The sequence below is a fragment of the Streptomyces hyaluromycini genome (assembly GCF_002217755.1).
Lineage (GTDB): Bacteria > Actinomycetota > Actinomycetes > Streptomycetales > Streptomycetaceae > Streptomyces > Streptomyces hyaluromycini.
Genome location: NZ_BCFL01000017.1, coordinates 447,991 through 902,652, shown reverse-complemented (window position 1 = coordinate 902,652; position 454,662 = coordinate 447,991). Strand labels below are relative to the sequence as shown.

General features: G+C 70.7%; 404 protein-coding genes, 5 tRNA genes and 10 pseudogenes (1 of these 419 only partly in view). 208 read left to right on the top strand and 211 right to left on the bottom strand.

Annotated features, from left to right (window positions below):
• From SSP29_RS12030 to SSP29_RS11995, 8 genes are all read left to right on the top strand, one after another.
• Window positions 1-119, top strand: the 3' end of a protein-coding gene (locus tag SSP29_RS12030; RefSeq protein WP_089100771.1) for a YcnI family copper-binding membrane protein. 640 nt of this gene lie to the left of the window's left edge; only the last 119 of its 759 coding nucleotides appear in the window; its start codon lies off the left edge, out of view; it ends in the stop codon at window positions 117-119.
• Between the two features lie 113 nt (window positions 120-232).
• Complete coding sequence (locus SSP29_RS12025) at window positions 233-886, top strand: SCO family protein (RefSeq protein WP_089100540.1); 654 nt, start codon at window positions 233-235, stop codon at window positions 884-886.
• Window positions 883-1,392 (top strand): copper chaperone PCu(A)C, encoded by a 510-nt coding sequence (locus tag SSP29_RS12020; protein ID WP_150133996.1) that lies wholly within the window; start codon window positions 883-885, stop codon window positions 1,390-1,392. The genes SSP29_RS12025 and SSP29_RS12020 overlap by 4 nt, the downstream gene beginning before the upstream one ends.
• A gap of 14 nt (window positions 1,393-1,406) precedes the next feature.
• A complete protein-coding gene (locus SSP29_RS12015; RefSeq protein WP_089100539.1) occupies window positions 1,407-3,455 on the top strand; it encodes a copper resistance CopC/CopD family protein in 2,049 nt (682 codons plus the stop codon).
• A gap of 8 nt (window positions 3,456-3,463) precedes the next feature.
• Window positions 3,464-4,738, top strand: coding sequence for an iron uptake transporter deferrochelatase/peroxidase subunit (gene efeB, locus SSP29_RS12010; RefSeq protein WP_089100538.1), 1,275 nt, complete (start codon window positions 3,464-3,466; stop codon window positions 4,736-4,738).
• Window positions 4,739-4,903: 165 nt separating this feature from the next.
• Window positions 4,904-5,839: a prephenate dehydratase gene (pheA, locus tag SSP29_RS12005; RefSeq protein WP_089100537.1), complete on the top strand. Its 936-nt coding sequence runs from the start codon at window positions 4,904-4,906 to the stop codon at window positions 5,837-5,839.
• 530 nt (window positions 5,840-6,369) lie between these two features.
• Window positions 6,370-7,647: a serine--tRNA ligase gene (serS, locus tag SSP29_RS12000; RefSeq protein WP_089100536.1), complete on the top strand. Its 1,278-nt coding sequence runs from the start codon at window positions 6,370-6,372 to the stop codon at window positions 7,645-7,647.
• Entirely contained in the window at window positions 7,644-8,441 is a 798-nt protein-coding gene (locus SSP29_RS11995; protein WP_089100535.1) for an HAD family hydrolase, read from the top strand. The genes serS and SSP29_RS11995 overlap by 4 nt, the downstream gene beginning before the upstream one ends.
• Window positions 8,442-8,534: 93 nt before the next feature.
• On the opposite strand, the gene SSP29_RS11990 is transcribed toward SSP29_RS11995, so the two are convergent.
• The 6 genes from SSP29_RS11990 to SSP29_RS11965 all read right to left on the bottom strand — a co-directional run bounded on the left by SSP29_RS11990 (window position 8,535) and on the right by SSP29_RS11965 (window position 12,698).
• Window positions 8,535-8,622: transfer RNA gene (locus SSP29_RS11990), tRNA-Ser, on the bottom strand.
• Between the two features lie 276 nt (window positions 8,623-8,898).
• A complete protein-coding gene (locus SSP29_RS11985; protein ID WP_089100534.1) occupies window positions 8,899-9,117 on the bottom strand; it encodes an SGM_3592 family protein in 219 nt (72 codons plus the stop codon).
• A gap of 79 nt (window positions 9,118-9,196) precedes the next feature.
• A complete protein-coding gene (locus SSP29_RS11980) occupies window positions 9,197-9,916 on the bottom strand; it encodes an ABC transporter permease subunit (protein WP_089100533.1) in 720 nt (239 codons plus the stop codon).
• A 10-nt stretch (window positions 9,917-9,926) separates the two neighbouring features.
• Window positions 9,927-10,838 carry an ABC transporter ATP-binding protein gene (locus SSP29_RS11975; RefSeq protein ID WP_089100532.1) on the bottom strand — a complete coding sequence of 304 codons (912 nt, stop codon included), beginning with the start codon at window positions 10,836-10,838 and terminating at the stop codon, window positions 9,927-9,929.
• The gene (locus SSP29_RS11970; RefSeq protein ID WP_089100531.1) at window positions 10,835-11,743 is read right to left on the bottom strand and encodes an ABC transporter permease subunit; all 909 of its coding nucleotides are present in this window, start codon (window positions 11,741-11,743) and stop codon (window positions 10,835-10,837) included. The genes SSP29_RS11975 and SSP29_RS11970 overlap by 4 nt, the downstream gene beginning before the upstream one ends.
• Window positions 11,733-12,698: an ABC transporter ATP-binding protein gene (locus tag SSP29_RS11965; RefSeq protein ID WP_089100769.1), complete on the bottom strand. Its 966-nt coding sequence runs from the start codon at window positions 12,696-12,698 to the stop codon at window positions 11,733-11,735. Before SSP29_RS11965 ends, SSP29_RS11970 begins: the two co-directional genes overlap by 11 nt.
• Window positions 12,699-12,928: 230 nt before the next feature.
• Between SSP29_RS11965 and SSP29_RS11960 the strand changes: the two genes are divergently transcribed.
• The 6 genes and pseudogenes from SSP29_RS11960 to SSP29_RS11935 form a co-directional block, all read left to right on the top strand.
• On the top strand, window positions 12,929-13,771 hold the full coding sequence (locus tag SSP29_RS11960) for a M24 family metallopeptidase (protein WP_167449902.1): 843 nt from the start codon (window positions 12,929-12,931) through the stop codon (window positions 13,769-13,771).
• Window positions 13,768-15,528, top strand: a complete 1,761-nt coding sequence (locus tag SSP29_RS11955; RefSeq protein ID WP_089100529.1) for an SDR family oxidoreductase — start codon at window positions 13,768-13,770, stop codon at window positions 15,526-15,528. The genes SSP29_RS11960 and SSP29_RS11955 overlap by 4 nt, the downstream gene beginning before the upstream one ends.
• 217 nt (window positions 15,529-15,745) lie before the next feature.
• Window positions 15,746-16,692, top strand: a pseudogene (locus tag SSP29_RS11950) (MerR family transcriptional regulator).
• A gap of 121 nt (window positions 16,693-16,813) precedes the next feature.
• On the top strand, window positions 16,814-17,389 hold the full coding sequence (locus SSP29_RS11945) for an RNA 2'-phosphotransferase (protein ID WP_089100528.1): 576 nt from the start codon (window positions 16,814-16,816) through the stop codon (window positions 17,387-17,389).
• Window positions 17,390-17,408: 19 nt separating this feature from the next.
• The gene (locus SSP29_RS11940) at window positions 17,409-17,882 is read left to right on the top strand and encodes a hypothetical protein (protein WP_089100527.1); all 474 of its coding nucleotides are present in this window, start codon (window positions 17,409-17,411) and stop codon (window positions 17,880-17,882) included.
• 42 nt (window positions 17,883-17,924) lie between these two features.
• Window positions 17,925-18,149: pseudogene (locus tag SSP29_RS11935) on the top strand (LLM class flavin-dependent oxidoreductase); the annotation flags it as partial.
• Between the two features lie 174 nt (window positions 18,150-18,323).
• On the opposite strand, the gene SSP29_RS11930 reads toward SSP29_RS11935, so the two are convergent.
• On the bottom strand, window positions 18,324-19,493 hold the full coding sequence (locus SSP29_RS11930) for a serine/threonine-protein kinase (protein ID WP_089100526.1): 1,170 nt from the start codon (window positions 19,491-19,493) through the stop codon (window positions 18,324-18,326).
• A gap of 44 nt (window positions 19,494-19,537) precedes the next feature.
• Entirely contained in the window at window positions 19,538-21,379 is a 1,842-nt protein-coding gene (locus SSP29_RS11925) for a hypothetical protein (RefSeq protein WP_145968878.1), read from the bottom strand.
• Between the two features lie 95 nt (window positions 21,380-21,474).
• Here SSP29_RS11925 and SSP29_RS61170 point away from each other — a divergent pair, with 95 nt between their 5' ends.
• Entirely contained in the window at window positions 21,475-22,260 is a 786-nt protein-coding gene (locus tag SSP29_RS61170) for an SAVMC3_10250 family protein (protein WP_368669238.1), read from the top strand.
• Between the two features lie 91 nt (window positions 22,261-22,351).
• Here the strand turns inward: SSP29_RS61170 and SSP29_RS11910 are convergent, their stop codons facing one another.
• Window positions 22,352-23,248: an LLM class flavin-dependent oxidoreductase gene (locus SSP29_RS11910; RefSeq protein WP_089100522.1), complete on the bottom strand. Its 897-nt coding sequence runs from the start codon at window positions 23,246-23,248 to the stop codon at window positions 22,352-22,354.
• Between the two features lie 201 nt (window positions 23,249-23,449).
• Between SSP29_RS11910 and SSP29_RS11905 the strand changes: the two genes are divergently transcribed.
• Window positions 23,450-23,992 (top strand): GNAT family N-acetyltransferase, encoded by a 543-nt coding sequence (locus tag SSP29_RS11905; RefSeq protein WP_167449901.1) that lies wholly within the window; start codon window positions 23,450-23,452, stop codon window positions 23,990-23,992.
• A 44-nt stretch (window positions 23,993-24,036) separates the two neighbouring features.
• Here SSP29_RS11905 and alaS read toward each other — a convergent pair whose 3' ends face one another.
• From alaS to SSP29_RS11875, 6 genes are all read right to left on the bottom strand, one after another.
• Window positions 24,037-26,691, bottom strand: coding sequence for an alanine--tRNA ligase (alaS, locus tag SSP29_RS11900; RefSeq protein WP_089100520.1), 2,655 nt, complete (start codon window positions 26,689-26,691; stop codon window positions 24,037-24,039).
• A gap of 240 nt (window positions 26,692-26,931) precedes the next feature.
• A complete protein-coding gene (locus SSP29_RS11895; protein ID WP_089100519.1) occupies window positions 26,932-27,585 on the bottom strand; it encodes an HAD family hydrolase in 654 nt (217 codons plus the stop codon).
• Window positions 27,582-28,133 (bottom strand): orotate phosphoribosyltransferase, encoded by a 552-nt coding sequence (locus SSP29_RS11890; protein WP_089100518.1) that lies wholly within the window; start codon window positions 28,131-28,133, stop codon window positions 27,582-27,584. The genes SSP29_RS11895 and SSP29_RS11890 overlap by 4 nt, the downstream gene beginning before the upstream one ends.
• Window positions 28,130-28,729, bottom strand: coding sequence for an LOG family protein (locus tag SSP29_RS11885; protein ID WP_150133988.1), 600 nt, complete (start codon window positions 28,727-28,729; stop codon window positions 28,130-28,132). Before SSP29_RS11885 ends, SSP29_RS11890 begins: the two co-directional genes overlap by 4 nt.
• On the bottom strand, window positions 28,726-29,598 hold the full coding sequence (locus SSP29_RS11880; protein ID WP_089100517.1) for a hypothetical protein: 873 nt from the start codon (window positions 29,596-29,598) through the stop codon (window positions 28,726-28,728). The genes SSP29_RS11885 and SSP29_RS11880 overlap by 4 nt, the downstream gene beginning before the upstream one ends.
• Window positions 29,599-29,656: 58 nt before the next feature.
• Complete coding sequence (locus SSP29_RS11875) at window positions 29,657-30,487, bottom strand: aspartyl/asparaginyl beta-hydroxylase domain-containing protein (protein WP_089100516.1); 831 nt, start codon at window positions 30,485-30,487, stop codon at window positions 29,657-29,659.
• Between the two features lie 242 nt (window positions 30,488-30,729).
• On the opposite strand from SSP29_RS11875, the gene SSP29_RS59325 reads away from it, so the two are divergent.
• From SSP29_RS59325 to SSP29_RS11860, 3 genes are read left to right on the top strand one after another with little or no spacing between them, the layout of a single operon-like run.
• Window positions 30,730-32,280 carry an NsdA family TPR-like regulatory protein gene (locus tag SSP29_RS59325; protein WP_150133986.1) on the top strand — a complete coding sequence of 517 codons (1,551 nt, stop codon included), beginning with the start codon at window positions 30,730-30,732 and terminating at the stop codon, window positions 32,278-32,280.
• A gap of 23 nt (window positions 32,281-32,303) precedes the next feature.
• Window positions 32,304-32,915 carry a GNAT family N-acetyltransferase gene (locus tag SSP29_RS11865; RefSeq protein ID WP_089100515.1) on the top strand — a complete coding sequence of 204 codons (612 nt, stop codon included), beginning with the start codon at window positions 32,304-32,306 and terminating at the stop codon, window positions 32,913-32,915.
• 37 nt (window positions 32,916-32,952) lie between these two features.
• Window positions 32,953-33,255, top strand: a complete 303-nt coding sequence (locus tag SSP29_RS11860) for a hypothetical protein (RefSeq protein ID WP_150133984.1) — start codon at window positions 32,953-32,955, stop codon at window positions 33,253-33,255.
• A 142-nt stretch (window positions 33,256-33,397) separates the two neighbouring features.
• Here SSP29_RS11860 and SSP29_RS11855 read toward each other — a convergent pair whose 3' ends face one another.
• The 6 genes from SSP29_RS11855 to SSP29_RS11830 all read right to left on the bottom strand — a co-directional run bounded on the left by SSP29_RS11855 (window position 33,398) and on the right by SSP29_RS11830 (window position 40,520).
• On the bottom strand, window positions 33,398-35,110 hold the full coding sequence (locus SSP29_RS11855; protein WP_089100514.1) for a relaxase/mobilization nuclease domain-containing protein: 1,713 nt from the start codon (window positions 35,108-35,110) through the stop codon (window positions 33,398-33,400).
• Entirely contained in the window at window positions 35,107-35,667 is a 561-nt protein-coding gene (locus SSP29_RS11850) for a MobC family plasmid mobilization relaxosome protein (protein ID WP_089100513.1), read from the bottom strand. Before SSP29_RS11850 ends, SSP29_RS11855 begins: the two co-directional genes overlap by 4 nt.
• A 287-nt stretch (window positions 35,668-35,954) precedes the next feature.
• Window positions 35,955-36,692: a DUF2637 domain-containing protein gene (locus SSP29_RS11845; protein ID WP_089100512.1), complete on the bottom strand. Its 738-nt coding sequence runs from the start codon at window positions 36,690-36,692 to the stop codon at window positions 35,955-35,957.
• 282 nt (window positions 36,693-36,974) lie between these two features.
• Window positions 36,975-38,519, bottom strand: a complete 1,545-nt coding sequence (locus SSP29_RS11840; RefSeq protein WP_150133983.1) for a DnaB-like helicase N-terminal domain-containing protein — start codon at window positions 38,517-38,519, stop codon at window positions 36,975-36,977.
• Between the two features lie 129 nt (window positions 38,520-38,648).
• Entirely contained in the window at window positions 38,649-38,837 is a 189-nt protein-coding gene (locus SSP29_RS11835; protein ID WP_089100511.1) for a hypothetical protein, read from the bottom strand.
• 249 nt (window positions 38,838-39,086) lie between these two features.
• Window positions 39,087-40,520, bottom strand: a complete 1,434-nt coding sequence (locus SSP29_RS11830; protein WP_089100510.1) for a recombinase family protein — start codon at window positions 40,518-40,520, stop codon at window positions 39,087-39,089.
• 29 nt (window positions 40,521-40,549) lie between these two features.
• Here SSP29_RS11830 and SSP29_RS11825 point away from each other — a divergent pair.
• Window positions 40,550-41,230 (top strand): annotated as a pseudogene (locus SSP29_RS11825) (LLM class flavin-dependent oxidoreductase); the annotation flags it as partial.
• Between the two features lie 55 nt (window positions 41,231-41,285).
• Window positions 41,286-42,173 carry an HAD hydrolase family protein gene (locus SSP29_RS11820; RefSeq protein ID WP_150133981.1) on the top strand — a complete coding sequence of 296 codons (888 nt, stop codon included), beginning with the start codon at window positions 41,286-41,288 and terminating at the stop codon, window positions 42,171-42,173.
• Between the two features lie 19 nt (window positions 42,174-42,192).
• On the opposite strand, the gene cydD is transcribed toward SSP29_RS11820, so the two are convergent.
• From cydD to hisC, 4 genes are all read right to left on the bottom strand, one after another.
• The gene (gene cydD, locus SSP29_RS11815; RefSeq protein ID WP_089100508.1) at window positions 42,193-45,855 is read right to left on the bottom strand and encodes a thiol reductant ABC exporter subunit CydD; all 3,663 of its coding nucleotides are present in this window, start codon (window positions 45,853-45,855) and stop codon (window positions 42,193-42,195) included.
• An 82-nt stretch (window positions 45,856-45,937) separates the two neighbouring features.
• Entirely contained in the window at window positions 45,938-46,945 is a 1,008-nt protein-coding gene (cydB, locus tag SSP29_RS11810) for a cytochrome d ubiquinol oxidase subunit II (protein WP_089100507.1), read from the bottom strand.
• Between the two features lie 18 nt (window positions 46,946-46,963).
• A complete protein-coding gene (locus tag SSP29_RS11805; protein WP_089100506.1) occupies window positions 46,964-48,472 on the bottom strand; it encodes a cytochrome ubiquinol oxidase subunit I in 1,509 nt (502 codons plus the stop codon).
• A 296-nt stretch (window positions 48,473-48,768) separates the two neighbouring features.
• Entirely contained in the window at window positions 48,769-49,848 is a 1,080-nt protein-coding gene (gene hisC / locus SSP29_RS11800) for a histidinol-phosphate transaminase (RefSeq protein ID WP_089100505.1), read from the bottom strand.
• 471 nt (window positions 49,849-50,319) lie between these two features.
• Here hisC and SSP29_RS11795 point away from each other — a divergent pair, with 471 nt between their 5' ends.
• From SSP29_RS11795 to SSP29_RS11785, 3 genes are all read left to right on the top strand, one after another.
• Window positions 50,320-51,432, top strand: coding sequence for a LacI family DNA-binding transcriptional regulator (locus SSP29_RS11795; protein ID WP_089100504.1), 1,113 nt, complete (start codon window positions 50,320-50,322; stop codon window positions 51,430-51,432).
• Between the two features lie 255 nt (window positions 51,433-51,687).
• Window positions 51,688-52,776 carry a metallophosphoesterase gene (locus SSP29_RS11790; RefSeq protein ID WP_089100503.1) on the top strand — a complete coding sequence of 363 codons (1,089 nt, stop codon included), beginning with the start codon at window positions 51,688-51,690 and terminating at the stop codon, window positions 52,774-52,776.
• Between the two features lie 181 nt (window positions 52,777-52,957).
• Window positions 52,958-53,827: a hypothetical protein gene (locus tag SSP29_RS11785; protein ID WP_089100502.1), complete on the top strand. Its 870-nt coding sequence runs from the start codon at window positions 52,958-52,960 to the stop codon at window positions 53,825-53,827.
• 45 nt (window positions 53,828-53,872) lie between these two features.
• Here the strand turns inward: SSP29_RS11785 and SSP29_RS11780 are convergent, their stop codons facing one another.
• Window positions 53,873-54,289 (bottom strand): winged helix-turn-helix transcriptional regulator, encoded by a 417-nt coding sequence (locus SSP29_RS11780; RefSeq protein ID WP_089100501.1) that lies wholly within the window; start codon window positions 54,287-54,289, stop codon window positions 53,873-53,875.
• 111 nt (window positions 54,290-54,400) lie between these two features.
• Between SSP29_RS11780 and SSP29_RS11775 the strand changes: the two genes are divergently transcribed.
• Both SSP29_RS11775 and SSP29_RS11770 read left to right on the top strand, forming a co-directional pair.
• Window positions 54,401-55,339 (top strand): NADP-dependent oxidoreductase, encoded by a 939-nt coding sequence (locus tag SSP29_RS11775; RefSeq protein WP_089100500.1) that lies wholly within the window; start codon window positions 54,401-54,403, stop codon window positions 55,337-55,339.
• A 35-nt stretch (window positions 55,340-55,374) separates the two neighbouring features.
• The gene (locus SSP29_RS11770; protein ID WP_245883072.1) at window positions 55,375-55,824 is read left to right on the top strand and encodes an NUDIX domain-containing protein; all 450 of its coding nucleotides are present in this window, start codon (window positions 55,375-55,377) and stop codon (window positions 55,822-55,824) included.
• A 58-nt stretch (window positions 55,825-55,882) separates the two neighbouring features.
• Here the strand turns inward: SSP29_RS11770 and thiC are convergent, their stop codons facing one another.
• On the bottom strand, window positions 55,883-57,685 hold the full coding sequence (thiC, locus tag SSP29_RS11765) for a phosphomethylpyrimidine synthase ThiC (protein WP_089100499.1): 1,803 nt from the start codon (window positions 57,683-57,685) through the stop codon (window positions 55,883-55,885).
• Window positions 57,686-57,926: 241 nt separating this feature from the next.
• Between thiC and SSP29_RS11760 the strand changes: the two genes are divergently transcribed.
• Window positions 57,927-59,522 carry a YibE/F family protein gene (locus tag SSP29_RS11760; protein ID WP_089100498.1) on the top strand — a complete coding sequence of 532 codons (1,596 nt, stop codon included), beginning with the start codon at window positions 57,927-57,929 and terminating at the stop codon, window positions 59,520-59,522.
• Between the two features lie 161 nt (window positions 59,523-59,683).
• On the opposite strand, the gene SSP29_RS11755 is transcribed toward SSP29_RS11760, so the two are convergent.
• The 4 genes from SSP29_RS11755 to SSP29_RS11740 all read right to left on the bottom strand — a co-directional run bounded on the left by SSP29_RS11755 (window position 59,684) and on the right by SSP29_RS11740 (window position 61,925).
• Window positions 59,684-60,121 carry an SsgA family sporulation/cell division regulator gene (locus SSP29_RS11755; RefSeq protein ID WP_089100497.1) on the bottom strand — a complete coding sequence of 146 codons (438 nt, stop codon included), beginning with the start codon at window positions 60,119-60,121 and terminating at the stop codon, window positions 59,684-59,686.
• A 99-nt stretch (window positions 60,122-60,220) separates the two neighbouring features.
• Window positions 60,221-61,018: an IclR family transcriptional regulator gene (locus SSP29_RS11750; protein ID WP_150133976.1), complete on the bottom strand. Its 798-nt coding sequence runs from the start codon at window positions 61,016-61,018 to the stop codon at window positions 60,221-60,223.
• 211 nt (window positions 61,019-61,229) lie between these two features.
• Window positions 61,230-61,442, bottom strand: a complete 213-nt coding sequence (locus SSP29_RS11745; protein WP_089100495.1) for a DUF5326 family protein — start codon at window positions 61,440-61,442, stop codon at window positions 61,230-61,232.
• A gap of 165 nt (window positions 61,443-61,607) precedes the next feature.
• Complete coding sequence (locus SSP29_RS11740; RefSeq protein WP_089100494.1) at window positions 61,608-61,925, bottom strand: cupin domain-containing protein; 318 nt, start codon at window positions 61,923-61,925, stop codon at window positions 61,608-61,610.
• Between the two features lie 59 nt (window positions 61,926-61,984).
• Here SSP29_RS11740 and SSP29_RS11735 point away from each other — a divergent pair, with 59 nt between their 5' ends.
• The 5 genes from SSP29_RS11735 to SSP29_RS11715 all read left to right on the top strand — a co-directional run bounded on the left by SSP29_RS11735 (window position 61,985) and on the right by SSP29_RS11715 (window position 65,692).
• Complete coding sequence (locus SSP29_RS11735) at window positions 61,985-62,362, top strand: phage holin family protein (RefSeq protein WP_089100493.1); 378 nt, start codon at window positions 61,985-61,987, stop codon at window positions 62,360-62,362.
• Between the two features lie 7 nt (window positions 62,363-62,369).
• The gene (locus SSP29_RS11730) at window positions 62,370-62,861 is read left to right on the top strand and encodes a low molecular weight protein-tyrosine-phosphatase (protein WP_089100492.1); all 492 of its coding nucleotides are present in this window, start codon (window positions 62,370-62,372) and stop codon (window positions 62,859-62,861) included.
• Window positions 62,858-63,988, top strand: coding sequence for a cystathionine gamma-lyase (locus SSP29_RS11725; protein ID WP_089100491.1), 1,131 nt, complete (start codon window positions 62,858-62,860; stop codon window positions 63,986-63,988). The genes SSP29_RS11730 and SSP29_RS11725 overlap by 4 nt, the downstream gene beginning before the upstream one ends.
• A gap of 229 nt (window positions 63,989-64,217) precedes the next feature.
• Window positions 64,218-65,123 carry a LysR family transcriptional regulator gene (locus SSP29_RS11720; protein ID WP_089100490.1) on the top strand — a complete coding sequence of 302 codons (906 nt, stop codon included), beginning with the start codon at window positions 64,218-64,220 and terminating at the stop codon, window positions 65,121-65,123.
• An 86-nt stretch (window positions 65,124-65,209) separates the two neighbouring features.
• On the top strand, window positions 65,210-65,692 hold the full coding sequence (locus SSP29_RS11715; RefSeq protein WP_089100489.1) for an NUDIX domain-containing protein: 483 nt from the start codon (window positions 65,210-65,212) through the stop codon (window positions 65,690-65,692).
• A 4-nt stretch (window positions 65,693-65,696) separates the two neighbouring features.
• On the opposite strand, the gene SSP29_RS11710 is transcribed toward SSP29_RS11715, so the two are convergent.
• A complete protein-coding gene (locus SSP29_RS11710; protein ID WP_089100488.1) occupies window positions 65,697-66,908 on the bottom strand; it encodes a globin domain-containing protein in 1,212 nt (403 codons plus the stop codon).
• A 551-nt stretch (window positions 66,909-67,459) separates the two neighbouring features.
• On the bottom strand, window positions 67,460-68,092 hold the full coding sequence (locus SSP29_RS11705) for an HAD family hydrolase (RefSeq protein WP_089100763.1): 633 nt from the start codon (window positions 68,090-68,092) through the stop codon (window positions 67,460-67,462).
• 193 nt (window positions 68,093-68,285) lie between these two features.
• On the opposite strand from SSP29_RS11705, the gene SSP29_RS11700 reads away from it, so the two are divergent.
• Complete coding sequence (locus SSP29_RS11700) at window positions 68,286-69,152, top strand: GNAT family N-acetyltransferase (protein ID WP_089100487.1); 867 nt, start codon at window positions 68,286-68,288, stop codon at window positions 69,150-69,152.
• A 67-nt stretch (window positions 69,153-69,219) separates the two neighbouring features.
• On the opposite strand, the gene SSP29_RS11695 is transcribed toward SSP29_RS11700, so the two are convergent.
• Window positions 69,220-69,639, bottom strand: a complete 420-nt coding sequence (locus SSP29_RS11695) for a GlcG/HbpS family heme-binding protein (RefSeq protein WP_089100486.1) — start codon at window positions 69,637-69,639, stop codon at window positions 69,220-69,222.
• A gap of 45 nt (window positions 69,640-69,684) precedes the next feature.
• Entirely contained in the window at window positions 69,685-70,893 is a 1,209-nt protein-coding gene (locus SSP29_RS11690) for an MFS transporter (protein WP_089100485.1), read from the bottom strand.
• A gap of 143 nt (window positions 70,894-71,036) precedes the next feature.
• On the opposite strand from SSP29_RS11690, the gene SSP29_RS11685 reads away from it, so the two are divergent.
• On the top strand, window positions 71,037-71,495 hold the full coding sequence (locus SSP29_RS11685; protein WP_089100484.1) for a MarR family winged helix-turn-helix transcriptional regulator: 459 nt from the start codon (window positions 71,037-71,039) through the stop codon (window positions 71,493-71,495).
• A 9-nt stretch (window positions 71,496-71,504) separates the two neighbouring features.
• Window positions 71,505-71,957, top strand: coding sequence for a GNAT family N-acetyltransferase (locus tag SSP29_RS11680; protein ID WP_089100483.1), 453 nt, complete (start codon window positions 71,505-71,507; stop codon window positions 71,955-71,957).
• A gap of 80 nt (window positions 71,958-72,037) precedes the next feature.
• Here SSP29_RS11680 and SSP29_RS11675 read toward each other — a convergent pair whose 3' ends face one another.
• Both SSP29_RS11675 and dnaB read right to left on the bottom strand, forming a co-directional pair.
• Window positions 72,038-73,423 carry a serine hydrolase domain-containing protein gene (locus SSP29_RS11675; RefSeq protein ID WP_089100482.1) on the bottom strand — a complete coding sequence of 462 codons (1,386 nt, stop codon included), beginning with the start codon at window positions 73,421-73,423 and terminating at the stop codon, window positions 72,038-72,040.
• Window positions 73,424-73,506: 83 nt separating this feature from the next.
• Window positions 73,507-74,982: a replicative DNA helicase gene (dnaB, locus tag SSP29_RS11670; protein WP_089100481.1), complete on the bottom strand. Its 1,476-nt coding sequence runs from the start codon at window positions 74,980-74,982 to the stop codon at window positions 73,507-73,509.
• Between the two features lie 459 nt (window positions 74,983-75,441).
• Here dnaB and SSP29_RS11665 point away from each other — a divergent pair, with 459 nt between their 5' ends.
• On the top strand, window positions 75,442-76,779 hold the full coding sequence (locus SSP29_RS11665) for an MATE family efflux transporter (protein ID WP_089100480.1): 1,338 nt from the start codon (window positions 75,442-75,444) through the stop codon (window positions 76,777-76,779).
• Between the two features lie 155 nt (window positions 76,780-76,934).
• Here SSP29_RS11665 and rplI read toward each other — a convergent pair whose 3' ends face one another.
• The 4 genes from rplI to rpsF form a co-directional block, all read right to left on the bottom strand.
• The gene (gene rplI / locus SSP29_RS11660) at window positions 76,935-77,381 is read right to left on the bottom strand and encodes a 50S ribosomal protein L9 (RefSeq protein WP_089100479.1); all 447 of its coding nucleotides are present in this window, start codon (window positions 77,379-77,381) and stop codon (window positions 76,935-76,937) included.
• An 18-nt stretch (window positions 77,382-77,399) separates the two neighbouring features.
• Window positions 77,400-77,636, bottom strand: coding sequence for a 30S ribosomal protein S18 (rpsR, locus tag SSP29_RS11655; protein WP_003949403.1), 237 nt, complete (start codon window positions 77,634-77,636; stop codon window positions 77,400-77,402).
• 48 nt (window positions 77,637-77,684) lie between these two features.
• Window positions 77,685-78,272: a single-stranded DNA-binding protein gene (locus SSP29_RS11650; protein WP_089100478.1), complete on the bottom strand. Its 588-nt coding sequence runs from the start codon at window positions 78,270-78,272 to the stop codon at window positions 77,685-77,687.
• Window positions 78,273-78,349: 77 nt separating this feature from the next.
• Window positions 78,350-78,640, bottom strand: coding sequence for a 30S ribosomal protein S6 (gene rpsF, locus SSP29_RS11645; RefSeq protein WP_006604399.1), 291 nt, complete (start codon window positions 78,638-78,640; stop codon window positions 78,350-78,352).
• Between the two features lie 263 nt (window positions 78,641-78,903).
• Here rpsF and SSP29_RS11640 point away from each other — a divergent pair, with 263 nt between their 5' ends.
• The 3 genes from SSP29_RS11640 to SSP29_RS11630 all read left to right on the top strand — a co-directional run bounded on the left by SSP29_RS11640 (window position 78,904) and on the right by SSP29_RS11630 (window position 81,608).
• Entirely contained in the window at window positions 78,904-79,206 is a 303-nt protein-coding gene (locus SSP29_RS11640) for a hypothetical protein (protein WP_089100477.1), read from the top strand.
• A gap of 164 nt (window positions 79,207-79,370) precedes the next feature.
• The gene (locus tag SSP29_RS11635; protein ID WP_089100476.1) at window positions 79,371-80,492 is read left to right on the top strand and encodes a lipid II:glycine glycyltransferase FemX; all 1,122 of its coding nucleotides are present in this window, start codon (window positions 79,371-79,373) and stop codon (window positions 80,490-80,492) included.
• A gap of 84 nt (window positions 80,493-80,576) precedes the next feature.
• Complete coding sequence (locus SSP29_RS11630) at window positions 80,577-81,608, top strand: alanine racemase (RefSeq protein WP_089100475.1); 1,032 nt, start codon at window positions 80,577-80,579, stop codon at window positions 81,606-81,608.
• Window positions 81,609-81,686: 78 nt separating this feature from the next.
• Here the strand turns inward: SSP29_RS11630 and SSP29_RS11625 are convergent, their stop codons facing one another.
• Window positions 81,687-83,186, bottom strand: a complete 1,500-nt coding sequence (locus SSP29_RS11625) for a glycosyltransferase family 87 protein (protein WP_174855949.1) — start codon at window positions 83,184-83,186, stop codon at window positions 81,687-81,689.
• 129 nt (window positions 83,187-83,315) lie between these two features.
• Window positions 83,316-85,571: a transglycosylase domain-containing protein gene (locus SSP29_RS11620; RefSeq protein WP_089100473.1), complete on the bottom strand. Its 2,256-nt coding sequence runs from the start codon at window positions 85,569-85,571 to the stop codon at window positions 83,316-83,318.
• A gap of 746 nt (window positions 85,572-86,317) precedes the next feature.
• On the opposite strand from SSP29_RS11620, the gene SSP29_RS11615 reads away from it, so the two are divergent.
• The 3 genes from SSP29_RS11615 (at window position 86,318) to SSP29_RS11605 (ending at window position 89,561) form a co-directional block, all read left to right on the top strand.
• Window positions 86,318-87,001 (top strand): PadR family transcriptional regulator, encoded by a 684-nt coding sequence (locus SSP29_RS11615; protein ID WP_089100472.1) that lies wholly within the window; start codon window positions 86,318-86,320, stop codon window positions 86,999-87,001.
• Window positions 87,002-87,044: 43 nt separating this feature from the next.
• Complete coding sequence (locus SSP29_RS11610) at window positions 87,045-88,127, top strand: inositol-3-phosphate synthase (protein WP_089100471.1); 1,083 nt, start codon at window positions 87,045-87,047, stop codon at window positions 88,125-88,127.
• Between the two features lie 141 nt (window positions 88,128-88,268).
• The gene (locus tag SSP29_RS11605; RefSeq protein ID WP_089100470.1) at window positions 88,269-89,561 is read left to right on the top strand and encodes an MFS transporter; all 1,293 of its coding nucleotides are present in this window, start codon (window positions 88,269-88,271) and stop codon (window positions 89,559-89,561) included.
• A 100-nt stretch (window positions 89,562-89,661) separates the two neighbouring features.
• Here the strand turns inward: SSP29_RS11605 and SSP29_RS11600 are convergent, their stop codons facing one another.
• Entirely contained in the window at window positions 89,662-91,128 is a 1,467-nt protein-coding gene (locus SSP29_RS11600) for a CCA tRNA nucleotidyltransferase (protein ID WP_089100469.1), read from the bottom strand.
• Between the two features lie 288 nt (window positions 91,129-91,416).
• Between SSP29_RS11600 and SSP29_RS11595 the strand changes: the two genes are divergently transcribed.
• The 7 genes from SSP29_RS11595 (at window position 91,417) to trxA (ending at window position 101,256) form a co-directional block, all read left to right on the top strand.
• Window positions 91,417-93,870, top strand: coding sequence for a DUF6049 family protein (locus SSP29_RS11595; RefSeq protein ID WP_089100468.1), 2,454 nt, complete (start codon window positions 91,417-91,419; stop codon window positions 93,868-93,870).
• A 45-nt stretch (window positions 93,871-93,915) separates the two neighbouring features.
• Window positions 93,916-96,222 (top strand): murein biosynthesis integral membrane protein MurJ, encoded by a 2,307-nt coding sequence (gene murJ, locus SSP29_RS11590; RefSeq protein WP_089100467.1) that lies wholly within the window; start codon window positions 93,916-93,918, stop codon window positions 96,220-96,222.
• A 119-nt stretch (window positions 96,223-96,341) separates the two neighbouring features.
• The gene (locus tag SSP29_RS55400) at window positions 96,342-98,063 is read left to right on the top strand and encodes a protein kinase family protein (RefSeq protein ID WP_089100466.1); all 1,722 of its coding nucleotides are present in this window, start codon (window positions 96,342-96,344) and stop codon (window positions 98,061-98,063) included.
• Window positions 98,064-98,098: 35 nt separating this feature from the next.
• Window positions 98,099-98,824, top strand: coding sequence for an RNA polymerase sigma factor SigM (gene sigM, locus SSP29_RS55395; RefSeq protein ID WP_089100465.1), 726 nt, complete (start codon window positions 98,099-98,101; stop codon window positions 98,822-98,824).
• Window positions 98,821-99,714, top strand: coding sequence for an anti-sigma factor family protein (locus tag SSP29_RS11575; RefSeq protein ID WP_089100464.1), 894 nt, complete (start codon window positions 98,821-98,823; stop codon window positions 99,712-99,714). The genes sigM and SSP29_RS11575 overlap by 4 nt, the downstream gene beginning before the upstream one ends.
• A 194-nt stretch (window positions 99,715-99,908) precedes the next feature.
• The gene (trxB, locus tag SSP29_RS11570) at window positions 99,909-100,877 is read left to right on the top strand and encodes a thioredoxin-disulfide reductase (protein ID WP_089100463.1); all 969 of its coding nucleotides are present in this window, start codon (window positions 99,909-99,911) and stop codon (window positions 100,875-100,877) included.
• A gap of 46 nt (window positions 100,878-100,923) precedes the next feature.
• The gene (gene trxA, locus SSP29_RS55390; RefSeq protein WP_089100462.1) at window positions 100,924-101,256 is read left to right on the top strand and encodes a thioredoxin; all 333 of its coding nucleotides are present in this window, start codon (window positions 100,924-100,926) and stop codon (window positions 101,254-101,256) included.
• A gap of 60 nt (window positions 101,257-101,316) precedes the next feature.
• On the opposite strand, the gene SSP29_RS11560 is transcribed toward trxA, so the two are convergent.
• From SSP29_RS11560 to rpmH, 9 genes are all read right to left on the bottom strand, one after another.
• Window positions 101,317-101,934, bottom strand: coding sequence for a GNAT family N-acetyltransferase (locus SSP29_RS11560; protein WP_089100461.1), 618 nt, complete (start codon window positions 101,932-101,934; stop codon window positions 101,317-101,319).
• A gap of 341 nt (window positions 101,935-102,275) precedes the next feature.
• Window positions 102,276-103,403: a ParB/RepB/Spo0J family partition protein gene (locus tag SSP29_RS11555; protein ID WP_089100460.1), complete on the bottom strand. Its 1,128-nt coding sequence runs from the start codon at window positions 103,401-103,403 to the stop codon at window positions 102,276-102,278.
• Entirely contained in the window at window positions 103,400-104,473 is a 1,074-nt protein-coding gene (locus SSP29_RS11550; RefSeq protein WP_089100762.1) for a ParA family protein, read from the bottom strand. Before SSP29_RS11550 ends, SSP29_RS11555 begins: the two co-directional genes overlap by 4 nt.
• 298 nt (window positions 104,474-104,771) lie before the next feature.
• Window positions 104,772-105,488 carry a 16S rRNA (guanine(527)-N(7))-methyltransferase RsmG gene (gene rsmG, locus SSP29_RS11545; RefSeq protein ID WP_089100459.1) on the bottom strand — a complete coding sequence of 239 codons (717 nt, stop codon included), beginning with the start codon at window positions 105,486-105,488 and terminating at the stop codon, window positions 104,772-104,774.
• 118 nt (window positions 105,489-105,606) lie between these two features.
• A complete protein-coding gene (locus SSP29_RS11540) occupies window positions 105,607-106,119 on the bottom strand; it encodes a Jag family protein (protein WP_089100458.1) in 513 nt (170 codons plus the stop codon).
• Between the two features lie 15 nt (window positions 106,120-106,134).
• On the bottom strand, window positions 106,135-107,445 hold the full coding sequence (gene yidC / locus SSP29_RS11535; RefSeq protein WP_089100457.1) for a membrane protein insertase YidC: 1,311 nt from the start codon (window positions 107,443-107,445) through the stop codon (window positions 106,135-106,137).
• A 3-nt stretch (window positions 107,446-107,448) separates the two neighbouring features.
• Window positions 107,449-107,814, bottom strand: a complete 366-nt coding sequence (yidD, locus tag SSP29_RS11530; protein ID WP_089100456.1) for a membrane protein insertion efficiency factor YidD — start codon at window positions 107,812-107,814, stop codon at window positions 107,449-107,451.
• On the bottom strand, window positions 107,811-108,182 hold the full coding sequence (rnpA, locus tag SSP29_RS11525) for a ribonuclease P protein component (protein WP_089100455.1): 372 nt from the start codon (window positions 108,180-108,182) through the stop codon (window positions 107,811-107,813). Before rnpA ends, yidD begins: the two co-directional genes overlap by 4 nt.
• A 21-nt stretch (window positions 108,183-108,203) precedes the next feature.
• Window positions 108,204-108,341, bottom strand: a complete 138-nt coding sequence (gene rpmH, locus SSP29_RS11520) for a 50S ribosomal protein L34 (RefSeq protein WP_015659252.1) — start codon at window positions 108,339-108,341, stop codon at window positions 108,204-108,206.
• A 374-nt stretch (window positions 108,342-108,715) separates the two neighbouring features.
• Between rpmH and dnaA the strand changes: the two genes are divergently transcribed.
• From dnaA to SSP29_RS11470, 9 genes are all read left to right on the top strand, one after another.
• Window positions 108,716-110,632, top strand: coding sequence for a chromosomal replication initiator protein DnaA (gene dnaA, locus SSP29_RS11515; RefSeq protein WP_089100454.1), 1,917 nt, complete (start codon window positions 108,716-108,718; stop codon window positions 110,630-110,632).
• A 936-nt stretch (window positions 110,633-111,568) separates the two neighbouring features.
• Window positions 111,569-112,699 carry a DNA polymerase III subunit beta gene (gene dnaN / locus SSP29_RS11505; protein WP_089100453.1) on the top strand — a complete coding sequence of 377 codons (1,131 nt, stop codon included), beginning with the start codon at window positions 111,569-111,571 and terminating at the stop codon, window positions 112,697-112,699.
• Window positions 112,700-112,876: 177 nt separating this feature from the next.
• Entirely contained in the window at window positions 112,877-113,752 is an 876-nt protein-coding gene (gene gnd, locus SSP29_RS11500) for a phosphogluconate dehydrogenase (NAD(+)-dependent, decarboxylating) (protein ID WP_089100452.1), read from the top strand.
• A gap of 39 nt (window positions 113,753-113,791) precedes the next feature.
• Window positions 113,792-114,913, top strand: a complete 1,122-nt coding sequence (gene recF, locus SSP29_RS11495; RefSeq protein WP_089100451.1) for a DNA replication/repair protein RecF — start codon at window positions 113,792-113,794, stop codon at window positions 114,911-114,913.
• The gene (locus tag SSP29_RS11490) at window positions 114,910-115,437 is read left to right on the top strand and encodes a DciA family protein (RefSeq protein WP_089100450.1); all 528 of its coding nucleotides are present in this window, start codon (window positions 114,910-114,912) and stop codon (window positions 115,435-115,437) included. The genes recF and SSP29_RS11490 overlap by 4 nt, the downstream gene beginning before the upstream one ends.
• A 374-nt stretch (window positions 115,438-115,811) precedes the next feature.
• Window positions 115,812-117,881, top strand: coding sequence for a DNA topoisomerase (ATP-hydrolyzing) subunit B (gyrB, locus tag SSP29_RS11485; protein ID WP_089100449.1), 2,070 nt, complete (start codon window positions 115,812-115,814; stop codon window positions 117,879-117,881).
• 42 nt (window positions 117,882-117,923) lie between these two features.
• Window positions 117,924-120,518 (top strand): DNA gyrase subunit A, encoded by a 2,595-nt coding sequence (gyrA, locus tag SSP29_RS11480; RefSeq protein ID WP_089100448.1) that lies wholly within the window; start codon window positions 117,924-117,926, stop codon window positions 120,516-120,518.
• A gap of 18 nt (window positions 120,519-120,536) precedes the next feature.
• The gene (locus tag SSP29_RS11475) at window positions 120,537-121,331 is read left to right on the top strand and encodes a DUF3566 domain-containing protein (protein ID WP_089100447.1); all 795 of its coding nucleotides are present in this window, start codon (window positions 120,537-120,539) and stop codon (window positions 121,329-121,331) included.
• Between the two features lie 111 nt (window positions 121,332-121,442).
• Window positions 121,443-121,519, top strand: a tRNA-Ile gene (locus tag SSP29_RS11470).
• Between the two features lie 239 nt (window positions 121,520-121,758).
• On the opposite strand, the gene SSP29_RS11465 is transcribed toward SSP29_RS11470, so the two are convergent.
• The 3 genes from SSP29_RS11465 to SSP29_RS11455 form a co-directional block, all read right to left on the bottom strand.
• Window positions 121,759-125,934 (bottom strand): nSTAND1 domain-containing NTPase, encoded by a 4,176-nt coding sequence (locus SSP29_RS11465; RefSeq protein WP_089100446.1) that lies wholly within the window; start codon window positions 125,932-125,934, stop codon window positions 121,759-121,761.
• Between the two features lie 345 nt (window positions 125,935-126,279).
• The gene (locus tag SSP29_RS11460; protein ID WP_089100445.1) at window positions 126,280-126,756 is read right to left on the bottom strand and encodes a hypothetical protein; all 477 of its coding nucleotides are present in this window, start codon (window positions 126,754-126,756) and stop codon (window positions 126,280-126,282) included.
• A 188-nt stretch (window positions 126,757-126,944) separates the two neighbouring features.
• A complete protein-coding gene (locus SSP29_RS11455) occupies window positions 126,945-127,394 on the bottom strand; it encodes a DoxX family membrane protein (protein ID WP_089100444.1) in 450 nt (149 codons plus the stop codon).
• 251 nt (window positions 127,395-127,645) lie between these two features.
• On the opposite strand from SSP29_RS11455, the gene SSP29_RS11450 reads away from it, so the two are divergent.
• The 3 genes from SSP29_RS11450 (at window position 127,646) to SSP29_RS11440 (ending at window position 130,089) form a co-directional block, all read left to right on the top strand.
• A complete protein-coding gene (locus tag SSP29_RS11450; RefSeq protein ID WP_089100443.1) occupies window positions 127,646-128,857 on the top strand; it encodes an amidohydrolase family protein in 1,212 nt (403 codons plus the stop codon).
• A 74-nt stretch (window positions 128,858-128,931) separates the two neighbouring features.
• Complete coding sequence (locus SSP29_RS11445; protein ID WP_089100442.1) at window positions 128,932-129,138, top strand: ferredoxin; 207 nt, start codon at window positions 128,932-128,934, stop codon at window positions 129,136-129,138.
• Between the two features lie 3 nt (window positions 129,139-129,141).
• Window positions 129,142-130,089: an FkbM family methyltransferase gene (locus SSP29_RS11440; protein WP_089100441.1), complete on the top strand. Its 948-nt coding sequence runs from the start codon at window positions 129,142-129,144 to the stop codon at window positions 130,087-130,089.
• A gap of 1 nt (window position 130,090) precedes the next feature.
• Here SSP29_RS11440 and SSP29_RS11435 read toward each other — a convergent pair whose 3' ends face one another.
• From SSP29_RS11435 to SSP29_RS11425, 3 genes are all read right to left on the bottom strand, one after another.
• The gene (locus tag SSP29_RS11435) at window positions 130,091-130,852 is read right to left on the bottom strand and encodes a glycosyltransferase family 2 protein (RefSeq protein WP_438363785.1); all 762 of its coding nucleotides are present in this window, start codon (window positions 130,850-130,852) and stop codon (window positions 130,091-130,093) included.
• A complete protein-coding gene (locus tag SSP29_RS11430; RefSeq protein ID WP_089100439.1) occupies window positions 130,849-131,637 on the bottom strand; it encodes a GntR family transcriptional regulator in 789 nt (262 codons plus the stop codon). The genes SSP29_RS11435 and SSP29_RS11430 overlap by 4 nt, the downstream gene beginning before the upstream one ends.
• A gap of 181 nt (window positions 131,638-131,818) precedes the next feature.
• The gene (locus SSP29_RS11425) at window positions 131,819-132,160 is read right to left on the bottom strand and encodes a DUF6344 domain-containing protein (RefSeq protein WP_089100438.1); all 342 of its coding nucleotides are present in this window, start codon (window positions 132,158-132,160) and stop codon (window positions 131,819-131,821) included.
• A 350-nt stretch (window positions 132,161-132,510) separates the two neighbouring features.
• On the opposite strand from SSP29_RS11425, the gene SSP29_RS59320 reads away from it, so the two are divergent.
• Window positions 132,511-132,639, top strand: a complete 129-nt coding sequence (locus tag SSP29_RS59320; RefSeq protein WP_003999697.1) for a DLW-39 family protein — start codon at window positions 132,511-132,513, stop codon at window positions 132,637-132,639.
• Window positions 132,640-133,099: 460 nt separating this feature from the next.
• Window positions 133,100-134,446, top strand: coding sequence for a hypothetical protein (locus SSP29_RS11410; protein ID WP_150133952.1), 1,347 nt, complete (start codon window positions 133,100-133,102; stop codon window positions 134,444-134,446).
• Here SSP29_RS11410 and SSP29_RS11405 read toward each other — a convergent pair.
• The gene (locus SSP29_RS11405) at window positions 134,410-136,044 is read right to left on the bottom strand and encodes a serine/threonine-protein kinase (RefSeq protein WP_089100436.1); all 1,635 of its coding nucleotides are present in this window, start codon (window positions 136,042-136,044) and stop codon (window positions 134,410-134,412) included. The genes SSP29_RS11410 and SSP29_RS11405 overlap by 37 nt on opposite strands.
• A gap of 162 nt (window positions 136,045-136,206) precedes the next feature.
• Window positions 136,207-136,755: a helix-turn-helix domain-containing protein gene (locus tag SSP29_RS11400; protein ID WP_089100435.1), complete on the bottom strand. Its 549-nt coding sequence runs from the start codon at window positions 136,753-136,755 to the stop codon at window positions 136,207-136,209.
• 185 nt (window positions 136,756-136,940) lie between these two features.
• Here SSP29_RS11400 and SSP29_RS11395 point away from each other — a divergent pair.
• Window positions 136,941-137,013: transfer RNA gene (locus SSP29_RS11395), tRNA-Ala, on the top strand.
• Between the two features lie 107 nt (window positions 137,014-137,120).
• Here SSP29_RS11395 and SSP29_RS11390 read toward each other — a convergent pair.
• The gene (locus tag SSP29_RS11390) at window positions 137,121-137,822 is read right to left on the bottom strand and encodes a DUF5324 family protein (protein WP_089100434.1); all 702 of its coding nucleotides are present in this window, start codon (window positions 137,820-137,822) and stop codon (window positions 137,121-137,123) included.
• Window positions 137,823-138,112: 290 nt separating this feature from the next.
• Here SSP29_RS11390 and SSP29_RS11385 point away from each other — a divergent pair, with 290 nt between their 5' ends.
• Together SSP29_RS11385 and SSP29_RS11380 are read left to right on the top strand one after the other, a co-directional pair.
• Window positions 138,113-138,646, top strand: coding sequence for a peptidylprolyl isomerase (locus tag SSP29_RS11385; RefSeq protein WP_089100433.1), 534 nt, complete (start codon window positions 138,113-138,115; stop codon window positions 138,644-138,646).
• Between the two features lie 98 nt (window positions 138,647-138,744).
• Entirely contained in the window at window positions 138,745-139,644 is a 900-nt protein-coding gene (locus tag SSP29_RS11380; protein WP_089100432.1) for a rhomboid family intramembrane serine protease, read from the top strand.
• A 322-nt stretch (window positions 139,645-139,966) separates the two neighbouring features.
• Here the strand turns inward: SSP29_RS11380 and crgA are convergent, their stop codons facing one another.
• Complete coding sequence (gene crgA / locus SSP29_RS11375; RefSeq protein ID WP_089100431.1) at window positions 139,967-140,221, bottom strand: cell division protein CrgA; 255 nt, start codon at window positions 140,219-140,221, stop codon at window positions 139,967-139,969.
• Between the two features lie 153 nt (window positions 140,222-140,374).
• Between crgA and SSP29_RS11370 the strand changes: the two genes are divergently transcribed.
• The 6 genes from SSP29_RS11370 to SSP29_RS11345 are packed head-to-tail and all read left to right on the top strand — an operon-like array spanning window position 140,375 to window position 144,520.
• Entirely contained in the window at window positions 140,375-141,163 is a 789-nt protein-coding gene (locus tag SSP29_RS11370; protein ID WP_089100430.1) for a DUF881 domain-containing protein, read from the top strand.
• 27 nt (window positions 141,164-141,190) lie between these two features.
• Window positions 141,191-141,883, top strand: coding sequence for a class E sortase (locus SSP29_RS11365; protein WP_089100429.1), 693 nt, complete (start codon window positions 141,191-141,193; stop codon window positions 141,881-141,883).
• Window positions 141,884-141,935: 52 nt separating this feature from the next.
• Complete coding sequence (locus SSP29_RS55370) at window positions 141,936-142,097, top strand: hypothetical protein (protein ID WP_174855947.1); 162 nt, start codon at window positions 141,936-141,938, stop codon at window positions 142,095-142,097.
• Window positions 142,094-142,732, top strand: a complete 639-nt coding sequence (locus SSP29_RS11355) for an aminodeoxychorismate/anthranilate synthase component II (protein WP_089100427.1) — start codon at window positions 142,094-142,096, stop codon at window positions 142,730-142,732. Before SSP29_RS55370 ends, SSP29_RS11355 begins: the two co-directional genes overlap by 4 nt.
• Entirely contained in the window at window positions 142,729-143,748 is a 1,020-nt protein-coding gene (locus SSP29_RS11350) for a class E sortase (RefSeq protein WP_089100426.1), read from the top strand. Before SSP29_RS11355 ends, SSP29_RS11350 begins: the two co-directional genes overlap by 4 nt.
• Before the next feature lie 19 nt (window positions 143,749-143,767).
• The gene (locus SSP29_RS11345; RefSeq protein ID WP_089100425.1) at window positions 143,768-144,520 is read left to right on the top strand and encodes a class E sortase; all 753 of its coding nucleotides are present in this window, start codon (window positions 143,768-143,770) and stop codon (window positions 144,518-144,520) included.
• 94 nt (window positions 144,521-144,614) lie between these two features.
• Here the strand turns inward: SSP29_RS11345 and pknB are convergent, their stop codons facing one another.
• The 6 genes from pknB to SSP29_RS11310 all read right to left on the bottom strand — a co-directional run bounded on the left by pknB (window position 144,615) and on the right by SSP29_RS11310 (window position 152,812).
• Entirely contained in the window at window positions 144,615-146,609 is a 1,995-nt protein-coding gene (pknB, locus tag SSP29_RS11340) for a Stk1 family PASTA domain-containing Ser/Thr kinase (RefSeq protein ID WP_089100424.1), read from the bottom strand.
• A 171-nt stretch (window positions 146,610-146,780) separates the two neighbouring features.
• Window positions 146,781-148,265 (bottom strand): peptidoglycan D,D-transpeptidase FtsI family protein, encoded by a 1,485-nt coding sequence (locus tag SSP29_RS11330; protein ID WP_089100423.1) that lies wholly within the window; start codon window positions 148,263-148,265, stop codon window positions 146,781-146,783.
• Window positions 148,262-149,710, bottom strand: a complete 1,449-nt coding sequence (locus SSP29_RS11325; RefSeq protein ID WP_089100422.1) for an FtsW/RodA/SpoVE family cell cycle protein — start codon at window positions 149,708-149,710, stop codon at window positions 148,262-148,264. Before SSP29_RS11325 ends, SSP29_RS11330 begins: the two co-directional genes overlap by 4 nt.
• Window positions 149,711-149,737: 27 nt before the next feature.
• Window positions 149,738-151,303: a Stp1/IreP family PP2C-type Ser/Thr phosphatase gene (locus tag SSP29_RS11320; protein ID WP_174855957.1), complete on the bottom strand. Its 1,566-nt coding sequence runs from the start codon at window positions 151,301-151,303 to the stop codon at window positions 149,738-149,740.
• 98 nt (window positions 151,304-151,401) lie between these two features.
• Window positions 151,402-151,926, bottom strand: coding sequence for an FHA domain-containing protein FhaB/FipA (locus SSP29_RS11315; RefSeq protein WP_089100420.1), 525 nt, complete (start codon window positions 151,924-151,926; stop codon window positions 151,402-151,404).
• 10 nt (window positions 151,927-151,936) lie between these two features.
• Window positions 151,937-152,812 carry an FHA domain-containing protein gene (locus SSP29_RS11310; protein WP_089100419.1) on the bottom strand — a complete coding sequence of 292 codons (876 nt, stop codon included), beginning with the start codon at window positions 152,810-152,812 and terminating at the stop codon, window positions 151,937-151,939.
• 416 nt (window positions 152,813-153,228) lie between these two features.
• Here SSP29_RS11310 and SSP29_RS11305 point away from each other — a divergent pair.
• The 3 genes from SSP29_RS11305 to SSP29_RS11295 all read left to right on the top strand — a co-directional run bounded on the left by SSP29_RS11305 (window position 153,229) and on the right by SSP29_RS11295 (window position 155,364).
• Window positions 153,229-153,312, top strand: a tRNA-Leu gene (locus SSP29_RS11305).
• A gap of 399 nt (window positions 153,313-153,711) precedes the next feature.
• Complete coding sequence (locus SSP29_RS11300; RefSeq protein ID WP_089100418.1) at window positions 153,712-154,242, top strand: carbonic anhydrase; 531 nt, start codon at window positions 153,712-153,714, stop codon at window positions 154,240-154,242.
• Window positions 154,243-154,293: 51 nt separating this feature from the next.
• A complete protein-coding gene (locus SSP29_RS11295) occupies window positions 154,294-155,364 on the top strand; it encodes an MBL fold metallo-hydrolase (protein ID WP_089100417.1) in 1,071 nt (356 codons plus the stop codon).
• Here the strand turns inward: SSP29_RS11295 and SSP29_RS11290 are convergent.
• From SSP29_RS11290 to nthB, 3 genes are read right to left on the bottom strand one after another with little or no spacing between them, the layout of a single operon-like run.
• Window positions 155,336-155,761: a nitrile hydratase accessory protein gene (locus SSP29_RS11290; protein WP_089100416.1), complete on the bottom strand. Its 426-nt coding sequence runs from the start codon at window positions 155,759-155,761 to the stop codon at window positions 155,336-155,338. The two genes, SSP29_RS11295 and SSP29_RS11290, sit on opposite strands and share 29 nt — an antisense overlap.
• Entirely contained in the window at window positions 155,758-156,357 is a 600-nt protein-coding gene (nthA, locus tag SSP29_RS11285) for a nitrile hydratase subunit alpha (protein WP_089100415.1), read from the bottom strand. Before nthA ends, SSP29_RS11290 begins: the two co-directional genes overlap by 4 nt.
• Window positions 156,354-157,019, bottom strand: coding sequence for a nitrile hydratase subunit beta (nthB, locus tag SSP29_RS11280; protein WP_089100414.1), 666 nt, complete (start codon window positions 157,017-157,019; stop codon window positions 156,354-156,356). Before nthB ends, nthA begins: the two co-directional genes overlap by 4 nt.
• Between nthB and SSP29_RS61165 the strand changes: the two are divergent.
• Window positions 156,917-157,645 (top strand): annotated as a pseudogene (locus tag SSP29_RS61165) (NAD(P)H-binding protein); the annotation flags it as partial. The gene nthB and the pseudogene SSP29_RS61165 sit on opposite strands and share 103 nt — an antisense overlap.
• Before the next feature lie 76 nt (window positions 157,646-157,721).
• The gene (locus SSP29_RS61160; protein WP_245883099.1) at window positions 157,722-158,312 is read left to right on the top strand and encodes an NmrA family NAD(P)-binding protein; all 591 of its coding nucleotides are present in this window, start codon (window positions 157,722-157,724) and stop codon (window positions 158,310-158,312) included.
• Here SSP29_RS61160 and SSP29_RS11270 read toward each other — a convergent pair.
• Window positions 158,302-158,583: a hypothetical protein gene (locus SSP29_RS11270; protein WP_145968877.1), complete on the bottom strand. Its 282-nt coding sequence runs from the start codon at window positions 158,581-158,583 to the stop codon at window positions 158,302-158,304. The genes SSP29_RS61160 and SSP29_RS11270 overlap by 11 nt on opposite strands.
• Window positions 158,584-158,906: 323 nt before the next feature.
• Here SSP29_RS11270 and SSP29_RS11265 point away from each other — a divergent pair, with 323 nt between their 5' ends.
• Window positions 158,907-159,242: a helix-turn-helix domain-containing protein gene (locus SSP29_RS11265; RefSeq protein WP_089100412.1), complete on the top strand. Its 336-nt coding sequence runs from the start codon at window positions 158,907-158,909 to the stop codon at window positions 159,240-159,242.
• Window positions 159,243-159,254: 12 nt separating this feature from the next.
• On the opposite strand, the gene SSP29_RS11260 is transcribed toward SSP29_RS11265, so the two are convergent.
• The 5 genes from SSP29_RS11260 to SSP29_RS11240 all read right to left on the bottom strand — a co-directional run bounded on the left by SSP29_RS11260 (window position 159,255) and on the right by SSP29_RS11240 (window position 163,777).
• Window positions 159,255-160,052 (bottom strand): hypothetical protein, encoded by a 798-nt coding sequence (locus tag SSP29_RS11260; RefSeq protein ID WP_089100411.1) that lies wholly within the window; start codon window positions 160,050-160,052, stop codon window positions 159,255-159,257.
• Window positions 160,053-160,707: 655 nt separating this feature from the next.
• On the bottom strand, window positions 160,708-161,277 hold the full coding sequence (locus SSP29_RS11255) for a TetR/AcrR family transcriptional regulator (protein WP_089100410.1): 570 nt from the start codon (window positions 161,275-161,277) through the stop codon (window positions 160,708-160,710).
• 159 nt (window positions 161,278-161,436) lie between these two features.
• Window positions 161,437-161,973 carry a hypothetical protein gene (locus SSP29_RS11250; RefSeq protein WP_089100409.1) on the bottom strand — a complete coding sequence of 179 codons (537 nt, stop codon included), beginning with the start codon at window positions 161,971-161,973 and terminating at the stop codon, window positions 161,437-161,439.
• Between the two features lie 27 nt (window positions 161,974-162,000).
• Window positions 162,001-162,633, bottom strand: coding sequence for a cysteine hydrolase family protein (locus SSP29_RS11245; RefSeq protein ID WP_089100408.1), 633 nt, complete (start codon window positions 162,631-162,633; stop codon window positions 162,001-162,003).
• Between the two features lie 607 nt (window positions 162,634-163,240).
• A complete protein-coding gene (locus SSP29_RS11240) occupies window positions 163,241-163,777 on the bottom strand; it encodes a TetR/AcrR family transcriptional regulator (protein ID WP_167449899.1) in 537 nt (178 codons plus the stop codon).
• Window positions 163,778-163,892: 115 nt separating this feature from the next.
• Between SSP29_RS11240 and SSP29_RS11235 the strand changes: the two genes are divergently transcribed.
• Window positions 163,893-164,750, top strand: a complete 858-nt coding sequence (locus SSP29_RS11235) for an MBL fold metallo-hydrolase (RefSeq protein ID WP_089100406.1) — start codon at window positions 163,893-163,895, stop codon at window positions 164,748-164,750.
• 306 nt (window positions 164,751-165,056) lie between these two features.
• Here SSP29_RS11235 and SSP29_RS61155 read toward each other — a convergent pair.
• A pseudogene (locus tag SSP29_RS61155) lies at window positions 165,057-165,137 on the bottom strand (hypothetical protein); the annotation flags it as partial.
• A gap of 238 nt (window positions 165,138-165,375) precedes the next feature.
• Here SSP29_RS61155 and SSP29_RS11230 point away from each other — a divergent pair.
• From SSP29_RS11230 to SSP29_RS11220, 4 genes are read left to right on the top strand one after another with little or no spacing between them, the layout of a single operon-like run.
• Window positions 165,376-166,794 (top strand): DUF2252 domain-containing protein, encoded by a 1,419-nt coding sequence (locus SSP29_RS11230; RefSeq protein WP_089100759.1) that lies wholly within the window; start codon window positions 165,376-165,378, stop codon window positions 166,792-166,794.
• The gene (locus tag SSP29_RS58420) at window positions 166,791-166,928 is read left to right on the top strand and encodes a hypothetical protein (protein ID WP_167449898.1); all 138 of its coding nucleotides are present in this window, start codon (window positions 166,791-166,793) and stop codon (window positions 166,926-166,928) included. The genes SSP29_RS11230 and SSP29_RS58420 overlap by 4 nt, the downstream gene beginning before the upstream one ends.
• A gap of 9 nt (window positions 166,929-166,937) precedes the next feature.
• Window positions 166,938-167,750, top strand: a complete 813-nt coding sequence (locus SSP29_RS11225) for a hypothetical protein (RefSeq protein WP_089100405.1) — start codon at window positions 166,938-166,940, stop codon at window positions 167,748-167,750.
• A gap of 49 nt (window positions 167,751-167,799) precedes the next feature.
• Complete coding sequence (locus tag SSP29_RS11220; protein ID WP_089100758.1) at window positions 167,800-168,129, top strand: rhodanese-like domain-containing protein; 330 nt, start codon at window positions 167,800-167,802, stop codon at window positions 168,127-168,129.
• Between the two features lie 190 nt (window positions 168,130-168,319).
• Here SSP29_RS11220 and SSP29_RS11215 read toward each other — a convergent pair whose 3' ends face one another.
• Entirely contained in the window at window positions 168,320-169,453 is a 1,134-nt protein-coding gene (locus SSP29_RS11215; protein ID WP_089100404.1) for an acyl-CoA dehydrogenase family protein, read from the bottom strand.
• 161 nt (window positions 169,454-169,614) lie between these two features.
• On the opposite strand from SSP29_RS11215, the gene pepN reads away from it, so the two are divergent.
• The 4 genes from pepN to SSP29_RS11195 all read left to right on the top strand — a co-directional run bounded on the left by pepN (window position 169,615) and on the right by SSP29_RS11195 (window position 175,203).
• On the top strand, window positions 169,615-172,050 hold the full coding sequence (gene pepN, locus SSP29_RS11210) for an aminopeptidase N (protein WP_089100403.1): 2,436 nt from the start codon (window positions 169,615-169,617) through the stop codon (window positions 172,048-172,050).
• A gap of 383 nt (window positions 172,051-172,433) precedes the next feature.
• Window positions 172,434-173,264: a DUF5819 family protein gene (locus tag SSP29_RS11205; protein ID WP_089100402.1), complete on the top strand. Its 831-nt coding sequence runs from the start codon at window positions 172,434-172,436 to the stop codon at window positions 173,262-173,264.
• Window positions 173,261-174,472: an HTTM domain-containing protein gene (locus SSP29_RS11200; RefSeq protein WP_089100401.1), complete on the top strand. Its 1,212-nt coding sequence runs from the start codon at window positions 173,261-173,263 to the stop codon at window positions 174,470-174,472. Before SSP29_RS11205 ends, SSP29_RS11200 begins: the two co-directional genes overlap by 4 nt.
• On the top strand, window positions 174,469-175,203 hold the full coding sequence (locus tag SSP29_RS11195) for a TrmH family RNA methyltransferase (RefSeq protein WP_089100400.1): 735 nt from the start codon (window positions 174,469-174,471) through the stop codon (window positions 175,201-175,203). Before SSP29_RS11200 ends, SSP29_RS11195 begins: the two co-directional genes overlap by 4 nt.
• Window positions 175,204-175,404: 201 nt before the next feature.
• Here the strand turns inward: SSP29_RS11195 and paaN are convergent, their stop codons facing one another.
• Window positions 175,405-177,096: a phenylacetic acid degradation protein PaaN gene (paaN, locus tag SSP29_RS11190; protein ID WP_089100399.1), complete on the bottom strand. Its 1,692-nt coding sequence runs from the start codon at window positions 177,094-177,096 to the stop codon at window positions 175,405-175,407.
• Window positions 177,097-177,244: 148 nt separating this feature from the next.
• Between paaN and SSP29_RS11185 the strand changes: the two genes are divergently transcribed.
• Together SSP29_RS11185 and SSP29_RS11180 are read left to right on the top strand one after the other, a co-directional pair.
• The gene (locus SSP29_RS11185) at window positions 177,245-178,759 is read left to right on the top strand and encodes a 3-hydroxyacyl-CoA dehydrogenase (RefSeq protein WP_089100398.1); all 1,515 of its coding nucleotides are present in this window, start codon (window positions 177,245-177,247) and stop codon (window positions 178,757-178,759) included.
• Complete coding sequence (locus SSP29_RS11180; protein ID WP_089100397.1) at window positions 178,756-179,343, top strand: TetR/AcrR family transcriptional regulator; 588 nt, start codon at window positions 178,756-178,758, stop codon at window positions 179,341-179,343. The genes SSP29_RS11185 and SSP29_RS11180 overlap by 4 nt, the downstream gene beginning before the upstream one ends.
• Window positions 179,344-179,376: 33 nt before the next feature.
• Here the strand turns inward: SSP29_RS11180 and SSP29_RS11175 are convergent, their stop codons facing one another.
• Complete coding sequence (locus SSP29_RS11175; protein ID WP_383703559.1) at window positions 179,377-179,877, bottom strand: Lrp/AsnC family transcriptional regulator; 501 nt, start codon at window positions 179,875-179,877, stop codon at window positions 179,377-179,379.
• A 175-nt stretch (window positions 179,878-180,052) separates the two neighbouring features.
• On the opposite strand from SSP29_RS11175, the gene pdhA (SSP29_RS11170) reads away from it, so the two are divergent.
• From pdhA (SSP29_RS11170) to SSP29_RS11150, 5 genes are all read left to right on the top strand, one after another.
• Window positions 180,053-181,198 carry a pyruvate dehydrogenase (acetyl-transferring) E1 component subunit alpha gene (gene pdhA / locus SSP29_RS11170; RefSeq protein ID WP_089100395.1) on the top strand — a complete coding sequence of 382 codons (1,146 nt, stop codon included), beginning with the start codon at window positions 180,053-180,055 and terminating at the stop codon, window positions 181,196-181,198.
• Window positions 181,195-182,199 carry an alpha-ketoacid dehydrogenase subunit beta gene (locus SSP29_RS11165; RefSeq protein ID WP_089100394.1) on the top strand — a complete coding sequence of 335 codons (1,005 nt, stop codon included), beginning with the start codon at window positions 181,195-181,197 and terminating at the stop codon, window positions 182,197-182,199. The genes pdhA (SSP29_RS11170) and SSP29_RS11165 overlap by 4 nt, the downstream gene beginning before the upstream one ends.
• Window positions 182,199-183,539 carry a dihydrolipoamide acetyltransferase family protein gene (locus SSP29_RS11160; protein WP_089100393.1) on the top strand — a complete coding sequence of 447 codons (1,341 nt, stop codon included), beginning with the start codon at window positions 182,199-182,201 and terminating at the stop codon, window positions 183,537-183,539. Before SSP29_RS11165 ends, SSP29_RS11160 begins: the two co-directional genes overlap by 1 nt.
• Before the next feature lie 195 nt (window positions 183,540-183,734).
• On the top strand, window positions 183,735-184,727 hold the full coding sequence (locus SSP29_RS11155) for an NTP transferase domain-containing protein (protein ID WP_089100392.1): 993 nt from the start codon (window positions 183,735-183,737) through the stop codon (window positions 184,725-184,727).
• Window positions 184,724-186,118: a molybdopterin molybdotransferase MoeA gene (locus tag SSP29_RS11150; RefSeq protein ID WP_089100391.1), complete on the top strand. Its 1,395-nt coding sequence runs from the start codon at window positions 184,724-184,726 to the stop codon at window positions 186,116-186,118. The genes SSP29_RS11155 and SSP29_RS11150 overlap by 4 nt, the downstream gene beginning before the upstream one ends.
• A 34-nt stretch (window positions 186,119-186,152) precedes the next feature.
• On the opposite strand, the gene SSP29_RS11145 is transcribed toward SSP29_RS11150, so the two are convergent.
• Window positions 186,153-187,373, bottom strand: a complete 1,221-nt coding sequence (locus SSP29_RS11145; protein ID WP_089100390.1) for an RNA-guided endonuclease InsQ/TnpB family protein — start codon at window positions 187,371-187,373, stop codon at window positions 186,153-186,155.
• A 139-nt stretch (window positions 187,374-187,512) separates the two neighbouring features.
• On the opposite strand from SSP29_RS11145, the gene SSP29_RS11140 reads away from it, so the two are divergent.
• Window positions 187,513-188,493: an NAD(P)H-quinone oxidoreductase gene (locus SSP29_RS11140; RefSeq protein ID WP_089100757.1), complete on the top strand. Its 981-nt coding sequence runs from the start codon at window positions 187,513-187,515 to the stop codon at window positions 188,491-188,493.
• A gap of 59 nt (window positions 188,494-188,552) precedes the next feature.
• Here the strand turns inward: SSP29_RS11140 and SSP29_RS11135 are convergent, their stop codons facing one another.
• The gene (locus SSP29_RS11135; protein WP_150133939.1) at window positions 188,553-189,206 is read right to left on the bottom strand and encodes a hypothetical protein; all 654 of its coding nucleotides are present in this window, start codon (window positions 189,204-189,206) and stop codon (window positions 188,553-188,555) included.
• A gap of 187 nt (window positions 189,207-189,393) precedes the next feature.
• Between SSP29_RS11135 and SSP29_RS11130 the strand changes: the two genes are divergently transcribed.
• Window positions 189,394-189,933 (top strand): bacterial proteasome activator family protein, encoded by a 540-nt coding sequence (locus SSP29_RS11130; RefSeq protein ID WP_089100389.1) that lies wholly within the window; start codon window positions 189,394-189,396, stop codon window positions 189,931-189,933.
• A gap of 87 nt (window positions 189,934-190,020) precedes the next feature.
• Here SSP29_RS11130 and SSP29_RS11125 read toward each other — a convergent pair whose 3' ends face one another.
• Window positions 190,021-191,751, bottom strand: a complete 1,731-nt coding sequence (locus tag SSP29_RS11125; protein WP_089100388.1) for a protein kinase domain-containing protein — start codon at window positions 191,749-191,751, stop codon at window positions 190,021-190,023.
• A 318-nt stretch (window positions 191,752-192,069) separates the two neighbouring features.
• Here SSP29_RS11125 and SSP29_RS11120 point away from each other — a divergent pair, with 318 nt between their 5' ends.
• Complete coding sequence (locus SSP29_RS11120) at window positions 192,070-193,659, top strand: protein kinase domain-containing protein (protein ID WP_089100387.1); 1,590 nt, start codon at window positions 192,070-192,072, stop codon at window positions 193,657-193,659.
• Window positions 193,660-193,711: 52 nt separating this feature from the next.
• Here SSP29_RS11120 and SSP29_RS11115 read toward each other — a convergent pair whose 3' ends face one another.
• Window positions 193,712-194,728, bottom strand: coding sequence for a phosphotransferase (locus SSP29_RS11115; protein WP_174855946.1), 1,017 nt, complete (start codon window positions 194,726-194,728; stop codon window positions 193,712-193,714).
• 535 nt (window positions 194,729-195,263) lie between these two features.
• On the opposite strand from SSP29_RS11115, the gene pdhA (SSP29_RS11110) reads away from it, so the two are divergent.
• From pdhA (SSP29_RS11110) to SSP29_RS11100, 3 genes are read left to right on the top strand one after another with little or no spacing between them, the layout of a single operon-like run.
• The gene (gene pdhA / locus SSP29_RS11110; protein ID WP_089100386.1) at window positions 195,264-196,511 is read left to right on the top strand and encodes a pyruvate dehydrogenase (acetyl-transferring) E1 component subunit alpha; all 1,248 of its coding nucleotides are present in this window, start codon (window positions 195,264-195,266) and stop codon (window positions 196,509-196,511) included.
• Window positions 196,512-196,513: 2 nt separating this feature from the next.
• Window positions 196,514-197,494: an alpha-ketoacid dehydrogenase subunit beta gene (locus SSP29_RS11105; RefSeq protein WP_089100385.1), complete on the top strand. Its 981-nt coding sequence runs from the start codon at window positions 196,514-196,516 to the stop codon at window positions 197,492-197,494.
• 10 nt (window positions 197,495-197,504) lie between these two features.
• Window positions 197,505-198,989, top strand: coding sequence for a dihydrolipoamide acetyltransferase family protein (locus SSP29_RS11100; protein WP_089100384.1), 1,485 nt, complete (start codon window positions 197,505-197,507; stop codon window positions 198,987-198,989).
• 180 nt (window positions 198,990-199,169) lie between these two features.
• On the opposite strand, the gene SSP29_RS11095 is transcribed toward SSP29_RS11100, so the two are convergent.
• Window positions 199,170-200,126: a BRO-N domain-containing protein gene (locus tag SSP29_RS11095; protein ID WP_089100383.1), complete on the bottom strand. Its 957-nt coding sequence runs from the start codon at window positions 200,124-200,126 to the stop codon at window positions 199,170-199,172.
• Window positions 200,127-200,304: 178 nt separating this feature from the next.
• Window positions 200,305-201,204, bottom strand: a complete 900-nt coding sequence (locus tag SSP29_RS11090) for a D-alanyl-D-alanine carboxypeptidase family protein (protein ID WP_089100382.1) — start codon at window positions 201,202-201,204, stop codon at window positions 200,305-200,307.
• 197 nt (window positions 201,205-201,401) lie between these two features.
• On the opposite strand from SSP29_RS11090, the gene SSP29_RS11085 reads away from it, so the two are divergent.
• The gene (locus SSP29_RS11085; RefSeq protein WP_089100754.1) at window positions 201,402-202,052 is read left to right on the top strand and encodes a GntR family transcriptional regulator; all 651 of its coding nucleotides are present in this window, start codon (window positions 201,402-201,404) and stop codon (window positions 202,050-202,052) included.
• Window positions 202,049-203,350, top strand: a complete 1,302-nt coding sequence (locus SSP29_RS11080) for an MFS transporter (protein ID WP_089100381.1) — start codon at window positions 202,049-202,051, stop codon at window positions 203,348-203,350. Before SSP29_RS11085 ends, SSP29_RS11080 begins: the two co-directional genes overlap by 4 nt.
• A 170-nt stretch (window positions 203,351-203,520) precedes the next feature.
• Here SSP29_RS11080 and SSP29_RS11075 read toward each other — a convergent pair whose 3' ends face one another.
• Both SSP29_RS11075 and SSP29_RS11070 read right to left on the bottom strand, forming a co-directional pair.
• The gene (locus tag SSP29_RS11075; protein WP_089100380.1) at window positions 203,521-204,285 is read right to left on the bottom strand and encodes an SAM-dependent methyltransferase; all 765 of its coding nucleotides are present in this window, start codon (window positions 204,283-204,285) and stop codon (window positions 203,521-203,523) included.
• A gap of 94 nt (window positions 204,286-204,379) precedes the next feature.
• On the bottom strand, window positions 204,380-205,204 hold the full coding sequence (locus tag SSP29_RS11070; RefSeq protein ID WP_089100379.1) for a maleylpyruvate isomerase family mycothiol-dependent enzyme: 825 nt from the start codon (window positions 205,202-205,204) through the stop codon (window positions 204,380-204,382).
• Window positions 205,205-205,387: 183 nt separating this feature from the next.
• Between SSP29_RS11070 and SSP29_RS11065 the strand changes: the two genes are divergently transcribed.
• Window positions 205,388-206,185 (top strand): carbon-nitrogen family hydrolase, encoded by a 798-nt coding sequence (locus SSP29_RS11065; RefSeq protein ID WP_089100378.1) that lies wholly within the window; start codon window positions 205,388-205,390, stop codon window positions 206,183-206,185.
• A gap of 21 nt (window positions 206,186-206,206) precedes the next feature.
• Here SSP29_RS11065 and SSP29_RS11060 read toward each other — a convergent pair whose 3' ends face one another.
• Both SSP29_RS11060 and SSP29_RS11055 read right to left on the bottom strand, forming a co-directional pair.
• On the bottom strand, window positions 206,207-206,701 hold the full coding sequence (locus tag SSP29_RS11060; RefSeq protein WP_089100377.1) for an LURP-one-related/scramblase family protein: 495 nt from the start codon (window positions 206,699-206,701) through the stop codon (window positions 206,207-206,209).
• On the bottom strand, window positions 206,698-207,696 hold the full coding sequence (locus SSP29_RS11055) for a GlxA family transcriptional regulator (RefSeq protein ID WP_089100376.1): 999 nt from the start codon (window positions 207,694-207,696) through the stop codon (window positions 206,698-206,700). Before SSP29_RS11055 ends, SSP29_RS11060 begins: the two co-directional genes overlap by 4 nt.
• A 53-nt stretch (window positions 207,697-207,749) precedes the next feature.
• Between SSP29_RS11055 and SSP29_RS11050 the strand changes: the two genes are divergently transcribed.
• The 3 genes from SSP29_RS11050 to SSP29_RS11040 all read left to right on the top strand — a co-directional run bounded on the left by SSP29_RS11050 (window position 207,750) and on the right by SSP29_RS11040 (window position 211,044).
• Entirely contained in the window at window positions 207,750-208,142 is a 393-nt protein-coding gene (locus tag SSP29_RS11050; RefSeq protein ID WP_089100375.1) for a cupin domain-containing protein, read from the top strand.
• Window positions 208,143-208,287: 145 nt separating this feature from the next.
• Window positions 208,288-209,145 carry a calcium-binding protein gene (locus tag SSP29_RS11045; protein WP_089100374.1) on the top strand — a complete coding sequence of 286 codons (858 nt, stop codon included), beginning with the start codon at window positions 208,288-208,290 and terminating at the stop codon, window positions 209,143-209,145.
• 63 nt (window positions 209,146-209,208) lie between these two features.
• Window positions 209,209-211,044, top strand: a complete 1,836-nt coding sequence (locus SSP29_RS11040) for an NHL domain-containing thioredoxin family protein (protein WP_089100373.1) — start codon at window positions 209,209-209,211, stop codon at window positions 211,042-211,044.
• A 59-nt stretch (window positions 211,045-211,103) separates the two neighbouring features.
• On the opposite strand, the gene SSP29_RS58415 is transcribed toward SSP29_RS11040, so the two are convergent.
• From SSP29_RS58415 to SSP29_RS11025, 4 genes are all read right to left on the bottom strand, one after another.
• Complete coding sequence (locus SSP29_RS58415; RefSeq protein WP_167449897.1) at window positions 211,104-211,262, bottom strand: hypothetical protein; 159 nt, start codon at window positions 211,260-211,262, stop codon at window positions 211,104-211,106.
• A 40-nt stretch (window positions 211,263-211,302) separates the two neighbouring features.
• Window positions 211,303-212,409 carry a glycosyltransferase family 2 protein gene (locus tag SSP29_RS11035; RefSeq protein WP_245883069.1) on the bottom strand — a complete coding sequence of 369 codons (1,107 nt, stop codon included), beginning with the start codon at window positions 212,407-212,409 and terminating at the stop codon, window positions 211,303-211,305.
• A 195-nt stretch (window positions 212,410-212,604) separates the two neighbouring features.
• Window positions 212,605-213,927, bottom strand: coding sequence for a M18 family aminopeptidase (locus SSP29_RS11030; RefSeq protein WP_089100372.1), 1,323 nt, complete (start codon window positions 213,925-213,927; stop codon window positions 212,605-212,607).
• Window positions 213,928-214,002: 75 nt separating this feature from the next.
• A complete protein-coding gene (locus SSP29_RS11025; RefSeq protein WP_089100371.1) occupies window positions 214,003-215,829 on the bottom strand; it encodes an acyl-CoA dehydrogenase in 1,827 nt (608 codons plus the stop codon).
• Window positions 215,830-216,005: 176 nt separating this feature from the next.
• Here SSP29_RS11025 and SSP29_RS11020 point away from each other — a divergent pair, with 176 nt between their 5' ends.
• The 3 genes from SSP29_RS11020 to SSP29_RS11010 all read left to right on the top strand — a co-directional run bounded on the left by SSP29_RS11020 (window position 216,006) and on the right by SSP29_RS11010 (window position 219,878).
• Window positions 216,006-216,488: an SseB family protein gene (locus tag SSP29_RS11020; RefSeq protein WP_089100370.1), complete on the top strand. Its 483-nt coding sequence runs from the start codon at window positions 216,006-216,008 to the stop codon at window positions 216,486-216,488.
• 349 nt (window positions 216,489-216,837) lie between these two features.
• The gene (locus tag SSP29_RS11015; protein ID WP_089100369.1) at window positions 216,838-218,793 is read left to right on the top strand and encodes an Ig-like domain repeat protein; all 1,956 of its coding nucleotides are present in this window, start codon (window positions 216,838-216,840) and stop codon (window positions 218,791-218,793) included.
• 113 nt (window positions 218,794-218,906) lie between these two features.
• Window positions 218,907-219,878 (top strand): pirin family protein, encoded by a 972-nt coding sequence (locus SSP29_RS11010; RefSeq protein WP_089100368.1) that lies wholly within the window; start codon window positions 218,907-218,909, stop codon window positions 219,876-219,878.
• Between the two features lie 93 nt (window positions 219,879-219,971).
• Here the strand turns inward: SSP29_RS11010 and arsM are convergent, their stop codons facing one another.
• The gene (gene arsM / locus SSP29_RS11005; RefSeq protein ID WP_089100367.1) at window positions 219,972-220,871 is read right to left on the bottom strand and encodes an arsenite methyltransferase; all 900 of its coding nucleotides are present in this window, start codon (window positions 220,869-220,871) and stop codon (window positions 219,972-219,974) included.
• 104 nt (window positions 220,872-220,975) lie between these two features.
• On the opposite strand from arsM, the gene SSP29_RS11000 reads away from it, so the two are divergent.
• From SSP29_RS11000 to SSP29_RS10970, 6 genes are all read left to right on the top strand, one after another.
• Window positions 220,976-221,350: an ArsR/SmtB family transcription factor gene (locus SSP29_RS11000; RefSeq protein ID WP_089100366.1), complete on the top strand. Its 375-nt coding sequence runs from the start codon at window positions 220,976-220,978 to the stop codon at window positions 221,348-221,350.
• A 35-nt stretch (window positions 221,351-221,385) separates the two neighbouring features.
• Window positions 221,386-222,084: an aquaporin gene (locus SSP29_RS10995; protein WP_218036902.1), complete on the top strand. Its 699-nt coding sequence runs from the start codon at window positions 221,386-221,388 to the stop codon at window positions 222,082-222,084.
• Window positions 222,085-222,109: 25 nt separating this feature from the next.
• The gene (locus tag SSP29_RS10990; RefSeq protein WP_089100364.1) at window positions 222,110-222,523 is read left to right on the top strand and encodes an arsenate reductase ArsC; all 414 of its coding nucleotides are present in this window, start codon (window positions 222,110-222,112) and stop codon (window positions 222,521-222,523) included.
• Between the two features lie 1,258 nt (window positions 222,524-223,781).
• On the top strand, window positions 223,782-224,060 hold the full coding sequence (locus SSP29_RS10980; RefSeq protein WP_145968876.1) for a hypothetical protein: 279 nt from the start codon (window positions 223,782-223,784) through the stop codon (window positions 224,058-224,060).
• Window positions 224,061-224,318: 258 nt separating this feature from the next.
• Window positions 224,319-224,939: a LysE family translocator gene (locus SSP29_RS10975; protein WP_089100362.1), complete on the top strand. Its 621-nt coding sequence runs from the start codon at window positions 224,319-224,321 to the stop codon at window positions 224,937-224,939.
• A 111-nt stretch (window positions 224,940-225,050) separates the two neighbouring features.
• Window positions 225,051-226,082 carry an AI-2E family transporter gene (locus SSP29_RS10970; protein ID WP_089100361.1) on the top strand — a complete coding sequence of 344 codons (1,032 nt, stop codon included), beginning with the start codon at window positions 225,051-225,053 and terminating at the stop codon, window positions 226,080-226,082.
• Window positions 226,083-226,091: 9 nt separating this feature from the next.
• Here the strand turns inward: SSP29_RS10970 and SSP29_RS10965 are convergent, their stop codons facing one another.
• On the bottom strand, window positions 226,092-228,203 hold the full coding sequence (locus SSP29_RS10965; protein WP_089100360.1) for a SpoIIE family protein phosphatase: 2,112 nt from the start codon (window positions 228,201-228,203) through the stop codon (window positions 226,092-226,094).
• Window positions 228,204-228,372: 169 nt separating this feature from the next.
• On the opposite strand from SSP29_RS10965, the gene aspS reads away from it, so the two are divergent.
• Together aspS and SSP29_RS10955 are read left to right on the top strand one after the other, a co-directional pair.
• Window positions 228,373-230,136, top strand: coding sequence for an aspartate--tRNA ligase (gene aspS / locus SSP29_RS10960; RefSeq protein WP_089100359.1), 1,764 nt, complete (start codon window positions 228,373-228,375; stop codon window positions 230,134-230,136).
• Between the two features lie 141 nt (window positions 230,137-230,277).
• On the top strand, window positions 230,278-231,204 hold the full coding sequence (locus SSP29_RS10955; protein WP_089100358.1) for an intradiol ring-cleavage dioxygenase: 927 nt from the start codon (window positions 230,278-230,280) through the stop codon (window positions 231,202-231,204).
• Between the two features lie 64 nt (window positions 231,205-231,268).
• On the opposite strand, the gene SSP29_RS10950 is transcribed toward SSP29_RS10955, so the two are convergent.
• The gene (locus SSP29_RS10950) at window positions 231,269-231,976 is read right to left on the bottom strand and encodes an FG-GAP and VCBS repeat-containing protein (protein WP_089100357.1); all 708 of its coding nucleotides are present in this window, start codon (window positions 231,974-231,976) and stop codon (window positions 231,269-231,271) included.
• A gap of 27 nt (window positions 231,977-232,003) precedes the next feature.
• Window positions 232,004-232,477, bottom strand: a complete 474-nt coding sequence (locus SSP29_RS10945; RefSeq protein ID WP_089100356.1) for a hypothetical protein — start codon at window positions 232,475-232,477, stop codon at window positions 232,004-232,006.
• Window positions 232,478-232,664: 187 nt separating this feature from the next.
• On the opposite strand from SSP29_RS10945, the gene SSP29_RS10940 reads away from it, so the two are divergent.
• Window positions 232,665-234,017, top strand: a complete 1,353-nt coding sequence (locus SSP29_RS10940) for a pectate lyase family protein (protein ID WP_089100355.1) — start codon at window positions 232,665-232,667, stop codon at window positions 234,015-234,017.
• A gap of 115 nt (window positions 234,018-234,132) precedes the next feature.
• Here SSP29_RS10940 and SSP29_RS10935 read toward each other — a convergent pair whose 3' ends face one another.
• The 5 genes from SSP29_RS10935 to SSP29_RS10915 all read right to left on the bottom strand — a co-directional run bounded on the left by SSP29_RS10935 (window position 234,133) and on the right by SSP29_RS10915 (window position 243,286).
• Window positions 234,133-235,623 (bottom strand): polysaccharide pyruvyl transferase family protein, encoded by a 1,491-nt coding sequence (locus tag SSP29_RS10935; protein WP_089100354.1) that lies wholly within the window; start codon window positions 235,621-235,623, stop codon window positions 234,133-234,135.
• Between the two features lie 166 nt (window positions 235,624-235,789).
• Window positions 235,790-237,505, bottom strand: a complete 1,716-nt coding sequence (gene metG, locus SSP29_RS10930) for a methionine--tRNA ligase (protein WP_089100353.1) — start codon at window positions 237,503-237,505, stop codon at window positions 235,790-235,792.
• Window positions 237,506-237,664: 159 nt separating this feature from the next.
• A complete protein-coding gene (locus SSP29_RS10925) occupies window positions 237,665-239,722 on the bottom strand; it encodes a VWA domain-containing protein (RefSeq protein WP_089100352.1) in 2,058 nt (685 codons plus the stop codon).
• 302 nt (window positions 239,723-240,024) lie between these two features.
• Window positions 240,025-242,013: an FUSC family protein gene (locus SSP29_RS10920; protein WP_089100351.1), complete on the bottom strand. Its 1,989-nt coding sequence runs from the start codon at window positions 242,011-242,013 to the stop codon at window positions 240,025-240,027.
• A gap of 466 nt (window positions 242,014-242,479) precedes the next feature.
• Entirely contained in the window at window positions 242,480-243,286 is an 807-nt protein-coding gene (locus SSP29_RS10915; RefSeq protein WP_089100350.1) for an alpha/beta fold hydrolase, read from the bottom strand.
• Window positions 243,287-243,360: 74 nt separating this feature from the next.
• On the opposite strand from SSP29_RS10915, the gene SSP29_RS10910 reads away from it, so the two are divergent.
• On the top strand, window positions 243,361-244,686 hold the full coding sequence (locus SSP29_RS10910; protein ID WP_089100349.1) for an aminotransferase-like domain-containing protein: 1,326 nt from the start codon (window positions 243,361-243,363) through the stop codon (window positions 244,684-244,686).
• A 13-nt stretch (window positions 244,687-244,699) separates the two neighbouring features.
• Here SSP29_RS10910 and SSP29_RS10905 read toward each other — a convergent pair whose 3' ends face one another.
• The 3 genes from SSP29_RS10905 to SSP29_RS10895 form a co-directional block, all read right to left on the bottom strand.
• Complete coding sequence (locus SSP29_RS10905) at window positions 244,700-245,293, bottom strand: HAD family acid phosphatase (protein WP_089100348.1); 594 nt, start codon at window positions 245,291-245,293, stop codon at window positions 244,700-244,702.
• 113 nt (window positions 245,294-245,406) lie between these two features.
• Window positions 245,407-246,360: a hypothetical protein gene (locus SSP29_RS10900; RefSeq protein WP_245883093.1), complete on the bottom strand. Its 954-nt coding sequence runs from the start codon at window positions 246,358-246,360 to the stop codon at window positions 245,407-245,409.
• A gap of 330 nt (window positions 246,361-246,690) precedes the next feature.
• Window positions 246,691-247,131, bottom strand: a complete 441-nt coding sequence (locus SSP29_RS10895; RefSeq protein ID WP_089100347.1) for a hypothetical protein — start codon at window positions 247,129-247,131, stop codon at window positions 246,691-246,693.
• 132 nt (window positions 247,132-247,263) lie between these two features.
• Here SSP29_RS10895 and SSP29_RS10890 point away from each other — a divergent pair, with 132 nt between their 5' ends.
• Both SSP29_RS10890 and SSP29_RS10885 read left to right on the top strand, forming a co-directional pair.
• Entirely contained in the window at window positions 247,264-248,415 is a 1,152-nt protein-coding gene (locus tag SSP29_RS10890) for a PP2C family protein-serine/threonine phosphatase (RefSeq protein WP_089100346.1), read from the top strand.
• An 89-nt stretch (window positions 248,416-248,504) separates the two neighbouring features.
• A complete protein-coding gene (locus SSP29_RS10885; RefSeq protein ID WP_089100345.1) occupies window positions 248,505-249,563 on the top strand; it encodes a hypothetical protein in 1,059 nt (352 codons plus the stop codon).
• 215 nt (window positions 249,564-249,778) lie between these two features.
• Here the strand turns inward: SSP29_RS10885 and SSP29_RS10880 are convergent, their stop codons facing one another.
• Window positions 249,779-250,543, bottom strand: coding sequence for an NPP1 family protein (locus SSP29_RS10880; protein ID WP_089100344.1), 765 nt, complete (start codon window positions 250,541-250,543; stop codon window positions 249,779-249,781).
• A 273-nt stretch (window positions 250,544-250,816) separates the two neighbouring features.
• Window positions 250,817-251,002 (bottom strand): hypothetical protein, encoded by a 186-nt coding sequence (locus tag SSP29_RS59625; protein ID WP_089100343.1) that lies wholly within the window; start codon window positions 251,000-251,002, stop codon window positions 250,817-250,819.
• A 112-nt stretch (window positions 251,003-251,114) separates the two neighbouring features.
• On the opposite strand from SSP29_RS59625, the gene SSP29_RS10870 reads away from it, so the two are divergent.
• From SSP29_RS10870 to SSP29_RS10855, 4 genes are all read left to right on the top strand, one after another.
• The gene (locus SSP29_RS10870) at window positions 251,115-252,458 is read left to right on the top strand and encodes a helix-turn-helix domain-containing protein (protein WP_089100342.1); all 1,344 of its coding nucleotides are present in this window, start codon (window positions 251,115-251,117) and stop codon (window positions 252,456-252,458) included.
• Between the two features lie 167 nt (window positions 252,459-252,625).
• Window positions 252,626-254,233: an amidohydrolase gene (locus SSP29_RS10865; RefSeq protein ID WP_089100341.1), complete on the top strand. Its 1,608-nt coding sequence runs from the start codon at window positions 252,626-252,628 to the stop codon at window positions 254,231-254,233.
• A gap of 140 nt (window positions 254,234-254,373) precedes the next feature.
• Complete coding sequence (locus SSP29_RS10860; protein WP_089100340.1) at window positions 254,374-255,378, top strand: permease; 1,005 nt, start codon at window positions 254,374-254,376, stop codon at window positions 255,376-255,378.
• Window positions 255,375-256,154, top strand: coding sequence for a TIGR03943 family putative permease subunit (locus SSP29_RS10855; RefSeq protein WP_089100339.1), 780 nt, complete (start codon window positions 255,375-255,377; stop codon window positions 256,152-256,154). Before SSP29_RS10860 ends, SSP29_RS10855 begins: the two co-directional genes overlap by 4 nt.
• An 18-nt stretch (window positions 256,155-256,172) precedes the next feature.
• Here SSP29_RS10855 and SSP29_RS10850 read toward each other — a convergent pair whose 3' ends face one another.
• The 4 genes from SSP29_RS10850 to SSP29_RS10835 form a co-directional block, all read right to left on the bottom strand.
• Entirely contained in the window at window positions 256,173-256,958 is a 786-nt protein-coding gene (locus SSP29_RS10850; protein WP_089100338.1) for a hypothetical protein, read from the bottom strand.
• Between the two features lie 120 nt (window positions 256,959-257,078).
• Window positions 257,079-257,618, bottom strand: a complete 540-nt coding sequence (locus SSP29_RS10845) for a MarR family winged helix-turn-helix transcriptional regulator (protein ID WP_089100337.1) — start codon at window positions 257,616-257,618, stop codon at window positions 257,079-257,081.
• 177 nt (window positions 257,619-257,795) lie between these two features.
• Window positions 257,796-258,710: an SDR family oxidoreductase gene (locus SSP29_RS10840; protein ID WP_089100336.1), complete on the bottom strand. Its 915-nt coding sequence runs from the start codon at window positions 258,708-258,710 to the stop codon at window positions 257,796-257,798.
• Window positions 258,707-259,360 (bottom strand): TetR/AcrR family transcriptional regulator, encoded by a 654-nt coding sequence (locus tag SSP29_RS10835; RefSeq protein ID WP_150133923.1) that lies wholly within the window; start codon window positions 259,358-259,360, stop codon window positions 258,707-258,709. Before SSP29_RS10835 ends, SSP29_RS10840 begins: the two co-directional genes overlap by 4 nt.
• A 385-nt stretch (window positions 259,361-259,745) precedes the next feature.
• On the opposite strand from SSP29_RS10835, the gene SSP29_RS10830 reads away from it, so the two are divergent.
• The gene (locus tag SSP29_RS10830) at window positions 259,746-260,576 is read left to right on the top strand and encodes an alpha/beta fold hydrolase (RefSeq protein WP_089100334.1); all 831 of its coding nucleotides are present in this window, start codon (window positions 259,746-259,748) and stop codon (window positions 260,574-260,576) included.
• 27 nt (window positions 260,577-260,603) lie between these two features.
• Window positions 260,604-261,074: an NUDIX domain-containing protein gene (locus tag SSP29_RS10825; protein ID WP_089100333.1), complete on the top strand. Its 471-nt coding sequence runs from the start codon at window positions 260,604-260,606 to the stop codon at window positions 261,072-261,074.
• A gap of 21 nt (window positions 261,075-261,095) precedes the next feature.
• Here SSP29_RS10825 and SSP29_RS10820 read toward each other — a convergent pair whose 3' ends face one another.
• Window positions 261,096-261,668: a TetR/AcrR family transcriptional regulator gene (locus SSP29_RS10820; RefSeq protein ID WP_089100332.1), complete on the bottom strand. Its 573-nt coding sequence runs from the start codon at window positions 261,666-261,668 to the stop codon at window positions 261,096-261,098.
• A 98-nt stretch (window positions 261,669-261,766) separates the two neighbouring features.
• Here SSP29_RS10820 and SSP29_RS10815 point away from each other — a divergent pair, with 98 nt between their 5' ends.
• Together SSP29_RS10815 and SSP29_RS10810 are read left to right on the top strand one after the other, a co-directional pair.
• Window positions 261,767-262,657, top strand: a complete 891-nt coding sequence (locus SSP29_RS10815; protein ID WP_089100331.1) for an SDR family oxidoreductase — start codon at window positions 261,767-261,769, stop codon at window positions 262,655-262,657.
• Between the two features lie 113 nt (window positions 262,658-262,770).
• Complete coding sequence (locus SSP29_RS10810) at window positions 262,771-263,748, top strand: nucleoside hydrolase (protein ID WP_089100330.1); 978 nt, start codon at window positions 262,771-262,773, stop codon at window positions 263,746-263,748.
• A 386-nt stretch (window positions 263,749-264,134) separates the two neighbouring features.
• Here SSP29_RS10810 and SSP29_RS10805 read toward each other — a convergent pair whose 3' ends face one another.
• On the bottom strand, window positions 264,135-265,076 hold the full coding sequence (locus tag SSP29_RS10805) for an LAETG motif-containing sortase-dependent surface protein (RefSeq protein ID WP_089100329.1): 942 nt from the start codon (window positions 265,074-265,076) through the stop codon (window positions 264,135-264,137).
• A gap of 340 nt (window positions 265,077-265,416) precedes the next feature.
• Between SSP29_RS10805 and SSP29_RS10800 the strand changes: the two genes are divergently transcribed.
• Entirely contained in the window at window positions 265,417-267,063 is a 1,647-nt protein-coding gene (locus SSP29_RS10800) for a glycoside hydrolase family 13 protein (RefSeq protein ID WP_089100328.1), read from the top strand.
• Window positions 267,064-267,069: 6 nt separating this feature from the next.
• Here the strand turns inward: SSP29_RS10800 and SSP29_RS10795 are convergent, their stop codons facing one another.
• A complete protein-coding gene (locus tag SSP29_RS10795) occupies window positions 267,070-267,945 on the bottom strand; it encodes a DUF4142 domain-containing protein (protein ID WP_245883068.1) in 876 nt (291 codons plus the stop codon).
• A gap of 213 nt (window positions 267,946-268,158) precedes the next feature.
• On the opposite strand from SSP29_RS10795, the gene SSP29_RS10790 reads away from it, so the two are divergent.
• The gene (locus SSP29_RS10790) at window positions 268,159-268,887 is read left to right on the top strand and encodes a DUF6445 family protein (RefSeq protein ID WP_245883067.1); all 729 of its coding nucleotides are present in this window, start codon (window positions 268,159-268,161) and stop codon (window positions 268,885-268,887) included.
• Between the two features lie 138 nt (window positions 268,888-269,025).
• Entirely contained in the window at window positions 269,026-269,757 is a 732-nt protein-coding gene (locus SSP29_RS10785) for a DUF4232 domain-containing protein (protein ID WP_089100325.1), read from the top strand.
• 44 nt (window positions 269,758-269,801) lie between these two features.
• Here SSP29_RS10785 and SSP29_RS10780 read toward each other — a convergent pair whose 3' ends face one another.
• Window positions 269,802-270,734, bottom strand: a complete 933-nt coding sequence (locus tag SSP29_RS10780) for a formylglycine-generating enzyme family protein (protein ID WP_089100324.1) — start codon at window positions 270,732-270,734, stop codon at window positions 269,802-269,804.
• Between the two features lie 77 nt (window positions 270,735-270,811).
• Here SSP29_RS10780 and SSP29_RS10775 point away from each other — a divergent pair, with 77 nt between their 5' ends.
• Together SSP29_RS10775 and SSP29_RS10770 are read left to right on the top strand one after the other, a co-directional pair.
• A complete protein-coding gene (locus SSP29_RS10775; protein ID WP_089100323.1) occupies window positions 270,812-271,480 on the top strand; it encodes a hypothetical protein in 669 nt (222 codons plus the stop codon).
• A gap of 51 nt (window positions 271,481-271,531) precedes the next feature.
• Window positions 271,532-273,067, top strand: a complete 1,536-nt coding sequence (locus tag SSP29_RS10770; protein WP_089100322.1) for a hypothetical protein — start codon at window positions 271,532-271,534, stop codon at window positions 273,065-273,067.
• A gap of 21 nt (window positions 273,068-273,088) precedes the next feature.
• Here SSP29_RS10770 and SSP29_RS10765 read toward each other — a convergent pair whose 3' ends face one another.
• Window positions 273,089-273,442, bottom strand: a complete 354-nt coding sequence (locus SSP29_RS10765; RefSeq protein WP_089100321.1) for a VOC family protein — start codon at window positions 273,440-273,442, stop codon at window positions 273,089-273,091.
• A 124-nt stretch (window positions 273,443-273,566) separates the two neighbouring features.
• On the opposite strand from SSP29_RS10765, the gene SSP29_RS10760 reads away from it, so the two are divergent.
• Both SSP29_RS10760 and SSP29_RS10755 read left to right on the top strand, forming a co-directional pair.
• The gene (locus SSP29_RS10760; RefSeq protein WP_174855945.1) at window positions 273,567-274,232 is read left to right on the top strand and encodes an SDR family NAD(P)-dependent oxidoreductase; all 666 of its coding nucleotides are present in this window, start codon (window positions 273,567-273,569) and stop codon (window positions 274,230-274,232) included.
• A 141-nt stretch (window positions 274,233-274,373) separates the two neighbouring features.
• Complete coding sequence (locus SSP29_RS10755; RefSeq protein WP_089100319.1) at window positions 274,374-275,312, top strand: MIP/aquaporin family protein; 939 nt, start codon at window positions 274,374-274,376, stop codon at window positions 275,310-275,312.
• Window positions 275,313-275,324: 12 nt separating this feature from the next.
• Here SSP29_RS10755 and SSP29_RS10750 read toward each other — a convergent pair whose 3' ends face one another.
• Window positions 275,325-275,549, bottom strand: coding sequence for an antitoxin (locus tag SSP29_RS10750; RefSeq protein WP_089100318.1), 225 nt, complete (start codon window positions 275,547-275,549; stop codon window positions 275,325-275,327).
• Window positions 275,550-275,826: 277 nt separating this feature from the next.
• On the opposite strand from SSP29_RS10750, the gene SSP29_RS10745 reads away from it, so the two are divergent.
• Complete coding sequence (locus SSP29_RS10745; RefSeq protein WP_089100317.1) at window positions 275,827-277,065, top strand: amidohydrolase; 1,239 nt, start codon at window positions 275,827-275,829, stop codon at window positions 277,063-277,065.
• 94 nt (window positions 277,066-277,159) lie between these two features.
• Here the strand turns inward: SSP29_RS10745 and SSP29_RS10740 are convergent, their stop codons facing one another.
• The gene (locus SSP29_RS10740; protein WP_089100316.1) at window positions 277,160-279,892 is read right to left on the bottom strand and encodes a helix-turn-helix transcriptional regulator; all 2,733 of its coding nucleotides are present in this window, start codon (window positions 279,890-279,892) and stop codon (window positions 277,160-277,162) included.
• A 485-nt stretch (window positions 279,893-280,377) separates the two neighbouring features.
• Here SSP29_RS10740 and SSP29_RS10735 point away from each other — a divergent pair, with 485 nt between their 5' ends.
• From SSP29_RS10735 to SSP29_RS10725, 3 genes are all read left to right on the top strand, one after another.
• On the top strand, window positions 280,378-280,986 hold the full coding sequence (locus tag SSP29_RS10735; protein WP_174855944.1) for a helix-turn-helix transcriptional regulator: 609 nt from the start codon (window positions 280,378-280,380) through the stop codon (window positions 280,984-280,986).
• A gap of 117 nt (window positions 280,987-281,103) precedes the next feature.
• On the top strand, window positions 281,104-281,763 hold the full coding sequence (locus SSP29_RS10730; protein WP_089100314.1) for a Pvc16 family protein: 660 nt from the start codon (window positions 281,104-281,106) through the stop codon (window positions 281,761-281,763).
• On the top strand, window positions 281,760-283,721 hold the full coding sequence (locus SSP29_RS10725; RefSeq protein ID WP_089100313.1) for an ATP-binding protein: 1,962 nt from the start codon (window positions 281,760-281,762) through the stop codon (window positions 283,719-283,721). The genes SSP29_RS10730 and SSP29_RS10725 overlap by 4 nt, the downstream gene beginning before the upstream one ends.
• Before the next feature lie 16 nt (window positions 283,722-283,737).
• On the opposite strand, the gene SSP29_RS10720 is transcribed toward SSP29_RS10725, so the two are convergent.
• The 4 genes from SSP29_RS10720 to SSP29_RS10705 form a co-directional block, all read right to left on the bottom strand.
• A complete protein-coding gene (locus SSP29_RS10720) occupies window positions 283,738-285,180 on the bottom strand; it encodes an RICIN domain-containing protein (RefSeq protein WP_089100312.1) in 1,443 nt (480 codons plus the stop codon).
• Complete coding sequence (locus tag SSP29_RS10715; RefSeq protein WP_089100311.1) at window positions 285,177-286,622, bottom strand: hydrolase; 1,446 nt, start codon at window positions 286,620-286,622, stop codon at window positions 285,177-285,179. The genes SSP29_RS10720 and SSP29_RS10715 overlap by 4 nt, the downstream gene beginning before the upstream one ends.
• A gap of 105 nt (window positions 286,623-286,727) precedes the next feature.
• Window positions 286,728-288,206, bottom strand: a complete 1,479-nt coding sequence (locus SSP29_RS10710; protein ID WP_089100310.1) for an eCIS core domain-containing protein — start codon at window positions 288,204-288,206, stop codon at window positions 286,728-286,730.
• 93 nt (window positions 288,207-288,299) lie between these two features.
• Window positions 288,300-293,564, bottom strand: a complete 5,265-nt coding sequence (locus SSP29_RS10705; RefSeq protein WP_089100309.1) for a hypothetical protein — start codon at window positions 293,562-293,564, stop codon at window positions 288,300-288,302.
• Between the two features lie 342 nt (window positions 293,565-293,906).
• Between SSP29_RS10705 and SSP29_RS10700 the strand changes: the two genes are divergently transcribed.
• The 4 genes from SSP29_RS10700 to SSP29_RS58410 all read left to right on the top strand — a co-directional run bounded on the left by SSP29_RS10700 (window position 293,907) and on the right by SSP29_RS58410 (window position 296,632).
• A complete protein-coding gene (locus SSP29_RS10700; protein ID WP_089100308.1) occupies window positions 293,907-295,490 on the top strand; it encodes a phage tail sheath subtilisin-like domain-containing protein in 1,584 nt (527 codons plus the stop codon).
• A 61-nt stretch (window positions 295,491-295,551) separates the two neighbouring features.
• Window positions 295,552-295,995, top strand: a complete 444-nt coding sequence (locus SSP29_RS10695) for a phage tail protein (RefSeq protein WP_089100307.1) — start codon at window positions 295,552-295,554, stop codon at window positions 295,993-295,995.
• Window positions 295,995-296,465, top strand: coding sequence for a hypothetical protein (locus SSP29_RS10690; RefSeq protein WP_089100306.1), 471 nt, complete (start codon window positions 295,995-295,997; stop codon window positions 296,463-296,465). The genes SSP29_RS10695 and SSP29_RS10690 overlap by 1 nt, the downstream gene beginning before the upstream one ends.
• A complete protein-coding gene (locus SSP29_RS58410) occupies window positions 296,462-296,632 on the top strand; it encodes a DUF6760 family protein (RefSeq protein ID WP_089100305.1) in 171 nt (56 codons plus the stop codon). Before SSP29_RS10690 ends, SSP29_RS58410 begins: the two co-directional genes overlap by 4 nt.
• Here the strand turns inward: SSP29_RS58410 and SSP29_RS58405 are convergent.
• Entirely contained in the window at window positions 296,569-298,398 is a 1,830-nt protein-coding gene (locus SSP29_RS58405) for a hypothetical protein (protein WP_150133914.1), read from the bottom strand. The two genes, SSP29_RS58410 and SSP29_RS58405, sit on opposite strands and share 64 nt — an antisense overlap.
• Before the next feature lie 1,036 nt (window positions 298,399-299,434).
• Here SSP29_RS58405 and SSP29_RS52320 point away from each other — a divergent pair.
• The 8 genes from SSP29_RS52320 (at window position 299,435) to SSP29_RS61535 (ending at window position 307,633) form a co-directional block, all read left to right on the top strand.
• Window positions 299,435-300,025 (top strand): hypothetical protein, encoded by a 591-nt coding sequence (locus SSP29_RS52320; protein ID WP_089100303.1) that lies wholly within the window; start codon window positions 299,435-299,437, stop codon window positions 300,023-300,025.
• Window positions 300,026-300,084: 59 nt separating this feature from the next.
• Window positions 300,085-300,507 (top strand): phage tail protein, encoded by a 423-nt coding sequence (locus tag SSP29_RS10670; RefSeq protein WP_089100302.1) that lies wholly within the window; start codon window positions 300,085-300,087, stop codon window positions 300,505-300,507.
• 32 nt (window positions 300,508-300,539) lie between these two features.
• Window positions 300,540-301,262 (top strand): CIS tube protein, encoded by a 723-nt coding sequence (locus SSP29_RS10665; RefSeq protein WP_089100301.1) that lies wholly within the window; start codon window positions 300,540-300,542, stop codon window positions 301,260-301,262.
• Entirely contained in the window at window positions 301,262-303,169 is a 1,908-nt protein-coding gene (locus SSP29_RS10660) for a VgrG-related protein (RefSeq protein WP_089100300.1), read from the top strand. The genes SSP29_RS10665 and SSP29_RS10660 overlap by 1 nt, the downstream gene beginning before the upstream one ends.
• Window positions 303,170-303,209: 40 nt before the next feature.
• The gene (locus tag SSP29_RS10655; RefSeq protein ID WP_089100299.1) at window positions 303,210-303,653 is read left to right on the top strand and encodes a GPW/gp25 family protein; all 444 of its coding nucleotides are present in this window, start codon (window positions 303,210-303,212) and stop codon (window positions 303,651-303,653) included.
• 5 nt (window positions 303,654-303,658) lie between these two features.
• Complete coding sequence (locus SSP29_RS10650; protein ID WP_089100298.1) at window positions 303,659-305,620, top strand: putative baseplate assembly protein; 1,962 nt, start codon at window positions 303,659-303,661, stop codon at window positions 305,618-305,620.
• A 28-nt stretch (window positions 305,621-305,648) separates the two neighbouring features.
• On the top strand, window positions 305,649-306,209 hold the full coding sequence (locus tag SSP29_RS10645) for a phage tail protein (RefSeq protein ID WP_150133913.1): 561 nt from the start codon (window positions 305,649-305,651) through the stop codon (window positions 306,207-306,209).
• A gap of 557 nt (window positions 306,210-306,766) precedes the next feature.
• Window positions 306,767-307,633 carry an NADase-type glycan-binding domain-containing protein gene (locus SSP29_RS61535; RefSeq protein WP_107436170.1) on the top strand — a complete coding sequence of 289 codons (867 nt, stop codon included), beginning with the start codon at window positions 306,767-306,769 and terminating at the stop codon, window positions 307,631-307,633.
• On the opposite strand, the gene SSP29_RS10635 is transcribed toward SSP29_RS61535, so the two are convergent.
• The 3 genes from SSP29_RS10635 to SSP29_RS10625 all read right to left on the bottom strand — a co-directional run bounded on the left by SSP29_RS10635 (window position 307,630) and on the right by SSP29_RS10625 (window position 310,004).
• On the bottom strand, window positions 307,630-308,577 hold the full coding sequence (locus tag SSP29_RS10635) for a glycoside hydrolase family 26 protein (protein WP_089100296.1): 948 nt from the start codon (window positions 308,575-308,577) through the stop codon (window positions 307,630-307,632). The two genes, SSP29_RS61535 and SSP29_RS10635, sit on opposite strands and share 4 nt — an antisense overlap.
• Before the next feature lie 96 nt (window positions 308,578-308,673).
• Window positions 308,674-309,432: a M23 family metallopeptidase gene (locus SSP29_RS61150; protein ID WP_089100295.1), complete on the bottom strand. Its 759-nt coding sequence runs from the start codon at window positions 309,430-309,432 to the stop codon at window positions 308,674-308,676.
• 107 nt (window positions 309,433-309,539) lie between these two features.
• Entirely contained in the window at window positions 309,540-310,004 is a 465-nt protein-coding gene (locus tag SSP29_RS10625) for a MarR family winged helix-turn-helix transcriptional regulator (protein ID WP_089100294.1), read from the bottom strand.
• Between the two features lie 97 nt (window positions 310,005-310,101).
• On the opposite strand from SSP29_RS10625, the gene SSP29_RS10620 reads away from it, so the two are divergent.
• Window positions 310,102-311,067 (top strand): quinone oxidoreductase family protein, encoded by a 966-nt coding sequence (locus SSP29_RS10620; RefSeq protein ID WP_089100293.1) that lies wholly within the window; start codon window positions 310,102-310,104, stop codon window positions 311,065-311,067.
• A 91-nt stretch (window positions 311,068-311,158) separates the two neighbouring features.
• Window positions 311,159-312,598, top strand: coding sequence for an NADP-dependent phosphogluconate dehydrogenase (gnd, locus tag SSP29_RS10615; protein WP_089100292.1), 1,440 nt, complete (start codon window positions 311,159-311,161; stop codon window positions 312,596-312,598).
• Window positions 312,599-312,802: 204 nt separating this feature from the next.
• Here gnd (SSP29_RS10615) and SSP29_RS10610 read toward each other — a convergent pair whose 3' ends face one another.
• The 3 genes from SSP29_RS10610 to SSP29_RS10600 are packed head-to-tail and all read right to left on the bottom strand — an operon-like array spanning window position 312,803 to window position 316,496.
• A complete protein-coding gene (locus tag SSP29_RS10610; protein ID WP_089100291.1) occupies window positions 312,803-315,502 on the bottom strand; it encodes an FtsX-like permease family protein in 2,700 nt (899 codons plus the stop codon).
• Window positions 315,503-315,504: 2 nt separating this feature from the next.
• Entirely contained in the window at window positions 315,505-316,254 is a 750-nt protein-coding gene (locus SSP29_RS10605; RefSeq protein ID WP_089100290.1) for an ABC transporter ATP-binding protein, read from the bottom strand.
• A complete protein-coding gene (locus SSP29_RS10600) occupies window positions 316,251-316,496 on the bottom strand; it encodes a hypothetical protein (RefSeq protein ID WP_089100289.1) in 246 nt (81 codons plus the stop codon). Before SSP29_RS10600 ends, SSP29_RS10605 begins: the two co-directional genes overlap by 4 nt.
• 187 nt (window positions 316,497-316,683) lie before the next feature.
• On the opposite strand from SSP29_RS10600, the gene SSP29_RS10595 reads away from it, so the two are divergent.
• Both SSP29_RS10595 and SSP29_RS10590 read left to right on the top strand, forming a co-directional pair.
• Window positions 316,684-318,012, top strand: coding sequence for a sensor histidine kinase (locus SSP29_RS10595; RefSeq protein ID WP_089100288.1), 1,329 nt, complete (start codon window positions 316,684-316,686; stop codon window positions 318,010-318,012).
• Window positions 318,013-318,151: 139 nt separating this feature from the next.
• A complete protein-coding gene (locus SSP29_RS10590) occupies window positions 318,152-318,814 on the top strand; it encodes a response regulator transcription factor (RefSeq protein WP_089100751.1) in 663 nt (220 codons plus the stop codon).
• Window positions 318,815-318,820: 6 nt separating this feature from the next.
• Here the strand turns inward: SSP29_RS10590 and SSP29_RS10585 are convergent, their stop codons facing one another.
• Window positions 318,821-319,861, bottom strand: a complete 1,041-nt coding sequence (locus SSP29_RS10585) for a C40 family peptidase (RefSeq protein WP_089100287.1) — start codon at window positions 319,859-319,861, stop codon at window positions 318,821-318,823.
• 198 nt (window positions 319,862-320,059) lie between these two features.
• On the opposite strand from SSP29_RS10585, the gene SSP29_RS10580 reads away from it, so the two are divergent.
• The 3 genes from SSP29_RS10580 to SSP29_RS10570 all read left to right on the top strand — a co-directional run bounded on the left by SSP29_RS10580 (window position 320,060) and on the right by SSP29_RS10570 (window position 325,298).
• Window positions 320,060-321,118 (top strand): chitinase, encoded by a 1,059-nt coding sequence (locus tag SSP29_RS10580; protein ID WP_089100286.1) that lies wholly within the window; start codon window positions 320,060-320,062, stop codon window positions 321,116-321,118.
• A gap of 105 nt (window positions 321,119-321,223) precedes the next feature.
• Window positions 321,224-322,633: an FG-GAP-like repeat-containing protein gene (locus tag SSP29_RS10575; RefSeq protein ID WP_245883066.1), complete on the top strand. Its 1,410-nt coding sequence runs from the start codon at window positions 321,224-321,226 to the stop codon at window positions 322,631-322,633.
• Window positions 322,634-322,763: 130 nt separating this feature from the next.
• Entirely contained in the window at window positions 322,764-325,298 is a 2,535-nt protein-coding gene (locus tag SSP29_RS10570; RefSeq protein WP_089100284.1) for a hypothetical protein, read from the top strand.
• A 73-nt stretch (window positions 325,299-325,371) separates the two neighbouring features.
• On the opposite strand, the gene SSP29_RS10565 is transcribed toward SSP29_RS10570, so the two are convergent.
• A complete protein-coding gene (locus SSP29_RS10565; RefSeq protein WP_089100283.1) occupies window positions 325,372-326,544 on the bottom strand; it encodes a right-handed parallel beta-helix repeat-containing protein in 1,173 nt (390 codons plus the stop codon).
• A gap of 204 nt (window positions 326,545-326,748) precedes the next feature.
• Here SSP29_RS10565 and SSP29_RS10560 point away from each other — a divergent pair, with 204 nt between their 5' ends.
• Window positions 326,749-327,603: an LLM class F420-dependent oxidoreductase gene (locus tag SSP29_RS10560; protein ID WP_089100282.1), complete on the top strand. Its 855-nt coding sequence runs from the start codon at window positions 326,749-326,751 to the stop codon at window positions 327,601-327,603.
• A 49-nt stretch (window positions 327,604-327,652) separates the two neighbouring features.
• Here the strand turns inward: SSP29_RS10560 and SSP29_RS55335 are convergent, their stop codons facing one another.
• From SSP29_RS55335 to SSP29_RS10545, 3 genes are all read right to left on the bottom strand, one after another.
• Window positions 327,653-328,261: a TOPRIM nucleotidyl transferase/hydrolase domain-containing protein gene (locus SSP29_RS55335; protein WP_089100750.1), complete on the bottom strand. Its 609-nt coding sequence runs from the start codon at window positions 328,259-328,261 to the stop codon at window positions 327,653-327,655.
• 507 nt (window positions 328,262-328,768) lie between these two features.
• Complete coding sequence (locus tag SSP29_RS10550) at window positions 328,769-329,644, bottom strand: PhzF family phenazine biosynthesis isomerase (protein WP_089100281.1); 876 nt, start codon at window positions 329,642-329,644, stop codon at window positions 328,769-328,771.
• Between the two features lie 29 nt (window positions 329,645-329,673).
• A complete protein-coding gene (locus SSP29_RS10545) occupies window positions 329,674-330,432 on the bottom strand; it encodes a TetR/AcrR family transcriptional regulator (RefSeq protein ID WP_089100280.1) in 759 nt (252 codons plus the stop codon).
• A 142-nt stretch (window positions 330,433-330,574) separates the two neighbouring features.
• On the opposite strand from SSP29_RS10545, the gene SSP29_RS10540 reads away from it, so the two are divergent.
• Entirely contained in the window at window positions 330,575-331,768 is a 1,194-nt protein-coding gene (locus SSP29_RS10540; RefSeq protein ID WP_089100279.1) for an FAD-dependent oxidoreductase, read from the top strand.
• A gap of 61 nt (window positions 331,769-331,829) precedes the next feature.
• On the opposite strand, the gene SSP29_RS10535 is transcribed toward SSP29_RS10540, so the two are convergent.
• The gene (locus SSP29_RS10535; protein ID WP_089100278.1) at window positions 331,830-332,462 is read right to left on the bottom strand and encodes a TetR/AcrR family transcriptional regulator; all 633 of its coding nucleotides are present in this window, start codon (window positions 332,460-332,462) and stop codon (window positions 331,830-331,832) included.
• Between the two features lie 142 nt (window positions 332,463-332,604).
• Here SSP29_RS10535 and SSP29_RS10530 point away from each other — a divergent pair, with 142 nt between their 5' ends.
• On the top strand, window positions 332,605-333,627 hold the full coding sequence (locus SSP29_RS10530) for an aldo/keto reductase (RefSeq protein WP_089100277.1): 1,023 nt from the start codon (window positions 332,605-332,607) through the stop codon (window positions 333,625-333,627).
• 20 nt (window positions 333,628-333,647) lie between these two features.
• Here SSP29_RS10530 and pip read toward each other — a convergent pair whose 3' ends face one another.
• The 3 genes from pip to SSP29_RS10515 form a co-directional block, all read right to left on the bottom strand.
• Entirely contained in the window at window positions 333,648-334,631 is a 984-nt protein-coding gene (gene pip / locus SSP29_RS10525) for a prolyl aminopeptidase (RefSeq protein WP_089100276.1), read from the bottom strand.
• Window positions 334,632-334,743: 112 nt separating this feature from the next.
• Window positions 334,744-335,661 carry a peptidoglycan-binding protein gene (locus SSP29_RS10520; protein ID WP_089100275.1) on the bottom strand — a complete coding sequence of 306 codons (918 nt, stop codon included), beginning with the start codon at window positions 335,659-335,661 and terminating at the stop codon, window positions 334,744-334,746.
• Window positions 335,662-335,761: 100 nt separating this feature from the next.
• Complete coding sequence (locus SSP29_RS10515; protein WP_089100274.1) at window positions 335,762-337,714, bottom strand: ATP-binding protein; 1,953 nt, start codon at window positions 337,712-337,714, stop codon at window positions 335,762-335,764.
• Between the two features lie 246 nt (window positions 337,715-337,960).
• On the opposite strand from SSP29_RS10515, the gene SSP29_RS10510 reads away from it, so the two are divergent.
• A complete protein-coding gene (locus SSP29_RS10510) occupies window positions 337,961-338,359 on the top strand; it encodes a hypothetical protein (RefSeq protein WP_089100273.1) in 399 nt (132 codons plus the stop codon).
• A gap of 1 nt (window position 338,360) precedes the next feature.
• On the opposite strand, the gene SSP29_RS10505 is transcribed toward SSP29_RS10510, so the two are convergent.
• The 5 genes from SSP29_RS10505 to SSP29_RS10485 all read right to left on the bottom strand — a co-directional run bounded on the left by SSP29_RS10505 (window position 338,361) and on the right by SSP29_RS10485 (window position 344,916).
• A complete protein-coding gene (locus tag SSP29_RS10505) occupies window positions 338,361-340,760 on the bottom strand; it encodes a SpoIIE family protein phosphatase (RefSeq protein ID WP_089100272.1) in 2,400 nt (799 codons plus the stop codon).
• 250 nt (window positions 340,761-341,010) lie between these two features.
• Window positions 341,011-342,219, bottom strand: a complete 1,209-nt coding sequence (locus SSP29_RS10500; protein ID WP_089100271.1) for a sugar ABC transporter permease — start codon at window positions 342,217-342,219, stop codon at window positions 341,011-341,013.
• Window positions 342,210-342,989 carry an ATP-binding cassette domain-containing protein gene (locus SSP29_RS10495; RefSeq protein WP_150133904.1) on the bottom strand — a complete coding sequence of 260 codons (780 nt, stop codon included), beginning with the start codon at window positions 342,987-342,989 and terminating at the stop codon, window positions 342,210-342,212. Before SSP29_RS10495 ends, SSP29_RS10500 begins: the two co-directional genes overlap by 10 nt.
• A gap of 25 nt (window positions 342,990-343,014) precedes the next feature.
• Window positions 343,015-344,133, bottom strand: a complete 1,119-nt coding sequence (locus tag SSP29_RS10490) for a sugar ABC transporter substrate-binding protein (protein WP_089100748.1) — start codon at window positions 344,131-344,133, stop codon at window positions 343,015-343,017.
• A 291-nt stretch (window positions 344,134-344,424) separates the two neighbouring features.
• Window positions 344,425-344,916, bottom strand: a complete 492-nt coding sequence (locus SSP29_RS10485; protein WP_089100270.1) for a MarR family winged helix-turn-helix transcriptional regulator — start codon at window positions 344,914-344,916, stop codon at window positions 344,425-344,427.
• 173 nt (window positions 344,917-345,089) lie between these two features.
• On the opposite strand from SSP29_RS10485, the gene SSP29_RS10480 reads away from it, so the two are divergent.
• Both SSP29_RS10480 and SSP29_RS10475 read left to right on the top strand, forming a co-directional pair.
• Complete coding sequence (locus SSP29_RS10480) at window positions 345,090-346,469, top strand: pyridoxal phosphate-dependent decarboxylase family protein (protein ID WP_089100269.1); 1,380 nt, start codon at window positions 345,090-345,092, stop codon at window positions 346,467-346,469.
• Between the two features lie 66 nt (window positions 346,470-346,535).
• The gene (locus tag SSP29_RS10475) at window positions 346,536-348,713 is read left to right on the top strand and encodes a sigma-70 family RNA polymerase sigma factor (RefSeq protein WP_089100268.1); all 2,178 of its coding nucleotides are present in this window, start codon (window positions 346,536-346,538) and stop codon (window positions 348,711-348,713) included.
• Window positions 348,714-348,722: 9 nt separating this feature from the next.
• On the opposite strand, the gene SSP29_RS10470 is transcribed toward SSP29_RS10475, so the two are convergent.
• Together SSP29_RS10470 and SSP29_RS10465 are read right to left on the bottom strand one after the other, a co-directional pair.
• Window positions 348,723-349,154, bottom strand: coding sequence for an HIT family protein (locus SSP29_RS10470; RefSeq protein WP_089100267.1), 432 nt, complete (start codon window positions 349,152-349,154; stop codon window positions 348,723-348,725).
• A 47-nt stretch (window positions 349,155-349,201) separates the two neighbouring features.
• Entirely contained in the window at window positions 349,202-351,316 is a 2,115-nt protein-coding gene (locus SSP29_RS10465) for a SpoIIE family protein phosphatase (protein WP_089100266.1), read from the bottom strand.
• A 262-nt stretch (window positions 351,317-351,578) separates the two neighbouring features.
• Between SSP29_RS10465 and SSP29_RS10460 the strand changes: the two genes are divergently transcribed.
• From SSP29_RS10460 to SSP29_RS10450, 3 genes are all read left to right on the top strand, one after another.
• The gene (locus SSP29_RS10460; protein WP_145968874.1) at window positions 351,579-352,502 is read left to right on the top strand and encodes a hypothetical protein; all 924 of its coding nucleotides are present in this window, start codon (window positions 351,579-351,581) and stop codon (window positions 352,500-352,502) included.
• Between the two features lie 34 nt (window positions 352,503-352,536).
• Window positions 352,537-353,481, top strand: coding sequence for an RNA polymerase sigma-70 factor (locus tag SSP29_RS10455; RefSeq protein ID WP_089100264.1), 945 nt, complete (start codon window positions 352,537-352,539; stop codon window positions 353,479-353,481).
• A 114-nt stretch (window positions 353,482-353,595) separates the two neighbouring features.
• Entirely contained in the window at window positions 353,596-354,819 is a 1,224-nt protein-coding gene (locus SSP29_RS10450) for an NAD(P)/FAD-dependent oxidoreductase (RefSeq protein ID WP_089100263.1), read from the top strand.
• Between the two features lie 39 nt (window positions 354,820-354,858).
• Here SSP29_RS10450 and SSP29_RS10445 read toward each other — a convergent pair whose 3' ends face one another.
• The 3 genes from SSP29_RS10445 to SSP29_RS10435 form a co-directional block, all read right to left on the bottom strand.
• Window positions 354,859-355,179 carry an antibiotic biosynthesis monooxygenase family protein gene (locus SSP29_RS10445; RefSeq protein ID WP_089100262.1) on the bottom strand — a complete coding sequence of 107 codons (321 nt, stop codon included), beginning with the start codon at window positions 355,177-355,179 and terminating at the stop codon, window positions 354,859-354,861.
• A 129-nt stretch (window positions 355,180-355,308) separates the two neighbouring features.
• Window positions 355,309-355,929 carry a DinB family protein gene (locus SSP29_RS10440; RefSeq protein ID WP_089100261.1) on the bottom strand — a complete coding sequence of 207 codons (621 nt, stop codon included), beginning with the start codon at window positions 355,927-355,929 and terminating at the stop codon, window positions 355,309-355,311.
• Between the two features lie 173 nt (window positions 355,930-356,102).
• The gene (locus SSP29_RS10435) at window positions 356,103-357,023 is read right to left on the bottom strand and encodes a LysR family transcriptional regulator (RefSeq protein WP_089100260.1); all 921 of its coding nucleotides are present in this window, start codon (window positions 357,021-357,023) and stop codon (window positions 356,103-356,105) included.
• A 99-nt stretch (window positions 357,024-357,122) separates the two neighbouring features.
• Here SSP29_RS10435 and SSP29_RS10430 point away from each other — a divergent pair, with 99 nt between their 5' ends.
• From SSP29_RS10430 to SSP29_RS10400, 7 genes are all read left to right on the top strand, one after another.
• Entirely contained in the window at window positions 357,123-357,995 is an 873-nt protein-coding gene (locus tag SSP29_RS10430; protein ID WP_089100259.1) for a polysaccharide deacetylase family protein, read from the top strand.
• A gap of 119 nt (window positions 357,996-358,114) precedes the next feature.
• Window positions 358,115-358,657 carry a hypothetical protein gene (locus SSP29_RS10425; RefSeq protein WP_089100258.1) on the top strand — a complete coding sequence of 181 codons (543 nt, stop codon included), beginning with the start codon at window positions 358,115-358,117 and terminating at the stop codon, window positions 358,655-358,657.
• A 262-nt stretch (window positions 358,658-358,919) separates the two neighbouring features.
• A complete protein-coding gene (locus SSP29_RS10420; protein WP_089100257.1) occupies window positions 358,920-360,398 on the top strand; it encodes an FG-GAP and VCBS repeat-containing protein in 1,479 nt (492 codons plus the stop codon).
• A gap of 220 nt (window positions 360,399-360,618) precedes the next feature.
• Window positions 360,619-362,100 (top strand): FG-GAP-like repeat-containing protein, encoded by a 1,482-nt coding sequence (locus SSP29_RS10415; protein ID WP_089100256.1) that lies wholly within the window; start codon window positions 360,619-360,621, stop codon window positions 362,098-362,100.
• A gap of 65 nt (window positions 362,101-362,165) precedes the next feature.
• Window positions 362,166-362,348, top strand: a complete 183-nt coding sequence (locus SSP29_RS10410) for a hypothetical protein (protein ID WP_089100255.1) — start codon at window positions 362,166-362,168, stop codon at window positions 362,346-362,348.
• 2 nt (window positions 362,349-362,350) lie between these two features.
• Window positions 362,351-363,775, top strand: coding sequence for an FG-GAP-like repeat-containing protein (locus SSP29_RS10405; RefSeq protein ID WP_089100254.1), 1,425 nt, complete (start codon window positions 362,351-362,353; stop codon window positions 363,773-363,775).
• Window positions 363,776-363,921: 146 nt separating this feature from the next.
• Window positions 363,922-364,875: a Yip1 family protein gene (locus SSP29_RS10400; protein WP_089100253.1), complete on the top strand. Its 954-nt coding sequence runs from the start codon at window positions 363,922-363,924 to the stop codon at window positions 364,873-364,875.
• Between the two features lie 40 nt (window positions 364,876-364,915).
• Here the strand turns inward: SSP29_RS10400 and SSP29_RS10395 are convergent, their stop codons facing one another.
• From SSP29_RS10395 to SSP29_RS58395, 3 genes are all read right to left on the bottom strand, one after another.
• Entirely contained in the window at window positions 364,916-365,422 is a 507-nt protein-coding gene (locus SSP29_RS10395; protein WP_089100252.1) for a phosphoribosyltransferase, read from the bottom strand.
• Between the two features lie 10 nt (window positions 365,423-365,432).
• A complete protein-coding gene (dcd, locus tag SSP29_RS10390; RefSeq protein ID WP_089100251.1) occupies window positions 365,433-366,008 on the bottom strand; it encodes a dCTP deaminase in 576 nt (191 codons plus the stop codon).
• Window positions 366,009-366,091: 83 nt separating this feature from the next.
• Entirely contained in the window at window positions 366,092-366,250 is a 159-nt protein-coding gene (locus SSP29_RS58395; RefSeq protein WP_167449893.1) for a hypothetical protein, read from the bottom strand.
• Between the two features lie 272 nt (window positions 366,251-366,522).
• Between SSP29_RS58395 and SSP29_RS10385 the strand changes: the two genes are divergently transcribed.
• Window positions 366,523-366,596, top strand: a tRNA-Gly gene (locus tag SSP29_RS10385).
• A 102-nt stretch (window positions 366,597-366,698) separates the two neighbouring features.
• On the opposite strand, the gene SSP29_RS10380 is transcribed toward SSP29_RS10385, so the two are convergent.
• The 12 genes from SSP29_RS10380 to SSP29_RS10325 form a co-directional block, all read right to left on the bottom strand.
• Window positions 366,699-367,421, bottom strand: a complete 723-nt coding sequence (locus tag SSP29_RS10380) for a DUF5677 domain-containing protein (protein ID WP_089100250.1) — start codon at window positions 367,419-367,421, stop codon at window positions 366,699-366,701.
• A 151-nt stretch (window positions 367,422-367,572) separates the two neighbouring features.
• Window positions 367,573-368,724 (bottom strand): tyrosine-type recombinase/integrase, encoded by a 1,152-nt coding sequence (locus SSP29_RS10375; protein WP_089100249.1) that lies wholly within the window; start codon window positions 368,722-368,724, stop codon window positions 367,573-367,575.
• On the bottom strand, window positions 368,724-368,936 hold the full coding sequence (locus SSP29_RS55330) for an excisionase family DNA-binding protein (protein WP_089100248.1): 213 nt from the start codon (window positions 368,934-368,936) through the stop codon (window positions 368,724-368,726). The genes SSP29_RS10375 and SSP29_RS55330 overlap by 1 nt, the downstream gene beginning before the upstream one ends.
• On the bottom strand, window positions 368,933-370,210 hold the full coding sequence (locus SSP29_RS55325) for a replication initiator (RefSeq protein ID WP_089100247.1): 1,278 nt from the start codon (window positions 370,208-370,210) through the stop codon (window positions 368,933-368,935). The genes SSP29_RS55330 and SSP29_RS55325 overlap by 4 nt, the downstream gene beginning before the upstream one ends.
• Window positions 370,211-370,372: 162 nt before the next feature.
• Window positions 370,373-370,621: a SpdD protein gene (locus SSP29_RS10360; RefSeq protein WP_089100246.1), complete on the bottom strand. Its 249-nt coding sequence runs from the start codon at window positions 370,619-370,621 to the stop codon at window positions 370,373-370,375.
• A gap of 25 nt (window positions 370,622-370,646) precedes the next feature.
• Entirely contained in the window at window positions 370,647-370,841 is a 195-nt protein-coding gene (locus SSP29_RS10355; protein ID WP_089100245.1) for a hypothetical protein, read from the bottom strand.
• Window positions 370,842-370,857: 16 nt separating this feature from the next.
• A complete protein-coding gene (locus tag SSP29_RS55320; RefSeq protein ID WP_089100244.1) occupies window positions 370,858-371,049 on the bottom strand; it encodes a mobile element transfer protein in 192 nt (63 codons plus the stop codon).
• 2 nt (window positions 371,050-371,051) lie between these two features.
• A complete protein-coding gene (locus SSP29_RS55315) occupies window positions 371,052-371,237 on the bottom strand; it encodes a hypothetical protein (protein WP_089100243.1) in 186 nt (61 codons plus the stop codon).
• Window positions 371,238-371,249: 12 nt separating this feature from the next.
• Entirely contained in the window at window positions 371,250-371,888 is a 639-nt protein-coding gene (locus SSP29_RS10340; RefSeq protein WP_089100242.1) for a DUF2637 domain-containing protein, read from the bottom strand.
• Between the two features lie 88 nt (window positions 371,889-371,976).
• The gene (locus tag SSP29_RS10335; RefSeq protein ID WP_089100241.1) at window positions 371,977-373,353 is read right to left on the bottom strand and encodes an FtsK/SpoIIIE domain-containing protein; all 1,377 of its coding nucleotides are present in this window, start codon (window positions 373,351-373,353) and stop codon (window positions 371,977-371,979) included.
• Window positions 373,353-373,709 carry an SCO3933 family regulatory protein gene (locus SSP29_RS10330; RefSeq protein WP_089100240.1) on the bottom strand — a complete coding sequence of 119 codons (357 nt, stop codon included), beginning with the start codon at window positions 373,707-373,709 and terminating at the stop codon, window positions 373,353-373,355. The genes SSP29_RS10335 and SSP29_RS10330 overlap by 1 nt, the downstream gene beginning before the upstream one ends.
• Window positions 373,710-373,879: 170 nt before the next feature.
• Window positions 373,880-374,671, bottom strand: a complete 792-nt coding sequence (locus tag SSP29_RS10325) for a GntR family transcriptional regulator (RefSeq protein WP_089100239.1) — start codon at window positions 374,669-374,671, stop codon at window positions 373,880-373,882.
• 107 nt (window positions 374,672-374,778) lie between these two features.
• Between SSP29_RS10325 and SSP29_RS10320 the strand changes: the two genes are divergently transcribed.
• From SSP29_RS10320 to SSP29_RS10310, 3 genes are read left to right on the top strand one after another with little or no spacing between them, the layout of a single operon-like run.
• Window positions 374,779-375,186 (top strand): NUDIX hydrolase, encoded by a 408-nt coding sequence (locus SSP29_RS10320; RefSeq protein WP_089100238.1) that lies wholly within the window; start codon window positions 374,779-374,781, stop codon window positions 375,184-375,186.
• 46 nt (window positions 375,187-375,232) lie between these two features.
• Window positions 375,233-375,661 (top strand): ATP-binding protein, encoded by a 429-nt coding sequence (locus SSP29_RS10315; protein WP_089100237.1) that lies wholly within the window; start codon window positions 375,233-375,235, stop codon window positions 375,659-375,661.
• A complete protein-coding gene (locus tag SSP29_RS10310) occupies window positions 375,661-376,062 on the top strand; it encodes a hypothetical protein (RefSeq protein WP_167449910.1) in 402 nt (133 codons plus the stop codon). Before SSP29_RS10315 ends, SSP29_RS10310 begins: the two co-directional genes overlap by 1 nt.
• Window positions 376,063-376,312: 250 nt before the next feature.
• On the opposite strand, the gene SSP29_RS10305 is transcribed toward SSP29_RS10310, so the two are convergent.
• Together SSP29_RS10305 and SSP29_RS52475 are read right to left on the bottom strand one after the other, a co-directional pair.
• Window positions 376,313-377,962 carry an AAA family ATPase gene (locus SSP29_RS10305; protein ID WP_089100235.1) on the bottom strand — a complete coding sequence of 550 codons (1,650 nt, stop codon included), beginning with the start codon at window positions 377,960-377,962 and terminating at the stop codon, window positions 376,313-376,315.
• Entirely contained in the window at window positions 377,962-378,471 is a 510-nt protein-coding gene (locus SSP29_RS52475; RefSeq protein WP_145968873.1) for a hypothetical protein, read from the bottom strand. Before SSP29_RS52475 ends, SSP29_RS10305 begins: the two co-directional genes overlap by 1 nt.
• A gap of 605 nt (window positions 378,472-379,076) precedes the next feature.
• On the opposite strand from SSP29_RS52475, the gene SSP29_RS52470 reads away from it, so the two are divergent.
• Window positions 379,077-379,493, top strand: a complete 417-nt coding sequence (locus tag SSP29_RS52470; protein ID WP_145968872.1) for a hypothetical protein — start codon at window positions 379,077-379,079, stop codon at window positions 379,491-379,493.
• 330 nt (window positions 379,494-379,823) lie between these two features.
• Complete coding sequence (locus SSP29_RS10300; RefSeq protein WP_089100234.1) at window positions 379,824-380,225, top strand: hypothetical protein; 402 nt, start codon at window positions 379,824-379,826, stop codon at window positions 380,223-380,225.
• Between the two features lie 1,560 nt (window positions 380,226-381,785).
• Here the strand turns inward: SSP29_RS10300 and SSP29_RS59075 are convergent.
• Window positions 381,786-381,926, bottom strand: coding sequence for a hypothetical protein (locus SSP29_RS59075; protein ID WP_174855943.1), 141 nt, complete (start codon window positions 381,924-381,926; stop codon window positions 381,786-381,788).
• A gap of 33 nt (window positions 381,927-381,959) precedes the next feature.
• Here SSP29_RS59075 and SSP29_RS59615 point away from each other — a divergent pair.
• Window positions 381,960-382,397: pseudogene (locus tag SSP29_RS59615) on the top strand (IS110 family transposase); the annotation flags it as partial.
• Window positions 382,398-382,435: 38 nt separating this feature from the next.
• On the opposite strand, the gene SSP29_RS59610 reads toward SSP29_RS59615, so the two are convergent.
• From SSP29_RS59610 to SSP29_RS55300, 4 genes are all read right to left on the bottom strand, one after another.
• A complete protein-coding gene (locus SSP29_RS59610; protein WP_245883064.1) occupies window positions 382,436-383,158 on the bottom strand; it encodes a class I SAM-dependent methyltransferase in 723 nt (240 codons plus the stop codon).
• Window positions 383,155-383,661: a hypothetical protein gene (locus SSP29_RS10285; protein WP_089100233.1), complete on the bottom strand. Its 507-nt coding sequence runs from the start codon at window positions 383,659-383,661 to the stop codon at window positions 383,155-383,157. The genes SSP29_RS59610 and SSP29_RS10285 overlap by 4 nt, the downstream gene beginning before the upstream one ends.
• Before the next feature lie 2 nt (window positions 383,662-383,663).
• Window positions 383,664-384,857, bottom strand: a complete 1,194-nt coding sequence (locus SSP29_RS10280) for a molybdopterin-dependent oxidoreductase (protein ID WP_089100232.1) — start codon at window positions 384,855-384,857, stop codon at window positions 383,664-383,666.
• Between the two features lie 532 nt (window positions 384,858-385,389).
• A complete protein-coding gene (locus SSP29_RS55300) occupies window positions 385,390-386,127 on the bottom strand; it encodes a flavodoxin family protein (protein ID WP_089100231.1) in 738 nt (245 codons plus the stop codon).
• 171 nt (window positions 386,128-386,298) lie between these two features.
• Between SSP29_RS55300 and SSP29_RS10270 the strand changes: the two genes are divergently transcribed.
• Together SSP29_RS10270 and SSP29_RS10265 are read left to right on the top strand one after the other, a co-directional pair.
• Window positions 386,299-386,757 carry an SRPBCC family protein gene (locus SSP29_RS10270; protein WP_089100747.1) on the top strand — a complete coding sequence of 153 codons (459 nt, stop codon included), beginning with the start codon at window positions 386,299-386,301 and terminating at the stop codon, window positions 386,755-386,757.
• The gene (locus SSP29_RS10265; RefSeq protein ID WP_089100230.1) at window positions 386,757-387,086 is read left to right on the top strand and encodes a TfoX/Sxy family protein; all 330 of its coding nucleotides are present in this window, start codon (window positions 386,757-386,759) and stop codon (window positions 387,084-387,086) included. The genes SSP29_RS10270 and SSP29_RS10265 overlap by 1 nt, the downstream gene beginning before the upstream one ends.
• A gap of 67 nt (window positions 387,087-387,153) precedes the next feature.
• Here SSP29_RS10265 and SSP29_RS10260 read toward each other — a convergent pair whose 3' ends face one another.
• Entirely contained in the window at window positions 387,154-387,753 is a 600-nt protein-coding gene (locus SSP29_RS10260; RefSeq protein ID WP_089100229.1) for a TetR/AcrR family transcriptional regulator, read from the bottom strand.
• A 112-nt stretch (window positions 387,754-387,865) separates the two neighbouring features.
• On the opposite strand from SSP29_RS10260, the gene SSP29_RS10255 reads away from it, so the two are divergent.
• Complete coding sequence (locus tag SSP29_RS10255; protein WP_089100228.1) at window positions 387,866-388,525, top strand: peroxiredoxin-like family protein; 660 nt, start codon at window positions 387,866-387,868, stop codon at window positions 388,523-388,525.
• A 4-nt stretch (window positions 388,526-388,529) separates the two neighbouring features.
• On the opposite strand, the pseudogene SSP29_RS55295 reads toward SSP29_RS10255, so the two are convergent.
• Window positions 388,530-388,892, bottom strand: a pseudogene (locus tag SSP29_RS55295) (SAM-dependent methyltransferase); the annotation flags it as partial.
• A 23-nt stretch (window positions 388,893-388,915) separates the two neighbouring features.
• Between SSP29_RS55295 and SSP29_RS51470 the strand changes: the two are divergent.
• A complete protein-coding gene (locus SSP29_RS51470) occupies window positions 388,916-389,086 on the top strand; it encodes a hypothetical protein (RefSeq protein WP_245883063.1) in 171 nt (56 codons plus the stop codon).
• Between the two features lie 9 nt (window positions 389,087-389,095).
• Here the strand turns inward: SSP29_RS51470 and SSP29_RS10245 are convergent, their stop codons facing one another.
• The 10 genes and pseudogenes from SSP29_RS10245 to SSP29_RS10200 form a co-directional block, all read right to left on the bottom strand.
• Window positions 389,096-389,671, bottom strand: coding sequence for a TerD family protein (locus tag SSP29_RS10245; RefSeq protein ID WP_089100227.1), 576 nt, complete (start codon window positions 389,669-389,671; stop codon window positions 389,096-389,098).
• 86 nt (window positions 389,672-389,757) lie between these two features.
• Window positions 389,758-389,994: pseudogene (locus SSP29_RS59605) on the bottom strand (cation:proton antiporter domain-containing protein); the annotation flags it as partial.
• Window positions 389,995-390,079: 85 nt separating this feature from the next.
• Window positions 390,080-391,300 carry a lactonase family protein gene (locus SSP29_RS10235; RefSeq protein WP_107436166.1) on the bottom strand — a complete coding sequence of 407 codons (1,221 nt, stop codon included), beginning with the start codon at window positions 391,298-391,300 and terminating at the stop codon, window positions 390,080-390,082.
• Between the two features lie 129 nt (window positions 391,301-391,429).
• Window positions 391,430-392,707 carry a cation:proton antiporter gene (locus tag SSP29_RS10230; protein WP_089100226.1) on the bottom strand — a complete coding sequence of 426 codons (1,278 nt, stop codon included), beginning with the start codon at window positions 392,705-392,707 and terminating at the stop codon, window positions 391,430-391,432.
• Window positions 392,708-392,720: 13 nt separating this feature from the next.
• Window positions 392,721-394,130 (bottom strand): cytochrome P450, encoded by a 1,410-nt coding sequence (locus SSP29_RS10225; RefSeq protein ID WP_089100225.1) that lies wholly within the window; start codon window positions 394,128-394,130, stop codon window positions 392,721-392,723.
• Entirely contained in the window at window positions 394,127-395,260 is a 1,134-nt protein-coding gene (locus SSP29_RS10220) for an alpha-hydroxy acid oxidase (RefSeq protein WP_089100745.1), read from the bottom strand. The genes SSP29_RS10225 and SSP29_RS10220 overlap by 4 nt, the downstream gene beginning before the upstream one ends.
• Before the next feature lie 5 nt (window positions 395,261-395,265).
• Window positions 395,266-396,855, bottom strand: a complete 1,590-nt coding sequence (locus SSP29_RS10215; RefSeq protein ID WP_089100224.1) for an NAD(P)-binding domain-containing protein — start codon at window positions 396,853-396,855, stop codon at window positions 395,266-395,268.
• 1,258 nt (window positions 396,856-398,113) lie between these two features.
• A complete protein-coding gene (locus SSP29_RS10210; RefSeq protein WP_089100223.1) occupies window positions 398,114-398,968 on the bottom strand; it encodes a phosphatase PAP2 family protein in 855 nt (284 codons plus the stop codon).
• The gene (locus SSP29_RS10205; RefSeq protein WP_089100222.1) at window positions 398,965-399,822 is read right to left on the bottom strand and encodes a VTC domain-containing protein; all 858 of its coding nucleotides are present in this window, start codon (window positions 399,820-399,822) and stop codon (window positions 398,965-398,967) included. Before SSP29_RS10205 ends, SSP29_RS10210 begins: the two co-directional genes overlap by 4 nt.
• A complete protein-coding gene (locus SSP29_RS10200) occupies window positions 399,819-400,463 on the bottom strand; it encodes a DUF4956 domain-containing protein (RefSeq protein WP_089100221.1) in 645 nt (214 codons plus the stop codon). The genes SSP29_RS10205 and SSP29_RS10200 overlap by 4 nt, the downstream gene beginning before the upstream one ends.
• 151 nt (window positions 400,464-400,614) lie before the next feature.
• Between SSP29_RS10200 and SSP29_RS10195 the strand changes: the two genes are divergently transcribed.
• From SSP29_RS10195 to SSP29_RS10185, 3 genes are read left to right on the top strand one after another with little or no spacing between them, the layout of a single operon-like run.
• Window positions 400,615-401,286, top strand: coding sequence for a response regulator transcription factor (locus SSP29_RS10195; protein ID WP_089100220.1), 672 nt, complete (start codon window positions 400,615-400,617; stop codon window positions 401,284-401,286).
• Window positions 401,283-402,659, top strand: coding sequence for a sensor histidine kinase (locus SSP29_RS10190; RefSeq protein WP_089100219.1), 1,377 nt, complete (start codon window positions 401,283-401,285; stop codon window positions 402,657-402,659). The genes SSP29_RS10195 and SSP29_RS10190 overlap by 4 nt, the downstream gene beginning before the upstream one ends.
• Window positions 402,660-402,696: 37 nt before the next feature.
• Entirely contained in the window at window positions 402,697-403,317 is a 621-nt protein-coding gene (locus SSP29_RS10185) for a DedA family protein (RefSeq protein ID WP_089100218.1), read from the top strand.
• A 13-nt stretch (window positions 403,318-403,330) separates the two neighbouring features.
• Here the strand turns inward: SSP29_RS10185 and SSP29_RS10180 are convergent, their stop codons facing one another.
• From SSP29_RS10180 to SSP29_RS10170, 3 genes are all read right to left on the bottom strand, one after another.
• Window positions 403,331-404,485: an MFS transporter gene (locus SSP29_RS10180; RefSeq protein ID WP_089100744.1), complete on the bottom strand. Its 1,155-nt coding sequence runs from the start codon at window positions 404,483-404,485 to the stop codon at window positions 403,331-403,333.
• Between the two features lie 26 nt (window positions 404,486-404,511).
• Window positions 404,512-405,039 carry a Chromate resistance protein ChrB gene (locus SSP29_RS10175; RefSeq protein ID WP_089100217.1) on the bottom strand — a complete coding sequence of 176 codons (528 nt, stop codon included), beginning with the start codon at window positions 405,037-405,039 and terminating at the stop codon, window positions 404,512-404,514.
• Window positions 405,040-405,204: 165 nt separating this feature from the next.
• On the bottom strand, window positions 405,205-406,149 hold the full coding sequence (locus SSP29_RS10170) for an undecaprenyl-diphosphate phosphatase (RefSeq protein WP_089100216.1): 945 nt from the start codon (window positions 406,147-406,149) through the stop codon (window positions 405,205-405,207).
• A gap of 332 nt (window positions 406,150-406,481) precedes the next feature.
• On the opposite strand from SSP29_RS10170, the gene SSP29_RS10165 reads away from it, so the two are divergent.
• From SSP29_RS10165 to SSP29_RS61145, 5 genes are all read left to right on the top strand, one after another.
• A complete protein-coding gene (locus tag SSP29_RS10165; RefSeq protein ID WP_089100215.1) occupies window positions 406,482-406,871 on the top strand; it encodes a BlaI/MecI/CopY family transcriptional regulator in 390 nt (129 codons plus the stop codon).
• Window positions 406,872-406,898: 27 nt separating this feature from the next.
• Complete coding sequence (locus SSP29_RS10160; protein ID WP_089100214.1) at window positions 406,899-407,840, top strand: M56 family metallopeptidase; 942 nt, start codon at window positions 406,899-406,901, stop codon at window positions 407,838-407,840.
• A gap of 174 nt (window positions 407,841-408,014) precedes the next feature.
• On the top strand, window positions 408,015-408,458 hold the full coding sequence (locus SSP29_RS10155; RefSeq protein ID WP_089100213.1) for a hypothetical protein: 444 nt from the start codon (window positions 408,015-408,017) through the stop codon (window positions 408,456-408,458).
• A 94-nt stretch (window positions 408,459-408,552) separates the two neighbouring features.
• The gene (locus SSP29_RS10150; RefSeq protein WP_089100212.1) at window positions 408,553-409,461 is read left to right on the top strand and encodes a DUF8832 domain-containing protein; all 909 of its coding nucleotides are present in this window, start codon (window positions 408,553-408,555) and stop codon (window positions 409,459-409,461) included.
• 146 nt (window positions 409,462-409,607) lie between these two features.
• Window positions 409,608-409,697 carry an SHOCT domain-containing protein gene (locus SSP29_RS61145; RefSeq protein WP_167449909.1) on the top strand — a complete coding sequence of 30 codons (90 nt, stop codon included), beginning with the start codon at window positions 409,608-409,610 and terminating at the stop codon, window positions 409,695-409,697.
• Window positions 409,698-409,783: 86 nt separating this feature from the next.
• Here SSP29_RS61145 and SSP29_RS10145 read toward each other — a convergent pair whose 3' ends face one another.
• Window positions 409,784-410,359 carry a TetR/AcrR family transcriptional regulator gene (locus SSP29_RS10145; protein ID WP_089100211.1) on the bottom strand — a complete coding sequence of 192 codons (576 nt, stop codon included), beginning with the start codon at window positions 410,357-410,359 and terminating at the stop codon, window positions 409,784-409,786.
• 148 nt (window positions 410,360-410,507) lie between these two features.
• Between SSP29_RS10145 and SSP29_RS10140 the strand changes: the two genes are divergently transcribed.
• Together SSP29_RS10140 and SSP29_RS10135 are read left to right on the top strand one after the other, a co-directional pair.
• A complete protein-coding gene (locus SSP29_RS10140; RefSeq protein ID WP_089100210.1) occupies window positions 410,508-411,125 on the top strand; it encodes a class I SAM-dependent methyltransferase in 618 nt (205 codons plus the stop codon).
• Window positions 411,126-411,139: 14 nt separating this feature from the next.
• A complete protein-coding gene (locus tag SSP29_RS10135) occupies window positions 411,140-411,760 on the top strand; it encodes a DUF2218 domain-containing protein (RefSeq protein ID WP_089100209.1) in 621 nt (206 codons plus the stop codon).
• A 160-nt stretch (window positions 411,761-411,920) separates the two neighbouring features.
• Here the strand turns inward: SSP29_RS10135 and SSP29_RS10130 are convergent, their stop codons facing one another.
• The 3 genes and pseudogenes from SSP29_RS10130 to SSP29_RS10120 form a co-directional block, all read right to left on the bottom strand.
• Window positions 411,921-412,907: a tyrosinase family protein gene (locus SSP29_RS10130; RefSeq protein WP_218036899.1), complete on the bottom strand. Its 987-nt coding sequence runs from the start codon at window positions 412,905-412,907 to the stop codon at window positions 411,921-411,923.
• Window positions 412,908-413,706: 799 nt separating this feature from the next.
• Window positions 413,707-413,820: pseudogene (locus tag SSP29_RS55275) on the bottom strand (VapC toxin family PIN domain ribonuclease); the annotation flags it as partial.
• Between the two features lie 214 nt (window positions 413,821-414,034).
• Window positions 414,035-414,970: a LysR family transcriptional regulator gene (locus SSP29_RS10120; protein ID WP_089100207.1), complete on the bottom strand. Its 936-nt coding sequence runs from the start codon at window positions 414,968-414,970 to the stop codon at window positions 414,035-414,037.
• 158 nt (window positions 414,971-415,128) lie between these two features.
• Between SSP29_RS10120 and SSP29_RS10115 the strand changes: the two genes are divergently transcribed.
• From SSP29_RS10115 to SSP29_RS10100, 4 genes are all read left to right on the top strand, one after another.
• Window positions 415,129-416,070, top strand: coding sequence for an NADP-dependent oxidoreductase (locus SSP29_RS10115; RefSeq protein WP_089100206.1), 942 nt, complete (start codon window positions 415,129-415,131; stop codon window positions 416,068-416,070).
• Between the two features lie 64 nt (window positions 416,071-416,134).
• The gene (locus SSP29_RS10110; protein ID WP_089100205.1) at window positions 416,135-417,205 is read left to right on the top strand and encodes an aldo/keto reductase; all 1,071 of its coding nucleotides are present in this window, start codon (window positions 416,135-416,137) and stop codon (window positions 417,203-417,205) included.
• 21 nt (window positions 417,206-417,226) lie between these two features.
• Window positions 417,227-418,135, top strand: a complete 909-nt coding sequence (locus SSP29_RS10105; protein WP_089100204.1) for an SDR family oxidoreductase — start codon at window positions 417,227-417,229, stop codon at window positions 418,133-418,135.
• Between the two features lie 83 nt (window positions 418,136-418,218).
• On the top strand, window positions 418,219-419,178 hold the full coding sequence (locus SSP29_RS10100) for an alpha/beta hydrolase (RefSeq protein WP_089100203.1): 960 nt from the start codon (window positions 418,219-418,221) through the stop codon (window positions 419,176-419,178).
• Between the two features lie 1,056 nt (window positions 419,179-420,234).
• Here the strand turns inward: SSP29_RS10100 and SSP29_RS55270 are convergent.
• The 8 genes from SSP29_RS55270 to SSP29_RS10060 form a co-directional block, all read right to left on the bottom strand.
• The gene (locus tag SSP29_RS55270; protein ID WP_089100202.1) at window positions 420,235-420,444 is read right to left on the bottom strand and encodes a hypothetical protein; all 210 of its coding nucleotides are present in this window, start codon (window positions 420,442-420,444) and stop codon (window positions 420,235-420,237) included.
• 652 nt (window positions 420,445-421,096) lie between these two features.
• Window positions 421,097-421,597 (bottom strand): YybH family protein, encoded by a 501-nt coding sequence (locus SSP29_RS10090; protein ID WP_089100201.1) that lies wholly within the window; start codon window positions 421,595-421,597, stop codon window positions 421,097-421,099.
• A gap of 279 nt (window positions 421,598-421,876) precedes the next feature.
• The gene (locus SSP29_RS10085; RefSeq protein WP_089100200.1) at window positions 421,877-423,025 is read right to left on the bottom strand and encodes a M24 family metallopeptidase; all 1,149 of its coding nucleotides are present in this window, start codon (window positions 423,023-423,025) and stop codon (window positions 421,877-421,879) included.
• Window positions 423,026-423,348: 323 nt separating this feature from the next.
• On the bottom strand, window positions 423,349-424,299 hold the full coding sequence (locus SSP29_RS10080) for an oligopeptide/dipeptide ABC transporter ATP-binding protein (protein WP_089100199.1): 951 nt from the start codon (window positions 424,297-424,299) through the stop codon (window positions 423,349-423,351).
• Window positions 424,296-425,081 carry an ABC transporter ATP-binding protein gene (locus SSP29_RS10075; RefSeq protein ID WP_089100198.1) on the bottom strand — a complete coding sequence of 262 codons (786 nt, stop codon included), beginning with the start codon at window positions 425,079-425,081 and terminating at the stop codon, window positions 424,296-424,298. Before SSP29_RS10075 ends, SSP29_RS10080 begins: the two co-directional genes overlap by 4 nt.
• On the bottom strand, window positions 425,078-425,944 hold the full coding sequence (locus SSP29_RS10070) for an ABC transporter permease (RefSeq protein WP_089100197.1): 867 nt from the start codon (window positions 425,942-425,944) through the stop codon (window positions 425,078-425,080). The genes SSP29_RS10075 and SSP29_RS10070 overlap by 4 nt, the downstream gene beginning before the upstream one ends.
• Window positions 425,941-427,035 (bottom strand): ABC transporter permease, encoded by a 1,095-nt coding sequence (locus SSP29_RS10065; RefSeq protein WP_245883062.1) that lies wholly within the window; start codon window positions 427,033-427,035, stop codon window positions 425,941-425,943. The genes SSP29_RS10070 and SSP29_RS10065 overlap by 4 nt, the downstream gene beginning before the upstream one ends.
• A gap of 4 nt (window positions 427,036-427,039) precedes the next feature.
• Window positions 427,040-428,626 (bottom strand): ABC transporter substrate-binding protein, encoded by a 1,587-nt coding sequence (locus tag SSP29_RS10060; RefSeq protein WP_089100196.1) that lies wholly within the window; start codon window positions 428,624-428,626, stop codon window positions 427,040-427,042.
• A gap of 247 nt (window positions 428,627-428,873) precedes the next feature.
• Here SSP29_RS10060 and SSP29_RS10055 point away from each other — a divergent pair, with 247 nt between their 5' ends.
• On the top strand, window positions 428,874-429,443 hold the full coding sequence (locus SSP29_RS10055; RefSeq protein WP_245883061.1) for an Lrp/AsnC family transcriptional regulator: 570 nt from the start codon (window positions 428,874-428,876) through the stop codon (window positions 429,441-429,443).
• 241 nt (window positions 429,444-429,684) lie between these two features.
• On the opposite strand, the gene SSP29_RS10050 is transcribed toward SSP29_RS10055, so the two are convergent.
• Window positions 429,685-430,056, bottom strand: a complete 372-nt coding sequence (locus SSP29_RS10050) for a DUF6479 family protein (RefSeq protein WP_150133878.1) — start codon at window positions 430,054-430,056, stop codon at window positions 429,685-429,687.
• 216 nt (window positions 430,057-430,272) lie between these two features.
• On the opposite strand from SSP29_RS10050, the gene ctaD reads away from it, so the two are divergent.
• Together ctaD and SSP29_RS55265 are read left to right on the top strand one after the other, a co-directional pair.
• Window positions 430,273-431,958 (top strand): aa3-type cytochrome oxidase subunit I, encoded by a 1,686-nt coding sequence (gene ctaD / locus SSP29_RS10045; protein ID WP_089100194.1) that lies wholly within the window; start codon window positions 430,273-430,275, stop codon window positions 431,956-431,958.
• Window positions 431,955-432,359 (top strand): cytochrome c oxidase subunit 4, encoded by a 405-nt coding sequence (locus SSP29_RS55265; RefSeq protein WP_089100193.1) that lies wholly within the window; start codon window positions 431,955-431,957, stop codon window positions 432,357-432,359. The genes ctaD and SSP29_RS55265 overlap by 4 nt, the downstream gene beginning before the upstream one ends.
• On the opposite strand, the gene qcrB is transcribed toward SSP29_RS55265, so the two are convergent.
• The 4 genes from qcrB to SSP29_RS10020 all read right to left on the bottom strand — a co-directional run bounded on the left by qcrB (window position 432,277) and on the right by SSP29_RS10020 (window position 441,243).
• Window positions 432,277-433,812 (bottom strand): cytochrome bc1 complex cytochrome b subunit, encoded by a 1,536-nt coding sequence (gene qcrB / locus SSP29_RS10035; RefSeq protein WP_089100192.1) that lies wholly within the window; start codon window positions 433,810-433,812, stop codon window positions 432,277-432,279. The genes SSP29_RS55265 and qcrB overlap by 83 nt on opposite strands.
• Window positions 433,813-434,978: 1,166 nt before the next feature.
• A complete protein-coding gene (locus SSP29_RS10030) occupies window positions 434,979-435,962 on the bottom strand; it encodes a tetratricopeptide repeat protein (RefSeq protein ID WP_089100191.1) in 984 nt (327 codons plus the stop codon).
• Window positions 435,959-440,413: a P-loop NTPase family protein gene (locus tag SSP29_RS10025; RefSeq protein ID WP_089100190.1), complete on the bottom strand. Its 4,455-nt coding sequence runs from the start codon at window positions 440,411-440,413 to the stop codon at window positions 435,959-435,961. Before SSP29_RS10025 ends, SSP29_RS10030 begins: the two co-directional genes overlap by 4 nt.
• The gene (locus SSP29_RS10020) at window positions 440,410-441,243 is read right to left on the bottom strand and encodes a hypothetical protein (RefSeq protein WP_089100189.1); all 834 of its coding nucleotides are present in this window, start codon (window positions 441,241-441,243) and stop codon (window positions 440,410-440,412) included. Before SSP29_RS10020 ends, SSP29_RS10025 begins: the two co-directional genes overlap by 4 nt.
• A gap of 338 nt (window positions 441,244-441,581) precedes the next feature.
• On the opposite strand from SSP29_RS10020, the gene SSP29_RS10015 reads away from it, so the two are divergent.
• Entirely contained in the window at window positions 441,582-442,112 is a 531-nt protein-coding gene (locus tag SSP29_RS10015; protein ID WP_089100188.1) for a Pycsar system effector family protein, read from the top strand.
• A gap of 17 nt (window positions 442,113-442,129) precedes the next feature.
• Here SSP29_RS10015 and SSP29_RS10010 read toward each other — a convergent pair whose 3' ends face one another.
• Window positions 442,130-442,843: a Crp/Fnr family transcriptional regulator gene (locus SSP29_RS10010; RefSeq protein ID WP_089100187.1), complete on the bottom strand. Its 714-nt coding sequence runs from the start codon at window positions 442,841-442,843 to the stop codon at window positions 442,130-442,132.
• A gap of 442 nt (window positions 442,844-443,285) precedes the next feature.
• Here SSP29_RS10010 and SSP29_RS10005 point away from each other — a divergent pair, with 442 nt between their 5' ends.
• Window positions 443,286-446,582 (top strand): AfsR/SARP family transcriptional regulator, encoded by a 3,297-nt coding sequence (locus tag SSP29_RS10005; RefSeq protein WP_150133874.1) that lies wholly within the window; start codon window positions 443,286-443,288, stop codon window positions 446,580-446,582.
• A gap of 62 nt (window positions 446,583-446,644) precedes the next feature.
• Here the strand turns inward: SSP29_RS10005 and SSP29_RS58385 are convergent, their stop codons facing one another.
• Window positions 446,645-446,884, bottom strand: coding sequence for a hypothetical protein (locus tag SSP29_RS58385; protein WP_150133873.1), 240 nt, complete (start codon window positions 446,882-446,884; stop codon window positions 446,645-446,647).
• A gap of 131 nt (window positions 446,885-447,015) precedes the next feature.
• Here SSP29_RS58385 and SSP29_RS55255 point away from each other — a divergent pair.
• Window positions 447,016-447,123: pseudogene (locus SSP29_RS55255) on the top strand (transposase); the annotation flags it as partial.
• 114 nt (window positions 447,124-447,237) lie between these two features.
• Here SSP29_RS55255 and SSP29_RS09995 read toward each other — a convergent pair.
• From SSP29_RS09995 to SSP29_RS09985, 3 genes are all read right to left on the bottom strand, one after another.
• Window positions 447,238-448,518, bottom strand: a complete 1,281-nt coding sequence (locus SSP29_RS09995) for a DMT family transporter (protein ID WP_089100186.1) — start codon at window positions 448,516-448,518, stop codon at window positions 447,238-447,240.
• A 303-nt stretch (window positions 448,519-448,821) separates the two neighbouring features.
• Window positions 448,822-450,816 carry an FtsX-like permease family protein gene (locus SSP29_RS09990; protein ID WP_089100185.1) on the bottom strand — a complete coding sequence of 665 codons (1,995 nt, stop codon included), beginning with the start codon at window positions 450,814-450,816 and terminating at the stop codon, window positions 448,822-448,824.
• Complete coding sequence (locus SSP29_RS09985; RefSeq protein WP_089100184.1) at window positions 450,813-451,568, bottom strand: ABC transporter ATP-binding protein; 756 nt, start codon at window positions 451,566-451,568, stop codon at window positions 450,813-450,815. The genes SSP29_RS09990 and SSP29_RS09985 overlap by 4 nt, the downstream gene beginning before the upstream one ends.
• Before the next feature lie 140 nt (window positions 451,569-451,708).
• On the opposite strand from SSP29_RS09985, the gene SSP29_RS09980 reads away from it, so the two are divergent.
• Both SSP29_RS09980 and SSP29_RS09975 read left to right on the top strand, forming a co-directional pair.
• On the top strand, window positions 451,709-452,941 hold the full coding sequence (locus tag SSP29_RS09980; protein ID WP_089100183.1) for a sensor histidine kinase: 1,233 nt from the start codon (window positions 451,709-451,711) through the stop codon (window positions 452,939-452,941).
• A complete protein-coding gene (locus SSP29_RS09975; protein ID WP_089100182.1) occupies window positions 452,938-453,627 on the top strand; it encodes a response regulator in 690 nt (229 codons plus the stop codon). The genes SSP29_RS09980 and SSP29_RS09975 overlap by 4 nt, the downstream gene beginning before the upstream one ends.
• Before the next feature lie 3 nt (window positions 453,628-453,630).
• Here the strand turns inward: SSP29_RS09975 and SSP29_RS09970 are convergent, their stop codons facing one another.
• On the bottom strand, window positions 453,631-453,972 hold the full coding sequence (locus SSP29_RS09970) for a DUF4333 domain-containing protein (RefSeq protein WP_167449891.1): 342 nt from the start codon (window positions 453,970-453,972) through the stop codon (window positions 453,631-453,633).
• Between the last annotated feature and the right edge of the window lie 690 nt (window positions 453,973-454,662).

Genomic DNA, 454,662 nt, shown 5'->3' with positions numbered 1-454,662 from the left:
GCGGCAGTGACACCACCGCCCGTGTCCTCGGCGTCGTGGGCATCGTCGTCGGCGCGGCCGGGGTCGCCTACGGCGTCCTCGCCGGCCGCCGCCGGTCCACCACCGGCACCGAGGCCTGAGCCCCGCGTCCGTAACGCGCACAGGGGGTCGTGCGACGCTGTCGCAGCTGTCGTACGGCTGTCGTCCGGCCCCCCGGTGCACGCCGGATCTCTCACATCTGGGACATTTTCGTATGCGCAAGAAGACGTTCGCCGCGGCCGCGCTGCTCGCCGCCGCCACCCTGACCCTCTCCGCCTGCGGCAGCGGCGACGACGCCAAGTCACCCGTCACCGTGGTCTCCGGGGACACCTCGAACAAGGCCGCGACCATCCTGGACACGCCGTTCGAGAAGCCGGACCTGGTGCTCACCGACACCCACGGCGCGAAGTACGACCTGCGCGCGGCGACCAAGGGCAGGCCGACGCTGATCTACTTCGGCTACACGCACTGCCCCGACGTCTGCCCGCTGACCATGAACAACCTCGCGGTGGCCAAGAAGGCGCTGTCCAAGGCCGACCAGGCGAAGCTGCGGGTCGTGTTCGTCACCACCGACCCGGCCCGGGACACCCCGGCCGAGCTCGGCAAGTGGCTCAAGGGCATCGACCCGAGCTTCGTGGGGCTGACCGGCGACTTCGCCACCATCCAGGCCGGCGCCCGCACCCTCGGCATCTCCATCGAGCCGACCCACAAGGACAAGAAGACCGGCAAGGTCGTCTCGGTGCACGGCACCCAGGTCATCGCGTTCTCGCCGAAGACCGACGGCGGATACGTCCTCTACGGCGAGAACGCCACCGTCGACGACTACACCAAGGACCTCCCCAAGCTGATCAAGGGAGAGAACCCGTGAAGCGCCCGACTCCGACCGGAAGGCACCTCGCCCTGACCGGGATAGCGATCACGGGGGCGCTGGCCCTCGCCGGCTGCGGCGGCTCGGGCTCGTCGGGCTCGTCGGGCTCGTCGGGCTCCTCGGGCTCCTCGGGGGCCGAGCTGACCGTCGGCGCCTCCTACATGCCCCAGCCGGTCTCGGCCGACATGGCCGCCGGATTCCTGACGATCACCAACAAGGGCGGCACGAAGGACGAGCTGACCTCCGTCACCAGTGGCTCCGCCGGCGAGATCACCATGCACGAGACCAATGGCGGGGCGATGGAGGAGGTCACCTCCTTCGCGGTGCCCGCACACGGTCAACTCGTGTTCAAAAGCGGTGGCAACCATCTGATGTTCGAGAAGCTGAAGCGCCGCCCGGAACAGGGCGACACGATCACCTTGAAACTCAAGTTCGCCAAATCCGGTCCGCTCACCGTCGAGATGCCGGTGAAGTCCGCCACGTACAACCCGTCGACCGGACACTGAGGGAGGGACCGACCTTGACGCGGACCATCACCCCCCGCCTGCGCACCCTGGTGCTGCTGTTCATCGCCGTCACCGGCGCGCTGCTGGCCGGCGCCGGGCCGGCCTCCGCGCATGCCGCGCTGACCGGCAGCGACCCTTCCCAGGGGGTGGTGGTCCCCAAGGCGCCCGACCAGGTCTCGCTCACGTTCTCCGAGAACGTGTCGATGAACGACAACTCCCTGCGGGTCCTCGACCCCGAGGGCAAGCGGGTCGACCTGCGCAAGCCGACCAACCTGAGCGGCACGACCTACGCCGTGCAGCTCAAGAGCGGGCTCGGCAAGGGCACGTACACCGTCGCCTACCAGGTCGTCTCCGCCGACAGCCACCCCGTCGGCGGCGCCTTCACCTTCTCCGTGGGCACGCCCTCCAAGACCGTCGCCTCCGTCCCGGACCAGGACGTGGGCGGCGGGGTCGTCGGCTGGCTGTACGGCTTCGGGCGGTACATGTCGTACGCCGGGTACATCGTGCTCGTCGGCGGCGCCGCCTTCGTCCTCGCCTGCTGGCAGCGCGGCTCCGGGGTGCGGGCCATGCAGCGCCTTGTCGTCGGCGGCTGGCTGACGCTCACCGCCGCCACCCTCTGGCTGCTGCTCCTGCGCGGCTCCTACACGACCTCCGGCAGTGTCGGCGACATCTTCGACCTCAACCTGCTCGGCCAGGTCCTGCAGACCAAGGCCGGGGCGGCCCTGGTCTCCCGGCTGCTGCTGCTCGCGGCGGCCGCGCTGTTCATCGCCGTCCTCTTCGGCGCGTACGACAAGCGCGAGGAGGAAGCGGAGAAGCGCGACCTGACCTTCGGGCTCGCCATCGGCGGCACCGTCGTGGCCGCCGGGCTCGCGGCGAGCTGGGCCATGGCCGAGCACGCCTCCACCGGACTCCAGCCGGGCATCGCGATGCCGGTCGACGTCGTCCACCTGCTCGCCGTGGCCGCCTGGCTGGGCGGCCTCACGGCCCTGCTGGTCGCCCTCTACCGGGCGCCCGCCGACACCCCCGTCGAGTCCGCCACCGTGCGCCGCTTCTCCCGCGTCGCCTTCGGATCGGTGCTCACCCTGGTCGGCACCGGCATCTACCAGTCCTGGCGCCAGCTCGGCTCCTGGTCGGCGTTCACCGACACGGCGTACGGCGAACTGCTGCTGGTCAAGATCGGGCTCGTGGCGCTGCTCGTCGGCATCGCGTCCATCTCGCGACGGTGGACGGGGCGGCTCACGGACGCGGCGGTGACGGAGACGGAGGAACAGGAATCGGAAGAGGCCAAGGCCGACGCTGAGGAAGAGGAAGAGGTCGAGCAAGGGGCGGGGGAGGAGAAGGAGACGGTCAAGGCGTCTGTCGCCACGAAGGAGGCACCTGCCAAGGCCGGCACCGGCGTCTCCGGTGCTTCCGGTGCATCCGGCGTGTCGGGGGTATCCGGCAAGGTCGCCTCCGCCGACGACGCCCCCGAGCGCGCCGCCCAGCTCGCCCGCCAGCAGTCCGCCATGGACACCGCCCGGCAGAAGCGCCTCCGCGACGCCGACCCGCACCGCTTCGGCCTGCGCCGCTCGGTGCTCGCCGAGGCCGGGGTCGCCGTCGTCCTGCTCGCCGTCACGACCGTACTGACGCAGACCGAGCCCGGCCGTACCGAACAGGACGCCAAGGCCGCCTCCTCGTCCTCGTCGTCCTCCTCGTCCTCCTCGGCGTCGAGCTCCTCCTCTGGCGCACTGACCCTCGACATGTCGTTCGACACCGGCGGCACGGACGGCAAGGGCGTCGTCCGCGTAGACCTCGACCCCGCGACCGTGGGCAGCAACGAGATGCACGTCTACGTCCAGCGCCCCAACGGCCGGGCCTTCGACGTCCCCGAGGTGAAGGTCGCCTTCACCCTCGCCGCCAAGAAGATCGGGCCGCTTCCCGTGGCCCCCGACCACGTCACCACCGGGCACTGGGCCGCGAACGGCGTGCAGATCCCGATGGCCGGCGACTGGCAGGTCTCCGTCACCGTGCGGACCTCCGACATCGACCAGGTGACCGTCTCCAAGAACGCTCAGATCGGCTGAACCGCACCATGCCTGAACAGTCCCAGTCCGTCCCCGAGACCCGTACCGCAGCCGCCGCGGCTCTCCCGGCCGGGGGCATCAGCCGGCGCGCGCTGCTCGGCACCGCCGGGGCCACCGGGCTCGTGCTCGGCGCGGCGGGCGCGGGCGTCGGCTACGCGGCCGCCCCCGCCCAGGCCACCCCGCTCAGCTCGGTCGGCTCCGACCGGGCGATGTTTCACGGGAAACATCAGCCCGGCATCACCGAGGGTCTCCAGGCTCGCGGCCATCTGGTCGCCTTCGACCTGGCGGCGGGCGCGGGCCGCACCGAGGCCGCCGCGCTGTTGCGCCGCTGGTCGACGACGGCCGGGCGGCTGATGGCCGGCGAGCCGATGACGCAGGACGACACGGACGTGGCCCGGGACGCGGGTCCCTCGGCGCTGACGATCACCTTCGGCTTCGGCAACAGCTTCTTCAGCCGTACCGGCCTGGAGAAACAGCGGCCGTCCGCCCTGGACCCGCTGCCCGACTTCTCCTCCGACCACCTCGACAAGAGCCGCAGCAACGGCGATCTGTGGGTGCAGATCGGCGCCGACGACGCCCTGGTCGCCTTCCACGCCCTGCGCGCGATCCAGAAGGACGCGGGCAGCGCGGCGAAGGTCCGCTGGCAGATGAACGGCTTCAACCGCACCCCGGGCGCCACCGCCCACCCCATGACCGCCCGCAACCTCATGGGCCAGCTGGACGGCACACGCAACCCGAAGCCGACGGAGTCCGACTTCGACCAGCGGATCTTCGTACCGTCGTCGGGCGAGCCGGGGTGGATGGCGAACGGCTCCTACGCCGTCGTACGCCGGATCCGCATGCTCCTCGACGACTGGGAGAAGCTGTCGCTCACGGCCCAGGAGAACGTGATCGGGCGGAAGAAGTCGAACGGGGCGCCGCTGTCCGGGGGCACCGAGACGACGGCGATGGACCTGGAGAAGGCCAGGGCGGACGGAGAGTACGTCGTCCCGATCAACGCCCATGCCAGGATCACCCGGCCCGACCAGAACGGGGGTGCGGCCATCCTGCGGCGCCCGTTCTCGTACCACGACGGCATCGACGCGGACGGGACACCGGACGCGGGGCTGCTCTTCGTCTGCTGGCAGGCCGATCCGCTGCGCGGGTTCGTGCCGCTGCAGCGGAAGCTGGACCGCGGGGACGCGCTGTCGCAGTACATCCGGCACGAGGCGAGCGGCCTGTTCGCGGTGCCGGGCGGCGCGGCGGCCGGGGAGTATGTGGGGCAGCGGCTCCTGGAGGGCTGATTCCCGGGCGTACCCGGGTGTACCCGGTCGCTACCCGGTCGGCGCCCGGTTACCACAGTGGCTTCTGATCACTATTGGTGCGTTTCCGGTCTTCAAACCACCCGGTCGAGTGGATCCGATGAGACAAGTGAGCCGCGTCTCCCTGCGCCCATTAGGGTGAGGGACATGCCAGCGAGCTATGCGTATCTCGGTCCCGAAGGCACCTTCACCGAAGTCGCCCTGCGCACCCTTCCGGAGTCCGCCACCCGGGAGCTGATCCCGTACGTCTCCGTGCAGTCCGCGCTGGACGCCGTGCGCAACGGCGAGGCCGAGGCCGCGTTCGTGCCGATCGAGAACTCCGTCGAGGGCGGGGTCACCACGACCCTCGACGAGCTGGTCGCGGGCAAGCCGCTGACGATCTACCGCGAGGTGCTGCTGTCGATCACCTTCGCCCTGCTGGTCCGCCCCGGCACCAAGCTCTCCGAGATCAAGACGGTGACCGCCCATCCGGTGGCCCAGCCCCAGGTCCGCAACTGGCTGCGGGCCCACCTCCCGGACGCCCTCTGGGAGTCCGCCGCCTCCAACGCGGACGGCGCCCGCCTGGTCCAGGAGGGCCGCTACGACGCCGCGTTCGCCGGCGAGTTCGCGGCCGAGCGGTACGGCCTGGAGGCCCTGGAGACCGGGATCCACGACGCGGAGAACGCGCAGACCCGGTTCGTCCTGGTCGGCCGCCCGGCCCGGCCCGCCGCCCCCACCGGAGCGGACAAGACATCGGTCGTGCTCTGGCAGAACGACGACCACCCCGGCGGGCTGCGCGACCTGCTCGGCGAGTTCGCCACCCGGGGCATCAACCTCATGCTGCTGCAGTCCCGGCCGACCGGAGCCGGCATCGGCAACTACTGCTTCTGCATCGACGCCGAGGGCCACATCTCCGACCGGCGGGTGGCGGAGGCCCTGATGGGGCTGAAGCGGATCTGCCGCCAGGTGCGGTTCCTGGGCTCCTACCCGCGGGCGGACATCAAGCCGGGCGAGGCCGCGGGGCCCACCCGGCCGGGAACGTCGGACGAGGAGTTCATGGCGGCCGCCGACTGGGTGGCGCGCTGCCAGGACGGCCGCTTCTAACCAGTCGTACCCTCATATCTTCGTTATCCACAGGAGTTATCCACAGGTGCCCATCTCGACCTGGGGACAAGTCGACAGCGAAGCATGAGTCTGTCGACAAATCGCCCTACAGGCCGCCGGCACGGCCCCACTCGCCCACATCACCCTTCGTCCACTCGTTTCCCATGGTTCATCTTTTGGAGCGACGCCTTTCCACTCGAAAGAGGGTGTTGTCATGGTTTGAACCGGGAATTCCTCTCTTCACAGGTCGCCTGCGGAGTGATCAATTCCGAAGTCCACACCCCATCCACACAGCCTGTGGATAACTCTTGGGAGGGCGTGGATACCTGTGGACAACCGCACCCCCAAGTTCCGTTCTCCACAAGGGAATCCAGTCAACCGCAGGCCCCGCGCTTGCCCCGTCCCAGGGAGTGAGACACTTTTTATTGACACGCTAGGCAATTCCCCCATAACGCAACGTAAGCCGCGATTCGGAACACGTACGAATAGTGATTCGTGAGGGGCAACCCCGCACCGGTAGCCTTGGCTACGTGATTGACCTTCGCCTGCTCCGTGAGGACCCCGACCGTGTGCGCGCGTCCCAGCGCGCCCGTGGAGAGGACGTCGCGCTCGTCGACTCCCTCCTCTCTGCCGACGAGCGGCGCAGGTCCTCCGGCGTCCGCTTCGACGAGCTGCGCAACGAACAGAAGCAGCTCGGCAAGCTCATCCCCAAGGCCTCCGCCGACGAGAAGGCCGAGCTGCTGAAGAAGGCCGAGCAGCTGAAGGCCGACGTCAAGACCGCCGACGCCGAGCGCGACGCCGCCGACGCCGAGGCCCATGAGCTGCTGCTCAGGCTCGGCAACCTCGTCCACCCCGACGTCCCCGTCGGCGGCGAGGAGGACTTCGTCACCCTTGAGGAGCACGGCACGATCCGTGACTTCGGCGCCGAGGGCTTCGAGCCCAAGGACCACCTGGAGCTGGGCCAGCTGCTCGGCGCGATCGACGTCGAGCGCGGCGCCAAGGTCTCCGGCTCCCGCTTCTACTTCCTGACCGGCGTCGGCGCCCTGCTGGAGCTGGCGCTCGTCAACGCGGCGATCGCCCAGGCCACTGAGGCCGGCTTCACGCCGATGCTGACCCCGGCGCTGGTCCGCCCGCAGTCCATGGCGGGCACCGGCTTCCTCGGCCAGGCGGCCCAGGACGTCTACCACCTCGACAAGGACGACCTCTACCTGGTCGGCACGTCCGAGGTGCCCCTCGCCGCGTACCACATGGACGAGATCATCGACGCCGAGCGCCTCCCGCTGCGCTACGCCGGCTTCTCGCCCTGCTTCCGCCGCGAGGCCGGTTCGCACGGCAAGGACACCAAGGGCATCTTCCGCGTCCACCAGTTCGACAAGGTGGAGATGTTCTCCTACGTCGCCCCCGAGGACTCGGAGGCGGAGCACCAGCGGCTGCTGGCCTGGGAGAAGCAGTGGCTGACCTCGCTTGAACTGCCGTTCCGCGTCATCGACGTCGCCACCGGTGACCTCGGCGCCTCGGCCGCCCGCAAGTTCGACTGCGAGGCGTGGATCCCGACGCAGGGCAAGTACCGCGAGCTGACGTCGACGTCGGACTGCACCGAGTTCCAGTCCCGCCGGCTGTCGATCCGGGTCCGCGACGGCAAGCAGGTCAAGCCGCTGGCCACGCTCAACGGCACGCTGTGTGCCGTGCCGCGGACCATCGTGGCGATCCTGGAGAACCACCAGCAGGCCGACGGTTCGGTGTACGTGCCCGAGGTGCTGCGCCCGTACCTGGGCGGCCGGGAGGTCCTGGAGCCGGTGTCCCGGTGAGCTTCCCCTACGGGCTCATCGCCACCGACCTCGACGGGACGCTGCTGCGCTCCGACGAGTCGATCTCGCAGCGCACCCGTGACGCGCTCGCCGCGGCCACCGCGGCGGGCGCCACGCACATCGTCGTCACCGGCCGCGGAGCCCCCTGGACCCGGCACATCCTCGACGACCTCGGCTACGAGGGCCTCGCCGTGTGCGCCCAGGGGGCGCAGGTGTACGACGCCGGGGCGCACCGCCTGCTGACGTCCGTGACACTGGACCGGCAGCTGGCCGGGGTCGCCCTCGCGAAGATCGAGGCCGAGGTCGGCCCGCTGTACCTGGCGGCGAGCCGTGACGGCCTCGACGGCGACGTGCTGGTGGGGCCGGGGTACGCGGTGACGGGCCATCTTCCGTCGACCCCCTTCACGGACGTGGCCGACCTCTGGGCGGCCCCGCTGAACAAGATCTACATACAGCACCCGGATCTGTCCGACGACGAGCTCGCGGAAGCGGCGCGGCAGGCGGCCGGGGGCTTTGTCACGGTGGCCATGGCGGGCGCGGGAATCGTCGAGTTGCTGCCCCTGGGGCTGTCGAAGGCAACGGGTCTCTCGCTGGCCGCGCGCCGGCTGGGCCTCAAGTCCGCCGACACGATCGCCTTCGGCGACATGCCGAACGACATCCCGATGTTCGCCTGGGCGGCTCGGGGCGTGGCCATGGCCAACGCTCATGAGGAACTGAAGGCTGTGGCGGACGAGGTGACGTCCTCCAACGAGGAGGACGGGATCGCGGTGGTGTTGGAGCGTCTGCTCGGCTGAGGTTGTCGGTTGGCTGCGGGTGTGTGGGGGCTGGTCGCGCAGTTCCCCGCGCCCCTGAAGGGGCGCTACAGCCGAGGCTTCCTGAATGTCTTGCGGAGGATGCACGGATCGAACGTGCGCGGGCTTTTCAGGCCCGACCGCGGCTTAGCAAGCCGGTGCCTTACCACTCGGCCAATCCTCCGGGTGGGCGGCCCACGCGAGAGCGACCATCGCGTGCTCGAAGCGGCCGCCCCGGGCAGCTACACGGCGATCCGCCGAAGGCTGCCCTGACGGGAGCGGGACGTACTGTCGTGCATGGACATCGTCCGGCTCCTCTCCCAGATGGTGGGGTGACACAACAACTGTGCCTTTGAGCCGAGTTGGCCGCCACTGATTAAAAAGGGCTCACTGAAGCGCCCCGTCAGGGGCGCGGGGAACTGCGCGACCGGCCCCCACCGCCCCGCAGCCGAAGAACCGCCTACCGGCGCCACCAACGCCGCCGGCCCTTGCTGAAGAACCAACCGGCCGGCGGCTCGTCCGACCGCCACGGCTGCGGCTCGGGTTTCTCGGCCTTCCAGCGAGCTGCCAGCATCCGCGCTCGCGCGGACGGCTCCGCCGCCCCCGCGGACCGTATGAACTCCTCGTCCAGCACCACGCCGTCCCAGTCTGCGTCGGCGTCCCGGAAACCCTCAGCCATCCCCGTTCCTCTCCACAGAACATCCCCTTTGCCCAGTGTGCCGGGACCCGGATGAAGCCCCCGTCAATAAAGCGGGCGTCTACTCCTCGCCCGCCAGCGTCAGCGAGCGCAGCTTCTGGCCGGCGTACCAGGTGGCCAGGACGGTCACCGCGACCAGCAGCACCGTGCCCGTCGTCAGGGAGACGTCGGACGTGACCAGTTCGCCGCCGGTCACCTTGTGGGCGACCGCCAGGGACCACTGCTGGACGCTCAGCGTCCGTGCGCCGGGGACCAGGGAGCCGAACAGGGCCTCCCAGACCAGGGCGTAGACGAGCCCGAAGACCACCGCGTGCCGGGACACCGTCCCGAGGAGCAGGAAGAGCGCGGCGTAGGCGATGGAGGCGACCAGCGCGGCGACCGTGTAGGCGACGGCGATCTGCTGGCCGTTGCCGTTGAGGATGAAGCCCGCGATCAGGGTCGGCAGGGCGGAGAAGACCATCGTCACGGCGATGGCCACGATCAGCTTGGTGAAGATGATCGTCGGCCGTTTGATCGGCTTGGACAGCAGGTACACCACCGAGCCGTCGTCGATCTCCGGGCCGATCGCACCCGTGCCGGCGATGACGCCGATGATCGGCACCATGGTGGCGAGGGCGAGGCCGCCGAGCAGGTCGGAGGCCGTCTGGTCGTCGGCGCCGGCGAGGCCGCGGACGACGACGGAGATCGCGATCAGCAACAGCGGCAGGGCGCCCAGGATGAGGGCCCGGCGGCGGCCGAGAAGGGCTCGGTAGGTGAGCCGGGCGACTGTGGGGTCGTACATCTTGGGCCTCCTACGCCGCGACCAGGTACGAGAACACGGATTCGAGGGACTCGTCGGACGGCGAGACCGTGAGCAGCCGGATGCCGTGGTCGCGGGCGACCTTGGGCAGCAGGGCGGTGAAGCGGCCGAAGTCGACGGCCTGGATGCGCAGCGCGCCCTCGGCCAGGTCGACTTCGATGCCCGAGGTGGAGGGGTCGGCGATGAGGGCGGCCGCGAGGGCGCGGTCGTCGCTGGAGCGGACCAGGTAGCGGTGCGGGCGGTCGGTCATCAGGCGGCGGATCTTGCGGAAGTCGCCGCTGGCCGCGTGCCGTCCGGCGACCACGACCTCGATGTGCCAGGCGAGTTGCTCGACCTCTTCGAGGATGTGGGACGAGAAGAGGACGGTACGGCCCTCGTCGCCCATGCGGCGCAGCAGGTCCATGAGCTGCATGCGCTGGCGCGGGTCCATGCCGTTGAAGGGCTCGTCGAGGAGGAGCAGGGACGGCTCGTGGACCAGGGCGGACGCCATCTTCACGCGCTGGCGCATGCCCTTGGAGTACGTCGAGATCTTGCGGTCCTGCGCGTACTCCATCTCGACCGTGGCGAGCGCCTTCTGGGCCGCCTTGGCGCCGAGGCCCTGCAACTCGGCGTTGGCGACGACGAATTCGCGGCCGGTGAGGAAGTCGTACATCGCCTCGCGCTCGGGGACGATGCCGATGTGCTTGTAGATGGCCTCGTTGCGCCAGGTCGGCTTGCCGTCGAGGGTGACCGTGCCGGTGGAGGGGGCGAGGAAGCCGCCCATCATGTTGATGAGGGTGGACTTTCCGGCGCCGTTGGGGCCGAGGAGACCGGTGACGCCGGGGCCGATGGTCATGGTGATGTCGTTGACGGCGACCACGTTGCCGAACCAGCGGGAGACGTGGTCGATGGAGAGCGTGGTCACAGTCCCACCTTCTTGTAGCGGCGCAGCAGAAGGCCGTAGCTCGCGGCGATGAGGCCGAGGACGACGAGCAGGTACACCGCGCCCTGGGCGTGGGAGGGTCCGTCGCCGCCCGGGAAGGTGTTGGTGCCGCCGAGCAGGGCGGTGCTCAGGCCGCCGATCAGCGTGACCGGCGAGAACAGGCCGATCCAGGGGATGGCGCTGGTGCTGCCCTGGGAGTCGGCGATGGCCTGGAGGGTGGAGACCGCGCCGTAGGAGATGGTCAGTACGGCGATCACGGCGGCGATGCCGAAGCCGCGGCGCGGGGTGATCGACGCGATGACCAGGCCGATGCCGGCGAAGAGGAGGGACAGCAGGGCCACCGAGAGCAGTCCCTGGCCGAACCCCTTGGTCTGGTGGGCGAAGTCCATCTTGGAGAGCAGGGCGCCGATGTACAGCACGGCCAGCGGGGCGGCGGTGAGGACGAACATCGCGGAGGCCAGGGCCGCGAACTTGGCCTGGACGTAGTCGGCGGTCTCGATGGGCCGCGAGAAGTACAGCGGGATGGTCTTGAAGCGCAGGTCGCGGGAGACGGCCTGGGGTGCCTGTGAGGCGACGTACAGGCTGATGACGGCCTGCATGATGATCGCGTACCGGGTGTAGGGCACCGGCAGGTCGTGTGCCTTGGTGGCGACGGCGACGGCGACCATGATGGCCGCCGGCACGCACATCACCGCGAACAGCAGCATCGGCAGCACCTTGGACTTCACCGAGCGGCCGAGGCCGTAGGAGCCGCGCAGGGTCTGCGAGTAGAGGGACAGGCGGGCGTACGCGCGGCCGAGGCGGGGGCCGTCGTAGCCGCGGTAGCCGATGTCGTGGATTCGGGACTGGTCACCCGCGGGGGTGGCCAGAGGCTGCTCAACCGCCATGGACGGTCGCCTCCTTCCGCTGCTCGTCGGCGCTGGTGAAGACCTCGGAGATGTGGTGCCGGCGCTGCTCCATGCGCACCAGGCCGAGACCCAGGTCGGCGACGACGTCGCGGACGAGGTCGTACGTGTCCTCGCCCTGGGCGGTGAGCAGCAGGATGTGGCCGGCGCCGGGCAGGCCGCCGCCCTCGTTGTCCGTCTCCACCCCGCGCGCGTGGAGCGCGTCGCGCACCGCGCGGGTGCCGTCGGGGTGCTCGTCGCTGTCGCTGACCTCGATGGCGAGGGTCGTCGTGGACTGCGTGAAGTCGGTGGTGGAGCTGGACCGCAGCAGCTTGCCGCCGTCGACGACGACCACGTGGTCGCAGGTGCGTTCCAGTTCGCCGAGCAGGTGCGAGGTGACCAGGACCGAGATGCCGAAGTCGGTGTGGATACGGCGGATCAGGCCGAGCATGTCGTCACGGCCGACCGGGTCGAGGCCGTTGGTCGGCTCGTCGAGGAAGACCAGCTGCGGGTCGTGCACCAGGGCCTGGGCCAGCTTGACGCGCTGCTTCATGCCGGTCGAGTAGCCGCCGATGGGCCGGTACCGCTCCTCGTAGAGCCCGACGTGGCGCAGGGTGTCGGCGGTGCGCTCGCGGGCGGCGGCGGGCGGCAGGCCGGACATGCGGGCCATGTGCACGACGAACTCGGTGGCCGAGACGTCGGGCGGCAGGCAGTCGTGCTCCGGCATGTAGCCCACGCGCTCGCGGATGGCGGCGCCCTTGGTCGCGACGTCGAGGCCGAGCACTTCGGCGCGGCCCTCGGTCGCGGGGGACAGACCCAGCAGGATCTTGATCAAGGTGGACTTGCCGGCGCCGTTGGCTCCGACGAGTCCGGTCACACCGGGTCCGATGTCCACGGACAGCCGGTCGAGCGCGGTCACCCGGGGGAACCGCTTGCTCAGGCTTTCGGTCGCGATCACAGTCACGTCATAGAAGGTAGTGACCCGGACCACTCCGGTCGTCAGACCTTGGAGCCGTCTTCGCGTCAGCCTCGAGTATTACGGGGCCCTAGGGGAACCCCTGCCTGAGAGCTACGCAGAGTTATCCACAGGCCTCATCCCTCCTATTGACGTTCCCTCTAACAACTGTCACATTCACCAGTGTCAAGTTACGGGCACGTACCGCAGTCGACGGAGACGGGGCGGATCGGGTGACGACGGCAGTGCAGGAAGAACGTTCGGCGGAGCTCCAGGGTTTCCGTCGGGTGCAGCGGCTCGCCTACGAGTGCGCGGAGGCGGTCGCGGCCCGGCTGGAGCCGGGGATCACCGAGCGCGAGGCGGCCCGGATGCAGCGCGAGTGGCTGCGCGCGCGGGGCGTGCGGGACTGGTTCCACCTCCCCTTCGCCTGGTTCGGCGACCGCACGGCGTTCACGGACTTCCGCGTACCGCTGCAGTTCTTCCCGACCGACCGCCGGCTGGCGCCCGGGATGCCGTTCATCCTGGACCTGGCCCCGGTGTACGAGGGCTGCACGGCCGACATCGGCTACTCCGGCTCCCTCGGGCCCAACCCCGTGCAGGACCGGCTGATGGCCGACCTGGAGGCGCACCGGGAGCTGATCCTGCGCGAGGTGCGCGAGCGGCGCCCGCTGCGCGAGATCTACCAGGACGTGGACCGCCTCATGGTCCGCCAGGGCTACGCCAACCGGCATCGCGCGTACCCCTTCGGCGTGATCGCCCACAAGGTGGACCGGGTGAAGCAGCGCCGCTGGTCACCGCACCTCTTCGGGTTCGGCACCCAGTCCCTGAAGGGCCTCGCGGCCGACGCGCTGCACGGCCACCGCGAGGGCTGGTCGCCCCTGTGGTCGCCGTACCGCTTCTCCGACCACCCGCCCCGGCCGGGCCTGTGGGCGGTCGAACCGCACCTCGGTTTCCGGGGCACGGGCGCCAAGTTCGAGGAGATCCTCGTGGTCACCGACTCCCGGGACCCCGAGCAGAGCGCCTTCTGGCTGGACGACGATCTGCCGCACGTGCGGCGCTGGGCGGAGGACAAGTGACCGGCATCGAAGGCGCGCGCGAGCGGCGGGTGCGGACGGGCGGCGTCGACCTGTGCGTGGCGGAGCTGGGCGACCCGGCGGCCCCGACGGTCGTCCTCGTCCACGGCTACCCGGACAGCAAGGAGGTCTGGACCGAGGTCGCGACCCGCCTCGCCGACCGCTTCCACGTCGTCCTCTACGACGTCCGCGGCCACGGCCGCTCCACCGCCCCCCAGCCCCTGCGCGGCGGCTTCACCCTCGCCAAACTCACGGACGACTTCCTGGCGGTGATCGACGAGGTCAGCCCGGACCGCCCGGTGCACCTGGTCGGCCACGACTGGGGCTCGGTGCAGTCCTGGGAGTTCGTCACGGTGGGGCGCACCGAGGGCCGTATCGCCTCCTTCACGTCGATGTCCGGACCGTCCCTGGACCACTTCGGGCACTGGATCAACGCGCGCGTGCAGCGCCCGACACCCCGCCGGGTGGGCCAGCTCCTCGGGCAGGGCGCCAAGTCCTGGTACGTGTACCTGCTGCACACCCCCGCCCTCCCCGAACTGGCCTGGCGCGGCCCCCTGGGCAAGGCCTGGCCGAGGATCCTCCAGCGGGCCGAGAGGCTCCCCGCGGGGGACTACCCGACCTCCTCCCTGCCCTCCGACGCGGCACACGGCGCCTGGCTGTACCGCGACAACGTACGGGCCCGGCTGCGCCGCCCGCGCGAGGACGCGTACGCCCACGCGCCCGTGCAGCTCATCACGCCCCTCGGCGACGCGTTCCTCTCCGAGCGGCTGTACGACGACCTGGAGCGCTGGGTGCCCCGGCTCACCCGCCGCACCCTGCCCGACAAGCACTGGATCCCGCGCACGCGCCCGGACCAGGTGGCGTCCTGGATCGAGGAGTTCGTGAGGTCGGTGGAGGACGGCCGGAGCTCGGAGCCGAAGCCCGCCGGCCGCCACGCCCAGCGGTTCGGGGGCCAGCTGGTCCTGGTCACGGGTGCGGGCAGCGGGATCGGGCGGGCGACGGCGTTCGCGTTCGCGGAGGCGGGCGCGCGGGTGGTGGCGGTGGACCGGGACGCGGAGGCCGCCGCGCGCACCGCCGAGTTGTCCCGGCTGATCGGAGCGGCCGATGCCTGGCCCGAGACGGCGGACGTCTCCGACGAGCAGGCCATGGAGAAGCTCGCGGAGAAGGTCCATCGCGAGTACGGGGTACTGGACGTACTGGTCAACAACGCGGGCATCGGTCTGTCGGGGTCCTTCTTCACGACGACGACCGAGGACTGGCGGCGGGTCCTGGACGTCAACCTCTGGGGCGTGATCCACGGGTGCCGCCTGTTCGGGGCCCGGATGGCGGAACGCGCCCAGGGCGGCCACATCGTGAACGTGGCGTCGGCCGCCGCGTACCAGCCCTCCCGCGCCCTGCCGGCCTACAGCACCTCCAAGGCGGCGGTCCTGATGCTGTCCGAGTGCCTGCGCGCCGAACTCGCCTCCCAGCGCATCGGGGTGACGGCGATCTGCCCCGGGCTCATCAACACCAACATCACCTCCACGGCCCGCTTCACGGGGGTCGACGAGGAGGAGGAACGACGCCGTCAGCAGCGGTCGGCACGGCTGTACGGCATGCGCAACTACCCACCGGAGAAGGTTGCTTCGGCGATCCTGGAGGCGGTGGAACACAACCGCGCGGTAGTCCCGGTGACGCCGGAGGCGAGGGGCGCGCGGTGGCTTTCGCGGGTGGCGCCGGGGGTTCTGCGCCGAATTGCGAGAGTGGAACCGAAGTTGTAGAAGGTCGTGGTCCAACTGCGGGTGCGTGGGTGCTGGTCGCGCAGTTCCTCCCCCAGCCTTCGGCCGGGGGTACCCCCAGCGCCCCTTACGGGGCACGTCGTAGCTGCGGGCAGGCGTGCCGCGGGGCGGCACGGGTGGGCGCAGCGGCACCCTGCCAGCGCCGGTAAGCGTCCCCACCCCCGGCCCCCAACCCCGGTCACCAGCCAAGGAACCCCACATGACCGACCCCCCGGCCACCCCCGCCTACCGCATAGAGGACCTGGCCCACCACTCCCGCACCACCGTCCGGACCATCCGCGCCTACCAGGACAAGGGTCTCCTCCCCCGCCCCGAACGCCAGGGCCCCGCCAACCTCTACTCCGACGCCCACCTCACCCGCCTCCGCCAGATCGCCGACCTCCTCGCCCGCGGCTACACCCTCGCCTCCATCAGGGAGTTGCTCGACGCCTGGGACACCGGCCGCGGCCTGGCCGGCGTCCTGGGACTGGTCACCGAGGCCGAGGGCCCCTGGACCGACGAGGAACCGGTGCGCCTGTCCCGCGCCGAACTCGACGCCCGCTTCGGCGGCACCCCCGACGACACGGCCGTCGCCGAGGCCGTGGCACTCGGCGTACTGGAACCGGTGGACGGCGACCCCGGCTCCTTCCTCGTCCCGAGCCCTCAGGAGCTCGCCGTGGCAGCGGAGTTGTACGCAGCGGGCGTCCCTCTCTCCGCGATCTCCGGGCACCTGCGGGAGTTGAGGGTGCAGGTCGAGCACATCGCGGCCCGTTTCCTGGAGTTCACCACCGAGCACGTCTTCGCCCGCTACCTCGACGACCCGGACCACCGCACCGACGCCGGCGCGGCCGAAGGGCCTCGCTCGTCCGCCGGCTGCGCCCCCTGGCCCAGCAGACGGTGGACGCCGAACTGGCCCGTGCCATGCGCCTGTTCGCGACCCGTGAGGTGCGCCGTCGACTCGGTGCGGGGGAACAGCCGAAACCCCCGGACGAGATGCGTTCCGTGTCCCTTCCCACCGACACGATTCAGGCCGTACGACGGCTCGTTGGCCCGGAACGCATCGCCGAGTTCATCGCGATCGCCGCCGAACGCGAGGTACGGGCCCGGCGGTTGGACGAGCTCACCACACATCACAACCCTGTTAACGATCTTGACGAAACACCGTGAAATGCCCAGCACTTGTCCACAACTCGGCCAATTTCCTTGTGGATAACCGCACTTGGTTGTGGATCAAACCTGCGGCGAAAAATATCTGCGTGATCCGCGTCTCGCCCTGCACTCTGATGGCATGAACGCAAGACACAACGAAGGAGCACAGGACGAGCGGCGCACCGTGAAGGTGTCGAAGTACCTCTCGAAACACCTGCGCCACCAGCCCGAACGCATCGGGCTCAGCCTGGACGAGGCGGGCTGGGTGGAGATCGACACGCTGCTCGCGGCGGCAGCGGCGCACGGTTTCCCGGTCACCCGCGAGGAACTGGACCACGTCGTCGCCGCCAACGACAAGCAGCGGTTCGCGATCGACGGCACCCGGATCCGCGCCAGCCAGGGCCACAGCATCGACGTCGACCTCGGACTGCCCCCGGCGACCCCGCCGCCGTATCTGTACCACGGCACCGTCGCGAGGAATCTGGACGCGATCCGGAGCGAGGGCCTCAGGCCGATGAACAGGCACGACGTGCATCTGTCGGCGGACCGGGAGACCGCGACGCGGGTCGGTGCCCGGCGCGGGCGCCCCGTGGTGCTGTCGGTCGACGCGGGCGCGATGCACCGGGACGGGCACGTCTTCCACATCAGCGCGAACGGGGTGTGGCTGACCCAGGCCGTGCCGCCGCGCTACCTGCGCTTCCCCGAGCCGCACTGACCCCGGCATCATGAGTGGTATGGACCATTCGGAGTACCAGGGGCACGGGGAACACCTTCCGACCACCGAGGCGGCCGTCGGCGCGCTCCACGCGATCGCCGCCGAACACGGACGCGAGATCGAGGTCACGCACGACATCGGCGCCGACCAGACCTCGCGGCGCAGCGCCGCGGGCTTCGGTGTCACCACGGACCCCGACGGGTCGCTGCCGCACGAGGCGTACGCCGAGTTCGGCGGCCTGCCCCGGGTGAGCGTGCGGCTCTTCCCGGAAGACGACGCGCTGATCACCGTCGAGGGCGTGGCGTTCCACGACGTCCCGCGCGACGACGTGCCCGCCTTCCTGCACTCCGTCTTCGGCGGCCTGGCCCATGTCCGGGCCCGCCGCTTCCCGCCCGCGGCCACCCTGGTCGTGCCGCTGGCCGGGGACCGCACGTACAAGGAGCACCTCGCCGCGCACCTGCTCACGCCGTGGCTGAGCAGCCGCATACGGTGACCGTTTCGTCCGCTGTCGGCGGGTCCCCTTAGTCTCGGACCCATGAGTCTGCGTCTGAGCACCGTGATCCTCCCGTACCGCCGCTGGAGCGAGGGCGGCCGTGCCGCCTGGACGCGCGCGGAGGAGCTGGGCTTCCACACCGCGTACACGTACGACCACCTGTCCTGGCGCAGCTTCCGGGACGGCCCGTGGTTCGGTGCGATACCGACGCTGACCGCGGCCGCCTCCGTCACCGACCGGATGCGGCTGGGCACGCTGGTCACCTCAGTCAAGCCTTTTTCACCTATCGCAGCCTGACCTGCAACAACACGATTGGCGGCGGTTGCCGGTGGGGGTGCTCTGCCGGGACTGCTCGACGAGGATGCAATCGCAGGGTCGAATTCGAGCGCGTTGCCACGAGCGGTAGCTCAGAGCTGGGCACGCCCCCAGGCACGAGCTGGTTTACCCTGCGCCCGATCTTGCGATCCACCGTGCGACACCTTCGAAGGCGTTGAGTGCCTGCATGTCATAGGGGCCGAAGAAGTCCTGACAGTCACGGCCGAGGCGGTTGTACAGGGCTGCGGCCCCTCGTGTGTCGCCCGACTGGCCGGTGAGTTCGGCGTGCTCCACGCGTGTCTCGATCACTGCCTGGTCATCCGGTCCGAACCGGAGTTCCAGTTCGAAGATACGGCGATCCAGTAGCCGGATGCGCTCCGAATGGCGAGTGTCGCTGTCCACAGCGTCAGACAGCTCTGCCCGTCCGCTCGCATCAGCCAGGTCCTCAACCCCCAGGGCATTCTGGATATCTCTCATCACCTCCGCAACCGCCTCGGCGCTTCGCGGGCGATATGCCGGGTCCTTGGCCAGAAGAATCCGGACGATGGAGTCGAGTTGATCGGGCACGCCTGGGCGGTGGGCGCTCGGAGGTGCCGGCGAATCGTCCTGGTGCATCCTGCCCACGGTCATGGGGTCGTCCTGAGGGCTGCCGAAGGGTGGGCGCCCAGTCAGCATCTCGTACAGGACGCAGCCCACGGAGTACAGGTCGCTGCGCACGCTGCCAGGGTTGTCGTTCCACCGCTCCGGTGCCTTGTACAGCGGGGTGCCCACGCCCGTGTGGGACTGGGTGACATCGGCGAAGGACGCCAGCCCAAAGTCCACGATCTTCACCTCGCCCTGGTTCGTGATCATGATGTTGTCGGGCTTGATGTCGTGGTGGAGCACCTTGCGTGAGTGCGCAGCTTCGAGGCCCTCACAGATTTCGCGTGTCCACCGAACGGTTCGCTCAAGTGTGAGGGTGGGTCCTGTCTTCAAATAGCTGGTGAGCGACTTGCCTTGGATGTACTCCATGACGATGTAGAGCTCGCCGTCATGTTCGCCAGTGTCATAGATGTGTGCGACATGAGGATGATTGACCCGAGCCATCGCAAAGCCCTCGCGCTCGAACCTTCTCACCGTCCAATCAGTGAATTCCGTGAGGGCTCCCTGTTGACGGAGGCGTCGTCGTGCGAGGAACTTCAGGGCCACGGTGCGGCCCAGCTTCGTGTCCTCGGCTGGCCACACGTCGCCCATGGCACCACTGACCGGGCCATCCTTCACCTTGAAACGGTCGCCAATCAGTTTGGAGGTGTCCATCCAGTCCCTTTTCTACTCTCTGACCGGGTCGCCTCGTCCGGTGATCAGTTCTGCTTGTAGTGCCCTCCCCATTGGGTGAGGGAAGTCAGTTGCCCCATTGCCTCGCGCCATTCCTCGAAAAAATCCTCGCACTGGCGTAACGCCTTGGCCAACGTCGCGACAGCCTCGTGTCGCAATCGGTTGCCCTGATCGCGTACGTGCTTCTTGCGGAGCGGAACGCTCCAGATCTCCCAAATCGGCCACGTGAACATGCAGATCGTGAGCAGGGCGAATATCCACCGTGACACGCCGTCGATGAACGGCACCACGAGTGCTCCGGTGAAGGCACCTACCACCAGGGCTGCAACCACGCGGGGCCATCTACGCACCACAGCGTCCGACTGGACCTGGGTCTGTTGCTCGATGTGCGTGGTGAGTTCATCGACAAGCGGCCCAGGCTCCACCACCATCAACCGTGGGTCCGTCGCAACGGTGCAGGACCAACCTGCGACGTTCAACGTGATATGACGCGGAAGGCGATGCTGGGAGGCGTTGACGAATTGCTGCGCGGCGTTCTCCAAGCCCGGCCAAATAGCACGTAAGGCCATGCGTCGAGCCGGCTGGCCGAGCCGCACTTCGTCCGGCTCGAAAACGGCTTGGTCGAGAAGCGTCATGAGTGCGACCGGGGCGGCGTCGGGCGTGAGTGACGACTCATGTGCCCTGCCGGCTGCCTCAAGGTCTCCCTCATGTTCGATGACGCGCTCAAGCCGCCGCATCTTCTCGCGCATCTCGGCTTCGTCCGGCTCGAGTTGGTCGATGAGGCGTTCCAAGGCACTCTCTACGTGGCCGCCGTTACTGACCGGCGTGTCGACTTCGTCGGCTCCGTCCGGGAACACACGTCTGAGGTAGGCCAAGGTCCTGTCGGGCACGGTCGCGAGTTCCCAACCGCCCCGGAGTACCTCCCACTGGTCTCCGCAGGTCTCGCGTAGAGCTGTGTACTGATTCTTGGCAATGCGGCTGCGCAGGTTCAGCAGTCGGGATTCCAGGTGAGTGCCACCGAGCATGTCGGGGGTTGTGTACGCGCCGATCGAGAGGGGCGAGCTGCCTCGGTTCCATCGCGCCATGGCCTGCTGGGCGTATCCGAGCGCCTTCTCACCCAGTTCCTTGCTCGCGATCGCTTCCAGGACGACGAGGAAGTCCTGCCCTAGTTCGTCGGGGTCGAGTGACTGAAGATAGAGGTCCATCCATGCGGCGGCTTCGGTCTCGTCTCCGAGGCGAGAACATGTCAACGAGAAGAAGAGGTTGGCCTTGGCGGCGTCCAAGGCACAGGCGTGTGCGCGGGCACGCCCACCCTGCTCCTCCTCGTTCCGGAACTTCGCTGCGACCGCCATGGTGGCAGGCGCAAGCCAGTAGGTCGGTTCGAGGAGCAGCCGCTCCTCGGAGCAGGCTCGTACGGTGGCTGTGTTCACCACGTTTCTGTAGACGGCTTGGGCAGTGAGAGTGTGTACCAGACCGCGGGCCAGGGCACGGGTCTGCTTGCGCTGTGCGAAGTTCGCATGCCACTCGGTCGTCAGGCGAGACAGGTCGGCCTGGGCCTTGGATACCTCTCGGTCGCGTCCGTATTGTGCGATGAAGGTGTCGAGGGTCTGGCGTGTGTCGGTGACCGCGCTTTCCAGCTCTCCGATCTCCTGACGTACATCGGTGACGGCGCTGCTGAGCCTCACGACGTCAGCTTGTACACCATGCAGACCTTCCCTGAAACCGTCCAGTTTCTTCTCGTGACGCCCTTGCCCCTCCTCTACGCCTTCGATCCGTTCGCCGAGTCGGTGTAATGCCGAGTCCGGCTCAAACATGTCTTCCATAGCATCCCCCGAGGTCATCGCCGCGCGCGGTGCGTGCCTGCTCATTGTCGACTCCACCTCGACGTTCGGCAGGCAACTGGCTTGATTTGCACCAGTATTGAGCTATTCCAGCCATTGTCAGTGGGGGGTGGCAGTATGACGTGTCACGTGACCAGCCGACCGGACGGGGAAGCCCCTTGCGTGAGATCGTTTACTTGTCGGAGAGCAAGCTGCGGCAGTTCGTGGCTGAGCCGCGACGTGTCCCGCGTACAGGTACTCTCCGCGTGACCACGCCGCTTGGCGGTATCGACATGGACGCGCCAGCGGCAGACTTAGAACAAGGGCAGTTGCGGCACCTGCGCGACGTATACAAGCATGTTGAGCTCGTGGCGGATTGGTACGCGGCGCCTGACCTGCGTGCCGGTCAGTGGGTGCAGTTCGAAGCGCCGCTTCGCTGCATAACGCTCAGCGGTGCCCACCAAGATCTCGTACTGTTCGTGGACCCAGCAGGCCGAAGCGGAACGGACCCTGGAGCTGACGGAGGCTGCCGTCTGCTCATGCACGGGTCGGTCCGGCATCTAAGGGGCTGGACCCCGATGTCGGTGGACGGTCCCGCGTTGGAGATGGAGAACTCGATCTCTAGCCTGGGAACTGCATTCGTCACCAGGGCCGGCCAGGTCGTAGAGGCGCTCACGAGCCACCGCGATCCGCTGCCTCCGGATCAGACTCCATCCCGGACGGCCGTGCGTCTGCATGGCCGGGGCGTGCAGGAGCTGCTAGACGCGCTGGACGATGAGGACAACAGCATCGATATGTCCGCGACGATGACCGGGTACGCGCGTGTCACAGGGCTTCTTCCAAGCACCGGTGCCAACCCTCGGTGCGTAGTGGCGAGCCCCCTCGTTGTGGAGTACGCGACAGCCGACTCTCCGCGGGTTCCCGTGTGATTCCACGGCAACTTCGCGTGCCAGGAGCTCCAACCACGATGTCAGCGAAGTGACTGCTGGGCCTTCGCTACGAACACTTGCAGTGCGTCTATTAGTCGAGTTGCTTGAGCGCTTCGGTGGCGATGCGCTGGAAGACGGCTCGGTCGGAGGCGAAGTCGGAGTCGGGGATCGGCCAGTGGATCACGATCTCGGTGAAGCCGAGGTCGCGGTGACGGCCGGCGAAGTCGACGAAGGCGTCCACGGACTCCAGCGGGCGGTTGCGGTCCGGGGTGAAGCCGGTGAGCAGGACCTTCTCCGCCATGTCCCGGCCGCTCTCCGCGCACGCCTTGCCTAGCTTCTCGATCTGGCCGCGCAGCGCCTCCACCGACTGCTCCGGGGTCCCTGTCTCGTACAGCTTCGGGTCGCCGGTCGTCACCCACGCCTGCCCGTACCGCGCTGCCAGCTTCAGCCCGCGCGGCCCGGTCGCCGCAACCGCGAACGGCAGCCGCGGGCGCTGGACGCAGCCGGGGATGTTCCGGGCCTCGTCAGCCGAGTAGAACGTGCCCTGCTCCGACACCGCGTCCTCCATGAGCAGCCGGTCGAGTAGTGGCACGAACTCGCCGAACCGGTCCGCCCTCTCCTTCGGCGTCCACGCCTCCTGGCCGAGCGCGGTGGCGTCGAAGCCGTTGCCGCCCGCGCCGATGCCGAGCGTGATCCGGCCGCCCGAGATGTCGTCGAGCGAGATCAGCTCCTTGGCGAGCGTCACAGGGTGCCTGAAATTAGGCGACGTAACGAGCGTGCCGAGGCGCATGCGCTCGGTCGCGGTGGCGGCTGCGGTGAGAGTTGGCAGCGCGCCGAACCACGGGCCGTCGCGGAAGGTCCGCCAGGACAGGTGGTCGTAGGTGTACGCGGCATGGAAGCCGAGTTCCTCGGCGTGCTGCCACTTGGCGCGGCCCCCCTCGTGCCAGTGGTCGACGGGAAGGATCACGGTGCTCAGGCGCAGGCTCATAACACCGAGCCTACGTGGGACTCAGGGTGTCCCCTTCTGACTCCGGAGTGTGACGATCTCACGCTTCGATCAGGGCTTCCTAGCTGCGGCGATCCGGTCTGGTGCGCGGTCGGCGGCACCTGACAGACCCGCCCGGCACCCCATATGAGTCCATGGAGTGATGGTGCAACTGGGGCCAAGGGGTGCGACGGGTGGTGGGCCATGGAGGAAGCGACACGGGCGCTGACCAGGGACGTCGGGGTGAGACGTCTTGCCGCCGGTGACTCCATGGAAGATCTGACCGCCTTGCTTCACCGCTCGTATGCCGATCATGCTGCGGCCGGCCGACTCTTCTTCGGCTCGTACCAGTCAGTGCGGGACACCGCGCACCGCGTGGGCAGCGGCGAGTGCTGGCTCGCCGTCCGGGGCGGGGAACTGGTGGGGTCGGTGACAGTGGCGGCTCCGTACTCCGTCCCCGAGGGATACCCCGCTCCGGTGGGGGCGGGGTCGTTCTGGCAGCTGGCGGTGGATCCGGCGTACCGGGGTGCGGGGCTGGGCCAGCGCCTTCTGGCCTTGGCGGAGGAACGTATCGTCGCGCTCGGATCCGCACAGGCGGTGATCGACACATCTGCCCAGGCGGTCGACCTGATCGGCTGGTACCGCAGGCGTGGCTACTCGCCGGTCGGGTCCTGGCGGTGGGGCGTGACGAACTACGAGAGTGTCGTGCTCCTGAAGGAACTGGTGTCGGGCGGACGCGGTGGGTGAGGTGGCGTGCCGGTGCCGCGTACGGCGGCACCGGCAGGCGGGTGCTACTGGTCCAGGACCCGGGCGGCGTCCTGGGCGGCGATGGTGAGGGCCTCGTCGAGGGCTTCGGCGCGGCGTCCTCCGGCACTGGCGACGGGGCCCTTGCCGCCGGCTCCGCCGCCGACGGTGCGCGCGGCCGGGATGAGGATCCGGCTGGCCTCGGTGCCGGTGTCGTGGAGGCTGGGGGTGACCGCGGCGGCCAGGAGGGCTTTGCCGTCGCGCTCGGTGCCGAGGACGACGACGGCATGGCCGGCGTCGAGGAGGCCGGCGGTGCGGTGGGCCAGTGTGCGGAGTTCGTCCGGGCCGAGTCCCGTCACCTTCTCGGTGACCACCCGGCCGCCGGAGACGGTGCGGGCGGAGGCGGCGAGCTGCTGGGCGCGGCTTCGCAGCTCGGCCTCGCGGAGGCGGCCGAGTTCCCGCTCGGCGGCGCTGAGGGCGTCGAGGCGCTTGCGGAGGGCGTCAGGCGCGTTCTGGGGGCGGGTGCCGAGGAGGCCGGAGAGTTCTTCGAGGAGGCGGCGCTCGGTGTCGTAGTAGTTCAGGGCGTCGCGGCCGGTGAGGGCTTCGATGCGACGGAGGTTGGAGCCGATGGAGGCTTCGCCGACGATGCGGACGGGGCCAGCGTTGGAACCGTGACCGATGTGGGTGCCACCGCAGAGCTCGCGGGAGAAGTCGCCGATATCGACGATGCGGACGTGGTCGCCGTACTTCTCCCCGAACAGGGCGGTCGCTCCGGCGGCCTCGGCTTCGGCACGCGAGGCGTGCCAGACGCGCACTTTGGGGTCGTCGAGGAGGCGGTCGTTGACAAGGGTCTCGATGGCGGCCAGCTGGGGGCGCTCGACGGAGGAGAAGTGGGCGAAGTCGAAGCGGAGGCGACCGGCGTCGACGAGAGAGCCGTGCTGGCGGGCGTGGTCGCCGAGGGTGCGGCGGAGCATGGCGTGCAGCACGTGGGTGGCGGAGTGGGAGCGGGCGACGGCCTCGCGGCGGGCGCCGTCCACGAGGGCTTCGACCTGCTCACCGGCCCGGATCTCGCCTTCGACGACGCGCACGGTGTGCACGTGGAAGCCCTCCAGGCCGGGCTTGGTGTCCAAGACCTCCAAGAGCGTGCCGCCCGAGGTGCGGATGGTGCCGGTGTCGCCGACCTGGCCGCCGGATTCGGCGTAGAACGGGCTGCGGTCCAGGACCAGTTCGAGCATGCTGCCCTCGTCGGCACCCGGCACGACGGTGCTGTCGGAGATGAGGCCGAGGACGGTGGCTTCGGCGTCGAGGTGGTCGTAGCCGACGAAGTCGGTACGGCCGTGGCGGGCGGACAGCTCCCGGTAGGCGTCCTGGCGCCGGAGCGCCTCGGCGGTCTTGGCCTTGCCGCCGGCCTTGGCGCGCTGTTGCTGCTCGGCGAGCAGGTCGGCGAAGCGGTCCTCGTCGACGGTCAGGCCGGCGTCGCGGGCGGCTTCGACGGTCAGCTCGACGGGGAAGCCGAACGTGTCGTGCAGTTCGAAGGCGGTGTCCCCGGCCAGGGTGGTGGACCGGCTCTCGCGGCTGCGGGTGATGGCGGCGTCAAGGAGCCGGGTGCCCTGAGCGAGGGTGCGGGTGAACGACTCCTCTTCGGCGGTGACGACCTGCTCGATGAGGGTGGCCTGCTCGGTCAGCTCGGGCCAGATGTCGCCGAGGTTCGCGATGACGCTGGCGGTCGCCGGGGCCAGGACGGCCCGGTCGATGCCGAGCAGGCGGGCGTGGCGGATCGCGCGGCGCATCAGGCGGCGCAGGATGTAGCCGCGGCCGTCCTTGGCGGGCAGGACTCCGTCGGCGATCAGGTAGGCGATGGAGCGGGCGTGCTCGGTGACGACCTGGAAGGAGACCTTCTCCTCGCCGCTGCCGGGGTAGTCGCGGCCGGCGAGTTCCTGGACGGTCGTGAGGGTGGGCCTCAGCAGGTCGGTGCCGCAGACGTTCTCGACGTCCTGGAGGATCGCGGCGAGGCGGTCGAGGCCGAGGCCGGTGTCGATGCTCTGCTGCGCGAGGTCGCCGAGAAGGGGGAAGCCGCCCTTCTTGTCGCCTTCGCCGCGCTGGTACTGCATGAAGACGAGGTTCCAGATTTCCACGTAGCGCTCGCCGTCGACGGCCGGTCCGCCTTCGCGACCGAAGGCGGGGCCCCGGTCGTAATTGACCTCCGAACAGGGGCCGCAGGGGCCGGGAACGCCCATCGACCAGAAGTTGTCCTCCATGCCCAGGCGCTGGATGCGCTCGGCGGGGACGCCGATCTTGCGCCAGAGCTGCTCGGCCTCGTCATCGTCCTGGTAGACAGTGATCCAGAGGCGGTCCTTCTCCAGGTTGTAGCCCTGGGTGAGGAGTTCCCAGGCGAAATCGATGGCGTCGGCCTTGAAGTAGTCGCCGAAGGAGAAGTTGCCCATCATCTCGAAGAACGTGGCGTGCCGGTTCGTACGGCCGACGTTGTCGATGTCAGAGGTGCGGGCGCACTTCTGGATGGTGGTGGCGCGCGGGTACTCGGGGGTGGCCTCGCCCAGGAAGTACGGCTTGAACTGGTTCATGCCGGCGTTGGCGAGGAGCAGGGTCGGGTCGGAGGAGATGAGCGGGCTGGACGGAACGTGGCGGTGGCCGCGCGAGGTGAAGAAGTCCAGGAAGGTGGAGCGGATCTGCGTCGAGCGCATGACGGTGTGGCCCTCACGGAAGAGTCTGGGAAGAGGTGGGGTGTTCACACGCCGAGCCGGGCCGAGAACGGGGACTGAGGGGTTCTCAGTTCTCCAGCTCGACGCAGATAGCTCGCGCCCCCACGGTGTAGACCATGACTCCAGATCCGTCGTTTGAGGTGGCGCAGCCGACATCGGACGCAACGGACCGCTGCGACTGCGCCACCAACCGTAGCGGGTCTGGAGTCAAGATCGCTTGGATTACGTGCCCTGCCGCCCGGTGCCTGTCAGGGACAGGAGCGTCCCGGCGAGGTCGTCGGCTCGGGGGAGTACGAGGACGGCGCCGGCCCGGGTGAGTGCGGACGGGTCGGAGAAACCCCAGCCGGAGCCGATCGGGGTCACGCCGGCCGCTCGGGCCGCGTGCATGTCGGACTCCATGTCCCCGACGAACATGGAGTCGCCGGGCGACACGCCCAGCTTGCCGAGGGCGAGCAGGAGGCCGTCCGGCGCGGGCTTGGGCACTGCGTCCTCGTAGCAGACGACGACGCCGACCAGATCGAGGATGCCGGGCGGCAGAAGCCAGTTGACCCACCGGCGGCTTCGCAGGGTCACGATGCCGGTGCCGACATCGGCGGCGCGGAGCGCGGAAAGCGTGTCGGCGACGAACGGGAACACCGCGGCGGTGAGGGTGGCGGTGGCCGTCGCCGCGTCCCAGCCGTCCTCGCTGATCACTCCGGCGTATCCGAGTTCGGTGAGTACGTGCTCGCGCGGGGTTGTCGCGGCCTCGGCCGGCAGGTCGGCGACAGTGACGCGCCGGCCGAGAGCGGAGGTCGCGAAGCCCGCCAGGGTGGCGAGTTGGGCGTGGCGGCTGTCGACGAGGACGCCGTCGAGGTCAAACAGGACAGCCCGCTTCACTCGCCCTCGTCCTTCCGGGGCGTGGGCAGGTCGGCCTCGGTGAGCAGGGAGTGGAGCGTCACACGGTGCTCGGCCAGCAGTGCTCGGCCGCCGAGCGGGCGTTCAAGGACGCACAGGGCGTCGGTGACCGGTGCGCCGGCGATCCGCAGGGTACGGGCCATGGCGAGCAGCTGACCGCCGGAGCGGACCACGTCGTCGACGAGGACGGCCCGACGGCCGTCGAGGGCAGCACCTTCGATCTGCCGGCGGGAGCCGTACCTCTTGGGACAGCGGCGCAGGAAGACGGCGGGCAGGCCAGTGGCGGCGGACAGTGCGACGACGAGGGGGACGCCGCCGAGCTCGATGCCGGCAAGGAGCTGGGCGCCACTGGGGACGAGGGCGGCAATGGCGGCGGCTGTGTCGCGCAGGAGGGCGGGATCGGCGGCCAGGCGGTACTCGTCGAAGTAGCTGGTGAGCCTGGCGCCGTCGGCGAGGTGGAACGGGGCCGTGACGCAGGCGGTTTCGGCGAGCCGGACCGTGAGGTCGGGCAAGCGCGTGCTGGTGGTCATGCTCCTCCGATCGGTGCGGTGTTGAGCGTGGCGAGTCGGGTGCGGAAGGCGTCGGCGGAATCGGCGGTGCTGAGGAAGCCGAGGGGCCGGGTCGGGGTCTCATACAGCCACTTCTCCTCGCGCAGGAAGGCGAGCAGGCGCAGTGCGGCGGGCCCGGCGAGGCAGATCGATACGGATCGGATGGTGGTCGCGTAGTAGATGGCGGCGGTCAGCTCGTGCAGGGTGCCGACGCCTCCGCCCATCGCGACGACGAGCTGGGCGTGGTCCAGGTAGTGGTTGAGCCGGGTGCCGAGGTCGGGAAGGTGGACGGAGGTGGTGGCGTGCGGGTTGAACGCGCCCCATTCGTCGTGCTTGCTGATCAGGGTCACTGCGGTGACCAGGGCTCCTTCGGACGAAGCCCCGCGCGCGGCGGCCTCCATCAGGCCGTTGTAGCCGCCGTGCAGGAGGGCGTACCCGGCCTGGGCCAGGGCCCGGCCGATCTCCTCGGCCAGCCTCTCCTCCTCGCCGGACGCGGGGCGAACCCCGCCGAAGAAGACGGCGGTCAGGCCCTCGCGGGCCCGGTTGGCGGCCGGGCCCGCGAGGCAGAGCGCGTTCACATCAGCTCCAGGTACGCGCGATACGCGGCGATCGCGTTCTCCAGCCCGCTCAGCGCCTCGGGGCAGGCCCGTTCGACCAGGGCGAGCGTCCGCTCGACGGCCGCGTCGACATCGGCGGCGAGGGGGACGGCCGGTCCGCTGATCGCCGTCTCCAGGTCGCCGAGGCAGGTCCGGCCGATCGGCGTGATGGCGATCTCCTCGCGCAGCTGGTACCAGCCCCAGAACCGCGAGGTGGGGGCCAGGGCGGTCTTGATCAGGTCCTTCGTCGCGGTGTGGAGACGGTGCCACTCGGAGTACGCGATGAACCGCTGGCCCCGCTTGATGCGCTTGTGCAGCAGCACGGCCAGCACCAGGTGCTCGATGAGTAGCTCGGCGCAGGTGCGGGGCTGGGCGAAGAACTCGGCCGCGAATCGCTCGGCGACGGCGGCCTCCTCGGTGGTGGTGGGTGCCGGCTCGCGGTCGAGGAGTAAGGCGGTGGCGACCGTCGCCCGAAGGCGTGGGATGCGCGCGGCAGGCGCGAGGTAGAGGTCGATCTGATGCAGGTGCCCGTCGTCGGGGACGAGGAAAACCATTCCGACGCCGCCGAGGTCGGCGACGATCGTGTCGCGCCACCCGGGCAGCAGGGCACCGGCCTCGATGGACATCAGGTCGTCCAGGGCCTCGACGAACGCGGGCAGTTCGGCGTCCTGTACCCCGACGACGAAGTCGACGTCCGAGAGGCGGTCGGCGGTGCCGTGGGCCAGCGATCCGCGGACCATCAGGTGCGTGACGGCCGGCGAGGCGGCCAGGATGTCGGCGAGCCGGGACAGCAGAGGGAGCTGGGACGGGCGGTTGGCGAAGGTGAGTGCGGCCAGCTGCAAGGTGGGCACGTGCGTCCTCCGATCGGATTTCGGCGGGTGGCCGGCGGGCGGTCGGGTGGTCGGGTGGTCAGGCCGTGAGCGCAAGGAGGCGGCGCTTCGCCGACGCCCAGCGCGCGGCGGCCTCCTCGTCGCCGAGCGAGGTGTGCAGCTCGGCGATCAGGTCGTAGACCGCGCCCTCGGGCAGGGCGTAGGCGTAGAAGAGCCGCAGCAGCATCCGCTCGGCCGCTGCTGTGTAGCCGAGGCCGGCCATGCCGCGGGCGGCCTGGAGCCGCTCGGCGAGCATCGCCTGGTCGGCCGAGGGCAGCGGCTCGGCGGAGCCGGGGTGGAGCGTGGGCCGGCGGGCGAGGCGCCGGTAAGCGTCGTCGGCGTACACGTCGGCGATCAGGTGGATCCGGTCCGGGCCGAGCAGGTTGCACACCCCGTGTGCGTACGTCGGCGTCAGCCGCCAGATCCGCCCGCCGGTCATGTGCACCTTGGTGCCGCCGGTGACGAGGAACGCCGACGTGTTGGTGTGCAGGGGGACGTGCAGCCGGTGCCGCTCGACCTGGTCGAGCTCGTCGTAGTCGCGGTGCTCCCACAGGAAGGCGTTGGCCTCCAGCCGGGCGAGCCGCACCCACATGTAGTTCAGGCCCAGTTCGGCCAGCAGAGCGGCGGTAGCCGGCATCTGCGACAGCAGGTCGGTCGGCCTGGCCGCGCAGTCGCCGATCGTCACGTCGGAGGCGTCGCCGGACGCGTTCATCAGCGACGTCGTCCACCAACCCCCCGACTGGTAGGCGCCGTACTCCGCCTTCCAGGGCGCCCGGGCCGTCAGGGCCTCGTGGCGCATCCGCTCCAGCTGAGCGGAGTCGACGGCGTCGAGCTGGGCAATCTGCCCGGCAACGGCGGTCAAGGTGTCCATCGGTTCCCTCCCGTCGCCGGCCCGCCCGTGAACGGGCCGGCGGGCACGTGGTGCTGGATGGGGTGATCGGCCGGAGCCGCCGAGACAGCTCCCGGTCTCACGCTTCGCTGCCAGCGGTGCACGCACAGCGAAGTGGGCGTTCAGCATGGGGGCAGGCGGTGAGGCATGGATACGACGTCACCACCGTCATGGAACCGTCCTCGCCGAACGGCACGTGGCCCGGTCGGTGACGGTCGTGCGTCATGACTGCCGTCATGGCTGCCGTCATCTCGGCCGAGGAGCCGCCGAACGGGTTCTCCGCCGATCGGACGCGGCTATCGTCGGGTGGAGACGAACGGGGACGGAGAGGATCTGCCGTGGCTGAAACTCCCACGCTCTTACGGGTCTTGACGCTTCGGCGGCACTGGCAGGTCTACGAGACCTTCTGCCTCCGGTTCGAGGCGACGGCACACTCGATCGCCGATGCGGAGAACGATTCGCGGCTCCGGGGCCTGTCGGTCTCGAAGCGGCAGTTCGAGCGCTGGTACGGCGGCGCGGTGAAAACCCGTCCCTACCCCGACCAGTGCCGGGTGCTGGAAGCCATGTTCGGCGTCGGCGTCGATCTTCTTCTCGCTCCTGCGCCGGCCGCTTCATGGGCCGCGCCCGCATCCGATCCCCCGCTCGTCGTTCCGCCGCCACGGCCGACCCCGGTCCTTCTCTCCACCGAGCAGGCAGCGGTATTGCCTGCCGGCGACCCGTTCAGTACCGAGACCCGCTTCGACGCGGGCACAACGGAATTGGAAAGGCAGGTCGCGATGGCGGCTCGTCGTGCGCTTCGTTTCACCGCTATGGCGGAGGGCAGCACCATCGGCCCGGAGACCCTGGGCCAGATCCACGACGAAGTGCGGCGGCTCACCGTCGCGTACCCGAAGCTGGCGTTGCCGACCCTGCTCGGCGACCTCGTCGAGGTGCAGGACCTCACCTTCCGCCTCCTTGAGCGCGGCCGGGTCAAGCCCCTGCAGGCCCGGGAGCTCTACCTGCTTGCCGGAATCACCTCCGGCATGCTTGCCAAGGCCAGCCACGACCTGGGCAACCCGAGCGCCGCGATGATGCAGGCCCGTACCGCCTTCGTGTGCGCCGACAACGCCGACCACGAGGCCATGCGCGCCTGGGTCCGATCCCTGCAGTCGCTCATCTCCTACTGGGCCGGGCGCCCCGCCGAGGCCGCCGACTACGCCTCCCTCGGCCAGAGCGTGGCCGGCAACGTCCGCGGCACGACCAGCGTCTGGCTGGCCTGTCTGTCCGCTCGCGCCCATGCCCTGATCGGCGACGCCGAGGCCACCCGCACTGCCATCCAGCAGGTTGAGGACGCCCGCGCGACGGTCGAACCCGACGACCTCGATGCCTTCGGCGGCATCATGACCTTCCCGGCGCCCCGACAGCTCTACTACGTCGCCGAAGCCACCGTGCACCTCGGCGAGGACTCGGCGCTCGCCGAGAGCCGCTCCGAGGCCGCCGTCACCGCCTACCAAAACGCCTCTGAGGACGAGTGGGCCTTCGGCGACCAGGCCGGTGCCCAGACCGACCTCGCCCTCGCCCGCATCGCCAGAGGCGAGGTCGAGGGCGCCGTCGAGGCCGTACGGCCCGTGCTCGACCTGCCCATCGAGCAGCGGAACTTCGGCATTACGAGCAGCGCCCAGCGCGTTCACGCCGCGCTGCAGGCTGCCGGGAGGCGAAGCAGCGGGACGGCAACCGATCTGCGCGAGGAGATCGAAGCCTTCACCGCCACCCCGACCTCCGTCCTCGTCAGATGACCCCGCAGGTAGGCTCCGCGCCCATGACCCCAGTCGACCTGACCGGCCCGCACCTGGCACTGCGCGAAGTCGAACCCGAGGACACCGACGCGCTGCTGGCCATCTACGGCGACCCCGAGGCCACCCGGCACCTGAGCTTCGAGCCCCGCACCCCCGAGCAGGTTCAGGCGATCGTCGACCGGTCGATCGCCTCCGCCAAGGACACTCCCAGGACCGAGTACTGCCTTGCCATCACCCGGCTCGGTGACCATCGGTTGATCGGCTACGCGCGTCTGGCGACCGAACCGCAGCAGGCTGCCACCATCGGGTTCGCCCTGCACCCGGCCGAGTGGGGCAAGAATCTGGGGACGGAGACCGTCCACTTGCTGTGCGCGCTCGGCTTCCAGACGCTCGGGCTGCATCGCATCTGGGCGGCCCGCTCACCTCTCAACAAGGCGTCCGCGCGGACCCTTCTGAAGGCGGGCATGACCGAGGACGGCCGGATCCGCGACCACGTCTTCGTCCGCGGAGCGTGGCGCGACTCGATCACTTACTCGATCCTGGAGCATGAGTGGACCCCGATCGGTGATCTGGGCACCGGTCCGGCTCCGGAGGCGGTCTCCCCGCCGGACACAGAGCACGATCAGGGAAGGTGAGCCGAGGCTCACCGAGACGGGCTTACGGCACCATCTGGTGATTTCCGGCATCGCCGAGTTCGCACGAGGCGGCCTGCCCGACCCGCTGGCCACCAACGACGGCAACCACTGGATCGACGGGATCTGCTGGCTGTACTGCGGACAGCAACGGACCAGAGTCCTGTGGATCGGGCCGGCCACCGTCGCCGGAGTCCAGGCGCCCATGTACGCCTGTGGTGCCTGCATCAAGGAACTCCAGGCGCGCATCTGGCACTCCCTCCGGACGCACGACTCGCCCGCCCGCCCCGCCGAGCACGGCTCCGGGGCGAGGGGGCGAGGCCGTCACCGCCGTAGTCCCTGACCAGTAGACCGCTTGAGATCCGCCCCGTTCGGAGGAGGCAAGCCCCTCGGGGTCAGCGCATACGACGCCGGCCCCGAGGGGTGTGTGACCGCGGGCGGGGTTGTGGCTGTTGGGCGGCTGGCATGGGGGCTCTCTGTGGCTGTCAGCGCTGGCGGCGCCGTTGATCGACGGGGGTCGAGGCTGCCGTTGTGGGCTGTGGCTTTCGAGCCTGGTAGGTGCCGGGCGCCGGTGCCATGGTCGAGCGGCGGCGGGCGGCTTCGGCGCGGGGGTTGGGTGCCGGGTTACGGCTGGCGTGCTGGATGCGGGTGATCAGAACGCGGGCGGGTTGGCGGGCGGTGGTGAGTTCGCGTTGGGCGGCGGCCTCCTTGAGGAGCTGGTGGGGTTTGTGGCCGCCGGCTTCGGCGTCGGCCAGGGTGGTGGCGAGGGCTGGCCAGGCCGGGTCGGTGAGGATGCGGTCGGCATGATCCGGGATGGCGGCGCGAACGTCGTGGGCGAGGGTCCGCCGGACCTGCTCGTTCGGCTGACGGGTGGCGAGGCTGTCGAGGACGGGCGTGAGGGCTCGGTCGGCGGCGGTGCGGAGGTGGTGCAGGGTCTGGCGGGCGGCTTCGGTCTGGTGGGCGTGGTTCTTCGCGTCGTGCCAGCGGGCGGCGGCGATCGTCGCCCAGACGAGGGCGGTGAGCAGGGCGGCCAGGGCGCTGCCGTCGGGGCCGGTCGCGGTGTGGGCGATGTCGCGAGCCGCTGTGCGCAAGGTGTGGGCGGCCTGGTTCTCGGCGCGGATCCAGGAGCGCTGGGCGCGGGCGAACGCCGCTGAGGCCGCTCGTAGTTCGGCCTGGAGGTGGGCGGGGGCTTTCTGGGCGGTGGCTTCGATGAGTTCGCCGAGCGCGGTGATGTGGGCCTGGGCGTGGGTGTCATCGGTCATGCCGACCTGGAGGGTTTCGAGGGCGTCGATGGCCTGGTGCCAGGGGGTGGTGAGGCGGTTGCGGCGTGCGGTGGGGTGTTCCTCCGGCACGGTGGTTTCGAGGCGGGCCTTGAGCCTGGGGAGGGTGAGGTCGGGGGCGATCTTTCCGGCGGGGTGGAAGATCTGTTCGCCGTCCTTGTTGAGGTCGCCAGGGCGGCCGACGGCGTAGCCGAGGAGGTCTCCGGACGGTCCGCGGCGGGGTTTGACCACGATGCCGTCGGCTTGGAGGTAGGCGAGGAGTTCCTCGGCGCTGTTCGCGTGGGGGATGGCGGCGCGGATGCGGTCCTGGATCCATGCGCGGCTGGTCTGCTCCCAGCCGAGGCGCTGGGCCTTGTGCATCTCGGCCTGGGTGGGGCGACGCGTGGCGGTGCGGTCGCCCTTCTTCAGCTGGCGAAGGCCGTAGTCCTTCTCGATCTGGCGGCAGGCGTCGCCGACGCGGATGCCGCTGTCGTGGAGCCCCGGGCGGCGGCCGTCGTCGCGGACGGTGGTGGCGAGGATGTGGATGTGGTCGTCTGCGTGGCGTACGGCGATCCAGCGGCAGCCGAGGTCGTCTCCTGGCGGGGCGATGCCAGCGGCTTCGACGATGCGCTGGGCGATGTCGGCCCACTCGGAGTCGGAGAGGTGACGGTCTTCGGGGGCGATGCGGACGGGGCAGTGCCAAACGTGGTCGGTCACCCTCCTTCCGAACTCGCTGTTCCGAAGGTGAACGGGCGCGTCGAGGTGGCGGGCGAGCTGGGTGAGGGTGGCGTCCTGGTCACGGCCGGGGTCGGGCATGCCGAGCATGGCGAAGCCGGCGACGATGTGCGGGTCGGTGTGCTCGTCGTGCCGACCGGGGCCGTAGAGGTAGGCGAGCAGGCCACGGGTGTTGGACCCGGCCGGTTTGATGGCGGCGATCACGCGGCCTGGTCCTTCCTGGAGTCGGCCGGTTCGCGCAGGGCCTCGGCGATCAGCTCCAGCAACTGATGGAGCTCGTCGAGACGCTGGCGGGTCTCCGGCGGGGTGAGGTCGCTGTTGAGGGCGCGGGCGATCTGGTTGACGTTGACGCCGATGCGGTTGAGCTCACGCAGCACCTGGGCTCGGAACATGTGGGTGCGGCGGCGGTCCTCGGACAGCGGCAGGTTCGCGGTGAACCGACCGGACACGAAGGCGAGGACGATGTCGGCGGCGAATCCGGATTCGCCCTTGTAGCCGTGCTCGGCGGCAGCCTCCTGGAGGTTGGCGTGTTCGTCGCCGGTGAAGCGCAGCGGGCCGACGCGGACGGTCCGCTTGGTGCCGGTGAAACGGCGGATCGTCGGCTGAGCGCTTTGCGGGGCGCGCTCACCAGTGGTCGGCATGGCGGCGGGTGCGGGGCGGAGGATCTGCTGCTGAACGGCGTGGAGCTCGTCCGGGTCGGGGCCGCCCTCGGTCCCGTCCTCCTGGTTCTGCGCCCCCTGGCGCTGGGCCGTCTCCGCCACCCCCGGGGCGGAGATCCCCGAAGACCGGCCTTGAGTCGGACTCGGGGTACTACTGGCTCCGCCAGGGGCCGTTCCTCCGCAAGGGGCCGTCCGTCCGAACGCGCGCCGTAAACGCCCCAGCAGCGTAGGCGACTTCGCCAGCGACGGCAGCACGCCGGAATTGTGATCGGTGCAGTGGGAGTCGTGCGTCACGAACGGGTACTCCGGGAGGGGTGTGGAGGGCTGGCGGGGGGCGGGTTGTGGTCGGCGGAATGGGCATTGAGGTTCCGGCCCAGTCGCGGGGCCGGTCAGCCGCCGGCCGGGGCTGTTCCGGGCTCGGGCTCGAATTCGGGCCGGAGGATGTTCATCACTTCGGTCAGCCGTTTGCCGCTGACCGAAAGTCCCTTGTTCCGTATGGCTTGCTGGACGATTGCCCGTGTGAGGTTGTTCTTCTCGGCGACGGCGATGCGGCCGATCTCCACGAGTTCGTCGAGGGTGGCACCGGGCGGTCGGCCGCCGCGCGGCTTGCTCTGCGGAACCAGCTGCTGGGGTTCCGGTCGCTGAACGGAAGTGCCGGCCGCCGGTCGGGATGCCTGATCGGGAACAGGGACCGGGCGGTCGGCGGGCTCAGTGACGAGCTGGTGGATCTGCCGCATCAGGACGCCGAAGGCAAGGAGCGCGGCGGTCGGCGGGACCGCGGCGACCACGTAGTCCAGCCAGGGCACAGCGCGGGCGTCGCTCGTTCCGCTCACGCCCGCCACGTTGAGCGCGATGGATCCGACCGACCCGGTGGCGGTGATAGCGATGGCCCATCGATCGGTGACCTGGCGCAGACCCGCGCGGAGCATGAGCAGCTCGCCCGCGACGATGAAGGCGTCCAGGGTGGCGGGCCAGACCCACCGTCGGGCCGGGAAGTCACCGAGCCCATGCTGCCCGGCGACCTCGGCGAGGTGCGCGTACGAGAGCCAGAAGCCGCCGACAGTAAGGGCCACGATGACGCCTCCGGCTGCGGCAAGCGCGTATCGCTCGGCGGTCTGCTTGGTCATGCCCGCCCTCCCGTCGTCGTGACGGCAAACTCTGGGGCGGTGCCAGCCTGGGGTGCGGTGATGAGCAAGGACGGTTCTCCACGAGCTGTGAGGGCGGGGGCGCTTACGCTGCCCCCTCTCCAAGGAGGGGGCAGCGCGTACACGCCGGGGATGTGAACGCGCCGTTCGATGGCGCGTAGGCGTCTGACCTGCGGCTTCCTGAGATTCGTACGTGGCGGAGGCGGTGCGTACGCGCCTTCGGCCGTCCGGGGCGCGTACGGCACCGCGTACGGGTCCGCCCGGTCAGGACACGGCGGTGATGTGGCGGGCAATGGCGGCCTTCCACCGGGTCGCCTGGCCGCCTCCGGTGCCACCGCCGGCACCGGTCTCCTGGGTGGCGTGTCCGCTCTTGGTGAGGTTCTCCAGGCGGCGCCTCGCCCTGGCGATGTCCGCGGCGATGGGCTTGTCCTCGCCGGTGATCTGGGTGGCGAGCTGGCGGGCGGTGAGCCCGCTTGCGCCCGCCTGCCGCAGGAGGGTCAGCGGGTCGAGGCTCGTGTCGACGCGCGAGGTGCCACGGGGGTGGTCGTGGATGACCGGCAGCGGGCCGATCTCGTCGTCGATGGTCTTGAGGTGGTGGAGGTGGACCACCGGGTCTCCGGCCGCGCCGCTGAGGAACAGGACGCTTCCTGCGCCTGCGGTGAACCAGGCCGAGCCGTAGACCTGGTCGAGGACAGGGCGCTGGGTGCGCGAGGCGTCGGGGCCCTGTTTGCGCTGGTGGTGCAGTTCGAGGAGCTCGACACCGTCGCGCAGGAGCTGCTGGCGGGCGTTGTTGTACGCGAGGCCGGCCTCGTCGTCGGTGAGTTTGCCGACCACGTCCTTGAGGCTGTCGATCACCACGGTGTCCGCTCCGTGCTCGGCGGCCAGCTCGGCGAGCAGCTGCGGCTCGGTGTTGAGCGAGGTGGGCAGCGGTCCCGACCAGAAGACCAGGCGCCGGCGCAGGATGTCCCGGTCGGCCTGGTGCACGACCCTGGTGAAGGCGCGGGCGAGCTGGCTGGGCCGGTCTGCGGCGATGTAGAGGACCTTCTCGCCCTCCCGCACGGGCATGTCCAGGACCTGGGCGAGCAGGCCGAGGCGGGCGAGGACGATCTGCTGGGCGATCGTCGACTTCCCGACACCTGGTGGCCCGACGAGCATCAGGCTCTCACCCGAGGCCCAGGCCGCTTTTCCCGGCGTCCCCCACACGGGCTCGGTGGTGGCGGGGGTGTCGGTGACGAAGGACCAGCCGTCCACGGCGTACCGCTGGAGCCGCCCGCCCGAGCTGCGGCGTGCGCGGTCGGCGGCCTCGCTCAGCGATGCCGTCAGCAGGCTTCGCACCTCGGCCGGGTCGGCTCCCGGCGCGGTGGCGCCCTGGAGTACGCGGACCGCCGTGGCCTGCAGGACGCGCAGGTCGGCGTGGCCGCGGACGATGTCCGCGTAGTACGAGGCGCCCGACCCCACGGCTGCCGAGGCCGCCAGAGCGTGCAGGTACTGGGGACCACCGACGCGCGTGAGGTCGCCCGTGGACTTCAGCTGGTGGGACAGCGCGATCGGGTCGGTCGGCGCTTCCTGCCTGCGCAGCTCCAGCAGAGCGTGCCAGATCGTGGTGTGCGCGGGCCGAAAGAAGTCGCCAGGCTCCAGTACCTGCCGGACCTCGTCGATGACCGCGCTCTGGAACATGCAGGCCCCGAGCACGGCCGTCTCGGCCTCCGCATCGTGAGGCGGGGTGGCCGTGACGCCGATCGCGACCTGCGGGCTGAGGTGGGAGTGAGTGGATGGTGCTTGCCACTGCGGGGTCGTACCCTGGGGCACTGAGCTTCCTTGTCTCGGGCCGATACGGACTGGCAGGTCCCGGCGCCGGGTTGATCGTTTTGGGCGGTCGTCTTGGGAGTCGCTGCGGCCTTGGTGCTCCAACACCGGGGCCGCTTCTCTGTGCTGGCCTCAGGCAGCCTTCTCGTACCGCGATCCGGTCATCAGGTCGGCCAGCCGCGCCGCGCTGTGCGCGCTGATCGTCGTGGTGAATCCGGCGCAGACACGTCGCAGAGCCTGAGCCCGGGCTTCCTCCTGTCGTGCGGCTCGGATCGTCGTGGGGGTGGTCGGTGCAGTGCTCGCCTCGGGCAGCAGGCGCACGGGCAGCTCCTTGTGGGCGGTATGGGGATGGCAGTCCCCGCACCGCACGAATCGTCGGGCGGTCGGTACATCGCGCCGCCTCCAGGTGCTCCAACACCCGGGGACGCGCCTGCCGCCGACGGAGGACTGGCAGGTCGACCGCCGTCAGCAGAGCCCCAAGGATCCGAAGAATCCCCGGTTTCCCCAACCGGCGATCTGGTGCTACAGTGCCGCGCCCCTCGCGCCGCCCGAGTCGCCTCGCTCGGTCCGTCAGAGCTGGTTCTGGTCGATGTCGATGCGGTCCCAATCGAAGACGCCACTCGGTTTGGTCGCCGCGTCGATGACCACACCGGAGAAGAGGAAGCGGAGGACAGCGTTCCGGCGCTCGTCTGTCATCCCTTCGGCTTCCCAGGCATCCCTGGCCCCCGGCCCCGTCAGCCCGTCGAGCAGCTTCACCGGGCGCACGACCATCCGCCGCTGGGCCTTGGCGATCCGGTCGGTGATCTCCTTCCGCATCGCCCGGTACTCCGCCGTGGAGATCTCCTTGGCGGTCCACATCTGATTGAGCTCAGCGAGCTGCTGCTGGTCCGCCTCCACCGCCTCCGTCAGGGCGTTCGTCGGTGTGGCAGAAGCGAGTTGGCCGGAGACCGTGAGTCGGCCGAGCAGGTCGATGGCGGCCTCGGTGACGAACTCCTCCAGCTTCACGGCGGCGATGCGACGGACGCACTTCTTCTCGTCGTTACGGCTCTTGCGCGTGCACAGGTACGAGGGCACGGCGCCGACCTTCGTGCCCGACATGAGGGTGCCGCAGCGCTTGCACATGACCAGGCCGCGCAACAGGTAGAAGCGGCGCAGTTCCAGGTTGGTCTGGTGGATCGCGGACCGGTACTCGCGGCGGGCGCGGGCCTCCGCCCAGGTGCCGGCGTCGATGATGGCGGGCCACTTCCCGGGGCCGACCTCCTCGCCCTGGTGCGTGCGGATGCCGGCGACGTGGCGGGAGTCGAGCAGGGCCCGGACGGTGCCCTGGGTCCACTCCTTGCCGTACACGGTCTTGATGCCGCGCTTGTGGAGGACGAGGGCGATGGCGACCGGGCTCTCGCCCTTGAGGTAGCGGTCGAAGACCTCGCGGACGATCTCGGCCTCGTCCTCCCTGACGGTCATGCCGTCGGGCTCGTACCCGTACCGCCGCTTGCCCGAGTGCGGCATGCCGGTCTCGGCCCGCTCCGCCAGCGCGGACTTCAGCCGCCGGGAGGTGTCGTCGGAGGAGCGGCAGGCGTGGGCGACCTCGATCCGGAGGATGAAACGGTCGTCAGGATCGGAGAGGTTCCGGCGGTTCGCCTCGCCGTGCAGCACGATCTCGTGCTCGTCGGAGACCTGCAGCAGTTCCTCCAGGTCACGCGGCTGCCGCATGAGCCGGTCGGGGTGGTACGCGATGATGTGCCGGAACTCGCGGCGCCGGGCGCGTTCGAGGAGCTGGTCCCAGCCGGGGCGCTTGCGGTTGCGCCGCCAGGCGGAGCGGCTGTTGTCGACGAAGACGTGGGCGGGGTCGATGGCCAGGCCGCGCCGTTCGGCGATCTCCCGGCAGATGCGTTCCTGCCGGTCGACGCCGGTCTGGTCGTCATCGTCGGCCTGGGATATTCGGCAGTACAGGGCGGCCGGTTCACCTGGGGTGATGGTCGGCTCTCGGTGGTTGGGGCGGGGCATGGCACCGATGGTATGAGCAAGGGTTGGGCTCGCCGAACTTCCGGCATCCGGTGACGCTCGCCAAGGAGCTGATCTCCCTGGACGACGTCTCCGACGGCCGGGTGACGCTCGGCATCGGCGCGGGCGGCACCGGCTTCGACGCCACCGCGCTGGGCCAGGAGCCGTGGACCCCGCGGGAGCGGGCCGACCGGTTCGCGGAGTTCGTGGCGCTGCTCGACCGGCTGCTCACCGAGGACGCCGTGACGTACGAGGGCGAGTTCTACTCGGCCGACGAGGCGCGCAACATTCCGGGCTGTGTGCAGCGGCCGAGGCTGCCCTTCGCGGTGGCCGCCACCGGCCCGCGCGGGCTGAAGCTGGCCGCGCGGTACGGTCAGGCGTGGGTGACCACCGGCGACCCGAAGCTCTACGAGACGGGTACGCCCGAGCAGTCGTTCGAGGCGCTGCGCGGGCAGCTGGGCAAGCTCGCCGAGACCTGCGCGGCGACCGGCCGGGACGTGTCGGAGCTGGACAAGGTCCTGCTCACCGGGTTCACCCCGGACCGCGGCGGGCCGCTGGAGTCCCTGGACGCCTTCGTCGACTTCGCCGGCCGCTACCAGGAGCTGGGCTTCACCGAGCTGGTGATCCACTGGCCCATCCCCGACTCGCAGTTCGCGGCCGAGGAGAAGGTCTTCGAACTGATCGCCATGGAGGCCCTGACCCAGCTGAGCTGAGCAGGAAGTCGCCTGTGTCTCATCTGTGCGCCCGCCCGCACGGCCGTGCGGGCATATGCGCGAGAATAGGCCGGTGACCTCAGCGACCCGACAGCCCGAGACCCCTGCCTTCGCGACCCCGCCCCGGCTGATCGCCACCGATCTCGACGGCACTCTGCTGCGCGACGACAAGTCGGTCTCCCCGAGGACGGTCGCCGCGCTGGCCGCCGCCGAGGAGGCGGGGATCGAGGTCTTCTTCGTCACCGGCCGCCCGGCCCGCTGGATGGATGTCGTCAGCGACCACGTCCACGGCCACGGCCTGGCGATCTGCGGCAACGGCGCTGCCGTGGTCGACCTGCACGACGGCCCCGGCGCCCACCGCTTCGTGAAGGTGCGCGACCTGGCCCGGGAGAACGCGCTGGACGCCGTGGGCATGCTGCGCGAGGCCGCGCCCGGCACGGTGTACGCGATCGAGCAGACGTACGGCTTCCACCAGGAGCCGGCCTATCCCAAGCTGCACATGGAGATACCGGACCATCTGCTGTCCGCCGAGGAGATCCTCGCGGTCGACGGTCCCGGCGCCGGCGAGCCCGTGCTCAAGATCCTCGCCTACCACCCCGACCTCGACCCGGACGCCTTCCTCACCCTTGCCCGCCTCGCCATCGGCGAGCGCGCCACCGTCACCCGGTCCAGCCCCAGCGCCCTGCTGGAGATCAGCGGTCCTGGCGTCTCCAAGGCCAGCACGCTCGCCCTGGAGTGCGCCGAGCGCGGCATCTCGCACGCGGAGGTCGTGGCCTTCGGTGACATGCCCAACGACGTCGAGATGCTGACCTGGGCCGGCCAGTCGTACGCCATGGGCAACGCCCACCCCGCCGCCGTCGCCGCCGCCTCCGGCCGCACGGTCGCCAACAACGAGGACGGGGTGGCGGTCGTGATCGAGCAGCTGCTGGCCGCACGCGCCTGAGACCGCCCGCCGCGCCGGACTACCGCGCTCCCACCAGCGACTCCGCCGCCGCCTCCCGCTCCGCCATCCCGCGCAGCGGTCCGGCCACGGCGGCAAGTTCCGCATAGGTCCCGCGCTGCGCAACCCGGCCCCCGTCGAGGACGATCACCTCGTCCACGGCCTCCAGGCCCGCCAGCCGATGCGTGATGAGCAGCGTCGTACGGCCCTCGGTGGCGGCCAGCAGATCCGCGGTGAGCGCGTCGGCCGTGGGCAGGTCGAGATGCTCCGCGGGCTCGTCGAGCACGAGCACCGGGAAGTCGGCGAGCAGCGCCCGGGCGAGCGCCAGCCGCTGCCGCTGCCCGCCGGACAGCCGTGCCCCGTGCTCGCCGACCAGGGTGTCGAGCCCGTCGGGCAGCCCGTCCACCCAGTCGAGCAGCCGGGCCCGGCCCAGCGCGTCCCGCAGGTCCTCCTCGGTGGCGTCCTTCCGGGCGAGCAGCAGGTTCTCGCGCACGGAACTGTCGAAGAGATGCGCGTCCTGGGCGCACAGCCCGACCAGCCGCCGTACGTCGTCGCTGTCCATGCCGTACGCGTCCACGCCGGCGAGCGTGTAGGAGCCCGCGTCCGGGTCGAGGAACCGCAGCAGGACCTGGGCGAGGGTCGACTTGCCGGCGCCGGAGGCACCGACCACGGCGACCCTGCGCCCCTCGTGCAGGGTGAGGTCGAGCCCGGCGAGCGCGTCCCGCACCTGCCCCGGGTGCCGGGCCGTCAGACCCTTCAGTACGACGGGGAAGGGCGCGGCGGGTGCCTGGCGCGGCCGCTCCGGCTCACGCACGGGCTCGGGCGCGTCCAGCACCTCGTAGATGCGCTCGGCGCTCCTGCGCACCCGCTGCCGGTGCCGCACGGCCAGCGGCAGCCCCAGTACGGCCTCGAAGGCGGCCAGTGGAGTGAGCACGACGACCGCCATCGCCACGCCGCTCAGCCGGCCGTCGGCAACCCCCTGGGCGCCCAACAGCGCGGCGGCCGCGACGGTCAGGCCGGTCAGCAGTGCGGTCAGCCCGTCGCCGAGTGCGGTGGCCGTGGCTCCCCGTGAGGCGATCCGGGTGAGCGTGCCGTCGGCCCGCCGGGCCTCGTCGGTACGGGCGGGCAGCGCACCGGCGACGGTCAGTTCGGCGGTGCCGGTGAGCAGGTCGGTCACCCGCGTCGCCAGCAAGCCGCGGGCGGGCGCAAGCCGGTGCTCGGCACGCCGGGCCACGGCCGAGGTCACCAGCGGGACACCGACCCCGGCGGCCAGCAGCCCCACCGCCAGCGCGGCCCCGGCCTCGGGCAGAAGCCAGGCCGTGAACCCCACGGCCCCGGCGGACACGGCCACCGCGACCCCGGCGGGCAGCAGCCACCGCAGCCAGTAGTCCTGCAAAGTGTCCACATCGGCGACCAGCCGGCTGAGCAGATCGCCCCGCCTGGTCGTCCGCAGCCCGGCAGGCGCGAGCCGCTCCAGTCGCCGGTACACGGCGACCCGCGTATCGGCCAGCATCCGCAGCACGGCGTCGTGCGACACCAGCCGCTCGCCGTACCGGAACACGGCCCGCCCGATCCCGAAGGCCCGCGTGGCCGTCACGGCGACCATCAGATACAGCACCGGCGGCTGCTGCGAGGCCCGCGAGATCAACCACCCGGAAGTCGCCATCAGCCCGACAGCACTACCGAGCGCAAGAGCCCCGAGCAGCAGCGCGAACACCAGTTGCCCCCGCCGCCCCCCAGAAGCACCACGAACCCGCCCAAGAACACTCCGCCGCCCCCCACCGACCCGCTCCGCGTCGTCCCCTCCCAATTGACCGACCCGCCCTACGGCCTCGCTTCCCAGCCCACCGAGCCCCTCCGCAGCCTCGCCTTCCAACTGACCGAGTCGCCCCACGGCCTCGCCTTCCAACTGACCGACCCGCTCCGCAACCGCGCCTTCCAACTGACCGAGTCGCCCCACGGCCTCGCTTTCCAACTGACCGAGTCGGGTGGTGGGTGGGCGAAGGTTCTGGGGGTCCAGGGGGCGGAGCCCCCTGGGGACCTCGCCGCCGGAGAGCCGCACCACCCGTTCCGCCGCCGAGAGCAACGCCGGCCGATGCACCACCAGCAACACGGTCCGCCCCTCGGAGAGCCTCCGTACCGCCGCCACGACCTCCCCCTCGGTCACCCCGTCCAGCGCAGCCGTCGGCTCATCCAGCAACAGCACAGGCCGGTCGGCCAGAAACGCCCGCGCCAACGCCAGCCGCTGCCGCTGCCCGGCAGAAAGACCGGCCCCGTCCTCGCCGAGAACCGTCTCCACCCCCTCCGGCAGCGCATCCACGAACTCCAGCGCCCCGGCGTCCCGCAACGCCCTCCGGACGGCGTCATCGTCCGCGTCGGGACGCACGAGCCGTACGTTCTCGGCGATCGTCCCTGCGTACAGATGCGGCCGCTGCGGCACCCACGCGATCCGCGACCGCCACTCCTCCAGGTCGAGGTCGGCGAGGTCGGCTCCCCCGACCCGCACCCGCCCCGCCACCGGCCGTACGAACCCCAGCAGCACGTTCAGCAGCGTCGACTTCCCCACCCCGCTGGGGCCGACCAGTGCGACGGTCTCCCCGGGTTCGACGGTGAACGACACATCGGTCACCGCGTCCGCCGACCGGCCCGGGTAACGGACCGTCACCCCCTCGAAGGCCAGGCCGGCCCCCACGGGAACCTCACCCGCCCCGGACGCCGGCACCGGCGTCTCCAGCACCGCGAAGATCTCCTCCGCCGCCGCCAGCCCCTCCGCCGCCGCGTGGAACTGGGCGCCCACCTGCCGCAACGGCAGATACGCCTCGGGCGCCAGCACCAGGATGACCAGCCCGATGTACAGATCCATGTCGCCGTGCACGAGCCGCATGCCGATAGTCACGGCGACCAGCGCCACCGACAGCGTGGCCAGCAGTTCCAGCGCGAAGGAGGAGAGGAAGGCGATCCGCAGCGTCCGCATGGTCGCCTGCCGGTACTCGCCGGTGATCCGGCGAATGGACTCGGCCTGCGCCTTGGCCCGCCCGAACACCTTCAGTGTGGGCAGCCCTTCGACCACGTCCAGGAAGTGGCCGGACAGCCGGGACAGCAGCCGCCACTGACGGTCCGTCCGGGACTGGGTGGCCCAGCCGATCAGAACCATGAAGAGCGGGATCAGCGGCAGCGTCCCGACGATGATCGCCGCTGACACCCAGTCCTCGGTGACGATCCGCGCCAGCACCGCGACCGGCACGACCACCGCCAGCCCCAACTGCGGCAGATAGCGCGAGAAGTAGTCGTCGAGGGCGTCGACCCCGCGCGTGGCGAGGGTGACCAGGGAACCGGTCCGCTGGCCGCTCAGCCAGCCGGGACCGAGCTCCACCGCCCGGTCCAGAAGCCGCCCTCGCAGTTCGGACTTGACCGCCGCGCTCGCCCGGTGTGCGGCCAGCTCGGTGAGCCAGGAGACCAGCGCCCGGCCGACCGCCACGGCCGCCAACAGCAGCAGCGGGGTGCGGAGTTCGGAGACCGAGTGGCCATGCTGGAAGGCACCGACCACCACCTCGGCCAGGAGCATGGCCTGGGCGATGACCAGCCCGGCACCGACGGCACCGAGGCCGACGACGGCCACCAGGAAGAGGCGGGTGGCACGGGCGTAACGCAGCAGACGGGGATCAATTGGTTTCACGTGAAACATGCCCTTCGGCCCGGAGAGGGCGTTTCACGTGAAACGTCACGAGCCGCCGCGACCATCACCATGAGACACCCTCCCCTCGGACTCAGTGCGCGGCTTCGGTCGCGATGTGCTGCGTACCGATCCGCTTGCGGAACACCCAGTAGGTCCACCCCTGGTAGAGCAGGACGAGCGGCGTGGCGATCGCCGCGAGCCACGTCATGATCTTCAGGGTGTACGGACTCGACGAGGCGTTGGTGACCGTGAGGCTCCAGTCCCCGTTGAGCGACGACGGCATGACATTCGGGAAGAGCGACAGGAAGAGCACCGCCACGGCGGCCACGATGGTCACGCCGGACAGGGCGAACGCCCATCCCTCGCGGCCCCGCAGATTGGCCCCGAGAGCGGCCACCAGCGCGGCCACCGCCACGACCAGCGCCACCAGGCTCTTGCCGTCCCCGCTGTCGACCTGGGTCCACAGCAGGAAGACCAGCGCCAGTACGGCGGTGAGGACACCGACCTTGGTCGCCAGCTTCCGCGCCCGCACCCGGATGTCACCGACGGTCTTGAGCGCGGTGAACACCGTGCCGTGGAAGGTGAACAGGGTCAGCGTCACCAGTCCGCCCAGCAGGGCGTACGGGTTGAACAGGTCCCAGAGGGTGCCGACGTACTCGAAGTTCCGGTCGATCTTCACGCCGTGCACGATGTTCCCGAAGGCCACGCCCCACAGGAACGCCGGGATCAGCGAGGTCCAGAAGATCGCGGTCTCCCAGTTGCGCTGCCAGTTCTCCTCGGGCCGCTTGGCCCGGTACTCGAAGGCGACGCCCCGGACGATCAGGCAGACCAGGATGACCAGCAGGGGCAGGTAGAAGCCGGAGAAGAGCGTGGCGTACCACTCGGGGAAGGCGGCGAAGGTCGCGCCGCCCGCGGTGAGCAGCCACACCTCGTTGCCGTCCCAGACCGGGCCGATCGTGTTGATCAGCACCCGCTTCTCCAGGCGGTCCCGGGCGAGCAGCTTGGTGAGGATGCCGACCCCGAAGTCGAACCCCTCCAGGAAGAAGTAGCCGGTCCACAGGACGGCGATCAGGACGAACCAGACGTCGTGAAGTTCCATGACTGCGTCTCCCTCGGCCTAGTACGAGAAGGCCATCGGCTTGTCGGCGTCACGGTTCTCGCCGCCGATCTTCGTGGGCGGGTTGAGGTCGTCCTCGGTGAGCTCGGGCGGGCCCGCCTTCACGTACTTCACGAGCAGCTTGACCTCGACGACGGCGAGGACGGCGTAGAGCGCGGTGAAGGTGATCATCGAGATGAGGATCTCGGTCTGGGAGACACCGGGGGAGACCGCGTCACGGGTCTGCAGGACGCCGTAGACGACCCAGGGCTGACGGCCCATCTCGGTGAATATCCAGCCCCAGGAGTTGGCGATCAGCGGGAAGCCGAGCGTCCAGATCGCAACCAGCCAGTACAGCCGGCCGAGCTTGGGGCTGAGCGCCTTGTTCTTGAAGAGGACCAGATGCGGCACCTCGTCCTCGCCGACCCTCAGGTGCTGCGGCAGCATGAACTTCTTACGGGTCAGCCAGAGCCCGGCCAGGCCGATGGCGAAGGACGCCATGCCGAAGCCGATCATCCAGCGGAACGCCCAGAAGGTGACCGGGATGATGGGCCGGTAGTCGCCGGCGCCGTACTTCTGCTGCTCGGCCTTGTTGGTGTCGTTGATGCCAGGGACGTACGAGTTGAAGTCGTCGTCGGCCAGGAACGACAGCAGGCCGGGGACGGACAGTTCGACGGTGTTGTGGCCCTTGCTGACGTCGCCGTAGGCGAAGATCGAGAAGGGCGCCGGCTTCTGGCCGTCCCACAGGGCCTCGGCGGCGGCCATCTTCATCGGCTGCTGCTTGAACATGACCTTGCCGAGGGTGTCACCGCTGATCGCGGTGAGCATGCCGGCGATGACTACGGTGACCAGACCGAGCCGCAGCGAGGTCTTCATCACGGAGATGTGCTTCTTGCGGAACAGGTGGAAGGCTGCGATGCCGACCATGAACGCGCCGCCGGTCAGGAAGGACGCGGACAGCGTGTGGAAGGCCTGGGCCAGCGCGGTGTTCTGGGTCAGGACCGCCCAGAAGTCGGTGAGCTCGGCCCGCCCCTTCGCCTTGTCGATCTTGTAGCCGACAGGGTGCTGCATCCACGAGTTGGCCGCGAGGATGAAGTAAGCGGACAGGATCGTGCCGATGGAGACCATCCAGATGCAGGCCAGGTGGATCTTCTTCGGCAGCTTGTCCCAGCCGAAGATCCACAGCCCGATGAAGGTGGACTCGAAGAAGAACGCGATCAGTGCCTCGAAGGCGAGCGGGGCGCCGAAGATGTCGCCGACGAACCGCGAGTAGTCGGACCAGTTCATACCGAACTGGAACTCCTGCACGATGCCGGTGACCACGCCCATCGCGATGTTGATCAGGAAGAGCTTGCCCCAGAACTTGGTCGCCCTGAGGTACTTCTCCTTCTCCGTGCGCACCCAGGCGGTCTGCAGGCCGGCCGTGAGAGCGGCCAGCGAGATCGTCAGCGGGACGAACAGGAAGTGGTAGACGGTGGTGATGCCGAACTGCCAGCGCGCCAGTGTCTCCGGCGCCAGAGCCAGGTACACGTCGTCAGTCTCCTTACGTCGCCGTGATATAGCGGCACTCTGCCCCTTTTGTCGCGTACATCACGGGACTAATGGGACACGCTTGTGAATGCATTCACATTCACAAGCCATTATGACGCACTGATTTTCAGCTTTCCAAGGGGGGTCCCGCTTGGGCCGTTCGGCCCACAGCCGCAGCCGTTTCACGTGAAACCCGCACTCAGCGGATCACGGACGCACACCGGGTACGCAACGGGCTCGCGAGGCGGGGAGTGCTGCCTCGCGAGCCCGTTACCGACCCGCACAACTCTCTGCGGCTAGATCTCCTTGCGGAACGCCTCCGCCGCCTTCAGGAAGATGTCGTTCGCCTCGGTCTCGCCGACCGTCACCCGCACGCCCTCGCCCGGGAACGGCCGGACGACCACGCCGTGCTCCTCACAGAGCTGCGCGAAGGCGGTCGTACGCTCCCCCAGCCGCAGCCATACGAAGTTGGCCTGGGTCTCGGGCACCGTCCAGCCCTGGCCGCGCAGCGCTTCGACCACGCGCTGCCGCTCGCACACCAGCGAGCCGACCCGGCCGAGCAGCTCGTCCTCGGCCTGCAGCGAGGCGATCGCCGCCTCCTGGGCGAGCTGGCTCACGCCGAAGGGGACCGCCGTCTTGCGCAGTGCCGCCGCCACCGGCTCATGAGCGATCGCGAATCCGACGCGCAGGCCGGCAAGGCCGTACGCCTTGGAGAAGGTCCGCAGCACGCAGACGTTCGGCCGCTCACGGTAGATCTCGACGCCGTCGGGCACCTCGGGATCGCGGATGAACTCCCGATAGGCCTCGTCGAGGACCACCAGCACGTCACTCGGCACCCGGTCCAGGAACCGCTCCAGCTCGGCCCGCTTCACCACCGTGCCGGTCGGGTTGTTGGGGTTGCAGACGAAGATCAGGCGGGTTCGGTCGGTGACGGCGTCCGCCATCGCGTCCAGGTCGTGCACATCACCGGGCGTGAGCGGCACCTGGACCGACCGGGCGCCGCTGATCTGCGTGATGATCGGGTACGCCTCGAAGGACCGCCATGCGTAGATCACCTCGTCGCCGGGGCCGCTCGTGGCCTGGATCAGCTGCTGGGCGACACCGACCGACCCGGTGCCGGTGGCCAGGTGGCCGAGCGGAACGCCGAAGCGGTCCGACAGCTCGTTCATCAGCCCGGTGCACGCCATGTCCGGGTAGCGGTTGAAGGAGGAGGCGGCCGCGGTGACGGACTCCATCACACCGGGCAGCGGGGGATACGGGTTCTCGTTGGAGGAGAGCTTGTACGCGACCGGGCCTTCGGCCGCCGCCGGCTTGCCCGGCTTGTAGGTGGGGATACCCTCCAGCTCGGCGCGCAGCTTGGGGCTCGTCTCGCTCACCGCAGTCCTCCTCGCGACCACCGGCGGACCGTCCGAGCCGCCGACATCCAATACTGCTCACCTTATGAGGATTCGGCGCCGCTGCGTACAGCGAAGAAGCGCGCGCAGAGCCGGAGCAACGCAACAGCCGAGTGGGAGACGAACCGGAGCGGCGAACCTCATCCGTCCCACTGGCATCACGGGCATCACCGCACGAAGGCGCATTTATCGGGGGCGCGCCCTACATATATCTACGCGCCGGTGGCTCACGCCGTGGCGCGCATCACCCGTGCAGGTGAGTTGAGACCTCTTCGAAACATCGGGTACTTGGCAGGCCCATGCGTGCCGACAAGTCACGTCTCACCTTTGGATCGTTCAACTGACTTTCTTTCTAAGGTAGTTGACCCCCATTGACCTTGCAGAAACGTGCCTGTCAACGCGTGCATATGCGTCCGCACTACCCCACCGCATGAGCCCTACTATCGGCTCGCCATGACAGCAGCAGGGAAGCACCAGGTGAGCCGCGCGGAAACCTCTCGGCGAGGCAGCCGGCCGGGCCGGGCGGGCATCAGAGACGTGGCCGCCGCCGCCGGAGTCTCCATCACGACCGTCTCCGACGCCCTGAACGGCAAGGGCCGACTCCCGGATGCCACCCGCCGCCATGTCAGAGAGGTCGCCGACCGGCTGGGGTACCGCCCCTCGGCCGCCGCCCGCACCCTCCGTACCGGCAAGTCGGGACTCATCGGCCTGACCGTGACGACGTACGGGGATGAACCTTTCACCTTCACCGAGTTCGCCTACTTCGCCGAAATGGCGCGGGCCGCCACCTCGGCCGCGCTCGCCCGCGGCTACGCCCTGGTGATCCTGCCCGCGACCTCACGCCACGACGTGTGGTCGAACGTCGCCCTGGACGGCACGGTCGTCATCGACCCCTCCGACCAGGACCCGGTGGTCAGCGAACTGGTCCGGCAGGGCCTGCCGGTGGTCTCCGACGGCCGCCCGGCCGGCTCGCTCCCGGTCACCGCCTGGGTGGACAACGACCACGAGGCCGCCGTCCTCGGCATCCTCGACCACCTCGCCGACGCGGGCGCCCGCCGGATCGGCCTGCTCACGGGCACCACGACGGACACGTACACGCACCTGTCGACCACCGCCTACCTGCGCTGGTGCGAACGCGTCGGCCAGGACCCGGTCTACGAGGCCTACCCGGCACACGACCCGTGCGCGGGCGCGGTCGCCGCCGACCGGCTGCTCGCCCGCCCGGACCGCCCCGACGCCGTCTACGGCCTGTTCGACCCCAACGGCACCGACCTGCTCGCCGCCGCCCGCCGCTACGGGCTGCGCGTCCCCGACGACCTGCTCCTGGTGTGCTGCAGCGAGTCGACCGTGTACGCCAACACCGAGCCGCCCATCACCACGCTCTCCCTGAAGCCGCGCCGCATCGGCACGGCGGTGGTGCAGCTGCTCATCGACGCGATCGAGGGAGTCGAGTCGGACCAGCCGGTCGAGCAGGTGATACCGACCGAACTGATCGTGCGTACCTCCTCCCAGCGACGCACACAGCGCACCACGGTCAGCCCGCCGCGGGCACCGGAGGAGGAGTAGCACGGACGCGCGGAGAGCGGGGCGGCGCGGCTGCCGGGCGTCGTCGGACGACGGCCGGCAGCTGAACGGCTGGGGGTCGAACCCCTGCCCAACCGGGGCGAAAGCCGCGCTGAACTGGACTCCTGCCCGGATTCACCACCCCTGGGTCATCACACGGCGCGACGGGCATTCCTATGATGGGCCCACGACACCGCGGGCCGCTGCGACCAGGCAGTCCGAAGCGGTGCAGATGCGGCGCGATGGTGGAGGGGTCTGATGACTCAGGGGGCCGGTCAGGGACCCGAAGCGGAGCGGACGGCGACGTTGCGCGACTTCCGGGTGCCCGGGTACGTCAACGAGACCGGTCCGTACGCCCCCAGCACCCACCCCGGCGACGTCGTACCACCACTCGACGACATGTACCCCGAGGGGTATCCGGACGGGTACACCCCCACCCAGCGCGACCTGCCCGTCATCAACCGCGGCGACACGATCCAGACGCCCGTCGAACCGGCCGCCGGCCCTGCCGCGCAGCCCGCGAACGGCCCCGGCCCGCTGTACGTCGTCGGTGACGTGCACGGCTACTTCGACGAGCTGTTCACCGCGCTGCAGGAGCAGGGCCTGATCGACGCGGACGGGCACTGGTGTGCGGGCACGGCCCGGCTGTGGTTCCTCGGCGACTTCACCGACCGGGGTCCGGACGGTATCGGCGTCATCGACCTGGTGATGCGGCTGTCCGCCGAGGCGGCCGCGGCCGGCGGCTACTGCAAGGCCCTCATGGGCAACCACGAACTGCTGCTGCTCGGCGCCAAGAGGTTCGGCGACACGCCCGTCAACTCCGGTGCTGGCACGGCCACCTTCCAGGCGGCCTGGCTGCTCAACGGCGGCCAGAAGACCGACATGGACCGGCTCCAGGACCACCACCTCCAGTGGATGGCCCGCCTGGACGCCGTCGAGGAGGTCGACGGCTATCTGCTGGTCCACTCCGACACCACCGCCTACCTCGACTACGGCGACTCGATCGAGGCGGTCAACGACACGGTCCGCGAGACCATCACGCGTAACGACGCGGACGAGGTGTGGGATCTGTTCCGCAAGTTCACCAAGCGCTTCTCCTTCCGCGACGAGGGGGGTGCAGACGCCGTCCGTTCCCTTCTCGATACGTACGGCGGTACCCGCATCGTTCACGGACACAGCCCGATTCCCTATCTGCTGGGGGAAGTCGGCTCCGAGGAGGGCGAAGAGGCTGCCGGCCCCGTTGTGGAGGGTCCGCACGTGTACGCCGACGGGCTCGCCATCGCCATGGACGGCGGCGTGACCATGGCCGGAAAGCTGCTGGTGAGGCAACTTCCGCTGGACAACTGAGCGTTCGCCGGGCTGTTCCGTCCCTCCGATGTCACACGCGGGCCACACCCAATTTCCGGCAACCCCCTGTCACCGCGTGCCGTAACGGCTCTACCATCGGTTTATCCGTAGCAGGCTCCCCTCCGTTTCTGCCCGACGGCTCGCCGGCGTGCGAGCCACCAGCCCTACGGAGCATCGGGGGATGCACATGAACAGCGTTCCGCAGCACCTGCACAGCGAGGACCGCCAGGAATACGAGCGGATCCTCGACGAGGCGCTGCGCTCCGCCCAGTACCGTCCCGAACTGGCCGGTATAGGCCAGCGTTTGAACACCGAACAGCTGCGCACCATGGCGCTCAACGCCACCGCACTGATCACGGCGGCCGCGGCGACCGAGTACCAGCACTATGTGAAGGTCCGCGAGGAACTGCGCAATCCTGCGCGGTCCACCCCGGCCACCGTCCAGGAGTCCGGTTCCGCGGAGCCGGGCACGGGCGGCGCGATGGGGCTCGCCACCACCCTCGGCGAGGCCGCCGAGACCACCGGCGCCGGAGGCTTCGCCCTCGCCCTGGTCCTCGCGCCGGTGCTCGCCGGCACCGCCGCCGCGATCTTCCTGCTCGTCGGCTACGTCCTGAAGATGCTGGACCCGGCCCCGGCGTTCGCCCAGACCATGCTCACCGCGGGCTGGGTGTTCGGCGTCGTGACCGCGGCCGCCATCATCATGGCCGGCGCGGGACTGCTGCTCACCGCACTGCGCAACAGCCCCTCGCTGGAAGCCGGAGCCTATGGCGAGCCCGGCGGGGAGGTGGCCAAGGCCCGGGAGGCCTGGCGGGACGCCCTGCTGGAGCGCGGCATCCTGCCCTTCCTGCGGGAAGCACTGGCCACCGACACCGGCACGGCCGGACTGCGCCATACCGCCCCGTCGAGCCCGGCGGGCCGGATGCCGCGTCTCGGTTACGACCGTCCCGGCTTCAGCACCGACGACGGCGCCGCCCCCGCCTCCCGGCCGAGCTTCACCAGCCCGGACTACACCAGCCCGGACTTCGGAGGCCCGGAACACCAGCCGGAATAACCCGGCTTGCGCCCCCGGCCAGGGGGCGCAGGCCGGACACCCGGTCTACGAGGCCGCGCCGGGGAGCTGACGGGCGGCGCGCCCGTCGTACTCCTCCCGCGCCGCCTGCATGACGGCGACGTTCGCCTGCGACCAGTCGGTGATGCGCTGCACGAGCCCGCCCGCCTCCTGGCCCAGCCGGGTCAGCCGGTACTCCACCCGCGGCGGCACCGTCGGATACACCGTGCGGGTCAGCAGTCCCTCCCGCTCCAGCGCCCGCAGGGTCTGCGTCAGCACCTTCGGTGTCACACCGTCCAGCCGTCTGCGCAGCTCCGCGAACCGCATGGGCCGGCCGTCAGCAAGGGCCACCAGCACCAGCATGGTCCACTTGCCGGCGATCACATCCAGCACGGCACGGGTGGGGCAGTCGCGCAGGAAGACGTCCACGCCGCCGTGTTCTCTCAGGTCGAAGCCGGTATCCATGAGGAACCTCGATATCAGAGAAGTGCCTTCTTCCACAGGCCCGTTGCCGGGACCGAGCATGGGACGCGCCGCGACCCGCCGCGACCCGAGCCCCGCCGACGAGGAGTCCTGATGTCCGCCCGTATGCATGCCGTCGTCCAGTCCGTGTTCGGTGGTCCCGAGACGCTGGAGTACGCCGAGACCGGCATACCGGAGCCGGGCCCCGGCGAGGTGCTGCTGCGGGTCGCCGGTGCCGGGGTCAATCCCGGCGACACGGTGCTCCGCTCCGGCCGGGTGCCGGAGCTGGTCGAGCTGCCGTGGACGCCGGGCAACGATGTCGCCGGTGTCGTCGAGCGGGTCGGCGAGGGCGTGACACGGTTCGCCCCGGGCGACAGGGTGTACGGCATGCTGCCGGTGTCCCGGCGTGGTGCGTACGCCGAGTTCACCGCCGCACCGGCCGAGGCGCTGGCCCCCGCTCCCGGGAACCTGGAGCTCGTGACCGCGGGTGCCGTTCCCCTGGCCGCGGTGACCGCCTGGCAGGCGCTGGCCGTGCTGGCGCGGGTCCGGCCCGGTGACCGGGTGCTGATCCATGCGGCGGCCGGTGGCGTCGGCCATGTCGCGGTCCAACTGGCCAAGGAGCTGGGGGCGTACGTCGTCGGCACGGCGCGGGCCGGCCGGCACGACCTGCTGCGCGGGCTGGGTGCCGACGAACTGATCGACTACACGGCCACCGGCTTCGAGTCCGCCGTGGCTCCGGTGGACACGGTCCTGGACCTGGTCGGCGGCTCCTACGGACCACGCTCCCTCGATGTGCTGCGCCCCGGCGGCCTGCTAGTCGGCGCGTCGATCGACCCGGGAACGGACGGACTCCAGGCGGCCGAGCGCGGGGTGCGCTATGTGTGGGTCACTGCTGCTCCCTCCGGTGAGCTGCTGGAACGGATCACGGAACGTATCGAGGCGGGCCGGCTGCGGGTGCTCGTCCAGGACACCTATCCGCTGTCCGAGGCCGCCGAGGCCCACCGCGCGATCGAGGCCGGCCGCACCACCGGAAAACTCGTCCTGGTCCCATGAGAGGCGCTACCGTCCCCCTCTATGAAGGTCCTTCCATGAAGGTGTCCATGAAGGTCCGTCACAAGGTGCGCGTGGTCCTGCTCGACGGTGACCACCTGGTTCTCCTGCGCCGGGGATGGCCGGGTGGCTCCCCGTACTGGACGACCGTGGGCGGCAGCGTCGAACCCGACGACGCCGGTCTGGACGCGGCACTGCGCCGCGAGGTCATGGAGGAGATCGGCGCCACGATCGGCCCCGCCACCCCCCTGCTGACCGTGGCCGAACCGGGCGGGACGGTCACCGTCACACAGCACTTCTTCCTCGCGGACCTGCTGGACATGCACCCGGACCGCCGCGACGGCCCCGAATGGGAATCCCCCGACACCGGCGACTTCGAACCGGTCCGGATCCCGCTGGACCCCACCGCCGTGGCCGCACTCGACCTGCACCCGCCCGAACTCGCCGCGTACGTGCTGGCCCACGTCGAGGCATGGCGAGCCCGATAGCCGGGGTAGTGTGCCGGAGCCCGCTTGCCGAGCCTCCGGCACACTCCCGGGTCCGCCGTCAGTCCGCGATCGGCAGATACACCCGGTTGCCCGCAGCCGCGAACTCCTTCGCCTTCTGAGCCATCCCCGCCTCGACCTCGCCCCGACTCCCGCCGTGCTCGCGGCGGATGTCCTGCGAGATCTTCATCGAGCAGAACTTCGGCCCGCACATCGAGCAGAAGTGGGCCGTCTTCGCCGGCTCCGCCGGAAGCGTCTCGTCGTGGAACTCGCGGGCCGTGTCCGGGTCCAGGGCGAGGTTGAACTGGTCCTCCCACCGGAACTCGAAGCGGGCGTCGGACAGCGCGTCGTCCCACTCCTGCGCACCCGGGTGGCCCTTGGCGAGGTCGGCCGCATGGGCGGCGATCTTGTAGGTGATGACGCCGGTCTTGACGTCGTCCCGGTTGGGCAGGCCCAGGTGCTCCTTGGGCGTGACGTAGCAGAGCATCGCCGTGCCCCACCAGGCGATCATCGCGGCACCGATGCCGGAGGTGATGTGGTCGTACGCCGGTGCGACGTCCGTGGTCAGCGGGCCGAGCGTATAGAACGGAGCTTCATCGCAGATCTCCTGCTGAAGGTCGATGTTCTCCTTGATCTTGTGCATCGGGACATGGCCCGGGCCCTCGATCATCGTCTGTACATGGAAACGCTTCGCGATCCGGTTGAGTTCCCCGAGCGTGCGCAGTTCCGCGAACTGAGCCTCGTCGTTGGCGTCCGCGATGGAGCCGGGGCGCAGTCCGTCGCCCAGGGAGTACGTGACGTCGTAGGCGGCGAGGATCTCGCAGAGTTCCTCGAAGTTCTCGTACAGGAACGACTCCTTGTGGTGCGCGAGGCACCAGGCCGCCATGATCGAGCCGCCGCGCGAGACGATGCCGGTCTTGCGGTTGGCGGTGAGCGGTACATACGGGAGGCGCACGCCCGCGTGGACGGTCATGTAGTCCACGCCCTGCTCGGCCTGTTCGACGACCGTGTCCTTGTAGATCTCCCAGGTCAGTTCCTCGGCCCTGCCGTCGACCTTCTCCAGGGCCTGGTAGAGCGGCACCGTGCCGATGGGGACGGGGGAGTTGCGCAGGACCCACTCACGGGTGGTGTGGATGTTGCGGCCGGTGGAGAGGTCCATGACCGTGTCGGCGCCCCAGCGGGTCGCCCAGGTCATCTTCTCGACCTCCTCCTCGATGGAGGAGGTGACCGCGGAGTTGCCGATGTTGGCGTTGACCTTCACCAGGAACCGCTTGCCGATGATCATCGGCTCGATCTCCGGGTGGTTGACGTTGGCGGGCAGTACGGCCCTGCCCGCCGCGATCTCCTCGCGGACCACCTCGGGAGAAACGTTCTCGCGGATGGCCACGTACTCCATCTCCGGGGTGATCTCGCCCCGGCGGGCGTACGCGAGCTGTGTCACCGCCTCGCCGTCCCGGCTGCGGCGCGGCTGGCGCGGGCGGCCCGGGAAGACCGCGTCCAGGTTGCGCAGGCCACCACGCGGCGAGGTGTGCTTGATCCCGTCGTCCTCGGGGCGGACGGGCCGGCCCGCGTACTCGGCGGTGTCGCCTCGGGCGATGATCCAGTTCTCCCGCAGCGGCGGCAGGCCCCTGCGGACGTCCGTCTCGACGAGCGGATCGGTGTACGGGCCCGAGGTGTCGTAGAGCGTGACCGACTGCCCGTTGGTGAGATGCACCTGACGGACCGGCACCCGCAGATCGGGGCGGGAACCCTCGACATACCCCTTGTGCCAGCCGATGGACTTCCCGGCCTCCGGGGACGTTTCACCCGTAATGGGCTGTTCGTCCTGGCTGAAGGCAGGCGTGCGTGCGTCCTTGTTGGTCATGAGACCTACTCCCTACGCCGGCATTACCCGGTAACAGGTTCGGCGGTCGACGCAGCGGCTTCCGTCGGGCGGCGTTTCATGTGAAACATCACTCGTTCCACGTGAAACATCGCGAATACGGAGGTCAGCGCCCTCTCAGCCCGGTGCTCCGAGCTCCCGCGTGTGCAAAGGTGCCTCCACGCTAGCGTCAATTCGGGCGCGGTGAACAGAGGGCCCCTACCGTTCTTGCGATGATCGGGCGGTGACCTCGACACAGCAGCACCCCTATCCGCCCCCCGACCCGCGGCGCGGCAACGGCGCCTCGCAGGGTGGCGGACCCGGCCACGGGGGCCATGGTGCCGGTGACGGACACATCCACGGGCAGGGCGAGTACTACGACCAGGGGCATGCCCTCGGCCATGCCCACCATCACGACAGCGGCCAAGCCCACGACAACGGCCACGGCCACAGCCACGGCCGCGGAGAGGCCCATGGCCAATCGCCCGGTCCGAGCACCGGCCAGAGCGGCTCCGGGCCCGGCGGCGGTCATGGCCATTCGCACGGACACAGCCACAGCCACGGCCCCGCCGCGCCCGTCTCCAAGCATCTGCGCAAGGTCATCGCGGCGATCCTGATCCCCTTCACCGCCGCGGTCGTGGTCGGCCTGGTGGTGCTCTGGCCCGGTGGTGCCCCGCCGCACGAGCGCACCGGCGTCGGCTTCGACCGCCAGACGCAGGCAGCGACGGTCACCAAGGTCGTCTCGGTCAGCTGCAAGTCGGTCAACGCCTCCGGAGGCGGCTCGACCGGCGACACCTCCACCGCCGACGGCACTTCCTCGAAGCAGGATGAGGGCGGCACCTGCAAGAAGGCCACGGTCCGGGTCGACGCCGGCAAGGACAAGGGCCGTACCTTCACCGAGATCGTGCAGCCCGACCAGTCGCGGCAGTTGCACGAGGGCGAGAAGGTCGTGGCCGCGTACGAGCCCTCCGCGCCCAAGGACCTGCAGTACTCGGTCACCGACGTGAACCGGAAGTTCCCGATGGCGCTGCTGGCCGGGATCTTCGCGCTCGCCGTCGTGGTGGTGGGCCGGCTGCGCGGCGTGATGGCGCTGGTCGCGCTGGCCGTCAGCTTCCTGGTGCTGACCATGTTCATCCTGCCGGGGATCCTGCAGGGCTCGAATCCGCTGCTGATGGCGGTGGTCGGGTCGAGCGCCATCATGCTGATCGCCCTGTACATCTGCCACGGGCTGTCGGCCCGGACCTCGGTGGCGGTGCTCGGCACGCTGGTCTCCCTGTGCCTGATCGGCCTGCTCGGCTCGGAGTTCATCGACTGGGCCGCGCTCACCGGCAACACCGACGACAACACCGGCCTGATCCACGGCCTGTATCCGTCGATCGACATGAGCGGTCTGCTGCTGGCCGGTGTCATCATCGGCTCGCTGGGTGTCCTGGACGACGTGACGGTGACCCAGACCTCGGCCGTCTGGGAACTGCACGAGGCCAACCCGACGATGGGCTGGCGCGGGCTGTACCGGGCGGGCATCCGCATCGGCCGAGACCACATCGCGTCCGTCGTCAACACCCTCGTGCTGGCTTATGCGGGCGCCGCGCTGCCGCTGCTGCTGCTCTTCTCGATCGCGCAGAGCAGTGTGGCCACGGTCGCCAACAGCGAGCTGGTCGCCGAGGAGATCGTGCGCACCCTGGTCGGCTCGATCGGCCTGGTCGCCTCGGTGCCGGTCACCACACTGCTCGCGGCCCTGGTGGTGTCGGCCGACCGGCCGGGCACGGTGACAGCCGAGTCCGTGGAGGCCGCGCCGGCCGCGGCGCGCGGCGGACGGGGACGGCGCCGAAAGCGGTGAAGCGCGGTGGACGGCCGGGAGGAGGCCGTCCACGAGGTGAGGCAGGACGGTCCGCCTGAGAAGTAGCGTTCCGGCAGGGGCCCGGCGCCGGACACGCAGAAGCGTTCCTGCTCGTCCTCACGCGGCTCGGCGGAGCGGCGTGCGCCCCGTGCCGCAACGCTTCAGCCGGCGCTCTGTTCCTCGGCCAGGATGCGGTCCAGGGCCTCTTCGAGGTGGGCGTCGAAGTCGGCGAGCGAGCCCTCCTGGCCGAGCGGCACCAGCTTGTCCGTACGGTCGAGGAAAGCCACCAACGGGGGTGCGGAGGAGCGGAACACCGCCTGGTCGCCGCCGACCTGAAGCCGGATCAGTACCTCGCCCAGCACCTCGGAGTCGGCGGGCGCGATGTGCACATCGCCTTCGCCGCACGGCCGCCCCACCCCGTCGATCAGCAGCTCCCGGCCGAAGGCCCAGGTCACCGGCGCGTCCCCGGGCAGGTGGAAGGTGAGCCGGACGGCATAGGGATCGCAGGTCTCGTAGCGCAACTCCACGGGGATGCGGAAGGAGAGCTCCTCCGAGACGAGAAAGCTCATCATGACTTCTGCTTGTACGGACTCGCGCATTGCCTACCCCGTCATATGACACCGACTGGCCGGGTTTTATCCCTTTGATGGTGGTCAAATCTTGCTGAACGTACACGAGAGATCACAAGGAGTGAGTTTTCAGATACTGATAGCGATCGCCAGGGACCCCAGGTGCCGGCCCACTTCGGCCTGCAGCTGCCGGACGGCGGGCAGCAGCCGGTCGGCCTGGTGGAGGGGGAGGGAGACGGCGATCGTGGCGGCCGTGGTGCCGACGGTGAGGGGGATCGCCGCGCACACCGTCCCCAGTGCGTACTCCTGGCGCTCCACCACCGGTTCCATCCGTCGCGTCCGTTCCAGCCGTCGCAGCAGGGTCTGGTCGTCACGGACCGTGTACGGGGTGAGGGGGCGCACGGGATAGCGGCCGAGATGGTCGCGGCGGACGTCCTCGTCCAGCTGGGAGAGCAGACACTGGCCGATGGCGTGCGCGTGCCCGGTCTCGCGGAAGCCGGCCCATTCCTCCACCGCCGGAGTACCCGGGGAGTCGGAGACGCACATGACCTCGATCTCGCCGTCCCGGTACATGGCGTAGTACACCGGGACACCGATCGAATCGCGCCAGTGGGCGAGGGTGTCGACGACCGCGCTGCGACGTTTCTGCTGCGCCCCGCTGCTGCTCAGCCGCTCCGCGGCCTCACCGAGGAAGAACAGCCCCTTGTCACGGCGCAGATAGCCCTCGTGGACCAGGGTGCGCAGCAGGTGGTAGGCGGTGGGCAGCGCGAGGCCGGTCTCGCGGGCCAGTTGTTTGGCGGGTGCGCCGTGTGTGTGTCCGGCGACGCACTCCAGCAGGCGCATCGCGCGCTGCACGGAGCCGATGAGCGTGGCCGAGTGCGGCTGTGCGGGGTCGCCCGGGGCAGCCGGGGCGGCCGGCCGCTGCACGGGGGGTGTGCTGGAACGTCGTTGGGCGGGGGGTGCTGGATGTTCCGTGGGTGCGGGGGCTGCGTCAAGCGTGGCCAAGGGTCACTCCCGGAGCGCGAGGGGGTCAGCGACTCTAACCGTCCGCCACCGCTCCCGGTCCGCCTGTGCGGGAAACTTCCCTCCCCCGAGGGAACCGGTGATTCCTGTTACCGGCCACCGATTCCCACGGTCCTCACCAGTCGCTCTTCGACGAGGAGTTCGACATGAACTTCCGCACGATGTAGATCAGTCCGCCGACCAGCGCCACGAAGATCAGCAGCTTGAAGAGGAGGAAGACCACCCAGCTGATCACGGCCGTGATCAGGCCGCCGAACACCACCAGCGCGATGACCGGCACCGCGATCCACTTCACCCACCACGGCAGACCCGTGAAGATCTCTCGCATTGCCCTGTCCTCCGCCTTCTCGTGCGCTCCGGCACGTACGGTCTCGTGCGTCCCGCACGATGCGATGTCCTGCACTCGATGCTAGAGCCGGGTGGGGGCCGTTCGGAGGTCTCCGATCCCTTGTCCTCCCCTGACCCTTCCCCTAGGGAACCCCGAGAGCCGAGATCAGGCCTCGGGGGGAGAGAAGACCACCAGAACCCGCAGATCCTCGCTGATGTGGTGGAACTTGTGGGCCACCCCGGCCGGAACGTACACCACACTGCCGCGCGCCACCTGCGTGGTCTCCATGCCGACGGTGATCGCGGCGCGGCCGCTGACGACGAAGTAGACCTCGTCCTGGTTGTGCGGCTGCTGCGGGTCGTGCGAGCCCGCGTCGAGGGCGTAGAGACCGACCGACATGTTCCGCTCCCGCAGGAACTGCAGGTAAGCCCCGTCGTTGGCGGCGCGTTCCGCCTCCAGTTCGTCCAGCCGGAATGCCTTCATCGCGGTTGTCGCCCTCGCCTCACTATTTGCATCCGATCTCTTCTGTCACGATCAGACACATGAAGAATTTCGTAGTCAAGACGATCGCCAACGCAGGCGCTCTGGCGGTCGCCGTGTGGCTGCTCGACAAGATCACCCTGACCGGCGACAACACCGCCAAGAAGGTCTGGACGCTGATCCTGGTGGCCCTGGTCTTCGGCCTGGTGAACTTCCTGGTCAAGCCGATCGTGAAGGTCCTGACCTTCCCGCTGTTCATCCTCACCCTCGGCCTGATCACCCTGGTGGTCAACGCGCTGATGCTGCTGCTGACGTCGTGGGTGTGCGACAAGCTCGACCTGAGCTTCCACGTGGACGGCTTCTGGACGGCCGTCCTGGGCGGTCTGATCATCTCGATCGTGTCCTGGGCGCTCAACATGGTCCTTCCCGACACGGACTGAGCATCCGATGACCTACCGCGTCTGCTTCGTCTGCACCGGCAACATCTGCCGTTCCCCGATGGCCGAATCCGTCTTCCGTGCCCGCGTGACCGAGGCCGGGCTCGACGACCGTGTCGAGGCCGACAGCGCCGGCACCGGCGGCTGGCACGAGGGCGACGGCGCCGACCCGCGCACCGTCCGCGTCCTCGCGGAGCACGGCTACGACAGCGACCACACCGCCCGCCGGTTCCAGGCGTCCTGGTTCGCCCGGCTCGACCTCGTGATCGCCCTCGACTCCGGCCACCTCAAGGCCCTGCGGCGGCTCGCCCCCACCGCGGGGGACGCGCGCAAGGTGCGCCTGCTGCGCGCGTACGACCCGGCGGCCGGTGACGACCTCGACGTACCGGATCCGTACTACGGCGGTCTGGACGGCTTCGAGGAGTGCCTTGAGATGGTGGAGGCGGCGAGCGAGGGGCTGCTCGCCGCGGTACGGGACGAAGTGGAGGGAACGGCGGCATGACCGAGGCGGCCATGGGCGAGGGCACACGCGCGGTGCGCGCGGGGCTGCCCGAGCCGGTCAAGAACGAGCCGACCCTGCCGGGGCCGGTCTTCGCCGCGCACTTCCATCTGCCGGGCGAGGTGAGCGGACCGTACGCCTACGGGCGCGACGAGAATCCGACCTGGACCCATCTGGAGCGGGCCATCGGCGAGTTGGAGGCACCTGGCGAGGACGTCGAGACGCTGGTGTTCGCCTCCGGTGTGGCGGCCATCGCTGCGGTGCTCTTCTCCCAGCTGAGCGCCGGGGACGCGGTCGTCCTGCCCTCCGACGGCTACCAGGTGCTGCCCTTGGTCCGCGCCCAGCTGGAGGCGTACGGCATCGAGGTGCGCACCGCACCGACCGCCGGCGACGCCCAGCTCGACGCCCTGGACGGGGCGAAGCTGCTGCTGATCGAGACGCCGTGCAACCCCGGGCTCGACGTCTGCGACATCCGGCGCCTCGCCGAGGCGGCACACGCGCGTGGTGCCCTCGTCGCCGTCGACAACACCCTCGCTACCCCGCTCGGCCAGCGGCCGCTGGCGCTGGGTGCCGACTTCTCGATGGCCAGCGGCACCAAACAGCTCACCGGCCACGGGGACGTGCTGCTGGGGTACGTCGCCGGGCGGGAGGCGGCCGCCATGGCCGCCGTACGCCGCTGGCGCAAGATCATCGGGGCGATCTCCGGGCCCATGGAGGCCTGGCTGGCCCATCGCTCCCTCGCCACCCTCCAGCTGCGGGTGGACCGGCAGAACGCGACCGCCCTGCTGCTCGCCGAGGCACTGCGCGAGCGGCCCGAGGTGACCGCCCTGCGCTATCCCGGGCTGTCCGGCGACCCCGCACACAAGATCGCCTCGCAGCAGATGCGCCGCTACGGCTCGGTGATCTCCTTCACGCTGCCCACGCGCACGCGTGCCGAGCGTTTTCTCCAGGCCCTGCGGCTGGTCGACGATGCCACGAGCTTCGGCGGGGTGCGTTCCACAGCCGAGCGGCGGCGGCGCTGGGGCGGGGACGACGTGCCGGAGGGCTTCATACGGCTGTCGGTCGGGGCGGAGGATCCCGAAGATCTCGTGGCCGATGTGCTGCGCGCGCTCGACGAGTCGGACCGGTGACCGGATTACGGACGCCTCCACGGGTCCGGCTACGCATAACGGACGGTCCGAGCCTCCCCCCTCGTGGCTCGGACCGTCCCGGTTCTCGCGCGCCAAGAACCGCGCGACCAAGGCTAGTTGACTCTGCGTCAGTGTCCAATCACTGTAGCGACAGAGACCTATCGACTTATTTATAGTTGGGGACCTGCCCGGGGGCCGGAAAAGGGCAGGGCGAACGGGAGGGCGTGCGATGGATCTGGCCTTGCTGCGCACCTTCGTCACCGTGCACCGGGCCGGCTCCTTCACCCGCGCCGCCGCCCTGCTCGGTCTCTCGCAGCCGGCCGTGACCTCCCAGATCCGGACCCTGGAACGACAGCTGGGCCGCCCGCTCTTCCTGCGCCAGGCCCGCGGAGTGACCCCCACGACCATCGGCGACGAACTCGCCCACAAGGCCGCCCCGCATCTCGACGCCCTCGTGGAGATAGCGGAACGCGGCCTCGACGACGACTCCTCGGTGCGCACCCTGCACCTCGCCGGCCCGCCCGAGTTCACCGCCGAACGTGCCCTTCCCGCTCTCACGGAGCTCGCCGGCGACGACGGCCTGGGCTTCGCGCTGCGCGCTTCGTTCGGGAATGCCGAAGAGACCCTGGAGGGGCTGTCCGCCGGTCACCATGACCTGGCCATCAGTACGGTCCGGCCGCGCGGCGCTCTGCTCACCGCCACCGCGCTCTGCGACGAGGAGCATGTACTGGTCGCCGCTCCACGCTGGTCCGAGGAGATCGGCACCGGCGCGGTACGCGGCAAGGGCTCGGCCGCTCTGGAGAACCTGCCGGTCGTCGAGGTCCATGAGTCCTTGCCGTTCGTCTCGCGCTACTGGGGTTCCGTCTTCGACAGCCGCCCAGCCGCCTCGGGCACGGTCGTTGTGCCCGATCTGCGCGCGGTCCTCGCCTGTACGGTCGCGGGTGCCGGCCTCGCCGTGCTGCCCCGGTATCTGTGCACGGCCGCTCTGGAGCGCGGTGAGGTCGTGGCACTGCACGATCCCGCGGTGCCGCCGTTGCGGACGTACTTCCTGGTGGTGCGCACCGGCACACTCGCCATGCCCCATGTGGCACGGGCGCACGAATGGCTCCAGCACGCGGCCTCGGACTGGGGCTGAGCGCGTTCTGCGGAGTTAACGCGATGCGTCCGTACGGTGGCGCTTCGCGATGTTTCACGTGGAACCAGCTGGGCCACATTTCTCCCATGACCGTCCGACCCGTGGTCAAGCGCACCGCCCGTGCCGTCCTCCTGGACGGCGACGACCTGATTCTGATCAAGCGCACCAAGCCTGGTGTCGATCCCTACTGGGTCACGCCCGGTGGCGGGGTCGAGCCGGAGGACACCACCGTCGTCGACGCCCTGCACCGCGAGGTGGACGAGGAGCTCGGCGCCAAGATCACCGACGTGGTGCCCTGCTTCGTGGACACCGTGGAGCACATCGGCGACAACGGCAGCGCGACCGGCGTGAAGGTGCAGCACTTCTTCGTCTGTCGGCTGGAGTCGATGGACCCGGCCCTGCGGCACGGCCCCGAGGTCGACGAGCCCGCCGGCGAGTACGAGATCGTGCGCGTCCCCTTCACCCGGGTGGGGATCGCCTCCGTTCACCTCGTACCGCTGTCGCTGCGGCACTACCTGGACGGCAACATCGAGGGCGTGCGGGCCATGCACGCCCCGGATCTCGGATGAGGGATCAGTCGCCGACGACGACCAGTTCCTCCACCGAGTCGTGCCGGATGCGGTGCGCGGGGAAGCCGACGTCCCGCAGCGCGGTGATCCCGTTGCGGATCATTCCGGGCGGCCCGGAGAGATAGGCGTCGTACTCGAACCACGGGCCGTACCCGCGGATGGCGTCGGGGAGCTGGAGGTGCGCCTGCTGGTCGACGACCGCCCGGACCGCGAGCCAGGGATGGATCTGCTGGAGCCGGAGCAGGTTGTCGATGTCGTACAGATCGTGGTCGGTGCGGGAGCCGTAGAACACCTCGACCGGGCGGCGCGCGCCGCGTTCGGCGATGTCCTCGACCATCGCCTTGATGGGTGCGATGCCGGTGCCGCCACCCAGGCAGAGCAGTCCGTTGTCCCTCGTGTGGTCGACGGTCATCGAACCGCCGGGCGGGCCGAGACGGACGACGTCACCAGGGCGGGCGCGGTGCACCAGCGAGTTGGAGACCCAGCCTGCCGGGACGGCCTTCACATGAAGCGTGAGCAGGCCGTCCGAGCGGGGCGCGGAGGCGAAGGAGTAATGCCGCCACACCCGCGGCCACCAGGCTGTCTCCAGGCTCGTGTACTGCCCGGCGAGGAAGGGGTAGGGCTGGTCCGGACGGAGCGTGAGCACCGCGACGTCCGCGGTCCTGAGTTCGTGGGCGACGATCTCCGCGTGCCACCACGCCGGTGCACGCAACTCGGCCGTGGCCGCCGCATCGATCATCACCTGGGACATCGTCGTGTACGCCCGTACCCAGGCCGCCTCCGTCTCGGGGTCCCAGATGCCCGAGGCGTACCTGCTCAGCGCGCCGATGAGGCACTCGCCGACGGCCGGGTAGTGCTCGGCCCGGGTGCCGTACTTGCGGTGGCCGCGGCCCAGGTTCTGGAGGTACTCGACCAGGACGGGTGTGTTGTCGATGTGCTCGGCCGCGGTGAGCAGCGCCTTCAGCAGCCGGTCCCGCTGGGTGTCCATGGCGGCCGGGAACAGCGAACGCAGTTCGGGATGGCGGACGAAGAGCAGTGCGTAGAAGTACGAGGTGACCTTGTCGGCGATCGGACCGACCTCGGCCATGGTGCCGCGGATGCGGATCGCGTCCGGGGAGGCGCCCTGCGTCTGCTGTACACCGTGCTGTGGCGGGACGCGCTGTTCGAAGGTGCCGGGTGCGGGGTGCCCGGTCGGGGGCACGAAGGGGCCGGGCATCGCGTGCTGCCCGCCGAGCGGGGCCTGAGCGGCCCCCTGAAGGCGTGGCGGCTCCACCGACGGCCGTATTCGCTCCCGAGGCTCAGCGGACGCGGGAGGACGGCCCTGAGGCGATTCCTGCCCGCTACCCGGCGCCGCGATCGGAGGTCCGGCAGAGGGGTCGAACGCGGGCCTGTCATGGGGCGAGAACCAGCGGCCTCCACCGGCCCCGTCGTTGCCCGCCGACGTGGTGGTCGGAGCGTCCATGGTGTGCCCTCGCCTCGAACATCTTGCGGTCGGTCTGCGCACTTCACTCGGAAGGTGCTTGCGTTCCCCCGTTGACGGCTAGCTCTCCCCGGTCGGGCCCCGTGGCCGACACGACCACATTCAACCCGCGATTCCCCGTGTGCGGACAAGTAAGGCGAGAGTGTGACATGGGCCGCAATCACTCCCGCTGGAGCGTCCCGCCCTGGACGTTAACCGGAGTCGACCCTACCGGCCGTCGCCGCGCGCACAAGTCCCCCCTGCCTCCCCCGTGAATCTGGCAACGGGCGAACCGTCGGTTCCCTCAATTACCGGGCGCCGCGCGCCAATTCATAGGCATCCCACAGATCCCTGCCCGTGTAGCAGTACGTCGCCAGGCCGGCGAGATGTCCGTCCGCATTGACTGCCACGGACACCGGAACCGCGGCGAACAAATCCCTGTCCGACATCGAGTCGCCGTACGCGACGCAGTCCGCCCGACCGACCCCGAACTGCTCGCACAGGCGGTCCGCGATGGTCACCTTGGCGGCGGCAGTGAGCACTCCCGCGGGGTCCACCGGTTCGACGAACGGCACCGCCGGGAAGCGCGATCCGAAGGCCGCATGGACTCCCCAGTCCAGCAGACGTTCCACGAAGAACGAGGGCGACAGCGAGACCACCGCACAGTAGTCCCCCGATCCCCTGATCTCGGTCCAGACGTCCCGGATACGGGCGAGCCACGGCGCGCCGTCGAATGCCGCCTTCACATGCGCGTCGGTCAGCTCGGCCCAAAGGGTGTACACCCGCGTCGCATACTCCGGCGGATCTATCCGTCCCGCCGAAATGGCCAGGTCGAGCTCCATGGTCTCTGCTTCCAGACCGAGTTGACGGGATATTTCGACGGGTGCGGAGGTGCCGTGCAGCAATGTGCCGTCGAGATCGAAGAGATGAAGTCTCGCCATGGTCCCGAGGCTAACGGGAAGCAGTCGTGGCCCCTCGGTGCGGCCACCGATGGCTGCCATACGGCGATGTTTCACGTGAAACGTCGCGGGTCTGTCCAGGGGCTGAGCCGGGGGCTACGACATGGCCAAAAGCGGGTGCGTGTGCCCTGAAACGGGTGGACGCCGGGGGTCTCGGTCGGCAAGCCTGACCTGCGTGTCAACTCCTTCCGACGCCGCTCTGCCCATTCGCCGACTGACGCCGCGCGATCTCAGCGCCTGCGCCGACCTGTCCGAGGATCGGGGGTGGCCCCGTGAGGAACACAAGTGGCGCTTGCTCCTCACCGCCGGGAAGGGATACGGCATCGACGACCCCGGCGGAGGCCTGGTCGCCGCCTGCGTCGTCACGGAGTACGGCCCGAGGGAACGCCCGCATCTCGGCGCGGTCGGCATGGTCCTGGTCGCCGAACGGCACGCCCGCCAGGGCATCGGGCGCCGGCTGATGCGGCACATCGTCTCGGCGATGGGGACGACTCCCCTGACCCTGTACGCGACGCCGTACGGCCGTCCGCTCTACGAGGAGCTGGGGTTCAAGGTCACAGGACGTTCGGAGATGCTGTCCGGGCCCTTCACACCGGGCGGAACCGAGCCCCTGGTGGCGACCCGGCCGGCCACCGCCGAGGACCTCGGTTCCATCCTCCGGCTGGACGAGGAGGTGTTCGGCGCCGACCGCACCCTTCTGATCACTCGGCTGCCCGCGTTCTCGGACCTGCTGCGTGTCGCCGTGGACGACGGGCGGATCGTCGGATACGCGGCCGCCTGGCCCAACATGGACACGCATGTCGTCGGGCCGCTGATCGCCCGTGACACCGAGACGGCGAAGTCCCTGATCGCCTCGCTCGCCGCCCACACCGATCGTCCGCTCCGTACCGACATCGACGTCCGGCACGAGGAACTGCTGGCCTGGGCGAAGGCGCGCGGGCTGGCCTCCGCCGCCATGAACTCCGTCATGACCTACGGCATCACCGAGTCACCGGGGGACTGGACACGCCGGTTCGCGCCACTGACGGTCGCGGCAGGCTGAGAGTCCTTCGACGCATGGAACGCCGGCTCCCTGGGGGAGCCGGCGTTCACGTCAAGCGGGGCTGCTGTCACGCGAGTGCCTGTACAGCGGCGGAGGCGAACCCGTGGTCCTGGTCGGGCGCACCGCCGCCGACACCGATCGCCCCGATGAGCCGGCCGTCCCGCTGGACGGGGACTCCGCCCGCGATGAACAGCAGCGGCCGGTCGAGGGCCGTGGGCAGGGTGTGGAAGAGGCCGCCGGGCTGGACGGCGTCGACGAGGTCGGCGGTGGGGGTGTTCAGCTGGAGCGCCGTGTAGGCCTTGCGGGTGCTGGTCTCGCCGGAGATCAACACAGCGCGGTCGTCCCGTCGGAAGGCCAGCAGATGGCCTCCGGCGTCCAGGACGGTGACGCTGACGGTGACCCCGGCGGCCTCGGCGGCGCGGCCGGCCTCGGTGATCAGGAACTCGGCGTCCTGGGTGGTGAGCGGGGTGACGGTGGTGGTGCTCATGGTTCTCCTTGGACGGTGCTGACGTGCGGTGGGAAGTGCGGGCGGTCAGTGGTGGACCGACGCCCGTTGTCCGGTGGGCGTCCCGCCGGTGACCACGGCGCTCGGGGCGCTGTCGCGGCGCTCCAGCGCAGCCGACAGGAAGGCGAGGACGAGGGCGGCCGCGGCGAGGGCGGCGCCGACCCAGTTGGGGGAGGTGTAGCCGAAGCCGGCGGCGATCACGATGCCGCCGAGCCAGGCGGACAGGGCGTTGCCGAGGTTGAAGGCGCCGATGTTCACGGCCGAGGCCAGGGTGGGGGCGCCGTGCGCCTGGTCGAGGACGCGCTTCTGCAGCGGTGGGACGGTGGCGAAGCCCAGGGCGCCGATCAGGGCGACGGTCACGGCGGCCGCGATCTTGCTGTGCGCGGTGAGCGTGAAGAGGGCGAGGACGACGGCCAGGGAGCCCAGGGACACATACAGCATGGGCATCAGGGCGCGGTCGGCGAACCTGCCGCCGACAAGGTTGCCGCCGACCATGCCGAGGCCGAAGAGGACCAGCAGCCAGGTGACGGAGCCGTCGGCGAAGCCGGTGACATGGGTCATCATCGGCGCGATGTAGGTGATGGCCGCGAAGACCCCGCCGAAGCCCAGGACGGTCATCGCCATGGCGAGCAGGACCTGGGTGTTCTTGAACGCGGCCAGCTCGTGCCGCAGGTGCACGCCCTCCGGGCTGGGCAGTTCGGGGACCAGCTTGGCGATACCGGCCAGACCGACGACACCGAGGGCGGCGACGATGCCGAAGGTGACGCGCCAGCCGGCGTGCTGCCCCACAAGGGTGCCGAGCGGGACGCCGATGACGTTGGCGACGGTGAGGCCGGTGAACATCATCGCGATTGCTCCCGCCTTCTTGCTCGGTGCGACCAGCTCGGCCGCCACTACCGAGCTGATGCCGAAGAAGGCCCCGTGGGCGAGGGAGGCGACCACCCGGCCGATCAGCATGACGGCGAAGACGGGGGCCACGGCGGTCAGCAGGTTGCCGGCGATGAAGAAGCCCATCAGCAGCATCAGCATCCGCTTGCGAGGAACCTTCGTGCCCAGCACGGTCATCAGCGGGGCGCCGATCACCACGCCGAGCGCATAGCCGGTGACGAGCAGGCCGGCGGTCGGGATGGAGACCCCAAAGTCACCCGCGACCTCGGGCAGCAAGCCCATGATCCCGAATTCGGTCGTTCCGATTCCGAAGGCCCCGATCGCGAGGGCCAGAAGCGCGAGAGGCATGGAGGTACGACCTTCCCAGACGATTGCAGGTGCGCTTTACGTGCTTCCACAATAATTGCAGACGCGGGCTATATGCAAGCGAGGGATATTGCGCACCTGCTCTATCCTGGGTTCAGCCGCTCCGGGACGGAGGAAAAACGCCAATGACAGCGACGGACCCTGCACTCACCGCCCTCGCCCAGGGCTGGTGCGCCCTCTCCCTGTTGCACGGGAGGATCGAGGCACATATCGAGCGCGCCCTTCAGGCGAAGCACGACCTGAGCGTGCGCGAGTACTCCCTGCTCGACGTCCTCAGCCGACAGCACGACGGCGAAGGGGGCCATCTGCAGATGAAGCAGGTCGCCGACGCGGTCGTCCTCAGCCAGAGCGCCACCACCCGGCTGGTCACGCGCCTGGAGGACCGCGGTCTCCTGGAGCGCTATCTCTGCCCGACCGACCGCCGCGGCATCTACACGAACGTCACCGAGTCCGGCCTGCTACTGCTGGAGGAGGCTCGCCCCACCAATGACACGGCGCTGCGCGAAGCCCTCGACGAGGCGGCCAGGAACCCGGAACTGGCTCCCCTGGTCCGGGCCGTGGAGTCGCTGCACGTGCCCGCATAGGCTGCGGACATGGGAGACCTTGACATACGCCCCGCGGTCGCCGACGACATCCCGGCCATTGTCGGCATGCTCGCCGACGACCCGCTGGGTGCCCAGCGGGAATCACCGGACAACCTGGCGCCTTATCTGAGCGCTCTGGAACGACTCAGTGCCGACCCCAACCAGCAGCTGGTCGTGGCCGTCCGCGAAGGCCGCATCGTCGGCACACTCCAGCTCACGGTCATCCCCGGACTGTCGAGACGCGGCGCCACCCGGTCGATCATCGAAGGCGTACGTATCCACGCCGACGAGCGCGGCGGCGGCCTGGGCACCCGGTTCATCGAGTGGGCGATCGACGAATCCCGCCGTCAGGGCTGCCAGTTGGTCCAGCTGACCTCGGACACGTCACGGGTCGACGCCCATCGCTTCTACGAGCGGCTCGGCTTCACCGCCTCGCACGTGGGCTTCAAGCTCGAAATCTGAACCTCAGCGGCTCGTGGCCGAGCGGAGCGATCGCACGGGGCGGTGTTTCACGTGAAACACCGCCCCCGACTTCTCGACCGCTAGCCAATCCCCCGCCATCCCTCGGGGTCCACCCCACCGGGCACGGGAGCCGTCTCGTCGTACGGCTGACGCGTGAACACGAACGATCCGAGGTCCAGGTGGCTCACGGTGTCGTCCGGACGCCGTACGGGCCGCAGCAGCTCTCCGGCGTAGTAGCCCTCCAGGCCGGTCCAGGTGCCGTCGCCGTTGGATCGGAATCGGGCCCGGCGGCCGGCACCGGTCAGCGGTCCCAGCGAGACAAGCCCGTCGGCCGTCATCCGCAGCACGAAGGGATGTGTGCCCCAGTACCACTGGCCCGCCAACTCCAGGACAGAAGGCTCGACTTGGGCCAGGGGGCGCCATGGCTCGGGGATGCGCGGCTCGGCCTCCGCGACGATGCGGACGAGGTCGGCACCAGTGGCGGACAGCAGCGGGCCGGAGGTGCAGTTCGCCAGCACCACGGCCGCCACGTCGTCGTCCACGCTGATCGTGAGGTTGGCCAGGAAGCCGGGCAGCGAGCCGGAGTGCCCGACGAGCAGCCTGCCGTCACGGCGCTGGATCTGCAGGCCGAGGCCGTAGGTGGCGCCGTCCAGCACATCGGCGGGCTCGGCGGGGGCTGCCGGGGTGCGCATCTCCATCACCGACTCGGCACTCAGCACCCGGTCGTCCCCGGCCGCCAGGAACACGGCGAAGCGGGCCAGGTCTCCGGTGGTCGACCAGAGCTGCCCGGCCGGTGCCATCCGGCCGAGGTCCTCCAACGGCTCGGGGAGCATGGCGTCGGCCCAGGGATGCACCGCCCAGCCACCGGCGTGCGGCACCTGTGGCTGGGCGCTTGTGCGGTCGAGGCCCAGAGGTTCGAGCACCTCCCGCCGCAGCACCTCCTCCCAGGGAGCACCGCGGAGCTCTTCGACCAGCGCGCCCAGCAGGGTGTAACCGGGGTTGGAGTAGTGGTGGCGGCGGCCGACTGGATGCAGCAGGGGCTGCTCACCGAGGACATCGCTCAGCTCCGGCCGCAGTGAGCCCGGGGTGCGCTCCCACCAGGGAGCCGGCGACTCGGCCGCCAGGCCGCCGGTGTGCGCGAGTAGTTCGGCGATGGTCGCCTCCCCCGCCCCGGTGCCCGGCAGGTGTTTCTCCAGTGGGTCACCGAGATCGAGCAGCCCTTCGTCACGCAGCCTGAGCACAAGAACGGCCGTGAACGTCTTGGTGATCGAACCGATCCGGTACTGCACGTTCTCGTCCGGTCCGTGTCCGTCCACCGAGGTCCGCGCTCCATGCCAGACGGCACGCCCGCCTCGCACAACCGCCGCCACCAGTGACGGCGCCCGGCCTTCGGACTGGGCCACGGCGATCCGATGCAACAGCGCCCGCCGGGTGGCGGGGAGCAGCTCTTCCTGGAATGTCGTCATGCGCCCAGTCCACCTGGTGACCGGACCGGCGTCGAGCTCATTTCGGCGGCGCCGGCCAGGCCAGCGCCGCTCCCCGGCACGGATCAGGTCTGCGCCATGTCCACGAAGCGCGAGTAGTGACCCTGGAAGGCCACAGTGATCGTCGCCGTCGGGCCGTTTCGGTGCTTGCCGACGATGATGTCCGCCTCGCCCGCGCGCGGCGACTCCTTCTCGTAGGCGTCCTCGCGGTGGAGCAGGATGACCATGTCGGCGTCCTGCTCGATGGAGCCGGACTCACGCAGGTCGGACACCATCGGCTTCTTGTCCGTGCGCTGCTCGGGACCACGGTTGAGCTGCGAGAGCGCGATCACCGGGACCTCCAGCTCCTTCGCCAGCAGCTTGAGGTTTCGGGACATGTCCGACACCTCCTGCTGGCGGCTCTCGGAACGCTTGCCGCCGGACTGCATCAGCTGGAGATAGTCGATGATCACGAGCTTGATGTCGTTGCGCTGCTTGAGCCGGCGGCACTTCGCGCGGATCTCCATCATCGACAGGTTCGGGGAGTCGTCGATGTAGAGCGGCGCGGCCGAGACGTCCGGCATCCGGCGCGCCAGCCGGGTCCAGTCCTCGTCGGTCATCGTGCCGGACCGCATGTGGTGCAGGGCGACCCGGGCCTCGGCGGACAGCAGACGCATCGCGATCTCGTTGCGGCCCATTTCGAGGGAGAAGATGACACTGGGCAGGTTGTTCTTGATGGACGCGGCACGGGCGAAGTCCAGGGCCAGGGTCGACTTGCCCATGGCGGGACGGGCGGCGATGACGATCATCTGCCCCGGGTGCAGGCCGTTGGTGAGCGAGTCCAGGTCGGTGAAGCCGGTGGGGACGCCGGTCATCTCGCCGGTACGGGATCCGATCGCCTCGATCTCGTCGAGGGCGCCCTCCATGATGTCGCCGAGCGGCAGGTAGTCCTCGCTGGTCCGCTGCTCGGTGACGGCGTAGATCTCGGCCTGGGCGCTGTTGACGATCTCGTCGATGTCGCCGTCGGCCGCGTATCCCATCTGCGTGATCCGCGTGCCCGCCTCGACCAGCCGGCGCAGCACCGCCCGCTCATGGACGATCTCCGCGTAGTACTCGGCGTTCGCCGCCGTCGGCACCGTCTGGACGAGGGTGTGCAGATAGGAGGCACCGCCGACCTTGTTGATCTCGCCGCGTTTGGTGAGCTCGGCGGCGATGGTGATGGGGTCGGCCGGCTCGCCCTTCGCATAGACGTCGAGGATCGCCTGGTAGATCGTCTCGTGTGCGGGCTTGTAGAAGTCGTGGCCCTTGAGGATCTCGACGACGTCGGCGATGGCGTCCTTGGAGAGCAGCATGCCGCCGAGCACCGACTGCTCGGCGTCCAGATCCTGCGGAGGAACCCGCTCGAAGGTGGCGCCCCCGCCGTCCCAGTCTCCGCTGTCCCGACCGCGGTCGTGCCGGTCGTCCCGACCGCGGCCGCCCTCGTTCCGTCGGCGGGAGGCGGGCAGACGATCACCAGGACCGGCGTCGGCCCACGGATCGTCCAAGGGCTCGGAAATGCTCACCGAGCCACCTCCTCCCGTCCGCACCGCGGACCTCGCCATGCCCTCTTTTGTACGGCACGGCACTGACAACTAGGACGCCCCATTCCGGTTCTGGACGCGTCGGTTTTGTGAGGTTTCCGAGGCCGTGACAAGGAGCGGGTGCCGGACCACGGTAGGCCCGCGGGCACCGTCAGCCAATCTGGTTATCCACAGGCCATGTGGACGACCGCCCGTATGCTGTGGAGAACCCGCCAAAACCTGTGTACGACGCGGTGGACAGCCCTGTGAACAAGCCCTCGATCTCTGTCCACGACAGCTTCTGACCTGCCCTTTTCCCATCCACCGGCTGTGCAGAAGAAAAACTTTCCCGGTCGGACCAAGATCGCTTCGAACAGTGCGCGACAGTGCGGACCGCGCAACCCCCAGTAAGGGTCACTCGCCAATTGCATCTCTTACCTGTGGACGATTAGATTAGCGCCCATGTCACTGGCTCCCCCGATCCCCAAGGCCACCCGGCGGCGGCACGACCGAGAGATCGTCGCACTGGCCGTCCCGGCCTTCGGCGCACTCGTTGCCGAGCCGCTTTTCGTCATGGTCGACAGCGCGATCGTCGGCCATCTCGGCACCGCACAGCTGGCCGGCCTCGGGATCGCTTCGGCCCTCCTCACCACCGCCGTCAGCGTCTTCGTCTTCCTCGCCTACGCCACCACGGCCGCCGTCGCCCGCCGGGTCGGCGCCGGCGATCTCCAGGCGGCCATCCGTCAGGGCATGGACGGCATCTGGCTGGCACTGCTGCTCGGTGCCGTCGTCATCGCCGTCGTCCTGCCCCTCGCCCGCGGCATCGTGGACGTCTTCGGCGCCTCCGCCACCGCGGCTCCCTACGCGACCACCTACCTGAGGATCTCCTCCCTCGGTATCCCGGCCATGCTGGTCGTGCTCGCCGCCACCGGCGTCCTGCGCGGCCTCCAGGACACCCGGACGCCGCTGTACGTCGCCGTAGCGGGGTTCATCGCCAATGCCGGGCTCAATGCGGCGCTTGTCTACGGCGCCGGACTGGGCATCGCCGGCTCGGCCTGGGGCACGGTCATCGCCCAGTGCGGCATGGCAGCGGTCTATCTGACAGTCGTTGTGCGCGGCGCACGCAGGCATGGCGTTTCACTGCGCCCCGAGGCCGCCGGGATACGGGCCTCGGTACAGGCCGGCGTACCTCTGCTCGTCCGGACGCTTTCGCTGCGTGCCATCCTCATGATCGCCACCGCTGTGGCGACCCGGCTTGGTGATACAGACATCGCCGCCCATCAGATCGTGCTGTCCCTCTGGAGTCTGCTGGCCTTCGCCCTGGACGCGATCGCGATCGCCGGGCAGGCCGTCATCGGCCGCTATCTCGGGGCGGAAGACGCTGTCGGCGCCCGCGAGGCCTGCCGGCGGATGGTTCAGTGGGGCATCGCCACCGGAGTGGTCCTGGGCTTGCTGGTGATCGCCAGCCGACCGCTCTTTCTCCCCTTGTTCACCGGCGACCCCGCCGTGAAGAGCACCGCACTGCCCGCGCTGCTCATCGTGGCGCTCTCCCAGCCGATCTCCGGTGTGGTCTTCGTGCTCGACGGCGTGCTGATGGGTGCCGGAGACGGGCCGTATCTCGCCGGGGCCATGGTCCTGACTCTTGTGGTCTTCACGCCGGTGGCACTGATCGTCCCAACCCTCGGCGGCGGACTCACGGCGCTCTGGGGAGCCATGACGCTGATGATGACCGTACGGATGCTCACCCTCTGGCTGCGCGCCCGCTCCGGCCGGTGGATCGTGACCGGTGCGACGCGCTGACCAATGCGCACTGCCGACGGTTTCACGTGAACAGCGCGGGCTGTCACGTTTCACGTGAAACACCCACCGCTCCACATCATCGTCAGCCAAACCAAAGGGGCCGCACCCTCCACGGGTGCGGCCCCTTTCAGCTACTGCTCAAGCTGAGCGCAGCGTCAGCCCGCGACGACCTCGATGTTGACCTTGGCGGCAACCTCGGGGTGCAGACGCACGGACGTCTCGTGGGCGCCCAGGGTCTTGATCGCCGAAGCGACCTCGATGCGGCGCTTGTCGACGTCGGGGCCACCGGCAGCCTTGATCGCCGAAGCGATGTCGGCCTGGGTGACGGAACCGAAGAGGCGACCGGCGTCGCCGGCACGGACGGCCAGGCGGACCTTGACGCCCTCGAGCTGGGCCTTCACCTGGTTGGCCTGCTCGATGGTCTGGATCTCGTGGATCTTGCGAGCACGACGGATCTGCTCGACGTCCTTCTCGCCACCCTTGGTCCAGCGGATCGCGAACTTCCGCGGGATCAGGTAGTTGCGTGCGTAGCCGTCCTTGACGTCGACAACGTCGCCGGCGGCACCGAGGCCAGAAACCTCGTGGGTGAGGATGATCTTCATGAGTCGGTCACCCTTCCCTTAGCGCGCAGTGGAGGTGTAGGGCAGCAGCGCCATCTCACGGCTGTTCTTGACGGCCGTGGCGACGTCACGCTGGTGCTGCGTGCAGTTGCCGGTCACGCGGCGGGCACGGATCTTGCCGCGGTCGGAAATGAACTTCCGCAGCATGTTCGTGTCCTTGTAGTCCACGTACGTGACCTTGTCCTTGCAGAAAGCGCAGACCTTCTTCTTAGGCTTGCGCACAGGCGGCTTCGCCATGGTGTTTCTCCTGTGTGATCAAGAAGTGGGGATACGAGCCCTTGGCCCTTAGAAGGGGGGCTCGTCCGAGTAGCCGCCACCGCCGCCGGCGCCGGAGCCGCCGCCCCAGCCGCCACCGCCCTGGTTACCGCCACCGGCAGGAGTGCCGGAAGCCCAGGGGTCGTCGTTGGGAGCGCCGCCCTGGTTGCCGCCGCCGGAGCCACCGCCCCAGCTGCCGCCACCCTGGCCGCCACCGCCGCCGTAACCACCCTGGCCACCGCGGCCGCCGCCACCGGCGGTCTTGGTGACCTTGGCCGTGGCGCTCCGCAGGCTGGCGCCGACTTCCTCGACGTCCAGCTCGTAGACCGTGCGCTTGACACCCTCACGGTCCTCGTAGGACCGCTGCTTCAGCCGGCCCTGCACGATGACGCGCATGCCTCGCTGGAGCGACTCCGCGACGTTCTCCGCCGCCTGACGCCAGACCGAGCAGGTCAGGAACAGGCTCTCGCCGTCCTTCCACTCGTTCGTCTGGCGGTCGAAGGTGCGGGGGGTGGACGCGACACGGAACTTCGCGACCGCCGCACCGGAGGGGGTGAAGCGCAGCTCGGGGTCGTCGACAAGATTGCCGACGACCGTGATGACGGTCTCGCCTGCCATGGGGGAACCTCTCGGCGGGTTTGCTGCTGGCTGCTTGTGCTGCTACTCGAAATCCCGAGATCGGCTGAGCGGAGAGCTCAGTGGGTCTCGGGGCGGAGGACCTTGGTCCGGAGGACCGACTCGTTCAGGTTCATCTGGCGGTCGAGCTCCTTGACGACCGCAGGCTCGGCCTGCAGGTCGATGACCGAGTAGATGCCCTCGGGCTTCTTCTTGATCTCGTACGAGAGACGACGACGGCCCCAGGTGTCGACCTTCTCGACCTTTCCGTTGCCCTCACGGACGACGGAGAGGAAGTTCTCGATCAGGGGGGAGACAGCGCGCTCCTCCAGATCGGGGTCGAGGATGACCATCACCTCGTAGTGACGCATGTGGAACCCACCTCCTTTGGACTCAGCGGCCACGGTCGTTCCGTGGCAGGAGGGTTGTGATGCGTGCGCAACGGTATCGGCCGCCACTGACATTCGGGGGTTCCCGCTGGGATCCCGGCCAGGGTTAGGGCAGACACCGGTGCAGAGGGTACAGAGTACCCGCACACCCGCTTCCGGTTGAAATCCGGCCGCCGGGGCCCTCAATCTGTACACATCGGGTGTGTACGGCGCTACGATGCGCCGCCTTCCGCAGGAGGTGCCCTATGGCACAGGCATTGCGACCCAACACCGCCGGCTCCCTGTTCGCCACCGACGGCAAGACCCATCCGCTCCAGGACTCACTGATGGCAGTGACGCTGGCGCTCGGGCTGATCGCCTTCATCACGTCGTTCTTCCACAGCCTGCACCTGCTCAGCTCCTGGACCGGTCTGATCGGCCTCCTCGCCGGTCTCTACGGGCAGTGGATCTCGATCACCACGCGCGAGCGCTTCGGTCTGATCCTGGGTCTCGGTGCCTCAGGCGTCGGCTTCTTCATCGGCATGGCAAACGGCGGGCTGTTCGGGTAGGCCTCCGGCACCCCCGCACCACCGCGGAACGCCCCGGCCGCACAGGAGCCGGGGCGTAGGTGCCGTACGCCCAGTCAGGCTGTGGGCAAGGCGCAGTAGGCTTCGGCGCGAGAGCCGGAGCCCCTGTACCCATGGGGACACACCAGCCCGAGGAGCGCCCCGACATGAGCCTGACCCTGCAGACCATCAGCCGCGAACAGCATCTGGCGTACATCCAGAGCCTGCCGGCGGCTAGCCACATGCAGGTCCCGGCCTGGGCCGATGTCAAGGCGGAGTGGCGTTCGGAGAGCCTTGGCTGGTTCGACGACCGCACCGGCGAGATGGTCGGCGCGGGCCTGGTGCTGTACCGCCAGCTGCCCAAGATCAAGCGCTACCTGGCCTACCTGCCCGAGGGCCCGGTCATCAACTGGTTCGCGCCGAATCTCGACGAGTGGATCCAGCCGATGCTGGCGCACCTCAAGCAGCAGGGCGCGTTCTCGGTGAAGATGGGCCCGCCGGTGATCATCCGGCGCTGGGAGGCCAACTCCATCAAGCAGGGCATCCAGAACCCGGACGTGAAGCGGCTGCGCGACATCGAGCCCGACTTCATCGAGCCGCGTGCCTTCGAGGTGGCCGACAAGCTGCGCCGGATGGGCTGGCAGCAGGGCGAGGACGGCGGCGCCGGCTTCGGCGACGTGCAGCCCCGCTACGTCTTCCAGGTGCCGCTGGCCAACCGTTCCCTGGAAGAGGTCCACAAGAACTTCAACCAGCTATGGCGGCGCAACATCAAGAAGGCCGAGAAGGCCGGCGTCGAGGTCGTCCAGGGCGGCTACCAGGACCTGGCGGAGTGGCAGCGGCTGTACGAGATCACGGCCGTGCGCGACCACTTCCGGCCGCGCCCACTGTCGTACTTCCAGCGCATGTGGACGGCCCTCAACACCGAGGACCCCAACCGGATGCGGCTGTACTTCGCCCGCCACAACGGGATCAACCTCTCCGCGGCGACCATGCTGATCGTCGGCGGGCACGTCTGGTACTCGTACGGCGCCTCCGACAACATCGGCCGTGAGGTGCGGCCCTCGAACGCCATGCAGTGGCGGATGCTGCGCGACGCCTACGCGCTCGGCGCCACCGTCTACGACCTGCGCGGCATCTCCGACTCGCTGGACGAGACGGATCACCTCTTCGGCCTGATCCAGTTCAAGGTGGGCACCGGCGGTGAGGCCGCCGAGTACCTCGGCGAGTGGGACTTCCCGCTGAACAAGCTGCTCCACAAGGCGCTCGACATCTACATGTCGCGCCGCTGACGTCACGCTCCGTGCTTCTATAGCCCTGACACACCGCACTCCTCTGGCACACCCCAGCCATCCAGAAAGGTCCGAGGTCCGGCCATGGCGCTCACGCTCTACGTCGACACCGCGCGCTGGCGTGCGCACCACAAGCGCGTGCAGGAGCAGTTCCCGGGCCTGGTCCCGGTCTGCAAGGGCAACGGCTACGGCTTCGGGCACGAACGGCTGGCGGAGGAGGCCACACGTCTCGGCTCGGACATCCTCGCCGTCGGAACGACGTACGAGGCCGCGCGCATCAAGGACTGGTTCGGCGGCGACCTGCTGGTGCTGACGCCGTACCGGCGCGGCGAGGAGCCGGTGCCGCTGCCCGACCGGGTCATCCGCTCGGTGTCGTCCATCGACGGTGTGTACGGCCTGGTGGGCGCCCGGGTGGTCATCGAGGTGATGTCCACGATGAAGCGGCACGGCATCAGCGAGCAGGACCTGCCGCAGCTGCACTCCGCCATAGAGAACGTCCGCCTGGAGGGCTTCGCCATCCATCTGCCGCTGGACCGCACCGACGGCTCGGACGCCGTCGAGGAGGTCATCGGCTGGATGGACCGGCTGCGCGCGGCGCGGCTGCCGCTGCACACGATGTTCGTCAGCCACCTCAAGGCCGACGAACTCGCCCGGTTGCAGCAGCAGTTCCCGCAGACCCGGTTCCGGGCCAGGATCGGCACCCGGCTGTGGCTGGGGGACCATGACGCGACCGAGTACCGCGGGGCGGTCCTGGACGTCACCCGCGTCGCCAAGGGCGACCGGTTCGGCTACCGGCAGCAGAAGGCGGCCTCGGACGGCTTCCTGGTGGTCGTTGCGGGCGGTACGTCGCACGGGGTGGGCCTGGAGGCCCCGAAGGCCCTGCACGGCGTCATGCCGCGCGCCAAGGGCGTCGCACGGGCCGGCCTGGCCACGGTGAACCGGAACCTCGCTCCGTTCGTCTGGGGCGGCAAGCAGCGCTGGTTCGCGGAGCCGCCGCACATGCAGGTGTCGATCCTCTTCGTGCCCTCGGACGCCCCGGAGCCGAAGGTCGGTGAGGAACTGGTGGCCCATCTGCGGCACACCACCACCCAGTTCGACCGTCTCGTGGACCGCTGACCGACCGCAGGACAGAGAGAGGGCCGCACACGGAGTCCGTGTGCGGCCCTCTCTCTGTCGAGGACCTGGGCTGTTCGCTCAGAGCGAACCGTCCTCGGAGGATCGGCTTCCCCATTCCACCTGCGGACCGTCGAAGTGGACGGCGTGGCGTGGGGGATGGGCTGCCGCACCGAGTACGAAGACGTCCTCCGCACCGTCCAGCACCCCGCCCGAGGGATCGTCGTCCCCGGAGCGGCGCACCACGTCCCGCTCTGGCATGAGGATGTCGCGCACGACCATGCCGCACAGGTAGAGCGTGCCCAGCAGGTGCACGGCGATGGCCCAGTGGTAGCCGTCGGTCGGCAGGCCCTTGTGAGCGTCTCCGCTGGTCGTGTACGCGAGGTACATCCAGATCCCCAGGAAGTACGCCACCTCGCACGCCTGCCAGATCAGGAAGTCCCGCCACTTGGGCCGGGCGAGGACGGCCAGCGGCACCAGCCAGAGCACGTACTGCGGGGAGTAGACCTTGTTGGTGAGGATGAAGGCCGCCACCACCAGGAAGGCCAGCTGGGCGAAGCGTGGCCGGCGTGGGGCGGTGAGGGTCAGGGCGGCGATGCCCAGGAAGCAGAGCAGCACGAGGACCGTGGCCGCGGTGTTCACGAAGTCGATGCTGGGCGGTGTGGTCGTGTTCTGCGCCCAGATCAGCCAGAAGGAGCCGAAGTCGACACCCCGCTCCTGGCTGAACGTGTAGAACTTCGACCAGCCGTCGAAGGCGAAGATCATCACCGGCAGGTTCACGACGAGCCAGGCGGCCACTGCACCGCCCGTGGCAATGAAGAACTCCCGCCACTTCCCCGCGCGCCAGCACAGCAGGAACAGCGGTCCCAGCAGGAACACGGGATACAGCTTGGCGGCCGTGGCAAGCCCCAGGAGGACGCCGAACGCGAGGGGACGGCTCCGGGACCACATCAGCATCGCTGCGGCCGTCAGGGCGACCGCCAGGAGGTCCCAGTTGATGGTGGCGGTCAGGGCGAAGGCGGGTGCCAGGGCTACCAGCAGGCCGTCCCAGGGGCGCCGGCGGTGCGTGCGGACCACGCACACCGCGATGACGGCGGCGCACAGCATCAGCATTCCGGCGTTGACGAACCAGTACACCTGCTCCTGGAGCATGATGCTGCCGCTGCCCGGCGTGAGCCATGCGGCCACCTCCATGAACACACCGGTCAGCACCGGGTATTCGAGGTAGTCCATGTCGCCCGGAAGCTTGTCGAAGTACGGCACCAGACCGTCGGCGAAACCGCGCCCCTGATAGAGGTGAGGAATGTCCGAATAGCAGGCGTGGGTGTACTGGGAGCTCGCGCCGAAGAACCAGCCGCTGTCGTAGCAGGGCACCTTCTGGACCATGCCGAGGGCGAACATCCCGACCGCCACGATGACGACCACCCGTAGCGGCGTCCACCAGGACGTCCCGAGCAGGGCACGCCGCCCGATGGGGCCACCGATCAGCTCACTCCCGGCGGCGGCGACCTCGTCTTCCCTGGTCGGCCGCACCGGCTCCGGCTCGCGCACGCCCGCGGGCGTCGTCTCTGCACTGGGCATGGGGCACATCCTGCCGTACCTCTCTAGGAATACGCCGAGGGCCGCCGCACCTCGTCCGGTGCGACGGCCCATGTTTCACGTGAAACAGACTTCGGCGGGTGAAATAGTCACCAACCGGTCGGACCGCGGCTAGCCGGTCGACCCACCGAAGAGGTTTCCTCCGCCGTTGGCATTGCCTCTGGTGCTCCCGTCGCCGGTTGTCTCGGTGGCCGTCGGCGAGGACGTCGTACCGGACGTACTGCCGGTGTCACCGCCGTCGGTGGAGCAGTTGAACGCGAACTGGCAGGTCTCCGTCGCCGTGGGCGACGGGGAGGTGACCGTCTCGCTGGGCGTGGCGGTCGGCGTCTCGGTGGGCGTCTCACTCGGCGTGATGCTGATGGTCGGCGTCGGCGAGGGAGCCCCCGACTCGTCGGCGATCTCGCCCACCTTGGTGGCGTCCGGGAAGCCCGGGTCGTTCTTGCCCTTCAGCGCGGACTCCATGTACTCGGTCCACACCGCGGTCGGGATGTCACCACCGTGGATGGACGCCACGCCGGCGGTGCCGTTCATGGAGAGCAGCTCGGCGTCCTTCGGGTTCTCACGGAACATCGCCACCGACGTGGCCAGCTGCTGGGTGTAGCCGACGAACCAGGCCGACTTGTTGCTGTCGGTGGTACCGGTCTTGCCCGCCGCCGTACGGCCCAGGGCCTTGGCATTGGTACCCGTACCGTTCTGGATCACGTTCTCCAGGGTGTCCGTGACGTTGTTCGCGATGTCCTCGGGCATCGCGCTGGTCACCTTCGGCTTGCTGAAGCCCTGCAGGTCGGTTCCGTCCTGCTTGACCTCGGTCACCGAATACGGGTCCGCGTGCTTGCCGGAGGCGGCGAAGGTCGCGTAGGCGTCGGCCATGCGGATCGCGCTCGGAGTCGACGTACCGAGGGCGAAGGACGGGTTGAGGGTCGCGAAGCTGCTGTCCAGGATGCCGGACCGGCTGGCCACGTCCCTCACGTGCGACATGCCGACGTCCCAGCCGAGCTGCACGAACGGCGTGTTGATCGACTGCTCCATCGCCTTGCGCAGGGTGATGTACCCCCAGCGATAGTTGCTCTCGTTGTTCTGGAAGAACGTCGAGCCGTCCTTGTTCAGAACGGCGGTGCCGTCCTCGTTCAGGACCTTGAGATGGTCGTTGCCGTTGTACTTGCTCAGCGGCGAGACCCCGTCAGGAGAGGTCTTGTACGTGCCGTACTGCATGGCGGCGGCCAGGACGAAGGGCTTCCACGTCGAACCGACGGGGACACCGGAGGTGTCGGCGTTGTTGGTGAAGTGGTTGTTCTCGTAGCCGGCACCGCCGTACAGGGCGACGATCGCGCCGTCGTTGGGCACCACCGAGGCGGCACCGAACTGGACGTACTTGTCCTTCTCGCGGTTCTTCGGGTCCAGGCGCGCCTTCTGGACCTTCTGCACGGCCGCGGTCAGCGCGTTGACCTTGTCCTTCTGGAAGGTCGTGTAGATCTGGAAGCCGCCCTTGTCGAACTGCGTCTCCGTGATGTTGGAGTGCGCGAGGACGTACTTCTTGGCCGTGTCGGCGAGGTAGCTGATCTGACCGGTCATGCCCTTGACCGCCTTGCGGCCCTGGGGCATCGGGTACTTCTTGATGGCCGTCTGGTACTCGGCATCGGTGAGGTGCTGGTCCTTGTGCATCTCCTCGAGGATCCAGGCCCAGCGCTCGTGTGAGCGCTGGTAGTTGGCCTTCTGGGAGGCCGCGGAGTCGATGTCCGGGTTGCCCGCGGGGTCGTAGTAGGTCGCGCCCTTGAGCAGGGCCGCCAGGACCGCGCACTGGCTCGGCGTGAGGTTTTTCGCGTCCACGCCGTAGTAGGTCTGGGCGGCGGCCTGGATGCCGTACGCGCCACGGCCGAAGTACGAGGTGTTCAGGTAGCCCTGGAGGATCAGCGGCTTGCTGACCTTGGTGCCTACCTTGATGGAGATGAACATCTCCTTGAACTTGCGGGTGAGCGTCTGGTCCTGGCTGAGGTAGGTGTTCTTGACGAACTGCTGGGTGATCGTCGAACCACCCTGCGTCTCACCGCCCTGGGCCATGTTGACGAGCGCGCGGGCGATGCCCTTGAAGTCGACGCCCGGGTCCGTGTAGAAGGTCTTGTTCTCTGCCGAGATCACGGCGTTCTGCATGGCTTCGGGGATCTGGGCGATATTGACGTTCTGCCGGTTGACGCCGGTGCCCGTCGCGACCATCTGCTTGCCGTCGGCCCAGTAATAGACGTTGTTCTGGGACTGGGCCGCCGTGTTCTCGCTCGGGACACCCACCATGGCGTAGCTGACGCCGACCAGCGCCACCAGGCTGCCGAAGAAGGTGATGCACAGCCCCGAGACGAGCCTCCAGGAAGGCACCCAACGGCGCCAGCCGAATCTGTTCGCCCTGGGGTAGTCGATGAGGCGCTTCTTGCCGGGCGCCGTCGACGCCCGGCCTCTGCCACGCCCTGGCCCGGCAGGACCACCCGGACCACGACTCCCGTTGTCGGCCGGTCTGCGGCGACTGTTTCCGGTGCTTCTCTGCGCCGCCCGGCGTGCCTCGGCACGGCTGCCGTACGGACGCTCCTCACCTCCCGGGCCCGAGTCCGACCCATAGGAACTGGACCCATAGGAGTCGGAAAGAGACCCGGTGGCGCCTCGCGGTGCCGCACGGCGGCCGGAGGACGGTCCGGACTGGCCGCGTCGGGCCGCGGCACGTCCGCCTCCCTGCGGCGGCGGCGGTTTGCGACGGTGCTCGCTCATCGAACGATTACTCCTCGGGCAGGCGCACCCGTGCGCGCCTGGAACGGCGGCTGGTTTCCGGTCCCCCCAAAGTACGGATGTGGTCGGTCCTGCATTCACCCGTACTGCACCGAGGACGTGGACGCCCCCCAGGCGTCACTTGGTTCCCGGTGGTGTGCATGCCGCACAGACTACGCACCACCAAAACCCGCCGAGCCCCGAAGTTCACCCCAAATCAGGCAACTTGCCTCCAACGAATCGGTGATGTGATCCCGTTCACCGTCGCTCCTCTTGTCGCACGGGAAAGGTCGATCTATCGTCGTGATGTATCGAGCCGATACATCAGAGCGAGATAAGCGAACCGCAGACGAGAGGAGGCGACCATGAGCCGGCGCTCCGGCATCCTTGAGTTCGCCATCCTCGGCCTGCTCCGCGAGTCCCCGATGCACGGCTACGAGCTGCGGAAACGGCTCAACACATCTCTGGGCGTCTTCCGTGCCTTCAGCTACGGGACGCTCTACCCCTGCCTCAAGACGCTGGTCGCCACCGGCTGGTTGATCGAGGAGCCGGGCAGCACCGCCGAGGACGCCCTCGCCGCACCGCTCGCCGGCCGCCGCGCCAAGATCGTCTACCGGTTGACGGCCGAAGGTAAAGAGCACTTCGAGGAGCTCCTGTCCCAGACCGGCCCCGACGCGTACGAGGACGAGCACTTCGCGGCGCGGTTCGCCTTCTTCGGGCAGACCTCGCGCGATGTGCGGATGCGCGTGCTGGAGGGCCGCCGCAGCCGGCTGGAGGAGCGCCTGGAGAAGATGCGCGCCTCGCTGGCGCGCACCCGGGAGCGCCTCGACGACTACACGCTTGAGCTCCAGCGCCACGGGATGGAGTCCGTGGAGCGCGAAGTGCGCTGGCTGAACGAGCTCATCGAGAGCGAGCGGGCCGGGCGGGACCTGAAGGGTTCCGCTTCCGGGGGGTCCGCTCAGCAGAACACCACCAATGGAGCGCCGGGCGTCCTGCCCCGGTCCGGGGAACCTCTCCGGCCGGATACGCCCGACGACACCGCCACGTGAGACCCGTTCAGGGCCTCACTCGTACACACAGGGAGCAACCGGAATGGGTTCGGTTCGCGTAGCCATCGTAGGCGTGGGCAACTGCGCCGCGTCGCTGGTGCAGGGAGTCGAGTACTACAAGGACGCCGACCCGGCGTCCAAGGTCCCCGGCCTGATGCACGTCCAGTTCGGCGACTACCACGTCAAGGACGTCGAGTTCGTCGCTGCGTTCGACGTGGACGCCAAGAAGGTCGGCCTCGACCTGGCGGACGCCATCGGCGCCTCCGAGAACAACACCATCAAGATCTGCGACGTACCCAACAGCGGTGTCACCGTCCAGCGCGGCCACACCCTCGACGGCCTCGGTAAGTACTACCGCCTGACCATCGAGGAGTCCGAGGCCGAGCCGGTCGACATCGTCCAGATCCTCAAGGACAAGCAGGTCGACGTCCTCGTCTGCTACCTGCCCGTCGGTTCCGAGGACGCGGCGAAGTTCTACGCCCAGTGCGCCATCGACGCCAAGGTCGCCTTCGTCAACGCCCTCCCGGTCTTCATCGCCGGCACCAAGGAGTGGGCGGACAAGTTCACCGAGGCCGGTGTCCCGATCGTCGGTGACGACATCAAGTCGCAGGTCGGCGCCACCATCACGCACCGCGTCATGGCGAAGCTGTTCGAGGACCGGGGCGTCGTCCTGGACCGCACGATGCAGCTGAACGTCGGCGGCAACATGGACTTCAAGAACATGCTTGAGCGTGACCGCCTCGAGTCCAAGAAGATCTCCAAGACGCAGGCCGTCACCTCCCAGATCCCCGACCGGGACCTCGGCGAGAAGAACGTCCACATCGGCCCGTCCGACTACGTGGCCTGGCTGGACGACCGCAAGTGGGCCTACGTCCGCCTCGAGGGCCGTGCCTTCGGTGACGTCCCGCTGAACCTGGAGTACAAGCTCGAGGTCTGGGACTCCCCGAACTCCGCGGGTGTCATCATCGACGCCCTGCGCGCCGCGAAGATCGCCAAGGACCGCGGCATCGGCGGCCCGATCCTCTCCGCGTCCAGCTACTTCATGAAGTCCCCGCCGGTCCAGTACTTCGACGACGAGGCCCGCGAGAACGTGGAGAAGTTCATCCGCGGCGACGTCGAGCGCTGACCCGGCACACCACCGGGGGCTGAAGCTCCCAAAAATCAAGTTCGCCAAAAAATCGCTCCTGCCAGGGCTCAGAGGGTCCCCGGGTCATCCGATCCGGGGACCCCTCTCCTGTGCGCGGCCCCATATGTGAGGCTGTGCCCCATGCCCGTCGTCCGCGACCTGCGTGTCCTGCTGCGCCTGCGGAACTTCCGCCGTCTACTCGTCATACGCCTGCTCTCCCAGGGGGCCGACGGCGTCTACCAGGTCGCCCTCGCCGCCTACGTCGTCTTCTCCCCGGAGAAGCAGACCTCACCGGCAGCGATCGCCTCGGCCATGGCCGTCCTGCTCCTCCCGTACTCCCTCGTGGGCCCCTTCGCCGGCGTTCTGCTGGACCGCTGGCGCCGCCGCCAGATCTTCCTCTACGGCAATCTGCTGCGTGCGCTACTGGCTGCGGCCACCGCAGTCCTCATGGTCAGCCACGTTCCCGACTGGCTCTTCTACGCCTCCGCCCTGTGCGTCACGGCCGTCAACCGCTTCGTCCTTTCGGGTCTGTCCGCCGCGTTGCCACGGGTGGTCGACACCGACCGGCTGGTGCTCGCCAACTCTCTGTCCCCGACCGCGGGCACCCTTGCCGCGACCGCCGGCGGCGGCCTCGCCTTCGCTGTACGGCTGGTGGCCTCGGATTCCGATGCCGCAGTGGTGTTGCTGGGCGCCGCCCTGTACCTGTGCTCGGCCCTCGCCTCTCTGACCATGGCCCCCGACCTTCTCGGCCCGGACCTGCATCCAACACAGCCGAGCCTGGGAACGGCCGTGATCACCACCGCACGCGACCTTCTGGAAGCGATACGGCACCTCGCCGCGCCGCGGCGCCGTGAGGCGGTCTGGGCGCTGGTCAGCATGACGGCGATGCGTTTCTGCTACGGCGCGCTGCTCGTCCTGGTGCTGATGCTGTGCCGGTACGCCCTCTCGTCGGACCCGGACGACGGACTCGGCCTACTGGGGCTGGCTCTGGGGATCTCCGGCGCGGGCTTCTTCGCCGCCGCGGTGGTGACGCCGTGGGCCGCGGGGCGACTCGGCCCCGGCCGCTGGATCGTCGTGTGCGCCGCGTCCGCCGCCGTACTGGAGCCCGCCCTGGGCCTCCCGTTCACGACCGTTCCCATGCTCGTCGCCGCCTTCGTCCTGGGGCTGATCACCCAGGGCGCGAAGATCGCCACGGACACCATCGTGCAGTCGTCCGTCGACGACGGTTTCCGCGGCCGGATCTTCTCCGTGTACGACGTGCTCTTCAACGTCGCCTTCGTCGGGGCCGCAGCTGTAGCCGCACTGATGCTCCCGCCGGACGGCCGCTCAGCGACCCTCGTCATCACCGTCGCCTTCATCTACGCAGCGGTTGCCGTGGCCATGGCCCGCTTCGAGCGCAGCCGGCGGCCACAGCAGAGTCACGCAAGACCGTAGCGAGGACACAGTGAGGGGTGATGTTTCACGTGAAACATCACCCCTCACTGTGTCCTCGTGGGGTCATGTTTCACGTGAAACATGACCCCGCTGCGCATTCTCAGCCCTGCTCGGCCCACCACTCCTTGAGGGCGGCCACCGCCGCGTCGTGCTCCATCGGCCCGTTCTCCAGCCGCAGCTCCAGCATGTGCTGGTAGGCCTTGCCGACCTCCGGGCCGGGGCGGATACCCAGAATCTCCATGATCTGGTTGCCGTCGAGGTCCGGGCGGATCGCGTCGAGCTCCTCCTTCTCCTGGAGCTCGGCGATGCGCTGCTCCAGGCCGTCGTAGGCACGGGAGAGCGCGGCGGCCTTCCGCTTGTTGCGGGTGGTGCAGTCGGACCGGGTGAGCTTGTGCAGTCGGTCCAGGAGCGGACCCGCGTCACGGACGTAGCGGCGGACGGCAGAGTCCGTCCACTCCCCGGTGCCGTAGCCGTGGAAGCGCAGGTGGAGTTCGACCAGCTGCGAGACGTCCTTCACCAGTTCGTTGGAGTACTTCAACGCCGTCATGCGCTTCTTGGTCATCTTCGCTCCGACCACCTCGTGGTGGTGGAACGAGACCCGGCCGTCCTTCTCGAAGCGGCGGGTGCGCGGCTTGCCGATGTCATGCAGCAGCGCGGCAAGACGGAGGGTTAGGTCGGGGCCGTTCTCCTCCAGCGCCATGGCCTGTTCCAGGACGATCAGTGTGTGGTCGTAGACGTCCTTGTGCCGGTGGTGCTCGTCACTCTCCAGCCGAAGGGCGGGCAGCTCGGGCAGGACGTGGTCGGCGAGGCCCGTGTCGACGAGCAGGGTCAGCCCCTTGCGCGGGTGGGCGGAGAGGATCAGCTTGTTCAGCTCGTCCCGCACCCGCTCGGCCGAGACGATCTCCAGACGGCCGGCCATGTCCTTCATCGCCGCGACGACCTCGGGGGCCACCTCGAAGTCCAGCTGCGCGGCGAAGCGGGCGGCGCGCATCATCCGCAGCGGGTCGTCCGAGAAGGATTCCTCGGGCGTCCCCGGGGTGCGCAGCACGCGCTTTGCCAGGTCTTCTCGACCGCCGTACGGGTCGATGAACTCCTTCTCCGGCAGTGCCACGGCCATCGCATTGACCGTGAAGTCACGGCGGACGAGGTCCTCCTCGATGGAGTCGCCGTACGAGACCTCGGGCTTGCGTGAGGTGCGGTCGTAGGCCTCGGACCGGTAGGTGGTCACCTCGATCTGAAAGGGCCTGACAGCGTCTCCGACGCGGGCCTCCTTCTGCGCGCCGACGGTACCGAAGGCGATCCCGACCTCCCAGACGGCATCCGCCCAGGGCCGGACGATCTTCAGTACGTCCTCGGGGCGTGCGTCGGTCGTGAAGTCCAGGTCGTTGCCGAGCCGGCCCAGCAGCGCGTCCCGGACCGAGCCGCCGACCAGAGCAAGCGAGAACCCGGCCTCCTGGAATCGGCGGGCGAGGTCGTCGGCGACGGGCGCCACCCGCAGCAGTTCGCTCACCGCGCGCTGCTGCGCCTGGCTCAGGGCAGAGGGATTGACTTCATTGGCGTTCGGCACAACAGAACAGACTACGTGCCCCAGACGGTCCGAAGCGCCTCCATATTCCGGCAGCGCCCCATGTAATGGCTCCCTGCGGAGAGGGTGGGACATCTCACTCCATACCCCGATAAGCACAGCGCTCGCCGCTTACCAGAATCCCCCGGCGATACTGGATATAGGGGACGGTCCGATCTCATCTCCCGATCTTGTGAAGCACACCGCGGCACTTCCGTTCAGCGCACCTCGTTACCATGCGTGGACGCACATTCCGACGACCACTGACGACGACGAGGGACGGACGAGCGCGTGGCCGAGGCGGCAGACTTCCAGGGGACGCCCTCACCTGCCCGCCGCTGGCTGCGGCGCACCGGGGCACTGTTCGCGGGTGCGCCCCTGCTGGCTGGACTGATGCAGCTGCCCGCGGCGGCGCCGGCGCAGGCGGCAGGCTCGGACACCGTGTCCGTCGCCCTGGACTCGCTGAGCCCCAGCGCCCCCAGCGACGGGGACACGCTCACGGTCTCGGGCACGGTGACCAACAACGGCAAGCAGGCCGTCACGGACGCGCACGTGGACCTGCGGATGGGCTCCCTGCTCAGCACGCGCTCCGAGATCGACACGGCCGCCCGGCACTCCGACGATCTCCAGTCGAGCCTCGGCACCGAGATCGGCGGCAAGTACACCGAGGACTTCGACTCGCTCGACCCGGGGGTCGCCGAGCACTTCAGCATCTCCGTGCCGGTCGACAAGCTCGATCTCGGCCAGGACGGCGTGTACCAGTTCGGCGTCTCGCTCTCCGGCAAGACGTCTGCGCAGCAGTGGGACCAGGTCCTCGGCATCCAGCGCACGTTCCTGCCGTGGCAGGCCTCCGAGGCCGACACGAAGACGAAGACGACGTATCTGTGGCCGCTGATCTCCACCGTCCATGTGACGGCGAAGACGGGGGCGGGCGAGCTCCAGACGCCCGTCTTCCAGAACGACGACCTCGCCAAGGAGATCTCGCCCGGCGGCCGGCTGGCCCAGATGCTGGCGCTCGGCAAGGATCTTGACGTCACCTGGGTGATCGACCCGGATCTGCTGGCCTCGGTCGACGCCATGACCCGCAGCTACCGGATCCAGGGCGCGAGCGGCACCACCACGGCCGGCACCCATCAGGCGGTGGCCAAGCAGTTCCTGGCCGACCTGCAGGACGCGGTGACGGACAGGGAAGTGGTGGCCCTCCCCTTCGCCGACCCGGACCTGGCCTCCCTCGCCCACAACGGCACCAGCGTGACCGGCTCGCTGAGCCACCTGAAGGACGCCACCGACGTCGCCACCACCACCGTGAAGACCGTGCTCCATGTCACGCCGAACACAGACTTCGCGTGGCCCGTGAACGGCGCCGTCGACCCCTCGATCATCAAGGTCGCCACCTCTGCGGGTGCCGACAAGGTGATCGCCCGCAGCGACAGCCTCCAGGAGACCGGCGGGCTGACCTACACGCCCTCGGCAGCCCGTCCGATCGGCGGCGGCACGACAGCGGTGGTCGCCGACGCGCGGCTGTCCACGGCTTTCGAGGGCGATCTGACGCAGGCCGACTCGTCCACGCTCGCCGTGCAGCAGTTCCTCGCCCAGAGCCTGGCGCTGAACACCCAGACCGACAAGCAGCGCAGTATCGTCGTCGCCCCGCAGCGGATGCCGTCGGCAAGCCAGGCCCAGGCGATGGCGACGGCGATCACCGCGCTACAGGACAGCAACTGGTCGCAGTCCCAGGATCTCGCGGCGGCCGCCAAGGCCAAGCCCGACCCCGGCGCGACCACGAAGATCCCTTCCTCGTCCGCGTACCCGTCCTCGCTGCGCAAGCAGGAACTGCCCCGGACGGCCTTCGAGCAGATCGCCCGCACCCAGGACAAGCTCGACAACTTCCAGGTGATCCTCACCGACGAGTCCCGGGTGGTGACCCCCTTCGGGCGGGCCATAAACCGCGAGATGTCCACGTCGTGGCGGGGCAGCGGCAGTGAGGCGGACAGCTTCCGCACGAGCGTGGAGTCCTGGCTCGACGACCTCATCAGCCAGGTCCAGCTGATCGACAAGTCGGAGACCAAGCTCTCCGGCCGCAGCGCCACCATCCCGGTCACCGTCCAGAACAATCTGGTCCAGGGCGTCGACCACCTCGTCCTGCGGCTCACCTCGACCATGCCGACCCGACTGGAGATCGGCGGCAATCCCTACTACGAGCAGCCTGTCGCGGTGTCCGGCGGCCACAGCCAGTCCGTGAAGTTCTCCACCTCGGCCAATGCCAACGGCCGGGTGGAGGTCACCGCCCAGCTCTACACCGTGGACGGCCAGAAGTACGGCGCGCCCGTCAAGTTCGACGTGAAGGTCACCGAGGTCACGCCGACGGTGATGCTGGTCATCGGCGGCGGTGTGCTGCTGCTGGTCCTCGCCGGCTTCCGGATGTACACCCAGCGCAAGCGGGCGGCCGCCCGGCGGGCCGAAGAGGACGACGGCCCCGACGAGGCGGGCGAGGACACCCCGGACGCCCCCGGCGCCCCGGAGACTCCCGTTGCCTCAGAGGCCGAGAGCCCGTCAGAGGCCGAGAGCCCGGGGGACACCGAGGACACCGATGGGCCGGGGAACCCCGCTGCCCACGGGGATCGTCTCCAGGAGGAGTCCGTCGCCCGGTCCCGGGCAGACGACCCGGAGCAGCCGAGTGACCCGACGCCGGACACCGCACCGGAAAGCGCCGACCCGTCCGAGACGGGTGAGAGAGTGGACCGTTGAGCGATGTCGTGGCCGGTGGGCCCGGGACGATGAGGTGGGGTAACCATGAACGCGCCGTACGACGGTGAACGCGGCCAGGGCGCGGCCGGTTCGGGCTACCCCGAGCCGCCGCCGGAGCCCGGCCAGGTCCCGCCGCAGCACGCGGCTGACATGTACCTCCAGGACGCCTACGACCAGGACCCCTACCGGGCGCGTGATCTCTCCGCCCAGGACCCGGTCGCCGAGGCGCTCTACGACCGTGCCGCTCACCCCCCGCCGGCTCCGGGTACCTACCCGCAGCAGCCGCTGTACGGGCAGCCCGCCCAGTCGCCGTACGCCCCCGACCCGCACGTGTGGGCCCAGACCCCGGCGCCGGAGCCGGACGGCCCGAGCCAGTACCTGCCGTACGGCGACAACCCGCGCACGACCCAGTTCGTGGGCGTGGACGACCTGGTCTCGCACTCCGGTGAGGAGCGCCACGAGCCCGACGCCTTCGCACATCTCTTCCGCGATCAGCAGCAGAGCGGCTACCGGGATCCGCAGCAGGGCGGCGGTCAACTGCCGTCGGAGCCCCCGTCGGTACCCGGTCCGGCAGCCTCCCCGGGAGGCCCTGCGCAGATGCCGCAGTACCGGGCACCGATGGCACCGATGGCCCCGACTCCTCCGGCTGCCGCGACCGACCAGACGCTGAACCTCGGTGCCGTGCCCGCCGCGGCCGCGGCGCCCGCCCCCGCGAAGAAGGGCGGGAAGGCCTCGGGCCTGCTCAAGTCGAGCGCCGTGATGGCGGCGGGCACGATGGTCTCCCGCCTCACCGGCTTCGTCCGCTCCGCGCTGATCGTCTCCGCGCTCGGCGTGGGCCTGCTCGGCGACACCTTCCAGGTCGCCTACCAGCTGCCGACGATGATCTACATCCTGACCGTCGGCGGCGGCCTCAACTCGGTCTTCGTGCCGCAACTGGTGCGTGCCATGAAGGAGGACGACGACGGCGGCGAGGCCTTCGCCAACCGCCTGCTGACCCTCGTCATGGTGGCACTGGGCCTCCTCACCGCGGCCACCATCGCAGCCGCGCCCTTCCTCATCCGCCTGCTGTCCGACCCGGTCGCCAGCGACCCGGCGGCCAACCAGGTCGGTATCACCTTCGTCCGCTACTTCCTGCCCTCGATCTTCTTCATGGGCATCCACGTGGTGATGGGCCAGATCCTCAACGCGCGGGGCAAGTTCGGCGCGATGATGTGGACCCCGGTCCTCAACAACATCGTCATCATCGTCACCCTCGGCCTGTTCATCTGGGTGTACGGCACCGCCGCGCACTCCGGCATGAAGGTCACCACCATCCCGCCGGAGGGCCAGCGGCTGCTCGGCCTCGGCGTGCTCCTCGGCCTCGTGGTCCAGTCCCTGGCGATGATCCCCTACCTGCGCGAGACCGGCTTCCGGCTGCGGCTGCGCTTCGACTGGCGGGGCCACGGCCTCGGCAAGGCGGCAACGCTCGCCAAATGGACCATCCTGTTCGTCCTCGCCAACCAGGCGGGCGCGATCGTCGTCTCCCAGCTGTCGACCTCGGCCGGCAAGCACTCCCCGGTCGACGGCACCGGTTTCGCCGCCTACGCCAACGCCCAGCTGATCTGGGGCCTGCCGCAGGCCATCATCACGGTCTCCCTGATGGCCGCGCTGCTGCCGCGGATCTCCCGGTCGGCCGCCGAGAACGACACGGGTGCCGTCCGCGACGACATCTCCCAGGGCCTCAGGACGACCGCTGTCGCGATCGTCCCCATCGCCTTCGGGTTCCTGGCCCTCGGCATCCCGATGTCCACCCTGATCTTCGGTTCCTCGGGCATCAGCGAGGCCACCAACATCGGGTACATGCTGATGGCCTTCGCCCTCGGCCTGATCCCCTACTCGGTGCAGTACGTCGTCCTGCGCGCGTTCTACGCCTACGAGGACACCCGCACCCCCTTCTACAACACGGTCATCGTCGCCGCGGTCAACGCGGGTGCCTCGGTCGCCTGTTACATGCTGCTCCCGGCCCGCTGGGCGGTGGCCGGCATGGCCGCCTCCTACGGCCTCGCCTACGCGATCGGCGTGGGTGTCGCCTGGCGGCGGCTGCGCAAGCGGCTCGGCGGCGACCTGGACGGCTCCCGGGTCACCCGTACCTATGCCAGGCTCTGCATCGCCTCCGTACCGGCGGCGCTGCTCAGTGGTGCGGCCTGCTACGGCATCGGTCACACTCTGGGGCAGGGTGTGATCGGTTCCTTCGCCGCGCTGCTGGTCGGCGGAGCGGTCCTGCTCGGCGTCTTCTACGTCGCCGCGCGTCGCATGCGCATCGAGGAGCTCAACTCCCTCGTGGGTATGGTGCGCGGGCGGCTGGGTCGTTGAGGCGGGGGTAAGCGCACAACCATCGTTCGCCGCCGTGTGTCGTGCATAGCGGAGGACTGTGGGCACAATTGGTTTCGGCGTCGGACAGCGTGCAACGGATGGGGAGGCAGGGAACGACGGTGGCGGAACGGAGCACGGCTGCCGTCGACGTGGCAGACAACAGCGGTGACAAGCCGCTGACCGCCAAGGCGGAACAGTCCACGGCCGACGGGGTGGCCCAGAACCCGGAGCGGGACACGGACAGCGACAAGGCACAGGGAAGCGGCTCAGCCGCGGGTGCTGAGAAGAAGACCGCACCCCCGGAACTGCACAGCGGACACAAACTGGCCAGACGCTACCGCCTTGAGGAGTGCGTCACCCGTCTGGACGGATTCAGCAGTTGGCGTGCGGTCGACGAGAAACTCCGGCGTGCCGTCGGCGTGCACATCCTGCCCGCCGACCATGCGCGCACCCGGGCGGTGCTGGCGGCAGCCCGGTCCGCCGCGCTGCTCGGCGACCCCCGGTTCGTACAGGTGCTGGACGCCGTCGAGGAGAACGACCTCGTCTACGTCGTCCACGAATGGCTCCCGGACGCCACCGAACTGACCGCGCTGCTCGCGGCCGGACCGCTGGAGCCGCACGACGCCTACCAGATGGTCAGTCAGATCGCCTCCGCCATGGCGGCAGCGCACCGCGAGGGGCTGGCCCATCTCCGCCTCAACCCGAACGCCGTCCTGCGCGCCTCCACCGGCCAGTGGCGCATCCGCGGCCTCGCGGTGAACGCGGCGCTGCGCGGCATCAGTTCCGACACCCCGCAGCGCGCCGACACCGAGGCGATCGGCGCCCTGCTGTACGCGGCGCTGACCCAGCGCTGGCCGTACGAGAGCGACGCCTACGGTCTGGCCGGTCTGCCCAAGGACGTCGGCCTGATCGCCCCCGACCAGGTACGTGCCGGTGTCCACCGCGGCTTGTCCGAGCTCACCATGCGGGCTCTGGTCAACGACGGCGCCACCGCCTCCCGCCACGAGTCCGCGTGCACCACGCCGGAGGAGCTGGTGAAGGCGATCGGCGAGATGCCCCGCATCCGCCCGCCGGAGCCGGCGTTCACGGCACCGCCCGAGTACCAGCGCACCACCTACCAGCAGGGCACCTACGGCCGTCCCACGCCGCCCGGCGTGACGCAGCCGCTCCAGGCACCGCCGCCCCCGCTGCAGAGCCGTACCGGCAAGGCCCTGAAGTGGGCTGTCTCGGCCCTCCTCATCGCCGCCCTGGGCCTGGGCAGCTGGCAGCTCGCGGACGCCCTGATGAACCAGAGCGACAAGTCCGACGACACCAACAACACCCAGCCGACGGACGACGGGGACAAGAACAGCACCAGCCCCGCGCCCTCCGCCGCGATAAAGATCCAGGACGCCCAGGAGTACGTCGCCGACGGCGGTGCCCAGCATCCGAGCGACGTGAAGCTGACCTACGACGGAAACACCTCGACGTACTGGAAGACCAAGAGCTTCACAGACGGTCCCGAGCTGGCCCCCTACAAGGCTGGCGTAGGCATCGTCTACGACCTCGGCTCCGCCAAGGAACTCACCACGGGGACCATCTCCCTTCGCTACGCTGGCGATCACACAACGGTCGACCTGTACGCGGCCGACTCGCTGACCCCGGGGTCGATCAGCTCGATGACGAAGATCGGCAGCGTCACCACCACCGGAAACACCGCCACGGTGAAGGTCAGCAAGAAGGTGAAGAGTCAGTACGTCCTCGTGTGGCTCACCGCCGTGCCGTACTCGGGCAACGACTCGGCCGCGTATGCCGGAGTCGGCTACAAGCAGGCCATCACCGAAGTGAAGTTCACAGGCTGACGTCTCACCGACGGCACCGAAGGCGGAGGGGGCAGATGGCGGAGGGCGCCGGATACGGCGGAGTGAGCGATCAGGATCTGCTCGCCCGCCATGTGGAGGGCGACCCCGATGCCTTCGGTGAGATCGTGCGGCGGCACCGGGACCGGCTCTGGGCGGTCGCCCTGCGGACCCTGGGGGACCGCGAGGAAGCCGCTGACGCCGTCCAGGACGCCCTGGTCTCCGCCTACCGGGCCGCCCACACCTTCCGGGGCCAGTCGGCCGTCACAACGTGGCTGCACCGGATCACCGTGAACGCCTGCCTCGACCGTGCCCGTAAGGCCGCCTCCCGCAAGACCGCTCCCGTCGATGACACCGAGCGGCTGGAGCAACTGCTGGAGCCGCATGAATCGGCCTCCGCTCCAGCCGAGCGGAACGACCTGCACCGCCAGCTCCTGGAAGCCCTCGGCACCCTGCCCCACGACCAGCGGGCCGCCCTCGTCCTGGTCGACATGCAGGGCTACCCGGTCGCCGAGGCGGCGCGGATCCTCGATGTGCCCACAGGGACGGTGAAGAGCCGCTGCGCTCGCGGCAGAGCCAGACTCCTTCCGCTGCTCACCCATCTACGGCCGGAAAACACCGGTGACGACAATGACCCGGACCCGGCACGGAACCGGGCGGAGGGGACATCCGTCCCACCCGCAGCGGGGTCTCACAACAGGGGCCCACAGGACACCGGGCCGAGTGACTCAGCCGCAGTGAAGGGCGGAGGTGGGCGAGCGTGACTTCGACGACAGACACGACCGGGCACCCGGACGTCGCGGAGATCTCCGACCTCACCGAGGGCCTGCTGCCCCCCACCCGGACCGCAGAAGTACGGCGGCACCTGGACGAGTGCGAGCTCTGTGCCGACGTCCACACCTCGTTGGAGGAGATCCAGGGTCTGCTGGGCTCGCTTCCGGGTCCGCCGCGCATGCCGGCCGATGTCGCCGGCCGGATCGACGCCGCACTCGCGGCCGAGGCTCTGCTGAACGCCACAGCACCTGAGGCACATGTTTCACGTGAAACATCGCCTCGCGAAATGTCGTCGCCGGGGGACCGTCCTGCCGGTCGGTCGAATGCCTCCACCCGTCCCGGCCGCAAGGACCGCGGACGTGATCGCGGCCGACGCCGCCGGACGGTCGTCCTCGGCGCTGTCTTCACCGCAGCCGTCCTGGGCGCCGGTTCCTTCTTCCTCCAGTCGCTCGGCGGCAATGAGCCCACGACAGCTCAGGGCAAGCCGACGAACTCCGCCGTGACCTTTTCCCAGAGCACCCTCCAGGGCCAGGTGAAGGACCTCCTCGGCACGAAGACGAGCGCACAGCGAGGCTCCCAGAAGCCCTTCAGTGTCGAATCCCAGGCCACCGGCCAGCCGGACTCGACGCAGAGCCCGAAAATCCTGCTCCAGCCCTCGACACGGGTACCCGACTGCGTCCGCCAGGGCATCACCCAGACCGGCGACGCTCTGGGTGCGAAGAAGGGGACGTACGAGGGGAAGGACGCGTACCTCGTCGTACTCCCGGACGCCTCCGATGCTTCCCGGGTGACGGCGTACGTCGTCGACGCGTCCTGTGTCGGCAAGGCCTCCGCCTCCACCGGCAAGGTCCTCCTGACGGAGTCTCTGGCTCATCCCTGAGTGTTCCCCAGGAACCGCCTCAGAGGGGAAGCGCATCGTCTCGCCCCAGCGTGGAAATCCGTACGGTGTGGGATCCCCGTGTGCCCGGACACACCGGGAATGCGCGCCCCTTAGGATCCGTTGGGTGGTGTGAGAGCTTCTGAGAAGAACTCCCACCGGTCGAATGACGTAGACCAGAGACGAGGAATCAAGCCGTGAGCGACGTCCGTAACGTGATCATCATCGGCTCCGGGCCCGCCGGCTACACGGCGGCGCTCTACACCGCGCGCGCGTCGCTGAAGCCCCTGGTGTTCGAGGGGGCCGTCACCGCGGGCGGTGCCCTGATGAACACCACCGAGGTGGAGAACTTCCCGGGCTTCCGCGACGGCATCATGGGCCCCGACCTCATGGACAACATGCGCGCCCAGGCCGAGCGCTTCGGTGCCGAGCTGGTTCCGGACGACGTCGTCTCCGTCGACCTGAACGGTGAGATCAAGACCGTCACCGACACCGGCGGCACGGTCCACAAGGCGAAGGCCGTCATCGTCACCACCGGCTCGCAGCACCGCAAGCTCGGTCTCCCGAACGAGGACGCCCTCTCCGGACGCGGTGTCTCCTGGTGTGCCACGTGTGACGGGTTCTTCTTCAAGGACCAGGACATCGCCGTGATCGGCGGCGGCGACACCGCGATGGAGGAGGCGACCTTCCTCTCGCGGTTCGCCAAGTCCGTGACGATCGTCCACCGCCGGGACACCCTGCGCGCCTCCAAGGCGATGCAGGAGCGCGCCTTCGCCGACCCGAAGATCAAGTTCGCCTGGGACAGCGAGATCGCCGAGGTCCAGGGTGAGCAGAAGCTGGCCGGTCTGAAGCTGCGCAACGTCAAGACCGGCGAGCTCTCCGACCTGCCGGTGACCGGCCTGTTCATCGCGATCGGCCACGACCCGCGCACCGAGCTCTTCAAGGGCCAGCTGGACCTCGACGAGGAGGGCTACCTCAAGGTGGCCTCCCCCTCGACGCACACCAACCTGACCGGTGTCTTCGCCGCCGGTGACGTGGTCGACCACACCTACCGCCAGGCAATCACCGCAGCCGGCACCGGCTGCTCCGCCGCTCTCGACGCCGAGCGTTTCCTCTCCGCCCTCGCGGACGAGGAGAAGGCCGAGCCCGAGAAGACCGCTGTCTGATCTTTCCCCTTCCGCCCCACCGCACGATCAAGTAAAGGAGCCCGCCGTGGCCGGCACTCTGAAGCATGTGACCGACGCCGACTTCGAAGAGGTCGTCCTCAAGAGCGACAAGCCCGTCCTGGTGGACTTCTGGGCCGAGTGGTGCGGTCCGTGCCGCCAGATCGCCCCGTCGCTTGAGGCGATCGCCGCCGAGCACGGTGAGAAGATCGAGATCGTCAAGCTGAACATCGACGAGAACCCGAACACGGCGGCCAAGTACGGCGTCATGTCGATCCCGACCCTGAACGTCTACCAGGGCGGCGAGGTCGCCAAGACCATCGTCGGCGCCAAGCCCAAGGCCGCGCTTGTCCGCGACCTTGAGGACTTCATCGCCGAGTGATGTTTCACGTGAAACACGAATGGGCCAACCCCAAGGGTTGGCCCATTCGCTTTGCGGCACTCACAGCGGCCGAAGCGCTGGTTCCTTCTGTACGGCTCCCAGAAGCCGGTCGAGCGCCATCTCCACGTCTTCCTTCCAGGAGAGCGTCGTCCGTAGCTCCAGCCGCAGCCTGGGGTGCAAGGGATGCTGCCGGACCGTCTTGAAGCCCACGGCCAACAGATGCTCTGCAGGCAGCAGACAGGCCGGCTCCTTGTAGCGGGCGTCGCCGAACGCCTCGATGGCCTTGAAGCCCCGCCGCAGCAGATCCTTGGCGACCGTCTGCACCATCACACGCCCGAGGCCCTGCCCCTGATAGCCGGGCATGATGAAGCCGGTCATGAGCTGCACGGCGTCCGATGAAACCGGGCTCGTGGGGAACGCCGTGGAGCGCGGGACGTAGGCGGGCGGCGCGTAGAGCACAAAGCCCACCGGTACGTCGTCGACATAGACCACCCGGCCGCACGATCCCCAGTCGAGCAGGACGGCGGAGATCCAGGATTCTTTCTCCAGCGCGGGTGTACCCGCTCTCACCGCTGCTTCGCCGCTGACGGGATCCAGTTCCCAGAAGACACACGAGCGACAGCGCTGGGGAAGGTCCTGAAGGTTGTCCAGCGTGAGCGGTACGAGCCGACGCCCCATGAAGGCTGTTCCTCGCTTCCTTCGCCCGCAGCATCGCGAGCGGCTGTCAGAGCGCTGCGTTCCCTGAGCAGACTGCCGAAGAATCCGACGGTCGCGCCCAGTCCCAGACCCGCGCTCACCAGTCCGGTGCGGCTCATCGATCGCATGGCCCCCGCCTCTCTCAGAGGTGCTGCCAGCTGTCGGGTGGATGCGCCATACCGTTCGCATCGTATCCACACAGCGATTCCATCGATACCGCCTGAAAGCAAAGAGCGGACCGCGTTCCGTTACACACCGGACATGGTCCGCTCCCTGAGCGACGAGGCGCCGACCGGACGGGAAACGTCCGGTCGGCGGGACGGTCAGTCCTCGAACTCCTCGGATCCCTCAGAGGCCGAGGAGTCTCCGTCGTGGAGGCCCTGGTGCAGGACCGGCCCCTCGCCCGGGGCGAGCGAGCCGAGGATCCGCTCAAGGTCTTCCATCGAGGCGAACTCGACGGTGATCTTGCCCTTCTTCTGCCCCAGGTCGACCTTCACCCGCGTCTCGAAGCGGTCCGAGAGCCGGGTCGCGAGGTCGCTCAGCGCCGGGGAGACCCGGGCGCCGGCCCGCGGTCCCTTGGCGCGCGTCGTCGTCTGGGGTCGCGAGCCCATGAGGGTCACGATCTCCTCGACGGCCCGCACCGACAGCCCCTCGGCGACGATCCGGTGGGCCAGCCGGTCCTGCTCCTCCGAGTCATCGACGGAGAGCAGCGCCCGGGCGTGCCCGGCCGACAGGACTCCGGCGGCCACCCGGCGCTGGACCGCCGGGGAGAGCTTCAGCAGTCGCAGGGTGTTGGAGACCTGCGGGCGGGAGCGCCCGATGCGGTCGGCCAGCTGGTCGTGCGTGCAGTTGAAGTCCTTCAGCAGCTGGTCGTAGGCAGCGGCCTCTTCCAGCGGGTTCAGCTGGGCGCGGTGCAGGTTCTCCAACAATGCGTCCAGGAGGAGCTTGTCGTCGTCCGTCGCCCGGACGATCGCCGGGATTGCGTCGAGTCCGGCCTCACGGCAGGCCCGCCAGCGCCGCTCGCCCATGATGAGCTCGTAGCGAGAGGGACCCAACTGCCGTACGACGACGGGCTGGAGGAGGCCGACCTCTTGGATGGAGGTGACCAGCTCCTGGAGAGCGTCCTCGTCGAAGACCTCACGCGGCTGACGCGGGTTCGGCGCGATGTCGTCGAGGGGGATCTCCGCGAAGTGGGCGCCCATCGGAGGAGCAGGCGTCTCCACGCCACCTGCGACTCCGAACACCGACAGTTCCTCGGTTTCATGTGAAACAGCCGGCAGCGTCGTCACCTTGGCCGCGGCGACCCCACGGTCGGTCGTCAGCACCGGAACCGCGGCGGGGGACGGCGCTACCGTTCCCCCCACGGCCGTCTGGGCCGGGTTCTTCTCGGTCGGGGCAGTTGGGATCAGTGCACCGAGCCCACGACCCAGCCCCCTCCGTCGCTCGCTCACTGGATCCCCTCCACCATGTTCGGGTTGGTCTGAGCACCGATATGGGCCTGCGTCGGGTCGTAGCTGACCCCGATGCCCTTCAGCGCGATTTCTCGGGCCGCCTCAAGGTAGGAGAGGGCACCGCTCGATCCAGGATCGTAGGTCAGTACCGTCTGCCCGTAGCTCGGCGCCTCTGAGATGCGGACCGAGCGGGGAATGCTCGTCCGCAGCACCTCGTCACCGAAGTGGCTGCGCACCTCGTCCGCGACCTGGGACGCGAGACGCGTCCGGCCGTCGTACATGGTGAGCAGGATGGTCGACACGTGCAGGTCGGGGTTGAGGTGCCCCCGCACCAGGTCGACGTTGCGCAGCAGCTGGCCGAGGCCCTCCAGCGCGTAGTACTCGCACTGGATCGGGATGAGCACCTCGGCGCCCGCGACGAGCGCGTTGACCGTCAGCAAGCCGAGCGAGGGCGGGCAGTCGATGAGGATGTAGTCCAGCGGCTGCTCATACGCCTGGATCGCCCGTTGCAGCCGGCTCTCCCGTGCCACCAGGGACACCAGCTCGATCTCCGCACCGGCGAGATCAATCGTGGCGGGGGCACAGAAGAGACCCTCGACGTCCACCACCGGCTGGACGACCTCGGCCAGCGGCTTGCTCTCGACCAACACGTCGTAGATGGACGGAACTTCGGCGTGATGGTCGATACCCAGCGCAGTGGACGCATTGCCCTGTGGGTCGAGGTCGATCACCAGGACGCGGCTGCCGTGCAGGGCCAGGGACGCGGCAAGGTTGACCGTTGTGGTCGTCTTGCCGACACCGCCCTTCTGGTTGGCGACCACCATGACTCTGGTCTGCTCCGGACGTGGCAGACCTTCGCCGGCACGGCCCAGAGCCTCCACAGCGAGTTGGGCAGCACGACCGATGGGAGTGTCGTCCATAGGGGGCGGTGTTTCACGTGAAACATCCACCCCCATCGACTCGGTACGGGGACCGGGGACCGGATCGGTCATCGGTCCCGCGATGTTGGCGTCGGACCGCAAGGATTCACTCTCCTCGACTTCAGGCTCGCAATGAACAGAGCCTCCCATGCCTTCGGGGTCGCGAACCAGTGAGGCCTGGTGTTCTGTGGAGAAATCCACCTCTGTGGACAACTCCGTGCCCCGCAGGGAGGACGGAGTGTCACCAGAGGCCCCCTCTCTGAGGGAACCGAGGGGCTTTCGGTCGCGCGGTTCGGCCGCGGCGCGGCCCCGGCCGATGATGCCGTGTAGCAGTGAGCGACGTTTCACGTGAAACACGATGCACAGCGAGCGGTACCGAAAAGCCGCGACACTCCGTCATGCATAGGTTTGGCAGCTTGTGTGGAGTACGTCTGGTCGTCAGGACGGATCAGCGGCGCCTACGTGCCCTCCCTGTACGGGCCGCCTTCGCACGCTTGGCCGCGAAGCGCACACCGCCCGGGCTCTCCCCGACCTCCACACGGACGACGGTCGACAGCGGATCCACCACGCCCTCACCCACATGCAGGATGGACGTGGTCACCGCACCCAACTTGGTCAGCGCGGTAGACGCGGCTTTCAGCTCCTCCTCCGCCGTGTCCCCCTTGAGGGCGAGCATCTCGCCGTAAGGACGCAGCAGCGGGATGCCCCAGGCGGCCAGCCGGTCCAGCGGGGCCACGGCACGGGCCGTCACCACATGCACCGGAGGCAGCTTGCCCATGACCTCCTCGGCGCGGCCCCGCACCACGGTGACATGGTCCAGACCGAGCAGCTCGACGACCTCGGTCAGGAAGTTGGTGCGCCGCAGCAATGGCTCCAACAGGGTGATGTTGAGGTCCTCACGAACCAGCGCCAGCGGAATGCCCGGCAGCCCGGCCCCGGAACCCACGTCGCACACCGTCACCCCCTCGGGGACGGCCTCCGAGAGCACCGCACAGTTCAGCAGGTGGCGCTCCCACAGACGGGGCACTTCCCGCGGGCCGATCAGACCACGCTGCACACCTGCCTCGGCGAGCAGCTCCGCGTAGCGGACCGCATCGGCGAAGCGCTCGCCGAACACTTCCCGCGCCTGCTCGGGCGCCGGGGGGAGCTCCGCAGCCTCCGTCACGGGGGACCGTCCTTCCGTACAGCGCCGGCGCTCCACGCACCGGCCACCAGAACTACCAGGCTGACAAAGTTCGGCCCCGCCTGCTCAACAGACGGGGCCGGTACAACGGGGGGACCGCTCAGGCAGGCAGTACGACGACGAACCGCTGGGGCTCCTCGCCCTCCGACTCGCTGCGCAGACCGGCGGACTTGACCGCGTCGTGCACGACCTTGCGCTCGAACGGGGTCATCGGCTTGAGCTTCACGGGCTCGCCGGTGTTCTTCACTTCGGCGGCGGCCTTGGCGCCCAGCTCGGAGAGCTCGGCGCGCTTCTTGGCTCGGTAACCCGCGATGTCGAGCATCAGCCGGCTACGGTCACCGGTCTCCCGGTGCACGGCCAGGCGGGTCAGCTCCTGGAGCGCCTCCAGCACCTCGCCGTCGCGGCCGACCAGCTTCTGCAGGTCGCGGCCGCCCGAGTCGCTGATGATCGACACCGAGGCGCGGTCGGCCTCGACATCCATGTCGATGTCGCCGTCGAGGTCGGCGATGTCCAGCAGGCCCTCAAGGTAGTCCGCCGCGATCTCGCCCTCCTGCTCCAGGCGGGTCAGGGTGTCTGCACCCTCGGCAGCGGCGGAGGTGGTGCCTTCCGTCACGGGATGGGCTCCTTCTTACTTCTTGGACGGGGACTTGGGGCGCTGCGGACCGCCCTTGCGCTGACCGGACTGGGCCCTGCTGCGGCCGTTGGAGCCGCCCTTCGGGGCCTGCTGGGCAGCCGGCTTGGCGTCCTGCGGCTCGTCGGTCTTCTCGAGCGAGGTCGTCGTGTCCGCCGGATCAGCCGAATCCGACGAGTCCGAAGAAGCCGACGTGGAGTCGCCGGGCGCCTTCACCGCGCCGGACTGCCGCTGGGCCTTGCTCTGGCGCTTGGGCTGCTGCCGCCTGGCGGCACCGGTGGCCGTGACGCCGTCCTCGGTCTGCGCGACGGCCTGGGCCTCGCCCTTCGCCACGGTGCCGTCGGCCTGGGCCGTGAGGCCGGCCTTGGTCAGCGCGTTGATGAACGTGCGCTCGAACTCGTTGCGGTCCCGGCCCTTGGCGACGATCGCCTTGACGATGGTCTTCTCACTGCGCCGACGGGTCTTGCCGTGGTGCGTGACGTGCTTGGTGAGGCGCTCCAGGTAGGCGGCCTGGGCCTTGGAACCCGGGGTCGGGTTGTTGCGGATGACGTACATCTGCTGGCCCATGGTCCACACGTTGGTGGTCAGCCAGTAGACGAGGACACCGACCGGGAAGTTGATACCGAAGACGGCGAACATGACCGGGAAGACGTACATCAGCATCTTCTGCTGCTGCATGAACGGCGTCTTCACCGTGGTGTCGACGTTCTTCGTCATCAGCTGGCGCTGCGTGTAGAACTGCGACGCCGACATCAGGACGATCATGATCGCGGTGACGACCCGGACGTCCGTGAGGGAGGCACCGAGCGCCTCCACCTTCGAGGAGCCGTCCGTGAACTTCGCGGCGAGCGGTGCCCCGAAGATGTGGGCCTTACGGGCACTGGCGAGCAGCGACTCGTTGATGACGCCGATCGTCGAGCCCGTCGCGATGCCGTTGAGCACGTGGTACAGGGCGAAGAAGAACGGGGACTGCGCCAGGATGGGAAGGCACGAGGAGAGCGGGTTGGTGCCCGACTCCTTGTACAGCTTCATCATCTCTTCGGACTGACGCTGCTTGTCGTTCTTGTAGCGCTCCTGGATCTTCTTCATCTCGGGCTGGAGCGTCTGCATGGCCCGGGTCGCCTTGATCTGCTTCACGAAGAGCGGGATCAGGCAGATGCGGATCAGGATCACCAGGGACACGATGGACAAGCCCCAGGCCCAGCCCGTGTCGGGACCGAAGATCTTCCCGTACACCGAGTGGAACTGGACGATGACCCATGAGACGGGTGTCGTGATGAAGCTGAACAGGCTGGCAATCGTGTCCACTAATCATGCTCCTTGGGCATGGGACGAAGTCTCTGCGGCCGGGCTCGAAGAAAGCTCGGAAGGAGGCTTCTCCTCGGTGGCCGGTTCGGCGGCGGAGGGCCCGCCCCTGCGTGCACGCCAGGCGTCACGCAGCATTTCGTGCCACCGCGGGCGCTTGCGCGGCGGAACATGGTCCACACCGCCGAGCGACCACGGATTGCACCGCAGGATGCGCCAGGCCGTGAGTGCCGTGCCCTTGATCGCACCGTGCCGGTCGATGGCCGTATAGCCGTAGTGGGAGCACGACGGGTAGTACTTGCACACCGGCCCCAACAGTGGACTGATCGTCCACTGGTACAGCTTGATCAGAGCCAGCAGCGGGTACTTCATCGCGCGCCCCCTCCCAGCAGCCGCTCGATGGCGGCATCCAGGTCTCGGGCCAGCTGTGCATGGTCGGCGTCGCCCGCTCCGGGCAGCGCTCGTACGACTACCAGGCTACCGGGGGGAAACAGGGCGACTCGCTCACGCATCAGATGGCGCAGTCTGCGCTTCACTGTGTTGCGCACAACGGCACCACCCACGGCCTTGCTCACGACGAAACCCGCACGCGTCGGGGGAGCGCTCTCCCCAGGCGCGTGCGGGTCCGTGGCACCGCTACGAAGGTGGACGACGAGGGACGGGCGGCCTGCCCGGCGCCCCCGTCGAACCGCGGTCGCGAAATCCTCGCGCCGCCTCAGCCGATGCTCGGTAGGCAGCACGACGTCATGACCTGATCGGGATCAGGCGGACAGGCTGGCGCGACCCTTGGCACGACGGTTCGCGAGAATCGCGCGGCCGGCACGGGTGCGCATCCGCAGGCGGAAGCCGTGGGTCTTCGCGCGACGACGGTTGTTCGGCTGGAAGGTGCGCTTGCTCACTCGGGGGCTCCAGAAATCAAATCGGTGGTGGCGGGTGCCATCCTGGCTGTCACCGTGCGCCCACGAGTAGCTCGCATCACGCCCGAGTGCACCGCTTCCCGATCACCTTCAGCGATCTGTGCCCATCGGAGGCAGGCGGCAGCAGCCATCGACAACTCGACCTGGTTACGGTACGCGGGGCTACGCCATTCGGTCAAACCAGCAGTGACGGAGAGACACTATCCACAGGCTGGGGACAACAACTTGAACCGCACCCGCCACGCTGACTACCGTGGCTGAACTCCGATTCGTTCCTTTATCCCCGCCCGACCCGATATTCATCCCGACCCGTCCTCGAACCACACGTTCGTGGGACCTGTGAGAGAGCGTGCCCTGTGGCTGACGTACCTGCCGATCTTGCCGCAGTGTGGCCACGAGTACTGGAGCAGCTCCTCGGTGAGGGCCGCGGCCAGGGGGTGGAGACGAAGGACGAACACTGGATCCGACGCTGCCAGCCACTCGCGCTGGTCGCGGACACCGCCCTGCTCGCCGTACCGAACGAGTTCGCGAAGAACGTACTGGAGGGCCGTCTCGCACCGATCGTCAGCGAGACCCTGAGCCGCGAGTGCGGGCGCCCGATCCGGATCGCGATCACCGTGGACGAGTCCGCCGGCGAGCCCCCGGCCCCGCCGGCTCCCCCCGTGAAGACACAGCGTTACGAGGAGCCCGAGCTCCCGTCGTCGCAGTACGACGGAGGGTACGGCCGTCACCGCGCCGACCAGCTGCCGGACCAGGGCGGACGCGACCAGCTCCCCACCGCCCGCCCCGCCTACCCCTCCGAGTACCAGCGCCCCGAGCCCGGCGCCTGGCCGCGCCCCGGACAGGACGAGTACGGCTGGCAGCAGCCGCGGCTCGGCTTCCCCGAGCGCGACCCCTATGCCTCACCGTCCCAGGACGCGTACCGCTCGGACGGCTACGGCGGCCAGGACTCCTACGGCCAGGAGTACCGCCCGCAGCAGCCGCCGGCGCGGCCGCCGTACGAGCAGCAGCGCGCGGAGTACGAACCGCCGCGCCCCGACTACGACCGGTCGGACTATGAGCGACCCGACTACGACCGGTCCGACTACGACCGGGACTCCGGGCGCCGTGAGCTGCCCGAGTCCTCGGGCGGGCCGGGCCAGGGGCACCGGGGCGGTCCCGGACGGCCGGACCTGCCGAGCGCCGGCGGGCCCGGACCACACGGCGCGAAGTCCGCGCCGGCTGGCGGCCCCGGTGAACCGACCGCCCGCCTGAACCCGAAGTACCTCTTCGACACGTTCGTCATCGGCGCGTCCAACCGCTTCGCGCACGCGGCCGCGGTCGCCGTCGCCGAGGCGCCCGCCAAGGCGTACAACCCCCTCTTCATCTACGGGGAGTCGGGACTCGGCAAGACGCACCTGCTGCACGCGATCGGGCACTACGCGCGCAGCCTCTACCCGGGCACCCGGGTGCGGTACGTGAGTTCGGAGGAGTTCACCAACGAGTTCATCAACTCCATCCGCGACGGCAAGGGCGACAGCTTCCGCAAGCGCTACCGCGAGATGGACATCCTGCTCGTCGACGACATCCAGTTCCTCGCGGACAAGGAGTCGACGCAGGAGGAGTTCTTCCACACCTTCAACACGCTCCACAACGCGAACAAGCAGATCGTGCTCTCCAGCGACCGGCCGCCCAAGCAGCTGGTCACGCTGGAGGACCGGCTGCGGAACCGGTTCGAGTGGGGTCTGATCACCGACGTCCAGCCGCCGGAGCTGGAGACGCGGATCGCGATCCTCCGCAAGAAGGCGGTGCAGGAGCAGCTGAACGCGCCGCCGGAGGTCCTGGAGTTCATCGCCTCCCGCATCTCGCGCAACATCCGTGAGCTGGAGGGCGCGCTGATCCGGGTGACGGCGTTCGCGTCGCTCAACCGGCAGCCGGTCGATCTCGGACTGACCGAGATCGTGCTGAAGGACCTGATCCCCGGGGGGCAGGACTCCACGCCGGAGATCAGCGCCACGGCGATCATGGCGGCGACCGCGGACTACTTCGGGCTCACCGTCGAGGACCTGTGCGGCAGTTCGCGCGGCCGGCAGCTGGTCACGGCGCGGCAGATCGCGATGTACCTGTGCCGGGAGCTGACGGATCTGTCGCTGCCGAAGATCGGGGCGCAGTTCGGGAACCGGGACCACACGACCGTGATGCACGCCGACCGGAAGATCCGGGCGCTGATGGCGGAGCGGCGGTCGATCTACAACCAGGTGACAGAGCTGACCAACCGCATCAAGAACGGCTAGTGGTGTAGCCGACGGTTCTACGGCGTTCAGGGCGCCCTTGGGAGAGATCCCGGGGGCGCCTTTTGGCGTCCTGGGGTGGTTCCGGGAGTGGTCCGCTGCGGGCTCGGCGGGGGCTGGTCGCGCAGTTCCCCGCGCCCCTTCGGGGCGCAGGCTGTTCGATTACCGGCCTGGTTACGGGCGTCCTCCACAGATTTGCCGACTTTCTTGCGTCCACACCCTGGGGACTGTGAAGTTGTCCCGAGCGTCGTCCACAGGCTGGGGGTTGAAAGCGCATCGGGGCAGCTCAGGTGGCTGTGGAATCGTGGACAACGGATCTCCACAGACTGTGGACGACGAAAAGATCCACAGGCTGTGCATGAAGTTGTCCACCGGTAGCCCACAGGCTGAGGGGCGGTTGTCCCCAGCGATCCCCAGCTTCTCCACACCGCTGTCCACTGTTCGGCAACGCGACGCGCCTCCTCACCGAGTCGAGTGAAAGGCGTCACACGAAGCTGCCGGGTTGGGCTGTGGGAAAGGTGGGTAAAGCTGGGGACGGTGTTGGGGAGAACTCCCCTCGGGCTGTGCATGGCGTGTGCAGAACTTTCTGTTCTCCACAGCGACACCCAGTTGTCCACCGGTGCCACCCACAGGGGCAGTGGACAAAATCTTGGCCCTGAGCTGGGCAAACGAGGTTATCCACGGTATCCACAGGCCCTACTACTACTGACAACTAGAGAGAGCTGGGAATCCGTTTCGAAGAGGGCCCTGTGCACAACTCGCTCTCCGGCCTCTGACCGCGCCTCGTCACGACTTGACCCCGAGAGGCACCAGCTGTCAGTGCGGTGCGTCAGACTGGTCCCCGGTGTTCTTCCCCTCCCCAGGGCCGACGACACCGAGACAGACGACGAAGACGCAGCAGGGCGAGAAGCCCCGGCAACAGCAGGAGGCGGGCTTACGGTGAAGATCCGGGTGGAACGCGACGTACTCGCGGAGGCAGTGGCCTGGGCGGCACGCAGCCTCCCGGCCCGTCCGCCGGCGCCGGTCCTCGCCGGCCTGCTCCTGAAGGCCGAGGACGGCCAGCTGAGCCTGTCCAGCTTCGACTACGAGGTCTCCGCGCGGGTCAGCGTCGAGACCGAGGTCGAGGAGGAGGGCACGGTGCTCGTCTCCGGCCGGCTGCTCGCCGACATCTGCCGTGCGCTCCCCAACCGGCCGGTGGAGATTTCCACGGACGGTGTACGGGCCGTGGTGGTCTGTGGATCGTCCCGGTTCACGCTGCACACCCTGCCGGTGGAGGAGTACCCGTCCCTGCCGCAGATGCCGAACGCGACGGGCACGGTCCCGGGTGAGGTCTTCGCCTCCGCGGTCTCCCAGGTGGCCATCGCCGCCGGGCGTGACGACACGCTGCCGGTGCTGACCGGTGTGCGCATCGAGATCGAGGGCGACACGGTCACCCTGGCCTCCACCGACCGCTACCGCTTCGCGGTCCGCGAGTTCCTGTGGAAGCCGGAGAACCCGGAGGCCTCCGCGGTCGCCCTGGTGCCCGCCAAGACGCTCCTGGACACCGCCAAGGCCCTCACGAGCGGCGACAGCGTCATCCTGGCCCTCTCCGGCTCCGGCGCGGGCGAGGGGCTCATCGGCTTCGAGGGCGCCGGCCGCCGTACGACCACGCGGCTGCTCGAAGGCGACCTGCCGAAGTACCGCACGCTCTTCCCGACCGAGTTCAACTCCGTCGCCGTGATCGAGACCGCCCCCTTCGTCGAGGCCGTCAAGCGCGTCGCCCTGGTCGCCGAGCGGAACACGCCGGTGCGGCTCAGCTTCGAGCAGGGTGTGCTGATCCTGGAGGCCGGTTCCAGCGACGACGCACAGGCTGTGGAAAGGGTCGACGCGCAGCTGGAGGGCGACGACATCTCGATCGCCTTCAACCCGACGTTCCTGCTGGACGGCCTGAGCGCGATCGACTCGCCGGTGGCGCAGCTGTCGTTCACGACGTCCACGAAGCCGGCGCTGCTGAGCGGGAAGCCGGCGGTGGATGCCGAGGCGGACGAGGCGTACAAGTACCTGATCATGCCGGTGCGGCTCAGCGGCTGAGTTGTCCACAGCTGTGCACGGTGCCGGGTGCCCCCTGTGGGTATCCGGCACCGAGGCCCGGTGGGTTTCCCCAGGTGAGCGGCTATGCCCACAACTGTGCGCAAAGGGCCGGGATTAGGCTCGGACGCGGGCACGAACGTGTCCCTCCTGCCACACCGCAACCTAAGGAACCAACTGATGGAGCTCGGTCTCGTCGGCCTCGGCAAGATGGGCGGCAACATGCGCGAGCGGATCCGCCGCGCGGGCCACACCGTCGTCGGATACGACCGCAACCCGGACCTCGCCGATGTCCACAGCCTGGAAGAGCTTGTGGGCAAGCTCACCGGGCCGCGTGTGGTGTGGGTGATGGTCCCGGCCGGGGCGCCGACGCAGTCCACGATCGACGAACTGGCCGAGCTCCTGGAGCCCGGTGACGTGGTCGTCGACGGCGGCAACTCCCGCTGGACGGACGACGAGAGGCACGCCGAGGAGCTGGCTGCCAAGGGCATCGGCTTCGTCGACTGCGGGGTCTCCGGCGGTGTCTGGGGCCTGGAGAACGGCTACGCGCTGATGTACGGCGGCGATGCCGAGCACGTCGAGAAGGTCCGGCCGGTCTTCGACGCGCTGAAGCCCGAGGGCGACTTCGGTTCGGTGCACGCCGGCAAGGTCGGCGCGGGCCACTTCGCGAAGATGGTCCACAACGGCATCGAGTACGCGATGATGCAGGCCTACGCTGAGGGCTGGGAGCTGCTCGAGAAGGTCGACTCCGTCACGGACGTGCGCGAGGTCTTCCGCTCCTGGCAGGAAGGGACGGTCATCCGTTCCTGGCTGCTCGACCTCGCGGTGAACGCCCTCGACGGGGACGAGCACCTGGACAAGCTGAAGGGTTATGCACAGGACTCCGGCGAGGGCCGGTGGACTGTGGAGGCCGCGATAGACAACGCGGTGCCGCTGCCCGCGATCACCGCCTCGCTGTTCGCGCGGTTCGCCTCCCGGCAGGAGGACTCGCCGCAGATGAAGATGATCGCCGCGCTGCGCAACCAGTTCGGCGGTCACGCCGTAGCGGCGAAGTAAGACGAAGTAGCAGGTCACGGGGAGGTCGGCGAAACACCCATGCACGTCACGCATCTGTCGCTGGCCGACTTCCGTTCCTATGCCCGGGTCGAGGTCCCGCTCGACCCGGGCGTCACCGCCTTCGTCGGCCCCAACGGCCAGGGCAAGACCAACCTCGTGGAGGCCGTCGGCTATCTCGCGACCCTCGGCAGCCACCGGGTCGCGACCGACGCCCCCCTGGTCCGCATGGGCGCCGACCGGGCGGTCATCCGGGCGCAGGTCCGGCAGGGCGACCGGCAGCAGCTGGTCGAGCTGGAGCTCACCCCCGGCAAGGCCAACCGCGCCCGCATCAACAGGTCCTCGCAGGTCAGGCCGCGTGACGTGCTGGGGATCGTACGGACCGTGCTGTTCGCGCCGGAGGACCTCGCGCTGGTGAAGGGCGATCCCGGCGAGCGGCGCCGCTTCCTGGACGAGCTGATCACCGCGCGGTCGCCGCGGATGGCGGGCGTGCGGTCCGACTACGAGCGGGTGCTGAAGCAGCGGAACACCCTGCTGAAGACCGCGGCCCTCGCCCGGCGGCACGGCGGCCGCTCCATGGACCTGTCCACGCTCGACGTGTGGGACCAGCACCTCGCGCGCGTGGGTGCCGAGCTGCTCGCCCAGCGGCTCGACCTGGTCGCCGCGATCCAGCCCCTTGCCGACAAGGCGTACGAGCAGCTGGCGCCGGGCGGCGGTCCCGTCGCGCTGGAGTACAAGCCGTCGGCGCCCGGCGAGGCCCATACGCGCGAGGACCTGTACACCCAGCTGATGGCGGCCCTGGCGGACGCCCGCAAGCAGGAGATCGAGCGGGGTGTGACGCTGGTCGGCCCGCACCGCGACGACCTGGTCCTCAAGCTGGGGCAGCTGCCCGCGAAGGGGTACGCCTCGCACGGCGAGTCCTGGTCGTACGCGCTGGCGCTGCGCCTCGCGTCGTACGACCTGCTGCGGGCCGAGGGGAACGAGCCGGTGCTGGTGCTCGACGACGTGTTCGCCGAACTCGACGCGCGGCGCCGGGAGCGGCTGGCGGAGCTGGTCGCGCCCGGGGAGCAGGTGCTGGTCACCGCCGCTGTGGACGACGACGTACCGCACATCCTCACGGGTACGCGCTACGCGGTGGCCGACGGGACGGTGGAGCGGGCATGAGCACCGACGGACCGGCGCCCGGGAACGAACCCTCCGGTGTCGACCTCGCGCGCGTGGCGCTCAGGGCGGCCAAGGAGGCGGCACGCGCGCGTGGGGACGCGGCGCAGCAGAAGAAGCAGGCGCGGCGCGGTGGCCTGCGCTCCGGGGCGCGCGCCGACGGCCGCGACCCGATGGCGCTGGGTTCCGCGATCAACCGGCTGATCACCGAGCGGGGCTGGGAGACGCCGGCCGCGGTGGGCGGGGTGATGGGCCGCTGGCCGGAGATCGTCGGTGACGATCTGGCCAACCACTGTGTGCCGCAGCGCTACGACGAGGACGAGCGCGTGCTGGTCGTGCAGTGCGACTCGACGGCCTGGGCGACCCAGCTGCGCCATCTGGCACCCGCGCTGGTCGCCCGCCTGAACGAGGACCTGGGGCACGGCACCGTACGCATGATCAAGGTGCTCAATCCGGGCGGTCCGGCCCGGCGCTACGGCCCGTTGCGCGCCCCCGGGAGCACCGGTCCCGGCGATACCTACGGGTGACTTACGTCACGCCACGAGCCGGGTGCGGAGCCGTCGTACGGCCGCCTCGGCTGATCGTCGTACCACTGCACGCGGTTGCGAATCGCGACCTGACCCCGGAGTAGCCAAGGGTTGACAGCCGGAAGCGCTGAGTGCCTCCGTGAGCCTCTTGGAGCCCCCATCCGCATATCGGGAGTCGGCGGAGGCCGGTTCAGGGCGGCACATGCGGACTCAGGTACCGGCAAACCCCCATCACTGTCGGCGCTACCGGTAGACTGGAAGACAATCCCGCCCCGAACGTGGGGACCGTCCGGGAAAAGCTGAGCAACGCTGATCAAGGCTTACCAACGCAACATGCCGCAGCCGCTCCGGCAACCCGCCGACGAGCCTGGCTCGTGCTGTGCCAGAAAGGGCGCTTCGTGGCCGATTCCGGCAACCCCAACGAGAACATCCCGTCCACCGACGGCGGCGCGAACGGTGAGGTCACCGCCTCCGCTTCGTACGACGCCAGTGCCATCACCGTGCTCGAAGGGCTGGACGCGGTCCGCAAGCGACCCGGTATGTACATCGGCTCCACCGGCGAGCGCGGCCTGCACCACCTGGTGCAGGAGGTTGTGGACAACTCTGTCGACGAGGCTCTGGCGGGCCACGCGGACACGATCGACGTGACGATCCTGGCCGACGGCGGCGTGCGCGTCGTCGACAACGGCCGTGGCATCCCGGTCGGCATCGTGCCCTCCGAGGGCAAGCCGGCCGTCGAGGTCGTGCTCACCGTGCTGCACGCGGGCGGCAAGTTCGGCGGTGGCGGTTACGCGGTCTCCGGCGGTCTGCACGGCGTCGGCGTCTCGGTAGTGAACGCCCTGTCGACCAAGGTGTCCGTCGAGGTCAAGACCGACGGCCACCGCTGGACGCAGGACTACAAGCTGGGCGTCCCCACGGCTCCGCTGGCCAAGCACGAGGAGACCGGCGAGACGGGCACCTCGGTCACGTTCTGGGCCGACCCGGACATCTTCGAGACCACCGAGTACTCCTTCGAGACGCTGTCGCGGCGCTTCCAGGAGATGGCGTTCCTCAACAAGGGCCTGACGATCCGGCTCACCGACGAGCGCGAGCAGGCGAAGGCCGTGGCCGGCGCCGACGAGGCGGGTGCGGACGAGAAGGCCGAGGTCAAGACCGTCACGTACCACTACGAGGGCGGCATCGTCGACTACGTGAAGTACCTCAACTCCCGCAAGGGAGACGTGGTGCACCCCACGATCATCGACCTGGAGGCCGAGGACAAGGACAAGAGCCTGTCCCTAGAGGTCGCCATGCAGTGGAACAGCGGCTACAGCGAGGGTGTGTACTCGTTCGCCAACATCATCCACACGCATGAGGGCGGCACCCACGAGGAGGGCTTCCGCGCGGCGCTCACCTCGCTGATCAACAAGTACGCGCGCGACAAGAAGCTGCTCCGCGAGAAGGACGACAACCTCACCGGTGACGACATCCGTGAGGGTCTGACCGCGATCATCTCGGTCAAGCTGAGCGAGCCGCAGTTCGAGGGCCAGACGAAGACCAAGCTGGGCAACACGGAGGCCAAGACCTTCGTGCAGAAGGCCGTCTACGAGCACCTGAACGACTGGCTGGACCGCAACCCGGTCGAGGCCGCGGACATCATCCGCAAGGGCATCCAGGCGGCCACTGCGCGCGTGGCGGCCCGCAAGGCCCGCGACCTCACCCGCCGCAAGGGCCTCCTGGAGTCGGCGTCCCTGCCGGGCAAGCTCTCCGACTGCCAGTCGAACGACCCCACCAAGTGCGAGATCTTCATCGTCGAGGGTGACTCCGCCGGCGGCTCGGCCAAGTCCGGCCGCAACCCGCAGTACCAGGCGATCCTCCCGATCCGGGGCAAGATCCTCAACGTCGAGAAGGCGCGGATCGACAAGATCCTGCAGAACCAGGAGATCCAGGCGCTGATCTCCGCCTTCGGCACCGGTGTGCACGAGGACTTCGACATCGAGAAGCTCCGCTATCACAAGATCATCCTGATGGCGGACGCCGACGTCGACGGCCAGCACATCTCCACCCTGCTGCTGACCTTCCTGTTCCGCTTCATGCGGCCGCTGGTCGAGGCCGGGCACGTGTACCTGTCCCGCCCGCCGCTCTACAAGATCAAGTGGGGCCGGGACGACACGGAGTACGCGTACTCGGACCGCGAGCGCGACGCGCTCATCGAGATGGGGCGGCAGCGCGGCAAGCGCGTCCGCGAGGACTCGATCCAGCGCTTCAAGGGTCTCGGCGAGATGAACGCCGAGGAGCTGCGCATCACCACGATGGACCAGGAGCACCGGGTCCTCGGCCAGGTCACCCTGGACGACGCCGCCCAGGCCGACGACCTGTTCTCGGTCCTGATGGGCGAGGACGTCGAGGCCCGTCGCGCTTTCATCCAGCGCAACGCCAAGGACGTCCGCTTCCTCGACATCTGAGTCGGTCTCAGCTGACCGCACCAGGAAGGATCTTGACCAGCTATGACCGACGAGAACACCCCCGTCACCCCTGAAGAGGGCGGCGAGCTCGCGATGCGCGTCGAGCCCGTCGGGCTCGAGACGGAGATGCAGCGCTCGTACCTGGACTACGCGATGTCCGTCATCGTGTCCCGTGCGCTGCCCGACGTCCGCGACGGCCTCAAGCCCGTGCACCGTCGCGTCCTGTACGCGATGTACGACGGCGGCTACCGCCCCGAGCGCGGCTTCTATAAGTGCGCCCGTGTCGTCGGCGACGTCATGGGCAACTACCACCCGCACGGCGACTCCTCCATCTACGACGCCCTGGTGCGCCTCGCCCAGCCGTGGTCGATGCGGATGCCGCTGGTGGACTCCAACGGCAACTTCGGCTCCCCGGGCAACGACCCGGCGGCCGCCATGCGGTACACCGAGTGCAAGCTGGCGCCGCTGTCGATGGAGATGGTCCGCGACATCGACGAGGAGACCGTCGACTTCACGGACAACTACGACGGCCGCTCCCAGGAGCCGACCGTCCTGCCGGCCCGCTTCCCGAACCTGCTGATCAACGGCTCCGCCGGTATCGCGGTCGGCATGGCGACCAACATCCCGCCGCACAACCTGCGCGAGGTCGCGGCCGGTGCCCAGTGGTACCTGGAGAACCCGGAGGCCTCGCACGAGGAGCTCCTGGACGCGCTGATCGAACGCATCAAGGGCCCCGACTTCCCGACCGGCGCGCTGGTCGTCGGCCGCAAGGGCATCGAGGAGGCGTACCGCACGGGGCGCGGCTCCATCACCATGCGCGCGGTCGTCGAGGTCGAGGAGATCCAGAACCGCCAGTGCCTGGTGGTCACGGAGCTGCCGTACCAGACCAACCCCGACAACCTCGCGCAGAAGATCGCCGACCTGGTGAAGGACGGCAAGGTCGGCGGCATCGCGGACGTGCGGGACGAGACCTCGTCGCGTACGGGGCAGCGCCTGGTCATCGTGCTGAAGCGGGACGCGGTCGCCAAGGTCGTCCTCAACAACCTGTACAAGCACACCGACCTGCAGACGAACTTCGGCGCCAACATGCTGGCGCTGGTCGACGGTGTGCCGCGCACGCTGTCGCTGGACGCGTTCATCCGGCACTGGGTGACGCACCAGATCGAGGTCATCGTCCGCCGGACGCGCTTCCGGCTGCGCAAGGCCGAGGAGCGGGCGCACATCCTGCGCGGTCTGCTGAAGGCGCTGGACGCGATCGACGAGGTCATCGCGCTGATCCGGGCGAGCGACACGGTCGAGATCGCGCGTACGGGCCTGATGGACCTCCTGGAGATCGACGAGATCCAGGCCAACGCCATCCTCGAGATGCAGCTGCGGCGACTGGCCGCCCTGGAGCGCCAGAAGATCATCCAGGAGCACGACGAACTCCAGGCGAAGATCACCGAGTACAACGAGATCCTCGCCTCGCCGGTCCGGCAGCGCGGCATCGTCAGCGCCGAGCTCGCCGCGATCGTGGAGAAGTTCGGCGACGACCGCAAGACCATGCTGGTGCCCTACGACGGTGACATGTCCATCGAGGACCTGATCGCCGAGGAGGACATCGTCGTCACGGTCTCGCGCGGCGGCTACGTCAAGCGGACCAAGACCGTCGACTACCGGGCGCAGAAGCGCGGCGGCAAGGGCGTGCGCGGTACGAAGCTGAAGGAAGACGACATCGTCGACCACTTCTTCGTCTCGACCACGCACCACTGGCTGCTGTTCTTCACGAACAAGGGCCGGGTGTACCGGGCGAAGGCGTACGAGCTGCCGGACGCCGGCCGGGACGCGCGCGGTCAGCACGTGGCGAACCTGCTGGCCTTCCAGCCGGACGAGGCGATCGCCGAGATCCTCGCGATCCGGGACTACGACGCGGCGGACTACCTGGTGCTGGCCACCAAGGCCGGTCTGGTCAAGAAGACGCCTCTGAAGGATTACGATTCGCCCCGTTCCGGCGGTGTCATCGCGATCAACCTGCGGGAGCGCGAGGACGGTTCCGACGACGAACTGATCGGTGCCGAGCTGGTTTCGGCGGACGATGATCTGCTTCTGATCAGCAAGAAGGCACAGTCGATCAGGTTCACCGCCTCCGACGACACTCTGCGACCCATGGGCCGGGCCACCTCCGGTGTCAAGGGCATGAGTTTCCGCGCGGACGATGAACTTCTGTCGATGAATGTTGTTCGACCCGGTACGTTCGTGTTCACTGCCACCGACGGGGGGTACGCGAAGCGGACCCGTGTCGACGAGTACCGCGTCCAGGGACGCGGCGGCCTCGGCATCAAGGCCGCCAAGATCGTGGAGGACCGCGGTTCGCTGGTCGGCGCGCTGATCGTCGAGGAGAACGACGAGATCCTCGCCATCACCCTGTCCGGCGGTGTGATTCGTACGCGAGTCAGCGGGGTCAGGGAGACGGGCCGTGACACCATGGGCGTCCAACTGATCAACCTGGGCAAGCGCGATGCCGTGGTCGGTATCGCACGTAACGCCGAGGCCGGCAGCGAGGCGGAGGAAGTCGACGGTGAGGACGCCGTCGACGAGACCGCCGAGGGCCTCGAGACCAGCGGTACGGACGAGGGTGAGGCGCCCTCGGCCGAGTAGCACGAGGAGAGAGTCATCGTGAGCGGAGCCACGGGCGCCGGATCGGCCGGTACCTCGACGGGTACGGATGCGGACGGCGGCGGCCGTGGCTCCGCCGCGTCCGACGGGGACGGTGCGGCGCCGCAGCAGGCGGACACGCACACGACCCAGCTGAAGGCGATCAAGGTGCCCGCGAAGGCGCCCGCGCCGGACGCCCAGGGATCGCAGGGGGGATCTGTGACCGACACCCGAGGGCAGGCCGCGCCGGGCGACCGGCCGGCGCCCGCGCAGCCGCAGCAGCAGGGCGCGTCCCCGCTGCCCGGGGAACGGCGAGCCGAGCAGCCCGCCGGGCCCTACCACCCGCCGCAGGCCTACCCGGCGGGGCAGCCCGCGCAGGCCGCACAGGCGCCCTCGGGGGCCGTACGGCGGCCGCGTACCGGCGCCGGTACGCGCACCGCCCCGCGCACCCGCAAGGCCCGGCTGCGGGTCGCCAAGGCCGACCCCTGGTCGGTGATGAAGGTCAGCTTCCTGCTCTCCATCGCGCTGGGCATCTGCTCGATCGTGGCGGCGGCGGTGCTGTGGATGGTCCTGGACGCGATGGGCGTGTTCTCGACGGTCGGCGGCACCATCTCGGAGGCCACCGGTTCGAACGAGTCGAACGGCTTCGACCTCCAGTCGTTCCTCTCTCTGCCGCACGTCCTGACGTTCACGGCGATCATCGCGGTCATCGACGTCGTCCTCGCGACGGCGCTGGCGACCCTCGGCGCGTTCATCTACAACCTCTCCGCCGGCTTCGTCGGCGGCATCGAGCTGACCTTGGCCGAGGACGAGTAACCGGAGTTCAAACCTCTCCTGACGCTCCCCCGACAACCGATTTTGGGACTGCCCCGGTCGTGCGCTAATCTTCAGGAGTCAGCGCGCGGGACACACACCGCAGAGCGCGGCGGGGCTATAGCTCAGTTGGTTAGAGCGCATCCCTGATAAGGATGAGGCCACAGGTTCAAATCCTGTTAGCCCCACCAGCACGAAGACCCCCGGTCCGGATGGATCGGGGGTCTTTTACGTTCATGGAGCCTGGTGCCATGGGGTGTGGTTCATGCGGCAGGGCATGAAAAGGCCCGATCGCTGGCGACGGGGGATGCACCAGCGACCGGGCTACGACCAGCCTAACAAGGTGGCCTGTGCGGTGGGAGTCAACTTCTCGGCCGTCATGAGCAGTTGTGATCGGGATCACTCAAAGGCGGTCAGGGGTGGGGGTGGATCAGGCTTCGCAGGGCGGGTCGTAGGCGAGGCGGGGGAGGTACTCGCGCCATTTGGCGGGCGTCAGGACGTCGCGGGTGACCGAGCAGATGCGGGTGACCGCCTGGTCGACGTCCAGGCTCCACAGGCGGACCGTGTCGGCGCCGCTGGAGACGCCCAGCATGTTGCTCCGCGGGCTGAAGGAGAGGAAGTTGCCCGTCTTGGCGTTGGGACTCATGGACTGGCCGATGGGATGGGCCGAGGACGGGGACGACACGTTCCAGAGGCGGACCGTGTTGTCGTTGCCGCCACTGGCCAGCGTCCTGCCGTCCCGGCTGAAGGTCAGGGAGACGACCGCCTCGGTGTGGCCGGTGAGGACCACGCCCAGCCGGGTCGCGTGCGCGGGATCGGAGACGTTCCAGAGGCGGACCGTGTCGTCGTCGCTGCCGCTGGCCAGGGTGCGCCCGTCGGGGCTGTAGGCGAGGGTGTTGATGGGGCCCAGGTGGCCCTTGAGGGGGGCGCCCAGGGGCCTGGCACGGGTCCGGTCGGAGACGTTCCAGAGGCGTACGGTGCCGTCCGCGCTGCCGCTGGCCAGGGTCCTGCCGTCCGGGCTGAAGACGAGCGCGTTGACGTAACCGGTGTGGCCCCGCAGGGGCTCGCCGAGGCGCTTGGGGTGGGCCGGGTCGCTGATGTCCAGGAGCTGGACCGTGCGGTCGTCGTAGTCGGCGGCCACGGTGCGCCCGTCGGGGCTCAGCGCCAGTGCCTCGGAGCCCGCGTACCGGGTGTTCAGCCGCACCGGCGCACCGTACTGGGCGGGGTGCGCGGGGTCGGAGACGTTCCACAGCTGCACCCAGCTGAGGTTGTCCTCGCTGGTCAGGATGATCAGGGTGTGGCCGTCCCGGGTGAACACCATCGAGCGCAGGTCCCGCGACCCGGTCGTGAAGGGTTCGCCGAGCGCGGTGGGCCGGGCCGGGTCCGTGATGTTCCACAGCCGCATCCTGCTGTCACCGCCGCCGGTGGCCAGGACGCGGCCGTCCGGGCTGAACGCCCCCGCCGCGCCGATCATGTCCGAACCCGGGATCGACCACAGGCGCACCTTGCCGTCACCGCTGCCGGTGGCGAGGGTCTGACCGTCGGGGCTCCAGCCGACGGCGTACATCTCGCCGCTGCTGCCCGCGAGCGGCTCGCCGACCTGGGAGGGGAAGGCCGGGTTGTCGACGTTCCACAGGCTGGCCGTGGAGTCCGCGCTGCCCGCGGCGAGCATGGAACCGTCGGGGCTGAAGGCCACCGACCACACGGGCCCGGTATGGCCGGTGAGCGGCGCGCCGAGGGCCTTGGCACGCGTCCGGTCCGAGACGTCCCACAGCCGTACGGTGTCGTCCTTGCTGCCGCTGGCGAGGGTGCGGCCGTCCGGGCTGAAGGCCACCGAGTGCACGGTCGCGGTGTGCCCGGTCAGCGGAGCGCCGACGCGCTCGGGGCGCCGGGGGTCGGAGACGTCGTACAGGAGGATCGAGTTGTCGTCGCTGCCGGCCGCGAGGGTGCGGCCGTCGGGGCTGAACGCGATGGAGCGTACGGCCTCGGTGTGGCCGGTGAGGGGGCCCAGCGAAGCGGGGTGGCGCGGGTCGTGCACATCCCAGAGCCGGACGGTGTGGTCCTCGTCGGCGGCGGCCAGGGTACGGCCGTCCGGGCTGAAGGCGACGAGGTAGATGGTGCCGTCGCGGCCGGCCAGCGGGGAGCCCAGGGAGGCGGGGTGCTTCGGGTCGGAGACGTCCCACAGCCGTACGGTGCCGTCGTCGCCGGCGCTGGCCAGCGTCTTGCCGTCCGGGCTGAAGACCGCGCTGGAGACCCAGCTCGTGTGGCCGAGCAGGGGCTTGCCCAGGGCCTTCGGCCGCGTCGGGTCACTCACGTCCCACAGCCGGACCGTGCGGTCGTAGGCGGCCGTGGCCAGGATCTTGCCGTCGGGGCTGAAGGAGGTGAGGTAGACGGCGCCGGTGTGGCCGAGCAGCGGGGTGGCCAGCGGGGCGTTGACGATGGATATCAGGCGGTTGTTGGCGCCCTCGTCGTCCGGGCGCAGGTCGTGGGCCACCAGGTCGAGCTGGGCGGACAGCGACGGGTCCGAGTACTGGAAGCGGTCGGCCTCCGCGACCACCTGCTCGAACACCGCGGCGTCCCGCTGCTGCCGGGCGATCACGGCGGAGCCGGCGGCCAGTACCGCGAGCACGACCAGCGCCGACACGGCGGCCCGGCTGAGCCACACCGTGCGTCGGCGCAGCCGTACCGAGGCCGCCAGGAACTCCACCGCGCTGCGGGTCAGGTAGGTGTCCCCGGCCGACTTCGCCCAGGTGTGGGCCTGTTCGAGCCGTGAACCGCGGTAGAGCAGGGACGAGTCGTGGCTCGACTCGTCCCAGGCCCGGCCGTCCTCCGCCAGGCGCTGCCGCAGCAGATTGCCGTTGCGGTCCTCGTCGAGCCACTCGCGCAGCCGGGGCCAGGCGTGCAGCAACGCCTCGTGGGTGATCTCCACGGTGTCGGCGTCGAGGGTCACCAGCCGGGCCTGGACCAGGGCTTCGAGTGACTCCTCCGTCTTGTTCGGGTCGGTGGATTCCGCGGCCAGCTGGCGCCGGGTGCCACGTCTGCGGGTCGCCTGCGTGTCCTCGCCGAGCCGTACCAGGCGGAGCAGGAGCAGCCGGGCGGCGGTGCGGGCGGCCGGGTCCAGGCTGGACCAGGCGCGTTCCGCGGTCGCGGCGACGGCGCCCTGGATGCCGCCGGCGGCCCGGTAGCCGGCCAGCGTCAGCCGGCCCGCCTTGCGGCGCTGCCAGGTGGCGAGCAGGGCGTGGGAGAGGAGGGGGAGGACACCGGCGTCATGGGCACCCCGCGGACCGTCCGCGCTCACCTCCCGGACGATCAGCTCGGAGAGGCCGGGCTCCAGCTCCAGGCCCACGGCCTTGGCGGGAGCGGCCACCGCCTCGCGCAGCTCGGCGGTGGTCAGCGGGCCGAGCACCATGTGCCGGTGCTGGAGCGCGTCGGCCAGCTCCGGGTAGCCGAGGCACTGTTCGTAGAAGTCGGCACGGATACCGAGGACCACCAGGGCGGGGGCCGGTTCGCCGGAGGCGGCGGGGGTGCTGGCCGTGTGCAGGAACTGGACGAAGGTGCGCCGGTCCGCCTCGTCGGTGCAGAGGGTGAAGGTCTCCTCGAACTGGTCGACGATGAGGACTGGACGGGCTGGATCGCGCTTTGAGAGGCGCCATGTTTCACGTGAAACATCGACGGTCGACCCGGCCGCGGTGGGTACAGCGTCGGCGGGCGCGGCGTCATTCGATCCGGCGTCGGTCGACCCGGCAATGGCCGATCCGGCCACGGTCGACCCGGACTTGGTCGGCACGGACTTGGTCGGCGCGGGCTCGGTTTCGCGTCGGGTCCAGGCCGTGATCGCCTGTCGTACGGCGTCCGGATCGTCGGGGTCTGCCAGCTCGGCCAGTTCGGGTATTCGGCGGATCAGCTCCTTCACGGGGTCCGCGCCCGGGACGAGTTGAAGGATGTGGTGCGGGCGGCCCTCGCCATCGGTCAGGGCGCCGCTCTGCAGTGCGGTGACCAGGCCGGCGTTCAGCAGTGAGGACTTTCCCGCACCCGAGGCGCCGACCAGCATCACCAGACCGCCGGCCGCCTCGGCGGAACGGAGCTGGGCGACCAGCGCGTCGGTGCTGCGCTCCCGGCCGAAGAACCAGCGGGCGTCCTCACGACGGTAGGAGGCCAGACCCCGGTACGGGCAGACGCTGTCGACCGGCGGCGGCTGGTCCGTCTCCTCGGCCGCTTCCGGTGCGGGCAGCTCGCCGACCGGGTCGGCCACGGCCCGCTCCCACAGTTTCTGCCACTGGGTCATGTCGTAGAGCCCGCCGGACACCGGCACCGGCTGGGCGCGGCGAGCCTGCGGAATCAGGACCTGCAGGACGGCGGAGAGGGCGACGAACTGGGCGGGCACGTTCTTCGCCCGCCGCCAGTCGCTGATCCGCTGCGCGGAGACCCGCACGGGCCGGCCCCGCTCGTCGACGCGATGCAGCCGGTCGACCGCTTCGGCGACGCGTTTGAGCGGAGGATTACCGGCCTCCTTGTACAGCAACGCGAGGCGTTCCGCGAAGGCTGTACGTGCCCCTGCGTCGGGACCCAAAGCTCTCCACCCCTTACTTTCCCCGCTACTGGCCATCCGGACCGGAAAACTCACTTTATACGGCTGACCTGCGGCGAAGCCCTGGACCGGACGTCCTGCCCTCCTCAGAGGGACTCCTCGACTGGCAGGATTTCGCCGCAGCACCGCGGTGATCGGGCATCGCCCCGACCGGCCGACCAGCTCAGCACTCGCAGAGACAGCTCACGGCACCGCATGTTCTCGGTCACCTTCGACCGGCGGCCTTCCGCCGGAGTGGCCGTACGACACGAGCTGCTTCCGCGCACTGAGCAGGTAACCGGTTTCAGTGCGCGGCCCGACACCACCCGCGCCGTTCGGCACCGGTCCCCACGTGGGGAGGGACCGGTGCCGAACGGCACGGGATCACATCCAGCCCGCCGTGCGGGCCGCCGCGGCCGCGCGTTCCTCCGCTTCGTCGGCCTTCGCGTTCAGAGCCGCGTCCCGTCCCGCCGCCGTGCCGCCGGCCGCCGTCGCGGCCGCCCGGGATGCGGTGAGGGCGGTACGCAGGGCCGTCGCCGTCTCGGCGCGCTCGTCCAGGGAACCGGCCACCTGCGCGGCCAGCGCCGCGGTGGCGGCGGCGTTGCGGGCGCAGCGGGCGTCCGCCGCCGGATCGGGTGCGGTGCCGGCCAGGGCGGTGAGCGACCGGGCCGACAGCCGGAGCGCGTTCGCGGCCCGGCCCACCGGACCGGTCGGGACGGTCTGTGCCGCTTCGGGGTCGATCCCCGCGTGCCGGCAGGCGGCCACCGCGCGCTCGTACGCGCTGCGGGCGCGCGCCGAGTGCAGCTTCCTCAAGGTGTCCGGCGAGGGGGAATCCGAGGGGGACTTCGAGGGGTCGGTCATCAGCTGTGCCTCTTCGCTGGGAGTGCGGTGATGGGGCAGAGGGTCGCTGCGGGTGAGTGGGGGCTGGTCGCGCCCACGCGGCGGTAGCCGCATATCAGAAACAGCCCCGCGCCCCTTCGGGGGCGCCTCATCGCGGGCCCCTCATTGCGGGAGCTCCCCCAGGGGCCCCGCCTCCCGAAGCGTGTCGGCTAGCCGAACAGGCCCAGTGCCGAGTCCACCGACCAGCTCTGCCAGCTGACGGCGAACAGGCCGACGACGGAGATCAGGGCCATCATCAGGTTCTGCCCCTGTTCGGCCCAGTCGTGGATCATCAGGACCAGGTAGACCAGGTTGAGCAGGAACCCGGCCACCAGCGCGATCGGCGTGAGGAAGCCGGAGACCAGGCCGAGGCCCAGGGCGAGCTCCGCGTACGCCACGACGTAGGCCATCAGCCGGGGGCGGGGCGCGACGACGGTGTCGAAGCCCCGCCGGACCACCGGCCAGCGGTGCTTCTCCGCGACACCGGCCGCCCACCGGATGCCTCCGCCGCCGAACCACTGCTTCTTGTCCTTGTGCCGCCAGCTCTCCAGCCACCACAGACCGAGCCCGATGCGGAGTACCGCGAACCATTCGGCACCGCTCAGCAAGGCTGATCGCATCCCGCACCCTCCCCGGACCCCGAACCGACCTGACGAACCGTCAGTTCAGCGGAAGGCGGCGCGCGTCGCAAGAGGGAGGGCGGAGCGAACTCGGAGAAGGGGCCGTGCCTCGAGAGGCGGGGGTGTCCGGGTGGGGCGCGGGATGTGGCGGGCCTTGCTGGTGCAGGCTCCTGGGCCTAGCCTGAATGCCGACGGCTTATCTGATGGACCGTCAGATAAATTCGGAACTCCGCAGGCAGCAGGGGGTAGGCATGGCAGAGCACGCGACCGGCACCCAGGATCTGCCCAGGGTGATCAGCGTGGACGACCACGTGATCGAGCCCGCACACCTCTTCGAGCGGTGGCTGCCGGGCAAGTACCGCGACAAGGGGCCCAAGCCCTTCACCGCCGGCATCGGCGAACTCGCCTACGTCGGCGGCAAGTACCGTTTCACCACCGACCCCGAGGGCCAGATCACCGACTGGTGGGAGTACGAGGGCCTGCTCTTCCCGTACAAGCGCATCATCGCCGCCGTCGGCTTCTCCCGGGACGAGATGACGCTCGACGGCATCACCAGGGAGCAGATGCGGCGCGGCTGCTGGGACCCCAAGGCCCGCCTGGAGGACATGGACATGAACCATGTCGAGGCCTCCCTCTGCTTCCCGACCTTCCCCCGCTTCTGCGGGCAGACCTTCGCCGAGGCCAAGGACAAGGAGGTCGCGCTGGCCTGTGTCCGCGCCTACAACGACTGGATGGTCGAGGAGTGGTGCGGGGACAGCGCCGGCCGGCTGATCCCGCTGTGCCTGATCCCCCTGTGGGACATCGACCTGGCCGTCGCCGAGATCCGGCGCAACGCCGAGCGGGGCGTCCGGGCGGTCACCTTCAGCGAGATCCCGACCTACCTGGGCCTGCCGTCCATCCACTCCGGCTACTGGGACCCGTTCTTCGCGGTCTGCGAGGAGACCGGGACGGTCGTCAACATGCACATCGGGTCGAGTTCCCAGATGCCGGCCGCCTCCCCGGACGCCCCGCCCGCCGTCCAGGCCTCGCTCAGCTTCAACAACGCCATGGCCTCGATGATGGACTTCCTCTTCTCGGGGGTCCTGGTGAAGTTCCCCCGGCTGAAACTCGCGTACAGCGAGGGCCAGATGGGCTGGATCCCGTACGCCCTGGAGCGCGCCGACGACGTCTGGGAGGAGCACCGCGCCTGGGGCGGGGTGAAGGACCTGATCCCCGAGCCGCCCTCGACGTACTACTACCGGCAGATCTTCTGCTGCTTCTTCCGCGACCGGCACGGCATCGAGGCGATCGAGACGATCGGCGTGGACAACGCGACGTTCGAGACGGACTACCCGCACGTCGACTCGACCTGGCCGGAGACCAAGCGGGTGGCCCAGGAACACGTGGGCGGCCTCGCCCCGGAGGTCGCCTACAAGCTGCTGCGCGGCAACGCGATCCGGATGCTGGAGCTGCCCTTCACATAGCCCGACGGCCCCGCCACGGCCCCGCCACGGCCCCGGCCGGTTCAGCGGGCCGCCCGGTGGGCAGGGGACCTGCCATGAAGGTCTCCGTCGACGCCGACGTCTGTTACGGGTCGGGTGAGTGTGCCTTCCGGGCACCCGCTGTGTTCGGATTCGAGGACGGGTACGGTTTCGTCCTGCCCGGACGGGAGGAGTCCGGGGACGACGACGAACTGATCCGGGACATCGCCGAGCGCTGCCCGTCGCAGGCGATCCGGATCGACGGCCGAAGGGTCACCGACTAGCGGATGAGCACCAGCCGCACCAGCCCCACCAGCCCCACCGAACTCCTGGCCACCCTCGGCCGCCGCTACGTCCGCGACTTCCCCGGCCCCTGGGGCAAGACCCTCGCGGCCCGCGCGCTCAACCCCTACCTGCGCGACCACCCCCGGCGGCGGGTCGTCGAGACGCTCTCCGGCGCCCGGTTCGCGGTCGACACCCAGGACCTCATCCAGCGCTACCTCTACCTCTTCGGGGTGTGGGAGCCGCACATGACCCGCTGGCTGCGCGGGCGGCTGGCGCCGGGGGACTGCTTCGTCGACGTCGGCGCCAACATCGGCGTCTTCAGCGTCCTCGCCTCCCAGCTGGTCGGAGAGCAGGGCCGGGTCGTGGCCGTCGAGGCCTCCCCCGCCTTCCACCGCCGCCTCGAACAGCAGAGCGCGCTCAACGGCTGCCGGAACATCCGCGCGGTCAACGCCGCCGTCTCCGACGCCCACCGCACCCTGACCTTCGTGCTCGCCAGCTCCCGCAACATGGGCGCCAACAGCATCGTCCCGTGGGACGGCCCGGCCGAGTCCAGCTTCGACATCGAGGCCGTGCCGCTGCCCGAACTGCTCCGGCCGGAGGAGATCGAGACCGCGCGGGTCGTCAAGATCGACGTGGAGGGCGCCGAGGGCGCGGTGGTGCGCGGGCTCGCCCCCCTGCTGGAGAAGCTGCGCCCGGACGCCGAGATCACCGTAGAGGTCACCCCCGACCGGATGGCCCAGCTGGGCGACTCCGCGGACGACCTGCTGCGCACCATGACCGACGCCGGCTACCACGTCTACCGGCTCGCCAACAGCTACGCGGTCGACAGCTACCCCCGCGCCCTGTACGGCGAACCGGTGGTCCCGGTCCGCTGGGAGCGCCCGGTGACCGAGGAGAGCGACCTGGTGTTCTCGCGCGTGGACGCGGCGACGCTGAGCCCTGCCGGGTAGGTCAGCCGTACCGCCAGCCGAACTCTGCCAGGGCCCGTGCCCGTGCCGCCACGACCGTCATGCGGGCCTCCCGTTCCACCGGGTCGGTGTGTGCGGGGCGGCCGGTGGCCTGGCCCTCCCACTTGCGGTAGAGCAGCCCGACCTCTGCCGAGAACCAGCCCCGGCTCACGGCGTCGAGGGCGAGCAGCAGCCCGGTGTCCTCGGAGGCGGGCAGCGCCATCCAGCCGCCCAGAGCGAGCAGCAGTTCGCGGCGGACGAAGAGGGTGGCCGGATGGACCTGGGCGCGGAAGTCGTGCGCCGTCCAGTGGCCGAGCACCGTCCCGCGCTCGACCGGACCCTCCTCCGGGTCGCCCGGGAAACCGGCCGTGGAACCGTCCGGCAGCAGGTCCAGGGCCCGTGAGGTGGCCCAGCCGATGTCCGGGCGGCCCTCCAGCGCGGCCAGGTCACGGGCCAGCGCACCCGGTGTGAGCTGGTCGTCGGCGTCGAGGACCTTGATGTACGAGCCCTCCGCCCGGGCCAGTGCGAGGGTGCGCGCGACCCCGGGACCACCGGCGCGGCCCCGCCCGAACGACACCCGCGCGTCGTCGGGCACATAGGCGCGGACCCCGTCTCCGTCTCCGTCCTCCTGGATCAGCCACTGCCACTCCCACCCCTCGGGCAGTCGCTGCTCGCACAGTGACCTGTAGGCCTCGGGCAGGAAGCGGGCCGACGGCGCGTGGACCGCGGTGACGACGGTGATGCGCCGGGTCACGGCAGCGCTCACCACCTTTCGAGGTGTGTGGTGAAAAGCAGTTCGGTGCGGTCGCCGGGGAGCGTGACGGCGGTGATGTCCACGATGCGGTCGCGGATGTCGTACGACGTCTTGCGCAGCAGGATCACCGAGGTGCCGGCCGGCAGGTCCAGCTCCCGGGCCTCCTCGGGCGTCGGCGGGCGGGCGGTGAAGCGCTCCTCGACGCGGTCGACCTCGATGCCGACGGTGTGGAGCTGGTTCTGGGTGCCGCCCGGCCAGGGCTCGTTGGTCTCGTCCAGGAGATCCGGGTTGGCCGCGATCATGTCGCGGACCAGGTAGGAGGTCACCAGGTTGAAGGGGGCGGTCTCGGCGGAGTGCCAGGTCCGGTAGGTGCGTTCGAGGAGCACAGTGCCCTCCGGTACTCCGAACGCGTCGGCGAGGTCGCTGGGCGCGGTCAGCTCGCGGTAGCGTGCGAAGAAGACCAGGTCGCCGCTGACCAGGCCGGTCTCGCGCTCGGTCGCGCCGGTCTGGGCCCGGGTGGCCTCCGGCATCCGGGCGCGGTCCTTCTCCCACTGGTGCCGTTCGTTGTCGCGGATCGCGCGGGTGCGCGGGCGGCGCACGAAGGTGCCGCTGCCGTGCCGCTTGTCGATCAGGCCCTCGGCGCTGAGCAGCCGCAGCGCGTTCTGGATCGTGGGTACGCTACGGCCGTGCTGCCGGGCCAGCTCCGCCTCGGAGGGAAGCCGGGCACCGGGCTTGAGCTCACCGTTCCGGATGGCACGCCGGAGGTCGTCGGCGATCTCCTCGTAGGCCTTGGGCACATGATTCAGCCTACGACTCCTTAAGAGGAGTTGAGGAGTCGAGCCGTTCCGTCCATTCCATGGACGTGCGGAGGCCCGCGGCCGGATCGATCCCGGTCGCGGGTCTGTTGTCGCAGTAGGCGCTGGTACGTACGCAAGTCGCCCTTGCGCCGTTGCGTCCGAGCCGTCTGTACCGGAGGGGTCAGCAGTCGAGCGGTGCCGCGGGGGGCTCTGCCGGGTTCTCGGACTCGGTGGTGTCCAGGGGGTGCTGGCGGCAGCTGGGGGTCTTGCCGTGGGCCTCGGCCCGGATGCGCTGCTTCATCGTGGGCGGCAGGGACCTGGCGTGGGACCAGAGCCAGTGGCTTTGTGCCGGGATCATCACCCGGCCCGTGCTGTGGTCGTCACCGGTGCTGTTGCGCGGGGTCTCGGTCTGCGGTACTGCGGCGGCGGTGGTGGCGGAGACGAATCCGAGCGCCGTGCACAGCGCGAGGAAGGCGGTGACGATGGCGGTCCACAGCTTCGTGACCTGGGCGTTCCGGGCCATGGCCCCTCACTTTCGGGTTGGGCGATTTGCGTACTTTCCTCATGATGTGTATGGGCGTCGCGAAGTGGGGGACGTCGGACTGTGGCGCGTCGATGTTCTGATGAACACCACACGGATGGGTGCATGGAGTGGGAAAAATCCCAAGAAAGAGCCGTGAAAGGAGTCGAGAGGGAGCAAAGTAACCGTCCGTGGAGGTGTGATCACCCTCCGATCGGAGTGGTCCGACCTTGTGCAACGCCTTGTGGCGGACCGGAGTTGGGGTCGGATGCCAGGTCACCGATCGATATCGGTCGGTGTGTATAGTCGGGCGCCAGAGGTCCCCTACGTCAAGGAAGAGACGAGGTCGCGCGGTGAAGAAGCTTCTCCTGGTCGCACTGGCCGCCATCGGCGGGCTCCTCGTGTACCGCCAGATCCAGGCGGATCGCGCCGAGCAGGATCTGTGGACGGAGGCGACTGACTCCGTGCCCACGGGTTCGTGAGTACCGACAACAGACGACACTGAGACCCCGACCGCCTGAGCGGTCGGGGTTTTGCGTTGCCGGGGCGGCCTGACCGGCCGACGGACGGACGAGCAGGCCGACGGGCCCGGCACGGCAAGACGGACGAGCAGGCCGACGGACAAGCAGGCGGGCGCGGGCGGACAGGCTGGCGTTGTCGGGGCGGCTTGACCGGCCGACGGTCGGACGGGCAGGCCGACGGGCCCGGCACGGCAAGACGGACGAGCAGGCCGACGGACAAGCGGGCGGGCGCGGGCGGACAGGCTGGCGTCGACGGGCAGGCTGGGCGCGGGCAGGCCGGCGTCGGCGGGCAGGCCGGGGTGCGATGCGGGCGTTTCGGACGGTCGTGGGGATCCCCGGGTGGCGCGAGGGCGCGCGGGGCAGTATGGGGCCGGCCGGTCCCGGACTTCGGAGGCCGGCGAACGACGGCTGGGGGGCGCGCGTGATACGGCGGTGGCGTACGGCGGCATGGCGGGGCATCGGCGCGACGGCAGCCCTCGCACTGACGGCACTGCTGCCGACCTCGGCGGCCTGCGCCGCCTCCGCTGCCCCCGCTTCCGCCGAGTCCTCCGGTGTCTCCGCGAACGGTGGCAGCGGATACGCCTTCGCCCCCGACGCCCGCACGGTCACCGGCGCGACGGGCACCACGGACGCCGTACCGCTGGAGCCCGGTACGACCTACCGCAGCACCCTCCCGGACAAGGGCGGGCTGTACTTCCGCCTCGAACTCGCCGCCGACACCACGTCCTACGTCCCCGTCACCGCCGTTCCGCCCTCCACCGCCACCGTCTCCGCCAGCGACGGCATCGAGGTCTCCATCGAGGACGCCAACGGCACCGCCTGCGACTACGACAGCGCCCGCTTCGGTGCCGGGCTCAGCCCCCGGCCGGTCACGGCGGTGGGGCGCCGGGACGCGGGCAGGGCGCTGTGCCAGGACGCCGGCACCTACTACGTGGTCGTCGAACGGCTCGTGTCCGGCTCGCGGACCACCACCCCGGGCAGCTGGGACCTGGAGATCGCCCCCGTCACCGAACCGGCCCTGGTCAAGGCCGGCGCCACCACCGCCCCCGAGGCCTGGAACTCCGCGTCGCCCGAGCCGCTCACCGCAGAACCCCGCCGCCGCACCGCGGGCGCCGGCTTCGCCACGGCCCGCACCCTGGACCAGGGCGTCTGGCAGACCGACATCACGCCCGGCCAGACCCTCTACTACGCCGTCCCGGTGGACTGGGGCCAGCAGCTGCACGCCACCGTCGACCTGGGCAGCACCAGCGGCGAAGCTCACGGCTATGTCAGCGCCGCGCTCAACCTCTCCCTCTACAACCCGGTCCGCGGCTACGTCGACGACGTCTCCCTCGGCTACGACGGCACCCAGAAGTCGTCCTCCCTCGAACCCCTGCCACCCGTGGCGTACGCCAACCGGTACGCCGTCTCCGGCGCGGAGAGCTCCGTCCGCTTCGCCGGTGCCTACTACCTCGTCGTCCACCTCACCGGGCAGACCGCGGACACCTTCGGTAAGGGGCCGTACGGCGTCACGCTCCATGTCCGCGTCGACGGCACCCCGAACTCCGGCCCCGCGTACGCCGGTTCGCCGGTCCCGAAGGGCGTCTTCGACGTGTCCTCGGACCGGGGGAGCCTCGGGACCGCGGCCGGTGACGGCGACACGGCGATGCGGGCGCTCGCGGTCGGCGGCATCGGCACGGGCACGGCCCTGCTGCTGGTCCTGGGCGTGTGGACGCTGACCGCCCGGCGCGCTCAGATCCGGGCCAACGCCCAGAAACCGACGGCGTAACAGGCCAGCGCGAGGAGAAGGATGGGCACGGCCGCCCTGGCGGGAGGACCGGGCCTACGTGCCCGCCGCCGGCGCCGGCCATGGGTGCGGACCGACGGCGGCGGGGCCTGCGGGTCACGCGCGGTGTAGGTGGCGGTGGTGGTGGTGTCCGTGTCCGGCCCGGCCGGGGGGAGTGGCTGCGCGGGCGGCCACGGGGTGTGGGGCTGCGCGACCGGGGCGGCCTGCTGCGGCACCGGCTGCCGCTGGGCGTACGGCGGGTACGGCGGTGTCGGCCCGGGCTGCACCGCGGCGGGGGCCGGGGTGACCGGCGTCCGGGGCGGGGGGAGCCGGAAGCTGCCGGTGTCGGACATGGAGACGGGGGCCGAGGGGGTTCCGGTACTGCCGGCGTCGACCGCCGGAGGTCCGTCAGCGCTTCCCACCCGGGCCCCGGGCGCCGCCGTACCTGCCCCTGCACCCGTGCCCGCCGTGCCTTCCCCCACACCCGTGCCCGCCGCCGGACCCGGTCCCGCCTCGGCTGCCTCCTCCGAGCCCGTCCCTGTGGTCGTCCCTGCCGTACCGGCGGCCGATTCCCCAGCCGTCACGCGGCCCGGGGCGGCCCCGGCTGCCGCTCCCGGCGCCGCTGCGGCGGCTGCCTCCGCTGCTGACCTCGCTCCCGGCGTACCAGGCCCTGCCGCAGTCCCCGTCGCCCCCCGAGCCGTATCGCCCCCCGAAGCCGCCCGCACCGGACCATCGGGCCCGAACCCCTTGGGCAGTGGCCCCAGTTGGTCGAAGATCTCGATCGAGTCGTCGTCGGCGTCCGTCTCCGGGAGGAGTTCCCTGGCCTGGGCGAGGGCCTTGCGGGCTCCTGTGGCGGTGTGGAAGCGGGCGCGGGGGTCTGGCTGGAGGAGGCTGGCGACGACCTGCCAGAGCGGGTCCGGGATGCCCTTGGGCGCTCCCGGGGTGCCGTGTTCGGCGAAGTACTGGACGAGCGCCTTGGCGTCGGGCTTGGCGCCTTCGAGGAGATACAGGGCGACCAGGCCGACGGCGAACAGATCGGCCGTGAAGTCGGGCTCGGCGCCCAGGAGTTGCTCGGGCGCGATGTAACCCGGCGTACCGACCACGAGGTTGGTCTCGGTCAGCCGGGCCTCGCCGAGCCGCATGGCGATGCCGAAGTCGGACAGGCGCAGCCGGGGACGGGCGGTGCCGGTCGCTTCCAGCAGGATGTTCGCGGGCTTGATGTCCCGGTGGACCACGTCCTCGGCGTGCACCGCGGCGAGGCCGGAGAGCAGCTGGTCGAGGAGAGTGCAGACGAACAGCGGGGGCAGGGGACCGTAGTCCCCCACGAGGTGCACCAGCGAGCCGCCGGCGACCAGGTCCATCGTGAACAGGACCTTGTCGTCGTCGGCGGCCCAACTGGCCGGAGCCAGGACATGGGGGTGGTCGATGCGCAGCGCCTGCTCCCGCACGAAGCGCAGCAGCGCGTGGGCGTCGCTCTGCTGGAGCACCTTGGCCGCCACATAGCGCTTGCGCCGGTGGTCCCAGGCGCGCCAGACGGCGCCCACTCCGCCATGACCGATCGGGTCGGCCAGTTCGTACCGGCCCGCGAAGACCTCACCCATGACTGCCCGTAGCCCTCCCCCTCTGTCCCCCTGCCAACCCCCTGCCTGTTACCCCCCTTGCTTCCCCCGGATGAGCGATACGACCCCTCTCGCGTGACCCCCTCTGCCAGGGCCGGGCCCCGCCCGGTTCACCGGACCCCCTCCGGTGCGCCGGGCCGTGGCTCAGCTCTGGTGCGACTGGTAGTGCGTGACGGCGTCCGAGGTGCGGCCGGCACCGTAGACCCGGAGGAACTCCGCCAGCTCCGGGTGGGTCGGAGCAAGCGTGTCGGCCGCGTCGATGATGTCACCGGCGGCAGCCACCGAACGCAGCAGCGACTGGATCTCACGGACCACCCGCTTGACCGTCGGCGCCCCCGAACCGCTGGTCGTCTGAGTGGTGTTGCTGAGCACCGAGCCCCCCTGGGACTTCTTGATCTCGTCCATGCGCTCGGTCGCCTCGGCCGCGCTCACGCTGCCGTCCGCGACCTGCGCCGAGAGGTCCTGGAGCAGCTGCACCCGCTGGACCACGGCCGGGTTGCCGATCTTCGCCCGCTGTCCGCTCATCAGCTGCGACAGCATGGGTGCGGACAGTCCGAGGACCGCCGCGAGACGTGCCTGGTTGAGCCCCAGGTCGTCGATGAGCTTACGGAAGAGCGCCCCCAACGGCTCTCCGTACCAGTTCCGCTGCAGCTCCCGCGCTCTGGCGGTGGCTTCCTGCTGTGCGGCGTCCATTGCGTCTCCCCATCGCTTCCCCAAAAAAACCACGGTTCGCTACAGCGAACCCCGTCGAGCATCTTACGGAGAGTGGTCATCTGCGGGGACCCCCAATCTTTTTGCGAGGTACGGGGGGTGACCCGGTACTCTGGTCTGCGGCACCGACCCTGCGGATCCACCGCTAGGCCGGTTGCTTCCCGTACGGGGCCTTAGCTCAGTTGGTAGAGCGCCGTCTTTGCATGGCGGATGTCAGGGGTTCGACTCCCCTAGGCTCCACAAAAAACCCCTCTGACCTGCGTAAAAGCAGTCAGAGGGGTTTATTTGTGTGCCTCGCGGTCAGGCGTCTGGTTTCACGTGAAACGGCGCCCTGCCGACCGCCGGGCTCAGCGGTTCTTGTCGTCCCGGGACCGTGATCCCCGCTCCTCCGCCTCCTTGGCCTGGACCTCGGGGTCGAGGGGAGAGCTGCCGTCCACCGAGCCGAGACGGCCCGGATCCGGGACTTCCGTGGCGACGGGAGGCTCGACCAGCCAGTCGGGGTTGGCCTGCTTGTCCCACCACTTCCAGGCGGCGAAGGCCGCGCCGGCCAGTACGCCGACCACGGCGAACGCCTTGAACGCACGGCCACACGCAGAGCGCCGCTGGTTCCGGCGCGCCAGCTTCTCGATCTCCTCGGCCGAGACATTGCCGCGCAGCGCGGCCAGCGCGGCGGCACCCCGCGCGGTGGCCTCCTCGCGGACCGGACCGGCCGCCGCCACCGCCTGCTCGAACCTCGGCCGCGAGTAGTCGGCTGCCTGCCGGGCCGCCTTGCGCGTCAGGTCGGCGGCATCGTGCGCGGCCTGGTCCACCTTCGGCGGCACATGGGTGCGGGCCTGCTCCAGACGCGGCACGAGACGGGCGTCGTACTGGACGCGGGCTTGCTCTGCGGCCTGCGACACCACGGGCGCGAGCCGTACGCGTGCCTCCTGCGCGTAGTACGCGGCACGCTCCTTGGCCGTGTCGGCGTAGGGTGCCACCGCTTCCGCGGCGTGCCGCACGCTGTCCTTCGCCGAACTGGTCGCGGCGCGCACGCTGTCTTTGCGGGTCACGGGTTTCCTCCTCCTCGGTGGCGTACGGTATTTCGACTTTCCACCCTTTTACGGATCATGCCTGTCCACGGGCCAGGCGGCGCGCGAGGACGGGCATACGGGTGCAACCAGAGCTAAGAGGGGCTTGTCGACGACAATGCCACGGATCGGTGCCGCGCGCCCCCGCATGACAGAAGGGGTTCCGCAAGTGATTCGTGAGGATCCAGGTCCGGAAACTCCCAGCGGGCGTCGGACCTGCCGTACCGTGCGAGGATCGTGGCACTGAATCCGAGCACAACGGAAGGCGGATCGTGGCCGAGCAGCTCTACGCCACTCTGAAGACCAGCCTCGGCGACATCGAGGTCCGGCTCTTCCCGAACCACGCGCCCAAGACGGTCAGGAACTTCGTCGAACTGGCGCAGGGTGAGCGTGAGTGGACCCACCCGGCCACCGGCGCCGTCTCCACCGATCCGCTGTACGACGGCACGGTCTTCCACCGGGTCATCAGCGGCTTCATGATCCAGGGCGGCGACCCGCTCGGCAGCGGCATCGGCGGCCCCGGCTACAAGTTCGAGGACGAGTTCCACCCCGACCTGCGCTTCGACCGCCCCTACCTGCTCGCCATGGCCAACGCCGGCCCCCGCACCAACGGCTCCCAGTTCTTCATCACGGTCAACCCCGCTCCGCACCTCAACCGCAAGCACACCATCTTCGGCGAGGTCGTCGACCCGGCCGCCCAGAAGATCGTGGACAGCATCGCCGCCGTCCCCGTCAGCGGACCCAACAAGCGGCCGGTGAACGACGTCGTCATCGAGACGGTCGTCGTCGAGAAGCGCGGCAGCTGAGCGGTCCGAAAGCGAAGCACCCGAAGGGAACCAAACGCCCCGCTCGTCCGTAAGGATGGGCGGGGCGGAACACTGCCCAGGACGAGCGAGGGGACCCCATGGAGGACCAGGCGACAGGCAGCGCGCGCGACGCCCACAGCCTGCCCAAGTGCTACCGGCACCCGGACCGGGAGACCGGCGTGCGCTGCACCCGCTGCGAGCGCCCCATCTGCCCCGAGTGCATGGTCAGCGCCTCCGTGGGTTTCCAGTGCCCCGAATGCGTCCGTGGCACCACCGCAGGCCAGAGCGGCCCGCCCCCGGCCGCCTCCCGGCCCCGCACCCTCGCCGGCGGCACGGTCGCCGCCGACCCACGACTGCTCACCAAGATCCTGATCGGCATCAACATCGCCGTCTTCCTGGTCGAGCTCTCCGTCGGGGACAGCTTCACCAACCGCTTCGACCTGATCGGCCAGGCCTGGTTCCCGCAGTACGGCGACGTCGAGGGCATCGCCCAGGGCCAGTACTACCGGATGCTGACCGCGATGTTCCTGCATGACAGCTCCAGCCCCATGCACATCGTGTTCAACATGCTCAGCCTGTGGTGGATCGGCGGCCCCCTGGAAGCCGCCCTCGGCCGTGCCCGCTACATCACGCTCTACTTCGTCTCCGGCCTGGCCGGCAGCGCCCTCACCTATCTGCTCGCCGCCCAGAACCAGCCCTCGCTCGGCGCCTCCGGCGCGATCTTCGGCCTCTTCGGCGCGACCGCGGTCCTCATCCGCCGGCTCAACTACGACATGCGGCCGATCATCGCCCTTCTGGTGATCAACCTCATCTTCACCTTCAGCGGCGGCATCGCCTGGCAGGCCCACATCGGTGGCCTGGTCGCCGGTGTCATCACCGGCTACGCGATGGTGCACGCCCCGCGCGAGCGGCGGAACCTGATCCAGTACGGCACGTGTGCGCTGGTGCTGGTGGTGGCCGTGGTGATCACGGTCGTCCGGACCACTCAGCTCACCTGAGCCTGGGTCTGGGTCTGGGTCTGAGGCCGAGCCTCAGCGCCGGTCACCGATCACTCATCACCGATCACGGCGGCTCACCGCACCGATACCGAACCGTTGTCCACAGTCGGTGGCCGATCTTGTGCACAACGTGCCCGCACAACTGCGCCCCCTCCGACTCACCTGCGTTGCCGCAGGTCAGGGAGGGGGCGCGTGGTTTTGCGGCGGGTGTTGTGGTAGTCGTACCGGCGTCAACACCCAACGGGTTATCCACAGATCGTCTTCTTTTCCCCAGGTCCATGCACAGGCCTGTGGATAACTCAGCGGATAACCCTGGGCAGAGCTACTTCCACTGGGTGGAGACGCCGAAGCCGGCCGCGATGAAGCCGAAGCCCACCACGATGTTCCAGTTGTCGAGGCTGTCGATCGGCAGCGAACCGTCGGTCACATAGAAGACGACGATCCAGGCCAGCCCGATGAGGAACATGGCCAGCATCACCGGTGCGACCCAGCCGCGACTGTTGAGCTTGATGGCGGTCGCCTGCTTCGCCGGGGGCGGCGTGTAGTCGGCCTTCTTGCGGATACGTGACTTCGGCACGAGGGTCTCTCCTGTCGATGCGCTGCGTGGCCGCGCAGGTAACTGGGTCGGGCTCGGGGCAGCGTACAAGGGGGACAGTAAGGGCACACTGAGCGCTCCCCCGGGCGTCCGTTAGCGTAGTGCTTCCGCGGCGCCGAAGGAGATAAGGGTACGTTGAGCAATTCTGCCGACTCCCAGGGGACCGGATCAACGGGTGACGGCCCAGTCCGCAAGAACGGCTTCCGGCCGGTGCGGATTCTGACCGTGGGCGTCTTCGCCCTTGCCGGTCTGCTCTTCTTCACCAGCTTCAACACGGCCAAGGGCACCGACATCCGTTCGGACGACAACCTGCTGAAGCTCTCCGACCTGATCCAGGAGCACAGCCGCAAGAACAAGGAGCTGGACGAGTCCAACGCGAGTACGCGCGACGAGAACGAGAAGCTCGCCAAGCGCGACGACGGCTCCACCAAGGCCCAGGACGACACGCTCACCGGCCTGGAGAAGGACGCGGGCACCCAGAAGCTCACCGGCAGGGCGATCACCGTCACGCTCAACGACGCCCCGCCGAACGCCACCGCCAAGCTCCCCGGTTACCCCGAGCCGCAGCCCGACTACCTGGTCATCCACCAGCAGGACCTCCAGGCCGTGGTGAACGCCCTCTGGCAGGGCGGCGCCACCGGCATCAAGGTCATGGACCAGCGGCTGATCTCCACCAGCGCCGTGCGCTGCGTCGGCAACACCCTGATCCTCCAGGGCCGGGTCTACTCACCGCCGTACAAGATCCAGGCGGTCGGGGACCCGGCGAAGATGCAGAAGTCGCTCGCCGACTCCGAGGCCATCCAGAACTACATGGTGTACGTGAACGTGTACGGCCTCGGCTGGAAAGTCACCGAGGACGGGACGGTGACTCTGCCGGGCTACTCGGGCACAGTGGATCTGCACTACGCGAAGCCCGTGGGGTAAGCAGCTCGTCACTTTCTGGAGCCGCCGGTGCGCGTGATCGTCAGGACCGTCAGCGAGCTCTGCATCACCGCCGGCACGCTCATCGTGCTCTTCGTCGCGTACGTGCTGTTCTGGACCGGTGTGAAGGCCGACAACGAGATGCACGACCAGATCGACCAGTTACAGCGGCAGTGGTCGGCCAGTGCCACGGTGCATCCGACGACCAAGGCGTCCGCGACCGCCGCCGCCCCCGCGAAACCCGCCGCGTACCACTACGGCAAGCCCTTCGCGATCATGTACATCCCCCGGTTCGGTTTCACGTGGAACAAACCGGTCCTGGAGGGCACCGGCACCGATGTGCTGAAGAAGGGCCTCGCCCACTACGCCAGGACCGCCCAGCTGGGCCAGGTGGGCAACTTCGCGGTCGCCGGCCACCGGCGCACCTACGGCGATCCGTTCCTCGACTTCCCGAAGCTGCGCAAGGGCGATGCGATCGTGCTGACGGACGGGACGACCTGGTTCACGTATCGGATCGACAAAGGGCCCTACAAAACAGTTCCGACGGACGTTGAAGTGATCGACCCTGTGCCACGTAAGTCGGGGTATACGCGTCCCGGGCGCTATCTCACGCTGACCACGTGCGATCCGGAATGGGGGCACAGCCATCGGCTGATCGTCTGGGCGCACTTGGACTCCACACAGCCTGTGGAGACAGGCAGACCCAAGGCGCTGCGCCGTTAGTCTGGTGCAGTACGGCGGGATTCTGGTGCCGTGGCGGAACGGAAGGGACGGCATGTACGGCTGGATCTGGCGGCATCTGCCGGGGAACGCGTGGGTGAGGGCGCTGCTCTCACTCGTGCTGGTCCTGGCCGTGGTCTACGTCCTCTTCCAGTACGTCTTCCCCTGGGCCGAACCACTGCTGCCCTTCAACGATGTGACGGTGGACAACCAGTGAGCGCGCGGATTCTCGTCGTCGACAACTACGACAGCTTCGTCTTCAACCTGGTCCAGTACCTCTACCAGCTGGGCGCCGAGTGCGAGGTGCTGCGCAACGACGAGGTGTCGACGGCGCACGCCCAGGACGGCTTCGACGGCGTCCTCCTCTCGCCCGGACCCGGGACGCCGGAGGAGGCCGGGGTGTGCGTGGACATGGTCCGGCACTGCGCGGCGACCGGTGTCCCGGTCTTCGGCGTCTGCCTCGGCATGCAGTCGATGCAGGTGGCGTACGGCGGTGTGGTGGACCGGGCGCCGGAGCTGCTGCACGGCAAGACCTCGCTGGTGGAGCACGGCGGCAAGGGGGTCTTCGCGGGCCTGCCGACGCCCTTCACCGCGACCCGGTACCACTCGCTCGCCGCCGAGCCGGCGACGGTCCCGGCCGAGCTGGAGGTGACCGCCCGCACCCACGACGGGATCATCATGGGCCTCAGGCACCGTGAACTCCCGGTGGAGGGCGTGCAGTTCCACCCCGAGTCGGTGCTGACCGAGCACGGGCACCGGATGCTGGCCAACTGGCTGGTGGAGTGCGGTGACCAGGGGGCCGTGGCGAGGTCGGCGGGGCTCGCCCCGGTGGTGGGCAGGGCCACGGCGTGACCGCGCTGCGCCCCGAGCGCGAGACCGGTGCCTCGTACGGGGATCAGCCGTACGGGGGGTCGAGCGCGCTCGGGGAGACGGCGTACCTCCCGCCGCTCCCGCCGATCGACGAGGAGACCGTCGCGCTGCGGATTCCCGATCCGCCGCCCATATCGGCCTCTGCGGCCACAGCAGCCCCTTCCGGCACCGGAACCCCGGGAGGCGGCCGCGCGGCCCGCAGAAAGGCCGCCAAGCGCCGCGGCGGGCGGCACGGCGGCACACCGGAGACGGCGCCGTCGGAAACCACCGCGCCGGGCCGGCAGCTGTCCCGGGTCGAGGCCCGGCGGCGGGAGCGGTTGCGCAAGCCCAGCCCGGCGGTCATGGCGAGCCGGGCGATAGGCGAGGTGTTCATCACCACCGGCGTGCTGATGCTGCTGTTCGTCACCTACCAGCTGTGGTGGACGAACGTCCGCGCCCACGCGCAGGCCGGCCAGGAGGCCAGCAGCCTCCAGCAGGACTGGGCGAGCGGCAAGCGCGCGCCGGGTGTCTTCGCGCCGGGTCAGGGCTTCGCCATCCTGCACATCCCCAAGCTGGACGTGGTGGCGCCGATCGCCGAGGGCGTCAGCAACAAGAAGGTCCTCGACAAGGGCATGGTCGGGCACTACGGCGAGGGCGCGCTGAAGACCGCGATGCCGCAGGACAAGACCGGCAACTTCGGTCTGGCCGCGCACCGCAACACGCACGGTGAGCCGTTCCGGTACATCAACAAGCTGGTGGCCGGCGACTCGGTGGTGGTCGAGACGCAGGACGAGTACTTCGTGTACAAGGTGACGTCGATGCTGCCGGTGACGGCGCCGAGCAACGTGAGTGTGCTGGATCCGATCCCGAAGGGGTCGGGCTTCACCAAACCGGGCCGCTACATCACTCTCACCACCTGCACACCGGAGTTCACCAGCAAGTACCGGTTGATCGTGTGGGGCAAGATGGTCGAGGAACGCCCGCGCAGCAAGGGCAAGCCAGACGCGCTCGTCGAGTAAGGGCAGAGGCAGAGGAACAGTGGCAGCGACCGCCGACGACACCGAAGAGCAGACCGACGCGCCGGGGTCGGCACCCGTGCCGGGGCGGCGGCCGATGGGCCGGATCGCGACGGCGGTCAGCGTCTTCGGTGAACTCCTCATCACGGCGGGCCTGGTGCTCGGCCTGTTCGTCGTCTACTCGCTGTGGTGGACGAACGTCATCGCGGACCGCAAGGCCGACCGGGAGGGCGACAAGGTCCGGGACACCTGGGCCCAGCAGGACACCGGTCCGGGCGCGCTGAACACGAAGAACGGCATCGGTTTCCTGCATGTGCCGTCGATGAAGAACGGCGAGGTCCTGGTCGAGAAGGGCACGTCGACGGACGTCCTGAACAACGGCGTGGCCGGCTACTACACGGATCCGGTCAAGGCCACGCTCCCGACCACCGGCAAGACCGGCAACTTCGCGGTCGCCGCCCACCGTGACGGTCACGGCGCCAAGTTCCACAACATCGACAAGGTCAAGGTCGGCGACCCGGTCGTCTTCGAGACCCGCGACGACTGGTACGTCTACAAGGTCTACGACATCCTTCCCGAGACCTCGAAGTACAACGTCAAGGTCCTCTCCCAGGTCCCCAAGGAGTCCGGCAAGACCAAGCCGGGCCACTACATCACCCTGACGACCTGCACGCCGGTCTACACGAGCCGCTACCGCTACGTGGTCTGGGGCGAGCTGGTCCGCGTGCAGAAGGTCGACAGCAAGCGGACGCCGCCGAAGGAACTGCGCGACTGAGCGCAGGCCTGTTCCGGGGTACCGGGGCACCGAAGCGGATGGGCCCCTGCCGGTGACTCCCCGGCAGGGGCCCATCCGTTGTCACAGGGGAACATCAGCCGCTGGTGCCACCGAAGAAGTTGGTGCCGCCGTTGTTCCCGCCGTTGTTGTTGCTGTTGCCGACGCTCACCGTGGTGAGGGTGATCGTCGTGCTGCCCGGGTCGTCGACGCCGGTGTTGGCCGCCGGGTCCTGGTTGGTGACCAGCGCGGTGTCGCTGGAGTCGCCGTTGAACTGGATCTGGGTGAAGCCGGCTGCCTGCAGGGTCTGCTTGGCCTGGCTCACGGTCTGGCCCAGCACGCTCGGCACGGCGGTCTGCTGCTGGGCCTTGCCGATCTGGATGTTCACCGTGGAGCCCTTGGCCACCTGGGCGCCGGCCGCCGGGTCGGTCGAGACGACCTTGCCGACCAGGTTGGCGTCGGTGGTGTCCACTTCGGTGCAGTTGCCGGTCAGGTTGTTGGCCGTCATCTGCGCCTTGGCGTCGTCACAGCTCTTGCCGGTGACATCGGGGACCGTGGACTTCTCCTCGGCCTTGGCGATCGTGAGGGTGATCGTGGAGCCCTTCTGGACTTCCTTGCCGCCGATCGGGTTCTGGTCCAGGACGGTGTTCGGGTCCTCGGTGGAGGTGGTGCGGGTCTCCGTCTTGACCACGAACTTGTAGTCGTCGCCCTCCAGCTTCGTCTTCGCGTCGTCCAGGCTCAGCCCGATCACGCTGGGCACGGAGACCTTCGGGGCGCCTGTGGAGACCACCAGGGTGATCGAGTCGCCCTTTTTGACGTCCGCACCGGCCTTCGGGTCCTGGTCGCAGACACTGCCCTTCGGCTGGTCCTCGCAGGCCTTCTTGGTGGGTGTCGCCAGTTTCAGTCCGGAGTTCTCGGCCATCTTCTGCGCGTCCGAGTACGTGGAGCCGACGAAGTTCGGGGCGGCGAAGGGTTTGTCCGCCCCGCCCCCGCTGACCACCCATTTCCCGATCAGGACCGAGCCCACCAGCACCAGGATGCCCGCGACCACCAGGAGGATCGTGGACGTGTTGCTCTTCTTCTGCTGGCGGCGGCGGTCCGGGCGTTCGTCGTAGCCGTAGCCGCCGTCGTCCGGGTTCATCGGGGGGAGCATGGTGGTGGCGCCGGCGTCGGAGCGCAGGGCCGTGGTCGGCATGTCGTCCGGGTAGCCGCCGTAGCCGACGGAACCCATCGCCGCGGTGGCCGCGACCGGCTGGCCGTCCAGGCACGCCTCGATGTCGGCGCGCATCTCGTCGGCCGACTGGTATCGGTAGTTCGGGTCCTTGACCAGGGCCTTGAGGACGATGGCGTCCATCTCGGGCGTGATCTCGGGGTCGAAGACCGACGGGGGCTGGGGCTCCTCGCGGACGTGCTGGTAGGCGACCGCGACCGGGCTGTCGCCCACGAACGGCGGTCGTACCGTCAGCAGCTCGTAGAGCAGGCAGCCCGTCGAGTAGAGGTCCGAGCGGGCGTCTACCTGCTCGCCCTTCGCCTGCTCCGGGGAGAGGTACTGGGCGGTGCCGATGACGGCCGCGGTCTGGGTCATGGTCATGCCGGAGTCGCCCATGGCGCGGGCGATGCCGAAGTCCATGACCTTGACCTGGCCGTTGCGCGTCAGCATGACGTTCGCCGGCTTGATGTCACGGTGGACGATGCCGCTGCGGTGCGCGTACTCCAGGCCCTGGAGGATGCCGATGGTCATCTCCATCGCACGCTCGGGCAGGAGCTTGCGACCGGAGTGCAGGAGTTCCCGCAGCGTCGAGCCGTCCACGTACTCCATGACGATGTACGGGATCGAGACCCCGTCGATGTAGTCCTCGCCCGTGTCGTAGACCGCGACGATCGCGGGATGGTTGAGCGAGGCGGCCGACTGGGCCTCCCGGCGGAACCGGGCCTGGAAAGACGGGTCGCGCGCGAGGTCCGCGCGCAGCGTCTTCACCGCCACCGTGCGGCCGAGCCGGGTGTCATGCGCGAGGTAGACCTCCGCCATGCCACCACGGCCGAGCACGTGGCCCAGCTCGTACCGGCCGCCGAGGCGACGCGGCTCTTCCATAGCTACCTACCAGCCCTCTCCGTGGGTCCCGGCCGGCACGGGTGTGTGCGGTCGGAGGCTGCCGTCCGGGCCTACCGTACCCGGCTGTGTTTGTGTGACCTGGCCAAGCCCGTAACCCGATACAGGACCGGTATGTCAACGTGCACCGATGTGAAGGGGACGTGAGCGGGGTCACTTCTTGGAGTTGATGACCGCCTCCATCACGCTCTTCGCGATCGGGGCCGCGAGACCGCCGCCGGAGATGTCGTCACGGTTGGCCTGGTCGTCCTCGATGACCACGGCGACCGCGACCGGCTTGCTGCCGTCGGGGAGCTTGGCGTACGAGATGAACCACGCGTACGGGTTCTCGCTGTTCTCGACACCGTGCTGGGCGGTACCGGTCTTGCCGCCCACGGTGACGCCGTTGATCTGCGCGTTCGTACCGGTGCCCTCCTTGACGACCGTCTCCATCATCGACTGGAGGACCTGGGCGTTGGAGGAGGACAGCGGCTGGCTCATCTGCTCGGGCTCGGTCTGGGAGATCGTGTCGAGGTTCGACGACTGCAGCTTGTCGATCATGTACGGCTTCATCAGCTTGCCGTCGTTGGCGACCGCGGAGGCGACCATGGCCATCTGCAGCGGGGTCGCGGCGGTGTTGTACTGGCCGATCGAGGACAGCGCGGTCTGCGACTGGTTCATGTTGTCGGAGAAGACCGAGGCGCTGGAGCGGACCGGGGTGAACTGCTCGGAGTCGAAGCCGAACTTCTTCGCCTCGGCGAGCATCTTGTCGTTGCCGAGGTCGGCGCCGATCTTGCCGAAGACGGTGTTGCAGGAGTACCGCAGCGCGACCCGCATGGTCGCGTTCTTGCAGGGGATGCTGCCCTCGTTCTTCAGCTCGGTGGTGGTGCCCGGCATGACGTACGGCAGCGGCGACTTGGTGGCCTCGTCCGCGGAGGTGTACAGCCCGTTCTCCAGCGCGGCCGAGGCGGTGACGACCTTGAAGGTGGAGCCCGGCGGGTAGGTCTCGCGCAGCGCCCGGTTCAGCATCGGGTCGTTCGGGTTGTACTTCTTCTGGAGCTTCTTCCAGGCCGCGGCGTCGGTGTCCGAGGTGCCCGCGAAGGCCGAGGGGTCGTACGACGGGTAGGAGGCGAGGGCCAGGATCTTGCCCGTGGAGGGGTCCAGGGCGACGACCGCGCCCTTGCCGCCCTGCTTCTTCAGCCCGTTGTAGGCGGCGCTCTGGGCGGCCGCGTTGAGGGTGGTGACGACGTTGCCGCCCGACTTCTGCTTGCCCGTGATCATGTCGAGGGTGTTGCGGAAGAAGAGCCGGTCGTCGTTGCCGGTGAGGATGCCGTCCTCAAGGGACTCCAGCTGGTTGGCGCCGAAGGCCTGGGAGGCGTACCCGGTGACCGGGGCCCACATGGGGCCGTTCTTGTACGTGCGCTTGTACTTCAGGTCGTTGACACCGGAGGAGCTGGACGCCGTGGAGCCGGTGACCGGGTTGCCGTCGACGATTATGTCGCCGCGCGGGGTGGAGTAGCGGGCGATCGTGACGCGGCGGTTGGCGGGGTCCTCGCGGAGGGTGTCGGCCTTGACGTACTGGAGCCAGTTGTCGCGCAGCAGCAGGGTGAGGACCAGGAGGCCGCAGAAGATCGCGATCCGGCGCAGGGGCTTGTTCATGAGGGGCGGACCACCTGGGTCATCTCGGCGTCGGGGTTGGCGGCGGGGGCCGGGGCCGGGCGGCGGGCGGTGTCGCTGATGCGGATCAGCACGCCGATGAGTGCCCAGTTGGCGATCACGGAGGAACCGCCGTACGCGAGGAACGGCATCGTCATACCGGTCAGCGGGATGAGGCCCATCACACCGCCGGCGACGACGAACACCTGGAGCGCGAAGGCGCCGGAGAGGCCGACGGCGAGCAGCTTGCCGAACGGGTCGCGGGCGGCGAGCGAGGTGCGCAGACCGCGCTCGACGATCAGCCCGTAGATCAGCAGGATCGCCATCAGGCCGGCCAGGCCCAGCTCCTCGCCGAAGGTGGCGAGGATGAAGTCGGAGTTGGCGGCGAAGCGAATCAGCTCGGAGTGGCCCTGGCCCCATCCGGTACCGAGGGTGCCGCCGGAGCCGAAGGCCCACAAGGCCTGCATGGCCTGTTCGGAGTGGAGGATGCCGTCGTTGCTGCCCGTGCGGCTGAGCGTGTATTCGCGCATGGGGTTCAGCCAGGCCTGCACACGAGTCTGGATGTGCGGCTCGAAACTCGCCACGCCGACCGCGCCGGCCGCCGACATCAGCAGACCGAAGACGATCCAGCTGGTCCGCTCGGTGGCGACGTACAGCATGATGATGAACATTCCGAAGAACAGCAGCGAGGTACCGAGGTCGGTCTCGAACACCAGGATGAGGATCGAGATCATCCAGACGACGATGATCGGTCCGAGGTCGCGGCCGCGCGGCAGGTACAGGCCCATGACGCGGCGGCTGGCGAGGGCCAGCGCGTCCCGCTTGACCATCAGGTAGCCGGCGAAGAACACCGCGAGGACGATCTTCGCGAACTCACCGGGCTGGATGGTGAAGCTGCCGACGTGGATCCAGATCTTGGCGCCGTACACGTTGGCGCCGAGGCCGGGGACCAGCGGCAGCAGCAGGAGGAGCACCGCGCCGACCATGGAGATGTAGGTGTAGCGCTGGAGTGCTCTGTGGTCCTTGAGGAAGATCAGGACGACGATGAACAGCGCGATGCCCATCGCGGTGTACAGCAGCTGGTTGGTGGCCTTGCCGCCGGCGACGTGGATCGACTGCAGCAGCTTGGACTGGTCGAGTCTCCAGATGGTGACCAGGCCGAGGCCGTTGAGCAGGGTGGCCAGCGGCAGCAGCAGCGGGTCCGCGTAAGGGGCGAACTTGCGGACGGCGAGGTGGGCGACGCCGGCCAGGAGGCCGAGGCCCAGGCCGTAGCTCAGCAGTCCCGCGGGGACCTTGTCGTTGATGGCCAGGCCCACGTTGGCGTAGGCGAACACCGGGATGAGGACGGCGAACACCAGGAGCGCGAGCTCGGTGTTGCGTCGGCTCGGTGTGCCGATGGAGCCGATCGTGGACGTGTGGTTCGTCGACGTGTTGGTAGTACTGCTCATCGTGTGACGGGGCCTCTCACGGCTTGCCTATTGCTTACCGCACAGCGAGACGACCTTCTGCTCATCCTCCGAGAGGGTGGGGCCGGGGCTGGGGGTCGCTGAGGGGGACGGGGACGATGACGCCGAGGGGGACGCCGAGTTCGTAGGGCTTGGCGAGGCCTTGGACGTGAGAGAGGTCTTGGTGGTTCCCGTGGTGCCTCCGGCCTCGCCCTGGCCGGTCTTGGAGTTGGTCTTGGACTCGGCGGCGGTGCGCTCCGACTCCTTCTTGCAGGCGGAGGCCTGCACGGCCAGCTCCTGGACCTTCGACTGGGCGTCGGTGAGACCGCCCTCGGCGATGGTCGCCTTGACCTGCTTCTGCTGGTACGGCGGCAGGTACTTGAGTTCGATCTCGGGGTGGTCCGTCTGCACCTTCGACAGCGACACCCAGGCCAGGTCCTGGCTGATGCCCTGGTACAGCGCGACGTGTGTGCCGTTGGCGCCGACGTAGTACTGCGTCTGCGTCCAGCGGTAGCCGCCGTACAGGCCCCCGCCGATCACGGCGAGGGCGAGCACGCTGTAGAAGGATCTCTTCAGCCACTTCCGCCCGCTGCGGGGCTTGACGAAGTCGTCGTCGGTGTAGTCGCCGAAGCTGTCGGTGGGGACGTAGCCGGTGGTGTCGCCGGAGCCGGGCGGGCCGAACTCGCCGCCGCCACCGTGCCGGGGGCCCTGGCGGCCGAGGCTGGCGGCGCGGCCGGCCGGGGTCTGCATGAAGCCGTTGTCGTGCAGGTGCTGCTGGTTCTCGGCGACGGCGCCGACCACGACCGGGGTGTCGGAGAGCTGCCCCGCGAGGGTGTCACCGGTGTCCAGGTCGAGGACGTCCGCGATGATGACCGTGATGTTGTCGGGGCCGCCGCCGCGCAGCGCGAGCTGGATCAGCTCCTGCACGGTCTCCTGCGGTCCCTGGTAGCTGGCGAGGGTCTCCTCCAGGGTCTGGTGGGAGACCACCCCGGAGAGCCCGTCGGAGCAGATGAGGTAGCGGTCGCCGGCGCGGACCTCGCGGATCGACAGGTCGGGCTCGACGTGGTCGCCGCTGCCGAGCGCGCGCATCAGCAGCGAGCGCTGCGGGTGGGTGGTGGCTTCCTCCTCGGTGATCCGGCCCTCGTCGACGAGCCGCTGGACCCAGGTGTGGTCCTGGGTGATCTGCGTGAGCACGCCGTCACGGAGGAGGTACGCGCGGGAGTCGCCGACGTGTACGAGGCCGAGCCGCTGTCCGGTCCACAGCAGGGCGGTGAGGGTGGTCCCCATGCCCTCCAGCTGCGGGTCTTCTTCCACCATCGCGCGCAGCTGGTCGTTGGCGCGCTGCACGGCGTGGCCGAGGGAGGTGAGGATGTCGGAGCCGGGCACGTCGTCGTCGAGCGTGACCAGGGTGGAGATCACCTCGGAGGAGGCCACCTCGCCGGCGGCCTGGCCGCCCATGCCGTCGGCGATGGCGAGCAGGCGGGGACCGGCGTATCCGGAGTCCTCGTTGCCCTCCCGGATCATGCCTTTGTGCGATCCGGCGGCGAAGCGCAGTGACAGACTCATGCGCACCTCGCCCGTCGGCTCCGGGTACATCCGCACGGTGCCCACCCTCCGGTCGGGAGCGCGCGAAGGACCGGCGTCCGGTCCGCCGCCGCGTGCTCGCTCCGCTCGCGCCTACTCATGATGTAGCACTACTTCCGCAGCTCGATGACGGTTTTGCCGATGCGGATCGGCGCGCCCAGCGGGATCGGTGTGGGCGTCGTCAGCCGGGACCGGTCCAGGTAGGTGCCGTTGGTCGAGCCGAGGTCCTCGACGATCCACTGGCCGTCGCGGTCCGGGTAGATCCTGGCATGACGGCTGGAGGCGTAGTCGTCGTCCAGCACGATCGTCGAGTCGTGGGCGCGGCCGAGGGTGATGGTCTGGCCCTGGAGCGCGACCGTCGTACCGGTGAGGGTGCCCTCGGAGACGACCAGCTTGGAGGGGGCGTTACGGCGCTGGCGGCCGCCGGCTGCCGGCTGCTGGCCGCGCTGCTGCGGCGGCGCGGCCTGCTGCCGGGCGGCGGGCTGCTGCCGGCGCCCTTCTTCCCTACGCGATCCGCGCTGGGTGACGCGCGTACCGAACAGGTCGCTGCGGATGACCTGCACGGCCACGATCACGAACAGCCACAGTACGGCCAGGAAACCCAGCCGCATGACCGTGAGGGTCAGCTCTGACATTGCCCCCGCTTCACCCTTCGGCTTGCCGGTAAATGATGGTGGTGCTGCCCACGACGATCCGCGAGCCGTCGCGGAGCGTAGCGCGGGTGGTGTGCTGCCCGTCCACCACGATGCCGTTGGTGGACCCGAGATCCTGGATCGTCGAGGGCGTTCCGGTCCGGATCTCGCAGTGCCGGCGGGAGACGCCGGGGTCGTCGATCCGCACGTCGGCCTCGGTGCTGCGGCCCAGCACGAGCGTGGCGCGGGAGATCTGGTGGCGGGTGCCGTTGATCTCGATCCAGTAGCGGGTGCGGGAGCCGGGCGCCGAGGCGCCGACGGGACCCGAGGGCGGCCGCTGGGCGGCCGGCTGGGTGGGCTGCGGATAGCCGTAGCCGCCGGGGCGGGCGCCGGGCGGCGGGGCGCTCGGCATGGGCGGGGCGGCGGCGCTCTGCGGCGGGTAGCCGTAGCCGCCCGGTCGCTGCGGGGCGCCGGCGCCGCCCGCGGGGGCGCGCTCGGCGGCCTGCTGGTTGCTGGACGACGCGAGGGTGCGGCTGCGTACCCGGTACAGGCCGGTGTCGAGGTCCTCGGCCTTCTCCAGGTTGACCTTGATCGGCCCCATGAAGGTGTAGCGCTGCTGCTTGGCGTAGTCGCGGACCATCCCGGCGAGCTCGTCGCCGAGCTGCCCGGAGTAGGGGCTGAGCCGCTCGAAGTCGGGCGCGCTCAGCTCCACGATGAAGTCGTTGGGTACGACGGTCCGGTCGCGGTTCCAGATGGTCGCGTTGTTGTCGCACTCGCGCTGCAGCGCGCCGGCGATCTCCACGGGCTGGACCTCGGACTTGAACACCTTGGCGAAGGTGCCGTTGACCAGACCTTCGAGACGCTGCTCGAACTTCTTCAGGACTCCCACAGGGCACCTCCTCTGTCGCCTTGCCCGTACTGCCTGCCGTTGCCGTTGCCGCTACTGCTCACTGATCGTATCTACGCGCCCGGCAATCAGCCGGTTCCCCGAGTGGCCCCCCTTCGAACTCCTCGGCGTGCTTCTCCTGCCAAGGATCGGCGCTTCTTCTGCCATGGATCGTAGAGGTGGCCCACGACCAGTGTCCCGCACCTGACTGTGGACCCGATCCGTCTCCTGGACAGATGGCCTTGACCGGTACGAGGTTGATACGTGATGGCCGACTGCTCGGTACGTGACCTCCAGGTCAGCGCTGCTCCGGGGATAAGGGATGTGAACCCACCCTGTCCCACGTGCTAGTGTTCTCGATGTCGGAAGGGGCCGGACCGAAGGAAACAACGGGCCCGAAGCCGGAAGACACACCCAATGCGCGGGTGGCGGAATAGGCAGACGCGCTGGATTCAGGTTCCAGTGCCCGCAAGGGCGTGGGGGTTCAACTCCCCCCTCGCGCACAGAGAGATACCGGTGAAACGGGTCTCCGCCGGTGACGGAAGTCACGGTGGGGGCCCGTTTCTCGTTGTCCGGTGATCGTCCGCTGTCGCCCGGCGCGGTCCGGCGGCTGTGAGGCATCGCACGGCCTGGTCAGGCATGCACGGGGTCCGGCCCGTGAGCTATCTCACGGGCGGGGCCTGTCCTTGTTGTGCCGCGGTGCTGGGGGACCGCCGGCGATGGCGGGTACGGCGTTGTGGGCCGGCTGGAAGGCGAGGAGGAGCGTCTGCGCGGCGCGGCCGCGGATGCCGCGGAGTCGAGTGGCATGGGAGGCAGCGCCGGGCCACGATGGGCGGCAACCGGAGGTCGCCGTCGGCGGCACCGGGAGTCCGGGCCCGGAGCAAGAAGGGGTTGCCGTCACAGTGATCGACACGGACGAGCTGGCCAGGCGGAACGCGGGGTTCGCCGACGGCGGATCATTCGCCGGCCTCAAGCTCATGCCCAGCGGCAGTCTGACGGTCATCGGATGCGTCGACCCTCGTGTCGACCCCTCCGACGTGCTCGGGCTCAAGCTCGGCGAGGCAGCGGTGATCCGCAACGTCGGAGGGCGGGTCACGCCCGAGACACTCGGGACGCTGGAGATGCTCTCGAAGGTCGTCCAGGCCCGCGCGGGCGGCCCTCGCCCGGGCGACGTCCACTACGCGGTCCTGCACCACACCGACTGCGGGATCACGGACCTGGCCGCGTTCCCCGAGCTGCTGGCCGACTACTTCGAGGTTCCGGCCGGAGACCTGGACGCCAAGGCGGTCACCGACCCGGTCGCCGCCGTCCGCGTCGACGTCGAGATCCTCAAGCAGAAGCTTCCGGCCGGAGTCTTCGTCTCAGGGCTCGTGTACGACGCGGCCACCGGGCTCATCGACGTCGTCGTACCGCCCGCGCGAGTGGAAGCATGACATCGCGCGGCGACTGCGGCCGGTCGTATCGGCGGGGAGGCGCTTTCCAGCATGTGCGACGATCACGGACGCCCGGCGGCCGAGGCGGCGTGGTCAGCGCCTCGGATCGCGGAGGGACCGGCTGTTGACCCGGTGGAGCTGCCCGAGGTCGACGAGGTCAGGGTCACGACGATGGTCGACAACACCTTCGACGCCCTGCTGGCCTCTGCCGAAGGCGTCACCCGGGCGTCGATCGGTGCCGGGCGGACCGCCGCGCGGCAGTTCGCCGGCGGCGAGGCCCTCGCGGGGCTACGTGCCGAGCACGGCTTCTCCGCCCTGGTCACCGTCCAAAGCGGGAACGCGAGCAGCACGCTGCTGTTCGATACCGGCGCGTCGCCGGACGGGCTGGCGGTGAACGCCGAGCGACTCGGCATCGACGTCGGCGACCTGCAGGGCGTGGTACTCAGCCACGGACACTTCGACCACGCGGGCGGCTTCGACGGCCTGGCCCGGCTGCGCGGGCGCTCCGGCCTGCCGCTGACCGTCCACCCCGCGGTCTGGACCCGCCGCCGGCTGGCACTGCCCGCCGGCCAGGGTCTGGAGATGCCCACGCTGTCACGGGCTGCTCTGGCACGCGAAGGGTTCGAGGTGATCGAACGGCGGCAGCCGTCGCTGCTGGCCGGCGGCATCCTGATCACCGGCGAGGTGGACCGCGTCACCGAGTTCGAGCACGGCATGCCGCCGGCACACCAGGCCTGGGACGGGAACGGCTGGCGACACGACCCCGCCGTCATCGACGACCAGGCACTCGTCATCAACGTGCGCGGCCGGGGGCTTGTCATCGTCACAGGGTGCGGCCACGCCGGAGTGGTCAACATCGTCCGCCACGCCATGAGACTGACCGGCGTCGGCAAACTGCTGGCCCTCATCGGCGGCTTCCATCTGAGCGGCCCCGCCTTCGAGCCGGTCATCGGCCCGACGGTGGCCGCGCTCACCGAACTCGCACCCCAGCTGATCGTCCCCGGTCACTGCACCGGCTGGCGCGCCCAGCACACCCTCTCCGCAGCTCTCCCGGACGCATGGGTGCAGACCAGCGTCGGAACCACCTACACACTCAGCGCCCCGCAGGGGGGTGATGCCTGATCCGGGCCGAGCCTGCCTCGCGCAGCGAACCGTGGTCGTGGTGGTCGTGATGGTCGGAGTCGTCACGGTGGTCGTGGCCCGGGGGGCGTCGGGCCAGGGATTGGGCGCGTGTGGTGACCTCGTCCGCGGACACGGCGCACAGGCCCGTGAGCACATCCTCCAGGGCGGCCAGCCAGAGCCTGTAGTAGCTGTACGGTTCGTCCCGCTCCGCCGAGGCCTCCCAGGCGGCGATCCGGGCGATCAGTGCGGCCTGGAACTCCGGCCAGGCGAACGCTCCCGCGTCGTACAGGGTGACGGCCATCCCGAAGGCGCGGCTCTCCCACGGCTCGGCGAACACCAGCTCGCCGTTGGAGCGGGGCGGTGCGGCGGGGCCCTCGGTGTCCAGAGGCGCGCTCATGGTGCCGCCACCTTGGCCACGCCGACCATTGCGTCCCTCGTCACCAGCGTCACGAGTTCTTCCTCGGTCAGATGCCCGGTTCCGGACGGCCGCTCGGGCAGCACCAGCCAGCGCACCTCGCTGGTGGAGTCGCGGACGGTGATCCGTACGTCGTCGGCCAGCTTGAGTCCCATCTCGGACAGCACCGCGCGCGGTTCCCTCACCACCCGGGCGCGGTAGGCGGGATCCTTGTACCAGCTCGGCGGCAGGCCGAGCACCGGCCAGGGGTAGCACGAGCACAGCGTGCAGACCACCACGTTGTGCGTGGTCGCGGTGTTCTCCACCACGACGATGTGCTCGCCCTGGAACCCTCCGAAGCCCAGTTCCCTGATGGCGGCCGTGCCGTCCCCGAGCAGCCGGCGACGGTACTCGGGGTCCGTCCAGGCCCGGGCGACGACCTTCGCGCCGTTGAGCGGTCCGATGTTGGTCTCATAGGTGGTGATGAGCCCGTTCATCGCCTTCGGGTCGATCAGGCCCCGCTCGGTGAGCAACTGCTCGAGCGCCTCGGTGCGCAAGGCCGGGGGAAGGTGCCCGGCCGATCCGGCGGTGGCGGTCATGAGGTGGTCTCCAGGTAGCTCTCGAACAGTTCTACGGTGAGCTCGAACGGCTCGGCGTCGGGGCCCCACAAGTCCTGCGAGTCGAAGCGCACCGAGTAGACGTACTGCGGGTTCTCGCCCAGGAAGTGGGCGTTGGTGTCCGGCAGCACGCCGGCGGGCTGAACGATGTCGACAACGCCGACATGCCCTCGCACATAGCGCGGGAGTCTGGTGTGCCCGGACGGCGACCTGTCCTTGGCGCGCACGCGCTCGCCGACGGCGAAGGCGGGCGCGGTGTCGAGGGAGCGCAGCGTGCCCTCGGCGGTCGGCGTGTAGTCGGGCTTGGCCGGCTCCGGGACCGGGGGCTCCGCCACGTGCTCGCCGCGGAGGTTGCGGGCCCGGGCGTCGACCGCACCAGGTGCCAGGATGGCGCTGTCGAGGAGTCTCAGCTCTCCGGCGTTGAGCCAGCGCCCGTAGTAGCCGTCGTCGATGTAGTGCGCTCGGTCCAGGCGCTCCAGCGCGTGCCGGAAGGAGTCCAGGTTTCCCCCGGACACCCGGTTCGAGAGGATCGCGAGCGCGAATGCCCGGCTCTCCCAGGGCTGTGCGAAGACAGGTTCATCCCGTCTCGGCGGACGCATGGAGCCCCAGCCCGGGGCTCCTCCCATGTCGGCAATACCATCCATGGTCGTACCTCTCTTTTGCCAGCAATAGCGGGCATAGATGGATGAATTGTATTTGGGTGATATCTCTGGCGTCGCGGTGTGAGCTGCGCTCCAAGCCGCTGGTTGCGGTGCCTGCCGCGGATGCGTCGGGCTCATTGCCCCGCGTGCCCGGGAGCGGCGGCGGGGCGGGCGAGCGGGCCAGGCCTTGGACGCATGCCGATCTCTTCGCCGGCAGCAGCATGTCGCCGATCGCCGTGGACGGACTCACCCGGATCTCTGCCCGGGAGGCTCCGGTCGTCTCAGGAGCGGCGTTCCCTGGGGTGGTCCGGGCGGCTCTGGACGTCACCCCGGTTGCGCCCCGGTTGTACGCGCCGCAGGCTGCCGTCATGGACTACAGCCCGGAAGCAGGCGTGCGGCCCATTCTGGTGACCGGTGCTGCGGGCAGCGTCGGGGCCGTCGGCAGGACCGTGGTCCAAGGTCTTCGGCGCCGGGGCCTCCCGGTCCGTGCTCTGGTGCGCCGGGATGACGACCGTGCCCAGGCGCTGCGCGCGACGGGCGCCGAAGTCGTGGTCGGAGATCTGACGCGTGCCCGCGATGTCGCCGACGCCCTCGACGGCTGCGGACGGGTGTATTTCGGCATGGCCGTGTCGGCACAGTATCTGCTGGCCGCCGTGAACACAGCGGCGGTCGCGCGCCTACGGAGGGCTGGAGGCGTTCGTGAACATGTCGCAGCTGACCGTCTCCGAGATGGACGCCACCAGCGGCTCCGAGTCGCATCAGCATCGTCAGCAGTGGCTGGTCGAGCAGGTCCTCGACTGGTCAGGCCTGCCCGTGGTCCAGGTCAGGCCCACCGTCTTCATGGAGAACCCGCTCTTCCGGACCGTGTTTTCCTCGATCGCCAAGGACGGTGCCATCAGGTGGCCCTTCGGCGAGGCGAAAACCTCCCCGATCGCGGCCGGTGACGTTGCCGCGGTCGTCGAGGAGATTCTGGCCGATCCGGCCCGGCACATCGGCCGGATCTATGAGCTGACCGGTCCCCGGTCACAGGACATCGCCGCTTTGGCCGCGGAGATGTCCGATGCTTTGCACCGCACGGTCGGCTACACCGACGTCCCGTTGCAGGAATGGCTCGACAACGATCTCGGGGCGCTGGGACTGCCGGACCATGTCTTCCAGCACATCTCCACCATGGCTCGCCTGCACGTGGCCGGCCGCTATGACCGCCAGGCAGACGGCATGGCAGAGGTCACCGGGCGGCCCGCCGCAGGAGTAGCCGATTTCGTCCGCAAGAACCCCGAGCTGTTCACTCGCTGAAGCCGCTTGCCGTCCGGGCCACCGAGGTCGGCAGGGCTGGGCTGGGCTGCCTGAGCGGATCGGCGACGCTGAGGCGGGTCCAGGTCCTCCGCTCGGTGGTCTGCCGGCGATGGCGGGTGCGGCGGGAGCCTGCGGATTCGATGCCCTCGGCGAGGGGGTTCTCGGCACTGGCCCGCACCGGTCCCCACAGCGTGTGTTCGACTTCGACACCGTCGAGTACCTCGACCTCGACCGGTTCCTCCACGCCATCGCTCGCTACGTGCGACTGCACCGGGCCAAGGTGGGCATCGCAGCGTGTACCGCCCGACGATCCGCCGCCGGCGCGAACATCTGTGTACCCACGTACGAGTCGGGCATCGTGGAGCCGGAGGATCAGCCCGCTGGGAGTCGTCGCCCCATTGGAGTGACGTCCAATCAGCCACGGATCGACCGCTCGGGGAACTCATAGTCGCAGGTCACGGGCGCTGCCCAGGAAAGATTTGCGCCGTCCGGCCGGGACATTCTGCTGGAATCGAGTGTTTAGCTAGACCTAAAGGTGGCATCCTTGAAGCAACAGCAACATCCGCTGTAGCGGCTTGAGTTGGGGGTCATATCATGAGCTTCTTCGCTCGTAGTGAAAGTAACGTCGAGTTAGCAGGCGCCCAGTTGGCGCGGCAGGCATCCGCTTCTCTCGCGGGCCTGTTGGCAGGGCTCGGCACGTCACGTTCTGACCTCGCCAAGGCCATGGGGGTCAGCCCCGGCCGGATCAGTCAGATCATGTCAGGTGATGCGAACCTGACGATGCGCACGTTGGCGGCTGCGGCGGAAGCGCTGGGGGCCGACGTCGAGATCAAGTTCTCTCCCCGCCGGCCGCAGGCTGCCCAGCCCCTGCCTGTCGGCAACGGAGAGTCGTTGTCATTGCGCAAGGACAGCGTCTCTTCACATCGATGAGCGCGGCTGCCGCTAGGTGCGGTTACGGCGGAGGCTGAACCGGCGTTGTTGTGCGGGCAGCGACGAGCTGTTGAAGGCATCGTTGGCAAGCGCCTTGGCGCGCAGTGTCCCAAGCTCGGCCTGTTCCGTCCGACGGCCGTGCAGGTACGCGCAGAGCAACAGGTCTCCGCAACGGTTGATGGCTTCGCCGAAAGCACTGCGGCACTGATAGACCTCTTCGTCAGTCGGCTCTCGCATCCAGCCGGTGCCGATGTCTCTTCGGGCCTCCTCGGTCTTCGTCTGCACCTCCAGCGCGTGGATCATGGCCTCGTCGGCCGCGTCGAAGAGGTTGGCGATCGTCTTGGTGAGTGTGGGATGCCGATCCACCAGGTAGTTCTTGAGCTCGTGTACGAACACTCGAAGCTGGGTTGACTTCTCGAAGCCGTCGAGGAACCGAGCGCACCAACTGTGAGCGTCGAGGCACATGCGATATTCGAGTCGTTCCCTGAACCAGGCGATGCCGAGCGTCATGAACTTGAGGTAGGGCTGGGTCGTGTCCTCCTGCCTTTTACGAGGCATGGTCGTGACCCCGGTCGCCAGGCCTGCGGCTACGGGCGGCAGCTTCGCCAGGTGCGGAAGCGCCAGACCGGCGGCGATCCCGACCAGACCCGTCAGAACGAGAACCAGAAGTGCCAGGCCGGTGGATCTCCAGCTGCCCAGCAGCCAGCCCTTGCCGACGGAATGGCGGGCCAGGCCGACCCACGCAAGGCCGGCGCTCAGCATCGCCGGTAATGCGTAACCGGCGAGCCAGCCGTGGTGGTACGAAGTCATGAACGGCCCCAAGTCATGCAAGAGACAGGTAGGACCGCCGCAGGCGAGCAGAAGGTGAGCTGGGCTCCCCCTCGGCGTGTGCGCCCAGCCCTCTCACGGCAGGCCCGCCGTGGGTCGGCTGCAGTGAGTACCGGAGATGATGTCACTCGCTGCGTTCCCATGGCATTACTTTGCGCAACGAGTGGCCACTGGCTGCGGTGATCCGGCCACTTCGGGTCTTGCACGACCGAGTGACTCCGTGCGCCGAGAAAGGCGGCGATCACTTGCGGCTGCTCGTTGCTCTGCGGAACGCACCGAGCATGTACTGAGCATGCCCTGGGCATATCGCTGCTGCGGTGCGAGCCGACCATGTGTATCCATCGCCGTTGGCAGACGTGTCGCAGCAGACTGGTGTGCCTGGATTGGCTCGATAACTTCGGTTGCCCGGGATCCCAACTCGATCCGGCGTGTCCTTGCGCAGCCATCACGGAGCAAGGGCATACGCAGGGCCCCGCTCATGAGCTGTCTCACGGGCGGGGCCTGTCCTTGTTGTACTTGCTGTACGGCGGTGTTCGGGGGCCGGGTCTTCCGCTCTGCGCTCTGCGGGAGACGGTGACGGGGGAGCAACCGAGGCGGCCCATGGCCGGGCGAGGGACGTGGACGGACGACGACGCTTTCAGAGTTCCTTGAGCGCGGCGGCCGTCTCGGAGAGGATCTCCGCGGACAGTTCCGGGTCGCCGACCGCCCGAGCCATGGCAACCGCCCCGACCAGAGCGCTGAGCGCCAGACACGCCTGCCGACGCTCGGCTGCGGGATCGTCGCCCGAAGCGAGGCCCGCCAGGATGTCCAGGTAGTTCTCGACCTGCCGGCCGTACGCGGCCCGCGTCCTGTCGTCGGCCCGTGAGACGTCCTGCGGCAGGGCGGCGACCGCGCACCCGTCCTGCGGTGCGTCCCGGTGGGCGGTGCTGAGGTAGCCGTCGACGATCGCTGTGAACGCCTGCTGACCGCCACGGGCGGCGGCGGTCAGGAACCGCTTGTTCCCCTGCTCCAAGGCGTGTTCCACCGCCTCGGCGACGAGATCGTCCCGGGAGGCGAAATGGCGGTAGAAGCCGCCGTGGGTCAGACCGGCCTCCTTCATCAACTCGGCCACACCGACCCCGTTCACGCCATCGCGACGGAAACGTGCCGCGGCCTTGTCCACGATCCGGGCATGGCTCGCCGCCTTGTCCGCCTGCGAACTCACCATGATCGAACCTCCGGTCCAGGGGGCCTTCGGCAGCCCGCGACAATTGAGGATTATAGGCATCATCCTGCTGCGCGAGCGGCTCCCCGGTCGTGAGGAGGGCGTGGGTGAAAGCCGGCCCGTTCTACGAGGCGGTGCGGCCGTGACACCGTCCAGGCCGGGTCATCCCCACCGGTCGGCGCGCGCCTTGCGCTCGATGTCCCGGGCGAAGAGCGGAGTCTCCTCGGCGTTGTGGGCGCTCAACGCCTTCTGCGCGGCCTCACTCGCCACGGCAAAGGGCACGCCCCGTCCTTCCAGCGCTTCCAGGTAGCCGGGAGCTGTACGGACTTCGACCCTGTTGATGAACCTCGTCGTGCCCGTATCGACGGCTTCGGCGGTGAACTCCCAGATCACGGTGAGCTTGACCCGGGCACCGATGTCCGGACCGATCGAATCCGACAGGGACACGAGGCGGCAATGGCTGCGCTCGGCGATGTCCTCGACGTAGTGCTGCACCATCAGATTCCCGACCTGCTCCACATTGACGGACATGCGCTTGCCCTCGGGCGTGAGTGTCGTCGCCCCGGCAATGTGGTTCTTCGAACATGCCTGATATTCGCTGTCGGTCAGAGTGAAGACCCACTCCGCCAGGTCGATCGCCGGCAGCGGCGCCTGGATGATGGCTTCGGACACCGATTCGGCGAGAACGCGGTCAGTCATCTATTGGTCTCCCTATTCTGAGGATTCTCAGGCTGACAGTTTCGCGACGATCTCGGCGGTCGGGATGATGGCGTTCGCGTAGGCCGGAAAGTTGAATTGCAGTGACGCGTCCATTTCAGGGAACCCGAAGCTGCCGATGGCGTCCTTCACCACCGTGACCTCGTAGCCGAGCTCCGCTGCGAAGCGGACGGTGGACTCGATGCAGGTGTTGGCCCGCATGCCGATCACGATCAATTTGCGGACGCCGTGCTTCTTGAGCTGAAGGTCGAGGTCCGTGTTGGCGAACCCGCTCGACAGCCAGTGCTCCTGCGCGACGACCTCGCCGGGACGCGGCTCGAAGTCGGGGTGAAAACTTCCGCCCCAGGTTCCGTCGGCAAAAGTCTGTCCCTTTGCGGCGGCTGCCTGGACCGGAGGCATCGTCTTCCAGTGGCTGTAGGGATCGCTTTCCCGCCAGCGATGGTGCGGGGCGATGAAAACCTGCACATCGGCCGCGCGAGCGGCGGCGAGGACCTGCCGCATGTGCTCGACGACATGGTGTGTCTCCAGGGTGGAGCGGCCGCGCTCGTACAGCTTGCCGCCCTCCGACAGGAAATCGTTGTAGGGATCGACGACAAGCAATCCCGTGAGTTCAGGTTCGTAAGTCAGCTCGGGTTTCGACATGCCAATACTCCCTTGGTTCGTGCATATTGAGGATTACGCACATCATCTTCAGAGTCAAGTGCGGGCATCAGGCTTTCCTCCAGGATGGAAGGGGCGGTCCCGGTGCGCCTCCGGGCGGGGAGGGCCGCCCTCGGTGAGCGGCTGCCGCGTTCGCGGAACCGCGGCGCGAGCGTGCCGACGGCCGCCCGGCTACGGCCGCCCGGCTACGGTCGGGTCCCGGTCGCGCGGGCCGGGTGCGTCCCGCGGGGCTGCCGAGAGACCGCGACCTCGCCGCTCAAGGCCGGTCGGCCGGTGCAGGGGAGGTGCGCCGGGTGGCCATCGGCCCGGCCGATGCGCGTCGGCGACGGGATCGTCCCGGTCTCGACTGCCGCCGGGGCGGGCTGTGGGTTGGCCGACGGCACCGGCACCCGTTGCCGGCGGCCCGTACTGCAGGGCCGTCGGTCCGTCGGTCCGTCGGTCCGTCGGTCCGTCGGTGGTGCTGTCTGATCGGGGTGTGCGATCTCGACGCGGCCGTCGGGTCGGCCGGGACGCGCCCGCACCCTTCGGGGGTGAGGCGGTCCAGGTCTTGATGTGCGGCTGAGCCCCGGCGGACCGGGACCGGACTCCGTCAGCCGAGCTGCGTGGCGACGAGGGTGAGCGGCTCGCTGTTTCGCCGTGCGCGGGACAGGATGACGGCTCCTTCGGCGGCGATCACCAGCAGGGTGGCACGTTGTGCGGCCTCGGCGGGCGCCAGTCCGACCTGCTCGAACCGGGCGGCCAGTGCGTCGGCCGCCGCGTTGAACGCCGCCTCGGCCCGGTCGAGGATCGCGGGGTCGTGTCCGCCGGTCGTGACCCCGGCCATCGCGCAGCCGGCGCGGAAGTCCGTGCCTTCGACGACCCTGCGCCAGATGTCGATGTATCCGGTGACCACGTCCTGCGGGGTTTGCGCGCGGATCGCGTCGATCTGGTCCTGCATCCACTGCCGGGAGTGGTCGATGGCGAGCTCGATCAGTTCCGCGCGCCCGCGCGGAAAGTGGTGGTAGACGGAGCCGCGGGGTGCCCCGGTGCGCGCGAGCACCTCGCGGGTCGACATGCCCTCGAGCCCGCGCTCGGCGATCAGCATCCATGCCGCCTTGATCATCGCTTCGCGCACGCCCTCTGACATGCAGGCCATTCTTTCCCATCAGCTGCGGGCCCCTGGACCCGCCACTTGACTATGCTATGTTACATAGCATAGTCCGAGGTCGGAGTCATCGTCATCAACCCCCGAGGGGCCCGTCATGAGCTCAGATGCCCTTACCGTCGACGTGTACGTCGCACCCATGCGCCCGTTCGTCGGCGCCCCCGCCCAGGGGCCGGGCGACGACCCGATGTGGTCGCCCATGAGCAGCACTCTGATCGCCGGCGCCGAGGAAGCGGTCCTCGTCGACACCCTCGTCACCCTCGACCAGGTCGACGCGCTCGCCGAGTGGGTGCGCGGCTTCGGCAAGCGCATCACCGGCGTCTACATCACCCACGGCCACCAGGACCACTGGATCGGCCTGGCCCGCCTCCGGGAGCACTTCCCCGACGCCCGGGGAATCGCCACCCCCGAGGTTGTCGAACGCGCCCGGTTCGAAGCCGCTGACCCAGGCCTGTCCGCCTACTGGAAGGCCAGCTTCCCCGGCGAGCTGCCGCAGGCGGCGGTGCTGCCCGAGCCGCTGGACGCCGCGGAGTTCGAGCTGGAGGGGCAGGTCCTGCGCGCGGTCTCCGTGGGCCAGGGGGACACCGAGCATTCGACCGTCCTGCACGTGCCCTCGGCCGCCGCGGTGGTCGGGGGTGACGTCGTCTACAACGGTGTGCACATGATGACCGCCGAGACCGACGAGCAGAGCCGCGAGGCATGGATCGCGAGCCTGGACGCCGTCGCCGCCCTGAATCCGCGGATCGTCGTCGCCGGACACAAGAGTGTCGGCGCGCCCGACCTGCCCGAGAGCATCGGCGCGAGCCAGCAGTACCTGCGCGACTTCAGCCGCATCGTCAACGAGGGCGGCAGCGTCGAGGAGATCGTCGACGCGATGCTCGAACTGCACGGCGGCCGGGACAACCCCCGCACTCTGTGGCACTCCGCCCGTACCGCCGTCGCCAAACGGGCCTAGACCTTCCGGTAGTGCCCGACCGGAGGGTGATCGGCACCCGTTTGTCGTCGCCGCCGGCGTGCCGCTAGGGCGCCGCACGTCGGCGCAGGGCCCGTGCGGCCGGGGCGACCGAGGCCAGGACGGCGAGGGCCGCGCAGCCGGCCGTGGTGACGGCCCGGGCGCTCCAGGGCAGGGCGGCCCACGCAGGGTGAGGGCGGCCGGGACCGGCAGGGCGTGCAGGGCCGCCGCGATTCCCGCCAGGTCGAGGGCGGTCACCAGCAGCCCCAGCACCGCCCCGACCGCGACCACCATGAGCGCCTCGGCCCCGGCCAGCCGCAGTATCTGCGCGCGGCCGGCCCCGGCCAGCCGCAGCCCGGCGAACTCGCGCACCCGGTCGGAGGCCGCCATCACCATGGTGTTGACCAGTGAGTTCCCCGCGCCCTCAAGAAGGTGGGTCCACTGGTCCCGCCTCGACAGGGGCGCGAACAACCCCCACCGGCCCGCGGATGGACGACGGCGTGGACCAAACCGCCCTAACCGCCCCGAAGTTATCCACAGGGTCTGACGAGTTTCGGCCCCCGCCTGTACCGTCTCCACGAGTTGATGTTCGTGAGTGTGTGTGCGGAGTACGGGGGAGGCGGTCGACGTGACCGGACCGGAAGAGCTGACGAGGGCCGGCGGGCGCAAGCTGCCCGCGCCGAAGGGCTTTGCGCAGTGGCCCCCGAAGGGCTCCCCCAAGGAGGAGGGCAAGGCGCTGCGTTCGGCGGTCCCGCGCCGCGGCCACGACGCCCTGGACCTGGACGGCTCCCGTCCCGACGCGGTGAGCGCGGTCGAGGAGTCCAACCGGGACCGCATCCCCGAGCTGGTCCCGATAAGGGTCGGGAGAATGGCGGCCAGTCCCTTCGCGTTCCTGCGCGGTTCGGCCGGCCTGATGGCGCACGACCTGGCCCGCACCCCGATGACCAGGATCGCCACCCAGATCTGCGGTGACGCCCACGCGGCCAACTTCGGCCTGTACGGCGACCCGCGCGGCGACCTCGTCATCGACCTGAACGACTTCGACGAGACGGTGCTCGGCCCCTGGGAGTGGGACCTCAAGCGGCTCGCCGCCTCTCTGGTGCTGGCCGGCCGGGAGGCGGGCGCCGACGAGGACACCTGCCGCAAGGCCGCGGGCGACGCGGCAGGTGCCTACCGCCGCACCATGCGTCTGCTGGCCAGGCTCCCGGTGCTGGACGCGTGGAACGCCATCGCGGACGAGGAACTGGTCTCCCACTCCGACGCCCACGACATGCTCGGCACCCTGCGCCGGGTCTCGGAGAAGGCCCGCGCCAACACCAGCGGCCGGTTCGCGGCCCGCTCCACCGAGCCCACCGAGGACGGCGGCCGTCGCTTCGTCGACGCCGTGCCGGTGCTGCGCCGGGTCCCGGACGCGGAGGCGGAGGCGGTCACCGCGGCCCTGGAGCACTACGTGACCACGCTCTCCGAGGACCGCCACCCGCTGCTCGCCCGGCACACCCCGCACGACGTCGCCTTCCGGATCGTCGGCACCGGCAGCGTCGGCACCCGGTCCTACGTCGTCCTCCTCCTCGACCACCGCGGCGAGCCGCTGATCCTCCAGGTCAAGGAGGCCCGTCCGTCCGCGCTCGTCCCGCATCTCGCCACGGCCGGCTTCGAGACGCCGGCCGTCGACCACGAGGGCCGCCGGGTGGTCGTCGGCCAGAAGCGGATGCAGGTGGTCAGCGACATCCTGCTCGGCTGGACCACCGTGGACGGCCGTCCCTTCCAGGTCCGCCAGTTCCGCAACCGCAAGGGCAGCGTCGACCCGGCCGCCCTGTCCCCCGACCAGATCGACGACTACGGCCGGATGACCGGCGCCCTGCTGGCCCGCGCCCACTCGCACAGCGCCGACCCGCGCCTGATCGCCGGCTACTGCGGCAAGAACGAGGAGCTGGACGAGGCGATCGCCGCGTTCGCGGTGGCCTATGCCGACCGCACGGAGGCCGACCACGAGGAACTGGTGACCGCGGTGCGGGCGGGGCGGATAGCGGCGGAGCTCGGGGTGTGATCCCCGACGGGACACTCCCGCACCCGCACGGCCGCACCCACGAGCCTGCGTGCCGCCCCGGCACCCTCGCCGTGGCCTGCACCGATCCGGTCGCCGAGTGGGTCCCGGCCACCGCCGACGGCGACAGGCCCTAGGCTGGTCGGGTGACGACCCCGGAAGCTGAGCAGTCCCAGGCACCGCGGCCCGAGGAGCGGCTGGAGCGGGCCGTGCGGGCCGCCGAACAGGCGTTGATCGAGTACGAGATCGCGGTCGAGACCTTCCGCGTCGAGGTCGAGAACTTCTCTCGCCTGCACGAACAGAAACTCGGCCCGCTCTACCTCCGCATCGAGGAGCTGGACGCGCGGATCGCCGAGGCCAAGGCCGCCCGCACCGGCGACCCCGAGGACATCCGCGCCGCCGACGAGGCCAGGGCCCGGGTCCTGCCCATGCCCGGCGTCGAGGAACTGCTGCACGGCTGGATGGACGGCGACGGCCTGTTCCCGGAGGCCGTCGCGATGCTCACCGAGCAGGAGGTCCGGCCTCCGCAGCGGGTCCGCCCCAGCGAGGAGGCCCGCCGGCTCTACCGCGAGCTGGCCCGCAAGGCCCACCCCGACCTGGTGCAGGACGAGACCGAGCAGGAGCGGCGCGAGGAGTTCCTCAGCCGGGTCAACGCGGCCTACGCCCGCGGCGACGAGGCCCTGCTGCGGGAGCTGGCCGAGGAATGGGCGGCCGGCCCGGTCCCGCCGGAGCGCAGGCCGAGCCGGGCCGAGGAGCTCTACGCCCGCCTCGAATGGCTCTCCGAGCGCAAGGAGCTGCTCGCCCTGGTCGCCAAGGAGCTGGAGAACGGCCCCATCGCCGGCCTGCTCCGGCTGGCCCCGGACGACCCCGATGCCCTCCTCGAGGAGATCGCCGGCCGGCTCCAGAAGGACGTGGCCGAACGCGAGGCGGAACTGGCGGCCCTGCTGACCCAGGAGTAGCGCCCCGCTCCGGTCGGGTAGCGTCGGGGACATGAACTTCGCAGCGCGTGTGCCCACGGTCGAGGTCGGGGACCTCAAGGACGGCGACTTCCTGCTGGACGTCCGCGAGGACGACGAGTGGCAGGCGGGCCACGCCGCCGGCGCCCTGCACATCCCGATCAGCGAGTTCGTGGCCCGCTACGGCGAGCTCACCGAGGCGGCCCCCCAAGACGGCCGCGTCCATGTCATCTGCCGCTCCGGCGGCCGCTCGGCCCAGGTCACGATGTACCTGGTCCAGCAGGGCATCGACGCGGTGAACGTGGACGGCGGCATGCAGGTATGGCAGGCAGCGGGCCGAGAGGTCATCACGGACGAGGGCGAGCCGGGCTTCGTCGTCTGACGGGACGAATCAGGAACCCACCCGCCGGACCGCCCCGCATCGAGGCGCCCCACATCGAGGCGCCCCGCACTGGAGCGCCCCGTAAGGGGCGCGGGGCTGTATCGATATGCGGCTCCGCCGCGTGGGCGCGACCAGCCCCCACCGACCCGCAGATCCCCTACGACCGGGCGCACCCGCTTTTTCTTATCCCCTACCCCAGTGGATGCGCAGCCAGCAGATCCCCCAACGCCTCCTCATAAACCCCGGCCCCCCCGAGCGCCAGCTCGATCTGCTTCGCCCACGCGTGATACCGGTGCAGCACATACTCGGTGTCGGCCCCGAACCCCCCGTGCAGATGCTGCGCGGTCTGCACCACCCGTCGCACCCCCTCCGCCGCCCAGATCTTCGCCACCGCCACATCCCCGGCCGCCGGCAGCGCCCCAGCCGCCCCCGACGCGATCCGCCACGCCGCCTGCCACAGCGTCGCCTCCATGGCCCGCAGATCGATGTACCGGTCGGCGGCCTGCACGGCCACCGCCTGGAACGTGGCGATCGGATACCCGAACTGCTCCCGCTTCCCGGCGTACTCGGCGGTCATCCGCAGCACCCGCTCACCCACCCCGAGCGCCAGCGCACACGTCCCGGTCGCGAGCAGCTCCCGCAGCCACTCCCAGGCACCCTCCGCCGTCACCACATCCCGCCCCGCGACCCGCGCCGACTCCAGCCGCAACTCCCCGAACCGCTCCCCGCTGGTCGACACCTGCTCGGCGACAGCGATCCCCTCGCCTCCCGGCGCCACCAGTGCCAGCACGCTCCGGTCCGCCTCCGTCCGCGCCGGTACGACGACGAGATCGGCGTCGTACACCCACGGCACCGCCGTCTGCACCCCGTCCAGTACCCACTTGTCGTCGTCCCGCCGCGCGGTCACCGCCAACTCCGCCGGGTCGTGCCCGGTGCGCCCGCTCGCGGCGACGGTCAGCACCAGCTCGCCCCGCCCCGCCCGCGCCGCCAGCCGATCCCTCAACTCCGCCGCCCCATACGTCTGTACGGCCGCCAGAGCCGCGCTGTGCTCCAGCAACGGCACCCTGGCCAGCACCTTCGCCGACTCCCGCAGCACCAGGCACAGCGCGATGGCGTCCAGACCCGCCCCGCCGTACTCCTCGCCCAGCAGCAGACTCAGCAGATCCGCGCCGGCCAGTCTGTCCCACAGTTCCCGGTCGAAGCCCTCGGCCACGGCACCGGTGGTCAGCGCCGGGCTCGGCACCGCGTCCGGCGCCACCCCGGCGAACACCCCGCGCGCCGCCTCGGCCGCCGCCAACTGCTCCTCGGTGAAGGTGAAGTCCACGGTCCTGTCCTCCCGGCGGGTCTCCGCTGATCTGACGGTCCGTCAAGATAGAACAGGTTCTAGAAGAAGGGAACCTAAAACAGCTGCGATGACCGGCTCTCCCCGTCGTAGGCTGACGGCCGCTGTCCGCCGATGGGGGACGGACACACGAGGGAGGACACATGGGGATCCGAAGCCTGACACGTACCGAAGCCGAACACCGGGCCGCGCTGATCGCGGTCGAGCGGTACGACATCGACATCGACCTCACCGCCCTGCCCGACGGACCGGAGGTCCGCTGCGTCTCCACGGTGACCTTCACCTGTTCCGAGCCCGGCGCGGAGACCTTCGTCGACTGCGCGGCCGAGGTCCGCGCCGCCACCCTGAACGGCACCCCCCTCACCCCCTCCGACGACGGCCGGATCCCGCTGCCCGCCCTGGCCGCGCACAACGTGCTGCGCGTCGAGAGCGTCCAGGCCGACACCACCGCCGGCGAGGGCGTGCACAAGGCCGTCGACCCCGCCGACGGCGAGGTGTACGTCTGGACGAGCTTCGAACCCGACGAGGCCCGCTTCGTCTGGGCCTGCTTCGACCAGCCCGACCTCAAGGCCCCGCACGCCTTCACCGTCACGGCACCGGCCGCCTGGACCGTCCTCAGCAACTCCGGTGACCCGCGGATCGAGGAGCAGGGCGCGGCCCGCCGCTGGAGCTTCCCGGACACCCCGCCGCTGTCCGTGTACAACACCGTCGTCAACGCCGGCCCCTTCCACGAGATCCGCCGCCAGGCCGACGGCCACGACCTCGGCATCTACGCGCGCCGCTCGCTCGCCGAGGTCCTGGAACGCGACGCCGACGACGTCTTCACCCTCACCGCCCAGGGCCTCGCCTTCTTCGCCGAGGCCTTCGCGATGCCGTTCCCGCAGCGCAAGTACGACCAGGTCTTCATGCCCGAGTTCGGCGGCGCGATGGAGAACTACGGCTGTGTGACCTGGTCGGACGCCTTTCTGCGGCGGGCCACGCCGACGCCCGCCGAGCGCGAGCTGCTCGCGGTGGTGCTGCTGCACGAGATGGCGCACATGTGGTTCGGCAACATCGTCACCATGCGCTGGTGGGACGACCTCTGGCTGAACGAGGCCTTCGCCGAGTTCGCCTGCCACTGGGCCGCCGAGGGCGCCACCCGCTACACCGACGCCTGGGCGGGCCACCTCGTCGGCGACAAGCTCAAGGCGTACCTCTCCGACCAGGGCCCGGTCTCGCACCCGATCCACCAGCCCATCCAGGACGTCGCCCAGGCCGCGTCGATCTTCGACAACATCACCTACCCCAAGGGCGCCTCCGTCCTCCACCAGCTGATGACCTACGTCGGTGAGGACCGCTTCCGCACCGGCATGGCCGCCTACTTCGCCCGTCACGCCTGGGGCACCACCACCCTCCAGGATCTGATCGACGCCCTCGCCGAGGCCAGTGGCCGCGACCTGGCCGCCTGGCGCAAGGCCTGGCTGGAGACCGCGGGCACCGACCGCTTCACCCTGGAGCACGTCGGCGACAGCGTCACCCTGGTCGCCGACGGCAACCCGCGCCCCCAGGTCCTGGCGGTCGGCGCGTACGACCGCACCGGCGACGCCCTGGAACGCACCGCGCTGGTCCGCGTCGAGGTGACCGAGGCCCGTACCCCCGTCACCGGCCTTCCTGCCACGTCCGACCTCCTCCTGATCAACGACGACGACCTCACCTTCGCCACCACCCGCCCGGACCCCACCACCCGCGACACCCTCTTCGGCGCGGCGGCCCAGCTGCCCACTGCCATCTCCCGGGGCGCGGCCGCCGCCACCGTCTGGGACATGCTCACGGCCGGCGAGGCCACGGCGGCCGAGGCCGGACGCTGCCTCACCGCGCTGCTCGCGGCCGAGACGTCCGACGCCGTGATCGAGCCCTACCTCACGCTCGTCACCAACATCGCCGAACTCTGGGCCCCGCCCGCCGAACGCCCCGCGCTGTCGGAGGCCGTCGCCGAGGTCTGCCGGCGGCTCGCCGCCGACCCGGGCCGCCGCCAGGTCGCCCTGCGCGGCCTCGCCCGCACCGCGACCGGCGCCGAGGACCTGGCCTGGCTCCGGGACCAGGCCGGCGCCGACGTCGACCTGCGCTGGCGCGCCCTCGTCCGCGAGGCCGAACTCGGCGGCGACGTCACCGCCGAGTCCGCCGCCCTGCTGGAACGCGACCCCGACCCCGACGCCTGGGTCCGTGCCCTCACCGTCCGGGCCGCCCTCCCCGACCCGGCCGCGAAGGCCGAGGTCTGGCGACGGCTGGCCGTGGACCGCGAGGTGCCCGTCCAGGCGGTCTCCCCGGTGGCGGCCGCCTTCTGGCGCCCTGGCCAGGACGCCCGGCTCGCCCCCTACGCCGAGCACTACCTGGCCGCGATCCCCGAGCTGCACCAGGGCGGCATGATCCCGGCGATGACCTACACCTCCCACCTCTTCCCGCCGTACGCCATCGATCCCGCGTACATCGAGAAGGCCCGGCAGGCGGCGCAGGAGGCGGCCCCCGTGGTCCGCAACACCCTCCTGGAGCGCTCGGACTCCGTCCGCCGCATGCTCCGCGCCCGGGTCGCGAACGCCTGACCCCGGGCAGGGAAGCACGGACGCCGTCCCGTCCGATCGTTCGGTTTCGGCCATTCCCATGGTCGCCGAGCCCGTGCGAGCGATCAACCCCTGTGGAAAACGTCGGCCGCGGTCTGTGGACAACTCGCGGGAGCGTGGCCGGTGGGCGTGCCCGGACGTCGTATGACCTGCGGTGACCTCCGGCGCGCGGCCTCGGTGCCCCGCGCCGTGAGGGCCGGCGGCCGCGCCTGGAGTGGCGATGGCCACGCCGTCGGCCTCGTCCCCGGGGCTGCGCCCGACGGCCGGTGCTGAGTACCGTTCCGTGCGAGTGCCGGGCAGCGGCACACCCGGCGGTCCCGGATCGGCCGCCCGGACGACGTGGCGGGATCGGGGAACGGGGCGGCATGGACGACGCGTACGACGAGGGCGCGGACGCCCCGCACGGGCCGGACGGCCCGAGCGGGAGGCGTCCGGAGCCGGAGTCCGCCCCACCGGGCCCACCGGGCCGGCAGCCCCTCGACCCCCCTGCCGCGGCAGCGGAGTCCCCCGGCCCGCCGGCCCCGACCACGCAATCCCCCGCCCTCCCCCGTTCCGGCGTCGCCGCCCTCTCCCCCCGCTACCAGGTCGGCGCGGCCTTCGCCCTCGCCCTGGTGGCGGTCGCCGCCTGCGTGCACCTCGGGATGGTGTTCCTGAGCGTGGCGCCGGCGAACACGGTGACCAAGCAGCACGGCAAGGCGATCGAGGAGTGGGTGTACCCGGAGTTCGAACAGAACTGGAAGCTCTTCGCGCCGAACCCGCTGCAGCAGAACATCGCCGTACAGGTGCGTGCCGACGTCCTGATGCAGGACGGCACCACGACCACCACCGGCTGGAACGACCTGTCCGCACAGGACGGCAGGGCCATCGACGGCAGCCTGCTGCCCAGCCACACCGTGCAGAACGAGCTGCGCCGGGCCTGGGACTTCTTCGTCACCACGCACGGCACCGACAACCGGCCGATCGGCCTGCGCGGCTCCCTGTCCGAGCAGTACCTGCGCCGGATCGTCGTGATGCGCATGTACGCGGGGGACGCCACGAGCCAGAAGGGCACCATCGAGCGCGTCCAGGTGCGCTCCAGCACCACCAACGTGCCGCCGCCGGACTGGAGCGGCGAGAAGGTCTCCGACACGCCCGTCTACCGGGTGCTCCCGTGGTGGACGGTCACCGCGGACGAAGCGAACGGCGGTGTGCGGTGAACCGTCTCGCCCTGTGCCTGTCCCGTGCCATCGCCCGGGTCACCGAGGCGGCGCTCGGCCCGTACCAGACGGCCGTCGTCCGCATGGGCTTCGCCGCCACCTGGCTGCTGTTCCTGCTGCGCGAGTACCCGCACCGCCAGGAGCTGTACGGCCCCGACGGCCCCTGGAGCTTCGACCTCGCCCAGCAGCTGACCGCCGACAACCACGCCTTCACGGCGCTGCTGGCCTCCGACAGCCAGGCCTTCTTCGAGGTTTTCTACTTCCTCGCCGTCGTATCGAGCGCCCTGCTGCTGGTGGGCTGGCGCACCCGCGCCACGTCCCTGCTGTTCATGATCGGCGTGCTGTCCCTGCAGAACCGCAGCGTGTTCGTGGGCGACGGCGGCGACAACGTGCTGCACCTGATGTCCTTCTACCTGGTGTTCACGCGCTGCGGCCAGGTGTGGTCGCTGGACGCGCGCAGGGCGGCCCGCGCGAGTGCCGCACGCGCGCGTGGCGAGCGAGTGGCCCCCGACCGGGCGGGCCCCGCCCTGTGGGCGGTGTCGGGTCTCGTGCTGCTCGTGGCGGCGCTCACCGGCCGCACCGGCGGCGGCTGGCTGGTCCCGGCCGTCCTGTGGGCGACCTGGGCGGGCGCCGCACTGTGGTGGGCGGCAGGCCGCTGGGCGCGCACGCCCGAGCCCCGGATACTGCTGGACGTCATCGCCAACATCCTGCACAACGGCGCCCTGTTCGTGATCATGGCCGAGGCCTGCCTGATCTACTCCACCGCCGGCTGGTACAAGATCCAGGGCTCCCGCTGGCAGGACGGCACCGCCGTCTACTACCCGCTCCACCTGGACTACTTCTCGCCCTGGCCGGCCCTCGCCGACCTGCTGTCCGCCAACGGCACGCTGGTGATGCTGGTGACCTACGGGACGGTCATCGTGCAGGTCGCCTTCCCGTTCACGCTGTTCAACCGGCGGGTCAAGAACGTGCTGCTGGCCGCGATGATGACCGAGCACGCGGTGATCGCGGTCGTCCTCGGTCTGCCCTTCTTCTCGCTGGCCATGATCGCGGCGGACTCCGTCTTCCTGCCGGCCTCCTTCCTGCACCGGCTCGGCGGCTGGGCGGCACGCGCGCGTGACCGCGTCTTCCGCCGGACCGACCCCGAGCTGCCCGTGCAGCGCTTCCCGGAGGCCGACGAACAGCCCCGCGTAGGCTTCGGGGCATGACCGACCCCCTGGACCACTGGGCGCGGCTGGCCGGCTCCGCCGTCCTCCTCGACGGCTTCCACGCCCTCAAGCACGCGCTGCGCTTCGGCGCGGAGGTGCCGGTGGCGGTCACGACGGACCGGGCGGCGGCGCTGGCCCTGGCGGACGAGCTGGCGCCGGACGTACGGGAGCCGCTGGCCGCACTGCTGACGGAGGTGCCGTCGCAGACGTACGCGTCCCTCGTCCCGCGCCCGCACCCCACGGCGGTCGCCGCCCTGGCCGTACGGCCGTCCCGCGAGGCCAACCTGCGTGAGCTGGCCCGTGTCCCGCGCACCGCCCCGATCGTGGTCCTCGACGAGCCGCGCAACCTGGGCAACGCGGGCGCGGTGATCCGCCTGGCCGCGGGCTTCGGAACGACCGGAGTCATCACGACCGGAACCCTCGACCCCTGGCATCCGACGGTCGTCCGCGGTGGTGCGGGCCTCCACTTCGCCACGGCGGTGGAGCGGCTGACGGTGGCGGAGCTGCCCCAGGGCCCGCTGTTCGCCCTGGACCCGGAGGGCGAGGACATCAGGGCGGTGAAGCTCCCCGACGACGCGATCCTCGCCTTCGGCTCGGAGCGGACGGGACTCTCGGCCGACCTGCGCGCGCGAGCCGACGACTTGCTGCGGCTGCCGATGCGCCCTCAGGTGAGCAGCTATAACCTGGCCACCAGTGTTGCCATGACCCTGTTCCACTGGAGCGCCCCGTAAGGGGCGCGGGGAACTGCGCGACCAGCCCCGACGGCGCCGCACCGGCCGCGCAACCGTCCGCCACAACGGCGGCACCGCCCGGCTCGGCACCGCCGATCAACGCCGTCGTGGCGGAGCGCCGTTGCGGCGGCCAAAAGGATGGCGGCGACAGCCAGGAGCGGAGCCTGCCGCTGACGTCGGCCGACCGCGCGCCCCGCGCGCCTACGCCTCCCTGCGCACCTCGATCACCCGGAACCGGTTCGCCACGAACGCCCCGTCGCACAGCGCCGCGTTCGCCGCCGGGTTGCCGCCCGAGCCGTGGAAGTCGGAGAAGGCGGCCGTCTGGTTCACGTACACCCCGCCCACCAGGTTCAGCGACAGCTGGGCCGCCTCCTCCAGGCAGACCTCCTCCACCGCGCGCTCCACGTCGGCGTCGACCGTGTACGCCCCGACCGTCATCGCGCCCTTGTCGCGGACGGTCCGCCGCAGCAGCTCCACCGCGTCGGCGGCCGAGTCGACGGCGACGGCGAAGGACACCGGGCCGAAGCACTCGCTCATGTAGGCGGCCTCGTCGTCCGGCTTGGCCCCGTCCAGCTTCACGATCACCGGCGTGCGCACGACCGCGTCCGGGAACTCCGGGTTGGCGATCTCACGGGAGGCGAGGGCGACCTCGCCGAGCCCGGCGGCGGCCTCCAGGCGGGCCTTGACGTCGGGGTTGACGATGGCGCCGAGCAGCGCGTTCGCCCGGGCGTCGTCGCCGAGCAGGCCGTCGACCGCGCGGGCGATGTCGGCGGTCACCTCGTCGTACGTCTTCGGGCCCTCGTCGGTGCGGATGCCGTCGCGGGGGATCAGCAGGTTCTGCGGGGTGGTGCACATCTGGCCGCTGTACAGGGAGAGCGAGAAGGCCAGGTTGGAGAGCATCCCCTTGTAGTTGTCGGTCGACTCCACCAGCACCGTGTTGACGCCGGCCTTCTCCGTGTACACCTGCGCCTGGCGGGCGTTGGCCTCCAGCCAGTCGCCGAAGGCGGTCGAACCGGTGTAGTCGATGATCCTGATTTCCGGGCGGGTCGCGAGCGTCTTGGCGATGCCTTCGCCGGGGTGCTCCGTCGTCAGCGCCACCAGGTTCGGATCGAAGCCGGCCTCGGCGAGCACCTGGCGGGCGACCTGCACGGTGAGGGCCAGCGGCAGCACCGCGCGGGGGTGCGGCTTCACGAGGACCGCGTTGCCGGTGGCGAGGGAGGCGAACAGGCCCGGGTAGCCGTTCCACGTCGGGAACGTGTTGCAGCCGATGACCAGCGCGATGCCGCGCGGGACCGGCTTGAACGTCTTCGTCAGCGCGAGCGGGTCGCGCTTGCCCTGCGGCTTGCTCCACTCGGCCGCGTCGGGGGTGCGGGCCTGCTCCGCGTAGGCGTAGGCCACCGCCTCCAGGCCGCGGTCCTGGGCGTGCGGACCGCCCGCCTGGAACGCCATCATGAAGGCCTGGCCGCTGGTGTGCATGACCGCGTGCGCGAACTCGTGCGTCCGGTCGCTGATCCGCTTGAGGATCTCCAGACACACCACCGCACGCGCCTCCGCGCCGGCGTCGCGCCACGCGCGCTGCCCGGCCTGCATCGCCGGCAGCAGTGTGTCGACGTCGGCATGCGGGTAGGTCACGCCCAGCTCGATGCCGTACGGGGAGACCTCGCCGCCGGTCCAGTCGTCGGTGCCGGGCTGGCGGAGGTCGATGCGGTTGCCGAGGAGGGCGTCGAAGGCGGCCTTGCCCGCCGCCGCGTCCAGGCTGCCGTGCTCGCCGTAGGCCTTGGGGTGCTCGGGATGGGGGGACCAGTACGCGCGTGTGCGGATCGCCTCCAGCGCCTGGTCAAGCGTGGGCCGGTGCTTGGCGATCAGCTCGTGCGCGGTGAGTTCGGCGGTCATGCGGGACCAACTCCTCGTCTGATGAGCTCCCCTCGAAGCTCATGACCTGGGCGGAAACGGCCGGACAGAGTTAGAGTAACCGAACGATCGGTCGGGACAAGGGGGCCTGCCGCATCTGTGGAAAACCCCGTGCGGGAGGATCGCGCACATGACAGCACTCGACCTCAGCAGCACCGTGGGAGTCGTCGGCACCGGCACCATGGGCCAGGGCATCGCCCAGGTCGCACTCGTCGCGGGCCATCCCGTCCGGCTGTACGACACCGTCCCCGGGCGGGCCGAGGAGGCGGCCGAGGCGATCGGCGCCCGCCTCGACCGGCTCGTCGAGAAGGACCGGATGACGGCCGCCGCCCGGGACGCCGCCCGCGCCCGGCTGCTGCCCGCCGGCGAACTCACCGAGTTCGCCGACTGCGCGCTGGTCCTGGAGGCCGTCCTGGAGCGGCTGGAGGCCAAGCAGGAGCTCTTCCGGGCCCTGGAGGGCATCGTCGACGAGGACTGTCTGCTCGCCACCAACACCTCGTCCCTGTCGGTGACGGCCATCGGCGGAGCCCTGCGCAGCGCCTCCCGCCTGGTCGGCCTGCACTTCTTCAACCCGGCCCCGCTGCTGCCGCTGGTGGAGGTCGTCTCCGGGTTCGCCACCGACGTCACGTCGGCCACGCGCGCGTACGAGACCGCACGCTCCTGGGGCAAGACGCCGGTCGCCTGCGCGGACACCCCCGGCTTCATCGTCAACCGCATCGCGCGGCCCTTCTACGCCGAGGCCTTCGCGGTCCACGAGGCGCAGGCCGCCGACCCGGCCACCATCGACGCGGTGCTGCGCGAGAGCGGCGGCTTCCGGATGGGCGCCTTCGAACTGACCGACCTGATCGGCCAGGACGTCAACGAGTCCGTCACGCACTCCGTGTGGCAGGCCTTCTTCCAGGACGTCCGCTTCACGCCCTCCCTGTCCCAGCGCCGGCTGGTCGAGTCCGGCCGTCTCGGCCGCAAGACCGGGCACGGCTGGTACGACTACGCGGACGACGCCGAGCCCGCCGAGCCGCACACCGCCGAGCCCGCCGACCGGCCCGCCTACGTCGTCGCCGAGGGCGACCTGGGCCCCGCGGCCGAAGTGCTCGCGCTGATCCGCGAGGCGGGCATCCAGGTCCGTGAGGAGGACGAGGACCACGGCACCCGCCTGGTCCTGCCCAGCGGCGGCCAGCTGGTCCTGGCCGACGGCCAGACCTCGGTGGAGTTCCGGGACGTCGTCTACTTCGACCTCGCCCTCGACTACCGCCGCGCCACCCGGATCGCCCTCTCCGCGGGCCACGAAACCCTGCCCCAGACCCTCGGCGAGGCCATCGGCCTCTTCCAGGCGCTCGGCAAGCAGGTCAGCGTCATCGGCGACGTCCCCGGCATGATCGTCGCCCGCACGGTCGCCCGGATCGTCGACCTCGCGCACGACGCCGTCGCCAAGGGCGTCGCCACCGAGGAGGACATCGACACCGCGATGCGCCTGGGCGTCAACTACCCGCTCGGCCCCTTCGAGTGGAGCCGCCGCCTCGGCCGCGACTTCGCCTACGACCTCCTCGACGACCTGCACCTGCGCGATCCGAGCGGCCGCTACGCGCCCTCCCTCGCGCTCTACCGCCACGCCTACGCCACCGAGAAGCGGGAGGGCGCCTCATGACCACCGCCAAGCGCGACACCTACACCCCCGAGACCCTGCTCTCGGTGGCCGTCCAGGTCTTCAACGAGCGCGGCTACGACGGCACCTCCATGGAGCACCTCTCCAAGGCGGCCGGCATCTCCAAGTCGTCGATCTACCACCACGTCTCCGGCAAGGAGGAGCTGCTGCGCCGCGCGGTCAGCCGGGCCCTGGACGGACTGTTCGGGATCCTCGACGAGGAGCACGCGCGCGTGGGCCCCGCCGCCGACCGCCTGGAGCACGTCGTACGGCGCATGGTCGAGGTGCTGATCACCGAACTGCCCTATGTGACGCTGCTGCTGCGGGTGCGCGGCAACACCGACACCGAGCGGTGGGCGCTGGAGCGGCGCCGGGACTTCGACCACCGGGTCGCCGACCTGCTGAAGGCGGCCGCCGCCGAGGGGGACATACGCGCTGACGTCGAGGTGCGCCTCGCCACCCGGCTGGTCTTCGGCATGGTCAACTCGATCGTGGAGTGGTACCGCCCGAACGGACACGGCATGAGCGAGCGCGAGGTCTCCGAAGCGGTCGTCCGGCTCGCCTTCTCCGGACTGCGCGCGCACTGACCCCGGCGGCCGTCCCGGGCCCGCGCACCGACCTCAGCCCTGCGGCTCCAGGTCCTCCTCCTCGAACACCAGCAGCGTGCGGCTGCTGAGCACCTCGGGGATGGCCTGGAGCCGGGTCAGCACCAGCTCGCGCAGCGCCCGGTTGTCGGGTGTGTGCACCAGGAGCAGTACGTCGAAGTCCCCGCCCACCAGGGCGATGTGGGAGGCGCCGGGCAGCTGCCGGAGCTGCTCGCGGACCGTGCGCCAGCTGTTCTGGACGATCTTCAGCGTGATGTAGGCCGAGGTGCCCTGGCCGGCCCGCTCATGGTCCACGCGGGCGCCGAAACCGCGGATCACCCCGTCCTCGATGAGCCGGTTGATACGCGCGTAGGCGTTGGCGCGCGAGACGTGGACGCGTTCGGCGACCGACCGTATCGATGCCCGGCCGTCCGCCTGGAGGATCTGCAGGATGTCCTGATCGATGGCGTCCAGCGGGCGCGCGGGCGGCAGTGCGGCGCGGTCCTGCGGCCCTTCGGCCATTTGTTCAGGTGCCATGTCCCCCCGCCTCCCTACCATGGACGTACTGCGTTCATTCCAGGCTGTGGAGAACCGTTTGTCCACAGCCTGGAGCCGCCTGTAGCCAAAATGTGCCGACGACCGAACAATCGGTAGGTGGGACGGGTCACAGGCGATCCGTCTCCTGTAGCCACCCCCATGAGGAGGTGCCGTCATGACGGTCATGGAGCAGCGCGGCGCATACCGCCCGTCGCCGCCGCCCGCCTGGCAGCCCCGGACGGACCCCGCGCCGCTGCTGCCCGACGAGCGCCCGTACCGCGTCCTCGGGACGGAGTCGGCCGCCAAGGCCGACCCGGAGCTGCTGCGCCGGCTGTACACCCAGCTCGTGCGCGGCCGCAGGTACAACGCCCAGGCGACCGCCCTCACCAAACAGGGCCGCCTCGCCGTCTACCCCTCCAGCACCGGCCAGGAAGCCTGCGAGGTCGCCGCCGCGCTCGCCCTCGAAGAGCGCGACTGGCTCTTCCCCAGCTACCGGGACACCCTCGCGGTGATCGCCCGGGGCGTGGACCCCGTCGAGGCGCTCACCCTGCTGCGCGGCGACTGGCACACCGGCTACGACCCCTACGCCCACCGCGTGGCCCCCCTCTCCACCCCCCTCGCCACCCAGCTCCCGCACGCCGTCGGCCTCGCCCACGCGGCCCGCCTCAAGGGCGACGACGTGGTCGCGCTCGCCATGGTCGGCGACGGCGGCACCAGCGAGGGCGACTTCCACGAGGCCCTGAACTTCGCCGCCGTCTGGCAGGCCCCGGTCGTCTTCCTGGTCCAGAACAACGGCTTCGCCATCTCCGTCCCGCTCGCCAAGCAGACCGCCGCCCCCTCCCTGGCACACAAGGCCGTCGGATACGGCATGCCGGGCCGCCTGGTCGACGGCAACGACGCGGCCGCCGTGCACGAGGTCCTCGCCGACGCCGTACGGCGCGCGCGCGAGGGCGGCGGCCCGACCCTGGTCGAGGCGGTCACCTACCGGATCGACGCCCACACCAACGCCGACGACGCCACCCGCTACCGCGGCGACACCGAGGTCGACACCTGGCGTGACCACGACCCGATCCTGCTCCTGGAGCGCGAGTTGACCGACCGCGGACTCCTTGACGAGGACACCGTCCGGCGGGCCCGCGAGGACGCCGAGACGATGGCCGCCGACCTGCGCGAACGCATGAACCGCGACCCCGAACCCGACCCCATGCACCTCTTCGACCAGGTGTACGCCGAGGCCACCACGCAACTGCGCGAACAGCGCGCCCTGCTCCGCGCCGAGCTGGAGGCCGAGCAGCAGGACCAGGAAGGCGGCCACCGATGACGACCGTCGCCGTCAAGCCCGCCACCATGGCGCAGGCGCTCACGCGCGCGCTGCGGGACGCCATGGCCGCCGACCCCGCCGTGCACGTCATGGGCGAGGACGTCGGCACCCTCGGCGGGGTCTTCCGGGTCACCGACGGCCTCGCCAAGGAGTTCGGCGAGACCCGCTGCACCGACACCCCCCTCGCCGAGGCCGGCATCCTCGGCACCGCCGTCGGCATGGCCATGTACGGACTGCGCCCGGTCGTGGAGATGCAGTTCGACGCCTTCGCCTACCCCGCCTTCGAACAACTCATCAGCCATGTCTCGCGGATGCGCAACCGCACCCGCGGCCGGATGCCCCTCCCGATCACCGTCCGCGTCCCCTACGGCGGCGGCATCGGCGGCGTCGAGCACCACAGCGACTCCTCCGAGGCCTACTACATGGCCACCCCCGGCCTGCACGTCGTCACCCCCGCCACCGTCGCCGACGCCTACGGCCTGCTGCGCCGGGCCATCGCCTCCGACGACCCGGTCGTCTTCCTCGAACCCAAGCGCCTGTACTGGTCCAAGGACACCTGGAACCCCGAGCACCCGACGGACGTTGAACCCATCGGCCGCGCGGTGGTGCGCCGCACAGGACGCAGCGCATCGCTCATCACCTACGGCCCGTCCGTACCGGTCTGCCTCGAAGCCGCCGAGGCCGCCCAGGCGGAGGGCTGGGACCTCGAAGTCGTCGACCTGCGCTCCCTGGTGCCGTTCGACGACGAGACGGTCTGCGCCTCGGTACGGCGCACCGGGCGCGCGGTCGTCGTACACGAGTCGGGCGGGTTCGGCGGACCGGGAGGGGAGATCGCGGCACGCGTGACCGAGCGCTGCTTCCATCATCTGGAGGCGCCGGTGCTGCGCGTGGCCGGGTTCGACATTCCCTACCCGCCGCCGATGCTGGAGCGCCACCACCTGCCCGGCGTCGACCGCATCCTGGACGCGGTGGCGCGTCTGCAGTGGGAGGCCGAGGGCTGATGGCACAGGTGCTGGAGTTCAAACTGCCCGACCTCGGGGAGGGGCTCACCGAGGCGGTGATCGTCACCTGGCTGGTCCAGGTGGGCGAGGTCGTCGCGATCGACCAGCCGGTCGTCGAGGTCGAGACCGCCAAGGCGATGGTCGAGGTCCCCTGCCCCTACGGCGGTGTGGTCACCGCCCGCTTCGGCGAGGAGGGCACCGAACTGCCCGTCGGCGCCCCGCTCCTGACGGTCGCCGTCGGCGAGGCCACCACGGTCCCCGAGGCGGAGGGCTCCGGCAACGTCCTGGTGGGATACGGCACGGGGACGCCTCCGGCACGCCGCCGACGCATCCGCAACACCGCCCCGGACCGGGCCAACGGCACGGCCGACCGGGGTACCGCACCGGAACCGGCACCGCACACCGCCGTCGCGGAAGCGGCGCTCCACGCGCAGGTGCCCGCACCGCCCGCTCCGCTCACCGAGGGCCCCGTCCCGGTGATCTCCCCTCTGGTCCGCCGCCTCGCCCGGGAAAACGACCTGGATCTGCGCCGGCTGTCCGGCTCGGGCCCCGACGGCCTGATCCTGCGCGCCGACGTCGAGGACGCCCTGCGGGTCAGCGCGGCCCGCGCCGCCGCCCCCAGGACCGCGCCCACTCCCTTGACGGCCCCCTCCGGCACCCGCACCCCCCTCAAGGGCATCCGTGGCGCGGTCGCCGACAAGCTCTCCCGCAGCCGCCGGGAGATCCCCGACGCGACCTGCTGGGTGGACGCCGACGCGACCGAGCTGATGCGCGCGCGCACCGCGATGAACGCGGCGGCGGGCCCGAAGATCTCCCTCCTCGCGCTCCTCGCCCGGATCTGCACGGCCGCCCTGGCCCGCCACCCCGAGCTGAACTCCTACGTCGACGTCGAGGCCCGCGAGATCGTCCGGCTCGACCACGTCCACCTGGGCTTCGCCGCGCAGACCGACCGCGGCCTGGTCGTCCCCGTCGTCCGCGACGCCCAGGCCCGCGACGCCGAGTCCCTGACGGCGGAGTTCGCCCGCCTGACCGAGTCGGCCCACGCCGGCACGCTCACCCCCACGGACCTCACCGGCGGCACCTTCACCCTGAACAACTACGGCGTCTTCGGCGTCGACGGCTCCACCCCGATCATCAACCACCCCGAGGCGGCGATGCTCGGAGTCGGCCGCATCGTCCCGAAACCGTGGGTCCACGAGGGTGAGCTGGCGGTCCGCCAGGTCGTCCAACTCTCCCTGACCTTCGACCACCGGGTCTGCGACGGCGGCACGGCGGGCGGCTTCCTGAGGTACGTGGCCGACTGCGTGGAAAACCCGACGGTACTTCTCAGGACACTCTGACCACAGCGCGCCCTTTGGGGGCGCGGGGCTGTATCAATATGCGGCTCCGCCGCGTGGGCGCGACCAGCCACACACAACCCGCACTCGCGTACGGCCGCCACGCCCCGCCCCTTGGGGCACATCCGCAACCACACCCTGCGGATCCCACGCCCCCCATCGGTTCCCCGTGATCAGAACGCCCCCCATACTCGAAAGGTGACCGCCACCGACCCCCCGCCCTACGACGCGATCGTGCTGGCCGGCGGTGCCGCCAGGCGTCTCGGCGGGACCGACAAGCCCTCCGTCCGGGTAGGCGGCCGTCCCCTCCTCGACCGCGTCCTCGCGGCCTGCGCCGGCGCACGGCGGACCGTCGTCGTGGCGGCCCCCCGCCCCACTTCCCGCCCGGTCCACTGGACCCGCGAGAACCCCCCGGGCGGCGGCCCGGTCGCCGCCCTCGACGCCGGCCTGCGTCACACCACCGCCGACTGCGCGGTCGTACTCTCCGCAGACCTCCCCTTCCTCGAAGAGGCAACCGTGGAGCGCCTGTTGTCGGCTCTCCGCGCCTCCGGTGCGGATGCCGCACTGCTCACCGACGCCGACGGCCGGGACCAGCCCCTCGTCGCGGCCTACCGCACCACCGCACTCCGCCACGCCCTCGTGGCCCTCGCCGAAGGCAACGGCAAGGGCAACGGCGGCGACAACGGCCTCACCGGCCTCCCTCTGCGGCGCCTGACCGCCGCACTGAACCTCACCCGTGTCCCGGACCCCCTCGCGTCCTTCGACTGCGACACCTGGGACGACATCGCCGACGCCAGGGCACGCATCAGGGAGCATGGGCACGTGTTGGATGAATGGATCTCCGCAGTCAAGGACGAGCTGGGCATCAACCTGGACGTCGACACGCGCGTCCTGCTCGACCTGGCCCGGGACGCCGCGCACGGCGTGGCCCGTCCCGCCGCCCCGCTGACCACCTTCCTCGTCGGCTACGCGGCCGCACAGGGCAAGGGCGGCCCTGAGGCGGTCGCCGAGGCGGCCCACAAGGCCACCGCGCTCGCCCTGCGCTGGGCGGAAGAGGCGAACACCGCCGGCGAGAAGTCCGCCGGCGAGAAGTCCGCCGGTGAGAAGCCCGACGCCGAGAGGCCCGCCGCCGACGGGCCGGGCTCCGACAAGCCGGGTCCCGACAGCCCCGCCCCCGGGCCCGGCCGGTGACCGCCCCCGGCACCCGGGCCGGCACATCCGCCGCCGCGGACACCGACGACGATCTCGACGTCGAGGAGGCGCTCGCCCTAGTGAGAGAGCCCAGGGAGCCCCGGCAGGACGCGACCGCCGCGCCCACCCACTACGGCGCGCCCACCCATCGCGGCGAGCACGCCCGTGGCGGACCGTCGGCGCACCGCCACCGCGCCACCCCCTGGCCCCAGGCCCGCGAGACCGCCGCCCGCGCCGCCCGCTCCGGCGCCCGCCGAGTCCCCGTCTCCGTACCGCTGGCCGACGCCCTCGGACTGACCCTCGCCGCCCCGCTGGACGCGCTCACCGACCTGCCCTCCTTCGACACCTCCGCGATGGACGGCTGGGCGGTCGCCGGCCCCGGCCCCTGGAACGTACGCGAGGAGGGCGTGCTGGCCGGGCACGCGCAGCCCGAGCCGCTCACCGACGGCGAGGCGGTCCGCATCGCCACCGGCGCCCGGATCCCGGCGGACACCACCGCGGTGCTGCGCAGCGAGCACGGCCGTCTCGACGTCCAGGGCCGACTGCACGCCACCCGTGAGATGGTCCACGGCCAGGACATCCGCCCGCGCGGTCAGGAGTGCCGTAGCGGCGACCAGTTGCTGCCCGTCGGCACCCTGGCCACCCCGGCCGTCCTCGGCCTCGCCGCGGCCGCCGGATACGACACCGTCACCGCGGTCCCCCGCCCTCGCGTCGAAGTCCTGATCCTGGGCGACGAGTTGCTGACCGAGGGGCTCCCGCACGACGGGCTCATCCGGGACGCGCTCGGCCCGATGCTGCCGCCCTGGCTGCGCGCGCTCGGCGCCGAGGTCACCGCCGTACGCCGGCTCGGCGACGACGCCAAGGCCCTGTACAAGGCGATCACCTCCTCGACAGCCGATCTCGTCGTCACCACGGGCGGCACCGCCTCCGGACCGGTCGACCACATCCACCCCACCCTGGAGCGCATCGGCGCCGAACTCCTCGTCGACGGCGTCAAAGTGCGCCCCGGCCACCCCATGCTGCTGGCCCGCATCAAGCAGAACCAGCACCTCGTCGGCCTCCCCGGCAACCCCCTTGCAGCCATCTCCGGTCTGCTCACCCTCGCCGAACCCCTCCTGCGCACCCTCGCCGCCCACCCGGCCCCCGAGCCGTATGCGATGCCGCTGGCAGAAGCGACGCACGGACACCCGTACGACACCCGGCTCGTCCCGGTCGTCCTGCGGGGCGACACCGCGATCCCGCTGCACTACAACGGCCCGGCCATGCTCCGTGGCATCGCCGCCGCCGACGCGCTCGCGGTCGTGCCGCCGGGCGGAGCACAGCAGGGTGAGGAGACGGAACTCCTTGACCTGCCATGGGCGGCCGCGGGCGTCGGAGTGTGTTTCACTTGACGGCTCCCCTCCGCGGGCGGAGGGGATTCCTGGCTCAGGCTGCCTCAGGGAGCTGCGCTCTCAGAGGTCTTACGCCCTCAACACCAGCCGGGTTCAGACCTGCCCGGACCAGCATCACGCGGGCGGAGTTCTTGTCTCTGGGGGAGACGGCTCCGCACGCGGTGCAGGTGTAGACGCGTTCGGACAGCGGTAGTGCGTGCTTGGTTCTCGCTCCGCACCGTGCGCAGTCCATGGTCGTATGCGCGGGATCGACGAGCCGGACATCCCGCCCGTGCTTGCGGCCCATCTCGATCAGCGCCTTCTTCGTGGCGCCGATGGCGGCGTCTGCCGCCTTGCGCGCCATCGAGGACTTGGCGAGGAACTTCGGGCGGAAGTCCTCGACTGCGATGATGTCGTGGTCAGTCACGACCTTCTTCGACCATTTACGGGCGGTGTCCTGCCGCTGCCGGGCGATCTTCGCGTAGTTCTTCGCCCGCCATTTCTTCGCCTCGCGGTAGTCCTTCGAGGCGGCTTGCCCCTTCTTGGGTGCGCGCCGGGCCATCATCCGGTCGTACCGAGTGAGCTTGGTTTGGGCATTGCGTCCGTGTTGGGCATGCGGGAGGTCATGGGCATCAGAGGTGGTGGTAGCGGTCACCGTGACACCCCAGTCCACGCCGAGCACAGCGCCTGTCTTCGGCAGCGGCTGTACCTCCACGGGCACCACGAACGAGCAATACCAGTGCCCGATGCTGTCGCGATACACACGCACGGACGATGGTTCGGCGGGCAAGTACCGCGACCACACCACCGTCAACACGATCCCGCCCGCGAGGTGCAGGCGATCGTCCTTCAGCCGGAATCCGCGCTTCGTGTAGTTCAGCGTCGGCAAGGCCTCGCGCTTCTTCTTGTATTTCGGCATACCAGCCCGCCGCCACTGCGGCAGGCGCTCCTTGATGTCCTTCTGCGCCTTCGCTCGGGACTTGCCGAAATCCCGGATGAGCTGCTGCTGTGCCACCGAGCTTCCCTGGCGGAGCCACAGCGTGCGCTTTCGTGTCTCGGTCAGCATCCTGTCGAGCTGCGCCGGGCCGCAGGTCCGCTTCTCGCCGGTGGTCTCGTAGTGCAGGTGGGCGGCCTTGGACTTGGCGACACACTCGTTCCAGATCCACCGACAACGGTCCCACTCCGCCAACAGCGCCTCGCATGCCGTCGACGACACACGCAGCCGGTACGTGTACCGGGCGTGCCCGACCTCGTCGGCTTCCGCGGATGTCGTCATAACGCCACTGTGCGGTCATGCATTCGCCTCTCGCCCAAGAATCCGGCAGAGCTACACGAATGGGTGACTGCCCAGTCTGCTACGGACTGGGCGATCGCTGAATCCTCCTCTTTCTGGAGGAAGCAGTAGCGTCATGACCATGTATGCGATCACGATTCCCGAACCCGGTGGGCCCGAGGCACTGGTGTGGGACGAGGTTCCCGATCCGGTGCCCGGCGAGGGCGAAGTGCTGGTCGAGGTGGTGGCCAGCGCCGTCAACCGTGCCGACATCCTGCAGCGGCAGGGCCACTACAGTCCGCCGCCGGGCGCGTCCCCGTACCCCGGTCTGGAGTGCTCCGGGCGGATCGCCGCGCTCGGCCCCGGCGTCTCCGGCTGGTCGGTCGGCGACGAGGTGTGCGCACTGCTCGCGGGCGGTGGCTACGCCGAGAAGGTCGCCGTGCCGGCCGGGCAGCTGCTGCCGGTGCCCGAGGGCGTGGACCTGAAGCAGGCCGCCGCGCTGCCCGAGGTGGCCTGCACGGTCTGGTCGAACGTGTTCATGATCGCCCACCTGCGCCCCGGCGAGAACCTTCTCGTGCACGGCGGCTCCAGCGGCATCGGCACCATGGCGATCCAGCTGGGCAAGGCGATCGGCGCCACGGTAGCGGTCACCGCGGGTACGAAGGAGAAGCTGGACTTCTGCGCCGAGCTGGGCGCGGACATCCTCGTCAACTACCGCGAGCAGGACTTCGTCGCCGAGGTGAAGCAGGCCACCGACGGCGCGGGGGTCGACGTCATCCTCGACAACATGGGCGCCAAGTACCTGGACCGGAACGTACGGGCGCTCGCGGCCAACGGGCGCCTCGCGATCATCGGTATGCAGGGCGGTGTCAAGGGTGAGCTGAACATCGGTGCGCTGCTCAGCAAGCGGGCGGCGATCACCGCGGCCTCGCTGCGGGCCCGGCCGCTCGCCGAGAAGGCGACCATTGTCGCGGCGGTGCAGGAGCATGTGTGGCCGTTGATCGCCCAGGGCCATGTCCGCCCGGTCGTCGACCGGGAACTGCCGATGGCGGACGCGGCACAGGCCCAGCGGGTGGTCGAGGCCAGCGAGCACATCGGCAAGGTTCTGCTGGTCACCCGGTAACGCCCTGCCCCCGCTCTGCCGCCGGCCCGTCCCAGTCCCGTCCCCGCGCTATCCCCGCGCTATCCCCGCCGTATCCGCAGGCCGAGAAAGGCCAGGCCGAGCCCGAGGCCGATCAGGACCAGGCCGCTGCCGAGCGGAAGGATGTGCAGCATGGGCTCGGTGTCGTCGTCCTGACCGGTGCCCATGACCTGGCCGGCGGGCTGCGGCTGGGGCGTGGTGGGGGCCAGGACGGCCTCCCGGGGCGGCGGCTGTGCGGAGGTGCCCGCCGGGCTTTCGGCTCCGCTCGACGCAGGCTCTGTCGCCGTCCCCTCGTCGTCGGGGTCGTCGGCGTCCTGGCTCTCGACCTTCGTCGCCGGTCCCTGGGGCCGCCCCGGTCGCATCCGGCCCTCACCGGCCAGCGTGCCGGCCAGCGACGGCGAGGGGGTGGCCGAGGCGCTGGCGGAGTCCGAGGGCAGTGGTTCGGGGTCGTACGCGACGGCGGTGTCGCACGGCAGCAGGACCGCCGCGAGGACGAGCAGCAGACGGACGGGCAATAGACGGACGTGCAGTAGAGGGACGGGCAGCAGACGGACGGACAGCAGCCGGCCGGACACGAGGCGTACCCGGCCCGGCGACGGGTCGCATGCCGCCCGGAGCCGTCCACCGGCGAGGGACCGTTCGAGTGCCGCGGGCGGCCGGGTACCGGCGCGGGGGAGTCGCAGCCTTGGAGTCACGTCGGTGACCTCCTGGAACACAGTCGTCGTCAGGCCGACGAACACCAGCCTCACATTCAACGACAAACCAGGCATTTCTGGTTGGGCCGATGGGTGTACACCCCGTTCGGGGCGGTTCCGAAAGGTGGATCAGCCCCCATGGGGGGCACCACGGTGGTGAGGTGTACGGGTGCGAGAGAATGGCGGCATGGAGATGCCGAGGAACGAACGGTCGCCCGAGAATCCGCAGATCCTGGTCGTGGGCCAGGACGGGATGGCACTCGGCGGCGGCAACGGGGACGAGGACTCCCGCGAGATCCCGGTGACGGAGATGGTGGAGCAGCCTGCCAAGGTCATGCGGATCGGCAGCATGATCAAGCAGCTCCTGGAGGAGGTGCGTGCGGCTCCCCTCGACGAGGCCAGCCGGGTCCGGCTCAAGGAGATCCACGCCAGCTCCGTGAAGGAGCTGGAGGACGGTCTGGCGCCGGAGCTGGTGGAGGAGCTGGAGCGGCTCTCGCTGCCGTTCACCGAGAACACGACCCCCTCCGACGCGGAACTGCGCATCGCGCAGGCCCAGTTGGTGGGCTGGCTTGAGGGGCTGTTCCACGGGATCCAGACCACCCTGTTCGCCCAGCAGATGGCCGCCCGGGCCCAGCTGGAGCAGATGCGGCGCGCGCTGCCGCCGGGCGTCGGCCACGAGGGCGAGGAGCACGGCCCGGCCGGCCGGGCCGGTGGGCCGTACCTCTAGACACCCCGAGACTTCCCAGACGGCGAAGGGCCCGGCGTACACCGCCGGGCCCTTTCTACTGCGCCTCGCGTTCTGCTGTGCCTCGCGTCAGCCGGTCGCCGGGTTGCCGGTCGACACCTTGAGCTCGACGGTCGGCATGTCCTGCGGGTCGACGTCGGTACCGGAGGTCGGGAACTGCTCCATGATCGTGCCGTCGCCGTACGTGTTCTCGTCCACGGAGACGATCTTCATCTGCCATCCGGCGGCCTGGAAGCACTCCTTGACCGACTTGATGTACTTGAACTTGAAGTCCGGGACCTGGATCTTGTCCGGGTCGTCGTAGGACTCCTGCGGTTCGGTGCACTCGGTCTTGTCGATGGTCTTCGAGGTGTCGGGACCGCGGTAGCCCGACGCGTGCGAGGCCGAGGTGCTCGCGGTGCTGCCACCGCCGCCACCGCTGCCGCCGGTGCCGTCATCGCCGCCGCCGTTGTTCAGCGCCAGTGCGACGATCAGGCCGATCACCGCGACCAGCGACACCGCGATCGACCCGATGACCACCGGCCGGTTGCTCTTCGCGCCGCTCCCCGCACCGCTGCCGATGCCGCCACCGCCGGAAGGCGCCTGGGGCGTGATGTGGTACGGGGGCGGCGTCGACGGCGCGGGCTGGGCGTACCCGGCCGGAGTCCGGTACCCCGCCTGCTGCGGATAGCCGTACGCCGGAGCGGGGGCAGGGCCAGGGGCCGGGGCCGCCGGGGCCGGGGTGCCGTACGGGTGCGGAGCCGGGGCCGGTGTCGGCTGGTACGGCTGGTACGGCGTCTGCACCGGCCCGGGAGACGCCGGCGCGGCCTGGCCGACCGGCGGGAACACGGCGGAGCCGACCCCGGCGCCGCTCTGCGTCGGCGGGATGCCCGGGACGATGCTCGGCGCGGCCGACTGGAGCGAGGCGGCGACCCGCAGGCACTCGTCGCGCATGGACTCGGCGGTCGGGAACCGCTCGTTCGGGTTCTTCTTCAGCGCGCGGGCGACCAGCGCGTCCACGGCCGGCGGAAGGGCGCGGTTGATCGAGGAGGGAGCGACCGGCTCCTCCTGGACGTGCGCGTAGGCGATGGCCAGCGGTGAGTCCGCGTCGAACGGCAGCCGCCCGGTGACCAGCTGGAACAGCATGATGCCGACCGAGTAGAGGTCGGAGCGGGCGTCCACGCCCCGGCCGAGGGCCTGCTCCGGCGAAAGATACTGCGGGGTGCCGACGACCATGCCGGTCTGGGTCATCGAGGTGACCCCGGACTGCATGGCGCGGGCGATGCCGAAGTCCATCACCTTGACGACCCCGCGCTTGGTCATCATCACGTTGCCGGGCTTGATGTCGCGGTGGACCAGCCCCATCTCGTGGCTGATCTCCAGCGCGGCCAGCACGTCGGCGGTGATCCTCAGCGCCTTGTCGGCGGGCATCGCGCCGTGCTGCCGTATGTCCTCCTCCAGCACCGAGCCGAGCGGGCGGCCCTCGACGTACTCCATGACGATGTACGGCATCGGCGGGCCGTCCCCCGCGGCGGAGCCGCCGTCGGACAACGTGTCCTCGCCGGTGTCGAAGACGGAGACGATATTGGTGTGCGTGAGCTTGGCCACTGCCTGGGCCTCGCGGCGGAAGCGCTCGCGGAACGCCTGTTCCCGGCCGAGTTCGGTGTGCAGGGTCTTGATCGCGACCTGACGGTCCAGGACCGCGTCGTACGCCAGGTGTACGGAGGCCATGCCGCCCTCGCCGAGCAGGTCGCGCAGCTGGTAGCGGCCACCGGCCAGAGCCCACCCCGTATAACGGCCGCGTGCGCCGTCCTGGCTCATTTTCCCCGTCCCCCGCCCGGCACTCGGGCACCCTTGTTGATCGAATGTCTCATTCCCGGCCAAGTCTGCCGGAGGGCACCGACACGTCAAGCACGGTGCCCGTTCCGTGACCGTACGCGAAGGAAGAGCCGCGGAAGCGTTACAGCGGCCGTACGTCCGGTACACAGAATTTGCACGAGAGTGCGTGGTACGGGTTTGATGGCCGGTCCGTCCACGGGCCGGATCCCGGACCGACGGGTTGCGCGGAGGCTGTAGCGTGGCCGACGGAGACCGTGACAACACCGCGCGCACCGCGGGCAGAAACGACGGCGAGGACCGATGGCACAGACGCACAGCGCCCAGGGCCCGTCCGACCCCGAGGCGACTGGCGGCGGTATGTCGGACTCGCCTGAGCTGTGGGGTAACGGAGGTCTGGTCGGCGACGGCCGCTACCGGCTCACCCACCGCCTCGGCCGGGGTGGCATGGCCGAGGTGTTCGCGGCCGAGGACGTACGGCTCGGCCGCACCGTGGCCGTGAAGCTGCTCCGCGCCGACCTCGCCGAGGACCCGGTCTCCAAGGCCCGCTTCACGCGCGAGGCCCAGTCGGTCGCCGGGCTCAACCACCATGCGATCGTGGCGGTGTACGACTCCGGCGAGGACGTGGTCGGCGGCCAGTCCGTGCCGTACATCGTGATGGAACTGGTCGAGGGCCGCACCATCCGTGAGCTGCTGATCGACGCCCAGGCGCCGGGCCCCGAGCAGGCCCTGATCATCGTCTCCGGGGTGCTGGAGGCGCTTGCCTACTCGCACCAGCACGGCATCGTGCACCGTGACATCAAGCCGGCCAACGTGATCATCACCCACAACGGCGCCGTCAAGGTGATGGACTTCGGCATCGCCCGCGCCCTGCACGGCGCGTCCACGACGATGACGCAGACCGGCATGGTCATGGGCACGCCCCAGTACCTCTCCCCGGAGCAGGCGCTCGGCAAGGCCGTCGACCACCGCTCCGACCTGTACGCCACCGGCTGCCTGCTCTACGAACTCCTCGCCCTGCGGCCCCCGTTCATCGGCGAGACCCCGCTGGCCGTGGTCTACCAGCACGTCCAGGACATCCCGGTGCCGCCGTCCCAGACCTCCGAGGGCGCCGCCCCGCCGGAGCTGGACGGCCTGGTCATGCGCTCGCTCGCCAAGGAGCCCGACGACCGCTTCCAGACCGCCGAGGAGATGCGCGGCCTGGTCCAGTACGGCGTGCAGATGCTGTACGACCAGGGCAGCCACACCGGCACCTGGAACACCGGCCCGGTCACCGTGCACGACGGCCGGTACACCCCGGCGGCCGGTTTCGCCGGTACGACCGTCATGCCGCACCCGGCGGCCGCCGCCGGGACCACCCAGATCCCGCAGCCGATCCTGCCGGGCGGCTACGGAGGCGGCGACGACGGCGGTTTCGAGGGGCACGGCAACCGGGGCAGCGGCCGCGGCAAGCTGTGGATCCTGGCCGTCCTCGCGGTGATCGCCGTCGCGGCGGGCGTCGCGCTGGGGCTGAACGGCGGCGGTGGCGGCGGCGACGGCAGCACCGGTACGTCGCAGTCGCCGACCACCTCGCAGACCACCAAGGACGCGACCGCCAGCGCGAGCCCGTCCGACGAGGCCAGCGACACGGCCACGGACACCGAGACCGCCACGAGCGGCTCGGACACCGGCAACAACAACGGGTACACGCCGTCGTCGACCCCGTCGTACACCCAGTCCGAGACGCAGAGCAGCGAGCCGAGCGACGAGCCGAGCGACACGGCGAGCGCCTCGCAGCCGACCGACACCGCGAGCTCGCCGGAGGGGCAGCCCTCCGACACGACGGGAACGGACGGCGGCGGCAGCGGCGACGGCGGCAACACCATCGAGGGCACCGGCTTGGGCGGCGGTTGAAGGACAGCGACGCCCTTCGGCTGACCTGCCGCTACCGGCTACCGGCTATTGGCTATTGGACGAAGGCGTCGCACACCGCGTCGTACTCCCGGGTCCACCACACGGCGAGCGCCGAGGCGGCCGGGAACTGGGGGTCCGCGCGGGTGTCGCCGCGCTCGTAGTGCCAGCGCAGCATCCAGAAGTCGTTGAGCCGCTCCCACCACACGCGGTGCACGGCCGCCGCGAGCTCCGAGGGCGTGGCCCCGGCCGCGCGCCGGTACGCGCGCGCGTACGCCCGCACCTTCCGCAGGTCGAGCGCTCCCGCCGGGCGGACGAAGAAGATCACGGCGGCGCGTACGGCCTCCTCCGCGCGGGGCTGCACCCCGAGCCGGTCCCAGTCGACGATCGCGGCGGGCGCGTCGTCCTTGTAGAGCAGGTTGAACGGGTGGAAGTCGCCGTGCACCCAGCCCACCGAGGCGCCGCGCGGGGGACGCCGGCCGGCGTGCTGCTCCAGGAGCGCACGGCGTTCGAGCAGCCGGTGGCGGGCGAGTTCGTCGAAGGCGTCGGCGGGGCGGTGCCGGCTGACGTGGGCGAGCAGGTCGTCGATGAGCGCGAAGGTGTCGGCGGGGTCGGCGCTCTCGACGGGATGGGGGCCGGTGGCCGGGCGGGTGCGTCCCTTGGGCGGCATCACATGCTCCAGGCAGGCGTGCACGGCGCCGAGGAGCGCGCCGAGCCGCGCGCACTCCCCGCGTGTGAGCTGTCCGCCGTGCCGGTGCCGGCCGTCGATCCAGGGGTGCAGCGCGTAGGCGTGGCCGCCCACGACGGCGACCGTACGGCCGTCGCGGTGGGCCAGGGGCGGGGCGACCGGGACGCCGAGGGCGGCGAGCCGCAGGGTGGCCAGATGACGTCGCTCGATGGCGGCCGGGTCGGCGGTGTCCGGGTCGAAGTGGTGCTTCAGGAAGTAGCGGCCGCGGGTGGTGCAGAGGCGGTAGCCGCGGTTGAGCAGGCCCTGTTCGACCGGCTCGCAGGCGAGCGCGGAACCGGCGGCGTACAGCCGGAGCAGGGGGCCCAGTGGGGGCGCGTGGGGCACGAGGGGTGGTACACATGAGCGCGGCACGCGCCAGATGCTAGGGCAAGCGCCAGCCCTGTGAGCTGGTCGTTGTCACAGGAAGTCGCCAATGGTCGCTTTCGGTCACGTGGCGAATGCAAGTGCGAAAGATGCGCCCCGGGGGCATGCCGCGAGGCGTAGGGTCACGGCGCCGCGCTCGGTACCCGGCGAGCAGACCGGACAACTCGATGTCTTCCCGTGGGCCTGGGCGGCGGGATAACGTGCCGTTGCTCCGGCCTCCTGCAAGGCTCTGACCAGCGACCTTCCGGCCCGCGTCGATTTACTAGGAAACCCAAGCAAAAAGTACTTGGATTTCCAAGCAAAAACGCAGGTCAGGAGGGGTTTCACAGAAATGTGGGGCACTGGGTAACGTGCATGTTGCAGGGCGCTCGCCGGGGCACCTGTCACGCCTGTTCCCGGCCGAGTGGCACACACCCCGTGCCACGGGTGTCGGAAGCAGGTGAGCCGCACTGGTTCACCCGGCAACCCCGGGGGCCGGACCGACGGAGGAGCACACGTGACCGTGGACAGCAGTGCCGCGAGCGAACCGCGACGCAGCGCCGCAGGCAAAGCCGGTACCACCGGCAGCAAGACCGGCACCAAGCGCACCACTCGCACCACCAGTCGCACCACCACCAGCACCGCCTCTCGCACCACCACACGCAGCACCACGAAGAAGAGCACCGATCCCGAACTCGTCCAGCTGCTGACCCCCGAGGGCAAGCGGGTCAAGAACGCCGAGTACGACTCCTACGTCGCCGGGATCACCCCCGAGGAGCTGCGCGGCCTGTACCGCGACATGGTGCTCACCCGCCGCTTCGACGCCGAGGCCACCGCCCTGCAGCGGCAGGGCGAACTGGGCCTGTGGGCGTCCCTGCTCGGCCAGGAGGCCGCCCAGATCGGCTCCGGGCGCGCCACCCGCGAGGACGACTACGTCTTCCCGACCTACCGCGAGCACGGCGTCGCCTGGTGCCGCGGGGTCGACCCGACCAACCTGCTGGGCATGTTCCGCGGCGTCAACCACGGCGGCTGGGACCCCAACAGCAACAACTTCCACCTCTACACGATCGTCATCGGCTCCCAGACGCTGCACGCCACCGGCTACGCGATGGGCATCGCCAAGGACGGCGCGGACAGCGCGGTGATCGCCTACTTCGGCGACGGCGCCTCCAGCCAGGGCGACGTCGCCGAATCGTTCACCTTCTCCGCGGTCTACAACGCCCCGGTCGTGTTCTTCTGCCAGAACAACCAGTGGGCGATCTCCGAGCCGACCGAGAAGCAGACCCGCGTCCCGCTCTACCAGCGCGCCCAGGGCTTCGGCTTCCCCGGCGTCCGGGTCGACGGCAACGACGTGCTGGCCTGCCTCGCGGTCACCAAGTGGGCGCTGGAGCGTGCCCGCAGCGGCGAGGGCCCGACGCTCGTCGAGGCGTACACCTACCGGATGGGCGCCCACACCACCTCCGACGACCCGACCAAGTACCGGGCCGACGAGGAGCGCGAGGCCTGGGAGGCGAAGGACCCGATCCTGCGCCTTCGCCGGTACCTGGAGGCCTCAAACCACGCGGACGAGGGATTTTTCGCGGAACTCGAAGCCGAGTCCGAGGCGTTGGGCAGGCGAGTGCGCGAAGCGGTACGGGCCATGCCGGACCCGGACAACTTCGCCGTCTTCGAGAACGTGTACGCGGACGGGCACGCGCTCGTCGACGAGGAGCGAGCCCAGTTCGCCGCCTACCAGGCGTCGTTCGCAGACGTAGAGGGGGTCTGACCATGGCAGCGGAAAAGATGGCTCTGGCCAAGGCGATCAACGAGTCGCTGCGCCGCGCGCTGGATTCGGACCCCAAGGTCCTCGTCATGGGCGAGGACGTCGGCAAGCTCGGCGGCGTCTTCCGGGTCACCGACGGCCTGCAGAAGGACTTCGGCGAGAGCCGCGTCATCGACACCCCCCTCGCCGAGTCCGGCATCGTCGGCACGGCGATCGGCCTCGCGCTGCGCGGCTACCGCCCGGTGGTGGAGATCCAGTTCGACGGCTTCGTCTTCCCGGCGTACGACCAGATCGTCACCCAGCTCGCCAAGATGCACGCCCGTTCGCTGGGCAAGGTCAAGATGCCGGTCGTCGTCCGCATCCCCTACGGCGGCGGCATCGGCGCGGTCGAGCACCACTCCGAGTCCCCGGAGGCGCTGTTCGCGCACGTGGCGGGCCTGAAGATCGTCTCCCCCTCCAACTCCTCCGACGCGTACTGGATGATGCAGCAGGCCATCCAGAGCGACGACCCGGTGATCTTCTTCGAGCCCAAGCGCCGCTACTGGGACAAGGGCGAGGTCAACACCGAGGCCATCCCCGGCCCGCTCCACAAGGCCCGTGTGGTCCGCGAGGGCACCGACCTGACCCTCGTCGCCTACGGCCCGATGGTGAAGCTCTGCCAGGAGGTCGCCGACGCGGCCGCCGAGGAGGGCAAGTCGCTGGAGGTCCTGGACCTGCGGTCCGTCTCCCCGATGGACTTCGACTCGATCCAGGCCTCGGTGGAGAAGACCCGCCGGCTGGTCGTGGTCCACGAGGCGCCGGTGTTCTTCGGTTCGGGCGCGGAGATCGCCGCCCGCATCACCGAGCGCTGCTTCTACCACCTGGAGGCCCCGGTCCTCAGGGTCGGCGGCTACCACGCCCCCTACCCGCCGGCCCGCCTGGAGGAGGAGTACCTTCCGGGCCTTGACCGGGTGCTCGACGCCGTCGACCGTGCCCTGGCGTACTGAGGAGAGGGTCGTGACGACGATGACGGAAGCGTCCGTACGCGAGTTCAGGATGCCGGACGTGGGCGAGGGGCTCACCGAGGCCGAGATCCTCAAGTGGTACGTCCAGCCCGGCGACACGGTGACCGACGGCCAGGTGGTGTGCGAGGTCGAGACGGCGAAGGCGGCCGTCGAACTCCCCATCCCCTACGACGGGGTGGTCCGCGAGCTGCGCTTCGCCGAGGGCACCACGGTGGACGTGGGCACGGCGATCATCGCGGTGGACGTGGCGGGCGGGGCGGCCGCGCCCGCGGCTCCCGCGGCTCCCGCGGAGGGGTCCGCGCCGGCTCCGGAGCCGGAGGAGAAGCCGCAGGGCCGCCAGCCGGTCCTCGTCGGCTACGGCGTGGCGGCCTCCTCCACCAAGCGCCGCCCGCGCAAGGGCCCGGAGGCCACGCCCGCCGAGACGGCGGTCCGGTCCGCCGTCCAGCAGGAGCTGAACGGCCACGGTCCTGCTCCGGTTTCCGCCCCCGCCCCCGCTGGCGTTTCCGCTCCGGCCCCGGCCCCGGCCGCGGAGGATCGCCCCCGCCCGCTGGCGAAGCCGCCGGTGCGCAAGCTGGCGAAGGACCTGGGCGTCGACCTGGCCACGGTGACCCCGTCCGGCCCGGACGGCGTCATCACGCGCGAGGACGTGCACGCGGCGGTGACGGCGGTGTCGGCCGTTCCGGCGGCGGCCGCACCGACGACGGCGCCGCAGCCGGCGACCGCCCCCGCGACCGCCGTGACCCCCACGGCCCCTGCCACCGCCTCCTACGACACCGCCCGCGAGACCCGCGTCCCCGTCAAGGGAGTCCGCAAGGCGACGGCGGCGGCGATGGTGGGTTCGGCGTTCACGGCGCCGCATGTCACGGAGTTCGTGACGGTGGACGTGACGCGCACGATGAAGCTGGTGGAGGAGCTGAAGCAGGACAAGGACCTGCAGGGCCTCCGGGTCAACCCGCTCCTCCTCATCGCCAAGGCCCTGCTGGTCGCGATCCGGCGCAACCCGGACATCAACGCGTCCTGGGACGAGGCGAACCAGGAGATCGTGCTCAAGCACTACGTCAACCTGGGCATCGCCGCGGCCACCCCGCGTGGCCTGATCGTGCCGAACATCAAGGACGCCCACGCGAAGACGCTTCCGCAACTGGCGGAGGCGCTCGGCGAGCTGGTCACCACGGCCAGGGACGGCAAGACGTCACCCGCCGCGATGCAGGGCGGCACGGTGACCATCACCAACGTCGGCGTCTTCGGCATCGACACGGGCACGCCGATCCTCAACCCGGGCGAGGCGGCGATCCTCGCGGTCGGCGCGATCAAGCTCCAGCCGTGGGTCCACAAGGGCAAGGTGAAGCCGCGCCAGGTCACCACGCTGGCGCTCTCCTTCGACCACCGCCTGGTCGACGGCGAGCTGGGTTCGAAGGTCCTCGCGGACATCGCGGCGGTCCTGGAACAGCCGAAGCGGCTGATTACCTGGGGGTGAGACCCCGGGAGAATCGAGAGAAGGGCGAGAGCGTGACTTCCAGTCACTCTCTCGCCCTTCTCTGACCTGCGTGAATGCTGAGAGTGTAACTTCTGGTTACGGTCTCACGGACACTCTCGGCCTGAGGGGATAGCCTGAGAGCGGGCGGCCGCAAACTCGGATTGCGACCGCCCACTCCCTTCAGGGCTGGTTGAGTACGTAGACCGCCGCTCCGTCCTCCGCCCCACCCTGCGAGCGGATACAGGCGTGCTTGCGCAGCAGCCGGAGACACTCGTTCACGCGATGCACCGTCAGACCGGTACGCGCGGCGATCGCTTCGAGCGACTCACGCAGCTCGCCTTGCTCGACGAGAACAGGGGCGATGACGACGGCCACCGTCCACACGTCCTCGGTCACCGACAAGCGCCGTCGCCAGTCGGCGAGTACGGACTCGGTGGTCGGGGGTGCCGCGGGCCGGTCGTGGGGCGTACGACGTTCGAGGACGATGGCGTCGAGCCGGTCCGCGATGCGTTCCATCGCGTGAACCATGGCTTGCTGCACGGCGATCGTGGCCTTCTGCGCGGCCAGCATCTCCCGCTGCAACTCGATTGATTCACGCTGACCGTTCGCCAGCTGCTCGTCCAGCTGGAGGTTGTGTGCCTCAAGTCGGATGATGGCCTCGGCCACTTGCTCGGGCATGGCGTACGCGATGGGCGCGCCCGGTTCGGTCGGCTGCACCTCGGCCTCTTCGAGAGTGTAAGAACCCTCTCGCTGCACTGTCTCGATGACCTCTGCGACCCACTGTTTGAATGGGGCGCAGGCGGGCTTCGTACAGGCGTTGACGAGGATGATGAGGCCCTGCAGATCGATGAGATTCATGTCTCGACGCCACCCTCGACCAGCGGGAATGCTGAGACCGTAAGCTCCACTGACGGTCTCCAGACACTCTCGGTGCTCTTCCGGAACATGGTCGGCGAGCGCCTGCCGAGAGTTGCTGTACCCCAGTTCTTTGCACACGTCCACCGCCGGAAACCAGTGCCTCCCGTCCGGCATGGTCAGCCGTCGTACCCGGGCTCCGGTCGCCGCGTACACGAAGTCGCTGACGTCGATGGCCTCGTGCCGGCCGGCGGGTTTCGCCTTCTTGCTTGGTTCGTTCATGTGAACCACCTCCGCTGCGGAACCTAGGGCGGAGAAAATCGAATATGCCAGTCAAATACCTGGATGTTCACGATTGCGAGGGAAGGGCGGGAGTTCTGCTGCGTGAGGTCGTTCGGGTATGGCAAAAGGCCCGCCGCATGGGGTGCGGCGGGCCTTCGTCGGCTCAGTGCGGGGCGGGTCAGATCGTCGAGAAGCCGTAGTTCAGGAGCTTCGTGGCGTCCGTCGCGCGCTGGGTGATCGAGGTGGAGGCGAGGACGGTGCCGATGACCGTCTTGCCGTTGCGGGTCGCGGCGAAGACCAGGCAGTACTTGGCCTCGGGGCCGGAGCCGGTCTTGATGCCGATGGCGCCGCTGTAGCTGCTGAGCAGCGTGTTGGTGTTGGTCCAGGTACCCATGGTGCGGGTGGAACCGGTCTTGGTGACCGTCTTCGCCGTGTAGCTCTTCGTCTTGACGACCGTGCGGAACGTGGCGTTCTTCATCGCGCTGCTGGCGATCTTCGTCAGGTCGCGCGGCGTCGAGTAGTTGTTGCCGTTGCCGATGCCGTCGAAGGAGTCGAAGTGGGTGTGCGTCAGACCCAGGTTCTTCGCGGCGGTGTTCATCTTGGCGACGAAGTTGGCGACCCGCTTGGCGCGGGTGGTGCCGGTGCCGTAGGTGTCCGCGAGCGCGTAGGCGGCGTCGCAGCCGGAGGGCAGCATCAGCCCGTAGAGGAGCTGGCGGACGGTGACCTTGTCGCCGACGATCAGGTGGGCCGAGGAGGCGGTGTTGGCGACGATGTAGTCGCTGTACGCCTTCTGGATCGTGACCTTCTTGTCGAGGTTCAGGTTGGACTGCGCGAGCACGACCTTGGCGGTCATGATCTTCGTGGTGGAGCCGGTGGACAGCTCGGTGTCCGCCTTCTTCGTGTACAGCGTCTTCGCGGTCGAATTATTCATGACGTAGCCACCCTTGGCCACGATCGTCGGCACGGTGACGGCCTGCGCGGGAGCCGCGGTGAGGGCGCCGGTCGCGAGCATCGCGCCGGACGTGACGGCGACGGCGACGGCCCTGCGGAAGCTGGTGCCCTTAATACCGGTAATCAACTGAAATACCCCGAGTCGAGTCGAGTCGTAATGCCCCTGGAGTGCGGCCGAGTTGGGGGTGCCAAAGCGGGTGGGGCCGCACGTGTGTGACACGTAAGTAGCACAGATGGTTGTGCGGTTGCTGAGGGCGATTTACATCACGTCCGGATGATGGACGAAGAGGCTGCTTGCGTACGTGTTGTATCTAAGCTGTGGGCATGAGCCTGGCCGTCAAGCAGCCCCCCGCCGCCGACCGTGTGTACTCCCATGTCAAGCAAGGCGTCCTGGACCGTCACTACGAAGGCGGCACGCTCCTCACCGAGGGCGAGCTGGCCGACGCCGTCGGGGTCTCCCGCACCCCCGTCCGCGAGGCGCTGCTGCGCCTGGAGGCCGAGGGCCTGATCAAGCTCTACCCGAAGAAGGGCGCCATGGTGCTGCCCGTCTCCGCACAGGAGATCGCGGACGTGGTGGAGACCCGGATGCTGGTGGAGGAACACGCGGTGCGCAAGGCCGTACCGGCGTCGGCGGGGCTCGTGGCCCGGCTTCAGGAACTGCTCGACCGGCAGAAGGCCGAGGCCGCCGCCGGTGACCTGGCCGCCGCGGCCGTCACGGACCGCTGCTTCCACGCCGCGATCGTCCGCGACGGCGGCAACGAGATTCTCTCCCGCCTCTACGACCAGCTGCGCGACCGCCAGTTGCGGATGGGCGTCGCCATCATGCACGCGCACCCCGACCGCATCGCCAAGTCGCTGACCGAGCACGAGGAGATCCTGGACGCGCTGCGCGCGGGGGATGCTGATCGCGCGGTCGGCCTTGTGCACCGGCACGTCGACTGGTTCGCGCACCTGGCGCGGGGTGAGGTCCGATGAGCCGCGGCAGCGCGTCGCTGCCCGGTGATCCGCCGGGCGGCCGCCGGGCCGTCGCCGTCTGGTGCATAGGCGTCTCGGTCTACTTCGTCGCCGTCATCTTCCGTACGTCCCTCGGGGTCGCCGGTCTCGACGCCGCCGACCGCTTCCACGTGGGCGCCTCGGCCCTGTCCACGTTCTCGATCCTCCAGCTGCTGGTCTACGCCGGCATGCAGATACCCGTCGGCCTGCTCGTCGACCGCCTCGGCACGAAGAAGATGCTGTCCATCGGCGCGGTGCTGTTCACCGCCGGACAGCTGGGCTTCGCCTTCTCCCCGTCGTACGGCACCGCGCTCGCCTCGCGCGCGCTGCTCGGCTGCGGTGACGCGATGACGTTCATCAGCGTGCTGCGGCTCGGCACCCGCTGGTTCCCGGCCCGGCGCGGCCCGCTCGTCGCCCAGCTCGCCGGTCTGGCCGGCATGGCCGGCAACCTCGTCTCCACGCTGGTCCTGGCCCGGCTGCTGCACGGCATCGGCTGGACCCCGGCGTTCGCGGGCAGCGCCCTGGCCGGTGCGGTCGTCCTGGTCCTCGTCCTGTTCTTCCTCCAGGACCACCCCGAGGGCTACGAGCCCGAGCCCTTCCCGCACCAGGGAGCGGCGTACGTACGGAAGCAGATCGCCGCGTCCTGGCGGGAGCCGGGGACCCGGCTGGGCCTGTGGGTGCACTTCACCACCCAGTTCCCGGCGATGGTGTTCCTGCTGCTGTGGGGGCTGCCGTTCCTGGTCCGGGCGCAGGGGCTGTCCCGCGCCACGGCCGGTGAGCTGCTGACCCTGGTCGTCCTCTGCAACATGGTGGTCGGCCTCGTCTACGGCCAGATCGTCGCCCGGCACCACACGGCGCGGCTGCCGCTGGCGCTGGGCACGGTCGGGGCGACGGCCGTGGTGTGGGCGGCGACGCTGGTGTATCCGGCCGACCATGCGCCGATGTGGCTGCTGGTGGTGTTGTGCGCGGTGCTGGGGGCGTGCGGGCCGGCGTCGATGATCGGCTTCGACTTCGCCCGTCCCGCCAACCCGCCCGAGCGGCAGGGGACCGCGTCCGGGATCACCAACATGGGTGGTTTCACGGCCTCGATGACGACGTTGTTCGTGGTGGGTGTGCTGCTGGACGCCACCGGCGACAACTACACGGTGGCCTTCTCGTGCGTGTTCGTGCTGCAGGCGCTGGGGGTGAGCCAGATTCTGCGGTTGCGGGGGCGGGCGGTCCGGCGGGAGCGGGAGCGGTTGGTGGCGAGCCGGGTGGAGACGGTGCACGTGCCTGCGTGAGCCGTTTTGTTCTCCCACCCGCGCACCGCCCGTTCACCGTCGGCAGAGAGGCCGGACGACCTGTGGGGGCGATCGCCGTCGGCGGCTTTCCGGGCGTGCGACGCGGTCAGCCGGCCGCCGGTGCGGCGGTCAGGCGGCCGTCGGTGTGACCGGGGCGGGGGTGGGGGCGGTCATTGCGCCGTCGGTACGAGGGTCAGGTACGCCAGGCCCAGGACGCCCCGGTATGCCAGCCAGGCCGCGCGGTGGGAGTCGAGGCGTTCGCGGGTTTCCGCTGCCAGGGGGTGGCCGGGGTTGGACGCCAGCCACAGTTCCTTGTCCGCCTGGTACGCCGACTCGAACTTCTCCCACTCGTCGAGGCTCGCCGTCTCGATCCACTCCGGGCGGAAGCCGGCGGACACCGTCAGGTCGACCAGGGCGGCCAGGTCGTGGTGGTCGGCGGCCGAGGCGCCCGGCCACATCCCGGCCAGCTCCGCCTCGGTCGGGGTGCGCTGCCAGAAGCCCTCGCCGAGCAGGACGCGCCCGCCGTCGGCCACCAGCCGCCGCAACTCCCGCAGGGCAGGCACGAGGTCGTCGCTCAGCGCCTGGCTCGCCCCGAGGCACAGCACCACGTCGGCCGGGCCCCGGCCGGTGCCCACCGCCGACTCCTCGGCGAACTCCACCCGGTCGGCCAGCCCCCGCGCCCCGGCGGCACGCCGCCCCCGCTCCAGGTCCGCCGCGTTCACGTCCACCCCGACGCCGTGCGCCTGCGGTACGGCCGCCAGCAGCCGGAGCATCAGCTCGCCCCAGCCGCAGCCGATGTCGAGCACGGTGGCGGGAAGGGACGCGGCGAGACGGTCGACCATCGCGGCCGCGCGGGCCTCGGAGAGCGGGCCGTGGAAGGTGAGCCGGGCGAGGCGCGGCGGGAGGTCGTCCTGCGGTGTGGTGGCTGCGGTCATGCCGGGAAAGATAGGTCGTGACGGCCGCCGCAGGGCACCGAATAATTACCGGCGCAGCCTCTTCCCGGCCACCGGGGTATCTCTATCCCACTTCTTACTGCGTGACCGCGAAATTGCGCAGGATCGCCGCCGTCAGCTCCTGGTCGCCCTCCGCCTTCACCCGGTCCGCGACCGCCTCCGGGGTGGTGCGGCCGCAGGCCAGGCGGACGTAGGTCTCCCAGTCGAGGGTGAAGATGGCGGCGGGGCCGAGCGCGGGGGTGGCCTCCAGGGTGCCGCGGCCCTGGATGTCGATGCGGATCGTGCGCAGGAACTCGATCGGCCCGTGCACGTCGAAGATGACGGCCGAACTGCGCGGCGCCTCGGCGTCCTTGGCGACCACCCGGGGCAGCTCGCCGAGCAGTACGTCCCGGGCGATCTGCGCGCCCGGGGAGTCGAGGTTGCCCGGCCGTCCCAGCGCCGCCCGCAGGTCCTGCTCGTGCACCCACACGTTGAAGGCGTGGTTGCGCATGGCCTCTTCGAGGGTGATCTCCTTGCTCATCGGCCCGCGCACGATGTGCCCCGGCTCCCGCGACTCGTTGCGCAGCTGGCGGTTGCGGCGGATGACCGTGTACTCCAGCTCCGAGGTCATCTCCGGCGCCGTGTGGTGGCGTCGTACGTCGACCTGCATCTCCGTGTAGCGCTGGGCCTCGTTGGTGACGTGGTAGAGGTCGCGCGGCAGGGTGTGGATGGGGCGCGGGTCGCCGAGCATCTCGTTGTCCAGGCCGATGACGTGGGAGACCACGTCCCGCACCGACCAGCCCGGGCACGGTGTCCGCCGGTTCCACTCGCCCTCGACAAGCGGCGTCACCAGCTCGGATATCGCTTCGATGGAGTGGGTCCAAGCGTCGGCGTAGGGCTGGAGGGTGGGATGCAGACTCACGGAACGGGACCCCTCGGCGGTCGGTACTCGGGCAGGTGGTGGCGGCGCTGCCAGTGGGCGGTGGCTGCTGTCGGCGGGTGTCTTGAGACGCTAAGTTACGCTGCTGTGAGGCACCCCGGCAGTGCTTTCGTGTGACGATCGTAGGCCCGTGTGGACGGCTCGAATTGCCAGGACGGTGGTAGTGTGCGCGCCTCGCTCATCCAGATCGACGTAAACGAGGGCGAATCGGTTGAATCTCGTCGGCAGCGCGTGACCGCACTGGTGCGCGAGCAGGCGGATGCCGATCTCGTCGTACTGCCCGAGCTGTGGACGACCGGCGCGTTCGCCTACGAGAAGTTCGCGACGGAGGCCGAGCCGCTCGAAGGGCCGACGTACGAGGCGATGGCGAAGGCGGCGAGCGACGCGGGCGTCTGGCTGCACGCCGGCTCGATCCCCGAGCGTGGCCCTGAGGGCCCCCTCTACAACACGGCTCTCGTCTTCTCCCCCTCCGGTGAGCTGGCCGCGGCCTACCGCAAGATCCACCGCTTCGGCTTCGACAAGGGCGAGGCGGTGCTGATGGGCGCGGGACGGGAACTGGTGACGGTCCGGCTGCCCGAGACCACGCTGGGCGTGGCCACCTGCTACGACCTCCGTTTCCCCGAACTCTTCCGCGGACTCGTCGACGCCGGCGCCGAGACGCTGGTGCTCTCGGCGGGCTGGCCCGAGCGGCGACGCGCGCACTGGACGCTGCTGGCCCAGGCGCGGGCGGTCGAGAACCAGGCGTTCGTGCTCGCGTGTGGAACGGCCGGGACGCATGCCGGAGTTCCGCAGGCGGGTCACTCGATCGTGGTCGATCCGTGGGGCGAGGTGCTGGCCGAGGCGGGCGCCGGCGAGGAGATCCTCACCGTCGACCTCGACCCGGCCAAGGTCGCCGCGACCCGCGAACAGTTCCCGGCCCTCAAGGACCGCCTCCTGGGCCTGGACCCCCCGCGCCACCGCTGAGTCCCCTTCTCATCCCCCCTTCTAGTCCCCGTCCCGCTCCTTGTCGGCGAGGTGGATGACGCACACCGCCACCGCGATCAGCAGCGCCGGGTCCGCGTCGTCGCGTACGACGTCGAGTCCGTAGGTCTCCCGCACGTGCAGCCAGCGCCGGGAGACCACGGCCAGCAGCTCGCCGTCGTACTCGACGGCGAACTCCCGGTCGAGGATCTTGCCGCTGACGTCGAGTTCGGTGCCGTCGACCAGGTGGACCCGGTAGTGGTTGCGCAGGAGCGAGAGCCGCTTGCGTCTGATGGTCGCCAGGGGCTCGCCCTCGCGTTCGATCACCATGGTGTCGCGCAGGGCGAACATCTTCTGGTGGAAGTCGACGAGCACGCGCCCGTGCCGGTCCTTCAGCTCGAACGTGTCCCGCACCCGCATGGCCTTGCCGTCGACGAGGAACACCTTGTCGCCGTGCTCGTCCTCGATCCAGTAGTCCTCGCCGAAGCCGAGGAGCCGGTCGCGTACCAGGAATCTCATGCCTGTACCCCTTCCCGCACCACCGGCCCGAAACGCCGCCGGTAGTCCGAGGGGCTGAGGCCGGTCTCGCGCCGCAGCCGTGCGCGCAGGTTCGCCGCCGTACCGAGCCCGCTGCGCGCCGCGACGACGTCGAGCCGCTCCTCCCCGCGCTCGATCAGCCGGCAGGCGAGAGTGACCCGCTCCCCGGTCAGCCAGGCCAGCGGGGTGGTGCCCAGCTGGGCGCGGAACCGGCGGTGCAGGGTGGCGGGGGAGACGGCCGCCCGCGCGGCCAGGTCCGCCACCGTCAGCGGTTCGCCCAGCCGCTCCTGGGCCCAGGCCAGGAGCGGTCCCAGTGACTCGCCCGGCACCTCGGGCACCGGCCGCTCCACGAACTGCCGCTGCCCGCCGTCCCGGTGCGAGGCGAACACCAGCCGCCGGGAGACCGCGTTGGCGATCTCGGCACCGTGGTCCTGCCGCCAGATGTGCAGCCCCAGGTCCAGCGCGGCCGCGCTGCCGGAGGCGGTGAGCAGGTCGCCGTCGTCGACGAAGAGCACGTCGGGCCGGAGCAGCACCCGGGGATGCAGTTCCCGGAACGCGTCCGCCCAGCGCCAGTGCGTGGTGGCGGGCCGGCCGTCCAGCAGCCCGGCCTCGGCGAGCGCGAAGGTCCCGGTGCAGAAGCTCACCACCCGCACCCCGCGCGCGTGCGCGCGCCGGATCGCGTCGATGACGTCGGCACCGCGCGGTACGACGTTGTCCGGCCGCCCCGGTACGACGACCGTGTCCGCCTCGTCCACGGCCGCCAGTCCCGCCACCCCGCTCAGGGTGAAGAAGCCGTGGTTCATGCGCACCTCGCGCGTGGGCGCGCACACCGTCACCTCGTACGGCGGGACGCGCAGCCCCAGCTCGGGCCGCGGCAGCCCGAACAGCTCGGTGGCGACCCCGACCTCGAACGGATTGGTGCCCGCGTCGACGATCACGGCCACCCGGTGGGTCGACTGAGAGGATCCTTGCGCCATATGCGATTTCTAGCACTCACGCCGATGCCTGGCCACGGCCCAGGATGACCGCCATGACCAGTGAACCCATCTCCCTCGCCCATGCCCTCGCCTCCTTCGAGGACCGGTGGAGCCCGCGCATCGTCACCGCCGTCAACGACTACGACGTCCGCGTCGCCAAGGTCGAGGGCGAGCACCTCTGGCACGTCCACGACCACACCGACGAGTTCTTCCTGGTCCTGGAGGGCGAGCTGCACATCGCCCTGCGGGAGCCGGCGGGCGAGCGCACGGTCGTCCTCCCCAAGGGCTCCGTCTTCACGGTGCCCCGCGGCATCGAACACAAGCCGCACGCGCGCGTGCCCACCGAGATCCTGCTCCTAGAGCCCACCGGAACCCTCACGGTGGGCGATCGGCACGACGAGGTTCCCGGGCACGTGGACGCGACGACCGGACACGCCCTCATCTGACCGGGCCTCGGATTTCCTCGGTCCAGTGGATGTCCGGGAGTTGAACTCCACGTGTTTGTGCAGAAGTTGCCCAACCAAAGAGGTGGGCTCCGAGTCCGACGAGGCGTAGTTCGCGTCGTTGCGCACCGTCCTCTCGGAGGTTTCCATGCATGCTCGTCCCGTCCGCCGCCGGGTCATACGCGCCGTCCCGGCGATGACGCTGGCTCTCGGTGCGGCCATGGCCGCGGCACTCACCACGGCCGGCCCCGCCGGCGCCGCGACGGCACCGGCCACCGCCGTGGTCAGCCACGGCTGGCAGCTCACCTACAAGGCCGCCCCCGGCCAGACCAACAAGGCCACCGTCACGGGGACCCTCACAGCGGACAAAACAGGCATCACCTACGCGATCGACGACGTCGTCCCGATCGACGCGGGCCAGGACTGCGTCTACCCCGACAGCGCGGACCGCACGCGAGTCTCCTGCACGGTCACCTTGATCGACTCCCAGGACCCTTACGCCGCCCTCGTCGTGAACCTCGGCGACGGCAACGACATGGTCGCGTACAAGAACTCCACCGATCAGATCTACTTCTACGCCGAGATCTCCCTGGGCCCCGGCAACGACCGGGCGGCCGACTACGGCCGCCTCGACGGCGCCTACGTCTCCGGCGACACGGGCAACGACACCATCACCGTGGGCAAGGAAGGTCTCGCCTGGGGCGGCGACGGCAACGACACGGTCAACGCGAGCGGCGGCGACAACATCGTGCAGGGCGGCAAGGGCAACGACGTGCTGCGCGGCGGCGCCGGAGCCCAGTACCTGTCCGGCGACGACGGCAAGGACACCATCACCGGAGGAGCCGGCGCCGACACCCTGTACGGCGGCAAGGGCGATGACGTCCTGTACGGCAACAGCGGGAACGACAAGCTGTACGGCAACAGCGGCAACGACAGGCTGTACGGCGGTCCCGGCCGGGACACGCTCTCCGGCGGCCCCGGGACCGATGTGACCCGCCAGGACTGACGGCCGGGCGACGAGCGCGGGAGCGCCGCGGGGATTGTCGGTCGGGGATGGCACTCTTGATCCATGAACCACGCATCCCCGGCGCCCACCCCGCGCCGTGCCCGCGTCCGCGCCCCCGAGCTGATCGGCAAGGGTGGCTGGATCAACACAGGTGACAAGCAGCTCAGCCTCGCGGAGCTCCGTGGGCGCATCGTAATTGTTGATTTTTGGACATTTTGTTGCGTGAACTGCCTGCACGTCCTGGACGAGCTGCGGGAGCTGGAGGAGCGGCACCGGGACACGGTGGTGATCATCGGGGTGCACTCGCCGAAGTTCGTGCACGAGGCGGAGCACCAGGCGGTCGTCGACGCCGTGGAGCGGTACGGCGTGGAGCACCCGGTGCTGGACGACCCGGAGCTCGCCACCTGGAAGCAGTACGCGGTCCGGGCCTGGCCGACGCTGGTCGTCATCGACCCCGAGGGGTACGTCGTCGCCCAGCACGCCGGCGAGGGTCACGCGCACGCGATCGCGCGGCTGGTCGAGGAGCTGGAGGCGGAGCACGAGGCGAAGGGCACCCTGCGGCGCGGCGACGGCCCGTACGTGCCGCCGGAGCCCGAGCCGACCGCTCTGCGCTTCCCCGGCAAGGCCCTGCTGCTGCCCTCGGGGAACTTCCTGGTCAGCGACACCACCCGGCACCAGCTGGTGGAGCTGGCCGAGGACGCGGAGACGGTCGTACGGCGGCTCGGCTCCGGCACGCGCGGTTTCGCCGACGGTACGGCGGACACCGCCTCCTTCAACGAACCGCAGGGCCTCGCGCTCCTCGACGACGGCTCGGTGGCCGTCGCCGACACCGTCAACCACGCCCTGCGCCGCCTCGACCTCGCCACCGGTGAGGTGAGCACCCTCGCCGGCACCGGACGGCAGTGGTGGCAGGGCTCCCCGACCTCCGGTCCGGCCCGCGAGATCGACCTGTCCTCCCCCTGGGACGTGGCGGTCTTCGGCGGCAGGGTGTGGATCGCCATGGCGGGCGTGCACCAGCTGTGGACGTACGACCCGGAGAGCAGGACGGTCGCCGTCGCCGCCGGGACCACCAACGAGGGACTGGTCGACGGGCCGGCGGCCGAGGCCTGGTTCGCGCAGCCGTCCGGCCTCGCGGCCACCGCGGAGCGTCTCTGGCTCGCCGACTCCGAGACGAGCGCCCTGCGCTGGGTCGACCTGGACGGGCACGTCCACACGGCCGTCGGCACCGGCCTCTTCGACTTCGGCCACCGGGACGGCGCGGCCGGCCAGGCCCTGTTCCAGCACCCGCTGGGCGTGACGGCCCTGCCCGACGGCTCGGTCGCGGTGTCCGACACCTACAACCACGCGCTGCGCCGCTACGACCCGTCGACCGGCGAGGTCACCACGCTGGCGACGGACCTGAGAGAGCCGAGCGACGCGGTGCTGGCCGGCGACGAGATCGTGGTGGTCGAGTCGGCCCGCCACCGGCTGACCCGGCTGCGGCTCCCCGAGGAGGCGGTCCGGGTGGAGTCGGTCGCCCACCGCACCCAGCGCTCGGCGACCGAGGTGGCTCCGGGCAGGCTCCGGCTGGACGTGATCTTCCAGGCCCCGGCGGGCCAGAAGCTGGACACACGCTACGGCCCGTCCACCCGCCTGCTGGTGTCGTCGACCCCGCCGGAGCTGCTGCTCAAGGGCGAGGGCGCCGACACCGACCTGTCGAGAGACCTGGACCTGAACCCGGCGATCGAAGAGGGCGTCCTGCACGTCTCGGCCATGGCGGCGAGCTGCGACGACGACGAGGCGAACGAATACCCGGCCTGCCATGTGCACCAGCAGGACTGGGGCGTACCGGTGCGGATCACGGAGGGTGGCACGGACCGACTTCCACTGATTCTCGCCGGGATGGATCAGCGCCCCTGAAAGGGGCGCGGGGAACTGCGCGACCAGCCCCCACGTACCCGCAGACGAACGACGACCCGCTACCGCCTCCGCGGCGCCAGCTTGAACAGCGCCACCCCGGCCGCCACCAGCGTCGTGGCCGCCACCACCATCGCCATGCTGTTGAGCCAGAGCCCGGTGGCGGCCAACGTCGCGCCCCCGGCGCCGGTCGTACCGGCACCGATCACTCGTCCGTACATCGTGCTTCTCCTCTGAGGGTTGCCATGTGGGGGGCGGGGCTCATGTCGCGACCCACTTCTCCTCGCTGCGGCGCACCAGCCCCCACAGCGAGGTGAAGTAGACGGCGTGCTGGAAGAGGTCGTAGAGCATCTCCGGGATCATCAGCGCGGCGACCAGGACGGCCTTCGGTCCCGCGCGCCGTACGGAGACGGTCTTCTCGACGATGAAGATCAGGCCGATCGCCGTCCAGAACGGCGACAGGCCCGGCCAGCCGTACAGCGAGGTGTACGTGGCCATGAAGGTCAGGTAGATCAGGAAGGAGAGCGCGCCGAAGCCCATCAGGAACTGCTGCATGAAGTAGCGGGCGGTGACCCGGGTCCAGCCGTAGTCGCGGAGGTTCTCCAGCGCGCCGCGCTGCCACCGCAGCCGTTGGTGCCACAGCTTGGGCAGGGTGGGCATGACCTCGGTGGTGACCGCGCAGCCCGCCGGGGACATGGCCCGGTAGCCGAGGGTCTTGACCGCCTTGGTCATCTCGTCGTCCTCGGTGAGCGAGGCGAGGCTGTAGTAGCCGGTGCCGCCGCCGAGTTCGCCGGCGCGGCGGGCGGCGCGGACCTCGCGCAGCACGCGGGCGCGGAACATCGTGCCGGTGCCGGTGAGGACCTGGGCCCTGCCGCCGGTGCGCTCCAGTTCCCAGGCGTAGCGGTGGAACTCCATGCGCTGCAGCAGGCCGAGGAGGCCCCCGCCGTCCTCGCCGTAGAAGACCCCGCCGACCGCGCCGACCTTGCGGTTGAAGGTGGCGAGCGCGGTCTCGACGAACCAGGGGTTGAGGACGGTGTCGGCGTCCTGCACGAGGAGCAGGTCGCGGTCGTCCATGTGCGGCAGCACCCAGGCGATGGCCTGGTTGAGGGCACCGGCCTTCTTGTGGGTGTTGCCCTGGGTGGGGAAGACCTGGGCGCCGTGGGCGGCGGCGACGCCGGCCGTGTCGTCGGTGCAGTTGTCGGCGACGACGACGATCAGGTCGGGGCGCCGGGTCTGTTCCCAGAGGCCGTCGATCGCGTCGGAGATACGTTCCTGCTCGTTGTGGGCCGGGATCAGCACGGCGATTCTGGGTCTGTCGCCGGGTTCGTCGGGGGCGGCGTGGGCACGGCGCGTGGCGTGACGGCGCACGGCTCGGTACCCCCTGTCGTGAAGACCGCGGTGGATCCGGAAGTCGATATTCCGGACCCGTCAGCGATCCACAGTCTTCACGAAATCCGTACAACTCCGATAGTTGAACGCTGTAACGGATTGCTCACGGTTGCCTGTGATGACCCTGTGGGTGCGGCTGTGTCCGTTACGCGCCGTACCCACCGTCATGCGCGACTACCCTTCCAGGAACGCCACCAGTGCGTTCGCCAGCAGGAACGGGTCGTCGGCGCCGCACAGTTCGCGCGCGCTGTGCATGGAGAGGGCGGCCGCGCCGATGTCGACGGTCTGGATGCCGTGGCGGGCCGCGGTGATCGGGCCGATGGTCGTGCCGCAGGGCATGGAGTTGTTGGAGACGAAGGTCTGGAAGGGCACCCCGGCCTTCTCGCAGGCGGCAGCGAAGACCGCGCGGCCCGCACCGTCGGTCGCGTAGCGGTTGTTGACGTTGACCTTGAGGATGGGGCCGCCGTTGGGGCGCGGGTGGTGCGTCGGGTCGTGGCGCTCGGCGTAGTTGGGGTGGACGGCGTGGCCCATGTCGGAGGAGAGACAGATGGTGGCGGCGAGGGCCCGGGCCCGGTCCTCGTACGACCCGCCGCGGGCCAGCACCGAGCGCTCCAGCACGCTGCCGAGCAGCGGGCCGTCCGCGCCGGTGTCCGACTGGGAGCCGGTCTCCTCGTGGTCGAAGGCGGCGAGCACCGGGATGCAGGGGGGCGCCGCGCCGCCCGCCGCCACGGCCGCCAGGGCCGCCGTACCGGCGTGCACGGACAGCAGGTTGTCCATCCGCGGGCCGGCCAGCAGCTCCTGGTCGCGGCCCAGGTAGGCCGGCGGTTCGATGGCGTACGTCATCAGGTCCCAGCCGGTGACCGAGCCGGCCGGCAGCCCCGCCTCCTGCTCCAGGAAGGCGATCAGGTCGCCGTCGCGGACGTCGTCGCCGAGGCCCCAGATCGGCTGGAGGTGGCGCTGCTTGTCCAGCTTGAGCCCCTCGCTGCTGACCGCACGGTCCAGGTGGATGGCGAGCTGGGGCACCCGCAGCAGCGGCCGGTTCACGTCGACGAGGCGGGTGGAGCCGTCGCGCAGGCTGAGCCGGCCGGCCAGGCCCAGGTCCCGGTCGAGCCAGGAGTTCATGAGCGGTCCGCCGTAGATCTCCACGGCGACCTGGCGGAAGCCCTGCGCCCCGGTGTCCGGGCGGGGCTTCACCCGCAGGTTCGGGGAGTCGGTGTGGGCGCCCACGATCCGGAACGGCGTGTGGGGCGCGGCGCCCTCCGGGACGTACCAGGCGATGATCGCGCCGCCGCGCAGCACGTACTTGCCGCCGGTGCCCGCGGCGGAAGCCGCTGATGTCTCCGTGTCCCAGGCGTCGGTCTCGTTGACCTGCCGGAAACCGGCCTTCTCCAGCCGTTCGCCGGCGTTCGCCACGGCGTGGTACGGCGTGGGGCTCGCCGCGAGGAAGGACATCAGGTCGTCGGTGTGGCCGCGATCGAAGCGGGAGGGTTCGCTCATGTGCTTCACCTTAACGACGTACGGTGGCCCGCTCCCCGAAGAGGGAGCGGGCCACCGTAGCGGAACTCAAGCCGGTCAGAAAGCGGCCTCGTCCAGTTCCATCAGGTCGAGGTCGACGTCGGCCGCGACCTTGCGGGCCAGGGTGACGCCCGGCAGCACGTTGGCCGCGAAGAACTTCGCCGCCGCGATCTTGCCGGTGTAGAACGCCTTGTCCTTGTTCGACGCCGTCTCCAGCTTCTCGGCGGCGATCGCGGCGCCCTTGAGCAGCAGGTAGCCGACGATCACGTCACCGGAGGCGAGCAGCAGGCGGGTGGTGTTCAGGCCCACCTTGTAGATGTTCTTGACGTCCTGCTCGGTGGCCGCGAGGTCGGTCAGCATCAGGCCGACGATCGCCTCCAGCTCGACGGCCGCCTTCGCGAGGTGCTCGCGGGCGCCCGCCAGCTCCTCGCCGCCGGTGCCGAGCGCCAGGAACTTCTTGATGTCCTCGGCGAGGGAGTTCAGCGCCGCGCCCTGGTTGCGGACGATCTTCCGGAAGAAGAAGTCCTGGCCCTGGATGGCGGTGGTGCCCTCGTAGAGGGTGTCGATCTTGGCGTCGCGGATGTACTGCTCGATCGGGTACTCCTGCAGGAAGCCGGAGCCGCCGAAGGTCTGCAGCGACTGGGCGAGCTGCTCGTAGCCCTTCTCGGAGCCGTAGCCCTTGACGATCGGCAGGAGCAGGTCGTTGAGCGCGTGCTCGGTCTTCGGGTCCTCGCCGTTCGCCTCCTTGACGGCGATGGCGTCCTGGACCGAGGCGGTGTAGAGGACGAGGGCGCGCATGCCCTCGGCGTACGCCTTCTGCGTGATCAGCGAGCGGCGGACGTCGGGGTGGTGGGTGATGGTGACCTTGGGCGCGGTCTTGTCCATGAAGTTCGCCAGGTCGGGACCCTGGACGCGCTCCTTGGCGTACTCAAGGGCGTTGAGGTACCCGGTGGAGAGCGTCGAGATGGCCTTCGTGCCGACCATCATCCGGGCGAACTCGATGATCCGGAACATCTGGCGGATGCCCTCGTGCTTGTCGCCGATCAGCCAGCCCTTGGCCGGGTGGCGGTCGCCGAAGGTCATCTCGCAGGTGTTGGAGGCCTTCAGGCCCATCTTGTGCTCGACGTTCGTGGCGTAGACGCCGTTGCGCTCGCCCAGCTCGCCGGTCTCGAAGTCGAAGAGGAACTTCGGGACGAGGAAGAGGGAGAGCCCCTTCGTGCCCGGGCCGGCACCCTCGGGCCGCGCCAGCACGTAGTGGAGGATGTTCTCCTCCATGTCGTGCTCACCGGAGGTGATGAAGCGCTTCACGCCCTCGATGTGCCAGGAGCCGTCCTCCTGCTGGACCGCCTTGGTACGGCCGGCGCCGACGTCCGAACCCGCGTCGGGCTCGGTGAGCACCATGGTCGAACCCCAGGTCCGGTCCACGGCGAGCTGCGCCCACTTCTTCTGCTCCTCGGTGCCCTCCTCGAAGAGGATCCGGGCGAACGCCGGGCCGGAGGAGTACATCCACACGGCCGGGTTGGCGCCGAGGATCAGCTCCGCGTACGACCAGATGAGCGACGGCGGGGCGGTGGTGCCGCCGATCTCCTCGGGCAGGCCCAGGCGCCAGTACTCGGAGTCCATGAAGGCCTTGTAGCTCTTCTTGAAGGACGCCGGGACCGGGGCGGTGTTGGTCTCCGGGTCGAAGACCGGGGGGTTGCGGTCGGCGTCGGCGAAGGACTCCGCGAGCTCGTTCTCGGCGAGCCGGGTCAGCTCCTCCAGGACGCTCTTCGCGGTGTCGGTGTCCATCTCGGCGAACGGGCCGGTGCCGTACAGCTTGTCGCGCCCGAGCACTTCGAACAGGTTGAATTCGATGTCGCGGAGGTTGGACTTGTAGTGCCCCATGGTGACGGCTCCGTATCCGGATCGGCGAGGCACTGAATCCTCGCGCAAGCTTTCACATACCAACGAGTAGCTCCGATGATGCTACCCGTCGGTAATAAGACGCAACCCCCATCGGGTGAAGTGTGAGAAGGGTCTACCTTCCCGCAGACACCGCGTGTCTCGGTAGGCTTGCGCGCATGTATGGATACGGCCAGCCCATGGACGGTGGGGCCGCTCAGCAGCAGTACGCCTCGCCGCAGCAGCAGATGGCCGGCGGGCTCGGCGGGTACGGCCAGCAGCCGCCGCTCTACCCCGAGCCGTCCCCGCCCTCGCTCGCGGACGCGGTACGCGCCTTCACCACGGGTCAGGTGACCGCCGAGGACTTCCAGCAGGTCTTCGCCACGTCCAAGGTGTACTGCCCGCGCGGAGACAATCCCGGGTTCCTGGCCCTGCACAACACCCAGCAGCCGGTGATCCCGATGTTCACCTCGCTGAAGGAGCTGCGCCGGTACGCGGGCAAGGAGTCCAAGTACTTCGTGATCACCGGCGCGGAGGTCATCGACCTCCTCCCGACCGGCTACGGCTTCGTCCTGGACATGGAGGGCGAGCACCGCATGGTGTTCGACGCCAAGGCGGTCGAGCAGATGGTCGACTTCGCGATGCGCCGGATGTACGGCTAAGCGCTCCGCTGGAAGTGCCGCGATGTGCCGTCTGCCGTCTGCCGTCTGCCGTCTGCGGCGCCGTCGTAGCTGGTCGCGCAGTTCCTCCCCCAGCGCCCCTTCGGGGCGCTCCGAACCGCAGCGGACTTCGCCGGACCCGCTTAGACGCCGTCCGGACACCGGCCGGGCGCCGGACGGGCATCGGACGGGCGAAAAACCCCGCCCCGTTTGTCACAGCCATGCCATAGGCTGCCCCAGGCAGCCGCGCCCCGCACGCAACCGCTCTTCCGCGGTCGTGTCCGGGTGCTGCGCGGCGCTCTCATCCACCCGGCGAACCCGGGTTCTCACTGGGGGTTTCATCACTGTGCGCATGCGCAGCACTTCGGTCGCGACAGCGCTCGCGGTCGTCTTCAGCTCGGCGGCGTTGAGTGTCGTGGCGGCGGGGACCGCCTCGGCAGCCGCCACCACCGTCACCAACATCGGCGGGTTCGTCGTGGACGGCCCGCTCCAGCGGGTGTTCGTCGGCGACGCGGCGAACGGCCGGATCCTCGCCTCCGACTACAACGGCAACCTCGTCGACTCGGACGACGGCTTCGACGGCGTCAGCGACCTGGCCCTGTCGGACGACGGCACCACCCTGTACGCGGCCCTGCCCGGCGTCCACCAGGTCCTCGCCCTCGACCCGGCCACGCTGGCCGTGAAGACGTCGTACAACATCCCGACCAACACCGGCCCCCGCCACCTGGCCTTCGCCGGCGGCAAGGCGTGGTTCTCGTACGGCGACCAGTGGGACGGCGACATCGGCTCCATCGACCCGGCGGTGGACCCCGCGGGCGGGACCGACCCGGTGGCGATGGCGCAGTTCCCCACCGAGGGCACCTCGGCCGGCATCTGGGGCCAGGGGCTGCTGGACACCGACCCGACCCGGCCGGGCCTGCTGGCCGTCGGCGAGACCGGCATCTCCACCGACTCCATGGCCGTCCTCGACGTCTCGGACGGCACCGCCAAGGTCACCGCCTGGTACGACGGCGACTACACCCTGAACAGCGGCATCTCGGACATCGACCTCGTGCCCGGCGCCGACCAGGTGCTGGTCAACGGCACCGACCGGGACGCGTGGGCGAACGGCAAGTTCAGCATGGCCGGCTCCTACCCCGCAGCGTGGGGCGCCGACATCTCGGCGACCGGCCTGGTCGCCCAGTTCAACGCCGGCAAGGTCGCGGTCTACCGGCCCGACACCATCAGGCCGCTGCGCACCTACGCCGTCGGCTCCACGACCGACTACGCCGCCGGCAACCTGCGCTGGGCGCCGGACTCCTCGCGGATCTTCGCGCTGGCGCCGAACGGCGGCTCCTACACGCTCAAGGTCCTGACCCAGCCGACGCTCAACGTGCCGACGCTCACGGTCAACGCCCCGAGCTCGGCGCCCCGCGCCAAGAAGCTGACCGTCACCGGCAAGCTCTCGGCGACGGTCCCGCTGCCCGCCGGCGTCAAGCTCTCCGTGACCCGTACCGACGTCGAGAGCCCCAGCGGCAAGACGCTCGCCGCCGTCACGGTCAAGGCGGACGGCACGTACTCCTTCACCGACACCCCGCCGGCCGGCGGCACGGTCACCTACAAGGTGACCTACGCGGGCGACGCCGACCACGCCACGGCCACCGCCTCCGACAAGGTCACGGTCTCCCGCGCCGGGACGAGCCTGAGCCTGAACAACAACGGCAAGCTGTACAACTACGGCGCCGACGTGAAGTTCACCGCGCACCTCGGGACGACGTACAAGAACCGCTCGGTGAAGATCTACGCGGACCCCTTCGGCGGCGACAAGCCGAAGAAGCTGATCAAGACCGGCAAGGTGGACTCCCACGGGAACATCGCCGCCTGGGTGGACATGACCCGCGACACGGCCGTCTCCGCGGTCTTCGACGGGGACGCCCGCTACGCGCCGAAGACCGCGAAGGTCACGGCGTACGCCCGGGTCAAGATCTCCACCGCGGTCTCCAAGCACTACAAGATCGCGAAGATCGGTTCGACGTCGTACTACTGGTTCCACAAGAACACCGGCCCCGAGATCACCACGACCATGACCTACTACCCGGGCCGCCAGGAGCGCCTGGACCTCCAGGTCTACTACCAGGGGACGTGGTACACGACGGACTCCGAGTACTTCGCGCTCGCCTCGAACGGCAAGGCGGGCGTGCGCTACAGCGCGCCCGGCGAGTCCGGCATCCGGGCGCGGGTGCGTGCGGTGTACGTCAACGGTTCGTCGGGTGACAGCGTGAACTCGACCACCTACAGCGGGTGGAAGTACCTCTACTTCAGCAACTGATCCGCCGATCGGGGGATGGCCGGGCCCGGAGGGAATGTCCTCCGGGCCTTCTCCGTTAGGGGTAGCAGAAAGTTCAACGCTCAACTAAAGTGGGCGCACAAGGAGGAGCCAACATGCCTGCAGTGACCGTCGAGAACCCGCTGACCCTGCCCCGAGTGGCCGCACCGGCCGACGCCGTGGCCCGTCCCGTGCTCGCCGTCACGACCGCGCCGAGCGGTTTCGAGGGCGAGGGTTTCCCGGTGCGCCGGGCGTTCGCGGGGATCAACTACCGCCACCTCGACCCGTTCATCATGATGGACCAGATGGGTGAGGTGGAGTACGCGCCGGGCGAGCCCAAGGGCACCCCCTGGCACCCGCACCGCGGTTTCGAGACCGTCACCTACATCATCGACGGCGTCTTCGACCACCAGGACAGCAACGGCGGTGGCGGCACCATCACCAACGGTGACACCCAGTGGATGACGGCCGGTGCCGGTCTCCTCCACATCGAGGCCCCGCCGGAGTCCCTCGTCGTGTCCGGCGGTCTCTTCCACGGCCTCCAGCTGTGGGTGAACCTGCCGGCCAAGGACAAGATGATGGCCCCGCGCTACCAGGACATCCGCGGTGGCACGGTCCAGCTGCTCACCACCCCGGACGGCGGTGCGCTGCTGCGGGTCATCGCCGGAGAGCTGGACGGCCACAAGGGTCCGGGTATCACCCACACCCCGATCAGCATGGTTCACGCGACGCTGGCGCCGGGTGCGGAGATCACGCTCCCTTGGCGTGAGGACTTCAACGCGCTCGCGTACGTCCTCGCCGGAAAGGGCTCGGTGGGCGCGGACCGCCGGCCGATCCACCTTGGGCAGACGGCCGTGTTCGGTGCGGGCTCGTCGCTGACGGTCCGGGCCGATGAAAAGCAGGACTCGAACACGCCCGACCTGGAGGTCGTCCTTCTCGGCGGCCAGCCGATCCGTGAGCCGATGGCCCACTACGGCCCGTTCGTGATGAACACCCAGGCAGAGCTCCAGCAGGCATTTGAGGACTTCCAGAAGGGGCGCCTCGGCACCATCCCGGCGGTGCATGGGATGACTGAGGGCGGGCTGTAATCCCTCGTCGGTCCAAACTCAACAGCCCTACCCACCAACAGGTGGGTAGGGCTGTTGAGTTGGTTCTAGGCGTGATTGTGCGAAGGCAAGAGGTCAGCTCTGGCAGGCGCATCCGGCGGCGCCCTTGGCTTCGCTGACGGTGACGGACGGGTCGGTTGTCTGCTCGGCCGGGGTGCAGCACGAGGTGAGGCCACAGCAGGATTCGCCAGTCGCCGACGTCGCGGCGGTGTTCGGGACGGTGGCGGCGGTGGGCTTGCCGGCGCGGATGATGGCGGAGTGCATGCCGTCGGCGACCGAGTGCGTCGGGGTGATCTCGATGTCCGTGAAGCCGGCCGTTTCCAGACCCGCGCGGTACTCGGCGAAGGACAGGGCTCCGGCGATGCAACCGACGTAGTCGCCGCGCTCGGCCCGCTGCTCGGGGGTGAGGGTGTCATCGGCGACAACGTCGGACACGCCCATCCGGCCGCCGGGCTTGAGTACGCGGTAGGTCTCGGCGAAGACGGCGGGCTTGTCGACGGACAGGTTGATCACGCAGTTCGAGATCACGACGTCGATGGTGCTCGCGGGAAGCGGGATTGCCTCGATGGTGCCCTTGAGGAACTCCAGGTTCGTCGCGCCCGCCTTCGCCGTGTTGGTCAGGGCCAGGTTGAGCATCTCCTCCGTCATGTCCAGCCCGTACGCCTTGCCGGTCGGTCCGACGCGGCGGGCGGAGAGCAGGACGTCGATGCCGCCGCCGGAACCGAGGTCGAGAACGCGTTCGCCCTCGCGCAGCTCGGCGACCGCGGTGGGGTTGCCGCAGCCGAGGGAGGCTGCGACCGCCTCGGCGGGCAGGGTGTTGCGCTCGTCGGCGGCGTACAGGGTCGAGCCGAAGTTCTCGTCGACCTCGACCGGCTCGGGCCCGCAGCACGCGGTACTGCCCTCGGTGACCTTCACGGCCGCCGCCGCGTACCGCTGACGGACGGTCTCACGCAGGTCGGTGGACTGCTCGTTCATGACTCACTCCCAGGTGACGGGCCACAGCACGGCCCGGAACGGCCTGTATCGACGTTCATTGATGCAACCTTGTGCCTTGGATCGAAAAACGTCAACATAGAGGAATGTCGAAACAAGAGCTTGCGGTGATCGGGCAGGAATCCGTCTGCTGCCCCGGCCTGGCTGCCGCTCCGCTGGATGAAGACCACGCGGCCGACCTGGCGAAGGTCTTCAAGGCGCTTGGCGACCCGGTACGCCTGCGTCTGATGTCGATGATCGCCTCACGCGGAGAGGGCGGTGAGGTGTGCGTGTGTGAGCTGACCCCGGCCTTCGATCTGTCCCAGCCGACGATCTCGCACCACCTCAAGCTGCTGCGACAGGCAGGCCTCATCGACTGCGAGCGGCGCGGTACATGGGTGTACTACTGGGCGCTGCCCGATGTTCTTGAGGGGATCGCCGCGTTCCTGACCACCTCTCGGACCGCTGGGGTCGGCGCGTGAACGCCTCGCTCGGCCGTCGCGTCGCCGCGGAGGTGATGGGGACCGGGCTGCTGGTGGCGGTGGTGGTGGGCTCCGGCATCCAAGCCACCGACCTGTCGCACGACGTCGGCGTGCAGTTGCTCGCCAACTCCCTCGCCACGGTCTTCGGCCTGGGCGTGCTGATCACTGTGTTCGGGCCGGTCTCCGGCGCGCACTTCAACCCGGTCGTCACCCTCGCTGCCTGGTTCACCCAACGCCGCACCCCGGGCGGGCTCACTCTGAGGGACGTCACTGCTTACGTGCCTGCCCAGATCGCGGGGGCTGTCGGCGGCGCGGTCCTGGCCGATGCCATGTTCGACGAGCCACTCGCGAAGTTCTCCACTCACGACCGGTCGGCCGGACACCTGTGGCTGGGAGAGGTCGTCGCCACGGCGGGGTTGATCCTGCTGGTGTTCGGCCTCGACCGGGTCGGCCGCGCTGCGCTCGCTCCGGCCGCGGTGGCCTCCTACATCGGGGCCGCCTACTGGTTCACCTCCTCCACGTCCTTCGCGAACCCGGCGGTGACCATCGGCCGTGCCTTCACCGACACCTTCGCCGGCATCGCCCCCGCGTCCGTCGCCCCGTTCATCGCTGCCCAACTGCTCGGCCTTGTGCTCGGGCTCGGCATCGTGGCCGTCGTCTACGGTCCGCAGGCGGCACCGGCCCGCCGTGAGATCAGCATCCCGGGCGGCGAACCCGACCCCGTCTCCTCCTGACCACGCCCCGAGAAAGTCACCCGTCATGAGCACTTCCCCCGCACGCCCGTCGGTGCTGTTCGTCTGCGTCCACAACGCCGGCCGCTCCCAGATGGCCGCCGCCTTCCTCACTCACCTGGCGGGCGACCGCATTGAGGTCCGATCCGCCGGCTCGGCCCCCGCCGACACCGTCAACCCGGCCGTGGTCGAAGCGATGACCGAGGTCGGCATCGACATCTCCGCCGAGACACCGAAGATCCTCACGGTGGAGGCCGTCCAGGCGTCCGACGTCGTGATCACCATGGGGTGCGGCGACACCTGCCCCGTCTTCCCCGGTAAGCGGTACCTCGATTGGCAGCTTGAGGACCCTGCCGGGCAGGGCGTCGAAGCTGTCCGCCCGATCCGCGACGCGATCGAAGAGCGCATCCGGGCGCTGATTTCGGAGGTGGCGCCCAGCTGACCGGCCAGAGTTCCCACAGGTGCCGCATCTGATGAAGAGATCGGAAGGGGGACGGAGCGGCGGACCGGACGTGTCTGGGCGGTGCTCGACGCGATAGGGCCGCCCGCCTTCGGTTCAGGCGGACGGCCCGTGTCTGGAGTGCGGAGGCCAGGTTCAGGGACGTGGTGCTGTCCGTGCCCTAGCCCAGTTCTCCCGAGGGTGGGACAGGTGGCAACGCGACGGCATGGCTCGGGCAGGCGTACAGGGTCACTCCTGCACCGGTGGGGCGCTGGAGGTGAGGAACCGGGATCGGGGCGTACGTCCAGTTCCCGCATCGGCAGCACGTTGCGCCGGTACGTGCGCCGAGCGGACGGACGGGGGAGGGGCCGCTCAGCGCACCGGGTCTGCTGCACTCCCATGGACGCGTGCGTTCCAGTGCTTCCCAGAGCTTTTGGGGGCCGCTCTGGTGGACTTCGGGTGGGGTGATCCACTCGGCCGTTGCCCGTGCCCGCGAACCATCCGGGTGGACCAGGATCGCCGTGCGTGTGCGTCCGCTGGTCGTATAGCCGACTTCCACCCCCGGCGCCGTCACCTCCAGCATGGACCGCAGTTCCCACGCATTGGCCACGTCCACTACGGGGTGGCGGCCGGTGCTCTTCAGCGTCCCCTCCTCCTCGCCGGCGAGAGCGAACAACTCGGCAAGAGGGGGCGCGTAGTCATGAGGTGCGTCAAGGTCGGGGGCTTCGACGGCATTTGACCTGGCGGGACTCTTCATCGCTCGTGCGCTCGGCTGGGGCTGCCGCGGACGGCATTTCATTACTCGCGCCCTGGCGCGGAAGGAACCAGCTTCAACTGGGCTTTCAGCGAGAAAATCTGCATGTTCATCGGATCCTGCGGCACTTGATCTGCGGCGATATCGGGCGCTCCTGACGCCCCGTCAGGACGCTGTCAGGCCTTGCGCCATATGTCCGTTTTGATGAAAGTGTGGGATGAGTCTCAGAAGCCGTGATCATCTTTGATTTATGGGGCTCAACAGCCAGAAGATCTGGGCAACCGCAAGGGCCCGTCGGTGCACTGTGAGAGGTCACGCCGACGGGCCCTGGTGGGCCAATGTCCCGCGAACACAGAACCGGACCCAGAGTGGACAGTACACAAGTCATCGAGGCGACTCCCGCCCCCCGGAGGGCGATCCTCGTCACGTCGCTCGAACAGGCTTCTGATATCCGCGACAGTTCCGCGACCGGACGTCAGTACATCGACACCCGCCGTGGAGGTCGCCATGTGTGACACGTACACCGAGCAGCAGGTCGCCGTCATGGTCAGGGACCTCGACCGCCTCGATCTTCGCGACGAACGGATCCTGCTCGGCACTGCCATCGGTGGATGGGTCCTGACCGGCGGGTGCTATATAGAAGTGGCGTACGCCGCTTTCCATGCAAACGGTCCGCTCACGACTGCGTTCGGTATTTTCGGCACGGCGATCGGCGGCTGCAGCTACAAGGTGTTCAAAGTCTTCAAGGGTAGGCGCGCGCGTCGCCGTGACCGCAACAACAACTGACACCAGTCAGGCGGCCTCCGCCAAAGGCCGTTGAGAAGCCGTGAAGACCAAAGGCGCCCGAGCCGCTCACCACCGGAGGAACCAGGTGAGCGGCTCTGCCGCGTTCGGGACGTCGCCAAGGATCTGGGCGACGTCGAATTTAGGTTGGGATCCCGCACCAGCACCCCATCGGACTGTCCTGTGTCATCGAAGTTTGATCGGTTCAGGGGGCTGTCCCCTTCGAGAGAGGGAGGCAGGGCATGGTGCGAGACTGAGCCCATGTTCGTTCAGTTCCTTGCGGCTACGGGCGTGCTCGCTGTTCTGACGCTGGTCCCCGGCCCGGACATGGCGGTGGTGACGAAGCGAGCCATCGCGTCCGGCTGGCGGGACGGCCTGCGCACGGTCGGCGGCATCGCAGCGGGCCTGCTCATCTGGGGCACACTCACCGTCGTCGGTCTGGCCGCCGTTCTGGCGGCGTCCGCCACGGCCTACACGGTCGTCAAGTTTCTCGGCGCGGCCTACCTGGGCTTCCTTGGAGCCCAGGCGCTATGGCAGAGCCGACGCGGCCGTGTCGTCACCGCAGCGGGCAACGTTCCCTCCTCGGCCGGCAACCCGTGGCGCACCGGGCTGGTCAGCAACGTCTTCAACCCCAAGATCGCCGTCTTCTACACGGGCCTGCTGCCCACCCTCGCGCCGTCCGGGTTCTCACCACACCTCGGGATGACCCTGCTGGTCCTCATCCACGCGGCCCTCACACTCATCTGGCTCGGCAGCTACGTGATGTTGCTGGCCAAGGCCCGGTCCTTCTTCGAGAAGCCCGCTGTACGACGTGCTCTGGACCGCATCACAGGTGTCGTCCTGATCGGATTCGGGATCAAGGTCGCCACCTCTCAGCCCTGAACCTGGATGTCCAGGGGGCGGAGCCCCCTGGTACGGCGGCTGGGGGTGCGTTCACTCGGTGGGGGGCGTACGGCGGGGCATCCGCCGGCCTCGCGTGGTCCGCTAGGACCTGTGCAGCTGTTGCCCGAGCCCGTGCGCCGTTTCGCCGCGTGGTGTGCGGTGCTGCTGCTGGCCGCCGGGGTGGGGTACGTCGGTGTCCGGCTCTGCTCGGAGTTCCGCACCGCGGTGACCCCGGTACTGCTCGCCCTGCTCGGCACCGCCCTGCTCGGCCCGCTGTACCGACGGCTCGTTCAGGTCGGCGTGCACCGCTCCCTCGCCGCCGGACTCACCTGCGTCGCCGTGGTCGCCGTCGTCGGCGGTGCCGTCTACATCGTCGTCGCCGCGCTCATCGACACCGGCGACGAGATCGTCTCCTCGCTCAAGGCCGCGGCGAAGTCGCTGGCCCGGCACTTCGGGGCCGCCGGGACCTCGGTCGGCGACCTGGCCGGCAACGCGAAGGAGCTTCTCGCCAAGTTCGGCGGGACCGCCGCCTCCAACGTCATCAGCGGGGTGAGCGTGGTGGGAGAGGGTCTCGCCATGGCGGTCCTCGCGCTGCTGCTCGTCTTCTTCTTCCTGCGCGACTCGGACCGGGTCGTCGGCGCCATCCGGGGCGTCGCGCCCGGCTCCAGCGCCGACATGGTCGAGGCCATGGCCCGCCGTGCCTTCGAGGGCATCGAGGGGTTCATGCGCGGCACCACCGTCATCGCGTTCATCGACGCCGTCTGCATCACCGTCGGCCTGCTGGTCCTGAGGGTGCCGGGCGCCGTCGGACTCGGCGCGCTCGTCCTCGTCGGCGCCTACATCCCCTACCTCGGCGCCTTCATCTCCGGTGCCGTCGCCGTCCTGGTCGCCCTCGCCGACCGCGGCTTCGTCATCGCGCTGTGGGCGCTGGGCGTCGTGCTCGCCGTGCAGGTGCTGGAGGGGCATGTGCTGCAGCCCATGATCCAGAGCCGGACCGTGCAGATGCATCCGGCCGTGGTGATGCTGACCATCACGGCCGGCGCCTCCGTCGCCGGGATCCTGGGCATGCTGCTGGCCGTACCGCTCACCGCGGCCGCCTTCGGGGTCGTACACGAGCTGCGCGCCCGGTACGCCACCGGCTGACGCCCCCGGCTAGGACTTGTCGGCCTCGTACAGCTCGAACCAGATGCTCTTGCCCTGCCCGCGCGGATCGACGCCCCAGGCGTCCGCCAGGACCTCGATCAGGACCAGGCCGCGGCCGGAGGATGCCAGTTCGCCGGGGCGGCGCTTGTGCGGGAGGTCGTCGCCGGCGTCCGTGACCTCGACCCGCAGACGGCGTTCGGGGACCTGGCCGGAGACCTCGGCGAGCAGCAGCGCGTCCGCGTCGGTGTGCACGAGGACGTTGGTGAGCATCTCGGAGACCAGCAGGACCGCCGAGTCGACCTGGTCGGGCGACCCCCAGTCGTGCAGCAGCTCGCGCAGGTGCTGGCGGGCCTCGGAGATCCGCTCGGGCTCGTCCTGGGCCACCGACAGCAGGGTGCGGCGCATCCGTGGCCGCAGGGCCGGCGGCTCCTCGCCGCGGCCGCCGCCCGGCCGGGACAGCAGCAGCACCGCTATGTCGTCCTCACGGCGGTCGGCCAGCGGCCCGGTGGTGTAGTGGGAGGAGGGGCCGTGCACGGCCTGGACGAGGCCGTCGGCCAGTTTCTCCAGGTCGCCGTCGTCGTGCTCCTCCATGATCGCCCGGATCCGCTGCCAGCCGCTCTCGATGTCGTGGCCGCCGGTCTCGATCAGACCGTCGGTGCAGATCATCATGGTCTCGCCGGGTTCCAGGGCGAACCGCGTCGTCGGATAGTCGGCGTCCGGGTCGATGCCGAGCGGCAGCCCGCCCGCCGTCGGCCGCCGCAGCACCGTGCCGTCGGCCATCCGGATCGTCGGGTCGAGATGTCCCGCCCGCGCGATCTCCAGCACCCCGGTCGCCGGATCCGCCTCGACGTACAGGCAGGTCGCGAAGCGCAGGTCGGCATCGTCCTCGTCGTAGGTGATCCCGTGCAGGAAACGGGAGGCCCGGGAGAGCACCGCGTCCGGGCGGTGGCCCTCGGAGGCGTAGGCGCGCAGCGCGATCCGCAGCTGGCCCATCAGTCCCGCGGCCCGTACGTCATGGCCCTGGACGTCGCCGATGACCAGGGCGTGCCGGCCGGACGGCAGCGGGATCATGTCGTACCAGTCGCCGCCCACCTGGAGTCCGCCGCCGGTCGGTATGTAGCGGGCGGCCGTGTCCATGCCGGGTATGTCGGGGCCCAGCGTCGGCAGCATGGAGCGCTGGAGGCCGTCCGTCAGCTCCCGCTCCGAGTCGGCGATCCCGGCCCGGGACAGGGCCTGCGCCAGCATCCGGGCCACCGTGGTGAGCACGGACCGCTCGTCCGGGGTGAACGACACCGGGTAGGTGAAGCCCGCCATCCAGGCGCCCATGGTCCGTCCGGCCACCGTCAGCGGCAGGAAGGCCCAGGACTGCCGGCCGAAGCGCTCGGCCAGCGGCCAGGTCACGGGGTAGCGGGACTTGTACTGCTCGGCGGAGGAGAGATAGACGGCCCGGCCGGTCCGTGCCACCTCGGCCGCCGGATAGTCGGTCTCCAGCGGCATGCTGCTGAAGGGGCTGTCCTCGTCGATCTGCTGGCCGTGGTGGCCGATCATCATCAGCCGGTCGCCCTTGACCCCGAAGACGACCAGCCCGTCCGGGGAGAACCCCGGCATCGACAGGCCCGCGGCGACCCGCAGCACCTCCTCCGTGGACCGCGCCTCGGCCAGCGCCCGGCCCGCGTCCAGCAGGAACGCCTCCCGGGAGCGCCGCCAGTCACCGGTGACCGGATGCTGGGCGGCGGCGCCGGGGGTCGGCTCGGTGACCTCCTGGAGGGTGCCGGTCACCCGGTACACGCGCTCCTCGGAGTCGTACACGGGCCGAAAACGGCTGCGCACGGTACGGATCAGCCGGCCCCGCTCGTCCATGACCCGCAGCCGCACCTCTGCAAGGGTGCCCTCGACCGCGGCCAGCCGGGTGATGCTCGTGTTCTCGTTCCAGTCCACGGGGTGGAAACGGGACCGGACCAGGGCCTCCGACAGAACGGACGCCTCGGCCGGCAGCCCGATCAGCCGGGCCGCCTCCGCGTCCGCGGTGACCAGCCCGGTGGCGGTGTCCCAGTGCCACAGCCCGGTCGCGAGGGCGGCGAGGACGTCCTCCACGGCGGGCAGGGGCTCGCCAGTTCGCATTGCCCCACTTTAAGAAGATGAGATCGCAGAGTGCCACTGTTTCAGGGCCGCATTAATGGTGGAGAGCCGATCTTTGGGTGCCCGGTACCCTTGATGGGTCCGGGCCCCGTGGCCCGTCCCGGTCGAGGAGAGCACCTCGGCAGAACCCGAAGAAGAGGAACACCCGACGATGCATCGGTACAGGTCCCACACCTGCGGCCAGCTCCGCGCCTCTGACGTCGGCACCGACGTCCGGCTGAGCGGCTGGCTGCACAATCGGCGCGACCTGGGCGGCATCCTCTTCATCGATCTGCGCGACCACTACGGCATCACGCAGCTCGTCGCCCGCCCCGGCACCCCGGCGTACGAGGCCCTGGACAAGCTCTCCAAGGAGTCCACGGTCCGCGTCGACGGCCGCGTTGTTTCACGTGGAACCGAGAACATCAACTCCGACCTGCCCACCGGCGAGGTCGAGGTCGAGGTCGGCGAGGTCGAGCTGCTCGGCGCGGCCGCCCCGCTGCCGTTCACGATCAACACCGAGGACGGGGTCAACGAGGAGCGGCGCCTGGAGTACCGCTTCCTGGACCTGCGCCGCGAGCGCATGCACCGCAACATCATGCTGCGTACGGCGGTCATCTCGGCCATCCGCCACAAGATGGTCGCCCTCGGCTTCAACGAGATGGCGACGCCGATCCTCACCGCCACCTCCCCCGAGGGCGCGCGTGACTTCGTCGTCCCCTCCCGCCTGAACCCGGGCAAGTTCTACGCCCTCCCGCAGGCCCCGCAGCAGTTCAAGCAGCTGCTGATGATCTCCGGCTTCGACCGCTACTTCCAGATCGCGCCCTGCTTCCGCGACGAGGACGCCCGCGCCGACCGTTCGCCGGGCGAGTTCTACCAGCTCGACGTCGAGATGAGCTTCGTCGAGCAGGAAGACGTCTTCCGCCCCATCGAGCAGCTGATGACCGAGCTCTTCGAGGAGTTCGGCAACGGCCGCCACGTCACCTCCCCGTTCCCGCGGATCCCGTTCCGCGAGGCGATGCTGAAGTACGGCTCCGACAAGCCGGACCTCCGTGCCCAGCTGGAGCTCGTCGACATCACGGACATCTTCGAGGGCTCGGAGTTCAAGGCCTTCGCCGGCAAGCACGTGCGCGCCCTGCCGGTCCCGGCCGTCCAGGACCAGCCCCGCAAGTTCTTCGACCAGCTCGGTGACTTCGCCGTCTCGCAGGGCGCCAAGGGCCTGGCCTGGGTCCGCGTCGCCGAGGACGGTTCCCTCTCCGGCCCGATCGCCAAGTTCCTCACCGAGGACAACGTCGCCGAGCTCACCAAGCGGCTCCAGCTGGCCGCCGGGCACGCCGTGTTCTTCGGTGCGGGCGAGTTCGACGAGGTCTCCAAGATCATGGGCGCGGTGCGGGTCGAGGCCGCCAAGCGTGCCGGGCACTTCGAGGAGAACGTCTTCCGGTTCTGCTGGATCGTCGACTTCCCGATGTTCGAGAAGGACGAGGACACCGGGAAGATCGACTTCTCGCACAACCCGTTCTCCATGCCCCAGGGCGGCATGGAGGCCCTGGAGACCCAGGACCCGCTGGACATCCTCGCCTGGCAGTACGACATCGTCTGCAACGGCGTCGAGCTGTCCTCCGGTGCCATCCGGAACCACGAGCCCGACATCATGCTCAAGGCGTTCGGCATCGCGGGCTACGACGAGGAGACCGTCGAGCGCGAGTTCGCCGGCATGCTGCGCGCGTTCCGCTTCGGCGCCCCGCCGCACGGCGGTATCGCCCCGGGCGTGGACCGCATCGTGATGCTCCTCGCCGACGAGCCGAACATCCGCGAGACCATCGCCTTCCCGCTCAACGGCAACGCCCAGGACCTGATGATGGGCGCGCCGACCGAGCTGGAGGAGACCCGCCTGCGCGAGCTGCACCTCTCCATCCGGAAGCCGCAGCCGAAGTAAGGCACACAGGCACGCAGAAACAGCACAGCTGAAGGAAAGGCTCGAAACCGGCGTCGGTTTCGAGCCTTTCGCTTGCGCACCGCGCATTCACAGCTCGCTCCGATGTTCGCACCGGCTCCGCCTTGTCTACGGTCCCTGACCATGACAGACACCCATACCCCCACAGACGCTCAATCCCCGGAAGAGAGAAGGAAGTTGGCTCGCCGTACGGTCCTGGCGGCGGGCAGTGTGGCCGTGACCGCGGTGGGCGTCGGCAGCGCCTTCGCCGCGAGCGACGGCACCGCCGCGGAGGAGGGCACCCAAGCCCAGGCCGCGGCCTCGCCCTCGTCCTCGGAGGGCGCCTGCTACACGCTCACCTCCGAACTGGTCGAGGGCCCGTACTACATCGACGCCGACAAGCTCCGCCAGGACGTCACCGAGGACCAGGAGGGCATCCCCCTGCACCTCACCCTCAAGGTGATCGACGCGGAGACCTGCAAGCCGCTCCGGAACGCGGCCGTGGACATCTGGCACTGCAACGCGTCGGGCATCTACTCCGGGTACGAGGAGATGGGCAGCGGCGGTGGCGGCGGCGGCACCCCGCCGACCGGTACCCCGCCGACCGACGCGCCCACCGGCACCCCGACCGGCCCCCCGCCCGGCGGTGGCGGCGGCCACCAGGAGCCGACCGACGACACCCGCTACCTGCGCGGCACCTGGCACACGGACCGGCACGGGCACGTCACCTTCAAGACCGTCTTCCCCGGCTGGTACCAGGGCCGGTGCGTCCACATCCACGTCAAGGTGCACGTGGACGGCGAGTGGACGGACGCCGGGTACGAGGGCGGCCACACCTGCCACACCGGCCAGCTGTTCTTCGACGAGAAGTCCGTCCTGCTGTCGGCCGAGGTGGAGCCGTACGCGAGCAACACCACCACCCGCACCACCCTCGACGGGGACAGCATCTACCCGGACAACGGGCACGAGGGCGGCCTGCTCTACCTGAAGTACAACCGCCACCACATCGCCCACGGCGTCCGCGCCCATCTGACCCTGGGCGTCGAACCGGACGAGACGAGCAACGGCTGACATCCGTGACGCGGGCGCCCGGGACTCCGGAAGGAGGACCCCGGGCGCCTGCTACGTGTTCAGATCACCGAGAGCAGTCCGTCGCCGCCCAGCGTGGTGCCCCACTGCTGGGTGAGGCCGACGGCATTCGGCGTGATGACGCGGCTGCCCGTGGCCGTCGGCCCGGCGGAGCCGCCGGGAAAGACCCAGACGGCTCCGGTGGAGTTGTTCTCGTGCGCCGCGCCGTCGCGTCCCCTCCGGCGACCACCACCCGCGTCTTCGCCCCGGCGCCCAAGCCGAGCGCGGCGACGTCCTGGCCGTAGTGCCACGGGGAGGACGACGGCGACGGCAGGTCGGTCCCGCTCGTCAGGCCGCTCCTGCTGCCCCACAGCACGGTCACCGCACCGGAGTCGGTGCCCTTCGAGGTGTCCTCGTCCGGTGTGCCGACCACCAGGTCGGCGTAGCCGTCCCGGTTCAGGTCGGCGGTGGCGGTGGCGGCGCCGAAGGCGTCGTACGTCTCGCCGGCGCCCGGCACGCCCGCGGTGTTCTGGGTGATGGTCTTACGACGGCTGGTCGACAGCCCCGAGGCGGAGCCGTACAGCACGACGACCGCGCCCGCACCCTCCTTGCCGGACACGTTCGCGCCCGGCGCGGGCAGGACCGCGTCGCGGTACCCGTCCCCGTTGAAGTCGCCGGGCACGGCGCCGTGGACGGCGGTGGCCGCAACGGCCGGCAGCAGGACGCCGCCGACCAGTGAGGCGGCCACGAACGCGGCCGCACCCCATCTGTGCATGAGTTACCCCCCTGGATTCCCCGACTGTCAGGTGTCGTACCGGCCGTCCCAGGGCTCGCCGAAGCCCAGGTGGTCCGGGTAGAGCTCGGCCCACCCGCCGTCCTCGTCGTCCTTCGCCACCAGCCCGAAGAACACACCGTCCACGACGAGCTGGAACGGGCGTATCGCGATGTCCTTGTACGTCCGCCTCGGCAGACTGCGCAGCATGCCCGCCAGGTGCGCGCGGGCCCGCGCCAGCACCGACCCGGCGCCGTCCGGATCCCGCTGCTGCTCGGCCCAGCTGCCCGCGCACCAGATCTGCGAGTCGCGGTAGTGCCCCTCGGCGTCGAAGAGATGCAGCACCGAGTAGAGCCGCTTCTGCTCCTCCCAGCCCTCGTCGAGCCGGAACCCCTCGGGAAACGCGTAGGTGACCGACGCCAGGAACTGTCCGCCGGTGTAGTGACCGATGGCCTCGGTACGGCCGTGGGGCTCGTAGGCGATCGGGATGAGCTCAGGTGCCATGGCGAAACCATACGGATGTGTTGTGAGCATGCAGGTACGGGGCCGCCGCTCCTCCAAAAAATTCACGTCTTTCCGCCGAGTCCGGCAGAAGTCGACGGCAACCTTTTCGATCTCCGCGACCACAGAGGAGTGAAGCCCGCCCCGGCGGGCCGTCCCCAGCACTTCCGAAGTACGTAAGGACTCCCCCGTGGCCTCTGCCTCTCACCGTCGGTCCCTCCGCAAGCGCCGTACCCTCGTCGTCTCCGCCGCCGTCGTGGCCGCCGGGGTCGGTGCCGGTGCGCTCGTGCTGAGCGCGAACGCCACGTCGGCCGTCGACCTCTACCACCAGACGCTCGCCGCCAAGGACGGCTGGGCGTCGTCCGGTTCCGGTACGACCGGTGGTGCGAAGGCCGACGCCGCGCACACCTTCACCGTCGCCACCCGTGCCCAGCTGGTGAAGGCGCTGGGCTCGGCGAGCGGCACCACCCCGCGCATCATCAAGGTCAAGGGCACCATCGACGCGAACACCGACGACAGCGGCAAGAAGCTGACCTGCGCGGACTACGCGGCCGGCACCGGGTACTCGCTGAGCGCCTACCTGAAGGCGTTCGACCCGTCGACGTACGGCCGCTCCAAGCTGCCCTCCGGAACCCAGGAGACGGCGCGGGCCGCCGCGCAGAAGAAGCAGGCAGCGAACATCGTCTTCAAGGTGCCGGCCAACACCACGATCGTCGGCGTCCCCGGCACCAAGGCCGGCATCACCGGCGGCATGCTCCAGATCCAGAAGGTCGACAACGTCGTCGTCCGCAACCTGACGTTCTCCGACACCGAGGACTGCTTCCCGCAGTGGGACCCGACCGACGGCGACGACGGCAACTGGAACTCCGAGTACGACGCGGTGACGCTGCGCGGGGCCACGCACGTCTGGGCCGACCACAACACGTTCAGCGACGCCGGGCACTTCGACAGCCTCAACCCGAAGTACTACGGCCGTGAGTACCAGGTCCACGACGGCGAACTCGACATCACCAAGAGCTCGGACCTGGTGACCGTCGAGCACAACCAGTTCACCAGCCACGACAAGACGATGCTGATCGGCAGCAGCGACAGCGAGCCGAGCGGCAAGCTGCGCGTCACCCTCCACCACAACATCTGGAAGGGCATCGTCCAGCGCGCCCCGCTCACCCGCGTCGGCCAGGTGCACCTCTACAACAACGTCTACGACGTCACGCCCCTCAACGGCTACGCGCTGCAGTACAGCATCAACTCGCGCGCCAAGGCCCAGGTCGTGGCCCAGAACAACTACTGGACCGTGCCCAGCTCCCTCAAGGTCTCCAAGCTGCTGAGCGGCGACGGCACCGGCTCGATCGCGGGCAGCGGCAACCTCGTCAACGGCACGACGACCGACCTCGTCGCCGCCTACAACGCCGCGAACTCCAAGAAGATCAAGACGACGGTGAACTGGACGCCGACCCTGACGGCGGGCCTGGAGAGCAGCGCGAAGAACCTCCCGGCGGAGCTGGCGAAGACGGCGGGGGCGGGTGTGCTGACCGCGAGCTGAGAACTTTTCCGGGTCGGCTGTCACACAATCGGCGGTGCCTGCCGGCCGGGTTGTTCGTGCCGGTGGCCGCAGCGCTGGTGCTGGGCCTTGCGAGCTGACGTGCGTGCGGAGGGGCTCAGTCGTGTCGGGGCCTGGACTTCGACCGGCGGATACGGCGGCGCAGGGCCGGGCCGACGCGGACCAGGACGCGCTTGTCGATGCCGGTGACCTGGCGCTCCACCGCGGACAGCTGCTTGGTGGCGGCGGTCAGTTCCTTGCTGAGGGCGTCGAGCCGGCGGGTCGTCTCGGCCGCGCGCTTCTCGGCGGTGGTCAGCCGGGTGCGCAGCTCCCTGTTCTCCTTGGCGTGCCGGGCCGCCCTGGCGTCGGCCGCGGCGATCCGCTCGCGGAGCCGGCTGATCCGGTACCGCATCTGGCCGTCGTCGCCGCCGTCCCAGACCGGCATCGACGCGGGCAGGTCGAGGGCGGCCAGCCGGGCGTCGAAGGCGGCACCGCCGTCGCCGTGGGTGTAGGTGTTCCGCAGGTCGTTGCGGTCGAGGAAGGCGATCATGCGCTCGAAGCGCTCGCCGTGTCCCTTGACCATGGCGGAGAAGTCGGCGTCCTCGTACAGGTCACGCGGGTCGGTGCCGGCGTCCAGCTCGGTGAGCGAGCGGTGCGGGATGTCGAAGTAGCGGCAGAGTTCGAGGGTGCGCGAGTCGTGGGTGAGGACGACGCTCGGGGTGCCCGCCAGCAGGGCGGCGACATTGCCGTGGATACGGGTGCCGTACGCGAAGTCGAAGCCGCGCAGTTCGTCGATCCAGGTGGCCGGGTCCAGCGGCATGCGGACCTTGTTCTCCTGGAGCAGGGCGTGGCTGAGCTGCAGCGGGAAGGGGTCCGTGTGCCCGGACTCCGGCGAGGTGTCGCCCCACATCAGCAGTTCCGCGTCGACGGTGTTCTGTGCGTAGTGGACGAGGCCGGGGTAGCGCTCCCACGCGTGCCGGGCGATGCCCGATATGTCGCCGACGGGTATCGCGTCCGGGGACAGGTTGAGGGCGATGCGGGAGGCGGCGCCCAGCTCCGTGGCCCGGATCTCCGGGAAGGTGCCGCCGTACAGGAACATCGACGGGCAGCCGATGATGTCCACGTCGTGGAAGCCGAGGCCCTTGAGGTAGTCCGAGGTCAGCTCGCCGCGTACGCCGATGGAGGCGGAGCGGTCCAGGACCGCTCGGGCGAAGCGCCGGACCGAGTCCGCCATCGGGTTCAGCCAGGTGGTGTCGTAGTCCGCGGGGGCCTGGGCGCCGACGCCGAACACCACGACCGGGATGGTGAGCTGCTCGATGAGCGTCGTCAGCCGGTCCAGGGAGGCCTGGAAGGCGGGGCGGAAGGCGTTGGCGAGCGGTACGACGAACACGTCGTACCGCTCGTTGATCTCCGCGGCCCGGCGGGCCGAAGGGTCGGTGCGGATGCCGTTGGACGTCACCTCGGTGTCCGGGGTGGTCAGCATCTTGTGCGCCGAGTCGCTGAAGAGAAGGTTCCCGGTGTTGGTCCCGATCAGGTCCTGGTGGATGAACTCCGCCGGAGTGGCGACACGGAACGGGCTCTTCCCGGAGCGGATCAGGATTCGTTTCACGGACCGCAGACTAACCCGCAGGTAAACGTGAGGTGAAGGAGGGGTAAGAGACTGATTGGTCTCTTGCCTGAGACTTACCCCACGCACGCCGAAGGCCCGGTGGGAGGTCTCCCTCCCACCGGGCCTTCGGCGGTGTGCGCGGTGTGTGTGCGTACGACGTCGGGCGTCAGGCGTCCGTGCCGCCGAAGCGCTCCTTGTACGTCTCCAGGTCCTCGTCCGTCAGCTTGGCGAACAGGACCGGGGGCACCGTGAACGGGGTGCCGGCCGGGACGGACGCCAGCGACTTCGCCTCGTCGGCGGCGACCCAGGCCGCGGTGTCGCCGGTGAGGGCGAACGCCTCGCGCATCGTCTTCGCCGTCGCCGGGATGAACGGCTCCGAGACCACCGCGTAGAGGTGGATCAGGTTCATCGCCGTGCGCAGGGTGAGAGCCGCGCCGTCCTTGTCCGTCTTGATCTCCAGCCAGGGGGCCTTCTCCTCCAGGTAGGAGTTGCCGGCCGACCACAGGGCACGCAGGGCCGCGGCGGCCTTGCGGAACTGGAGGGACTCCATGTGGGACTCGTACTCGGCGAGCAGGGCGGCGATCTCCTCGCCGAGCCTCGCCTCCGCCTCGCCGGGCTCGCCGCCGGCCGGGACCTCCTCGCCGAAGCGCTTCTTAGAGAAGGACAGGACGCGGTTGACGAAGTTGCCGAGGGTGTCGGCCAGGTCCTTGTTCACCGTCGCCGTGAAGTGCTCCCAGGTGAAGGACGAGTCGTCCGACTCGGGGGCGTTGGCGATGAGGAAGTAGCGCCAGTAGTCGGCGGGGAGGATGTCGAGGGCCTGGTCGGTGAAGACGCCGCGCTTCTGCGAGGTGGAGAACTTGCCGCCGTAGTACGTCAGCCAGTTGAAGGCCTTGACGAAGTCGACCTTCTTCCACGGCTCGCGCACGCCGAGCTCGGTGGCCGGGAACATCACCGTGTGGAAGGGGACGTTGTCCTTCGCCATGAACTCCGTGTAGCGGACGTCGGTGTCGACGTCGTACCACCAGGACTTCCAGTCGCGGTTGTCCGGGTCCTGGTCGGCCCACTCCTTCGTCGCGCCGATGTACTCGATCGGGGCGTCGAACCAGACGTAGAAGACCTTGCCCTCGGCCGCCAGCTCCGGCCAGGTGTCGGCCGGGACGGGCACGCCCCAGTCCAGGTCACGGGTGATCGCACGGTCGTGCAGGCCCTCGGTCAGCCACTTGCGGGCGATGGAGGAGGCCAGCTGCGGCCAGTCGTCCTCGTGGCGGGAGACCCACTCCTCGACCTCGTGCTGCAGCTTGGACTGGAGGAGGAAGAGGTGCTTGGTCTCGCGGATCTCCAGGTCGGTGGAGCCGGAGATCGCCGAACGCGGGTTGATCAGGTCGGTCGGGTCCAGGACGCGGGTGCAGTTCTCGCACTGGTCGCCGCGGGCCTTGTCGTAGCCGCAGTGCGGGCAGGTGCCCTCGACATAGCGGTCGGGGAGGAAACGGCCGTCGACCGGGGAGTACACCTGGCGGATCGACCGCTCCTCGATGAAGCCGTTCTCGTTCAGCCGACGGGCGAAGTGCTGGGTGATCTCGCGGTTCTCGGTGCTGGAGCTGCGGCCGAAGTAGTCGAATGCGAGTGCGAAGCCGTCGTAGACCGCCTTCTGGGCGTCGTGCGCCTGGGCGCAGAACACGTCGACCGGGAGGCCCTGCTCCTTCGCCGCGAGTTCGGCGGGGGTGCCGTGCTCGTCCGTCGCGCAGATGTAGAGGACGTCGTGGCCGCGCTGGCGGAGGTACCGGGAGTACACGTCCGCCGGGAGCATGGACCCCACCATGTTGCCCAGGTGCTTGATCCCGTTGATGTACGGAAGGGCGCTGGTGATGAGGTGTCGAGCCATCGGGGGCTGCTCCCAGGTCGCGGTTGCTGTAGGTGGTTTCTACAGGTGTGAACCTTGAAATCGTAGCCGACATGTGTATGCCGCCCGCTTCCCGTTTTACGGGCTGAGAAGCGGGCGGCATACGGGGGAGTTCTACCGGCTCTACGGGCCGGAGGAGTTCTACGGGCGCCAGTCGATCAGGAGGCCGTCGTAGAGCTCCGCGTCCGTGAGCTCCAGGGGGGTCGGGCCCGCGTGGAAGAAGGCCGCGTTGTCGGTCTTCAGCTTGCGGAGGTAGTCGAAGGCCTTGTTCTCGTGCTCGCCGAAGGCGACGAAGGAGAAGAAGACGGAGGGGTGGGACTTCGCCGCGTCCGTGAGGGACTGGGTGGCGGGGGTCTTCGCGTCCGGGGCGCCGTCGGTCTGGAAGACGACGAGGGCGGGGGCGGCCGGGGTGGCGTCCTTGTCGTGGTGCTTGTCGTAGTGCGCGAGTACGGCCTCGACGGCGGCGTGGTAGCTGGTACGGCCCATGCGGCCGAGGCCGGCGTGCGCCTCGTCGATCGCGTTCTCGGGGGAGGCCGGGGTGAGGTCGGTGGTGCCGTCGACCTCGGTGGAGAAGAAGACGACGTGGACGGAGGGGGTCTCGCCGTCCGGGGTGAGGCGGGTGGCGAGGGCGAGGGTCTGGTCGGCGAGGGCCGCGGCGGAGCCGTCCTTGTAGTACGGGCGCATGCTCGCGGAGCGGTCGAGGACGAGGTAGGTGGCGGCGTGGGTGCCGGTGAGGCCGGCCTTGGCGAGCGCGGCCTCGGCTTCGCCTTCGGCCGGGGTGTCGGAGTTCCCGCCCGCACCACCCGTGACGGTCTCGTTGTCGGGTGCGGGTGGCCCCTGCGGGGCGGATTCGCCGTCGGCGGCCGCGGCGGGTACCGGGGCGACGGCCTCGGCTGCCGCCGCGACCGGTTCGGGAGCGGGTTCCGGGGTGGTGTCGGCGGTGGTGTCCGGAGTGGCTTCCGCGACGGTTTCGGCCACCGGCTCGGGGTCGGACTGGGGCTCGGCTGCGACGGCTGCGACGGCTGCGACCGGCTCGGCCACTTCGGCCTCCGGCTCCGGGGCCGCCTCCTCGGTCACCTCTGCTGTCGGCTCCGGTTCTGCTGCCGCCTCGGCTTCGGCTTCCGCCGCCGGCTCGGTGTCGGTCTCGGCCTCAGCCTCGGCCTCGGGTGCCACCTCGGCGACCGGCTCCGGCTCCGGCTCCGGCTCGGCTTCGGCGTCCGGCTTCGCGACCGGCTCGGACTCGGGCTCGGCCACCGGTTCCGGCGTCGGCTCAGCCGCAATTTCGGCGACCGGCTCAGCCTCGGCCTCCGGTTCCGGCTCGGCTTCGGCGTCCGGCTTCGCGACTGGCTCGGACTCGGGCTCGGCCACCGGTTCCGGCGTCGGCTCAGCCGCAATTTCGGCGACCGGCTCAGCCTCGGCCTCCGGTTCCGGCTCGGCTTCGGCGTCCGGCTTCGCGACCGGCTCAGTCTCCGGTTCCGGTGTCGGCTCGGCCGCAACCTCGGCGACCGGCTCAGCTTGAGTCTCCGGTTCCGGCGTCTGCTCGGCCGCAACCTCGGCGACCGGCTCAGCCTCGGCCTCCGGTTCCGGTGTCGGCTCGGCCGTGATCTCGGCGACCGGCTCGGCCTCCGGCTCCGTGGTCACTTCAGCCACCGGCTCGACCTCGGCCTCCGGCTCCGGGGCGGCCTCCTCGGTCGCCTCGGCGACCGGCTCCGGCTCGGCTTCCGCCACCGGCTCGGCCGTCACCTCGGCCTCGATGTCGGCCACCGGCTCCACCGTCGGCTCGGTCTCGGCCTCGGGTGCCACCTCGGCGACCGGCTCCGGCTCGGCTTCGGCGTCCGGCTCGGCCTCGGGAGCCACCTCGGCCTTGACCTCGGCGGTCGGCTTGGCGTCGGCCTCCTCCGTCGGGTTTGCCTCAGGTGCGGTCTCCGGTGTGCCGACCTCCACCTCCGGCTCGATCAGGCGGGTCGCCTGCTTCGGAACCGTTACGTTGTCGAAAGCCGCTGAGACCAGATCGTGTTCGTCGGTCGTTGCCGGGCGGGGCTCCGGGACCGCGGCCGGGGTTTCCGGTTCCGGGGTCTTCTGCGGAGCCGCCGGGGGCGGCGTCGACTGCGAAGGGAGCTGGTCCGCACCCTCTGCCTCGGCAGGGCGCGGCTTTCGCGACCTGCCGAATGCGTTCCGCAGGAGAGTGAGAATGCCCATGTGCGCAACCCTTCGCGTGAGTTGATACCCGTCAATCGCTGGCCAGGACGGACACGTAAGGTTAGCGGCCCCAGGTTGCGATCTTGGGGAGGGTCGATGACTCCTGTCGGGCGTACGGCGGTCGAGTCCCGGCCCGTCGTCAAGTCCCCCTCGGCCGCGTTCAGTTCGACTCCCGTTCATCCGGCGGCCGTTCGTGTGCGCAAACACGCCCTTACTGTCACGCTCACGCCAAGAGCGCGCAAGGGTGGAGTAAAGCGCGCAAACTGCCGCCCGGAGGGCATCGGCCGTACCGGCCGGGAGCGTCAGTGGGGGGAGGCGATCGCCCTCGCCGCCGCGACCTCCTGGCGCAGCGGTTCCAGGACGCTGTCCGGAGGGCCCGCGAGGTCCGTGCGGACCGCGACGAGGGTCTCCGAGCGGCGGACGCCCTCCGCCAGCTCGCGCAGTTGCAGGGCCACCTGGCCGACCTCGGCCTGGGCCGGCGGCGATGCTCCGTGCCGTACCCGGACCCGGGCCGCCGTCGTTGCGTCGACGATGCGTTCCACGGCTACGACCAGGGGCCACCAGGCGGCCGCCCGGCGGCCGGTGGGCGGCGGCTCGGTCAGGGCGCGCTGGAACTCGGTGCGGATGACGGACAGGTCGCGGTAGAGGCGGCGGCGCATCCGGGCGCGGGCGGCGGGGTTCGCGCCCGCCTTGAAGGCCAGCTCGACATAGGCCGCCGTGTCCGCCACCGCGTCGGCCAGGCGGTCGCCGACCCGGGTGCGCCAGCTCTCCGGCCAGAGCAGGTAGCCGGCGATCAGCGCGATCGCGCAGCCCATCAGGGAGTCCAGGAGGCGGGGCAGGAGCAGGGCCGTGCCCTGGTGGTTCAGTACGTCGGAGAGAAGCAGGATCACCGGGGTGACGGCGGCCGTCTGGAAGCCGTAGCCGCGGGGGGTCAGGGCCGGGACCAACGGGGCCAGGATCATCATCACCGGTACGTCCCACCAGCCGCGCGGCACCACGGTGAGGACCGTCGCCGCCACCACCAGGCCCGCCACCGTGCCGACCGCGCGCAGCAGCGCCCGGGAGAACACCGAGCCGAAGTCGGGCTTGAGGACGAAGGTGATGGTGAGGGCGACCCAGTAGGAGCGCGGGACCGGGACCAGGGAGACCAGGGCCTGCGCGATGCCGATGCACAGGGCGAGGCGGATGCCGTAGCGCCAGGAGTTGGCGGAGAGGACCACGTTGCGGGCGGCCCGGGCGGTGCGGATGCCGAGGGCGGCGGGGAGGCCCAGGCGGTCGTCGATGCCATGGGGGTCCCTCCCGCTCAAGCGAAGCCGAGAGTGGGGGAGGGCCGACGCGGGGGTGGTGGCGACCTCGGCCACGTGCCGCAGGGCGTGGTCGACGGCGCGGCCGGTCTCGTTGACCGGCTGGGGCAGGTCCAGTCCTATCGGGCCGGTGTAGCCGGTCTCGATGGCGTCGGCGATGTGCAGGACCGCCGCCGGGACCTCGGGCGGCAGCGGCTTTCCGGCGAGCCGGGCGAGCCGGACGGCGGGGGCGGCCTCCACCACCGGGGTGATCGCGTTCAACTGGGCGAGCATCCGGGTGAGTTCGCTGCTGCGGCCGCGGTACCGGGCGCGCCGGGCCAGGATCAGGTCGTACGACTGGTTCAGCGACTCGGTGACGGTGCGGCGGGCGCGGTCGTACGCCTCGTCGTCGGAGTCGCTGACGGACAGCAGGTCGGCGACCGTGCGGTAGGTGGCGGCGACCGCGGAGCGTTCCGGTACGCCCGAGCGCAGCGGCCAGGCCAGCAGGGCGAGCAGGAGGACCAGCAGGCCGCCGCCGGTCATCAGCACGGGGGTGAGCCACCAGGCGCCGGGCAGCGGGAGGCCGGCGCCGATCACCGAGTTGAGCAGGAGGAGCAGGCCGGAGACGGAGGACACCGCGCCGATCGTCGAGATCATCCCGGAGAGCAGGGCGATGCCGGTGATGACGGCGACCGTCAGCCAGCCCTGGCCGTAGACCAGCGAGCCGGCGGTGACGCCGACGGCGCCGAAGAGCTGCGGGACCGCGATGTTGAGGATCCGCATCCGGTAGGCGTCGGCGGTGTCGCCGATGACCCCGGACAGGGCGCCCATCGAGGCGAGTGCCCCGTAGGCGGGCTGTCCCACCGCGAGCCCGACGGCGAGCGGGAGGCTCATGGCGAGGGCGGCGCGGGCGAGGGCGGCCCAGTTGAGGGGGGCGGCCTGCTGGGGCCGGAGGTTCCTTACCAGCCAGTCGGGCGGGGTGAGGCCGATGGGGAACTCGCGGGACATGCGCCCATTATCAGGGGCTGTGCCGGTGGAGGGTGCTGTCCACGGCGAGGGCGGCTACGCCGGTGAGGCCGAGGAGAAGCGGCCCTGCCGTCCGGCCCCCCGAACCGACGCCCACGGCTGCCGGGGGCACCCCATCGGGGGCTGCCGCCCCCGGACCCCCGCTTCGGCCTGAACGGCCTCGTCCTCAAACGCCGGACGGGCTGGAGAGTGGGGGTGCGGGCCGGGTTTCGTCCGCGCGCGCTGGGCGGGTTGGAGAGTGGGGGGTATGGAGCGGCTTTCGTCCACACGCACCGGACGGGTTGGAGAGTGGGGGTGTGGGTTGGGTTTCGTCTGCGCGCACCGGACGGGCTGGAGAGTGGGGGTGCGGGTCGGGTTTTGTCTGCGCGTGGTGGGCGGGTTGGAGAGTGGGGGTGTGGGTCGGGTTTGGGTTTGGGGGTGGATGGACCGGTGGGGCACTTGTGCGAGATCACGAGTTTTCGTCCACGCGTGTCAGGAACTCCTTCAGCGCCCGGTTGAACTCCTCGGGGCGTTCCAGGTTCGGCATGTGGGATGCCCGGTCGATGATGTGGAGGGTGGCGTCGGGGAGGAGGGCGTGCATGGCCTCGGCGTCGGAGACGGGGGTGTATTCGTCGGCCGCGCCCACCACGACCAGGGCCGGGACCGTGACCTTCGTCAACAGCGGGCGGTAGTCGGGGCGTTCGGCGCGGCCGCGCAGGGCCGCCGCCGCGCCCTCGGGGTTCGTGGCCGTCATCATGCGGTGGACGTGGGCTTTCACGTCGGGGTGGGTGTGCGGGGCGACCATCTTCTCCAGGACCTCGTCGGCGTAGCCGCGCATGCCCTCGCGGAGCAGCCGGTCGGCCATGGCGTTCCGGGTTTGTCTGCCCTCCGGGGTCTCCGGGTCGGGGAAGGTGTCCGCCAGGACCAGGCCCCGGACGCGCTCGGGGCCGAGGCGGTCGTAGCACTCCATCGCGATCTGGCCGCCCATGGAGAGGCCGGCGAGGACGCAGGTCGTCACGCCCAGCGCGTCGAGGAGTTCTTCCAGGTCCGCCGCGAAGCGGGAGAGCGGGGTGATGCCCGGGGTGACCGGGGAGGCGCCGTAGCCGCGCAGGTCGGGGGCGATGACCCGGCGGGTGGCGGCGAAGGCCGTCCGCTGGGGGTGCCACATCGTGCGGTCGAAGGGGTGGCCGTGGATGAGGAGGAGAGGGGTTCGCGTGGTATGCGGTTGATTGTCGTCATGGGTGGTGTAGTCGTCGTATGAGAGGAAAGGAGGCATGTGGTCGACCCTAGGGATCTTCGGCCCATCGGTGCAATAGAATCTTTGCCCTCGGTGCAATGAGGGTGGGGGCCATGGACGACTTCCGGGGGATCGCCGACCGGATCGCGTTGGACATCGCGCGGGGGCGGCTGCGGGCCGGGCAACGGCTGCCGCCGCAGCGGGCGTTCGCGCGGCGGCACGGGATCGCCGCCTCGACCGCCGGGCGGGTGTACGCCGAGCTCGTGCGGCGGGGGCTGGTGGTGGGCGAGGTCGGGCGGGGCACGTTCGTGCGGGCCGCGCAGGCGGCGCCTCAGGGGCGGGCGCTGGTCGAGGACGGCGCCGCCCCCGTCAACCTGGAGCTCAACTACCCGTCCGTGCCAGGGCAGTCGGAGCTGCTGGCCCCGGCCCTCGCTCCCCTGCTGCGGCCCGACGCGCTGACCGACGCCCTGCGGCCGGCCGCCGCCGACGGCACCCGGCACGCCAGGGAGGCCGCCGCCGAGCTGCTCGCCACCGGGGACTGGCGGCCCGACCCCGGCCGCATCCTCTTCACCGGCAACGCCCGGCAGGCCATCGCCGCCACCCTGGGGTCCCTGGTCCGGCCGGGCGGCCGGATCGGGGTCGAACCGTTGACGTATCCGCTGGTCAAGGAGATCGCCGGGCGGCTCGGCGGCACGCTCGTCCCGGTGCGGGCGGACCAGGAGGGGCCTGTCGTCGAGTCCGTCCTCGCCGCGCACCGGTCCGCGCCGCTCTCCGCGCTCTACCTCCAGCCGACCCTGCACAACCCGACGTCGGTGACCGTCCCGGCCGAGCGCCGGATCCAGCTGGCGCGCGCGGTGAGCGACGTGGGGCTGCCCGTCGTGGAGGACCGGATCTGGTCGTTCCTGCACCGTGGCCCCGAGCCGCCGCTCGCCGCCCTCGCGCCCCGGCTCGTGCATCTCGTGGACGGGCTTTCCAAGCGGGTCGCGCCCGGCCTCACCGCCGGGTTCGCCGTCGTACCGGAGGACCGGGTGGAGGCGGTGGCTGCCGCCGTGCGGTCCGGGGGGTGGAGTGCGGGGGCGTTCGCGCTGGAGGCGGCCGTGCGGTGGATCGGGGACGGGACCGTGGCGCGGCTGGTGGCGGCCAAGCGGGAGCAGGCGGTGCGGCGGCAGGGGCTCGTGCGCGAGGTGCTCGACGGGTTCGCCGTACGGAGCGATCCGTCAGGGTACTTCGCCTGGTGGGAGCTGCCCGAGCCGTGGCGGGCGGACGCTTTCACGGCGGCCGCGGCCGCCCGCGGGATCGCGGTCACGCCCGGTACCGCCTTCCGTGTCGACCCGAAGCGGACGCCGGACGCGGTACGGCTCGGGCTCGCGTCGGCGGGGGAGCCGGAGCTGGTGGGGGCGCTGCGGACGCTGGCGGGACTCGCGGCGCAGCGCCCCTGAGGCGGCCCCCCGGTCAGTCCAGCAGGCCGTCGTAGTCCGGCAGCTTGTAGGTGGTGTCGGCGTAACCGCCGGACAGGTCCGTCGTGTTGTTGCCGATGTTGGCGATGATGTCGTAGCCGTTCGCCTCGATCGCCTTGCGCTGCGAGGTCTTGAAGTCCGCGACGGACTCGGTCAGCAGCTGGGCGACCGTCCGCGCGTAGAGGCCGTCGACGGTGTAACCGACCGACTTCAGGTTCGCCTTGGTCACCACGTTGTACAGGTCGCTGCGGGCGCTGACGAAGAACACGCTGACGCCCTTGGCGTGTGCGTCCTGGGCGAGGGCGAGCACCGGCGGGGTGGCGGGGATGGTGATGCCGCCCTCGAAGTAGGTCTCCAGCGAGGTGTTGTCGATGTCGAGGACGATCGCCTGCTTGGCGCCGGAGCTGTTGGCGGCGGCACGGCCGTCGATGTAGGTCTGCGCGGGGCCGGTGACGGCGGCGACGTCGGACAGCCACTGGGCCTCGGTGACGGTCGAGTCGGCGGCCTGCGCGGGCAGGGCGGCGGCGAACGACAGGGCGAGGCCGGCCGTGAGGACGACGGCGGCTCGGCGCGCGGCGGGACGGTTCATCGGTGGGGGCTCCTCAGCTCACGTCGGCCGCCGGTGTTCCGTACCGGTGGCCGTCGTTCCGCCACGGTGGTCGGCCGGGGCGCCCGCCGGGTGACCCCTGGAGAAGCAGCCGGTTACATGACTGGCATGTTCTGGTCAGGAGTCTGTGAATCGGCCCTGAGGGACGCGGAATCGGCTGTGCCGGCGGCCGCCTGCCGCGCCTCCGCACGCTTGGACCGGCGCAGGCGTCCGCCGGTCCAGGCCACCGCGGCCACCGTCAGGCCCAGGGCCAGGAGCAGCCAGGAGACCGTGCGGAGGGTGGACGTCAGGGCGTCGTAGACGGCGGCCGCGGCCGGGTGCGAGACGTCCGGCGGCAGGTCGGCCAGGGTGAGCCGGCGGCCGGCCGAGAGGGCGAGGCCGAGCAGGCCGCCGCCCAGGGCCGTGCCCAGCGCGGTCGCCGTGACCGCGCGGCGGCGGCGGACGGCGAGGGCGATGCCGCCGGCCGCGAAGACGACGGCCGCGACGGGAAGCCAGAAGCCGGCGACTTCGAGCACGTGGAACCCCTTCCGGAGCTGGTCCAGTTCGGCGGCCGGGAGTACGGCGACCGCCGTGTGCTGGACCGGGATACGGGCCGCGAGCGGCACATGGTCCTGGGTGAGCTGGTCCTTGACCTGGGCGGTGACCGGGGCGAGGTCGACGGTCACGGGCTCCTCGCGCTCGCCCTGGAGCGCGCGCAGCACGGCGTCGTGGGTGGCCCGGTTGCCGGCGTCCCAGGCCAGCCGGAACGCCCGGGTCTGGGTGAAGGAACGGACCGCCTCGCGCACGAACGGCGCCACCGTGCCCCGCATCGGCAGGCCGACGTCCACCTCGCGCATGATGCCGTCGCCGACGGTGTCCGCCACGGCGTCCCGGACATCCGGGTCGTCGGCCAGCGGTGCCATCGTGCTGACGTACTGTCCGGTGTCCGCCAGCCCGTACGCCGCCCAGGCCGCGAGCGCGCCGAACGGCAGCAGCAGGCAGGCCAGCGCGATCAGCACGGCCGACAGGACGCCCCGAAGGCGTGAGGGCGGCGCGGGCCGGGGAGGCACTGGGGGCACGCTTCCAGGCAAGCCCCTGAGGGCCGGTCAGGCGAGCGGTGTGACTGCATTCGGGGGCATCGCGGGGCGCAGGTCAAGCCGAACGGGCGCTACGACGGCCCCGGCCCGCCCGGAAACCCTTGGGGCGCCGGGCTCCGGTGGAGGGTTGACCCGAACGGGTGTTTCCTGGTCTGGGAGCGGCACGACCGGAGCGGTTGCGCAGGAACGTCGCCGGGTGCCCGCAGCGGCCCCCGGCGACAGGTGAGGGGAAAAGGGGAACGCGTGGGCCCCGGCCATGGGGGCCGGGGCCCACGCGTACGCGGTGCACGCCGGGCTGCGCCGCTACCGGATACGGTGTCCGGCCGCGTCCTCGTGCGTGTAGAACCGGTAGAACATCAGGATGAACGTCACTGCCGCGATCGCCAGCGACATGCCGATGGACCGCAGGATCGAGTCGCCGCTCTGGCTGTACAGGAAGCCGAAGGCGATACCCATGAAGGCCGTCCACACCAGCGCGTGCAGCTCCCGCGGCAGCCGTGGGGCATAGGCCAGCATGGCGTACAGCACCACCGCGAAGCCGAGCGCGGTCAGGAAGCCGAACAGCAGGTTCCAGCCGGTGATGGGCCCGCCGCTGCGCCGGTTGGCCGCGGCCCAGTAGCCGTAGATCAGCCCGGTCACGATCGGTATGGCCACCCGGGCCCTGGCGTGCACCTGTGCGCTGAACACGTCGGGCGTACGGCCGCTCCGGGGCATACCGCCGGACGTGGGTGCCGCTTGAGCCATGAGCGTGCTCCTCTCTCCTCGCCCCCACCCTCCAGAGCACACCTGCGGCCACCCCCTGGCAAGTCGGTCGGTACGGGATTCCGCGTCCCGTACGACGTGCGGTGCGTCCCCGCCCGTGTTTTCCTGACTCTCGTGACCGACCACCAGGCCCTGCGGCGGTGGCAGGAGCTGCTGCGGGCCAGGGGCCGGAGCATCGCGTGGGTGGCGCCGCTGCTGCTGCTCGCCGGGATCACGGCGGTCGACCTCAACACCACGGAGCGGTTCCGGATCATCTCCTGGATCGTCCTGGTCCCCGGTATCGCGGCGGCGGTCTGCGGGGTCTTCGCGACTGCGGTCTTCGCGGTGCTGACGGTCCTCGACTACGTCGCCGTGGACAGCGCCTGGCCCCACCAGTACCAGGCCGGGCTGCCCGGCTTCATCCTGGTCGCCTTCGCCGGGCTGCTGGCCATTCTCGCCTGCGCGGTCCGCAGGAACGGCGAACGGCGGATGCTGCACATGCGGGACATCGCCGAGACGACCCGGCGTACCGTGCTGCGGCCGCTGCCGCCGGGGTGGGCCGGCCTCGACCACGCGGCGGTGTATCTCGCCGCCGACACCCAGGCCCGGGTGGGCGGCGACTTCTACGACATCCAGCCGGGGCTGTACGGTACGCGGGTGCTGGTCGGGGACGTCCAGGGCAAGGGGCTGGGGGCGGTGGAGACGGCGGCGGCGCTGCTGGGGACGTTCCGTGAGGCCGGGTACCACGAACGGGACCTGGCGACGGTGGCCGAGCGGCTGGAGACCCGGATGGTCCGGCACCGGCGCCACACGGTGGCGCTGGGCCGCGACGACGGCGACCGCTTCGCGACGGCGGTGCTGCTGGGGTTCCCGCCGGGGGTCCCGGACACCGTGGAGGTGGTCAACTTCGGCCACGAGCCGCCGCTCGCGGTGGGACCGGCGGGCGTGCGCTCTCTGCCGCCGGGTGACGGACTCCCGTTGGGAATGGCCGACCTGGCCCCCGGCACCGGTCCTCCGCCGACCCTGACCGTCACCCTGGCCCCGGACGAGACCCTCCTCATCACCACGGACGGCGTCACCGAAGCCCGGGACGCGCACGGGAGGTTCTACGACCTCACGGACCAGCTGGTCCGTGAGGTGAGCGCCGACCCGCGCACGGCCGACCCCGCCCGTCTGGTCGCCCGGGTCCGGGACAGCGTCATGCGGCACAGCCGCGGCCGCCTGGCCGACGACACCACGGTCTTCGCGGTACGCCGAACCTCCTCGGGTCCGGTGCACCCGGGGTGACGGACCGTCCAAGCCGCCCGCTTTGCAGGCGCAGCGGATAACGTGCTGGTCTGACCCGAGTGATCCTGGGGAACAAAAGGGAGGGGCCGATGCCCGGAACCGTGCTGCTGCTCGCGGCCTCGCCGATCGGCAAGGGGCGTCTCGTGGACGCCGCCTCCGTGCTCCCCGTACTGGCCGCCGTCGCCCCGGCGATACTCTCCGGCACCGACACGGCCAACGTCGTCGAACTCGCCGACCCCCTGGAGCCGCAGGCCGTCCTCACCCGGCTGCGGGCCGCCGCGGCCGCCCCCGGCCCGCTCACCGTCTTCGTCACCGGCCAGCTGCACCTGGACCGCAAGCAGCATCTGCCGCACCTGGCGCTCGCCCGCACCACTGCGGCGACCGTCCGCTACACCGGCGTGCCCTGGCACTGGATCCGCGAGGAGCTGCGGCTGCGCCCGCCCGGTGCCACCACCCTGGTCGTCGACCTGCACGCGGATCCCGAGACCTGGCGGTACCTGCTCACCACGCCCCTCGACTCAGGGCGCAACAACGCCGTGCACGGCCGTGTCGCACCTCCGCCCGCTCGCCGGGAGGTCGCCTCGCCGTCGTACATGAAGGCCGTGGCGACCGTGTTGCGCAGTGGGCACCGGCCGGCCATGGAGGAGCTGCATCAGCAGGTGCTGGCGCGGCTGGGTGCCGAGGCGGCCACGAACATCCTGCTCAGCTCGCGGACCCGGCACGACGGCTCCGATCCGCATGACGCCATCAGCGCCGCCGTCCGGGCGGGGCGGTACGCCGAGGCCGACGAACTGGCCGTGCGGTGGGAGCGGGCGGCGGCGCGGGTGCACGGGCCGGCTTCCGAGGACGCCCTGCACTGGTCGGAGGTACGGGCCGATCTGGCGATGTTCGCGGGGGACGCGGCGCGCAGTTGCCGTACCTGGCTGACCGTCGCCGGCGCACGGCTGGGCGCCGGGCAGCCGGCCGACGCACCGGCCGTGGAGGCGGCCGTGGACCGGGCCCACCACCAGTGGGGCGCCATCAAGGACGCGGCCCGGGCCCGTGAACTCGGCCCTGTGCTCGCGGAGCTGAGACTCAGGGTGCCGGGCCGCCGGGAAGGCGCCCTGGACCATGTCCAGCAGCACCTGCGGCAGCTCCAGACCAACTAGGCGCTCCGCTGTAAGTGCCGCGATGTGCCGTCTGCCGTCTGCCGTCTGCGGCGCCGTCGTGGCTGGTCGCGCAGTTCCCCGCGCCCCTTCAGGGCGCTTCGCCGGACCCGCTTGGACACTCATGACGAACGGCGCGACCCCGGTGTCGCGGACCGCCGCTTCCCGGCATGGCGAGGCATTCGCGAGAACGCCTCGCCGCCGGACCGCCGGCCGGGTCAGGCGTACGCGTCGAACGTGATCGCGCTCGGCTTGGCCTTGTTGAGGTGGTCGTCGAACTTGGCGTCCTGGAGCGGGAAGTTCGCGTCGCCCCAGTCGGAGGCGTTCAGGATGTCGCGCAGGTTGGAGACCATGTTGTCCCAGGTGAGCAGGTTCTCCTGGTGCCAGGCGGCGTCGTCGTTCTCCGGGGTCTCGCCCCACTTGGCGAACCGGAAGTCGTGGGTGCTCAGACCGTCCTTGTGGTAGACGACCTGGACGCGCTGGCTGCTCATCGGGACGTCGGCGACCGCCTCGGTCTCGAAGTCGCCGTGCTGGGAGGCGGACAGGTACGACGGGTAGTCGGCGCCCTGCTTGACCCAGACGACGATGCACTCCCAGTCGTGGCGGTGCCCGATGCCCGGGGAGGCCTCGTCCTTCTCGAAGTAGCTGGCGTAGATGATCCCGCACCAGCCGTTGTTGCACTTGGCCCGCGAGTAGGTGTTGGCGTGGTCGAGATGGCCGGTGCGGCAGCTGCCGGTGACGGAACCGGTCGGCTTCAGGCCGCCGTTGAGGTTGCCGTCGGGGTCGATGGCGGCGGCGGGGTAGCAGCTGTCCGTGTCGTAGTCGTACAGCGGCTCGAAGAACTTCTGGAACGTGGTCGCGTTCTCCGGGAGGTTCTGGAGCACGCCGGCGGAGGCGCTGAAGGGGAGGGCGAGGGTGAGCGCGGCGGCGCTGCCCGCGACGGCGGCGGCTCGGCCGAGGCGGCGGGTCCTGGTTCGGGACATCGGGGGGCTCCAGTCGACGGTCCGGGGTGCGTGTGTGCGTTGACGCGGTCCGTTGGTACGGTCCTTTTCGTCCCGGACATGACATCCGGGTGGAGACCAAGACTGGCAAGTTGAGAGTTCAATGGAAGGGCTTTCTGTCAAACAGGGGGCGGCAATTCGCGGAACTGATCAACGTGCGTACACAGCGGAAAAGCCCCCGGCGGGACAGGGGGAGGGTCCCGCCGGGGGCGATCGTGGGGTGGGGGGGGTGGCCTGGTGGCGCGGGGCAGGCTCCTAGTGGCCGGCGGTGTGCCGGGCGGTCGCCGCGGCCGGGGACCCGGGGGAGCTGTCCGTCGCTCTGGCCGGGCCGGCGTTGGCGGCGGTGATAAGTGCGGCCACGGCAATGACGGCTGCCGCTATACCGCGGGCGTAACGTGCAGTGGGGCTTGCGGTGGGGCGTGCGGATGTGCGTCCGGGCACGGCGACCTCGCAACAACAGGGGCGGGTTAAGCACGTTTAATTCGCGGTTTAACCTAGGGGTTGGCAGAGCGCAACGGCAAGGGGTCCAGGGGGAGTTGGGGGTATTGGCAAGATGCAGGAACGGGACGATCCGGAGACCATCGGGCGGCGGGTGCAGCAACTGCGCACCGAGCGGGGGCTGACCCAGCGGCAGTTGGCCGAACCGGCCTACACGCCCGCGTACATCTCCACGCTGGAGGCCGGGCGGGTGCGGGCCTCCGACGAGGCGCTGCGGCACATCGCGGGCCGGCTCGGCGTCGGCTTCGAGGAGCTGGCCAGCGGGCGCCCCGCGCACCTCGCCACCGACCTGAGGCTGCGGCTCACCGAGGCACAGCGCACCCTGGCCACCGGCGAGGCCGAGACGGCCGCGGCCCAGTACGCCGCCCTCTTCGAGGAGGCGGAGGCGCACGGGCTCGCCGTCGAGCAGGCCACCGCGCTGCTCGGGATGGGCGAATGCGCCCTGGACACCGGTGAGCTGGGGCAGGCCAGGGAGTTCTTCGAGCGGGCCGAGCTGTGGACGGCCGACGAACCGCTGCCGGTGCGCGTCCCGGCGATCCGCGGCCGGGCGGTCAGCCACTACCTCGCGGGTGAACTCCGTTACGCCGTCTACCTCCTTGAGACCACACTCGACGAACTGAACCGCAGCGGCCTGCACGACCCCGACGCCCTCCTGCTCCTCTACGCCTCCGCCATCGGCCCGTACATGGACATGGGCGCCCACGCCCGCGCCGCCCAGGCCGCCGAACTCGCCCTCGCCCTCGCCCCGCAGGCCGGCGACCCCGCGCTGATCGCCCGGATGCACCGCTCCGTCGCCCGCACCCTGCTCGCCGAGGGCCGGGTCGCCGAGGCCGACGCCTCCCTGGGCAAGGCCGCCGAGCTGTACCGCCAGCTCAAGCTCCGTACCGAACTCGCCAACTGCCACTGGATGCGCGGCTACGTCTACGCCCAGAACGGCGAACTGGAGCGTGCGGAAAGCGAGTTGCGGGAGGCCCTCGCGATGCTGTCGGAGACCCGCGCCGCCCTGTACCGCAGCCAGGCGGCGGTCGAGCTCGCCGACGTCCTGCACCGCCGGGGCAAGTCCGACGAGGCCGCCGAGCTGCTGCACGACGTGCTCGGCGACTTCTCCTCCGAGCGCGGCGCGGTCCACTCGGCCGCCGCGCACCGGCTGCTCGGCATCATCGCCGAGGACGCCAGGGACACGGAGGCGGCAGAGGAGCACTACGTACGGGCGCTGAGTCTGCTGGAGCGGGCGGGCGCGGCGGGCGACCTGGCGGACCTGTGCCGCCTGCTGGGCGACCTGCTGCGCCGCACCGGCCGGGTGGAGGCGGCCCTGGACGCGTACCGCACCGGACTCGGCCACCGTACGGCCCCGGGCACGACGACCCTGGGACCGGCACCGGCCCAGCCACCGCTGTAGGGCCGGCCTTTCCGTTCCGCCGCCTGTCGCATGATCCGTGCGAGAGGCGGCGGGAATGGCGTGTTTCCTGCACTCGCACCCTCGATATGGCGGCGAACCACCGATCGGCTTCTACAACGGTCTCGTCAGCGAAACCTTCGCGACGCTGCGAGCTGAGGGAGAAGACGATGACCGACCACGGAGCCGACCTGCTGGTCCGCGCAGGCGCGGTGCACACCCTGGTGCCCGGCCAGGCCCCGCAGCGGGCCCTGGCCGTGCGCGGCGACCGGATCGCGGCCGTGTCCGCCGACCCGCACGGCCTCGACCACCTGGTGACCGAGCGGACCGAGGTCCGCGACCTGCCCGGCGCCACCGTGCTGCCCGCCTTCGACGACACCCACACCCACATGATCTTCGCCGCGCTCGGCGCCCAGGACGTCCCCGTCCACCAGGCCCGCACCATCCCCGAGTTCCTGGACCTGATCCGGCAGCGGGCCGCGGTCACTCCCGAGGGCGAGTGGATCCGCACCACCACCAACTGGCAGGAACTGAACCTGGCCGAGCGCCGCATGCCCACCGCGGCCGAACTCGACACGGCCACCGACCGGCACCCGGTCCTGGTCAAGCGCGGCGGCCACAACGACGTCGTCAACAGCTACGCGCTGCGCCTCGCGGGCATCACCGAGGACACCCCCGTACCGCCCGGCGGCACCATCGGCCGCGGCGCCGACGGCAGGCTGGACGGCCGGCTGATCGACAACGCCCTGCACCTGGTCGAGCACCTGGTCCCGGCCCCGGACCGGGCCCAGCGCATCGAGGGACTCCGGATCGCCTCCCGCGACTACGCCGCCACCGGCATCGGCACCGTGCGCGACTGCGCGGTCACCCCCGAGGACTACCGGGTGCTCCGGGCCGCCCGTGCGGCGGGCGCGCTGCACACCAGGGTGCGCGCGCTGGTCTCGGCGCTCGGCATGACCAGCGCCGCCCAGGTCGAGGACCTGCTCGACGTCATGGTGGAGTGGCGCGACACCTCCGACCCGTGGCTGTCGGTGTGGGGCGTGAAGTTCGGCCTCGACGGCGGCCTGGAGGCCGGCGCCACCGAGCAGCCGTACGCCTGTGACCACGCCTTCTCCGGGATGCTGATCTGGGAGCCGGACGCGCTCGTCGAGGCGGTCGAGGCGGTGGTCCGGCGCGGCTGGCGGGTCGGCACCCACGCCTACGGCGACCGCGCCGTCCGCACCCTCCTCGACGTCTACGAACGCGTCCTGGACCGCAACCCCGGCCTGCCCGCCGGCTCGCTGGTCATGGAGCACGGCGGCCTCGCCGGCCCCGAGCAGCGCGCCCGCGCCGTCGCCCTCGGCATCCCCGTCACCATCCAGCAGCCGCTGCTGCACGACACCGCCGAGGTCGAGGAGGTCTTCTGGGGCCCGGAACGGGTCGCCCGCCTCTTCCCGGCCCGCGGCTGGATCAACCTGGGCGCCCAGGTCAGCGCGGGCTCCGACTTCCCGGTCGGCCAGTTCGGCGCGATGCGCTCGGTGTGGGGCATGACGACACGGCAGACGGTCATCGGCGTGAAGGGCCCCGAGCACGCGATCTCGTACGAGGAGGCGGTGGCCCTGCACACCACCCAGGCGGCCCGTCTGACGGGCGAGGACCGGGTACGCGGCACCCTGACCCCGGGCCGCTGGGCGGACTTCACGGTGTGGGACCGGGACCCGGCGAACGCCTCCGGCGAGGAACTGCGGGACCTGAGGCCGACGCACACGGTTGTGGGCGGTGTCCTGGTAACGCGCTGAGCTGTGGCGCCCCGACAGGGGCGCGGGGCTGTATCGATTTGCGGCTCCGCCGCGTGGGCGCGACAAGCCCCCACCGGCCCGCACCCGACACACAGCCATCTCTGTGCCGAGTAACAGCCCCCTTCATTAGCGTCTCCGAAGTGCACAACCAACGGACAGTAGCCGACGGCCTGCGTCTCCTGACACGGGCCGTCGTCCACGTGGTCCTCGGCGGCACCGCCCTCCTCGCCATCGCGACCGTCGCCTCGGTCCTGGGCCCGACCCTCGCCCTCGACCTCTACACCCCACCGGTCGCCGCCTGGTGGACCGTGTTCACGGCGGTCGCCGTCCAGGGCGTCCCCTTCCTCCTCCTCGGCACCGTCGTCTCCGCGGCGATCGGCGCCTTCGTCCCGGAGCGGGTCTTCACCCGCCTCCTCCCCCGCAACCAGGCCCTCGCCGTTCCCGTGGCGGGGGCCGCCGGCGTCGTACTGCCGGGCTGCGAGTGCGCCTCCGTCCCCGTGGCCGGCAGCCTGATGCGGCGCGGGGTCGCCCCGGCCGCGGCCCTCGCCTTCCTCCTCTCCGCACCGGCGATCAACCCGGTCGTGCTGGTGGCGACCTCGATCGCGTTCCCCGGTCAGCCCAGGATGGTGCTGGCCCGCCTGCTCGCCTCCCTCGGCACGGCGGTGGTGATGGGCTGGCTGTGGGCCCGGTTCGGCCGCGACGACTGGCTGCGCCCGCCCCGCACCGCCCGGGACTCCCACGCCACCGGCCCCCGGGCCTTCGTCACCGGCCTCCAGCACGACTTCCTGCACGCCGGCGGTTTCCTGGTGCTGGGCGCGGCGGCCGCGGCGACCTTCAACATCGCCGTGCCCCGATCGGTCCTCGACGTCTTCACCGGCTCGGCCTGGACCGCCGTCCCCCTCCTCGCGGTGCTCGCCGTCGTGCTGTGCGTGTGCAGCGAGGCCGACGCCTTCGTGGCCGCCTCGCTCAGCGCCTTCCCGGCCACGGCCCGGCTGGCGTTCATGGTGGTGGGCCCGATGGTCGACCTGAAGCTGATCGCTCTCCAGGCGGGCACCTTCGGCAGGCGCTTCGCACTCCGCTTCTCCTCGGCGACCTGGCTGGTGGCGTTGTCGTCCAGCGCCCTGGTGGGGTGGTGGCTGCTGTGAGGCGGTACGGCGGACCCGTGCTGCTCTGCCTGGTCGGCGCGGCGGCCCTGCGGATCACGCTCTTCAGCGAGCTGTACCTGCGGTACGTGCAGCACGCGTTGCGCCCGTACCTGATCGTCTCCGGGATCGCCCTGATCCTGCTGGGCGTGACGACGGCGGTACTGAGAAGCCGCACGGCGGACGGCGAGGACGGCGCGGACGGCGGCAGCGACGAGGACGGCGGCAGCGACGAGGACGGCCACGGCCATCACGGTCACAGCCATCACGGCCATCACGGTGCCGCCGGTCCCCGGATCGCCTGGCTGCTCACCCTCCCGGCTTTCGCGCTGCTGGTCTTTCCTCCCCCGGCCCTAGGTTCCTACAGCGCGGGGCGCGAGGCGGCGCAGCGGGCGGCGCAGGGGGTCGGGGCCTTTCCGGCGCTGCCGGCCGGGAACCCGGTGGAGCTGACGCTCGCCGAGTTCAGCTCGCGGGCGATCTACGACAGCGGACGCTCGCTGACGGGCCGTACGGTCCGGATGACGGGCTTCGTGACGCACGGCTCCGGCGGCACCTGGTACCTGACCCGGCTCATGGTCACGTGCTGCGCCGCCGACGCGACCACCAGCAAGGTCGAGATCCGGGGCGAGGACGCGCCGCCCACCGACACCTGGGTCACCGTCACCGGCACCTGGCACCCCAAGGGCAGGCTGGGTTCGGACGCGGCGTGGCCGCCGGTGCTGGACGCGGGGTCGGCGAAGACGGTGAAGCAGCCGTCGGACCCCTACGAGACGCCCTAGGCCGGCCCTAGGCCAGCCCTAGGCCTGGGCCCGTCCCTGCTCCCGTACCTGGGCCAGCCGCTGGACGCCGGTGTCGAGGGCCTGCCCGGTGGTGTCGTCGGGGAGGGTGCCGAGGGCGCCGGCGGTGAGGACGATCGCGTCGTCGCCGACGCGGACGACGGCGACGTCGAGGGTGAGGGTGGTGGGGTCGTCGGCGGCGGAGGGCTGCGCGGTGAGGGTGATCCGCAGTCCCTGCCGCGCGTCGCCGAAGTCCCGTAGCCCGGCGTCGGTGACCCGGACCGCCTCGGTCCCGGCCGCGGTCGTCTGCGCGGTGAACTGCCCGCAGATGCTGGGCAGGGTCCGCAGCCAGGCCAGCGTCCGGTCGACGTCGGCGGAGCGGCTGGCGTCGACCTGGTAGCGGAGCTGGGCCGCGTCGTCGCCGTCGTCCAGGGCGGTGACGGCCTGCGGACCGGCCGGGGCGCCGAGCAGTTCGTCGGTGTACAGGGCTTCGAGGAGGCGCTGGCAGCCGGGTTGGCCGGTGGCCGCCTTGAGCAGCCCGTCGTGCCAGGTGGCCGTCCCCTCCGCCGCCGTCCACGGCACGCCCAGGTCGCTTTCGCCGATCAGCGCGGCCTGCGCCTGCTCGGGGGTGAGCGCCGGGGTGCCGGTGCCGGTGCCGGGTGAGGCGGCGGGGCTGGCCGGGGCGGGCCGTTCGGCGGCGGTCGGGGCGGCGGCGGGAGCGTCGGCCTTCGGCGGCCCGGCGGCCGTACAGGCGGTGACGGCGGCGAGGAGGCCGGCCACGACCAGGCCGGACGCGGTGACTCTCATGACGGGGCCTCCCCGGGAACCAGGAGCAGCGGAACGCGTGCTCTCACGGCATCACCGCTCGGGCCCGTCCACCACCGCTCCGGTCCGTCCGGGTGAGGCGCGCCCGGTGGGCGACCCCGGTCACCGTGGGCCGGCGCGGTTGCGGGGGCCCGGGGACTGGCGGCCGCCCGAGCGGGGGGCGCGGGCGGCGGGGAGTTGCCGCAGGCGTTCGGTGTGCTCCTGCTGGATGTCCCGGCTCCGGGTCAGGTAGTCGGCGACGAGGGCGAGTTGCTCGGGTGTGTAGTGGGGCAGGAGGCGCTCGGCGGTGTCGGCGAGGAACGGGCCCATCAGGTCGTAGACACGTTCGGTGCAGTCCGGGGTGGCGCGGACGACGGTCTTGCGGCGGTCGGTGGGGTGCGGGCTGCGGGTGAGGTAGCCGAGCTTCTCCAGGCGGTCGAGCATGGCGGTGACGCTGCCGGTGCTCAGACCCAGCTTGGCGCTCAGCGCGCGCGGGGTCGTCTCCTCGACGTCGAGCAGGATCTCCAGGCAGCGCAGGTCGGTCTCGTTGACGCCCAGCAGCCGGGCGAGCTCGCGGTCGAAGTCGTCGACGGCCGCCTGGTAGCTCTGGACGACTCTGCCCAGGTCCGGGCCGGACGGACCGGGTTCCCTTTCGCTTGACATCCCAGAGGCCTCTCTGCGCGGTGATGACGGATCTGTATTCGAGATACTCGATGTCCAAGGAATCATTGGAGCAGCCATGCCGTCCACGGCGGGCACCGCCCGTTCGAGCCGGTGCCGTTCGAGCGGGTGAGCCCGGTCGGTGCCGCCGCCGTGGATCCCGGGCGCGCTCGGGTGGGGTCACAGCGGGTCGCCGAGCGGCCCGTACTCCTCCTCCAGGTTCCTGGCCCAGTGGGCGGCGAAGTCCGGCCGGCTGCCGTCGGCGTCGGTGAACCCGTACTCCTGGTACAGGCCCCAAGTCGCCAGTGCCCGCCCGGATTTGGCCATGACGTCCGGGTCCGCGGCCAGCGCGGCCACGGCCCGTCCCAGGTAGCGGGGGCTTTCGGAGTGGGCGAAGTCCGGGTCCTTGGCCACCCCCTCGCGCCAGGTGTCCTCGGTGACGCCGAAGTGCTCCAGCATGGCCTCCGAGCGCAGGAAGCCCGGCGTGAGGGCCACGGCCGCGACGCCGTGCGGCCGGAGCTCGGCCGCCTGGGCGACGGCGAGCCGGATGACCGTCGACTTCGCCAGGTCGTAGAAGAACGAACCCCGGTAGCGTGCGGTGTTGCCGTCGGTGACCTCGACGACCAGTCCGCTGCCGCGGGCGACCAGCAGCGGCAGTGCGAACCGACTGGTGATCACATGGGTTTCCACCGCCTGCCGCAGCAGCCGCAGGCCGGTGTCGAGATCCTGCTCCCACAGCGGGTGCTCCCAGTCGGTGAGCGGGTCGCCGCCCCAGACCGAGTTGACCAGGATGTCGAGCCGTCCCTGCTGCTCGGCGGCGATCCGGCCGACCAGGCCCCGGACCTCGTCGGGGCTGCTGTGGTCGGTGCGGACCGGGATCCCCAGGCCGCCTTCGGCGGTGACCTGCGCGGCGGTCTCCTCGATGGTCTCCGGCCGGTCCAGGTCGGAGCGGTCGCCGGTGCTGCTGCGGCCGGTGACGTACACGGTGGCACCGGCGGCGCCGAGTTCGACGGCGATCCCCCGGCCGCCGCCGCGGGTACCGCCTGCGACGAGGGCGACCTTGCCGGCCAGCGGGCGTGTGTCGGTCGTCGTCATGATTCCTCGTTCCTCCGGTTCCTTGCGGGGCCGGGGTGCGCGTGGGGGCGGGACGGGACGTGCGGGGACGGCAGGTGGGGGGAGAGCACGGCGTCGAGTTCCTGCCGCAGTCGCTGTCCGAGGGTGCCGTCGCGGTCGAGGGCCCAGGTCAGGCCCGCGCCCGCGGTGATCGCCTGTACGGTCCTGGCCAGCGCCGCGACATCCGTGCCGGTACGGAGTTCGCCCGCGCCGGCCGCCTCCGTCAGCAGGCCCTCGACCGCCCGCGTGCGGGCCCGGTGGACGGCCAGGGCACGCTCGTAGAGCTCGGGGTCGGTGAGGTCCAGGCAGAGGAAGGCCAGATGGCGGGCGAAGCTCTCGGGTGTGGCCATCTCCGCCATCGTCTCCACGAGCAGGGCCGACAGGGCCGCGAGAGCGGAGTCCTGGGTCCGGCGCACCCGCTCGATCAACTCGCCGGTGTCCGCCGTGGTCTGGTCGGCGAGCGCCAGGAGCAGGCCGTGCTTGGAGCCGAACCGCTGCACCAGGGTGCCGGGCACCAGTCCGACCTCGCGGGCCACGGCGGCCAGGGTGAGCCCGGCGGGACCCTCGCGCCCCATGACCCGTGCCGCGGCCCGCAGGATCACCACGTCGTCGACTCCCCGGGGACGTCCCACCAGCGCCGCCTCTCATGCTCCCGTTAATAAATGAACGTCCATTTATTAAACCGTCCGGTCCGCGCGGGGGCAACTCGCTCCGTCGGGGGCAACTCGCTCCGTCGGGGGAAACGCGACGCGCCGCCGCCCCACGTGATGCCTTGTCGGCCCCCACGACGCCTACCTGCTCCCGGGGCCGGTCGCCTACGATCGGACGGCCCGGTTCGGCAGGGGCGGCCCGGTTTCCGGTGGTGGTCCGCCTGTGCCCACCGGCCGCCGGAGAGGTCCACCCCGCGCGCCCACGTCCGTCCAGCCCCCGGCCGGCATCCGCCGCGCCGCGACGATCACGACTGCCCGCCGGCGACCGCCTCCACCCATCCGCAGCCCAGAGTGTGCAGGAGAGATGATGGCTCACGAATTCGTGCGTGTGTCGGGGCGGGAGATCGCCTACCGCCGCAGTCCCGGGCAGGGGCGCCCGGTCGTGCTGGTGCACGGCAACTCCTCGTCCTCCAGGACCTGGCGTCATCTCCTGGACGGTGAGTTCGGCAGGCGTCACCGCTGCCTGGCCCTCGACCTGCCCGGACACGGGGCGTCCCCGGCGGCGGAGCCCGGGTCGGGCGTGTACTCGGTGCCCGGCTACGCCGCCGTGCTCGCCGGGTTCGTGGACGCGCTCGACGCACGGGAGGCCGTGATCGTCGGATGGAGCCTCGGCGGCCACATCGCCCTGGAGGCGTCCGCCCTGCTCCCGGACGCGGCCGGCTACGCCGTGTTCGGCACCCCGCCCATCGGCGGACCCGGCGACCTGGCCGAGGCGTTCCTCCCGAACCCGGCGGTGCAGGTCGGCTTCACCGCGGACGTCGACGAGGACGCCGCCCGCACCTACGCCGAGTCCTTCTACGCCCCCGGCTCGCCCCTGTCGACCGCGGACCTGGTCGCCGACATCCTGGCCACGGACGGCGCCGCCCGCAGCGACCTGGGCGCGAGCCTCGCCGGGGCGACCGCCGACGAGGTCGGGATCGTCGCGACCCTCGACAGGCCACTGGCCGTCCTGCACGGCGCGGGCGAACAGTTCGTCAACCTGGCCTACCTCAACAAGCTGCACGCCCCCACCCTGTGGCGCACCGCCGTCCAGATCATCCCGGACGCCGGCCACGCCCCCCAGGAGGAGACCCCGGCCGAACTCACCGCCCTCCTCGACGAGTTCATCGCGGAGCTGCCGGTGGGTCCCCGCGCCTAGCCCGGCAGCGTCCGAAGAAGGGTGACCATGGCACGGACCGAGTACTACGACGACCCGGCGGCACCGGAGCCGAACAGCCTGGTGGTCGCCGCGTCCGCCGTGGTCACCGACGACGAAGGGCGCGTACTCCTTCAGCGCCGCCGGGACAACGATCTCTGGGCGTTGCCCGGTGGCGGCATGGAGATGACCGACTCCCTCCCGGGAACGGCCGTCCGGGAGGTGAAGGAGGAGACGGGTCTGGACGTGGAGATCACCGGACTCGTGGGCACGTACACCGACCCACGCCACGTCATCGCCTACTCGGACGGTGAGGTGCGCAGGCAGTTCAACATCTGCTTCACCGCCCGCATGGTCGGCGGCCGACTCACGATCTCGGACGAGTCCACAGAGCTGCGGTTCGTCCGGCCGGAAGAGATCCCCCACCTGCCGATGCACCACACACAGCGACTCCGGCTCCGCCACTTCCTGGAACACCGCGACCTGCCCCATCTCGGCTGACCTCCTTGGGTGGAAGGCCCCTTACGTGAGGGCCGCGGTCGCCTCGCGTAGTTCGTTCAGGGACTGGTGGGTCAGGTCGGGGAGGGTGCGGTCGTTCGCCGGGGTGATCCAGCGGGCGAAGGCGGTCGAGAAGGCCTGGGCGCCCAGGTGGGCGGCGAGGGACGCGGTGGGGTCGGGTACGCCGCGGTCGTGGAGGGCCTTGGCCAGCGTCGTGCTGAGGTTGAGGCTCTTGAACGCGGCGCGTTCCCGCAGCTCGCTGTGGCTGCCGATGACCTGCATCAGCCGGGGGCCGAACGCGCGCTGCTCCGGGGTGAAGGAGGCGGCCAGGGCGTCCAGGGCGGCGGCCACCGTCTCCAGCGGGGTCGCGGTGCCGGGCGCGGCCGCGGCTCCCTCGGCCAGGAGGCGGCCGTGCTCCTCCTGGCCCGCGAACAGCACCTCGCGCTTGTCCGGGAAGTGCCGGAAGAACGTCGTCTTGGTCAGCCCGGCCCGCTCGGCGATCTGGGCGACGGTGGTGCTGTCGTACCCCTGCTCGCCGAACAGGTCGATCGCGGCTTGCACGAGGCGCAGTCGTGCGTTCGGTTCCCATCGGGCCATGGGGACAGCCTAGGTGATGTGACTCGGTACCGTCACGCGGGTATGGTGACGGTACCGAGTCACATCACCTTCTTCTCGTCCATCGGGAGAGTGCTGTCATGCGTGTTTTCGTCACCGGCGCGAGCGGTCACATCGCCTCCGCCGTCATTCCCGAACTGCTGAACGCCGGGCACGAGGTCGTCGGCCTCGCCCGGTCCGAGAACTCCGCGGCGGGCGTCAAGGCCCTGGGCGCCCAGGTGCGCCGCGGTGACCTGGCGGATCCGGACGGCCTGCGGGCGGCCGCGGCCGACGCCGACGCCGTCGTCCATCTCGCCTTCGACCACGCGGCGATGGCCGCCGGGGACATGGCCGGGGCGGCGGCGGCCGACCGGACCGTGGTGCAGGTGTTCGGCGAGGCGCTCGCCGGGACCGGCAAGGCCCTCCTGGGGGTCGGCATGGGGCGCGGCGACGGCAACGAGCATCTCGCCGGGGCGTACGGCGCCAACCCCCGGATCGCCACGGGGCGGCTGTTCGGCGAGTTCGCCGAGCGGGGGGTGCGTGCCGTGCTCGTGGGGATTCCGCCGGTCGTGCACAGTACGCGGGACCGGAGCGGGTTCCTGCCGATCCTGATCCGGACCGCGCGGGCCACGGGGGTCTCCGGCTATGCCGGGGACGGGTCGAACCGGTGGTCCGCCGTGCACACGCTGGACCTCGGGCGGTTGTTCCGGCTGGCGTTGGAGAAGGCGCCGGCGGGCGCGGAGCTGCATGCGGCGGCCGAGGAAGGGGTCGCGGTGCGGGACATCGCCGAGGTGATCGGGCGGCGGCTGGGGGTGCCGGCGGAGAGCGTTCCGGGGGAGCGGCTCGCCGGGCACTTCGGGTTCTTCGGCGGGCTGATATCGCTTGATGCGCCGGTGCGGAGCGAACGGACCCGGGAGCTGCTGGGGTGGCAGCCGGTGGAGGCGGGACTGCTGGCGGACCTTGAGGAGGGGCATTACTTCGAGGGGGAGTGAAGAGGGAGGGGCGCCGTCAGTGGATCGGGCCGGGCTGCCGTCGGCTGCGGGGATCCGTCCGCTGAAAGGCTCCCTCTGGCGCTTAGAGTCAGGGCTGACGGAAGGAGCCCCCTGTGGCCGGTCAGCGCATCCCCGTGATCATCGACTGTGACACCGGTGTCGACGACGCCCTCGCCCTGCTGTTCGCCGTCCGTCACCCGGGGCTGGAGCTGCGGGCGGTGACCTGTGTCGCCGGGAACACGGACGTGGACGGGGTGGTCCGCAACACCCTGACCGTGCTGGAGCAGGCCGGGGCCGGGGACGTTCCCGTCGCCCGGGGCGCCGAGCGGCCGCTGATCGAGGCGGCGCGGTCGGCACGGCATGTGCACGGGGCGGACGGGATGGGGGACCTCGGGCTGCCCGCGCCGACCCGGCGCCCCGCCGACGTCGACGCCGTCACCCTGCTGCGCCGCGAGATCCTCGGCTCGCCCCGCCCGGTCACCCTCATCCCCACCGCGCCGCTCACCAACATCGCCCTGCTGCTGCGCACCCACCCGGAGGTGACCCGGAACATCGAGCGGATCGTGTTCATGGGCGGCGCGGTCGCCACCGGGAACGCCACCCCGGTCGCCGAGTTCAACGTCTGGCACGACCCCGAGGCCGCCGCCGTCCTGCTCACCGCCGGAGTGCCGATCACCATGTACGGGCTGGACGTCTTCCAGCGGGTCGTGGTGCCGGGCGCGGAGGTACGACGGCTGCGCGCGAGCGCGGAACCGGGGGCCCGGCTCGCCGGAGAACTGCTCGCGCACCGGCCCGCCGCCCCCGATCCGGACGGCGAAGGGCAGGACGGCGACGACCCGGACGGCGGCCTCGGTGACGCGGGCGCGGTCTGTGCCGTGGCCGATCCGGCCGGTCTGACCACCCGGCTCCTCCCGGTCGAGGTCTCCCTCGCCCCGGGGCCCACCCGGGGCCAGACCATCGTCGACCGCCGCCCCCGCCCCGGCGAGGCCGAGATCCATGGCGGTACCCGCGAACAGGCCCTGGTGGACGTGGCGTTGGACGTGGACGTGAAGCGGTACGTCAGCCTGTACCTGGAGACCGTCGGCCGCTAGGGCCTGTCTGACAATTCCCGTCTGCCTCGCGACGCCATGCACGCACTCTCGCCGCACCGGGCGCAGACCCAAGTACGTCCAGTACGAGGGCCTACGCCCGGCACGCCGAGAGCACGCACCTGACGCCGCGAGGCCGCCCTCCGGGCGACGACGGGAATTGTCAGACAGGCCCTAGGTGCTCCGCTGGAAGTGCCGGGACAGGCCGTCTGCCGACTGCGGCGCCGTCGTGGCTGGTCGCGCCCACGCGGCGGAGCCGCATATGGATACGGCCCCGCGCCCCTTCAGGGCGCTGCCGTTCGCCGGCCCCGCTCAGCCGCCGGCCTCGGGGACACACGTACGCCCCGGCCGTCCACGACGGCCGGGGCGTACGGACGTACCCGGAGGGATCAGGCGCGGGTCGCCCTGCGGCGCCGGCTCGCGACGACGATCGCGCCGCCGCCGGCCAGCAGCAGGGCCGCGCCGCCGGCGATGTAACCGGTGCTGGAGCTGGCGCCGGTGTGGGCCAGGTCGCCGCCACCGCCGGAGTCGGTGCTCGGGGCCGACGCCGGGGAGGTCGTCGACTCGGACGGGGAGGGGGACGCGGAGGCCGTGCCGGTCGCCGAGCTCTCCGAGGGCGCCGGGGTGGTGGTCTCGGCGGGCGGCGGGGTGGCCGGGGTGGACTCCGACTCGGAGGCGGAGGGCGACGGGGACGGCGAGGACGACTCGGTCGTCGAGCAGTCCTTCGTACCGCCGTTCCAGGACGCGATCAGCTTGTCCTTGATGACCGTGTGGTCCGGGCCGGCCGGCAGGTCGCCGTGCTCGAAGCCGTCGTTGGCGTCCGTGTTCCCGTCGAACTTCGTCGCGCCCCGGTAGAGGTCGATCTGCGCGAAGCAGCCGGCGTCCGGGACCGCGATGTCGAGGGAGTCGGTCTGGCCCTGCTTGACCGTCACGGTGTCGAAGTCGACGAAGATCTGCTGGCCCGAGGTGGCGAAGGTGGGACCGTGGGCGATGTAGGAGGCAAGTGAGGCGGTGCAGGAGGCGGCGTCGCCGGCGGCACGGACCTTGAGGTGGACCTTGCCGTCGTCGGTGACCTTCAGGTTCTGGTCGTCGACCTTCACCGAGTCGTAGAAGTTCGAGCCGTCGATCGAGAACTGGCACTTGTCGGTACCGGTCTCCGTACCGGCGCCGGTGCCGGGGCTGTAGTGGCCGCCGGACTTCCAGCCGTCACCGCCCGGGGTGCTGTTCGCCCAGGCGCCGGACGCGCCGGCGACGGAGGCGGCGCACAGGGCGAACGACGCGACGCCCGTCCCCAGCAGGCGACGCGCGGTGACATGTCTGGCTATGGACATGGAGATCCCATCCGTGGGGTGCTCATCTCTCGCCGGCCCGTCGATGCCCGTCGCGAAGAACGGAAGGGCAGCGGACGGGCGGCGGAAGGGCAGCGGAAAGCGAAGAGACACTGCGCCCATTGGTCACATGCGCCACAGTGTGCGGCCCATGGTGGTTGGCCCTGCCGAACCCTGTCAACCTGCCTTGAATCAAGGGTGGTTCGGGCACCATCACAACTCCCTCACACGGGGAACGATCCGCTCCGGCCGGTGTGAAGTTTCGCTTTCTCGGCAATAGGGACAGACTTCTTCTCGGTGTCTCTCCGCCCGATCGGTGTTTCTCCGCCCGAAAGGAACGCGCGTGGTCGACCTCTCCTCCAGGAATCCCGACTGGTGGCGTCAGGCCGTGATCTACCAGGTGTATCCGCGCAGCTTCGCCGACGCGGACGGCGACGGGCTCGGTGACCTCAAGGGCATCACCGGGCGGCTGTCCCATCTGGGCGCGCTCGGCGTGGACGCCCTGTGGCTCAGCCCGTTCTACCCGTCCGAGCTCGCCGACGGCGGCTACGACGTCGCCGACCACCGCGGCGTCGACCCGCGCCTGGGCACCCTGGACGACTTCGACGCGATGACCGCCGAGGCGCACCGGCTGGGCCTGAAGGTGATCGTCGACATCGTCCCGAACCACACCTCGCACCTGCACCCCTGGTTCCGGGAGGCCCTGCTGTCCGGCCCCGGCTCCGCGGCCCGGGACCGCTACGTCTTCCGGCCCGGCCGCGGTGCGCACGGCGAACTCCCGCCCTCCGACTGGCAGTCGGTGTTCGGCGGCAGCGCCTGGCGCCGGGTCCCGGACGGCGAGTGGTACCTGCACCTCTTCGCCCCCGAGCAGCCCGACCTGAACTGGGCGCACGAGGAGGTCCGCGCCGACTTCCGCACCACCCTGCGCTTCTGGTCCGACCGGGGCGTGGACGGCTTCCGCGTCGACGTGGCCCACGCCCTGGTGAAGGACCTCACCGAACCGCTGCGGGACGTCGCGGAGTTGGGCCCGACCGGCGAGGAGGCGCTGGAGCGCGTCGCGCCCGGCACCCACCCCTACTGGGACCGCGACGAGGTGCACGAGATCTACCGCGACTGGCGCAAGATCTTCGACAGTTACAGCCCGCCCCGCACGGCCGTCGCCGAGGCCTGGGTACCGGACGCGCGGCGGGCGCTGTACGCCCGCCCGGACGAACTCGGCCAGGCCTTCAACTTCGAGTACCTGCAGACCCCCTGGGACGCCGGGGCGCTCCGCGAGGTCATCACCGGCTCGCTCGCCACCGCCCGCGCGGCCGGCGCCTCCGCCACCTGGGTGCTCTCCAACCACGACGTCGTACGGCACGCCTCCCGGCTGACGCTCCCGCCGGGCACGGACGAGAACGCCTGGCTGCTGTCCGGCGGCCGCACGCCGCGCGTCGATGTCTCCCATGGCCTGAGGCGCGCCCGCGCCGCCACCCTCCTCATGCTCGCGCTGCCCGGCTCTTCGTACGTCTACCAGGGCGAGGAACTCGGCCTGGTAGAGGTCGCCGACCTGCCCGTCACCGTCCTCCAGGACCCGATCTGGGCACAGACGGGCCACACCCGCAAGGGCCGCGACGGCTGCCGGGTGCCGCTGCCCTGGACGGCGGACGGTCCGTCGTACGGCTTCGGGGCCGGCGGGGCCTGGCTGCCGCAGCCGGAGTGGTTCGCGTCGTACGCCGTCGAGGCGCAGGACGGTACCGCGGGCTCCACCCTGGAGCTCTACCGCACCGCCCTGCGGCTGCGCCGCAAGCTCCTTGACGGCGAGACGCTGACCTGGGACGAGGCGCCCGCGGGCGTGCTGCACTTCGCCCGGACGGAGGGCTGGCGTTGCGTCACGAACGTGTCGGACGCGCCGGTGCCGCTGCCGCCGGGCGAAGTGCTGCTGGCGAGCGTGCCGTTGCCGCATGACGGCACGCTCCCGCCCGACACCACGGTGTGGCTGGGCGCCTGACGGGACTCAGCCGGCGGTGGGGGTGGCACCCGGGGTCACGTTCACCGCGGTGGTCTGGGTACCCGTGCCGGTGTTCGTCCCGGTTCCGGTTCCGGTGCCGGTTCCCGTCCCGGCTCCGGTGCCCGTGCCGGTACCCGTCCCGCTGCTCGCCCCGGTGAGGCCGTCGATGTTCACCGGGGTCGAGGTGGCGTTCGGCGGCGGGGTGAGCACCACCTGGGGCTGGCCCGCGACCGGCGGCGGCGGGGTCAGGTCGACGGCGGGCAGCTTCGGCGGGGTCGTCTCCTGGAAGAGCACGGTGCCGAAGTCGACGAGACCGGTCTTCTCCATCACCGTGATGTGGTCGAGGACCGTGTCGTTGGCCTGGTCGGCGAGGGCGCGCACCAGGGTGTTCTGGGTGGTGGAGCGGATCTTCGCCACCGTGTTGAAGATCGAGCCGTGCGTGACGCGCAGGATGTTGGCGAAGTCGGTGTCGAACTGCTTGCCGGTGTCCGCGGTCAGCGTGTTGACGAAGCCCTGCTGCTGCGGGCTCGGCAGGTTCGGGATGGTGATGTTGAGCATCTGGGCGACCTTGCGGTCGGTGGTGTCCAGCGCCGAGTGCCCGTCGACCAGGTGCTGGCTGGCCGTGATCACGGCCTGGGACTGGCCCTTCTTCTCGCCGAGCTGCCCCACCGGGTACTCCCAGAGTCCGGCGGCGCGCACCTTCACCACGAAGTCCCGGTCGCCCTCGGTCAGCGGCCCCCACTGGGTGTTGGCGATGACACGGTCCGGTGAACTCGACACGGTGTTCAGACCCAGCATGCTCGGGTAGGCGAGTGCCGCGAGAGTGAAGCTCAGGGCTCCGCCAACAAACAGCGTTCCCGTCGCGTTCCGCGAAAAGCGCACCGGTGTCTCCTGTTTGGTCGGGGTCCCGCGAGGAGCGGGGTCGGTTCGCAGAGGAATACGGACCGGGAAGCGCCGCGAACCTTTTGATTTGGTAAAGAACTTGTGAGGCCTGGCCCTGCCCGGGGCACCGACTTCCCATGTCTTGGCCAGGAGAAGGTGATGGTTTTCTCTGGTGAGAGTGGTCATGACAAAGTCGGGGGCAGGCTTCGCCGCATGCCCCCACACTCATCCCCCCGAGTCCCCCGGCTGCCCAACGGAGCGGCCCCGCGGGGTCCCGCCGTGCGCCCTGCGCTGCCCGTACTGCCCTACCGCAAGCCCACCAAGGGCCGCGACTACTGGGTCTTCGACGACGTCCTCCCGGACGTGGACGCCGTACGGGAGCGGTGCCTGGCCAAGGACGACTGGGTCCAGGGATACCCGTACACCTCGGAGACCTGGCCCGGCCTGCGCACCATGCCCGGCCTGGAGCCCGCCGAACTCGCCGTCGTGGAAGAGCTGGTGCGGAAGGCGACCGGCGCCGGGAAGCTGTGGGTGCAGCAGGCGCCCGGCGGCGGCACCCTCAACCACAACTGCGTCCAGGTGGTCGGCGAGGGCGAGAGCGAGCCGCGCCCGCACACCGACTCACGGTCGCTGTGCCGGTACGCGGCGGTGCTGTACCTCAACCCCGGGGTGGCCAAGGACTGCGGCACCGCGTTCTACCGCCAGTCGCTGCCGGGCGGCCGGCTCGGCGGCAACATCGTGCAGGCCCCGCACAACAACCTCGTCGAGGCGCTCGGGACCCGGTTCGTCCCGGGCGACCACTTCGAGGAGGACGTCCGCGTCCCGCACAAGTACAACCGGCTGCTCCTCTACAGCGCCAACCTCGTGCACAGCGCGACCGGTTACGCCGGGAAGACGCTGGAGGAGAAGCGGATGACGGCGGTGTTCTTCTGGATGGCGTGAGCGGGCGCGTTTGTAACAGCGGGCGTGACACGACCACGACGGGCCCGTGACGGTGATCTCCGAACTTCTCTCCCCGGGCCCGCATCGAAAGGGGTGTCCGGCAGAGAGCCGGGAAGGACACCGCCGCTGGGGGACCCCATGTCGAAGCTTCGCAACCGTCGCACGAACATCCGCAAGACCGCTGTCGCCGTGACCGGCGCCGCCGCGCTGCTGGCCCTGCTGACCGCGTGCAACGGCACCGCGAGCGGCTCCGTCAGCGCCGCCGGCGGTACGGCGGCCCCGGCCGCCGGCGACTCCACGACGGCCGACGGCTCCACGGGCGGCTCGACCGGTGGCTCGACCGGTGGCTCCGGCAGCGGCTCCTCCGGCACCGGGAGCAGCGGGAGCACCTCGGGCTCGTCCACCTCCGGTGGCAGCTCCTCCGGGGGTTCCTCGTCCGGCGGTTCCTCCGCCACCGGCTCGGTGCCCGTCTGCCAGGCCTCCCAGCTCGGCTACTCCTGGGCCGACTCCGGCAGCGGCACCGGCCAGCAGAAGCACGCGGTCGTGGCGTTCACCAACAAGAGCGGCCACTCCTGCACGATGTACGGCTTCCCGGGCGTCGACCTGGTCAACAGCGGTCAGAAGTGGTCGCTCCCGCGCACGAACGCCACCCCGCGGCGGGTCACCCTGGCGAACGGCGCCTCCACCAACTTCGCGATCACCTTCCTGGTGCCGGCGCAGGGCGACTCCAGCACGTTCACGCCGACCACGGCCGTCATCACCGCGCCGAACCAGCGCACGTCCTTCGACCTGCCCTGGCACGGCGGTGCCGTGGTGCTCCAGGACGGCGCCACCCACCCGGGTTCGTACATCGGCCCGGTCGGCGAGTGACCACGGGCCCCTTGGGCCGGCCCGCTTGGTTCACCCTGCTTGGTTCACCCCGCGTCGCGGGCGCAGCGGAAGCCGGTGTGGCCGGTGGAGCTGTCGGGGGTGTTGGCGGTGCGGGCGGCGACCCGGTAGCGGTTGCAGTAGGAGGCGTGACAGAGGTGGGAGCCGCCGCGGATGACGCGGGCGCCGCCGGTCTCCGCGGAGCGGCCGTGCTCGGTGGTCCACCAGTCGGCGCACCACTCCCACACGTTGCCGGAGGTGTTGTACAGGCCGTACCCGTTGGGCGCGAAGGCGTCGACGGGGGCGGTGCCCCGGTAGCCGTCGGCGGCGGTGTTGCGGGTGGGGAAGGTGCCGCGCCAGATGTTGCACCGGTACTCCCCGTCCGGGTCCAGCTCGTCCCCCCACGGGAAACGCGCCTGCTCCAGACCGCCCCGGGCCGCGTACTCCCACTCCGCCTCGGTGGGCAGCCGCTTGCCTGCCCAGGAGGCGTAGGCGGCGGCGTCGTACCAGGAGACGTGGACGACGGGATGGCGGCCGAGCCCGTCGAGCCCGCTGCCCGGTCCGGCCGGCGCGTTCCAGGCGGCCCCCGCGACCGCACACCACCAGGGCGTCTCCGGCGGCCGGGGCGCATCCCGGCGCAGCGCGGCGGGCAGGAACCCGGCGAAGACGTACGACCAGCCCAGCCGTTCGGCGTCGGTGACGTGGCCGGTGTCGGCGACGAACGCGGCGTACTCGTCGTTGCTCACGGCACAGGCGTCGATCCGGAACGGCGACACGCGCACGGTCCGCACCGGCCCCTCCCCGTCCGCCGCGAACCCGTCGGCGTCCTCGGCGCCCATCAGGAACTCACCGCCGGGCAGCGCGACCATGCCGGTGCGCTCGGGGGCGGTGCCGCGCGGGGCTGGGAGGGGCCGGACCGGCAGGTGCGCCGGGGCGGAGGGCGCGCAGCAGGCGGACGGCGGCGGCTGGGTGGACTCCATGACCGGAGTGTGCCGCAGGCACCTGTGACACCGGCCGGTGATAATCGCCGCATGGCTCCTTCCTCGGCCGCCGCCGCGTGAACCTCACCCACCTGCACCGCCGCCTGCTGCCCGACCTGCTGTCGGTCGGCGCCGCGTACCCCCTCGCGCTGACCGGTGACTACGCGGCCCAGGCCCACGGCCTGTTCGACCGCCCCGGCCGGACCGTGGACGTGGCCACGCAGCACCCGGATCCCATGCGGACGATCGCCGAAGCGGTCGCGGCCGGCCTCCGGGAGCGCGGCTGGCGGGTCGCCGCCCGCGAGACGGATCCCGTCTCCGCCCAGCTCGTCGTGACCGACGCGGTCGCGGAGGAGGACGGCGAGGTCGACCTCCTCAAGGAGGCCCTCTGGCACCCGCCGGTCCGGACGGAGCTCGGCCTGACCCTCGCCCTCGAAGACGTGGTCGGCATGCGGGTCTGGGCCCTGGCCGACCGCGGCCTGCCCCGCGACCTCCTGGTCGTGCACGCCGCCGCGGACCGCTGGACCCTCCCCGACCTGGAAGACCTGGGCCGCCGCCACGCCCGGGACACCTTCGACCTCACCGACCTCCAGTCCCGGCTGACCGGCACGGACTGGATCGACGACCGGGAGTTCTCGGTACTCGGCCTCGACGAAGCGGCGACCACCGCCCTCCGCCACTGGGCCCAGACCTGGGCCGACGACATCGCAGAACGCCTGATCGAGGGCCGGCCCCCGGAGGACTGACCCCGGTGGGCTAAGGTGGCTCGCTTTTGTCGCGTACCTATGGGGGGTCTGATGCGGCGGATCACAGTGGCCGCGGGTGTCGTCAGCGTACTCGTGCCGCTTCTCCTGGCAGGCGCTTCGACCGCGTCGGCCGCGGCCAAGGGGTCGCTCACCGTCAAGACGCTGGACCGGAGCGGCAAGCCGGTCTACGCGCAGGTGGCGGTGTACAACACGAAGACGAACGACTTCCGTTACATCGAAGGAAATAAGAAGACCTCGCTGCCCAACGGCAGTTACGAGCTCGCCACGTCCTTCGTCGGCGGCAACAGCGAGGACGCCGTCGTGGGCGGCCACAGCGTGCGGGTCTCCGGGGCCACGACGACCACGTTCGACGGCCGGAAGGGGCGTGCGGTCAAGGTCTCGCTCAGCCCCGACCCGGGCAGCGGATACGACCACACGGTCAGCGCAGCCGTCTGCACCACCGACAACAGCCCCGCCACGATGAGCATCTCGGCATCGGCGGGCGACCTGTACGCCATCCCGAACACCAGTACGGCGTACGAGCTGGCCTACGGCACCACGTACCAGCCGCGGTCGACGAGCGGCGGCGACTTCTGGCTGGCGTCCGCCACGCACGGCCGCGGCGTGCCGTCCGGGGTGTCCGCGAAGCTCACGAAGTCCGGGCTGACCACCCTCAAGGTGTCCGCCCGTTCCGGCCCCGACAGCGGACAGGCGTGGTTCTCGTTCAACGGCGAGCCGGCGAGCGGCTACGACTGCTCGTCGTCCATGGACATCCTCGACTTCCAGCGTGACCTGCCCGACTCCTTCAGCGTCCACGTCCCGGCCGGCCGCTGGGACGTGGGCCAGCAGGGCCACGACTTCATCTACAGCGGGTTCCACAAGTACGCGGCCGGCAAGACTGCCTCGCTCTCCCTCGGCCACGCGGTCTGGGGCCCCGGCGGGCGGCTGCCGTACACCTGGTACCACCAGCTGTACTTCGGCGACGACAACCTGTTCGCCGACCCCAGGCTCACGGGCGGCGGGGTCCTCGCCTCCGGCAGCGTGAAGCTGACCCACGCGGGCAGGACGCTCTACTCGAACACGTACAGCCCCTCGAAGGAGATCGACGCGCATCCGCGGATCCCGGGGTCGGGCTGGTACACCCTGACGGAGACCGGCCACCGCGGCGGCCTGCCGTCCGGCTCGCTGTCGACCTCCGCCGGCCTCTCCCTGCACTTCTACGCGGACGCGGGCAAGAACCAGCAGATCCGGAACTACCTCACCCGGTTCTGGCCGGAGGCCCTGAACAGCAGGAACCAGGCCGCCGCCGCGTCGACCACGACCGTCGACCTGGGCATGCAGCGCCTCGGCACGGACGACGGCACGATCCGTCAGCTGTCGGACGGTGTGAAGTCCGTCCGGGCCTGGTACACCACCGACAACGGCGCCCACTGGAACGCGACCGCCGCGAAGCTGTCCGGCGGCAAGTGGACCATCGCCGTCCACAACCCCGGCTCCGGCGGCCGTGTCGGTCTGCGCTCGACGGTCACCGACACCCACGGCGACACCTCGACGACCACGGTGTACAACGCGTACGCCGTCAGCTGAGGAACTGTCGGCGCCCCGCCGTCAGGCCGGCTGCCACAGTTCGATGCGGTTGCCCTCGGGGTCGGTGACCCAGCCGAAGCGGCCGATGCCGTCCATGTCCTGGGTCTCGGCGGCGACGTCCGCGCCCTTGGCACGCAGTTGCGCGAGCATCGCGTCCAGGTCGCGGACCCGGAAGTTGAGCATGGTCTGCTGGACGGGGGAGCCGAAGTAGTCGGTCCCGGACTCGAAGGCCGCGAACACCGTCGGCCCGGCCGCCGGCTGCCACAGGCCGTTGTCGTCGGCGTCCAGGCCCAGGCAGTCGCGGTACCAGGCGCTCAGGGCCGCCGGGTCGGCGGAGCGCAGGAAGTACCCGCCGATTCCAAGCACACGTTCCATGCCGCCATCCTGCCAGGACGGGGATCGGGCGGCTCGGACCCGGTGCGTACGTGTGAAGTCGGGGGCGGCGCGGTACGGACCTAGGTGCACGTCGCAACGCCACCTCAGCCTTCGGGAGAACGCCGTGAGCAGTATCGCCATCGTGGGGGCCGGGCCGGGGCTAGGGGCCGCCGTCGCCCGGCGGTTCGGGCGGGAGGGGTACGGGGTGGCGCTGCTGGCGCGGGACGGGGAGCGGCTCGGGGCGCTGGCCGAGCAGCTTGCCGGAGAGGGCGTCCGGGCCCGTGGGTTCGCCGCCGACGTCAGGGATCCGCTCGCCCTCGCGGGGGCGCTGGCGCGGGCCGCCGAGGAGCTCGGGACCGTCGAGATCCTGCAGTACAGCCCGGTACCGCAGCGGGACTTCATGCTGCCCGTCCTGGAGACCACCCACGCGGACCTGTTCGGCCCGGTCGAGTTCTCGGTGTACGGGCCCGTCGCCGCCGTGCAGCAGGTGCTGCCGGGGATGCGGGAACTGGGCCGCGGGACGATCCTCTTCGTCAACGGCGGTACGGCCGTCATCCCGCACCCCGAGCGGGCCGGGACCTCCATCGCCTTCGCCGCCGAGAGCGCGTACGGGCATCTGCTGCACGACCGGCTCGCGGCGGAGGGGATCCACGTGGCGCAACTGGTCATCCCGGGGGCCATCGTCGCCGGGCACGCCCGCAAGGACCCCGCCGTGCTCGCCGACACGCTGTGGGGGATGCACCGCGACCGGCACGGGTTCCGGCACTACGCCGACGACCTGGAGAGCTGACCGGTCGTCGCCGGGCCGCCCGGGCCCGCCCGGCCTGCCTGCGCAAAAGGGTCGATCTGCGCGAACATCATTTGTGGGACAAAATGGTGTTCGCCTGATTGCTCCCCGCGGGGAGCCAGCGATGGCTGAAGGGGGCCAGCGATGGCCGTGGAAATACCTCCTCTCCTCAAGCCCTCCCGGCTCAGAAGCCGTGGAGGCCTGCTCGGTGAGTGCCTGGCAGAGTTTCTCGGGACCTTCGTTCTCATCTCGTTCGGCTGCGGTGTCGTGGCGATGGCCGTCGCGGCGCTGCCCGGGTCCGGGCGCGCGGCGACGCCGACGACCATCTTCCTCGCCGCCGGTGACTGGCTCCTGATCACCTGGGGCTGGGCCCTGGCCGTGACCTTCGGCATCTACGTGGCCGGCGGCGTCAGCGGCGCCCATCTGAACCCCGCGGTGACACTGGCGTTCGCCGTGCGCCGCAAGTTCCCGTGGGTGAAGGTGCTGCCCTTCTGGATGTCGCAGGTGCTCGGCGCCCTCGCCGGGGCGGCGCTGGTCTATCTCGTCTACCACGACGCGATCAACGCGTTCGACGCCGCGTCGAAACCGCCGAAGGTGGGCGGGCACACCGAGGCGACCTTCTCGATCTTCGCCACCTTCCCGGCGCCGTACTACCACGGCGGGAACTGGGGGCCGCTGATCGACCAGATCGTCGGTACGGCCTTCCTCGTCATGTTCGTCGTCGCGGTCGTCGACCTGCGCAACACGGCCGTGGGGTCCAACCTGGGGCCGTTCGTCATCGGCCTCGCCGTCGCCGCGATCGGCATGTCCTACGGCGCGAACGCCGGCTACGCCATCAACCCCGCCCGCGACTTCGGGCCGCGGCTGCTCACCTGGTTCACCGGGTGGCAGAGCTTCGCGTTCCCGGGGAACGGGGAGTGGTTCAGCAACTACTTCTGGATCCCGATCGTCGGTCCGCTGATCGGCGGCGTGATCGGGGTGCTGGTCTACGACCTGTTCATCGGCGACGTCCTGCACGCCCGGCTCCAGCTGGGCGAGTTGCCGGAGCCGGGCCGGACCCGTCCGACCACGGACGAACCGTAGCCGTAGCGGCCGTCACGGCTTCTCGGTGCCCTGCTCCCCCAGGCGTTGCACCAGCTGCTGCGCCTTGGAGACTCCGGTGTCGATCTGCTCGGTGTACTTGCCGTCGGTCCGTTCGTCGACCAGGTCGCCCGCCTTCTCCAGACCGGTCCCGATCGCGTCACCGTGTTCCTCGGCGATGTCCTTCGCCTTGTCCGCCAGGTTCTTGAGTCCGTCGATTCCGCCGATTCCATCGAACATGCCGGAATCGTCCCGGGCGGGAGCCGGCGGCGGCAAGACGGCGCCCGGGGCATTCGGCGGGGCGTGAAAGGAGCGTCAGCTGGAGCGCCCCTTCAGGGGCGCGGGGCTGTATTGCGTGTGCGGCTATCGCCGCGTGGGCGCGACCAGCCGCGACGGCGGCGCGGATGAACGGCGGCCGTTCGTCGTTTTCCGGCGTTCACGTGCGAAGTCCGGTCCCGGGGCCGATCCTGATCCTTGACTCGGCAGCCACGCAACGCACACCCCGGGAGACGACGTCATGACCACCAGCCCCCTCCTGTCCGGCCTGAGCGAAGAGCTCCCCGAGCTGCGGGCGCTGTACGAGGATCTGCACACGCATCCTGAGCTGTCCTTCCAGGAGGAGCGGACCGCGGCCGTCGTCGCGGGGCGGCTGCGGGAGCAGGGCGGCTGGGAGGTCACCGAGGGGGTCGGCGGCACCGGGGTGGTCGGGGTGCTGGCCAACGGGGACGGGCCCGTCGTGCTGCTGCGGGCCGACATGGACGCGCTGCCGGTCCGGGAGGAGACCGGGCTGGCGTACGCCTCGGAGACCGACGGGGTGATGCACGCCTGCGGCCACGACATGCATGTCGCCTGGCTGCTGGGGGCCACCGGGCGGCTGGCCGCGGTGCGGGACGGCTGGCGGGGGACGGTGGTCGCGGTGTTCCAGCCGGGCGAGGAGGTGGGCGGGGCGCCGAAGATGCTCGCGGACGGGTTCGCCGAGCGGTTCCCGCGGCCGGACGTGTGCCTGGGCCAGCATGTGGCGGCCGCGCCGGCCGGGCTGGTCGGCACCCGGGCGGGGGCGCTGATGGCGGGCGCGGACAGCATGCGGGTCACGCTGTTCGGGCGGGGCGGGCACGGGTCCACGCCGGAGGCCACCGTCGACCCGGTGGTGCTGGCCGCGGCCGTGGTGATGCGGCTTCAGACGGTCGTCTCCCGGGAGGTGGCCGCGGGCCAGCAGGCCGTCGTCACGGTCGGCTCCATCCACGGCGGGACGAAGGAGAACATCATCCCGGACACCGTCGAGCTGAAGATCAACATACGGACCGCCACGGAGGCCGTCCGGGAGCGCGTGCTGGCGGCGGTCGAGCGGATCGTACGGGCCGAGTCCGCCGCCTCCGCCGCGCCGAAGGAACCGGAGTTCGAGCCCATCGACTCCTTCCCGGTCACCCACAACGACCCCGCGGCGACCGCCTCCGTCCAGGCCGCGCTGGCCGCCGAATTCCCGGGCCTCACCTTCGAGCTGACCTCACCGGTGCCCAACAGCGAGGACTTCGGGGCCTTCGGTACGGCCCTGGGGGTGCCCTCGGTCTACTGGTTCGTCGGCGGCGCCGACCACAAGCTCTACGAGGGCGTCGACCTGGAGGCCCTGGTCCGCGACGGCATCCCCCCGCAGATCCCCTCCAACCACTCCCCGCACTTCGCCCCCGCCCCCGACCCGACGCTGGAGACGGGCGTACGGGCGCTGCTCGCGGCGGCGGGCCACTGGCTCGCCCCCTGACACGCACCGGCGCACCTCAGCGCGCCCGCCCGCCGGTGTCCCGGAATCGCCGGCCACCCCGCGGCCGCCGGCCCGGAGCGGCCGGTCTTCTCCGTCACGGGTGGGGGACGGTCTGGTCCAGGGCCGGGCGCAGGTCCGTGCGGCGGCGGATGCCCAACTTGCGGTAGGTGTGCGTGAGATGGGTCTCCACGGTGCGGCGGGCCAGATGCAGCAGGGCCGCGATCTCCACGTTGGTGCGGCCCTCGGCGGCGAGTTCGGCGATCCGACGCTCACTGCCGGTGAGGGAGGCGGCGCCCGTACGGCGTCTGGCGGAGCGGGCCCCGCCCTTCCGCAGGATCCCCTCGGCCAGCTCCAACAGCCGTACCGCGCCGAGCCGTTCGGCGTGCTCCTCGGCCTCCCGCAGACAGTCGCGGGCGCGGGCCGCCTCACCGGCGGCGGTCAGCTGGCGGCCCAGCGCGATCAGGGCGAGCGCCGGCTCGGTACCGGCCGGGCCGCCGTCCCGCAGCAGCCGTACGGCCTCCTCGGTGAGCTCCAGGCCGCGGCGGCCGCCGGTCGCCGTACCGAGGACGCGCAGCGCCCGGCCGACCGTGCGCGGGGTGCCCCAGACCCGGGCCAGCCGCAGCTCCTCCTCGGCCAGGGCGATGGCCTCCAGCGGGCGGTCGAGGGCCAGCCGGCACTCGGCGGCGGCCGTACGCCACGGTGTGACCACCGGGCTGATCACCTCACGGGCCGTCTGGCGGCGGCCGCACTCCAGGAAGTCGTGCAGCGCCGCGGCCGCGTCACCGGCGGCCGCCCGCACCACGCCCCGCGCGTACAGGAACCGGTTCAGCTCCCAGGAGTCCGGTGCCTCCCGCAGGTCGATCCCGGCGACGAGGCCCGCGGCCTGTGCGGTCCGGCCGGTCTCCACGAGGGCGACGAGCGTGTGCGCATGGCTGTTGGTGGGGGTGACCGCGTCCGGGACGACGGCCAGGCGGGCGTAGTCGGCGCGGGCCGCAGCGATGTCCGTACGGCTGTTCAGCAGGGCCTGGTGCATGGGGTGCAGCAGGTCGGGGCGCTGCCCGGCCAGGCCGCGGTCCACCAGCCGGTTCGCCTCGTCGAGTTCGTCGGCCCACTGGGCGACGGTGGCCGCCGTACCGACGAGGAACGGCTCGGTGAGCGGGTCGGCGGGCTCGGCGAGCAGGGAGCGCAGCTGCCGCATCGCGTCCCGCGCCGAGGTGAGGCCGGCGGAGGCCGCGTGCCGCACGAGCAGGGCCTGGCCCGCCGTGCCGACCAGCTCGGGGGAGCGGTCGGCGGTCTCGGACAGCCGCCGGTAGACCTCCTGCCGTACCTCCTGGTCCTGGTCGGACAGGAGCACGGAGGCGGTGTGCAGGGTGCGGACCAGGTCGGGGTGGCCGTCCAGTTCGACGTCCACCGAGTGGAGCAGTTCGACGGCCTTGCGGGTGCGGCCCCGGCCGGTCAGCGCGGTGCCGAGGGCGACGGCCGCGCGCACCCGGTCCTGCGGGGCGGCGGGCAGCCGGACCGCCTCGGCGAGACGGGGGATCGCGGCGGAGGAGCGGGGCGCCGCGTACTCCAGCGAGCCCAGCTCGGTCAGCAGCCGCTGCCGGTGGCCGCCGGAGAGGGGCTCCTCCAGGGCGCGGCGCAGATAGCCGACGGCGTCCTCGGCGCGGTCCTCGTAGAGGGCGACGGCCGCCGCGTCCTGGAGCAGGGGCAGCGCCCAGGGGGCGTCCACCGGGCCGGTGGCGAGCAGTTGCCGGGCCACGGCCTCGGCGGGGGCGTCCTGGTGCAGCATCGCCTCGGCGATCGCCCGGTGGGCGGTGCGGCGGCGGGCGGCCGGAACACCGGCGAGGATCGCGTCGCGCAGCAGGGGGTGCGGGAAGTGGGGGCGGCCGTCGGCGCCCAGGGTGAGCAGGCCGAGGTTGGTCATGGCGGTGAGCCAGCCGGCCACCCGGGTGGGGTCGGCGTCGGCGAGTTCCGCGAGGAGCGGGGTGATCTCGTTCTCCGCCAGGCAGGTGCCGGGGTCCTCCTCCAGGACGGCGAGGGCGCGGGCGACCTCGGTGGTGGCCGGTCCCGCACTGTCCAGCAACCACTGCACGGCGGCCGGGTAGGCGCCCGGGTAGAGGGCGGCCGTCGTCTCGGGCACGTCCGGGTGCCGGCTCTCGGCGAGGTCGTCGAGGAGGGCGCCCAGCAGAAGGGGGCTGCCGGCCGCCGCGTGCACACAAGCGTCGGTCCAGAGCCGGGACGCGTCGGGGAACTTGGCCCGCACCCGGGCGGCGGCCGCCGCGGGGGCGAGCGGGGCGAGGGTGTGGGTGCGGACCAGCGCCGGCGGGAGGGTGTGCGTGAAGCCGGGGGCGGGCGGATCGAGGTCGTACTGGCTGCGTTCGCTGACGACGAGGAGGATCGGTAAGCGGTCTATGTGCCGGGCGGACTCCACGAGCCAGCGGTGCGAGGGGGCGTCGGCGAGGTGGACGTCGTCCACGGCGACGAGGAGGGGCGAGTCCTCGGCGTAGGCGCGCAGCACCCGCCAGAGTCCGGCGGCGGTTGCCCGCTCGTCCCCGTCCACCGCGAGGTCGGCGAACTCCGGGACCGGGCCGAGGAGTTGCAGGACGGTGGCGAAGGAGATGGATGTGTCGCCGGGCGAGCAGCGGGCACGGAGGACCTTCAGGCCGAGGGCGGCCGCCTGTTCGGCGGCGGCCTCCAGGACGGTGGTGCGGCCGGTTCCGGTGGCGCCCCGGAGCAGCACGAGCCGGCCGCCGCCGGACCGCGTGCGCTCGGCTTCCTCGGCCAACAGGTGCATGGCGTCGGCGAGTTCAGGGGACGGCTGGGTCATGCCTGGCTCCTCGCGGTGCGCTGGTGGGTTCGGGGGGTTAGAGCGGGTGGAGGTGGGAGAGGTTGTGGTGTGGTGGGGAGGTGCGGGGGTTTGTTGCATGGGTGGCACATTTGATACGGGGCTGTGGATTTGGGTGGGGGTGCCTGGGGTTGTGGGTGCGCTGCGGGCCGGTGGGGGTTGTTCGCGCAGTTCCCCGCGCCCCTGAAGGGGCGCTCGTGCAGCGCCCCTTTCTTTTAGGGGCGCGGGGAACTGCGCGACCAGCCACGATGCACCCGCAGCGCACCCGCAAGCCCAAGCACCCCCCACTCGTCCCCCGAACATCTCGTGGTCCTTCTCGTGGTGCTCCACGATTGTCCTTGCCCCTTTGGTCACACCAGGCTGGAGTACTACCGCCCGTCACTGTTCCCTCGGAGGCGACGGGCACGTGGACATAGGGGAAGCGGTTGGTCAGCAACAGCTCTTTTGCGTCGGTCGGTCGCACACCCGTGGCGGTGCACGCACCCGATCCGATCTCCCGCGAGGGCGCGCTCAGCCAGTTGCGCCGGCACCCGGAGATCGAGGTGCGTGAGGAGTCCGAGACCGGGCCCGGCACGGTGGCGCTGCTCATCAGCGACAGCCTCGACGAACCGGAACTGACCCGGCTGCGCCGGGTGGTGCGCAGTGAGGGGGCGCGGGCCGTACTCGTGGTCGGGGCGCTGCGCGAGACCGAGCTGCTCGATGTGATCGAGTGCGGGGTCGGGGCCATCGTATGGCGCCACGAGGCCACTGAACTCCGCATAGTGCAGGCCGTCCTTGCGGCCGCCCGGGGCGACGGCGACCTGCCCGCCGACCTGCTCGGCCGGCTCATCAACCAGGTCGGCACCCTGCACCGCAGCGCCGCCGGCCGCCCGGGCGCCCCGGCCTCCGGGCTGTCCGCCCGCGAGGTGGACGTACTGCGGCTGGTCGCCGAGGGACTCGACACCGCTGAGATCGCCAGCAAGCTGTCCTATTCCGAGCGGACCGTCAAGAACGTCATGCACGGGCTGACGACCCGACTGCATCTGCGCAACCGGGCCCACGCCGTGGCCCATGCCCTCCGGGAAGGCTACATCTGACCGATCGGGCAGCGGACACCGGTTCCGGGGCAGGGCGGTCTGCCCGGCCGTGCCTGCGGGGGCGGCGCGGGCGAAGGGCAGGATGGGGGGTGAGTGCCGAGGGATGGTGAGTACGGCGTGATCCACGAGGTGGACCAGGTGCTGCGGAACCTGCTGACCAGCGGTGCGCTGGAGGGTTCCGGCATCGAGGTCTCCTTCGACGCCCCGACCCGCGACTGGTCGGCCCGCCGCAACGGGCCGGTGATCAACAGCTACCTGTACGACATCCGCGAGGACGTGCACCGGCGGCAGCGCGGGCACGTCGACATCCGTGACGAGCGGGACGTGGTGGTCAAGCGCCGCCAGCCGCCGCGCTGGTTCCGGCTGTCGTACCTGGTGACGGCGTGGACCAAGCGGCCCGAGGACGAACACCGGCTGATCAGCGCCGTGCTCGCGACCCTGATCCCGCGGGAGCTGATCCACCCGAACGAACTGCCGGGCTCGCTGGGCGCGCTGGGGCTGACGGTGCCCCTGTCCTGCGCCGGCATCCAGACCGAGGCGCGCTCCCTCGCCGAGATCTGGTCGGCGCTCGGCGGCGAGCTCAAGCCGTCCCTGGACGTCGTGATCACGGCGCCGTTCCCGGCCTACCCCGAGTACGACGCCGGTCCGCCGGTCACCGAGGGCGCCGCCGTGCGGGTACGCGACGGGCTGGACGACACCGCCCCGGTGCTGGAGGAGCGGGCCCACCGGCCCGGCCAGGTCGCCGAGGCCACGGCCGCCCGGAGGGGCCGGGCGTGACCCTGGACGTCTCCCCGGCGCCGGCCGCCCCGCTTCTCGCCCGGCTGTCCGCGCTGCGCGACCGGGTCGCCGCCCTCGTCGCCCACCGCTCGGCCGACGACCCGACGGCCGGCGACCCGCTGCGCGGCCTCTACCTCTCCGAGGAAGCGGTACAGCACCTCCTGCGCCCCGAGCCGGAACCGGCCGAACTTCCCCTCCTGACCGGCGACTTCACCGACCCGCTCGCCGACCTCGCCGGCCGCCTGCGTCTCACCCCGCTCGACACCGCCCTCCTCCTCATCGCCCTCGCCCCCGACCTCGACCGCACCTTCGAGCCGCTGTACGGCTACCTCAACGACGACGTCGGCCGCCGCCGCGCGACCGTCGGCCTCGCCCTCGACCTGTACGGCGCCCCCGCGCACCTCGCGGCGGCCCGCGCCCGCTTCCACCCCACCGCCCCGCTCACCGCGCTCGGCCTGCTCACCGTCGAGGAGCCCGAACGCCCCTTCCTCAGCCGCTCGTTGCGCGTCCCCGACCGGGTCCTGGCCCACCTCCTCGGCGACGACACCCCGGACGCGGCGCTCACCGGATTCCTGCGGGTGCCGTCGTACGACAGCGAACCCGCCGACGCGGAGTTCGTGGGCCGGCTGGCCGCGCTGATCGGCGCCGGGCCGCTCTTCGCCTTCCTGCGGGAGCGGCGGGAGGGCGAGGGCCTCGGCAGTGCGACGGCCGCGCTGCGGCTCGCGGGGCGGGCGGTGCTGCACTACACCGGGCCCGGGGAGCGGATCCCGGAACTGCTGCGGGAGGCCCGCCTGAGCGGCCGGGCGATCCTGGTCGACAGCGACCAACCGGGCACCTTCCTGGGGGCGTTGAGCGCCACCACCTCGGACGTCACCGTGCTGCTCACGTCCGCCCGCGCCTACGACCCCCAGTGGTGCGACCACCGCGACCCGCTCGTCCTGGAGGTGCCCTCCCGGCGCGCCGCCGCCCCGGACGCCTGGGCGGCCCTGCTGCCGGACGAGCCCGGCTTCGACCTCGCGGTCACCGTCGCCCCGTACCACCTCGGCGGCGACCGGCTCGTCCGGGCGGCCCGTGCCGCGCAGGCCCTCGCCGCCTTCGACGGCACCGCGCTCACCGCCGCCCATCTGCGGCTGGGCGCCCGCCAGCAGTCCGCCTCCGGCCTCGAACAGCACGCCCGCCGGATCCGGCCCGCCGTCGACTGGCGGGACCTGGTGCTGCCCGAACGGCCGCTCACGGAACTGAGGGAACTGGCGCTGCGCGCCCGGCACCGCGACCGGGTGCTCGGCGACTGGCGGCTGAGCGCGGGCGGCGGCAGGGGACGGGGGGTGCTCGGCCTCTTCGCGGGCGAGTCGGGCACCGGCAAGACCCTCTCCGCGGAGGTCGTCGCCGCCGAGCTGGGCCTGGACCTGTACGTCGTCCAGCTCTCCTCCGTCGTCGACAAGTACGTCGGCGAGACCGAGAAGAACCTCGAACGCATCTTCACCGAGGCCGACCGCACCGACGCCGTGCTGCTCTTCGACGAGGCCGACGCCGTCTTCGGCAAGCGCTCCGAGGTCAAGGACGCCCACGACCGGTACGCCAACCTGGAGTCGGCCTATCTCCTCCAGCGCCTGGAGGCCTTCGACGGCATCGCGCTGCTCACCACCAACCTGCGCGCCAACATCGACGAGGCCTTCACCCGCCGCCTCGACCTGGTGATCGACTTCCCGTTCCCGGACGAGGAGCAGCGGCTGGCCCTGTGGCGGCACGGCCTGGTACACGTCCCCAGCGAGGCGGGCATCGAACTCCGCCGGCTGGCCCGGGACTTCGAACTGTCCGGCGGCGCGATCCGCAGCGCGGTGGTGACCGCCGCCTACCTCGCCGCCGCCCGCGACCGGCCCCTCACCGCGGCCGACCTCCTGGAGGGCGCCCGCCGCGAGTACCGCAAGGCGGGCCGCCTGGTACCGGGGAGCTGGTGAACCGGCCCCCCGGACCTCAGTCCCCCGACGGGCGCACGATCTGCCACTCCTGGTCGTCGCTGTCCGAGCAGTAGTACAGGGTGAGGTTGGTGTCGTTTCCGCCGGTGCTGTAGCCCGCGACGTCCAGGCAGAGGTTGTCGCTGGCGAAGTTGCGGATCCAGTAGGCGCCGCTGGGCTGCTTGTCGATCCACCACAGCTGGTTGTCGGCCTTCGTGCCGTCGCACTTGTACTCGGTGATCGGCGAGGACAGCTTGGCCGAACCGTAGTCGGGCAGGTCCATGCACAACTGGTCCTTGGCGTTGCGGATCTGGAAGAGCGCGGACGAGCCGGGGCCGTCCTTCTGGTACTGCACCTCCAGGTTCCACAGCTGGTTGTCGTTGGTGGTCTCGTCGCAGGTGTACTCCCGCACCGGGCCGTTGCTGGTGCCGTCGCCGTAGCCGGGGATGTCCGCGCACTTCTTGGTGGTCGTGTTGCGGAGCAGGATGTCGGTCGCCGGGACGACCGGTTTCGCGGTCTTCTTCTTCGTCGCCTGCGGGGCCGGCTGGGACTGGCCGCCGTCGCCGCCCGCCTGGGTGCCGGACGAGCCGTTGCCGTCGTTCGCCTGCTGCTCCGTCGGGGTCGGCGACGGCGCCGGTGCGGCGGCGAGGGGTGCGCTGGCCGTGGGGCTGGGCGCGATGCTGCTCACCCCGGCTTCCTGGGTCTGTTCCTGGGCGAGGCTCTGCACGTGGGGTTTGTAGTTGAACCAGATCAGGGCGAAGGTGACGGCGAGGGCCATCAGGGTGCCGAAGAGGGTGGCGAGCCAGCGGGGCAGGAAGCCGCGCTGGATGTAGGTGCCGTCCACAGGCTGTGGACGGACGCCCGCCCGCTGGACGGTGAGGGCGTACGGCCGCTGCTCCTTGGGCCCGAACCAGATGATCTTCCGGGGTTTGAGGGTGGCCTTGATGAAGGCGGCGCGGCCCGGTTCGATCTGGACGTTGCTGGGGTGCAGGTCGTAGGCGAGCTGGTCGCCGTTGTCGCTGCCGCTGACGGAGGCGGTGAGCTTGGTGTTGCCGAGGTTGTCGATGGCCAGCTTGGGGCGGCCCCGGAACCGGCCCTTGACGGTGGGCGGGACCAGTTCCGCGCGGATCTCGGTGAAGGGGGTGATGGTGAGGTTGCCCTCGGGGACGGTGACGGCCTCGGGGTGCTCGGTGGGTGTGATGCGGACTGCGTAGGGGTTGGGGCCGGCCGTGGCGTCCGGGGTGCGGGGCGGGGCGAAGGTGAGGTCCACCGTGCCCGTGGTCCCCGGGTAGAGGCGGAGCGTCTGCGGCTCGACGGTCGTCCAGGGCGCGACGGGGCCCACCGGTTCGAAGCGGTACTCGTCGACGACGTCACCGGTGTTGCGAAGCCGCAGGCGTACGCGGGTCGAAGCGCCCGGGTCCACGGTCGCGGAGGCGGGTTCCAGGGAGGTCCACAGGGTCACGGGGTCACCGTCAGCTTGAAGGCTTCGAGCCAGAGCGTGTTGTCGAGGGTGCCGACGAAGTCGAGTGCGTTGTTGTCGCTGCGGGCCCCCTTGCACCACTGGTCGCCCCAGTCGTGGTCGCGGACCTTCGCGCTGCTGCAGCTCTGGCCGCTGCCGACGTTGAAGGCGAAGCCCTCGATGTAGGGGTCGGCCGCCTTGGTGCTGCCGATGTAGTTGTCCTTGCCGTCGGCGATGATCGCCGTCCAGTTCGGGTACCACGTGCCCTGGCCGTTGGTGGACTGGGAGTCGTAGTGGAACCAGTTGGCGGCGGAGCCCTGGACGCCGTACACCGCGAGGTTGATGGCCTTGATCGGCACGTTCTTGCCGACGGTGCCGGACATGGTGCCGTCGCAGACGGGCTTCTGCCAGCCGCTGCCCTGGACGTAGGAGCGGTAGCAGATGTGCCGCCCGGACGGGTCGTCGGCGGCGAGGCGGTTGACGGCGGTCGCCGCGGTGTCCTGCTTGGGCTTGGCGGTCACGGTGGCCGTCGCGCCGCCGCCCCCGCCGCCTCCGCCGCCGTTGCCTGCGGCCTCGGTGGTCGGGTCCGCGGCCGGCGCGGCGGCGGGTGTCTCGGTGGGCGCCGGGGGCGGGGTCGGGGTCGTCGAGGGGCTGGGCGCGATGCTGCTCACCCCGGCTTCCACGGGCTGTTCCTGGGCGAGGCTCTGCACGTGGGGTTTGTAGTTGAACCAGATCAGCGCGAAGGTGACGGCGAGGGCCATCAGGGTGCCGAAGAGGGTGGCGAGCCAGCGGGGCAGGAAGCCGCGCTGGATGTACGTCCCGTCGACGGGCTCCGGCTTCACCCCCGACCGCTGCACGGTGAGCTGGTAGGGCCGCTGCTCCTTCGGTCCGAACCAGATGATCCTCCGGGGCTTCAGCGTGGCGTTCACGAAGGCGGCGCGGCCCGGTTCGATCTGGACGTTGCTGGGGTGCAGGTCGTAGGCGAGCTGGTCGCCGTTGTCGCTGCCGCTGACGGAGGCGGTGAGCTTGGTGTTGCCGAGGTTGTCGATGGCCAGCTTGGGGCGGCCCCGGAACCGGCCCTTGACGGTGGGCGGGACCAGTTCCGCGCGCAGTTCCGTGAAGGGCGTGATGGTGAGGTTGCCCTCGGGGACGGTGACGGCCTCGGGGTGCTCGGTGGGCGTGATGCGGACCGCGTAGGGGTTGGGGCCGGCCGTGGCGTCCGGGGTGCGGGGCGGGGCGAAGGTCAGCTCCACCGTGCCCGTGGTCCCCGGGTAGAGCCGGAGCATGGGAGGCTCGACGGTCGTCCAGGGGGCGACGGGGCCCACCGGTTCGAAGCGGTACTCGTCGACGACGTCACCGGTGTTGCGAAGCCGCAGGCGTACGCGGGTCGAAGCGCCCGGGTCCACGGTCGCGGAGGCGGGTTCCAGGGAGGTCCAGAGGCTCACGTCAAGACGCTAGCGCCGCGGGCGGGACGGCACAGGAGGCGTCGGGGCAGCTCCGGTGCCCCGAGAGGCAGGGCTCAAACGCCTTCCGGCCTCCTTCCCGACCTGCTAAGCGGGGAACATGTGGTTCCAGTACATCGTCGCGACGCGTCGCTGGAGTTTCTCGCGCAAGGTCGGGGCGAACCGGCCCTTGCCCGCCTTCTCGTCGTACTTCGCGTCCCTCAGCTCGGTCTCGATCGCACGCAACAGGTCCTGCTGGGCTCCGCCACCGTGCGCCGCGACATAACCGGTCATCGACCGCCACGGGTTGCTCAACGGCGTGAACGGCCTCGTCTCGTCGTTCGCCTCGGCCTGCTCCCTGGCCCTGCTCGACAGGCTGTTGTCGGCGTCCGTGTACTCAAGGCGCATCTCGTCCGCGAACCGGTTCTCGTTCACCAGGATGTTGTGGTACTCCACCAGCGCTCGTTTGGCCCCGGACATGTCGATGTCGAACCCGGCCTGGGCCTGCTGGAGATGACCCATCTCGTGCTGGACGACCTGGTCGAAGGTGAACTTGGCGGGCGGGTCGGCGTTGACCAGGATGATGCCGGACTCCCGCAGGTAGCCGCCCCCGCCGGCCTGGTCGACCACCGCGCTGGCAGGGGTGTTCCCGTCCGGGTAGTTGTTGAGCGACTGCACGCTCTCGTCCAGTTCGGCGCCGGTCAGGCCGATGACGTACCCCTCCTCGTAGTCCCGGAACCTCCGGTCGGCGGGTATGCCGTTCGGCACCTTGACGAGCTTGACGGTGCCCTTCTCGATGCCCAGCTTCTCGGACACGTCCTCGACGAACCCCGGACTCAGCACGCGCTGCACCGCCACCGGGCCCGCGCCTTCCGGCACCGGGGCCGGGGCGGTGCCCGACCCGGTGTTCACCGGCTCCCGCTGCACCTGGGGCACCGGCCCGCTCATCACGCGCCGCGCCTTGCTCACCGCGTGCCGTTCGCCGGAGTCGTTCACGTCGGACATGCTGACCCCGGTGCCGGTGTCCGTACCGGGGACAGGGCCCTTCAACTGGTCCTCGTAGTGGGTCAGTTCGTGGGCCCAGTCCTCCTTCGTCATGGTGTCGCCGACCACGATGTTGCGGCCGGTGGTGTACACCTTGGCGCCGAGTTCCTTCGCCGACTCCCGGGCCAGGGAGCCCGTGTGCACCCGTACGCCGCTGAAGTCCGCGCCGTCGAAACGCGTCTCCATCTCCGACTGCAGGGCCTGGTCCATGCCCTGGCCGGGGGACTCGATCACCCGGTGGACCAGAGCCCGGCGCTGCACCGCCGGCACGTGGCCGCAGGCCGCGTCGTGTTCGTGGAGCTCCTCGCCGGCCGCCTGCCGCTGCACCGCCGGCAGATGGCCGCAACTCGCGTCGTGCCGGTGGCGCGACGCCTCGACGGTGCGGGCCACCGCCGCGTTGCCCGCCGTTCGCTGGAGAGCGAGCAGCCCGGCCGCGGTGCCGGTCGCGGCCGTACGGTCCGCACCGGCGGACGCCTCCCGTGCCGCCGGGCGGCGGGCGGCCTGCGGGCGGCCGGCCTGGTCGTGTTCCTCCTGCGCGTGCATGAACTACCTTTCGGCGACGAACCCTCGACCACAACTACGAGTGCCGGGGCCGGGTGGGCAAGGGACGTTCGGGCAGCCTCGGGGGCAACATCCTCAGGACTCTCCGTCCGCCGCGGCCAGTACGCGATGCGGGTCGGCCGGCGCGTGCCCGCCCCCCGCGGCGGCCGCCATGCGCCGTACGGCCGGTTCGGGCATCCGGATCACCACCGGGTACGTGAGGGTGTGGTCCTGCACGCCGACCGCCCGCGCCGGATCCCGCAGCGCCCCGGTGTGCCGCTGCCGCACCCGGGCCACGGCCCTGACCTGCAGGGTGAACTGCACCAGCACCGACGCGGCCTTCGGTTTCTGCAGCGGCACCGTGCCGGAGGCGTTGTCCGCGGCGTCGGTGGGGCCGCCGTCGCGGCCGTACGTGCCGGGGACGTTGTTCATGCCCGAGTAGTCGGCGCGGACCGGGCCCTCGCCGCCCATGGCGTGCGCGGAACGGCCGTGGTGGGAGGCGTGCTGTGCGTCGGTGGCCGCCGGGCGCCCCTCGGGGCCGCTCTGCGCGACCGTCTCGAAGGTCATCTTGTCGCCGCTGCCGAGGATCTCGCCGTCGCGCAGCCGCGCGTGCAGGGAGCAGGCGATGTCCTGGCCCTCCACGCCGGACACGTGCACCGGCGGCAGCTGCGCACCGGCCGACACCAGGAGGGGCAGCGCCGCCGTGAGCCACTCGGTGGACACCGCCTCCCGCTGGGCGTAGTGCGCCGCGTCACCGGCCTTCCGGAAGCCGGTGCCGGCGTGTGCCTGCGTCATGGCCCGGCCGATCAGCTCCCGTATCTGCGGTGCGCCCCGGAAGCCGTTGACCTGTGCCTCCATGGGCAGTTCGGTGCCGTCCGCACGCCACGCGGCCAGGGCGGCGGCAGTGGCGTCGCGCACCGGGGCCGCGCTGCCCCGGGCGGGTTCCGCGGCGCGCTCCGGCCGGGCGCGGGCGACGGCCTTCAGGTCGTTGTCGAGCACGCGGTGCAGGAAGGAGCCGTCGAGGGTCACGGAGGCCAGCCGGCCGTCGGCGGAGTGCAGTTCGAGCTCCGCCTGGAAGGGGACCGTCACGTTCACCGAGTTCGCCTCGGTGTCCACGATGGTGCGCAGCCCGGTCTGCGTCCGGGCGGACGCGGCCTGCCTGGTCGACGTGGTCTTCCCGATGCCGGGGCCCGCGACGGCGCCCGCGCTGCCGACCAGGTCGTCGTGCGGCTTGCCGGCACCGGTCAGCGAGGCGTCGACTCCGCTGGTCAGGCTCTCCTGGCTGCTGGTCGCACGCTGTGAGTAGGCGACGGTCGCGAACTCCATCTCCCGGTCGTTGCCCGAGGGCCCGGCCACCGTGCCGGGCCCGGTGCGGCGGATGTGGAAGACGGCCCAGTACGAGGTGGCCCGACGGCCGGGGACGGAACTGTTCCGCAGCAGCTCGACGGGAACGCCGCCGTCCATGGCGCCGGCGAGCAGGCCCACCGCGCCGTCCTGGTCCAGCACCCGCAGCAGCCGCTGCACGTTCTCGAACCGGTCGTCCAGCACCCGTGCCGGCAGGAGGTCCTCCGCCAGCGCCCGGTCCCGCACCGCCGCCCGCAGCCGCCCGAGCAGCGGCACGAAGTCGGGCATGCCGTCGACCAGGCCGGCCCCGAGAGGGAGGTGCGCGGCGAGCGCCGGTACGCCGGACACGTCCCGCGGCGGTGCGGTCGAACCGGCCTGCTGCCCCTGCCCGCCGGCGTCCCGGCCACCGGAGCCCTGCGCCCGTTCCGGGAGCCGGCCCTGCGCCCGTTCCGGGAGTTTGCCCCTCGCCTTCTCCGACATTCCCTGCCGCGGTCCGGACTCCGAGCCCGGATCGGCGGTGCCCGCCGCCGGGTCGCCGGGCGCCGGCCGCCACTTCGCCGCGGTCTCCGCCAGCGCCTGCTCCTGCTCCCGGGCCCGTTCCTCCGGCGTCCGCAGGCCCGCCTTCCGCAACTGCGGCTCGGTGAGCCAGAGTCCGACGGCGCCCGGCACCGTCAGCCGCTGCGACATCGCGTACGGGCCGCGGCCGTTCACCGCGACCTCGGCCACCATCCACGCGGACAGGTCGCACTGGACGAGGTAGAGCGGCCTGGAGCGCGGATGGACGGAGTTGCGTTCGATCGTGCCGCCGGTCGTCGAGGTGTCGGTCGTGGTCGTCGCCTGGCCGAAGGCGGGCGACACGCTCTGGGCCAGGGACCACCCCGAGCCGCGCTCCGACCCGGTGCCGTTGAAGGTCACCGCCTTGCTCTTCGTCGACGCGTGCTGCCCCGACGCCTGATGGCCGCCCAGGACCATGTTCTCGACGCCGGCCCCGCCCGCCCCGCTCTGCTCCGGCCGCCGGTGCAGGACCCGCGGACCGGTGAGGGCCAGCCGGGTGCCGACCGCACCGTTCAGCGCGGCCGCGCGCCGGGCGTGGCGCAGGTCGCCGACCACCCAGCCGGTGCGGGTCGCCTGCCGCAGGGCCGCGGTGACGGCCTCCGGGCCGAGCCGCTCCTCCAGCGCCAGGCGCGGGGCGAGGCCCTCCGCCTGGTAGGCGGTGTCGCCCGGCTTGTCCCGGTCGCCCTTGCGCGCGGCCAGGGCGAGCAGCCGGAAGGCCAGCTGCCGCAACTGTTCGCCGTCGCCGACGGTCTCCACGAAGTCCCAGTCCCGTACCTGCCGTTCGGTGTCCGCACCGGGCGGCCGGGTGAGCAGGTCGTGGATACCGGTGGCCCCGGAGGCGAGGTGGAACCTGGCGGGCCTGGACCGCCGGGCGGCCGTCCTGCGGTGCTCGTCGGCGCCCACGGTGAGCGCGGCGGGCGTGCTCAGCTCCACGTCCTGCCCCTCCGCGCTCCCGTCGAAGTGCTGCGGTACGGCGGCGTCGAGGTCGCCCAGCGAGGCGACGGCCCGGGCCTCGGGCTGCTCGCGGCCAGGGCTGCCGGGGGTGAGGGAGCGTTTCAGGGTGCGCTCCCGCGTGGTCATGGTGACCTTGGCGTCGAGCATCAGCCGGGTACCGAACGTACTCGTCGTCACGTCACCGCTGTTGAGCGAGTCGCCCCGGACCGCGGGCCCGCCCTGGACGCGGCGCGCGCTCTCCACCGCGGCGTTGGCGGTGACGCCGAAGGACAGCGCGCCCGGCAGCGGGGTTACGTTGACGCTGCCCTGCGCGCCGGCCCTGCGGGCGGTGGAGCGGCCGGTCTGCCCGCCGGAGGCGACGCCCGAACTGCTGCGTACCAGCCAGTTGTCGGTGTCGCCGAGATAGGTGAGCTCGCCGATCCGCCCGCGCACCCGGACCTGCACGTCGTGGGAGTGCAGCGTGGACTTCCGGCGCAGCCGCACCGGGACGCCGGCGCCCAGGAGCTGGTTCTTCTTCGCCCGCAGGTTGGTCTCCGAGAGCACGGTGACCAGCTCGCGGTAGTTGCGCATGCGCGCCTCGGCCTCCTCCGGGTCCGGGATCTTCCCCCGCGACCGGTCGCCGGTGCCGAAGTCCGGGAGGTAGCCCGCCAGTTCGGGCTGCGACGCGAACAGCCGCTCCAGCGCCTCGACGAGGGGGCGCACGTCCAGGTGGGTGAGGGAGACGCTGTTGCCGACGGCACCGAACGGCAGGTGGCGTTCGGCCTCGCGCTCGGTTCCGTCGGGCGCGGTCTCGGTGGGCTTGCGGTGAAGGGGGTCGGCCTGCGTGCCCTCCGGCAGCGGCAGCCCGATGTGCCGGGCCTCCCGGGCGTTCAGGCTGACCCAGCTCTCCAGGGTGTGCTCGGCCGTGCGCAGCCCGGGGTGCAGCCGCTGCGCGGGGGACGCGGGCCCCAGGCCCTGCACGGTCAGCCGGACCCGGCCGAGGTAGAGCACCTTGTCACCGCGGATCTCGGCGCCCTTCCGGGTGGCCACGGTCTGGTCGGACGACGAGAACCGGGCGTTCTTCAGAGCGACGGAACCCATGCCCTGGAACCGGGCCACCGGTGGTGCCCCCGGGGCGCCGACGGCGACCGCGGGACCGGCCCCGAACAGCGCGCTCGCGCCCTTCGAGCCGGTGCGGCCCGCGCCGTGCGCGCTCTGCTGGTGGGTGCGCAGCTGGGTCTGCCCCGCACCCCAGCCGGGGGTCAGGGACACGATGTCGGCGCGCATCCGGTACGCGCTCGCGGCACTGCCGTCCTTGGCCGGCAGGTCCTCGCCGGGCACCCAGCCCGCGAGGAGCCGGGGCAGGTCCTGCAGCACGGTCGTGCCGGAGGTGGCCCGGAACAGCCGGGCCCGGCCGGGCGCGCCGGGCGCGGTCACCGACGGCGCGAGCACGGAGGCGACCGTGTCGAACAGACCGCCTCCGCCGCCGTGCGGGCCGCCGGGGTCCTCCACGGCCAGCGCCGCCATGGACACGGCCTGCCGCACGGAGGTCGCCTGCTCCTCGCTCAGCTCCGGCCCGGGGACCGGCCGTGCGGTGCCGTGCGGCACCAGGTGCTCGTGCGGGACGCGCATCACGAGGCTGCCGTCGCCGCTCGCGACATGCCGGCCCCGTGCGCTGTGCTGTTTGATCCGCACGACGAAGCTCACCCGGCGCGGTGCCGTGACCGTGCCGCCGCCGCTGCGGAAGGTCCGGGGCTCGGACACGGTGCGGTTGGAGTGCGTGTCCTGGGTGGAGGTCAGGGCGGCCCCGGCGGCGAGCTGCGCGCCGCCCAGGACACCGGGCGTGGGCGTCGGGACCAGGACGGTTCCGGAGGCGCTGGTGCCCCACTGACGGGCGCGGACCGTGTCGGCGGCCACCGTGCCCGCCGAGTTGTGCAGATGGTCGACCTTGGTGTCGGCGTCCTCGCCCTGGGCGCTGTCCGCGAACGACAGCGCGGCCGCGTCCTCCTCGTCCCGCGCCCTGATGGCGACGGTGACGTCGTACGACGCCCCGTTCGCCCCGCGCACCGCGAAGGCCCGTCCGCGGCCGTAGAAGGTCTCCGGCCGTCCCGCCAGCTCCTGCTGGATCTCCTCCACTTCGGCGCCGTCCTGCCCGGTGACCCGGGTCACCTCGGCGGCGACGAACGGGTGGCCGGTCAGCCGGGAGGCGGTGGACAGGCCCGCCGAGGTCATCGACCTCAGGTACGGGGGAAGCGTGAGCGGCCCCTGCTGCCCGGCCTCGGCGGGCACGGGCGGCGGAGTGCGGGTCGGGACGGGCGGCCTGCCGCCTTCGACCAGGCCGGCCACGGCGGCGTTCCCCGCCGTGCTCTGCAGGTTCTGCATCTCGACGGCGGCCGGGAGCCCGCCCCGCACGCCCGACAGCGACGGCTGCCGCCGGGAGAAGCCGTCGCCGCCGCCCTGGCCGGTGTGCTTCACCCCGGCTCCGCTCGCCCCGCCGTCGCCCGGCACCGGCTTCCGTGTCCACCGCATCCCGCGCACTCCCGTCCCGGCGGGAGCCGAGGGGCCCCGTCCGCGTCGTCCTGGTGGCGCGTGCGGGCGCCCGTGACGGGACGCAGCCCGCCTGGCCGCGCAGGATAACGCGTGACCAGGACGGGTCCACAAGACGACAGCCGCTGAACGGACCGGTTAACGAACGGGAGTTGAGGTGCTCTCTCCCCGGTGACCAGCGACGTACGGCGACCGGCTGCCCTCAGGGCTGCCCTTGGGGGCAACAGATGTGCCCGGGCCCGGGCACCGGCGGCCGTTTCGGCGGACACGCTCGCGCGCGAGGGTGGGAAGCGTTCCTGTCTCGTACCCCGAGGAGAGCAGAGCATGCCGTCCTACCTGTCGCCCGGCGTCTACGTCGAGGAGGTGGCCAGCGGCTCGCGCCCCATCGAGGGGGTGGGCACGTCGGTGGCGGCCTTCGTGGGCCTGGCCCCGACCGGTCCGCTGAACGAGCCGACACTCGTGACCAACTGGACGCAGTACGTCGCGTCCTTCGGTGAGTTCACCGACGGGTACTACCTCGCGCACTCCGTCTACGGCTTCTTCAACAACGGCGGCTCGGCGGCGTACGTCGTCCGCGTCGGCGGCACCGACGAGGGCGCCGGGGGCGAGGCCAAGTCCCCCGCCGCCCTGCGGGGTTCCGCCGCCCCGGCCGCGCTGCCGCCCGGCGAGGCCAGGCCGCTCGGCACCTTCAGCGTCAGCGCCATCGCCTCCGGCGACCTGAGCGTCGAGGTCGCCGACCCGGACGGCGAGGGCCCCGCCGAACGCTTCAAGCTGGTCGTCAAGGACGGCGGCAAGACCGCCGAGACCTTCGACGTGACCGCGAAGAAGGGCGGCCGCAACTACGTCGTCACGCAGGTCAAGGAGCGCTCCAGGCTCATCACCGTGACCGAGGCCGCGCCCGCCGCGCAGCTGGCCCGTCCGGAGAACCAGACGGTGGCCCTCGCGGCCCCCGCCCAGACGCCGGCGTCCGCGCCCCCCGTCGCGGACGCCGGCTCCCACCCCGGCCCCGCCGAGTACCTCGGCGACTCGGCCGACCGCACCGGTTTCGGCGGCCTGGAGGCCGTCGACGAGGTGTCCATGGTGGCCGTCCCCGACCTGATGGCCGCCTACCAGCGCGGCGCGATCGACCTGGAGCAGGTCAAGGCCGTCCAGCTCGGCCTGATCGCGCACTGCGAGCTGATGGGCGACCGGGTCGCGGTCATCGACCCGCCGCCCGGCCTCAACGCCCGCCAGATCCGGGTCTGGCGCCAGGAGACGGCCGGCTACGACTCCAAGTACGCGGCCCTGTACTACCCCTGGATCAAGACCTTCGACCCGTCCTCCGGCCAGTCCCGGCTGATCCCGCCGTCCGGCCACGTGGCCGGCGTCTGGGCCCGCAACGACGCCGAGCGCGGCGTCCACAAGGCCCCGGCGAACGAGGTCATCCGCGGCGCGGTCGACCTGGAGCTCCAGATCACCCGCGGCGAGCAGGACCTGCTCAACCCGATCGGCGTGAACTGCATCCGCGCCTTCCCCGGCCGCGGCATCCGCATCTGGGGCGCCCGCACCCTCTCCTCCGACCCGGCCTGGCGCTACCTCAACATCCGCCGGTACTTCAACTACCTGGAGGAGTCGATCCTGATCGGCACCCAGTGGGTGGTCTTCGAGCCCAACGACCACAACCTCTGGGCCCGTATCCGGCGCAACATCTCCGCCTTCCTGGTCAACGAGTGGCGCAGCGGCGCCCTGTTCGGGCAGCGGCCCGAGGAGGCGTACTACGTCAAGTGCGACGAGGAGACCAACCCGCCGGAGTCGGTCGACGTCGGCCGCGTGATCTGCGAGATCGGCATCGCCCCGGTCAAGCCCGCCGAGTTCGTGATCTTCCGGCTGGCCCAGTTCAGCAGCGGCAGCGGCGAGCTCCAGGAGTAGCGGACCCCGGGTCCCCACCCCCTTGTTTCCCAGGAATCTTGAGAAGAACGGGCAGTAACACATGACACTCCAGCCGGGTGACGCCCTCACATCGCACAATTTCGGCCTGCAGATCGACGGCGTGATGGTCGAGTACCTCGCCGAGGTCAGCGGCATGACGATGGAGCAGGACGTCATCACCTACCAGCAGAACACGCCGGACGGGAAGAACCACGTCCGCAACCTGCCGGGCGTGAAGAAGAACGGCACCTGCACGGTCGTCCGCGGTATGACCCAGTCCTCGTCGTTCACCCAGTGGATCAACGAGTCGATCAACGGCCAGATGACCACGGCCCGCAAGAACGCCTCCATCATCATGATGGACTTCGAGAACAACCCGGTGAAGCGCTACAACCTGCGCAACGCCTGGTGCAGCAAGATCGACACCAGCACGGTGAAGGCCGGCGAGGCGTCCGCGCTGACCGAGACGGTGACCATCACGTTCGAAGAACTGGTCATCGAGTAATGAGGCGTTCGGCTGTCAGGGCCGGGGGCGTGGGCGCGCCGCTCGCACCGGAGGAGCCGGCGCCCCAGGCCCCTCAGCAACCGCAGGCGCCCGTCGAGGTGCTGCGCACGGAGTTCCCGTTCCAGCTTCCGCGCGGGTACGTCGACGAGCAGGGCACCGTCCACCGCGACGGCGTGATGCGCCTGTCGACGGCGCGGGACGAGCTGATCCCGCTCCGGGACGTCCGCGTCCAGGAGAACCCCGCGTTCCTGTCGGTGGTGCTCCTCGGCCGGGTCATCACCCGCCTCGGCACGCTCCCGCTCGTCCACGACGGGATCGTGGAGAACATGTTCGCCTCCGACCTGGCGTTCCTGCAGGACTTCTACCGCCAGATCAACGCGGAGGGCCACACCCGGGCCGCGGTCAACTGCCCGCACTGCTCCGAGCCCTTCGAAGTGGAACTCGGCGGGAGCCGCCTGGGGGAATCGTGACGTACGCGACCGACCGGCTGCACGAGGAGATCGCGTACGTCGCCTACCACTTCCACTGGAACCTGGAGGACATCCTGGACCTGGAGCACGCCGACCGCCGCCGCTACACGGCTGAGATCGCGTCCCTGGTGACCAGGGCGGCGGCCTCCGCCGGGGCGGAGGGCTGACGGGTGGGGCTGTGGGATCGGATGCGGGGGCGCGGACGGGGGCCCGAGGCCGACGAGTCCGGCAACGCGCCCGAGGCTCCCGCGGAGGTGCCGCGTCCCGTGGTGGCGGCGGCCTGGTCCGGGCTGCCGCCGATCCAGCGTGCGCTGGGGACGGGCGGGCCGGTCGCGGACGCCGGGTTCGGCGGCCGGTTGCCGACCTGGCAGAACCCGTCGTTCACGGCCACGCGCTCGCACGCCGTCCTGGACGGCGAGTCCAGCGCCCGCCTGGCCGGCGGCGGCCTCGCGGGAACGCCCGGAGCGGGGGCAGGGGCCGTGTCCGGCCTCGAACGCCCCGTGCAGGCACTGCCGTTGGCGAGGCCGACGGGAGCGGCGGGGCAGGCGGGGCCGACGGCCGGTCGCAGGGCGTCGGTGCCGGTGGTGCCGTTGCGGGCGGTCGGGGGCGGTTCGGCGGTCTCTGCGGGCTCTGCGGTCTCTGCCGGGTCTGCGGGACGGGCCGGGTCTGTGGGGTCTGCCAGGCCTGTGGGGTCGGCCGGGTCTGTGGGGTCGGCCGGGTCCGTGGGGTCTGCCAGGCCTGTGGGGTCGGCCGGGTCTGTGGGGTCGGCCGGGTCGGCTGGTTCGGTGGCGCCGGCGGTGCAGCGGGTGCCTTTGGCGGGACGGCGCGGGGGTGGTGCGGCCGCGCGGACGCCGGGGGCGACGGCGGGAGCGGCACGGAACGGGAAGAGCGCGCCGGGCGCGACACTCCCGTCGGCTCCGTCGACCGTCCCGGAGGGGGAGGGGCAGCGGGCGACGCCTGCCGTCCAGCGGTCGGTCACGCCGACGACCGCCTCCTCGGCCTCCTCGGCAGCGGTGCCGGTGGCGTGGGCACCGCAGCCGACTCCGGTCGCTCCGGCTCCGGCCACCGGTCCGCGCGTCGCGCCGGCACCTCCCGTCCAGCCGCTCCGTAGCGCTCTGACGAAGGCACCGGCGAGCACGTCGGTGACGGCTGTGCAGCGGCGTACGTTGCCGTCGGCGCCGCGGGTGACGGCCGCCGAGGGCGCGGTACCGGCGTCGGGCGAGGGTGACCGGGCGGGGGCCGGAACGGCGCGGGACACGGTCGTAGAACAGGCGGCCGGCGGCGGGGATCCGGTGCGGGTGAGCGGGGGCTGGTCGCGCCCGCGCGGTGACGGCGGCACCTCCTCCGGCCAGACTCCGCGCGCTCCTCGGGGCGCTGCCCCCGGACGGGCGCCGGCACCTGCCGCCGTACAGCGGTCCGCGTCCGGTGGCGGACCGGCAACAGCCCGGCCCAGCACGACAGGTCCGGCTCCGGCCGGGGCGTCCTCCGGCGGTGGCGGTGGCGGTGGTACGGCCCCGGCACCCGTGTCGCCCGGGGCCACGGCTCGTACGGCCTCCGCGTCTCCTACGACGACACCCCCTCCAGTCTCTTCCACGCCCACCCCGCCCGCCGCTCCCCCGGGCAGCGGCGGGCCTTCCGGCATGCCCGGCGCCGGGGCGCAGGCCCCTGTGCAGCGGCGGACGGTGAGCGGCGGCCGTACCCCGGTCTCTCCGACCGCGTCGCCCGGCAAGAAGACGTCGGCCCCGGAGCAGCCGCCCGCCAGCCCCGGGGCACCCGCCGTGCAGCGCAGTGCCGTCACGGGCCCGGCCGCCCGGCACACGCCGGCGTCGCCGGAAAGCGGTCGTACGGGGGCGAGTTCGGCACCGACGCCCGGGACCGGCACGGCGGCCGCCGGTGCCACCGGCACCGAGGCCGTCACGGCTGCTTCGCCCACCGCGGGAGCAACGCCCTCTGCCGCACGCCCCTCGGCCTTCCCGCAGAGCGCGCGACCCTCGGTGTCCCCGGCCGCGAACGGTGGCCGCGAGGCGTCTGTGCAGCGAACGACGAGGGAGGGCGCGGGCGCAACCGATGCCGTACGGGAAGCGCCCCGTCCGGCAGGGACGGGAGCCGTACCGGCTGCCGTGCCGATGCCACCGAATGAGCCCGGCCGGGACGCCGTGGCCGGTACCTCGACGGCGGCGGCCCCGCCCGCCTCCGCGCCGGCTCCCGTTCAGCGTGCCGCGACGACCGCGGACGCCCCTCGCCCCGGCCTCGGCGCTCCGCTTTCGCCCGCGGTTGGGAGCGGTGGCCGTGAGGTGCCCGTACAGCGGCGGACGACGCAGGGCCCGCAGCCCTCCTCCGCTGCAGTGCCGGATGCGCAGATACCGCCGCCAGGTCCGCGCGAGCGGGGACCCGCCCCATCGTCCGCGGGCCCGGCCGCGGCGGCCCGGCCCGCTCCGGCGCCGGCTCCCGCTGTCGCCACCGTGCAGCGTGCCGGTACGACCACCCCCCGCGCACCCCGTCTCGGCCTCGGCGCCCCCTTCACGGGCCCCGCCGCGAGCCCGGCTGCCGCGGGGTCCGCCGGCCGCCGCACCGCTGTGCCGTCCGTGCAGCGGCAACCGGCGTCGAGCGGTTCGTCGAGCGGTTCTTCGGCTGGTTCGGCGATTGGCTCTTCGGGTGGTCCGTCGAGTGGTTCCGCGGGTGACCAGCCGGCCGCCTTTTCCCGTCCGGTGCCCGCAGCGCCCCGGCCGGTACAGCGGGCCTCGGCACCGGACCTGCCCACGACGACGGTCGAGCGTGCCCAGCCGGCCCAGCCCGCACCCACCGGCCCCGCGACGCCGCCGCCACCCACTGTTCCCGGCCCCGCCACGTCGGGCACTTCGGCGACGGCTGCACCGCTTTCGCCCCTTCCCCCCTTCGTCCAGCGGACCGTCGCCCCCGCCTCCTCCGCCCCTCCCACCACGCCCGGTCCCGGAGGCCGCCAGGCTGCCGTGCAGCGCCGGGCACAGTCGCCCCTCCCGGTAAACGTCCCGCCTGCCACCGGACCGGCGGCCCCCCTGCCCCTCTTCGTACAGCGGGCCGCAACCCCGCCCGCCGCCCTGCCGGTCAAGCCGGCCACCACCGCCCCCACGCCCACGCCCGCTCAGCCCGTCCCGCTGCGCCCGACCACCCCGATCTCCGCCACCAGCCCTCTCCCCGTCGCCCCCCTCGGCCGCGTCACGGTCCAGCGCGACGCTCTCACCACCGCGCTCCCCGTCGACCACCCCACGACCTCGCTGAAGAAGGCGACCAGCACCACCCACACCGCGCGCGCCGTGGCCCCCCGGACCCAGACGTCCAGGCAGCCCCCGCCCGCCGACGACCCGCCGCCGCCCGGGTACTCCGCCTCCGCCTCGTCCGCCGACGATCCGCCGCCCGGCTACACGGCGGTCGAGGGCGGCGGTTTCGATCCGCGTGCCCTCACCGAGTTCCAGGTGGACGCCCTGGTCCACCGGATCATCGACCGGATCACCCGCCACGTCCGCACCGAACTCCGCCGCGACCGCGAACGCGTGGGAAAGCTCCGCGACTTCCGCCCCTGATCACGACTGATCACGACTGATCACGACGACAGTGCACCCACTCCACAGAAAGGCCCCCGATGGATCGCCAGGACCCGGGAACCACAGTCTGGTTCAGCCTCTCCATCGACGGCGAGGACCTCGGCTACTTCAACGGGTGCGAGGGACTGTCGTCGCAGGTGGAGATCGAGCAGCGGCAGGAGGGCGGGAACAACGGGTTCGTGTGGCAGCTGCCGACCCGGGTCACCTTCTCCCACATCCGGCTGACCCGCCCGCTCACCCCGGACACCTCGAAGGTCGCGAAGTGGATCTCGTCCGTGCAGACGGGGATCGAGCGGCCCACCGGGCAGATCACGGCGCTGCGCGCCGACGGCTCGGAGGTGGCCCGGTGGGGGCTGCTTGACGTGCTGCCGGTGAGCTGGCAGGGGCCGTCCCTGGACGCGGGCAGTCCGTCCGTGGCCACGGAGGTCCTGGAGATCGCCCACCACGGCTTCACGGACTGAGCGGACGTACGGAGAGGCAGGCGGATCAGATCATGGCCAGGAGCAGCCGGGGCGCCGGCAAGAGCCTCGTGCGGGCCACCCTCGCGATTCACGAGCCGCCCGTGGGCACCAGCACCAGCCCGGGCGGCATCATCAAGACGTTCGGCTTCGAGTTCAACCCGGCGCAGCTGTCCATCGCCCGCCGGGCGGACTGGAAGTCGTCGGCGGCGCCGATCGAACGGGACGGCGCGCTCCCGGAGTTCCTCGGCACCCATCCGCGTGAGATGAGCGTGGAGATCTTCCTGGACAGGTCCGACGACCCGGACAGCAACGACGTGATGAAGAAGGTGGAGTCGCTGCTGGCCTGCTGCGAGGTCACCAGCAAGAGCATCGCGGCCAAGCAGCCGTCGCCGCCCTGGGTGGTCTTCCAGTGGGGCTCGTTCTCGACGGCCAACTTCACGGCGTACGTCGCCTCCGCGGACGTCTCCTACTCCCTCTTCGGGACGAGCGGGATGCCGATCCGGGCCAGCTGCCGGCTTCAGCTGCACGAGATCCCGAGCAAGACCGCGGGACAGAACCCGACGTCCGGGGCGCTCACCGCGCAGCGCGTGCACCGGGTCGTCGCCGGGGACTCGCTGCAGTCGCTGGCCTGGCGGGAGTACGGCAACGCGGCCGCCTGGCGGGCGATCGCGGACGCGAACGACATCGACGACCCGGGGTGGCTGCCCACGGGGACGGAACTGGTGTTGCCGGCCGCCGAGGAGGTGCGGTCCTGATGGTGAAGCACGCTTTCTCGAACGTCATCAAGGTCGTCATCGGCGGCAAGGAGCTGACCGCGACCTCGGAGTACGGGCGGTATCTCGTCGACGCCCACGTCGACCAGGGCGTCGGGGTGCCCGCCGCCTTCCAGCTGACCTTCCGGGATCCGGCCCGCAAACTGCTGGGCAAGCTGGGCGTGCAGTTCGGCACCCCGGTGGTGATCACGCCGGTCTCCGACGGGCAGGGCACCGGCGACCCGCTGCTCACCGGCGAGGTCACGGGGATGGAGGCCGAGTACGACGGCACCGGCAGCTACGCGGTGGTCCGGGGCTACGACTACGGGTTCCGGCTGATGCGGCAGCGCCGCGTCGTCGCGTACCGCAACCAGACCGCATCCGACATCGCCCGCAAGCTGGCCGCCCAGGACGGCGTGCCGATCGGGCGGATCCAGGCCACGAAGACCGTCTACGAGTTCATCAGCCAGTCGAACGTCACCGACTGGGACTTCCTGGCGCGGCTCGCCGACGAGAACGAGATGGTCATGTCGGTGGACGCCGACGGCAAGTTCCAGTTCGTGAAGCAGAAGAGCGCCTCGGGGGCGCCCTCGCCGCAGACCGACGGCGACAAGAGCCCGTTCGTCCTTGAGGCCGGGCACGACATCCTGCGGCTGCGCACCGCGGTCACCGCCTCCGACCAGGTGAACAAGGTCGAGTCGCGCGGCTGGGACGTACGGACGAAGAAGACGCTCACGGCGACCGTGACCCCCGCCGCCAACACCGGCTACAGCATCGGCACCACCCCGGGCGCGGCGGCCGGCGAGTTCAAGACGACGAAGCTGGTCGAGACGCGTACGCCGTACGACAAGCAGTCCGAGGTGAAGTACGCGGCCGACGCCCTCTCCGACGACGTCACCTCGACGTTCGCCGAGGTGGAGGTGGTCGTGCGGGGCAACCCGAAGCTGCGGCCCGGGGTCCCGGTGGCGCTCGCGGACGTCGGGGACCCCTTCGAGGGGAAGTACACGGTCACCTCGGTACGGCATGTCTTCGGCGACGCCAAGCACTACGAGACCTGGGTGACCGTCAGCGGCCGCCAGTGGCGGTCCCTGTACGGCGTCGCCTCCGGCGGTGGCGGGGACGCCGGCGGCGACCGGCAGCTCAGCGTGGCGCAGGCCCTCGTCACCGACGTGCAGGACCCGCTCCAGCAGGGGCGGGTGAAACTCAAGTTCCCGTGGCTGGACGACACCTACGTCAGCGACTGGACCCGGACCATGCAGTGGGGCGGGGTGCGCGGCGGCGGGGTGTTCCCGATGGACGTCGGGGACGAGGTGCTCGTCGCCTTCGACCGGGGCGCCCTCGACCACGCGTACGTCATCGGCGGCCTCTACAACGGCAAGGACAAGCCGACCAGGGTCAAGGACGTGCCGCTGCACGACGGCATGCGCGGCCGGGCCACCCGGCACACAATCTCCGACCGGGTCGGCAACCGCATGGACCTGCTCGACCAGCGGGGCCGCAAACAGGGCGTCCGGCTGGCCAGCGGCGACGACAAGCTCACCGTCTTCCTGGACCGGCAGCAGACCGAGATCACCGTGGACAGCAAGGGCAGCGTCTCCATCAAGGGCAGCAGGTCGGTGTCGGTCGAGGCGGGCGCCAACCTGTCCCTGAAGGCGGGCGGCGCGCTCAGCCTCAGGAGCGGGGGACCGCTGTCCATCCAGAGCGCGGAACTCGTCGACATCAAGGCGCCCGCGGGCGCGGTCACCGTGAACGCCGCCGCCGTGAACGTGATGGCGAACGCCGCCCTGTCGCTGCGCGGCAACGCCGCCGTCGCGATCAGCTCCCTCACCACCGTGGGGATCCAGGCCCCCCAGGTGCCGGTCCTGGGCATGATGACGATGGGCGGACTGACCGTGATGGTGATCCCGTGAGCGGGCGGCGGGTCTTCCCCGAGGGGCGGGTGCGGGGCTGATGGCAGAGCAGTTCGTCGGCTCCGGCTGGTCGTTCCCGTTGCGGATCGGGCCCACCGGCGGCATCGCCCTGGTCAGCGGCGAGAAGGAGGTGGAGGAGGCCATCCGCCTCATCCTCTCCACGGCCCCGGGCGAACGCCCGATGCGGCCGGAGTTCGGCTGCGCCATCCACGACCTCGTCTTCGCCCCGGTCAACGAGCAGACCGCCGGCCGTATCCAGCACGAGGTGCACGCCTGCCTCGACCGCTGGGAGCCGCGGATCGAGGTCGAGGACGTCGAGGTGACCACCGGGGCCGACCCGAGCGTGCTGATGATCGACGTCCGCTACTCGATCCGCGGCACCAACAACCCGCGCAGCCTGGTCTTCCCCTTCTACGTCATCCCCTCCCACGACGAGCCGGACCTGCCCCCCGCCTCCTCGGACTCCTCCGAAAGCGACCGCTGATCCCGATGGCCCTGCCCTCCCCGAACCTCGACGACCGACGCTTCCAGCAGTTCGTCGACGACGCCAAGCGTTACATCCAGCAGCGCGCCCCGGAGTGGACCGACCACAACGTCTCCGACCCCGGCATCACGCTGGTGGAGACGGTCGCGCACATGGCCGACCAGCTCGTGTACCGCCTCAACCGGGTCCCGGAGAAGAACCACCTCGCCTTCCTCGACCTGGTCGGCATCACGCTGTTCCCGCCGTCCGCCGCCCGCACGGAGGTCACGTTCTGGCTGTCGGCGGCCCAGGAGGACCCGGTTCCGGTACCGGTCGGCACCGAGGTGGCGACCCGCCGTACCGAGACGCAGGAGGCGGTGGTCTTCGCGACCGAGCGCGAACTGACCATCGTGCCGAGCGAGTTGCGGCACCTGCTGCGGCAGCAGCACGGCGCGGCCGTCGTCGACCTCACCCATGAACTCGCCGAGGGCAAGGACCTGTTGTGTTTCACGGAGTCGCCGAACCCCGGTGACTGCATGCTGCTCGGCCTCTCCGCCGCCGTTCCGCACTGCGCGGTCGCCCTGGACCTGGACAGCCGGGTCGACGGTGTCGGCGTGGACCCGCGGCAGCCCCCGCTGGTGTGGGAGGCGTGGACGGAGGACGGCTGGCGGGAGTGCGAGGTCGACCGGGACGGCACGGGTGGCCTCAACCGCCCCGGCGAGGTCGTGCTGCACGTCCCCGGCGGGCACGTGCTGTCCCGCAACGGCGGCCTGGAGGCGAGCTGGCTGCGCTGCCGGGTCACCGAACCCCACTCCGACCAGCCCTTCTACACCACCTCCCCGACGGTCCGGTTCGTCGAGGCCTGCACGGTGGGCGGCACCACGGCCGCCGTCCACGCGGAGACCGTCGAGGACGAGGCGCTCGGCGAGTCCACCGGCCTGCCCGGCCAGCGCCTGCGGCTCGCCCACGCCCCCGTCGTCGGGGACACCCCGCCGCTGCTCCTGCAGACCGCCGAGCACGACGGCGAGGGCGGCTGGGTGGACTGGCAGGTCGTCCCGCACTTCGCGGCCTCCGGGCCGTACGACCGGCACATCACCCTTGACGCGACGACCGGCGACATCGCCTTCGGCCCCGCGGTCCGCGAACCGGACGGCTCGCTGCGCCAGTACGGCACGGTGGCCCCGAAGGGCGCGGTCGTCCGGGCCCGCCGCTACCGCACGGGCGGCGGCCGGGACGGCAACGTGGCCCGGGGGGCCGTACAGATCCTGCGGTCCTCCATCCCGTACGTCGCGGACGTCGTCAACCGGGAGGCGGCGCGCGGCGGAGTGGACGGCGAGACGGTCGCCGAGGCGAAGGTGCGCGCCCCGATCACGCTGCGCGCCCAGGAGCGGGCGGTGACCCTGCGCGACTACGAGGAGCTGGCCCGCCGCGCCGCCCCCGAGACGGCCCGGATCACCTGCCTGGAGGGCGAGGAGGGCGAGCACGGTTCGTACGCGGTACGGGTCCTGGTGGTACCCCAGGCGGTCCCCGACCCTGGCGGCCGGCTGCGCTTCGAGCAACTCGTCCCCGGCGACGCCCTGCTGGACCGCATCACCCGCTACCTGGACGAACGCCGGTTGATCGGCACCCGGTTGGCGGTCGGCCCGCCCTTCTACCAGGGCATCACGGTCGTCGCCACCGTGCACGCCTTCCGCGGCGTGGACGTCGACCGGGTCCGCCACCAGGCCCACGACGCCCTCTACCGCCACCTCGACCCGCTGACCGGCGGTGCGGACGGCAAGGGCTGGCGGTTCGGGCGCCCGGTGCAGTCGGGCGAGGTCTTCGCGGTGCTGCAACGGGTCCCCGGCGTGGAACTGGTCGACGAAGTCGTCCTCCACCCCGCCGACCCGCTCACCGGCAAGCGCGGCGACCCGACCGACCGCATCGACCTGGACGCCCCGTCCCTGGTCTTCTCCTACGACCACCGGGTCCGGGTGATCGGCGAATGACCGTCAACAGCTCGACGGGAGGCGTCCGTTGAGAGGCTCCATCGACGGCCTCGGCTCCTCCGTGCCCATCGGCGCGATGCTTCCCGCGGTCTTCGCCGACGACGACCTGGCGCTGCGCTTCGTCGCCGGCCTGGACGACGTGATCGCCCCGATCCCGAACGTCCTCGACTGCCTGCCCAGCTACTTCGACCCGGCCCTGGCCCCGCTGGACTTCGCGGAATGGCTCGGCACCTGGGTCGGCGCCGAGACGGACGGCACCGAACCGGAACCCCTGCTCCGTGCGGCCGTGGCGGCGGCCGCCTACCTGCACCGCATCCGGGGCACCCGCCTCGGCCTGTCCGAGACGGTCCGGCTGGCCTTCGGCGTGACCCCGGACATCACGGAGAGCGGCGGCGCCGACTGGAACGCCCGCCCGCTCGGCCCCTTCCCCGGCGCCCCCCGCCCCCACCTCCACGTCCACCTCACGCTGCCCTCCCCCACCCCGGCCGACGAGGTCCGCCTGGAACACCTCGTGGCCGCCGCCCGCCCCGCTCACATGCCGTACACGGTCCAGGTGACCGCGTCCGCCGAAAGGACCCCGCAGCGATGACGACCAACCGGAACTGCACGGAGTGCGGCACGGTCGCGGAACCGGGCCAGTCCTTCTGCGACGCCTGCGGCGCGGTCCTGAGCTGGGCCGGCAACACCGAGGAGCCCCGACAGCAGACCCCGGCCCCCGCCCCGACCCCCGCCTGGGACGCCTTCACCCGCAGAGACGGCGCCACCGGCCTCCCCCAACCAGACACCCGAACAACGACAACGACAGCCCCGGCAGAGTCCCACGGCGACCACGGGGACTTTGAAGCAACGGCGAGTGCAGCCCCCCGTCAGGCCCACGGCGACCTGTCAACACCGGCGACGACAGCGCCCCGTCAGGCCCACGGCGACCTGTCAGCACCGGCGACGACAGCGCCCCTTCAGGGGCGCGGGGCTGAATCGGATTTGCGGCTACCGCCGCGTGAGCGCGACCAGCCCCCACTCACCGCCACGTCACCCACAGCCGAAACCACCCCCATCCCCACCCCCACCCCGCACCCCGCACCCGAACCGGAACCCACCCCCACCCCCACCTCCGACCAGGACAGGGCCCGCCGCCTCCTCATCCCGGTGAGTGAGCCCACCCCCACCCCGGCCCCCCACCCCATCGCCCCGGTCCTCCCCGGCCGCCCCACCCCCCAACGCCCCGCCGCCGTCCGCGCCCCCGGCGAAGACCTCGGCGCCCACGGCGGCACCCCCTGCCCCTGGTGCGCCACCCCCAACCGCCCCGACCGCCACTTCTGCACCCGCTGCGCCATGCCCATGGCCGGCCACCCCGGCACCGCCGCCTCGGCCCCCCGCCCCTGGTGGCGCCGCATCTTCGACTTCCGCCGCAGAGAGACCCCGTGGGCAGGCGACCGCCCCCGCCTCCGCCGCACCTTCGACCGCGTCCTCACCTGGATCGTCGCCGCCGTCGTCCTCACCGGCGTCACGGTCCTGGCGGTCAACACGCCGAAGGCGATCAGCGCCACCCGCGACCACTTCGCCAAGCGCGCCCAGGTCTCCCCGGACAGCTACCGCGCCTCCCGCTCGTACGCGGGCCATAAGCCGGACCTGCTCTTCGACAAGCTGAACAACACGTGGTGGGGCCCGGGCATCGTCGGCGGCGGCGAGGGCGAGTGGGTGGAGGCGCACTTCGACGAACCGACCCGCCTTCTGAACGTCGTCATCACGTCGGGCGAGTCGACCCACAACGACCAGTTGAAGAACTCGGCCCTGCCGCACCGCCTGAAGGCGACCATCAAGACCGCCGACGGCAAGACCGAGACCCGCGAAGTGACCCTCGACCAGGCGGCCGGCGGCCAGACCCGCGACCTCAGGGCCGCCGACGCCGTCTCCGTCCGCTTCACGATCGAGTCGTCGTACCGGGCGCCGGGCCGCACCCAGGTGGCCATCGCCGAGATCGAGTTCTTCGGCCCGTCCAGCGCGAACTCCTAGCGCCTCATCAGGGACCGGTAGACGGCCGTGGACCTGGGGTTGCCCCGGCAGCTCCACACGCCGTGCGGGCAGTAGTCGGTGATCGTCTGGTACAGCGGCCGGTTGCTCGCGAACCAGTCCAGCATGCCCCGCAGATACGCGGGATCGTCCCCGTTCTCGTACAGCCCCCACTCGGGATACGAGACCGGCTTGCCGTGGGCCCGGGCGAACTCGACCTGGGCCCGCAGCCCGTACTGCTCGGTGACCTGTTCGGCGAAGGACATCCCCCGAGGGGCGTCGTACGCGTCCATCCCCACCACGTCCACGAACCCGTCCCCCGGGTAGCACGCGGTCCAGGGGATGGCGTCCCGCCCCCGGTTGGGCGCGAAGTCGAACCGGAACCGGGCGCCGGGCACCGACCGCATGGCCGTCACGATCCGCCGCCAGTAGGCCCGCCAGGCGACGGGGTCCGGTCCGCAGCGATGGGTGTAGGTGACGCCGTTCATCTCCCAGCCGAGCACGACGACGGTGTCCGGCGCGCTGACCGCGACCAGCCTGCGGGCCAGCGTACGGAAGTGGACGTCGTACAACCCCCGCGCCCCGAGCTGGAGGTGGCGGCGCACCTCGGGGTCCGGGACGTGGGCCTCGGTGTGTTCCAGCATCGGCACGTTGAGGACGAGGAGCCGGTCGGGTGCGGCCCGCCGCCACCGGGCCCACAGCCGTACGAAGTCCGGGGCGCCCTCGATGTTCTGCCACACGTCCCCGGGCAGGTAGGTGTGCCCGACCCGGGGTTCGTCCCGCAGCCAGCTCCCGAGCGCCGCCACCCGCCGCACCCCGTCCGCTCCGTACCCGACGTACGCCCCGAACGGCCCGGGCGCGGCGGGCCGCGGGGTCTCGGGCCGCGAGACGGGCTGCAGCAGGAGGGCGACCAGCGCGGCGACCCACAGGAACCTCAGACGTGCCATGGGAGGCAGTCTGTCCGTTCCGCGCACAGGGGCCACGCTATGTGGTCATGCCGTGACCCTGTGCGCTGCCCTCGTGATACCGCCGTGCCGGCGGGTTCACCGTGCCGTCTGGTCCCACAGTGTCGTCGGATCCCACGGCACCGCCGGGTTCCACTGTTTCGCCGGGGTCTCCTGCGGCGCCGCACTCGCGGGCGTGGTGGCCGGGGCGGCCGGGGTGCTCGGGTGCGAGTGGTGGGGGTGGTCCGGGGGCGGCGTTCCGGGCACGCTCACGCCGTGGTGCCGCAGCCACGGCAGCGGCGACACCTCGGAGCCCGGGTGCCGGGTGGTGCGGACCTCGAAGTGGAGGTGCGGGCCGTCCGCGTTGCCGGTGGAGCCCGCGGCGCCGATCCGCTGGCCCGCCGAGACGCGCTGGTCGGGGCGGACGTTGATGACGGCCAGGTGGGCGTACTGGGTGTAGTAGCCGTCGGGGTGGTGTAACACGACCTGGTTGCCGAACCCGTCGCCGCAGGACGCGGCCACGACCCGGCCGGGGCCGACGGCGTACACGGGCGTACCGGCGTGGACGGCGAAGTCCTGGCCGGTGTGCCGGTGTTTCCAGAGGTGGCCCTTGGCGGCGTAGCGGGCGGAGAGCCGGTAGCGGACCGTGGGCGCGGTCCAGCGGGCGGTGCGATCCCTGCCGTTCATACGGCCCGTGCGGTCGGTACCGTCGCGGTGGGCGGTGGGCGGCGGAGCGCTGCGCCGGCCGAAGGCGCAGTGCGCCGGGCGCTCGTCGGCCTTGGCGGGTGTGGTGAGGAACGCGCCGGTCAGGAGGAGCACCAGCGCGGCGGTGAGGAGCCGTAGATCATCCGTTCGCATCTTCGGATCCTCTGACGACCGGCTCCCCGGGAGGCGGCCCCACGCGCCCGGCGCCGCGACTTTCGCCTGTTCGGATGATCGCCCCCGGTGCGGCCCCGGGGCTTGGCTCAGAGCGGGCTGTGGTGGTTGACCAGCGCGCTCGCGAGCAGCGAGAGCCGGGCGCGCTGGGCGTCGGTGAGGTGGGCCGTGAGGCCGCGGATCTGCCGGTCGGCGAGCACTTCGCACTGCCGGGCCAGCTGCTGCCCCTGCGGGGTGATCGACACCAGGAAGCTGCGCCGGTCGTGCGCCGAGGGGGTGCGGCGGACCAGGTCCCGGCGCTCGGCGCGGTCGACGAGGCCGGTCATGCTGGACTTGTCCAGGCCGAGGTGGTGGGCGAGTTCCTGCATGCCGGGCGTGCGGTCGCGCAGCACGCCGAGCAGTCGCAGCTGGACGACCGACAGTCCGTGTTCCGCCGCGACCTTCCCGAGCACGCCCTGCACCAGGAACGACAGCTGGGCGAGGCCGTCCACGAGTCCCAGGTCCTCGATGTCCTGGTCCGCACCCGCCGTTTCGGCGGTTGGCTTGTTCTGCATGGTCCCCATCCTACGAGCATTGGTACGCGTCACCAACTACTTGACGTGGTATGTGACACGAACTAATTTAATTGGTGTCACGAACTAAGGAGTCGTCATGCACGCTGCCGTGGTCCGTTCGTTCGAGTGCCCGCCGCGCTTCGAGGAGTTCCCCGCCCCTGAGCCCGGGGCGGGCAAGCTGCCGGTGGAGATGATCGCCGCCGGTCTGCACCCCCGGGTCCGCTCAGGTGCCGACGGCACCCACTACACCAGCGACGGCCGCCTCCCCCTGATCCCCGGCGTCGACGGCGTGGGCCGGCTGCCGGACGGGCAGGTCGTGTACTTCGTGGCCGACGACGAGGACCCCGGCACCATGGCCGAGCGGACGGTCCTCGACCCGCGCCGGGCGGTCCCGCTGCCCGACGGCGCCGACCCGGTGACCGTCGCCGCGGCGATGAATCCCGCCATGTCCTCCTGGGTGGCGCTGCGCCGCCGGATCACCTTCCGGGCCGGCGGGAGCATCCTGGTCCTCGGCGCCACCGGCAACGCCGGCCGGATGGCCGTACAGATCGCCCGGCACCTCGGTGCCGACCGGGTCGTGGCCGCCGGCCGCGACCCCGAGCGCCTGGAGCTGCTCGGCGGGCTCGGCGCCACCGACGTGGTGTCCCTGGCCGGCGACCAGGACAAGGCCTACGCCCGGCTCGGCGAGGCCGCCGCGGACGTCGACGTCGTCATCGACTACACCTGGGGCACGCCCACCGAGCGGGCCCTCCCGGCCCTGCTCACCCGCCGCACCGACCGCAGCGCCCCGCTGGACTGGATCCAGATCGGCTCCATGGCCGGCCCGGAGATCACCCTCCCCTCCGCCGTGCTGCGCGCGGCGAACCTGCGGCTCATGGGCAGCGGCCAGGGCTCGGTCACCGCCCGCGGCATCGTCGCCGAACTGCCGTCCCTGATGACCGAACTGACCCGGGGCACCCTCACCGCCGACGCGCAGCCGGTGCCGCTCGTCGACATCGAGAAGGCCTGGACCGCCCCCGCCGAGCCCGGCCGGCGCCTGGTGTTCACCACAACCCCCGGCTGAGCGTCCAGGTGATCGTCCCGGAACTGAACGCCCGCCCGCCGTCCGCCCGTACCTCCGGGCACAGCACGCGTCCGCAGAACGGAGTCCCCCCGTGAACGCATCCGCAGCCATCGGCGTGACCGGCCTCGGCGTGATGGGCCGCAACCTGGCCCGGAACTTCGCCCGGCACGGCTACCCGGTCGCCGTCCACAACCGCACCCCGGCCCGCACCCGCGCGCTGATAGAGGAGTACGGGAACGAGGGCGACTTCGTCGGCGCCGAGACCGCCGCCGAGTTCGTCGCCGCCCTCGAACGCCCCCGCCGCCTCATGATCATGGTGCAGGCGGGCGCCGCCACCGACGCCGTCATCGACGAGTTCGTGCCGCTCCTCGAACCCGGTGACATCGTCATCGACGGCGGCAACGCCCACTTCGCCGACACCCGCCGCCGCGAGGCCGCGCTGCGCGAGAAGGGCCTGCACTTCGTGGGTGTGGGCGTTTCCGGCGGCGAGGAGGGCGCGCTGCACGGGCCGTCGATCATGCCCGGCGGGTCCGCCGAGTCGTACGCCGTGCTCGGGCCGATGTTCGAGGACATCAGCGCCAAGGTGGGCGGCGAGCCGTGCGCCACGCACGTCGGCGCGGACGGCGCCGGGCACTTCGTGAAGATGGTCCACAACGGCATCGAGTACGCCGACATGCAGCTCATCGCCGAGGCCTACGACCTGCTGCGCCAGGTCGGCGGGTACGCGCCGGCCGAGATCGCGGACGTCTTCCGGGAGTGGAACGGCGGACGGCTCGGTTCCTACCTCATCGAGATCACGGCCGACGTCCTCGCCCACGTCGACGCCGACACCGGTGCGCCCTTCGTCGACGTCGTCGCCGACGCGGCCGGGCAGAAGGGCACCGGGCGCTGGACCGTGCAGACCGCGCTGGACCTGGCCTCCCCGGTCACCGCGATCGCCCAGGCCACCTTCGCCCGTGCCGCCTCCGGCCGCCGCGAACTGCGCGCCGCGTACGCCGGGTTGCCCGGCGGCACGACACCGCCGCTCAGCGCCACCGAGGCCGACCGCTTCGCCTCCCGCGTCGAACACGCCCTGTACGCCTCGAAGGTCATCGCCTACGACCAGGGCTGGACGATGATCCAGGACGCGGCCGCCGAGTACGGCTGGAAGATCGACCTCGGCGCGGTGGCCCGGATCTGGCGGGGCGGCTGCATCATCCGCGCGTCCTTCCTGGACCGGATCCGCGCGGCCTACCGGGCCGACCCGGACCTCGTCAGCCTGCTGGCCGAGGAGGAGTTCGCGAGAGAGATCGCCGACGCGCAGGTGCCGTGGCGGGAGACGGTCGCGTCCGCGGCACGCCGGGGCATTCCCGTCCCGGCGTTCTCGGCGGCCCTCTCCCACTACGACACGCTCCGCGCCGACCGGCTCCCCGCGGCCCTCCTCCAGGGCCAGCGCGACTACTTCGGCGCCCACACGTACGGCCGCGTCGACAGAGAGGGCGCCTTCCACACCCACTGGGCAACAGAGGGCCGCCCGGAAACCCAGGACTGAACAACGCGCCCCGCTTTTGGCTTTCAGGGGCGCGGGGAACTGCGCGACCAGCCACGACGATGCTGCAGCCGACTGACGACGGATCGCGGCACTCTCGGACCGCCATTCCGTTCAGTGTCGACTGCGGGTCCGCTGTGGCTCGTCGCGCAGTTCCCCGCGCCCCTACGGGGCGCTCCTCACGGGGCGCTCCTCACGGGGCGCTCCTTACGGGGCTCGGACGGCCTCGGCCGGTGGCACCCGCAGTGCCCTTCTCGTCGGCAGCTCTGTCGTCACGTACGCCGTCACCACCACCGTCACCGCCGCCGCAGGCAGCAGCCACGCCGGTCCCGTCGGCCAGGGGCGGGACAGGAAGCCCTCGCCCAGCAGCGCCAGCGGCACCGCGGACAGCGCCGCCCCCGAGACCAGTGCGGCCGCCGCGATCACCCCGGCCTCCCTGCGCATCATCGCGAGGATCTGCCTCGGCGTCGTACCGACCAGCCGCAGCGCGGCGATCTCCGTGCGGCGCTGGGCCGTCGCCGCGACCAGCCGGTTGGCGATGCTGAGCAGGAGATAGCCGAGCAGGACGACGATGACGGCGAGGTTCACCCACACCTCGGGGGGCGGGTCCGCGCCCGCCTCCGAGGCCGTGTCCGAGAGGGCGAGGCCGGGGCGGGCGGCGGCCAGTGCGGTGAGCGCGCGTTCGGCGGTGGCCGTGCCGTCGGTACGGACGAGGACGCTCTGGTCGAGCCCGGACGTGGTGTGCCCGGCGGCCAGGTCGTGGGAGAGGACGAGCGGTCCGAAGCCGAGCCCGCGGTCGTAGACGGCCACCACCTTCGCCTCGACGGGTGCGCCGTCGCCGAGGAACAGCTTGACGCGGGCGCCGAGTTCGGCATCGCGCGGACCCGCCACCTCGCTGCTGACGGCGACCGTGGCGCCGGTCAGGCCGGCGAGGCCGCCCTGTGTCACGCCCGGGTCCAGGACGTCCCGCGCGGCGGGGGTGAGGATCAGCGCGGCGGCGGACTCGGTTTCGGTGTCGTCGAACATGCGGTACGGCCAGACGACGGTGGTCGTGCCGACGGGGGCCGCGGCCCGTACCCCCGGCAGCCGGCGTACGGCGGAGAGCGTGTCCGTCGGCAGTCCCCCGAGGGCGGGCGCGCTCAGCCGGTACTGGCCGAGCGTCCCGGTACGGGTGTCGTCCGAGGTCGCGGCCAGCACGGTGGTCTGCGCGAGCGTGTACGTCAGCACGAACACCACCGCCATGGCGAGCGGGCTGACCACCCCGGTGACGCGCTGCGCGTACGCCCGCACGTTGGACAGGGCCAGCCAGGTCGGCGCGGACACCCCCGGACGCAGCCGTCGTACGACCGCTTCCCCCGCCGCCCGGACCAGCGCGGGTCCGGCCAGGGCCAGGCCGATCGCGGCGACGATGCCCGCGATGGAGGTGGCGGAGGCGCCGATCGCGGTGCGTTGCAGCAGCGGGGCCACGGACAGGGCGCCGGAGGCCGCGATCAGGAGCAGGCCCGCGGCCGTACGGGGGCGGGAGGGGGTGCGGGGCTCGCTGCGGGACTCGGCGACCGCCTCGGTGGCCGGCATCTTGGAGGTGCGCCAGGCCGCGCAGCGGGCCGCGGTCCGGACGGCCGCGATGAGGAGGAGGGCGGTGGCCAGGGCGGGGAACGGGCTGAGGGTGAGGGGGAGTCGGGCCGGGAGGACGTCCCGGTGGACGAGCAGGGTGCGGAAGCGGTCGGCCAGCAGGTAGCCGAGGGCGATGCCCGGGACCAGGGCCACCGCGGCCACGGCCGTCGACTGGGCCGCCGCCAGCCGCCGGATCTGCCGCGGGGTCGCCCCGACGGCCCGCATCAGCGCCAGGTCGCGGCGCTGCCCGGCGATCGCCACGCCCAGGGCGCCGGCCGTCACGAACCCGGTGATCAGCAGGACGATCCCGGCGAGGGAACCGGAGAGAAGGACGAGGAGGGAGCGGGCGGATCCGACGCCGGGGGCCACGGCCGAACCGCGGTCGGCTCCGGTGAGCACCTTCAGCCCGGTCCCCGCGACCGCCTCGCGGACCTCCGCGGCGACCCGTCCCGCGGCTCCGGGGGAGGCGCGGAGCCCTATGAGGTCGACGGTGCCGGTGCGGGGCGAGACGGCGGTGCGGGGCGAGACGGCGGTGCGGGGCGAGACGGCGGTGCGGGCCGTGGTGGTGCGGGTGACGGCGGCCGGCCCGGCTGTGGGCGCGTCCCGGCCGGCTGCTGTCGTGTCCGTGTCCGCGACCGTGTTCGTGGCCGTCTCCCCGCCTGCGCCGGCGGTCGTCTCCCCCGCCCGGCCCGACAGTTCCGTCGCCCTCGTGTCGGTGAAGTAGACACCCGCGTCCGCGGCGTGGACCAGGGCCGTGACCTGGTAGGCCGTGGCCGTGCGGCCGTTCGCGGTGATGCGCACCCGGTCGCCTGCGGACAGGCCGGTCGACGCGGCCACCGCCACCTCGGCGGGGGCCGACGGGGCCCGGCCCTCGATGCGTGCGCCGGCCAGCAGCTTCGCCGAGGACCAGCCGTGCCCGGCCGCCGCCGGGTCCTGGCCGGCGGCGGCCGGGAGCAGGCGGCCGTGCGCGTCCGTCACGGCGGCCGGGAAACCGAGGTCGCCGACCGCGAGGGTGACACCGGGCAGCCTCGCCAGGCGGGCGGTGAGGCCGGCCGGGACCGTGGCCCGTTCGGGCAGCGCGATCGGCAGGTCGCCGGCGACGTGGAACTCCTGGTCGGCGGCGACCACGACGTCCGCGCCGCCGAGGCGGCCCGGGGGCAGCTGGGAGCGGAGCCCGGACTCGGCCAGCACCCCGGTGGCGGTGATCAGGGCGGCGCCGCCCAGGACCGCGCAGGCCACGGCGAGCAGCGAGGCGATCCGGTGCGCGGCCATCCGCAGGGCGAAGTGGAACATGGCTAGCGTTCTCCCAACGTGGCGAGCCTGGCGGCCAGTTGGCTCGCCATCGGGTGGTCCAGAGCCTCGACGACCCGGCCGTCGGCCATCACCAGGGCGCTGTGCGCGCGGGCCGCGGCGGCCGGGTCGTGGGTGACCATCACGACCGTCTGGCCGAGGTCGTCGACCAGGGTGCGGAGCAGGTCGAGGACCTGGTGGGCGCTGCGCAGGTCGAGCGCGCCGGTCGGCTCGTCGGCGAAGATTACCGCCGGGCGGGCGGCCAACGCCCGTACCAGGGCGGCGCGTTGCTGCTGGCCGCCGGAGAGCTCGGCGGGGCGGTGGTGGCGGCGGTCGGCCAGTCCGACGCGTTCGACCAGGGTGCGGATCCAGTCCTGGTCGGGGCGGCGGCCGGCCAGCCGCAGCGGCAGCGTGATGTTGTCCTCGACGGAGAGGGAGGGGATCAGGTTGTAGGCCTGGAAGACGAAACCGACGCGCTCCCGGCGCAGTTCGGTGCGCCTGGTCTCGTTCAGCCCGGCGATCTCGCGGCCGTCGATGCGGACGCTGCCCGACGTCGGCGCGTCCAGGCCCGCCGCACAGTGCATCAGCGTGCTCTTGCCGGAGCCGGAGGGGCCCATCACGGCGAGGAACGTGCCGTGTTCCACGGTGAGCGACACGTCGTCCAGGGCCCGTACCCCGCCCGGGTACGTCTTGCCGACGCCCGCCAGCGCGATGGCCGGGGCCCGGCGGGCGGTGTCCGTCGCGGTGCTGCTCATCGGCGGCCTCGCAGCCGGCGCACGGCCAGGGTGCCCGCGCTGAGCAGGGTCACCGCTCCGCAGGCCACGTTGATCCAGGGGTCGGTACCGCCGTAGGAGGTCGCCATGTCGGCGGCCGCGCTGAGGACGAGCAGGGACCAGAGCAGGGTGCGGGTGAGGTCCACGCCGCCGGTTCCGGTTCCGCCGTCCCGGTGGTCGGCGGGCGGTGTGCCGGTGAGGCGGTACGGGTCGGGGTGGGCCACGGGGAACCTCCTGCTGGGGGCCGACGTCCTGCGGTACGGGCACCGACGCTACGGACCGTGACCCCCCTCGGCCGATCCCGTGTACCGCCGGATCGGAGGTACAGCAGGCTGTACCTTCCGGGGTTCCGGGACCCGGCGAACTGTCGTGCGTCCTAAGGTCGTTGGGGTCGAGAGGAGGGGGCTGCGGATGGCTGTCACCAGCGCCCGGCCGGAGCACGGCGGCGAAGCCGCGGACGGCGGCGAGGGGGCGGACCGCGGCGGGGCGGCGGACGGCGGCGAGGGGGTGAAGACCGTCGCCGGGCGGACGGTGCGGGCCGCCGGCGCCGCGCTCGCGGAGCTCGTCGGCGGGCTCGGTACGGCCGCGACGGCCCTGCTCCTGCTCCTGCTGCTCGCGGCCGCCGCGGTGACCGCGCCGCTGGGCGCCGGGCTGCTCCTGGCGCCCCCGCTGCTGCACGCGCTGCACGCCCTGGCCGGCCGGGAACGCGAACGGCTCGGCCGGCGCGGCCCCGAGGTCCTCGCCCCGCAGCCGGCCCCGCCGACCCGGCTGCGGACCGCCCTCGGCGACCCCGTCACCCGGCGGGAGCTGCGCTGGCTGGCCCGGCACGGCACAGTCGGCCTGCTGCTGGGACTGGCCGGGTTCCTGCTGCCGCTGTCCGCCGTACGGGACACGGCGTTTCCGCTGTACTGGCGGTTCGTGCCGGAGAACACCACCGCCACCTCCGTCGGCTTCGGCGTCGCGCACTCCTGGCCGGAGGCCTTCGCCGTCTGCGCGTTCGGCATCGGCTCGGTCGCCGTCATCCTGGGGCTGACCCCCGGCATGGCCCGGCTCCAGGCCGGCCCCGGACGGCGGCTGCTCGCCGCCGGACCCGACCAGGACCTCTCCCTGCGGGTCGCGGAACTCACCGCCACCCGGGCCGCCGCGCTCGACGCCCACGCCACCGAACTCCGGCGCATCGAGCGGGCGTTGCACGACGGCACGCAGAACCGGCTGGTCTCGGTCACCGTGCTGCTCGGCGCCGCCCGCCGGCAGGTGGCGCGTGATCCGTCCCGCGCCGAGGAGATCCTGGAGCGCGCCCAGTCCGCCGCCGAACAGGCGCTGGCCGAGCTGCGCACGGTCTCGCGGAGCATCCTGCCGCCGGTCCTGGACGACCGGGGGCTCGCGGGTGCGCTGTCCGGCCTCGCCGCCGACTGCCCGGTGCCCTGCCGTATCGACGTGGACGCGCCCGAACGCTGTGCCGCCTCCGCGGAGGCGACGGCCTACTTCGTCGTCGCCGAGGCCCTGACCAACGTCGCCAGGCACAGCGGTGCCCGGTCGGTCACGGTGACCGTCCGGGCCCGGGGCGGGCGGCTCCGCCTCACCGTCGCCGACGACGGCCGGGGCGGCGCCGAGGAGGCCGGCGGCTCCGGCCTCACCGGTATCCGCCGCCGCGTCGCGGCCCACGACGGCACCCTCCGCCTGGCCAGTCCGCCCGGCGGCCCGACAACCCTGGAAGTGGACCTGCCCAGTGGATCGTGAAGCACCGGCACATGCCGACGCCCGGACGACCGACGGACTGAACGCTCGGACGACCGGCGGACTGAACGCCCGGACGCTCGACGGAGCAAACGTCCGGACGCTCGACGGACTACAGGCGCCCGGCGACGTGCGTCCGTCCCTGCGGATCGTGATCGCCGAGGACGACCCCCTGCTCCGTGAGGGGCTCGCCCTGCTGTTGCGGGCCGAGGCGATGGACGTGGCCGCGACCGCCGGCACCCCGGACGAGGCGCTGGACGCCGTCGAGGCGTATGCGCCGGACGTCGCCATCCTCGACGTCCGGATGCCGCCCACCCACACCGACGAGGGCATCCGCGCGGCCGTCGAGGCCCGCCGCCGCCACCCCGGCCTCGCCGTCCTCGTGCTGTCCGCCTACGTCGAGCAGAGCTTCGCCACCCGGCTGCTCACCGGCGGGGTCGGCGGGCTCGGCTATCTGCTCAAGGAACGGGTGGGCCGGGTCGAGGAGTTCCTGGACGCCCTGCACCGGGTGGCGTCCGGGGGCACCGCGATCGACCCCGAGGTCGTCGCCCAGCTCTTCACCCGGTCCCGCCAGGACACCCGCCTGGAACGGCTGAGCCCGCGCGAGCACGACGTACTGGCGCTGATGGCGGAGGGCCTCGGCAACTCCGCCATCGCCGAACGGCTCGTCGTCACCGACGGCGCCGTCCACAAGCACATCAGGTCGATCTTCGCGAAGCTCGACCTGTCCCCGGCCGACCGGACGGACCGCCGGGTGGCGGCGGTCCTGCACTACCTGGAGGACGCCCGGGGCAGATCCCGTTGATCCCGGTCAGACGCGGACGCCGAACATGAACGGGCCGCCGATGGTGCTCATCGACTCGTAGCGGACGACCGTGCCGGTGCGCGGGGCGTGCAGGATCTGCCCGTTGCCCGCGTACAGGCCCACGTGGTGCAGGTCGTTGAAGAAGAAGACCAGGTCGCCGACCTGGAGGTCGGACGTCGAGTAGATCTTGGTGCCGATGGTCGCCTGCGACTCGGAGGTGCGCGGGATGGAGACGCCGGCCTGCGCGTAGGCCCAGGAGGTCAGGCCCGAGCAGTCGAAGGAGGAGGGGCCGGTGGCGCCGTAGACGTACGGGGTGCCCAGCTTGGTCTTGGCGGCGGCGAAGGCGGCGGCGGCCCTGCCGGTGGCGGAGGTGTCGTTGCCGAGGTCCACCCGCTCGCTGGAGGAACGGCTCGCGCGCTCCTGCTCGGCGGTCAGTGCGGCCTTCTCGGCGGCGGTGAGGCTGTTCAGCAGCTTCTGCGCCTCGGCCAGTTTGGCCTGGACTTCCGTCTTCTTCTTGGCGAGTTCGGTGCGGGTGGCGGCCAGGTCCTTGAGCTTGCCGGTCGCCTCCGCCCGCTCCTGCGCCAGCTCGCGCTGTTTGGCCTGGATCTTCTTCAGCGTCTCGACCTGCTGGCTGCTCAGCTGGTCCAGCGTGGCCGCCTTGTCCAGGTAGCTGTCCGGGTCGGAGGAGAGGAACAGCTGGAGGGACGGGTCGAGGCCGCCGCTGCGGTACTGGGCGGTGGCCATGGAGCCGATGCCGTCGCGGAGTTCGTTCAGCTCGTCCTGCCCGCGTGCGACCGAGTCCTGCAGCGCGGATATCTGCTGCTGGAGCTTCTCCTGCTTCTCCTTGGCCCCGTTGAACTTCTCGGTGGCCTGCTCGGCCTCCTCGTACAGCTTGTCGACGCGGGACTTGACCTCGTTCTTGCTCGGCTTCTCGCTGGGCGCGGCGTTGGCCGCCTGTGCGCTGAGGGCCACGGCGGCAGCGGCGGCGGAGGTGAGCACAGTGACACGGGCACGGCCCGGCTGCTTGGCACGACGGTGGGACGCCACGGAGGCGAGCTCCTTCCGAGCAGAGGTTCGGGCAACAGACCCTAATGACTCTCTTATGGTCAGTTCAAATCTTCCCATGAAAATTCTTGGCCGGAACTGACTGGAGGGAACCGCTTCCTGACGTGACATCGAACAGAAGGGTCTGGTGGTTGTAAAGAACCTTGACAGTTAATTGGTCTAGTCCAAATATGGGCGTCCATGAGACGCACTCGTGCCCTGCACGCCCTGCCCGCAACCGCCCTGTCCGCCGCGCTCGTTGCCCTCGGGGCGGGCGCCGCGCACGCGACCCCCTCCTCCGCTCCGCACTCCGCGAAGCCCATGCCCGCCCACGTCGCGGCCCCCTACTTCGAGGCCTGGACCGGCGAGAGCCCCGCCGCGCTCGCCGCCGAGTCCGGCAACAAGTACCTCACCCTGGCCTTCCTCCAGACCCCGAACGCGGGCTCCTGCACCGCCGACTGGAACGGTGACGCCACCCAGCCCATCGGCCCGGGGACCTTCGGCGCCGACATCGCCGCCCTCCAGGCCCGCGGCGGCAACGCCATCCCCTCCTTCGGCGGCTACAGCGCCGACACCACCGGCACCGAACTCGCCGACAGCTGCACCGACGTGGACGCCATCGCCGGGGTCTACGAGAAGCTCGTCACGACGTACGGCATCAGCCGCATCGACCTCGACATCGAGGCGGACTCCCTCGCGAACACGGCCGGTATCGACCGCCGCAACAAGGCGGTCGCCAAGGCCGAGCGCTGGGCCGAACGCACCGGCCGCCCGCTCCAGTTCTCCTACACCCTGCCGACGACCACCAAGGGCCTGGAGACCAACGGACTGGCCGTCCTCCAGAACGCCGTCGCCAACCACGCGCGCGTGGACGTCGTCAACATCATGACCTTCGACTACTACGACGGCGCCGCCCACGACATGGCCGCCGACACCGAGACCGCGGCCGACGGCCTGCACGCCCAACTCCACGCCCTCTACCCGCACAAGAGCGCCAAGGCCCTGTGGGGCAGGATCGGCGTCACCGAGATGCCCGGCATCGACGACTTCGGCCCCGCGGAGACCTTCACCACCCAGAACGCCGCGACGGTCGAGCGCTGGGCCGCCGCCCAGGGCATCGACACCCTCTCCTTCTGGGCCCTCCAGCGCGACAACGGCGACTGCGTCGGCACCGGCGGCGCCAACGCCTGCTCCGGAATCGTCCAGGACCCCTGGTACTTCAGCCACACCTTCGCCCGCTTCGGCGGTCCGCGCCGGTAGCACGCCGGCCTCAGGAATTCACCCGACTCCCGTACAACCCATGGCTCTTGCCAGGAGTCTCCCGGTTGCCGTCGACGGCAACCGCACGCACTCATGGGGGACCCCTTGCGCAAGCGCACCTGTCTGCTCGCCGCCGCTCTGCTCGTCTCGGGGCTGACGCCGCTGGCGCTCACCGCGCCGGCGGCGGCGGCCACCGCGAAGTTCACCGACGACTTCAACGGCGACGGACACCGCGACCTCGTCCTCGGCGACGGCACGGCCACCGTGGGCGGGAAGAAGGAGGCGGGCGCGGTGGTCGTCGTCTGGGGCACCGCGCACGGCCCCGACTTCGCCAAGCGCTCGGTGATCACCCAGAACACCCCGTACATCGCGGGCACCGCCGAGACGAACGACCACTTCGGCGCGAAGGTCACCACGGCCGACATGAACAACGACGGCTACGGCGACGTCGTCGTCACCGCGCCGGGCGAGGACGACGGCGCCTACACGGGCACCTTCACCATCCTCTGGGGCTCCAAGTCCGGCCTGGCGAACGGGACGTCCTTCAAGAGCTCCGGCTGCAAGGACTGCGGCTACGCCAAGGACATCGCGGTCGGCGACTTCACCGGCGACGGCAGGCAGGACGTCGTGTCGATCACCGACGACTACGTCTACGTCGTACGCGGCCCGTTCACCAAGACCGGCGGGCACGGCAAGGCCACCAACCTCGACCCGGTCGACGGCGAGGACATCAAGCCCGAACTCGTGGTCTCCGGCAAGGTCACCAAGGACGGCACCGCCGACTTCGCGGTCGTCGGCTGGGACGCGGGCACCTTCACCAACCGCGTCTGGTTCTACCGCGGCCGCTCCGGCGGCCCCACCACCCCGCCGCGCAAGACCGGCCTGCCCGGCTCCGCCGACATCTACCACGCGAGCGCCGCGATCGCCGACTTCGACCGGGACGGCTACGGCGACCTCGCGATCGGCGTGCCCCGCTCCGGCAAGGGCGGAACCGTCCACGTCTTCAAGGGCACCTCGGCCGGCCCCAGCAGCACCGACAGGCCGATCACCCAGAACACCACCGGCGTACCCGGCACGTCCGAGTCCCCCGACGGCTTCGGGTACGACGTCTCCGCGGGCGACGTGAACAACGACGGCTACCCGGACCTCGCGGTGGGCATCCCGCTGGAGCAGTTCGACTCCTCCGCCGGCGTCTACCCCGGCGCGGTCACCGTCCTGCGCGGCGGCACCGGCGGCCTCACCGGCAAGGGCTCCCGCCAGTACGACGTCCGGACCCCCGGCGTCGCCGGCGAGCCCGGAGAGGCCGACAGCGCCTGGCTCGGCTCCTCCGTCCTGCTGCGCGACTTCGACCACGACGGACGGGCCGAACTGGTCGCCACGGCGAACGAGCAGGGCCGCCTCTACTACCTCCCCGGCACCGCCACCGGCCCCACCGGCACCGGCTCCACCCTGCACACCGTCACGGACCTGGGCCTGGGCGACCGCACGTACTTCGGGGCGGCCCTGGCCGACTGAGGCGTCCGGCAGCCGAGTCTTTGCCGGCCCATGGTGAAGATCAGGTTCTCCGGACAGCAATCCGGCCATCAGGGCCGGTTATCGTCCCACGGCCACCCCGCACACCGACCATCCTGTTCCCCGGAGCTCCATGCGCCTCAAGCAGGTCTCGCTCTCGGCGGCGATATCCGTCGTCGCCGGACTGACCACCGCCACCGTCGGCCTCACCGCACCCGCCGCACTGGCCGACAGCACGGCGGCACTGCCGCTGTCGCACTACGCGCACATGGTGGCCGACACCGCCCACCAGCACCTCTTCTTCAGCCAGGGCGCCGGATCGACCGGCATCCTGGTGACCGACCTGTCCGGCACGCCCGTCACCACCCTCACCGACGAGCAGGGCGCCACGGGCCTCGCGCTCTCCGCCGACGGTTCGACCCTCTACACGGCCCTCGCCGACGGAGACGCGGTCGCCGCCGTCGACACCGCGACGCTCACCGAGTCCGCCCGCTACGCGACCGGCACCGGCAGCGCGCCCGTCTCCGTCGCGGTGGCGGGCGGCAAGGTCTGGTACGGCTACGAAACGGCCGACGGCAAGGGCGCGATCGGCTCCCTCGACGCGTCCGGCACGGTGTCCACGCCCTCGCTCTCCCACTGGTCGGTCCCGCCGCTGCTCGCGGCCGGCGGCGGAGTGCTCGCCGCCGAGGAGCCACTGCAGAGCCTCAGCCACGTGGCGACCTTCGACGTCACCTCCGGCACGGCCACCGCCAAGGCCGACACCGACGTCTACGGCGGCACCGCGACCGGGCTCCAGGTCACCGGCGACGGCGCCAGGGTCCTGCTCGCAGCCACCCAGCAGCCCGCCCTGGAGACCTACCGCACCTCGGACCTGCTGAGCGGCAACTCCGCCCCCTACTACACCGGTGGCGTGGGCCCGGCCTCGCTCGCGATCGACACCGACGGGACGATCGCCTCGGCCGGCACCGCGGGCCTCTACGTCTACGCCGGTTCCGGTCTGGCGGAGAACCACGTCCCCTTCCCCGCCGGCACCGCCGTCGCCCCGGCCGGCCTGACCTGGGGCGGCGACGGCACCACCCTCTACGCCGTCACCCGGGACTCCTCCGGCGCCTACGCCCTGGACGTGCTCGGCTCCGCGAAGCTCACCGACACCACCCTCACCCTGAACCCGCCGCAGTACGCGGCCCCCACCGAGCAGTTCACCTTCACCGGCGCCCTCGCCACCAGGGGCCTCCTCCCGGCCGGTGCCGCCCTCCAGGTCACCCGCGACGGCGAGCCGCTGCCCGACGTCACGGTCGGCGCCGACGGCACGTTCGGCATCAGCGACATCCGGCCGGACGCGGGCGAGTACACCTACCAGGTGTCGTACGCCGGAGACGCCACCCACCGCGCCGCCACCGCCACCCAGAAGGTGTACGTGGCCCGGCTCTCCACGGGCATCGCCTTCCCGGAGTTCGACTCCGCGACCCCGCACTCGGTCGTCTTCAGGGACACGCTCTCGACCGAACTGCGCCTCGGCAGCCTCCGGGAGGGCACCGAGGTCGACGTCACCCGCACGAACGAGGACACCCAGGAGACCGTCCGGCTCCCGTCGGCGACCGTCGACCCGGCCACCACCGAGTTCACGGTGACCGACGACCCGAAGGCCGCCGGACGCTTCACCTACCACCTCTCCTTCGCGGGCGACGCCACCCACGAGCCGACCACCAGCGACGCGACCATCCAGATCTCCCCCTACGCCCCGGCCCTCACCCTGAAGGCCCCCGCCACCGCCACCCGCGCCGCCGCCCTGTCCCTCACCGGCACCCTCGGCGACGCGCCCTACCCCGCCGGCGAGACGGTCACCGTCACCCGCACCGACGCCGCGCACGCCACCACCCCGGCGACCTGGACCGCACCGATCGCGGCCGACGGCACGATCACGGTCAAGGACACCCCGGACATCGGCGGCGCCGACACCTACACCGTGAGCTACCCGGGCGACGCGTCCCACCAGGCGGCCACCGCCTCGGCGATCGTCCAGGTGTCCCGCGCCAAGTCGACGGTGACCGTCACCACCGACAAGGCCACCTACGCGTACGACGGCACGGCTACCGTCACCGCCCACCTCGGCACGACCTACAACGGCCGCACGGTCTCGCTCTACACCACGCCCGCCGGCGGCAGGAAGACGCTCCTGAAGACCGGCACGGTCGACAGCAAGGGCAACCTGAAGGCGACGTACAAGCTCACCCACACCACCACCTTCACGGCGTCCTTCGCCGGCGACTACCGCTACGCCCCCGCGACGGCCACGCACTCCGCCGCCGCCCAGGTGAAGATCGCCGAGAAGCTGGGCAGTTACTACACCAGCACCACCTACAGCGGGGTCGCCTACCGCGTCTACCACCACACCGTGCAGCCGCAGGTGGTCGGCACGGTGACGCCGGACAAGTCCGGGCAGTGCATGAAGTTCCAGGCCCAGGAGTACTACAGCGGCGCCTGGCACACCATCGGCACGTCCTCCTGTTTCTCCATGACCCCGGGCAGCACCGGCGTGACCCACCTGATCCTCACCCACGCGGTGAACCAGCGGTTCCGGGTGCGGACGGAGTACGTCCACAGCACCAAGGACACGAGCAACGCGGACACCTGGGGCGGTTGGCTGTACCTGACGGTACGGAACTGAGCCCCGCGCGCGGCCGGTCCGGCCCGGGCGTCCACACCCTGTGGATACCCGGGCCGAGTCGCGTGCCGGGGTGCTAGGGGTTGACGACCGTCCCGCCGAAGGTGACGTTCAGCCTGCCGGAGGAGGCGAAGGACCAGCCGAGGGCGCCCGAGTAGGAGGCGCACCGGGAGCCGTTGGTGCCCGTCCAGAACTGGTCGGAGCTGTCGGTGTCGCCGACCGTCCTGTCGTTGGAGCCGCTGACGGCGAACCGGCACGAGGTGTCGGTCCGGAACACCGAAGTGCCCTTGTCGAAGGAGAAGTTGCGCTCGGCGTTGTCGATGCCCACGTTGTTCGAGACGGTCATCGTGCCGGGGTTGCTGTTGTAGGTGAACCCGTGGTGCCCGTTGCCGTAGGCGATGTCGTGCTGCACCACGTGGTTGACGGCGATGTCGTCGCCGCCGAGCTTGTAGCCGTTGCGGTCGCCGTCCCCGCTCTGACTGCCGTCGCTCAGCGTGCCGTTGCCGTAGGAGAGCGAGTACTCGACGGTGACCGGCCCGATGGCTCCGGTGTCGGTCTTGGTGTACAGGTCCCAGCCGTCGTCGATGTTGTGGTGCGAGACGTCGTACCGGAAGACGTTCCCGGTCCCGGTGGTCAACTTGCTGGCGAACCCGTCCGCGTCCTCGCCGTCGCTGTCCGCGTTGTCGTGCGACTCCGAGCTGACGACGAGGTTGTCGGCGGGCCACTGGCTGCTGGGCGTGCTGGAGGAGATCCGGCCGAGCTGGAGCCCCGTGTCGCGGTTGTACGCGGTCACGGCACGCTCGATGACGTTGTGGCTGCCGCCGACGTAGATGCCGTTGTCGCCGGCGTGCTCGACCGTGAGTCCGTACAGGTGCCAGTAGTCGGCGAAGAGCTGGATGCCGCGGTTCGACGAACTCTCGCTCTGCGCCGAGAAGTCGAGGACCGGGGTCTCGCCCGGGTAGGCGGAGAGAGTGGTGAGCGCGCCCGAGGTGCCGTTGGAGCCGGCCGGGATGGTCACGGTGGCGGAGTAGGCGTACGTCCCGCCGCGCAGGTAGATCGTGCCGCCGGCGGCGATACGGCTGATCGCCGAGGTGAGCGTGGTCGGCGCGGACTGGGTGCCGGCCGCGCCGTCGGTGCCGCTCGGCGACACGTACAGCACGGTGGACGCGGCCTGCGCGGGGCTGCCGGAGAGTGCGACGAGCGTGCCGGCGAGCAGGCCGACGGCCGCGACAACTGGTCTCACGTGCATCTTCGTCTCCGTTCGTCTCCATCGGGGACCTTGCGGAAAGCGCTTTCTCTGCGAAGCTAGGAGGGTGTCGCGGGTGCGTCAAGAGACATGTATGTAATGGCAGTTCATGAGTGTGATCACGAGAGTGTGTCGGCGGATGGCTGGCTGTCGGCTATTTCGATGCTGATCGGAATAGCCGGCCGAGGCCCGCCGGTTGTCCGGGGTATGGACGAGATCTCCAGCAAGATCGACCTGGGTGCCATCGGTGTGTGGCGCCACGACAAGACGGAACCCGGCCTGGCCGCCGAGCTGGAACGCCTCGGCTACGGCACGCTGTGGCTCGGCAATGTGACCGACCCGGACCTGGCCGTGGTCGAGCAGCTGCTCGATGCCACCGGGACCCTGGTCGTCGCCACCGGCATCGTGAACATCTGGTCCAGCCCGGCCGACCGGATCGCCCGCTCGTACCGGCGCATCGCCGAACGCCACGCGGACCGCTTCCTGCTGGGCGTCGGCGCGGGCCATCCGGAGGCCACGAAGGAGTTCGTACGGCCCTACGAGGCCCTCAACGACTACCTGGACGTCCTCGACGCCGGCGGTGTCCCGGTCGCCCGCCGGGCGCTTGCGGCCCTCGGCCCCCGTGTCCTGCGTCTGGCCGGCGACCGCACGGCGGCCGCCCACCCCTACCTCGTCACCCCCGAGCACACCCGCCGGGCCCGCGACCTCCTCGGCACCGGCCCCCTCCTCGCCCCCGAACAGAAGGTGGTCCTGGAGACGGACCCCGCCAGGGCCCGCGCGATCGGCGACGCCACGCTCGGCCGCTACCTCGGCCTGACCAACTACGTCGGCAACCTGCGCCGCCTCGGCTTCGACGACACCGACTTCGCGGACGGCGGCAGCGACCGCCTCTTCGACGCGCTGATCCTGCACGGCGACACGGCCCGGGTGGCGAAGGGCCTCCGGGCCCATCTGGACGCGGGCGCCGACCATGTGGCGCTGCAGGTGCTGCACCCCGACGGCACCGACCCGCTGCCGGCCTACCGGGCGCTGGCGGGGGCGTTGGGGCTGGGGGGCGAGTAGAGATCCCCGGAGTTCAGGGGTCCGAAGTGGGCCGGAGATCCGAAGAGGTTCAGAGACTGGCGAACAGGGCGTCGAGCGGTGCGGGTACGCGGTCGGGGTCCAGGGCCTCGACGAGTACCCGGCCGTAATGGATCTTGCGGCCCGATGTCGTACCGAGGAAGCGGCGCAGCTGCTGCTGCTCGGTGCGGCCCTGCTGGGCGGGCTGGTTCAGGAAGGTGCGCAGGGCACGGTGGTCGCCCTCGGCGCGGACGAGTTCGACGACGCGGGGCGGCCCGAGGGCGCGGATCAGCTCGTCCTCCAGGTCGGCCGCGCAGACGAAGAAGCCGTGCTCTGCGGCGCCGGCCCGCTCCAGGCCGCGGGTGTAGTAGGGGCGTTCGCGTTCGTCGCAGAGCCCGGTCAGGCGCAGGCCGAGGCCGGTCGGCCCGAGGAGGCGGGCGAAACGGCCGACGTTCATCGCCCCGCCCATCGACAGCACACAGACCCCTTCGGCCGCCGGGTCCCGGCCGCGCAGGGCGGCCAGCGCATCGACGGCCGCGAGGTCGCTGGGCCCTTCGAGCAGCACGGCGACCCGCACGCCGAGCCGCTCGGCGAGTTCCCGCGCGGGCCCCTCGGACCCGCCGCCGGCCCATGCGCGGACAGCTTCCCGGAAGGCCGCCATGTCCGGCGCGCGGGGCGTCCCTGCGGAGCCCGCCGGTCCGGCTGAGTCGGCCACGGGCTCTGCGCCCGCCGCGCCTGCGTACGCCACGGGCTCCGCGTCCGCCGGGCCGGCTGTGTCCGCCGCGGGCTCGGGCTCCGTGTCCGCCGCCGCTGTGTCCGCCGCGGGCTCCGCGTCCGCCGCGCCGGCTGTGTCCGCCTCGGGCTCTGCGCCCGCCGCGCCTGCGTACGCCACGGGCTCTGCGTCCGCCGGGCCGGCTGTGTCCGCCGCGGGCTCGGGCTCCGTGTCCGCTGCCGCTGCGTACGCCACGGGCTCCGCGTCCGCCGCGTTGGTCCCGCCTTCTGTGTTCGTCCGGTCTTCGGCGTGTGCCGCGTCTTCGGCGTGCGTCCCGTCTTCCGCGTGCGCCGTGTCCGGCGTGTCCGTCATGGGGACGAGTCTCCGCCCGGGTCCGGCTGCGGTGCCATGGAATATCCGTGGTGCGGCCGCGCCGGACCCCGGCGGTGCGGCGGCTCAGGCGATGCGCGCTCCGGTGCCGCCGACGTGGACGCGCGGGTCGCCCGCGCGCAGGGTCACCGTGAGTTCGCCGGGGCGGCCCAGGTCCTCGCCCTGGTGCAGGGTGAGGACGGCGTCCTCGGGGACCAGGCCGAGCTCACGGGCGTACGCGCCGAACGCGGCGGCCGCGGCGCCGGTCGCCGGGTCCTCGACGACACCGCCGACGGGGAACGGGTCACGGACGTGGAAGACGGTCGCCGACTCCCGCCACACCAGCTGGACCGTGGTCAGGTCCAGACGGTGCATCAGCGCTTCGAGGCGCGCGAAGTCGTACGCGAGGTCCGCGAGGCGGGCGCGGGTCGCCGCCGCGAGCACGAGATGGCGGGCGCCGGCGAACGCGATGCGGGGCGGGAAGGCAGGGTCGAGATCGGTGGCCGGCCAGTCGAGCGCGGCGAGCGCCTCCGCGAGGTCGGCGTCGGGGATCTCCTCGGTGTGCGGCTCGACGCTGGTGAGCGTGGCCCGGACCGCCCCGCCCTCCTCCGTCACCGCCACCGGCACCGTGCCCGCACGGGTGGCGAACACCAGCTCCCCGGGGCCGGTCCGCTCGGCGAGCGCGACGGCGGTCGCGATGGTGGCGTGCCCGCAGAACGGCACCTCGGCCTTGGGGCTGAAGTAGCGGATGGTGTACGCCCGTCCGTCCCGGCCGCCGAGGTCCGCCGGGGGTGCGGTCAGGAACGCCGACTCTGAGTAGCCGAGTTCGGCGGCGATGGCGAGCATGCCACCGTCGTCCAGACCGGTGGCGTCCAGCATGACGCCGGCGGGGTTGCCGCCCTCGGGGGAGCTGGAGAAGGCGGTGTAGCGCAGGATCTCGGGCCGCGGCGGGTTCGTCGTCATGGTCGCGGCAACGTGGGGCGGGCCGACGGCTATTCCTGGCCGGGGCGGGGCTCCCGGCGCTGGGTGGCGGTGATGCCGGCGAGGACGAGATCGATGCCGGCGAGGAACTGCTCGCGGTCGTCGTGCCCGCGGATCTGGTCCGCGACCGCCCGGGTGAACGGGTACTCGTCAGGGTCGAGTTCCTCCCAGGCCGTGGACACGGTGTCGAGGAAACGGGCGCGGTCCACGCCGGGTGCGAGGGCGCGGGCGCTCGCGCTGTTCGCGGCGTTCTGGCCGGCGGCGCCGAGGACGTAGTGCACCAGCGCCGAGGTCACCGTGAACCAGCTGCTCTCGGGCACGTCGAGAGCGCGGACCTGCTGACCGATGCTCTCGAACATCCGCGGCGTGACCGTCCCCCAGGGACTGCGGGAGAGCTGCGCGGCGAGCTGCGTCGCCAGCCACGGATGCCGCTCGATCGCTTCGAACAGCCCGAGCGCGACGCCCCGGATCCCGTCCTGCGGCGAGGCCTGGGGCTCGGGCTTCTCGGGCGGCGACTGCCGGGTTCCGGCGGTGCGCCCGACGGCCACGGCGGCGGCGACGACCGCGTCCGTGACGGCGGCGAGCAGCTCGTCCTTGTTCGCCACGTGCCAGTAGATCGCCCCGGGCCCGGTGGCGAGGCGTTCCGTCAGTGCCCGGAACGTCAGCCCGCTCTCGCCGGCCGTGTCGAGCAGCTCGACGGCGGCCTCGACGATGCGCTCCCGGGAGAGCGCCTCTGTGCGCCGCTGTGACCGGCGTGTCCGCGTTGCCATGGCGCCATCTTGACATGGTTGGAGCGCCGTTCCAGCATGGAACAACATTCCAGCATGGAATGTTGTTCCAGATGTGCCGTTCCAGATGTGCCGTTCCAGAAGGCGGGCCCCAAGGGGCCGGCCCCTTCCCGGAGGAGTCACCATGCGCACGCCCGTCACGATCATCGGAGCCGGACTCGGCGGCCTCGTGCTCGCCCGCGTCCTGCACGTCCACGGCATCCCGGCCACCGTCTACGAGGCGGAGGCCTCCGCGACGGCACGCCCGCAGGGCGGGATGCTCGACATCCACGAGCACAACGGCCAGCCGGCGCTCCGGGAGGCAGGCCTGTACGAGGAGTTCCGCGCCCTCGTGCTGGAGGGGCGCGAGGCGACCCGGGCCCTCGCCGCCGACGGCACCGTTCTCTTCGAAGAGGCCGACGACGGCACGGGGGGCCGCCCCGAGGTGCTGCGCGGCGAGCTGCGCCGGATCCTGCTCGAATCGCTGCCGACCGGCACCGTCCGGTGGGGCCGCAAGCTCAGCGGCGTCCGCGTCCTCGGCGAGGGCCGCCACGGGGTGACGTTCGCCGACGGCACCGCCGTCACCACGAGCCTGCTGGTCGGCGCGGACGGCGCGTGGTCACGGGTGCGGCCGCTGCTGTCCGCCGCCGTACCCGAGTACACCGGCACCTCGTTCGTCGAGACCTACCTGTTCGACGCCGACCTCCGGCACCCGGCCGCCGCGAAGGCGGTCGGCGGCGGGGCGATGTTCGCGCTCGCGCCGGGAAAGGGGATCCAGGCCCACCGGGAGACCGGCGGGACCCTCCACACCTACGTGGCGCTGCGCAGGCCGCAGGAGTGGTTCACCGCCGCCGGCTTCACCGATCCGGCCGCGGTCGCCCAGGCCGCCGTAGCTGCCCCGGCCGCAGCAGTCGCCGGGCGGATCGCGGCGGAGTTCGACGGCTGGGCCCCCGAGCTCACCGCGCTGATCACCGACGGCGAGACCGCGCCGGTCCTGCGCCCCCTGCACACCCTGCCCGCCGGGCACCGGTGGGACCGGGTGCCGGGGGTGACCCTGCTCGGCGACGCGGCCCACTTGATGATCCCGAACGGCGAGGGCGCCAACCTGGCCATGTACGACGGCGCCGAACTCGGCAAGGCGCTCGCCGCGCACCCCGACGACACCGAGGCCGCGCTCACCGCGTACGAGCAGGCCATGTTCTCGCGCAGCGCCGCGGAGGCCGTCGACGCGGCCGGTCTCCACGAGCGCATGTTCGGCGCCGACTCACCCCATGGCCTGATCGCCATGTTCGCCGGAGCGGGGGCAGGGGCGGGAGTCGGCGCCGAGCGGACCGCGTGAACGCCGCGGCAGGGCAGCGGGGTTGCCGCAGACCTCGTACCTGCCCGTCAGGCCCGGCATGTCACGTCGTGCGGCGCAACCCGGTGACGAGAAGGCCGACCAGGCGGCGGGCGTCGTAGCGGGGGTCGTGCTCCGCGCCGATGCAGAGGTTGCCGACGCCGCGCATCAGCTCGTACGCCGTCAGGTGGGCGTGGATCTCGCCGGCCTCGGTCGCCGCGTCGAGGAGCTGGGTGCAGACGGGGACGAGGCGGTCCAGGAAGTAGGTGTGGAGGGTGTCGAAGCCCGCCTGGTCGGAGTGCAGGGCGGCGGCGAGGCCGTGCTTGGTGGCCAGGAAGTCCACGAAGAGGTCGATCCACTCACGCAGCGCGTCGTACGGGGTCGGGGCGCCGGCCAGCAGCGTCGGGCCGGCCTCGGCGCAGGCGTCCACCTGGTGCCGGTAGACCGCGATGATCAGGTCGGCACGGGTCGGGAAGTGCCGGTAGATCGTCGCCGTGCCGACGCCCGCCCGGGCCGCGATGTCGCGCACCGGCGCGTCCACGCCCGACGCGACGAACGCCGCCGCGGCCGCCTCCAGCAGCGTCACCTCGTTGCGCCTGGCGTCCGCCCGCCGGGGCCGGGCCGCGGCCGTCTGCTCCTCGGCCGTCTGTTCCTTGACCGTCCGCCGGGGCCGGGCCGGCCGTTCCTCATCCTTCATCGTTGCGCTCCCTCCGCCGTCACCCTATCGGGGCGTTGCTAAGCGGGACAGTGTTCCGTATCGTCGAAGACATGAAGCGGGACACGGTCCCGTTTAGGGCATCTGCCTTTCTTGTCTTTCCGCCATGTGAGGAGACGCAGTCATGCAGTACCGCACCTTGGGCCGCACCGGCGTGCAGGTCAGCACGCTCGGCCTCGGCGCGATGAACTTCGGGGCGATCGGGCGCACCACCCAGGAGGAGGCGACCGCGATCGTCGACGCCGCCCTGGACGCCGGGATCAATCTGATCGACACCGCCGACATGTACGGGCAGGGCGAGTCGGAGGAGATGGTCGGCAAGGCGATCGCCGGCCGTCGCGAGGACATCGTGCTGGCCACGAAGGCCGGCATGCCGATGGGGGACGAGCGCAACCACCGGGGCGGTTCGCGGCGATGGCTGGTCACCGAGCTGGAGAACAGCCTGCGGCGGCTCGGCGTCGACCACGTCGACCTCTATCAGATACACCGCTGGGACCCGGCCACGAGCGACGAGGAGACCCTGTCGGCACTGACCGATCTGCAACGCGCCGGGAAGATCCGCCACTTCGGCTCCTCGACCTACCCGGCGTACCGGATCGTGCAGGGCCAGTGGGCCGCCCGCGAGCACCACCTGAGCCGGTACGTCACCGAACAGCCCAGCTATTCACTCCTCCAGCGGGGCGTCGAGTCCCATGTCCTGCCCGTGACCGAGGAGTACGGGATGGGCGTGCTGGTGTGGAGCCCGCTGGCCTCCGGCTGGCTGTCCGGCGCCGTGCGCAGGGGTCGGTCCATCACCACCAGCCGCGCCGGTCTGCTGCCCGACCGCTTCGACCTCACCCTGCCGGCCAACCAGGCCCGGCTCGACGCAGTGGAGCGGCTGGCCGCCGTCGCCGACGGGGCCGGGCTGACCCTGATCCAGCTCGCCCTCGGCTTCGTGACCGCGCACCCCGCCGTCACCACCGCCCTCATAGGCCCCCGCACCCCGGAGCACCTGCGCTCCCAGCTCGCCGCCGCCGACACCGTGCTCTCCGCCGACGTCCTGGACGCTGTCGACGCGATCGTCGCCCCCGGCACCGACCTGGCCGCACACGAGAAGTACGACACCCCGCCCGCCCTCCTCGACCCGGCCCTGCGCCGCCGCGGCTGACACACTCAAGGCGGGTCGGTCTAGTCCCGGCCCCGGTCACCCTCCTTCGCTTCACCGAAGCGGGCGATCGCCGCCAGGGCCGTCCGCCGCAGCGTGGGACTGCCGGTGTGGCCCGAGTCGTCGATCACCTTCAGTTCCGCGTCCGGCCAGACCTTCGCCAGCTCCCACGCGGTCTTCAGCGGGCTGCCGATGTCCAGCCGGCCATGGATCAGCACCCCCGGAATGCCGGCCAGCCGATGGGCGTCCCGCAGCAGTTGGCCGTCCTCCAGCCAGGCGTCATGGGCGAAGTAGTGCGCACAGATACGGACGAAGGCCATCAGGGCATCGTCGGGCCGGTCGCTGTAGGCGCCAGGACTGCCCAGCACCTCGTGGGCGATGACGGCGTCCTCCCAGGTGCACCAGGCACGGGCCGCGGCGACCCGCACCGCGGCGTCCGGACTGTTCAGCAGCCTGTTGTAGGCGGCGACGAGACTGCCGTCACGGTCGGCGGGCGGCAGGGCGTCGCGGAAGGCCTCCCAGGGACCGGGCAGCAGACGGCCCACGCCGTGATAGAGCCAGTCGGTCTCCTCGGGGCGGGTCATGGTGACGCCGGAGATGACGATCTCGGAGACCCGCTCCGGGTGGCGTTCGGCGTAGGCGAGGATCAGCGTCGAGCCCCAGGAACCGCCGTACAGGAGCCAGCGGTCGATGCCGAGATGCTCGCGCAGCCGTTCCATGTCGGCGATCAGATGGCCGGTGGTGTTGTGCGTGAGACCGACCGACGGGTCGGATGCGTGCGGCCGGCTCTCGCCGCAGCCGCGCTGGTCGAAGAGGACGACCCGGTAGACCTCGGGGTCGAACAGCCGACGGCTCCCGCGGCGCCCCCCGCTGCCCGGGCCGCCGTGCACACACAGGGCCGCCTTGCCCTCGGGGTTGCCGCTGGTCTCCCAGTAGATCTGCTGGCCGTCCCCGACATCGAGCAGACCACGGGCATACGGCTCGACAGGGGGGAACTCCTCGGGCATGAGGCTCTCCATCCGGAAAGGGGTAGGAACAGCCTTGCATCTTGACGGAGTTGGCGGAGGAGAGGGCCGCGAAGGCCCGGGGCGGCGCCGGCCCGGGCCTTCACCGGGGGTGTCAGGAGAAGAGGAGGCGCCAGGTCAGCGGGCCGGGGGTGCCGTCGGCGTCGCCGCGGAGTTCCTTGCGGGACTTCTGGAAGTCCCGCACGTTCAGCCGGTCGGCGTCGCCCCAGGTCCGGCTCGGGCCGACCTTGTAGTGGTCGCCGAAGCCGCGCTTGACCAGCTGCCTGCCGAGCTTGAGGACGTAGGAGTTCGAGGCCCCGGTCACGAAGAACTTGCGGCCGGGGAAGGCGGGGATCTTCGGCTTGGTGGTGGTGGTCTTCGGCTCCGGGTCGTCGTCCACGTCCAGGTCGGCCTTCGCGTACTTGACGATCCGGGCGAAGTCGATGGCACCGGGGTCGCCGTGGACGTTCTCGGGGACGTGCGTGTGCCCGCACACCCCCCTGAAGTCCGTCCACTGCGCACCCGTCATCCGCTGGCCCGCACCGTCGCCGTACGACGAGGGGTAGGCGGGCCAGGACTTCGGGCCGGACAGCGCGACGCCGTGCTGCTCGTGCATCCAGGCCAGGAAGTCGGCGACCCCCTTCAGGGCCCAGTCCGGCGCGTCCGGCCAGTAGACGTGGGCGTGGCCGGCGGACGTCCACTTGGCGTGGGTCTTCGGGTCGCAGGTGCCGGTCAGTTCGACCTGGCACACGTTCATGGTGTTGGTCTCGACACCGCCCTTCAGATTGACCAGCGCGCGGGAGGAGGTCTCTATGTCGAAGTGCTGGTACCACTTCAGCTTTCTGGCGGCGAGGTCGGGCACCGCCGTCAGATTGGGGGCGGTGGCCCCGCCGTCGTAGGTGGGCAGGGTGTAGCCCTCCGTGGTGTGCAGGACGACGACGTTGACCTCCATCGGGTCGCCGCCGAAGTCGTCCTGGTACCAGGTGGCGCGGCTGGCGCCGGGGTAGCGCTGGGGGCCCGTCTTCGTGCTCATCACGACTCCTGAGGTGAGTGTGTTGCCGGGGATCTGCTGATCCGCCGGAGAGAGGAGAGCTGTGGAGGGGGTGGCAGGGGTGGCAGGGGGAGCGCCCTGGTCAGGGAGGCGTCGGTGCCGTCGGGCCCGCCGCCCGACGGTGCCGGTCGAGGCGGCCCGGCTCGCTGTCGTCGCGGCCCGCGAGCGTGCGGGCGAGGGCGGCGTGCCGAAGCTGCCGGGACGACGGGGTCTGGGTGCTCAGCACCACATCGCGGGGCAGTTCGGGCAGCCGGTAGCGGCCGGTGCCGGGCGCGCCGGGATCGGCGTCCCAGACCAGGATCCGGGCGGTCACCGCGGCGTCGATCAGGTGCAGGAGCTCGTCCGGGGCGACGCCCTGGACCGCGGCGAGCAGGTCGAGGTCGAGCCGGTCGCCGTCGGCGGCCGCATAGGTGAGCATGGTCCGGGCCGGTTCGGGGAGCTCGACCAAGCGGGCGTGGACGATGTTGCGGACGGCGGCCGGTACCTGGGCCTCCGGTCCGAGGCGCCGGTGGGGCGGCAGCTTGAGCAGCTCGGCCAGGGCGAACGGGTGCCCCTCGGCACGCCGGTGCAGCGCGGCCGCCGTCTCGGGCGGGGCCTCCTCGCCGCGTGCCGTGAGCATGTCGGCCACGTCGTCGGCGGTCAGCGGCTCCAGGGGCAGCCAGGCCGCGCCGAGCAGGGCCAGTTCGGCGAGCAGCGTGCTGGAGACGGGGGCGTCCGGGTTGCGCAGGGTGCACACGAACAGCACCGGGGCTTCCCGCAGCACCTGGGCGAGCCGCCGCAGCAGACGGTGGAAGCCCTGCGGCGCCCGGTCGAGGTCGTCGACGACGACGAGCGTGGGCGCCTGGGTGAGTTCGCGGACGACCGTGGCGAGGGGGTCCTTCTGCGCGACCTCGTCCTCGGCGGAGTCCTTGCCGTCCTGCCGCAGCGCGTCCAGGAGCTGGACGGTGGGACAGGTCTGGACGATCCCGCGGTTGCCGCTGAGCGCCTGGCCGGCCCGGGTGCGGGCGACGGTGAAACCGGCGGCCTCGGCACGGGCGGCGGCCTCCTCCACCAGCCGGGTCTTGCCCGCCCCTTGCTCGCCGCCGATCACCGCCCAGTGGGGGCGGTTCGCGGTCGCCTCCGACAACAGGGCGGCCAGCTGCGCCATCTGTTCGCCGCGGCCCACGAAGGGCGCGGCCGTGGCGGCCGGTCGCGGAGGGGCGCAGGCGGTGGTGAATTCGGGCCCCGGGGGCGGGGACTGCGGCCCGGCGGTGCCGAGGACGACGACGTCGTGCCGCAGGATCGCGGTGTGCAGGTCCCGCAGCCGGGGGCTGGGGTCCAGTCCGAGCTCCGTGGCGAGCATGTCGCGGAACCGCTCGTACCGCTTCAGCGCCTCGACCGGCCGTCCGGCCGTGTAGAGGGCGCGCATCAGCAGCGCCCAGGAGGTCTCCCGGAGCGGGGCCTTGAGGACGAGGCTCTCGGCGACGTCGATCGCCTGCTCCGTCTCGCCCTGCTGGACGAGGAGCGCGGTCCGCAGCTCCCTGGCGTCGTGGAGGGCGCCGTCGAGCCGGGTGCGCTCACGGATCGCGAAGGCGTGCTCACCGGCCTCGGCCAGGGCCTCGCCGCGCCACAGCCCGAGCGCCGCGTCGATCTCCTGCCGGGCGAAGGAGACCTGACGGTTCCGCATCGCCTCGCGGGCCCGGCCCACGCCGTCCTCGAAGAGCGCGGTGTCCCGGGCCTCGCGGGGCAGCTTCAGGGCATACCCGGCGGTGCCGCTGACCAGCATGGCGGACCTGCCCTGCCGGACCGGGTCGAGGACCGAGCGCAGCCTGCTGACGTGGGCGCGCACCGAGGAGGCGGCGCCGGTCGGCCGGTCCGTCGGCCACAGGTCGCGCAGGATCGTGTCCTGCGAGACGGGCCGGCCGTCCTCGACGAGCAGCCGCAGAAGCAGCAACCGGCGCTGCCGGGGCCCCAGGTCGAGGGGCACGTGGTCCCGAAGGACCTCCACGGGGCCGAGCACGCCGAACCGCATCTCCTGTCCTGGCCGGGGGTTCATCGGGTGGCTCTCCTGGGCGGTACGGGGCGCGCAGATACGTCACCGCTTCATGTGACGGTTAGGCAAAGCAGTCAATCAATGGTTCGTTGCCCGGGTGTTGTCGGGTTGTTGTTCGCGGTGTTGTTCGTGGCGCAGGCAGTGGTGCGGCGGGCCGGGCCCGTACTCAGGTCGCCCCCGGGCATCCGGACGGCCGGTCTGAGTACGCGCACTCTGTCCGGCGTCCGGCCCGGCCGGAACGCTGGGGGCATGCGACTTCACAAGCCTGTGCTCCGGGCGTCGGTACCGGTGTGCGTCCTCGCCGGTGTGTCGGTGGCGGCCTGGGCCGCCTGGCTGGGCTGGGACCAGCAGTACGACGTGCGGCCCGACGGGTCGACCAGCGGGCCGTACGCGGTCTGGCAGGTCGTCGGGCTGGTCCTCACCCTGCTCGTGCCCGTCTGCTGGGCGGCGGCCCGCGGACACAGCGCGGCCGCCGTGGGCGGTACGACCGCGGGGCTGACCCTCGCCGCCTGCGTCGACTGGGCGGACGATGCCAGCGGGCTCTTCGTGGTCGGCGTGGTGCTGGTCATGGCCGGGACGTTCGTCGCCACCGCCGTGGTCTCCGCCGTGATCGACACCCTGCGGCGGGATCTGCCGCTGCCCCGGTGAGTCAGGCGGGCAGCGGCTGTTCCGCCCAGATCGTCTTGCCGGTCGGGGTCTGGCGGCTGCCCCAGCGTTCCGAGATCTGGGCGACCAGGAGCAGGCCGCGGCCGCCCTCGTCGTAGATGCGGGCCCGGCGCAGGTGGGGAGCCGTGCTGCTGCCGTCGGAGACCTCGCAGATGAGGGACGCGTCGCGGATCAGGCGGAGGGCTATCGGGCCGTCGCCGTAGCGGACCGCGTTCGTGACCAGTTCGCTGACGATCAGTTCGGTGGCGAAGACCGAGTCCGTCAGGCCCCAGGCCTCCAGCTGTTCGCAGGCCATCTTGCGGGCCCCGGCGACGGCGGCCGGGTGCTGGGGGAGCTGCCAGGTGCGGACCTTCGCGGTGTCCAGGGCGCTGGTGCGGGCGAGCAGCAGGACGATGTCGTCGGCCGGGCGGTCGGTCAGGACCGTGCGCAGGACGTGGTCGCAGGTCTCCTCCAGGGGCGCGGCCGGGGCGGCCAGGGCGCGGCGGAGCAGGCCGAGGCCCACCTCGATGTCGTGGTCGGCGGTCTCCACCAGGCCGTCGGTGTAGAGGGCGAGCAGACTGCCCTCGGCCAGTTCCACCTCGGCGGACTCGAAGGGCAGGCCGCCCAGGCCGAGCGGCGGGCCGGCCGGGAGGTCGAGGAAGCGGACGTCGCCGTCGGGGGTGACCAGGGCCGGCGGCGGATGGCCGGCGCGGGCCATGGTGCAGCGCCGGGTCACCGGGTCGTACACGGCGTACAGGCAGGTGGCGCCCACCTCGCCGGAGGACGCCGCCTCCGCCCGGCCGGGCACCTCCGGGCCCTCCTCGCGGTCGAGCCGGATGACCAGGTCGTCCAGCTGGGTGAGGAGTTCGTCGGGGGCGAGGTCGACGTCGGCCAGCGTCCGTACCGCCGTACGCAGGCGGCCCATCGTGGCCGAGGCGTGGATGCCGTGGCCGACGACGTCGCCGACGACCAGGGCGACCCGGGCGCCGGAGAGCGGGATCACGTCGAACCAGTCGCCGCCGACGTCCGCGCCGGAACCGGTGGGCAGGTAGCGGTAGGCCACCTCCGTCGCCGCCAGGCCCGGCGGCCGGCCGGGCAGCAGGCTGCGCTGCAGGGCGAGGGCGGTGCGGCGTTCGCGGGTGTAGCGGCGGGCGTTGTCGACGCTCACCGCGGCCCTGGCGACGATCTCCTCGGCGAGCCGCTGGTCGTCCTCGGTGAAGGACTCGGGGGTGCGGTGCCGCAGGAAGTGGGCCAGACCGAGGGTGACGCCGCGGGCCCGCAGCGGGACCATCAGCACCGAGTGGATCATGTGCCGGGCGACGGAGTCGGCGCGGGCCTGGGAGGTCCTGAGCCACTCCTGCATGCCGGGGTCGCCGGGCCGGTGGCGGGTGCCGTGGCCGGCCAGCAGGGTCCGCATCGGAGGCGTGTCCACCGGGTAGCGGAACGCGTCGCCGGGGTCGGCCACCGACTCCGGGCAGCCCTCCAGCACCGACCGCTGTGCCGTACGGCGGACGGCGACCGGCTCGCCCGGTGTCAGCGGCTCCGGTTCGTCGCCGAGGGCGACGGACTCCAGCAGGTCGACGGTGACGAAGTCCGCGAAGCCGGACACGGCCACCTCGGCCAGCTCCTCGGCGGTGCGGGTCACGTCGAGGGTGGTGCCGATGCGCATGCCGGCGTCGTTGAGGACGGCCAGGTGGCGGCGGGCCCAGTACTGCTCCGTGGTGTCGAAGACGACCGCGGACAGGCCCTGCACCGTGCCGTTCTCGTCCTTCAACGGGGAGAAGTACATCGACCAGGAGTGCTCCCGGGTCTCGCCGGGCGCCTGGCCGTGCTGTTCGTGGAAGATCGTCCGCCCGGTGCGCAGGACCTGCCGCTGGAGGCGGTCGTACTCGTCGAAGGGGAAGCTGGGCTCGATCTCCGACAGGGTCAGGCCCCGCATCTCCGCCGCGGGCAGGCCCATGATCTGGGACATGACGTCGTTGGCGGCGACGAACCGGGCATCGCGGTCGTAGATCGCCACCGGCGTGGGCAGCTGGGCGAGCGTGAGGTCCCACAGGGTCGCCGCCCCCGGCTGGTCGCGTCCGGCCACGGTCGTCGGCGCGGCACCGGTGACCAGCCAGAGCGGTCTGTCGCCCGTGTCCACGAGCGGGGTTCCCTGAAGGCGTACGACGACCCGGTCGCCGTTGCGGTGCCGCAGCGCCACCTTGGTGGACCACCACCGCCCGTCGGCGAGGTGACGGCGCGCGGACGGGGGCAGCTCGGCGGCGAGCAGCATCCGGATGGAGCGGCCGACGACCTCGGCGGGTTCGTACCCGAGCAGCTGCCGGGCACCCGCACTCCACACCAGGACCGCCCCGTCGGCGTCGACGACGACCGCCAGGTCCTCCGGTACGCGACCTTCCATGGTGCCTCCGGACGTCCGGGTACCCCTGTCCCGTTCCCAGGATCCCGCCAGGCCGTGTTCCGCTCAACCGGCACCGGACGCCGGCGGGCACCTCGCTAAGCGCTCCGCGGGAAGTGCCGCGATATGCCGTCGGTCGACTGCGCCGCCGTCGTGGCTGGTCGCGCAGTTCCTTCCCCAGCCTTCGGCCGGGGGTACCCCCAGCGCCCCTTCCAGGGCGCTGCCGAACCGCAGCGCAGTTCGCCGGACCCGCTCAGGCCCGCGCCCGCCCCGCCGCCGCTCGCCGGGCCAGGGCGTCGAAGACCACCGCGATCAGCAGCACCCCGCCGGTGATCATGAACTGGACCGCGGGCTGGACCCCCAGCAGGGCCATGCCCGAGGCGATCGACTGGATGATGAGGACGCCGAGCAGCGCCGACCAGGTCGAGCCGCGGCCGCCGAAGAGGCTGGTGCCGCCGATGACGGCGGCGGCGATGGCGTTGATCAGCAGCATGCCGGAGCCCGGCACCGTGGTCGCCGACGTCAGCCGGGAGGCCACGAACAGGCCGCCGACCGCGGCCAGCGCGCCCGAGACGAGGAAGACGGAGATCCGTACCCGGGCCACCGCGACGCCCGCCCGCAGGGCCGCCTCCGCGCCGCCGCCGAGGGCGAGGACCTGGCGGCCGTAGGCCGTGCGGCGCAGCAGGAGGTCGGAGGCGACAAGGACCGCGAGGAAGATCAGGAGGGCGAGGGGCAGGCCCTCGAAGCGGTCCAGGACGTGGGCGGCGGCGAAGGCGGCGACGGCGAGCAGGGCGGTGCGGACCCAGATCTCGGCCGCCGGCCGGTTGGGCATGCCGGCGGTGGCCCGGCGTCCGCGGTCGTGGAAGGAGACGGCGAGGTAGGCCGCCGTGCCGAGCGCCGCCAGGCCGTAGGCGGCGACGGGGGCCGGGAAGTGGCGGCTGGTCAGCATGGCGACCAGCCCGTCCCCGTCGAAGTCGATGGACCCCTCCGGGCCCAGCAGGTAGAGCATCAGGCCGTTCCAGGTCAGCAGCCCCGCGAGGGTCACGACGAACGCGGGCACCCCGGTCTTGGTGTACACGAACCCGTGGAAGGCCCCGGCGCCCGCACCCACCGCGACCCCGACGAGCACGGCGAGCCACTCCGGCATCCCGTGGTTCACGTTCAGCGCCGCGAACAGGGCGCCCGACAGGCCGGCCAGCGACCCCACCGACAGATCGAGCTCGCCGATCAGCAGCACGAAGACGACACCGACGGCGATCATCCCGGTCCCGACGATGTCCACGCTGAGCACGGACAGGTTGCGCGGCGAGAGGAAGTTCGCGTTGATGCTCTGGAAGACCGCCCAGATCACGGCGAGGGCGAGCAGCACCGGGGCCGGACCGAGCCCGCCCTCGTGCAGCCGGCGGCGCGCGGTGTCTGTGTATTGCCGGAAGCGGCCGGTGGCGGGACCCCTCACGACCATCTCTCCCCGGGGTCGGTGCAGGGGCGGTGCCTGCCGGAGTGGTCCGCCGCACCCGTGATGGAGGCGATGATCTGCTCCTGGGAGGTGGTGCCCACGTCGAACAGGCCGTTGTTGCGGCCGAGGCGCAGTACGGCGACCCGGTCGGCGACGGCCTTGATGTCCCCCATGTTGTGGCTGATGAGGAGGATCCCGGTGCCCCGGTCGCGGAGCTCCTCGACGAGGTCGAGGAGATGGTTGGTCTGTTCGATGCCCAGGGAGGCGGTGGGTTCGTCGAGGAGCAGCAGCCGGGGCGCGCTGAGGAACGACCGGGTGATCGCGACGACCTGCCGCTGGCCGCCGGACAGCGTGGCGAGCGGGGCCCGCACGTCCGGGATGTCGATGGGCAGGGTCCGCAGCAGCTCACGGGAGCGGCGCTCCATCTCGACCTCGTCGAGGACGCCGTACCGGTGGATCTCCCGGCCGAGGAAGAGGTTGCCGACGACGTCGAGGTTCCCGCACATCGCGAGGTCCTGGTAGACGGTCGCGATGCCGAGCGCCCGGGCGTCGTGGGGGCGTCTGATCTGGACGGGGCGGCCCTCCCACGCGATGACGCCCCGGTCCGGGGGACCGACCCCGGAGACCACCTTGACCAGCGTGGACTTGCCGGCCGCGTTCCCGCCGACCAGCGCGACCACCTCCCCGGCCCGGATCTCCAGGTCGACGTCGACCAGCGCCTGGACGGCGGCGAAGCGCTTGGAGACACCGTGCAGCGCCAGCAGGGGCTGGACCACGGGCCACCACCTCCTTCCCCGGGTCCTATGAGGTGAGTCCGGCCTCGGCGCAGGCGGACCGCAGCTTGGGGGTGCATATCTGGTCGATGGTGTAGATACCGTCCTTCACCACAGTGTCCTTGATCGTGCCGGCCGTCACCGAGTACGCCGGCAGCAGCACCGCGGGGATGTCCTTGGTGGTCGCGTTGTCGACGGTGGTGGCGGCGACGGTTCCGACCGGCTTGCCGCGTCCCAGGGCGACGGCCATCTCGACGGCGGCGTCGGCCTCGGCCCGGTAGGACTTGTAGACGGTCATGTACTGCCGGCCCGCGACGATCCGCCGCACCGCCGCGAGGTCGGCGTCCTGGCCGGTCACCGGGGGCAGCGGCCGCACCGCACCGGCGTCGAGGGCGGCGATCGCGGCACCGGCGAGGCTGTCGTTGGCGGCCAGGACACCGTCGATGTCGTCCGCGCCCAGGGCGGACATGGCGCCGGCCATCTCGGTGTAGGCGTTGTCCGGCCGCCAGCCGGGGGTGTTGTACGACTTGCCGATGCGCACCCTGCCCCGCAGGACCGAGAGCGCGCCCCGCTCGAACCAGCCCGCGTTGGGGTCGGCCGCGGCGCCGTTCAGCATGACGATCTGGCCGCCGTCCGCCTTCGCCCCCATGCCCTTGAGCAGCGCCTCGCCCTGCAGTCTGCCGATCGCCGCGCCGTCGAAGGTGACGTAACCGGAGACCGGGCCCTGCGCGAGCCGGTCGTAGGCGACGACCGGGATGCCGGCCCGGTGCGCGGCCTCCACCGACGAACGCAGCGACCTGGGGTCGATGGCGGAGAGGATCAGGACGTCCACGCGCCGGGTGATCATGGCGTCGAGCTGCTGTTGCTGGACATCCGGCTCCGGGGTGGCCACGACGGCCGCGGCCGGGCAGTGCGGGCACAGCTGCTTCAGCTTCTGCTCGATGAACGGCCGGTCGAACTGCCCGAACCGCGAGGCACCGCCGCCCGGCAGCAGCACGCCGACACTGAGCCCCGCCCCCTGCCCGCCCCCGCCCCCGGCTCCGCCACAGGCTCCGGTCAGCACGAACCCGGCGCCCACGGCGACCGCGACCACCACCCGGCCGAGCGACCTCCGCCGCACACCCGAAAGCCGGCCACCGGGCCGCATGCCGACGCCCGTGCCCCCGGGCCGCATGCCCGCACCCTTGCCCGGATCCATGCCCGCACCCGTGCCCGGACTCATGCCGAGAGCCATACGAAGACCCATAGAGAAGACCCATAGAGAGACCCATAGAGAGCCCTATACGGAGACCCACGCCGAGACTCATGACGAGACCCCTGCCCAGACCGGTGACCACATCAGTAAGTCAGACCAGTAGCCGGACCAATGACCGGTTCTCCGGGTTATTTGCCCCGACTTACCCCATATAGAGTGTCCGGTATCAGGGTAGTGAAGCCGTCACCCGGTGTCCTCGCGGAGGGCCCGGTCGATCGCGGCCAGTGCGCCGGTCAGTCGTGTGTAGTCGTCGGCGGTCAGCGGTCCGACGAAGAACTCCTCCACGACCCGGGCGTGCACCGCGGCCGCGCCCAGGAGCGCCGTCCGCCCGTCGGCGGTCGGTTCCACCAGCGCCACCCGCCGGTCCCCGGGGGACGGCACCCGCCGGACCAGCCCGGCCTCCTCCATGCGGTCGATCAGGCGGGTGGTGCCGCTGCTGGTGAGCGTGAGGCCGTCGGCCAGCTGCCGCTGGGAGATCTCCTCGCCGGACCGGCGGCAGAGCAGGATCAGCACTTCCAGCATGGTGTGGCTGATCCCGCACTCCCGGCGCAGCGCGCTGTCGATGCGCTGCTCCAGGCGGGTGGCGGACGTGATCAGCAGCCCGAAGTCCCGGACGAGCGGGCTGTTGGCGGCGCGGGCGGCGGCTTCGGCGTCGTGCTGGGGCGTGGAGTTCATCGCGACCGACCTTACTGCGGCCGCACTTGCCGCCGAGGCGGTCACTGACCGGAAGTTCGCTGCTCAGTCAATTACTGATCGGCCGATTACTGACTGAATGATTGCTGACTGAATGATTGCTGAGTAGTCAATTAAATCGTACGGTGAGAGCACCGCGAGCGAGAGGAAGATCCGTGGATCTGCAGCACTGGCTCGGCCGAGCCACCGACGCGATACAGGAGTGGGCCGACGCCTTCGGCCCCTACCGGCGCCACCCGTCCCTCGACGTCGCCGACGACCGCTTCGCGCCGGTCTTCGCGGAGTTCACGGACCGGCTCAAGGACAACTACCCCTTCTTCCACCCGCACTACGCGGGCCAGATGCTCAAGCCCCCGCACCCCGCCGCGGTGGTCGGCCACCTCACCGCGATGCTGATCAACCCCAACAACCACGCCCTGGACGGCGGCCCCGCCACGGCGGCGATGGAACGCGAGGCGGTCGCGCAGCTCGCCGCGATGTTCGGGTACGACACACACCTCGGCCACCTCACCACCAGCGGCACCATCGCCAACCTCGAAGCCCTCTTCGTCGCCCGCGAACTCCACCCCGGCCGGGGCATCGCGCACAGCGCCGACGCCCACTACACCCACGGCCGGATGTGCCACGTCCTCGACATGACCAGCCACCCCGTCCGCACCGACGACCAGGGCCGGATGGACCTCGACGCGCTGGCGGACGTACTGGAGACCGGTGACGTCGGCACCGTCGTCGTCACCACCGGCACCACCGGGCTCGGCGCCGTCGACCCCGTCCACGAGATCCTGCCGCTCGCCGAGCGCCACGGCGTCCGCGTGCACGTCGACGCGGCCTACGGCGGCTTCTTCACGCTCCTCGCCGGTGCCGCGGGCCCCGCGGGGCTGCCGCCCGAGCCCTGGCGGGCCCTCGCCCGCGCCGACTCGATCGTCGTCGACCCGCACAAGCACGGACTCCAGCCCTACGGCTGCGGAGCCGTCCTCTTCCGCGACCCCGACGTCGGCCGCTTCTACCTGCACGACTCGCCGTACACCTACTTCACCTCCGGCGAGCTCCACCTGGGCGAGATCAGCCTGGAGTGCTCCCGTGCCGGTGCCGCGGCGGCGGCCCTGTGGCTCACCTTCCGGCTCCTGCCGCCCACGCCCGACGGCCTCGGCGAGGTGCTGGCGGCCGGGCGCCGGGCCGCCCTGCACTGGGCGGACCTGATCGAGGCGTCCGACGCCCTGGAGCTCTACCAGCGCCCCCAGCTGGACATCGTCACCTGCTTCCCGGCCACCGACCCGGTCGCCCTCACCGCGATCGACGCCGCCTCCGCCCGCGTCCTGACCGACGGCATGACCGCGCCCGACCCGGTCTTCCTCAGCACCCTCAAGGCCGACCGCGACGCCTTCGCCGCCCGCCACCCCAAGGTCACGGCGGACGCGGACGGCGCCCGGATCCTGCGCAGCGTCCTCATGAAGCCGGAGTCGGAGGACCATGTCGAGTACCTGCACGACCGGGTGGAGCGGCTGGCCAGGGGGACGACGCCGCCGGCCGGCTGACGGCCGCCCGCTAGTCTGGCCGCGGTTTTCTGTTATGCCGACGGCGTCGACCGACCCTCCCCTTGCATGAGCGACTTCTCACCCAGTGGACATGACGCGCAGACCGCCGTCGTCAGGGCCGCGCAGGCCGGCGACCAGCGGGCGCTCGACGTGCTCGTGGCGGACCATCTGCCCCTCGTCTACAACGTCGTCGGGCGTGCCCTGAACGCGCCCTCCGACACCGACGACGTCGTCCAGGACGTCATGCTCCAGATGGTCCGCGACGTGGGGCAGCTGCGCGATCCCGCCGCGTTCCGCTCGTGGCTGGTGGCGATCGCGATGCGCCAGGTGCGCCGGCACTGGCGGCTGCGGCGGGCGGCGCCGCAGCAGCAGGCCGGCGCCGAATGGCCGGACGAGACCGCGCAACTCGCCGATCCCGGGGCCGACTTCGCCGACCTCACCATCACCGTGCTGCACCTGTCCGAGCAGCGGCGCGAGACCGCCGAGGCGACCCGCTGGCTGGACGCGGAGGACCGCGAACTGCTCGCCGTGTGGTGGATGGAGGTGGCCGGTCAGCTCAGCCGCGCCGAACTGGCCGCCGCCCTGGAGATCCCGCCCGCGCAGGCGGGCGTCCGGGTGCAGCGGCTGAAGGCGCGCCTCGAGGTCGCGCGGGCGGTGGTGCGGGCGCTGGAGGCGGTGCCGCGCTGCCCGGGCCTGGACGGGATGCTGTACGGCTGGGACGGACGGCCGAGCGGTCTGTGGCGCAAGCGGGTGGCCCGGCACACCCGTGAATGCCCGGCCTGCGACGGGGTGTTCGACGGGGCCGACGTGGTCCCGGCCGAGCGGCTGCTCGCGGACCTGGCCCTGGTACCGGTCCCGCCCGCGCTCATCGCCCTGACGGCGGCGGCCCTGCGAGCGGGCGGCGGCAGCACCGCGACGACCGCAGCACACACCACGACCGCAGCGCACACCACGACCGCAGCACACACCACGACCGCCGGGCCCACCACGACCGCCGGGCCCACCACTACTGCCGGGCATTCCACGGCTGCTGCGCACACCCTGCCTGTCGCGGACACCACCCCGGTCGCGCAAGCCACGCCCGCGGTCCGCGCCGGCCGCGCCACCCGCGCCGGCCGTGCGGCCAGGTCGGGCAAGGCGGCCAAGTCGGCCTCCGCGGTCAAGGCGGCCTCGGCCGGCAAGCTCGCCGGCCTCCTCGCGCTGGCCGCCGCGGGCGTCGCCGGTGTCACGATCGCCGCGGTCGCCCTGGCCGCCGGCCCGGGCGACCGGACGGCTCCCGCGGCCGCCGGGCTCTCCCCGTCGCCCACCGCCCGCTCCGCGCCCCCCTCCGTCTCGCCTTCCCCCTCGTCCGCATCGGCGTCGCCGTCCGCGACCGTCCGTCCCCGCGCCACCAGGAAGCCGGCGGCCACCGCGGCGGCCCCGGTCCCCACGACCGTCGACACGAGGCTCCCGGTCCGCGCCGCCTTCTACTACCCCTGGTACGACAAGAACCCGCACACCGACGGCGGCAGCCAGTACACGGCATCGGCGTCCGACTACGACCAGGACGACCCCGCCACCGTCGACCGGCAGATCAAGGACATGCAGTACGGCGGCCTCCAGGCCGGCATCGCCTCCTGGTGGGGCGCCGGCAAGCGCGAGGACAAGCGGATGCCGCTGCTCATGTCCGAGGGCGCCAGGCTGGGCTTCTCCTGGACGACGTACTACGAGAACGAGGCGTACGGGAACCCGTCCGTGAGCCAGATCCACGGCGACCTCGTCTACCTGCGCAAGTACTCCGACCAGAAGACCTGGCTGCACATCGACGGCAAACCGGTGATCTTCGTGTACGCGGCGGGCGACGACGGCTGCGCCATGGTCGACCGGTGGACCGAGGCCAACCGCACCGCCGGCTACTACGTCGTCCTGAAGGTGTTCGGCGGCTACCGCACGTGCGCGAACCAGCCGCAGGGCTGGCACCAGTACGCGTCCGGCCTGGACCTCCAGCAGGGCTACTCGGCGATCCTCTCGCCCGGCTTCTACAAGTACGACGCCGACAAACCGGTCGTTCCCCGTGACCTCGACCGCTTCCGCCGTGACGCCACGACCGTCGCCACCTCCGGCGCGCCCTTCCAGCTGCTCGTCACCTACAACGAGTGGGGCGAGGGCACGGCCGCCGAGTCCGCCACGGCCTGGGCCAGCCCCAGCGGCCACGGCGCCTACATGGACGTCCTGCACGACGTCTTCACGGCCCACCCCCGCTGACGGGTCCGGTCAGCCGCCGGATGCCACCTGCTCGGCGAAACCGAGTTCGCGCAGCGCGGTGCGCAGCCGCGCCGCGGCGTCGTCGAGGGCGGCCTCGTCCGTCTCCGGCCTGGCCCGGGAGAAGTCGAGTTCGGCCATCCCCCAGGCGGGCGCGACATGGATGTGCAGATGCGGCACCTCGAAGCCCGCGATGACCAGACCGGCCCGGGGCGCGTCCCAGGCGCGCCGCACCCCGCGGCCGATCGCCTGGGCCACCGTGACGCAGCGGGCCAGCAGTTCGCCGTCCGCGTCGGTCCACTGGTCCACCTCCCGCCGGGGCACCACCAGGGTGTGCCCCGGGGTCAGCGGGGCGATGCTGAGGAACGCGGCGACCTCGGGGTCCTGCCAGACGAACCGGGCGGGCAGTTCTCCGGCGAGGATCCGGGAAAAGAGCGTCGGCATGCGGTGAGTATCCCCCGCGCCCCGAGCGGCCGTCAGGGGGTCCCGGTTCACCCGTGCGGGCGCCCGGTCCGCAGCAGGAGCACGGCGAGGTCGTCGGTGCGGCCGCCGGCCGGCCAGGCCTGGTGGACGAGGCTGTCGATGAGGCGCTCCAGGTCGTCGACGTCGGCGTGCGCGAGGTGCTCGGCGAGGTCGGCGGTGGCGCGGTCGACGTCGGTGCCGGGGCGTTCGACGAGGCCGTCGGTGTAGAGGGCGAGGACGGCGCCCGCCGGGAGCGGGCCGCGGGTGACGGGGTAGCGGGCGTCGGCGTCGACGCCCAGCGGCGGCCCGGGGTCGAGGTAGAGGGGGTGGGCCCGCCCGGCCGCCGGGCGCAGCAGCGGCGGTACGTGGCCGGCGCCGGCCAGGGTCAGTTCCCGGCGGGCCAGGTCGAGATGGGCGTAGAGGCAGGTCACCAGGAGGTCGGGGGTCAGGTCGGCGAGCAGCCGGTTGGTGCGGGCGACGACCTGGTCCGGGGCGGCCCCGGCGGTGGCGTGGGCATGGATGGCGGTACGGACCTGGCCCATCAGGGCGGCCGCGGCCATGCTGTGGCCCTCCACGTCGCCGATCACGGCGGCCGCGCTGGTGTCGTCCAGGCGCAGCAGGTCGTAGAAGTCGCCCCCGACCTCGATGCCGTGCCCGGCCGGCAGATAGCGGGCGGCGACGGTGAGACCGGGCAGGGTGGGGAGGCTGCGCGGCAGCAGCGCCTGCTGGAGCTGGTGGACGAGATGGTGCTGGGTGTCGTAGAGGCGGGCCCGGTCCAGGGCCTGGGCGAGCAGACCGGCCAGCGGGGTGAGGACGGCGCGCTCGTCGGCGGTGAAGGTGTGCGGGTGCTCGTAGGAGAGGACGCAGCAGCCGACCGGGCGTCCCGAGATGACCAGGGGCAGGTAGGCCCACGCCTCCTTTCCGCTGGTCTGGGGCAGTCGGGGGTAGCTGCGGGCCAGTTCGGCCGGGCTGCCGAAGAAGGCGGGGACGCCGCTCGCCAGGACCTGGCCGGCCGGGGTGGCGTCGGTGTCGAGGGGGAGGGCGTCGAGGCGTTCGACGGTTTCGGCGGAGTAGCCGTGCTGCCCGGCGACCCGGAGGCGGCCCGCCTCGGTGACGCTGAGCAGGAGTCCCTGGGCGCCGAACGCCGGCAGGATCTGGACCGCGATCAGCGCGACGAGGTCCCGGGTGGTCACCGTCTCCGTGAGCGCGGCCGCCAGGTGGACCAGCTGGTAGAGCCGTCCGGGCGTGGTCGGGGCCGGCTCCGCGTGCCCGCCCGCCGCGGCCGCCCCCTCCTCGCCCGCGGTGATGCGCACGCTGATGCCGCTGGCGTCCGGGTGGAGGTGGAAGGTCAGCCACTGGTCCGGCGGGCGGAGCGCGCTGAAGGAGACAGGCGCCCGGCTGACGACCGCCAGCCGGTACCGCTCCTCGTACCTCAGGTCGTCCAGCCACGGCAGGGACTGCCAGGGCCGCGTGCCGAGCAGCCGGTCGGCGTCCCGGCCGAGCAGCCGCGCGGCCGGGACGGACATGAACGTGACCCTGCCCTCCAGGTCCAGGGCCAGGGCACCCTCCGGGATCCGGTCGAGGAAGTCGACGGCGGCCAGTGCGGTCTGGGCGGGGTGGTGCCGGGAGTCCACGGCCACGACGCGCGGCCGGTCGGGAAGGGCGGGCGGCACCGGCGAGTCGTCCAGGAGCCGGGCCAGCCGGCGGGCGCTCGCGGTGATGTGGTGGCGTTCGCGGGCGGTGGCCCGGTGCGGATGGTCGGCGGGCCACATCAGTACGACCCCGCCCCACCGGCGGCGCACCCCGTGCAGCGGGACGGCGGCGAGCGCGAAGGGGTACGGCAGGACGGTCGCCGCCCGCGGGTAGCGGCGCGCCATCTCGTCCTGGCAGCCGATCCAGACCAGCCGGTCCTCCGCGATCGCGTCGGCCACCGGGACGGGGGCGGTCAGCGGCAGCCGCTGCCAGGGCGCGGTGAAGTCGACGGGCAGCCCGCACAGCGCCACCAGGTGCAGCAGCGCGGCCGGCTCCTCGACGAGGTACAGGCCGCCGATCGCCGCGCCCGTCCGGCGCACCATGTCGGCCAGCGCCACGCCCAGGGCGTCGTCGACCGAGAGGTCACCCCTGGGCCGGGCACGGAGCCGCATGACGTTCGCCCTCCCGATCGTGTGCGGATGGGAGACACGCCTCGTACGCGGGCGTCCTCCTGGGGAGGTGCGTACCACCTATTCACGACAATATGTGCCTGGCTTCTTCCGGCAACAGCGGCTCGGGCCGCCGTCCGGCCAGGGCGGGCGATGCCTGGTATCGCCCCTCCCCGGCATGTCGGTTCCATGTCAAGCTGAGTGGGCCGTGAGTGACAGGGGAGCGGACGTGAGCGCAGGGCGTCGGAGAGCGGTCTTACTCCTTGTGACACTGGGGATGTTCGGCACGGCGCTGGCCGGGGCGTACACGCTGACGGGGCTGTGGACGGCCCATGACTCGGCCGACCGGTGGGCGATCGCCATCGCCTTCGCCGTCGCGGCGTCCGGGGCGGTGGACAAGGCGGTGTCACCGTGGGCCGACCAAGCCGTCCCGTCCCCGGAGCCGTCGTCCGCCTCGTCCGCCTCGGGCGCCTCGGGCGGGGACCCGACGGGAGACCCTTCCGCCCCCTCGCCGTCCGGGGACCCTTCCGCCCCCTCGCCGTCCGGGGACCCTTCCGCCCCCTCGCCGTCCGGGGACCCGTCCGGCAGCCCGGACGGGAACCCCTCCGGTCGTACGCCGGAGCCGTCCCGTCCCGGACGTCGGGTACGGGCCCGGGACCGGGTGACCACCGCCGTGGTGGCGGTGGCCGTCGCGGCCACGGCGAGCGGGATCGTCTACGAGGCGCTGGCACCGGACCAGGGCCACGCCGGCACGGCTTCCTCGGCCTCGGCCTCGGCCTCGGTCTCGGCCTCGGAGGGATACACGCGGGTGTACGCCCACCGGAGGCTGTTCCTGAAGGACTACCACTACTACTTCGACCTGCGCGCCGGTGTGTCCGGCCCCGCGGAGACCGAGTGGAGCATCAGCACCAACGCCGGCGGCGACGGTGCCGGCGCCTTCGAGGTCCAGCCGCTCACCGACGTGTACGTCGTGTCCGGCAAGGCGGCACCGACCGCCGCGCAGTGCGCCGCCAGGGCCGTCCACCACCCCGCCGAAGACCGCCTGCACTTCCGCGACGCCCCTCCCGGCCGCACCTTCTGCCTGCGCGACACGACGAACGGCGACATCGCGGTGGTCACCGTCCTCGACGTCGACCACGGCAACTACGCGACGACGGACACGGTCACCTACTACCGCCACCGCGGTTGAGCCCCCGCCGCCCGCCCGGACTAGGATCCGGCCCATGGCTCTGACCGTGAGCGACGTGGACCGGTTCGAGGCGGCCAGGCCGCGCCTGGCGGCCATCGCCTACCGGCTCCTCGGTTCCGCGAGCGAGGCCGAGGACGCGGTGCAGGAGACGTACCTGCGCTGGCAGGCCGCCGACACCGGCCGTGTCGAGGTGCCCGAGGCCTGGCTGACGAAGGTTCTCACCAACCTCTGCCTCAACCAGCTCACCTCGGCCCGTGCCCGGCGCGAGACCTACGTGGGCCAGTGGCTCCCCGAACCGCTGCTCGCCGGCGACCCGATGCTCGGCCCCGCCGACACCGCGGAACGGCGGGAGTCGGTGTCGTACGCGGTCCTGGTCCTGCTGGAGCGCCTCACCCCGGCCGAGCGCGCGGTGTACGTGCTGCGGGAGGCCTTCGACTACCCGCACCGGGAGATCGCCCGGATCCTCGACGTCACCGAGGCCGCCAGCCAGCAGATCCTGCACCGGGCCAGGAAGCACGTCGCGGCCGGCCGGGCCCGCACGGCGGTCGACGAGGCCGCCGCCCGGCGGATCATCGAGGAGTTCCTCGCGGCCGCCACCAGCGGCCGGACCGAGCCGCTCGTCCGGCTGCTCACCGAGGACGCCGTCGCGATCGGCGACGGCGGCGGGAAGGTCCCGGCCGCAGCCAGGGCGTTCGAGGGTGCCCTCGCGGTCGCGAAGTTCATGCGGGGCCTGTTCAAACAGGGCCCGGCCCAGCGGGCCCTGGCCGGCGGCTCCGTCGAGCTGTACGCCACGACCGCCAACGGCGGCCCCGCCCTGCTGGCGGTCGTCGGCGGCCGGGTCTTCGGCGTGATGTGCCTGGAGATCACCGCCGAGGGCATCGCCGCGTTCCGCAACCAGGTCAACCCGGACAAGCTGGAGCGCGCGACCCGGCAGTGGGCGGCGACCGACCACGACGCCCCCCTGCTCCGCCTCTTCTGACTCTTCCGAGCCCCGCTGATGTGACCTGCTTCACACCTTCCTCCTGTCAGGAAACAGCGGGCCGCCCGGTTCAGAGGGCGACCCGCTGAAGAGCTGGATGACAGGAGCACGGACATGCAGCACCGCATCGTCGTCCTCGGCGCCGGATACGCCGGAGCCGTCGCCGCCGGCCGCCTCGCCCGGCGGCTGCGCCGCGAAGACGTCGCCATCACCCTCGTCAACGCCGAACCCGACTTCGTCGAGCGCGTCCGGATGCATCAGCTCGCGACCGGCCAGGAGCTCAGGCCCCGGCCCTTCGCCGAGATGTTCGACGGGACCGGCGTGGAGCTGAGGCTCGCGAGGGTCACCGCCGTGGACGTCGACCGGAAGACGGTCACCGTGGTCCCCGCGGTCGGCCCCGGCAAGGCAGAGGCACCGGAGCAGGAGCTGGAGTACGACACCCTCGTGTACGCCCTCGGCAGCGCCTGGAACGACCAGGGCGTCCCCGGTGCCGCCGAGCACGCCGACCAGATCGCGAGCCGCTCCGGAGCGCTGCGGCTGCGCGAGCGCCTCGCCGGTCTGGCGGCCGGGGAGTCCGTCGTCGTGGTCGGCGGCGGCCTCACCGGTCTGGAGGCCGTGACCGAGATCGCCGAGGCCCGCCCGGACCTCGACGTCGCCCTCGCCGCCCGCGGCGCTCTCGGCGACTGGCTCTCACCGAAGGGCCGCCGGCACCTGCGGAAGGTCGTCGACGGGCTCGGCGTCACCGTGCACGAGCACACCGCCGTCACCGCCGTGGCGCCCGGCCATGTGACCACGGCGGAGGGCACGGCCGTCCCGGCCGCCGTCACCCTGTGGACCACCGGCTTCGCCGTCCACCCCATCTCCCGGGCCACCGCCCTGGAGGTCACCGGCGCCGGCCGGATCGTCGTCGACCGGACCATGCGCTCGGTCTCGCATCCGGACCTGTACGCCATCGGCGACGCGGCCATGGCGACGGGCCCGGCCGGCCATCCGCTGCGCATGTCCTGCGCCTCGGGCCTCCCGATGGCCTGGCAGGCCGCCGACGCCATCGCGGCCCGCCTGACCGGCGGGAAGCTCCCGAACACGCCGCTGCGCTACTTCAACCAGTGCGTCTCGCTGGGCCGCGGGGAGGGCCTGATCCAGTACGTCACGGCCGACGACCGCGCCGTACGGGCGGCGCTGACGGGCCGGACCGCCGCCCTCTACAAGGAGCTGATCTGCAAGGGCGCGGCCTGGGCCGTCGCCCACCCGACGCTCGGCCTCCCGGCCCGGCGCCGCCGCGTCGCCCCGCAACCGGCCCGGACGGACACCCCGCTCCCGACCACGACCCCGGCCTGACCGCACCCCGTCGGCAGGGCCTCCGGTCAGCGCCTCCGGTCAGCCCTTCGGCCCGGCCGACTGCACCACCTCGAAGGACCACAGGGTCGAACCGGAAGCCGCCGGCTTCGGCCGCTCACCCTCCGCACCCCCCTGGTGCGCGGCCTTCATCGGCCCCTCCATCCACGCCTGGAAGGACTCCTCGTCCTTCCAGCGCGTGTACACCAGGTACTGCTCGGTCCCCTCGACCGGCCGCAGCAGCTCGAACCACTCGAACCCGTCCGAGTTCTCCACGGCGTGCGCCCGCGACGCGAACCGCTTCTCCAGCGTCTCCCGCTGCTCGGCCGGCACGGTCAGTACGTTGATCTTGACTACGCTCATGTCCTCATCCTGCCGCACGGGTGATCAGGAGAGCGTGAGCGACCAGTAGCAGACCGACAGTCGCGCCTGGCACAGCAGCAAGGCCTGCACCTATGGCCCGATGGCCCGACAGTTTTCCTGGTGGCGGAGTCAGCGTGATCGGGTGCGGTAGAGGTCGCGCAGCAGGGCGATCTCGGCCCCGTGGTGCAGCAGTTCCTGGTTGACCCACCACACGATGTCGATGAACGGCTCGTCCGGGTCGCTGCCATGCGGGTAGGTGCAATATCCCACGGTGTCGAGTGCGGCGTCGTCGACGCTCAGCAGTGCCTTCCGCCAGGCCGTGGCGCCGGCGTCGAAGGCCGCGACCGCCTCTGTGACATCCCCGCTGACGGGGTAGTCGTCCCGGGTCAGCCCGTGGCCGCCGGCCGTGTGGTCGGCGCGCAGGGTCAGCAGTTCACTGAGGTGGCTCAAGCGCCACGCGATGGTGGTGAACGGCGGCGGCCACGGGTGCGGGTAGGACGCGTCGTCGCGTCCCCAGTCGCCGGTGCCTGCCAGCAGCGTCGCGCGCGATCCTGGTCCGTCCACGCGCCGCCGTACCGACCAACAGCCAGGCACCGGCTCCCAGAGGTACTCCTCGTCGGTCATGGGGCCGACCTGCGTGTCCGTCCCGTCGCCGCTGTCCATGAAGGGCCCCGCCATGCGGTCGGCGAGGCGCTTGTGCGCGAAGTCGTACTGCTCCAGGAGCGAAGACAGGCGGGACGGTAACGTCATCGAACGCTCCTGTGTCGAGTCAAGCCGGGGCGAACCGCCAGCCTGGCACAGCCGGCACCACGGCCGCGTCTCATATTCGGAGGAGCCTCACCAAGGTGGGGGCCTTGCCGGTCGGCCGGCCTGGGCGCCGGCGAACGACGTAACCACGTCTCGTCCAGCAGTCACGGGACATCTCAGGTGGCTTTGTTCGAGCGAGGTTCGGAGGCAGCACGGGACGCGACCTCGCAGACGGTTTCGACGAAGGAGCGGACCCGCGCTGTGACACCGTTGCGTGGCCAGAGCAGGCCGTACTCGATCGGTGGCGCGTCACGGAACGGTACGAAGGCGATGCCGGGCCGCGAGTGGTACTGCGCGGCACGCAGTGCGGCGGGCGAGACTCCGCGGCCGGCCGCGACGAGCGAGAGCACCTCCATCCAGTAGACGACGGTGGTGCCGTGCGTGATGGGCCGTCCCTCAGGCGTCCGGCGAGGGTAGTGGTAGTCGATCCAGTAGGGCGGGATGTCGCCCGACACACTTACCAGTTCAGTGCGCGCCAGGTCTTCGAGGCCGACCGACTCGCGCCGGGCGAACGGATGTTGTGCGGGGACAATGAGTGCACGCGGTTCGGAGAAGAGCACCGGTCCGGCGACCAGATCCGGCTCTGCAACGGGGAACTCGGTGAGTTGCAGATCGAGCGCGTTCGCACGCAGCGGGCCGAACGGGTCACTGAGCTGGACCTCCTGAATCTGCACCGCGCAGTCGGGATGCCGTTCCCGGAACACGTCAGCGGCCTCGACGAGCAGGTCGGCAGCCCACTGCGAGGAGAAGCCGACCCGCAGGGTTCCGGTGACACCCTTGCCACTCGCGACGGCCCGCGCCACCGCCTCCCGGACCTGTCGGTACGCCGGGGCCAGGTCGTCGTGGAGCTGCCGCCCGGCCGGGGTCAGCGCGACATGGCGGCTGGTGCGTTCGAACAGGGTGACACCGAGGCGGTGTTCGAGCCTCTTGATCGTCTGACTGACCCGGCCATGGGCCAGCCCGAGCCGCTCCTCGGTGCGACGGAAGTGCAGCTCCTCGGCCAGGAGCAGAAACGCCTCGATCTCGTGCCGCTCCATCGCCTTCCCGGGACAGCTCGTTCATCGATGAGTTCTGCGCATCGATCGTAGAACACATCGGTCTTGTTCGGCCCCGACGGCTGTTCGAGGCTTTGGGCCATGGGACCTGCCAACGAGCTCTTCGACTACAGCCCGATCACCGAACGCCCACCGATCACCTGGCCCGGCGGCGCCAGGGTCGCCGTCTACATCGGGCTCAACGTCGAGCACTTCCTGATCGACCGCCCGTCCACGAGTATCTGGCCGGGGACCGCCGACCTGGTGCCGGACGCGCTCAACTACGGCTGGCGCGACTACGGGCCCCGCGTCGGTATCTGGCGCGTCACGGAGATCCTGGACCGGCACGGCATCAGGGCAAGCGCACTGCTGAACTCCGACGTGGCCCACCACTACCCGCAGATCATCAAGGCGGGCCTGGAACGGAACTGGGCCTGGCTCGCGCACGGGCGGACCAACTCGATCCTCCAGGCGGGCATGACCCGCGACGAGGAGCTCGCGCATCTCACTGACATCGTCGACACCATCGCCGCCGCCACCGGTCAGCGCCCACGCGGCTGGATGGGGCCCGGACTGACCGAGACGTTCCACACCCCGGCCCTGCTCGCCGAGCTCGGCCTGAGCTACATCCTGGACTGGACCAACGACGACCAGCCCTACCCGTTGAACGTGCCCGGGATGCTCAGCGTCCCCTACACGGTGGAACTCAACGACCTGGGCCTGTTCTCCAAGGGCACCACCGGGCCCGAGTTCGTTCAGATCGTCAAGGACCAGTACGAGCAACTGCATGCCGACTCCGAGCACAGCGGACGGGTGATGGCCCTGGCACTGCACCCGTTCGTGATCGGCCAGGCCTTCCGCGCCCCCTATCTGAGCCAGGCACTGGCCTATCTCGCGGCACAACCCGACGTCTGGCTGACCACCAGCGACGAGATCGCCGAGCACTACCGGCGCACGGTCCAGCCGCGAAGCTGAAGTCTTCCCGCCGCGTACCAACGCTGCTGCCGCACGTGTACGAAGCCAACCAGGACCTGCCCGGCGCAACTTGCAGCCGGTGACCGCGCTTCCGTGTCACTGCCGTAGCCTCCGCGGTCATGTTCGAGTGGTGGCATGTGCTGGCGGATGACGAACGGCAGCAATGGACTCTGGATCCGTTCGTGAGCGTGGGGCCGCTGGGGTTCGGTATGCGGCCCGGTGAGGCCTCGGAGGCACTGAGCGCTGTCACAGGAGAAGCTCAGCGGCACAGGCTCAGACGTCGTCCGGACGAGGCTGTCGCCGGCGTGGAGGAGGGTGAGTACCGGGAGTTCGGTCTGAAGCTCCACTACCGGGAGGAACGGCTGGCCGGCATCGTGGTCGATGCGCTGCGAGGGCCCCAGGTCTTCGTGGAGGGTGTGGCCTTGGTCGGCCGGGTCCCGTCCGTTCTGGAGCAGTGGATGCTCGGCCGTGCCGAAGCCCGAGAGCCGAATGCTGAGCTCTCCTACATGGATGCCGGCGTCCCCGGGTCGGACTCACTGGGTGTCGTTCTGGATGTGCAGCGCGCAGGCGACCACCTCCTCACACGGCCGGTGTTCGTCCCCCGTGAGGCCCTGGACGACCTCTCCCATTTCCTGCCCCGGGACGCTTGGTCGCGCTGCTGAACATGTCTGTGAGGCAGACCGGGACGACTCCGTGGCCGTTCCCCGCGCCCTGGTGGCACATCAGCGCACCTGTTGCGGCCGCAGCAGCTCGAACCACTCGAACCCGCCCAGCAGCCCCGTAACTCACAGGCGCCACAGAGATTTCACCGAACTCATGTACAACCCTTACTCCTTCACGCGGGTCTCCTGAGCGCCGGACAACACTGACTCCGGCCGTCCGCCGGGTGCGGACGGCCCCCGCATGCCGCAGGAGACGACCCGCATGCACACGTTCCCGCGACTCGCCCTCGCGACGGCCACCGCGGCCGCGCTGACGGGCGGTCTGCTCTCGTTCTCGGCCGCCTCGGCGTCGGCCGCGGACTCCGCCAAGGTCGCACGCGCCGACTTCAACGGCGACGGCATCGGCGACATCGCCACCTCGGCCACCACCGCCTACGTCAACGGCCACAAGGGCGCCGGCCAGGTCGTCGCCCTCTACGGCTCCGCCTCCGGCGTCACCACCGCCAAGCGCACCACCATCAGCCAGAACACCGCCGGTGTCCCCGGCACCGCCGAGGCCGGCGACGACTTCGGTGAGACCCTGGCGTACGCCGACTTCAACGCCGACGGCTACGACGACCTCGCTGTCGGCTCCCCGTCGGAGAAGGTCGGCACCGACACCGACGGCGGTACCGTCACCCTCCTGTGGGGCTCCAAGAGCGGCCTCACCGGCAAGGGCGTCGACATCAAGGACCCGTCGCCGAGCGGTCACGACTACTGGGGGCTGCAGCTCGCCGCCGGTGACTTCGACGGCGACGGCAAGGCCGACCTCGCCGTCGGCAGCTCCGCCGCCACCCTGTGGGTGTTCAAGGGCGGCTTCTCCGGCAGCGGTACGCCCGGCGGCCGGTACACCGTCAAGCCGCCGATCCAGCCGGGCACCAGCTCCTACCCGTACGGCCCGATGAAGCTCACCGCCGGTGACGTCAACGGCGACGGCCGTACCGACCTGATCGTCGACGGGTACGAGACGAAGACCAGCGACCACTGGAACACCAACTACTGGCTGCCGGGCAGCTCCACGGGCCTGACCGTCACCGGCGCCAAGGCGTTGAAGAGCGGCATCGTCACCGGCGTCGGCGACATCAACGGCGACGGCTACGGCGACATCGTCAGCGGCGCCTCCTGGGACGCCAGCAGCGGCGGGACCGTCTTCCCGGACTCCGCCAACGGCGGCCGGGTGGCCATCACCTACGGCAGTGCCTCCGGCCCGGCCAAGGTGAGCATGTTCAACCAGAACACCAGCAACGTCCCCGGCACCTCCGAGAAGGGTGACGGCTTCGGCTGGGAGATCGACCTCGGTGACGTCAACGGCGACGGATACGCCGACCTGGCCGTCTCGACGCCCAACGAGGACATCGGCAGCAACAGCAACACCGGCCAGGTCACCGTCCTCTACGGCTCGAAGACCGGGATCAACCTCGCCTCCGGCGCCCAGTCCTTCGCGCAGAGCACGGCCGGCGTCCCCGGCGACGACGAGAAGAACGACCTCTTCGGCGCGGACATCAAGCTCGACGACGTCACCGGCGACGGCAAGGCGGACCTGGTCGTCGGGTCGTACGAGAACGGCGGCGACGGCGCGGTGACCTACCTGCCGTCCAACGGCTCGAAGATCACCACGACCGGGTCCCGGGCCCTCTCCGCGAGCAAGCTGGGCGTGTCGACGACCGGCACCCCGCAGCTCAGCGCCATCTTCGCCGACTGACCCGCAGGTCGGGAGGGCAACTCCGGACGGCGTACGGGCAGACCCGTGGATCGTACGACCACGGGCCCGCCCGGTCCCGCGTCCTTCCGTCCCGCGTCCTTCCGTCCCGCGCCCGCCCGGTCCGGCTCCCGCACAGAAGTTCCGCACTGCCGCCAGCACTGCCTCCGCGTACCGGCGTACCTCCGGCACCCATGCCGCTGATCTCAGGAGCTCCCGCCCCGTGAACGTCCTCGCGAACGCACCTCACCGCCGCCGCCTCGCCCTCGCGACGGTCACCGCCGCCGCGCTGACCGGTGGTCTGCTGACCCTCTCGGCCCCCGTCGCATCCGCCGCCGCGGCACACGCCTACAAGGCCGACTTCAACCACGACGGCTACGGCGACGTCGCCTTCGCCGCCCCCTACGCCAAGGTCGGCGGCAAGAACATGGCCGGGTACGTCGCCGTGGTCTACGGCAGCGCCTCCGGACTCAACCCCGCCAAGCGCACGGTCGTCAGCCAGAACACCGCGGGTGTCCCCGGCACCGCCGAGACCGAGGACTTCTTCGGCCGGGCGCTCGCCGTGGCCGACTTCAACAAGGACGGCTACACCGACCTCGCCGTCGGCGCGCCCGGCGAGGACAACGGCTCGGACACCGACGGCGGTTCGGTCACGATCCTGTGGGGGTCGGCGAGCGGCCTGAAGAACGGCACGACGGTCAAGGACCCCTCGGCCGCCAAGCACGAGGCCTGGGGCTCGGTACTGGCCGCCGGTGACTTCAACGGCGACGGCAAGGCCGACCTGGCGTCCGGCACGGCCGCGTCGTACGCCTACATCGTCAAGGGCGGCTTCACCAAGTCCGGCACCACCGGCGGCACGCAGAAGGTCCCCACGCCGGACAAGGCGGAGTTCGGCATCGACGCGCTCGCCGCCGGCGACACCAACGGCGACAAGAAGGCCGACCTCGTCCTCACCTACCGCACCGCGCTCACCTCGGACCCCTCGGGCAGCTGGTCCAAGGGCGCCGCCTACCTCGGTGCGTCGGGCGGCGTGGTCGCGACCCAGCCGCGCCCGCTGAACGGCGGCACCTCCCTCGCCCTGGGCGACATCAACGGCGACGGCTACGACGAGATCGCCATCGGCAACGTCTTCTCGAAGGACGACGACCACACCGGCACCCTCGGCGGCCAGGTCGTCGTCATCCGAGGCAGCAAGGGCGGCCCGGTCAACGGCGACGCCCCCATGGCCGAGCTCACCCAGTCCGCCACCGGAGTCCCCGGCACCGACAAGGCCGACGACGGCTTCGGCGGCGCCGTCTCCATCGGGGACACCAACGGCGACGGCTACGGCGACCTCGCCATCGGCGTCGTCTTCAAGGACATCGGCGCGGCCGAGGACACCGGTCTCGTCGTGCTGATGAACGGCTCGGCCGACGGCGTCTCCCGTACCGGTGCCCGGACCATCTCCCAGAACACCGCCGGGGTCCCCGGCACCGCCGAGTCCATGGACTACTTCGGCTCGGACCTCGTGCTCTCGGACGTCACCAAGGACGGCAAGGCGGACCTGACCGTCGGGGCCGCCTTCGAGGACGAAGGCGTCGGCGCGGTCACCGCCCTGCGCGGCAGCGCCTCCGGCATCACCGCCACGGGTGCCAAGTCCTTCGGCCCGGGCACGTTCGGGCTCTCCCGCACGTACGGCGCGTTCGGCACGGGCCTCACCGGCTGACGCATCTCACCAAGGAGACGCCTCCCTTGACGTCGCGTCACCTCACCACCTCACGGGGGCAATCCATGCCCGAGCGCACCACCCTGCTCCTCGCCACGGCCCTCACCACGGGCCTCCTCACCGCCCTGCCCGCCGCCACCGCCTCCGCCGCCCCCTCCGGCCCGGCCGGCGGCTGCAAGACCTTCACCGGCACCACCCTGGGCGGCCCGTCGGGCACCGCCTGCTTCGGCGACGTACTGGAAGGCTGATCATGCGCATCCGCACGGCGGCGACCCTCGCCGCCCTCCTCACCGCGGGCCTCGTCCCGCTGGCCGGCCCGGCCTCGGCCGCGCCCGCCAAGTACGCGGACGACTTCAACGGCGACGGCTACCACGACCTCGCCACCGCCGCCCCCGGCGCCACGGTCGGCGGCAGGACCGACGCGGGCGCGGTCGTCGTCAACTACGGCTCCGAGTCCGGGATCAAGGCGTCGAACCGCACGGTCGTCACCCAGAACTCGGCAGGCGTCCCCGGCACCGCCGAGAAGGGCGACGAGTTCGGCTCGGCGCTCGCCTTCGGCGACCTGAACCGGGACGGCTACGCCGACCTGGTCGTCGGGTCCCGGGGCGAGGACGGCAAGGCCGGTTCGGTGACGATCGTCTGGGGGAGCAGGAAGGGCCTGTCCGGGGGCCGTATCGTCGCCGACCCGGCCCGCTCCTCCCACACCCGCTTCGGCATGTCCCTGGCGGTCGGCGACTTCACCGCGGACGGCCGGGCCGACCTGGCCGTCGGCAGCACCGGCGCCGACGTGCAGATCTTCCGGGGCGGCTTCACCAAGACCGCGGGGGCCGCGTCCCGGACCTGGGTGGTGCCCTCCATGGAAACCGGTGACAGCTACGGCTCCCGGTCGCTGGCCTCCGGCGACATCAACGCGGACGGCGTCGCCGATCTGGTGGTCAGCGGCAGGTTCCGCTCGGGGAGCGGCGAGTGGGTCGACGGCAACCTGGTGTACCGGGGCGATCAGTCCCGGCCCAAGGCGCTGCGGACGCTGGCGGACGGCGGCCGGCAGCGGGCGGTCCTCGGCGACGTCAACGGGGACGGTTACGACGACGTCATCACGTCCGACGTCGTCGTCTCCGGCGACAAGGTCGGGCCCGGCAGGGTCATCGTCTACCTGGGCGGTGCCCACGGCATGAGCCCCTATCCGCCGGCGGTGCTCAGCCAGGACAGTCCCGGCGTGCCCGGCGCCGGCCGGGCGCCGGGCACCTCCTCGTTCGGCGCCGCGCTCTCCGTCGGTGACGTCGACGGCGACGGCTACGCGGACGTGGCGGTCGGTACGCCCTACGAAGGGGTCACCACGGCCCCGCAGACCGGCACCGTCACGCTGCTGCGCGGTTCCGCCGCCAGACTGACCGGCCAGGGCGCGACCCGCTGGACCCAGAACACCCCCGGTGTCCCCGACCTCAACGAGGCCGACGACTTCTGGGGCAGCGCCGTCCGCCTGGCCGACCTCGACGGCGACGGCCGGGCCGATCTGGCGGTCGGCGCCCGGCACGAGAACGGCGGACAGGGCGCGGTGTGGACCCTGCCCGGCTCCGCCACGGGCCTGACGACGACCGGCGCGGTGTCCTTCCACGCGGCGTCGGTGGGCGTGTCGGGGACGTCGGCGCAGCTGGGTTCCCTGTTCGGGCAGTGAGACGCGGGAGGGCCTCGGGGTCTCCCGAGACCTCCTCTCAGGGTCCCCTGTGATTCCCCTTAGGGGATGTCACAGCTCTGCCGCAATGGCGGGCTCGGGCGGCCGAGCCCGCACGTGGTCGCCCCGGACCAGGTACGTTCGAGGACGTGGCTGGATTCAGGATCGGACGCGGCGGCCGGGACGACCGCGCCCCGCAAGCGCGACCGCAACAACCCGCGTACGGGCAGCAGGCGCCGCCCCAGAGCTTCGGGGCGCGGCCGGGGCCGTCGTACGGACCCCCGTCGGCCCCGCAGCCGTCGTACCCGCAGAACGGGGGCGGGCCCGGCTGGACGCAGGCACGTGGCGGCTACCCGGGCCAGCCCGGCGGCGACGGCCCGGAGTACTTCGGCGACGACAACGGCTACGGCGGATACGGCGCCGGCCAGGGCGCCGGCACCCCCGACCCGTACGCGGCGAACCAGCCGGGCCACACCCAGGCCTTCTCGGTCGACGAGGCAGGCGCCTACACGCAGGGCGCGACCTACCACGCCGGGTCGGCGGCGCCGTCCGGCCCGATCGGCCCGCGCCTGCACTGGAAGGACCTGCTGAGGGGGATCGTCCTCGCCCCGAACCAGACGTTCCTCCAGATGAGGGACTACGCGATGTGGGCCCCCGCCCTCATCGTGACGTTCCTCTACGGCCTGCTCGCCGTCTTCGGTTTCGACGGCGCCCGCGCGGACGCGATAAACGCCACCCTCACCAACGCGGTGCCGATCGTCCTGGTGACCGCGGTCGCGATGGTGGTCTCGTCCTTCGTCCTCGGCGTGGTGACCCACACCCTGGCCCGTCAGCTGGGCGGCGACGGCGCCTGGCAGCCGACGGTGGGCCTGTCGATGCTGATCACGTCGATCACGGACGCCCCCCGTCTCCTCTTCGCCATGTTCTTCGGCGGCAACGCCGGCTTCGTCCAGCTCCTCGGCTGGGCCACCTGGGTCGCGGCGGGCGCCCTGCTCACCCTGATGGTCGCCAAGTCCCACGACCTGCCGTGGCCGAAGGCCCTGGGCGCGTCGGCGATCCAGCTGATCGCCCTGCTGTCGATCGTGAAGCTGGGCACGTTCTAGCCGGCGTTCCAGCCTCGGCACCGCCCACGAGAAGGGCCCCTCAGGCGTCCAGAACCTGCCCGGCCCGCTTGACCACCGGCGGCTCGACGCTCCAAGGGAAGTTGATCCAGTCGTCGGTGCGCTTCCACACGTACTCGCACTTCACGAGGGAGTGGGACTTCTCATAGATCACGGCGGACCGGACCTCGGCCACGTGGTCGAGGCAGAAGTCGCGGACCAGCTTCAGCGTCTTGCCGGTGTCGGCGACGTCGTCCGTGACGAGGACCTTTTTGTCGCTGAAGTCGATGACGTTGGGGACGGGGGCGAGCATGACCGGCATCTCAAGGGTGGTCCCCACCCCCGTGTAGAACTCGACGTTCACCAGATGCAGGTTCTTGCAGTCGAGGGCGTAGGCGAGTCCGCCGGCGACGAACACCCCGCCGCGGGCGATGCTCAGCACTATGTCGGGCTCGTACCCGTCGTCGGCGATGGTCTGGGCGAGCTCGCGGACGGCGACGCCGAACCGCTCGTAGGTCAGGTTCTCCCGCACGTCAGTGCCGCTGCTCATGCCCGACCCCTCACACCTGAGTCCGATGGAAATTGAGGTAGGAGCGGGAGGCGGTGGGTCCGCGCTGCCCCTGGTAACGGGAGCCGTAGCGCTCACTGCCGTAGGAGTGCTCGGCGGGGGAGGAGAGCCGGAACATGCACAGCTGGCCGATCTTCATGCCCGGCCACAGCTTGATGGGGAGGGTCGCGAGGTTGGACAGCTCAAGGGTCACGTGTCCGCTGAACCCGGGGTCGATGAACCCGGCGGTGGAGTGCGTGACGAGCCCGAGCCGCCCGAGCGAGGACTTCCCCTCCAGCCTGGACGCGAGATCATCGGGCAGCGAGATGACCTCGTACGTCGAGGCGAGGACGAACTCGCCGGGGTGGAGGATGAAGGGCTCGTCGCCCTCGGGCTCCACGAGCCGGGTGAGGTCCGGCTGCTCGATGGCGGGGTCGATGTGCGGGTACCGGTGGTTCTCGAACACCCGGAAGAAACGGTCCAGCCGTACATCGATGCTCGACGGCTGCACCATGGATTCGTCGTAGGGATCGATCCGTACCCGCCCGGCGTCGATCTCGGCCCGGATGTCCTTGTCTGAGAGAAGCACGCCCCGAGGATACGCAAGGCGCGCGGACCCGCGAAAACCGTGACGAGTCCACGCGCCTCTGTTACTGCTGTTCTCGTCTGCCGTTACCGCTTCTCAAGAGCGACCGGCACGACGCTGCGCAGCCGGGCGCACTTCGGGCACCGCACGAGCCGACCGGGGCCGAGCCGCTCGGCCTGCTGCATCGGGAACGAAGCGGTGCTGAACACGTGCCCTTCGGCACAGCGGACGACGGTCTGTTCCATCAAGTCCCTTAAGTCCCTTCCCCAGGAGCCGCGTCGGGCTTACTGCCGTGACGACGGAAAGCCACATTACGGGATCAAAGGGACGGCTCTCCAGGCGGCACTCCGGCCTACCGGGCCCCTCTCCCACACCTCCACCGTACGCCCCAACTCCGGCCCGGCGCAGCCGGATCCCGCCCCGTGAAACACGCACGGACCCCACGGTCTCGGCGCCGGGGGTCCGTCATGGGGTACAGTGAGCGGGCATTCGGACACCGACTCCGTCGGCGTCTTACGCGGGTGTAGTTTAATGGTAGAACATCAGCTTCCCAAGCTGAGAGCGCGAGTTCGATTCTCGTCACCCGCTCCAGCAGAAACCCCCAGGCCAGTGGCCCGGGGGTTCTTTGTTGTCTAGACCTGTGGGCGGGTGCCGCACCACTAGCGCACCACTGTGGCCAGCCGCACCACTCGGCTACATGATCGCAGGCAGGATTGGGGCCAAGTCGAGATCTTTGGCGACCGAGCGCAGGAACTGCTTGCGCGGCTTGCCGTTGACCATCTCGTCGAAGGCTCGGCCCGCCCAGATCAGGCACATGGCCAAGGTTGCTTCCACCACGGAGGAGGCATCCTCCTTGGGCGTGCTGCGCAGACTCGGAGGCTCGGTCGACCACTCAATGAAGACCGAAGCGCTCGTTGCGCTCGGATGGGAAAAGCTGCAGAGGTAGCGGTATACGGAGTAGAGCTGCCTCGTGGGGTCCACCTCGTCGCACTGTGCCTGGAACTTGCGAAAGATCTCGCTCTCATCGGTTTTCTCGGCCGGCTCACCCTTGATCGCGTCTATGAGGTCCTGTGGCACGTTGAACCCCTTCCGCATGTCCTCGGCGGCGGCTCGGTTCAGTCGTCCTCCCTCAGCAAACACGCCGAGCGCACCGGCGTCGCCCTTTTGCGAAAGCCAGTGCAGGCTGATGGTGGTCTCGAACATGGTGCGGAGCAGAATCAGCGCCTCATGACGGTATCCGTGGTCGACGAGGTTCAGGGACGCCTCCGCAAGACGGTGTACTTCGTTGCACCAGCCATGCCCAATGAGGACGGATCGGTACTTGCGCTGCTTCGTCTCGATGGGCCCGGCCGCACGGTAGTTGGCGATCAGCTTTTCGGCGGCCTCACGGTACTGCTGCGGTGTGACGCTACTCATTTGCCTTCCCGTCTCGAATGGGAGCGTAAGGCTACTTGAGTACGAACACACTGGTTCGCGAATTTTCTCCCTACGCCCTATGCCGCTCCGCCTCGCCAACCGGCCTGCGTGAGGACACGGTTGGCCACCACGCATGTAGTGGGACTTGTCTTCACCGGCTGGTTTGCTGCGTTTGGCCGTGCTCCTGCTTCGCACGTTCGGCGCGCACCATTCCGTCCAGTCCGGCGGCGACCTCTCGTTGCCGCTCGTCATCGGAGTGCTGGTAGATCATCGCGGCTTTCTCGGACGATTGGCCGGCGCGGACCATCGTGTCCTTGAGGGTGGCGCCCGAACGGGTCGAGAGCGTGTGACCGGTGTGACGAAGGTCGTAGAAGCGGAAGCCGTCCGGGAGCCCGACGACGTCGCGGGCGTTGCGCCACTTCCGTCCGAAGGAGGTGCGCCGGAAAGCCGCTCCCTTCTCGCCGACGAAGAGAAGACCATCGGGCCCCTTCTCGGCGTACCAGTCGAGGTGCCGCCTCAGATCCTTGTGGAGGAAGGCCGGGAGGACGACCGTACGGACGCCGGCATCGGTCTTGGTCTCGCCGGGAGCCCGCTTGCCGTTGGTCCGCTCGGGCTCGGCGACGCGGACGCGGATCAGCAGATTGTCGAGGTCGACGTCCCGGCGGCGGAGGCCGGCGAGTTCCTCGGGCCGCATCGGTCCGTATGCGCCGAGATAGACCATGAGGCGCCAGCGGATTCCGATCGCGTCGGCGAGGGCGTCGACCTGGGCGACGGTTGCGATACGGCGTTCGGCGGCTGACTCCTTGCCCGCGGCCTTGATACGGCACGGGTTGCGGCTGATCAGTTCGTCGTCGACGGCGGTTTCCATGATGGCTTTGACGAGGCGGTACGCCTTGGCGACGGTTGTCTTTGCACCGGTTGCACGGAGCCGCTCACTGCGCCACTCACGGACGCGAGGGGCGGTGATCTCGTCCAGGTCGAGGGCGGCTAAGGCAGGGAAGATGTGGACCCTGAGGAGGTCTTCGTACAGGTCCACGGTTCGGACGGACAGTTCCCGCTCTTCGACCCACTTCTCGGCGTACGTACGGAAGTTGACTGCTCCCGCGTCGGGGGCCCGCCAGTCGCCGCGGGTGAGGTCCGCTTCTACCTGGGACAGCCAGATCTCCGCGTCCTTCTTGGTCTCGAAGGTCTCCTCAGCGCGGATGCGTTCACCGTCCGGGCCGAGGTACGAAGCCGTCCAGCGGCCGGAGCGGTACTGACGGACCGCGCCGAAGCGTCTGCGGTTGCCCTTCTTGTTGGCCATCAGGCAGCCCTCCGGACGCCGGTACGGCGAAGCCGGATCGGTTCGACGGTCCGGGCGCCGATGTACTCGTTGACCGCGCTCTCGGGGATGCGTACGTGCCGACCGACCTTCACGTACCGGATGCGCCGTTCCTCGATCAGCCGCCGGGGGAAGCGGGCGGTCGTGCCGAGCAGCTCGGCGACCTGGTCGACGGACAGGTAGCGGTCGGTCATGCGGTGGGTTCTCCTTCCGTTCCGGGGGCTGGTTCGAGGGATGCGGCGAGCCAGGTCTCGGCGGCGCTGAGGCCGGTGCCGGCGAAGACCCAGTGGGCGAGGACGTGCGTCGTGTCCGGCTGCGTGTGGTTGGTCGTCGCTTGGGCGCGGCGCCATTCGGCGCGGGCGTCGCGGAGGGCGCCGAGGGTGGTGGAGTAGCGGCGGGATTTGGTGGAGAAGTGGCCGCGGAAGCCGAGCATGTGGGCCCAGGCCCGCAGGCGGAGGTGTTCGAGGCTCTTGCGGGCGCCGAGATTCCAGGCGGTCCGGATGAGACGGCGGGCGTGGTCACTGATGTCGAGCTGGGCGAGTTCGGCGGCGAACTTCAGCGGCCGGTCGAGAGCTCCCGTGGCTGTCTCGGCGCCCTTGGTGGCGTACTTGGCGATGTAGGCGGCGACGGCCCGTTCGCTCAGTTCCGTACTGGTGTCGAAGTCGGCGGATCGGATGGTGCGGACGTCGAGTTGGCGGCCGAAGGTGAAGGTGTGGGTGCGGCCGCCGAGGGTCGGGCCGTCGACGCGGACCTTGGTGGCGGCGGCCTGGATGGCGTCGGTGAGGAGTTCTGCGGTGGCCCAGGGCGGGGGTGGGGTGTCGCCGCCTTGCGGGCCGTCGAGGCGGATGACGGCGTGGAAGTGGACGGCGCCGCGTCTTTGGTATTCGGCGACCTTGGCGAAGGAGACGCGGGCGTGGTCGCGGAGGCGGCGTTGTGAGAGGCCTGCGCGCTTGGCGACCTCCCGGCGGAGGTAGATCGAGAAGCGTCGCCAGAGGGCGCCTGCGTGGGCGTTCCAGAGGACGGCGGCTTCGTAGTCGTAGGTGTCGGGGTCGAGCGGGGTGCCGAGGGCGTCGTCGTCCTGGTTGTGGTGGGTGCCGCAGCGGCAGGCGCGGCCGTCGGTGCGGCGGTTGTGGACGGGGCCGAAGCCCGGGGCGGTGAAGGTGGCGAAGACGCGAGGGTGCGCGGCGACATGTTCCGGGGTGCCCTTGCCGCCCCGGAGTCCGGTGGTGATCAGGTGGAAGGTGTCGCGGCGGTAGACCTCTGCGCAGGCCGCGCAGCGGGTGGTGCGGCGGTTGTTGCAGCGGACGAGGAGTTGGCCGGCGGGCAGGTCGGTGGAGTCGAGGTGCTGGAGGATGAGGCCGATCTCGCCGGTGGTGGTGTCGAGGTCGTATTCGGTGCGGTGGCCGTCGAGGCGGATGGGGTTGGTGCAGCCGCCGAGGCCGGAGAGTTGGCGGAGGATACCGGGCAGGGTGCCGCCTGCGGCGAGGTTGGTGAGTTCGTGGAGCGGGGGCGGGGTGGTGCGGGTGAAGATGGCTGGCTCCTTCTGGCTGGCTCGGTCAGGAGTGACGGGCCCCGGGGCGGCCGGATGCTTGGCGGTGTCGTGGCCGCCCCAGGGGTCGAGGCGGAGGGTTCAGCGCCGGTTGTGGTCGCGCAGCAGGGAGCGCAGGACCACGGCGGCGATGGCCACGGAGATGGCCGAGACGGCGACGGCGGCCAGGAGCGCGGTGAGGACCACGCCGCCCGTGAGCACGGCGACGACGGCGCCAGTGCTGACGGACACGGCCGGAAGTGCGGAGCGCCGCATGGGGGCCGGGTCGGTCGGCGTGTGGGTGTGTGCGGGCGGCGGGGTGGGGTTGTCGGGGTACTTGGGCAGGAACACGGCCGGGATTTCCTTATCTACTCGTCTAGGCATGTGAGCCGTTTATGACGGTCACGCCGGTACGCGTGCCGGATTCGATGGCGGGGGCGAGGAAGGTGTGGGAAAGCCAGAAGCCGAAGAGGGCGACCAGGACGACGATCCAGGTGCGGACGCCGAGGTACTTGACGGCCGCCCAGGCGAAGAAGCCGAGGACGACGACGAGCGGCAGGTTGAGGGTCACGGGGTGCAGGGTCCTTTCAGCGGACGGGGCAACGGTGGGTGCGGGCGGCGAGTTCGGCGGCGGCGCGGCTGTCGTAGTCGGCGGAGAAGCCGCAGCGTGGGGCGGTGCAGGCGGCGGTGTGTTTCTCGCGGCCCCGGTCGTCGTAGGCGGTGCCGACCTGGACGGGGCCGGTGCGGGTGACGTTGCGGAAGCGGCGGTTGGTGGTCATGGTCAGTCCTCCTGTCGCAGACTGGAGCCGGGGAATTCGTTCAAGATCCGGGCAGCTTCGGCAGCGTCCGACACGCGATCGGCGGCCTCTTCGGCGAGGAGGCGGGCCAGTGTCGGGCGCCCGGTGTCGGCCATCTGGCGAGCTGCGTCGAGGTAGTCGGCGGCTGTGTTGAAGCAGAAGAGCGGCATGGTGCCTCCTGTTCAGACGAGTTGGGCGGCGATGGCTTCGGCCATGGGTGCCGGTACGCCGAGGCGGGCGCGGAGGGTCGGTGTGTCGATCGGGGTACCGGTGCGGGTGTGGTGTTCGGCGGCGACCTTTCGGGCGTGGTCGACCAGGGCGGCCGGCACCGGGACGGGCGGGTGTTCCGGCAGCGCCTCGATGGCGGGTTGGACAGGCGTCGGGTCGGGGGTGATGGCTTCGGGCTCGTGCTCCTGGTCCTCGATGACGTGGGCGCCGATCTCTTCGGTGGCCGCTTTCGGCGCTGAGTGGGCGAGGAGGGTGCCGCCGAGGAAGGCGACGGCGGGCCATCCGGCGACGAGGATGCGTAGCCAGGCGGGGACGTCGTCCAGGTCGAGGAGGCCGGCGGTGGCGACGTTCGCGCCGAGGGACGCGACGAGGGCGATGACGAACCAGCACCAGGCCGCCGCTTTGGCCGTCCCGGAGCGGAGTCGACGCCATGCGGCGACGAGCAACAGGTCAACGCTGATCGGGTAGGCCCAGGCTTTCCACCCGTCCTGTCCAGCCGCCATGGCTACGTCATGGAGGTGGGCGAAGGACAGCGCGGCAGCAATGAGCGCCTGGACCAACACCGCGTCGACACGGCCGAGGTGGACGCGCACGGTCCGGCTCCTTTCGGTTTCGGGCATGGGAGGGGTAGGGACTTGGCGCGAGGCGGTCACGCCGACCGATGCGAGGAAGGGACGACGGTCAGTCGGCCACCGGACGCGGCCGGACGACCGGCGCCGCAGGCTCGACCGGGCGTACGGGCACGTGAGGCCGGAAGGGCTTGAGCGAAGGCAGGTCGGGCACCAGGTGCGCCGCCTCCCGGCAGGTCTCGGCGGCATCGCCGAGGGAGAGGTACGGGGTGCGGATGCGGGACCAGCCGCCGGAGGTGTCGCCCGCGACGGCGAGACCGGGCATCTCAGGAGCGATGGCACAGGCGGCGAAGACCGCTTCGGGGGCGATGTCACCGAGCGCCATCTTGGCGGAGGCTTCGTCGTTGACGCGGTGGCACACTCGGCCGGTGAGCTGGGCCCGGAGCATGGTCGCGCCCTTGCCGAGTTCGGCGCCGAAGCGCTGCCCGCAGACCTCCAGGTAGATGCCGGCCGCGCGGCCGAGCTGGGCGAGGCGGATGAGCTGGGTGACCATCTCGTCCCGCCGTTCCTCGTCCTTGCGGGTCGCGGTGAGGAAGAGTTCGGCCACCTCGTCGACGAACAGGATGATGGGCACGGGGCGTTGGGTCTCCGGCAGACCCCAGATGTCGGAGGTGATCTCCTCGTCCGGGGTGCCGGGCGCGATGCCCTGCCGTTCCTTGATCAGGTCATATCGATCCTCCATTTCCTTGACCAGGACGGGCAGCAACTCGGCAGCTTCGTCCGGGTCGGTGGCGAGCGCCGAGAGCCGGGCGGCGAACGGCGCCAGTTCGACGCCCCGCTTGCAGTCGATTCCGACGAGGGCGACGGGCTGAGGGGCAAGTCCGGCGATGAGGTGCCGGAGGTACATGGACTTGCCTGACAGGGTTGCGCCGAGCGTGAGTTGGTGGGGAACCGTTCGGTAGTCGCGAACGAAGGGCATGGCATCCTCGCGCAGCGCCACCGGCACCTTCAGGAACCCGCCGCCGGTCTTGCGGGGCATGCGCACCCGCCGCAGGACGTCGTAGCCGACGAGCCGCAGTTCCACGACACCCGGCTTCACCGTGGTGACGTAGACGGCATGGACGCCCCAGGCGTGCCGCAACCGTTCGGCCGAGGCGGCGACATCGGCCGGCTCCTGTCCGGGAGCGAGCCGGAGGCGAAGCCGCAGCCCGGTCGAGGTGGGACGGATGATGCCCCGGCGGGGCGGGACCGCCCGGACCTCCCGCCGGGTGGTGGCTTTGACGGCGAGGACCCGCAGCCGGGAGGGCGCGACGGTCAGGCCGCAGGCTTCCATGACGGAGCCGTAGGAGCTGAGCAGGCGGACCGTGGATATCGGGCCGCCGACGGTGGACCAGTAGGCCGCCGGGTGCTTGGCCCGGGTGTAGGCGGCCCCGCAGCCGAGCGCGGCGACAGGACCACCCACCTCCAGGAGCGTTGTCAGGTCGGTCATCAGGCGGTGGCCCCCATGGTTGCCGGGAACGCGGCCGGTGTGACGGCGGCGGCCCGGTAGGCAATGCCGTGGCGCTGCTGCCCGTTGAACACGGACTCCCACGGCCGGGCGACGAGGCCGGGGAGCGAGACCGGCGCGCCGAGGTTCAGCCCCTCGGAAACGCCGCCCTCCGGCACGGTGACCTTGATCAGCGAGGACTCCCCGTCCTCGATGTAGACGACGCCGATGGTCATCAGCGCCTCACCGCTCACGGCGTCCTTGGCGATCTCGCCGGTCTGGCGGTCGCGGACCTTGGGCTCAGGAGCCTCGGTGAGGAGGATCGTGGCGGCGGTGGTCTCCACACGGATGGTGCGCACAGCACACTCCCTATCTACTCGTCTATACATGTAGCGATCTGCGAACCCGATCTCCCGGGCTCACGACGATCACCCTGCCACACAACTTGCCCACTCGTCTATACGAGTATGTGTGTTGGGGTGTACGAGTTCGGAGAGCTGTGCCCGCGCACCACCGCAAACCATGACGATCAGGTCGCCGGAAGCTGATACGACAGGACGTAGGCGTCCGCCGCCATGACCGTGTCGCAGACTTCGACTGGCCGCCCCTCGGTGTCGAAAGCGGTACGGATCAGGTGAATGACCGGGACGCCAGAGGCTAGCCGGAGCGTCTTCACCTCGTCGGGCGAAGGCATCCGGGCGCGGATCTCCTCCTCGAAGTGGTCGAGGCGGTGCCCCAGCTCTTCGAGGCGGGCGTAGATGCCACCAGGCCCGGGGTTGGGTTCGGCGATCTGGGTGCCGCGGGCGATGTCGAGGGGGAGGTAGGAGGTGGCGAACTCGACCGGCCGGCCGTCGAGGAGGTACCGGCGCCGTCGGGCGAGTACCCGCCGCACGGACCCGAGCCGCGTGGAGACGTCCTGGCTGGCCTTCTCTTCCTTCACTTCAAGGCTGTCGACCTGTGGGTGACTGCCGGCCGCATCCGCCTCCACGATGAACGCGGACTTCCCCTGCTCCCGATGCCGCCGGGCGAACCGGTCGGAGGCGAGCCGCCGCACGGGAGGCCGGGGCCGTACGAACACACCCTTCCCGTGCTCTGCATGCACGAGCCCTTCCCCCTGGAGGATGGAGAAGGAGTTCCGGACCGTCATCCGGGACACTCCGTAGTGTTCGACAAGCTCAGCCTCTGAGGGCAGCTTCTCGCCCTCGCCGAATCGCCCACGGTCGATGGCTTCGCGCAGTTGGTCGGCGATCTGCCGGAAGACCGCACGATCGCTCGTGGGGTCGAGATCTCCGAGGAGGCCCGAAGGAAGGGCAGGGCTCACTTGTACTCCTTTAGGTATCTAGACGAGTGGGCGAGTGTTGTTGCTACGGTGGAGAGCCTAGCCAGCCGAGAGGGCCGAGGAACGTGAGCACAGAACGCCCGCACTCCGTGAGCGTCGCCGGGGTCGTCATAGACACCCGCGGCCGTGCCCTCCTGATCCAGCGCCGGGACAACGGCAAGTGGGAACCGCCGGGCGGTGTCCTCGAACGCGAGGAGACCATCCCCGAGGCCCTGCAACGCGAAGTTCTCGAAGAGACCGGCATCAAGATCGCCCTTCCGGCGACTCTGACCGGTGTCTACAAGAACATGACGGGCCTGATCGTCTCCCTGGTCTTCCGCTGCGAGGCCGCCGACGGCACGCCCACCACTGGCGACGAGACCCGCGCACTGCGCTGGGCCACCCGCGAAGAAGTCTCCGAGCTTGCCGACGAGGCGTACGCCATCCGCGTCCTGGACGCGATGGACGCGGCGTCTCCACCTGCGATCCGCGCCCACGATGGCGTGAAACTCGTCTAGCCCGAACCCGCTGCACATGGCGGCCTACCAGCACGAAGGGACTTGTATGCACGAGTATACGAGTACAGCCCGGGTCTGGGGACTCAGTTGCCCAGGTTTCCCGGAAGAGGTCAGCCGAGCCCGCCGCTGGACCCGTGACATCCTGCGAGGCTCCCCTTTAGCCGAAGACGCCGAGCTGATCGTGAGCGAGCTGAGCGCGAACGCGATCCTCCACACGGCCAGCGGCCAGCAGTCGGGCAGCTTCCATCTGGCCCTTGCGGTGTCAGCGCAGGTGATCGCACTGTCGGTCACGGATGAGGGGGTCGCCGGCACCGCACCGAAGATCAAGCGCCAGGACCAGGAGGCCGAGCACGGCCGAGGCTTGGGCATGGTCAGCGCAATCGCCCATCGCGTCGTCGTCCACGAGAGCGACGGAGGCTACACGGTCACCGCCGAGCTGTTCGCGGGCCGACCGACCGGAGGTCACCCGTGCTGATGGACAAGCCGCAGCGGGGCTACTGGTGCGAGTGCTGGACCGAGGACATCACCGACGGGACGGGATGGCCGGCGCTCCGGGCCTCCTTCGACGCCTACTCCGCGCCCCAGGCAGACAGATGGGTTGCCATCGCACTCCGCACCATCTCACCGGCACTCGACCCCGACGCGTCTCAGGAAGCGTGGGAGTGGCTCTACGACGGCCGCATAGCGACGAGGAAAGCCCTCCTGTGCGCCGAGGCGTGCACGGTGACAGTCACGCAGGCCAGCACTCGCATCACATGGACGATCCGGCCCGTGATCTTCCTGCCACTGGCACACCGTCAAGGCAGCGAACTCCCATCCTGCACACAGGACTTCAAAGCGCACACAGCACCTCAGGCGCCCCACACGCCCGACTGAGTTACAACCTTCCTTACAGGTTCAAGGCGGCTCGCTCCGCTCCCCGCGCGCGGCCCGGCCCCCGGCCGGGCCTGCGCTCCTGCCTCCGTCCCGCTCCAGCCCGGCCGGCGCACGTGCCGCGCTCAGAGCGATCAACCATGAGATGCCGAAGCAGGGGTTCATCGCGGCTGGGGCGGTCGGCTACACGGCTATACGCAGCCACTCTGGCGCGAGCCTCGAAGTTCACGGCCCCAAAGTCGTTCTACCGACCTCATGCCGTGTTCAGGCCCGCATACCGCCCAAGCGCTTCCAGATCGAGTACAGGCGATCGCCGCAACTCGTCTCGGAATAGAGTGCTCTTCAATTTTCTGAGCGTATTAGCCTTTCCGCTCAACCTAAAAGTCCATTTGCCGTCCTCGAGGTCAAGTACGTGCAGCCCCCGCTTCAAGCGCACATCTGAGTACTGACTTAGGTCGAGAATGTACGCCTCATACTTGACTCCCTGGCGGTGCTGGTCTGAGAGCGTAGCCTGAATCAGGTGCGCAAACCGGAGGTCAACGAGGCGTGCAAGAGTCTCATAGGCCGGGAGGGATTTTTGGGCAACATCGACGCGGAAGTAGGTGTATCCCTCTCCCCGAACATACGACGAAAGATATTCGAGAGCCGAGGTCAAAGAATCGGCGTTATCTGCAGAAACATCCTGCTCTAGATCTCTCAATTTTCCTCGCGCCGCCTTACCGGCGGCATCTGCGACGTCTTCCTGTCCGACCTCCCGAGCGTTTGTCCGGGATCTAGCTGCCACGATCGAAGAGGCGAAAAGGTTCAAGTAATCCCTAGGTACACCACCTGAACCGAGAATCAGCCTGCCAAGCGCTGCATCACGGGTAATACTCGACGGTTTAGAGATCCCCACGGTTTCCGTGTAGTTCGTAAGCACGGACTCCAAGAACTTCTGCGTGGCTTCAGGATCTTCCAAAGTCACATCCAGATCGATCTTGGATGCGTCATGCGGAATTTCAATGCCGATATGCGAGGATGGCTCGAAAGGCCGCGTCAAGCGTTCAATGCTCGCAACCTTCAGCCAGCCATCACAGTCGCGCAGCATGCTAGTCAAGTAGTCAAGCAGATGCGGTTGCGCGGAGGTAGGGAAAAGGTAGAAGTCATCGAGATACAGGTACAGGCGAACGATCCCCGCTCGCAGGACCGTCCGCAATCCCCTATTCAAATCAGCGATGGTTTCGCCGAGCTCTGCATCTCCTTCAGCGGCCCGGAGAGATGTGACTTTCTCGCCGAGATCTTTTAGGCGAGCGAAGGAATCACCCTGGGAAGTGCCTGCGTGCTGAATCAAGGAGGTTAGTACAGTCTCCGCAATCATAAGGAAAGCGGAAGATGGGTTCATTAGTCGCAGGGTGTGGGCATTCATCCACGCCGTTACGTGCCCTTCTCTCTCGGCGAGACGCTTAGCCTCGAGAAGGAGCGCGGTCTTCCCTACACCACGTCGGCCGTAGACGAGGTGGTGACGTGACGCACCAATAGCGGCCAGACTAGCCCGGGGATCTTCCATGTACTTGAGACTGGGAAGTGCGTCAGATGTGCGCGACCTAGCTTCCAACAGCTGGATCAGCTGGTCAACTTTTGAAGAGGCGAGGACGCTCTTTGGCGTCGAGACCAGAGGCTTTTCAACATCGGTACGATGCGGCCTGAAAGTGACAGCGAGAGATTCATTTTCCGTATCGTGCACGGAATTTAGTTCTTGCTCAATAGGTCCAGCCAGACTCTGCGCTGCCGCTATCGAGTCTTCGTCCACCCAAACAAGAAACCATCGTTCGCCAGGAAATGACCTTTCCTCGACACGCACGATGGGGATGTCTGCATCGTCAAGTACCCGAGCGATTCGGGCTTCGTAATCACTTGCCGACATCAGATATATCCGTTCGTCAGGGCGAAAGATTCACACATCTGGACAAAGTTGGCCGCTGTTGCTGAAAGTGCACGAGCATCGTTTTCCCAATCGGATTCGTTGATTGGGTAGATGTCATAATCAGCCTGATTGCGCAGCAGGCGGGCATCCACGAGTTCAGCCTCACGCACGACCGGGCTATCGATGCCCGCAGGGAGATTCCGCGGAAGGATGTTATGGCGCTCGTGATCGTCACCTTTAATTTCCGCGAAAGCGATGGCGCGCGCCGCTTGATACATTGCGTAGTAGAAACGACTGATGGCCGATCTGTATTGTGTCGCAAAAAGTAGAGCGTCACCCGCCCGGAGATGCCCTCCGGCTAGAAGCAGACGATCCGAGACGATCTGCTGCAGCAATTGAGCCGTGGGGAACGGATATTTGCTGCCACCTACTGGAAGTGCTGATATTGTTGCGCTCTTGCTGGTGGAAATGTGCAATAGCATTTGATCGGCAAGCGTGACTGTTGGCATGTAATCTGCGCTACCCCCCTGCGTAACCCTGGCCAGCGCCACAAGGGTAGTCGGCCCCGACAACGTTCCACACTACCCACCAAGCGATTGGCTCACCCAGTGTTTGCGGGATGGCTTGTAGCAGGTGCGTGCATCACAGGGACCCCACGTCGTTCAACGAGCGCCTGTACTCGCGGCACCACCCCAGCCGAGAGCTCGCGGACCGTCCGTCACGGGCCGGCAGTCGCGGCTTGCTCTGGTCGACGACACAAGCCAGTAGCGTGGCTGAGGCCGGTGGGGGTACAGCGAGGCATACGCGTGCGTGGTCGGTCGACGCACCCGCCGTCGTGGCTGACTGTCGTCGGCTGAGGCTCAGACACTCCGGGGCCCAGTTCCACCAAAGGACGTTCGAGGCGAAGAGGCCGTGCCATTCGCGTGCCAGATCCTGCGGGGAACCACGGGGAACAGCGGGAACTTGCCCCGGGTGCGACCAGGACTCCAACATCGCTCCGTCGCAGGTCACCGCTGCAACCGCCGCCAAGAAACCCGAGCTTCCCAAGCTCAGGTCCTGGAGCCGCCATCTTGCGATATGGTGCGGCTTCGCATGACGACCCCTCGGAGAGTCAGTGAACCTGCTGAACAGCCGCGTTGCCCACATTGCGACCACGATTCTGCTGGGCTTGGCTGTACTCACTCTCACTGGTTGCAACCCTGATCCGACCGACCCTGAGAACGTCGATCCGATCACCCTGGCGAACGGCACATCGAATCCAGTGCACGTCTTCTGGTGTGCCGGCGACGGGGACAACGAATGCGCCGAGCAGCAAAGCCTAGGTGTCATCCCAGCGAGGGCGATCCGCAAGGTACATATCTCCTCCTACGAAGTAATGCTGCACGTCAAGACAGCCTCAGGCCCAGGGGGATACGTCTGCGAAGACGACGCTCCGGGCAGTCGAATAGCTCTGAGCGCGTCGTATCCCTCCATGAAGTCCGCGTACGACCACTGCCTGGATGGAGCTTCTCCTACCATCTCGCCCCGCTGAGGTCCCGCATGGACGTACCCCCACCCGAGGCCAATCCTGGCGCCCTCCTGGCCTCCCCCGCGAGTCAACGCGGATCCGCACACCGGGCGCGCTGACATGCTGCGATGACGAGTCCGGCCGTCTCAGTTTCCGTCTCATTCAGCCACGTTCACGGCCGTTCAACGGTGATCGATAGGGCATGCTCAACCGTACGTGAACGCAGGTGAACGCCCTGGCACCCAGTCCAACACCCCACCACCACAGTTGGAAAGCGTGTGCGCAGCGCTGAGAGAGCGCCGGTAGCGTGGTGGCTTCAGTTCACTGTCAGTCCTGGCCTGTACGGTCCCGCCTATGGCTGAGAGACCGACTACGAGCTGGCGGCGTGGCATAGCTGAGGAAGCCCAGGAGCTTGCCGACGGCACCCTGGACCCCGAGTGTGCCTGCGTGGCAGTGCTGTACCCCGAGGAGCTACTTGTGGCGACCGACGTACTCCTCGACGCCTTTGAGGGCGAGCTTCATGGACTTGGTGAGGCGAGCGACGAGCAGGTCTTTGCTGTTGTCAAAAGCGTCGTCCTGGCCCTCAACGCGGCGAACGACGCCGACAACGGTGGCACCTTCGAAACCGACGAACGCGAAGCTCTGTGCGACTACATCGACGAATCACTCACCGAGCACGGCGTCGATGTAGTCGCCTTGACCGCACGTCATGGCCTCGGCCCGTACCAGCTCACGAACAAGTGGCGGAAGTGGTGAAGCGGCTCAGGAACGCGATCCGCTGAGCATCACACGACTCCGCACCACAAGCGCACCAGATCGAGCGGGGAACAGCGGGGAATCACGGTGAAAGCAAGCGACACCGACAACGCCGTGGCTCAGCCGTTTGACCAGGTCAACCCCCGATCCGGCCGGATGTGCCCGCAGCTTCCCAAGCTGAGAGCGCGAGTTCGATTCTCGTCACCCGCTCCAGATTGAAACCCCAGGTCAGCGGCCTGGGGTTTGTTTGTTGTCTAGTCCAATTTAAGGGTTTCATGCCCTCTGTGTGCCCTAAGTCGACGCTCGGGGGTCGCCGCAGGGGCCCCAAGGCGCCACTTCGGCAACGGCAACCTGGATCGTCTCGAATTGCGAGACGCATTTTCTGTGACCTGCGCCACTTCGTGGCGGGATGCCTGCGAAGTCGCTTTAGCGAAGGTCGAGTTCACCGCTATCTCGTCTACGACAGGTGTACCTGGGACTCGTTGGCCTTCGCTCGTCGAGTCCGGGCTCGGCCGGGCGCGGTTCTGCCGGGCCTGGCCGAGCCGCTGTAGTGGAGTCGCAGCGATCTTCTGGCCGTCGTAGTCGGCGGGAGCGAGGCCGATCCTGCGGGCGGATGGCGAGGCCGGCTTGCTGAAGCCGGAGAGCCGCTTGTCCACCGCGGCTTCCGGCTGCACTTCGCCGCCCGCCCGCCTGCCTGCTGTCGTGGTCGGGCTCGGCCGTCGCTCCCCTGGCTCTCGCGTTCGCGGCACTGCACCTCGGCGGCGGTCCGCGCGCCCTCGCAGCCGGTGTCGCATCGCAGCTCGCGGTGCTGCCGGTCGGTCGTGTCGTGGCCGCCTGTGGAGAGCTATGTGCGCGCGTTCAGTGGTGTCGTACGCGACCGCGGCGCACCGGAGCTTCCGGCCGCCGCGGTCATGGTCACCGCCAACGGCTACCGGTCGGGGGCTTCACCAAAGCCGCGAACCGAACGGATGCCGGAGCTCGGCGGGGGAGCGGGAGTGAGGATCGGAGAGGCTGACCGCGCACAGCAGGCCGTCGCTGCGTTCGAAGGGCCAGGGCATCCAGCGCTCCATCGGTGCGACCAGAACGCCGTCATGCAGCAGGGCGGCGATGCCTGTTCGGCAGTCGGTCAGTGATCGGCCTGAACATTGAAATGTCATGATTCAGGCAAGAAGGGCATCGAATCGGCCGAATGAAGCTGCAAACAGGGCGATGAGTGCCTCAGTCCGGTGACGATGGGTTCGGCGTGGGCCGCCTCGACCGGACTGGGGAGGACGAATGGGCAAGCAGGTCAAGTGTGGGTCGACTCAGACCAAGACTGGCAAACGGTGCCAGAATCCGGCGATGATCGGCTACTCCCGCTGCCAGTTGCACCGAGGTGAGTGGACTCCGCCGCAGCGCAAGAAGACGAAGAAGCGCTGACCTGAGGTCTGCTTGTCCGGGTGTCTCGAAGCCGTGCGGGGGATCGTGTGCGGGGCGGAGAGGCTGCTGCTCGCCATCCGTCTCGGAGAGCAGCCCCGGAGCAGTGATGACCCGGGGCTGAGGGGCCGACACGGCTTTCGGTCAGCCGGAGTGGTTGAGCACGTTTCCGTTCACGCAGTGGTTGAGGGCGTCCCCGGCGGATGCGCCGCCCACCGGAACCACGGCCAGTTCCTGGAAGTACACCGCGGCCGCGCTGAAGTTCCAGTTGTTCGCGGCGTTCACACCGGGGCCGAAGTTGCTGTCGTTGTCGGCGTGAGCCGGAGAGGCGAGGGCAAGATCGACGCCCGCGACTCACTCGTCATCGCCGACCAGGCTTGGATCCGCCGTGACCTCCAGGAACTCAGGCCCAACGATGAGACCAGCATCGAACTCCGGCTCCTGACGAACCGCCGCACCGACCTCGTTCGCGGCCGCGCCCGGTCCATCAATCGGCTGCGCGCCGCCTTGGCCAGCATGTTCCCTGCGCTGGAACGCGCGCTTGTCCTGACCAGCGCTGGAACACTCGTCCTGCTGGCCGGCTATCGGACGCCGGCAGCCCTCCGGTGCCTCGGGACCGCGCGGCTCACACGATGGCTGCGCACGCGTGGCGTCCGCAGCCCGGAGAAGCTTGCGAAGAAGGCCGTGGAGGCCGCAGAGCGGCAGCACACTTCCGTTCCCGGCGAGCAGGTTATCGCCCGGTTCGTTCGGACGCTCGACCCCAGGCAGCGGAGGGGAGCGGGGCAGTGTTCGGCTCAGACGACCGCGGCCCCGCCGTCTTCCGTCGCTGTGGGGTCCGCGTCAGGGCGGTCGCAGGATGATCTCTGGTGGGTGAGGGTGGCGAAGCAGCGGTGTTCGCTCGTCCACTGGTCGGTGACGGCGAGGGCGAGGTCGGCGGCGATCCTGTGGAGCGCCGGTCGTCCCAGTCGGGCCCAGGGAAAGTACGGTCCGGCCTGGCCCTGGACGTTCTCGAACCGGGCGGTGCACTGCTCTTGCACGTCCCTCGGATCGACCTCGACGACGAGGCACCCGGTGGGGGCGATGAGGCCGCCGCAGCGGCGCAGCAGGCCATGGGGGTCGCCTCCGATGCCGATGTTGCCGTCGATGAGCAGCACCGTCCGCCAGCCTTTCTCGGCCGGTAGCCGGTCGAAGACAGATGCCCGCAGTGCCAGCCCGCCCAGGGCGGTGGTCAGTGCGACCGCGCGAGGTGTGATGTCGACCCCGAGGGCGAAGACTCCCCGGCTGAGGAGTGCTCTGCACATGCGGCCCGGGCCGCAGCCGATGTCGATGACGGGGCCGGTGCAGCGTTCCAGGACGGTGTTGTCGGCCGCCGTGGGCTGCTCGTGCCAGCGGTGGACCGGCATCCGGATGCGGCGCCCGTCGTCCAGCCGCAGGTAGACCGGTTCCCGGCCGGGGCGGAGGGCGAGGGCGTACGGGTCCTCGTCGGCGTCGTACAGCTCGTTCTCGTCCGTGGTCACGGCGCTGTGCCGGGCCCGGCAGAGGGTCGGCTCTCGTCGCCGCCGGGCCGGTGCACGCGGCGCAGTCGCACGGCGAAGGCGACCGCGGAGGCTGCGAAGAGCACGCCGGTGATCGCCAGCCATCGGCCGAGGTAGATGCTGTCGGACAGGCCGGTGTCACCGGGGTAGGGGACCGCCAGACGGAGGATGAGGGGGAACCAGACCAGTAGGAGGAGACCGGAGAGGAAGGCGGGGACGCGCAGGTGGTTGATCCAGGGCACCGTCGGTCTGTCGGAGGCGTCGGAGCGGTGTCGTAGTACGGAGAGGGCCGACAGGTCGGCCAGTGAGTACAGGGGCAGCAGGATGAGGTCGTGGAGGATTGCCGCGCCGACGAGCCAGATCGCCACTTGCCAGGGCTGGACGGCGAACAGGCGTACCAGGGCGTAGCCGGTCAGGGCGAACGAGGCGATCAGGACGAGCAGGTGCAGGGGGCCGGAGCCGTACCAGCGGACGAATCGTGCCATGGTCACGCCCTGAAGGTGAGCCGGTGGACCCACTTGGTGTTGTTCACGCCGGGGTTGGCCGGGACGATGATGCGGGCCGGGTAGCCGTGATCGAGCGAGAGGGCCGCGCCGTTGACGCGGAGGGCGAGCAGCGCTCGGGGGTCGCGGATCTGGTTGCCGCGCAGCACCACCCTGGTGAAAGGGCCGGGCGGCTGGATGGACTGAACCAGGACGCTTGCGGCGTCAGGCATCCCGGCCAGGGCGGCGAGGTCGGCCAGCCGCAGGCCGCTCCAGTGCTGGTCCTCGGTGGACCATCCCTCCACGCAGGCGATCGGCAGTGCGGCGGCGTGCTGGGGCATCGCCAGGAGCTGCTCGCGGGTGAGGATCCGTGGCGCTCCGCGTCCGTGCACCTCCAGCCGCCAGCTCGGTCCGACGAGCGCGGGGGTGATGCCGACCTTCGCCGCCGTCTTGTTGATCTGGAAGGCGTTCGGGCCGCTGCCGGGGTCGCGGTTGTGCGGTGCGAGCAGTGCGGTGCCGCGCAGCCAGCCGCCGATGCTCTGTCCGGCGGTCACGACGAGGAGGAGCAGCGATCCCGCGCCCACCATGCCGAGTGCGCCGCGGCGGGTCATCGTCGGCGGGGCGGGGGCGGCCGCCACCAGGCCGTCGGGATCTGGTGGTTCGGGCGCGGTGTGGGCGAGGTCGGTGCGCAGTTCGGTGCTCAGGCTGCGCGAGCGCAGGGCGCGGGTCATCCGGCCGAGTCTGAGGCACACGTGGACGACGAAGGCGGCGATGAACACCCAGGCGCCGTAGAAGTGCAGGCGGTAGAACGAGCCCGGGAAGACGTAGTAGAGCTGGATGTTGAGGATGCCGGTGACGAATTCGAAGATGACGCCGCCGACCAGCATCAGCAGGGACAGCCGCTCCAGGCTGTGGGCGACGGAGCGTACCGGCAGCCATTCGAACAGCTTGGGGATCACGGACCACAGCTTGGCCAGCAGGACCGGGACGAGGACCACGCCCAGGGTGACGTGCACGCCCTGGAGCAGCCGGTAGAGCCAGTACGGGTGGGTGGGCCAGCTGAAGAGGTAGAAGCCCAGGATGCCCTTGTCGGGGGTCTCGTCGTTGAGGGGGCTCAGATCGGGGTTGTAGGCGGCGTAGGAGAGCAGTCCGGTGAGGAAGAGCAGCGGAATGCCGACCAGGAGGACCAGGCCGAACACCGAGGTCAGCCAGGGCCCGCGGATCGGACTGCGCCAGAATCCGGGGCGGAACGGACCCGGAGGCGGGGGCAGCTGCCCGATAGCCCGTGCTGTCGCGCGAGTCCGGGCACGGCCCGCAGCCGCGGCGGTCGCCACAGCGCCGGCTACGCGCTTCAGCCGCTTCGGCGCCGACGCCCCTTCCGGGCTTCGGCGTCGCGACCCACCGGTCGGGGCCGGACCCGACGGCCGTCCGCCACCTGCCATCGGCCGTCTCCTCCCGTCTTCGAACCGCGCTCACAAGTGGACGGCCCTCAACGCCACGACCTGTTCCGGATGAACAGGACACCTTCAAGCTGGCACAGGTCAGGTGGGCTGTCCGGGCCGGAGGTGCAAGCGGGTGTCCGCCACCAGCCGAACGGCGGAACGACCGCCTCGGTGATCTCCAGACGCCCGTGCCTCGTGGCCGTGCCACCCTCATCAGGAGTGGTGCGCTCGGCGGCGGAGACGGACCCTGCTTCCGGACCGCGCGCGGCTGTTCCGGCCATGGGTGTGCCTACCGGTGCTCGGGGTTCTCGTAGTCGTGGCGGCAGCCGGCGTCCCAGGCGGTGCGCTGGTTGCCGTAGGCGGGGATGCCTCCGAGGTCCTTCAGCGCACGTGCCAGGTGCAGCAGGTTCCAGGTCATGAAGGTGGTGTTGCGGTTGGTGAAGTCGTTCTCCGGGCCGCCGGAACCCGGGTCGAGGTAGGAGGGGCCGGGGCCGGCCTCGCCGATCCAGCCGGCGTCCGCCTGGGGAGGGATGGTGTAGCCCAGGTGCTGGAGGCTGTAGAGGACGTTCATGGCGCAGTGCTTGACGCCGTCCTCGTTGCCGGTGACCAGGCAGCCGCCGACGCGGCCGTAGTAGGCGTACTGGCCGGCGTCGTTGAGCAGGCTGGAGCAGGCGTAGAGGCGTTCGATCACTCGCTTCGTCACGGAGCTGTTGTCGCCGAGCCAGATGGGGCCGGCCAGGACGAGGATGTCTGCCGCCATCACCTGCCGGTACAGATCGGGCCAGGCGTCCGTCTCCCAGCCGTGCTCCCGCATGTCGGGCCAGACGCCGGTGGCGATGTCGTGGTCCACCGCTCGCACCACGTCGACCCGTACCCCCTGTGCGTCCAGGATGGCGGTGCTGCGGTCGATCAGTCCCTGGGTGTTGCTGGTCTCCGGGGAACGCTTGAGGGTGCAGTTGATCACCAGAGCGCGCAGGTCGTCGTACCGGGCCGGCGGCGCGTCGGTGGCGGGCGACGAAGCGGTCACACGATCCTCCTGAAAGGCTCTGCCATCACGTGGTGCGTGGCGAGTCGTCCGTGTCCGAGGTCCAGCGTGCGAGTCGCCCACGTCAGGTGCCACTCGCAGTGCCTCCGAATGGCCTCGACCGCATCCGTCCGCTGTGGTGCGGTCTCCGGCACCGGCTGGGACGCTGGCCCTGTGGCAATCGATGTGACGGTGCGACGGGTGATCCCGCTGCCGCCCGACCGGGTCGCCGCGTACGCCATGGACTGGCGTCACGACCCGGAGTGGACCCAGGGCATCCGCAGAGCGGAGCTGACCAGGGAGGCGGACGGTGGTGGGTTCGGCGTGGGTGCCGAGGTCACCCGTACGGCCCGGTTCCTCGGTCGGCGCATCGACTACGTCCTGCGGGTGGCCGGGTACGACCCGCCGCGGCTGCTGGACATGGTCGCTTCGGCCGCTCCCATGCCCATGCACGTCACCTACTCCTTCGAGTCCCATCCGCGGGGAACCCTGGCCGGTATCCGGGTTCGCGGCGGCCCCGGCGGCCTGCTCCGGCTGGCCGAACCCCTGACGTCCCGCCAGGTCCGATCCTCTCTCGGCAAGGACCTGCGCGATCTCGAACGCCGGCTCACCGATCGCGAAGGCGGCACGTGATGGCGTACGACGAAGGACTGGCGGAGCGGATCCGGCAGCATCTGGGCTCCGACCCGGACCTCGCCGAGAAGCACATGTTCGGCGGTATCGCCTTCCTGTACGGCGGCAACATGGCCGTCGGGGTGACCGGCGACGACCTCATGGTCCGAGTGGGTCCAGAGGCCATGGACGCCGCACTGGCCCGTCCGGGCGCGCGGATCTTCGACATGACGGGCCGGCCGATGCGCGGCTGGGTCGTGGTCGCGGGCTCCGCCGTCGCGGAGGACGAGGCGCTCGGCGAATGGATCGACGAGGGGTACGCGTTCGCGGCGAGCCTGCCGCCCAAGTGAGTTCTCACCGCCCCGGCGAGCGGCTTCCGAACGGACGACCGGCCGGCCATCGGAGCTCGTCACCGGGTTACCCGGCGGTGCGGCTACTGAGTGATCGGAGCGCGGCGGTGACAGTCTCACGCAGCGAACCGGCGTGGGCACCCGTCCGGGAGCGCAGGTTCACGCCGTAGGCGAGCAGCGCCAGCAGTTCTGCCGTTGCGCCCGGCTCGGTGTCGGCCGCCAACTGCCCTTGCGCCTCGGCTTTGACGAGCGCCGCGTACAGCGCGTCCCGCAGCTCCTCGTGGTGCCGATGGAGGAAGGCGCGTACCTCGGGGTCGCCGTTCTCCGCGCCGGCCTGCGCGTTCGAGACCAGGCAGCCCCAGCGGGCGTGTTCTCCCGAGCACCGGACCTCGATCAGGGCGTCGAAGAACTCGGCGACGGCGGGCAGTCCACGGCCGTCCCCGGCGAGCCCACGGAACGCCGGCCTGGACCACTGCTCCTGGTAGCGGCGCAGCGCGGCGAGGTAGAGCTCCTGCTTGCCGCCGAAGGTGGCGTACAGACTGGAGCGGTTGAGGCCGGTCGCGGTCACGACGTCCTGGATCCCGGTCGTGGCCACGCCCTGCCGCCAGAACAGCCGTACCACGGCCTCCAGGGCCGTGTCCGGATCGAAGTGCTTGATGTCCGGCATGAGTCACCCCACCAACTTGAAACAACAGTTCCAAGATACCTGGCGCCGGCTGTCGCAGACCGCTAACTTGGAACGGTCGTTTCAAGTATCGCCCGAGTACGGGGAGACCGCCATGCACAGCGTCAACGCCGAACTGCGCGCGCTCAACGAAGTCCGACACCAGTACATCCCTGCCGAGATGCGGCAGGTCATGGACCGTGCGGGCCAGGAACTCGCCGACTCCGGACAGGCCCGACGCGCCCTCACCGTCGGCGACCGGGCCCCGCACTTCACGCTGCCTTCGGCGTCCGGTGCCACGAGGAATCTGGACGATCTGCTCGCCGAGGGTCCCGTCGTGCTCACCTTCTACCGCGGTGCCTGGTGCCCGTACTGCAACATCGCCCTGCGCGCCCTCCAGCAACACCACGTCGACATCACCGCACGCGGCGCCCGCCTCGTGGCCGTCTCCCCGCAGATCCCCGACGAATCCCTCTCCCTCGCCGAGAAGCACTCCCTCACGTTCGACGTCCTCAGCGACACAGGCTCCAACACCGCCAAGGAGTACGGCCTCGCCTTCGACCTCCCCGACGACCTCGCCGCCGTCTACGACAAGCTCGGCCTCGACCTCCAGCACGTCAACGGCGGTCACCCGCGCACGCTTCCCCTGCCCGCCACCTACGTGATCGACCACGACGGCACCATCCGCTGGGCGTTCGTCGACACCGACTACACCACCCGTGCCGAACCCGCAGACATTCTGGCCGCGTTGGATGCGCTCGCCGGAACTCGCTAGCGCATCACGGACACGCGGCGACCAGAAGATCGACCACGTAGGTCTCTTCCAGCAACTCGTCGGGGAAAGCCTGGCGAAGTCTCCCGCGCTCCTCCTTGAGGAAGGCACGGCGTTCGGTCTGGTCGAGGACGAGGAACGCCGAGCGGCTGCCGATGTTGGCGAGGTGTGTGTCGAGGGTGACCACGCGGTGCCAGCGGATTCGGCGGCGGGCAGCTCGCAACCCCGTCAGGCCCGCCAGCCGAATGGCCTCGCCGTCATCGGGACGTACCGCGGCACGCGCGGGGATGCCGCAATGGCGCGCGATGCGTTCGTGCTGGGCGCGGATCCACGGGACGTCGAAGGCGGTGGTGTTCCACCAGATCGCGAGTTCTGGAGATCGATCTCGGCGAGGTGACGTATCTCAGTCCGGACGGCTGCACTGCACTCTTCGTCGCGCTCCGTGCCGCTCGCGCCCACGACACCCGGCTGGTCGTCACGCACGCCGACGAGCGGGCCCGGTCGATCCTGGACCAGATCGGCCTTGCCCGCGTGCTGGCGGCCCAGCCGGGCAGCGACTCCTGATCGGCACTCTCAGACCGTCCCGGCCGGACGCTCCTCCGGGGTGTGTCCGCGGCGGGGCCGGGGCACGCTGCCCATCTCCAGGGTGAAGGGCACCGGGTCACTGTCGGATCCCCGGACCATCTCGTACATCTCCCACTCGCCCGGGCCGTCTCGGACGAACTCGGCCACGGTGGTGGCGGTGGAGTCGGCAACCTGTGTGAAGTCGTCCGCCAGCAGTTCGGTGTAGCGCTGGACGACCAGTACCCCGGCGTTGTGGATGTCGCCGAAGGTCCGGCGTCCGCCGTCCTGGTGGATGACCACTCCCACCACGACCCGGCCGTAGGCGGCCGCGAGGCGGTCGAACTCCAGCACCATCACCTCGACGTAACCGAACCCCTGGCCGGTCTGGCTGTGCCGGGTCATGTTGATCGTGCCGTCGGGTGACCGGCTGTCGTAGTGGACGATGTACACAGGCCGCCCGTAGGGGTCGTCCGCGGAGTAGGTCGCGGCGACGATGTCGAGATGCCGGGGCGGCTCCCCGTAGGGGCTAGGGTCCCATTTCAGGCGTACCTCGACCTTGCCGAGCCCCTCGCCGACACTGCTCACCGGATGTCGCCTCCCCGCGCCGGACCGCTGAGGACCCAGTCGGCCCCCACCCGTGAAGTATGGCCTGTGACCAGCGAATTGATGCTTCCCTGACGCCTTCCTCGCCGGACGGTCAGGACCAGCACGACGGGCAGGGCCGGGCCGTCGCCTGCGCCGCTCTCGGCGTTGAGCAGCTTGCGCGGCTTGGCCGGGACTTCCTTGCGGCCCACGATCGCCGTGGTGAACACCGGGTCGGTCGGTGCCGGCACCGCGCCCACCAGGAACGAGGTCGTCCAGTCCAGGCCCGCCGGCCACTGCGTCACCAGCGCCGTGAAGACGAACGCCGGCCGGTCACCGCTTGGGCGCGGACACGGCATGGCGCCCCGGACGGGAAACGTCCGGGGCGCCATGGCCGCGGTGGCCGCTTCTTTACACCGCGGCGATGCCTTCCATGCCGGACTCGGCGAAGGGAGGCAGTCCAGTGGTTGTGCCGATCTTGGTCAGCGAGCCGTTGCGGCCGATGCGGAAGCCGTCGACGGTGCCCGACGTCGCGTTCTGCACGTACAGGAACTTCTGGTCCTCGGTCACCGCCAGGTCGATGACACCCTGGGACCTGGCCGACGGTGGCGCGGCGATCCCGACGTCGTTGGTGAGCGTCAGTTCGCCGTGACGGTCCGTGCGGTAGCCGGTGACGGTCGAGTTTCCGGTGTTGCCGCCGTAGAAGAAGTCGCCGGCACGCTCCAGCCAGCACAGCGTGTCCTGGCCGTTGGGCAGGCTCTTCTGGACGACCACGAGAGTGCCGTCGGAGCGCACGTCGTACGTGCTGACCGTCGAATTCTTGGCCTCGGCCACCAGCATCCGGCCGGCCTTGTCGAAGGCGATCGCGAACGGCACGGCACCGGCCGAGTCGTTGACCACCGCCTGCCGCGCGGGCCGACCGTCCCGGGGCACCGGGAAGACCTCGACGGTGTTGGCGGACTTGGTGGTGACCACCAGTTCACGACCGCCGGGGGTGAACGCGACCTGGCCGGGTGAGCTGCTGAACAGCGGCACCTTCTTGTTGTCCAGCCCGAGCGAACGGTGTGCGTCCCGCAGCCGTTCCATGCCCTTGGGAGTGAGGCGGAACCCCTGGACGCTGCCCGTGCCACCCGCGTTCATGACGTACGCGATGGTGCCCGAGACGGCGATCGACGCGGGGAAGTCTCCGCCCGAGCTCATCACCCGGCGGCCCGTCAGCCTGTGGCCGTCGACGCGGAACGACGTCACGGTGCCGCTGCCGGCGTTGACCGCGAGCAGCAGTCCGGACCGGCGGTCGTAGACGAGTGAGCCCTGGGAGGCGAGCGAGTCGGTGGGCGCGTCGACCTGGTCGCCGCCCCTGCCCCCGGTCGGATAGCTGCCCGCGGTGGTCAGCCTGCCGTCCTGGCCGCGGCTGAAGACGTGGATGGTGTTGCCGTCGAGTTCGTTGCCCTGGACGAAGACCGCGTGGTCCGCCCCGACCTTCGTCGTGCCCGCGGAGCCGTGCCCGCGCTCGGCCTCGTCCGCAGAGGCGACCGTCACCGCCGTCACGCCCGCCACGGCGGCGAGGATTCCGGCCCCGATGACGGTCAGCCTGACCTGTAACGGAGACCTGCGCCTGCTGTGCCTGCTCATACGCGACTCCTCGGGCCTTCGCCCCCACCGGTCGGTGGGGGCGGGACCAGAGTCGTCCATGAGGTGAGCGGGGCAGAAGGGATTGGACAGCCACGTCAGCGCTTCGTAACAACTCCGCCTGTTCCAGGGTCAGTTCAGTGTCGGCACCGGCTCCTCGCCCTCGTGCGTCTCCGCGGCCGCCCGGGGCCTGGCGTCCCGGCGGTCCAGCAGGCTCAGCACCGGAACGGTCATGACCGTCGTGACCAGGGCGACGAGCACCAGCGCGGCGAACAGCTCCTCGCTGACGATGCCGGCCGCCAGCCCGATGTTGAGCGCGATCAGTTGCATGAGCCCGCGGGCGTTCATCAGGGTGCCGACCCGGGCGGCCACCGAGGCGGGTTCGCCGCGCAGCCGGGCGGCGGCCCAGCAACCGCCGCCCTTGCCGACCACCGCCAGGACGACCGCGGCCGCCCCGAACGCCATCACGGACGGGTCGGCGAACACGTCGAAGCGGGTGTTCAGGCCGGAGTAGGTGAAGAACATCGGTACGAACACCACCTGGGTCACGGACTGGGTGGTCCGCACCAGCCGTTCGGACGCCTCGCCGCGAGGCATGGCCATCCCGAGGCAGAACGCCCCGAACACCGCGTACAGACCGATGATGTCGGTGAACCAGGCGGCGCAGAACAACATGGCGACGGTGAACAGGAGCCTGGTGTCGGCGCCCAGACCCGGCCGGTTCACGATCCAGCCCAGCAGGCGGCGTCCCAGCAGGAACAGTACGGCCACGAACAGCACGGAGCCGCCGACGGCCTTCAGGACGGGCTCCACCTTGCCGGAGGCCACGCTCAGCACCCCGGCGAGCATGATCCAGGCGACGGCGTCGTCGGTGGCCCCGGACGCCAGAGCGAGCGAGCCGAACCGGGAACCGGCCAGCCCGCGTTCGGTGATGATCCGGGCGAGCATCGGGAAAGCGGTGATCGACAGGGCGACACTGACGAACGCGGCCGTCACCCAGACCGAGACCCCGTCGACGAAGATGCCGACGTGACCGTGGGCGACGAGGGTCAACCCCGCGCCCAGCACCAGCGGGATCGCCACGCCGGCCGAGGAGACCACGACGGCGGTGCCCGCCAGGCCGCGTTCGGCGTGTGCCCTGAACTCGTATCCGGCGCCGAACATCAGGGTCACCAGCCCGATCTGACCGGCCACGTACAGCGCCGGTTTGAGTTCCGGTGGGAAGACGTCGGCGGAGATGCCCGGGGCGACCAGTCCGAACAGCGACGGGCCCAGCATCACCCCGGCGATCATCTCGCCGACCACGGGCGGCTGGCCGAAGCGGCCGGCCACCAGTGAGACCAGACGGCACGTCAGCAGAATGACGACGACGGCCAGGAAGAAGGCGGGAGCGAGCTCCACAGGAGTCATGGTCCCGTTCCTCTCAACGTCCGACGGTGACGGAGGCGGCGGGGCCTCCGGAGGAGGCGGCGAAGTAGTTCCGGCACAGGCCCTGGCGCCGGGCGTCCCACACCATGAAGCTGCCGAGGACGAGTTGGGTGAGGCTGCGCGGGACCGTCGCCCAGCGGTCCGCGACGCGCATCGCCGCGAGCCGGGTCCGTCTGCGGGCCGGGCTCCCGGCCGCCGCACCACTGCGCGGGACGAGCAGGCAGGGGCCGCGGCTGGGCAGCGAGCGGGTGTGTTCCACCGAGGACTCCAGCCGGAAGCCGCGCAGCACCTCCTCGGCGGCGACCCGCATGGTGAGGATGGCGAATCCACGCGCCGGGCACGGCCGGTTGGCGGTCACCCCGAACGGGATGAAGGCGGACGGCCGGGTGTCGGACTCCAGCCAGCGGTCCGGGTCGAACGAGTCGCCTCCGGACCCCTGGTACTCGGGGTAGTTGAACAACAGGACGGAGCCGGCCGGGATGGGGCCCTGCCCGTCCCGGGGGATCTCCCCGGAGGTGATCCGGTGGGCCACGCCGAAGAGCGGGAAGTGCCGCAGCGTCTCGTTGATGACCCGGTCCAGGAAGTCCGGGTCCTCCGCACCGGTCAGCAGTCGGTCCTGGACCGGCCGGTGGGTGGCGAGGGCGAGCAGCAGATGGGCCATCGCCTCCGACATCTGCACCACGGCGGTGTTGAAGAACGTGCCCTGCAGGTAGTACGCCTGCTCCCGCGCGGTGAGCGAGGACGGCAGCGGCACGGGCGGGGGGTCGTGCGCCAGCCGGGCCCGCAGGTACTCCGTGAGCCGGGCGCGCCGGTCCATGTGCCTGAGGCCGGTGCACTTCAGGGCGTTCACCACGTCGTCCGCGTTCCCGGTGATCAGGTCCCGGACGGGTCGCGGGCACGGCTCCCGGAAGACCACCTCGTAGTAGACCTCGGCCCAGACGGGCATCATCAGGTCCCGCAGTCTGACCCCGTGCACGCCGCGGGCCGGGCGGGCGTCGAGTTCGCCGAGCACCCGGCGGGTGCAACGGCCGACCAGCTCCGTCCACTGCGCACGCGACAGCCCGGCCAGGATCTGCCGTGTGGTCCTGGCCACGTCGTCGTAGCGCGGCCCGGGTTCCAGGTGCTCCTGGTGCACCTCCGGGCCGGGTGACAGCCAGTACCAGAACAGGTCGGACAGCGCGGCGCCCCGGCTGCGGCCGTTCGCCGCGGGATGCCCGTACACCCTCTTGAACTCCGCGGCGGGCACCTCCCGGCCGGGCGCCCGGACACCCTCCTCGCCACCCACCCGGGCGAAGATGCGCACGCGCAGCGCGACCACCGCCCTGGGCAGCCAGTACGGCAGACCGGCCACGAGGGCCACGGCCGCGCCCGCGACGAGCCAGACGAGCCATCCGGTGGCACTCACGCGACCACCCCGCCGAACCGGTGGTCCGCCCCCGGCGGCACGGCGGAACCCGGCACCGGGCCCCACCCGGGCACCCGGACCAGATCGGGCGTCAGGTCGGCGAGTCCGGACGCCCCGCACAGGGCCAGGGTGTCGTCGAGTTCGTCCCGCAGCAGTTCGAGGAGACGCCGTACGCCCTTCTCGCCGCCCTCGGCCAGGGCCCACATCACAGGTCGGCCGATGCCCACGGCGGACGCGCCGAGCGCCAGCGCCTTGACCACGTCGGTGCCGCGCCGGACGCCTCCGTCCAGCACGACCGGAATGCGGCCCGCGACGGCGGCGAGGATCTCGGGCAGCAGCTCCAACGTGGCGGGTACGGTGTCGAGTTGGCGTCCGCCGTGGTTGGACAGCAGCAGCCCGTCGACGCCGTGCCGGACCGCGAGCCGGGCGTCCTCGGGGTGCAGGACGCCCTTGAGCAGGACGGGCAGCGAGGTGGTGCGGCGCAGCCAGTCGACGTGGTCCCAGTTCAGCTCCGGGGACATGGCGATCTGGCGTACGTGGCCGCGCTCGCCGTCGCGCAGGTCCACCAGGTTCTCGCAGCGCAGGCCGGGCGGCAGGTCGTGGAAGCCGTTGCGCCGGTTGCGTTCGCCCGCGCCCAGCACCGGGGAGTCCACGGTCACCACCAGCGCGGTGCACCCCGCGTCGCCGGCCCGCCGGACCAGTGCCTCGGTGATCTCCAGGTCGGGCTGGATGTAGAGCTGGAACCACAGGGGTACGTCGCCGCCGGCCGCGCGGGCCGCGTCCGCGATCTCGCCCACTGCCACCGTGGACGCCATGGACACGATCATGATGGCGCCGGCGGCGGCCGCGGCCCGGGCGGTCGCCACCTCCCCGTCCGGATGCACGAGTTTGTGGAAGGCGGTCGGGGAGAGCAGGATCGGCAGCCGTGCCCGGCTGCCGAGCAGATCGGTGCCCAACTCCCGTACGGCGCTGCCCCGCAGCACCCGGGGCAGGAGTTGCAGCCGCCCGAACGCCGCTTGGTTGGCCCGTACGGTGATCTCGTCCCGTGCCCCGCCGGCGATGAAGTCGGCGTACACGGGGTCCAGTTCGGCGCGCGCCGCGGTCTCGAAGTCGTGGACGGTGTACTGCACGCCGCTCACCGCCCGGCGGGGCTCGGCCGACGGGCCTGCGCACCGGCGAAGAACTCGGCCAGCGGGGCGTGGTGGACGTCCGGAGCGTCCCAGTGGTTCTCCAGGTTCTCGGCCATGTGGTGGGTACTGAGGAGCTCGCCGCCGCTGTGGTGCCGGATCACCGGGTGGAGGTACGCCGCGTCGAAGGCGTCGTCGACCGAGTTCTGGGCGGTGCGGCGCACGGTGATGTCGAAGGGGTCGACCTTGTCGTGGTCCGGGCCGTACTCCAGCGTCACGGTGAAGTAGTCGCCGTTCTCAATGAGTTGGCGTCCATGGGCGTACGCGACCGGCACCTCCTCGTGGTAGCGGGCCGGTTCGCCGGGCGGCGCGACGATCAGGTCCCCGATCACACCGAACTGCTGCCAGAGCGCCGAACTGCGGTTGACCCTGGCCACCACGGCGTCCGCCAGCGCGGACGGGGACGTGTCCAGCGGGCGGTACGGCCAGGGCCGGTCGTGGTGGCGCTCGTCGAGGATGCGGCCGAGGGCACGTACGGCGTACCGGAAACCGTGGATGAAGCCACCGGTGGACTTCTTGAAGTCGCGCTGCTGCATCAGCGTTCCGGCGAAGTAGAGGCCGGGCACGTTCACCGACTCGTACGCCGGGGAGAGGGCGGCGAAGCGGTCGTCGATGACCAGCGCGGGACGGCACCCGGGGTCGAACACCGAGGCGTCGAAGCGGAATCCGGTGCAGACGATCACCCGGTCGTAGCGCAGCTCCTTCACGACCTCGTCGGCCCGGGAGAAGCTGAAGCGGACCCGGTACATGCCGTCCGGGCCCTTCTCGATCGAGAGGACGTTGCCGTCCAACAGGGCGTTCTGCGACTTGAGTTGGTAGGTGTCCAGGAAGTTGTTGTTCACCGCGCGGAGATGGCCGACGTAGTGGCTGTTCCAGGCCATGCGGACGGAGTGCGGGCCGGCGACATGGATGACGGCGGCGGTCTCGACAAGGTTGTCAGCGGTCTCCAAGGCGGAGTTGCCCTTGCCGATGATCAGGACGCGCCGGTCGGTGAAGTCCTCGGGGTCCACGGAGACGACGGAGTAGTCCTCGGCGGTCTCGATCCCGGGGATGTCCGGGGTGTTGGGCCGGGTGAGCCCGGTGGCCATCACCAGGCGTCGGGCGTGATGCTCCTGCCCGAGCTGGTCGGTGACGGTGAAGCCGTCGTCGTCGCGCCGGATCCGTACCGCCCGGGTGTCGTACGCGATCTCCAGCTTGAACGCCTCGGCGAAGTCGGCGAGATAGCGCACCAGATCGTCGGCGTGCGGAAAGTAACGCTTGCTGTAGCGGGTGAACAGCAGCCGGTCGTCCGGGGACAGCAGGGAGTTCCAGTCCATCCGGAGGTTCAGCTCGGGATCGTCGGTGCCGTTGTGCACCTTGTTGATGGAGATCAGCTTGCGGTGGCGGGGGAACGTACGGAAGAAGGTGCCTGGTGCCCGGCCGCTCTCCAGGATCCGGTATCCGTGTCCGGCCGCCTGGAGTAACTGCCCGAGCTGGAGGCCCGCGGGGCCGCCGCCGACGACGAGGTAGTCGACAGGCTCGCTGTCCGTGGAGTTCATGGATCACTCTTTCCGCTTCGGGCGGGGCCCGCCCGAAGGCTGGTGGGGGGTGAGAGCCGGGAGGGTCCGGTCGAGCGGTGGCTCATGGCGGCCGGGCGCGGTCGCGGTTCCGTACGGGGCACGTCGCAGGCCGAAGTGCGATGGCAGTGGGCACCCGAGTGGCTGCGGCCCGGAAGGTCCGGCCGATGCCGGGGCGCGCGACGCGGTGAAAGGACCGGCTGAACGGGGCTGGGCTGCGGGAAATGCGAGGACGTCACCCGCGGTCGGCATCAACCGCGGCGAGGCCGGCCGAAACGGCCGTGCTCAGTGGCCGGGCGGAGCGGTTCGGGAAGCAAGCGCAGCCGGAGACGGTGCAGCCTGGTAGTGCTCTGGCAGGGGCATGGCAGACCCTTCCATCGGATTCCCTGTGAAATCTCAATGGGAACCGTAGTGACGGTCGGGAGGAACGGGCAACTGCGGTATGAGTGATGACAGGAATTCGACAGGTGCCCCGAGTGTCCGGCCGGCCCGGTCCCGCGCCCCGGCCGAGACCCGTAGTTCCCATGTGCTCCCGCAACGGCACCGGCCGGGCAAGGCTCGCTTTCAGAGGCCACATGCACTTCAGCTCCCGAAAGGCGCTCACCCGCACCTCCGAGCCGGCGGCGTGCCCATAGCGTGCCCTGGAGACCGGTCAGTCACGGTCGACAGCGGTGTGATCCCGACTTCGCGGACGCCGTGCCGGAGTACATACGACCAGCTCAGGAGCCTCCCGGCTCTTCAAGCGACGTCGCTCCCCAAGCTGAGAGTGCGAGTTCGATTCTCGTCACCCGCTCCAGAGAGAAACCCCAGGTCGGCGACCTGGGGTTTTGTTGTTGTCTAGTCCAATTCGAGGGTGGCGTGCCCTAAGTCGACGATTGGTCGGCGCTTTCTGGCGCTCCAGCCGCAAAGAGTCTCAAGGCGCTGGGCGCGACAGCCTGGCAGCGGCTGGTCGCGGCAGCCGGCGGTGCGGACAAGGTCGCCGCCTTCTGCGCCGAGCAGCTGACGGGGGCGTTGGCCAAGCCGAGCCACTCGACCGGTTCGGGCAAGTCCGGCAAGAGTGCCGCGAACTCCACCGACGGCACGGCACGGCGGGCGACACCGGCGCCTCCGGCAACGCGTCTGCCAACAGCCAGGCGAACGGCGGGCAGGGCAACGGCAAGGACAAGTAGCGTGGTGCGGGGCCGAGAGTATGGGTGTCCTCCCGTCGCCTCGGCCGACCAGGGTCTGTCCTTGCGCCGGGTCAGTGTCCGCTGACGGCGAGTTCGTAGTCGCCGATCAGGTCGCCCAGCAGCGTGCCGGCGGTGAGGTCGCTGGTGACGTGGCCTGCCATGTAGAGGCGGGAGTAGAGGACTTCGTCCTGCATCCACCGGTAGTCCGCGGCGCGGTGCGGGGACAGGGCGCTGAGGAAGGTGACGGCCGCGGCGGAGCGGGTCGCGTGCCGGGAGGGGTAGGAGTAGGGGCCCTTGGCGCCGGGCGTGATGTGCTTGTCCGGGCGCAGGGTCGGGTCGAGGACGAACGGGGCCGGCTGCTTGTCCTTGGCCGCCAGTTGGTCGCTGATCGTCTTGGCCAGTTTCAGAGCCGCTTTCAGCTCGGCCTTCTCGGTCTTGCCGCGCGCGGCAGGGATCAGTTCACGCTGGTCGTGGAGGTAGAGCTGCCAGACGTCCTTCTTGCCGTGCAGCTCCAGCCAGGTCGCGGCCTTCTTCCCCGCCGCGGTACGGGTCTTGGCGAGGGCCTGGTCCTGGCGGAGTTCGGCGGTGCGCTGCTTCGCCGACGGCGGGGCCGGGACCTGCTGCGCCGCCCAGGCGGTGAACGCCGTGTCGTCGCGGGTGGTGCCGTGGGCCTTCTGCCATTGGGCGAAGAGGGTGTCGGCCTTCGCGCGCTGGGCGTCGGCCGCCTTGCCGATCGCTGCGATCTCGGCGTCGGTGAAGAGCGTGGGCGGCGGGTCCTGCTTGATCAGGTCCGTCGCGCTCGGGTTCTTCACCGCGGAGGTGACGGCCGTGACCAACTGCGGTCGCAGGGTGCTGACGGCCACGGCCGCGAGGGCGAGCAGTGCGATCAGCGGGTAGCGCCATTTGATGCCGCGCAGGACGTTCATGCGGCGGGGGTCCTTTCGGGAAGCGGTGCCGAGGGCTGTGCCGGGTGCGCCTCAGTGGTGAAGTGGGCGCGGGCGAGACGGCGTACGTCGTGGTCGGGCAGGCCCGGGGTGAGCAGGGACTGGCCGATGACGTACTTGCTGAGAGATACCGGCCGGACCCCCATGCCGAGCAGCAGGCGGTCGGCGAGGGCGGGGCGCGCTCCGCCCTTGGTCTCGATCAGGACGTGCCCGGGGTCGAGCGCGGCGGTCCGGCCGTCCCGACGGCAGCTGAGGGTGGAGTCGAGGGTGACGCGGCTGCCGTGGCGGAGGTCGGCGAGGGCCGCGCGGACGTAGCGGACCTCTACGCGGACCTCCACGGCAGCGGACAGCTCCTTGACCGTGACAGGGACACCGGCCTGCGCCAGCACCGACTCGACGAACTCGGCCGCGGGGCCGGACAGTTCGCCGTACTCGGCGGTCGGGACCCGCAGGGCGTGCTTGACCGTGGCGCCGCGGCCGTCCTTCGTCTTCACCTCCACCCGGCACAGGCCGTCCTCGGCATACAGGCGGGTGCGGACCTTCCAGCGCCGCCGTCGCTGCTGGACGTGGGCGCGCCAGGCGCCCAGTTCCGGGGTGTCGAAGTACGTACTGAGGTAGTTCGTCGTACGACGGCCCTCGCCCAGGTCGAGGACGTGGTGGCTGTCGGCGAGGCGGGCGACGAGGCGGCGGGCCCGGTCGCGCGGGACCAGGTACTTGCGGTCGACGCGGTGCTGGAGCGCCGCCGCCGCGTCCACCTCGGCGAGGGTCGCGCCGCGCAGCTCCGCCAGACCCAGCCGGGCCGCGAGGGGCGTGGTGAGGGGCGGGGCGACGGTCATGGCGCCATCACCGGCTCGCGCGGCTCGGAGTCCGTGGCGACGGCCCGCTCGGCGGGGTAACGGGCGGAGACCCGGGTGGTCTCACGGACGTAGTCGACCTCGTCCACGAGCACCGACAGCGGCGCCTGACCGAAGCGGAAGGCCACGTCGGCGGCGATCACGGCGGGATCTGGGTAGATCCGGTCGAGGGTGAGTTTCACGGTCCGGGTCGGCGGCTCGTACGACGTGGGGTCGTCGACCACGAGGACGGCGATGAGCACCACCACGTCCAGCGCGACCACGAGCCAGGTCTGCCGCTGCGGCAGGCCCGTGCACAGGGCGATCACCAGGCTGACGAAGGTGTAGGCGACGTCCCGGAGGGTGAACGCCGCGCTGCGCAGCCGGACCAGGGAGAGGATGCCGAAGAGCCCGAACCCGACCCCGGCCGGGAACTTGCCGGCGCTGATCGTGCTCATCGCGGCGAACAGGCCGGTGTTCAGCGCGGCCAGCACCAGCGGCATCGCGGGCACGCTGGGCCGGCGCCGGTAGAGCCAGCCGACCAGGAGCAGCAGGGCGAGGACGTCGAGACCGCCGCGGGTCATCAGATCGGTGACCGTGAGGTGGTCGGTGATGCCCTTGGCGGCGAGCACCGATGCGTGCATGGGGGTCCCTTCCGTCACGGCACGTCGGACGGGGACCGGTCGCGGTCCGCGGAGCACCGCGACCTGAAGGACGGTAGGGATGTCACATGAACAGACCATGAAGCCTTCCCGGTGGCCGAGAAGGGTCCGGCGCGCGGTTAGCCTGACCGGCATGCACTGCCTGGTCGTCGACGACGAGTCCCGCCTGACCGATCTGGTCGTCCGCTACCTGACCGAGTCCGGCCACACCGCCGAAGGCCGCTACGACGGGCCCTCCGGCCTCGCCGCCGCCCGCGATCCGCGCCTGGACGCCGTACTGCTGGACGTGATGCTGCCCGGCATGGACGGTGTCGAGGTGTGCCGGACGCTGCGCGGCGAGGGCATCGACGTCCCCGTGATCCTGCTCACCGCGCGTGGTGCGATCAGCGAGCGGGTGGCCGGGCTCGACGCCGGCGCCGACGACTACGTGGTCAAGCCGTTCGCGATGGAGGAGCTGCTGGCCCGGCTGCGGGCGATATCCCGGCGGCGCCCCGAGCACTCCGGGCGTCTGCAGGTCGGCGACCTCGTCCTCGACCCCGAGCAGCAGCGGGCCTGGCGGGCGGACGCCGAACTGGAGCTGTCCCGGCGGGAGTTCGATGTACTGCGGGTGCTGATGGAGAACGCCGGGTGCGTGGTCACCCGCCTCCAGTTGCTCGACGAGGTCTGGGACGGCGAGACCGACCTGCGCAGCAACGCCATCGACGTGCACGTCTCCAAGGTGCGCGGCAAGGTCGACCGGGCCTTCGGCCGTACGACGATCACGACCCTGCGCGGACGCGGCTACCGCCTGGAGACCGCCCCGTGAGCCGTCCTGCCGGGCGGTCGTGGCCGTGGTTCCGGCGGCTGCCCGTCGTCGCCCGTCTGGTGCTGGCGGTCGCCGTCACCATGTCCCTGGTGCTGGCGGGCGCGGCGGGCCTGGTCTACTGGCGGGTCCAGGCCGCCCTGGACCGGCAGCTGAACGACGACCTGACCACGTACCAGCGCAGCCTCGATCAGGCCGTACGGGCCGAAGGACAGCTCCCGCCCGGCCCCAGCGGCAGCCTCCGGCAGGTCCTCGACGCACAGGGCCGGGTCCTGGTCTCCAGCGATGCCCTCCACGACCGGTCGCTGCTGACCCCGGCCGAGGTGGGCGCCGCCGCGCACGGAGCCACCGTCCGGCGTGACGTCGGCTCCCTGCTGCCGATCACCTCGGACACCCTGCGGCTGCAGGCCAGGCGCGTCACAGCCGGCGGGCAGGGCCGGATCGTGGTCGCCGCCGTCCGGCGCGGGCACCGCGACGAGGCGCTGCGCGAACTCCTCGCCCAGCTGGCCCTCGCCTCCGGCCTGACCCTGATCGCGGCCTCCTACGTCGGCTACCGCACCGCGCGCGCCGCCCTGCGTCCCGTCGAGCGCTACCGCGTCGGTGCCGCCGGTCTCGCGGACGGCGCCCAGAACCTGCGCCTGGACGTGCCCGCCGACCGCGACGACGAGATCACCCGGCTCGGCCACACCCTCAACCAGATGCTCGACCGCCTGGCGGCGTCCGCGGAACGCGAGCGCCGGTTCGTCGCGGACGCCAGTCACGAACTGCGCACCCCGCTGACCCTGATGCGCGCCGAACTCGACGTCGCCCTGCACCGTCCCCGCTCCGCCGGCGAACTCACCGAGACCCTCCGTTCGGTGGACACCGAGGTCCAGCGCCTGATCGAGCTCTCCAACGCACTGCTGGACCTGGAGGAACTCGGCACCGCCCAGCACCTCAGCCGGGCTCCCACCGACCTCGCCGACCTCGTCGGCGCCGCCGTCGCCCCCCATCGGCGCACCGCCGAGCGGGAGGGGCGGGCCGTGACCGTCGACGCCGCCCGCGCGATCATCGACGTCGACGATCGCTGGCTGCGGCCCGCCATCGGCAACCTGGTCGACAACGCCCTCCGGCACGGCACCGGGACCGTCCGCCTCACGGCCGCCGTCCACGAGGACAGGCTGCGGCTGTGCGTCACGGACGAGGGGAGCGGCTTCCCGCCGGAGTTCCTGCCCCGGGCGTTCGACCGCTTCGCCCGCGCCGAGGCCAGCCGCACCGGCGAGGGCTCCGGCCTGGGGCTCGCCTTCGTCCAGGCGGTGGCCACCGCCCACGGCGGCACCGCACACGCCGAGAACACCGAGCACGGGGTCAGCGTCGTCCTCGCCCTGCCCTGCTGACCGGCACACGGGTTCGGTGGCCGCGTACGGTGGTGGCATGGCGCCGCCTCTTCCGGGCCCGCTGGCCCACCTGGCCCCGCTGCTCACCCACTACGGCTACTGGGCCGTCGGCGGTGTCGTCCTCGTGGAGGACTTCGGCGTCCCCGCGCCCGGAGAGACCATCCTGATCGCCGCCGGGATCTACGCGGGGGCAGGAGATCTGAACATCGTGGCCGTGGCGGTCATCGCGTTCGCCGCCGCCGTCGTCGGGGACAACATCGGCTATCTGATCGGCCACACCGGCGGACGGGCCTTCGTGCACCGCTGGGGCCGCTACGTGTTCCTGACGCCGCGGCGCTTCCAGGCCGCCGAGGAGTTCTTCACCCGCCACGGCGGCAAGATCGTCACCGTCGCCCGTTTCGTCGAGGGACTGCGCCAGGTCAACGGTATCGTCGCGGGCACCAGCGGCATGCCCTGGCGTCGCTTCCTCGTCTTCAACGCCCTCGGCGCCGCGCTGTGGGTCGGCCTGTGGGCGAGCCTGGCCTATGTGGCGGGCACCCACATCACCGCCCTCTACGACGAGATCAGCCGCTACCAGCTCTACGCACTCATCGCCCTCGGCGCCCTGGTCGCCGCCCTCGTCCTGCGGCACGTACTGCGCCGCCGGCACCAGGACTGACGCCGAGGGCTGTTCACGTCTCGGGTTCGGATACGGCCGACACCCGGCGACGACGCACGAGCGCGACCACCGCGCCCAGCCCGATCAGGGCGGCCAGTGCCCCGTAGCCGTAGGTCAGGGTGGCGAGCGAGGCGACGGTGGCGACGAGCAGCGGGCCGCCCGCGTCGCCGAGTTCGCGGCCGAGTTCGGCGGCACCCATGGTCTGGCCGAGGCGCTCCGTGGGTGTGCTCGCGGCCAGGGCGGCGAAGCCGAGCGGGGTGATCAGGCCCGTACCGGCGCCGGTCAGGACGGCGGCGGAGAGGATGCCGGCGAGACCGGGCAGCATGGCGCAGGCCAGGCCGGCGGCGGTGAGCAGCAGCCCGGCGGTGAGGCCGGCGCGGGTCGTCAGCCGCCCCGCGTCCAGAGCACGCCCGGCGCGCGGCTGGACCAGCGCGGCGGTCGCGGCGAGCACCGACACGGCGGCACCGGTGGCGACCGTGCCCAGCCCCGCCGCCCGGCCGGACACCGGCAGGAACCCGACCCCGACCGACAGAGCCGCGGTGGCGGCGGCCAGTGCGGCGGTCGGGGCGAGGAACACCGGGTCGGTGAGGCGGCGGGCCAGGTCGAGGAGCGTCTGCCGGGCCTTGGGAAGCGGCGGTACGACGGGGACGGCGAGCCCGGCCCAGATGGCGACCGCCACGCCGAGCACCGCCAGTACGGCGAAGAGCAGGCGCAGTCCCCCGGCCCAGACCAGGACCCCGCCGAGCAGCGGACCGAGGGTGTAGCCGATCGACTTGTAGAAGCCGTAACTGCCGAAGGCCCGGCCGTGCTTGGCGGCCGGGTTGAGCCGGGCCACCAGGGCCGAGGCGGACGGGGAGAAGGCGGAGGCCGCGGCTCCCTGGCCGAGGCGGGCGGCCCAGAGCCAGCCGGGGCTGTCGGCGAGGACGTACAGCGCGGAGGCGAGGGCGAAGGCGACCAGGCCGCCGAGCAGGACAGGACGTGCGCCGATCCGGTCGGCGAGGGTGCCGAACACCGGCTTCAGGACCACCTCGGCGCCGTCGTACAGCGCGAGCAGGCCGCCCAGCACCAGCAGCGAGGTGACCGCGTCCGCGCTGTGGCCGCCGAGGTTGGCGGCGATGCCGTGCGCGCCGAAGGCAGTGGTGAACCCGGCCGCGTACAGCGGCCACATCTGCCGGGCCGGAGCGGGCCGCGCGGTCACCGGTCCCCCTCCAGGGTCTGGTGCAGTGCGGCGAAGACGCGTTCTGCGTAGTCCTCGCAGGCGGTGGTGCACTGCCTGAGCCGTTCGCCGGCCTCGGCCGCCTCCGGAGCTCCGAACACGTCGCGTGCGGTCAGGTCACGGTGCCAGCGCCGCAACCGCTCCAGCGACTGCTCCTCTTCCTCCAGCTCGGCCAGCGTGAACTTGGCGATACGGATCTCCTTGGCCAGCTCCGCCTCGAACTTGCCGCAGTCCGCGAGGAACTCCGCCCAGTCCGCGGACCGCGCGGCCGTGAACATCGCCTGGAAGCGGGCCGCGTCCTCAGGCCCGCGTCCGGACGCGGTCAGGGCCACCGCCTGTCCGCCCGCCTGCTCCGTGAGCACGATCGCCCGGCTGACACCGCCGGCGAAGACCGGCACGTCCGGAACAGCCCACACGCCCTGCCCCAGCGAGAGCGCGCCGATCCTGCGCAGCTCCCGCCAGACCCCCACCCGGTGCCGCGACGGCTCCGCAGGCAGCTTCACCACGAGAACGAGCCACTGCCCCGTTGCCGCCTGCTTAGGACGTGCGGGACTGGCTGGGCTTGCTTGACTGGCTGGACACAGAGGGAAATGTAACGCCTGTTACCTGTCGCTGAGTAGCAGTGCCCGGGACAGCGGCGGGTACGGCACCGCCGCCGCCTGCCCGGGCCGTCAGGCGAACTGGACGATGCTGGCGACCCCGGCCACCAGGCAGTACACGGCGAACGGGGTGAGCGTGCGCGTGGTGAAGTACCGGGACAGAAAGCGCACGGCGGCGTACGCGGCGATCGCGGCGGTGAAGAAGCCGACGATCACCTGGCCGTGGATGTGCGCGGCCGCGGGCCCGGCGAGGCTCGGCAGCTTGAGGAGGCCGGCGGCCAGGATGACCGGGGTGGCCAGCAGGAACGAGAACTTGGCGGCATCCTCGTGGTCCAGGCCGCGCAGCAGCCCGCCGACCATGGTGATGCCCGACCGGCTGATCCCGGCCAGCAGCGCCAGGGTCTGGAACAGGCCGATGACGCCCGCCTCCCGGTAGCTGAGGGTGTCCAGTCGCCGGCTCGCGGACTCCGCGGGGATGCCGGCTTCGAGGGCCGCCCCGGGACCGGCGCTCACCACGGCCGTCCGGGCGGCTGCCTGCCGGGCCTCCGAGCCGCGCCGCAGCCGTTCTCCGACCAGCAGGATCAGCCCGTTGACGGTGAGGAACACCGCGGCCGCCAGCGGCTTGGCGAACAAGGTGCGGAAGGTGTGCTCCAGGGCCAGTCCGGTGAGGCCGACCGGGATGGTGGCCACGATCAGCAACCAGGCGAGGCGTTCCGTCGAGGTCTCGACCCTGCGGGTACGGACGGTGGTGACAAGGGCGCGGACGATGCGGACCCAGTCCTTGCGGTAGAAGACCAGCAGGGCCGCCGCGGTCGCCACGTGCAGGGCGACGATGAAGGCCAGGTACGGGGAGCCCTCGGAGTCTCCGGTGGCGTTCTCGGTGACCAGATGGCCCCAGGAGCCGCCGATCCAGGCGGGCACCAGCACGGAATGGCCGAGGCTGGAGACCGGGAAGAGCTCGGTCACGCCTTGCAGGGCGCCGATGACGACGGCCTGGATATAGGACAGTTCGGTCACGAGGACTCCTCGTCGGGCATCGGGAGCGAGAGGGAGCTGCGGGCCTGGTGAGGGCGCGTCCGCAGGAAGCATACTTTTACACGCGTGTGGGAGTAGGGAATGTAGAGGCCCGGGAGCCGGCGCCGCAACCCGCGCAGGCGAACCCCATGCCTGGTGGCCACCGACGCCACGGATCGACCTCTTCGGCCCTGACCTGCGCATCTCCCGTGCGCGTGACCTCGGGGAGTGCCCCGGGGTGTGGGTGCATGGCAGACTCGGGGCGCGAGTGAGGTTTTACACGCGCGTAGGAGCCTGTTGGGTTACGGAAGACGAACGGGAGTACGGCACACCCCATGAGCGACACCGCACGCGGCCGGAGCCCCAAGCGGGCCAACGGTGCCCGCGAGGCCGAGATCCTCGACCACCTCCAGCAGGCCGACACCGCGCTGACCCCCGGCGAGGTGGCGGAACGTCTGGGCGGCGAGCTGACCTACAACAGCGTCGTCACGATCCTCACCCGCATGCACGCCAAGGGGCTCCTGACCCGTACCCCCCGTGGCAGGGCGTACGCCTACGCCCCCGTCACCGACGACGCCGGCTTCGCCGCCCGCCGTATGCACACCGTGCTGGAGGAACGCCCCGACCGCGAAGCCGTCCTCGCCCGCTTCGCCGACACCCTCTCCGACACGGACGCCGACCTGCTGCGTCAACTGCTCGCCGCCGAGCAGGACAGTGACCGGTAGAAGCGACCGGTAGAAGGGCCCGACCCGATGCGCATCGCCGTCTACCTGCCGCTGCTGCTCTCCCTCGTCGCGCCGCTCGCCGCGCGGCCCCTGTCCGAACGCTGCGAACCCCGCCTCGCCACCTGGCTGCTCACCGGCCTGTCCCTGGTCCTGGGCACGGCGAGCACGACCGCCCTCGGCCTCCTGGCCGTCACCGGCCTGCTCCGCATCCCCCAACTCGCCGGCCTCGGCCACTGGTCGGCCCTCTCCGCCCGGCACCACGACCCGGCCCGGCTCCCCGTCGCGCTCGTCGCGGGTCTGCTGCTCGGCTGCGCCCTGTTCACCGCCGGCCGCATGCTCTGGCGGCGCGCCCGCACCCTGGCGGCCGCCACCCTGGACGCCGCCTGCATGCCCGCACGGGACGGCACGGTCGTCGTGGAGGACGACGTCCCCGATGCCTACGCGCTGCCCGGACTCCCCGGCCGCGTGGTGGTCTCCACCGGCATGCTGCACACCCTGGACGACACCGAGCACGACATCCTGCTCGCCCACGAGCGGGCCCACCTGAGCGCCCACCACTACGTGTTCGTCGGCCTCGCTCAGTTCGGCGCCGCCGCCAACCCGCTGCTGCGCCCGTTGGCCGCCGCCGTCACGTACACCATCGAACGCTGGGCCGACGAGAGCGCGGCCGGTGTCACCGGCGACCGCAGGCGGGTCGCCCGCACGGTCGGCAAGGCCGCCCTCGCCGCCCACGGGACCCCGGCCCTCGGCCGTCCCGCGGGCGCCGCCCTCGGCATCCTCGGCCGCCGCGCACCGCTCGCCAAGGCCGGTCCGGTACCCCGCCGCGTCGCCGCGCTCCTCGCCCCACCCCTCGGACGCCACCCGGCACTCACCGCCGCGACCGCCGTCATCCTGACCTCCGTGACACTCGCCACGGCCGAAGCCGCCCACGACCTCCACCTGCTGCTGAAGAGCGTCGGCGCCGGATAGAGCCAGGCGATGGCCGGAGAGAGCCATGCCGTCCCGACAGAGGATCGCCGGCACGGCCATGTGAGGCCGAGGCGTCGAGGACTGCACTGAGCTGCGTCGGCACCCGGCCGTCTCCCCCTGTCGGCTCCGCTTCCCGCATTCCCTGTACTGCGCCCGCCGTAAGGTGTAGCCGTGATGGTCACGCAGCCCGCCCCCGGCACGGCCGGGGCCCGCCACCGCCGAGTGGTGCGGCCCGCCGTGCTGGTCGCCGTGCTGCTCGGGCTGTTCCTCATGCACGGCGGCCCGGCCGCGGCCGACGGCGGCTGCCACGGGTCCATGTCCGAGATGGCGGCCGTGCAACCTGCGCTCGCCGCGATGGCCCCGCACGGCTCCGGCCACGCCGAGGCGGCGCAGGAGAAAGCCGCCGAGCACGCGGACGAGGCCATGCAGGGCGCGTTGTGTCTGGCCACCACGCCCCGCTCCGAGACGCCACTGCCTCCCCTCACCGCGGTCGCCTTCGTTCTCCCGGCCGCACTTCTGCTGCCGTGGGTCCGGCGAGCGTACGGCGACGGCCGTCGCCGGGGGCCACCGGCCGACGGGCGTGACCTCCTGCTCCAGGTGTGCATCGCACGGACGTGACAGGACCTCCGGGCTCCGGCTCAGCGCCGCGGCCCGGCACAGGTCTCACGTTCACCCGCGCCAGATCACGGCGCCCACCTGGAAAGACACACCCATGTCCAAGCGTCTCCGGACGACTCGCCATGCCCTCGCGGCAGCCACCGCTGTCCTCACGCCGGCGCTCGCCGCCTGCGGCGCCGGCACCGGCTCGGACCACACCTCCGGCATGCCCGGCATGAACCACAGCGGCACACCGTCCGCCTCGGCCGGCGCCATGGCGTCGATGCCCGGTATGGCCGGTGCCGCCACCGGCAACGGCCTGGCCGCCGCGAAGGACGGCTACCGGATGACCTCCACGGCCGGCAGCCTCCCCGCCGGCAAGGCGACCGACTACCGCTTCACCATCACCGGCCCGGACGGCAACCCGGTCACCGACTTCGCCGTCGACCAGACCAAGCGGATGCACTTCTACGCCGTCCGCACCGACCTCACCGGCTTCCAGCACCTGCACCCGACCATCGCCGAGGACGGCACGTGGACCGCACCGCTGGCGGCGCTACAGTCGGGAACCTGGCGGTTGTACGCCTCCTTCACCCCGGAAAGCGGCACCGGCAAGGGCAAGGACTTCGTCCTCAGTCGCACCGTGAAGGTCTCCGGCATGGCGATGACCACCTCCCTGCCCAAGGCGTCCGGCACCACCGCCGTCGACGGCTACACCGTGACGGTGAAGGGCGACCTGATGGCAGGCATGGCCCACCAGCTCACCGCCACCGTCTCCAAGGACGGCAAGCCGGTCACCGACCTCCAGCCCTACCTGGACACCTACGCCCACCTGACCGCCTTCCACGAGGGCGACCTCGCCTTCGCCCACCTCCACCCGGAGACCAAGGTCGACGGTGACCACGGCGGCCCGGCGCTGACCTTCCACGCCGAGTTCGCCCAGTCCGGAAACTGGCGGCTGTTCCTGCAGTTCCAGACCGGCGGCACGCTCCACACCGCGGCCCTCACCCTGCACGTCGGCTGATCACCCGCTGACTGCCCGGCCCGTCCGCCCTGCCGGGGACGGGCCGGGCGGTCAGCACCAGCGTGGGCTGGTGCCCGCGGTGACAAAGACCGGCAGAGCCGGGAACAACCGATCACGTTCCGCACCAACGCGAGACCCCGGAGCAGATCCTCGACCGTCGCTATGCCTCGGGAGAGATCGACACCGACACGTACGCAGAGGCCCGCGAACAACTCGCCGCGCACCGGCCGAAGTGACGGCGACCGCACTCCGTCACCGCTGGACGCCGGTTGCCGCGCTCTGCCCGTAGCGGGTCCGTAACGCCTGCCTCCCGCTGCCACCCTCAGTGGCCCGGACGCAGCCCGTCCACCGTGACCAGGACGAGCCTGCGTACCGCGTCCTCGGAATCCAGACCGCTCGCCGCCCCGAGGGCGTGCAGACAGAAGCCGGCCAGCTCGTCCGGAGCCACGTCGTCGCGCACCTCGCCGGACGCCACACCCTCGGAGAGCAGGCCGCGGATGAACCCGCGCAGATGCTGCTCGGCGTGCGCGACGTGCTCCCCGCGGTGCAGCAAGGCGCCGATCTCCGCATCGTGGCCGTGGCGTCGCTGCTGGATGCGGGCGTAGGCGTCGAGCACGGCGATGAGCCGCTCGCCCGGGGTGCCGGGCCGGCCGCGCAACGCGGCGAGCTCTTGCAGATGGCCGGAGATCTGGCGCTCGTGCCACGCCGTCATGATCGATTCGACGTCCGGGAAGTACTTGTACAGCGTGGCCCGGCCGATCCCGGTCCCCTCGGCGATCCGCGACATCGTCACCCCGCGCAGCCCGTGCTCGGCCACCAACCCCGCGGTGACCTCCAGCACCGCGTCCCGTACCGCGCGGCGGTGTTCCTCGATCGTCTCGTTCCACAGCTTCGGCACCCGTGCAGTGTACGAGACGCCCTACTCGATACATCATGACTTGACGGAGACACTGTGTCTCGATAAATCTGGCGGAGTCAGCCACCCGACGGACCCGAACTCCTGCGAGGACGAGGTTCCGTCCGCCCGGAACGGAAGGAACGAACCCATGGCAGCCTCGCCCCACGGCCCGGGCACAGCCGCTCCGCGTTCACCCGACGACCTGTACGCCACCCCGCCTCCCTGGGACATCGGCCGCCCCCAGCCGGTGTTCGCCGCCCTCGCCGCGTCCGGTGCCTTCCGGGGCCGGGTGCTGGACGCAGGGTGCGGAACCGGCGAGCACACGCTCCTGGCCGCCCGTCTCGGCCTCGACGCCACCGGCATCGACCTCGCCGCCCGCGCCCTGCGTACCGCACGGGACAAGGCACGGGAGCGGGGTCACACGGCACGGTTCCTGCTCCACGACGCCCGCGAACTGGCCGTACTCGCCGAGGGGTTCGACACCGTCCTGGACTGCGGCCTCTTCCACGCCTTCGGCGACGAGGACCGCGCCGCGTACGTCGACGGCCTCCGTACCCTGCTGCGCCCGAGCGGGCGCTGCTTCATCCTCTGCATCAGCGACCGGGAACCCGGCGCCTGGGGTCCGCTGCACAAGGTGAGCAGGGCTCGGGTAGAAGCCGCCTTCGCGGACGGCTGGCAGATCGACTCCGTCGAGCCGTCCGCCATCGACATCACCGCCGACCCCGGCCATGTCGAGGCGTGGCTCATCACCGTCACCCGGACCTGACCCCGAGGATCACCATGCCCATCGCCGAAGCCCACGTCCCGACCGACCGTCCGAGCCGGTATCTCGTCCAGCTCTGCAAGCACTTCAGCAACAAGGGCCGCCACCTGGGACACCGCCCGCGCAGCCACCACAACGGTGCTGACGAAACGGCCTCCGCCGCGCGTCACAAGCCACTCGACATCGCCCCGGATCAGATCCGCGTCGAGTGGTCCGACACCCACGGCAGGGTCACCCTGCCCACGGGCGAGTGCGAACTCCGGGCCGCCGAGGGCGAACTCGTCCTACGGGTCGAGACCGACACCGATGAAGATCTCCGCAAACTGCAGGATCTCCTCACCACGCACATCGGCCGATTCGGCAGGCGGGACGAGCTGCGCGTGGAGTGGCAGGAGTCCACGGTGGCCGACCTCCCGTCCACCACGGGCTCGGCGACCGCGCGGCCCAGCCGTCTGGGGTGGGCAGGACTCGCGGCGCTCGTCGCTGTCGCCCTGGCCGTGCATCTGGGCCTGGCCGACGCGCTGCTGACCTCCTCGGACTGGACGTCCTGGGTCCTTGGCACGGTCCTGGTCGTGATGGTGTTCAAACTCGCCGCCGTCCTGGTCGTAGGCCACCGACTGCACCGACGGGGCCGGTGACGTGCCTGAAGGTCGCGCCGGGCCGCAGCCTTCCCTCCTGCTGGGCCGATCGGACCAACGGGGGAGTTCTCAGCCCCCTCTCGACAAAGAGGGGGCTGGAACTTGTCTGGTGTGGTTGGGGCGGTCGGTGGCAACGCCGGCCCGGACTCCCCGATGTGCCCTACGCGGGCAGGAGAGTCCTGACAGCTTGCCGAACGGCAGGGTCCTCAAGCAGGTGCCGCAGGTCGTCCAGCTTCTTCCCGGTGGCCGCGCCGTTCCCGACCGGCGGGATCGTGTCGTACTGGGGTGGTGTGACCACGCTGAGATCGAGGTAGTTCTTCTCCTCCTCCTCGAACTCCGGCGCCGACCAGGGCCGCATCCTCCCCGAGCCGTCCCAGGGGCCGAGCCGGCGCGCGAACCACATCGGGTCCTCGGGGTCGGCGGCACCGTAGACGGTCCGGGGATCGAAGCGGGTCACGGGGTCGGCGTGCTGCCACATGGCGTAGAGGCGATCGACGTTCGAGTGGAGCAGGAAGACGAACGGATCGCGGAACGACGTGTGGGGTTCGCCGATGGTGCCGCCGATGTAGCCGTGGGCGTCGTTGTGGCTGCCTTCGAGCTTGAGCCGCATGGTGTGGTAATCGGGGGCGGCGATGATCTCCGCGTCCTTGAAGGCGAGTTGGGGCACGCCGTCCGTCATGTCCCGGGTGAGGGCGCGCGGTGGGTCGAAGGGGTTGGCGTGTTCCGGGGCGAAGACGTTGTCGTCGCGGTAGGGGTCGGCCGTCGGGTTGTAGAAGCCGGCGCTGAGCCAGGGCTCTCCGGCGTCCCCTTTCTTCGAACCCATCACGGTGGGCGTGAACAGCGCGCTGGGGTCGGTCGTCCAGTTCCAGTAGTGCAGCGACAACCGCGGGTCGACGGACCGGATCAACTGCTCGAAGCGGTTGCAGAGTTCCCGGTGCCAGGGAACGAACTCCGGGCCGCCGTGGACATGCGTGGCCTGATGGATCTCGTCCTGCTTGAACCACAGGCTGACACCGCCGACGGGGAAGTCGTCCCTGACCCCCGGGTACTTGCGGTTCTGTAGTCCCTTGATGGCGTTGATGAATGCGGTCAGTTCGTCCTCGTCGACCTGAGCAATGTCGCGGCGGATGCCGTCGCCTTTGATCATGGTCATCCCTTCCGGCTGATGGGCCCGGCGAGCGGAGCGCAGCGCAAGCTCGTCGGCCACGAGGGGGATACCGGACATCGAACGGCTGCCGTGCAGCCTCAAAGCGTGCGGACGGACTGACTGACTGGATCCATCGACGCATGCAGACCGCTTCCCAGTGAGACACAGATGCCCCCGACACGCATGTGGATCAAGAATTGGCGGACGGGAGCGTGGCGGAGAAGACTGGCCACGCCTTCGAGGGCACCCAGCGCAGCTCGCTGCTGCACGAGGACGGATGGCATTGACAAGCACCTGCACACCATGGTGCAGGGAGGCGCCATCTCAGGCGTCACAGGTCGTTGCCCGCGTAGGAGACGGGCAGAGCAGGCCGGTTGAAGAACGACGGGTCGACCGGCTTGGCCCGGGCCAGGGTGCCGTCGGGGGTGGTCTCGACGCGGGGGCGATGATTCCGCGCTAGCCCTCGACCAGGCCCACGCCGGTGACGGGCCCGCGCCGGCTGGCCTGGAACCGCTCGGCCGCCCGTCGCGATGACCAGCCGTCAACCACGACGCACATCGGCGGGCGAAGTTCGGGCACGCGGTGGGCACGGGTTCCGGGCGGCAGCCGTACGTGCAGCGCTTCCAGGCTCGGAAGCTCGGCTTGACCTGCGGCTTCGTGGGTCTGGCCGGAGCCTCTCCGCGTCAGGAGACCTCAGCCTGCTGTTCCCTGCGCAAGTCTGAACGTCGTTGTGTGCACAGCGGAGGTTGTGTCGGTCGAAGTCCCTTTCGCCGGCTGGAACTTCGATGCCGGAAGCCAGTCACGGCGGCAGATCGTCGGGCAGGACCCGGAATGCCTTGAGACGACCCAATCGCCGCACAGCACGGAAGTCACGCCGGTCACGGGTGCGGATCGCGTCGGTGTCGTAGGCCGCGACCGGCGCCATGTTCGCAGTCGGCCACCATTGTTCGGCCTCGGCTGCCCGCTGCGGTCGCATCTCGCGGAGCCGAACGGCAGTGGCCGTCAGGTAGGCGGGTGTGTTCTGTTCGGCCTGTTGCTCGGTGGCGGACTGCTGGGCACGGAGCGGTCGAGGACCCCGTCCGGCAGGGCCCTTCGATGCCCTCGTACGAGCTGCCCGCGATGGCGTATCAGGCAGTTGCTGTCCGCGGTGTTTCCCGGCTCCGGGGTCGGGTGGCCGCCGCGACCGCCGTTGCGGTGCGGACGAAGGCTGCGACGGCCGCGGAACGGGAGCCCTGTGGCCATGCGACCGCCAGGGCGGCCGGCTCCAGGTCGTCGACCGGCCGGTAGGCGATCTCGGGTCGCGGATAGCGCCGGGTGAGCGAGGCGGGGAAGAAGCAGACGACACTGCCGAGTTCGACGAGCTGGAAGATCTCCGGCAGGTCGGAGGTGCCCTGCGCGGTGCTCGCCGTAGCCATGTCGCCGCGTGGCCCGGTCCGGCCGTGCCGGCCGATACCGGGGCCCCGGTCCGCGGGCGAGCCGTCGGGAAGGCTGAGGCCCGCCAGGTCGGCCAGCCGCAGGGACGGGCGGGCGGCCAGGGGGTCGGCGGCGGCCAGGGCGAGCAGGAACGGTTCGGTGATCAGATGCTCGGAATCCAGGCCACGGTCGTCGAAGGGGCTGAGCAGCAGCGCGGTGTCGGCACGGCCGTCCCGCACCGCCTGCGCCTGCTCGCCGACGCGGCCGAGCACCAGGTCGACCGGCAGGGCCGCATCCTCTCCGGCGTACGCGTCGAGGATCCGCGGCAGCAGCCCGCCGTCGACATCGGGCTTGAGCGCGAGCCGCAGCCGAGGCGTGGGCTCGCCGGCATGCTGGGCGCGTCGGCCGGCGGAGCTGACCGCGTCGAGGGCGGTCCGGGCGTCCCGCAGCAGGACCTCCCCGGCCGGGGTGAGCGTGACCCGGCGTGTGGTGCGCCTCAGCAGCGCCACACCGAGCTGGCGCTCCAGCTCCCGGATCGCGCGGGACAGCGGTGGCTGCGCCATGTCGAGCCGCTCGGCGGCGCGTCCGAAGTGCAGTTCTTCGGCGACCGCGACGAAATACCGGAGCTGCCGCGTCTCCAGATCATTCATACCCGCAGGGTATCAACCGCACCGGAATCGGTCCTTCAGGTTCGCCACCGTGCCGGGTTGACTGGCAGCCGTCGGCGCCTCGTACGTCCACCGGCGGACAGTCGCCGCAGAGCAGGCGCAGAGCAGGCGCAGAGCAGGCGCAGAACAGGAGATGAGCCATGCGTGCTGTCGCGGTGCACCGGATCGGTGACACGCCCGAACTGATGGAGCTCCGCGTCCCCGGCCCGGGACCGGGAGAGGTCCTGGTCGAACTGGCGGCGGCGTCGTTGAACCCGGTCGACATGGGCATCGCCGAGGGCCGACTGCCCATGCCGTACGTGACGCCGCTCGTCCTGGGTGTGGACGGGATGGGCCGGGTGACGGAGACCGGGGAGGGCGTGCTCGGGTTCCGGCCCGGCGACACCGTGCACGGCCAGTTCCTCCGCGCGCCGTTGGGCCACGGCACCTTCGCCGAGTACGTGGTGGTGCCGGAGGCCCCGGACGGCGGGGCGCTCCAGCGGGTCCCGGACGGCATGCCCGCCGAGATCGCGGCGGCACTGCCGACCGCGGGCATGACCGCCCTCGGCGTCATCGAGGCCATCGGCCTGCGAGCCGGTCAGTCGGTCCTGATCGCGGGCGCCACCGGCGGGGTGGGCGTTTTCGCCGTCCAGCTGGCGGCCGCCCGCGGCGTGGAGGTCATCGCGACCGCCCGGCCCGACGCCGCCCGGTGGATCCGCGGTCTCGGCGCCGCCGAGACGGCCGACTACACGGCCGGCGACATCGTGGAGCGGGTCCGCAAGACGCGTCCCGACGGGATCGATGCCTTCCTCGACCTCACCCGCGACACGGCCCGCTTCGGCGCGTACGCCGGACTCGTGCGCGACGGTGGCGCGGCGGCGTCCGTGTCCTTCTCCGCGCCGCCGGAGCTGCTCGCCTCCGAACGGATCGCCGTAAGCAACTACATGATGCAGGACAAGCCGGACCTGCTCGCCCGGATCACCGCAGAGGCCGCATCGGGCCGGATCGCGGTCCCCGTCCAGCGGACAGTTCCGCTGGAGGGGGTTCCGGAGGGGCTGGCGCGCGGGGGCGGCGCCCGCGGCAAGACGACCGTACGGATCTGATGTCCGGCACTGACCTGCAAGAACTGCAAGAACTGCAAGAACTGCAAGAACTGGAAGGACCCTCGTGGACTACGTCAAGCTCGGCAGCACGGGCCTCGATGTCTCGCCGATCGCGATCGGCGCGATGACCTACGGCGAGCCGGACCGCGGTCACCCGGTCTGGTCGCTGGGCGAGCAGGAGAGTCGCCTGCTCGTCAGGCACGCCCTGGAGCAGGGCATCAACTTCTTCGACACGGCGAACGTGTACTCGCAGGGCTCCAGCGAGGAGATCCTCGGCCGGGCGCTGCGGGACTTCGCCGACCGCGATGACGTCGTGATCGCGACCAAGCTGCGCAATCCGATGCGTTCGGGCCCCAACGGAAAGGGCCTGAGCCGCAAGGTGATCATGACCGAGGTGGACCACTCGCTCAGGCGCCTCGGTACGGACTACATCGACCTGTACCAGATCCACCGCAACGACCACACGACACCGCTGGAGGAGACCCTCGAAGCGCTGCACGACCTGGTCAGGGCCGGCAAGGTCCGCTACCTCGGTGCCTCGTCGATGCCGGCCTGGGAGTTCGCGAAGGCGCTGCATCTCCAGCGCGAGCACGGCTGGGCCCGTTTCGTGTCGATGCAGGACCACTACAACCTGCTCGCCCGCGAGGAGGAGCGCGAGATGATCCCGCTGTGTGTGGACGAGGGCGTCGGCACGGTCGCCTGGAGTCCGCTGGCCCGGGGGCGGCTCGCGCGCGTGTGGTCCGATGCGAGGTCGACCTTGCGGGGTGGCAACGACGGGTTCGCCGACATGCTGTACACGGCGCGGACCGAAGCATCCGACCACGCCGTCGTCGATGCCGTCGGCCGCGTCGCGGACGCCCGGGGTGTCGGGCGTGCGCAGGTCGCCCTGGCCTGGCTGCACAGCAAGCCGGTCGTCACCGCCCCCCTCGTCGGAGCGAGCACGACACAGCAGATCGACGATGCGGTCGCCTCGCTGGCCCTGGAGCTGGGCGACGAGGAGATCCGCGCGCTCGAAGCGCCCTACACCCCGCGCCATGACTTCCAGGGTGTCTCCGACGACGCGGAGATCCGGGCCATCATGGCGCGCCTGCCCCAGTTCGCGCCCGCCGACCAGCCGGGACGAGTAGACCGTTGACCTCGACTCAAGGAGTGTTCCATGCGTGTGTTCGTAACCGGTGCGACCGGATTCGTCGGATCCGCAGTCGTCCGTGAGCTGCTGGACGCGGGGCATCACGTGCTTGGTCTCGCCCGCTCGGACAGCGCCGCCGCGACACTGACGTCCGCCGGTGCCGAGGTGCACCGCGGCGACCTCGATGACCTGGACAGCCTGCGCCGTGGCGCGGCCGCGGCGGACGGCGTCGTCCACACCGCCTTCACCAACATCTCCGACACGACGGACTTCGCGGCGTCCTGCCGGACCGACACACGCGCCGTCGAGGCGCTGGGCGAGGCGCTCGTGGGCTCGGACCGGCCCCTGGCCATCACCTCCGCGACCGGCGTGCTCCCGACGGGTGGCGCAGGCACGGAGGACAGCCCGCCCGACCCCGGGTCACTGCCCGCATTGCGCATCGCGTCCGAAGAGGCGGTGCTGGCACTGGCCGAGCGTGGCGTGCGCACGTCGGTGGTGCGGTTGCCTCAGTCGGTCCACGGCGAGCAGGACAGGGCCGGATTCATCCCGCTCATGATCTCCATCGCCCGGACGACGGGAGTGTCGGCCTACGTCGGTGACGGTTCCTCGCGGTGGGCCGCCGTGCACCGGCGGGACACCGCACGCCTGTTCCGGCTGGCTGTGGAATCGGCTCCCGCCGGCGCCCGGCTGCACGCGATCGGCGACGAAGGCGTGCCGGTGCGGGACATCGCCCAGGCCATCGGCCGGCGCTTGAACCTGCCGGTGACCGGCATGTCCCAGGACGAGGCCGACGGCCATTTCGGCTTCCTCGGCGCCGTCCTCGCGCGGGACAGCCCGGCCTCCAGTACCCGGACCCAGCAGCGACTGGGCTGGCAGCCGGTGCAGCCCGGGCTCATCGCGGACATCGAGGACGGCCACTACTTCACGGTTCAGTGATCACCGGTGTGAGTTTCGCGAACAGGTCGGTCGTTCTTGCTGGAACAGTGCAGAGACGAAATAGCACAGATTGGGAAAACGGTATGAATTACGTGCTCGATCCTGAGCTGGCTGCCGCAGCGCCGATGATTCCGGCCCTCGATCTCTCCGATGTGCCGGGCATGCGGGCTCTGACCAGAAGGTTTCTCGGGCAGGCCCCACAGTACGAGTCAGCGAGGGCGTTGCGCGTCGAAGACGTCGCGATTCCCGGGTACCAGGGGGCGCCGGACATCAGGGGGCGTGTCTACGCCCCGGCCGATCGGACCGGCCCCGTTCCTGGTCTGCTTTACCTGTGCGGCGGAGCCTTCGTCATGGGTGGACTGGAGAGTGTGGACAACCAGGCCCGCCTGATCGCCGACCGGGCAGGTGTCGCCGTGGTGGGCGTCGACTACCGGCTCGCTCCTGAAAACCCTTATCCGGCCGCCCTTGACGACTGTTACGCGGCCGTTCTCTGGATGGCCGGCGAAGCGGGCCGTGCCCACGGAATCGACGGCGCACGCATCGGTGTCCTGGGAGAGAGCGCAGGAGGCGGGCTGGCGGCCGCCCTGGTCCTGGTCGCCAGGGACCGCGGAGGGCCGGTGCCGGCCGCGCAGTTCCTGGACGCCCCGACGGTGGACGACCGGCTGCAGACCCACTCCATGCGGAACCTTCCCGAAACCCCCACCTGGAGTGCCGCCAACTCGCCCTACAGCTGGAAGTACTACCTCGGTGACACGGCGCAGCCCGGCGGTCCGGACGTGCCCGTGTACGCGGCTCCGGCCCGCGCGGATCTCAAGGACCTGATCGGTCTGCCTCCCGCCTGGGTGGCCGCCTACCAGGTCGACCCCACCCGCGACGAGGGGCTTGATTACGCGCGCCTGTTGATTCAGGCGGGCGTGCCCACCGAGGTGCACCATTACAGCGGGGCCTTCCACCTGGCCCACATGATCCCCGGGACAGCGATCGGCAACCGCATGATCGCCGCACGGGTCGACGCGATCCGGCGACTGCTGAACACGTCGTGAGCACTGTCAGCGGCACGCAGACGTGGACACGGGCGGTTCCTTGGACGCAGCTGTGCCACCGACGGTGGCGGAACACTCCGAGACCGAGGCCCTGTTCCAGTTCGAGCCCGGCGCACCCGGGCCCGTACGCTCGGCGCTCGGCATGAACGCCACCCGTATCCGGCACACCGTGGTGCCTCGTGACGTGGCAGGGCGACCCTCGCTGGGTGAAGTCCGCCTGAGGACGGACGCTCAGAGTCGAAGACCGGCTCTGCCGGTGGCTGGAAGCGGCTTCACGTGCGTTTCCGATACCCCCCGGGCGGACGCTCTCCCTGGATCCGGCCCGCTCCACCGCCTCGGCGGGGTACATCCTGAGTGGGTCTGTGTTGTGGGAGCCTCGCCGGCCCATCTCCGTCCCGAGTTGTCCGGCCGCCGCTGAACGTCATCTGTGTGCTCCTGCAACGGCACCGACTCGACCAGGGCTCGCTTGTGGAGGCCGCCCGTCCTTCGGCCGCCGAGGGCACTCCCGGTGCCTCCGGATCAACGGCGTGCCCATAGCGTGCCCTTAAGGCCGGACAACCACGGTCAACGGCGGTGCGATCACGCCCGCGCAGTGACGCGCGCACAACGAATCCGTGCAGGTCAGCCTCCACGCAGACACCCAAGCGCCGTCGCTTCCCAAGCTGAGAGCGCGAGTTCGATTCTCGTCACCCGCTCCAGAGAGAAACCCCAGGTCAGTGGCCTGGGGTTTGTTTGTTGTCTAGTCCAATCCAGGGTAGGCGTGCCCTCTGCGTGTCCTGAGTTCAGGCATGTGGGCCGCCCGAGGGGTGCTCAGGCGTCACTCCAAGCCGCTCAAGGGCGACCGCCAGGCGCAAGGGCCTACCTCCTGCTGGGCAGGGAAAGCGCAGGTCACCGAGATCCCCGACAAGACCCGGGACAAGAAGAAGCAACCCCTAATGATCAAGCCCCCTACCAGCGAAGACCCGCGGGTAGGGGGCTTGTCACCGTGGACGCCGATCGGCGGTCAGGCTGCCGGTATCGGCGATCCCGCGATCAGGAAGTCCCGCGATCTGACGATCAGAAGGAGACGGTGACGCCGACCTGGTGGTACTGGCCGACGGTGTCCAGGACCCCGTCCTTGACCGCGCCGAACTGAGCCAGGAGGTCCGAGCTGCTGATCGCCGTGGGACCGGCGGCGATGCCGACCTGCGGGCTCAGGCCGCCGGAAACGGTGTCGAGTTCGGCGTCGGAGATTTCGAGGGTCTGAACCTGGGGAGCGGAGTTCATGATGAAACTGCCCTTCGTATGGATGTTCCACAAGGGGGAGCGGCCAGGCTGGGGATAGCCGATGGGCCGCGACCGCAGGCCCGCGCCATCCGTTTCCGGACACCTTGGCGCGATCCCGGCGGCGCGAAGGATCAAATCACGGAGCGTGCCCGGCATCCAGTCGGTCACTGCTCCCGGCAGGGCAGTTGAAACAGCCGACTACTCATCCATGCACGCATGTACACGAATTGAGGGCAGCTTCTCTACATGTAGCCCCGCATAGGAAACCGACAGCTATTGCCACGGCGGCTCCGACCAGGACAACTCCGCACCAACCGAATGCACCCGTGCCGCAGTTGCGCATTCACTGTGGAGATTCAGTCACGTATGCATCCGTGCGCCCTTCAGCACCTTGTCCACCGCGTTCCGCGGCCCGTACGCCGCCGGCCCCGTAAAACGGCTCCATGACGCCCCTCTGACGCTCACGCGTGGAATCCATGGCGCCATCGCGGAGATCACCCATACCAAGAGGGCTCAGTGATTTCGCGCGCTCTCCTTGCCGAGACGGCAGACCGCCCCAACACTCCGCAGCGTACGGGCAGACACTGACAACGCCCGTGCACCACAGGCGCACCGGATGCGGCGGGGAACAGCGGGGAATCACGGCCCCGCGTCAAAGGTCTGGGGGTGTTGTGTCGCCTGGTTTTCTCCCCTGCTCCGAAGCGCTGTGGATGTCCTCGTGCAGGTGTACGACGAGCCAGTGGCCGTCGGGATGGGTGCGACGCAGGATCGCGGTATTGCGGGCCAGTTCCGGTGGGGCTGTGCGGAAGTCGACCCTCAGCCAGTAGCGGGCCACGGCCAGGTCTCCGAAGACGTCGACGACCTGGTCGTATGCCGTGAGACCGGTTTCGGCGGGGCCGGTGCCGGTCGTGGGGCGGGCGTCTCGGACATGGTTCAATTCGCGTCTGCCACGGAGGAGTTCGGGAGTCGCGGAATCCCAGATGGTGGCCTCGGGGTCGAGGAAGGAGTCGATGCGCTCGCGGTCGCCCGCGACGTAGCCCGCGTACATGCCCGTGATCACCGCCCACACCTCGGCCAGATCGGCGGGTGCCCCACCCGGGCGGGCACCGTCACCGGCTGCGGGACGGGCGGAACGGGACGGTGGAGTGGGCATGACGGAGTCCTTGAGTGGGTGAGTGATGGAACGCTGCGGCTCGGGTCAGGAGCGGTCGTACACCCACGTTCGCAGCGTGAGCGGCCGGCCCTTGTCGGCGGTGGCGAGGCAGGCACGGGCGGTGGCCTCGCCGAACGGGTGGCCGGGCGGGGCCGGTGCGCGATCTCGGGGGCCTCGAACAGCTCCGCCATGGCGGGGGCGTCTTCTCCTGGGTCATCGTCGCGTCCTGCCTCCGCTCGTGGTCCGTCAGTGCTCCGTTCCCGCTCCGTTCGCGCCGGGTCAGGGGAGTACGACCAGGTCCCGAGGCGTGCGGTTGAGGCGCTCCCCGCCCTGTTCCGTACAGATCACGATGTCCTCGATCCGCGCTCCGTAGCGGTCGGGCAGATAGATGCCGGGTTCGACGGAGAAGGCCATGCCCGGTGCGAGCGGGAGGGGGTTCCCGGTCACGATGTAGGGATCCTCATGGCTCTCCAGGCCGATGCCGTGTCCGGTGCGGTGGATGAAGTACGTCCCGTATCCGGCGTCGGTGATGATGTCCCGGCCGACGGCGTCCAGTTGCCCGGCGGTGAGGCCCGGCCGTACGGCGTCGGTCTGGGCGCGTTGGGCGCTGGACAGCACGTCGTGGAGGCGGCGGAAGGCGGCCGGTGGCTCGCCGACCGCGTACACCCGGGTGGAGTCGGAGCAGTAGCCGTCCTGGGTCGTACCGCCGATGTCGACCACCACGGGGTCGCCGGACCGGATCGTGCGGTCGGACAGTTCGTGGTGCGGGCTGGCGCTGTGCGGGCCGGAGCCGACGATGACGAAGTCGGCCCGTACGTGCCCCTCGGCGATGATCGCGTCCGCGATGTCCCGTCCGACCTCGCGTTCGGTACGTCCGGCCCGCAGCCACTCGCCCATGCGGGCGTGCACCCGGTCGATGGCCGCGCCGGCCCGGCGCAGGGCGGCCACCTCCTGCGGGGTCTTGCGCATCCGCAGCTCGTGCAGCACCTCTCCGGCCAGTTCCTGGCGGGCGCCCGGCAGGGCGGCGCGGAAGGCGGTGGTCTTCTCCGCCCACATACGGTTGTCGACGCCGAAGCGGGCGGTCCGGCCGGGCAGCCGGGCCGCGACGAGCGCGTAGGGGTCGTCGGTCTCGTGCCAGCCGGTGATCTCGATGCCCAGGTCACCGGCCGGGGACGCCTTCGCGGCGGGTTCCTCCAGGGCCGGTACCAGCAGGAAGGGGTCGCCGTCGGCCGGCAGGACCAGGCAGGTCAGCCGCTCCAGCGGCTTGGCGTCGTAGCCCGTCAGGTAGCGCAGGTCCGCGCCGGGCGAGATCAGCAGGGCGTCCAGACCGGCTCGGGCCGTGGCCTGTCGGGCGGTGCGGAGCCGGTCGGCCGGGTACAGGGGCGGGACAGGGTCGGCGGGGTGGCGGGGGTGGACGTCGTCGCGCATCGGGGCTCCATGAAGTCGTGAGGTGTCGTGCGACCGGGAAGGCCACCGGCGGGGTACCGCTGACGCGGGGCCGCCGGGAACGCCGCCGGGAGGTCACGTTGTTCGGGGTGGGTCGTCGTGGAGCGGTTCCAGAGCGAATTGGTTCGGCGGTGAGGAAGTGGGCGAGCCACACCCAGGGGCGGGGGCGCGGCCCCGGGTGGGTCACGGAAGGGCGCGCCCCCGGCGCCCCCGGCGCACCCGACGGCCTCGGGGCATGGGGCATACGGACGTGGGCGGGCACGCGAGTCCGGTCCCGCGCTCCTGAGCGGGCCGTCCCACCCGGGTCACGCCGTGTACAGGCGACACGCGACGCCCCCGGCGATCAGCTGCGGCTCCTCGCGGTCGCAGCCGTCGAAGACCTGTGGGCAGCGGGGGTGGAAGCGGCAGCCGCTCGGCGGGTCGGCGGGGTCGGGTACGTCGCCGGGGAGTTCGGCGGGCAGCACTCCCGCCCCGTCCGGCCGCGGTACGGCGGCCAGCAGCGCCCGCGTGTAGGGGTGCCGCGGTTCGTCCCAGACCTCGGCGGTGGGGCCGGTCTCCACGATCCGCCCGAGGTACATCACGGCGATGCGGTCGGCGATCAGCCGTACGACGGACAGGTCGTGGCTGATGAACAGCAGCCCGGCGCCCGACTCGACCGCCAACGACCTCATCAGTGTGGCCACTTGGAGCTGGGCGGAGGCGTCGAGGGCGGAGATCGGTTCGTCGCCGACCAGCAGCCGGGGGCGGGCCGCGAGCGCGCGGGCGATGGCGATGCGTTGCCGCTGGCCGCCGGAGAACTCCTGCGGGTAGCGCTCGGCGGCGCTCGCCGGTAGTCCGACCCGGGTCAGGAGGTCCTCCGGCGATGTCCCGTCGGGCGCCTCGCCGCGCTCGGCGGCCGTACGGATGCCGTCGGAGAGCTGCGCGCCCACCCGGCGGCGCGGGTTGAGGGAGCCGTACGGGTCCTGGAAGACCATCTGGACGCCGGTGAGGGCCGGGGCGCGGCGGCGCACCCGCAGCGGGCGTACCGGCGTGCCGGCGTAGGTGATCCGGCCTTCCGCGGGTGCGGTGAGCCCGCAGACCGCCCGCGCCAGGGTGGACTTTCCGCAGCCCGACTCGCCGACCAGCCCGACCACTTCGCCCGCCCGTACCTGGAGGCTGACCCCGGCGACGGCTCGGGTGGGCGGCGCGCCCGGCCGGTGGTACTGGACGACGAGGTCGTCCACGGAGAGGAGAGGGGCCGTCGGGTGGGGGGTCATACCGTGCTCCTTCCGGGGAGCGAGTCCAGGAGCGTACGGGTGTACTCGTGCTGCGGGTCGGTCAGTACCCGGCCGCGCGGGCCTGTCTCGACGACCAGGCCATGCCGCATCACGCTCACCTGGTCGGCGATCGCGGACATCACGCCCAGGTCGTGGGTGACCAGCAGGACGGCGAGGCCCAGGTCGTCGCAGAGGCCGCGCAGCAGTCGCAGTACGCCGGCCTGCACGGTCACGTCGAGGGCGGTGGTCGGCTCGTCGGCGATCAGCACCTTCGGTTCGCAGGCCAGCGCGATGGCGATCGCGATGCGCTGGCGCATTCCGCCGGAGAACTGGTGCGGGTAACGCACCAGTGCCTCACGGGGGTTGGGGATCCGGACCTGTGTGAGCAGTGCGGCGGCCCGCTCCTTCGCGGTCTTCCGGTCCAGTTTCAGGTGGTGGCGCAGGTGGTCGGTGAGCTGGTGTCCGATGCTGAGCATGGGGTGCAGGCTGGTGGACGGGTCCTGGAACACCATGCTCACCGATCGCCCACGCAGTGCGGCCAGTTGGCGTGGGGGCAGAGTCAGCAGGTCCGTGCCCTCCAGCTCGATCCGGCCGCCCGTGCGGGCGCCCGGCGGCAGCAGACCGAGCGCCGCCAGACCGGTCATGGTCTTGCCCGATCCGCTCTCTCCCGCGAGCCCGTGCACCTGCCCCGGCCGTACCGCGAGGTCGACACCGCCGAGGATGCGACGGCCCCCCAGATCGAGGGTGAGGCCGCTGATCTCCAGCACAGTGGCAGTGGTCATGCCACACGCTCCTTCTCCGCGCCGATCGTGCGGGCCGTGCCGGGGTCGAGGGCGTCCCGGAGCGTGTCGCCGAGGAAGTTGAAGGCGAGGACGACGGTGAGGATGGCCAGGCCCGGGAACACCCCGATCCACCACTTGTCGAACTGCTGGGTGCCGTCCGCCACCATCGCCCCCCACTCGGCGGTCGGCGGTTTCGCGCCGAGCCCGAGGAAGGACAGCCCGGACAGCAGCAGTGTCGCGGTACCGATGTCGAGGGTGGCCAGGACCAGCAGCGGGCCGAGCACGTTGGGCAGGATGTCGACGCGCAGCGAACGCCAGGCGGAGAAGCCCAACAGCCGTCCGCTGAGCACGAATTCACGGTTGCGCAGCCCCATGACGAGGCCCCGGGTGACGCGGGCGTACGACGGCCAGGACACGACCAGGACGGCCAGCACCGCGTTCTGCAGGCTGGCGCCGAGCGCGGCGGCGACCACCATCGCCAGGATGACGGTGGGGAAGGCGAACACCAGGTCCGCGATCCGCATCACCGTCTCGTCCACCCACCGCCCGAAGAACCCGGCGCAGGCCCCGAGCACTCCGCCGGCCAGCAGCGACATGGCCACCAGCAGCAGGGCGAGCGGGATGGAGACCCGGGCGCCGTACAGGACGCGGCTCAGCACGTCCCGGCCCAGCTCGTCCGTGCCGAACCAGTGTCCGGCGCCCGGGGCGGCCAGCCGGGGCAGGTCCTGCGCGAGGGGGTCGTGCGGGGCGAGCAGCGGGGCGGCGACCACGATCACCAGCCAGAACGCGGCGACCAGGCCGCCGGTGACCGCGAGGGGACGGCGCCAGGCGGGCGGCAGCCGTTTCAACAGGCTGAGTCTCACTGCACCCTCACCCTCGGGTCGATCACGCCGTACAGCACGTCCACGGCGAGGTTGACGGTCAGGTACACCAGCCCGACGACCAGTCCGACGCCCATCACGGCGGGCAGGTCGAGGGTGGTCGCACTGCGGTAGGCGTAGGCGCCCAGGCCGGGCCAGGCGAAGATCGACTCCACCAGGACGGTGCCCGACAGCAGGGCCCCGAAGGCCAGTCCGGCGACCGTGACGACGGGGACGAGGGCTGCCCGGAGCACGTACTGGAAGAGGACGGCCCGGCCGGGCAGGCCCTTGGCCCGGGCCGCGCGGACGTAGTCCTGGTTCAGCACCTCCAGGACGGCGGAGCGGGTGAAGCGGGTCAGCAGGCCGACGGTGTACGCGGTCAACACCAGGGCGGGCAGGGCCAGATGACCCACCGCGCTCCAGAACACCGGCCACTGCCCTGCGAGTGCCGCGTCGACCGTGTAGAGGCCCGTGACGTGCGGTGGGGCGGTCATGCCGGGGTCGAGACGGCCGCTGCCCGGGGCCCAGCCGAGCCGGTAGAAGAAGACGTAGAAGGCGAGCAGCGCCAGCCAGAAGGTCGGCACCGAGACCCCCAACAGGCTTACGACACGCAGGAGTTGGTCAGTGAGGCGGTCCCGGCGCAGCGCCGCGACGACACCGAACGCCACGCCCACGACCAGCGAGACCACGATCGCGGCCCCGGCGAGTTCCAGGGTGGCGGGGACGGCGGTGGACAGGTCGTCGAGGACCGGCTGGTGGCTCTGCTGGGACTCGCCGAGGTCGCCGTGGAGCAGGTTGCCGAGGTAGGTGACGTACTGGATCGGCAGTGGCTTGTCGAGGCCGTAGTGGTGACGGAACTGGGCGACGATCGCCGGATCGCCGATCGCGCGCTGCCCCAGGCCGGCCGCCGCCGGATCGCCCGGGACCAGGTTGGTGAGCACGAACGTCACCAGGGTCACGCCGACGGCGAGCAGGACGGCGGTGGCGGTGCGGCGGAGCAGGAAACGGGCGAGGGGGTGACGGGCGAGGACACGGCGGCGGGTGAGAGGCCGGCCGCCTCCTCCTCCGCCACCGCCCGTGTCCTCGCCGCTCACACGCTTACTTGGCACCCAGCGCGGCGACATCGATCGTCCATACGGGGTTGTAGGCGACGCCGGTGACGGACGCGGCGGAGACGGTGTTGCGGCTCGGCTGCATCAGCGGGACGAAGGGGCCGTCGGTGTTCAGCCTGGTCTGGATCTGCTCGTACAGCGTCTTGCGGGCGTCGTCGCCGATCGTGGTGGCCGCCTTGTCGCCGAGCGAGGTGAGGGCGGGGTCGGCGCCGGCCTTCCAGCCCGCGCGCAGGCCGACCAGGTTGCCGGGCAGGAAGGCCAGGTAGTCGCTGGGATCCGGGTAGTCCGGGCCCCAGTACCAGAGGCCCAACTGCTCCTTGCCGTTGCGGTAGTTGTCCAGTTCCGTGGTGGTCGGCGCGGGCGCCAGCGTGACGGTGATGCCGACCTCCTTCAGCTGTGCCTGGACCCGTTCGGCGAGGGTCTGCAGGGACAGGCCGTCGACGGTCAGGTCACTGGCGTAGCCGAGGGTCACGGACGGCTTGCTGATCCCGCTCGCCTTCAGGGCCGCCTTCGCCCCGGCGAGGTCGCGGCCGGCGGCCTCGGAGCCGGGCAGCGCGCCGAGGAAGGTGGAGGGGATGATCCCGGCGGGCTGGACGGAGCCGGTGCCGGCGAGTGACAGCAGGCTCTTGTAGTCGATGCCCTTGCGCACCGCCTCCGCGAACTTCGCGTCGGCCGTCGTACTGCTGACCTTGGTGTTCTGGTTGAGCAGCAGGAAGATCACGTCGGAGGACGCACCGCTGTCCACCTTGAGCCCGCCGCCGAGCCCGCTGACCTGGTCGGAGGTGAGGTCGAGGGCGATCTGGCTGTCGCCGCGCTGCACGTTCAGCTTCTGGGTGGGCGCCTGGACGTTGCGGAGGACGATCTTGTCGTACGTGGGCTTGTCCGAGCCGGTGTACTCGGGGTTCTTCTTCAGGACGACCTGGGTGTTGGTGTCGAAGGAGGTGAGCGTGTACGGGCCGGAGCCGGCCGACGTGGTGTTGAGGTACTTCTCCGCCGCGTCCGCCGGGGTCGCCGAGCCGCCGTGGGCCTGGACCGTCTTCGCGCTGAGGATGCCGAGCGCGGGGTTGGGGAGGATGAAGGGCAGCGCCGGGTTCGCCTTCTTGGACACCAGGGTGACGGTGGAGGCGTCCGTCTTGGTGACCGTGACGCCGTCGAGCAGGAACGACGGGTTGCCCTTGAGCGCGATCACCCGGTTCAGCGAGAACACCACGTCGTCGGCGGTGACCGCGCTGCCGTCCGCGAACTTCGCGCCCGTCCGCAGGTGCAGCGTGAGCGTCTTGCCGTCCGTGGACTGCTCGTACGAGGAGGCCAGCCCCGGCACCGGCTTGGTGACGTCGCCGCCCTTGAAGGTCAGCAGCGTCTCGTAGAGCGCCTTGTCCACGATCTGCCCGGTCGGCTCGAACTCACGGCCAGGGTCGGCGGTCTTCAGGTTGAACGAGGTGTCGAGGACCAGGGTCTTGCCACCCGAGGAGCCGGAGGTACTCGTGCCACCGGAGCAGGCGCTGAGGGCGAGCGCCGCGACCGCGACGAGAGAGAGTGCCGCCGGGTACGACCCGGCACTGAATCTGGGCATGCGTGCCTCCGTGAGCAGGGCGGAGCGGAAGAAGGCCGGGCGGGTGGCGGGTGCGGGCGGGCGCCGGGAGGTCGACCTGGACGATTCGCCGTTAGGGTGGGCCGAAACTAACCAGGACTCTCGGCCGACGGGACCACCGCGAGACGAAAATCGACGGAGAGGCGCGAACATGGAAGATCAGTCCACCCCAGAGCCCCCGGGTGAACGGCGCTCTGGACGGATCGGCATCGGCCTTGCCCTGGATTCGGTGCATTTCAAGATCCTCGACGTCCTCCGCGCCCAGGGCCGCATCTCCGTCGCGGCCCTTGCGGATCGCGTCGGCGTCTCCCGCGCGAACGCCTACACCCGCCTCGAAGCCCTCCGCGCGGACGGCGTGATCAACGGCTTCAGCGCCCGCGTCGACCACAGCCGGATCGGCCTGGAGATCTGTGCCCTGATCTTCGTCACGGTCCGCCAGGAGCTGTGGAAACAGTTCCGCACCGCGCTCGCCCAGATGCCGGAGGTGGAGTACTGCGCCGTCACCACCGGCCAGCACGACGCCATGATCCAGATCCGGGTGGCCGACGTCTCCGCCGTCCACCGCCTGGTCACCGACCGGCTGTCCACCATTCCCGCGGTCCGCGCCACCGAGACCGTGATCATCCTCGACGAGGTGCTCCGCCGCCCCTACGTCCTGCCGTCCGTGCCCCGCCCCACCGATGCGGCGCCGGGCACCCCTCAGGACACCCCCGGAGCGAGCCGGTTCGGCATGACCCGCTTCATCCGCGCCGCCGAGGGACGGGCCGACCTCCAACGCGCTTCCGAGCCGGAGGAATGAGCGAAGGCTGTCACGACCCATGTGTGCCCGCGCAACGATGCCCATGACCGGACACCGGAGCGAGTCGAAACCGGGGTGCCGACCGCCTTGCACGGGCACCACCGCGTCGTGCCCTCGGTGTGCCCAACAGGACCCGGCACCGAGGGCGTGCGGCTCTACGCGCCCGGGGAACCTTCTGCCGGGGCCGCGTGGGTGAGACGGTGCTCAGCGGCCCGTCGTACGCAGGGGGCCGCCGGCCAGGTCACGTCGCGCCGTCGCCTCCGCCGCCGCCGAAGGATCCGCTGGAGCCGTGCTGCCAGCGCGGGCGGGTCTGGTTCTCGCTGGGCCTGCTGGGGGCGTTGCCGAGCTGGTGCGGGGTGAGGCGGTCGTGGTCACCGGTGGCCCGGGGCACCTCGTTCGGTTCGCGCATGTTCTGTTCTTCGCGCACCGGTCCCGAGGGCGGCGGTGTGGGGTGGTCACCGCGGCGAGGGGGTGCAGGCTCCTTGCGCCGTACGCCGATAGCGAGGCGTACGGCGGCCACCAGTGCGGCCGTGACGAGCAGGCCGCAGACGACGATGATCACCATCCCCGCCGCCGGGCCGGCGGCGGCCAGTCGCTCATGGGTCGTGTGCATGGGCGCCGAGTACCCGCTGTCCGGCAGCGAATGCCATGGGAAGAGGCGTGGCTGACGTGGTGTGCGCGTGGTCGCCGGTAGCGTCGCCAAGGAGTGGACAAACACGCATGTATCAGCCATGCCGGTGAGGGGTGCCCGCGCGTGGGAGCCGACGGTCTGCCGGGACGGCGAGCACCCACGAGGCGCTTTCCGCGCTCGGCTCGGCTGAGGAGGAGCATGAGCGAACTGTCACAGCGGGCCGGTAGTAGGGCCGGTAGTAGGACCGGGTCTCCTGTCGCTCCGGCGCCGCTGGGCCGCGGGCTGCTGGCGTTGACCGGTACGGCCGATCACAAGGTGATCGGCCGTCTGTACATGGTGACGGCGTTCTGCTTCTTCCTCCTCGCCGGTCTGCTCGCCCTCGGCATGCGTGCCGAACTCGCCCGCCCCAGGCTCCAGTTGATGAGCCAGGACGTCTACAACCAGCTTTTCACCATCCACGGCACGATCATGATGCTGCTGTTCGCGACCCCGATGTTCGCCGGGTTCGCGAACGCGGTGATGCCGTTGCAGATCGGCGCCCCGGACGTGGCGTTCCCGCGGCTGAACGCGTTGTCGTACTGGATGTACCTGTTCGGCGGGCTGATGGTGGTCTCCGGGTTTCTGGTGCCGGGGGGCGCGGCGTCGTTCGGGTGGTTCGCGTACGCGCCGCTCAACAGCGCGTACTACTCTCCGGGCGCGGGCGCCGACCTGTGGGTGATGGGGCTGGTGGTGACCGGCGTGTCGACCACGCTGGGCGCGGTCAACTTCGTCACGACGATCCTGTGTCTGCGTGCGCCGGGCCTGACCATGTTCCGGATGCCGATGTTCACCTGGAACGTGCTGTTCACGTCGGTCCTGGTACTGCCGGCGTTCCCGGTGCTCACGGCCGCGCTGCTGGCGCTGGAGTGCGACCGGAAGTTCGGCTCGCACGTCTTCGACGCGCACAACGGCGGGGCGTTGCTGTGGCAGCACCTGTTCTGGTTCTTCGGGCATCCCGAGGTGTACATCGTGGCGCTGCCGTTCTTCGGGATCGTCTCGGAGATCATCCCGGTGTTCTCGCGCAAGCCGCTCTTCGGCTATCTGCCGATGATCGGGGCCACGACCTCCATCACCATGCTGTCCGCGGTGGTGTGGGCGCACCACATGTTCGCGACCGGGGCGGTGCTGCTGCCGTTCTTCTCGGTGATGTCGTTCCTGATCGCGGTGCCGACCGGGATCAAGTTCTTCGCCTGGATCGGGACGATGTACCGGGGTTCGCTCTCGTTCGAGACCCCGATGCTGTGGTCGGTGGGGTTTCTGGTGTCGTTCCTGCTGGGCGGGTTGAGCGGGGTGCTCCTCGCGTCGCCGCCGCTCGACTTCCATGTCACCGACTCGTACTTCGTGGTGGCGCATCTGCACTACGTGCTCTTCGGCACGGTCGTGTTCGCGATGTTCGCCGGGTTCTACTTCTGGTGGCCGAAGTTCACCGGGAAGATGCTCGACGAACGGCTGGGCAAGGTGCACTTCTGGCTGCTCTTCCCGGGTTTCCAGCTGACCTTCCTGGTGCAGCACTGGCTCGGCGAGGAGGGGATGCCGAGACGGATCGCCGACTATCTGCCGGCCGACGGGTTCACCCTGCTCAACACCCTGTCCTCGGCGGGCGCGTTCCTGCTCGGGATCTCCACGCTGCCGTTCCTCTACAACGTCTGGCGTACGGCCCGCCGGGGACGGCAGGTCGAGGAGGACGATCCCTGGGGATACGGACGCAGCCTGGAGTGGGCCACCTCCTGCCCGCCGCCCCGGCACAACTTCGTGGCACTGCCCCGGGTGCGGTCGGAGTCCCCGGCGTTCGACCTGCACCATCCCCAGATCGTGCGGCAGGCGGAGCGGGAGGGGCTGCGGTGAAGGCCGAGGCACTGCTCTTCGGCGGGGTGGCCGTCTTCTTCGGTGCGTCCGCCGCGCTCTACGGCGTGTGGTCCGACGCCGATCCGGCCGGTACGGCGGCGCTGATCGTGGCGTTCGGGATGGCGGCGCTGGTGTCGTTCTTCTGCGCCACCCAGTACGTCCGGCGCGGCCCGCGCGCGCAGGACCGTACGGACGCGGAGGTGGCGGACTCCGCCGGGCCGCTGGAGTTCTTCCCGCCGCACAGCCCCTGGCCGATCGTCACCGCGTTCGGGTTCGCCGTCGCGGCGGTGGGGGTGGTGTTCGGGCTGTGGCTGTTCCTCATCGGCTTCGGCGTTCTGGCTCGGGGTGTTGCCGGGCTGGTGTTCCAGTACGCGAGCCGGGGGGCCGGTCAGGAGGACTGAGCGGCCTGCGCGGGGCCCCCGGCCGGAACGACGTGACCGGGCGGTGGCCGCTCTCGTAGCTGCCGGCCAGGGTCTGCCGTACCTCCCCCGTCTCCTCGCCCTCGGTCAGCAGTTCCTGCTCCGTGTGCAGCAGCGCGCGGCACACCGTGCGGGTCACGAAGAAGGCGGCGACCGGGGCCACGATCAGGGCGACCCGGAAGATCCACGTCAGGGCGTTCACCGAGATCCGGAAGCTCAGGGCGATGACGTCGTTGCCGCCGGCCAGCAGCAGCACGGCGTAGCAGGTGACGCCCGCGGCGCCGAGGCCGGTACGCACGGGCCGTTCGCGTGGCCGGTCGCCGAAGTGCTGCTCCTGGCCGTCCTCGCCGGTGAGCCGTTGCTCGACGAAGGGGTAGGCGTACAGGACGAGGAAGAGCAGCGCGGGCAGCACGACGGCCGGCAGCAGGACGTTCCACATGAGGGTGTGCCCGGCGAGGTTCGTCTCCCAGGGCGGGACGAGGCGCAGCGAGCCTTCGAGGAAGCCGACGTACCAGTCCGGCTGGGAGCCGGTCGACACCTGGTCCGGTCGGTAGGGGCCGTACACCCACACCGGGTTGATCTGCGCGACTGCGGCGAGCACCACCAGCAGCCCGGAGACGGCGAGGGACAGACCGATCGAGGAGGCCGCGAACTGGGGGTAGAGGGGCTTGCCGGTCACGTTCCTGTTCGTGCGTCCGGGGCCGCGCCACTGGGTGTGCTTCAGGTAGAACACCAGCATCAGATGGACGGTGACCAGGGCGAGCAGCGCGCCGGGCAGCAGCAGGATGTGCAGGGTGTAGAGCCGGGGAACGATGTCGTGGCCGGGAAACTCGGAGCCGAACACGAACATGGCGAGGTACGTCCCGACGACCGGGATCGACAGCATGATGCCCTGGGCGATCCGCAGACCGGTGCCGGAGAGCAGGTCGTCCGGGAGCGAGTAGCCGGCGAAGCCCTCGGCCAGGGAGAGCGCGAAGAGGGTGACGCCGATGACCCAGTTCATCTCGCGCGGCCTGCGGAAGGCGCCGGTGAAGAAGACCCGCAGCAGGTGCACGCCGATCGCGGCGACGAAGACCAGCGCGGCCCAGTGGTGGGTCTGCCGCATCAGCAGGCCACCGCGGACGTCGAAGCTGATGTGCAGGGTCGAGTCGAACGCACCGGACATCAGCGTCCCGCGCAGGGGTTCGTAGGGGCCCTCGTAGACCACCTCCCGCATCTCGGGCTGGAAGAAGAACGTCAGCCACACGCCGGTCAGCACCAGCACGATCAGGCTGTAGAGGGCGATCTCGCCGAGCAGGAACGACCAGTGGTCGGGGAAGGACTTGCGGATCAGCTGCCCCGCCCCGTCATGGACGGGCAGCCGGGCATCGGCCACGTCGGCGAACCGCTCGCCCCGGCCGCGTACCTCCGCCTCGTCCTCGCCCGCCCCCGTCATACGGCGGTCACCATGGCGCCGGCGCTTTCCTCGCATCGCACTGGACCCACGGGACGTCCTCCTCCGGACCGGGTGCCGTCGCACTCTCGCCATCCCTTGCCCGAGAGGCGCGGAGCGAGTACCGCACCCCCACGAAACACTCGCGCGGCAGGACCTCGGCACCCGATCGGACGAGCCGCCGGAGACGGTTCCATCGTCGGGTCTCCGGTCTCCCGGTCTCCCGGTCTCCCAGGGGCGACGATGCCGACCGGAGGCGCGGCCCCCATCGCGGTGGTCGTCGTGCTGATCGCCCTGGCTCTCGTTCCGCACCCGTCCGGTTGCATCCACCCATTTGCACACTCGCCGTCCGGCCCGGCTCTTGTGGCCACCCGTCGAGGAGGTGGCGGGACAGAGTGCTCCGCGACGGGCGATGGTGCGGGCATCTGCGGCCCGCCGGGCGCATGCCATCCGTCCATTCCCGCACTTCCGGGTGCCCGGCATACGCGAATCCGCCTGTCCGGCCAGGCTTCTCTGCTTCAGCCCATGTGCCGGAGGAGCCGCCCGAAAAGCGCCGGACGTCTCACCCCGGCGGTTCTCCTCACGGATCGTTCATGGTCGGTCGCTCAGCCGTATGCTTCAGCAATGGTGTGTCCACCTGCCGACGCCCGCACCCGGGCCCTGAGCACCCTTCGGCCGCAGCGCAGGACATCCCTCAGCCTCCGATCGGAAGGCGTGCCCATAGCGTGCCCTTAAGACCGGTCAACTACGGTCAACATCGGTGCGATCTCGCCTCTGCCGACGCCGCGTCGGAGCACATACGTACAGGTCAGGCGCATCCCGGCTCCCCAAGCGCCGTCGCTTCCCAAGCTGAGAGCGCGAGTTCGATTCTCGTCACCCGCTCCATGAGAAACTCCCAGGCCAGAGGCCCGGGGGTTCTTTGTTGTCTAGACCGGTGGGCGGTTTGCGCACCACAACCGCACCCTTAGGCCAGGGCGACCTCCCCACGGTGGTGCGCAGGGTTGTCCTTGTGGTGCTTCGCGCGCTCCGCAACGCGGCCTTCTCGGAGAAGTGCCCGGCGCGAACCATCGCGCCCAGCCCCGTGGGCCGCGCCGGCCTGGCAACTGCCCGCGTCCACGAGGAGTGTGGGCGGTTCCATGGCGCGCACGGCGCCGTGCGCGCCGAGACGGTCAGAAATCCGGGTGCACGATGCCCTCTACTTCATCAGCTTCCTCGTTGAGCCCGAGCGCGCGGAGGTTCTCCGTCAGACGACTGCGGGCGTGTGCTGTGCTTGAGTGGTCCTTTCCGGCCAGGCTCTCGAATCTCGGCAGCAAGTCTGCGTTGATGGCGCGTGCCTCCTCGTACTCGCCGAGCTCGTGCAGAGTCTTGGCGATGCCCGCCTCCGCGTCGAGCGTCTCAAGGGAGTTTTCCCCCGACACCCGTCCGTACCTCCGGTGAACGTCCTGGTACAGCGTCAGCGCCCTCTCGTGCTCCCCGAGCTTGCGCAGGCAGGCCGCGAGGTTGAAGGTGGCCAACATCGTCGTGCGGTGATCCCTGCCGAGTCGTCGCTCACATCGCCGTACGGTGTCGCTGTACAGCTGGAACGCCGCAGAGTAGTCCTTGAGTTGGCCTAGGCACGCACCGATGTTGCAGGCCGCGAGAAGGGTATCGGGATGGTCGTCACCGAATTTCCTGGACCTCAGTTGAAAGATCCTTTCGAACACCGGCTGGGCCCTTTTCGCATCGCCCTCTGCGTGCAGGCACGCGGCAAGTCGTTCAGCGGCCTGGAGCGTGTCGATGTGCGACTCTCCGATCCGCGCTTCCCACTCGCTGTGGATGATCTCCGCCAATCGGACGCCGGTCTTGGCGCCGTCGGCTGCGTAGAGGTAGCGGAGGACACGGATCAGCAGGGACCGGAAGCGCTCCGGTTCGCTGCTCGGGGCATCGACCTCGCTGAGATAGCCGAGGAGGGTCTGTACGTCCGTCGTGATCAGTTTGTACGAAGTCCAGGAGTGCGGATTGTCCGGGTCGAGGTCAGGCAACGCCGCGAGCCGGTCGCGGGCGGCCCGGCACACCGCGGCCAGTCCGGCCGGGTCCACTGCGGTATCCGTGCGGAACAGCTCCAGGACGTCCGCGTGCGCCCTCTCCACCACAGGGTCGACAGAATGTGTCATGCCGCCTGCCTCCCGTCCCCGGGGCCGCCGGCGAGGCGCACCAGCCGGACGCCGTCCACGACATCGGGTGCCACGCCCTCGGGGGAGGTGCAGGCTAGCCCTTGGGCGATGGCCGCGCCGAGGACGGCCACCGCGTCGGTGTCCAGCGTGCCGATCAGGACGTCCGGTGCGTGTTCCAGCATTGACATCGCGAAGGGCCAGTCCGACGAGGTGACTTCGTAGAACGTGCGCATCGCGACTGCGGGCGCACGCTCCAGCAGGACGGGAAACAGGCGTGCCACGACGTCGTGGGGAATCCAGGTCTCGCCGGCCCAGGCGAACTCGCAGCGTTCGGCTTCGTGCAGGAGAGCGACAGGATCCACCAGGTCGCCGAGGAGCGGCGATTCCGCCAGGATGGCCAGTGTGTCCAAGCCGGTCGCGGAACCGTCACGGGCTCTCGCGATGACCGCAGCGGCCAGCTCACGAAGTTCGTGCCGGTTCTCCTGCCTGGCCTCCCCGGCGAAGGCGAGCAGTCCGGCCGCCGCCGGCAGTGGGCCTTCGTCCAGCATCTCCCTCAGCCGACGAGTGAACGCGGGGCTGAGGGGGGCTCCGGGGACGGGAGTCACGAGGTCCACGGCGGCGGCGTAGACCGGGTCGTCCAGGCGCACTTGCGGCGCGTGGAAGCTGTAGCCGGGCACCTCACGGGCGATCCGGTACTCGTGGTACGCGGCTGCGGCCAGCACGATCTTGGCCATCGTGTCGTCCCGGACCAGGTCCCGTCCCGGGCTGAGGTTCCGCATATGGATTTCCCTGGCTCCCTGAAGTGGGCGCCTGTTGTCCATCACATCGGTGGCATACACCTCGGATACCCACAGAGCCGCTGCATTCACCCGTGCGCGGGCCAGGTAGGGCAGCCCCTCGATTGCCCGCCAGTCCTCCTTCCGGCATCCCAGGGCGAGCAGGGCGAGTTCGAAGCGGACCCGGTGATCAGGACGTGCGTATGCCCATGCTTTGTCCTCCGTGTCGTCTCCGAGAGCGGATGTCCACCGGTAGCGCGGTAGTTCACTGAGCGCGCGATCGATTTCCCTGGAGAACATGTCCGCCTCAGGTGTGTGAGGGGCGGTGCCGCCGGGGCCGTGTGCCATCCGGTGCAGTTCCGCGAAGCCGATGGCTCGCTCCCCGGGATCCGCGAGCGAGCGGATGAGGGCGCCGGCCCGTGAGAGATCTCGGCGCGCCAACCGCCCCGCGAACCGGCGCACCACTCTGGCCATGCTGCTGTGCGCGCCGAGTTCGACGGCGCGGACGACATCAGCCGGATGGCGATGGAAGTGTCCTCGCGCGCGAGCGGCCCAGTCATGGCTCATGTTGAACTGCGCCAACATGCCGTCGATGTTCAGCTGTGCCACACGGTTCCAGGAGGAACGTTCGTTCGACTCGGACGACGAAGTCATGAAGTAGCGGCCGTAGCCGCCGCCCCCTCTGAGAGGTGCGGGGTGTTTCGCGCTCCCCAGCACCTCCTCAAGGATGGTGGTGGCTGGTCCACTCTGGCCTTGGGCAAGGTGAAGGTGGGCGATTCCGGCAAGGAGCGAATAGCGGTCCTCGCCAAAGAGTTCCTGGGCCGGGACCGCGGTTGCGGCGTGGTCACGCCACCACCAGTCGTCACGCCAGGTGGTGGCGGTGATGCCCCTGGCCATCTGCGTTGCCCGGGCAAGGTCGTACTCGGCCATTCGCTCCACCACTCTGGTCAGGTCGTGGTCGCGGTCCAGGCTGAACGTTATGTGCGCATCCGGATCCTCGGACGGCCCGGGGATGGCGGCGTGGTCACGTTCCAGGAGCCGGAGTGCCTCGGCCGGGCTGGACTGCCCGATCGCCTTCATGGCAGCGAACCTCGTCCCGTCGTCCTGGGTCGCTGCGAGGTACGGGGCCACAAGACTCCGCGCACGCTCGGGCACCCCCCAACGAACCCATAGCCGAGCACCGTCGAGAGCGACCCAGTGGTCAGGGGAGCAGGTGTCCAGGCGGGCCAGCACAAGGCGAGCCGTAATCCGGTCCACGTCCTCCAACACGCATGCGGCCCTGACCAGTTGGGCAGCGAGGCCCTCCTCTCGTCCGGCTGCGAAGAGCTGCACGCGCACTTCAGCGAGGAAACGCCGGCTGGTGTCCGGATCGTGCGCCGCCCATGTGGCGGCCAGTCGTGCCAGCGCCAGGACACGGTCCGCCGGTCCGGCGGACTCCAGGGACTTCTCGGCCTCCCGCAGCAGTTGGACGGCCCCTGCGGGGTCGGCGCGTTCCGCCGCGTCCAGGTAGTCCCCCCAGCGCTCCGCGCTGATCTTGCGGATGAGGGTGTGGGCTCTGTCCACATCCTGCTCGGCGGCCGCGGCGAGGCGGTACAGGGCATCCGGCTCCTGCGCAAGGCGGCCCGATCGCGGCGACCTCTCCTGTCCCCACCGCCACAACCGCAGCGCGCGATCGAGATCGTGAGATGCCAGCAGTCGTGCGGTCACTTCGATCGCACGGTCCGCGTCGACGTTGGGGCTGAGAGGATAGCTGTCTGTCGGAACCGTAAGCGCGGACTCGACCAGCAGGTCCAGCAGTTCGTCGGTCGAGGGCGTGTCGGTCCCAGGATGTGCGTACTGAAGGATCTCCGCGAACGCCGTGACCTGCCACAGCGACGGCGTGATCCCGATCGCGTGCTCCAGCGCCTCCTTGACGCGCCCCATCCGGGCCAGCAGCCCGATCGCCCGTGGCGGCAGGGCATTGCTGGACTGCGCCGCCTGGTGGCGCACGACTCCGAGGTACGTCATCGCGGGTAGCCCGGTGGCGATGGTCGCGCCGTCGGCGACATGGTGGGCGACGCTGTCGACTAGTTCGAGAAATCGGCGCTCGGCCCCGAACTCGCGTCTGACGGCGCTCCGCAGACCGGGGCAGACCATGTCGACGGCCTCGGCGGACAGGCGCGGCCCAGCCTTCAGGACGTGGGCGACGAGATGGGCAAGACCGTAGTGGTCCACCTGTAACCAGTCCAGGTCCCCCCAGTTCGGCGCGGTGCCCCGGTAGTGGTGGGCGATCCGCTCGTGCCATCTGGTCTCGTCGACCCAGCACTCCGGGTGTTTCTCGCGGGCTTCCTGTCCGGCGAGGAACTCGTTGACCGAGGTGTGGAAGAAGGCGATCCGGTCGCTTCGGCGGTCCAGCAGCCAGCGCAGGCTCGACAGGACCTTCTGTGCGGGTTCTTCCGGTACGGGCGTACCGGACAGGGCGGTGAGCTGGTCCTCTGTCAGGGCCTCTCGCGCGACGGTGAGGACGCCGATGATCGGCAGGCCCACCCCTTCCCAGCCGCCCGGCTCACTGGTCCCGGGCACCCTTGGCCATGGCGTGAGTTCCTCGCGCACCAGCTCCACGAAGAACCCGTACAGCCCGGGCAGACGGCCCGGCACGCCGCTGAAGGCGAGCAGCCTGTCGACCATCTCGTCGTCCTGTTCCTCGGCGGCGTCGATCAGCGCCCGCGCGTAGGTGGCCAGGTACAGGAAGTTTCCGGCGGCCCTGCGGACGGCATGCCGCTTGGTGCTGCCGGGGAGGCTGCCTCTGGCCCGTTCGGCGGCGAGGACGGCGGGCCTCTCCAGGACGCAGTCCGCGTACGTGCGGAGATCGCCCACGACCTGGGGTGAGCCGGCGTCGATGACCACCTCGGTGAGTCGGTCCTCCCGGGCGGCCCGGAACAGCCGGAGCCCGGCGTGGGGCCGGGAGGTCATGACCACCTTGACGTTGGCGGGCAGTTCGGGGGAACGGGCCAGCCAGTGCAGGACCCTCTTCCTCGGCTCCGTCGTGTCGTCGTCGGCTATCTCGTCCAGCGCGTCGAGCAGGATGACGATCCTGGCCTCGGGGTCCTGTTCGGCCAGCACCTGCGCGGGTCCGATCAGCGCCAGGTGGGCCAGATTGTCGGAGTCGAGGAGACGGGGTTCCAGATGAGCCATGCCGATCTCGACGCCGGTGGCCCTGCCCGCAACGTCACGGATGCGCTGTTCGACCTCCAGGGTGGCGGTGCGGTGGAAGGGGGAGACCTTCAAGTCGTCGATCCTGATGCCGATGACCCGGCCCTCTGCCGCCACGGAGTCGATGTGCTGCTGGACGACGACCGAGAGGCGTTCGAGTTCGAAGAGTTCCGGGCGTTCCCTGGCGAGTTGGTGTCCGATACTCAGCAGGAACGACTCGGTGTCGCCGCCGGTGACCGCGGTCCGGCTGTCCCGTCTGAAGAAATAGCGGAGCCGGTCGGGGTGGGCCCGCGCGATGCCGGCGAGCAGGCTGGTCTTGCCCGCTCCCGGCTCGCCCGTCACCAGGACGTACTGGCCCTCGTCCGACTTCAGTGCCTGCTCGATCTCGTCGTACAGCCATGCACGCTCGACGAAATTCGCCTCCGTACGGGCCCGGATCACGTCCTCGAAGGCGCGGCGCGGGCGGGGGGTGTGGGCGGTCACTGATTGTCTCCGGCGGCACGGAGGTCCACACCGATCACTTCTCCGTCCCGCGCCACGCGACCGATGTCAGCGATGGCCTCGATGGGGTTTCCCACAGCCCCCTCCGCACGCACCGCGACCGCGCGCCCCTGCACGTTGTTCACCTTCACCTTGCTCCGCACCGGGTTCGCGTACCGCGGCTCCCCCTCCAGTACGGCAGGACTCAGGTCCACCTGCCGTACATCGGCGCCCGGAAGCCAGATCCAGGCAGCCCCCCGGTACTCCTTCTCCTTGACCGGCACTTCCCGGAACTCGTTCTCCTGGACGGTTGTGTACGCCTTCCCCTGTACGACGTCCCGGAAGACGGTCGCCGACAGTCCGACCGCCAGTGGGGCCTCCGGCAATTGATCCAGGGCGGCGCGCAGGGCCGCGCAGTCGCGGATGCGGCCGATCTCGACCGGTGCGCGGCCGGCGAAGCCGTTGGCGCCGGGCGAGGTCTCGCCGAAGTGGACGGCCGCCCTGAGCCTCAGCCGTGCATCCGGCACCCGGTCGAGGTTGAAGGCCCGCAAACTGGCGTACAGACTTCGCATGAAGGCGTCGACCAGGGCAGGCTCGGAGGCCCCCTCGGGCAGGACCGCGAACAGCGAGTCCCCGCCCTCCTGTGTCAGCCATGCCTTGCGGTCCAACCCGGCAGCATCGGCCGCCAGTTCCAGCAACCGCGCGATCGCTTCCTGGAACTGGTGCTGCCTGACCGTGTCGGCCCCGCCGTATCCCTTCGCATCGACGGCCAGCAGCAGTCTACGCCCGAAGGATCCCGTATCGCCCGACTCGTTCTTACCGTTTCTGGTCATGACACCTCTCGGTACACGTACTTCGGGGGGATACCGGCGCTTCACTCAACCCCGCTGCAAACCAGTGGGGTTGCTCCACAACAGCCCGGCGCCCGCTCCCCCCTTGCGGGCGCCGGCAATTGAAGTCGTACATCCGAGTCCCGGTGGGGACCCTGTATTTCCACGGGGTTCCGCGTGGTTTCACGGAATGCCGGGATCTCCTGGGACTCGCGAGGTTCGTGCAGCGAGCAGAAGGACCGTGTACTGCCGCCCGAGAACCCGCAGAAGTGGCTGGTCCAGTCGAGGCCATGTCCCGCTTACTGGACTGAGCACGCCGTCGTCGATCAGAGGAGATCTCCATGGCGCCAACCGGACAGGACGCCGACAGCCGCCCCGCGCAGTACATGTTCACCGCGCTGCAGACGACCCACCAGCACGCGGACGCGAAGGCCGGCATCCTGGCGGCGGTACAGGCCGGGCTGGCCGGCACGGCAGGCGCATGGAGTCGCGGGGCCGTGCTCGTTTGCGAGCGGGGAGGCGCAACCGGGGTGTTCGCGGGGACGCTGGTGGCCCTGTTCGTCTGCGGACTGATCGGTGGGGCGGTGAGTCTGGCAGCGGTACTGAGCCCGAGGTTGTTGCGGGATCGGGCCGCCAACCGCTACAGCTTCGTCCACTTGGAATCGGGCCCCGACATCCTGCCCGCCGAAGACGTGCCCGCGGACGTGCCCGCGGACGAGGCCGCGGATCGAAGGGAGTTGTCGCACACGGTGCGGTTTCTCGCCCACGTCGCCGTTCTCAAGTACCGCTGGCTGGCAGGGGCTGTGGTGTGCACGGCCGCCATGGGCGTCAGCGCGGGGTTGAGCGTAGCCCTGCAGCCGGTACTGACCTGACGTCTGTTCGGATGCGGTCATTGGTCCACCAGATCCGCGAGCCGCCTGAGCCGGGGCAGGTCCCTGATGACAGTGGCACGGTAGCCCGTCTCCACCAGGCCCTCTTCTCGCAGTTCGCGCAATACCTTGTGGACCGTCGTCTCCGCGGCGCCGATCAGCGTGGCAAGTTCCGGCTGCGTCAGCCGAATGTCGATAACCACCGCGTCGGCCGCCCGGGGAGTTCCGTAGGAGGCAGCGAGTTCCACCAGCACCCGGGCCAGACGCACCTTCGCCGGATACCCCCGAAAGTCCAGACGCCTGCGGTTGGCCCAGCGCAGCCGATCGGCGACGACTGCGGTCAGGGCCATGGAGACCTCGGGGCGGCGCAGCAGCAGTTCCCTCAGCGCACCGTCCGGCAGCACTCGGGCAGTCAGCGGACCGCACGCGGTGACCGTCGCCGAGCGCGGGGCGGCCCCGTCCATGGCGGCCATCTCGCCCACCGTGTCGCCGCCGGCCCTGACGGCGAGCAGCGAGGTCTCACCGTTCTCCACGACCGCCGTGACCTTCGTGAGTCCGGACAACAGCAGTAGCACGTGTCTGTCGTTCATTCCCTGCCGCAGCAGCAAGGCATCCGCATCGAACCGAACCTCGGTCCCCCGGCCGAGCAGTTCCTGGCGCGCCGGAGGAGACAGCCTCCCCAGGAGACTGCGCGCCGGCCATTCCCCGGACCCGCTGGGCACCGTCACGTGCATCCGCCGTCTCCTCCTGCGCTTGGGCACGGCCACCGGGAAGAGCCTCTGCGAGACAACCGAGGGAGACCCGACCGTCGACCACTGGCCATCAAGACCTTTCCGGAGCGCAGCGTTCCCAACACGATCCCTGTGCACCTGCACGTGCTCTCCACCGATACCCACACCCGGCGGCGTGGCCACAAGAGTCGCGCGCTGCGTCATGAACCGGCGATACAGGGTTTCGTCTTGTACGCGTCCAGCACCCGGGCGTCCCAACCGCCCCGGCACACCGTCACCGCCACCGGCAAGCCGCCCGCGGTCCACCTCCAACTCCACGTCGGTCACTCGGGCCCCTCTTGGTTGTGCGGGTTGTGCAATGTCGTGTCCATCAGAGTGGCCGGGCGTGCTGCAATGTCGATGAATTTTCGATGACTTGGATGACGTAGGAAGCGGAGGCCTCTCGGTGGACGGCAGATCTCCTCAGCTGCTCCGGATCGAGGTGCTCGGGCCGTTACGGGCATGGCGGGGCGGGACGCTGCTGGAACTGGGGCCGGCCAAGCGGCAGGCCGTGCTGGCCGCCCTGCTGCTGCGCCAGGGCACCGTGGTGAGTCATGAGCGGCTGCTCGACGCGGTGTGGGGGCCGGAGCCGCCCGCGAGCGGTCGCAAGGTGCTGCCGACGCACGTCAACTCGCTGCGCAGGGCGCTCGATCCGGAAGGCACCCCACCCACGGAGTCGTTGATCCGCAGTGGCAAGGGCTGGTACCGCTGCGTCGTCGAGGGAGTCCGGCTCGACACGGCGGATTTGGAGAAGCAGGCCGGCCAGGCGATGCGGACCGTCGCATCGGGCGATCCGGCCACCGCGGCCGATCAGTTGTCCGCGGCCATCGAGTTGTACCGGGGCGAGCCGCTGGCCGGCCTGCCGGGGCCGTTCGCGCAGCAGGAGCGGCGGCGATGGGAGGAGCGCCGGCGGACACTCCGGCTGGAGCGGCTCAAGTGTCTTGTTCTGCTGGGCCGTTGCGGGGAAGCTCTCGACGACCTCGGCGGGGTGTCGGCGTCTTCGACGGCTGACCGCTACGACGAGTCAGTGACAGCTCTGCGTATACGGGCTCTGTACGGCTGCGGCCGTCAGTCGGAAGCGCTGAACGCCTTTGAGGACATGCGCGTACGACTGCGAGACGAGTTCGGCGCCGATCCCGGTGAGGAACTGCGCCGGGTCCACGAAGCGGTGCTGCGTCAGGACGACGCCTTCCTCCTGGGGCCGCCCGCACCCTCCAGGCCGCGCGAGAGAATCGTGCCCGCCGAACTACCCCACGACGCCCCGGGGTTCGTCGGTCGCACCGGCGAACTCGCCCGGCTCCATGCCCTGCTCCCGCCCGTACATGAGCAAGGCCCGGCGAACACCGTCGTCATCTCCGCCATCGGCGGCGCCGCCGGCATCGGCAAGACCGCCCTGGCCGTGCACTGGGCACACCAGGTGCGCGACCGCTTCCCGGACGGCCAGCTCTACGTCAACCTGCACGGGTTCGACCACGACCGTAGCCCCCTCGAACCCGGCGAGGCCCTCGAACTGCTGCTGCGCGGCCTGGGCCTCGCGGCGTCGGAGATCCCCCCACACCACGAGGCCCAGAGCCGCTTGTTCCGGACCCTGCTGGCCCGCCGGCGCCTGCTCGTCCTGCTGGACAACGCGGCCTCGGCCGAGCAGGTACGACCGCTGCTGCCCGGCAGCCCGACCTGCTGCGTCGTCGTCACCAGCCGCAACCGCCTCGGCGATCTCGTCGCCCGCGACGGAGCCCACGCCCTGCCACTGGACCTCCTCCAGCCTGACGAGGCTCACGCACTGCTGAGCCAGGCCCTCGGCGCGAACCGGGTCAGCGCCGACGGCATGGCCGTAGACGCACTGATCCGGCTGTGCGGCAGTCTTCCGCTGGCCCTGCGCGTGGCCGCCGCCAGGCTCGCGGGCGATCCGGCCCTGCGGACGGCAGACCTCGTCGCCGATATGGCGGAGGGCAGCAGGCTGGAGGCACTGGAGCCAGGCGATGACACCAACTCTCCTTTGGGTATGGCCTTTTCGGTGTCGTATCGCGCCCTGGCGCCCGACACGCGCCGGCTGTTCCGGCTGCTCGGCCTGTTCCCCGGCCCGGAGTTCACCGCCGAGGCTGCTGCGGCTCTCCTGGACACGCTACTTCCGCAGGTCCGCCGTCTGCTCGGTGTGCTGGCCGCAGCGCATCTGATCGAGCCGGTGGCGGCGGGCCGGTACCGGTTCCACGATCTCCTTCGTGAGTACGCGCATGAGTGCGCGCAGGCAGAGGAGTCGGCAGTGCACCGTGAAGCCGCGCTGGAACGACTCCTGATCTGGTACCTGCACGCCGCTCGCGCCGCCGGGGGAACCTGGTTCTTCCCGGAGGTGCCCCAAGACCTCGCCCACGGCGGCCGGCCGGGTCTGCCGTCCTCCAGCGGAGCCTCTCAGTGGCTGGAGGCGGAACGGGTGAACCTGCTGGCCCTCATCAGCCATGCCGGCCGCCATGGTCCCCGCCCTGTCACATGGCACATGGTCAACGCGTTGTTCGGGTACTTCTGGCTGCGGCTGCCGCGGGCAACGTGGCAGGCCACTGCGCAGACGGCGTTGGACGCGGCCACGGCCGAAGGCGACCTGTTCGGCCAGGCGGCCATGCACGTCAGCCTCGGACTGATCCGGTCGGACCGCGGGGAAGCCGGGCAAGCGCTGGGGCATCACTCCCGCGCACTGGACATCAGCCGGCAACTCGGCTGGGCTACGGGTGAGGCAGCGGCTCTCGGCGGCAGAAGCCTGGCGGAATGGAACATGGCACGCCTCGACAGCGCGCACGAGCATGTCACCGCCGGTATGCGGATCGCCCGTGAAGCCGGGAATCTCTATCTCGAAGCATTGGGGTTGGTCGTCCTCGGTGTGACCTGCCGGGACCTGGGCCGGCTGCGCGAAGCCTCTGGGCACCTCGAACTGGCCATCAGTCGGAACAAGGAGATCAGCTGGTGGGACGACAGTCTGGCGCTGCAGAATCTGGGCTGGGTGTACTGGGAACTCGGCCGCCTGGCCGACGGACTTGACGTCCTCGTTCCTCAGGTGGCGGCCAGAGAGAGGGGCGGAGACCGCAATGACCGCGCCATGATGCTCGACGCCGTCGCCAAGATCAATATCGAACTCGGCCGGTATGAAGAGGCGTTGGAACAGGCCGAGCGTGCATTTGCCATGGCCAAGGACAAAGGACGGCGCTGGATTCAGGCCAGCGTCCTCAACACGGTCGCCGCCGCCCACCGAGAACTGGCACATTTCGACCAGGCGATTCGACTGGGCATGCAGGCGCTTGCCCTGGCCCGCGAGTCGAAATACAGACGCCCCGATGCGGACAGCCTCCTGGCCCTCTCACTCACCCACAAGCAACTGGGCCGCAACGCCGAAGCCCGCAGCTATGCCGAGCAGGCACTGGCACTGGCTCGCGACCGCTCCTTCCGCGTCGTGGAGGGTCAGGCACTGACCGCCCTGTGCGGCATAGCGGAATCCGAGGGAACGGACTCCTCAACCGTTGAGCGATTGGGCCTGGAGGCCATAGTGATCCACCGCGAAACCGGCCACCGCCTCGGTGAGGCCCGCACCTTCATGGCCCTCGCCCGCGCCATCCGGAAGACCGACCCCGCTGCCGCCGAACTGATGAGGCGGCAGGCAGGGGAAATTTTCTCGGAGATCGGCGTGCCTGAGAACGCGTACGAGGATCTCCACCGATGACACCTCCACGGCCGAACCCGTCAGCCCCGATACCCCCGGAGCCAGTGCACACGCTCCGGCCGTCAGCGGTAGGCGCGGAAGTCCGCGTTCTGGGCGCCGCGGGAGGACTTCATGCCGACACCCGCACCGAAGGCGCCGAAGTACGGCACAACGCACTCCCGGACGACGTCCCCGTCGGGCGTCACCTGGAAGTGGCAGTCATCTACGTACGCGAAGGCGAGGTCGACCTGGAACCGCGCGCCCCGGAGCCGATCCGGCTGCGGACCTGCCAGAGCCCCCACCGTCTCGGTGACGTTCCACATCGCTGACGCCTGGGCCGAAGCCGTGCCCGATCCGTGCCCGTAAGGGCGGACAACAACGGCCGACAGCGCCGGCGGATCCCGGTCGCGTCGGTGAGAGCGTCGACCTGGGCGACGGACGCGATACGACGTTCGGCGGCCGCGAGATCCTCGGCCTGGATGTCGCCACCGCCGAGGACGGCGCCGGCTGGCCGGCATTCCTGCGCTCGCTGATCGCCCGCGGCCTGACCGGCGTCCAGCTCCCTTCTGGTGCATGAATTCCGCTCAGAAGGGATCGGGCGTGGTACGCCAGCCGGGAATGGAGCCGGCCGGATCGGCCGAACTGCTGCGCAGAATGGCCGGTGGTCCCTTGGCGATCACGGCCGCCGACCATGGTCCGGCCATGTCTCGGTGGGGTCGTCGAAATTCGTCCTCTCTTCCTCCGTATCCGGCCTGCCCAGGTACATGGTGTCGAACGCTCCTGCGCCGTGGTAGGTGAGCGTGATCGTCGGACTCTCGTCCCCGCTGAGTCCTGCCCATTCCGCTCTGGGGTCCCGTTTGGCATGGTGCCCGAACGGTTGGGATTCTGGTGACGTCGGCCAGGCCGCCGCGAAAGCTCGGGTCGGCCTGTGGTGTTCCCGCTCACCGATGGTTGACTCACCGGTCGTGGACGGTAGTGGTGGCGTGTAGGGGGCGTGGCTCGGGTACGGCGGTATCTCTCTGCGATGTTTGCCATGCTGTGGTGCTGATTTCTCTCCGTCGCCGCTGGTCACTACGACCGTGGCACCGAGGATGATCAGCAGGAGCCCGGGCATGGCCGCGGGCTCGATGCTCTGCCCCATCAGCCACCACGCGGCGAGCGCGGCCACCGGAGTCTCCAGCAGGAGGAGGACACTCATCGTCGTTGCCGAGGTCCTGCCGAGGGCGAAGCTCAGCGAGCCGAGTCCCAGAAGCTGAGGCAGGAGGAGCAGCCCGAGCAGCGACAGTTGCGTGGATTTGTCGAAACTCGTGAGTGGGATGTCGGCCAGCCGGCAGATGGCGAGGAGTTCCAGCCCGCAGACCACCGAGCTGACCGTCGAAAACACGGGGGTACTTACATCTGTGCGCGCCTTTTGACTCAGAGCGGTGTACCCGGCCTGGGCCACGGCACCGGCGAGGGCGAGTAGATCGCCCATCAGTGCCGTGCCGCCGGACCTTGTGTCAAGACCGGCGGCCGCGGCCGCTCCCACCACGGCGAGCGTCAGACCCGCCCAGGTCCTTCGAGAGGCCCGGACGCCCTGACCCGCGGCGATGAGGGCCTGCCAGACAGGCTGGGTGGCCACGAGTGCTGTGGACATGGCGACCGAGGTCATCCGCGTGCTCGTCATGAAGGCTGCGAGGTGGAGGGCGAGCGATGTCGCCGCGAGGAAGCCGAAGACCAGGGGCCGCCATTGCTCCCGGCGCAGAAGTCCGCGCTCGCCCCGCGCGATACGTGCCACCTCGCGGCGGCGCAGTATCAGCAGGAATGGTCCGAGTGTGGCGAAGCCCAGGGCGTTGCGCCAGAAGGCCATGGCGAGGGGTGGGGCGGAGGCGGCGGCGGTGAGGGGGGCGGTGGCTGAGATGGAGACCACCGCGACCGCCATCGCCGCGACGGTCAGCGGATCGATTTTGGATTTCACGCGTTCGTACCGCCGTTCGCGGTCGGTCGGGTCGCGGCGGGTGCCGGGGTTTTCCGGCCGTCACCTGTGGAACACAGGCGCTGAGTAAGGGAGGTGACCATTAGGTACACGGGGTTCTGTGTCCTCGAAGCGGGCCAGGCCGGCCAGGCGCACCACAGGATGGTCTTGTGGGCCTGGAGGATGGGTGTGTTGCGCGAGACATGACGCATGGATCGCATGGATCGCATGGATTACGTGGATACCGGGTGAATGTCGTGCGAGTCGGTCGCTGTGCTGCCAGTCCGGGCAGTCCGGCCGGTCAGGTCAGTCCGGCCTCGGCCCTGCCTCCCTCGCGACCGTGCGCAGCAGCGGGCGGCTCGCCGCGCTCGCGGCTGTCAGGCCCGCGAAGCCGAGCGTCAGGCAGGCGGCGAGGAGGGTGGCGCCGGTGCCGTCGAAGTGCGGGGCGCCCCCCGCGAGGGTCAGCGGAGCCGCGCAGAACAGCCCCGTGAGCAGGGCGCCGCCCGCGAGTACGGCGGCGGGGAGTACCGACTCGGTGCGCCGGGCCGCGTCCAGGACGCGTAGCGGGGTGCCCGCGAGGTGGAGCAGGCCGTAGGTGCGGCGGCGGTCCAGGACGGAGGACGCGGCCGTGATGCCCGTGGCGGCGATGGCGATGGCGAAGCTCGCGCCGAGCACGGCGAGCGTCACGAGGTGGAAGTCACGGTCGAACTGCCGGGACTGCCAGTCGACGTCCGTGCCGGTGACCGGGTACTGGCCGGGCACGAGACCGGTGAGCGCGCCGCGTGCCGCGTCCAGTCGGTCCGGGTCCGCGACGGCCGCGGTGACCTGGCGCTCGCCGCGTTCGCCAGTACCAGTGGCGACCCAGCCGTCGTCCGTGCCGACCGTGGCCTCGATGCCCGCTCGCTCCAGGCGAGCGGCGGCCTCCTGTCGTACGGCGGCGACGCGTTCCTTCGGTACGGACAGTGCGAGTTGGTCCGCGGCGCCCCACGGCACACCACCGCCGCCGAGGCTGAACAGCGCGAAGAATCCGGCCACGAAGGCCGCCAGCGTCAGCGCGGACACCGAACGCCACGCCGACCTGGGGTCGTCGAGCAGCCGGCGCCCCGCAAGCAGCGTCGCTGAACGCCGGGCCAGAGCGGTGACGAGGCCGCCGAGCGCGCCGACCACCCAGGGGCCGATGACGGACAGCGCGGCGAAAACGGCGGCGCAGCAGTAGACGATCGCGTCGATGTCCATCGGCCTGTCCTTGGACAGCCACCAGTAGCCGACGAGGACGAGGACGAACAGCAGCGCGCGTACGGCCTTCAGACGGGGCGTGCGCGAGCGGCGTACGACCCCGAGCGGGCCCACGACCACCTGCCGCAGCCCGGCCAGTGCGCTGGCCGCCACCGTCAGCACCACGCCGGCGAGCACGGCGAGCAGTACGGACGTGCCCACCCACAGGTCAGAGACGTACGAACTGCCGCCCTCCAGTGGGGCCTTGGCCGCGAGCGGGAACAGCACCGCATAGCCCAGCGCGCCCGCGACCGCCCCCGCCGCCCCGGTCAGCGCCGCCTCGGCCACCGCCAGCCCCGCGATCCGGCCCGGCGCGGCGCCCAGCAGCCGCAGCGTGGCCAGCCGGGTGTCGCGGCGTGAGACGGACAGACGGGCCGAGGAGGCGCCGAGTACGAGCAGCGGTACGACCAGCAGGACCGAGGCGATCTTCAACAGGGCCTGGTACTGCGCGCCGAGGCCGTCGGCGGTGCGCCTGCCCGTGAAATCGGCGACGGGTGTGGGCGTGACGATGTCTCCCGGGCGGCGTGGGTCGGTGCCGCGCTGCGCCGTCATCGCCGGGTCGTCGGCGCGGTGCCCGACGACGGCCACCTTCTCGCCCGGCCTGACCAGCGCGGCGCGGCCGAGCGTGCCGGTGGTGTGCCTGCCGGGCAGTTCGCCGAGCGCGGGCGAGGTCCACACCTCGCCCGGCCGGGGGAAGCGCGGTACACCGGGGAGCGCGGGCGCTTCGCCGCCGCGGCCCGGCAGCGCGGCGACATCGACGACGGTCACGGGCTCACCGTCGACGAAGGTGGTGCCCACCGCCTCGACGGCCACCGCGCGCGAGAGGACGGCCTTGACGGGCGTACGCCAGTCCGCGTGCGCGGCGCGTGCGCCGATGCCGAGGTTTGCGCCGATGCACAGGAGCAGCAGAGTGGTGCAGATCGCCGAGGCGGCGACGGACAGTCCGGCGCCGAGGCGGCCGTGCCTGCCGCCGCCCCGCAGCAGCCGCCAGGTCAGCGTCCAGGTGGTGCGGTCCAGCGCCCTCATCGCACGCCTCCGGCATGCGCCGTGGCCTGGACGGGGTCCGCCGTGGCCCGGACCGCGCCTGCCGCGGTCGTCTCGTCCACGACCCGTCCGTCCCGGACGTGCGCCGTACGGTCGCACCAGCGGGCCACCGACTCGTCGTGGGTGACCACGACCAGCGCCGCGTGCTGCTTCCTGGTGACCTCCGTCAGCATCCGGATCACCTCCTGCCCCGTCGCCTGGTCGAGCGCGCCCGTCGGCTCGTCGGCGAAGACGACCTGGGCGCCCGTCACCAACGCCCGTGCCAGGGCGACCCGTTGGGCCTGCCCGCCGGACAACTGGCCGGGGCGGCTGTCCTCCTTGCCCTCCAGGCCAAGCGGCGCGAACCACGCGCGGGCCCGCCGCTCCGCCTCGCGGCGCGAGGTGCCGCCGAGCATCAGCGGCAGCGCCACGTTCTCCACGGCCGGCAGTTCGGGCAGCAACTGCCCGAACTGGAAGACGAATCCGAAGCGGGTACGGCGCACTTCGCTGCGCTCCGGCTCGCCCATCCCGTCGATGCGCTCGCCGTTCAGCAGCACCTGGCCGCCGTCGGGGCGCTCGATGTTCGCGAGGCAGTGCAGCAACGTCGACTTGCCGGACCCCGAAGGGCCCATCACGGCCAGCGACTCGCCCGCCCGCACGGCGATGTCGACGCCGTCGAGGGCACGGGTGGATCCGAAGGACTTGGACAGCCCGATGCCGCACAACACGGGCGGCGCAGAGGAGGTGAGGTTCATGTCCTACAACTTCCGCCTCCAGCACGGCCCGTGGCCTCGGCCGGGCGACCGGTTCGCGGCCGCCGCGTCGTCCTTTCGGCCGAGGCCGCCCGACGGGAGCCGCCCTTACGCTGCGGGATGTGCGAAACGACGTGCGAGACATGGACGATCACGCCCTGACTCCCCGGCTGCCCCGTACGGCCTTCACCGCGCTCGCGGTGGTCATGGCGCTGTTGTGGGCGGTCGACGTGGCCGGCGTCGCCGCCACGTCCGGACTCGAAGGCCCAGGCGTGTGGTGGCGGCTGGCCCCGGGCCTGGTCGCGGTCGTGGCGCTGCTGCTGCCGGACCGGCATCGCGCGTCGGCCTGGGGCGCCGGAGCCGCCGTACTCGTCTCCTGGACGGTGACCCTGGCCTTCTTCACGTCCTTGACCTCGACGTTCGCCGACTGGGGTCTGCTGGAGACGCTGTGCCTGCTGCTCCTGCTGGTCCGCGCCTCGCGGGAGACCCCGCAGCCATGGCTGGCCGCCGCACTGGCCACGGCCATCGCCTCCGCCGTGATCCCGGCACCGATGCGGTTGGCCGGGAGCGGCAACGTCTACTTCTCCTTCGCCCTGATCTTCCTCACCGGCGGTGCCGTCGCCCTCGGCTCCTACCTGCGCAGCCTCGACGACCGCAGAAGCCGCGCCGTTGCCGCCACGCGCCACAGCGAACGCCTCGAACTCGCCCGCGAGCTCCACGACTTCGTCGCCCACCACGTCACCGGCATCGTCGTCCAGGCACAGGCCGCCCGTACGATCCGCGAGATCGCGCCCGAGCAGGTGGACCCGCTGCTGCGCGGTATCGAGCAGGCCGGGTCCGAGACCCTGGAGTCGATGCGCAAGCTGGTGCGCGTGCTGCGCGAGGACGATGTACGAGCGGTACGGCCGGGGGAGCTCTACGCCGAACTGGGCGAGCTGGTCGCCAGGTTCTCCGAGCGCGACGACGTCCCCGCCACCCTCCAGGTCGCCGCCGAGGTCCGGCACGCGCGGCCCGCCCCCGAGGTGGAGACCTCCGTACGGAACGTGGTGCGCGAGGCGCTGACGAACGTGCGCCGCCACGCGGCCGGTTCGCCGTCCGTCTCCGTGCGGGTCGCTCTGTCGGGGCAAGAGGGCGAGGGTGGCGCGGACGCGGCCGACCGGCGGCTGCGGGTCGAGGTGCACAACGCACCGCCGCTCCGGCAGGTGGCGCCGCACGCCGAACCCCTCGGCGGGCGCGGCGGCCTGGGCCTCGTCGGGCTGACCGAACGCACGGAGGCCGTCGGCGGCACGCTGCACGCGAGCCGGGCCGAGGACGGCGGCTGGCGGCTGACGGCGGAGTTCCCGCTGCGCGGTGCTGTGACAGGATCGCCCGCATGAGCAACGCCAGCGGCAGCGGCAGCGGTTCGGCGATCCGCGTCCTGATCGCCGACGACCAGGACATGGTGCGCACGGGCTTCCGGCTGATCCTGGAGACCCAGCCCGGCATCGAGGTCGTGGGCGAGGCGGCCGACGGCGCGGAGTGCGTGCACCTGGCCCGGCGGGTGCGCCCCGACGTATGCCTCGTCGACATCCGGATGCCGAAACTCGACGGACTGGAGGTGACCCGGCTGCTCGCGGGCCCGAAAGCCGTCGACCCGCTGCGTGTGGTGGTCGTGACCACCTTCGACCAGGACGACTACGTCTACGGCGCGCTGAGCAACGGCGCCTGCGGGTTCCTGCTGAAGGACGCGGGCCCCGGACTGCTGGTGGAGGCAGTACGCGCGGCGGCCCGCGGCGATGCGCTGATCTCTCCCGCCGTGACCGTACGGCTGCTCAAGCGGATCGGTGAGCAGCGGCTCGCCGCGGGCGGCCCGGTGTCCTCCGGGCCGCTGACGGAACGGGAGCTGGATGTGACCCGGCTGGTGGCCGACGGGCGGACCAATCAGGAGATCTGCGCCGAGCTGGTCGTCTCGCTCTCCACCGTCAAGTCCCATCTGGCGAGCATCCAGGCCAAGTTGGGGCTGCGGAACCGTGTGGAGATCGCCGCCTGGGCCTGGCGCATCGGCGTGGTCGGCGACCGCTGACCTCTACTTCTCCAGGCCGTAGTCGAAGCTCACCCGGTCGCCGTGCACTCCGGTCACGGAGATCAGCATCGTGCTGCTCTTGCCCTTGAAGACGGCGGTGCACCGCACGGTGTAGTCCATCTTCGCGGGCAGCCCGCTCGGGCAGCTCACGGACTGCGGGCCGTCCTGGACGAAGGGGATGGCGTAGTTCTCCTTGGCGAGCTTCTCGACCTCCGCGCGCGGCACCGTGTGATCGGCTCCGCTTGCGGTGGCGACCGAGGAGTTGTCGAACACGTTCCATGCCGTCACCACGCCTGCGGCCACTACGGCAGCCGCGGCCACTGCGAGGACGATGCGCTTCTTCATGGGGTGCTCCTTCGATTCCCGCGACGGCCGGACCCTACCGGCTGTTCGCCCCTGAGCTTCCTTCGCCGCCCGCCACCGCCACCTCGGCCAGGCGGCCGGTTGCGACCCCCGGGCCCCGGCCGAAAGGACGACGGCAGCCATCCGACGCCCGCTCAGCCGTCTCGGCCCTGCCAACCGGTCACGCGGGCCTCGTGCCTTCGCGGGCGGCGCGCACCCGGAAGGCGGGGGCGCCGGCCGCGGACACCACGCGTACCGCTGTGCAAGCGCAAGATCCGCTGCACCGTTGCGGAGAAGCACGATCAGATCGCCAATCGCAAGGGTAGGAACAGCGATCCCATCCCCGGTCCTGGCCGCCGCGCCACCGGCACCCGGCGGAGAGAAGACATCGGCCCACTGAGTGACTTACCTGGTCAGCAGGTCCCTCAGAGGAGCCCGGGGCGGGGAGTCACGTGACGCTCACACTGCCTATTACGGGCGGTTACCGGGTGTTGACGAGACGACCGCGTGTGCTGCGGAGTGCCGGCGGTCGGCGGTGGTACGCCGGAGATGAGGCTCGGGCCGGACTCAGGGCCTGCCGCGCGCGAGGTCGTCGGAGCGGTCCCGCGCACATGGCCTTCTGGCAGCACGGAACTTCCGACTTCCCGTGGCCCGTGCCCTCCGCGTGCCCATAGGAGCGGGAAACAACGGTCG

Bases quoted from the DNA above. Each gene is read 5' to 3' on its own strand.
- SSP29_RS11245 (WP_089100408.1), bottom strand. From the start codon at position 162,633: ATGTCGAAACCCGAGCTGACTTACGAACCTGAACTCACGGGATTGCTT.
- SSP29_RS61150 (WP_089100295.1), bottom strand. From the start codon at position 309,432: ATGCGAACGGATGATCTACGGCTCCTCACCGCCGCGCTGGTGCTCCTC.
- SSP29_RS11770 (WP_245883072.1), top strand. From the start codon at position 55,375: ATGAAGGTGTCCATGAAGGTCCGTCACAAGGTGCGCGTGGTCCTGCTC.
- SSP29_RS11910 (WP_089100522.1), bottom strand. From the start codon at position 23,248: ATGAGCCTGCGCCTGAGCACCGTGATCCTTCCCGTCGACCACTGGCAC.
- pheA (WP_089100537.1), top strand. From the start codon at position 4,904: ATGCCAGCGAGCTATGCGTATCTCGGTCCCGAAGGCACCTTCACCGAA.
- SSP29_RS11695 (WP_089100486.1), bottom strand. From the start codon at position 69,639: ATGAGCACCACCACCGTCACCCCGCTCACCACCCAGGACGCCGAGTTC.
- SSP29_RS11650 (WP_089100478.1), bottom strand. From the start codon at position 78,272: ATGGCAGGCGAGACCGTCATCACGGTCGTCGGCAATCTTGTCGACGAC.
- SSP29_RS10235 (WP_107436166.1), bottom strand. From the start codon at position 391,300: ATGAGCAGGCACAGCAGGCGCAGGTCTCCGTTACAGGTCAGGCTGACC.
- SSP29_RS10210 (WP_089100223.1), bottom strand. From the start codon at position 398,968: ATGAACGTCCTGCGCGGCATCAAATGGCGCTACCCGCTGATCGCACTG.
- SSP29_RS10530 (WP_089100277.1), top strand. From the start codon at position 332,605: ATGCAGTACCGCACCTTGGGCCGCACCGGCGTGCAGGTCAGCACGCTC.
- SSP29_RS10895 (WP_089100347.1), bottom strand. From the start codon at position 247,131: ATGGCTCAAGCGGCACCCACGTCCGGCGGTATGCCCCGGAGCGGCCGT.
- SSP29_RS11085 (WP_089100754.1), top strand. From the start codon at position 201,402: ATGAGCCTGGCCGTCAAGCAGCCCCCCGCCGCCGACCGTGTGTACTCC.
- SSP29_RS10100 (WP_089100203.1), top strand. From the start codon at position 418,219: ATGAATTACGTGCTCGATCCTGAGCTGGCTGCCGCAGCGCCGATGATT.
- SSP29_RS11055 (WP_089100376.1), bottom strand. From the start codon at position 207,696: ATGGCGCAAGGATCCTCTCAGTCGACCCACCGGGTGGCCGTGATCGTC.
- paaN (WP_089100399.1), bottom strand. From the start codon at position 177,096: ATGACCGCCGAACTCACCGCGCACGAGCTGATCGCCAAGCACCGGCCC.
- SSP29_RS11740 (WP_089100494.1), bottom strand. From the start codon at position 61,925: ATGAAGGCATTCCGGCTGGACGAACTGGAGGCGGAACGCGCCGCCAAC.
- SSP29_RS10780 (WP_089100324.1), bottom strand. From the start codon at position 270,734: ATGGAGTCCACCCAGCCGCCGCCGTCCGCCTGCTGCGCGCCCTCCGCC.
- SSP29_RS10750 (WP_089100318.1), bottom strand. From the start codon at position 275,549: ATGTTCGATGGAATCGGCGGAATCGACGGACTCAAGAACCTGGCGGAC.
- yidD (WP_089100456.1), bottom strand. From the start codon at position 107,814: ATGAAGTACCCGCTGCTGGCTCTGATCAAGCTGTACCAGTGGACGATC.
- SSP29_RS11445 (WP_089100442.1), top strand. From the start codon at position 128,932: ATGAAGGTCTCCGTCGACGCCGACGTCTGTTACGGGTCGGGTGAGTGT.
- SSP29_RS11290 (WP_089100416.1), bottom strand. From the start codon at position 155,761: ATGAGCGCGCCTCTGGACACCGAGGGCCCCGCCGCACCGCCCCGCTCC.
- SSP29_RS10655 (WP_089100299.1), top strand. From the start codon at position 303,210: ATGGCAGAGCAGTTCGTCGGCTCCGGCTGGTCGTTCCCGTTGCGGATC.
- SSP29_RS10700 (WP_089100308.1), top strand. From the start codon at position 293,907: ATGCCGTCCTACCTGTCGCCCGGCGTCTACGTCGAGGAGGTGGCCAGC.
- SSP29_RS11425 (WP_089100438.1), bottom strand. From the start codon at position 132,160: ATGGCCCGGAACGCCCAGGTCACGAAGCTGTGGACCGCCATCGTCACC.
- SSP29_RS10990 (WP_089100364.1), top strand. From the start codon at position 222,110: ATGAGCACTTCCCCCGCACGCCCGTCGGTGCTGTTCGTCTGCGTCCAC.
- SSP29_RS11020 (WP_089100370.1), top strand. From the start codon at position 216,006: ATGTATGGATACGGCCAGCCCATGGACGGTGGGGCCGCTCAGCAGCAG.
- SSP29_RS11400 (WP_089100435.1), bottom strand. From the start codon at position 136,755: ATGGACGCCGCACAGCAGGAAGCCACCGCCAGAGCGCGGGAGCTGCAG.
- SSP29_RS11120 (WP_089100387.1), top strand. From the start codon at position 192,070: ATGGCACAGACGCACAGCGCCCAGGGCCCGTCCGACCCCGAGGCGACT.
- SSP29_RS11140 (WP_089100757.1), top strand. From the start codon at position 187,513: ATGTATGCGATCACGATTCCCGAACCCGGTGGGCCCGAGGCACTGGTG.
- SSP29_RS10850 (WP_089100338.1), bottom strand. From the start codon at position 256,958: ATGAGAGTCACCGCGTCCGGCCTGGTCGTGGCCGGCCTCCTCGCCGCC.
- SSP29_RS10955 (WP_089100358.1), top strand. From the start codon at position 230,278: ATGACAGACACCCATACCCCCACAGACGCTCAATCCCCGGAAGAGAGA.
- SSP29_RS10470 (WP_089100267.1), bottom strand. From the start codon at position 349,154: ATGCCGACGCTCTTTTCCCGGATCCTCGCCGGAGAACTGCCCGCCCGG.
- SSP29_RS11790 (WP_089100503.1), top strand. From the start codon at position 51,688: ATGACTCAGGGGGCCGGTCAGGGACCCGAAGCGGAGCGGACGGCGACG.
- SSP29_RS10505 (WP_089100272.1), bottom strand. From the start codon at position 340,760: ATGGAAGGTCGCGTACCGGAGGACCTGGCGGTCGTCGTCGACGCCGAC.
- SSP29_RS10090 (WP_089100201.1), bottom strand. From the start codon at position 421,597: ATGCCCACTCCACCGTCCCGTTCCGCCCGTCCCGCAGCCGGTGACGGT.
- SSP29_RS11195 (WP_089100400.1), top strand. From the start codon at position 174,469: ATGACCGACCCCCTGGACCACTGGGCGCGGCTGGCCGGCTCCGCCGTC.
- SSP29_RS11175 (WP_383703559.1), bottom strand. From the start codon at position 179,877: ATGGCACCTGAACAAATGGCCGAAGGGCCGCAGGACCGCGCCGCACTG.
- SSP29_RS10915 (WP_089100350.1), bottom strand. From the start codon at position 243,286: ATGCCTCCTTTCCTCTCATACGACGACTACACCACCCATGACGACAAT.
- SSP29_RS11010 (WP_089100368.1), top strand. From the start codon at position 218,907: ATGCCTGCAGTGACCGTCGAGAACCCGCTGACCCTGCCCCGAGTGGCC.
- SSP29_RS10375 (WP_089100249.1), bottom strand. From the start codon at position 368,724: ATGGCCAACAAGAAGGGCAACCGCAGACGCTTCGGCGCGGTCCGTCAG.
- SSP29_RS10580 (WP_089100286.1), top strand. From the start codon at position 320,060: ATGAGACGCACTCGTGCCCTGCACGCCCTGCCCGCAACCGCCCTGTCC.
- SSP29_RS10805 (WP_089100329.1), bottom strand. From the start codon at position 265,076: ATGTCCATAGCCAGACATGTCACCGCGCGTCGCCTGCTGGGGACGGGC.
- SSP29_RS11165 (WP_089100394.1), top strand. From the start codon at position 181,195: ATGACGACCGTCGCCGTCAAGCCCGCCACCATGGCGCAGGCGCTCACG.
- SSP29_RS10665 (WP_089100301.1), top strand. From the start codon at position 300,540: ATGGCCAGGAGCAGCCGGGGCGCCGGCAAGAGCCTCGTGCGGGCCACC.
- SSP29_RS10440 (WP_089100261.1), bottom strand. From the start codon at position 355,929: ATGACGTTACCGTCCCGCCTGTCTTCGCTCCTGGAGCAGTACGACTTC.
- SSP29_RS11890 (WP_089100518.1), bottom strand. From the start codon at position 28,133: ATGACCACCAGCACGCGCTTGCCCGACCTCACGGTCCGGCTCGCCGAA.
- SSP29_RS11830 (WP_089100510.1), bottom strand. From the start codon at position 40,520: ATGCCCCGCCCCAACCACCGAGAGCCGACCATCACCCCAGGTGAACCG.
- SSP29_RS10820 (WP_089100332.1), bottom strand. From the start codon at position 261,668: ATGGCCCGATGGGAACCGAACGCACGACTGCGCCTCGTGCAAGCCGCG.
- rpsR (WP_003949403.1), bottom strand. From the start codon at position 77,636: ATGGCGAAGCCGCCTGTGCGCAAGCCTAAGAAGAAGGTCTGCGCTTTC.
- SSP29_RS10770 (WP_089100322.1), top strand. From the start codon at position 271,532: ATGCGGCGGATCACAGTGGCCGCGGGTGTCGTCAGCGTACTCGTGCCG.
- SSP29_RS10705 (WP_089100309.1), bottom strand. From the start codon at position 293,564: ATGCGGTGGACACGGAAGCCGGTGCCGGGCGACGGCGGGGCGAGCGGA.
- cydD (WP_089100508.1), bottom strand. From the start codon at position 45,855: ATGTTTCACGTGAAACCAATTGATCCCCGTCTGCTGCGTTACGCCCGT.
- SSP29_RS09970 (WP_167449891.1), bottom strand. From the start codon at position 453,972: ATGAAGAAGCGCATCGTCCTCGCAGTGGCCGCGGCTGCCGTAGTGGCC.
- SSP29_RS10105 (WP_089100204.1), top strand. From the start codon at position 417,227: ATGCGTGTGTTCGTAACCGGTGCGACCGGATTCGTCGGATCCGCAGTC.
- SSP29_RS10905 (WP_089100348.1), bottom strand. From the start codon at position 245,293: ATGAACCGTCCCGCCGCGCGCCGAGCCGCCGTCGTCCTCACGGCCGGC.
- SSP29_RS11000 (WP_089100366.1), top strand. From the start codon at position 220,976: ATGTCGAAACAAGAGCTTGCGGTGATCGGGCAGGAATCCGTCTGCTGC.
- SSP29_RS10595 (WP_089100288.1), top strand. From the start codon at position 316,684: ATGGCTGTCACCAGCGCCCGGCCGGAGCACGGCGGCGAAGCCGCGGAC.
- alaS (WP_089100520.1), bottom strand. From the start codon at position 26,691: ATGCGCTCGACGCAGATCCGCTCCACCTTCCTGGACTTCTTCACCTCG.
- SSP29_RS10135 (WP_089100209.1), top strand. From the start codon at position 411,140: ATGCCCATCGCCGAAGCCCACGTCCCGACCGACCGTCCGAGCCGGTAT.
- SSP29_RS10740 (WP_089100316.1), bottom strand. From the start codon at position 279,892: ATGACCCAGCCGTCCCCTGAACTCGCCGACGCCATGCACCTGTTGGCC.
- SSP29_RS10205 (WP_089100222.1), bottom strand. From the start codon at position 399,822: ATGACCGTCGCCCCGCCCCTCACCACGCCCCTCGCGGCCCGGCTGGGT.
- SSP29_RS11460 (WP_089100445.1), bottom strand. From the start codon at position 126,756: ATGACCGACCCCTCGAAGTCCCCCTCGGATTCCCCCTCGCCGGACACC.
- SSP29_RS09975 (WP_089100182.1), top strand. From the start codon at position 452,938: ATGAGCAACGCCAGCGGCAGCGGCAGCGGTTCGGCGATCCGCGTCCTG.
- SSP29_RS11550 (WP_089100762.1), bottom strand. From the start codon at position 104,473: ATGGGAGGCTCTGTTCATTGCGAGCCTGAAGTCGAGGAGAGTGAATCC.
- SSP29_RS10115 (WP_089100206.1), top strand. From the start codon at position 415,129: ATGCGTGCTGTCGCGGTGCACCGGATCGGTGACACGCCCGAACTGATG.
- SSP29_RS10920 (WP_089100351.1), bottom strand. From the start codon at position 242,013: ATGTCCCGCGAGTTCCCCATCGGCCTCACCCCGCCCGACTGGCTGGTA.
- SSP29_RS55315 (WP_089100243.1), bottom strand. From the start codon at position 371,237: ATGCCGCTCTTCTGCTTCAACACAGCCGCCGACTACCTCGACGCAGCT.
- SSP29_RS10080 (WP_089100199.1), bottom strand. From the start codon at position 424,299: ATGACCCCCCACCCGACGGCCCCTCTCCTCTCCGTGGACGACCTCGTC.
- SSP29_RS10395 (WP_089100252.1), bottom strand. From the start codon at position 365,422: ATGAGCAGCGGCACTGACGTGCGGGAGAACCTGACCTACGAGCGGTTC.
- SSP29_RS10160 (WP_089100214.1), top strand. From the start codon at position 406,899: ATGCGCATCGCCGTCTACCTGCCGCTGCTGCTCTCCCTCGTCGCGCCG.
- SSP29_RS10825 (WP_089100333.1), top strand. From the start codon at position 260,604: ATGGCACGGACCGAGTACTACGACGACCCGGCGGCACCGGAGCCGAAC.
- SSP29_RS10515 (WP_089100274.1), bottom strand. From the start codon at position 337,714: ATGAACCCCCGGCCAGGACAGGAGATGCGGTTCGGCGTGCTCGGCCCC.
- SSP29_RS10015 (WP_089100188.1), top strand. From the start codon at position 441,582: ATGGCGCCAACCGGACAGGACGCCGACAGCCGCCCCGCGCAGTACATG.
- SSP29_RS11675 (WP_089100482.1), bottom strand. From the start codon at position 73,423: ATGACGACATTCCAGGAAGAGCTGCTCCCCGCCACCCGGCGGGCGCTG.
- rpsF (WP_006604399.1), bottom strand. From the start codon at position 78,640: ATGCGTCACTACGAGGTGATGGTCATCCTCGACCCCGATCTGGAGGAG.
- gnd (WP_089100452.1), top strand. From the start codon at position 112,877: ATGGAGCTCGGTCTCGTCGGCCTCGGCAAGATGGGCGGCAACATGCGC.
- SSP29_RS10840 (WP_089100336.1), bottom strand. From the start codon at position 258,710: ATGACGACGACCGACACACGCCCGCTGGCCGGCAAGGTCGCCCTCGTC.
- SSP29_RS11615 (WP_089100472.1), top strand. From the start codon at position 86,318: ATGAGCCGGCGCTCCGGCATCCTTGAGTTCGCCATCCTCGGCCTGCTC.
- SSP29_RS10185 (WP_089100218.1), top strand. From the start codon at position 402,697: ATGGCGCCGCCTCTTCCGGGCCCGCTGGCCCACCTGGCCCCGCTGCTC.
- SSP29_RS58395 (WP_167449893.1), bottom strand. From the start codon at position 366,250: ATGGAACAGACCGTCGTCCGCTGTGCCGAAGGGCACGTGTTCAGCACC.
- SSP29_RS11455 (WP_089100444.1), bottom strand. From the start codon at position 127,394: ATGCGATCAGCCTTGCTGAGCGGTGCCGAATGGTTCGCGGTACTCCGC.
- SSP29_RS10650 (WP_089100298.1), top strand. From the start codon at position 303,659: ATGGCCCTGCCCTCCCCGAACCTCGACGACCGACGCTTCCAGCAGTTC.
- SSP29_RS11795 (WP_089100504.1), top strand. From the start codon at position 50,320: ATGACAGCAGCAGGGAAGCACCAGGTGAGCCGCGCGGAAACCTCTCGG.
- SSP29_RS10030 (WP_089100191.1), bottom strand. From the start codon at position 435,962: ATGACACATTCTGTCGACCCTGTGGTGGAGAGGGCGCACGCGGACGTC.
- recF (WP_089100451.1), top strand. From the start codon at position 113,792: ATGCACGTCACGCATCTGTCGCTGGCCGACTTCCGTTCCTATGCCCGG.
- SSP29_RS10815 (WP_089100331.1), top strand. From the start codon at position 261,767: ATGCGTGTTTTCGTCACCGGCGCGAGCGGTCACATCGCCTCCGCCGTC.
- SSP29_RS11720 (WP_089100490.1), top strand. From the start codon at position 64,218: ATGGATCTGGCCTTGCTGCGCACCTTCGTCACCGTGCACCGGGCCGGC.
- SSP29_RS58385 (WP_150133873.1), bottom strand. From the start codon at position 446,884: ATGTGGAACGTCACCGAGACGGTGGGGGCTCTGGCAGGTCCGCAGCCG.
- SSP29_RS11465 (WP_089100446.1), bottom strand. From the start codon at position 125,934: ATGGCCAGTAGCGGGGAAAGTAAGGGGTGGAGAGCTTTGGGTCCCGAC.
- SSP29_RS10195 (WP_089100220.1), top strand. From the start codon at position 400,615: ATGCACTGCCTGGTCGTCGACGACGAGTCCCGCCTGACCGATCTGGTC.
- pip (WP_089100276.1), bottom strand. From the start codon at position 334,631: ATGCCCGAGGAGTTCCCCCCTGTCGAGCCGTATGCCCGTGGTCTGCTC.
- SSP29_RS11970 (WP_089100531.1), bottom strand. From the start codon at position 11,743: ATGGCGGTTGAGCAGCCTCTGGCCACCCCCGCGGGTGACCAGTCCCGA.
- SSP29_RS10540 (WP_089100279.1), top strand. From the start codon at position 330,575: ATGCGCACGCCCGTCACGATCATCGGAGCCGGACTCGGCGGCCTCGTG.
- SSP29_RS11775 (WP_089100500.1), top strand. From the start codon at position 54,401: ATGTCCGCCCGTATGCATGCCGTCGTCCAGTCCGTGTTCGGTGGTCCC.
- SSP29_RS11940 (WP_089100527.1), top strand. From the start codon at position 17,409: ATGGACCATTCGGAGTACCAGGGGCACGGGGAACACCTTCCGACCACC.
- SSP29_RS55320 (WP_089100244.1), bottom strand. From the start codon at position 371,049: ATGACCACCAACCGCCGCTTCCGCAACGTCACCCGCACCGGCCCCGTC.
- SSP29_RS10790 (WP_245883067.1), top strand. From the start codon at position 268,159: ATGCCCCCACACTCATCCCCCCGAGTCCCCCGGCTGCCCAACGGAGCG.
- SSP29_RS11605 (WP_089100470.1), top strand. From the start codon at position 88,269: ATGCCCGTCGTCCGCGACCTGCGTGTCCTGCTGCGCCTGCGGAACTTC.
- SSP29_RS10690 (WP_089100306.1), top strand. From the start codon at position 295,995: ATGAGGCGTTCGGCTGTCAGGGCCGGGGGCGTGGGCGCGCCGCTCGCA.
- SSP29_RS10140 (WP_089100210.1), top strand. From the start codon at position 410,508: ATGGCAGCCTCGCCCCACGGCCCGGGCACAGCCGCTCCGCGTTCACCC.
- SSP29_RS10945 (WP_089100356.1), bottom strand. From the start codon at position 232,477: ATGGCACCTGAGCTCATCCCGATCGCCTACGAGCCCCACGGCCGTACC.
- aspS (WP_089100359.1), top strand. From the start codon at position 228,373: ATGCATCGGTACAGGTCCCACACCTGCGGCCAGCTCCGCGCCTCTGAC.
- SSP29_RS11235 (WP_089100406.1), top strand. From the start codon at position 163,893: ATGAGCTCAGATGCCCTTACCGTCGACGTGTACGTCGCACCCATGCGC.
- SSP29_RS09985 (WP_089100184.1), bottom strand. From the start codon at position 451,568: ATGAACCTCACCTCCTCTGCGCCGCCCGTGTTGTGCGGCATCGGGCTG.
- SSP29_RS55330 (WP_089100248.1), bottom strand. From the start codon at position 368,936: ATGACCGACCGCTACCTGTCCGTCGACCAGGTCGCCGAGCTGCTCGGC.
- gyrA (WP_089100448.1), top strand. From the start codon at position 117,924: ATGACCGACGAGAACACCCCCGTCACCCCTGAAGAGGGCGGCGAGCTC.
- SSP29_RS11240 (WP_167449899.1), bottom strand. From the start codon at position 163,777: ATGTCAGAGGGCGTGCGCGAAGCGATGATCAAGGCGGCATGGATGCTG.
- SSP29_RS10075 (WP_089100198.1), bottom strand. From the start codon at position 425,081: ATGACCACTGCCACTGTGCTGGAGATCAGCGGCCTCACCCTCGATCTG.
- cydB (WP_089100507.1), bottom strand. From the start codon at position 46,945: ATGGAACTTCACGACGTCTGGTTCGTCCTGATCGCCGTCCTGTGGACC.
- SSP29_RS10255 (WP_089100228.1), top strand. From the start codon at position 387,866: ATGCACAGCGTCAACGCCGAACTGCGCGCGCTCAACGAAGTCCGACAC.
- SSP29_RS10380 (WP_089100250.1), bottom strand. From the start codon at position 367,421: ATGAGTAGCGTCACACCGCAGCAGTACCGTGAGGCCGCCGAAAAGCTG.
- SSP29_RS11730 (WP_089100492.1), top strand. From the start codon at position 62,370: ATGACCTACCGCGTCTGCTTCGTCTGCACCGGCAACATCTGCCGTTCC.
- SSP29_RS11680 (WP_089100483.1), top strand. From the start codon at position 71,505: ATGGGAGACCTTGACATACGCCCCGCGGTCGCCGACGACATCCCGGCC.
- SSP29_RS10660 (WP_089100300.1), top strand. From the start codon at position 301,262: ATGGTGAAGCACGCTTTCTCGAACGTCATCAAGGTCGTCATCGGCGGC.
- SSP29_RS11635 (WP_089100476.1), top strand. From the start codon at position 79,371: ATGAGCCTGACCCTGCAGACCATCAGCCGCGAACAGCATCTGGCGTAC.
- SSP29_RS10625 (WP_089100294.1), bottom strand. From the start codon at position 310,004: ATGCAGAACAAGCCAACCGCCGAAACGGCGGGTGCGGACCAGGACATC.
- SSP29_RS10430 (WP_089100259.1), top strand. From the start codon at position 357,123: ATGGGACCTGCCAACGAGCTCTTCGACTACAGCCCGATCACCGAACGC.
- SSP29_RS11640 (WP_089100477.1), top strand. From the start codon at position 78,904: ATGGCACAGGCATTGCGACCCAACACCGCCGGCTCCCTGTTCGCCACC.
- SSP29_RS10010 (WP_089100187.1), bottom strand. From the start codon at position 442,843: ATGCACGTGACGGTGCCCAGCGGGTCCGGGGAATGGCCGGCGCGCAGT.
- SSP29_RS10405 (WP_089100254.1), top strand. From the start codon at position 362,351: ATGCGCATCCGCACGGCGGCGACCCTCGCCGCCCTCCTCACCGCGGGC.
- SSP29_RS11625 (WP_174855949.1), bottom strand. From the start codon at position 83,186: ATGCCCAGTGCAGAGACGACGCCCGCGGGCGTGCGCGAGCCGGAGCCG.
- SSP29_RS10165 (WP_089100215.1), top strand. From the start codon at position 406,482: ATGAGCGACACCGCACGCGGCCGGAGCCCCAAGCGGGCCAACGGTGCC.
- SSP29_RS11295 (WP_089100417.1), top strand. From the start codon at position 154,294: ATGTGCGACGATCACGGACGCCCGGCGGCCGAGGCGGCGTGGTCAGCG.
- SSP29_RS11125 (WP_089100388.1), bottom strand. From the start codon at position 191,751: ATGAGCCAGGACGGCGCACGCGGCCGTTATACGGGGTGGGCTCTGGCC.
- SSP29_RS10710 (WP_089100310.1), bottom strand. From the start codon at position 288,206: ATGCACGCGCAGGAGGAACACGACCAGGCCGGCCGCCCGCAGGCCGCC.
- SSP29_RS11865 (WP_089100515.1), top strand. From the start codon at position 32,304: ATGACCCCAGTCGACCTGACCGGCCCGCACCTGGCACTGCGCGAAGTC.
- SSP29_RS10265 (WP_089100230.1), top strand. From the start codon at position 386,757: ATGGCGTACGACGAAGGACTGGCGGAGCGGATCCGGCAGCATCTGGGC.
- SSP29_RS10285 (WP_089100233.1), bottom strand. From the start codon at position 383,661: ATGGCACGATTCGTCCGCTGGTACGGCTCCGGCCCCCTGCACCTGCTC.
- SSP29_RS11180 (WP_089100397.1), top strand. From the start codon at position 178,756: ATGACCACCGCCAAGCGCGACACCTACACCCCCGAGACCCTGCTCTCG.
- SSP29_RS11095 (WP_089100383.1), bottom strand. From the start codon at position 200,126: ATGAACGAACCAAGCAAGAAGGCGAAACCCGCCGGCCGGCACGAGGCC.
- SSP29_RS10300 (WP_089100234.1), top strand. From the start codon at position 379,824: ATGGCTGAGAGACCGACTACGAGCTGGCGGCGTGGCATAGCTGAGGAA.
- SSP29_RS10560 (WP_089100282.1), top strand. From the start codon at position 326,749: ATGGACGAGATCTCCAGCAAGATCGACCTGGGTGCCATCGGTGTGTGG.
- nthB (WP_089100414.1), bottom strand. From the start codon at position 157,019: ATGGATGGTATTGCCGACATGGGAGGAGCCCCGGGCTGGGGCTCCATG.
- SSP29_RS10520 (WP_089100275.1), bottom strand. From the start codon at position 335,661: ATGAGCACGAAGACGGGCCCCCAGCGCTACCCCGGCGCCAGCCGCGCC.
- SSP29_RS11610 (WP_089100471.1), top strand. From the start codon at position 87,045: ATGGGTTCGGTTCGCGTAGCCATCGTAGGCGTGGGCAACTGCGCCGCG.
- SSP29_RS10060 (WP_089100196.1), bottom strand. From the start codon at position 428,626: ATGCCCAGATTCAGTGCCGGGTCGTACCCGGCGGCACTCTCTCTCGTC.
- SSP29_RS10545 (WP_089100280.1), bottom strand. From the start codon at position 330,432: ATGGCAACGCGGACACGCCGGTCACAGCGGCGCACAGAGGCGCTCTCC.
- SSP29_RS11045 (WP_089100374.1), top strand. From the start codon at position 208,288: ATGCATGCTCGTCCCGTCCGCCGCCGGGTCATACGCGCCGTCCCGGCG.
- SSP29_RS11260 (WP_089100411.1), bottom strand. From the start codon at position 160,052: ATGACTTCGTACCACCACGGCTGGCTCGCCGGTTACGCATTACCGGCG.
- SSP29_RS11080 (WP_089100381.1), top strand. From the start codon at position 202,049: ATGAGCCGCGGCAGCGCGTCGCTGCCCGGTGATCCGCCGGGCGGCCGC.
- arsM (WP_089100367.1), bottom strand. From the start codon at position 220,871: ATGAACGAGCAGTCCACCGACCTGCGTGAGACCGTCCGTCAGCGGTAC.
- SSP29_RS10965 (WP_089100360.1), bottom strand. From the start codon at position 228,203: ATGCGAACTGGCGAGCCCCTGCCCGCCGTGGAGGACGTCCTCGCCGCC.
- SSP29_RS58415 (WP_167449897.1), bottom strand. From the start codon at position 211,262: ATGTACGGACGAGTGATCGGTGCCGGTACGACCGGCGCCGGGGGCGCG.
- SSP29_RS11755 (WP_089100497.1), bottom strand. From the start codon at position 60,121: ATGCGCGAGTCCGTACAAGCAGAAGTCATGATGAGCTTTCTCGTCTCG.
- SSP29_RS11440 (WP_089100441.1), top strand. From the start codon at position 129,142: ATGAGCACCAGCCGCACCAGCCCCACCAGCCCCACCGAACTCCTGGCC.
- SSP29_RS10200 (WP_089100221.1), bottom strand. From the start codon at position 400,463: ATGCACGCATCGGTGCTCGCCGCCAAGGGCATCACCGACCACCTCACG.
- SSP29_RS11820 (WP_150133981.1), top strand. From the start codon at position 41,286: ATGCGCGAGAATAGGCCGGTGACCTCAGCGACCCGACAGCCCGAGACC.
- SSP29_RS10620 (WP_089100293.1), top strand. From the start codon at position 310,102: ATGCACGCTGCCGTGGTCCGTTCGTTCGAGTGCCCGCCGCGCTTCGAG.
- SSP29_RS12025 (WP_089100540.1), top strand. From the start codon at position 233: ATGCGCAAGAAGACGTTCGCCGCGGCCGCGCTGCTCGCCGCCGCCACC.
- nthA (WP_089100415.1), bottom strand. From the start codon at position 156,357: ATGACCGCCACCGCCGGATCGGCCGGGCACCTTCCCCCGGCCTTGCGC.
- SSP29_RS11330 (WP_089100423.1), bottom strand. From the start codon at position 148,265: ATGAACAAGCCCCTGCGCCGGATCGCGATCTTCTGCGGCCTCCTGGTC.
- SSP29_RS11030 (WP_089100372.1), bottom strand. From the start codon at position 213,927: ATGAGCGAACCCTCCCGCTTCGATCGCGGCCACACCGACGACCTGATG.
- SSP29_RS11925 (WP_145968878.1), bottom strand. From the start codon at position 21,379: ATGAGCAGGCACGCACCGCGCGCGGCGATGACCTCGGGGGATGCTATG.
- SSP29_RS55335 (WP_089100750.1), bottom strand. From the start codon at position 328,261: ATGGCGGCCTTCCGGGAAGCTGTCCGCGCATGGGCCGGCGGCGGGTCC.
- SSP29_RS10315 (WP_089100237.1), top strand. From the start codon at position 375,233: ATGCACGAGTATACGAGTACAGCCCGGGTCTGGGGACTCAGTTGCCCA.
- SSP29_RS10975 (WP_089100362.1), top strand. From the start codon at position 224,319: ATGTTCGTTCAGTTCCTTGCGGCTACGGGCGTGCTCGCTGTTCTGACG.
- SSP29_RS11265 (WP_089100412.1), top strand. From the start codon at position 158,907: ATGAGCTTCTTCGCTCGTAGTGAAAGTAACGTCGAGTTAGCAGGCGCC.
- SSP29_RS11130 (WP_089100389.1), top strand. From the start codon at position 189,394: ATGGAGATGCCGAGGAACGAACGGTCGCCCGAGAATCCGCAGATCCTG.
- SSP29_RS55270 (WP_089100202.1), bottom strand. From the start codon at position 420,444: ATGAACTCCGCTCCCCAGGTTCAGACCCTCGAAATCTCCGACGCCGAA.
- SSP29_RS10635 (WP_089100296.1), bottom strand. From the start codon at position 308,577: ATGGCACGTCTGAGGTTCCTGTGGGTCGCCGCGCTGGTCGCCCTCCTG.
- SSP29_RS11380 (WP_089100432.1), top strand. From the start codon at position 138,745: ATGGAGGACCAGGCGACAGGCAGCGCGCGCGACGCCCACAGCCTGCCC.
- SSP29_RS11685 (WP_089100484.1), top strand. From the start codon at position 71,037: ATGACAGCGACGGACCCTGCACTCACCGCCCTCGCCCAGGGCTGGTGC.
- SSP29_RS10865 (WP_089100341.1), top strand. From the start codon at position 252,626: ATGACCGACCACGGAGCCGACCTGCTGGTCCGCGCAGGCGCGGTGCAC.
- SSP29_RS11710 (WP_089100488.1), bottom strand. From the start codon at position 66,908: ATGCCCGGCCCCTTCGTGCCCCCGACCGGGCACCCCGCACCCGGCACC.
- SSP29_RS10980 (WP_145968876.1), top strand. From the start codon at position 223,782: ATGTGTGACACGTACACCGAGCAGCAGGTCGCCGTCATGGTCAGGGAC.
- SSP29_RS10880 (WP_089100344.1), bottom strand. From the start codon at position 250,543: ATGTCCCGAACCAGGACCCGCCGCCTCGGCCGAGCCGCCGCCGTCGCG.
- SSP29_RS55370 (WP_174855947.1), top strand. From the start codon at position 141,936: ATGTACGGCTGGATCTGGCGGCATCTGCCGGGGAACGCGTGGGTGAGG.
- SSP29_RS11040 (WP_089100373.1), top strand. From the start codon at position 209,209: ATGAACCACGCATCCCCGGCGCCCACCCCGCGCCGTGCCCGCGTCCGC.
- SSP29_RS10845 (WP_089100337.1), bottom strand. From the start codon at position 257,618: ATGTCAAGCGAAAGGGAACCCGGTCCGTCCGGCCCGGACCTGGGCAGA.
- SSP29_RS10755 (WP_089100319.1), top strand. From the start codon at position 274,374: ATGGCCGTGGAAATACCTCCTCTCCTCAAGCCCTCCCGGCTCAGAAGC.
- SSP29_RS10925 (WP_089100352.1), bottom strand. From the start codon at position 239,722: ATGGGCATTCTCACTCTCCTGCGGAACGCATTCGGCAGGTCGCGAAAG.
- thiC (WP_089100499.1), bottom strand. From the start codon at position 57,685: ATGACCAACAAGGACGCACGCACGCCTGCCTTCAGCCAGGACGAACAG.
- pknB (WP_089100424.1), bottom strand. From the start codon at position 146,609: ATGGAAGAGCCGCGTCGCCTCGGCGGCCGGTACGAGCTGGGCCACGTG.
- SSP29_RS10050 (WP_150133878.1), bottom strand. From the start codon at position 430,056: ATGCACACGACCCATGAGCGACTGGCCGCCGCCGGCCCGGCGGCGGGG.
- SSP29_RS11185 (WP_089100398.1), top strand. From the start codon at position 177,245: ATGACAGCACTCGACCTCAGCAGCACCGTGGGAGTCGTCGGCACCGGC.
- SSP29_RS10155 (WP_089100213.1), top strand. From the start codon at position 408,015: ATGGTCACGCAGCCCGCCCCCGGCACGGCCGGGGCCCGCCACCGCCGA.
- SSP29_RS11050 (WP_089100375.1), top strand. From the start codon at position 207,750: ATGACCAGTGAACCCATCTCCCTCGCCCATGCCCTCGCCTCCTTCGAG.
- SSP29_RS11905 (WP_167449901.1), top strand. From the start codon at position 23,450: ATGGAGGAAGCGACACGGGCGCTGACCAGGGACGTCGGGGTGAGACGT.
- SSP29_RS10465 (WP_089100266.1), bottom strand. From the start codon at position 351,316: ATGCGGCTCCGTGCCCGGCCCAGGGGTGACCTCTCGGTCGACGACGCC.
- SSP29_RS10605 (WP_089100290.1), bottom strand. From the start codon at position 316,254: ATGAGCAGCACCGCGACGGACACCGCCCGCCGGGCCCCGGCCATCGCG.
- SSP29_RS11320 (WP_174855957.1), bottom strand. From the start codon at position 151,303: ATGTACCCGGAGCCGACGGGCGAGGTGCGCATGAGTCTGTCACTGCGC.
- SSP29_RS10535 (WP_089100278.1), bottom strand. From the start codon at position 332,462: ATGAAGGATGAGGAACGGCCGGCCCGGCCCCGGCGGACGGTCAAGGAA.
- SSP29_RS10420 (WP_089100257.1), top strand. From the start codon at position 358,920: ATGCACACGTTCCCGCGACTCGCCCTCGCGACGGCCACCGCGGCCGCG.
- SSP29_RS10450 (WP_089100263.1), top strand. From the start codon at position 353,596: ATGCAGCACCGCATCGTCGTCCTCGGCGCCGGATACGCCGGAGCCGTC.
- SSP29_RS11630 (WP_089100475.1), top strand. From the start codon at position 80,577: ATGGCGCTCACGCTCTACGTCGACACCGCGCGCTGGCGTGCGCACCAC.
- SSP29_RS10885 (WP_089100345.1), top strand. From the start codon at position 248,505: ATGCCCGGAACCGTGCTGCTGCTCGCGGCCTCGCCGATCGGCAAGGGG.
- SSP29_RS10910 (WP_089100349.1), top strand. From the start codon at position 243,361: ATGGACGACTTCCGGGGGATCGCCGACCGGATCGCGTTGGACATCGCG.
- SSP29_RS10435 (WP_089100260.1), bottom strand. From the start codon at position 357,023: ATGGAGCGGCACGAGATCGAGGCGTTTCTGCTCCTGGCCGAGGAGCTG.
- efeB (WP_089100538.1), top strand. From the start codon at position 3,464: ATGCCTGAACAGTCCCAGTCCGTCCCCGAGACCCGTACCGCAGCCGCC.
- SSP29_RS10610 (WP_089100291.1), bottom strand. From the start codon at position 315,502: ATGTTCCACTTCGCCCTGCGGATGGCCGCGCACCGGATCGCCTCGCTG.
- SSP29_RS11690 (WP_089100485.1), bottom strand. From the start codon at position 70,893: ATGCCTCTCGCGCTTCTGGCCCTCGCGATCGGGGCCTTCGGAATCGGA.
- SSP29_RS10785 (WP_089100325.1), top strand. From the start codon at position 269,026: ATGTCGAAGCTTCGCAACCGTCGCACGAACATCCGCAAGACCGCTGTC.
- sigM (WP_089100465.1), top strand. From the start codon at position 98,099: ATGGCGGAGGGCGCCGGATACGGCGGAGTGAGCGATCAGGATCTGCTC.
- SSP29_RS10180 (WP_089100744.1), bottom strand. From the start codon at position 404,485: ATGTGGCCGCTGTACGCGGCCGGGTTCACCACTGCCTTCGGCGCGCAC.
- SSP29_RS10490 (WP_089100748.1), bottom strand. From the start codon at position 344,133: ATGCGGCCCGGTGGCCGGCTTTCGGGTGTGCGGCGGAGGTCGCTCGGC.
- SSP29_RS10425 (WP_089100258.1), top strand. From the start codon at position 358,115: ATGTTCGAGTGGTGGCATGTGCTGGCGGATGACGAACGGCAGCAATGG.
- pdhA (WP_089100395.1), top strand. From the start codon at position 180,053: ATGACGGTCATGGAGCAGCGCGGCGCATACCGCCCGTCGCCGCCGCCC.
- SSP29_RS11930 (WP_089100526.1), bottom strand. From the start codon at position 19,493: ATGGACACCTCCAAACTGATTGGCGACCGTTTCAAGGTGAAGGATGGC.
- SSP29_RS11205 (WP_089100402.1), top strand. From the start codon at position 172,434: ATGGACGACGCGTACGACGAGGGCGCGGACGCCCCGCACGGGCCGGAC.
- SSP29_RS10475 (WP_089100268.1), top strand. From the start codon at position 346,536: ATGAGCGACTTCTCACCCAGTGGACATGACGCGCAGACCGCCGTCGTC.
- murJ (WP_089100467.1), top strand. From the start codon at position 93,916: ATGAACGCGCCGTACGACGGTGAACGCGGCCAGGGCGCGGCCGGTTCG.
- SSP29_RS11450 (WP_089100443.1), top strand. From the start codon at position 127,646: ATGGCAGAGCACGCGACCGGCACCCAGGATCTGCCCAGGGTGATCAGC.
- SSP29_RS11255 (WP_089100410.1), bottom strand. From the start codon at position 161,277: ATGGTGAGTTCGCAGGCGGACAAGGCGGCGAGCCATGCCCGGATCGTG.
- SSP29_RS10500 (WP_089100271.1), bottom strand. From the start codon at position 342,219: ATGGTCGTGAGGGGTCCCGCCACCGGCCGCTTCCGGCAATACACAGAC.
- SSP29_RS10870 (WP_089100342.1), top strand. From the start codon at position 251,115: ATGCAGGAACGGGACGATCCGGAGACCATCGGGCGGCGGGTGCAGCAA.
- SSP29_RS11025 (WP_089100371.1), bottom strand. From the start codon at position 215,829: ATGGGGCACTACAAGTCCAACCTCCGCGACATCGAATTCAACCTGTTC.
- SSP29_RS11725 (WP_089100491.1), top strand. From the start codon at position 62,858: ATGACCGAGGCGGCCATGGGCGAGGGCACACGCGCGGTGCGCGCGGGG.
- SSP29_RS11715 (WP_089100489.1), top strand. From the start codon at position 65,210: ATGACCGTCCGACCCGTGGTCAAGCGCACCGCCCGTGCCGTCCTCCTG.
- SSP29_RS11105 (WP_089100385.1), top strand. From the start codon at position 196,514: ATGGCAGCGGAAAAGATGGCTCTGGCCAAGGCGATCAACGAGTCGCTG.
- SSP29_RS11845 (WP_089100512.1), bottom strand. From the start codon at position 36,692: ATGACCAAGCAGACCGCCGAGCGATACGCGCTTGCCGCAGCCGGAGGC.
- SSP29_RS61160 (WP_245883099.1), top strand. From the start codon at position 157,722: ATGTCGCAGCTGACCGTCTCCGAGATGGACGCCACCAGCGGCTCCGAG.
- SSP29_RS11160 (WP_089100393.1), top strand. From the start codon at position 182,199: ATGGCACAGGTGCTGGAGTTCAAACTGCCCGACCTCGGGGAGGGGCTC.
- SSP29_RS10950 (WP_089100357.1), bottom strand. From the start codon at position 231,976: ATGCACAGATGGGGTGCGGCCGCGTTCGTGGCCGCCTCACTGGTCGGC.
- SSP29_RS11075 (WP_089100380.1), bottom strand. From the start codon at position 204,285: ATGACCGCAGCCACCACACCGCAGGACGACCTCCCGCCGCGCCTCGCC.
- SSP29_RS10215 (WP_089100224.1), bottom strand. From the start codon at position 396,855: ATGAACTCCACGGACAGCGAGCCTGTCGACTACCTCGTCGTCGGCGGC.
- SSP29_RS10695 (WP_089100307.1), top strand. From the start codon at position 295,552: ATGACACTCCAGCCGGGTGACGCCCTCACATCGCACAATTTCGGCCTG.
- SSP29_RS10085 (WP_089100200.1), bottom strand. From the start codon at position 423,025: ATGCGCGACGACGTCCACCCCCGCCACCCCGCCGACCCTGTCCCGCCC.
- SSP29_RS10550 (WP_089100281.1), bottom strand. From the start codon at position 329,644: ATGACGACGAACCCGCCGCGGCCCGAGATCCTGCGCTACACCGCCTTC.
- SSP29_RS10485 (WP_089100270.1), bottom strand. From the start codon at position 344,916: ATGAACTCCACGCCCCAGCACGACGCCGAAGCCGCCGCCCGCGCCGCC.
- SSP29_RS10020 (WP_089100189.1), bottom strand. From the start codon at position 441,243: ATGACCAGAAACGGTAAGAACGAGTCGGGCGATACGGGATCCTTCGGG.
- SSP29_RS11145 (WP_089100390.1), bottom strand. From the start codon at position 187,373: ATGACGACATCCGCGGAAGCCGACGAGGTCGGGCACGCCCGGTACACG.
- rplI (WP_089100479.1), bottom strand. From the start codon at position 77,381: ATGAAGATCATCCTCACCCACGAGGTTTCTGGCCTCGGTGCCGCCGGC.
- SSP29_RS59325 (WP_150133986.1), top strand. From the start codon at position 30,730: ATGACTGCCGTCATGGCTGCCGTCATCTCGGCCGAGGAGCCGCCGAAC.
- SSP29_RS10335 (WP_089100241.1), bottom strand. From the start codon at position 373,353: ATGACCGACCTGACAACGCTCCTGGAGGTGGGTGGTCCTGTCGCCGCG.
- SSP29_RS10455 (WP_089100264.1), top strand. From the start codon at position 352,537: ATGGCTCTGACCGTGAGCGACGTGGACCGGTTCGAGGCGGCCAGGCCG.
- SSP29_RS11560 (WP_089100461.1), bottom strand. From the start codon at position 101,934: ATGGGGCGTCGGCTCGTACCGCTCACGCTGGACAACCTTCAGGACCTT.
- SSP29_RS11745 (WP_089100495.1), bottom strand. From the start codon at position 61,442: ATGCGAGAGATCTTCACGGGTCTGCCGTGGTGGGTGAAGTGGATCGCG.
- SSP29_RS11875 (WP_089100516.1), bottom strand. From the start codon at position 30,487: ATGGACACCTTGACCGCCGTTGCCGGGCAGATTGCCCAGCTCGACGCC.
- SSP29_RS10310 (WP_167449910.1), top strand. From the start codon at position 375,661: ATGGACAAGCCGCAGCGGGGCTACTGGTGCGAGTGCTGGACCGAGGAC.
- SSP29_RS11405 (WP_089100436.1), bottom strand. From the start codon at position 136,044: ATGGGTGAGGTCTTCGCGGGCCGGTACGAACTGGCCGACCCGATCGGT.
- SSP29_RS10565 (WP_089100283.1), bottom strand. From the start codon at position 326,544: ATGCACGTGAGACCAGTTGTCGCGGCCGTCGGCCTGCTCGCCGGCACG.
- SSP29_RS11945 (WP_089100528.1), top strand. From the start codon at position 16,814: ATGAACGCAAGACACAACGAAGGAGCACAGGACGAGCGGCGCACCGTG.
- SSP29_RS10995 (WP_218036902.1), top strand. From the start codon at position 221,386: ATGGGGACCGGGCTGCTGGTGGCGGTGGTGGTGGGCTCCGGCATCCAA.
- metG (WP_089100353.1), bottom strand. From the start codon at position 237,505: ATGGCTCGACACCTCATCACCAGCGCCCTTCCGTACATCAACGGGATC.
- SSP29_RS11325 (WP_089100422.1), bottom strand. From the start codon at position 149,710: ATGAGCAGTACTACCAACACGTCGACGAACCACACGTCCACGATCGGC.
- SSP29_RS10130 (WP_218036899.1), bottom strand. From the start codon at position 412,907: ATGATCAAAGGCGACGGCATCCGCCGCGACATTGCTCAGGTCGACGAG.
- SSP29_RS10150 (WP_089100212.1), top strand. From the start codon at position 408,553: ATGTCCAAGCGTCTCCGGACGACTCGCCATGCCCTCGCGGCAGCCACC.
- SSP29_RS10510 (WP_089100273.1), top strand. From the start codon at position 337,961: ATGCGACTTCACAAGCCTGTGCTCCGGGCGTCGGTACCGGTGTGCGTC.
- SSP29_RS10445 (WP_089100262.1), bottom strand. From the start codon at position 355,179: ATGAGCGTAGTCAAGATCAACGTACTGACCGTGCCGGCCGAGCAGCGG.
- SSP29_RS11785 (WP_089100502.1), top strand. From the start codon at position 52,958: ATGCACATGAACAGCGTTCCGCAGCACCTGCACAGCGAGGACCGCCAG.
- SSP29_RS11735 (WP_089100493.1), top strand. From the start codon at position 61,985: ATGAAGAATTTCGTAGTCAAGACGATCGCCAACGCAGGCGCTCTGGCG.
- SSP29_RS11015 (WP_089100369.1), top strand. From the start codon at position 216,838: ATGCGCAGCACTTCGGTCGCGACAGCGCTCGCGGTCGTCTTCAGCTCG.
- SSP29_RS11980 (WP_089100533.1), bottom strand. From the start codon at position 9,916: ATGTACGACCCCACAGTCGCCCGGCTCACCTACCGAGCCCTTCTCGGC.
- SSP29_RS11665 (WP_089100480.1), top strand. From the start codon at position 75,442: ATGTCACTGGCTCCCCCGATCCCCAAGGCCACCCGGCGGCGGCACGAC.
- SSP29_RS10830 (WP_089100334.1), top strand. From the start codon at position 259,746: ATGGCTCACGAATTCGTGCGTGTGTCGGGGCGGGAGATCGCCTACCGC.
- SSP29_RS10260 (WP_089100229.1), bottom strand. From the start codon at position 387,753: ATGCCGGACATCAAGCACTTCGATCCGGACACGGCCCTGGAGGCCGTG.
- SSP29_RS11780 (WP_089100501.1), bottom strand. From the start codon at position 54,289: ATGGATACCGGCTTCGACCTGAGAGAACACGGCGGCGTGGACGTCTTC.
- ctaD (WP_089100194.1), top strand. From the start codon at position 430,273: ATGAGCGAACTGTCACAGCGGGCCGGTAGTAGGGCCGGTAGTAGGACC.
- SSP29_RS10670 (WP_089100302.1), top strand. From the start codon at position 300,085: ATGGATCGCCAGGACCCGGGAACCACAGTCTGGTTCAGCCTCTCCATC.
- SSP29_RS10410 (WP_089100255.1), top strand. From the start codon at position 362,166: ATGCCCGAGCGCACCACCCTGCTCCTCGCCACGGCCCTCACCACGGGC.
- SSP29_RS10305 (WP_089100235.1), bottom strand. From the start codon at position 377,962: ATGTCGGCAAGTGATTACGAAGCCCGAATCGCTCGGGTACTTGACGAT.
- SSP29_RS11060 (WP_089100377.1), bottom strand. From the start codon at position 206,701: ATGAGATTCCTGGTACGCGACCGGCTCCTCGGCTTCGGCGAGGACTAC.
- pepN (WP_089100403.1), top strand. From the start codon at position 169,615: ATGGGGATCCGAAGCCTGACACGTACCGAAGCCGAACACCGGGCCGCG.
- qcrB (WP_089100192.1), bottom strand. From the start codon at position 433,812: ATGACGGGGGCGGGCGAGGACGAGGCGGAGGTACGCGGCCGGGGCGAG.
- SSP29_RS11985 (WP_089100534.1), bottom strand. From the start codon at position 9,117: ATGGCTGAGGGTTTCCGGGACGCCGACGCAGACTGGGACGGCGTGGTG.
- SSP29_RS11705 (WP_089100763.1), bottom strand. From the start codon at position 68,092: ATGGCGAGACTTCATCTCTTCGATCTCGACGGCACATTGCTGCACGGC.
- SSP29_RS11490 (WP_089100450.1), top strand. From the start codon at position 114,910: ATGAGCACCGACGGACCGGCGCCCGGGAACGAACCCTCCGGTGTCGAC.
- SSP29_RS09980 (WP_089100183.1), top strand. From the start codon at position 451,709: ATGGACGATCACGCCCTGACTCCCCGGCTGCCCCGTACGGCCTTCACC.
- SSP29_RS10765 (WP_089100321.1), bottom strand. From the start codon at position 273,442: ATGGAACGTGTGCTTGGAATCGGCGGGTACTTCCTGCGCTCCGCCGAC.
- SSP29_RS11315 (WP_089100420.1), bottom strand. From the start codon at position 151,926: ATGTCAGAGCTGACCCTCACGGTCATGCGGCTGGGTTTCCTGGCCGTA.
- SSP29_RS10570 (WP_089100284.1), top strand. From the start codon at position 322,764: ATGCGCCTCAAGCAGGTCTCGCTCTCGGCGGCGATATCCGTCGTCGCC.
- SSP29_RS10745 (WP_089100317.1), top strand. From the start codon at position 275,827: ATGACCACCAGCCCCCTCCTGTCCGGCCTGAGCGAAGAGCTCCCCGAG.
- SSP29_RS52475 (WP_145968873.1), bottom strand. From the start codon at position 378,471: ATGCCAACAGTCACGCTTGCCGATCAAATGCTATTGCACATTTCCACC.
- SSP29_RS10230 (WP_089100226.1), bottom strand. From the start codon at position 392,707: ATGACTCCTGTGGAGCTCGCTCCCGCCTTCTTCCTGGCCGTCGTCGTC.
- SSP29_RS10120 (WP_089100207.1), bottom strand. From the start codon at position 414,970: ATGAATGATCTGGAGACGCGGCAGCTCCGGTATTTCGTCGCGGTCGCC.
- SSP29_RS11250 (WP_089100409.1), bottom strand. From the start codon at position 161,973: ATGACTGACCGCGTTCTCGCCGAATCGGTGTCCGAAGCCATCATCCAG.
- SSP29_RS09990 (WP_089100185.1), bottom strand. From the start codon at position 450,816: ATGAGGGCGCTGGACCGCACCACCTGGACGCTGACCTGGCGGCTGCTG.